This window comes from Micromonospora sp. NBC_00330 (assembly GCF_036136635.1).
GTDB lineage: Bacteria > Actinomycetota > Actinomycetes > Mycobacteriales > Micromonosporaceae > Micromonospora > Micromonospora salmantinae.
In genome coordinates this window covers 3,260,077-3,720,376 of record NZ_CP108012.1, presented here as the reverse complement: position 1 = coordinate 3,720,376, position 460,300 = coordinate 3,260,077, and the positions used below count along the sequence as shown (strand labels likewise).

General features: G+C 71.3%; 413 protein-coding genes, 1 tRNA gene, 3 rRNA genes, 1 pseudogene and 1 riboswitch (2 of these 419 running past the window's edge). Of the genes and pseudogenes, 259 read left to right on the top strand and 159 right to left on the bottom strand.

The genetic code is table 11. The features are described 5' to 3' along the window. Positions 1-286, top strand: the 3' portion of a protein-coding gene (locus tag OG598_RS16675) for an App1 family protein (protein ID WP_238686268.1). 755 nt of this gene lie to the left of the window's left edge; only the last 286 of its 1,041 coding nucleotides appear in the window; its start codon lies off the left edge, out of view; the stop codon is at positions 284-286. 7 nt (positions 287-293) lie between these two features. Here OG598_RS16675 and OG598_RS16670 read toward each other — a convergent pair whose 3' ends face one another. Then, on the bottom strand, positions 294-941 hold the full coding sequence (locus OG598_RS16670; protein ID WP_328650027.1) for a TetR/AcrR family transcriptional regulator: 648 nt from the start codon (positions 939-941) through the stop codon (positions 294-296). Positions 942-1,024: 83 nt separating this feature from the next. On the opposite strand from OG598_RS16670, the gene OG598_RS16665 reads away from it, so the two are divergent. Continuing rightward, a complete protein-coding gene (locus tag OG598_RS16665; protein ID WP_328650026.1) occupies positions 1,025-2,032 on the top strand; it encodes an alpha/beta fold hydrolase in 1,008 nt (335 codons plus the stop codon). 99 nt (positions 2,033-2,131) lie between these two features. Then, positions 2,132-2,791: a DUF6346 domain-containing protein gene (locus tag OG598_RS16660; RefSeq protein ID WP_328650025.1), complete on the top strand. Its 660-nt coding sequence runs from the start codon at positions 2,132-2,134 to the stop codon at positions 2,789-2,791. 60 nt (positions 2,792-2,851) lie between these two features. Here OG598_RS16660 and glgB read toward each other — a convergent pair whose 3' ends face one another. The 3 genes from glgB to OG598_RS16645 form a co-directional block, all read right to left on the bottom strand. Beyond that, a complete protein-coding gene (gene glgB, locus OG598_RS16655; RefSeq protein ID WP_328650024.1) occupies positions 2,852-4,954 on the bottom strand; it encodes a 1,4-alpha-glucan branching protein GlgB in 2,103 nt (700 codons plus the stop codon). Then, complete coding sequence (locus OG598_RS16650; protein ID WP_442931297.1) at positions 4,942-7,206, bottom strand: maltotransferase domain-containing protein; 2,265 nt, start codon at positions 7,204-7,206, stop codon at positions 4,942-4,944. The genes glgB and OG598_RS16650 overlap by 13 nt, the downstream gene beginning before the upstream one ends. A 193-nt stretch (positions 7,207-7,399) precedes the next feature. Continuing rightward, positions 7,400-7,627 carry a winged helix-turn-helix domain-containing protein gene (locus OG598_RS16645; protein ID WP_328650023.1) on the bottom strand — a complete coding sequence of 76 codons (228 nt, stop codon included), beginning with the start codon at positions 7,625-7,627 and terminating at the stop codon, positions 7,400-7,402. Positions 7,628-7,890: 263 nt separating this feature from the next. Here OG598_RS16645 and OG598_RS16640 point away from each other — a divergent pair, with 263 nt between their 5' ends. After that, entirely contained in the window at positions 7,891-8,088 is a 198-nt protein-coding gene (locus tag OG598_RS16640) for a hypothetical protein (protein WP_328650022.1), read from the top strand. A gap of 16 nt (positions 8,089-8,104) precedes the next feature. Then, the gene (locus OG598_RS16635) at positions 8,105-9,328 is read left to right on the top strand and encodes a helix-turn-helix domain-containing protein (RefSeq protein ID WP_328650021.1); all 1,224 of its coding nucleotides are present in this window, start codon (positions 8,105-8,107) and stop codon (positions 9,326-9,328) included. A 40-nt stretch (positions 9,329-9,368) separates the two neighbouring features. Here the strand turns inward: OG598_RS16635 and OG598_RS16630 are convergent, their stop codons facing one another. Beyond that, the gene (locus tag OG598_RS16630; RefSeq protein ID WP_328650020.1) at positions 9,369-10,619 is read right to left on the bottom strand and encodes an HNH endonuclease signature motif containing protein; all 1,251 of its coding nucleotides are present in this window, start codon (positions 10,617-10,619) and stop codon (positions 9,369-9,371) included. Positions 10,620-10,771: 152 nt separating this feature from the next. Between OG598_RS16630 and OG598_RS16625 the strand changes: the two genes are divergently transcribed. After that, positions 10,772-11,704, top strand: coding sequence for an inositol-3-phosphate synthase (locus OG598_RS16625; RefSeq protein WP_328650019.1), 933 nt, complete (start codon positions 10,772-10,774; stop codon positions 11,702-11,704). A 12-nt stretch (positions 11,705-11,716) separates the two neighbouring features. Here OG598_RS16625 and glgA read toward each other — a convergent pair whose 3' ends face one another. Continuing rightward, the gene (gene glgA, locus OG598_RS16620; RefSeq protein WP_328650018.1) at positions 11,717-12,934 is read right to left on the bottom strand and encodes a glycogen synthase; all 1,218 of its coding nucleotides are present in this window, start codon (positions 12,932-12,934) and stop codon (positions 11,717-11,719) included. 70 nt (positions 12,935-13,004) lie between these two features. Between glgA and glgC the strand changes: the two genes are divergently transcribed. Beyond that, the gene (gene glgC / locus OG598_RS16615; RefSeq protein WP_091401467.1) at positions 13,005-14,237 is read left to right on the top strand and encodes a glucose-1-phosphate adenylyltransferase; all 1,233 of its coding nucleotides are present in this window, start codon (positions 13,005-13,007) and stop codon (positions 14,235-14,237) included. Positions 14,238-14,268: 31 nt separating this feature from the next. Continuing rightward, positions 14,269-15,909 carry a phosphoglucomutase (alpha-D-glucose-1,6-bisphosphate-dependent) gene (gene pgm, locus OG598_RS16610; protein WP_328650017.1) on the top strand — a complete coding sequence of 547 codons (1,641 nt, stop codon included), beginning with the start codon at positions 14,269-14,271 and terminating at the stop codon, positions 15,907-15,909. An 8-nt stretch (positions 15,910-15,917) separates the two neighbouring features. On the opposite strand, the gene OG598_RS16605 is transcribed toward pgm, so the two are convergent. Beyond that, positions 15,918-16,826 (bottom strand): NAD(+)/NADH kinase, encoded by a 909-nt coding sequence (locus OG598_RS16605; protein WP_442931511.1) that lies wholly within the window; start codon positions 16,824-16,826, stop codon positions 15,918-15,920. A 100-nt stretch (positions 16,827-16,926) separates the two neighbouring features. Further along, positions 16,927-20,034: a M14 family metallopeptidase gene (locus tag OG598_RS16600; RefSeq protein WP_328650015.1), complete on the bottom strand. Its 3,108-nt coding sequence runs from the start codon at positions 20,032-20,034 to the stop codon at positions 16,927-16,929. A gap of 222 nt (positions 20,035-20,256) precedes the next feature. On the opposite strand from OG598_RS16600, the gene OG598_RS16595 reads away from it, so the two are divergent. The 4 genes from OG598_RS16595 to OG598_RS16580 all read left to right on the top strand — a co-directional run bounded on the left by OG598_RS16595 (position 20,257) and on the right by OG598_RS16580 (position 24,260). After that, the gene (locus tag OG598_RS16595) at positions 20,257-21,024 is read left to right on the top strand and encodes a class I SAM-dependent methyltransferase (RefSeq protein WP_328650014.1); all 768 of its coding nucleotides are present in this window, start codon (positions 20,257-20,259) and stop codon (positions 21,022-21,024) included. A 123-nt stretch (positions 21,025-21,147) separates the two neighbouring features. Then, positions 21,148-22,389, top strand: a complete 1,242-nt coding sequence (locus OG598_RS16590; protein ID WP_328650013.1) for a phenylacetate--CoA ligase family protein — start codon at positions 21,148-21,150, stop codon at positions 22,387-22,389. Positions 22,390-22,546: 157 nt separating this feature from the next. Then, positions 22,547-22,876: a hypothetical protein gene (locus OG598_RS16585; protein WP_328650012.1), complete on the top strand. Its 330-nt coding sequence runs from the start codon at positions 22,547-22,549 to the stop codon at positions 22,874-22,876. Between the two features lie 7 nt (positions 22,877-22,883). Beyond that, a complete protein-coding gene (locus tag OG598_RS16580; RefSeq protein WP_328650011.1) occupies positions 22,884-24,260 on the top strand; it encodes a hypothetical protein in 1,377 nt (458 codons plus the stop codon). On the opposite strand, the gene OG598_RS16575 is transcribed toward OG598_RS16580, so the two are convergent. The 4 genes from OG598_RS16575 to OG598_RS16560 are packed head-to-tail and all read right to left on the bottom strand — an operon-like array spanning position 24,244 to position 28,303. Next, entirely contained in the window at positions 24,244-25,374 is a 1,131-nt protein-coding gene (locus tag OG598_RS16575; RefSeq protein ID WP_328650010.1) for a DegT/DnrJ/EryC1/StrS family aminotransferase, read from the bottom strand. The two genes, OG598_RS16580 and OG598_RS16575, sit on opposite strands and share 17 nt — an antisense overlap. Beyond that, positions 25,371-26,570, bottom strand: a complete 1,200-nt coding sequence (locus OG598_RS16570; RefSeq protein ID WP_328650009.1) for a glycosyltransferase — start codon at positions 26,568-26,570, stop codon at positions 25,371-25,373. The genes OG598_RS16575 and OG598_RS16570 overlap by 4 nt, the downstream gene beginning before the upstream one ends. Next, positions 26,567-27,580, bottom strand: coding sequence for a GDP-mannose 4,6-dehydratase (gene gmd / locus OG598_RS16565; protein ID WP_328650008.1), 1,014 nt, complete (start codon positions 27,578-27,580; stop codon positions 26,567-26,569). The genes OG598_RS16570 and gmd overlap by 4 nt, the downstream gene beginning before the upstream one ends. Positions 27,581-27,613: 33 nt before the next feature. After that, entirely contained in the window at positions 27,614-28,303 is a 690-nt protein-coding gene (locus OG598_RS16560) for a NeuD/PglB/VioB family sugar acetyltransferase (RefSeq protein ID WP_328650007.1), read from the bottom strand. A gap of 173 nt (positions 28,304-28,476) precedes the next feature. On the opposite strand from OG598_RS16560, the gene OG598_RS16555 reads away from it, so the two are divergent. From OG598_RS16555 to wecB, 5 genes are all read left to right on the top strand, one after another. After that, the gene (locus OG598_RS16555; RefSeq protein ID WP_328650006.1) at positions 28,477-29,694 is read left to right on the top strand and encodes a glycosyltransferase family 4 protein; all 1,218 of its coding nucleotides are present in this window, start codon (positions 28,477-28,479) and stop codon (positions 29,692-29,694) included. A 157-nt stretch (positions 29,695-29,851) separates the two neighbouring features. After that, the gene (locus OG598_RS16550; RefSeq protein ID WP_328650005.1) at positions 29,852-30,892 is read left to right on the top strand and encodes an SDR family NAD(P)-dependent oxidoreductase; all 1,041 of its coding nucleotides are present in this window, start codon (positions 29,852-29,854) and stop codon (positions 30,890-30,892) included. Next, entirely contained in the window at positions 30,886-32,013 is a 1,128-nt protein-coding gene (locus OG598_RS16545) for a polysaccharide biosynthesis C-terminal domain-containing protein (protein WP_328650004.1), read from the top strand. The genes OG598_RS16550 and OG598_RS16545 overlap by 7 nt, the downstream gene beginning before the upstream one ends. After that, positions 32,010-33,248, top strand: coding sequence for a glycosyltransferase family 4 protein (locus OG598_RS16540; protein ID WP_328650003.1), 1,239 nt, complete (start codon positions 32,010-32,012; stop codon positions 33,246-33,248). Before OG598_RS16545 ends, OG598_RS16540 begins: the two co-directional genes overlap by 4 nt. Beyond that, the gene (gene wecB, locus OG598_RS16535; RefSeq protein WP_328650002.1) at positions 33,245-34,369 is read left to right on the top strand and encodes a non-hydrolyzing UDP-N-acetylglucosamine 2-epimerase; all 1,125 of its coding nucleotides are present in this window, start codon (positions 33,245-33,247) and stop codon (positions 34,367-34,369) included. Before OG598_RS16540 ends, wecB begins: the two co-directional genes overlap by 4 nt. Positions 34,370-34,571: 202 nt before the next feature. On the opposite strand, the gene OG598_RS16530 is transcribed toward wecB, so the two are convergent. From OG598_RS16530 to OG598_RS16515, 4 genes are all read right to left on the bottom strand, one after another. Next, entirely contained in the window at positions 34,572-36,446 is a 1,875-nt protein-coding gene (locus OG598_RS16530; protein ID WP_328650001.1) for a polysaccharide biosynthesis protein, read from the bottom strand. A 146-nt stretch (positions 36,447-36,592) separates the two neighbouring features. Beyond that, positions 36,593-37,237, bottom strand: a complete 645-nt coding sequence (locus OG598_RS16525; protein WP_328650000.1) for an acetyltransferase — start codon at positions 37,235-37,237, stop codon at positions 36,593-36,595. Further along, positions 37,234-38,382: a DegT/DnrJ/EryC1/StrS family aminotransferase gene (locus OG598_RS16520; RefSeq protein ID WP_328649999.1), complete on the bottom strand. Its 1,149-nt coding sequence runs from the start codon at positions 38,380-38,382 to the stop codon at positions 37,234-37,236. The genes OG598_RS16525 and OG598_RS16520 overlap by 4 nt, the downstream gene beginning before the upstream one ends. A 22-nt stretch (positions 38,383-38,404) precedes the next feature. Beyond that, entirely contained in the window at positions 38,405-39,091 is a 687-nt protein-coding gene (locus OG598_RS16515; RefSeq protein ID WP_328649998.1) for a sugar transferase, read from the bottom strand. A 238-nt stretch (positions 39,092-39,329) separates the two neighbouring features. Between OG598_RS16515 and OG598_RS16510 the strand changes: the two genes are divergently transcribed. Then, entirely contained in the window at positions 39,330-40,277 is a 948-nt protein-coding gene (locus OG598_RS16510) for a DUF389 domain-containing protein (protein ID WP_328649997.1), read from the top strand. Here OG598_RS16510 and OG598_RS16505 read toward each other — a convergent pair. The 3 genes from OG598_RS16505 to OG598_RS16495 all read right to left on the bottom strand — a co-directional run bounded on the left by OG598_RS16505 (position 40,213) and on the right by OG598_RS16495 (position 44,385). Continuing rightward, positions 40,213-40,674 carry a hypothetical protein gene (locus OG598_RS16505; RefSeq protein WP_328649996.1) on the bottom strand — a complete coding sequence of 154 codons (462 nt, stop codon included), beginning with the start codon at positions 40,672-40,674 and terminating at the stop codon, positions 40,213-40,215. The genes OG598_RS16510 and OG598_RS16505 overlap by 65 nt on opposite strands. A gap of 24 nt (positions 40,675-40,698) precedes the next feature. Continuing rightward, the gene (locus tag OG598_RS16500; protein ID WP_328655355.1) at positions 40,699-41,583 is read right to left on the bottom strand and encodes an aminoglycoside phosphotransferase family protein; all 885 of its coding nucleotides are present in this window, start codon (positions 41,581-41,583) and stop codon (positions 40,699-40,701) included. 321 nt (positions 41,584-41,904) lie between these two features. Further along, entirely contained in the window at positions 41,905-44,385 is a 2,481-nt protein-coding gene (locus tag OG598_RS16495) for a Tex family protein (RefSeq protein ID WP_328649995.1), read from the bottom strand. Between the two features lie 171 nt (positions 44,386-44,556). On the opposite strand from OG598_RS16495, the gene OG598_RS16490 reads away from it, so the two are divergent. Continuing rightward, positions 44,557-46,068 carry a deoxyguanosinetriphosphate triphosphohydrolase family protein gene (locus tag OG598_RS16490; RefSeq protein WP_210781348.1) on the top strand — a complete coding sequence of 504 codons (1,512 nt, stop codon included), beginning with the start codon at positions 44,557-44,559 and terminating at the stop codon, positions 46,066-46,068. Positions 46,069-46,139: 71 nt separating this feature from the next. Here the strand turns inward: OG598_RS16490 and OG598_RS16485 are convergent, their stop codons facing one another. The 7 genes from OG598_RS16485 to OG598_RS16455 all read right to left on the bottom strand — a co-directional run bounded on the left by OG598_RS16485 (position 46,140) and on the right by OG598_RS16455 (position 55,327). Further along, positions 46,140-47,288 (bottom strand): MBL fold metallo-hydrolase, encoded by a 1,149-nt coding sequence (locus tag OG598_RS16485; protein ID WP_328649994.1) that lies wholly within the window; start codon positions 47,286-47,288, stop codon positions 46,140-46,142. 113 nt (positions 47,289-47,401) lie between these two features. After that, positions 47,402-48,406: a serine hydrolase gene (locus OG598_RS16480; protein WP_328649993.1), complete on the bottom strand. Its 1,005-nt coding sequence runs from the start codon at positions 48,404-48,406 to the stop codon at positions 47,402-47,404. Between the two features lie 112 nt (positions 48,407-48,518). Beyond that, entirely contained in the window at positions 48,519-49,439 is a 921-nt protein-coding gene (locus OG598_RS16475) for an SDR family NAD(P)-dependent oxidoreductase (protein ID WP_328649992.1), read from the bottom strand. 5 nt (positions 49,440-49,444) lie between these two features. Further along, positions 49,445-50,629 carry a zinc-dependent alcohol dehydrogenase gene (locus OG598_RS16470; RefSeq protein ID WP_328655354.1) on the bottom strand — a complete coding sequence of 395 codons (1,185 nt, stop codon included), beginning with the start codon at positions 50,627-50,629 and terminating at the stop codon, positions 49,445-49,447. A 1,266-nt stretch (positions 50,630-51,895) separates the two neighbouring features. Then, positions 51,896-52,660 carry a succinate dehydrogenase/fumarate reductase iron-sulfur subunit gene (locus tag OG598_RS16465; RefSeq protein ID WP_091401529.1) on the bottom strand — a complete coding sequence of 255 codons (765 nt, stop codon included), beginning with the start codon at positions 52,658-52,660 and terminating at the stop codon, positions 51,896-51,898. Next, a complete protein-coding gene (locus OG598_RS16460) occupies positions 52,657-54,594 on the bottom strand; it encodes a fumarate reductase/succinate dehydrogenase flavoprotein subunit (RefSeq protein ID WP_328649991.1) in 1,938 nt (645 codons plus the stop codon). The genes OG598_RS16465 and OG598_RS16460 overlap by 4 nt, the downstream gene beginning before the upstream one ends. Before the next feature lies 1 nt (position 54,595). Then, on the bottom strand, positions 54,596-55,327 hold the full coding sequence (locus tag OG598_RS16455) for a succinate dehydrogenase cytochrome b subunit (RefSeq protein WP_181539347.1): 732 nt from the start codon (positions 55,325-55,327) through the stop codon (positions 54,596-54,598). A 35-nt stretch (positions 55,328-55,362) separates the two neighbouring features. Between OG598_RS16455 and OG598_RS16450 the strand changes: the two genes are divergently transcribed. After that, positions 55,363-56,295, top strand: coding sequence for a LysR family transcriptional regulator (locus OG598_RS16450; RefSeq protein ID WP_328649990.1), 933 nt, complete (start codon positions 55,363-55,365; stop codon positions 56,293-56,295). 98 nt (positions 56,296-56,393) lie between these two features. On the opposite strand, the gene hrpA is transcribed toward OG598_RS16450, so the two are convergent. Then, positions 56,394-60,458: an ATP-dependent RNA helicase HrpA gene (gene hrpA / locus OG598_RS16445; RefSeq protein ID WP_328655229.1), complete on the bottom strand. Its 4,065-nt coding sequence runs from the start codon at positions 60,456-60,458 to the stop codon at positions 56,394-56,396. 143 nt (positions 60,459-60,601) lie between these two features. Between hrpA and OG598_RS16440 the strand changes: the two genes are divergently transcribed. Next, on the top strand, positions 60,602-60,994 hold the full coding sequence (locus OG598_RS16440) for a cytidine deaminase family protein (protein WP_328655228.1): 393 nt from the start codon (positions 60,602-60,604) through the stop codon (positions 60,992-60,994). 11 nt (positions 60,995-61,005) lie between these two features. On the opposite strand, the gene OG598_RS16435 is transcribed toward OG598_RS16440, so the two are convergent. Further along, entirely contained in the window at positions 61,006-61,365 is a 360-nt protein-coding gene (locus OG598_RS16435; RefSeq protein WP_328655227.1) for a YciI family protein, read from the bottom strand. A 117-nt stretch (positions 61,366-61,482) separates the two neighbouring features. Here OG598_RS16435 and OG598_RS16430 point away from each other — a divergent pair, with 117 nt between their 5' ends. The 5 genes from OG598_RS16430 to OG598_RS16410 are packed head-to-tail and all read left to right on the top strand — an operon-like array spanning position 61,483 to position 67,457. Beyond that, the gene (locus OG598_RS16430) at positions 61,483-63,411 is read left to right on the top strand and encodes a multicopper oxidase family protein (RefSeq protein ID WP_328655226.1); all 1,929 of its coding nucleotides are present in this window, start codon (positions 61,483-61,485) and stop codon (positions 63,409-63,411) included. A gap of 60 nt (positions 63,412-63,471) precedes the next feature. Further along, positions 63,472-64,518, top strand: a complete 1,047-nt coding sequence (locus OG598_RS16425) for a FecCD family ABC transporter permease (RefSeq protein ID WP_328655225.1) — start codon at positions 63,472-63,474, stop codon at positions 64,516-64,518. Next, positions 64,515-65,588, top strand: a complete 1,074-nt coding sequence (locus OG598_RS16420; protein ID WP_328655224.1) for a FecCD family ABC transporter permease — start codon at positions 64,515-64,517, stop codon at positions 65,586-65,588. Before OG598_RS16425 ends, OG598_RS16420 begins: the two co-directional genes overlap by 4 nt. Before the next feature lie 19 nt (positions 65,589-65,607). Then, complete coding sequence (locus OG598_RS16415) at positions 65,608-66,510, top strand: ABC transporter ATP-binding protein (RefSeq protein ID WP_328655223.1); 903 nt, start codon at positions 65,608-65,610, stop codon at positions 66,508-66,510. Next, the gene (locus OG598_RS16410) at positions 66,510-67,457 is read left to right on the top strand and encodes an ABC transporter substrate-binding protein (RefSeq protein WP_328655222.1); all 948 of its coding nucleotides are present in this window, start codon (positions 66,510-66,512) and stop codon (positions 67,455-67,457) included. Before OG598_RS16415 ends, OG598_RS16410 begins: the two co-directional genes overlap by 1 nt. Before the next feature lie 156 nt (positions 67,458-67,613). On the opposite strand, the gene OG598_RS16405 is transcribed toward OG598_RS16410, so the two are convergent. Together OG598_RS16405 and OG598_RS16400 are read right to left on the bottom strand one after the other, a co-directional pair. Further along, the gene (locus OG598_RS16405; RefSeq protein WP_328655221.1) at positions 67,614-68,516 is read right to left on the bottom strand and encodes an endonuclease domain-containing protein; all 903 of its coding nucleotides are present in this window, start codon (positions 68,514-68,516) and stop codon (positions 67,614-67,616) included. Between the two features lie 242 nt (positions 68,517-68,758). Further along, positions 68,759-69,403 carry a hypothetical protein gene (locus tag OG598_RS16400; RefSeq protein WP_328655220.1) on the bottom strand — a complete coding sequence of 215 codons (645 nt, stop codon included), beginning with the start codon at positions 69,401-69,403 and terminating at the stop codon, positions 68,759-68,761. A 125-nt stretch (positions 69,404-69,528) separates the two neighbouring features. Here OG598_RS16400 and OG598_RS16395 point away from each other — a divergent pair, with 125 nt between their 5' ends. Together OG598_RS16395 and OG598_RS16390 are read left to right on the top strand one after the other, a co-directional pair. After that, entirely contained in the window at positions 69,529-69,747 is a 219-nt protein-coding gene (locus tag OG598_RS16395; RefSeq protein WP_328655219.1) for an LPXTG cell wall anchor domain-containing protein, read from the top strand. A gap of 178 nt (positions 69,748-69,925) precedes the next feature. After that, complete coding sequence (locus OG598_RS16390; RefSeq protein ID WP_328655218.1) at positions 69,926-71,014, top strand: acyltransferase family protein; 1,089 nt, start codon at positions 69,926-69,928, stop codon at positions 71,012-71,014. Here OG598_RS16390 and OG598_RS16385 read toward each other — a convergent pair. Both OG598_RS16385 and trmB read right to left on the bottom strand, forming a co-directional pair. Beyond that, positions 70,992-73,505: a DEAD/DEAH box helicase gene (locus tag OG598_RS16385; protein ID WP_328655217.1), complete on the bottom strand. Its 2,514-nt coding sequence runs from the start codon at positions 73,503-73,505 to the stop codon at positions 70,992-70,994. The two genes, OG598_RS16390 and OG598_RS16385, sit on opposite strands and share 23 nt — an antisense overlap. 112 nt (positions 73,506-73,617) lie before the next feature. Continuing rightward, a complete protein-coding gene (trmB, locus tag OG598_RS16380) occupies positions 73,618-74,325 on the bottom strand; it encodes a tRNA (guanosine(46)-N7)-methyltransferase TrmB (RefSeq protein ID WP_442931479.1) in 708 nt (235 codons plus the stop codon). A gap of 130 nt (positions 74,326-74,455) precedes the next feature. On the opposite strand from trmB, the gene OG598_RS16375 reads away from it, so the two are divergent. Next, positions 74,456-75,196, top strand: a complete 741-nt coding sequence (locus OG598_RS16375; protein WP_328655352.1) for a hypothetical protein — start codon at positions 74,456-74,458, stop codon at positions 75,194-75,196. A 217-nt stretch (positions 75,197-75,413) separates the two neighbouring features. Beyond that, on the top strand, positions 75,414-76,079 hold the full coding sequence (locus tag OG598_RS16370) for a class F sortase (protein WP_328655216.1): 666 nt from the start codon (positions 75,414-75,416) through the stop codon (positions 76,077-76,079). Positions 76,080-76,228: 149 nt separating this feature from the next. On the opposite strand, the gene OG598_RS16365 is transcribed toward OG598_RS16370, so the two are convergent. The 4 genes from OG598_RS16365 to OG598_RS16350 all read right to left on the bottom strand — a co-directional run bounded on the left by OG598_RS16365 (position 76,229) and on the right by OG598_RS16350 (position 79,450). Beyond that, positions 76,229-77,104, bottom strand: a complete 876-nt coding sequence (locus tag OG598_RS16365) for an alpha/beta fold hydrolase (RefSeq protein ID WP_328655215.1) — start codon at positions 77,102-77,104, stop codon at positions 76,229-76,231. 255 nt (positions 77,105-77,359) lie between these two features. Beyond that, entirely contained in the window at positions 77,360-77,677 is a 318-nt protein-coding gene (locus OG598_RS16360; RefSeq protein ID WP_112584657.1) for an antibiotic biosynthesis monooxygenase family protein, read from the bottom strand. A 17-nt stretch (positions 77,678-77,694) separates the two neighbouring features. Beyond that, entirely contained in the window at positions 77,695-78,492 is a 798-nt protein-coding gene (locus OG598_RS16355) for an exodeoxyribonuclease III (protein ID WP_328655214.1), read from the bottom strand. 37 nt (positions 78,493-78,529) lie between these two features. Then, positions 78,530-79,450, bottom strand: coding sequence for a proteasome assembly chaperone family protein (locus OG598_RS16350; protein WP_091401570.1), 921 nt, complete (start codon positions 79,448-79,450; stop codon positions 78,530-78,532). 420 nt (positions 79,451-79,870) lie between these two features. Between OG598_RS16350 and OG598_RS16345 the strand changes: the two genes are divergently transcribed. From OG598_RS16345 to OG598_RS16335, 3 genes are all read left to right on the top strand, one after another. Next, positions 79,871-80,731 (top strand): peptidase M23, encoded by an 861-nt coding sequence (locus OG598_RS16345; RefSeq protein ID WP_328655213.1) that lies wholly within the window; start codon positions 79,871-79,873, stop codon positions 80,729-80,731. A gap of 107 nt (positions 80,732-80,838) precedes the next feature. Beyond that, positions 80,839-80,985 carry a hypothetical protein gene (locus tag OG598_RS16340; protein WP_167457721.1) on the top strand — a complete coding sequence of 49 codons (147 nt, stop codon included), beginning with the start codon at positions 80,839-80,841 and terminating at the stop codon, positions 80,983-80,985. Between the two features lie 49 nt (positions 80,986-81,034). Further along, positions 81,035-81,790 (top strand): EcsC family protein, encoded by a 756-nt coding sequence (locus OG598_RS16335; RefSeq protein WP_328655212.1) that lies wholly within the window; start codon positions 81,035-81,037, stop codon positions 81,788-81,790. A gap of 17 nt (positions 81,791-81,807) precedes the next feature. On the opposite strand, the gene OG598_RS16330 is transcribed toward OG598_RS16335, so the two are convergent. After that, entirely contained in the window at positions 81,808-82,659 is an 852-nt protein-coding gene (locus OG598_RS16330; protein WP_328655211.1) for a GDSL-type esterase/lipase family protein, read from the bottom strand. A 120-nt stretch (positions 82,660-82,779) separates the two neighbouring features. Further along, positions 82,780-83,373: an antibiotic biosynthesis monooxygenase gene (locus tag OG598_RS16325; RefSeq protein ID WP_328655210.1), complete on the bottom strand. Its 594-nt coding sequence runs from the start codon at positions 83,371-83,373 to the stop codon at positions 82,780-82,782. A 122-nt stretch (positions 83,374-83,495) separates the two neighbouring features. Between OG598_RS16325 and OG598_RS16320 the strand changes: the two genes are divergently transcribed. From OG598_RS16320 to OG598_RS16300, 5 genes and pseudogenes are all read left to right on the top strand, one after another. After that, the gene (locus OG598_RS16320; RefSeq protein WP_091401582.1) at positions 83,496-83,759 is read left to right on the top strand and encodes a DUF6343 family protein; all 264 of its coding nucleotides are present in this window, start codon (positions 83,496-83,498) and stop codon (positions 83,757-83,759) included. A 12-nt stretch (positions 83,760-83,771) separates the two neighbouring features. Next, positions 83,772-85,187: an NADP-dependent succinic semialdehyde dehydrogenase gene (locus OG598_RS16315; protein ID WP_328655209.1), complete on the top strand. Its 1,416-nt coding sequence runs from the start codon at positions 83,772-83,774 to the stop codon at positions 85,185-85,187. A 52-nt stretch (positions 85,188-85,239) separates the two neighbouring features. Next, a pseudogene (locus OG598_RS16310) lies at positions 85,240-86,204 on the top strand (TIGR03885 family FMN-dependent LLM class oxidoreductase). 31 nt (positions 86,205-86,235) lie between these two features. After that, a complete protein-coding gene (locus tag OG598_RS16305) occupies positions 86,236-87,807 on the top strand; it encodes a Na+/H+ antiporter (protein WP_328655208.1) in 1,572 nt (523 codons plus the stop codon). Further along, positions 87,804-88,061, top strand: coding sequence for a UBP-type zinc finger domain-containing protein (locus OG598_RS16300; protein WP_091401591.1), 258 nt, complete (start codon positions 87,804-87,806; stop codon positions 88,059-88,061). The genes OG598_RS16305 and OG598_RS16300 overlap by 4 nt, the downstream gene beginning before the upstream one ends. A 3-nt stretch (positions 88,062-88,064) precedes the next feature. On the opposite strand, the gene OG598_RS16295 is transcribed toward OG598_RS16300, so the two are convergent. The 3 genes from OG598_RS16295 to OG598_RS16285 form a co-directional block, all read right to left on the bottom strand. Further along, positions 88,065-89,318: an MFS transporter gene (locus OG598_RS16295; protein ID WP_328655207.1), complete on the bottom strand. Its 1,254-nt coding sequence runs from the start codon at positions 89,316-89,318 to the stop codon at positions 88,065-88,067. A 194-nt stretch (positions 89,319-89,512) separates the two neighbouring features. Further along, entirely contained in the window at positions 89,513-90,763 is a 1,251-nt protein-coding gene (locus OG598_RS16290; RefSeq protein WP_328655206.1) for an HNH endonuclease signature motif containing protein, read from the bottom strand. Positions 90,764-90,874: 111 nt separating this feature from the next. Continuing rightward, the gene (locus OG598_RS16285; protein ID WP_328655205.1) at positions 90,875-91,834 is read right to left on the bottom strand and encodes a hypothetical protein; all 960 of its coding nucleotides are present in this window, start codon (positions 91,832-91,834) and stop codon (positions 90,875-90,877) included. 247 nt (positions 91,835-92,081) lie between these two features. Between OG598_RS16285 and OG598_RS16280 the strand changes: the two genes are divergently transcribed. Beyond that, on the top strand, positions 92,082-92,738 hold the full coding sequence (locus OG598_RS16280) for an HAD family hydrolase (protein ID WP_328655204.1): 657 nt from the start codon (positions 92,082-92,084) through the stop codon (positions 92,736-92,738). Between the two features lie 66 nt (positions 92,739-92,804). On the opposite strand, the gene OG598_RS16275 is transcribed toward OG598_RS16280, so the two are convergent. After that, positions 92,805-95,414 carry a glycoside hydrolase family 9 protein gene (locus OG598_RS16275; protein ID WP_328655203.1) on the bottom strand — a complete coding sequence of 870 codons (2,610 nt, stop codon included), beginning with the start codon at positions 95,412-95,414 and terminating at the stop codon, positions 92,805-92,807. A 273-nt stretch (positions 95,415-95,687) separates the two neighbouring features. Between OG598_RS16275 and OG598_RS16270 the strand changes: the two genes are divergently transcribed. Then, positions 95,688-96,413 (top strand): PP2C family protein-serine/threonine phosphatase, encoded by a 726-nt coding sequence (locus tag OG598_RS16270; RefSeq protein WP_328655202.1) that lies wholly within the window; start codon positions 95,688-95,690, stop codon positions 96,411-96,413. 9 nt (positions 96,414-96,422) lie between these two features. Here the strand turns inward: OG598_RS16270 and hrpB are convergent, their stop codons facing one another. The 3 genes from hrpB to OG598_RS16255 are packed head-to-tail and all read right to left on the bottom strand — an operon-like array spanning position 96,423 to position 100,040. Beyond that, positions 96,423-98,945 (bottom strand): ATP-dependent helicase HrpB, encoded by a 2,523-nt coding sequence (gene hrpB, locus OG598_RS16265; protein WP_328655201.1) that lies wholly within the window; start codon positions 98,943-98,945, stop codon positions 96,423-96,425. A gap of 28 nt (positions 98,946-98,973) precedes the next feature. Further along, positions 98,974-99,174, bottom strand: a complete 201-nt coding sequence (locus OG598_RS16260) for a DUF397 domain-containing protein (protein WP_328655200.1) — start codon at positions 99,172-99,174, stop codon at positions 98,974-98,976. A 41-nt stretch (positions 99,175-99,215) separates the two neighbouring features. Beyond that, positions 99,216-100,040, bottom strand: a complete 825-nt coding sequence (locus OG598_RS16255) for a helix-turn-helix domain-containing protein (RefSeq protein ID WP_266305185.1) — start codon at positions 100,038-100,040, stop codon at positions 99,216-99,218. A gap of 183 nt (positions 100,041-100,223) precedes the next feature. Between OG598_RS16255 and OG598_RS16250 the strand changes: the two genes are divergently transcribed. The 3 genes from OG598_RS16250 to OG598_RS16240 are packed head-to-tail and all read left to right on the top strand — an operon-like array spanning position 100,224 to position 102,997. Continuing rightward, complete coding sequence (locus OG598_RS16250) at positions 100,224-100,850, top strand: GOLPH3/VPS74 family protein (protein WP_328655199.1); 627 nt, start codon at positions 100,224-100,226, stop codon at positions 100,848-100,850. Between the two features lie 48 nt (positions 100,851-100,898). Next, on the top strand, positions 100,899-102,410 hold the full coding sequence (locus OG598_RS16245; protein ID WP_328655198.1) for an APC family permease: 1,512 nt from the start codon (positions 100,899-100,901) through the stop codon (positions 102,408-102,410). Further along, positions 102,407-102,997, top strand: a complete 591-nt coding sequence (locus OG598_RS16240) for a GNAT family N-acetyltransferase (RefSeq protein ID WP_328655197.1) — start codon at positions 102,407-102,409, stop codon at positions 102,995-102,997. The genes OG598_RS16245 and OG598_RS16240 overlap by 4 nt, the downstream gene beginning before the upstream one ends. Positions 102,998-103,127: 130 nt before the next feature. On the opposite strand, the gene OG598_RS16235 is transcribed toward OG598_RS16240, so the two are convergent. After that, positions 103,128-103,952, bottom strand: a complete 825-nt coding sequence (locus OG598_RS16235) for a SigB/SigF/SigG family RNA polymerase sigma factor (RefSeq protein ID WP_091401616.1) — start codon at positions 103,950-103,952, stop codon at positions 103,128-103,130. A gap of 376 nt (positions 103,953-104,328) precedes the next feature. Between OG598_RS16235 and OG598_RS16230 the strand changes: the two genes are divergently transcribed. Continuing rightward, on the top strand, positions 104,329-105,078 hold the full coding sequence (locus OG598_RS16230; protein WP_328655196.1) for a hypothetical protein: 750 nt from the start codon (positions 104,329-104,331) through the stop codon (positions 105,076-105,078). Here OG598_RS16230 and OG598_RS16225 read toward each other — a convergent pair. Continuing rightward, a complete protein-coding gene (locus OG598_RS16225; RefSeq protein ID WP_328655351.1) occupies positions 105,027-106,616 on the bottom strand; it encodes a phospholipase D family protein in 1,590 nt (529 codons plus the stop codon). The two genes, OG598_RS16230 and OG598_RS16225, sit on opposite strands and share 52 nt — an antisense overlap. Positions 106,617-106,748: 132 nt before the next feature. Here OG598_RS16225 and OG598_RS16220 point away from each other — a divergent pair, with 132 nt between their 5' ends. Further along, a complete protein-coding gene (locus OG598_RS16220) occupies positions 106,749-106,877 on the top strand; it encodes a hypothetical protein (RefSeq protein ID WP_256441970.1) in 129 nt (42 codons plus the stop codon). A gap of 65 nt (positions 106,878-106,942) precedes the next feature. Here the strand turns inward: OG598_RS16220 and OG598_RS16215 are convergent, their stop codons facing one another. Further along, entirely contained in the window at positions 106,943-107,929 is a 987-nt protein-coding gene (locus OG598_RS16215) for a pirin family protein (RefSeq protein ID WP_328655195.1), read from the bottom strand. 10 nt (positions 107,930-107,939) lie between these two features. Continuing rightward, positions 107,940-108,422: a MarR family winged helix-turn-helix transcriptional regulator gene (locus OG598_RS16210; protein ID WP_328655194.1), complete on the bottom strand. Its 483-nt coding sequence runs from the start codon at positions 108,420-108,422 to the stop codon at positions 107,940-107,942. Between the two features lie 156 nt (positions 108,423-108,578). Here OG598_RS16210 and OG598_RS16205 point away from each other — a divergent pair, with 156 nt between their 5' ends. After that, the gene (locus OG598_RS16205; RefSeq protein ID WP_328655193.1) at positions 108,579-109,112 is read left to right on the top strand and encodes a GNAT family N-acetyltransferase; all 534 of its coding nucleotides are present in this window, start codon (positions 108,579-108,581) and stop codon (positions 109,110-109,112) included. Positions 109,113-109,173: 61 nt separating this feature from the next. Here OG598_RS16205 and OG598_RS16200 read toward each other — a convergent pair whose 3' ends face one another. Then, the gene (locus OG598_RS16200; protein WP_328655192.1) at positions 109,174-109,662 is read right to left on the bottom strand and encodes an FBP domain-containing protein; all 489 of its coding nucleotides are present in this window, start codon (positions 109,660-109,662) and stop codon (positions 109,174-109,176) included. 60 nt (positions 109,663-109,722) lie between these two features. On the opposite strand from OG598_RS16200, the gene OG598_RS16195 reads away from it, so the two are divergent. Both OG598_RS16195 and OG598_RS16190 read left to right on the top strand, forming a co-directional pair. Continuing rightward, positions 109,723-110,292, top strand: coding sequence for a TetR/AcrR family transcriptional regulator (locus tag OG598_RS16195; protein WP_328655191.1), 570 nt, complete (start codon positions 109,723-109,725; stop codon positions 110,290-110,292). Between the two features lie 33 nt (positions 110,293-110,325). Continuing rightward, positions 110,326-110,913: a DUF1684 domain-containing protein gene (locus OG598_RS16190; protein WP_328655190.1), complete on the top strand. Its 588-nt coding sequence runs from the start codon at positions 110,326-110,328 to the stop codon at positions 110,911-110,913. A 55-nt stretch (positions 110,914-110,968) separates the two neighbouring features. On the opposite strand, the gene OG598_RS16185 is transcribed toward OG598_RS16190, so the two are convergent. Beyond that, the gene (locus tag OG598_RS16185) at positions 110,969-111,556 is read right to left on the bottom strand and encodes a general stress protein (protein ID WP_328655189.1); all 588 of its coding nucleotides are present in this window, start codon (positions 111,554-111,556) and stop codon (positions 110,969-110,971) included. A 111-nt stretch (positions 111,557-111,667) separates the two neighbouring features. Here OG598_RS16185 and OG598_RS16180 point away from each other — a divergent pair, with 111 nt between their 5' ends. The 3 genes from OG598_RS16180 to OG598_RS16170 all read left to right on the top strand — a co-directional run bounded on the left by OG598_RS16180 (position 111,668) and on the right by OG598_RS16170 (position 117,162). Further along, on the top strand, positions 111,668-113,500 hold the full coding sequence (locus tag OG598_RS16180) for a glycoside hydrolase family 15 protein (protein ID WP_328655188.1): 1,833 nt from the start codon (positions 111,668-111,670) through the stop codon (positions 113,498-113,500). Between the two features lie 153 nt (positions 113,501-113,653). Next, entirely contained in the window at positions 113,654-116,530 is a 2,877-nt protein-coding gene (locus OG598_RS16175) for a ricin-type beta-trefoil lectin domain protein (RefSeq protein ID WP_328655187.1), read from the top strand. 131 nt (positions 116,531-116,661) lie between these two features. Further along, positions 116,662-117,162, top strand: coding sequence for a metallophosphoesterase family protein (locus OG598_RS16170; RefSeq protein ID WP_328655186.1), 501 nt, complete (start codon positions 116,662-116,664; stop codon positions 117,160-117,162). Positions 117,163-117,274: 112 nt separating this feature from the next. On the opposite strand, the gene OG598_RS16165 is transcribed toward OG598_RS16170, so the two are convergent. Next, on the bottom strand, positions 117,275-117,493 hold the full coding sequence (locus tag OG598_RS16165) for a DUF3072 domain-containing protein (RefSeq protein WP_091402204.1): 219 nt from the start codon (positions 117,491-117,493) through the stop codon (positions 117,275-117,277). A gap of 104 nt (positions 117,494-117,597) precedes the next feature. Between OG598_RS16165 and OG598_RS16160 the strand changes: the two genes are divergently transcribed. After that, positions 117,598-118,536 (top strand): NAD(P)/FAD-dependent oxidoreductase, encoded by a 939-nt coding sequence (locus OG598_RS16160; protein ID WP_328655350.1) that lies wholly within the window; start codon positions 117,598-117,600, stop codon positions 118,534-118,536. 32 nt (positions 118,537-118,568) lie between these two features. Here the strand turns inward: OG598_RS16160 and OG598_RS16155 are convergent, their stop codons facing one another. From OG598_RS16155 to OG598_RS16145, 3 genes are all read right to left on the bottom strand, one after another. Beyond that, positions 118,569-119,864 (bottom strand): cation:proton antiporter, encoded by a 1,296-nt coding sequence (locus OG598_RS16155; protein WP_328655185.1) that lies wholly within the window; start codon positions 119,862-119,864, stop codon positions 118,569-118,571. Between the two features lie 107 nt (positions 119,865-119,971). Then, positions 119,972-120,649 carry an HAD family hydrolase gene (locus OG598_RS16150; protein ID WP_328655184.1) on the bottom strand — a complete coding sequence of 226 codons (678 nt, stop codon included), beginning with the start codon at positions 120,647-120,649 and terminating at the stop codon, positions 119,972-119,974. Between the two features lie 25 nt (positions 120,650-120,674). After that, entirely contained in the window at positions 120,675-122,813 is a 2,139-nt protein-coding gene (locus OG598_RS16145; protein ID WP_328655183.1) for an ATP-binding SpoIIE family protein phosphatase, read from the bottom strand. A gap of 198 nt (positions 122,814-123,011) precedes the next feature. Between OG598_RS16145 and OG598_RS16140 the strand changes: the two genes are divergently transcribed. Continuing rightward, a complete protein-coding gene (locus tag OG598_RS16140; RefSeq protein ID WP_112678021.1) occupies positions 123,012-123,821 on the top strand; it encodes a mechanosensitive ion channel family protein in 810 nt (269 codons plus the stop codon). A 70-nt stretch (positions 123,822-123,891) separates the two neighbouring features. Here OG598_RS16140 and OG598_RS16135 read toward each other — a convergent pair whose 3' ends face one another. Further along, positions 123,892-124,245 (bottom strand): DUF6401 family natural product biosynthesis protein, encoded by a 354-nt coding sequence (locus OG598_RS16135; protein WP_328655182.1) that lies wholly within the window; start codon positions 124,243-124,245, stop codon positions 123,892-123,894. Positions 124,246-124,407: 162 nt separating this feature from the next. On the opposite strand from OG598_RS16135, the gene OG598_RS16130 reads away from it, so the two are divergent. Continuing rightward, positions 124,408-124,857, top strand: coding sequence for a hypothetical protein (locus OG598_RS16130; RefSeq protein ID WP_328655181.1), 450 nt, complete (start codon positions 124,408-124,410; stop codon positions 124,855-124,857). Here OG598_RS16130 and OG598_RS16125 read toward each other — a convergent pair. Beyond that, positions 124,854-125,144, bottom strand: coding sequence for a hypothetical protein (locus OG598_RS16125; RefSeq protein ID WP_328655180.1), 291 nt, complete (start codon positions 125,142-125,144; stop codon positions 124,854-124,856). The two genes, OG598_RS16130 and OG598_RS16125, sit on opposite strands and share 4 nt — an antisense overlap. Before the next feature lie 77 nt (positions 125,145-125,221). On the opposite strand from OG598_RS16125, the gene OG598_RS16120 reads away from it, so the two are divergent. Next, entirely contained in the window at positions 125,222-126,529 is a 1,308-nt protein-coding gene (locus OG598_RS16120) for an MFS transporter (RefSeq protein WP_328655179.1), read from the top strand. Here OG598_RS16120 and OG598_RS16115 read toward each other — a convergent pair. The 4 genes from OG598_RS16115 to OG598_RS16100 form a co-directional block, all read right to left on the bottom strand. Next, complete coding sequence (locus OG598_RS16115; protein WP_328655178.1) at positions 126,487-126,747, bottom strand: hypothetical protein; 261 nt, start codon at positions 126,745-126,747, stop codon at positions 126,487-126,489. The two genes, OG598_RS16120 and OG598_RS16115, sit on opposite strands and share 43 nt — an antisense overlap. A gap of 110 nt (positions 126,748-126,857) precedes the next feature. Beyond that, on the bottom strand, positions 126,858-127,319 hold the full coding sequence (locus OG598_RS16110) for an SRPBCC family protein (RefSeq protein WP_328655177.1): 462 nt from the start codon (positions 127,317-127,319) through the stop codon (positions 126,858-126,860). 52 nt (positions 127,320-127,371) lie between these two features. After that, positions 127,372-127,788, bottom strand: a complete 417-nt coding sequence (locus OG598_RS16105) for a DUF2795 domain-containing protein (RefSeq protein ID WP_088947320.1) — start codon at positions 127,786-127,788, stop codon at positions 127,372-127,374. Between the two features lie 99 nt (positions 127,789-127,887). Then, on the bottom strand, positions 127,888-128,874 hold the full coding sequence (locus tag OG598_RS16100) for a YihY/virulence factor BrkB family protein (protein ID WP_328655176.1): 987 nt from the start codon (positions 128,872-128,874) through the stop codon (positions 127,888-127,890). A gap of 176 nt (positions 128,875-129,050) precedes the next feature. On the opposite strand from OG598_RS16100, the gene OG598_RS16095 reads away from it, so the two are divergent. Further along, positions 129,051-129,452, top strand: a complete 402-nt coding sequence (locus OG598_RS16095) for a ChaB family protein (RefSeq protein ID WP_196922180.1) — start codon at positions 129,051-129,053, stop codon at positions 129,450-129,452. A 70-nt stretch (positions 129,453-129,522) separates the two neighbouring features. Here the strand turns inward: OG598_RS16095 and OG598_RS16090 are convergent, their stop codons facing one another. After that, positions 129,523-130,956, bottom strand: coding sequence for an aldehyde dehydrogenase family protein (locus OG598_RS16090; protein ID WP_328655175.1), 1,434 nt, complete (start codon positions 130,954-130,956; stop codon positions 129,523-129,525). Between the two features lie 72 nt (positions 130,957-131,028). Here OG598_RS16090 and OG598_RS16085 point away from each other — a divergent pair, with 72 nt between their 5' ends. Next, positions 131,029-132,636, top strand: coding sequence for a phytoene desaturase family protein (locus OG598_RS16085; protein ID WP_328655174.1), 1,608 nt, complete (start codon positions 131,029-131,031; stop codon positions 132,634-132,636). 150 nt (positions 132,637-132,786) lie between these two features. Here the strand turns inward: OG598_RS16085 and OG598_RS16080 are convergent, their stop codons facing one another. From OG598_RS16080 to OG598_RS16070, 3 genes are all read right to left on the bottom strand, one after another. Continuing rightward, positions 132,787-133,554, bottom strand: a complete 768-nt coding sequence (locus OG598_RS16080; RefSeq protein ID WP_238682929.1) for a polyprenol monophosphomannose synthase — start codon at positions 133,552-133,554, stop codon at positions 132,787-132,789. 149 nt (positions 133,555-133,703) lie between these two features. Further along, on the bottom strand, positions 133,704-134,705 hold the full coding sequence (locus OG598_RS16075) for an SDR family oxidoreductase (RefSeq protein ID WP_328655173.1): 1,002 nt from the start codon (positions 134,703-134,705) through the stop codon (positions 133,704-133,706). Next, complete coding sequence (locus OG598_RS16070; RefSeq protein ID WP_328655172.1) at positions 134,702-135,130, bottom strand: SRPBCC family protein; 429 nt, start codon at positions 135,128-135,130, stop codon at positions 134,702-134,704. Before OG598_RS16070 ends, OG598_RS16075 begins: the two co-directional genes overlap by 4 nt. A 174-nt stretch (positions 135,131-135,304) precedes the next feature. Between OG598_RS16070 and OG598_RS16065 the strand changes: the two genes are divergently transcribed. The 8 genes from OG598_RS16065 to OG598_RS16030 are packed head-to-tail and all read left to right on the top strand — an operon-like array spanning position 135,305 to position 143,983. Beyond that, complete coding sequence (locus OG598_RS16065) at positions 135,305-136,981, top strand: HAD-IIIA family hydrolase (RefSeq protein WP_442931478.1); 1,677 nt, start codon at positions 135,305-135,307, stop codon at positions 136,979-136,981. After that, on the top strand, positions 136,978-137,952 hold the full coding sequence (locus OG598_RS16060; protein WP_328655171.1) for a glycosyltransferase: 975 nt from the start codon (positions 136,978-136,980) through the stop codon (positions 137,950-137,952). Before OG598_RS16065 ends, OG598_RS16060 begins: the two co-directional genes overlap by 4 nt. Continuing rightward, complete coding sequence (locus OG598_RS16055; RefSeq protein WP_328655170.1) at positions 137,937-139,154, top strand: glycosyltransferase; 1,218 nt, start codon at positions 137,937-137,939, stop codon at positions 139,152-139,154. The genes OG598_RS16060 and OG598_RS16055 overlap by 16 nt, the downstream gene beginning before the upstream one ends. Further along, positions 139,151-139,867 carry a D-sedoheptulose-7-phosphate isomerase gene (locus OG598_RS16050; protein WP_328655348.1) on the top strand — a complete coding sequence of 239 codons (717 nt, stop codon included), beginning with the start codon at positions 139,151-139,153 and terminating at the stop codon, positions 139,865-139,867. Before OG598_RS16055 ends, OG598_RS16050 begins: the two co-directional genes overlap by 4 nt. Positions 139,868-139,907: 40 nt before the next feature. Beyond that, on the top strand, positions 139,908-141,368 hold the full coding sequence (locus OG598_RS16045; protein WP_328655169.1) for a PfkB family carbohydrate kinase: 1,461 nt from the start codon (positions 139,908-139,910) through the stop codon (positions 141,366-141,368). Beyond that, the gene (locus OG598_RS16040; RefSeq protein ID WP_210785226.1) at positions 141,365-142,066 is read left to right on the top strand and encodes an SDR family oxidoreductase; all 702 of its coding nucleotides are present in this window, start codon (positions 141,365-141,367) and stop codon (positions 142,064-142,066) included. Before OG598_RS16045 ends, OG598_RS16040 begins: the two co-directional genes overlap by 4 nt. Next, positions 142,063-143,016: a glycosyltransferase family 9 protein gene (locus OG598_RS16035; RefSeq protein WP_328655168.1), complete on the top strand. Its 954-nt coding sequence runs from the start codon at positions 142,063-142,065 to the stop codon at positions 143,014-143,016. The genes OG598_RS16040 and OG598_RS16035 overlap by 4 nt, the downstream gene beginning before the upstream one ends. Then, positions 143,000-143,983 (top strand): DNA topoisomerase IB, encoded by a 984-nt coding sequence (locus OG598_RS16030; RefSeq protein ID WP_328655167.1) that lies wholly within the window; start codon positions 143,000-143,002, stop codon positions 143,981-143,983. The genes OG598_RS16035 and OG598_RS16030 overlap by 17 nt, the downstream gene beginning before the upstream one ends. 154 nt (positions 143,984-144,137) lie before the next feature. On the opposite strand, the gene OG598_RS16025 is transcribed toward OG598_RS16030, so the two are convergent. Next, entirely contained in the window at positions 144,138-145,172 is a 1,035-nt protein-coding gene (locus OG598_RS16025; protein WP_328655166.1) for a helix-turn-helix domain-containing protein, read from the bottom strand. A gap of 10 nt (positions 145,173-145,182) precedes the next feature. Then, positions 145,183-145,944 (bottom strand): TetR/AcrR family transcriptional regulator, encoded by a 762-nt coding sequence (locus OG598_RS16020; protein WP_328655165.1) that lies wholly within the window; start codon positions 145,942-145,944, stop codon positions 145,183-145,185. An 82-nt stretch (positions 145,945-146,026) separates the two neighbouring features. Between OG598_RS16020 and OG598_RS16015 the strand changes: the two genes are divergently transcribed. Then, on the top strand, positions 146,027-147,616 hold the full coding sequence (locus OG598_RS16015; protein ID WP_328655164.1) for an MFS transporter: 1,590 nt from the start codon (positions 146,027-146,029) through the stop codon (positions 147,614-147,616). On the opposite strand, the gene OG598_RS16010 is transcribed toward OG598_RS16015, so the two are convergent. From OG598_RS16010 to OG598_RS15995, 4 genes are all read right to left on the bottom strand, one after another. After that, the gene (locus tag OG598_RS16010) at positions 147,606-148,109 is read right to left on the bottom strand and encodes a hypothetical protein (protein WP_328655163.1); all 504 of its coding nucleotides are present in this window, start codon (positions 148,107-148,109) and stop codon (positions 147,606-147,608) included. The genes OG598_RS16015 and OG598_RS16010 overlap by 11 nt on opposite strands. 88 nt (positions 148,110-148,197) lie before the next feature. Continuing rightward, positions 148,198-149,829, bottom strand: coding sequence for a RecQ family ATP-dependent DNA helicase (locus OG598_RS16005; protein WP_328655162.1), 1,632 nt, complete (start codon positions 149,827-149,829; stop codon positions 148,198-148,200). Positions 149,830-149,917: 88 nt separating this feature from the next. Continuing rightward, positions 149,918-150,868 (bottom strand): TIGR03557 family F420-dependent LLM class oxidoreductase, encoded by a 951-nt coding sequence (locus OG598_RS16000; protein WP_328655161.1) that lies wholly within the window; start codon positions 150,866-150,868, stop codon positions 149,918-149,920. Positions 150,869-150,956: 88 nt separating this feature from the next. Then, the gene (locus OG598_RS15995; protein ID WP_255750123.1) at positions 150,957-151,082 is read right to left on the bottom strand and encodes a hypothetical protein; all 126 of its coding nucleotides are present in this window, start codon (positions 151,080-151,082) and stop codon (positions 150,957-150,959) included. Positions 151,083-151,299: 217 nt separating this feature from the next. On the opposite strand from OG598_RS15995, the gene OG598_RS15990 reads away from it, so the two are divergent. Beyond that, entirely contained in the window at positions 151,300-152,790 is a 1,491-nt protein-coding gene (locus tag OG598_RS15990) for a glycoside hydrolase family 3 protein (protein ID WP_328655160.1), read from the top strand. Between the two features lie 9 nt (positions 152,791-152,799). On the opposite strand, the gene OG598_RS15985 is transcribed toward OG598_RS15990, so the two are convergent. Both OG598_RS15985 and OG598_RS15980 read right to left on the bottom strand, forming a co-directional pair. Further along, positions 152,800-153,087: a GNAT family N-acetyltransferase gene (locus OG598_RS15985; RefSeq protein WP_124771264.1), complete on the bottom strand. Its 288-nt coding sequence runs from the start codon at positions 153,085-153,087 to the stop codon at positions 152,800-152,802. After that, complete coding sequence (locus OG598_RS15980; RefSeq protein ID WP_328655159.1) at positions 153,084-154,310, bottom strand: cysteine desulfurase-like protein; 1,227 nt, start codon at positions 154,308-154,310, stop codon at positions 153,084-153,086. The genes OG598_RS15985 and OG598_RS15980 overlap by 4 nt, the downstream gene beginning before the upstream one ends. 96 nt (positions 154,311-154,406) lie before the next feature. On the opposite strand from OG598_RS15980, the gene OG598_RS15975 reads away from it, so the two are divergent. From OG598_RS15975 to OG598_RS15945, 7 genes are all read left to right on the top strand, one after another. After that, positions 154,407-154,772, top strand: a complete 366-nt coding sequence (locus OG598_RS15975; protein WP_372432984.1) for a hypothetical protein — start codon at positions 154,407-154,409, stop codon at positions 154,770-154,772. Between the two features lie 59 nt (positions 154,773-154,831). Further along, positions 154,832-155,653, top strand: a complete 822-nt coding sequence (locus tag OG598_RS15970; protein ID WP_328655158.1) for a DUF1206 domain-containing protein — start codon at positions 154,832-154,834, stop codon at positions 155,651-155,653. An 83-nt stretch (positions 155,654-155,736) separates the two neighbouring features. Beyond that, the gene (locus OG598_RS15965) at positions 155,737-156,924 is read left to right on the top strand and encodes a mechanosensitive ion channel family protein (protein WP_328655347.1); all 1,188 of its coding nucleotides are present in this window, start codon (positions 155,737-155,739) and stop codon (positions 156,922-156,924) included. A gap of 356 nt (positions 156,925-157,280) precedes the next feature. Continuing rightward, on the top strand, positions 157,281-157,715 hold the full coding sequence (locus OG598_RS15960) for a phage holin family protein (RefSeq protein WP_030338239.1): 435 nt from the start codon (positions 157,281-157,283) through the stop codon (positions 157,713-157,715). Then, on the top strand, positions 157,712-158,086 hold the full coding sequence (locus tag OG598_RS15955; RefSeq protein ID WP_328655157.1) for a DUF3618 domain-containing protein: 375 nt from the start codon (positions 157,712-157,714) through the stop codon (positions 158,084-158,086). Before OG598_RS15960 ends, OG598_RS15955 begins: the two co-directional genes overlap by 4 nt. Continuing rightward, entirely contained in the window at positions 158,083-158,355 is a 273-nt protein-coding gene (locus tag OG598_RS15950; RefSeq protein ID WP_130400249.1) for a DUF4235 domain-containing protein, read from the top strand. Before OG598_RS15955 ends, OG598_RS15950 begins: the two co-directional genes overlap by 4 nt. Before the next feature lie 287 nt (positions 158,356-158,642). Then, on the top strand, positions 158,643-158,846 hold the full coding sequence (locus OG598_RS15945) for a cold-shock protein (RefSeq protein WP_030338233.1): 204 nt from the start codon (positions 158,643-158,645) through the stop codon (positions 158,844-158,846). Positions 158,847-158,967: 121 nt separating this feature from the next. On the opposite strand, the gene OG598_RS15940 is transcribed toward OG598_RS15945, so the two are convergent. Both OG598_RS15940 and OG598_RS15935 read right to left on the bottom strand, forming a co-directional pair. After that, on the bottom strand, positions 158,968-159,159 hold the full coding sequence (locus tag OG598_RS15940; protein WP_328655156.1) for a hypothetical protein: 192 nt from the start codon (positions 159,157-159,159) through the stop codon (positions 158,968-158,970). 88 nt (positions 159,160-159,247) lie between these two features. After that, a complete protein-coding gene (locus OG598_RS15935; RefSeq protein ID WP_091401706.1) occupies positions 159,248-160,231 on the bottom strand; it encodes an aldo/keto reductase in 984 nt (327 codons plus the stop codon). 83 nt (positions 160,232-160,314) lie between these two features. Here OG598_RS15935 and OG598_RS15930 point away from each other — a divergent pair, with 83 nt between their 5' ends. Both OG598_RS15930 and OG598_RS15925 read left to right on the top strand, forming a co-directional pair. After that, positions 160,315-161,109 (top strand): trans-aconitate 2-methyltransferase, encoded by a 795-nt coding sequence (locus tag OG598_RS15930; protein WP_328655155.1) that lies wholly within the window; start codon positions 160,315-160,317, stop codon positions 161,107-161,109. After that, positions 161,106-162,128, top strand: coding sequence for an adenosine deaminase (locus OG598_RS15925; protein WP_328655154.1), 1,023 nt, complete (start codon positions 161,106-161,108; stop codon positions 162,126-162,128). Before OG598_RS15930 ends, OG598_RS15925 begins: the two co-directional genes overlap by 4 nt. 251 nt (positions 162,129-162,379) lie before the next feature. Here the strand turns inward: OG598_RS15925 and OG598_RS15920 are convergent, their stop codons facing one another. Both OG598_RS15920 and OG598_RS15915 read right to left on the bottom strand, forming a co-directional pair. After that, the gene (locus OG598_RS15920; protein WP_328655153.1) at positions 162,380-163,783 is read right to left on the bottom strand and encodes a HAMP domain-containing sensor histidine kinase; all 1,404 of its coding nucleotides are present in this window, start codon (positions 163,781-163,783) and stop codon (positions 162,380-162,382) included. 29 nt (positions 163,784-163,812) lie between these two features. Then, positions 163,813-164,502 carry a response regulator transcription factor gene (locus OG598_RS15915; protein WP_091401712.1) on the bottom strand — a complete coding sequence of 230 codons (690 nt, stop codon included), beginning with the start codon at positions 164,500-164,502 and terminating at the stop codon, positions 163,813-163,815. A gap of 73 nt (positions 164,503-164,575) precedes the next feature. On the opposite strand from OG598_RS15915, the gene OG598_RS15910 reads away from it, so the two are divergent. After that, entirely contained in the window at positions 164,576-165,496 is a 921-nt protein-coding gene (locus tag OG598_RS15910) for an ADP-ribosylglycohydrolase family protein (protein ID WP_328655152.1), read from the top strand. A 184-nt stretch (positions 165,497-165,680) separates the two neighbouring features. Here OG598_RS15910 and OG598_RS15905 read toward each other — a convergent pair whose 3' ends face one another. Next, on the bottom strand, positions 165,681-166,685 hold the full coding sequence (locus OG598_RS15905; RefSeq protein WP_328655151.1) for a DUF1775 domain-containing protein: 1,005 nt from the start codon (positions 166,683-166,685) through the stop codon (positions 165,681-165,683). Positions 166,686-166,873: 188 nt separating this feature from the next. Between OG598_RS15905 and thrS the strand changes: the two genes are divergently transcribed. Beyond that, positions 166,874-168,883 (top strand): threonine--tRNA ligase, encoded by a 2,010-nt coding sequence (gene thrS / locus OG598_RS15900; RefSeq protein WP_328655150.1) that lies wholly within the window; start codon positions 166,874-166,876, stop codon positions 168,881-168,883. Between the two features lie 153 nt (positions 168,884-169,036). Here the strand turns inward: thrS and OG598_RS15895 are convergent, their stop codons facing one another. Then, positions 169,037-169,777 carry a D-Ala-D-Ala carboxypeptidase family metallohydrolase gene (locus OG598_RS15895; protein ID WP_328655149.1) on the bottom strand — a complete coding sequence of 247 codons (741 nt, stop codon included), beginning with the start codon at positions 169,775-169,777 and terminating at the stop codon, positions 169,037-169,039. A gap of 164 nt (positions 169,778-169,941) precedes the next feature. Here OG598_RS15895 and OG598_RS15890 point away from each other — a divergent pair, with 164 nt between their 5' ends. Continuing rightward, positions 169,942-170,454: an HIT family protein gene (locus tag OG598_RS15890; protein WP_328655346.1), complete on the top strand. Its 513-nt coding sequence runs from the start codon at positions 169,942-169,944 to the stop codon at positions 170,452-170,454. 49 nt (positions 170,455-170,503) lie between these two features. On the opposite strand, the gene OG598_RS15885 is transcribed toward OG598_RS15890, so the two are convergent. Next, on the bottom strand, positions 170,504-170,998 hold the full coding sequence (locus OG598_RS15885) for a hypothetical protein (protein WP_328655148.1): 495 nt from the start codon (positions 170,996-170,998) through the stop codon (positions 170,504-170,506). Positions 170,999-171,084: 86 nt separating this feature from the next. On the opposite strand from OG598_RS15885, the gene OG598_RS15880 reads away from it, so the two are divergent. Further along, a complete protein-coding gene (locus OG598_RS15880; protein ID WP_328655147.1) occupies positions 171,085-172,143 on the top strand; it encodes an aldo/keto reductase in 1,059 nt (352 codons plus the stop codon). A gap of 334 nt (positions 172,144-172,477) precedes the next feature. Here OG598_RS15880 and OG598_RS15875 read toward each other — a convergent pair whose 3' ends face one another. Further along, positions 172,478-174,634 (bottom strand): elongation factor G-like protein EF-G2, encoded by a 2,157-nt coding sequence (locus OG598_RS15875; RefSeq protein WP_328655146.1) that lies wholly within the window; start codon positions 174,632-174,634, stop codon positions 172,478-172,480. 249 nt (positions 174,635-174,883) lie between these two features. On the opposite strand from OG598_RS15875, the gene pgsA reads away from it, so the two are divergent. The 8 genes from pgsA (at position 174,884) to OG598_RS15835 (ending at position 181,824) form a co-directional block, all read left to right on the top strand. Continuing rightward, positions 174,884-175,513 (top strand): phosphatidylinositol phosphate synthase, encoded by a 630-nt coding sequence (pgsA, locus tag OG598_RS15870; protein ID WP_328655145.1) that lies wholly within the window; start codon positions 174,884-174,886, stop codon positions 175,511-175,513. Positions 175,514-175,553: 40 nt separating this feature from the next. Next, positions 175,554-176,486 carry a phosphatidylinositol mannoside acyltransferase gene (locus OG598_RS15865; protein ID WP_328655144.1) on the top strand — a complete coding sequence of 311 codons (933 nt, stop codon included), beginning with the start codon at positions 175,554-175,556 and terminating at the stop codon, positions 176,484-176,486. 16 nt (positions 176,487-176,502) lie between these two features. After that, positions 176,503-177,663 (top strand): glycosyltransferase family 4 protein, encoded by a 1,161-nt coding sequence (locus OG598_RS15860; RefSeq protein WP_328655143.1) that lies wholly within the window; start codon positions 176,503-176,505, stop codon positions 177,661-177,663. Between the two features lie 81 nt (positions 177,664-177,744). After that, positions 177,745-178,248, top strand: a complete 504-nt coding sequence (locus OG598_RS15855) for a hypothetical protein (protein ID WP_328655142.1) — start codon at positions 177,745-177,747, stop codon at positions 178,246-178,248. Between the two features lie 147 nt (positions 178,249-178,395). After that, positions 178,396-179,313 (top strand): pyridoxal 5'-phosphate synthase lyase subunit PdxS, encoded by a 918-nt coding sequence (pdxS, locus tag OG598_RS15850; protein WP_091401733.1) that lies wholly within the window; start codon positions 178,396-178,398, stop codon positions 179,311-179,313. Between the two features lie 79 nt (positions 179,314-179,392). Next, positions 179,393-179,998: a pyridoxal 5'-phosphate synthase glutaminase subunit PdxT gene (gene pdxT / locus OG598_RS15845; protein ID WP_328655141.1), complete on the top strand. Its 606-nt coding sequence runs from the start codon at positions 179,393-179,395 to the stop codon at positions 179,996-179,998. Between the two features lie 282 nt (positions 179,999-180,280). Further along, a complete protein-coding gene (locus OG598_RS15840) occupies positions 180,281-181,033 on the top strand; it encodes a YebC/PmpR family DNA-binding transcriptional regulator (RefSeq protein WP_112583375.1) in 753 nt (250 codons plus the stop codon). A gap of 143 nt (positions 181,034-181,176) precedes the next feature. Further along, the gene (locus tag OG598_RS15835; protein WP_328655140.1) at positions 181,177-181,824 is read left to right on the top strand and encodes a DUF402 domain-containing protein; all 648 of its coding nucleotides are present in this window, start codon (positions 181,177-181,179) and stop codon (positions 181,822-181,824) included. On the opposite strand, the gene OG598_RS15830 is transcribed toward OG598_RS15835, so the two are convergent. Beyond that, positions 181,802-182,794: a helix-turn-helix domain-containing protein gene (locus OG598_RS15830; protein WP_328655139.1), complete on the bottom strand. Its 993-nt coding sequence runs from the start codon at positions 182,792-182,794 to the stop codon at positions 181,802-181,804. The two genes, OG598_RS15835 and OG598_RS15830, sit on opposite strands and share 23 nt — an antisense overlap. 252 nt (positions 182,795-183,046) lie before the next feature. Between OG598_RS15830 and OG598_RS15825 the strand changes: the two genes are divergently transcribed. Next, the gene (locus OG598_RS15825; protein WP_328655138.1) at positions 183,047-184,075 is read left to right on the top strand and encodes a helix-turn-helix domain-containing protein; all 1,029 of its coding nucleotides are present in this window, start codon (positions 183,047-183,049) and stop codon (positions 184,073-184,075) included. A gap of 70 nt (positions 184,076-184,145) precedes the next feature. On the opposite strand, the gene OG598_RS15820 is transcribed toward OG598_RS15825, so the two are convergent. From OG598_RS15820 to OG598_RS15785, 8 genes are all read right to left on the bottom strand, one after another. Next, positions 184,146-185,936: a carbohydrate binding domain-containing protein gene (locus OG598_RS15820; protein WP_328655137.1), complete on the bottom strand. Its 1,791-nt coding sequence runs from the start codon at positions 185,934-185,936 to the stop codon at positions 184,146-184,148. Between the two features lie 177 nt (positions 185,937-186,113). Beyond that, positions 186,114-187,175, bottom strand: a complete 1,062-nt coding sequence (locus OG598_RS15815) for an ABC transporter permease (RefSeq protein ID WP_328655136.1) — start codon at positions 187,173-187,175, stop codon at positions 186,114-186,116. Then, the gene (locus OG598_RS15810; protein WP_328655135.1) at positions 187,172-188,065 is read right to left on the bottom strand and encodes an ABC transporter ATP-binding protein; all 894 of its coding nucleotides are present in this window, start codon (positions 188,063-188,065) and stop codon (positions 187,172-187,174) included. Before OG598_RS15810 ends, OG598_RS15815 begins: the two co-directional genes overlap by 4 nt. Before the next feature lie 80 nt (positions 188,066-188,145). After that, the gene (locus OG598_RS15805; RefSeq protein ID WP_328655134.1) at positions 188,146-188,862 is read right to left on the bottom strand and encodes a response regulator transcription factor; all 717 of its coding nucleotides are present in this window, start codon (positions 188,860-188,862) and stop codon (positions 188,146-188,148) included. Further along, positions 188,859-190,196, bottom strand: coding sequence for a sensor histidine kinase (locus OG598_RS15800; RefSeq protein WP_328655133.1), 1,338 nt, complete (start codon positions 190,194-190,196; stop codon positions 188,859-188,861). The genes OG598_RS15805 and OG598_RS15800 overlap by 4 nt, the downstream gene beginning before the upstream one ends. Before the next feature lie 116 nt (positions 190,197-190,312). Then, entirely contained in the window at positions 190,313-191,260 is a 948-nt protein-coding gene (locus OG598_RS15795) for a permease prefix domain 1-containing protein (RefSeq protein WP_328655132.1), read from the bottom strand. Then, positions 191,257-191,598 (bottom strand): PadR family transcriptional regulator, encoded by a 342-nt coding sequence (locus OG598_RS15790; RefSeq protein WP_091401756.1) that lies wholly within the window; start codon positions 191,596-191,598, stop codon positions 191,257-191,259. The genes OG598_RS15795 and OG598_RS15790 overlap by 4 nt, the downstream gene beginning before the upstream one ends. A gap of 130 nt (positions 191,599-191,728) precedes the next feature. After that, positions 191,729-192,328, bottom strand: a complete 600-nt coding sequence (locus OG598_RS15785) for a hypothetical protein (protein ID WP_328655131.1) — start codon at positions 192,326-192,328, stop codon at positions 191,729-191,731. A 133-nt stretch (positions 192,329-192,461) separates the two neighbouring features. Here OG598_RS15785 and OG598_RS15780 point away from each other — a divergent pair, with 133 nt between their 5' ends. Continuing rightward, entirely contained in the window at positions 192,462-193,877 is a 1,416-nt protein-coding gene (locus tag OG598_RS15780) for a serine/threonine-protein kinase (protein ID WP_328655130.1), read from the top strand. 6 nt (positions 193,878-193,883) lie between these two features. Here the strand turns inward: OG598_RS15780 and OG598_RS15775 are convergent, their stop codons facing one another. The 3 genes from OG598_RS15775 to OG598_RS15765 form a co-directional block, all read right to left on the bottom strand. Beyond that, positions 193,884-194,429 carry a hypothetical protein gene (locus OG598_RS15775; RefSeq protein WP_328655129.1) on the bottom strand — a complete coding sequence of 182 codons (546 nt, stop codon included), beginning with the start codon at positions 194,427-194,429 and terminating at the stop codon, positions 193,884-193,886. Beyond that, positions 194,426-194,965, bottom strand: coding sequence for an RNA polymerase sigma factor (locus OG598_RS15770; RefSeq protein WP_328655128.1), 540 nt, complete (start codon positions 194,963-194,965; stop codon positions 194,426-194,428). The genes OG598_RS15775 and OG598_RS15770 overlap by 4 nt, the downstream gene beginning before the upstream one ends. 88 nt (positions 194,966-195,053) lie before the next feature. After that, entirely contained in the window at positions 195,054-195,674 is a 621-nt protein-coding gene (locus OG598_RS15765; protein WP_328655127.1) for an L-threonylcarbamoyladenylate synthase, read from the bottom strand. Between the two features lie 147 nt (positions 195,675-195,821). Here OG598_RS15765 and dnaE point away from each other — a divergent pair, with 147 nt between their 5' ends. Beyond that, entirely contained in the window at positions 195,822-199,352 is a 3,531-nt protein-coding gene (gene dnaE / locus OG598_RS15760) for a DNA polymerase III subunit alpha (protein ID WP_328655126.1), read from the top strand. Between the two features lie 45 nt (positions 199,353-199,397). Here the strand turns inward: dnaE and abc-f are convergent, their stop codons facing one another. The 5 genes from abc-f to OG598_RS15735 all read right to left on the bottom strand — a co-directional run bounded on the left by abc-f (position 199,398) and on the right by OG598_RS15735 (position 204,300). Beyond that, positions 199,398-201,035 (bottom strand): ribosomal protection-like ABC-F family protein, encoded by a 1,638-nt coding sequence (gene abc-f, locus OG598_RS15755; RefSeq protein ID WP_328655125.1) that lies wholly within the window; start codon positions 201,033-201,035, stop codon positions 199,398-199,400. A 286-nt stretch (positions 201,036-201,321) separates the two neighbouring features. Further along, positions 201,322-201,726, bottom strand: coding sequence for a type II toxin-antitoxin system VapC family toxin (locus OG598_RS15750; protein ID WP_328655124.1), 405 nt, complete (start codon positions 201,724-201,726; stop codon positions 201,322-201,324). Continuing rightward, positions 201,723-201,923, bottom strand: coding sequence for a hypothetical protein (locus OG598_RS15745; protein ID WP_328655123.1), 201 nt, complete (start codon positions 201,921-201,923; stop codon positions 201,723-201,725). The genes OG598_RS15750 and OG598_RS15745 overlap by 4 nt, the downstream gene beginning before the upstream one ends. Positions 201,924-202,021: 98 nt before the next feature. Beyond that, positions 202,022-202,717: a response regulator gene (locus tag OG598_RS15740; RefSeq protein ID WP_328655122.1), complete on the bottom strand. Its 696-nt coding sequence runs from the start codon at positions 202,715-202,717 to the stop codon at positions 202,022-202,024. Beyond that, positions 202,714-204,300, bottom strand: a complete 1,587-nt coding sequence (locus OG598_RS15735) for a sensor histidine kinase (protein ID WP_328655121.1) — start codon at positions 204,298-204,300, stop codon at positions 202,714-202,716. Before OG598_RS15735 ends, OG598_RS15740 begins: the two co-directional genes overlap by 4 nt. A 98-nt stretch (positions 204,301-204,398) precedes the next feature. Between OG598_RS15735 and OG598_RS15730 the strand changes: the two genes are divergently transcribed. Beyond that, entirely contained in the window at positions 204,399-205,784 is a 1,386-nt protein-coding gene (locus tag OG598_RS15730) for a cation:dicarboxylate symporter family transporter (RefSeq protein WP_328655120.1), read from the top strand. Between the two features lie 178 nt (positions 205,785-205,962). On the opposite strand, the gene OG598_RS15725 is transcribed toward OG598_RS15730, so the two are convergent. Further along, complete coding sequence (locus tag OG598_RS15725) at positions 205,963-206,541, bottom strand: hypothetical protein (protein WP_328655119.1); 579 nt, start codon at positions 206,539-206,541, stop codon at positions 205,963-205,965. A gap of 242 nt (positions 206,542-206,783) precedes the next feature. Here OG598_RS15725 and OG598_RS15720 point away from each other — a divergent pair, with 242 nt between their 5' ends. The 5 genes from OG598_RS15720 (at position 206,784) to OG598_RS15700 (ending at position 212,809) form a co-directional block, all read left to right on the top strand. Then, positions 206,784-208,196: an FAD-dependent oxidoreductase gene (locus OG598_RS15720; protein WP_328655118.1), complete on the top strand. Its 1,413-nt coding sequence runs from the start codon at positions 206,784-206,786 to the stop codon at positions 208,194-208,196. Between the two features lie 88 nt (positions 208,197-208,284). Further along, positions 208,285-210,474 carry an FUSC family protein gene (locus OG598_RS15715; RefSeq protein WP_328655117.1) on the top strand — a complete coding sequence of 730 codons (2,190 nt, stop codon included), beginning with the start codon at positions 208,285-208,287 and terminating at the stop codon, positions 210,472-210,474. 87 nt (positions 210,475-210,561) lie between these two features. Continuing rightward, on the top strand, positions 210,562-211,173 hold the full coding sequence (locus OG598_RS15710) for a permease-like cell division protein FtsX (protein WP_328655116.1): 612 nt from the start codon (positions 210,562-210,564) through the stop codon (positions 211,171-211,173). Further along, a complete protein-coding gene (locus tag OG598_RS15705; RefSeq protein ID WP_328655115.1) occupies positions 211,173-211,709 on the top strand; it encodes a SigE family RNA polymerase sigma factor in 537 nt (178 codons plus the stop codon). Before OG598_RS15710 ends, OG598_RS15705 begins: the two co-directional genes overlap by 1 nt. A gap of 62 nt (positions 211,710-211,771) precedes the next feature. Continuing rightward, a complete protein-coding gene (locus OG598_RS15700; RefSeq protein ID WP_328655114.1) occupies positions 211,772-212,809 on the top strand; it encodes an aminotransferase class V-fold PLP-dependent enzyme in 1,038 nt (345 codons plus the stop codon). A 62-nt stretch (positions 212,810-212,871) separates the two neighbouring features. Here the strand turns inward: OG598_RS15700 and OG598_RS15695 are convergent, their stop codons facing one another. Beyond that, positions 212,872-214,044 (bottom strand): acyl-CoA dehydrogenase family protein, encoded by a 1,173-nt coding sequence (locus tag OG598_RS15695; RefSeq protein ID WP_328655113.1) that lies wholly within the window; start codon positions 214,042-214,044, stop codon positions 212,872-212,874. Positions 214,045-214,240: 196 nt separating this feature from the next. Here OG598_RS15695 and OG598_RS15690 point away from each other — a divergent pair, with 196 nt between their 5' ends. The 3 genes from OG598_RS15690 to OG598_RS15680 all read left to right on the top strand — a co-directional run bounded on the left by OG598_RS15690 (position 214,241) and on the right by OG598_RS15680 (position 217,592). Beyond that, positions 214,241-214,897, top strand: coding sequence for a TetR/AcrR family transcriptional regulator C-terminal domain-containing protein (locus OG598_RS15690; protein ID WP_328655112.1), 657 nt, complete (start codon positions 214,241-214,243; stop codon positions 214,895-214,897). Between the two features lie 68 nt (positions 214,898-214,965). After that, positions 214,966-216,420, top strand: coding sequence for an aldehyde dehydrogenase family protein (locus OG598_RS15685; RefSeq protein WP_328655111.1), 1,455 nt, complete (start codon positions 214,966-214,968; stop codon positions 216,418-216,420). Continuing rightward, complete coding sequence (locus OG598_RS15680; RefSeq protein ID WP_328655110.1) at positions 216,417-217,592, top strand: alcohol dehydrogenase catalytic domain-containing protein; 1,176 nt, start codon at positions 216,417-216,419, stop codon at positions 217,590-217,592. Before OG598_RS15685 ends, OG598_RS15680 begins: the two co-directional genes overlap by 4 nt. Positions 217,593-217,612: 20 nt before the next feature. Here the strand turns inward: OG598_RS15680 and OG598_RS15675 are convergent, their stop codons facing one another. Continuing rightward, positions 217,613-218,362 (bottom strand): phosphotransferase family protein, encoded by a 750-nt coding sequence (locus OG598_RS15675; protein ID WP_328655109.1) that lies wholly within the window; start codon positions 218,360-218,362, stop codon positions 217,613-217,615. A gap of 128 nt (positions 218,363-218,490) precedes the next feature. Further along, positions 218,491-218,778 (bottom strand): hypothetical protein, encoded by a 288-nt coding sequence (locus OG598_RS15670; protein WP_030488337.1) that lies wholly within the window; start codon positions 218,776-218,778, stop codon positions 218,491-218,493. A gap of 152 nt (positions 218,779-218,930) precedes the next feature. On the opposite strand from OG598_RS15670, the gene OG598_RS15665 reads away from it, so the two are divergent. Beyond that, entirely contained in the window at positions 218,931-219,296 is a 366-nt protein-coding gene (locus tag OG598_RS15665) for a PadR family transcriptional regulator (protein ID WP_328655108.1), read from the top strand. After that, complete coding sequence (locus OG598_RS15660) at positions 219,293-220,669, top strand: permease prefix domain 1-containing protein (protein WP_328655107.1); 1,377 nt, start codon at positions 219,293-219,295, stop codon at positions 220,667-220,669. The genes OG598_RS15665 and OG598_RS15660 overlap by 4 nt, the downstream gene beginning before the upstream one ends. A gap of 99 nt (positions 220,670-220,768) precedes the next feature. Here the strand turns inward: OG598_RS15660 and OG598_RS15655 are convergent, their stop codons facing one another. Beyond that, on the bottom strand, positions 220,769-221,626 hold the full coding sequence (locus OG598_RS15655; RefSeq protein WP_328655106.1) for an SPFH domain-containing protein: 858 nt from the start codon (positions 221,624-221,626) through the stop codon (positions 220,769-220,771). 223 nt (positions 221,627-221,849) lie between these two features. Between OG598_RS15655 and OG598_RS15650 the strand changes: the two genes are divergently transcribed. The 8 genes from OG598_RS15650 (at position 221,850) to OG598_RS15615 (ending at position 229,503) form a co-directional block, all read left to right on the top strand. After that, the gene (locus OG598_RS15650) at positions 221,850-222,611 is read left to right on the top strand and encodes an ABC transporter ATP-binding protein (protein ID WP_328655105.1); all 762 of its coding nucleotides are present in this window, start codon (positions 221,850-221,852) and stop codon (positions 222,609-222,611) included. Beyond that, complete coding sequence (locus OG598_RS15645; RefSeq protein ID WP_328655104.1) at positions 222,598-223,290, top strand: ABC transporter ATP-binding protein; 693 nt, start codon at positions 222,598-222,600, stop codon at positions 223,288-223,290. Before OG598_RS15650 ends, OG598_RS15645 begins: the two co-directional genes overlap by 14 nt. 50 nt (positions 223,291-223,340) lie before the next feature. Further along, on the top strand, positions 223,341-224,591 hold the full coding sequence (locus OG598_RS15640) for an ABC transporter substrate-binding protein (RefSeq protein ID WP_442931475.1): 1,251 nt from the start codon (positions 223,341-223,343) through the stop codon (positions 224,589-224,591). Next, a complete protein-coding gene (locus tag OG598_RS15635) occupies positions 224,588-225,469 on the top strand; it encodes a branched-chain amino acid ABC transporter permease (RefSeq protein ID WP_328655103.1) in 882 nt (293 codons plus the stop codon). The genes OG598_RS15640 and OG598_RS15635 overlap by 4 nt, the downstream gene beginning before the upstream one ends. Then, positions 225,466-226,479, top strand: a complete 1,014-nt coding sequence (locus OG598_RS15630; protein ID WP_328655102.1) for a branched-chain amino acid ABC transporter permease — start codon at positions 225,466-225,468, stop codon at positions 226,477-226,479. Before OG598_RS15635 ends, OG598_RS15630 begins: the two co-directional genes overlap by 4 nt. 79 nt (positions 226,480-226,558) lie before the next feature. After that, positions 226,559-227,230 (top strand): transcriptional regulator, encoded by a 672-nt coding sequence (locus tag OG598_RS15625; protein ID WP_328655101.1) that lies wholly within the window; start codon positions 226,559-226,561, stop codon positions 227,228-227,230. Between the two features lie 84 nt (positions 227,231-227,314). Beyond that, positions 227,315-228,883, top strand: a complete 1,569-nt coding sequence (locus OG598_RS15620) for an MFS transporter (protein WP_328655344.1) — start codon at positions 227,315-227,317, stop codon at positions 228,881-228,883. Positions 228,884-228,894: 11 nt separating this feature from the next. Continuing rightward, positions 228,895-229,503, top strand: a complete 609-nt coding sequence (locus tag OG598_RS15615) for a TetR/AcrR family transcriptional regulator (RefSeq protein WP_145795537.1) — start codon at positions 228,895-228,897, stop codon at positions 229,501-229,503. Positions 229,504-229,549: 46 nt separating this feature from the next. On the opposite strand, the gene OG598_RS15610 is transcribed toward OG598_RS15615, so the two are convergent. After that, positions 229,550-231,469, bottom strand: coding sequence for a helix-turn-helix domain-containing protein (locus OG598_RS15610; protein WP_328655100.1), 1,920 nt, complete (start codon positions 231,467-231,469; stop codon positions 229,550-229,552). Between the two features lie 14 nt (positions 231,470-231,483). Continuing rightward, positions 231,484-232,266: a 3-hydroxybutyrate dehydrogenase gene (locus OG598_RS15605; protein ID WP_328655099.1), complete on the bottom strand. Its 783-nt coding sequence runs from the start codon at positions 232,264-232,266 to the stop codon at positions 231,484-231,486. Positions 232,267-232,949: 683 nt separating this feature from the next. Here OG598_RS15605 and ruvC point away from each other — a divergent pair. From ruvC to OG598_RS15565, 8 genes are all read left to right on the top strand, one after another. Next, positions 232,950-233,477 (top strand): crossover junction endodeoxyribonuclease RuvC, encoded by a 528-nt coding sequence (gene ruvC, locus OG598_RS15600; RefSeq protein ID WP_091401816.1) that lies wholly within the window; start codon positions 232,950-232,952, stop codon positions 233,475-233,477. Beyond that, complete coding sequence (gene ruvA / locus OG598_RS15595) at positions 233,474-234,076, top strand: Holliday junction branch migration protein RuvA (protein WP_210784947.1); 603 nt, start codon at positions 233,474-233,476, stop codon at positions 234,074-234,076. The genes ruvC and ruvA overlap by 4 nt, the downstream gene beginning before the upstream one ends. Positions 234,077-234,151: 75 nt before the next feature. Further along, the gene (gene ruvB, locus OG598_RS15590) at positions 234,152-235,219 is read left to right on the top strand and encodes a Holliday junction branch migration DNA helicase RuvB (protein WP_328655098.1); all 1,068 of its coding nucleotides are present in this window, start codon (positions 234,152-234,154) and stop codon (positions 235,217-235,219) included. 139 nt (positions 235,220-235,358) lie between these two features. Further along, positions 235,359-235,697 carry a preprotein translocase subunit YajC gene (yajC, locus tag OG598_RS15585; protein WP_266303015.1) on the top strand — a complete coding sequence of 113 codons (339 nt, stop codon included), beginning with the start codon at positions 235,359-235,361 and terminating at the stop codon, positions 235,695-235,697. A 277-nt stretch (positions 235,698-235,974) separates the two neighbouring features. Beyond that, entirely contained in the window at positions 235,975-237,876 is a 1,902-nt protein-coding gene (gene secD / locus OG598_RS15580; RefSeq protein ID WP_328655097.1) for a protein translocase subunit SecD, read from the top strand. Between the two features lies 1 nt (position 237,877). Then, on the top strand, positions 237,878-239,077 hold the full coding sequence (gene secF / locus OG598_RS15575; RefSeq protein WP_328655096.1) for a protein translocase subunit SecF: 1,200 nt from the start codon (positions 237,878-237,880) through the stop codon (positions 239,075-239,077). Between the two features lie 78 nt (positions 239,078-239,155). Then, positions 239,156-239,722: an adenine phosphoribosyltransferase gene (locus OG598_RS15570; RefSeq protein WP_328655095.1), complete on the top strand. Its 567-nt coding sequence runs from the start codon at positions 239,156-239,158 to the stop codon at positions 239,720-239,722. A 197-nt stretch (positions 239,723-239,919) separates the two neighbouring features. After that, positions 239,920-242,442 (top strand): RelA/SpoT family protein, encoded by a 2,523-nt coding sequence (locus OG598_RS15565; RefSeq protein ID WP_124861902.1) that lies wholly within the window; start codon positions 239,920-239,922, stop codon positions 242,440-242,442. Between the two features lie 96 nt (positions 242,443-242,538). Here OG598_RS15565 and OG598_RS15560 read toward each other — a convergent pair whose 3' ends face one another. Beyond that, positions 242,539-243,381 carry a peptidylprolyl isomerase gene (locus tag OG598_RS15560; RefSeq protein ID WP_328655094.1) on the bottom strand — a complete coding sequence of 281 codons (843 nt, stop codon included), beginning with the start codon at positions 243,379-243,381 and terminating at the stop codon, positions 242,539-242,541. A 59-nt stretch (positions 243,382-243,440) separates the two neighbouring features. Then, the gene (locus OG598_RS15555; protein WP_328655093.1) at positions 243,441-244,325 is read right to left on the bottom strand and encodes a peptidylprolyl isomerase; all 885 of its coding nucleotides are present in this window, start codon (positions 244,323-244,325) and stop codon (positions 243,441-243,443) included. Positions 244,326-244,595: 270 nt separating this feature from the next. Between OG598_RS15555 and OG598_RS15550 the strand changes: the two genes are divergently transcribed. From OG598_RS15550 to OG598_RS15540, 3 genes are all read left to right on the top strand, one after another. Next, complete coding sequence (locus tag OG598_RS15550; RefSeq protein ID WP_328655092.1) at positions 244,596-245,306, top strand: MBL fold metallo-hydrolase; 711 nt, start codon at positions 244,596-244,598, stop codon at positions 245,304-245,306. A 73-nt stretch (positions 245,307-245,379) separates the two neighbouring features. Further along, positions 245,380-246,708, top strand: a complete 1,329-nt coding sequence (hisS, locus tag OG598_RS15545; RefSeq protein ID WP_328655091.1) for a histidine--tRNA ligase — start codon at positions 245,380-245,382, stop codon at positions 246,706-246,708. Between the two features lie 71 nt (positions 246,709-246,779). Further along, positions 246,780-247,721: an acyl-ACP desaturase gene (locus OG598_RS15540; RefSeq protein ID WP_238679798.1), complete on the top strand. Its 942-nt coding sequence runs from the start codon at positions 246,780-246,782 to the stop codon at positions 247,719-247,721. A 136-nt stretch (positions 247,722-247,857) separates the two neighbouring features. On the opposite strand, the gene OG598_RS15535 is transcribed toward OG598_RS15540, so the two are convergent. After that, positions 247,858-248,364 carry a PaaI family thioesterase gene (locus tag OG598_RS15535; RefSeq protein ID WP_328655090.1) on the bottom strand — a complete coding sequence of 169 codons (507 nt, stop codon included), beginning with the start codon at positions 248,362-248,364 and terminating at the stop codon, positions 247,858-247,860. A gap of 55 nt (positions 248,365-248,419) precedes the next feature. Here OG598_RS15535 and OG598_RS15530 point away from each other — a divergent pair, with 55 nt between their 5' ends. Beyond that, positions 248,420-248,896, top strand: a complete 477-nt coding sequence (locus OG598_RS15530) for a winged helix-turn-helix transcriptional regulator (RefSeq protein ID WP_112677957.1) — start codon at positions 248,420-248,422, stop codon at positions 248,894-248,896. A gap of 479 nt (positions 248,897-249,375) precedes the next feature. Then, positions 249,376-250,422 (top strand): S1 family peptidase, encoded by a 1,047-nt coding sequence (locus OG598_RS15525; protein WP_328655089.1) that lies wholly within the window; start codon positions 249,376-249,378, stop codon positions 250,420-250,422. 93 nt (positions 250,423-250,515) lie between these two features. Here OG598_RS15525 and OG598_RS15520 read toward each other — a convergent pair whose 3' ends face one another. Together OG598_RS15520 and OG598_RS15515 are read right to left on the bottom strand one after the other, a co-directional pair. Continuing rightward, the gene (locus tag OG598_RS15520; protein ID WP_328655088.1) at positions 250,516-251,139 is read right to left on the bottom strand and encodes a DUF998 domain-containing protein; all 624 of its coding nucleotides are present in this window, start codon (positions 251,137-251,139) and stop codon (positions 250,516-250,518) included. Between the two features lie 120 nt (positions 251,140-251,259). Then, positions 251,260-251,994: a DUF998 domain-containing protein gene (locus OG598_RS15515; protein WP_328655087.1), complete on the bottom strand. Its 735-nt coding sequence runs from the start codon at positions 251,992-251,994 to the stop codon at positions 251,260-251,262. 154 nt (positions 251,995-252,148) lie between these two features. Between OG598_RS15515 and aspS the strand changes: the two genes are divergently transcribed. The 4 genes from aspS (at position 252,149) to OG598_RS15495 (ending at position 256,942) form a co-directional block, all read left to right on the top strand. Continuing rightward, a complete protein-coding gene (gene aspS, locus OG598_RS15510; RefSeq protein WP_328655086.1) occupies positions 252,149-253,954 on the top strand; it encodes an aspartate--tRNA ligase in 1,806 nt (601 codons plus the stop codon). A 105-nt stretch (positions 253,955-254,059) separates the two neighbouring features. Further along, entirely contained in the window at positions 254,060-254,872 is an 813-nt protein-coding gene (locus OG598_RS15505) for an SDR family oxidoreductase (protein WP_328655085.1), read from the top strand. Positions 254,873-254,940: 68 nt separating this feature from the next. Further along, a complete protein-coding gene (locus OG598_RS15500) occupies positions 254,941-255,540 on the top strand; it encodes a helix-turn-helix domain-containing protein (RefSeq protein WP_328655084.1) in 600 nt (199 codons plus the stop codon). Between the two features lie 115 nt (positions 255,541-255,655). Continuing rightward, complete coding sequence (locus OG598_RS15495) at positions 255,656-256,942, top strand: MFS transporter (RefSeq protein ID WP_328655083.1); 1,287 nt, start codon at positions 255,656-255,658, stop codon at positions 256,940-256,942. Positions 256,943-256,980: 38 nt separating this feature from the next. Here OG598_RS15495 and OG598_RS15490 read toward each other — a convergent pair whose 3' ends face one another. Further along, entirely contained in the window at positions 256,981-257,721 is a 741-nt protein-coding gene (locus tag OG598_RS15490; protein ID WP_328655082.1) for a GNAT family N-acetyltransferase, read from the bottom strand. A 140-nt stretch (positions 257,722-257,861) separates the two neighbouring features. On the opposite strand from OG598_RS15490, the gene OG598_RS15485 reads away from it, so the two are divergent. The 9 genes from OG598_RS15485 (at position 257,862) to OG598_RS15445 (ending at position 268,699) form a co-directional block, all read left to right on the top strand. Then, positions 257,862-258,083 carry a hypothetical protein gene (locus OG598_RS15485; protein ID WP_210784931.1) on the top strand — a complete coding sequence of 74 codons (222 nt, stop codon included), beginning with the start codon at positions 257,862-257,864 and terminating at the stop codon, positions 258,081-258,083. A 74-nt stretch (positions 258,084-258,157) separates the two neighbouring features. Next, a complete protein-coding gene (locus OG598_RS15480) occupies positions 258,158-259,696 on the top strand; it encodes a replication-associated recombination protein A (RefSeq protein ID WP_328655081.1) in 1,539 nt (512 codons plus the stop codon). A 2,447-nt stretch (positions 259,697-262,143) separates the two neighbouring features. Continuing rightward, positions 262,144-262,839 carry a hypothetical protein gene (locus OG598_RS15475; RefSeq protein ID WP_328655343.1) on the top strand — a complete coding sequence of 232 codons (696 nt, stop codon included), beginning with the start codon at positions 262,144-262,146 and terminating at the stop codon, positions 262,837-262,839. 149 nt (positions 262,840-262,988) lie between these two features. Continuing rightward, positions 262,989-263,453, top strand: coding sequence for a DUF948 domain-containing protein (locus OG598_RS15470; protein WP_124823092.1), 465 nt, complete (start codon positions 262,989-262,991; stop codon positions 263,451-263,453). A 30-nt stretch (positions 263,454-263,483) separates the two neighbouring features. Next, a complete protein-coding gene (locus OG598_RS15465) occupies positions 263,484-263,789 on the top strand; it encodes a hypothetical protein (protein ID WP_091401860.1) in 306 nt (101 codons plus the stop codon). Further along, a complete protein-coding gene (gene alaS, locus OG598_RS15460; protein ID WP_328655080.1) occupies positions 263,786-266,464 on the top strand; it encodes an alanine--tRNA ligase in 2,679 nt (892 codons plus the stop codon). Before OG598_RS15465 ends, alaS begins: the two co-directional genes overlap by 4 nt. A gap of 72 nt (positions 266,465-266,536) precedes the next feature. Continuing rightward, complete coding sequence (gene ruvX / locus OG598_RS15455; RefSeq protein WP_328655079.1) at positions 266,537-266,995, top strand: Holliday junction resolvase RuvX; 459 nt, start codon at positions 266,537-266,539, stop codon at positions 266,993-266,995. Further along, positions 266,995-268,197: an endolytic transglycosylase MltG gene (gene mltG, locus OG598_RS15450; protein ID WP_328655078.1), complete on the top strand. Its 1,203-nt coding sequence runs from the start codon at positions 266,995-266,997 to the stop codon at positions 268,195-268,197. Before ruvX ends, mltG begins: the two co-directional genes overlap by 1 nt. A 193-nt stretch (positions 268,198-268,390) precedes the next feature. Then, positions 268,391-268,699, top strand: a complete 309-nt coding sequence (locus OG598_RS15445) for a hypothetical protein (RefSeq protein WP_328655077.1) — start codon at positions 268,391-268,393, stop codon at positions 268,697-268,699. Between the two features lie 179 nt (positions 268,700-268,878). Here OG598_RS15445 and OG598_RS15440 read toward each other — a convergent pair whose 3' ends face one another. Beyond that, on the bottom strand, positions 268,879-269,310 hold the full coding sequence (locus OG598_RS15440) for a peptidoglycan-binding domain-containing protein (RefSeq protein WP_112700037.1): 432 nt from the start codon (positions 269,308-269,310) through the stop codon (positions 268,879-268,881). 272 nt (positions 269,311-269,582) lie between these two features. Between OG598_RS15440 and OG598_RS15435 the strand changes: the two genes are divergently transcribed. The 14 genes from OG598_RS15435 to OG598_RS15370 all read left to right on the top strand — a co-directional run bounded on the left by OG598_RS15435 (position 269,583) and on the right by OG598_RS15370 (position 286,009). Further along, positions 269,583-270,410 carry a shikimate dehydrogenase gene (locus OG598_RS15435; protein ID WP_328655342.1) on the top strand — a complete coding sequence of 276 codons (828 nt, stop codon included), beginning with the start codon at positions 269,583-269,585 and terminating at the stop codon, positions 270,408-270,410. 268 nt (positions 270,411-270,678) lie between these two features. Then, on the top strand, positions 270,679-272,385 hold the full coding sequence (locus OG598_RS15430) for a glycosyl hydrolase (protein WP_328655076.1): 1,707 nt from the start codon (positions 270,679-270,681) through the stop codon (positions 272,383-272,385). A gap of 222 nt (positions 272,386-272,607) precedes the next feature. Further along, on the top strand, positions 272,608-274,545 hold the full coding sequence (locus OG598_RS15425) for a hypothetical protein (protein ID WP_328655075.1): 1,938 nt from the start codon (positions 272,608-272,610) through the stop codon (positions 274,543-274,545). 128 nt (positions 274,546-274,673) lie between these two features. Beyond that, positions 274,674-275,192: an acyltransferase gene (locus tag OG598_RS15420; protein WP_181518689.1), complete on the top strand. Its 519-nt coding sequence runs from the start codon at positions 274,674-274,676 to the stop codon at positions 275,190-275,192. Beyond that, positions 275,185-276,783, top strand: coding sequence for a lipopolysaccharide biosynthesis protein (locus OG598_RS15415; protein ID WP_328655074.1), 1,599 nt, complete (start codon positions 275,185-275,187; stop codon positions 276,781-276,783). The genes OG598_RS15420 and OG598_RS15415 overlap by 8 nt, the downstream gene beginning before the upstream one ends. Positions 276,784-276,851: 68 nt before the next feature. Beyond that, positions 276,852-278,144 (top strand): O-antigen ligase family protein, encoded by a 1,293-nt coding sequence (locus OG598_RS15410; RefSeq protein WP_328655341.1) that lies wholly within the window; start codon positions 276,852-276,854, stop codon positions 278,142-278,144. After that, positions 278,141-279,778, top strand: a complete 1,638-nt coding sequence (locus tag OG598_RS15405) for a lipopolysaccharide biosynthesis protein (RefSeq protein ID WP_328655073.1) — start codon at positions 278,141-278,143, stop codon at positions 279,776-279,778. The genes OG598_RS15410 and OG598_RS15405 overlap by 4 nt, the downstream gene beginning before the upstream one ends. Positions 279,779-279,786: 8 nt before the next feature. Continuing rightward, complete coding sequence (locus OG598_RS15400) at positions 279,787-280,689, top strand: sulfotransferase domain-containing protein (RefSeq protein WP_328655340.1); 903 nt, start codon at positions 279,787-279,789, stop codon at positions 280,687-280,689. Beyond that, entirely contained in the window at positions 280,686-281,948 is a 1,263-nt protein-coding gene (locus OG598_RS15395) for a hypothetical protein (RefSeq protein WP_328655072.1), read from the top strand. Before OG598_RS15400 ends, OG598_RS15395 begins: the two co-directional genes overlap by 4 nt. A 214-nt stretch (positions 281,949-282,162) precedes the next feature. After that, complete coding sequence (locus OG598_RS15390; protein WP_328655071.1) at positions 282,163-282,642, top strand: UDP-N-acetylglucosamine--LPS N-acetylglucosamine transferase; 480 nt, start codon at positions 282,163-282,165, stop codon at positions 282,640-282,642. After that, on the top strand, positions 282,639-283,313 hold the full coding sequence (locus OG598_RS15385) for a glycosyltransferase (RefSeq protein ID WP_328655070.1): 675 nt from the start codon (positions 282,639-282,641) through the stop codon (positions 283,311-283,313). Before OG598_RS15390 ends, OG598_RS15385 begins: the two co-directional genes overlap by 4 nt. Next, positions 283,310-284,233, top strand: coding sequence for a glycosyltransferase family 2 protein (locus OG598_RS15380; protein ID WP_328655069.1), 924 nt, complete (start codon positions 283,310-283,312; stop codon positions 284,231-284,233). The genes OG598_RS15385 and OG598_RS15380 overlap by 4 nt, the downstream gene beginning before the upstream one ends. Positions 284,234-284,327: 94 nt before the next feature. Next, positions 284,328-285,506 carry a chorismate synthase gene (gene aroC, locus OG598_RS15375; RefSeq protein ID WP_091401884.1) on the top strand — a complete coding sequence of 393 codons (1,179 nt, stop codon included), beginning with the start codon at positions 284,328-284,330 and terminating at the stop codon, positions 285,504-285,506. Next, on the top strand, positions 285,506-286,009 hold the full coding sequence (locus tag OG598_RS15370) for a shikimate kinase (RefSeq protein ID WP_328655068.1): 504 nt from the start codon (positions 285,506-285,508) through the stop codon (positions 286,007-286,009). The genes aroC and OG598_RS15370 overlap by 1 nt, the downstream gene beginning before the upstream one ends. A 103-nt stretch (positions 286,010-286,112) precedes the next feature. On the opposite strand, the gene OG598_RS15365 is transcribed toward OG598_RS15370, so the two are convergent. Beyond that, positions 286,113-286,841, bottom strand: a complete 729-nt coding sequence (locus OG598_RS15365) for an alpha/beta fold hydrolase (protein ID WP_328655067.1) — start codon at positions 286,839-286,841, stop codon at positions 286,113-286,115. A 79-nt stretch (positions 286,842-286,920) separates the two neighbouring features. Between OG598_RS15365 and OG598_RS15360 the strand changes: the two genes are divergently transcribed. The 5 genes from OG598_RS15360 to nusB all read left to right on the top strand — a co-directional run bounded on the left by OG598_RS15360 (position 286,921) and on the right by nusB (position 290,521). Continuing rightward, entirely contained in the window at positions 286,921-287,919 is a 999-nt protein-coding gene (locus OG598_RS15360) for a helix-turn-helix transcriptional regulator (protein WP_328655066.1), read from the top strand. 10 nt (positions 287,920-287,929) lie between these two features. Continuing rightward, positions 287,930-289,009, top strand: coding sequence for a 3-dehydroquinate synthase (gene aroB, locus OG598_RS15355; protein ID WP_328655065.1), 1,080 nt, complete (start codon positions 287,930-287,932; stop codon positions 289,007-289,009). Next, positions 289,006-289,431, top strand: a complete 426-nt coding sequence (gene aroQ / locus OG598_RS15350) for a type II 3-dehydroquinate dehydratase (protein ID WP_328655064.1) — start codon at positions 289,006-289,008, stop codon at positions 289,429-289,431. Before aroB ends, aroQ begins: the two co-directional genes overlap by 4 nt. 98 nt (positions 289,432-289,529) lie before the next feature. Beyond that, positions 289,530-290,087, top strand: a complete 558-nt coding sequence (efp, locus tag OG598_RS15345; protein ID WP_007458344.1) for an elongation factor P — start codon at positions 289,530-289,532, stop codon at positions 290,085-290,087. A gap of 23 nt (positions 290,088-290,110) precedes the next feature. After that, positions 290,111-290,521 (top strand): transcription antitermination factor NusB, encoded by a 411-nt coding sequence (nusB, locus tag OG598_RS15340; RefSeq protein WP_184188983.1) that lies wholly within the window; start codon positions 290,111-290,113, stop codon positions 290,519-290,521. Positions 290,522-290,606: 85 nt separating this feature from the next. On the opposite strand, the gene bldD is transcribed toward nusB, so the two are convergent. After that, complete coding sequence (gene bldD / locus OG598_RS15335) at positions 290,607-291,095, bottom strand: transcriptional regulator BldD (RefSeq protein ID WP_007458348.1); 489 nt, start codon at positions 291,093-291,095, stop codon at positions 290,607-290,609. 288 nt (positions 291,096-291,383) lie between these two features. Here bldD and pyrR point away from each other — a divergent pair, with 288 nt between their 5' ends. From pyrR to OG598_RS15260, 15 genes are all read left to right on the top strand, one after another. Then, positions 291,384-291,968 carry a bifunctional pyr operon transcriptional regulator/uracil phosphoribosyltransferase PyrR gene (gene pyrR / locus OG598_RS15330; RefSeq protein ID WP_328655063.1) on the top strand — a complete coding sequence of 195 codons (585 nt, stop codon included), beginning with the start codon at positions 291,384-291,386 and terminating at the stop codon, positions 291,966-291,968. A gap of 55 nt (positions 291,969-292,023) precedes the next feature. Next, positions 292,024-292,950 (top strand): aspartate carbamoyltransferase catalytic subunit, encoded by a 927-nt coding sequence (locus OG598_RS15325; protein ID WP_328655062.1) that lies wholly within the window; start codon positions 292,024-292,026, stop codon positions 292,948-292,950. After that, positions 292,947-294,224 carry a dihydroorotase gene (locus OG598_RS15320; RefSeq protein WP_328655061.1) on the top strand — a complete coding sequence of 426 codons (1,278 nt, stop codon included), beginning with the start codon at positions 292,947-292,949 and terminating at the stop codon, positions 294,222-294,224. The genes OG598_RS15325 and OG598_RS15320 overlap by 4 nt, the downstream gene beginning before the upstream one ends. Then, positions 294,224-295,387, top strand: coding sequence for a glutamine-hydrolyzing carbamoyl-phosphate synthase small subunit (carA, locus tag OG598_RS15315; RefSeq protein ID WP_328655060.1), 1,164 nt, complete (start codon positions 294,224-294,226; stop codon positions 295,385-295,387). Before OG598_RS15320 ends, carA begins: the two co-directional genes overlap by 1 nt. After that, complete coding sequence (gene carB / locus OG598_RS15310) at positions 295,380-298,727, top strand: carbamoyl-phosphate synthase large subunit (protein ID WP_328655059.1); 3,348 nt, start codon at positions 295,380-295,382, stop codon at positions 298,725-298,727. The genes carA and carB overlap by 8 nt, the downstream gene beginning before the upstream one ends. Next, entirely contained in the window at positions 298,724-299,770 is a 1,047-nt protein-coding gene (locus OG598_RS15305) for a quinone-dependent dihydroorotate dehydrogenase (protein ID WP_328655058.1), read from the top strand. The genes carB and OG598_RS15305 overlap by 4 nt, the downstream gene beginning before the upstream one ends. 208 nt (positions 299,771-299,978) lie before the next feature. Beyond that, entirely contained in the window at positions 299,979-301,253 is a 1,275-nt protein-coding gene (locus OG598_RS15300) for an adenosylmethionine--8-amino-7-oxononanoate transaminase (protein ID WP_328655057.1), read from the top strand. A gap of 73 nt (positions 301,254-301,326) precedes the next feature. Next, on the top strand, positions 301,327-302,163 hold the full coding sequence (gene pyrF, locus OG598_RS15295; protein ID WP_328655056.1) for an orotidine-5'-phosphate decarboxylase: 837 nt from the start codon (positions 301,327-301,329) through the stop codon (positions 302,161-302,163). Positions 302,164-302,341: 178 nt separating this feature from the next. Further along, a complete protein-coding gene (mihF, locus tag OG598_RS15290; protein WP_030335662.1) occupies positions 302,342-302,659 on the top strand; it encodes an integration host factor, actinobacterial type in 318 nt (105 codons plus the stop codon). Between the two features lie 25 nt (positions 302,660-302,684). Continuing rightward, positions 302,685-303,218, top strand: a complete 534-nt coding sequence (locus OG598_RS15285) for a guanylate kinase (protein WP_124853871.1) — start codon at positions 302,685-302,687, stop codon at positions 303,216-303,218. A 64-nt stretch (positions 303,219-303,282) separates the two neighbouring features. Beyond that, positions 303,283-303,546, top strand: a complete 264-nt coding sequence (gene rpoZ, locus OG598_RS15280) for a DNA-directed RNA polymerase subunit omega (protein ID WP_030335666.1) — start codon at positions 303,283-303,285, stop codon at positions 303,544-303,546. A gap of 14 nt (positions 303,547-303,560) precedes the next feature. Next, positions 303,561-304,769, top strand: coding sequence for a bifunctional phosphopantothenoylcysteine decarboxylase/phosphopantothenate--cysteine ligase CoaBC (gene coaBC / locus OG598_RS15275; protein ID WP_328655055.1), 1,209 nt, complete (start codon positions 303,561-303,563; stop codon positions 304,767-304,769). An 87-nt stretch (positions 304,770-304,856) separates the two neighbouring features. Beyond that, positions 304,857-306,050, top strand: a complete 1,194-nt coding sequence (metK, locus tag OG598_RS15270) for a methionine adenosyltransferase (RefSeq protein ID WP_091401916.1) — start codon at positions 304,857-304,859, stop codon at positions 306,048-306,050. After that, positions 306,047-308,020, top strand: a complete 1,974-nt coding sequence (locus OG598_RS15265; RefSeq protein WP_442931510.1) for a primosomal protein N' — start codon at positions 306,047-306,049, stop codon at positions 308,018-308,020. Before metK ends, OG598_RS15265 begins: the two co-directional genes overlap by 4 nt. Positions 308,021-308,281: 261 nt before the next feature. Beyond that, positions 308,282-309,265: an AAA family ATPase gene (locus OG598_RS15260; RefSeq protein ID WP_112604931.1), complete on the top strand. Its 984-nt coding sequence runs from the start codon at positions 308,282-308,284 to the stop codon at positions 309,263-309,265. A gap of 80 nt (positions 309,266-309,345) precedes the next feature. On the opposite strand, the gene OG598_RS15255 is transcribed toward OG598_RS15260, so the two are convergent. Next, the gene (locus OG598_RS15255; RefSeq protein ID WP_328655053.1) at positions 309,346-310,626 is read right to left on the bottom strand and encodes a hypothetical protein; all 1,281 of its coding nucleotides are present in this window, start codon (positions 310,624-310,626) and stop codon (positions 309,346-309,348) included. Between the two features lie 239 nt (positions 310,627-310,865). Between OG598_RS15255 and OG598_RS15250 the strand changes: the two genes are divergently transcribed. The 4 genes from OG598_RS15250 to OG598_RS15235 all read left to right on the top strand — a co-directional run bounded on the left by OG598_RS15250 (position 310,866) and on the right by OG598_RS15235 (position 316,357). After that, positions 310,866-313,349: an ATP-binding protein gene (locus OG598_RS15250; RefSeq protein ID WP_328655052.1), complete on the top strand. Its 2,484-nt coding sequence runs from the start codon at positions 310,866-310,868 to the stop codon at positions 313,347-313,349. Between the two features lie 85 nt (positions 313,350-313,434). Continuing rightward, positions 313,435-313,992 carry a peptide deformylase gene (gene def, locus OG598_RS15245; protein WP_091401921.1) on the top strand — a complete coding sequence of 186 codons (558 nt, stop codon included), beginning with the start codon at positions 313,435-313,437 and terminating at the stop codon, positions 313,990-313,992. A 5-nt stretch (positions 313,993-313,997) separates the two neighbouring features. Continuing rightward, positions 313,998-314,924, top strand: coding sequence for a methionyl-tRNA formyltransferase (gene fmt, locus OG598_RS15240; RefSeq protein WP_328655051.1), 927 nt, complete (start codon positions 313,998-314,000; stop codon positions 314,922-314,924). Beyond that, positions 314,921-316,357 (top strand): RsmB/NOP family class I SAM-dependent RNA methyltransferase, encoded by a 1,437-nt coding sequence (locus OG598_RS15235; RefSeq protein ID WP_328655050.1) that lies wholly within the window; start codon positions 314,921-314,923, stop codon positions 316,355-316,357. The genes fmt and OG598_RS15235 overlap by 4 nt, the downstream gene beginning before the upstream one ends. 55 nt (positions 316,358-316,412) lie before the next feature. On the opposite strand, the gene OG598_RS15230 is transcribed toward OG598_RS15235, so the two are convergent. Further along, complete coding sequence (locus tag OG598_RS15230) at positions 316,413-317,303, bottom strand: septum formation family protein (RefSeq protein WP_328655339.1); 891 nt, start codon at positions 317,301-317,303, stop codon at positions 316,413-316,415. Positions 317,304-317,385: 82 nt separating this feature from the next. Then, a complete protein-coding gene (locus OG598_RS15225; RefSeq protein ID WP_328655049.1) occupies positions 317,386-318,276 on the bottom strand; it encodes a septum formation family protein in 891 nt (296 codons plus the stop codon). Positions 318,277-318,530: 254 nt separating this feature from the next. Between OG598_RS15225 and rpe the strand changes: the two genes are divergently transcribed. From rpe to ribH, 7 genes are all read left to right on the top strand, one after another. Then, positions 318,531-319,211, top strand: a complete 681-nt coding sequence (gene rpe / locus OG598_RS15220) for a ribulose-phosphate 3-epimerase (RefSeq protein WP_238671589.1) — start codon at positions 318,531-318,533, stop codon at positions 319,209-319,211. A gap of 1 nt (position 319,212) precedes the next feature. Continuing rightward, positions 319,213-320,169: a response regulator gene (locus OG598_RS15215; RefSeq protein ID WP_328655048.1), complete on the top strand. Its 957-nt coding sequence runs from the start codon at positions 319,213-319,215 to the stop codon at positions 320,167-320,169. Positions 320,170-320,247: 78 nt separating this feature from the next. Next, a riboswitch (FMN riboswitch) is annotated at positions 320,248-320,418 on the top strand. A 167-nt stretch (positions 320,419-320,585) separates the two neighbouring features. Next, the gene (gene ribD / locus OG598_RS15210) at positions 320,586-321,647 is read left to right on the top strand and encodes a bifunctional diaminohydroxyphosphoribosylaminopyrimidine deaminase/5-amino-6-(5-phosphoribosylamino)uracil reductase RibD (protein ID WP_328655047.1); all 1,062 of its coding nucleotides are present in this window, start codon (positions 320,586-320,588) and stop codon (positions 321,645-321,647) included. 1 nt (position 321,648) lies between these two features. Beyond that, complete coding sequence (locus OG598_RS15205; RefSeq protein ID WP_328655046.1) at positions 321,649-322,293, top strand: riboflavin synthase; 645 nt, start codon at positions 321,649-321,651, stop codon at positions 322,291-322,293. Continuing rightward, complete coding sequence (pnuC, locus tag OG598_RS15200) at positions 322,293-322,976, top strand: nicotinamide riboside transporter PnuC (protein WP_328655045.1); 684 nt, start codon at positions 322,293-322,295, stop codon at positions 322,974-322,976. Before OG598_RS15205 ends, pnuC begins: the two co-directional genes overlap by 1 nt. Continuing rightward, the gene (locus tag OG598_RS15195; RefSeq protein ID WP_328655044.1) at positions 322,973-324,238 is read left to right on the top strand and encodes a bifunctional 3,4-dihydroxy-2-butanone-4-phosphate synthase/GTP cyclohydrolase II; all 1,266 of its coding nucleotides are present in this window, start codon (positions 322,973-322,975) and stop codon (positions 324,236-324,238) included. Before pnuC ends, OG598_RS15195 begins: the two co-directional genes overlap by 4 nt. 2 nt (positions 324,239-324,240) lie before the next feature. Further along, complete coding sequence (gene ribH, locus OG598_RS15190) at positions 324,241-324,741, top strand: 6,7-dimethyl-8-ribityllumazine synthase (RefSeq protein ID WP_124821279.1); 501 nt, start codon at positions 324,241-324,243, stop codon at positions 324,739-324,741. Positions 324,742-324,779: 38 nt separating this feature from the next. On the opposite strand, the gene OG598_RS15185 is transcribed toward ribH, so the two are convergent. The 3 genes from OG598_RS15185 to OG598_RS15175 are packed head-to-tail and all read right to left on the bottom strand — an operon-like array spanning position 324,780 to position 327,232. Then, positions 324,780-325,523 (bottom strand): amino acid ABC transporter ATP-binding protein, encoded by a 744-nt coding sequence (locus OG598_RS15185; RefSeq protein WP_328655043.1) that lies wholly within the window; start codon positions 325,521-325,523, stop codon positions 324,780-324,782. A gap of 3 nt (positions 325,524-325,526) precedes the next feature. After that, positions 325,527-326,372: an amino acid ABC transporter permease gene (locus tag OG598_RS15180; RefSeq protein ID WP_328655042.1), complete on the bottom strand. Its 846-nt coding sequence runs from the start codon at positions 326,370-326,372 to the stop codon at positions 325,527-325,529. After that, positions 326,369-327,232 (bottom strand): ABC transporter substrate-binding protein, encoded by an 864-nt coding sequence (locus OG598_RS15175; protein ID WP_328655041.1) that lies wholly within the window; start codon positions 327,230-327,232, stop codon positions 326,369-326,371. Before OG598_RS15175 ends, OG598_RS15180 begins: the two co-directional genes overlap by 4 nt. A gap of 133 nt (positions 327,233-327,365) precedes the next feature. On the opposite strand from OG598_RS15175, the gene OG598_RS15170 reads away from it, so the two are divergent. The 9 genes from OG598_RS15170 to pheT all read left to right on the top strand — a co-directional run bounded on the left by OG598_RS15170 (position 327,366) and on the right by pheT (position 335,869). Continuing rightward, the gene (locus tag OG598_RS15170) at positions 327,366-327,629 is read left to right on the top strand and encodes a phosphoribosyl-ATP diphosphatase (RefSeq protein ID WP_030335709.1); all 264 of its coding nucleotides are present in this window, start codon (positions 327,366-327,368) and stop codon (positions 327,627-327,629) included. Between the two features lie 50 nt (positions 327,630-327,679). Then, positions 327,680-328,525 carry an ATP phosphoribosyltransferase gene (gene hisG / locus OG598_RS15165; RefSeq protein WP_030488425.1) on the top strand — a complete coding sequence of 282 codons (846 nt, stop codon included), beginning with the start codon at positions 327,680-327,682 and terminating at the stop codon, positions 328,523-328,525. A 295-nt stretch (positions 328,526-328,820) separates the two neighbouring features. Further along, the gene (locus OG598_RS15160) at positions 328,821-329,294 is read left to right on the top strand and encodes a PH domain-containing protein (protein WP_328655040.1); all 474 of its coding nucleotides are present in this window, start codon (positions 328,821-328,823) and stop codon (positions 329,292-329,294) included. Positions 329,295-329,824: 530 nt separating this feature from the next. Continuing rightward, on the top strand, positions 329,825-330,475 hold the full coding sequence (infC, locus tag OG598_RS15155) for a translation initiation factor IF-3 (RefSeq protein ID WP_328655039.1): 651 nt from the start codon (positions 329,825-329,827) through the stop codon (positions 330,473-330,475). 20 nt (positions 330,476-330,495) lie between these two features. After that, entirely contained in the window at positions 330,496-330,690 is a 195-nt protein-coding gene (gene rpmI / locus OG598_RS15150) for a 50S ribosomal protein L35 (RefSeq protein WP_007458415.1), read from the top strand. Between the two features lie 31 nt (positions 330,691-330,721). Then, positions 330,722-331,114: a 50S ribosomal protein L20 gene (gene rplT / locus OG598_RS15145; protein WP_030488429.1), complete on the top strand. Its 393-nt coding sequence runs from the start codon at positions 330,722-330,724 to the stop codon at positions 331,112-331,114. Between the two features lie 83 nt (positions 331,115-331,197). Continuing rightward, positions 331,198-331,995, top strand: coding sequence for a TrmH family RNA methyltransferase (locus OG598_RS15140; protein ID WP_328655038.1), 798 nt, complete (start codon positions 331,198-331,200; stop codon positions 331,993-331,995). 219 nt (positions 331,996-332,214) lie between these two features. Continuing rightward, the gene (gene pheS, locus OG598_RS15135; RefSeq protein WP_196922343.1) at positions 332,215-333,282 is read left to right on the top strand and encodes a phenylalanine--tRNA ligase subunit alpha; all 1,068 of its coding nucleotides are present in this window, start codon (positions 332,215-332,217) and stop codon (positions 333,280-333,282) included. 40 nt (positions 333,283-333,322) lie between these two features. After that, positions 333,323-335,869, top strand: coding sequence for a phenylalanine--tRNA ligase subunit beta (pheT, locus tag OG598_RS15130; RefSeq protein ID WP_328655037.1), 2,547 nt, complete (start codon positions 333,323-333,325; stop codon positions 335,867-335,869). Between the two features lie 376 nt (positions 335,870-336,245). Here pheT and OG598_RS15125 read toward each other — a convergent pair whose 3' ends face one another. From OG598_RS15125 to OG598_RS15105, 5 genes are all read right to left on the bottom strand, one after another. Then, positions 336,246-338,237, bottom strand: coding sequence for a hypothetical protein (locus tag OG598_RS15125; RefSeq protein ID WP_328655036.1), 1,992 nt, complete (start codon positions 338,235-338,237; stop codon positions 336,246-336,248). Further along, entirely contained in the window at positions 338,234-339,397 is a 1,164-nt protein-coding gene (locus tag OG598_RS15120; RefSeq protein ID WP_328655035.1) for a 5'-methylthioadenosine/S-adenosylhomocysteine nucleosidase family protein, read from the bottom strand. The genes OG598_RS15125 and OG598_RS15120 overlap by 4 nt, the downstream gene beginning before the upstream one ends. Next, positions 339,394-340,128, bottom strand: a complete 735-nt coding sequence (locus OG598_RS15115) for an NUDIX hydrolase (RefSeq protein WP_328655034.1) — start codon at positions 340,126-340,128, stop codon at positions 339,394-339,396. The genes OG598_RS15120 and OG598_RS15115 overlap by 4 nt, the downstream gene beginning before the upstream one ends. A 434-nt stretch (positions 340,129-340,562) precedes the next feature. Continuing rightward, positions 340,563-341,273: a 5-formyltetrahydrofolate cyclo-ligase gene (locus OG598_RS15110; RefSeq protein WP_328655033.1), complete on the bottom strand. Its 711-nt coding sequence runs from the start codon at positions 341,271-341,273 to the stop codon at positions 340,563-340,565. Between the two features lie 10 nt (positions 341,274-341,283). Further along, entirely contained in the window at positions 341,284-342,450 is a 1,167-nt protein-coding gene (locus OG598_RS15105; RefSeq protein WP_328655032.1) for a helix-turn-helix transcriptional regulator, read from the bottom strand. Positions 342,451-342,691: 241 nt separating this feature from the next. On the opposite strand from OG598_RS15105, the gene OG598_RS15100 reads away from it, so the two are divergent. The 9 genes from OG598_RS15100 (at position 342,692) to argH (ending at position 351,710) form a co-directional block, all read left to right on the top strand. Then, entirely contained in the window at positions 342,692-343,015 is a 324-nt protein-coding gene (locus OG598_RS15100) for a hypothetical protein (protein WP_328655031.1), read from the top strand. A 112-nt stretch (positions 343,016-343,127) separates the two neighbouring features. Next, positions 343,128-344,129, top strand: coding sequence for an N-acetyl-gamma-glutamyl-phosphate reductase (gene argC / locus OG598_RS15095; RefSeq protein WP_328655030.1), 1,002 nt, complete (start codon positions 343,128-343,130; stop codon positions 344,127-344,129). Beyond that, positions 344,126-345,298 (top strand): bifunctional glutamate N-acetyltransferase/amino-acid acetyltransferase ArgJ, encoded by a 1,173-nt coding sequence (gene argJ, locus OG598_RS15090; RefSeq protein WP_328655029.1) that lies wholly within the window; start codon positions 344,126-344,128, stop codon positions 345,296-345,298. Before argC ends, argJ begins: the two co-directional genes overlap by 4 nt. A gap of 55 nt (positions 345,299-345,353) precedes the next feature. Continuing rightward, a complete protein-coding gene (gene argB / locus OG598_RS15085) occupies positions 345,354-346,259 on the top strand; it encodes an acetylglutamate kinase (protein ID WP_091402003.1) in 906 nt (301 codons plus the stop codon). After that, the gene (locus tag OG598_RS15080; protein ID WP_328655028.1) at positions 346,256-347,485 is read left to right on the top strand and encodes an acetylornithine transaminase; all 1,230 of its coding nucleotides are present in this window, start codon (positions 346,256-346,258) and stop codon (positions 347,483-347,485) included. Before argB ends, OG598_RS15080 begins: the two co-directional genes overlap by 4 nt. Further along, positions 347,482-348,450: an ornithine carbamoyltransferase gene (argF, locus tag OG598_RS15075; RefSeq protein ID WP_328655027.1), complete on the top strand. Its 969-nt coding sequence runs from the start codon at positions 347,482-347,484 to the stop codon at positions 348,448-348,450. Before OG598_RS15080 ends, argF begins: the two co-directional genes overlap by 4 nt. Beyond that, positions 348,447-348,962: an arginine repressor gene (locus OG598_RS15070; RefSeq protein ID WP_091402010.1), complete on the top strand. Its 516-nt coding sequence runs from the start codon at positions 348,447-348,449 to the stop codon at positions 348,960-348,962. Before argF ends, OG598_RS15070 begins: the two co-directional genes overlap by 4 nt. Next, entirely contained in the window at positions 348,959-350,170 is a 1,212-nt protein-coding gene (locus OG598_RS15065) for an argininosuccinate synthase (protein ID WP_328655026.1), read from the top strand. The genes OG598_RS15070 and OG598_RS15065 overlap by 4 nt, the downstream gene beginning before the upstream one ends. 76 nt (positions 350,171-350,246) lie before the next feature. Beyond that, positions 350,247-351,710: an argininosuccinate lyase gene (gene argH, locus OG598_RS15060; protein WP_328655025.1), complete on the top strand. Its 1,464-nt coding sequence runs from the start codon at positions 350,247-350,249 to the stop codon at positions 351,708-351,710. Between the two features lie 43 nt (positions 351,711-351,753). Here the strand turns inward: argH and OG598_RS15055 are convergent, their stop codons facing one another. From OG598_RS15055 to OG598_RS15045, 3 genes are all read right to left on the bottom strand, one after another. Then, positions 351,754-352,107 carry an MmcQ/YjbR family DNA-binding protein gene (locus tag OG598_RS15055; protein ID WP_124818781.1) on the bottom strand — a complete coding sequence of 118 codons (354 nt, stop codon included), beginning with the start codon at positions 352,105-352,107 and terminating at the stop codon, positions 351,754-351,756. Between the two features lie 95 nt (positions 352,108-352,202). Then, complete coding sequence (locus OG598_RS15050) at positions 352,203-352,628, bottom strand: DNA-binding protein (protein ID WP_328655024.1); 426 nt, start codon at positions 352,626-352,628, stop codon at positions 352,203-352,205. Between the two features lie 86 nt (positions 352,629-352,714). Next, on the bottom strand, positions 352,715-353,173 hold the full coding sequence (locus tag OG598_RS15045; RefSeq protein WP_328655023.1) for a hypothetical protein: 459 nt from the start codon (positions 353,171-353,173) through the stop codon (positions 352,715-352,717). A 175-nt stretch (positions 353,174-353,348) separates the two neighbouring features. On the opposite strand from OG598_RS15045, the gene OG598_RS15040 reads away from it, so the two are divergent. The 5 genes from OG598_RS15040 to OG598_RS15020 all read left to right on the top strand — a co-directional run bounded on the left by OG598_RS15040 (position 353,349) and on the right by OG598_RS15020 (position 357,383). Continuing rightward, positions 353,349-353,990: a DNA-3-methyladenine glycosylase gene (locus OG598_RS15040; RefSeq protein ID WP_328655022.1), complete on the top strand. Its 642-nt coding sequence runs from the start codon at positions 353,349-353,351 to the stop codon at positions 353,988-353,990. Between the two features lie 88 nt (positions 353,991-354,078). Then, on the top strand, positions 354,079-355,164 hold the full coding sequence (locus OG598_RS15035; RefSeq protein WP_328655021.1) for a WD40/YVTN/BNR-like repeat-containing protein: 1,086 nt from the start codon (positions 354,079-354,081) through the stop codon (positions 355,162-355,164). A 2-nt stretch (positions 355,165-355,166) separates the two neighbouring features. After that, complete coding sequence (locus tag OG598_RS15030; protein WP_328655020.1) at positions 355,167-355,442, top strand: ubiquitin-like small modifier protein 1; 276 nt, start codon at positions 355,167-355,169, stop codon at positions 355,440-355,442. A gap of 163 nt (positions 355,443-355,605) precedes the next feature. Then, positions 355,606-356,748, top strand: a complete 1,143-nt coding sequence (locus tag OG598_RS15025; RefSeq protein ID WP_091402257.1) for an LLM class flavin-dependent oxidoreductase — start codon at positions 355,606-355,608, stop codon at positions 356,746-356,748. Then, positions 356,745-357,383 carry an FMN reductase gene (locus OG598_RS15020; RefSeq protein ID WP_328655019.1) on the top strand — a complete coding sequence of 213 codons (639 nt, stop codon included), beginning with the start codon at positions 356,745-356,747 and terminating at the stop codon, positions 357,381-357,383. The genes OG598_RS15025 and OG598_RS15020 overlap by 4 nt, the downstream gene beginning before the upstream one ends. On the opposite strand, the gene OG598_RS15015 is transcribed toward OG598_RS15020, so the two are convergent. Then, on the bottom strand, positions 357,376-358,248 hold the full coding sequence (locus tag OG598_RS15015; protein ID WP_328655018.1) for a universal stress protein: 873 nt from the start codon (positions 358,246-358,248) through the stop codon (positions 357,376-357,378). The genes OG598_RS15020 and OG598_RS15015 overlap by 8 nt on opposite strands. 127 nt (positions 358,249-358,375) lie before the next feature. Between OG598_RS15015 and OG598_RS15010 the strand changes: the two genes are divergently transcribed. From OG598_RS15010 to OG598_RS14990, 5 genes are all read left to right on the top strand, one after another. Further along, on the top strand, positions 358,376-358,879 hold the full coding sequence (locus tag OG598_RS15010; RefSeq protein ID WP_328655017.1) for an ArsR/SmtB family transcription factor: 504 nt from the start codon (positions 358,376-358,378) through the stop codon (positions 358,877-358,879). Between the two features lie 49 nt (positions 358,880-358,928). Further along, entirely contained in the window at positions 358,929-360,404 is a 1,476-nt protein-coding gene (locus OG598_RS15005; RefSeq protein ID WP_328655016.1) for a serine hydrolase domain-containing protein, read from the top strand. Positions 360,405-360,450: 46 nt separating this feature from the next. After that, complete coding sequence (locus OG598_RS15000; protein ID WP_328655015.1) at positions 360,451-360,951, top strand: GNAT family N-acetyltransferase; 501 nt, start codon at positions 360,451-360,453, stop codon at positions 360,949-360,951. Between the two features lie 9 nt (positions 360,952-360,960). After that, complete coding sequence (locus OG598_RS14995; RefSeq protein ID WP_328655014.1) at positions 360,961-361,602, top strand: hypothetical protein; 642 nt, start codon at positions 360,961-360,963, stop codon at positions 361,600-361,602. Positions 361,603-361,831: 229 nt separating this feature from the next. Next, a complete protein-coding gene (locus OG598_RS14990) occupies positions 361,832-363,169 on the top strand; it encodes a hemolysin family protein (RefSeq protein WP_328655013.1) in 1,338 nt (445 codons plus the stop codon). Between the two features lie 22 nt (positions 363,170-363,191). On the opposite strand, the gene OG598_RS14985 is transcribed toward OG598_RS14990, so the two are convergent. Further along, complete coding sequence (locus OG598_RS14985; protein ID WP_091402036.1) at positions 363,192-363,581, bottom strand: PaaI family thioesterase; 390 nt, start codon at positions 363,579-363,581, stop codon at positions 363,192-363,194. 99 nt (positions 363,582-363,680) lie between these two features. Here OG598_RS14985 and tyrS point away from each other — a divergent pair, with 99 nt between their 5' ends. The 4 genes from tyrS to rrf all read left to right on the top strand — a co-directional run bounded on the left by tyrS (position 363,681) and on the right by rrf (position 370,824). Continuing rightward, positions 363,681-364,973, top strand: coding sequence for a tyrosine--tRNA ligase (tyrS, locus tag OG598_RS14980; protein WP_328655338.1), 1,293 nt, complete (start codon positions 363,681-363,683; stop codon positions 364,971-364,973). A 642-nt stretch (positions 364,974-365,615) separates the two neighbouring features. Further along, positions 365,616-367,130 (top strand): 16S ribosomal RNA (locus OG598_RS14975). Between the two features lie 382 nt (positions 367,131-367,512). Further along, positions 367,513-370,621 (top strand): 23S ribosomal RNA (locus OG598_RS14970). Between the two features lie 86 nt (positions 370,622-370,707). Next, a 5S ribosomal RNA gene (rrf, locus tag OG598_RS14965) occupies positions 370,708-370,824 on the top strand. The 16S, 23S and 5S rRNA genes sit together here, the layout of an rRNA operon. 282 nt (positions 370,825-371,106) lie before the next feature. Here rrf and OG598_RS14960 read toward each other — a convergent pair. Further along, positions 371,107-372,894 (bottom strand): hypothetical protein, encoded by a 1,788-nt coding sequence (locus OG598_RS14960; RefSeq protein WP_328655012.1) that lies wholly within the window; start codon positions 372,892-372,894, stop codon positions 371,107-371,109. On the opposite strand from OG598_RS14960, the gene OG598_RS14955 reads away from it, so the two are divergent. Further along, on the top strand, positions 372,883-373,866 hold the full coding sequence (locus tag OG598_RS14955; protein WP_328655011.1) for a tetratricopeptide repeat protein: 984 nt from the start codon (positions 372,883-372,885) through the stop codon (positions 373,864-373,866). The genes OG598_RS14960 and OG598_RS14955 overlap by 12 nt on opposite strands. After that, positions 373,863-374,894: an HAD-IIA family hydrolase gene (locus OG598_RS14950; RefSeq protein WP_328655010.1), complete on the top strand. Its 1,032-nt coding sequence runs from the start codon at positions 373,863-373,865 to the stop codon at positions 374,892-374,894. The genes OG598_RS14955 and OG598_RS14950 overlap by 4 nt, the downstream gene beginning before the upstream one ends. A gap of 12 nt (positions 374,895-374,906) precedes the next feature. Here OG598_RS14950 and OG598_RS14945 read toward each other — a convergent pair whose 3' ends face one another. Further along, positions 374,907-375,245, bottom strand: coding sequence for an SCP2 sterol-binding domain-containing protein (locus tag OG598_RS14945; RefSeq protein ID WP_088947517.1), 339 nt, complete (start codon positions 375,243-375,245; stop codon positions 374,907-374,909). Positions 375,246-375,356: 111 nt separating this feature from the next. On the opposite strand from OG598_RS14945, the gene OG598_RS14940 reads away from it, so the two are divergent. From OG598_RS14940 to OG598_RS14920, 5 genes are all read left to right on the top strand, one after another. Next, positions 375,357-375,947, top strand: a complete 591-nt coding sequence (locus tag OG598_RS14940; RefSeq protein ID WP_328655009.1) for a phasin family protein — start codon at positions 375,357-375,359, stop codon at positions 375,945-375,947. Beyond that, the gene (locus tag OG598_RS14935; protein ID WP_328655008.1) at positions 375,944-376,219 is read left to right on the top strand and encodes a hypothetical protein; all 276 of its coding nucleotides are present in this window, start codon (positions 375,944-375,946) and stop codon (positions 376,217-376,219) included. The genes OG598_RS14940 and OG598_RS14935 overlap by 4 nt, the downstream gene beginning before the upstream one ends. A gap of 38 nt (positions 376,220-376,257) precedes the next feature. After that, complete coding sequence (locus OG598_RS14930) at positions 376,258-377,118, top strand: TlyA family RNA methyltransferase (RefSeq protein WP_328655007.1); 861 nt, start codon at positions 376,258-376,260, stop codon at positions 377,116-377,118. Between the two features lie 109 nt (positions 377,119-377,227). Next, entirely contained in the window at positions 377,228-378,112 is an 885-nt protein-coding gene (locus tag OG598_RS14925) for an NAD kinase (RefSeq protein ID WP_091407282.1), read from the top strand. A gap of 157 nt (positions 378,113-378,269) precedes the next feature. Next, complete coding sequence (locus OG598_RS14920) at positions 378,270-381,989, top strand: S8 family serine peptidase (protein WP_328655006.1); 3,720 nt, start codon at positions 378,270-378,272, stop codon at positions 381,987-381,989. A gap of 79 nt (positions 381,990-382,068) precedes the next feature. On the opposite strand, the gene OG598_RS14915 is transcribed toward OG598_RS14920, so the two are convergent. Beyond that, positions 382,069-383,088, bottom strand: coding sequence for a helix-turn-helix domain-containing protein (locus OG598_RS14915; RefSeq protein WP_328655005.1), 1,020 nt, complete (start codon positions 383,086-383,088; stop codon positions 382,069-382,071). Positions 383,089-383,177: 89 nt separating this feature from the next. Here OG598_RS14915 and recN point away from each other — a divergent pair, with 89 nt between their 5' ends. From recN to OG598_RS14870, 9 genes are all read left to right on the top strand, one after another. After that, positions 383,178-384,935, top strand: a complete 1,758-nt coding sequence (gene recN, locus OG598_RS14910) for a DNA repair protein RecN (RefSeq protein WP_328655004.1) — start codon at positions 383,178-383,180, stop codon at positions 384,933-384,935. A 119-nt stretch (positions 384,936-385,054) separates the two neighbouring features. Continuing rightward, entirely contained in the window at positions 385,055-386,233 is a 1,179-nt protein-coding gene (gene steA, locus OG598_RS14905; protein WP_091407271.1) for a putative cytokinetic ring protein SteA, read from the top strand. Positions 386,234-386,260: 27 nt separating this feature from the next. Beyond that, complete coding sequence (locus OG598_RS14900) at positions 386,261-387,205, top strand: copper transporter (protein ID WP_328655003.1); 945 nt, start codon at positions 386,261-386,263, stop codon at positions 387,203-387,205. A gap of 67 nt (positions 387,206-387,272) precedes the next feature. After that, positions 387,273-388,139, top strand: a complete 867-nt coding sequence (locus OG598_RS14895) for a hypothetical protein (RefSeq protein ID WP_328655002.1) — start codon at positions 387,273-387,275, stop codon at positions 388,137-388,139. Between the two features lies 1 nt (position 388,140). Then, entirely contained in the window at positions 388,141-389,829 is a 1,689-nt protein-coding gene (murJ, locus tag OG598_RS14890; protein ID WP_328655001.1) for a murein biosynthesis integral membrane protein MurJ, read from the top strand. Further along, positions 389,826-390,995 (top strand): glycosyltransferase family 4 protein, encoded by a 1,170-nt coding sequence (locus OG598_RS14885; protein ID WP_328655000.1) that lies wholly within the window; start codon positions 389,826-389,828, stop codon positions 390,993-390,995. Before murJ ends, OG598_RS14885 begins: the two co-directional genes overlap by 4 nt. Then, entirely contained in the window at positions 390,995-393,409 is a 2,415-nt protein-coding gene (locus tag OG598_RS14880) for a hypothetical protein (protein WP_328654999.1), read from the top strand. Before OG598_RS14885 ends, OG598_RS14880 begins: the two co-directional genes overlap by 1 nt. Positions 393,410-393,572: 163 nt before the next feature. Then, a complete protein-coding gene (locus OG598_RS14875) occupies positions 393,573-395,324 on the top strand; it encodes a CTP synthase (protein WP_328654998.1) in 1,752 nt (583 codons plus the stop codon). Between the two features lie 73 nt (positions 395,325-395,397). Beyond that, a complete protein-coding gene (locus OG598_RS14870; RefSeq protein ID WP_328654997.1) occupies positions 395,398-396,003 on the top strand; it encodes an NUDIX hydrolase in 606 nt (201 codons plus the stop codon). An 84-nt stretch (positions 396,004-396,087) separates the two neighbouring features. Here the strand turns inward: OG598_RS14870 and OG598_RS14865 are convergent, their stop codons facing one another. Continuing rightward, positions 396,088-396,375: a TM2 domain-containing protein gene (locus tag OG598_RS14865; RefSeq protein ID WP_372492730.1), complete on the bottom strand. Its 288-nt coding sequence runs from the start codon at positions 396,373-396,375 to the stop codon at positions 396,088-396,090. Positions 396,376-396,655: 280 nt separating this feature from the next. Between OG598_RS14865 and ald the strand changes: the two genes are divergently transcribed. From ald to OG598_RS14810, 11 genes are all read left to right on the top strand, one after another. Continuing rightward, positions 396,656-397,771 (top strand): alanine dehydrogenase, encoded by a 1,116-nt coding sequence (gene ald, locus OG598_RS14860; RefSeq protein WP_112584275.1) that lies wholly within the window; start codon positions 396,656-396,658, stop codon positions 397,769-397,771. 38 nt (positions 397,772-397,809) lie between these two features. Then, positions 397,810-398,775 (top strand): site-specific tyrosine recombinase XerD, encoded by a 966-nt coding sequence (locus OG598_RS14855; RefSeq protein WP_328654996.1) that lies wholly within the window; start codon positions 397,810-397,812, stop codon positions 398,773-398,775. Positions 398,776-398,955: 180 nt separating this feature from the next. Next, positions 398,956-399,879 (top strand): ParA family protein, encoded by a 924-nt coding sequence (locus OG598_RS14850; RefSeq protein ID WP_030487987.1) that lies wholly within the window; start codon positions 398,956-398,958, stop codon positions 399,877-399,879. A 41-nt stretch (positions 399,880-399,920) separates the two neighbouring features. After that, on the top strand, positions 399,921-400,994 hold the full coding sequence (locus tag OG598_RS14845; RefSeq protein ID WP_328654995.1) for a segregation and condensation protein A: 1,074 nt from the start codon (positions 399,921-399,923) through the stop codon (positions 400,992-400,994). Beyond that, entirely contained in the window at positions 400,987-402,072 is a 1,086-nt protein-coding gene (gene scpB / locus OG598_RS14840; protein ID WP_328654994.1) for an SMC-Scp complex subunit ScpB, read from the top strand. Before OG598_RS14845 ends, scpB begins: the two co-directional genes overlap by 8 nt. Next, positions 402,059-402,829, top strand: a complete 771-nt coding sequence (locus OG598_RS14835; protein WP_210784817.1) for a pseudouridine synthase — start codon at positions 402,059-402,061, stop codon at positions 402,827-402,829. The genes scpB and OG598_RS14835 overlap by 14 nt, the downstream gene beginning before the upstream one ends. A 195-nt stretch (positions 402,830-403,024) precedes the next feature. After that, positions 403,025-403,705: a (d)CMP kinase gene (cmk, locus tag OG598_RS14830; protein ID WP_328654993.1), complete on the top strand. Its 681-nt coding sequence runs from the start codon at positions 403,025-403,027 to the stop codon at positions 403,703-403,705. Further along, complete coding sequence (gene der, locus OG598_RS14825; RefSeq protein WP_328654992.1) at positions 403,702-405,108, top strand: ribosome biogenesis GTPase Der; 1,407 nt, start codon at positions 403,702-403,704, stop codon at positions 405,106-405,108. Before cmk ends, der begins: the two co-directional genes overlap by 4 nt. 212 nt (positions 405,109-405,320) lie before the next feature. Continuing rightward, positions 405,321-405,394: transfer RNA gene (locus OG598_RS14820), tRNA-Pro, on the top strand. Between the two features lie 221 nt (positions 405,395-405,615). Continuing rightward, positions 405,616-406,548, top strand: a complete 933-nt coding sequence (locus OG598_RS14815) for a GNAT family N-acetyltransferase (protein ID WP_328654991.1) — start codon at positions 405,616-405,618, stop codon at positions 406,546-406,548. Between the two features lie 1,029 nt (positions 406,549-407,577). Then, complete coding sequence (locus OG598_RS14810) at positions 407,578-411,450, top strand: ThuA domain-containing protein (protein ID WP_328654990.1); 3,873 nt, start codon at positions 407,578-407,580, stop codon at positions 411,448-411,450. Between the two features lie 333 nt (positions 411,451-411,783). On the opposite strand, the gene OG598_RS14805 is transcribed toward OG598_RS14810, so the two are convergent. Next, positions 411,784-413,472: a hypothetical protein gene (locus OG598_RS14805; protein ID WP_328654989.1), complete on the bottom strand. Its 1,689-nt coding sequence runs from the start codon at positions 413,470-413,472 to the stop codon at positions 411,784-411,786. A gap of 941 nt (positions 413,473-414,413) precedes the next feature. Between OG598_RS14805 and OG598_RS14800 the strand changes: the two genes are divergently transcribed. The 3 genes from OG598_RS14800 (at position 414,414) to OG598_RS14790 (ending at position 417,020) form a co-directional block, all read left to right on the top strand. Beyond that, on the top strand, positions 414,414-414,956 hold the full coding sequence (locus OG598_RS14800; RefSeq protein WP_328655337.1) for a SigE family RNA polymerase sigma factor: 543 nt from the start codon (positions 414,414-414,416) through the stop codon (positions 414,954-414,956). After that, entirely contained in the window at positions 414,940-416,154 is a 1,215-nt protein-coding gene (locus tag OG598_RS14795) for a hypothetical protein (RefSeq protein WP_328654988.1), read from the top strand. Before OG598_RS14800 ends, OG598_RS14795 begins: the two co-directional genes overlap by 17 nt. Positions 416,155-416,480: 326 nt before the next feature. Continuing rightward, the gene (locus OG598_RS14790; protein ID WP_328654987.1) at positions 416,481-417,020 is read left to right on the top strand and encodes a DinB family protein; all 540 of its coding nucleotides are present in this window, start codon (positions 416,481-416,483) and stop codon (positions 417,018-417,020) included. A 256-nt stretch (positions 417,021-417,276) separates the two neighbouring features. Here the strand turns inward: OG598_RS14790 and OG598_RS14785 are convergent, their stop codons facing one another. From OG598_RS14785 to OG598_RS14775, 3 genes are read right to left on the bottom strand one after another with little or no spacing between them, the layout of a single operon-like run. Continuing rightward, the gene (locus OG598_RS14785) at positions 417,277-418,521 is read right to left on the bottom strand and encodes a hypothetical protein (RefSeq protein WP_328654986.1); all 1,245 of its coding nucleotides are present in this window, start codon (positions 418,519-418,521) and stop codon (positions 417,277-417,279) included. A 1-nt stretch (position 418,522) separates the two neighbouring features. After that, the gene (locus OG598_RS14780; RefSeq protein WP_328654985.1) at positions 418,523-418,978 is read right to left on the bottom strand and encodes a hypothetical protein; all 456 of its coding nucleotides are present in this window, start codon (positions 418,976-418,978) and stop codon (positions 418,523-418,525) included. Positions 418,979-419,034: 56 nt separating this feature from the next. After that, positions 419,035-419,988 carry a hypothetical protein gene (locus OG598_RS14775; protein ID WP_328654984.1) on the bottom strand — a complete coding sequence of 318 codons (954 nt, stop codon included), beginning with the start codon at positions 419,986-419,988 and terminating at the stop codon, positions 419,035-419,037. 304 nt (positions 419,989-420,292) lie between these two features. Here OG598_RS14775 and OG598_RS14770 point away from each other — a divergent pair, with 304 nt between their 5' ends. After that, entirely contained in the window at positions 420,293-420,496 is a 204-nt protein-coding gene (locus tag OG598_RS14770) for a hypothetical protein (protein ID WP_328654983.1), read from the top strand. Positions 420,497-420,525: 29 nt separating this feature from the next. On the opposite strand, the gene zwf is transcribed toward OG598_RS14770, so the two are convergent. The 10 genes from zwf to OG598_RS14720 all read right to left on the bottom strand — a co-directional run bounded on the left by zwf (position 420,526) and on the right by OG598_RS14720 (position 432,268). After that, positions 420,526-422,019, bottom strand: coding sequence for a glucose-6-phosphate dehydrogenase (gene zwf / locus OG598_RS14765; RefSeq protein ID WP_328654982.1), 1,494 nt, complete (start codon positions 422,017-422,019; stop codon positions 420,526-420,528). Between the two features lie 685 nt (positions 422,020-422,704). Then, complete coding sequence (locus tag OG598_RS14760; protein WP_255750547.1) at positions 422,705-422,839, bottom strand: hypothetical protein; 135 nt, start codon at positions 422,837-422,839, stop codon at positions 422,705-422,707. 303 nt (positions 422,840-423,142) lie between these two features. Next, the gene (locus tag OG598_RS14755; protein WP_328654981.1) at positions 423,143-423,601 is read right to left on the bottom strand and encodes a hypothetical protein; all 459 of its coding nucleotides are present in this window, start codon (positions 423,599-423,601) and stop codon (positions 423,143-423,145) included. A 224-nt stretch (positions 423,602-423,825) separates the two neighbouring features. Continuing rightward, a complete protein-coding gene (locus OG598_RS14750) occupies positions 423,826-425,079 on the bottom strand; it encodes an iron-containing alcohol dehydrogenase (RefSeq protein ID WP_328654980.1) in 1,254 nt (417 codons plus the stop codon). Between the two features lie 108 nt (positions 425,080-425,187). Then, complete coding sequence (locus OG598_RS14745; RefSeq protein ID WP_328654979.1) at positions 425,188-426,648, bottom strand: NAD-dependent succinate-semialdehyde dehydrogenase; 1,461 nt, start codon at positions 426,646-426,648, stop codon at positions 425,188-425,190. Between the two features lie 275 nt (positions 426,649-426,923). Beyond that, positions 426,924-428,000 (bottom strand): ABC transporter ATP-binding protein, encoded by a 1,077-nt coding sequence (locus OG598_RS14740; protein WP_328654978.1) that lies wholly within the window; start codon positions 427,998-428,000, stop codon positions 426,924-426,926. Beyond that, positions 428,000-429,067 (bottom strand): ABC transporter ATP-binding protein, encoded by a 1,068-nt coding sequence (locus OG598_RS14735; RefSeq protein ID WP_328654977.1) that lies wholly within the window; start codon positions 429,065-429,067, stop codon positions 428,000-428,002. The genes OG598_RS14740 and OG598_RS14735 overlap by 1 nt, the downstream gene beginning before the upstream one ends. After that, on the bottom strand, positions 429,067-429,978 hold the full coding sequence (locus tag OG598_RS14730) for a carbohydrate ABC transporter permease (protein ID WP_328654976.1): 912 nt from the start codon (positions 429,976-429,978) through the stop codon (positions 429,067-429,069). Before OG598_RS14730 ends, OG598_RS14735 begins: the two co-directional genes overlap by 1 nt. Then, on the bottom strand, positions 429,978-430,877 hold the full coding sequence (locus OG598_RS14725) for a carbohydrate ABC transporter permease (protein WP_328654975.1): 900 nt from the start codon (positions 430,875-430,877) through the stop codon (positions 429,978-429,980). The genes OG598_RS14730 and OG598_RS14725 overlap by 1 nt, the downstream gene beginning before the upstream one ends. Positions 430,878-430,924: 47 nt before the next feature. Continuing rightward, a complete protein-coding gene (locus tag OG598_RS14720; RefSeq protein WP_328654974.1) occupies positions 430,925-432,268 on the bottom strand; it encodes an extracellular solute-binding protein in 1,344 nt (447 codons plus the stop codon). 391 nt (positions 432,269-432,659) lie between these two features. Between OG598_RS14720 and OG598_RS14715 the strand changes: the two genes are divergently transcribed. From OG598_RS14715 to OG598_RS14705, 3 genes are all read left to right on the top strand, one after another. After that, the gene (locus tag OG598_RS14715; protein WP_328654973.1) at positions 432,660-433,403 is read left to right on the top strand and encodes a GntR family transcriptional regulator; all 744 of its coding nucleotides are present in this window, start codon (positions 432,660-432,662) and stop codon (positions 433,401-433,403) included. Between the two features lie 89 nt (positions 433,404-433,492). Continuing rightward, positions 433,493-434,062, top strand: coding sequence for a DJ-1/PfpI family protein (locus OG598_RS14710; RefSeq protein WP_210781253.1), 570 nt, complete (start codon positions 433,493-433,495; stop codon positions 434,060-434,062). A 19-nt stretch (positions 434,063-434,081) separates the two neighbouring features. Then, complete coding sequence (locus tag OG598_RS14705; RefSeq protein ID WP_328654972.1) at positions 434,082-434,903, top strand: alpha/beta fold hydrolase; 822 nt, start codon at positions 434,082-434,084, stop codon at positions 434,901-434,903. Positions 434,904-435,046: 143 nt separating this feature from the next. Here the strand turns inward: OG598_RS14705 and OG598_RS14700 are convergent, their stop codons facing one another. After that, positions 435,047-436,618, bottom strand: coding sequence for an LPXTG cell wall anchor domain-containing protein (locus OG598_RS14700; RefSeq protein WP_328654971.1), 1,572 nt, complete (start codon positions 436,616-436,618; stop codon positions 435,047-435,049). A 194-nt stretch (positions 436,619-436,812) separates the two neighbouring features. On the opposite strand from OG598_RS14700, the gene OG598_RS14695 reads away from it, so the two are divergent. Continuing rightward, on the top strand, positions 436,813-437,154 hold the full coding sequence (locus tag OG598_RS14695; RefSeq protein ID WP_328654970.1) for a VOC family protein: 342 nt from the start codon (positions 436,813-436,815) through the stop codon (positions 437,152-437,154). An 87-nt stretch (positions 437,155-437,241) separates the two neighbouring features. Here the strand turns inward: OG598_RS14695 and OG598_RS14690 are convergent, their stop codons facing one another. Then, positions 437,242-437,805 (bottom strand): DinB family protein, encoded by a 564-nt coding sequence (locus tag OG598_RS14690; RefSeq protein WP_328654969.1) that lies wholly within the window; start codon positions 437,803-437,805, stop codon positions 437,242-437,244. Between the two features lie 123 nt (positions 437,806-437,928). Between OG598_RS14690 and OG598_RS14685 the strand changes: the two genes are divergently transcribed. After that, entirely contained in the window at positions 437,929-438,621 is a 693-nt protein-coding gene (locus OG598_RS14685) for a hypothetical protein (protein ID WP_328654968.1), read from the top strand. Between the two features lie 102 nt (positions 438,622-438,723). Here the strand turns inward: OG598_RS14685 and OG598_RS14680 are convergent, their stop codons facing one another. Continuing rightward, positions 438,724-439,968, bottom strand: a complete 1,245-nt coding sequence (locus OG598_RS14680; RefSeq protein WP_328654967.1) for a PQQ-dependent sugar dehydrogenase — start codon at positions 439,966-439,968, stop codon at positions 438,724-438,726. 180 nt (positions 439,969-440,148) lie between these two features. Between OG598_RS14680 and OG598_RS14675 the strand changes: the two genes are divergently transcribed. Then, complete coding sequence (locus OG598_RS14675; protein ID WP_328654966.1) at positions 440,149-440,658, top strand: hypothetical protein; 510 nt, start codon at positions 440,149-440,151, stop codon at positions 440,656-440,658. 45 nt (positions 440,659-440,703) lie between these two features. Here the strand turns inward: OG598_RS14675 and OG598_RS14670 are convergent, their stop codons facing one another. Beyond that, positions 440,704-441,120 carry a hypothetical protein gene (locus OG598_RS14670; protein WP_328654965.1) on the bottom strand — a complete coding sequence of 139 codons (417 nt, stop codon included), beginning with the start codon at positions 441,118-441,120 and terminating at the stop codon, positions 440,704-440,706. Between the two features lie 222 nt (positions 441,121-441,342). Between OG598_RS14670 and OG598_RS14665 the strand changes: the two genes are divergently transcribed. The 4 genes from OG598_RS14665 to OG598_RS14650 all read left to right on the top strand — a co-directional run bounded on the left by OG598_RS14665 (position 441,343) and on the right by OG598_RS14650 (position 445,194). After that, positions 441,343-442,578: a low temperature requirement protein A gene (locus OG598_RS14665; RefSeq protein WP_328654964.1), complete on the top strand. Its 1,236-nt coding sequence runs from the start codon at positions 441,343-441,345 to the stop codon at positions 442,576-442,578. 239 nt (positions 442,579-442,817) lie between these two features. Next, positions 442,818-443,117 carry a hypothetical protein gene (locus OG598_RS14660; RefSeq protein WP_328654963.1) on the top strand — a complete coding sequence of 100 codons (300 nt, stop codon included), beginning with the start codon at positions 442,818-442,820 and terminating at the stop codon, positions 443,115-443,117. A 78-nt stretch (positions 443,118-443,195) separates the two neighbouring features. Continuing rightward, on the top strand, positions 443,196-443,753 hold the full coding sequence (locus OG598_RS14655; protein WP_328654962.1) for a hypothetical protein: 558 nt from the start codon (positions 443,196-443,198) through the stop codon (positions 443,751-443,753). A gap of 1 nt (position 443,754) precedes the next feature. After that, a complete protein-coding gene (locus OG598_RS14650) occupies positions 443,755-445,194 on the top strand; it encodes a dihydrolipoyl dehydrogenase family protein (RefSeq protein ID WP_328654961.1) in 1,440 nt (479 codons plus the stop codon). Positions 445,195-445,283: 89 nt separating this feature from the next. Here OG598_RS14650 and OG598_RS14645 read toward each other — a convergent pair whose 3' ends face one another. Next, positions 445,284-445,892, bottom strand: coding sequence for a TetR/AcrR family transcriptional regulator (locus OG598_RS14645; protein WP_328654960.1), 609 nt, complete (start codon positions 445,890-445,892; stop codon positions 445,284-445,286). Positions 445,893-446,127: 235 nt separating this feature from the next. On the opposite strand from OG598_RS14645, the gene OG598_RS14640 reads away from it, so the two are divergent. Next, positions 446,128-446,901 carry an alpha/beta fold hydrolase gene (locus OG598_RS14640; protein WP_328654959.1) on the top strand — a complete coding sequence of 258 codons (774 nt, stop codon included), beginning with the start codon at positions 446,128-446,130 and terminating at the stop codon, positions 446,899-446,901. 94 nt (positions 446,902-446,995) lie between these two features. Here the strand turns inward: OG598_RS14640 and OG598_RS14635 are convergent, their stop codons facing one another. The 5 genes from OG598_RS14635 to OG598_RS14615 form a co-directional block, all read right to left on the bottom strand. Next, positions 446,996-447,988 (bottom strand): DUF1152 domain-containing protein, encoded by a 993-nt coding sequence (locus tag OG598_RS14635; RefSeq protein ID WP_328655336.1) that lies wholly within the window; start codon positions 447,986-447,988, stop codon positions 446,996-446,998. A gap of 100 nt (positions 447,989-448,088) precedes the next feature. Next, complete coding sequence (locus tag OG598_RS14630) at positions 448,089-450,278, bottom strand: HelD family protein (protein WP_328654958.1); 2,190 nt, start codon at positions 450,276-450,278, stop codon at positions 448,089-448,091. A gap of 320 nt (positions 450,279-450,598) precedes the next feature. Further along, positions 450,599-451,153, bottom strand: a complete 555-nt coding sequence (locus OG598_RS14625; protein ID WP_328654957.1) for a hypothetical protein — start codon at positions 451,151-451,153, stop codon at positions 450,599-450,601. Between the two features lie 129 nt (positions 451,154-451,282). Further along, the gene (locus tag OG598_RS14620; RefSeq protein ID WP_328654956.1) at positions 451,283-453,130 is read right to left on the bottom strand and encodes a glycoside hydrolase family 15 protein; all 1,848 of its coding nucleotides are present in this window, start codon (positions 453,128-453,130) and stop codon (positions 451,283-451,285) included. 139 nt (positions 453,131-453,269) lie between these two features. Further along, positions 453,270-454,274, bottom strand: coding sequence for a LacI family DNA-binding transcriptional regulator (locus OG598_RS14615; protein ID WP_328654955.1), 1,005 nt, complete (start codon positions 454,272-454,274; stop codon positions 453,270-453,272). 139 nt (positions 454,275-454,413) lie between these two features. Here OG598_RS14615 and OG598_RS14610 point away from each other — a divergent pair, with 139 nt between their 5' ends. The 4 genes from OG598_RS14610 to OG598_RS14595 are packed head-to-tail and all read left to right on the top strand — an operon-like array spanning position 454,414 to position 459,942. Next, positions 454,414-455,721: an ABC transporter substrate-binding protein gene (locus OG598_RS14610; RefSeq protein ID WP_328654954.1), complete on the top strand. Its 1,308-nt coding sequence runs from the start codon at positions 454,414-454,416 to the stop codon at positions 455,719-455,721. Continuing rightward, a complete protein-coding gene (locus tag OG598_RS14605; RefSeq protein ID WP_328654953.1) occupies positions 455,718-456,716 on the top strand; it encodes a carbohydrate ABC transporter permease in 999 nt (332 codons plus the stop codon). Before OG598_RS14610 ends, OG598_RS14605 begins: the two co-directional genes overlap by 4 nt. Continuing rightward, a complete protein-coding gene (locus OG598_RS14600; protein ID WP_328654952.1) occupies positions 456,713-457,579 on the top strand; it encodes a carbohydrate ABC transporter permease in 867 nt (288 codons plus the stop codon). Before OG598_RS14605 ends, OG598_RS14600 begins: the two co-directional genes overlap by 4 nt. Before the next feature lie 38 nt (positions 457,580-457,617). Then, on the top strand, positions 457,618-459,942 hold the full coding sequence (locus tag OG598_RS14595) for a glycoside hydrolase family 3 N-terminal domain-containing protein (protein ID WP_328654951.1): 2,325 nt from the start codon (positions 457,618-457,620) through the stop codon (positions 459,940-459,942). 138 nt (positions 459,943-460,080) lie between these two features. On the opposite strand, the gene OG598_RS14590 is transcribed toward OG598_RS14595, so the two are convergent. Beyond that, positions 460,081-460,300, bottom strand: the 3' portion of a protein-coding gene (locus OG598_RS14590) for an oxygenase MpaB family protein (protein ID WP_328654950.1). It continues 641 nt past the right edge of the window; the window shows 220 of its 861 coding nt (coding positions 642-861); its start codon lies off the right edge, out of view — the gene reads right to left on this strand; the stop codon is at positions 460,081-460,083.

The following is a 460,300-nucleotide window of genomic DNA, read 5'->3' as shown; positions in this document are numbered from 1 at the left end:
GGTCACCCTCGCGCGGCTGTCCCGGGAGTTCCCCGACGTGCGCTGGCTGCTCGTCGGCGACGACGGCCAGCACGACCAGGAGATCTACCGGGAGTTCGCCGCCGCCCACCCGGAGAACGTCGCCGGGGTGGCGATCCGCCGGCTCTCCCCGACCCAGTCGGTGCTGGCCGGCACCCTGCCCGCCCCGGCCGGCCGCCCGTCGTCGGGGCCGGTGGGGCAGAAGTGGCTGTCCGCCCCGGACGGCGCCGGCCTGTGGCAGTTGCTGCGCGACGCCGGCCTGGTGTGACGGCCGGTCAGGACGACGGGTTCCCGGCGTCCTGCGGTGTGGTGCCGAGCGACCGGCGAAGCATGGTGACCAGTTCCTCGGCTGCGTGGCGGCTGTCGAAGTCGGGGTCGGCAAGGCGCTCCGACACGATCGCGTCGATGGCCCCGTTCACGATGACTGCGGTGGCCTGCGGGTCGATGTCGGGCCGGTAGTCGCCGGCCGTCCGCGCCGCGTCGATCAGACCGGCGACCGCCTCCCGCCGACTGCGCGCGTTCGGCGTGTCACCGATGCCCGTCTCCTCGCTCAACGCCTCGACGATCATCCGGGTGTGGTCCGGGTGGTCCCGCAGGTACGCCACCAGGGACCGGACGTAGGCCTCCACCGCGGACGCGCCGGATCGTGCCCCGACTTCGGCGCCGACGTACTCGGTGAGGGACTCCAGGACCGACGCGTAGGCGGTCCGCACGACCGCGTCCTTGGACGGGAAGTGGTAGAGGACGGCGGCCTTGGAAATGCCGGCCCCCTCCGCGATCCGGGCGAGTGAGGTGCCCCGGTAGCCGTGCCGGGCAACCAGATCGATTGTCACGCCGATGAGTTGAGCCCGTCGCGCCTGCTCGGTGATCGTGAGTGGCTTGGTGGCGCGGACCTGCGCTGACGCGGTGTCGTTCGGGTGCACCCGCTTACCGTACCGGCCCCTTCGCCCACCACCCTCTGACCTGACGGTTGTATTTTCTACCACGCGGTTAGTAATCTGACCTCATGGTGATGAAGCTCGCGCGAAAGGTTGGCAACTCTCTGCGAGCGCATCGGCGCGGCCTTCTCCGGGCCGCCGCGGTGCTCGCGGTGATCACGGTGGCGATCGCGTACGCGCTGCGCGACCCCGCACCCGTCGGCTACTTCACGTCGACGCGGTCCCACGACCGTTTCGTCGGTGCCTACCGCGAGGCGATGGCGCAGTTGCCGGCCCCCGACCGCACGCTCGACGTCCGAACCGGGTACGGCGTCGTACGGCTCTACCACTTCAGCGGCGGCGCCGAGCCGGCAGCCGCGCCCCTGCTGCTCCTGCCCGGCCGGGCGTCGGCGTCACCGGTCTGGGCGGACAACCTGCCGTCGTTGCTGCGGTCGCGCGGCGTCTACACCGTCGACCTGCTCGGTGAGCCGGGCATGAGCATTCAGCAGCGCCCCATCACGGGCACCACCGCGCACGCGCAGTGGTTGCACGAGGTCCTGCTCGCGCTGCCCGAGCCGACCATCCACCTGGTCGGCGTGTCGTTCGGCGGTTGGACGGCGATGAACCTCGCGGTGCACCGGCCGCAGAAGGTGGGCAGCGTCGTGCTGCTCGATCCGGTCCTGGTCTTCGCTGGTCTGTCGGCGGAGGTGGTGCTGCGGTCCATCCCGGTGAGCGTTCGCTGGGCGCCCCGATCCTGGCGGGACAGCTTCACCAGTTGGACGGCGAACGGCGCCCCGGTGCAGGACGTACCCGTCGCCCGGATGATCGAGGCCGGCATGCAGGCGTACGTGATGAAGCTGTCCGCCCCGACCCGGCCGTCCGAGGACCAGCTCGCGGCGGTCGACGTGCCGGTGCTCGTCCTGATGGCGGGAAAGTCCCGGCTGCACGACGCTGGCGAGGCCGCGAAGCTGGCGGAGCGGTCCCTGACCCACGGCACCGTGAAGACCTACCCGGACGCTTCGCACGCCCTCAACGGCGAATACCCGAACGAGATAGCCGCCGACATCTCCGCGTTCCTCCGGGCGGAGCAGCCATGATGCCCCGGCCGCAATCCTGCCTGCCGCCGAGGTTGTCGCGCTGGGCTACGGTCCCATCCGACCCGCCTGGGCGGGAGGTGGGAAGTGACGGTGGATGGCGTGGCACGCACGGGCGGGCTGAACGACGGCGACATGGACCAGACCGCGCGCCTGCAGGGCGAGCAGGTCGCCGCGTACGAGCGGCGTGGCCCGTTCTGGGGGCGTCTGACGCAGTTCGCGGCGGTGGTTGCCCTCGCGGCGGGCCTCGTCGTCTCGACGCTGGTGCTGGACACCGTGCAGAGCTTCTACCCGGGCGTGGGCGTGTTCAAGTCCACCCCGGCCCAACATCCGGCGGAGGCCAAGGTCCACGAGTGCCGCCGGGTCGGTCCGGTGAGCGGCGACGGGTTCGGCTACTGGTGGCACTGCGCGGTGACGGTCCAGACCCGCGACGGCCGCGAGGTGCGGACCGTGGTCCGGCACTCGATCGTCACCCCCGCCGACCGGGCCGGGCGGGTCGAGTTCCGCGAGGTCTGCCACGGCAAGGGCAACACCGACTGCCGGTACGGTCGCCCGGCGTGGCGAATCTGGGCTTTCGCCCTGGCGGTGCTGGGCATCCTGCGGACCGGCCTGGTTCTCGTGCTGCTCATGCTCATCGGGGTTTATCTGCTGCGGACGGCAGTCGGCGTCCCCAGGTACTACGCCTGGGTCAACCGCCGTGGCAAGCACCGTCGCTTCGAGGCTCGACGAGCGGACGCCTTTCGATCACTTGATGGTGAGTAGTTGCCAGAAGATCCACAGAACTACTCAGCATCAAGTGATCATGGGAAGAGCGTCAGCGGGTCAGCCCTGGCGGAGCCAGACCGCGCCCAGCGGCGGCACCTGGAGGGCCGCCGAGGCGACCATCCCGTGCCACGGCACGTCCTCGGCGTGCACCGCACCCATGTTGCCCACCCCGGACCCGCCGTAGTGGTGGGCGTCGGTGTTGAGCACCTCGGTCCACGTCCCGCCGGCCGGTAGGCCGATCCGGTAGTCGTGTAGCGGCTGGGCGGAGAAGTTCGCCACGCACACCAGCGTCGAGCCGTCCGGGGCGATCCGGACGAACGACACGGTGTTGTTGGCGACGTCGTCACCGGCGATCCAGCGGAACCCGGCCGGCTCGGTGTCCTGTGCCCAGAGCGCCGGAGTTTCCCGGTAGACACGGTTGAGGTCACCGACGAGTCGTTGCACGCCAGCACGGGCCGGGTCGTGCAGCAGGTACCAGTCGAGGCCGCGCTCCTCGCTCCACTCCCGGTCGTCGGCCAGCTCGGAGCCCATGAAGAGCAACTGCTTGCCCGGGTGCGCCCACATGTACGCCAGCAGCGCCCGCACGTTCGCCAACCGCTGCCAGGTGTCACCGGGCATCTTGCCGGCCAGTGAGCCCTTGCCGTGCACCACCTCGTCGTGGCTGATCGGCAGCACGTAGTTCTCGCTCCAGGCGTACGCCAGGGAGAAGGTGAGCTGGTGGTGGTGGTGCTGGCGGTAGATCGGGTCCTTGGAGGTGTAGAGCAGGGTGTCGTGCATCCAGCCCATGTTCCACTTGAACCCGAAGCCCAGCCCGCCGTCGGCGGTGGGGCGGGTGACCCCCGGCCAGGCGGTCGACTCCTCGGCGATCATGACGACGCCGGCGTGGTGCTTGTAGACGGTCGCGTTCACCTCCTGCATGAGCGCGATGGCCTCCAGGTTCTCCCGGCCGCCGTACTTGTTCGGGGCCCACTCGCCCTGGTTGCGGGAGTAGTCGAGGTAGAGCATCGAGGCGACCGCGTCGACCCGCAGCCCGTCGACGTGGAACTGGTCGCACCAGTAGAGCGCGTTGGCGACCAGGAAGTTGCGCACCTCGTTGCGGCCGAAGTCGAAGACGTACGTGCCCCAGTCGGGGTGCTCGCCGCGCCGCGGGTCGGGGTGCTCGTAGAGCGGGGTGCCGTCGAAGCGCGCGAGGGCCCACTCGTCCTTCGGGAAGTGCGCGGGCACCCAGTCCAGGAGTACGCCGATGCCGGCGGCGTGCAGCCGGTCGACGAGGTGGCGGAACTCGTCCGGGTCGCCGAACCGGGAGGTCGGCGCGTAGTAGCCGGTCACCTGGTAGCCCCAGGAGCCGCCGAACGGGTGCTCCATCACCGGCAGGAACTCCACGTGCGTGAAGCCCAGCTCGGTGACGTACGCGGTGAGTTGTTCGGCCAGCTCGCGGTAGCCCAGGCCGGGCCGCCACGAGCCGAGGTGCACCTCGTAGACGCTCATCGGTTCCTGGTGCGGCTGCCGTTCGGCCCGCCGGGCCAGCCAGTCCGCGTCGTCCCACCGGTACGTGGAGTGGTGCACCACCGAGGCGGTGGCCGGTGGCACCTCGGCGTACGCGGCGAGGGGGTCGGCCTTGTCCCGCCACTGCCCGTCGGCGCCCAGCACCCGGTACTTGTAGCGGGCCCCGGCCCGAGCGTTGGGGACGAACAGCTCCCACACCCCGCTGGAGCCGAGCGACCGCATCGGCCAGCCGTCGTCGGGGCCCCAGCCGGTGAAGTCGCCGATCACCCGCACCCCACGGGCGTTGGGCGCCCAGACGCTGAACGCCACACCCTCGTCGAAGACCCGGGCGCCGAGCGCCTCCCACAGTCGCTCGTGCCGGCCCTCGCGGATCAGGTGCAGGTCCAGTTCGCCGAGGGTCGGCGGGTAGCGGTACGGGTCGTCGTGGGTGGTGCCGTCGACCTCCACCCGGTAGTCGAGCACTGTGCCGTCGACCTGCGCCTCGAAGACGCCCACGTCGTGCACCCGCTTCATCGGGTGCCGCTCGTCGCCGACGAGCAGCGCGACGTCGCCGGCGCCCCGGCGCATCGTGCGGATCGTCGTCGAGCCGTCGGCGGGGTGCGCGCCGAGCAGCGCGTGCGGGTCGTGCGTCGCGCCGGAGATCAGCTGGTCCATCGGTCGTCCTTCGGGGCGGGAGCGGTCGGCGCGGATCGGGACGAGCGGGCGGCAGCCGAACGGGCGGCCAGCCGGGACGCCACAGTGGCCGGGGTCGTCGTCGCCGGGGTCGTCGTGGCCTTGGTCGTGGCAGGTGCCGTCGTGGCGGGTGCCGTCGTGGCGGGTGCCGTCGTGGCCGGTGCCGTCGTGGTCGGGGTCGTGGCGGCCGGGGTCGTCGGCGCGGTGCCGCCGGAGAGGTCGTCCGGCACCTCGGCGACGGTGAGGTCGGCCGGCTCGGCGCCCGCCGGCTCCGGCGGGGTCGGCGGGGTCGGGCGACGCACCGTCAACACGTGCGCGGGTTGCAGGTACGGGTCGAGCCGTACCGCGTTGCGCTGACCCCAGTCGTAACTGGTGCCGGTCAGCTCGTCGTAAACAGTGAACCGTTCGTGCCAGTCGAAGCCGAGCGCCGGCATGTCGAGGGTGGTGTTGCCCCACTGCACGGCGCGCGGGTCGAACGAGCAGATCACGATGACCGTGTTGCCGGTCTCCGGGTCGTGCTTGGACCAGCAGAGCAGCGCCGGGTTGTCGATCTCGTGGAAGCGCAGGTTGCGGAGCTGGTGCAGGGCCGGGTTGTGGTGGCGTACCCGGTTGAGGGTGGCCAGGAACGGCGCCAGCGAGCGGCCCTGCGCCTCGGCGCCGGCCCAGTCCCGGGGTCGCAGCTGGTACTTCTCGTTGTCCAGGTACTCCTCGGCGCCCGGTCGGGCCACGTGCTCGAACAGCTCGTAGCCCGCGTACAGGCCCCAGGAGGGGGAGAGCAGCGCGGCCAGCACCGCCCGGATCTTGAACATCGGCGGGCCGCCGTGCTGCAACGACTCGTGCAGGATGTCCGGGGTGTTCGGCCAGAAGTTCGGCCGCATGTAGTCGGCCGCCTCGATCAGCTCCTCGCAGTACGCCCGCATCTCGGCCGCCGTCGTGCGCCAGGTGAAGTAGGTGTACGACTGCGTGAAGCCGATCTTGCCGAGGCCGTGCATGATGGCCGGCCGGGTGAACGCCTCGGCCAGGAACAGCACGTCCGGGTCGACCGCCTTCACCTCGGCGATCAGCCAGTGCCAGAAGTCGAACGGCTTGGTGTGCGGGTTGTCCACCCGGAAGATCCGGATGCCCTCGCCGACCCAGTGCAGCACCACCCGCAGCACCTCGGCCCGGATGCCCTCCGGGTCGTTGTCGAAGTTGACCGGGTAGATGTCCTGGTACTTCTTCGGCGGGTTCTCCGCGTACGCGATGCTGCCGTCGGCCCGGGTGGTGAACCACTCCGGGTGCTCGGTGACCCACGGGTGGTCCGGCGCGCACTGCAACGCCAGGTCCATCGCCACTTCCAGGCCCTGTGCCGCCGCCGCCTGGATGAAGGCCCGGAAGTCCGCCGGCGTACCCAGATCGGGGTGGATCGTGTCGTGGCCGCCCTCGGCGGCGCCGATCGCCCACGGCGAGCCCACGTCGGTCGGCCCGGCGGTGAGCGCGTTGTTCGGACCCTTGCGGTTGACCCGGCCGATCGGGTGGATCGGCGGCAGGTAGAGCACGTCGAAGCCCATCGCGGCCACCCCTGGCAGCCGCTCGGTGGCGGTCGCGAAGGTGCCGGACCGGCCGCCCGCCGCTCCTTCGGAGCGGGGGAAGAACTCGTACCAGGCCGAGTAGAGCGCCCGCTTGCGGTCGACCCAGATCGAGTACGTGTCACCGGTGGTGACCAGCTCCCGCACCGGGTGCTCCCAGAGCAGGTCGGCCAGCGCCAGCGCCGGGTCGACCCGCTGCGCCAGCGGCAGGTCGGTGTCGACCAGCGCGGTGAGCGCGTCGGCGACCCGAGGCCGGTCGGCGGTCGGCACGAGGCCCCGAGCGGCGGCGAGCACCCGCGCGCCCTCGGCCAGGTCGTTGGCCAGGTCCTCCGGCCCCTGCCCGGCGGCGATTTTCTTGGTCACCGCGTTCTGCCAGGTCAGGTACGGGTCCTGGAACGCCTCGACGGAGAAGGTCCACGAGCCGACGGCGTCCGGTGCGATGGTGGCGTGCCAGCGGTCCTGGCCGGGCTCGCCGGGGCGCATCCGGGTGAACGGCCGGCTCGTGCCGTCCGGACCAGCCCACACCACGTTGCAGCCCAGCGCGTCGTGCCCCTCCCGGTAGGCGCGCGCCGACACCGGAACCGGCTCGTCGACCACCGCCTTGGCCGGGTATCGCCCGCACGAGACGACGGGGGAGACGTCTTCGATCGGGAACCGTCCAGTCACCCCGCCAACCTACTGCGCGAGATCCGTTCGCGCGCGGTCAAGCCCGCCGGTCCGCCCCACACCGGTGCCGCGCCCAGGGCCGCCCCGGCAAGATCCGCGCACTTTCGGGGAAGCTGCTGCCTCAAGGCGTCGTCGACGCAGCAGTTTCCCCGAAGTTGTGCGGATCTTCGCCATGCGAGAGGCGTGAGTGGATTCAGGCGGGTGGGTTCGGTGCCACGAACGAGCCCTTGCCCTGGTGTACCTCGATCCAGCCCCGCTCATCCAAGATCCACAGAGCCCGCTTGATCGGGTTGTCCGACGAGTTGTACTGGCGGGCGAGTTCAGCGATGGTCGGCAACTTGTCGCCGGGCTTGAGGGTGCCGCTTCGGATCGACGTCGTGACGTCATCGACGACCTGCTCGTAGACAGGCTTGCGGGGCATGGTGGGACCGCCTCTCGTCAGCCTGTACAGAGTCTCACCACGCGCGACACAGTCTGGACCCTGTGTTGACTCTGGCTACTTAGGGTCCTAAGTTGGATGGCGTAGGAGGTCCTCTCGTCAGCAGCGGAGTGCCTCATCGGAGGCGGGGTGGCTTCCCATGCCATACCGCCTCTGACCTGCATCCCCCATCACCAACCACTCCCCATTTCCAGCACCCGGTACCTCCATCACCCACTAATTCGTCGCGCCGCGAGGAGGCTCAGTTGGACGAGCGTTTGCCGGATGGGCCGCTGCCGCCCGCGTACCCGATTGCGGGGGCGCGGCCTCCGCAGCCGGACGGGGATCGGGTGCCCGGTCCGGCCCGGCCGGCACGGGCGCCGCTGACCCGGTGGCAGTACTCCTACGGCATCGCGATCGCTGTGGTCGTACTCGTGCTGTTCGTGGTTGGGGTGCTGCGGTGAGCGCGACGGGCCGGCGGTGAACGAGCTGCCGGTGGGTCGGCGGGTGGCCCAGTGGCGGGTCCGGCGGAACATGACGCAGCAGCAGTTCGCTGACCGGCTTGGCAAGTCCAAGAGCTGGGTGGACAAGGTCGAGCGTGGGGTACGCCGGTTGGAGCGGGTGTCAAACCTCCGGGAGGTCGCCGAGACGTTGCGCATCGACGTGGAGGTCCTGCTGGCGGCCCGGCCCGTGCGGGCGACTCCGGTCGCCGCCGGGGTGGACGGGATCCGGACGGCGCTGGCCCGCTACCACCTGCCGGGCACGGACCGACCGTCGCTGACCGAGGAGTTGGGTGCCCGGCTGGGGCATGCCGAGCAGAGCTATCGGCACGCCCGTTACCCGGCGTTGCTGGCACTGCTGCCCGGTCTGCTCGACGCGGTCCGCGAAGCGCACGCCGCTCGCCCCGGTGGGACGGATGCGCTGCTGGTGTCGGTGTACGCGCTCATCGCGCTGGTGCTGGTCAAGGTCGACCAGGGGGAGTTGGCCTGGCTGGCCGCCGACCGTGGAATGACAGTTGCCCTGGCGGCCCATGACCCGCAACTGGCCGGCCTCGCCACCGTGTCACTGAGTCAGGCCCTGCGGTCCCGTGGTCGAAGGCGCTCCGCCCTGGACGCCGCGCTCGTCGCCGCGGACCGCATCGGCGCGCACTGGGTCGGCGGTGTGCCCCCAGCCAGCCTGGGACTGCGCGTGACGCTGCTCCTTCAGGCCGGCCTCGCCGCCGCAGGCGGGGGAGACGAACGCCTCGCCCGCCAGTCACTCGACCAGGCCGCGACGATCGCCCGAGACATCGGCCCGGACGGCCCCGGGGGTGGTGCTGGCTCCGAGGGCTCGGGCTCTGGCGGTGCGGTCTTCGGCATCGGGGGTTTCGGCCGGGCCGCGGTCGAGGCGGCCCGGGTGGTGGCCGACGCGGCCCTCGGCGACGTCGACACGGCGACGGCCCGGCACGAGCGGCTGGTGACCGGCGACGAGTGGCGGTGCCTGCCGCCCGAGCACCGGGCCGCGTACCTGCTCGATGTGGCCCGCGCGTACGCCCTGGCGGGCGACATGCACCGGGCGGTCCGCGCGGTCCTCGACGCGGAGCGCACCGCCCGCAGTGAGGTGCACGACCGGCCGGCGGTACGCAAGCTGGTCGCTGTCGTGTGGCGGTCCGCCGACGCACCGGCCGGCCTGGCCCAGCTCGCCGCCACCCTCCGCGTCACCTGACGCACGCCCGCGATCGGGCTGCGGCCAACCGCGTCGCTGGCTATCTGCGTGGGTGGTACTGGTTGCGACGGGGGACCTGTTCGGGGTCGAGCCAGGCCGGTGGGATGAACTCGGGATGCCCGTCGCCGCCGAGCTGGACGACCCAGTCGCCGTGGTGCAGGTGTCGGTGGTGGTGGCCGCAGAGCAGCACGGCGTTGGTCAGGCTGGTGTCGCCGCCGTCGGCCCAGTGCCGGATGTGGTGGGCGTCGCACCAGCGCGGTGGGCGGTCGCAGCCGGGAAACGCGCAGCCTCGGTCACGCAGCACCAGGGCGCGTCGTAGTGGGCCGCTGATGAGGCGGCGTTGCCGGCCGACGTCGAGTGGTTGACCGGTGCCGCCGAGCACGGCGGGCAGGATGCTCGCGTCGCAGGCCAGGCGGCGCACTGCCTCGGGGGTGAGGTGCGGGCCGATGTCGAGAGCGCCGGTGCCCAACTGTCGGGTCAACCCGTCGTAGTCGGTGGTGACGACGACCTGGGCGAGGTCGCCGCCGTTCTCGGGTAGCTCGCCGCTGCGCAGGGCGAGCCGGCACACGTCAGCCAGGGCGTCGTGGCGGCGTTGGCCGGGCGTGCGGGTGTCGTCGGGACCGGTGGGTGTGGTGAGGGGGTCGATGGCGGCGCGTAACGCGGCGGCGGCTTCGGTGTCGAGGATGCCGGCGAGGCATAGCCGGCCGTCGGACTGCTCGCTGATCGTGATGTGCCGGTCGCGGGCGGCCCGCGACTCCTGCGCCCGTAGCGCGGCCTCGGCGGCGGCGTCGGCGACCTCCGGGGCGACGTGGTCGAGGATGCGGGTGCCGAGCCTGCGCAACAGGGCGGCGTCGAACTGCGCCGCCCAGTCGACGAGGACGCCGACGGCCTTGTCGGCGGCTTCCGTGCCGGCGGTGGCGTGGACGGTCTCGACCGTGGCGGCGATGACCCGGACCTGTTCCACGTCGACCGCTCCGCTGGTCAGCGCGGCCCGCACCCCGGGCGGGGCGTTGTCGAGCGTCGCGGCCAGCTCGACCAGACGACGGGCGGCACCGACGCCGAGGCGTAACCGGTCGCGCAGCCACACGGCCGTCGAGGACGCGCCCTGCGCGGTCGCGGTGCCTCGACCGTCAAGCTCGCGCACGAGGGTCAGCTTGACCGCGGCCAGCCGTTGCTCGATGCGGTGTGCGGCGTCCAGCGCCGCGACGAGGTCGCGCTCGGTGGTAACCCAGGCGGGCGTGTCCAAGCATGCCGCCACCGCGGCCTCGGCCTGCTCCAACGCATCGATCACAGTGTGACGCTAGAACAGGTGTACGACAACTTCGCTCGCGTTGACGGCGGTGTCAGACAGCGACCGTCGCGCGGCCGGCAACGGTCCGGGTGGTCCCGCTGGGGCAGCTCACCGACCCGGAGGTGCCGTAGCCTCCGGCCATGATCGAACGGGTGAGAGTCGCGGTTGTCGGGGTTGGTAACAACACGTCGGCGCTGGTGCAGGGGCTTGCTCTCTACCGCCAGAGTGGCAGCCTGGTCGGAATCCGCAGGCCGACGATCGACGGGCTCGGGGTGGGGGACATCGACGTGGTGGCGGCCTTCGCCACTTCCCAGGAGAAGATCGGTCGGGACCTGACCGAGGCGATCTTCCTGGCGCCCAACAACTTCCCCCGGCTGGAGTGCGACCTGCCCCGAGCGGGTGTGCCGGTCACGAGGGGCCTCGTCGACGCGAGCGAGGTGCGACGGGTGGCAGCGGTGCTGGCAGGGGCGGAGGTGCTGCTCTACTCGGCGCCGAGTGGCCGGCCGGAGACCGCCCGGGCGTACGCCGAGGCAGCCCACACGGCGGGTGTCGCCTTCATCAACACCACCGCCGACCCGGTCGCCCGCGATCCACGGCTGCTGGACAGCTTCGAGGCTGCCGGTCTGCCGTTGCTCGGCGACGACCTGGCGAGCCAGTTCGGCACCTCGGTGCTGCACAACGCGCTGCTGCGGCTCCTGAAGGAGCGGGGCCTCACGCTGGTCAGCTCCTACCAGGTCAATCTGGGCGGCACCGAAGACTTTCGCAACCTGGTCGAGAACCCCAACACCAAGAAGCAGTCCAAGCTCAACGCCCTCTCGGAGGCGGACAGCGTCGAGGTCGCCCCGCTCGGGTACCTGCCGCATCTCGCGTCGCAGAAGGTGGCTCACCTCAACGTTGAGGCGCAGGGTTGGGGTGGGACAGCGGTGAGCCTCGACGTGAAGCTGAAGGTGCACGACCCGAGCGGCGCCGCCGGCGTCAACATCGACCTGATCCGCATCGCGGCGAGCGCGCTACGGAACGGGCATGGTGGTCATGCCGCCGAGGCGACCTCGTTGTTCAAGTCGCCGCCGGGGACGGCGGTCTGACGTCCGTCTGCCTCAGGCCGCGCCGACGGAGCGGTAGACCTCCACTGTCTGTCGGGCGATGGCGTCCCAGGAGAAGTGCTGCACCGCGCGCCGCCGGCCGGCCAGGCCGAACCGCTCGGTGCGTGCCGGGTCGGCGAGCAGCGTGTTGATCGCGGCCGCCAGGTCGGCCACGAAGCGGTCCGGGTCCAGTGGGGTGCCGGAGCCGTCGGTGGCCTGCTCGATCGGCACCAGCAGGCCGGTCTCGTCGTCGGCCACGACCTCGGGGATGCCACCGGTCGCGGTCGCCACCACCGCCGTCTCGCAGGCCATCGCCTCCAGGTTGACGATGCCCATCGGTTCGTAGACCGACGGGCAGACGAAGACGGTGGCGTGCGTGAGCACCTGGATCACCTCCGGCTTGGGCAGCATCTCGGCCACCCAGACCACGCCGGAACGGTTGGCCCGCAGCTCGGCGACCAACTCCTCCACCTCGGCGGCGATCTCGGCGGTGTCCGGCGCGCCGGCGAGCAGGACGAGCTGGGTGTCCGCCGGCAACTCCCGGGCGGCCCGCAGCAGGTACGGCAGCCCCTTCTGCCGGGTGATCCTTCCCACGTAGACCACGCTGGGGCGGGACGGGTCGACGCCGAGCCGGTCGAGCACGTCGGTGCCCTGATCCGGGGCGTACTGGACGGTGTCGATGCCGTTGTAGACCACCCGGACCCGGTCGGGGTCGATCTGCGGGTACGCGGTGAGCACGTCGTTGCGCATTCCGCCGCTGACCGCGATCACCGCGTCGGCGGCCTCCATCGCGGTGCGCTCGATCCAGGAGGAGAGCGCGTAACCGCCGCCGAGCTGCTCGGCCTTCCACGGCCGCAGCGGCTCCAAGCTGTGCGCGGTCACCACGTGCGGCACACCGTGCAGCAGCTTCGCGGTGTGGCCGGCCAGGTTCGCGTACCAGGTGTGGCTGTGCACCACGTCGGTCCCGGCCGCGCCGGCGGCCATCTCCAGGTCCACGCCCATCGTGCGCAGCGCGGCGTTCGCGCCGGTCAGGCCCGGCGGTTCGGCGTACGCGGTGACGCCCGGCTCGGTGCGCGGCAGGCCGAAGCAGTGCACCCGTACGTCGGCGAGACCGCGCAGCTCCCGAGCCAGGTACTCGACGTGCACGCCCGCGCCGCCGTAGACCTCCGGTGGGTACTCGCGGGTGAGCAGATCGACGCGCAGGGATCCGGTGGCCGGGGAGGAGTCGGTCATGTGCGCACCCTAGTGCAGAAGACTCCCCGTACGAGTGGTGAAGTGGGACGCGGGTGGATAGCGTCGGGGCATGGCTGCCAAGGTGCTCGCGATCGTCCTGGCGGGTGGGGAGGGCAAGCGCCTGATGCCACTCACCACGGATCGGGCCAAGCCGGCCGTCCCGTTCGGCGGGATGTACCGCATGGTCGACTTCGTCCTCTCCAACCTGGCCAACGCCGGCTATCTCAAGATCGTCGTGCTGACCCAGTACAAGTCCCACTCCCTCGACCGACACATCACCAAGACCTGGCGGATGTCCACGCTGCTCGGCAACTACGTCACCCCGGTGCCGGCGCAGCAGCGTCGTGGTCCGTGGTGGTTCGCCGGCTCGGCCGACGCCATCTACCAGAGCTTCAACCTGATCAACGACGAGCAGCCCGACTACGTGATCGTCTTCGGCGCCGACCACATCTACCGGATGGACCCGCGGCAGATGGTGGAGGACCACATCGCCTCCGGCGCGGCGGTGACGGTGGCCGGCATCCGCCAGCCGCTGTCGATGGCCGACCAGTTCGGCGTCATCGAGGTCGGCGAGGACGGCAAGCGGATCCGCGCGTTCCGCGAGAAGCCCACCGACGCGGTCGGTCTGCCCGACGCGCCGGACGAGATCTACGCCTCGATGGGCAACTACGTCTTCACCACCCGGGCGCTCTGCGAGGCGGTCGAGCGCGACGCGGAAGACAAGTCCAGCAAGCACGACATGGGCGGCAGCATCATCCCGATGCTCGTCGAACGCGGCGAGGCAAACGTCTACGACTTCCGCGACAACGAGGTGCCGGGCAGCACCGACCGTGATCGCGGCTACTGGCGTGACGTGGGAACGCTCGACTCGTTCTACGACGCGCACATGGACCTGATCAACGTGCACCCCGTCTTCAACATGTACAACTTCGACTGGCCGATCTACACCGAGCAGCCGCCGTGGCCGCCGGCGAAGTTCGTGCACCAGTGGGGTGAGCGGGTCGGCCGGGCGGTCGGCTCGATGGTCTCCCCGGGTGTGGTGATCTCCGGCTCGTTGGTGGAGAACTCGATCGTCTCGCCGAAGGTGCGGGTGCACTCCTGGGCGCACGTCGAGGGCTCGGTGCTGATGGAGGGTGTGGAGATCGGCCGGCACGCTGTGGTCCGGCGGGCCATCCTGGACAAGAACGTGTTCGTCCCGGAGGGCGTCGAGATCGGCGTCGACCTGGAGAAGGACCGGCAGCGCTACACCGTTTCCGACAACGGCATCGTGGTGATCGGCAAGGGCCAGAAGGTCGTGCCGTGACCGACAGGCACTCCCCGAGGAGGATCCCGCAGTGACCCACCCCCGTGCCGGCCAGCCCGCCGAGCCCGCCGACCTGGTCGACGTGCCGCGCCTGGTGACCGCCTACTACGCCGAGCATCCGGATCCCGCGGACCCGGCCCAGCAGGTCTCGTTCGGCACCTCCGGCCACCGCGGCTCCAGCCTGCGCAACGCGTTCAACTCCGACCACATCCTCGCGGTCACCCAGGCGCTCTGCGACTACCGGCGCGAGCAGGGGCTGGACGGGCCGCTCTTCCTCGCCCGGGACACCCACGCGCTCTCCGCGCCGGCCGCTGTGGACGCCCTGGAGGTGCTCGCCGCCAACGGGGTCACAGTGCTGGTGGACAGCCGCGACGGTTACACACCGACCCCGGCGCTGTCGCACGCGATCCTCACGCACAACCGTGGGCGGACCAGCGGGCTCGCCGACGGCATCGTCATCACCCCGTCGCACAACCCGCCAGACGACGGCGGTTTCAAGTACAACCCCACTAACGGTGGGCCGGCCGACACCGACGTGACCCGGTGGATCCAGGATCGGGCCAACGCCATCCTCGCCGCCGGGCTCAAGGAGGTCCGCCGGATCACCTACGCGCGGGCGCGGGCCGCCGACACCACCGGGGAGTACGACTTCCTCGCCAACTACGTCGACGACCTGCCGGCGGCGATCGACATCGACGCGATCCGCGACGCGGGGATCCGCATCGGCGCGGACCCGCTGGGCGGGGCGAGCGTGGCGTACTGGGGTGAGATCGCCGAGCGGCACCGCCTGGACCTGACGGTGGTCAACCCGACGGTCGACCCGACCTGGCGGTTCATGACCCTGGACGGCGACGGCAAGATCCGGATGGACTGCTCCTCGCCGAACGCGATGGCGTCGCTGATCGCCGCGCGGGCCGACTACCAGATCTCCACGGGCAACGACGCCGACGCCGACCGGCACGGCATCGTCACCCCGGACGCCGGGCTGATGAACCCCAACCACTACCTGGCGGTGGCGATTCGTCACCTGTTCCGCACGCGCAGCGAGTGGGGGCCGGACGCTGCGGTGGGCAAGACCCTGGTCTCCTCGTCGATGATCGACCGGGTCGCCGCCGACCTGGGGCGGCCGCTGCTGGAGGTGCCGGTCGGCTTCAAGTGGTTCGTACCCGGCCTGCTGGACGGCGCTGTCGGCTTCGGTGGCGAGGAGAGCGCCGGGGCGTCGTTCCTGCGGCGCGACGGCTCGACCTGGACCACCGACAAGGACGGCCTGCTGCTCTGCCTGCTCGCCGCCGAAATCCAGGCCACCACCGGCCGCAGCCCGAGCGAGCACTGGGCCGAGTTGGCCGAACGCTTCGGTGCCCCCGCGTACGCCCGGATCGACGCCCCGGCCACCCGGGAGCAGAAGGCCGTGCTCGGCAAGCTCTCCCCGGAGCAGGTCACCGCCACCGAGCTCGCCGGTGAGCCGATCACCTCGACGCTGACCACCGCCCCCGGTAACGGCGCGGCGATCGGTGGCCTCAAGGTCAGCACCGAGTCCGGCTGGTTCGCCGCCCGTCCGTCCGGCACCGAGGACGTCTACAAGATCTACGCCGAGTCCTTCCAGGGCCCCGACCACCTCAAGAAGATCCAGGAGGAAGCCAAAGCCCTGGTAGACCAAGCCCTGACCCCCTGACCGCGGGGTCAGCAGGGCGGCGGTAGTTCTCGTTGGGTGCGGCGAAGCTCCTCGGGGAGCAGTTCGCGGAGCTGCTCGGGCAGGAACGGCAGGTCGAGCAGCGTCATCTTCAACTGATTGCGTTCCTGGTAGCGCAGCGGGTCGAAGCGCACCACCAGGCCTGCGTTGCGGCGGTAGCTGATCTCCACCGCTCCCTCGGTGGCCGGGTCGCGGAACACCAACCCGTCCATCTCCACCACCACGGGGGACGAGTCGGGCTCCAACTCCAGCCGGATCTTCTCGTCCGGTGAGAGCACCACCGACCGGGAGATGCCGGCCATCGGCGCCGACGGCGTGACCACCATCGAGTCCGCCGCCGGGGAGATCAGCGGGCCGCCGGCGGCGTAGCTGTACGCAGTGGAGCCGATCGGGGTGCTGACCACCACGGCGTCGCACCGGTAGTAGCCGTACTGCTGGCCGTCGATGGCGAGCGTGACGTTGACGAAGCCGGAGCCGGGCTGGCGTACCAGCGCGATGTCGTTGAACGCCACCACGTCGTCGCCACACACGTCGCAGGCGAGGCAGGCGTGCGACTCGACCGTGAACTCCTTCGACAGCAACCGGCTCAGCGCCTCAGGCAGTTCCGGCGGCTCGATCTCCACGAGAAAACCCACACGACCCAGGTGTACGCCGAGCACCGGCTTCGGGTCGAGGACGGCGGATCGCAGCGCACCCAACATGGTGCCGTCGCCGCCGATGCTGATCAAGGCGTCGGCGCGGGTCGCCACCTCGTCCGCCGGCACCGGCACGATGCAGGACGAGACACGGTGCTGGTCCTCCTCGCGCACCATCAGCGTCTTGTGGTGACGCTTCGCCCACCGTTCGATGATTCCGACCACCTCGGTGACATCCCGGGTGGGGTGCAGCACAAGTCCCAGCCCCGACACCCGTACAGCTCACCACATCGGCGGCGACCGTACCCGGCGTACACCGAAGGTGCGCCGACGGTCCGCGGACCGTCGGCGCACCTCGCCGCCGTCAGGGGCGGGGCTGCCCGGTGAGGTGGGTCAGCGAGCGGGCGACCAGGTCGTCGCGGGCCGCCGGAGGCAGACCCTCCAACCCGAAGCCCAGATACACCGTGTCCCCGGTGACCACCACCGAGCCCTCCTCGAACGCCTGCTGGCTGCGCGACCAGTCGTTGGCGTTGCCGGCGGAGCCGGGCGGTGGGCCGGCCACCGTCCAGCCACCCAGGTCGGCCGACTCGAACGAGGTCTCCGCCACTGTCGACCCGTCGACAAGCACCCGTGCGTCGTCCAGGAAGACGCCGAGACCCTGGGTGCTCCAGTCCGAGGCGTACGTGATCGACACCTCGACCTGCTTACCGGCGTAGCCCGACAGGTCGGCCACGAACTCCTTCCAGCCTCCCGACGACCCGCTCGCCGCGTTCCAGGTGCCGGTGCTCCCGGTGGGGGAGCAGTCGGTGCCCTGGTAGTGCGCGAGGAACGGGTGCAACTGCTCCACCCAGCCCTCGGCGCAGCTGTCCCCGGTGACAGTGCTGGTCTTGCCGTTGGCGTCCGGCAGTGTCGTCCAGTCGTCGCTGCCCACCTCGTGCGCCTCGACGAACATGAAGTCCCAGTCCTGCTCGATCTCGTAGGAGGTGAAGAAGCGCAACTCGGCGCTGCTCGCCCCGGTGAGGTCCACCGTGCGCGTGAGCCGCTTGTACGACTCGTCGGTCTGCCCGCTGTACAGGTACCACTCACCCGTACGCGGATCGAACGGCGCGCCGCCCGGGCGGGACCAGCCCACCGGCGCGGAACTGGCGAACTGCGGGAACTCGTCCGGCGGCAGGAAGCTCGACGTGGTCAGGAACGACGCGGTGTGCGCCTGGTTCTCCGCCGAGCCGGAGGCGTTCAGCTGCCCCTCGAAGCCGGTGAACGCCGCGTCGGTCCCGGCGACCGGGTACGGCTCCCCGTCCGGGCTGGTTCCGCCGTCGCTGACGTAGGTGTGCGCGCCCAGCCAGTACTGCTGGAAGTCGTTCAACAGCGGCAGACAGCTGGCGGCCTCGGCGTCGGTGCACTCCGGTGGCGCGTCCGGGTGATAGACGTACGACCCGTTGGCGCCCTGCGCGAACAACGCGTACTGGCCGCTGACCAGCAGTTTGCCGCCCTCGTTCAGGTAGTCCCGAACGGCCAGCTCGGTTTCCAGCGCCGCCCTGGCCGTCGTGCCGGCCACCTGACCGGGGGAGCGCAGGATCACGTCGTCGCCGGTCTCCCAGACCACCGCCTCGTAGTGCGACAGCACGCCGAGCGGGTGCGGCGCCTTGCGGCCCATCGCGTCGAAGTCGTACACGTCGCTGCTGCGCCCGGCGGCGCCCAGCGACGCCGCGACCTCGTCGGCGTACTTCGCCGTGGTGCCGGTCTGCGCCGGGCTGAGGCCGGTGACGTCCTCCACAGCGAGGACCAGCACATCGCCGCCGATGTCGTCGTGCACCCGATAGGTGAAGTGTTCGCTGGCCACCACCCCGGCACGCGGTTTGTTCCCGGTGAACCAGACCTCCACCCGGTCGCCCGGCTTCGCGCCGCTGACAGTGCCCCGTAGCTCGGCGTAGTAGTCGTCGTGTGTGTCGCCGTACCGCTCGCCGCCGCGCCACTCGCGGACCGCGACCGTCTTCGGCCGCCCGCCGTTGACCGTGTAGTGCATCCGCACGTTCCTCAGCGCCCGACGGGTGATCGCGGCGACCTGCTGGGTGCGCCCGTACGAGGTGTCGAAGGCGTCCACCACGAAGTCCGGAGTGCTGCGACCGACCACCGAGACCGGGTCGTCCGGGTCCGCCGCCGACCGGGCCACTGCCAACGCGAACGGTAGGTTCTTGCTCACCTCGCCGGCGATCAGCGCCTCGTCGTCAGGGAAGATGAAGCCGCTGACGCAGTCCTCCGGACGCCACTGGTCGTCCGGGTCGACGGCCGAGGCGGCCTCGCAGGTGGACATCTCCGGGGTGAAGCCCAGCGTGCCGTACTTGACGGTGGCGTGACTGTCGGTGTCACCGTTCGTGGTGTACAGCTCCGCGGAGATGTCCGGGTCGTAGCCGGGCACCGCCGGGTGCGCGTCGTCCCCGACCATCGCCTTGTAGATCTCGTCGTCCGGGCTGGGGGTGCTCACCTGCCAGCCGATGCCGTAGAGCAGCAACTCGGCGGCCGAGTGGTAGTTGACGAAGAACTCGAACCCGACCCGCTTGAAGAGCCGGTCCAACGCCTTGGTCTCCGGCTCGGAGTTGGGGCCCGGGCCCCGGTAGGTCTCGCTGTTGGGCTCCGGCGACGAGCCCTCGTTGTCGTACCCCCACTTGTAGCTGAAGTTGCGGTTGAGGTCGACGCCGTCACCGGAGCCGATCTGACCGTCACCGTTGTTGTCCCGCAGGTTCTTGCGCCACAGACGATTGCCGGGGGTGAACGTGAAGTCGTACCCGTCCGGGTTGGCGACCGGCAGGAACCACAGCTCGGTCGTGTCCAGCAGTCGGGTGATCTCCCGGTTCGTGCCGTAGCTGTCCAGCACGTGGTGCATCAGCCGGCGGGTCATCTCCGGGGTGATCCACTCGCGAGCGTGCTGCGCACCGGCATAGAGCACCGCCGGCCGCCGGCCGTCCGCGACGGTCCGCGCGTTCTTGGTGACCTTCACGGCGACGATCGGCTGGCCCTGCTGGCTGCGCCCGATCGTCTCCACCTTGGTCAGCTTGGGATACCGGGCCGCTGTGGCGTTCAGCTCGTCTCGCAGGCCGCCCGGCTCACCGTAGGGACGGAAACTCGTCCAGCCGGCCGCGGCCTGCTCCCGCAGCGCCTGCGACGCGTCCTTGCCTCGCACCTTCTTCACCGACAGCGGTACGCCCTTGTCGGCCAACCGCTTCGCCTGCCGTCGGCTGAGGACCGTCTCGACAGTCGTGCGGCCGGACGCGTCCACCTTCGCGTCGTGGCCGAGGTCGACCCCCGCCGCGCGCAGTTGCTCCCGCTGCTTCGCGTCGACAGTGCCGACGTACACCTCCAGGCCGTCGCGGACGCCCGGGTCGGACGGCGGCCGCGCGCTGGCCGGTGGGGTCAGTGCCAGTGCGCCGAGCAGGGTGACCACGCCGGCGATCGCCAGTCGTCTCGGTCTCATCGCGCCTCCTTGGGTGAAGGACCTGTAGGCGCGAGCCTTCGGTGTGACGCTATCGATGTCAATCAGTCGATGGGGGAAACGTCGCTGACCGTGTCGACGTCGCTGCCGTAGGTGGCGGTCGAGCATGTGAAGCTTCAGGCGAGGACCATAAAACTTTTCATCACTTTTGGAACCTTCGGGTCGATATGGTGCCGAGGTGCGGCACATCGGTAAGGAGGCGACATGCAGGCAAGCGTTGTCAGGCAGGAGTTGCGGAGGTTGGCCAGGCGCTACCCGTTCGAGTGGCGGGCACGGCTCGCGAATGAGGTGGAGCGGCAGACGTTCCACATCGGGCTGGTAGCCGAACTCGCGCCCGCCGGCGCCGTCGCCGACATCGGAGGTGGGACAGGGCTCTTCTCGGCCGGCTGCGCCGCCCTGGGGATGTCCGCCACCTTGATCGACGACTTCGCCGACCCGGTGAACGAGGCCCGCACCGATGAACTGCTGGACCTGCACCGCAGTGTCGGCGTCAAGATCGACGTTCGTGACGTCGTCCGGGACGGACTGGGTCTGGCACCCGGGTCGGTCGACGTCATCACCACCTTCGACAGCATGGAGCACTGGCACAGCTCACCAAAACGCTTGTTCGCGGAGGTGACGACTGCCCTGCGTCCCGGTGGGTGGTTTCTGCTCGGCGTACCCAACTGCGTCAACCTCCGCAAGCGGATCACCGTCCCGCTGGGTCGTGGCAAGTGGTCGTCCATGGCCGACTGGTATGAGCGTCCGCACTTCCGGGGCCACGTCCGGGAACCGGACGTCGACGACCTGCGGTACATCGCCCGTGACATGAGGTTGACGAGCGTGCGGATCATCGGTCGCAACTGGCTCGGCCGTGGCCACGCCCATCCGATTGTCCGGACGTTGACCCCGGTAGTGGACCGGGTGCTCCGCAGCCGACCCACTCTCTGCTCGGACATCTACCTGCTCGGACGCAGGGCCCTCGACTGCTGACGGCGTGCCGGCGCCCACGACGAAACCTGACATCGAGCGAAAGGCACCTGCCCGATGGACCGTTCCTTGCCTGGTCGTGCCGTCCTGCACGCCCGTCATCAGGCGCTCGCCCGGAAAATCGCAATGTACGACGAGGACCGGGATCGGGCCTGGATCGAACGGCAGCAGTTACGACGGTTCAACGACGTGTGGGCGTACTGCCTGGCCTCGGTTCCGTTCTACCGGTCGTGGCACCGGGAGCACGGTCTCCCGGAGCGGATCGACCGGCTGGCGGATCTGCGCGGCTTTCCGCAGTTGACCAAGGAGATCCTGATCGCCCGGCAGGACGAGATATTCCAGCACGGCCGGATTCGTGAGGCATACACCACCGGCGGCAGCACCGGCCAGCCCACGCGCTATCCCCGAGGCGCGGGCGAGGTCAACAGTCGGTGGGTCGACGCGTACCTCGGCCGACACTGGGCGGGAGTCCGCCCCACCGACCCGACGGTGCTGCTGTGGGGACATTCCCACCTCTTCGGCTCCGGACTGCCCGGCCGACTGGCCCACCTCAGGCGAAGGCTCGCCGACCTGGTCGTGAACGTCACCCGGGTCAACGCCTACGACCTCAGCGAACCGTCGCTGCGCGCCCACTACCTGGCGGTGCGCCGACGCGACCCGGTCACGATCACTGGCTACACCTCGGCGGTGTTCAAGCTGGCACGGTACATCGAACGAAGCCAGCTCGATCTGGGCGAACCACGGCGCCTGCGGGCGGTGATTCTGTGCGCCGAAACCGCCAGTGACGCGGACGTCGCCCTGCTGGAGCGGGTGTTCAAGGTTCCGGCAGTGATCGAGTACGGCTCGGCCGAGACCGGGGTCCTCGCCATGTCCCGCCGAAGCACGCGGGACATCAGAGTCATCTGGGACAGCTTCGTCTGCCTCACCGACGATGCGGATGGACTCAGCGTCACTACCCTGACCGATCGCGTCTTCCCGCTGGTGAACTACGCCATCGGCGACCGCATCGAGCCGAGCGACGTGGTGGACGGCAACGCCCTGGCGTTTCGTGCGGTCCTCGGCCGGCAGCAGGACATCGTCAGGGTCGGGTCAACGCGGGGATTCCTCGATCTGTCCGCGATCCTCCCCGTTCACATCCTCAAGTCGTACCCCGGCATCGTCGGAGTGCAGTTCCAGCAGCTGCGTCCGGATGCCCTACGAATCCACGTCGAGGCTGACCGGCCACTTGACCTGTCGGACGTGGGCACCTACTTCGTACGCGAACTTCGAAAGGACCATCCCGAGCTGATCGCCGGCTCGATCAGCTTCGCCCAGACCTCCGATCCTGCCCGGACCCGAGCCGGCAAGCACGCCCTCTTCGTCACATGAGATCAAGAGCTGCTCTTGCTCACCGTCCGTTTCTGACAAGGGCGCACGTCGTTTGACAATGGTGCCGACACCTCAGGCTGCCTTCTCCTCCCCGATCGGAATCGCCCCGGGTCAGGTGCCACACCCCCGGCGATCCCCGCGCGCCCCCGGCAGGCGGGTGACCTGGGTCCTGCGGCACTACCCGATCTCCATCCTGGTGCTGGCGCCGTACGCGCTGCTCCTCCTACCGATGGCGGTGCTGTACACCAACCCGCAGACCATGTTCATCCTCCGGCTGCTGGGTGCGGCGCTCGTCGGCACGCTGATCGTCGAGACGACTGCCCTCACGGCTCGTCCGCAACGGCACTGGCGGCCCAGCGCCGCCGCGGTGAACGCGTCCCACCGCTACGTGTACGTGGTTGCTCGCCTCGTCACCGTCATCAGCGTCGCTGCCTCGATCACCGCTGCCCAAGCCGGGCAGGGCACCATCTTCACGCGGTGGGCCTGATCGAAGAATGACCGACCCACTCGATTCAACCGCGCTGGTTCCCCGTACGCGGCCGAACCGCGCTCGCGCCCTGGTCCAGGGCTTCCTCGGTGGTCGTGCGCCGTGGGCGGTGGTGACGGCGGCTCTGTCGGGTCTGGGCAATCTGCTGCTCTCGTTGACCGTCGCGCGGCTGGCGCCGATCGACGACCTGGGCCGGTTCGCCCTGGCCTTCTCCCTCTACGTGTTGGTCACCGGCCTGTCCCGGACGGTGGTGACCGAGGCGGTACTGGTCGAGGCGGCGGCGCAGCCGGCCAATCGTCCTGCGGTCACCGCGGGCAGTCGCCGGGTAGCCGCCGTCGGCGTCGGGTGCGCTGTCCCGCTCCTCGCCGCCGGGGTCATCGACCGCTCCGGCTACCTGATTCTCGCCGGCATCGCGCTGCCAGGGCTGTTGCTGCACGACTACGCGAGAAACGTCGACGTGGGAGTGGGACGACCGCGCTCTCCGTGCGCGCGAGAGGCGGTCTGGACCGTGCTGACCGCGCTCGCGGCTCTGCTGGGCCTGACCAACGTCGTGGGTCCGTCGGTCGTCTTCGGCCTGTGGGCGGGCACCGGTGCCCTTCTCGGCTGCGCCACGGCTGTCCTCAGGGGTCATCAGGTCAGGCCGGGCTGGCGCATGGACCGTGCCGGCAGCCGTGCATCCGCCAGCTATGGGCTTCAGTTCCTGCTCACCGCCGGTTCGGCCCAACTCGCCCTGACGGCGTTGGGCGTGACCGCAGGCATGGCGGTCGTGGGCTCGTTGAGCGCCGGACGTACCCTGCTTGGTCCGGCGACGCTCCTCGTGGGAAGCGCCTCCCCGCTGGTCATTCCGCACCTCGCCAGTCTCCGGGTGGCGACGGGATCCGCACGGCGGCGAGGCGCCGCGCGGATCACGATCACCCTGCTGCTCGCCACCGCACCGGCCTGCCTCTTCGTCCTCCTGTTGCCCGACCGCGTGGGAGAGGCGGTCCTCGGCGACAACTGGCGGCACGCGGAGCCGCTGTTGTGGCTGCTCGCCTTGGAGGTCCTACTCGGGGGGGTGGCCATGGTGGGGTTCGCGGGGCATCGGGTTCAAGGTGCCGCACGGCGGGCGCTGCTCCTCGGCGGTGCGCTCGGCGTCCTCAGAGTTCCCGTGGTGGTCGCGTCCGCCGTGGCGTGGGGGGCGGTCGGTGCCGCGGTCGCCCTGGCGCTCATGGGGCTGATCAGCGCTGCGGCCTGGTGGGCCAGTTACCTGCAGATCACCAGCGGCAGTCGCGATGGTGGTACGCACGCCGGGAACAGTGGACCAGCAGTTACGCCGCAGACCACTGCGGGCACCGCTGGGCGCGGGCCCACGCTCTCCGCGCCCCGCGTCAGCGGCAGTAGTTGATCCCGGAAAGCGCGCTACGCACCCGGTCCATAATGATCTTCAGGTCCACGTCCGACAGCTCGGCGTAGGTCGGCAGGTTGATGCCCCGCTGGGCCAGGTCGGCGCTGACGGGGTAATCACCGCCGGCGTCCGCGTACGGCGGCAGATGCGGGATGGGAACGAAGAACGGACGCGTCTCGACTCCGAGCAGGTCGAGCGTCCGGGCCAGTTCGTCGCGTAGCCCCTCCGTACCCGCGGGGCCGACGAGGAAAGACGCCATCCACGGTGCGCGGCGCACACCTGGGCCGACCGGCTGAGGGCCGAGCAGCGGAGGATCGCTCAGATCACGCTCGTATGTGGCGATGACCCCCTCCCGCCGGCTGATGATCTCGTCGGCGCGTTCGAGCTGGGCGCAGAGCAGTGCCGCCGCCAGGTTCGTGAGCCGATAGTTGAAGCCGACGACGGGGAAGAAGTAGCGCCGACGTGGGTCCATGCCCTGGTTGCGGAGCAGCCGCATCCGGTCGGCCAGCCCCGAATCGGAGGTGGTGACGCAGCCGCCTTCACCAGCCGTGATCACCTTGTTGCCGAAGAACGAGAAGGTGGTGGCGTCGGCCAGGTCGCCGGTCGGGCGGCCGTCCAGGAGGGCGCCGAACGACTCGGCGGCGTCGGCGACCAGGAGCAGACCGTGCTGCTCGCAGATCGCCCGGAGCGCGGGGTAGTCGGCCGGGTGGCCGTACAGGTCGACGGCCACGACGGCACGGGTACGGGGGCCGACAGAGGCAGCGACCTGTTCCACGTCGATGCACCAGGTATCCGGTGAGACGTCGACGAAGACCGGGCGGGCGCCGCAGTAGGTCACCGCGTTGGCGGTGGCGATGTAGGTCAGAGCCGGAACGATGACCTCGTCGCCAGGGCCGATTCCAGCTGCCGCGAGGACGAGGTGGATCGCCACTGTGCCATTGCCGGTGGCCACGGCCGCCGTCGCACCGCACCTGGCCGCGAACTGTTCCTCGAACTTCCGTAGGTATGGCCCCTGCGAGGAGATCCAGCCGCTGCGGTAGGCGTCGACCAGGTACCGTTCCTCAAGATCGGACAGGCAGGGGCGGGCAACCGGATAGCGGTCCTGTGCGCTCAACGGGCTCCTTTGGTCAGCAACGTCTCGGCGAACGACGATCGAGGCATCGGCCCTGGCCTGCCCGCCCGCACCCAGTCCAGCACGGCGACGTAGTCGGCAGCGGTGTCCTGCCACGTGCGTGCCGCCAGGAGCGCCCCAGCTGCCCGAGAGGCGCGCGCGTAGTGCTCCCGTTCACGTAGTAACCGCCGGACGGCCTCAGCGAGGGCAGCCGGGTCGTGTGCCGCGAAAACAGCCGCGTCGGCCCCGGTGAAGTCGAGCTGGGCCAGCAGAGGCTCCGAGTCGGCGCAGGCTACCGGGACCCCCCAACTGAAGGCCTCCAACATGGCCCCGCTGGCCGCCTCCCACAGGGACGGCACGACCACCGCCGAGGCGCGGGCGTACAGCGACGCCAGATCCTCGGTGCTGACGAATCCTGGAAAGGAGACCCGGCCCCGCAGGTCGGGCCGTTCGGCGCGGGCGAGCAGTCGGCTGGCCTCCGGTTCCACCAGGGGCCCCGGGCACACAAGGCGGCACTCCGGGAGCAGCGCCATCGCCTCCAGCAACGTGGCGTGGTTCTTCAGCGGCGCGGTCGACGACGGGAACACCAGCAGACCCGGTTCGGGTTCGGTCGACAGTTGCGGCCGTGCGGCATGGAAGGCAGGCAACGGAATCATGGCGATCTTGTCGCGTGCTTCGGGAAACGCCCGTACCGCCTGCTCGTAGGGGTGTGGCCAGGACATCACCACGGCCCCCGCCCGGGCCACGTTCCGTCGGATGACCTCCGCGAAGCCTGCCGAGCCGAGGCCCGGCTGGAGGGCACGTAGGTCGTGCAACACGATGACCGACGGCTCGGCGTGCACCGGTACGCCCGAGAACGGGTAGACCGTGACGTCCACCCCCGAGGCCGGCGAGCGGTTCAATTGCCGGACGAGGTTGATGGTACGACGCAGAGCCACCGACGTCACCGCCGCGCGAGGGGTGTGCCGACGTAGCAGACGGCCGAGCCGGTTGTCCGTCCGCAGCAACGCGCGGACCTCGGACCAGACGATGCGCTCCGAGGAGACCCTCTGGCGCCACTCGTCGCCGGTTCCGTTGAGTACGTGGACGGTCAGCTCGTGCGGGCCATCAGCCATGCCGTTGAGCAGGCCATAGGTGAATGCCTCGATTCCGGCCGAGTGTCCTGGCCGAACCGAGGTGGCGTCGACGCCGATCCTCACCGGTCCACCCGGACGAGTCGGCCCATCCGCTCGTCCTCAAGGAGTTGCCGGTCGGCGTCCACCATCACCCGCACCAAGTCGGCGAAGTGTGTCTTGGGCGCCCACCCCAGCTGACGGCGGGCCTTGCCGTAGTCGCCGATGAGCGCGTCCACCTCGGCGGGCCGAAAGTAGGCCGGATCTGTGACGACGTACTTCTCCCAGTCGAGCCCGAGGTGCCCGAACGACGCCTCGACGAACTCACGGACGGTGTGTCCCTCGCCTGTCGCCACCACGAAGTCGTCCGGCTCGTCCTGCTGGAGCGTGAGCCAGACCGCCTCCATGTACTCCGGTGCGTACCCCCAGTCCCGGACCGCGTCGAGATTGCCCAGGTAGAGCTTGTCCTGGATGCCGGCCTCGATCCGGGCGACCGCCCGACTGATCTTCCGGGTCACGAAGTTCTCACCCCGTCGAGGGCTCTCGTGGTTGAACAGGATCCCGTTGGAGCAGTGCATCCCGTACGACTCCCGGTAGTTCACGGCGGCCCAGTACGCGAAGACCTTCGCGCAGGCATACGGGCTGCGCGGGTGGAAGGGAGTCTCCTCGCGTTGCGGCGGCGGAGTCGATCCGAACATCTCCGATGAGGAAGCCTGATAGAAGCGGCTGCTCACGCCAGCCAACCGTGCCGCCTCGAGCAGCCGCAGCGCGCCCATTCCGGTGACGTCGGCGGTGTAACTCGGGATGTCGAAGGAGACTCGCACGTGGCTCTGCGCGCCGAGGTTGTAGATCTCGTCAGGCTGAATGTCACGGAGCAGGGCGACCAATGAGCCCGCGTCCGACAGATCGCTGTAGTGAAGGAACAGGCGTGCTTCGGGGTTGCGCGGGTGCACGTCGATCCGGTCGATCCGCTCGGTGTTGAAGCTCGACGACCGACGCTTCAGCCCATGCACCGTGTAGCCCTTGTTGAGGAGGATCTCCGACAGATAACTGCCGTCCTGCCCGGTGATGCCAGTGATCAGTGCGACTCGATTCATGCCGCGCCCTTCCAAAGATGAAATAACCTTCGATCAGTGCACTGCTGGGTGGTTCAATCGCATAATCCGTGCGGGAACGCCCACTACCACGACGTTCTCCGGAACATCACGGACAACCACTGCGCCGGCGCCCACCACCGCGTTCCGTCCAACGGAAATGTTGTCGACGACGGTGGCGCCCGCAGCGATGGTCGCGCCTTGGCCGACCCGGCTGTCGCCAGCCACCCGACACCCGGGCAGCAGCGTGGCGAAGTCACCGATCTCGGCGTCGTGACTCACCGACGCACCTGTGCCGATGTGTACGTGCCGCCCGATTCGAACGTCGGTGGTGAGGATCGCGCCGGGCCACAAGATGCTGCCGTCGCCCAGCGTGCATCGGGCACCGACGGTCGCTGCCGGAGAGACCAACGACCCGGCACGGCGACCGTTGCGGCTGGCCAGCCGATCGATACGAGCCCGTACGCCACCGTCGCCGACGCCGATGAGATAGCGCACCGACGGGTCGGCAGTGTCCAGCCAGTCGTCCTCGCCCAGCCAGGGGACCGGGAACCGGGTCACCTCTTCGGTCCGACGTGGACCGACGCAGCCGAGCAGCCGACGCCCGGCCTGCTCCCCGATCCAGGCGATCTCCCGGGCGTGCCCCGACGTGCCTAGTACGACCAGTGAAGAAACAGACGAGAGTCGATCGGGGGCGGGAACGCGAGCGACCTCGGCGGTGGTCATGGCACCGTTATACCGGCGGCAGGATATCGCCACACCGCTTTCACGTTTTTGCGGGACGGGTGGCGGCGAGAGACGAATCTCTCAGCCGTCAATACTCGCGAAATCGGTAACCGTGCGCGCGGACGTTCGTTGGCAGAATCGTTCATCGAAGCGCCGGATGCGGAGGTCCCCTAGTGCCGGAGAACCGCCTGATTCCACAGTCGGCTCCTGACGGCCTGCCGAACTCCACGCAAACGGCACCGTTCCGGGTGTTGGTGACCTCCACCTTCTTCGAGCCCGGTTTCCGCGGTGGTGGCCCGGTCCGGTCCGTGGCGCACATCCTGGACGCCGCATCGCCAGGTGTCGCCCCGGTCCTGATTACCCGGGATCGTGATCTGGGCGCGACCGAGGCGTATCCGGGGATGTCCGGTCGTTGGGTGGGTCGCGGCCGGGCCAGAGTGTTCTACCTGTCACGACGGCAGCCACGGCAGTGGTACCGCCTGTGGCGGGAATTGCGTGCGATGCGCTTTGATCTGCTCTACGTCAACAGCCTGTGGGCGTCGATGTCCCTTGTGCCGATCATCGCTGTCCGGCTCGGCCTGCTAGGGGCGGAACGGGTGATGGTCGCGCCGCGCGGCGAGTGCTCGCCCGGCGCGCTGTCGCTGAAGTCTGGTCGTAAACGCCTGTTCGTCCGAGCCTGGCGACGGGTGCTCCATAGCCTTCGCGTCGAGTTCCACGCCTCCACGGAGAGGGAGGCGGCCGACGTCCGCCGAATGTTCCCCTGGGCGGCTGTCCACATCAACGCGAATCAGACCGCGCTGCCGCCCGAACCCGCGTCGGTCCCTGACCAACCTGTCGCACCGGGACCGCTGCGGTTGGTGTTCGTGGGACGGATTGCCCCGATGAAGAACCTGGCCCTTGCGTTGGAGGCCGTGGCACTCGTGCGGCGACCGGTGGTCCTGGACGTGTACGGCCCGGTGGAGGACGTCGCCTACTGGCGCCGTTGCGAGTCGTTGCTGGCCGCGCTCCCGTCCAACATCCGGGCGGAATACCACGGGAGCGTCGCACCCTCATCCGTGGTGAATGTGTTGGCGGATCACGATGCGTTGGTGATGCCGACCCTGGGCGAGAACTTTGGTCACGTCATCGCGGAGAGTCTCGCTGGCTCCTGTCCGGTGCTCTGCTCCGACCGGACACCGTGGAACTCAGTCCTGTACGACGGCGGAGGTGCGGTGGTGCCGGAGCTCACGGCCGGTGCCTGGGCGGCTGAGATCGAGCGGTGGGCCGGCCGCACCCCCGAACAGCGCCGAGTCGCCAGGTTGGCGGCGGCCGACGCCTACCGGCGATGGCGTGCCGGGCTGGCCGGGGTGAACATCCTGGACCTGATGAGCGGAACTGTCGGTAAACGCTGACATGCGGATCGCCCGAGCCGACCGCCAGCGTGTGCCTCGGTAAGCGATCCCTTTTGCTCCTTTCTGGCGTGTCTGTCCAATCCCTCGCTCGTTGCTGATATGTAACCGTCCGACCATCCCCGGCCGCGCCCGAACCGAGGGACGAAGAGGAGCTTCTGTGACCCACCCAGTAGCCGGACGCCGCGTGCTCATCACCGGCGGTACGGGTTCCTTCGGGCAGACGATGGTGCGCCGCCTCCTCGACCGTGGAGTTGACGAGGTCCGGGTGCTCAGCCGGGACGAGGCCAAGCAGGACGCCATGCGTCGGCTGCTCGGCGACGAGCGGGCCCGCTACTACGTCGGAGACGTGCGGGACTACGACTCGGTGCTCAAGGCCAGCCGGGGCATCGACTACATCTTTCACGCGGCCGCCCTCAAGCAGGTGCCCTCGTGCGAGTTCTTCCCGCTCGAGGCGGTCCGGACGAACGTGTTGGGCAGCAACAATGTCGTCGAGGCTGCCGAGCGCAATGGCGTCGGCTCGGTCGTGGTGCTCAGCACCGACAAGGCTGTGTACCCGGTCAACGCGATGGGGATGAGCAAGGCGATGATGGAGAAGGTCGCCCAGGCACACGCTCGGAACAACCCGAACAGCGCCACCACGGTCTCCTGCGTCCGGTACGGCAACGTCATGTACTCCCGTGGCTCGGTGATTCCGCTCTTCATCGAGCAGATCAAGGCGGGCCGGGCACCTACCGTGACCGCCCCGGGGATGACCCGCTTCCTGATGTCGCTGGCCGACTCGGTGGAGCTGGTGGAGCACGCCTTCCGGCACGCCCGGCCCGGCGATATCTTCATCCGCAAGGCCGCCGCCTGCACCGTCGGCGACCTGGCTGAGGCGCTCTGTCAACTCTTCGACGTGCCCTCCAAGCTCGACGTGATCGGCGTACGGCACGGGGAGAAACAGGCTGAGACGCTGGCCAGCGGGGATGAACTCGCTCATGCCGAGGACTTCGGCGACTTCCTTCGGGTGCCGCTCGACGGCCGTGACCTCAACTACGCGCTCTACGTCTCCGAAGGCGGTCTCGGCGACGGGCGGACCGAGGACTTCAACTCGTCGAACGCGCCACAGCTCGGCGTACCCGAGATCATCGAACTGCTGAAGACGCTGCCCGAGGTGCGCGCAGAGCTGGCGCTGCGGGATCCGGTGCTGGCGTGCTGAGGCTCGCCGTCACCGGCGCCGGCGGCTTCCTCGGCTGGCACGTCCGGGTGCTGCTGCGCGCTCTGGGCTGGCCGGAACCGGTAGTGGTGACCCGGGGCGAACTCGCCGATCCCGACCTGGTCGCGGCGAAGGTGGACGGAGTCGACCGGGTGCTGCACCTGGCCGGCGTGAACCGGGGTGAGCCGGCCGACGTCGCTGCCGGGAACGTCCTGCTCGCCGCGCAGCTCGCGGAGGGACTCAAGCACTGCGCGAACCCGGCGACGCGGGTTGTCTACGCCAATTCGGTGCAGGCCGGCAACGGCACTGCGTACGGCGACGCCAAGGCCACTGCGGCGCAGGTGCTGGCGGATACCGGCGTCGACCTCGATGACGTGTCGCTGCCCAACCTCTACGGCGAGCACGGACGCCCGTACTACAACTCCGCTGTGGCGACGTTCTGTCGAGTGCTCGCGGAGGGTGGCCGGCCGGAGGTGCATGCCGACCGTGAGTTGAGCCTCGTGCACGTCACCGACGCGGCCGCCCGGCTCATCGGTGTGCCGGCCGGCGGTTCATGGGATCCGGCCATGCCGCCGCTGCGCATCGGAGTTCAGGGGCTGGCCCACCGGCTCACCGAGATCGCCGCGACGTACCGGACAGGGGACATCCCGCACCTGCTGAAGCGACATGATGTGCGGCTCTTCAACACGTACCGGTCGCACTGTTTTCCCGCGCACTACCCCTTGGCGCTGCCCCGCCGCGCGGATGCCCGGGGTGAGCTGGTCGAGACGGTCAAGGCGCACGGTGGTGCCGGCCAGACCTTCTGCTCCACCACGCTGCCCGGGATCACCCGCGGCGAACACTTCCACCTGGCCAAGGTGGAGCGGTTCGTGGTGCTGCGCGGCTCTGCCGAGATCAGCCTGCGGCGGGTGGGCGACACCGAAGTCCTGCGCTTCCCGGTGAGCGGCGACGAGCCGGTGCTCGTGGACATGCCGACGATGTGGGCACACAAGTTGGTGAACACCGGGTCGGACGAGTTGGTGACGATGTTCTGGACCAACGAGATCTTCGACCCGGACCGACCGGATACCTGGCCTGAGGCGGTGGCGACGGCCCGACCGGCGCCGGTGGCGGTCGGGGCGTGAAGATTGGCCTGATCAGCCAGTGGTATCCGCCGGAGGGCGTCTTCATACCGGGTAACCTGGCGCACCAATTGGCCGGCCGTGGCCACGAGGTCAAGGTCCTCACCACATTCCCGAGCTATCCGTACGGCCGGGTCTTTCCTGGCTGGCGACAGCGCTGGCGGCATCGGGAAACTGAGGGGCCGGTGATGGTCCGGCGGGTGCCCGCCTATCCCAGCCACGACACCTCCACCGTCCGGCGCGCCCTGAGCCACCTCTCCTTCGGTGCCACCAGCGCGGTGGCCGGGGCGCGGTGGCTCGCTGACGTCGACGTCACGTACGTCTACCACCCGCCGCCCACGGCCATCGCCGCTGCGGCCCTGCAGCGTGTGGCCCGCCGAACACCGATCGTGCTGCACGTGCAGGATCTGTGGCCCGAGTCGGTGACGCAGTCCGGGATGGCGCCGACCGGCCGGGCCGGGCGATGGCTGGAGCGGTCCATCGGCGCGCTGATGCGCGGGACGTACCGGCTGGCCGATGCCATCGTGGTGATTTCGCCGACGATGGCCGAGCGGGTGGTGGCCGGCGGCGCCGACCCGGACCGGGTGCGGGTGGTCTGGAACTGGACTGACGACGCGCTGTTCCGGCCGGTGCCGGTCACCGACGAGGCCCGTGCGGTGCTCGGTCACCGCCAGCGCTGCACAGTGATGTTCGCGGGCAACCTCGGGCTCCTGCAGGGCATCGAGACGGCCATCCGGGCGGCGGCCGCCGCGAGTGACCGGATGGACCTGGTGCTGGTCGGCTCCGGCGCCGGTGAGGACGGCGCCCGTCGACTGGCCGCCGACCTGGGCGCCGACAACGTGCGGTTCATCGGTCGGCGTCCGCCCGAACAGATGGCGGAGCTGTACGCGGCAGCGCACTGGCAACTTGTGTGCCTGCGCGACGTACCTGCTCTGCGCGCCGCCGTCCCGTCGAAGCTGCAGGCCGCGTTGGCCTGCGGTGTTCCGGTGATCGCCGCTGCGGGCGGCGACACCGGGGCCCTTGTCCGGTCGGCCGGGGTCGGTCTCGTCTGCCCGCCAGGGGACTGGCGGGCGCTCGCCGAAAGGTTCGTGGAAGCGTCCGACCAGCCGGCCGCCACGCGGCAGGCCATGGCGGACCGGGCCCGCCAGGTGTACCGCGATCGGATGTCCCTGCGCGTAGGCGTCGATCAGTTCGAAGACATCCTGTCCAAGGTGGCAGCGCAGAGAGGACGGGCATGACCCGCATCATGACGGTGGTCGGCACCCGGCCGGAGATCATTCGACTGTCCCGGGTGCTGACCAGACTGGACAGCACTGTCGACCACACACTGATTCACACGGGGCAGAACTGGGACCCGACCCTGTCCGACGTGTTCTTCACCGAGCTGCGACTGCGCCAGCCGGACCGGTTCCTGGAGGTCGACACCTCCTCGCTCGGTCGCGTACTCGGTGGCGTTCTGATCGGCATGGAACAGGCGATCGCCGAGCTGCGGCCGGATGCGCTGCTGGTGCTGGGCGACACGAACAGCTGCATCGCCGCGCTGATGGCGCGACGGATGCAGGTGCCGGTCTACCACATGGAGGCCGGCAACCGGTGCTTCGATCTGAACGTGCCGGAGGAGACCAACCGGCGGCTGGTCGACCACGTGGCCGACTTCAACCTCGTCTACACCGAACACGCCCGGCGTAACCTGCTCGCCGAGGGCCTGCACCCGCGGCGGATCCTGCACACCGGCTCGCCGATGCGGGAGGTGCTGGAGCACTATCGGGCGCCGATCGCCAGCTCGACCATCCTGCGGCGGCTGGAGCTCGATCGAGGCGGGTACTTCCTGGTCAGCGCCCACCGCGAGGAGAACGTCGACCGTCCCGACCGGCTTCGTCGGCTGCTGGACTGTCTTGTCGCGGTGCGGGACAGGTGGGGCCTCCCGGTGTTGGTCTCCACCCATCCGCGCACCCGTAAACGGCTGGAGGCGCTGGCCCCGGACGCCACCGCCCTGGACGGCATCGCCTTCCATGAGCCGTTCGGCCTGCTCGACTACGTGCACCTGCAGACCAAGGCGTACTGCACCCTGTCGGACAGTGGGACGATCAGCGAGGAGGCGGCCATCCTCGGCTTCCCCGCTGTGACGCTGCGCGAGTCCATCGAACGTCCGGAGGCGCTCGACGCCGGCGGCATCATCATGACCGGCCTCGACCCGCAGGGCGTGGTCGAGGCGGTCGAGGTGACGGTGGCCCAGGTCGCCGCCCAGGGGGTGCCCTGCCCGGTCGACTACCAGGTGCCGGACACCTCCCGGCGGGTGGTCGACTTCATCCTCTCCACCGTCCGCCGGCACCACGACTGGGCGGGCATCCGCCGCTGACAATCGGGCACCAGGGCTGGCGACCACGAACCTGTGGTCGTCAGCCCTGGTCGCCGTGCGCGTGGTCCTCACTGTGCTTCTGGTCCGGCAGCGCGGAGTGCCGTGACCCGGCAGCCGGGGTGCCCTCCCCGCGCACGGAAAGGGGGTGACGCCGCCCGGCGTCACCCCGTGCATCGCCGCCGCAGCGGCGGGGCCGATCACGTCAGTGCGACTGCAGGGGTACCCCCCGTGGGCCCTTCACCACCGGACCGACCGGCTGCACGCAGAGCAGCGCGAGATGCTCGACGATCTTCGCTGCGTCGTCGTACGGGTCGAGCCCGCTCACCTCGATCGGGTCGAGCGCCGGCACGGCCACGTGGGACACCAGGGGATGGAACGGTCGGGTGTCGACCTCACCGGTCCCGAGCAGGTCCTCGTGCAGCTTCTCGCCTGGGCGCAGGCCGGTGTAGACAATGGGCACGGAGCTGGAGGCATGCTCGGCCATCTGACGCGCCAGGTCGACGATCCGGACCGGGTCGCCCATGTCGAGCACCAACGCCTCCCCGTCCCGGCCGATCTCGGCGGCCTGAAGCACCAGGTGGACGGCCTCTTGGACGGTCATCAGATAGCGGCTGACGTCGGGGTGGGTGACGGTCAGCGGCGTCCCCGTCTCGATCTGCCGTTGGAAGGCTGTCACCACCGAACCGCGGCTGCTCAGCACGTTGCCGAACCGGACGCTCAGGAACGTCCCCGGGAAGCGGGACGCGGCGTGCGCGGTCAACCGCTCCGTGATTCGCTTCGAGTAGCCGAGGACGCTGATCGGATCGGCCGCCTTGTCGGTCGAGATGTTGACGAACTTGGCCACGTCCTGGCAGGCGTCCAGCACGGAGAGCGTGCCCCAGACGTTGGTCTTGATCGCTTCGCCCGGGTGCCGCTGAAGCAGCGTCAGGTGCTTGAGCGCCGCCGCATGAAAGATGATCTCCGGACGGCGTTCCCGGATGATCCGTCGGATGCCCTCGTCGTCGCGTAGGTCGGCGAGGATCAGCTCGGGCCCGTCCAGCATGGCCCGTCCGGCGAGCGACATCTGAAGGCTGTGCAGAGCCGACTCGTCCCGGTCCAGCATCATCAGCTCACCCGGGTTGGCCTTCATCACCTGACGGCAGAGCTCCGAGCCGATCGAACCGCCGGCGCCGGTGACCAGGATCCGTCGTCCGGTAAGGCTGTTGGTGCTCAGCGGTAGGTCACCGACCACCTGCCGGCGGCCGAGCAGGTCGCTGACCTGCACGTCCCTGACGTCGGTGACGGTGATCCGGTGGTCGACCAGGTCCCGCACCGGGGGCAGCACCTTGAAGACCGCGCCGGCTTCGAGGGTGGCCTCGCGGATCTGACGGATCAGGGCGGCGTCCGCGTTGGCCACCGAGAAGATCACGGTGCTGGCACCGGTGAGCCGGACGGAGGCGGCGACGTCGTGCCGGCCGCCGAGCACGCGTACGCCGCCGATGCGCAGGTCACGCTTGTCCGGGTCGTCGTCCAGCGCGCCCACCGGCAGGTACCGACCGCGTGGATCGCCGAGCATGGCGCGGAGCAGCCCCTGCCCGGCGTCACCCATTCCGAACAGCAGCACCGGCGTGGACGATCGGACGTCTGGCCTCATCGCGAGGTCCCGCCGGTGCCGGTACGCGAACCGGGCGCCGAGCATGAACAGCAGGGCGAGCGCGCCCCCGACCAGAGGGGTGCTCGCCGGAACCGGCCGATCGGTGGTCGGCAACAGCCCGAGCAGCATGATGCCGGCGGTGGTGATGGTGGTGCCGGCGACGCCCTGGACCTCCTGAAGGCTGCCCAGCGGGTGTCGTCCGGAGTAGAGCCGCCTCAGCGCTGCCGCCGCCACGTGCACGACCGCCGCGACCAGTCCGATCGCCGCCGCCCGGGACAGTTGGCCCGGGGGGAACTGAAACTCGAACCGGGTCCACACTGCCGCGACGAACCCACCGACCCACGCGGTGGTGTCGGTGGCCAGGAATCGGACGGTGCGCCGGCGAGCCCTGGCTCGCCGCGCCTGCCGGTCGGAGTCTTGTGTGTTCTCGGTGTCCTGCGGCATCAGTTGGCTCCCTGTTTCGTCGCACGACTGCTTCCGCCCGCGCGGCAGAAGGAGCCTCGGGGCTCTTTGTCCTTGTTACATGCTTAGAGGCATACCTGGGCGTTTTCCGACAAGACGAAACGAATATCCTGTCTGTCCAGCGACCCTCAGCGGGCCGGAACGCCCTTGACCGTCACCTGATCGGGTACGTCCCGGACGACACAGGCACCGGCCCCGACCGTGCTGTCCCGCCCGATGCGAAGGCCCTGCAGCACTGCGGCGGTGGTCCCGACCAGTACGCCGGTGGCCAGGTGGCAGTCACCGGACACCGCGGCGAGCGGGTTGACCGAGACGTAGTCGGCAAGTCTGCTGTCATGGCCGACGGTGGCGTTCTGGTTGAGATGCACGTGCCGCCCGAGGGTGACGTTCGTGGTGACGCGGGCTCCGGCAAAAGCGACGAACCCCGGCCCGTACTCGGTGTCCGGCCCGATGGTGGCGTCCGGGTGGACGAGGCTCGCGGCGGAAATGTCGTACCCGTCGATCCGGCCGCCGATGGCGCGGCGGACCTGCGGATCGCCGACCCCGATGAGGTACCGGGTGGTCGCGGGCGCATCCCGCAGCCAGGCCACGTCCCCGAGGTACGGCACGTCGAGTCGCTGCAACCGCTTGAGGTTTTCCTCGGTGGGCCGGTCGTCGACGACGCCCAGCAGTTGCCAGATCGGCCGCCCAGCGGCCTCGTTCACCGCTCGGGCGATGGTGAGCACTTCCCGGCCGTGCCCGCCGCAGCCGACCACCACCAGTTCGGTCTTCACGCCGTGGACCCTCCCGAGCGGACGCCCAGAAACTCGTCGATCGCGCCGAACACCCTGGCGATCTGCGGCTCGGTCAGGGCACTCCCGCTCGGCAGGGTGAGCCCGTTGGTGAAGAGCCGCTCCGACGCGCCGGTGAGCAGGCTCTCCGCGCCGGCGTGCATGGGCTGCAGATGCATCGGTTTCCACACCGGCCGGGTCTCGATGTCCCGTTCGGCCAGGTGGGCCGCCAAGTCGTCGGCCCGCCAACCACACCGCTCCTGCTCGACGGTGATGACGGTGAGCCAGCAGTTCGACTCGGTGTCTTCGGCGCCGAGCAGTTGGACTCCCGGCACCGGGGCGAAGAGCTTGGCGTACTGGTCACGCAGCTGGCGGCGTCGCGCGATCATTCCGTCGAGCCGAAGCAACTGGGCCCGGCCGAGCGCCGCGAGGAGATTGCTGAGTCGGTAGTTGTAACCAGTCTCACGGTGCTCGTAGTGCCGCGCCGGCTCTCGGGCCTGGGTGGAGAGGTGGCGAGCGCGATCGAGGAGCGCCGGGTCGTCGGACACCAGCATTCCGCCACCGGACGTGGTCATGATCTTGTTGCCGTTGAACGAGAGCACCCCGGCGTGCCCGAAGGAGCCGGCGGGCTGTCCCCGGTGGCTGGCCCCGAGGGCCTCTGCGGCGTCTTCCACCAAGGGGACGTCGGCCTCGGCGCAGACCGGGACCAGGGTGCGGTAGTCGGCGCAGCTGCCGAACATGTCCACCGGAACGATCGCCCCCACCCGCTCGCCACCCGACAGCAGTCGGCGCAACAGGTCAGCGGTGAGGCCGACGTCGACGTTTCCGCTCCTGGGGTCGCAGTCGACGAAGACCGGACGCGCGCCGGTGTACCGGACCGCGTTCGCGGTCGCCACGAAGGTGAGCGTGGGCACGATCACCACGTCACCCGGTCCGACTCCGACACCAAGCAGTGCCAGGTGCAGGGCGGCGGTGCCGGAACTGACCGCGACGGCTCCGCCGGTGCCGACACGCTCGGCGATGTCCTGTTCGAACGCCTCAAGGTCCGGGCCTGCCGGCGCCACCCAGCCCGAACGCAGGGCCGCGACCAGGTAGGACTCCTCAAGTGGTCCGACGTCGGGCGGGGACAGGTGGATGGTCTGGCTCATCGGCCGGCTCCCTGGGGAATCGTCATGCCGGTGTCCGGTCCCGCTGCGAGGGCGCCGGACGCCGGTGCGTGCCGAGGAACTCCGGCATGGTCGCGGCCTCGGCCGCGTTGATGCCCTCGCGGCGCAGTACGGTGCGCACGGTCGCGACCAGGATCGACAGGTCAAGTCGGAGGTTGCGGCTGTCCACGTATTGCACGTCGAGATCCAGCTTCTCCTCCCAGTTCAGACTGTTACGCCCGCGGACCTGGGCCAGTCCGGTGACACCGGGTCGTACCTCATGCCGCCGAGCCTGGCTGGCGGTGTAGCGATCGAGGTACTCCGGCAGCAACGGGCGGGGGCCCACCAGGCTCATGTCACCGCGTAGCACGTTCCAGAGCGTGGGCAGCTCGTCCAGGCTGGTGGCGCGCAGCCAGCGCCCCAGTGGCGTGAGTCGATCGCCGTCGCTCACCAAGCCGTGCCGGGGCGGTCGCATCGTGCGGAACTTGACCACCTCGAAGGGCTGGCCGTGCAGTCCGGCCCGGCACTGACGGAACAGCACCGGGCGGCCGAGGCCCGCCATGACCAGGACCGCCACCACCAGCAGTAGGGGTGTGACCAGCACCAGCAGTACGCCCGCGAGGATCGCGTCGAAGACGCGCTTACCCGCTGCGGGTCGGGACAGCGGCAAGGGGTGTTCGGGGGCGTTCGCGAGACCACCAGGCACTGGCACCGATCCGACCTCCGGGAGAAACGACAGAAAGACCGTGTAAGGGTTGTACCAGCACAAGTCGGTCAGTAGCTCCAAATGGCGACACTCATGCTGCTTCGCCCCGATCAACCCCGAAACGCCGTCGAGGGAAACGGCCTGACCACGTGACCTCTGCGGTCGGTCCGGTTCGAGGCCGGACGGTAGAGTCGCGACCGCCGGCCGGGCGATGGGAACAGACCGGTCGGGTGAAGGGGAGACCGTGCTGCATCTGAGGGTGATTGCTCCGCCAAACCAGTCGCCGGCGGTCGCCGACCTGCTGGCCGCCGAGCCCGGGGTGACCCACCTGGTGGTGCTGCCCGGCGTCGCCCGACAACCGAAGGGCGACCTCATCCAGTGCGACGTGGTCCGGGAGAGCGCCGACCGCGTCCTGGACGGCCTGCAACGCATCGGGGTGGCAACGAGCGGCGGCATCGCCGCCGACGACGTGGAGCTGACCATCTCCACCGCGGCGGACCGGGCGGCAGAGAAGGCACCCGGCAGTGGCGCCGACGCGGTGGTCTGGGACGAGATCGCGGCGAAGACCGGCGAACAGACCGAACTGTCCGGCACCTACCTGGTGCTGATCATCGTCGCCACCATGATCGCCGGCATCGGTGTACTGCTGGACCAACCGATCCTCATCGTCGGGGCGATGGTCGTCGGTCCGGAGTTCGGTCCCCTCGCCGCGCTCTGCGTCGCGCTGCTGCGTCGCCGGCTCGGGGTGATCGGGCGGTCGGTGCAGGCCCTCACGGTCGGCTTCCTGGCCGCCATGCTCGCGACCGTGCTGAGCACCTGGGCGCTGACCGCCGCCGGTCTGGTCAGCGAGGAGATGCTGCTCGCCGAGCGCCCGCTCACCGACTTCATCTGGCGGCCCGACGCGCTGTCCTGGGTGGTCGGCCTGCTCGCCGGGGTGGCCGGCATGCTCTCGCTGACCTCGAAGAAGTCAGGCAGCCTCGTCGGGGTGCTGATCTCGGTGACCACGGTGCCGGCCGCGGCCAACGTGGCGGTCGCCAGCGCCTATGGGGTGTGGGACGAGGCCGCCGGATCGGCCCTCCAACTCGTGATCAACCTGTGCGCGATCGTCCTTGCCGGCCTGCTCACCCTCATGGTGCAGCAGGCGTGGTGGTGGAGCCTGGGCCGGCGGGCCCGTCGCCCAGCAGCCGGGTGAGCAGCGTCCGGAGGGGGATCGACTCACCGTCGCGGCCCCCCGCTCCGACGACCAACGGCGGCGGGCTGGGCTGCGGGTCGACGCCGAACAGCCGAGCCCGCAGACCGCCGGGCACGGTCAGCAGGTGGAACCGGCCGGCCACGTCCACCGCCCGGGTTTCGGCCCGGTCGACGTACCAGCCGGTCAGCCCGGTCCGGTAGCGCCCACGCCCGTCGTACCCCCGGGCGACCAGCCGGGTGGTGCGCAGCCCTCGCCGGGTCGCCTCGGCCACGAACCAGGCCACCAGCTCCGCCGCCTCGGCGTGCTCGGCGGCCCGCCGCCGCGCGTCCGCGTCGGCGTGCGCCCGCACCGCCTGCCGTTGCTGATCCCGCCACTCCCGGGCGTCTCGCTCACCCACGACGCCGACGGTACGCGAGCCGACTCAGTCGAGCACGGCCCGCAGCGTGCGCCGGGCGATGCCGGCCATCACCGGGTTGGTCTCGACGTAGTACGGCAGCGCGTTGATCGCCTGCTCCAGGGCCCAGCCGCGCCCCCGCTCCCACGTCGCGTCGTCCACACCCAGCGCCCGCCGGTACGTCTCCCGGGAACCCGCGTCGAACAGGTTCCACGCCGGCATCAGGTCCACAGCGGGGTCGCCCACGCCGACCGTGCCCAGATCGATGACGGCGGCCAGCCGGCCGTCACGGACCAGCAGGTTGCCCGGCATCAGGTCCCCGTGGATCCACACGTCGGCGGGGTCGTCGCGGCGCGCGTCCCGGCACCGCTCCCACACCTCGCCGAGCGCGGTGGTGTCGGTGAGCGCGCCGCTGACCGCGAGCGCGGCCCGCACGCTGTCGTCCTCGGCGGCCAGCCGCCCGCCGCGCCCGTCCCCGGACCAGACCCGCCCGTCGGTGTCGATGCCGCGCAGGGCCGTCACCACTCCGGCCAGGTCCCGCGCGAAGTCGTCGAGGTCGGCGATCCGGTCGGGCTGGGCCGTCTCGCCCGGAATGAACTGGTACGCCGTCCACGGCCCGGGGTATCCGTCGCCCGGCTCGCCGAGGCCGAGCGGCTCGGGCACCGCGACCGGCAGGTTCCCGCCGAGCAGCATGGCGTACTCCTGCTCGCGCCGCAGCTCGGCGCGCAACTCGGGATCGGTCGAGGGGAGCAGCGGAAACCGCAGCACGATGTCCGGGCCGAGCCGGAACAGGGCGTTCACAGTGCCGGTCGAGGGGAGCTGCCGGACCGACAGGCCCCGCCACCGCGGAAACTGCTCGGCCACCAGCGCGGAAACCACGTCCACGCTCACGTCCACCTGATCGGCGTGCATCCTCACCGCGAGATCATCACCCCGACGCTGCTGCCACGCGAGCGGATTTCCGGCCACCCGCGCCACCCACCGCCCGCGGTTGGCCCGGTCGGGTCTGGGCCACGGGGTGCGGCACCCGCGCCGATCTTGCACTTTCGGTCGTCGAGATAGGCGCAATGGCGGCTTATGTCGGGACAGTAAATGCAAGATCGACGGAGGAGGGCGGACCGGCTTCGTCGATCATGAAGTTGTGGTGCCTGGCTTGGTACTTTTCAGGCGATTTGTTGCCCACCACAACTCCATGATCGACGGGACGGGGCGGGGTTGACGTGCCGAACGGGGTCAGGCCAGTCCGGCGCGACGCAGGGCTTCGGCCATCGCGTCATTGGCCGGCGCCGGTGCGCCCTGCCGCTGCTGCCCGCCGCGACCACTCTGCCCGCCGCGACCTCCCTGCCCGCCTCGACTGTCCTGTCCGCCTCGACCGGCTTGGCCTTCGCGACCGCCTTGGCCGCCGCCGCGACCGGCTTGGCCTTCGCGACCGCCTTGGCCGCCGCCGCGACCACCCTGCGGCGCGCGCTGCGCCGGGCCGCCACGCCCCTCCTGGCTCGTCCGACCACCACCGCCACCACCGGCGGCGGGCTCGTCGTCCAGGCGCAGGGTCAGCGAGATCCGCTTGCGGGGTACGTCCACGTCCAGAACCCGGACCTTGACCACGTCGCCGGACTTCACCACCTCGCGGGGGTCCTTCACGAAGGTCCGGGACATCGCCGAGACGTGCACCAGACCGTCCTGGTGAACCCCGACGTCGACGAACGCGCCGAACGCGGCCACGTTGGTGACAACGCCCTCCAGCACCATCCCCGTCGTCAGGTCGCTGATCTTCTCCACCCCCTCGACGAAGGTGGCGGTGCGGAACTCCGGGCGGGGGTCCCGGCCCGGCTTCTCCAACTCGGCGAGGATGTCGGTGACGGTGGGGAGGCCGAACCGGTCGTCGACGAAGTCGGTGGCCCGCAGCCCGCGCAGGATGCCGCTCTTGCCGATCACCGAGCGCAGGTCCTGCCCGGTGGTGGAGAGGATGCGGCGCACCACCGGGTACGCCTCGGGGTGCACGCTGGAGGAGTCCAGCGGGTCGTCGCCGCCGGGGATGCGCAGGAAGCCGGCGCACTGCTCGAACGCCTTCGGCCCGAGGCGGGCCACCTTCTTCAGTTCGGTACGCGTACGGAACGGCCCGTTGGCGTCCCGGTGCAGCACGATGTTCTCGGCCAGGCCGGCGCCGATCCCGGAGACCCGGGTCAGCAGCGGCGCGGAGGCGGTGTTGACGTCCACGCCGACCGCGTTCACGCAGTCCTCCACCACCGCGTCCAGCGACCGGGACAGCTTCACCTCGGACAGGTCGTGCTGGTACTGGCCGACGCCGATCGAGCGCGGGTCGATCTTGACCAGTTCCGCGAGGGGGTCCTGGAGGCGGCGGGCGATGGAGACCGCGCCGCGCAGCGACACGTCCATCCCGGGCAGCTCCTGCGAGGCGTACGCGGAGGCGGAGTAGACCGACGCGCCGGCCTCGGAGACCATCACCTTGGTCAGGTTGAGCTGCGGGTGCCGGGCGATCAGCTCACCGGCGAGCTTGTCGGTCTCGCGGGAGGCCGTGCCGTTGCCGATCGCGATCAGCTCCACCCCGTGCGCGCCGGCCAGCCGGGCGAGGGTCTCCACCGACGCGTCCCACTGCCGGCGCGGCTCGTGCGGGTAGATGGTGTCGGTGGCGAGCACCTTGCCGGTCGCGTCCACCACTGCCACCTTCACGCCGGTCCGCAGGCCCGGGTCCAGGCCCATCGTGGGCCGGGTGCCGGCCGGCGCGGCGAGCAACAGGTCCCGCAGGTTGGTGGCGAAGACCCGGACGGCCTCCTCCTCGGCCGCCTGCCACAGCCGCATCCGCAGGTCCGCGCCGAGGTGGATGAGGATCCGGGTACGCCACGCCCAGCGGACCGTGTCGGTCAGCCAACGGTCGGCCGGGCGGCCTGCGTCGGACACCCCGAACCGGCCGGCGATGGCCGCCTCGTACCGGGTCGGGCCGGTCGGTACGGCGTCCGCCTCGCCCGCCTCCTCCGACTCCATGGTCAGGTCGAGCACGCCCTCCTTCTCGCCCCGGAACATCGCCAGGATCCGGTGCGAGGGCAGCTTCGGGTACGGCTCGGAGAAGTCGAAGTAGTCGGCGAACTTGGCGCCGGCCGCCTCCTGACCCTCGCGTACCCGGGAAACCAGCCGGCCCCGCGACCACATCTGCTCGCGCAGCGTGCCGATCAGGTCGGCGTCCTCCGCGAAGGTCTCGATGAGGATGGCCCGGGCGCCCTCCAGCGCGGCGGCGGCGTCGGCGACGCCCTTGTCCTCATCGACGAACCCGGCGGCGGTGGCCCGGGGGTCCTGACCCGGGTCGGCCAGCAGCGTCTCGGCCAACGGGGCCAACCCGGCCTCACGGGCGATCTGCGCCCGGGTCCGCCGCTTCGGCTTGTACGGGAGGTAGATGTCCTCCAGCCGGGACTTCGAGTCGGCGGCCATGATCTGCGCTTCCAGGGCCTCGTCCAGCTTGCCCTGGCCGCGGATCGACTCCAGCACCGCGGCCCGCCGCTCGTCCAGCTCGCGCAGGTAGCGCAGCCGCTCCTCCAGGGTGCGCAGCTGGGTGTCGTCGAGCAGGCCGGTGGCCTCCTTGCGGTAGCGGGCGATGAACGGCACTGTGGCGCCGCCGTCGAGCAGCTCCACGGCCGCCCGCACCTGACGCTCGGCCACGCCGAGCTCGTCGGCGATCCGCTGATGAACAGACTGGGTCACGATCTCGATCCGCCTTCGACTCGATCCGCCTTCAAGGAGCGGGTACGGCTGCATTCTGCCGGGCGGGCCGTGGCGCTGTCGCCGCGCCCGGCCGGGACCGGGAACCGAACCGCGGCGTCCGGCCGGGGTGACCGGCGGCGGTCCCGTCGGGCCTGCGCTAGCGTGGCGATCATGGAATCTGCTGCGGAGCCGCGCGCCCGGCGGCTCTTCGGCGGCAGCGCCCGGGCCCTCGGCGACCTCACGGCCAACCCGTTCCGTGCCGACCGGGACCGGATCGTCGGCTCGCCGTTCTTCGCCCGCCTCGGTGGTGTGACCCAGGTGATCAGCCCGGTCGGCTCCGGGCTGCTGGTGCACAACCGGCTCACCCACAGCCTCAAGGTCGCCCAGGTGGCCCGGGCGGTCGCCGAGCGGTTGAACGCCGACGAACGGTGGCGTGACCTGCTGGACAAGCTCGGCGGCTGCGACCCCGACGTGGTGGAGGCGGCGGCGCTCGCCCACGACCTCGGCCACCCACCGTTCGGGCACCTGGGGGAGCGGGTGCTGGACCGGCTGGCCCGCCAGCGTCTCGGCCTCTCCGACGGTTTCGAGGGCAACGCGCAGTCGTACCGGATCGTCACCAGCACCGAGATCCGCGGCGCGGCCACCACCGGGTTGGACCTGACCGCGGCGGTCCGCGCGGCCATGCTGAAGTACCCGTGGACCCGCCTGGACCACCCCGACCCGCACCCGCGCACCATGGACCCGCCGCCGCGCGGCGCCACCCCACCGCCGGACGACCCGGAGAGCGGATCCTCGAAGTTCGGCGCGTACCGGACCGAGCTGGACGACCTGCGGCAGGCCCGGGCGCCGTTCGCCGGTCGCATCCCGGACTGGCAGCAGACAGTCGAGGCGTCCGTGATGGACACCGCCGACGACATCGCGTACGCCATCCACGACGTGGAGGACTTCTACCGGGTCGGGGTGCTCCAGCAGGGTTCGGTCTCCGCGGAGTTGATGGCCTGGCAGCGCGAGAGCGGGCAACTGCGGGCGATCACCGACGCGGCGCTGGCCACTGCTGCCCGGCGACCCGGGGCGGCGATCGAGCGGCTACGCCGGCAACTGCACCGCAAGGACGCCTGGATCGCCGACGACGACGCGTTCGCCGCCGCCGTCGAACACGTCCGCGAGGAATTGGTGGACGGGCTGCTCGCGATGCCGTTCGACGGCTCGATCGAGGCCGAGCAGTACGTGGCCCGGTTCTCCGCCCGCTGGTCCACCCGCTTCGTCGAGGCGATCACTGTCACCGAACAGCCGTCGGTGCGCTCCGGGCACGTGCTGCTGGGCTGCGCGCAGTGGCACGAGGTGCAGGTGCTCAAGTTCGTCCACCACCGGTTCGTGCTGGCCCGCCCGGACCTCGCCCTGCACCAGCGCGGCCAGGCACGGCTGCTGGGCACCCTGGTCGAGGCGCTCTGGGAGTGGCTGCTCGACCCGGAGGAGGAGTCCCGGCTGCCCCGCCGGCTGCACGACCTGGTCGAGTTGGCCGAGGCCGAGCTGCACCCGCGTACCCCGGACCGGATCGGTCGCGCCCGGGGCCGAGCCATCGTGGACTTCGTCGCGCAGCTCACCGACGGTCAGGCGGTGGCCATGCTGGACGCGCTCTCCGGCCGGTCCGGCGCGCTCTGGACCGACGCGTTCGTGCTCTGACCCGGGCCCGCTCGGCCTGACTCAGGCGATGCCCGCTCGGCCTGACTCAGGCGATGCCCGCTCGGCCTGACTCAGGCGACGGCCTGCCACCAGCCGTCGACGGCTGGCGGCTCGTCGACCACCACCCGCTCGCCCGGCCGGGGCACGGCGAGCCGCACGTCGCGGGCCTTCGCCTCGGCCCACAGCCGGTCGACCGGCTCGGACCAGTCGTGCAGGGCCAGGTTGAACGTCGCCCAGTGCACCGGCACGAACAGCCCGCCGCGCAGGTCGAGGTGGGCGTCGACCGCCTCCTCCGGGAACATGTGGATCGTCGGCCAGGCCCGGTCGTACGCGCCGATCTGCATCAGCGTCACGTCGAACGGCCCGTGCTCGGCGCCGATCTCGGCGTACCCGTCGAAGTAGCCGGAGTCGCCGGTGTAGAAGACCTTGCGACGCGCCCCGGCCACCACCCACGAACTCCAGAGCGTGCCGTCGCGGCGCAGCCCTCGTCCGGAGAAGTGCTGGGCGGCGGTGGCGGTGATCTCCAAGCCGGCCACCTGGTGCGACTCGGACCAGTCCAGCTCGATGATCCGTTCGGCGGGTACGCCCCAGCGGTCCAGGTGCGCGCCCACGCCGAGCGGCACCAGGAACGGCGCGGACTGCCCGGCGAGCAGCGCCCGCACGGTGGCCATGTCGAGGTGGTCGTAGTGGTCGTGCGAGATCAGGATGGCGTCCAGCGGGGGCAGCTCGTCGATGCCCACCGGTGGCTCGTGCAGCCGGCGCGGGCCGACCAGACCCGACGGGGAGCACCGCTCGCTCCAGACCGGGTCGAGCAGCACCCGCCGGCCCTCGATCTCGATCAGGGTCGAGGCGTGGCCGTACCAGACGATGTTGAGCTCGTCGGCGCTCTCGGCGGCCTCCGGCCCGCCGCCGCTGGGGCGCAGCAGCGGCACGGGCGCCGTGGGACGCCGCTTCTGCTTGCCGAAGATCAGCTCGCGGACCAGGTTGCGCCCCGGCTCGGCGATCATCGTGCGGGTGCCGGCCCGGTTGTGGAAGGTGCCCTCGCGGAACTGCGGCGAGCGGGCCGCCCGCTCGGCCCGTGCCCCGCTGAGCCGGCCACCCAGCGCCGCCGGCACATCCCGGGCGACCCAGGCCAGGCCGGCCAGCGCGGCCAGGCCGGCGGCGCCCCGCATCCGCCGCCCGAGCGACCGTTCGACGTCCGTGTTCTGCGCTCGTGCCATTGCCGTCCCTCCGACGTGTCCGCCCTACACGGTAGTCACCCGGACCGACCCGTGCCTCGGTGGTCGCCACGCCGGGTCGGTCGCCGGCAGCGGCGACCGACCCGGGACGAGCTCTAGCCGCCGTTGCTGGGGCGTCGGGCGGTGATCCGGAACGTCTTGCCCACGCCCGCGATCCGGTCCACCGCGGCCAGGAACTTCGGGCCCATGGCGGCCCGGGCCTGCACCGCCGGGTGGGTCGCGCCGAAGTCCTCCGGGTTGGCCTGCCCGTCGGCGAAGAGGGCGTAGGTGAGCACCGCCGCGCCGGAGCGGTCGAAGATCACGCCGGCCTCGTGCCGGGCGTCGGCGTACCAGCCGGCCTTGGTGGCGATCCGGGCCCGCTCGTCGGAGGACATGGTGCGCCGGATGCCGTCGGTGAACGCCACCGGGGAGCGCAGGATGCCCAACAGGTACGTCGTCGAGGCGGGGGAGAGCAGCGTGCCAGCGACCAGGGCGCGCAGCAGGTCGTGCGTCTCCCGGGGGGTGCTGGTGCCGAGGAAGAACCGGTTCGGGTTGGCCACCGGCTGAACCTGGGTGTTCGGGAAGCCCTTGGCGACCAGGATGGAGTTGATCTCGGCCGCCGGGGCGACCAGCCCGCACAGCCGCACCGCGGTGTCGTCCGAGACGGTCAGCAGGTTGGCCAGCACGTGCCCGATGGTCACCAGGCTCGGGTACGCGCCGTCCAGGCTGAAGATGCCGTCACCGCCCGGTACGACGATCGCCGCGCTCACCTCGACCTGCTGGTCCAGGGTGAGCAGCCCGCGGTCGACCTTGTCGAGCACCGCCGTGGCGACGGCGATCTTGTTGACGCTGTACGCCTCGATCCGCCGGTCCGCGTCAGCCTCGACCGCGACCACCGGCGCACCGGCCGGGTCGGCGACGCTGACGTACGCCTGCCAGTTGCCGCCGGCCGCGACGCTGTGCTTGGTGAAGACGGAGGCGACCCGAAGGGCGGCCCGAGCCGGGGTGGTCGGTGCGGCCTCGGTGGTCTCGGCGGCGCTCGCCGGGGCGGCGGCGCCCAGCACCGTGCCGGCGGTGGCCACAGTGCCCAGTCCGAGTGCCGTTCTGCGGTTCAGTCGCATGGTCAATCGTCTCCCCGATCGTGGTGTGCCTGAGCGCTTGCTGGCCCACCACCCTAGGCGAGTTGATCCATGCACGATGCCCCCGAATATGTCCCGAACAGTCCCGAACAGGTCAACCGAACCGTCGGCGCAGCGCGGCGCCCACCGCACCCACCGGCCCGGACACGAGTTGCCGCAGGTCGGGCAGGTGGCCGCCGCGTACCGCCTCGCCGGCCGGGTTCGCGGCGAAGACCGAGCCGTCGTGCGCGGCGACCGGCCGTCCACTGAGGCCCGCCGCCCGCATCAACGGCCCGACGAGGACGTCGTAGACCCCCGGCAGTACGGTGAAGCCCGCCCGCAGCACCACGTTGAGCCGGCCCACCGACACCTCCCGGCGAGGCCGGTCCACACAGTCCACGATGGCCCGGGCCACCCGCTGGGGGCCGGCGACCGGCGGCGGAGGTCGCCCGATCCGGCCCAGATAGTTGGCCGCCTGCTGGTACACCGGTGTGTCCACGCTGCCCGGGTTGACCAGACACAGTCGGATCTGCGGGCTGTCGCGCAACTCCTGCTGCACCGTCCGGACCAGACCCTGCAACCCCCACTTGCTCGCCACGTACGCGCTCATGTACGGCGCGGTGATGTGCCCGAGCACCGAACCGGTGAGGATCACCGTGCCGGCCCCGGTGGCCCGGAAGTGCCGCAGCGCCACCCGCAGCGAGCCGGCCGCGCCGAGCAGATCGGTCCGTACCACTTGGTCGAAGACCCGTTCCGGCAGTTCGTCGAAGCGACCATAGGCCATCACCGCCGCCGTGTGCACCCACACGTCGACGCGGCCGAAGCGGTCGATCGCGGCACCCGCGAGCGCGTCCAGCGCGTCGGGCTCGGTCACGTCGGTCGGCACGGTCAGCACGTCGACGTGGGCGCACTCCGCGCGTACCTCGGCCAGGGTCGTGGTGGCGCGAGCGGCGAGGACCAGGCGGTCGCCACGCTCGGCGAACGCCCGGGCCGTCGCCCGGCCGATCCCGCTGCTCGCGCCAACGATCACGACCACCCGGCTCACGGTTGGAGCACGACCTTGATGCAGCCGTCCTCCTTCTTCTGGAACATCTCGTACGCCTGCGGCGCCCGGGCCAGCGGCACCCGGTGGGTACGCAGGTCCTCCACGCCCAGCGGGTCGTCGTCGCCCGAGAGCAGCGGCAGGATCTCGTCGGTCCACCGGCGCACGTGACACTGCCCCATCCGCAGCTGGATGCCCCTGTCGAACATCTCCATCAGCGGCATCGGGTCCGCCTCGCCGCCGTACACCCCGGAGAGCGAAACGGTGCCGCCACGACGAACCGCCTTGAGCGCGGCGTGCAGCACTGACAGCCGGTCCACGCCAGCCCGGTCGGTCATCGTCTGGGCCAGCTTGTCCGGCAGCAGCCCGGCGGCGGTCTGGGCCAACTTCCCCGCCGGCGAACCGTGCGCCTCCATCCCGACCGCGTCGATCACCGCGTCCGGGCCGCGACCGTCGACCAGGTCGATCAGCGCGCCCGGCACGTCGGACAGCTGGCTCACGTCGAGCACCTCGATGCCGTGCCGGCGGGCCAACTCCAGTCGCTCGGGCACCAGGTCCAGCCCGATCACCCGCCCCGCGCCGAGGTGGCGGCCGATCCGCGCGCAGAACTGCCCGACCGGGCCCAGGCCGAAGACGGCCAGGGTGCCACCCTGTGGGGTGTCCGCGTACTTCACCGCCTGCCAGGCGGTGGGCAGAATGTCGGACAGGTAGAGGTAGCGCTCGTCCGCGCCCGTCTGCGGGATCTTGATCGGCCCGAAGTGGGCCTGCGGAACGCGCAGGTACTCGGCCTGCCCGCCCGGCACCGAACCGTAGAGCGAGGTGTAGCCGAACAGGGACGCGCCCTTGCCCTCGCTGGTGACCTGGGTGGTCTCGCACTGCGCGTAGAGCTGGCGCTCGCACATCCAGCAACTGCCGCAGGCGATGTTGAACGGCACCACCACCCGGTCGCCCGGCTTGAGCCCCGTCACCTCCGACCCGACCTCCTCGACGATGCCCATCGGCTCGTGGCCCAGCACGTCACCCGGCTTCAGGTACGGCCCGAGCACCTCGTACAGGTGCAGGTCGGAACCGCAGATCGCGGTCGAGGTGATCTTCACGATCGCATCGGTCGGCTCCTCGATCCGAGGGTCCGGGACCTCCTCGACCCGTACGTCTCGCTTGCCCTGCCAGGTGAGCGCCTTCATGTCCCTCATCCCTTCTCACTGCCGTCTCGGAAGACTGCTACCCGGGCTCAGGCACTTGAACCGGCCGCCTGTCCCTGGCCTGTCTCCGGCCTTCGGGTGGATGGGCGGCGGTTGCGGTGAGGGCTGGGGCGACCCTTTGTCGGTTGCGGTGGCGGTCTGGGGGGCGACCGTCCCCGGCTTCGGGCGGTCAGGCTTGATCCCTACGCCGGGGACTGTCGCCCCCCAGCCCGTGGGTGGCCACTGCCCGTACCGGCTTGACCCCATCCCGGCCTGACCGGCGTCGGCCTGACCGGCGTCGGCCTGACCGGCGTGGGCCTGACCGGCGTGGGCCTGACCGGCGTCTCGGCCCGTCCCGCGTCTCGGTGTGCCCGTGCCAGGTGTGCCCCGTGCTCGGAGCGAGCCCAACCCAGTGCGCCCGCCGCATCTCCCAAGGGGCACGTGATCCACTCGGGTTTCAGGAAATCGGCCTGTCAATGCGCCTCGGATACCGCGACTTCAAGAAACGCGAGTCGATCAACCCGTGCGCGTCGTGGCCGGGTTTGTGACCTGGTTCGTTGCCGGGTTCGTGGCCAGGCCGGCGGGCCGGGTTCGGGCCTGTGGGTTTGTTGCGTGAGTCGCTACTGCTTGTGCGCTTCGTGGCGGAGCCAACGAGCCGCGCATCGGGGCGACGATTTGCGCGCCTTGACGGTCTTTGTCGCGCCGGTGTGCGGCCCGTCCGGGCCGACATCCAGTTGATCCACTCGCGTTCCTTGAAGTCGCGGCATCCGGCGCCCGGCAACAGGCCGATTTCCTGAAACCCGAGTGGATCATGCGAGGCGAGGCGAGGCGCGGTGCGGTGAAGCGCGGTGGGGTGGGGCGCGGTGAGGCGCGGTGAGGTGAGGTGCCGTGCGACGCGGCGCGGCGATGCGATGCGAGGCGAGGCGAGGGGGCCGGTGGTGCGGACGAGCCGTAACCAGGGTCAGGGCTGGGGCGACCGTCCCCGGCGGAGGGATCAAGCCTGACCGCCCGGAGCCGGGGACGGTCGCCCCAGCCCTCCACCGCAAGCACAGGCCACCGCAAGCGCAGGTCACCGCAAGCACAGGCCACCGCAAGCGCAGGTCACCGCAAGCACAGGCCACCGCAAGCACAGGCCACCGCAAGCACAGGCCACCGCGAGCACAGGCCACCGTAAGCACAGGCCACCGCGAGCAGAGACCGCCGGGAGGTCGAACGCCGAACCGCCGTACCCCCTGGGAAAGCGGGATACGGCGGTCGGTACCGCGGACCTCAGGAACCGGGGGTGTTGTTGGCTCCCTTGGCGGTGGCCGCGAGGTAGTCGCGGTTGAGCCGGCCGATGGTGTTCAGCGGGATGCCCTTCGGGCAGGCTGGGGTGCATTCGCCGGCGTTGGTGCAGCCGCCGAAGCCGGCCTCGTCGTGCGCGTCGACCATGCCGATCACCCGGGTGTAGCGCTCGGGCTGGCCCTGCGGCAGCAGCGAGAGCTGGGTGAGCTTGGCGGCGGTGAAGAGCATGCCGGAGCCGTTCGGGCAGGCTGCCACGCAGGCGCCGCAGCCGATGCAGGCCGCCGATTCGAAGGCGGCGTCGGCGTTGGCCTTGGCCACCGGGGTGGAGTGGGCTTCGGGCGCGCTGCCGGTCGGCGCGGTGACGTAGCCGCCAGCCGCGATGATCTTGTCGAAGGCGCTCCGGTTGACGACCAGGTCCTTGACGACCGGGAAGGCGCTGGCCCGCCACGGCTCGATGTCGATGGTCTCGCCGTCCTTGAACTGCCGCATGTGCAGTTGGCACGCTGTGGTGCCGCGCTGCGGCCCGTGCGCGTCGCCGTTGATCATCAGGCCGCACATGCCGCAGATGCCCTCGCGGCAGTCGTGGTCGAACGCGACAGGGTCCTCGCCCGCGAGGATCAGCCGCTCGTTGAGCACGTCGAGCATCTCCAGGAACGACATGTCCGGGGACACGTCGTCGACCGGGTAGGTCACCATCCGACCCTTGTCCTCAGGGCCCTTCTGGCGCCAGATGCGCAGGGTCAGGTTCACTTGTAGCTCCGCTGCGTGGGGTGGACGTATTCGAACTTCAGGTCTTCCTTGTGCAGCACCGAGGGCTCGCCGTCGGCGGTGAACTCCCAGGCCGCCACGTACGCGAACCGGTCGTCGTCGCGCTGCGCCTCACCGTCGGGGGTCTGGTGCTCGGCCCGGAAGTGGCCGCCGCAGGACTCCTCGCGGTGCAGGGCGTCGATGCACATCAGCTCGGCCAGCTCGAAGAAGTCGGCCACCCGGCCGGCCTTCTCCAGCGACTGGTTGAGTTCTTCGCCGGTGCCGGACACCTTGACCCGCTGCCAGAACTGCTCGCGCAGGGCACGGATCTCGTCGATCGCCTTGCGCAGCCCGGCCTCGCTGCGCTCCATGCCGCAGTGTTCCCACATGATCTGGCCCAGTTCCCGGTGGAACGAGTCCACGGTCCGGTCGCCGTCGACAGCGAGCAGCCGCTGGACGCGGTCCTCGACGTCGGTGCGCGCCTCGACGGCCGCCGGGTGGCTGGCGTCGACCTTCTCCAGTGGACCGGAGGCCAGGTAGTTGGCGATGGTGGTGGGCAGCACGAAGTAGCCGTCGGCGAGGCCCTGCATCAGCGCCGAGGCGCCGAGGCGGTTCGCGCCGTGGTCGGAGAAGTTCGCCTCGCCGATCACGAACAGGCCGGGGATGTTCGACTGGAGGTCGTAGTCGACCCACAGGCCGCCCATCGTGTAGTGCACGGCGGGGTAGATGCGCATCGGCACCTCGTACGGGTCCTCGCCGGTGATCCGTTCGTACATCTCGAAGAGGTTGCCGTACTTGGCCTCGATGGCCTTGCGGCCCAGCCGGCCGATCGCGTCGGCGAAGTCGAGGTAGACGCCGAGCTTCGTCGGCCCGACGCCCCGACCCTCGTCGCACACGTTCTTCGCGGCGCGGGAGGCGATGTCGCGGGGGACCAGGTTGCCGAAGGAGGGGTAGATCCGCTCCAGGTAGTAGTCCCGCTCGTCCTCCGGAATGTCCTTCGGGCTGCGGTCGTCACCCTTGGTCTTCGGCACCCAGACCCGGCCGTCGTTGCGCAGCGACTCGCTCATCAGGGTCAGCTTCGACTGGTGGTCGCCGGAGACCGGGATGCAGGTCGGGTGGATCTGCGTGTAGCACGGGTTGGCGAAGTACGCGCCCTTGCGGTGCGCGCGCCAGGTGGCGGTGACGTTGCAGCCCTTGGCGTTGGTGGAGAGGTAGAAGACGTTGCCGTAGCCGCCGGAGGCGAGCACCACGGCGTCGGCCATTTCGGTGCTGATCTCGCCGGTGACCAGGTCCCGGACGACGATGCCCCGGGCCTTGCCGTCGACGAGGACCAGCTCCAGCATCTCGTGCCGGGTGTTCATCTCGACGTTGCCCAGGCCGATCTGCCGTTCGAGGGCCTGGTACGCGCCAAGGAGCAGTTGCTGGCCCGTTTGGCCCCGGGCGTAGAAGGTGCGCTGCACCTGGGCGCCGCCGAAGGAGCGGGTGTCCAGCAGGCCGCCGTACTCGCGGGCGAACGGCACTCCCTGGGCGACGCACTGGTCGATGATGTTGACCGACACCTCGGCGAGCCGGTGCACGTTCGACTCCCGGGAGCGGAAGTCGCCGCCCTTGACGGTGTCGTAGAAGAGCCGGTGCACGGAGTCGCCGTCGTTGCGGTAGTTCTTCGCCGCGTTGATGCCGCCCTGTGCCGCGATGGAGTGCGCCCGGCGTGGGCTGTCCTGGTAGCAGTAGGACTTGACGTGGTAGCCCTGCTCGGCCAGGGTCGCGGCGGCGGAGCCGCCGGCCAGGCCGGTGCCGACCACGATCACCGTCATCTTGCGGCGGTTGGCGGGGTTGACCAGTTTGGCCTCGAAGCGCCGGGTCTCCCAACGCTTCTCGACCGGGCCGTCGGGAGCCTTGGTGTCGGCGATCGGGTCGCCCTCGGTGAAGAGTTCCATGTCAGGACACCAATCCGGTGAGTACGGCGAACGGGACCACCAGGTACCCGGCGCAGAGCAGCACGGCGAAGATCAGAGCTGCGGTACGCGCCCTGCGCTCGCCGCGTGGCGTCTGCTGGCCGAGGCTGCGGAACGCGCTGAACGCGCCGTGGCGCAGGTGGAAGCCCACCGCGAGGATGGCCAGCGTGTAGAAGAGGGTGACGTACCAGCGCTCCGGGGCGAAGTCGGCGACGACGTTGCCGTACGGCTTGCTGGCGTCGCCGACCGGGTTCAGCGTGCCGGTGGTCAGGTCCAGCAGGTGGTAGATCACGAAGAGCAGGATGATCACTCCACCCCAGCGCATCGTGCGGGCCGCGTAGCTGCCGTTGACCTTCTTGCGGTGGGCGTACTTGACCGGGCGGGCGGCGCGGGCCCGGCGGGCCAGCACGGTGGCGGCCACGATGTGGGCGACGACCGCCACGACCAGCACGGTGCGCAGGATCCACAGGAACCAGACGCCGGGCAGCAGTGGCTTGCCGATGTCGCGCAGCCAGTGCGCGTAGTGGTCGAACGAGGTCTCCCCCGTGAACACCTTCAGGTTGCCGAGCATGTGGGCGATGAGGAACAGCGCCAGCAGGATGCCCGTCACCGCCATGACGGCCTTGAGGCCGACGTTCGAGCGGATGGGCGACCGAGTCTTCGTGATTACCACAGGACCGACGCTAGGAGCACTTCGATCAGTCGTCCAATGCATCAAACTCGCAGTGTTGATAGCCGTAGGCTATGTAGATGCAGCTCCATCAGCTCCGGTACTTCGTCGCGGTGGCCGAAGTACGACATTTCACGCAAGCCGCCGACCTCGTGGGCATCACTCAGCCTTCTCTCAGTAAGCAAATTCACGCTCTGGAGGCCGACCTCGGAGCACCACTGTTCGAGCGGGTAAGGGGCAACATCGCCCTCACCGCGGCGGGTGAGGTCCTGCTGCCGTTGGCCACCCGGATCCTCGCCGACGTGGAGACCGCGACCCGGGAGGTCCAGGAGTTGGTCGGGCTGCGCCGGGGCCGGGTCCGGCTCGGGGCCACCCCCAGTCTGGCGACCTCGCTCGCCCCGCCGGTGCTGCGCCGGTTCCGCGACGCGCACCCCACAGTCGACCTCAAGGTCGAGGAGGGCGGCTCCCAGGACCTGGTGCGCGACCTGCTCCGCGGCGACCTCGACCTGGCCCTCATCATCATGCCGGCGCAGGGGGCCGACCCGGGGCTGCGGGTCGACCCGATCCTGCGGGAGAGCCTGGTGGTGGCCTCGGTGGGGGAGGTGCCCACCGCGTCGCTCACCGGGGAGCTGCGCATCACCGACCTGCGGGACCAGCCGATGGTGATGTTCCGCGAGGGGTACGACCTGCGCGACGCCACCATCCAGGCGTGTCGGGAGGCGGGCTTCGAACCCACCTTCGCGGTGGACGGCGGCGAGATGGACGCGGTGCTCAGCTTCGTCGAGGCGGGGCTGGGCATCGCTCTCGTGCCCGGCATCGTGCTGGCTCGCCGGCCGGGCGTGCGGATCACCCCGCTCGCCCCGCCCGGGGTGCGGCGGACCATCGCGGTGGCCCGTCGGCGCGACGTCGTACCCACCCACGCCGGTCGGGAGCTTCGGCGCATCCTGCTCGACTACATCCAGTCGGCGATCGACCTCGGCGAACTGCCCCCGGGCGTCGAGCCACTGCCCTGACCCGCCGGGGGCCGCCGCCGCGAAGAGGCCCGCCGGGGGCCGCCGCCGCGAAGAGGCCCGCCGTCCGCCGCCGCCAAGAGGTCGGCCCGGCCGTCGGCTCAGCGGCCCTCGACGTCGTCCATCGCCCGGTAGATCCGCTGCTCGGAGACGGGGTACGGGGTCCCCAGCGCCTGGGCGAAGACGTTCACCCGCAACTCCTCGATCATCCAGCGGATCTGCCGGACGGCCGACTCCTGGCGGCGGGCCGGCGACAGGTTGGCGAGCAGGTCGGCGTACTCCTTCTGCACCACGGCGATCCGGTCCTGCTGCTGGCGGTCCCGCTGCGGGTTGCCGCCCAGGCGCTCCAGCCGACGCTCGATGGCGGTGAGGTAGCGCAGCAGGTCGGGCAGGCGCGCGTACCCGGTCTCGGTGATGAAACCGGCGTGCACCAGCCCGGCGAGCTGGCTGCGGATGTCGGCCAGCGCCGCCACCACGGCGAGGTTGCGGGTCGCGCCGAGCCGCTGCTCGACGGCGTAGGCGGCGGCGAGGACCTTGCGGACCCGGTCCATCACCTCGACGACGGTGTCGACCAGGTCGGCGCGGACCTTCTCGCGCAGGGCCGCGAAACCGTCGGCGTCCCACGCCGGCCCGCCCGCCGCGCCGATCAGCCGGTCGATGGCGGCGCCCGCGGCGTCCTCGATGAGTTCCGGCACGCTGCCGTGCGGGTTGCGGCTCAGCGCCAGCTTCGCCTCGTTGCTCAGCCGCCCCTGGAGGAACCGGGCCGGGGACGGCACGGTGAGCCGCAGCAGCCGGCGGGTGCCGGCCCAGTGCGCCGCCTCCGCCTCGGCGGGGGAGTCGAACACCCTCACCCCGACAGTGGCGCCCTCGTCGACCAGCGCCGGGTACGCGGTGACCGCGTAACCGGCACGGACCTGCTCGATGGTCCGGGGCAGCGTGCCGATGCTCCACTCGCGCAACCCGGTGCGTGCCACCTCCGGCGCGGCGGCCGCCACCACCTGGCGTACCTCCTGACGGAGTTGGCGTTGCAGGGCCGGCAGGTCCTTGCCCTCGGCGACCGGCTTCTCGTCGTCGCCGAGGACCCGGAAGGTCACCCGCAGGTGCGCCGGGAGCTTGCCCGGCTCCCAGGCGTCGCGGGGCACCGTCACCCCGGTCATCCGGCGCAGCTGCCGGGTGAGCGCGTCCAGCAGCGACTCCTCGCCGGGAGTGATCGCCGCCAGGGCCGCCCGGGCGTAGTCCGGCACCGGGACGAAGTTGCGGCGGATCGCCTTGGGCAGCGAGCGGATCAGCGCGATCACCGTCTCCTCGCGCAGCCCCGGCACCTGCCAGTCGAAGGTCTCCGCCGGCACCTGGTTGAGCAGCGGCAGCGGGATGTCCACTGTGACGCCGTCGTCCGGCGTGCCCGGCTCGAACCGGTAGGTCAGCGGCAGGCTCACCCCGTCGGCCTGCCACTCGTCCGGGTAGTCGTCCTCGTCCACCCCCGGCCGACCGTCGTTGATCAGCAGGTCGCGGGTGAAGGTGAGCAGGTCGGGTTGCTCGCGGCGGGTCTTCTTCCACCAGCTGTCGAAGTGCCGGCCGGAGGACACGTCGGCTGGGATCCGCTGGTCGTAGAAGCCGAAGATGGTCTCGTCGTCGACCAGGATGTCCCGGCGTCGGGCCCTGCTCTCCAACTCCTCGATCTCGGCGAGCAGCCGCTTGTTGTCCGCCCAGAACTGGTGGTGGGTCTGCCAGTCGCCCTCGACGAGGGCGTGCCGGATGAACAACTCCCGGCTCAGCGTCGGGTCGATCCGCCCAAAGTTGACTTTGCGGGAGCTGACCAGCGGGACGCCGTACAGGGTGACCTTCTCGTAGGCCATCACCGCGGCCTGCTTCTTCTCCCAGTGCGGTTCGCTGTAGCTGCGCTTGACCAGGTGCTGCGCCAGCGGCTCGACCCACTCCGGCTCGACCCGGCCGGCGATGCGCCCCCACAGCCGGGAGGTCTCCACCAGCTCGGCGGCCATCACCCAGCGCGGCGGCTTCTTGAACAACGCCGACCCGGGGAAGAGCGCGAACTTCGCGCCGCGCGCCCCCAGGTACTCGTGTTTCTGGGCGTCCTTGAGGCCGATGTGCGACAACAGGCCGGGCAGCAGCGACTGGTGCACCTTCGGGGTGTCGATCTCCTCCGGCAGGTCCGTGCCACCCCGGCGGCCCCGGCCGGCGTCCGCGTCGTCCGAGCTGTCGCGCGCCGGCCGCCCGCCCCGCCGGTCGCCGTCGGAGGGGGTACGCAGCACCTGGCGCAGTTGGCTGACGATGTCCTGCCACTCGCGGATCCGCAGGTAGTTCAGGTACTCCGCCTTGCACATTCGGCGGAACGCGCTGGAGGAGAGCTCCCGCTGCTGCTCGCGCAGGTAGCGCCACAGGTTGAGGAAGGCGACGAAGTCGGACTCCTTGTCGGCGAACCGGGCGTGCGCCTGGTCCGCCTGGGCCTGCTTCTCCGCGGGCCGCTCCCGCGGGTCCTGGATGGAGAGCGCGGCGGCGATCACCAGCACCTCGGTGGCGGCGCCGTTGCGTTCGCCCTCGACCACCATCCGGGCCAGTCGCGGGTCGACAGGCAACTGCGCCAGCCGCCGGCCGAGCGCGGTGAGCCGCTTCGCCGGGTCGGCCTCGGTCGGGTCCAACGCGCCCAGCTCGTGCAGCAGGTTGACGCCGTCGGTGATGTTGCGCTTGTCCGGTGGGTCGATGAACGGGAACGCGGCGAGGTCGCCGAGCCCGATCGCTGTCATCTGGAGGATGACCGACGCCAGGTTGGTCCGCAGGATCTCCGGATCGGTGAACTCTGGCCGGGAGAGGAAGTCCTGCTCGTCGTAGAGGCGGATGCAGATGCCGTCCGAGGTGCGGCCACACCGGCCCTTGCGCTGGTTCGCCGACGCCTGGGAGATCGGCTCGATCGGCAGCCGCTGCACCTTGAGCCGGCTGGAGTAGCGGGAGATGCGGGCGGTGCCCGGGTCCACCACGTACTTGATGCCGGGCACTGTCAGCGAGGTCTCCGCGACGTTTGTGGCGAGCACCACCCGGCGCGAGGAGTGCGCGGCGAAGACCCGGTGCTGCTCGGCGGAGGACAGTCGCGCGTACAGCGGCAGGATCTCGGTGCCGAGCAGCGAGCGCTTCTTCTGCACCAGCTTGCCCAGAGCGTCGGCGGTGTCCCGGATCTCCCGCTCGCCGCTGAGGAAGACCAGGATGTCGCCGGGGCCCTCGGCGGCCAACTCCTCGACGGCGTCGCCGATCGCCTGGATCTGGTCGCGGACGTTCTCCTCGTCACCGTCGCCGTCCTCCTCGCCCTCGGCGAGCTCGACGAGGGGCCGGTAGCGCACCTCCACCGGGTAGGTACGCCCCGAGACCTCGACCACCGGAGCGGGCACGCCCTCCGGCTCGTCGGCAGTGGGTGGTCCGGCGAAGTGCCGGGCGAACCGGTCGGTCTCGATGGTCGCCGAGGTGATGATCACCTTGAGGTCGGGTCGTCGGGGCAGCAGCTCCCGCAGGTACCCGAGGATGAAGTCGATGTTGAGGCTGCGTTCGTGTGCCTCGTCGATGATCAGCGTGTCGTACTGGCGCAGCATCCGGTCGGTCTGCAACTCGGCCAGCAGGATGCCGTCGGTCATCAGCTTCACCAGGCTGCGCTCGCTGACCTGGTCGGTGAAGCGCACCTTGTAGCCGACCACGTCGCCCAACTCGGTGCCCAGCTCGTCGGCGATCCGGTCGGCCACTGTCCGGGCGGCCAACCGCCGGGGCTGGGTGTGCCCGATCAGGCCGTGCACCCCGCGCCCCAACTCCAGACAGATCTTGGGGATCTGGGTGGTCTTGCCGGAGCCGGTCTCGCCCGCCACGATCACCACCTGGTGATCGCGGATGGCGGCGGCGATGTCGTCCTTGCGCTCACTGACCGGCAAGCCCACCGGGTACGTGATCACGGGCACCGCCGCCTGCCGGGCGGCGAGGCGCTGCTCGGCCCGGACCACGTCGGCGGTTATCTCGGTCAGCGCCGCCTCCCGACGCTGCGGGTCGCGCAGCTTGCGGGCACCGTCGAGTCGCCGCTGGAGCCGGCGCTGGTCGCGGAACATCAGAGGTGTGAGGCGGCGGTGCAGCTCGCGAACGGGGTCGGACGCGACGGAGGCGGTTGGATTCTGCATGTCGTGCCCAAGGATAGGCAGCCCGGCGGCGCACCGCCCCTGGGTTACCGAGCGGCCGGCTCTGCGACGGCCACCTCCGGTCCCTTGACTGCCACGAGCGGGCCCTAGAGTTGGCGGCCGACGTCGAGCGCTGGGGGAGCCGGATGGAGATGCGCGACACCGACCGCGCGTTGGTGCAGGCCGCCACGGCGGTCTCCAAGCTGCGCTGCCGCAGCCAGCACCACACTGTCGCGTCGGCGGCCCGGACCGCGGACGGGCGGGTCTTCACCGGCGTGAACGTCCAGCACGCCACCGGAGGGGTCTGCGCCGAACTTGTCGTGATCGGCACGGCCGCCACGCAGGGCGTCACAACGCTGGAGACGATCGTCACTGTCGCCGACCGTGGCCGCGAGGTCGTCGCGCCCTGTGACCGGTGCCGGCAGGTGCTGCGGGACTACTTCCCGGAACTGCTGGTGATCGTCGGCCCGATGGAAGCCCTGCGGGTGGTCCCGCTCGATGAGGTGCCGGCGGAGGCGGGCAGCGGCTCGGCCGGCTGACCAGGCCGGGGTCAGTCCCCGGAGGCCGCCTCCAGCATCGACTGCGGCACCGGCACACTCTCGAACCGCAGGGTGCCCTCCGGAACCAGCCACGACGTGACCCGCGCGGCCAGGCGACCGGCCCGCACGGCGGGGTCGTTGGCGAACAGCGCGCGTGCCTCGTCCGGGGCGATGGACAGCACCACGAAGCCCCGCAGCTGCTCGTCGTCGGGGTGCAGGAACGGCCCGGCCGCGAGCACCAGCCCCTGCTGCACGAGACCCGCCTGGTGGGCCAGGTGCGCGTCCCGCAACCGGTCGATCGCGTCCTGCGGCAGCTCCGGCGGATCCGACGGCCGGGTCAGCAGGACGACCGTGTGCTGGTCGAATCGCATGTCCACACCCTATGGCGCAATTCCTCCTCTTCTGGGTGTCATCGACCATCTGTCCGCCCTGCCACCGTCTGCGAATCTCATTCTCGTATGAGGTTCGAAGCGATTGGGAGGTGCGACATGGTCACCAGACGACGGCTGCTCGCGGCAGGTGCCGCAGGTGGCGCCGCGATGCTGGTTCCGGCGGGCGGGACGGCGTCGGGCCGGACGCTCGCCGCGGCGGCACCGCTGGACGCCGGCGAGATCCCGAAGTACGTCGCGCCACTGCGGATCCCACCGGCCATGCCGGCGGTGGCGACCGGCCCGGAGCGGGACGAGTACGTGATCGCGGTACGCCAGTTTCGCCAGCAGATCCTGCCGCCGTCATGGCCGCGCACCACCGTCTGGGGTTACGGCTCCACCGCCCACCCCGGCAGCTTCGGCTACCCGGCGCCCACCATCATGGCGCGGGTCGGCCGCCCGGTACGGGTGACCTGGGTCAACCAGCTCGTCGACGATCGGGGCGACTACCTGCCGCACCTGCTGCCGGTGGACCCCACCCTGCACTGGGCCAATCCGGGCGGTGGGAACGCGGGTCGAGACCAGCACGGCCACCGCGACGGCGACCCGCGGGGATACCGCGGGCCGGTGCCCCAGGTGGTGCACCTGCACGGTGGACACAGCCTGCAGGAGAGCGACGGACACTCCGAGGCGTGGTACCTGCCGGTGGCCCGTGACCTACCGTCCGACTTCGCCGTCTGCGGCAGCTCGTACGACGAGTTCCGGTCCCGCTTCACCGAGCGTTCCAGCCTGCGCTGGTCCGCGGGCTCGGCCACCTTCGAGTACGCCAACGACCAGGCGCCCGCCACCCTCTGGTACCACGACCACACCCTGGGGATCACCGCCCAGAACGTCTACGCCGGACCGGCCGGGTTCTACCTGCTCGGCGGCACCGGTGACCTGCCGGACGGGGTGCTGCCCGGCCCGGGGCCGGCGCAGGACGACCCGCCCGACGCCCGCTACCACGACATTCCGCTGATGATCCAGGACCGGAGCTTCACCGCGGACGGCGATCTGCTCTACCCGAGCGGGCACTCGTCGCCCGGCGTCGGCTCGACCATCGTCGTCAACGGCCGCACCTGGCCCAGCCTCACGGTTCAGCGCCGGCGTTACCGGTTCCGCCTGCTCAACGGCTGCAACAGCCGTTTCCTGCTGCTGAGCGTCGCCGCCCACGCCACGGCGCGACCGGCCCGCCCGGTGTTGCCGGTCTGGCAGATCGGCAGCGATGGTGGGTTCCTGCCCGAGCCGGTGCCGCACGAACGCGTGACCCTCGGCCCGGCCCAGCGGGTCGACGCCATCGTCGACTTCACCGACGTGCCGGTCGGCACCGAGCTGTACCTCGTCAACGAGGGGCCCGACTGGGCGTACACCGGCGGTCGGCCCGGGGTGGACTTCGACCCCGCCGATCCGCACACCACCGGACAGGTGCTGCGCTTCGTGGTCACCGACGCGGTCGGCGCGGATTCGAGTGTGCCACCGGAGCAGCTGCGGCTGCCGTCACACAGTCGGCTCGGCCCGGCCCAGCGGGTACGCCGGTTGTCGCTCAACGAGCGGAGGTCCGGCGGCTCGATGATCATGCTGCTGGGCGTCCTCGACGAGCGGGGCCGGGGCCTGCCGTTGCGCTGGAGCGACCCGGTGACCGAGCAGCCCACCCTCGGCGACACCGAGGTGTGGGAGGTGCGCAACTTCACGCGGCACGTGCATCCGGTCCACCTGCACCAGGTCCAGTTCGAGCTGCTCGGACGGGGACACTCGGGCCGGTCGCTGCCGGGCCTGGGGGACCGGGGGCGGCTGGACACGGTGCTCGCGTACCCGTGGGAGGTGACCCGGATCAAGGCGCACTTCGACCTGCCGGGTCGGTACGCCTGGCACTGCCACCTGCTGGAGCACGAGGACAACGAGATGATGCGGCCGCTGAACGTCCTACCGCGCGGTGGCGCGGCGGCCGGGGACGGCGGCTCCCCGAGCGGGGCGGTGGAACCCGCGACGGCATCGACAGACGCCGGTTAGGCCTCTTTCCGCAGCTCGGCTAAGGTTAGGCGAACCTAAGCATGAACGTGCAGGAGACTCGTGACCACCCTCGCCACCCGGCCGACCCCGGCCCGTAACCGGTCCGGCACCCGCACCGGCCGCCGGGTGGCCGTCACCGCCGGGGCCGCGCTGGTGCTGCTGCTCACCGTGCTGGCCAGCTTCGCGCTCGGCAGCCGACAACTCGGCGTCGACCAGGTCTGGCACGCGCTCGTCGCGCCGGACGGCGGCGACGCCAGCACCATCGTCCGTGAGCTGCGGATGCCCCGGACCGCGCTCGGACTCGCGGTCGGGCTCGCGCTCGCCGTGGCCGGGGTGCTGTTCCAGGCGCTCACCCGCAACCCCCTCGCCGAGCCGCGCATCCTCGGCATCAGCGCGGGCGCGTCGTTCGGTGTGGTGCTCGCGATCTCCGTCTTCGGCGTCGGCACGCTCGCCGGGTACGTCTGGTTCGGCATCGCCGGGGCCCTGATCGCCGGGCTGCTGGTGTTCGCCATCGCCACCCGCGCCCGCGAGGGCGCCAGCCCGGTCACCCTCGCGCTCGTCGGCGCGGCGCTCGACGCCAGCCTGGCCTCCGGGGTGTACGCGCTGCTCAGCATCGACGCCCGCACCTTCGAGGAGTACCGCTTCTGGGTGGTCGGCGGGCTGGCCGGACGGGACCTGTCGGTCGCCGCGCAGGTGCTGCCGTTCGTCCTCGTCGGGTTGGTGCTGGCCGCAGTGGTGGCCCGGGGCCTGGACGCGCTGGCCCTCGGCGACGACGTGGCCCGTGGCCTCGGCCACCGGATCGGTCTGGTCCGCCTCGGCGGTGGCCTCGCCGCCGTGTTGCTGACCGGCGCCGCGGTGGCCGCCGCCGGACCTGTCGCGTTCGTCGGGCTGGCCGTGCCGCACCTGGCCCGCGCCCTGGTCGGCGCGGACCACCGCTGGACCCTCGCCGTCTCCGCACTGCTCGGGCCGGCGCTGCTGCTCGCCGCCGACATCGTCGGTCGGCTCGTCTCCCCGCCGGGCGAGATCCCGGCCGGGATCGTCACCGCGCTGATCGGCGCGCCACTGCTGGCCGTGCTGGTCCGCCGCGCCCGGGTGGTGACCGCGTGACCACCACCCTGCGGCCAGGCTCGCCTGGTGCCGACGGTGCTCGGCTGTCCGGGCGGTCGCTGCTGCGGATCGGCCCGGTCAGCCTGCTGATCCGCCGTCGCGCGGTACTGGTGGCCGCCGTGCTGACAGTGCTGCTCCTGCTGGCCGTCGTGCTCAGCCTTTCGCTGGGCACCCCGTACGTCGCCCCGGCCGACGTGCTGCGCGCCCTCTCCGGAGCCGGCACCCCGTACGACCTCGTGGTATTTGATCTTCGGCTGCCGCGGGTCGTGCTGGCGGCCGTGGCCGGCGCCGCCTTCGGCGTGGCCGGCACGCTGATCCAGAGCGTGGCCCGCAACCCACTCGCCAGCCCGGACGTCATCGGCATCACCCAGGGCGCCGGCCTCGCCGCGACCGTGGCCCTGACCAGCGGAATGGCTGCGGTGCTGGTGGCGCCCACCGCGCTGGTGGGCGGGCTGCTCGCGGCGGTGCTGCTGTTCGCCCTCGGTGCCCGGCACGGGCTGGCCGCGCAGCGGTTCGTGCTCGCCGGGGTCGCGGTCGCGTTCGGCTTCCGGGCGCTCACCGAGGTGGTCATGCTCACCGCCGATCCGATCGACGGTCTGCGCGCGCAGATCTGGCTGATCGGCACCCTGGCCGGCAAGGGCTGGACCGAGGCCGCCTGGATCGCGGGCACACTGCTGGTGCTGCTGCCCGTGCTGGCCTGGGCCGGCTGGGCGCTGAACAGCACCGCCCTGGACGACGACACCGCCCGGGGCGTCGGGCTGCGTCCGGTGGCCCGCCGGATCGGCCTCGCCGGCACCGGCGTACTCGTCGCCGCGATGGTCACCGCCCAGGTCGGCGCCGTCGACTTCGTGGCGCTGGTCGCCCCGCAGGTGGCCCGTCGCCTGGTACGCGCCGAACGACCACCGCTGGTCTGCGCGGCGCTGCTCGGCGCCCTCCTGCTGGTGCTGGCCGACCTGGCCGGCCGGCGGCTGTTCGCACCCACCCAACTACCCGCCGGTGTGCTGACCGCCGCGATCGGCGGCCCGTACCTGATCTTCCTGCTGCTGCGCGGCCGGCGGCGGTCGTCGTGACGCCTCAAGGAGTCGTGTGATGCTCTCCACCCGCGACCTGGTCGCCGGCTACGACGAGCGGACCGTGCTGGACGGGCTCGACCTCGACCTGCCCACTGACGCGTTCACCGTGATCGTCGGACCCAACGCGTGCGGCAAGTCCACCCTGCTGCGCACGATGGCCCGGCTGCTCACACCCCGCCGCGGCACGGTGCTGTTGGACGGCACCGCCATCCGCGAGCTGCCGACCCGGGAGGTCGCCCGCCGCCTCGGCGTCCTGCCGCAGAGCCCGCTGGTGCCCGAGGGCGTCACGGTGGCGGACCTGGTCGGGCGCGGCCGACAGCCCTACCAGCGGTGGTGGCGGCAGTGGTCGTCGGAGGACGGCGCTGCGGTGGACCAGGCGATGGCCCTCGCCGACGTCACCGACCTGGCCGACCGACCGGTGGACAGCCTCTCCGGCGGTCAGCGGCAACGAGTGTGGATCGCCATGACCCTCGCCCAGGACACCGACGCCCTGCTGTTGGACGAGCCGACCACCTTCCTCGACCTGGCCCACCAGGTGGAGGTGCTGGACCTCCTGCACCGGCTGCGCTCCGAGCGGGGCCGCACAGTGGTCGCCGTCCTGCACGACCTGAACCAGGCCGCCCGCTACGCCGACCACCTGGTCGCCATGCGTGCCGGCGCAGTGGTCGCCACCGGCCCGCCCCGGGAGATCCTCACCGCCGACCTGGTCCGCGACGTCTTCGGGCTGGCCTGCGTGGTGGTGCCCTGCCCGGTGACCGGCGCACCGCTGGTGGTGCCCGCGTACACCGGTGGCAACGCTCCGGCTCCCGCTGTCGCGGGTGACCGATCTTCGTCGACGGCGTCCGTACCGGACGCCCGACCCTCCACCGGCGACGCGGCCAACCCGCTCGCCGGCTCGCACCCCTCGAAAGGACTCTGATGCGTCGTCTCGTCGCAGCTCTCGCCGCGGCCGTCGCCCTCGGCGCCGGCCTCACCGCCTGCGGTGAGAGCGACCCGGTCGCCGGCTCCACCACCGGGGACACCCGGGAGATCACCCACGCCATGGGCACCACAAAGGTCCCGGCCGAGCCCAAGCGCGTCGTCGTGCTCGACACCGACAAGATCGACACGGCGCTGTCGCTGGGCATCACGCCCGTCGGCGCGGCCACCGCCGGTGAGGCGAAGAGCTGGCCCACGTACTTCGGCGCGGACAAGCTCGCCGGCATCAAGGAGGTCGGGGTGCTCACCGAACCCGACCTGGAGGCGATCAACGCGCTGAAGCCGGACCTCATCCTCGGCAGCAAGTTCCGCCAGGAGAAGTTCTACGACGAGCTGGCCGCCATCGCGCCGACCGTGTTCACCGACAAGGTGGGCATCACCTGGAAGGACAACCTCCTCCTCGACGGCAAGGCGCTCGGCCGCGAGCAGCAGGCAAAGGATCTGCTCGCCACGTACGAGAAGCGGGCCAAGGACTTCGGCGCGACGCTCGGCGACGCCGCCGCCCGCAAGGTCTCCATCGTGCGGTTCCTGCCCGGCAACATCCGGGTGTACGGCCCGGACTCGTTCTCCGGCATCGTCATCGGCGACACCGGCCTGGGACGCCCCGAGCGGCAGCTGCTCGCCAACAAGGAGGACAAGCGTTTCGACCTGGTCAGCCCCGAGCGGCTCAACGAGGTCGACGGTGACGTCATCTTCGTGACCGCGTACGGCGACAAGGCCGCCGCCGAGCAGACCAAGGTCGCCGGCGGGAGGCTGTGGAAGGGCCTCGGCGCGGTCAAGGCTGGCAAGGCGTACCCCGTCTCCGACGAGGTCTGGATGACCGGCATCGGCGTCGGCGCCGCCAACAAGATCCTCGACGACCTGACCAAGTACCTCCCCGCCGCCTGACACCCCCACCAGCGCCGCCCACGCGACGGCACGCGCCCCGCGGCCCCGCACCGTGCACCGTGCACCGTGCACCGGCTCATGATCGTGCTCGACCCAGGAAGTAGTGGCCTCCCTAGACGGGGAGGCCACTACTTCCATGTTTGAGCGCGATCATCGTCAGCGGGGGGTGCGCGAGCGTGCCTGTAGGGCGGCCCGGACCTCGGCGAGGAACCCGTCGAAGTCATCCCGGAGGCGCTTGGCGGTCAGGTGCAGCACGATCCAGTCGCCGCCGAGCAGTCGGTTCAGGCGCTGGCGGTCCCGATGGAACTGCTCGGGGTCGTCGTGCCAGAGTCCGTCGTACTCCACCGCTACCTTGAACTGCGGCCAGGCCAGGTCCAGGCGGGCGAGGAACCGGCCCTGCTCGGCCACGACCCACTGCGTCTCCGGCCTCGGCAGGCCGGCGAGCACCAGCCGCACCCGGGTACGGGACTCCTGAGGGGATTCCGCGCCCGCGTCGGCGAGGTCGACCGCGCGGAGCAGCGATCGCCAGCCGCGTCGACCGGCCCGGCTCAGCGCGTACTCGCGCAGGGCCGGCGCGGTCGTCAGCCGGTTGGCCAGCATGGCGTCGATGACGACCACCGCCTCGATCACATCGAGCCAACGGGCCAGGTCCCAGCAGGTACGCGCCGGGCTGGTCACCGTGACCCCTGCCCGGTCCACGATGTCGCCGGAGTCGACCTCTCCGTGGTGGACCCGGATGCCGGCGGTCGGGCCGATCCGGGTGGCGGTGGGAACGAGGACGTCGACCAGCTCGCTCGCGTCGGGCCTGACGCAGCCGTACAGGCCGGCGGCAGCTCGCCCCGCGACGGCCGCACCGGGTGGGACCAGCCAGCGTCCGACGGCGGTGCATCTGATGGTGTGGGTGACTGCGATCTGGGCATCGGCGTAGACGTCGCGGAAGAGCGGTCGCCACGCCGAGCTGCGGAGCTCATTGCGGGTCAGTAGGCCCCGCGAGACGGCGGTCGAGCCACGGAAGACCCGACCCCGCAACTGCGGCGGCCGACGAGGAACTTTCGGCATGGGCCTCAGGCTGGCCGAACCTCGTCACGTCACGCTGCCCCTGTGGATAACCACGGTCACCACACCGGCGCCGATGCGCGTCGTTATCCCCATGATCGCGCTCGAACATGGATGTAGTGGCCTCCCGAGATGCGGAGGCCACTACATCCTGGATCGAGCGCGATCTTGCCGCGCGGGCGCCTGGAGCGCGTGGTGCATGGACGTGGGGTGCGTGGTGGGTGGGACGCGGAGGGCGGGGTGGGTCAGGCGGCGGTGGACCAGATGGCGCGGAAGGCGGCGGCTTCGCCGGAGAGCCATCGTTCGATCTGGTCGGCCTTGGCGTCGGTGGGCATGCGGTGGGTCAGGCCGCGGCGGACGTCGACCAGGACCGGCTCGGCGTGCGGGAGCACCGCGTCCATGTGTCGGGCCATCAGGTGCAGGGTGGCGAGCACCGATTCCTCGCTCGGTGGGGCCTCGTCGAAGTGCAGGCGGACCGCTTCGGCGCGGCCGTCGGCGTGGCGTACCCCGAAGTGGGGGTTGATCTTGACGGGCAGGTCGCCCAGCATGGCCAGGGCGTCGCGGGTCTGGGCGAGATCGACGGCGGCCGGCTCGCCGAGGGAGTGCAACCAGGTCGTGGCACCGGGGACGAGCGCCTGGTAGAGCGGGCGCCATCGCGGTTTGACGATGTCGGCCACCCCGGCCAGGTGCGTGCCGCCGGTGTGGAAGGCGACGTCGGCCTTGAGCGCCTTGACGAACTGGCCGTGCGGGTTGAAGCCGGACCGGCTGGCGCGCTGCTTGCGCAGCCCGCCGACGAAGGTCGCCTTGGTGGGGCCGGTGCGGTCGACGTAGCGAGTGAAACCGAGCAGTGTCGCGTAGGGGGTGAGGGGCGTGGAGGCGGGCGCGGTCACGGGCGTCCTCCCAGGTCAGGAACTCGATTAGTACACACATTCTAATCGACGGGTCTGACATTGCCCAGCGAAGTTGAGAGGGTGTGCCGCCTCCTGGCAACCGGACGAATCGCCCGGTCCGACGCGTGTCGTGGGGGTCGGACGAGTTCGACCCGCAGGTCACCCGCCTGAATGGTCCGTACCGGTGGGAGCCGCCGGCGGGTTGCACCGACGGCGGGGGAGGCGGCCTGCCGGTGACCGGCCAGTCGACCGGCGGCGTGGTCGCCGGTGCGGGCCTGGTGCTCGGCGTGGGTGCGACACTGTTCGTCCTGGCCCGGCGACGACGAATCTGGTTCACCGTCTGACGTCGGCCGGCTTGCCTGTTGCGGAAGCTGGCTGATCAGAGGAACAGCCGCCCAGGTGACGGCCCGCTCGCTGACTCGCGTTCGCGGTGCGGCAAACTTTGTCCGAGATGTGGCGTTATTGTGCGTTGTGGTCATCGGTGAGGCGTCCAGGGTCACCATCCCTGGCACTGGTACGGCGGTGCGGGCCGTCCAGTCCGCCGACCCCACAGCCGACCGGGATCGCTACCTGGACCTGCTGCGGACGATCGCCCTGATCCGCGTCGTGCTCTTCCACGTCACCGGCTGGATCTGGCTGAGCCTGCTGGTGCCGGCGATGGGTCTGATGTTCGGCATCGCCGGTTCGTTGATGGCGGCGTCACTCGACCGCCACGGTCCGCAGGCCGTGCTCCGGCGGCTGCGCCGGCTGCTGCTGCCGTACTGGGCGTTCGGCGCAATCGCACTGGTGGTGCTCTCCGTCGGGTGGCGTCCACTGCCGGGTGGCGTGGCCGGCTGGGCGGAACTGCTCTGGTGGGTGCTACCCCTGCGGGTGCCGCCGGTGGGTGGGCAGTCCTGGGCCTGGGTGTTCCACATCGGGCTCTGGTACGTCGTCACGTATCTGTGGCTGGTGCTGCTCTCGCCGATGCTGCTGCGGCTGTTCCGCCGCTGGCCGTGGCCCAGCATCGGTGTCGCCACCGCGCTGCCGGTCGGAATGCACCTCGCCAATGTGCACGCCGGCTACTTCGTCGCCGCCTACCTGTCCTGTTGGCTGGTGGGCTTCGCCCACCATGATCGGCTGCTGCACCGCGTCCCGTGGCGCTGGTACGGCTGCCTCGTGGCCGTTCTCGCCGGGGTGGGCGGCACCTGGGTGGTGACCGCCATGGTGACCGGCCGGGCCGTCGACCTCAACCACATCGCGGGTGGCACCACACTGTGGTCGATGGCGCTCGTCGCCGTACTGCTGAGGGTGCAGCCCACGCTCGTCGGCCGGGTGCCGCTGGGCGCCGTGCTCCGGGTGGTCAACGCGCGAGCGGTCACCATCTACCTGTGGCACATCCCGGCCAGCCTCGGGATGTTCCTGCTGCTCGCGCCGATGCTCCCGTACAACTCGGTGGCCTCGATCGCGCTGCGACTGACCGGGGTGTGCCTACTGACCGCCGGGGCGGTGCTGCTGTTCGGCTGGATCGAGGACGTGGCCGCCCGGCGTACCCCGGCACTGTTCGGACCACGGCCCGGTCCGGCCGGGCGGCATCGTGCCGGGGGACAGGTCAGAGCTGGCCGACGTCGGTGATCCGCACGACCGCCGCACCGACCTCGTCCGAGGCCACCAGGTCGATCTCGGCGCTGATGCCCCAGTCGTGGTCGCCGTCCGGGTCGTCGAAGATCTGCCGCACGGTCCACCGCTCCCGGCCCTGCTCGATCATGAGCAGCGCCGGACCGCGGGCGTTCGGCCCGACCCCGATCGAGTCGTACGCCTCGAAGTACGGCGCCAGGGCGTCGGCCCACGCGTCGTAGTCCCAGCCGTCCTCGGCGTCCAACTCGGCGAGCAGGTCCCAGCGGCGAAGCGCTGCCAACTCGACGCGTCGGAACAGCGCGTTGCGCACCAGCACCCGGAACGCCCGCGCGTTGCGGGTCACCGCCGGTGGCCGATCGGTCAGGGCGGCGTGCGCCTGGGCCACCTCGGCCACGTCGGACGGGTTGCGCAGCCGTTCCCACTCGTCGATGAGGCTGGAGTCGACCTGGCGGACCAGCTCGCCCAACCACTCGATGAGGTCGATCAGCTCCTCGGTCTTGGCGTCCTCGGGCACGGTCTGGCGCAGCGTCTTGTACGCGTCGGCCAGGTAGCGCAGGACGAGGCCCTCCGAGCGGGTCAGCCCGTAGAACTGCACGTACTCGGTGAAGGTCATGGCCCGCTCGTACATGTCGCGGACGACGGCCTTGGGGGAGAGCTGGTGGTCGGCGACCCAGGGGTGCCCCTGCCGGTACATCTCGTACGCGGCCTCCAGCAGCTCGGCCAGGGGCTTCGGGTGGGTCACCTCGTCGAGCAGTTCGAGACGCGCCTCGTACTCGATGCCCTCTGCCTTCATGGCGGCGACCGCCTCGCCGCGCGCCTTGAACTGCTGCGCGGACAGGATCTGCCGGGGGTCGTCGAGGATCGACTCGACCACGCTCAGCACGTCGAGCGCGTACGACGGGGACTCCGCGTCGAGCAGTTCGATGGTGGCCAGCGCGAGGGGGGACAGCGGCTGGTTGAGGGCGAAGTCGAGCTGGAGGTCGACGGTCAGCCGGATCCGCCGGCCGGTCTCGTCCGGCTCGGGCAGCTCCTCGACGACCCCGCCGGCACGCAGAGCCCGGTAGATGGCGATCGCGCGGCGGATGTGCCGGCGCTGCGCGGCGGGCTCCTCGTGGTTGTCGGTGAGCAGGTGCCGCATCGCGGTGAACGCGTCCCCGGGTCGACCGATGACGTTGAGCAGCATCGAGTGGCTGACCTGGAAGCTGGAGGTCAGTGGTTCCGGCTCGGCGTCGACGAGTCGGTCGAAGGTGGGCTGGCCCCAGCCGATCGAGCCCTCCGGCGGCTTCTTGCGGACCACCTTGCGCCGCTTCTTCGGGTCGTCACCGGCCTTGGCGAGGGCCTTCTCGTTGTCGATGACGTGCTCCGGGGCCTGCACCACGACCCGGCCGATGGTGTCGTAGCCGGCCCGGCCGGCCCGCCCGGCGATCTGGTGGAACTCCCGGTTCTTCAGCAGCCGGGTACGGACCCCGTCGTACTTGGACAGCCCGGTGAACAGCACGGTGCGGATCGGCACGTTGATGCCGACGCCGAGGGTGTCGGTGCCGCAGATGACCTTGAGCAGGCCGGCCTGGGCGAGGGTCTCCACCAGGCGGCGGTACTTGGGCAGCATGCCGGCGTGGTGCACGCCGATGCCGTGCCGGACCAGCCGGGACAGCGTCTTGCCGAAGCCGGCGGTGAACCGGAAACCACCGATCGCCTCGGCGATCATGTCCTTCTCGGCGCGGGTGCAGACGTTGACGCTGGTCAGCGCCTGGGCGCGTTCCAGCGCGGCGGCCTGGGTGAAGTGCACCACGTACACCGGGGCCTGCTTGGTCTCCAGCAGCTCCTCGAGCGTCTCGTGCAGCGGCGTCATCGCGTACGAGAAGATGAGCGGGACCGGCCGCTCCGCCGTGCGCACGACGGCGGTCGGCCGCCCGGTGCGCCGGGTCAGGTCGTCGACGAAGCGGGTGGTGTCCCCCAGAGTGGCGGACATCAGGATGAACTGGGCCTGCGGCAGCTCGATGATCGGCACCTGCCACGCCCAGCCCCGGTCGGGCTCGGCGTAGAAGTGGAACTCGTCCATGATCACCTGGCCGACGTCGGCCTTCGTGCCCTCGCGCAGCGCCAGGTTCGCCAGGATCTCCGCGGTGCAGCAGATGATCGGGGCGTCGGCGTTGACGCTGGCGTCGCCGGTGAGCATGCCGACGTTCTCGGCGCCGAAGACCTCGCACAGGGCGAAGAACTTCTCCGACACCAGGGCCTTGATCGGCGCGGTGTAGAAGGTCGTCCGGCTGTCGGCGAGGGCCGCGAAGTGTGCGGCGATCGCCACCAGGCTCTTACCCGAGCCGGTGGGCGTGTTCATGATCAGGTTGGCGCCGGAGACGATCTCGATGACCGCCTCTTCCTGATGGGGGTAGAGGTCGAGGCCGCGCTCCTTCGCCCAGCCGGCGAACGCGTCGAAGAGGGTGTCGGGGTCGGCGCTTGTCGGCAGCGCGGCGGTGAGCGTCATAGCCTGTCCATGGTGCCTGGATCATGCCCCGGTACGCCAACCCGGCCCGCACCGGACCCCCGTCCGGGCGTCCCGAACGCGCCGCCGCGTTCCGGTTCGGGCGTTTCGCCGGTCACCGTCGGCGGTACAGCAGGTCGGCGACCGGCCGACCGGCCGTGATCGCTCGCCGCTCGAACTTCGTCACGGGTCGGTGCGCCGGCCGCGGCGCGAAGCCGCCGTACGCGTCCACCAGCTCCGGGTCCGCGTCGAGGGTCACCCGCATCGCGTCCGCGTACTCGGCCCAGTCCGTCGCGCAGTGCAGCATGCCGCCGGGGCGCAGGCGGGACCGCAGCAGCGCCACGTGCGCCGGCTGGATGATCCGCCGCTTGTGGTGGCGGGACTTCGGCCACGGGTCCGGGAAGAAGACGTGCACGGCGTCCAAGACACCCTCGGGCAAGCCGTTGACCAGGGACAACGCGTCGCCCTCCGCCACCCGTACGTTGCGCAGGCCACCGCGCTCCACCAGGTGGAGCAGGTTGGCGATTCCCGGCGTGTGCACCTCGACCGCCAGATAATCTCGATCCGGGTCGGCGGCAGCCATCGCAGCGGTGCTGTCGCCCATGCCCGAGCCGATCTCCAGCACCACTGGCGCCCGGCGACCGAACAGGTCGGCCAGGTCGACGGGCACGACAGGGCCGTCCGGCACATCCAGGCCGTACGTGGGCCAGAGCCGGCTCAGCGCGTCGGTCTGCCGGTCGCTCATCCGACCCCGGCGGGGGTGGAACGTGCGGATCGTCCGGCTCGCGGGCGGGACGGCGGGGTCATGGTCGGTGGCGGTCACAGCGACCCGAGCGTACGCGACGCCGCCGGCGGATCGGATGTGATGTGCGACCGGAAATGAGAGGATCCAACTGGTACGGCAGGTCGGGTGCTCCACCGCCCGACCCGGCCGCACGGCGTCGAGAGGGGGCATCGTGACAGTGACCCGCGGCGTCGTGACCCTGTCGTTGGTGACGGTGCTGGCCGGCCCCCTGCTGGCCGCCACGCCCGTCCTCGCGGCGCCCGTCCTCGCGGCGCCTGAGCCTGCCGTCGTTGCCCTTGCCGCATCCCAGCCTGCCGTCTTTCCCGTGCCCGAGCGGCCTGGTGCCGTTCTTGCCGTGCCCGAGCAGGCTGTTGCTGTCGCGCCCGAGCAGGCTGTTGCCGTCGCGCCCGTGCCCGAGCGGGCCGTTGCCGTCGCGCCCGCGCCGCAGCCGGAGGGGCCGCCCGGCGGCGCGCCCCAACCGTCTCCGGCGGTGGACATCTTTGTCGAGGTGAGCCCCAGCACGGTGCAGCCCGGTTACCTGGTCGGCATCCGGGCCAGTTGCCGGGACAACTCGGTGGGCGCCACGGTGGTCTCCGACGCCTTCGGGGCGATCGGCGTGCAGCCGCAAAACGGGGTGCTCACCGCCGCGCCGATGGTGCGCGAGCGCACCCGCCCCGGCAACTACCGGGTCAAGCTGGAGTGCCGCGACGGCGAGACCGCCTCGACAATGCTCCAGGTGGTCAAGAAGATCCCCAACCAGCCGAGTCGGGGTCCGGCAACCGGGTTCGGCGGGAGCACCGGCGGGATGACCGGCAAGCTGCTGCTGCCCGGCGGCGCCGCATTGACCATCGCCGGGCTGATCCTCGCCGTGATGGCGCTGCGTCGCCCCCGAGCCGCCACGCGTCGCTGAGCCCGCCATGACGATCTTCCGCCCCACCCCGCCGCCGCCCGGTTCACGCCCGCCGCCTCCCGGCCGTTCCGCGTCGCCGTCGGATGCTGCGCGCCAGCCGTTCGCCGGCCGCCCCGCCTTGCCGCCCGATGACGATCGGCTGCCGGTGGACGACGGCTGGCCGGGTTCCGACCGGCCGACGGGTCCCCAGCGCCCGCCGGATCCCGACCGCCCGTCGGTGGCCGCGCGTCCGCCGACCGCCGTCGCCCCCCGGCGTAGTCGTCCCTCCGGCCGAAGCCCCTGGTCCGTACCGTTGGCAGTGGTGTTGGTGTTGGCCGGGGTCTTCGCCACCGGGGCGGGGTTGGGCCGTTCGGTGGGCCCGTTCGACCTGGCCCCGACCGGCGGTGACCGGCCGGCCCGCAGTGAGTCGGTCGGGTTGTCGGCCAGTCGGCCGGTGCGCCTCTCGGTGCCGGCGATCAAGGTGACCGCGCCGGTGGCGCCCGTCGGGCAGGCGCGGGACGGCTCGATCGCCGTACCGCCGTTGGAACGGCACAACGAGACCGGCTGGTACGACCGGGGGCCCACCCCTGGTCAGCCTGGCCCGGCGGTCATCGTCGGGCACGTGGACACGAAGACCGGCCCGTCGGTCTTCTACGACCTGGGCAAGCTGCACCCCGGTGATCTGATCGAGGTGGCCCGGGCGGACGAGTCGGTGGTGGTGTTCCGGGTCGACACCGTCGAACACTTCCCGAAGGACCAGTTGCCCGCCGAGCGGATCTACGGCCACGACGGGCCGCCCGGGCTGCGATTGATCACCTGCGGCGGGCAGTTCATCGGCGGCCGCACCGGCTACGCCGACAACGTCATCGCCTTCGCCACCCTCCAGTCCTCCCGCAAGTCCTGAGCTGACCCCGACCAGGCCGGCGGGGCCGTCCGCCGGGGTTGATCGACTCGGGATCATCGAAGTCGCGGTATCGGGCCGACCGGGACACCCCGGTTTCCGTGAACCCGAGTGGATCACGCCGGCGGCGGGGCACGGAGGATCGTCCGGCGTCAGCTCAGGAACGCCAGGAGTTGGCGGGTGGTCTCGTCGGGGGCTTCCTCCGGGATGAAGTGCCCGACCGGGACCGGCTCGCCGCGCACGTCGTCGGCCCACTGGCGCCAGATCGCGAGCGGGTCGTCGTAGAGCTTCGCGACCTGGCCGCGTTGGCTCCAGAGAAACAGCACCGGGCAGTTGATCTTCCGGTGCCCACGATCCGCCTCGTCCTGCTGGTAGTCGAGCGTCGCGGCGGCGCGGAACTCCTCGCAGATCGCGTGCACCGTCGCGGGGTCGCTGAACTGCCTGACGTACGCCGCCCGGACCTCGGCGGGGAAGGCGTCCTTGACCTCTGGCCAGGTGTCGAGCATGAAGTCGACGAGCACCGCCGGCGCCGCGTCGATGAACTGCTCGGGCACCGGCGCCGGTGCCGCCAGGAAGGACCAGACCCAGTAGGAGAGGCTGAACGTCTTGTCGGCGCGGTCGTAGACGTCCCCGATGGGGACGACGTCCATGACCGCGAGCCGGGTGACGACGTCCGGTGCGTCCAGCGCGAGACGGTACGCACAGCGGGCCCCCCGATCGTGGCCGACGAGTCGGAACCGCTCGTGGCCCAGGCTCCGCATCACCGCGACCTGGTCGCGGGCGACGGCGCGCATGCTGTACGGCTCGTGATCCGGACTGCTCGGCGGCTTGCCGCTGTCGCCCCAGCCCCGCAGGTCGGTGGCGACGACTGTGTAGTGCTCGGCGAGTCGTGGCGCGACCTGGTGCCACATGAGGTGCGTCTCGGGGATGCCGTGCAGCAGCAGAACGGGCGGGCCGCTTCCACCGCGGCGTCCGTGGATCGTCGCGCCGGGCGTGTCGATGTCGAACTCTTCGAATCCGTCGAACATGGGCCGGATCCCGCACCTTCCCTGGGACCGCCCAGCGTGAACGGCCTGTGCCGGCAGGCAGGGCGACTGGTGGCCGGCTACCGCTCGGGCCGCTTCGACGCTAGCAACGGAAACGTCCGGCCTGGCGCGGTTTGGCTGAGGCGGGACCCAGCCCCGCGGTGGTGATCGACCCGGGATCCTTGAAACCGTGGTGTCCCACTGACTCGGACACCCCGATTCCTTGAACCCGAGTGGATCAAGCGCTGCGAGGGTCGGCTAGGGCTGGGGGACGTGCAGCGCCACCTCGAACTCCAGCAGGCTGGCGCCGGTGGAGACCGGGGGACGGGGCTTGTCGCCGGGGGCGGTGGCGTGGGCGGCGCGCGAGGGGCCGGCGGCCCACGCCTGGAACGCCTCTTCGCTCTCCCACTTCGTGTAGACGAAGTAGCGGGTTTCGCCGGCCACCGGGCGGAGGAGTTCGAAGCCGAGGAAACCGGGGGAGTTCTCCACAGTGCCGGCCCGGGCGGCGAACCGCTTTTCCAACTCCGCGCCGCCACCGGGCGGGACGTCGATTGCGTTGATCTTCACGACTGCCATCTGCCCACCCTAGCCACTCAGAACGTCTCCACCGCCGGGACCAGGTCCACGTCGACCACGATCGGCGCGTGGTCGGAGGGGCCCTTGCCCTTGCGGGCCTCCCGGTCCACGTACGCGGAGCGGACCGCTCGGGCGAACGGCGCGGACGCGTACACCAGGTCGATTCTCATGCCCTTGTTCTGGTGGAACATGCCCGCCCGGTAGTCCCAGTAGGTGAAGGGGTGCGGGCCCTTCATCGGGGTGGGCACGACGTCACTGAGGCCCAGGTCGCGCAGTGCCGCGAGGGCTGCCCGCTCGGCCGGGGTGACGTGCGTGGAGTGGGTGAAGACCGCCGGGTCCCAGACGTCGGCGTCGGTCGGGGCGACGTTGAAGTCGCCGCAGACCGCCAGCGGCAACCCGCCGGCCAGCTCCGCGTCCAGCGCGTCGCGCAGCGCCGCGAACCAGGCCAGCTTGTACGCGTAGTGCGGGTCGTCCGGCGTCCGGCCGTTGGGCACGTACACCGACCAGACCCGTACCCCGTCGCAGGTGGCGGAGATGGCCCGAGCCTCGGGCTCGGGGAAGCCGGGTTCGTCGGCGAACCCGACCCGGACGTCGCCCAGCCCGACCCGGGACAGGATGGCCACCCCGTTCCATCGGCCGTCGCTGTGGCTGGCCACGCTGTAGCCCAGCGCGCCCACCTCGGTCGCCGGGAAGGCGCCGTCGGGGCACTTGGTCTCCTGGAGGCAGACGACGTCCGGCCCGGTGTCGGCCAGCCACTCCAGCAGCCGGGGTAGGCGGGCCTTCACCGAGTTGACGTTCCAGGTCGCCAGGCGCATGCCCCCAGCCTGCCGTATCCGCCGTCGCGACGCCCTGTCAGCTGCCCGGGGTGTCGCCGGGACGGGTCTGTTCGGCCAGGAACCGTTCCAGTTCGGCGCCGAGTTCGTCGGCAGTGGGCAGCGGGCCGGCATCCGGGGCGAGCAGGCTCTTCTCGCCCCGACCTCGGGCGAACGCGTCGTACTGCTCCTCCAGGGCCTGGACCAGGGCTGCGGCGTCCTCGGTCTGCGCGACCTGCCGGTCGATCTCCACCCGGACGACCTCGGCGGCCGAGCGCAGCCCGTCTCCGGGCAGTAGCAGCCCGGTGCTGCGCGACACCGAGGTGAGCAGCACCTCGGCGGCCGCCGGGTATTCGGTCTGCGCCACGTAGTGCGGCACGTGGGCGGCGAAGCCCAGCGCGTCGCGGCCCTGCTCGCCGAGGCGGAACTCCAGTAGGTGACCGACGCTGCCGGGCACCTGGACGCGTTGCAACCAGGGCTCGTAGCCGGCGATCAGCTCGGGGCGGGTGGCGTGCGCCGTCACCCCGGTCGGCCGGGTGTGCGGGACCGCCATCGGGATCGAGTTGAGCCCCACTGTGAGCCGGACGTCCAGCCGGGCGGCGAGCCCGGCCACGGCAGCCACGAAACGCTCCCACTGCAGGTCCGGTTCGGGGCCGGTGAGCAGCAGGAACGGGGTCTCGTCGTCGTCCTGCAGCAGGTGCAGCTCCAGCTTGGGCGCGTCGACGCTCTCCCAGTGGTCCTCGACGAAGGTCATCACCGGTCGTCGCGATCGGTAGTCGAAGAGCTGGTCGACGTCGAACGTGGCGATCGGCCGACCCTCCAGCGAGGTGAGTAGCTGCTCACGCGCCAGTCGGCTGGCGTTTCCGGCGTCCACGAACCCGGTGAGGGCCTGGATCAGGACCGGCTGCCCGAGGTCGGGCAGATCGTCGGTGAGCTGGTATAGCTCGTGTGGGTCGAGCACCGGTGCGGACCTCCCTGAAATGTGCGTGCGGGGCGCCGTCGCGACGGAGGGCACCCGTTCGGGCAACGTACCCGCCATCCTGGTGCATTCCTGCGTCGGGCGATCCGTTGGCCGGGTGGTGGGCGTGACCGGACTAATCGGCTGTTTACGCCGCCAGGCCGAGCCAGGTGGCCGATCGGCCGAGGGGAGGTTCGGCCCAAAGGCCGAGTTTGTCGATCATGTCAGGCTCGACGATGAAATATCCGGTCCTGTCCTGGCCCGTGCCGGTCCGCGTGCGTCGCCAGCTTCATCCGGTACGCGAGGTCCGTTCCTCGGGCGGGTCACCCCGCCCAGGTCGTCCACCAGTACGGCTCCGATCTGTGTCGAGCGCCACGTGATCACCGTGCGTGATCAGGGTTTCCACCTGCCTAGCCTCGGTTGATGCGTGACGACGGCACCCTCGACGACCCGTACGCCCCGAGCAGGCCCACTGCCGATACGGAGGATGGCACCTCAACCGAACGGACAACCACCGCGAGCCGGCTCCGGTCGTACGCCCGGGACCTGACCGGTCGACGCCGGGCACAGCTGGCGCTGGCCACCGGTGTGGTGTGCTGCCTCGGTCTGACCGCCGTCGTCCAGATTCGCGACGAGGGTGCCGACGCGGCGACCCGGAGTGGATCGCTCTCCAGCTCCGAGCTGGCGCAGCGCGCCGAGCAGCAGCGCGCCTCCCGTTCCCTCGACCGCACGGCTACCCCGAGCGCCTCCGCCGCCGCCCAGTCCGCCGCGGCGAGCCCCGCCGATCCGGACACCAGCGCGCCGGCCCGCAAGGTCGCCCCGGCTCGCCCGACCGACCCGGCGCCCGTCGCCGGGCTGGACGAGGACCAGATGGAGAACGCCGAGGCGATCGTCCGTACCGGCCGCAAGATGGGTGTGCCGCGCCGGGGTCTGGTGATCGCTGTGGCTACCGCCATGCAGGAGAGCAACCTCTACAACGTGGCCAGCGGCGTGCTGCCCGAGTCGCAGGACTATCCGCACCAGGGCGTCGGCTGGGACCACGACTCGGTCGGGTTGTTCCAACAGCGTTCCAGCAGCGGCTGGGGTCCGGTGGGGCGGCTGATGGACCCCGAGTTCGCCACCCGGCAGTTCCTCAGCGCGCTGGAGCAGGTGCCCGGCTGGCAGCGGATGCGGCTCACCGACGCCGCCCAGGCGGTGCAGGTCTCCGCGTACCCCGAGCACTACCAGCAGCACGAGTGGCGGGCCACCCGGGTCGTTGACGCCATCGTGCCGGCGGGGCGGTAACCTACCGCCCACTATGGACGGTCAGGGGTTGAGGCTGTCGCATCCCGGGTACATGTGTTGCGGGTTCGGGGTACACATGAGTACGGGACCATCGACAGGAGGACGCCATGTCACTGATGCAGCGGATCACCACGTTCCTGAGATCGCCGAAGGGGCAGCAGTTGGTCGAGCGAGGTCGTCGAGAGATGGCCAAGCCGGGCAACCAGCAGAAGCTGAAGGGGTTGGCGGCTCGGCTGTCCAACCGCCGCCGCTGACCGCTCCATCGGCCGCCCTGTCCACCGTTTCCACCCCTGGGGAGACCTGGTGACCGACACTCCGCCCGTCGGCGGTCAGCCCGCCGCCCCTACTCCGCAACCGTCCGTCGACCTGCCGGCCGGGCCGGTGGACGCCCCCGAGGGTCCGCCGGCCCGGCTCTGGGACCGGATGCGTGACGACCCGCAGTACGCGCCGGAGCACCTTGCCCTGGAGGCGGTGCGCCGCCTCGGGCCGGAAGCCGTGCAGTGGGCCGCCCGTGCCCGGGCCGAGCAGCCCGGGGTTTCCGCCGACGTCCTTGCCGACCAGGCGGCCCGCAAGTTCGTCAACCTGGCCCGACTGTCCGGCGCGGTCTCCGGCGCGGCCGGGCTGCCCGGCGCCGTGATCGACGTGGGCGTGCTGGCCTGGACCCAGGCGCGGATGGTGCTGCACATCGCCGCCGCGTACGACGTCGACCCCCTGCACAATGACCGCGCCACCGACCTGCTGGTGCTCCAGCGGGTGCACAAGGTCGCCGAGAGCGCCCGGCTGGCGCTCGGCGTGGCCGCCGGTCGGGAACGCGCCGACGCGCTCTTCGGCCTGGGCGGCCAGCGTCCGCTCGGTCGGGTCATGCTGCAACTCGGCATCCGGCTGGCCCAGATGGCCGGCGTCCGGGCCGCGAAGCGGATGGTCGCCAAGATCGTCCCCGGCGCGGCCATCGTGCTCGGCACCTGGGCCAACTCGTCGGCTACAAAGGACCTCGCCCAGCGGTCCCGGGCCCTCTACGGCTCCCGCGGCAACGCCGTCCCGGAGCCGCGCCAACCCTGACGGCCCGTCCGGGGTGGTCAGCCGGCCAGGCCGGAGGAGCGCCAGGTCACCTCGGCGATGCGGCCCTGGCCGGTGGCGTTGGGGTGGAACCAGTCCAGCGGGTTGAGCAGGTCCAGGGTGAACCGGACCTTGTGCAACGCGCCGCCGTCGTGCCGGCACCGTGATCCGTACGCCCGGCAGGACGCCTTCAACTCGGCGTTGTACGCGTCGATCCGGTCCCGGACGGCGGCCCGGCGCGCCCGGTCGGCGGGTGCCGTCGAGGTCGCCTCGGCCAGCAGGGCCGGGCAGATGCCCCGCCGCCACGCGCGGGTCGCCCGGGCGTCGTCGTGCCCGACCTCCCACAGTCGGTACAGGTCGGGGATGCTCACCACCAGCACCCGGGCCTTCGGCCGGCCGGTCCGCAGGACCCGCAGCCCCCTGTCGACGTCGGCCCGGAACTGCGCCACCGGCGTCATCGCGTCCACCCCGCCCCGGCAGACGTCGTTGGCGCCGATCAACACTGTGACGTAGTCGGCGCGGTCGCGTACCGCCGCCTGGGCCTGACCCTCCAGGGCGTCCGCGCGGGCGCCGGGACGGGCGTGGTTGTACGTCCGGTCGCGGATCGCCGGGTTCTGTTCCAGCAGCCGCCGGTAGTGGCTCTGCACCCGCAGCCCGTCCCCGGTCGACCAGGAGTTGCGCTCGCAGGAGGTGAGCACCAGGCAGGAGGCGAAGCCGGTGCTGATCGAGTCGCCGAGGGCGGCGATGCCGCCGGGCCCGCTCGACGGCCTGGCGCTCGTGGTGGGGCGGGGTTCCGCGGAGTTGCCGCCCTCGCAGGCCAGCGCGACCAGCGCCGTGAGACAGGCCAGTGCGGCGACCCAGCGTCGAGGCATGACGTCTCCCGTTCCCGCAGCACAGAGCGACAGCGCGGTAACTCTATGCGCAGGATGTGGTTGGTCGGGAAGTTGCTGTCGGGTATGCGGCAGAGTGCCGACGTGGAAGCGGTCGCGGTGCTATGCGTCCCGCCACGGTGCCCGCTGGCCGTGCAGCCACCAGTGCAACGCCCTGGTGATCCGCGGCAGCACCAGATAGGTCATCAGCGGGGTCAGGCAGAGCGTCATCAGCAGCACCCGGGCCGCCAGCGGCACCGCGTCGAGGAAGCGGCTCGTCAGCAGTGTGGCGGTCAGGCTCAGGGGGAAGAACGCCAGCCAGATGGTCACCGCCTGCTTCCAGCGGGGCGGCGACGCGGGCGGGGCCTGCTCCACCGGGTCCACCGAGTGCTCCAGCGGCCTGTCGAACCAGCCCTCGATCCCGGTACGCCGCTCGACCCGGGTGTGCTCGACGATGCCCTGCGCCGAGCTGAGCCACCAGTGCCGCTGCGGAGACTCCTCCCACCGGCGCAGCGTCTCGGCGTCGGCGAAGCGGTAGAGCATGTGCCACTCCGGCGAACCGGGGCCGCTCTGCACCCAGCCGGCGCCGAGGAACCCGGGGAACGCCTCGGCCAGCGCGGTGCCGGCCCGCATCCAGGCCACCATCTCGCTGGCCCGGCCGGGATCGACGCGGCGGGCGATGGAGACGGTCACCGGCACGGCGAGGGTCATTGACATGCGCCCATCCTGCGGTCGACGAGGCCGCGGCGCGAACGGATGTGCCGGAGCACACCGGCGGGTGCGGGTGCGCAGGCGCTCGGTACCGGTTAATCCGGCCGATCGGGGGTAGGTCGGTGGGTATGACGAGATCGCAGCCCCGGCGCGCCCGTGGCACGGTCGGCCACGCGAACAGCGCGTTGAACCTTCGGCTCACCCTCGCCAGCTTCGGGCTGGTGATCATGGTGCTCTTCGCGGTGCTGGCGTTCTGGGCCGGCATCGCCTGGCTCGGCGTACTCTGCGCGATCTTCGCGGTGGTCGCCGTGGTCGACCTGGTCGTGATCCAGCGCCGCCGCGCCGCCCGCCGCCGCGAGGAGCCGGGCGTACGACACTCGTTGTTCGAGTGACAGGAGGACGGAATGCCCCACATCGCCACCACCAACCCCGCCACCGGACAGGTGCTCAAGACCTATGAGGCGATGTCCACCGAGCAACTCGACGACGCCATCGAGCGCACCGACCTCGCGTTCCACCAGCTGCGGGCGACGACAGTCGACCAGCGCGCCCAGTGGATGAACGCCGCGGCCGACCTGCTGGACGCCGAGCGCGACGAGATCGCCCGGATCATGACCACGGAAATGGGCAAGACGTACGTCGCGGCGCAGGCCGAGGTGACCAAGTGCGCCTCCGCCGCCCGCTTCTACGCCGACAAGGCCCCCGCGTTCCTCGCCGACGAGCCCGCCGACGCCGACGCGGTGAAGGCCACCAGGGCCTTCATCCGCTACCAGCCGATCGGCGTGGTGCTCGCGGTGATGCCGTGGAACTTCCCGCTCTGGCAGGTGATGCGCTTCGCCGCCCCGGCGCTGATGGCCGGCAACACCGGCCTGCTCAAGCACGCCTCGAACGTGCCGCAGACCGCGCTGCTGCTGGAGGACGTGTTCCGGCGAGCAGGCTTCCCCGAGGGGGCCTTCACCACGGTGCTGGTCGACTCGGAGGCCGTCGACCACATCCTCAGCGACCCCCGGGTACGCGCCGCGACGCTCACCGGCAGCGAGACCGCCGGCCGGTCCATCGCGCAGATCGCCGGGCGGGAGCTCAAGAAGACCGTCCTCGAACTCGGCGGCAGCGACCCCTTCGTGGTGATGCCATCGGCCGACGTGGACCGGGCCGCCGAGGTGGCCACCACCGCCCGCTGCCAGAACAACGGCCAGTCCTGCATCGCCGCGAAGCGGTTCATCGTGCACACCGACGTGTTCGACGCCTTCGCCGAGAAGTTCGCCGCCAACATGGCCGCGCTGCGCGTCGGCGACCCGATGGACCCGAACACCGACGTCGGGCCGCTGGCCAGCGAGCGTGGCCGCGACGAGGTGCACGCCCAGGTCCGCGACGCTGTCGACAACGGCGCGACAGTGCTCTGCGGCGGCGAGGCGCCGGCCGGCGACGGCTGGTTCTACCCGCCGACAGTGGTCACCGACCTCACCCCGCAGATGCGGATGTGGTCCGAGGAGGTCTTCGGCCCGGTCGCCGGCCTGTACCGGGTCTCGTCGTACGAGGAGGCGATCGAGGTCGCCAACGGCACCAGCTTCGGGCTCGGCTCGAACGCCTGGACCCGGGACCCGGCCGAGCAGGAGCGCTTCGCCACCGACCTGGACGCCGGAAACGTCTTCATCAACGGGATGACCACCTCGTACCCCGAGTTGCCGTTCGGCGGTGTGAAGAACTCCGGGTACGGGCGGGAGTTGTCCGCGCTGGGCATGCGGGAGTTCTGCAACACCAAGACGGTCTGGGTGGGCGAGGGCGCCGCCTCGGCCGGCGCCGGCGCGCACGCCGAGTAGTTCGGGGCGCGGCACGCGTCAGCCGGTGCCGTCGTGGGTAGGAAGTGTGCCCATGACGTCGTTCGGGTTCCACGCCTCGCATGAGCAGATCGGTCCACGCGCCCTGTTGGAGGCGGTGATCCACGCCGAGCGGGCCGGCTTCGACGCCGCCATGTGCTCCGACCACTTCTCCCCGTGGAGCGCCCGGCAGGGCGAGTCCGGCTTCGCCTGGTCCTGGCTGGGCTCGGCGTTGCAGGCCACCGGCATGCCGTTCGGCGTGGTCAACGCGCCCGGTCAGCGGTACCACCCGGCGATCATCGCGCAGGCGATCGGCACCCTCGGCGCGATGTACCCGGGCCGGTTCTGGGCGGCCCTGGGCACCGGCGAGGCCAGCAACGAGCACATCACCGGCGACCCGTGGCCGCGCAAGGACGTGCGCACCGCCCGGCTGCGCGAGTGCGTGGACGTGATCCGGGCCCTGCTGGCCGGCGAGGAGGTCAGCCACGACGGTCTGGTCCGGGTGGATCGCGCCCGGCTGTGGACCCGCCCCGAGCAGCCGCCCGCGCTGGTCGGCGCCGCCGTCAGCGTGGCCACCGCCCGCTGGTGCGCCGAATGGGCGGACGGGTTGATCACCGTGAACGCCCGGTGGCGCACCTGCGCGAGATGATCGACGCGTACCGGGACGCGGGCGGACGTGGGCCACTGCACCTCCAGGTGCACGTCTCCTGGGCGCCGGAGCAGGCCCAGGCCGAGGCGATCGCGTACGACCAGTGGCGCAGCAACGTCTTCGCCCCGCCGGTCTGCTGGGACCTGGAGACCGTCGAACACTTCGACGTGGTCTCCGCCGACGTGCCGGCGCAGCGGGTCGCCGAGGTGGTCAACGTGTCGGCGGACCTGGGTCGGCACGTCGGCTGGCTGGAGGAGTACGCGCAGCTCGGCTTCGACCAGATCGCCCTGCACCACGTCGGGCAGGAACAGCGCGGCTTCATCGACGCCTTCGGCGCCGAGGTGCTGCCGAAGCTGCGCCCGGGCGGCTGATCGAACAGGCGTACCCCTAGGCTCGTACCCCATGGAAAGCCTGTTTCCGGTCGTCGTCTTCCTGGCGATCGCCACCCTGGGCGCCGCGTTGGCCCGCCGGCTCGGCCTGCTCGCGCCGATCGTGCTGGTCGTCCTCGGCCTGGCGCTCTCGTTCGTGCCAGGCTTCCCGCAGGTGGAACTCGACCCGGAATTGGTGCTGGTCGGCATCCTGCCGCCGCTGCTCTACGTGGCCGCGCTGGAAACCTCGGTGCCGGCGTTCAAGAACAACATCCGGCCGATCCTGCTGCTCGCGGTCGGCCTGGTGTTGTTCACCGCGTTCGTGGTCGGGTTGGTGCTGCACCTGCTGTTGCCGCAGCTGCCGTTCGCGATCTGCCTGGCCCTCGGCGCGGTGGTCGCCCCACCGGACGCGGTGGCCGCCACTGCCGTCGCCCGTCGGGTCGGGCTGCCCCGCCGGGTCGTCACCATCCTGGAGGGCGAGAGCCTGGTCAACGACGCGACAGCGCTGGTGCTGCTGCGGGTCGCGACGATGGCCACCGTCGGCTCGGCCGTCGGCGCCGACAAGATCGCCATCGAGGTGCTGCGCTCCACCGGCGGCGGCATCCTGATCGGGGCGCTCGGGGCGCTGGTGTTCGGCTTCCTGCATCGGCGGATCACCGACCCGCTGCTGGACAACGCGCTGTCGCTGATCATCCCGTTCGCTGTGGTGTTCACCGCCGAACACCTGCACGCCTCCGGGGTGGTCGCCGTGGTCGTCACCGGCCTGGTGCTCGGGCACAAGCTGCCCCAACTGCTGTCGGCGGCGTCCCGCTTGCAGATCGGCGCGTTCTGGCGGCTGGTCCGCTTCCTGCTGGAGGGCCTGGTCTTCCTGCTGGTCGGGCTCCAACTGCGGGAGGTGCTGCGCGATCTCGACGAGCCGATCGGCTCGCTCATCCTGATCACCTTCGCGGTGCTCGCCACCGTCTTCCTGACCCGGTTCGTCTGGCTCTTCCCGGCCACCTACCTGGCCCGGTTGGTTCCCCGGGTCCGCCGCCGTGACGCCCGGCCGTCACCGAAGTTCCCGATCATCATCGGCTGGGCCGGCATGCGGGGCGTGGTGACCCTGGCCGCTGCTCTGGCCCTGCCGCTGACCCTGGCCGGCGACGAGCCGTACCCCAGGGCGTTGTTGATCTGGTTGGCCTTCGCCGTGATCGTTTTCACCCTGGTCGTTCAGGGTGCCACTCTGCCGCTGGTCGCCCGCCGGTTGAAGCTGCCGCAGGACGACCCGATGCAGGACGCGCTCTCCGCGGCCGCCGTGCAGCAGCAGGCCAGCAAGGCCGCCCAGGACCGCCTCGACGAGTTGGCCGACAGCGCACCCGACGCGGTGGTGGACCGGCTGCGCCGAGCGGTGGCGGACCGCACCAACATGGCGTGGGAACGACTCGGCGGCGACGAGCGGGAGACCCCGTCGCAGGCGTACGGTCGGCTGCGGCAGGAGATGATCGACGCCGAGCGGGACGTGTTCCGGGCGGCCCGGGACTCCGGTCGGATTCCTGAGGAAGTGTTGGTACAGGCCTACCGTGACCTGGACCTGGAAGAGTCGTTGCTGCGAGAGGTTGAGAAGTGAGCTGTCAGCACCTGACCGAGGCCGGTGCCGCCGAGCCGCGTACCCCCGACGAGTGCGCGGACTGCGTCGCCATCGGCGACACCTACTGGGTGCACCTGCGCACCTGCCTGAGCTGCGGGCAGGTCGGCTGCTGTGACTCGTCGCCGAACCAGCACGCGAGCAAGCACTTCGCGTCCACCGGCCACCCGGTGATCCGCTCGGCGCAGCCGGGCGAGGCCTGGCGCTGGTGCTTCGTCGACGAGGAGATCGGCTGACGGTCAGCCCGGGTGCGGTGACCGGTCGGCGCTGTCGGCCAGGGCGCGTCGGGCGAGCGGTGGCACGGCGAGGCCGGTGAGCGCGAGCAACCCTGCCAGCGCCAGCCAGCCGACTGGGCCGCCGTCGATGATCAACCAGGTCAGCAGGGCCGGGCCCGCCGCGCGGACCAGCCCGGCGAGCAGTCCGTCGACCCCCTGGTAGGCGCCGAGGGCGTCCGGTGCGGCGAGGTCGTAGGCCAGCGTCGCTCCGGCCCCGGCGTGCCACAGGTCGCCCAAGGTGTAGATCACCGTCGCGCCCAGCAGCAGGCCGACCGCCACCGGGGTGGGCACGATGGCGCTCGCGGCCCAGAGCAGCATCCCGGCCGCGAGCACCAACCCCGCCCGGCGCATCGTCGTCGCCGCCGGCACCGCGTGCCGGGCGCTCCCGCTGAGCCGTACGGCGAACAGCACGGTGAGCAGTGTGTTGACCAGTAGGAGGGCGGAGACCGTCACCAGAGGCGCATCGGTGTGCGCCACCACCCACAGCGGCAGCACCAGCGTCAACGCCACGTGGTGTACGGAGAGCACCGCCGAGGCCCCGGCGACCGCGAGGAACGGCCCGTCGCGCAGCGCCCGGCCGGCTCTCTGACGCAGGGGTCGCCGGGCCGGCGGGTACGCCGGGAGTCGCATGATCAGCGCCGCCGAGACCAGATAGGTGGCGACGTTGCCGAGCACCAGCAGTCGGTACGCCCACCCGGTGTCCACCACCAGCGCGAACGCGGCCAGCCCCGCACCGAGCGCCACGCCCAGGTTGGCCACCGCGCGCAGGGTGGCAAAGGCGTGCACCCGGCCCTGCGGGCCGCCCACCGCGGCGACCAGCGCGGCGCGGACGGCGAGGTTGCCGGAGATCAGCAAGGCGTCCAGTGTGGCCACGAGCAGAAAGACCGGGAAAGAGTCGACCAGCAGGTACGCGGCGGCGACGGCAGCCTGCGCTAGTTGCAGGACGGCGCGGAGGCTCCGGGGGTCACGCTGGTCGGCGAGCCCGCCGAGCGGCACGCTGGCAGTGAGCCCGACCAGGCCGGCGAGAGTGAGCCCGACCCCCACCTCCGTCGGGGTCAGCCCCACGGCGCGGGTGAGGAAGAGCGCCGCACCCGTTACCCACAGCCCCGTGCCGATCGTATTGGCGAGGGTGGCCAACGACAGGGTGCGTAGCCGACCGGGCGGCGGCAGCGGCGACAGCGACCGCCAGCGGCCGCGAACCTCCGCCGTGGTGCCCACACCTCGACCGTAGGGCCGACGGATGCTCGCCGACGCCCCGCCGAGTGCGGCATCCGTCACAGCCCGCCTCCAGGTCGTCCATCGGCCTTGAATTGCTCCCGGGCTAGGGCTTGTTCGGTGACGTCGGTTTGTTCGAGGGCTGTGGCTTGTTCGGTGACGTCGGCTTTGTTTGCCGGAGTCGGACCAGTGGTAGGTCACGTCCGCCGGTGGTACTGGTTGCGGCGGGGGAGCCGGTCGGGGTCGAGCCAGGCCGGCGGAACGAATTCGGGGTGACCGTCGCCGCCGAGCCGGACGGTCCACTCACCACTGTGGACGTGTCGGTGATGGTGGCCGCAGAGCAACACGGCGTTGGTCAGGCTGGTGCTGCCGCCGTCGGCCCAGTGGTGGATGTGGTGGGCGTCGCACCAGCGGGGCGGGCGGTCGCAGCCGGGGAAGGCGCAGCCGCGGTCGCGTAGCACGAGGGCGCGGCGTAGCGGCCCGGTGATGAGGCGGCGTTGTCGCCCGACGTCGAGTGGTTGGCCGGAGCTGCCGAGGACGGCGGGCAGGACGGCGGCGTCGCAGGCGAGCCGACGCACGGCCTCGGGCGTGAGGTGCAGGCCGGTATCGAGAGCGCCGGTGCCCAGCTGCCGCGTCAACCCGTCGTAGCTGGTGGTGACGACGAGTTGGGTGGGGTCACCGCCGTGGTCGGGCAGTTCGCCCCCGCGCAGGGCGAGTCGGCAGACATCGGCGAGGGCGTCGTGGCGGCGTTGCCCGGCGGTGCGGGTGTCGTCCGGCCCGGTGGGTGCGCCGAGGGGGTCGATGGCGGTGCGGAGCAGCGCGGCAGCCTCTGGATCGAGGATGCCGGTGAGGCGTAGCCGGCCGTCGGCCTGTTCGCTGATGGTGACGTGTCGGTCGCGGGCGGCGCGCGACTCGTCGGCCCGCAGCGCCGCTTCAGCGGCCGCGTCGGCGACCTCTGGGGCGACGTGGTCGAGGATGCGGGTGCCGAGCCTGCGTAACAGGGTGGCGTCGAACTGCGCCGCCCAGTCGACGAGGACACCGACCGCCTTGTCGGCGGCCTCTGCCCCGGCGGCGGTGTGGACGGTCTCGACCGTGCCGGCGATGACCCGCACCTGCTCGACGTCGACCCCTCCGCCGGCCAACGCGTCCCGCACGCCTGGCGGGGCGGCATCGAGCGTCGCAGCCAACTCGACCAGACGACGGGAGGCACCAACCCTTAGACGCAGCCGGTCCCGCAGCCACACTGCCGTCGAGGACGCGCCCTGTGCGGTCGCGGTGCCTCGACCGTCCACCTCCCGCACGAGGGACAGCTTGACCGCGGCCAGGCGTTGCTCGAGTCGGTGCGTGGCGTCGAGTGCCGCGATGAGGTCATGCTCCGGAAGAGCCCAGGTCGGCGCGTAGAGGCAGTCGACGACTGCCGCCTCCGCCTGCGCCAACCCTTCCAACATGGATCGATAATAGAACAGGTGTACGACAGTTCTGGCCCGGTCGGCAGGTCAAGCTCGCCGGCTTCCAGCAGCGGCAAAGGGTGCCCACTGTGGCCTTCGCCGAGGCCGGGCTCAGCGGCTGATGCCGTCGACGAGACGTTCCGTGGCGAGGCAGGAGACGAGGCAGCGTTCCTTCGCGTCGCCGCTCAGCCGGGCGGTCCAGTCGGTGAGGCCGCCGTCGCCGATCTCCAGGCTGCCGTCCAGAACGGTGATCCGCAGTGCGCACCCCGTGTAGTACCCGCGACCGCGAGACCGCTCCGGTTCGTCCACGAGCGGCACCACATCGCCGTCGAGCCCCGGTCGGACGGTGTCGGCCAGCCGCTCCCGGACGACCCGGTCGTCGAAGGTGGTGACGTGTAGCCGAGGTGCGGCGGCCGGTGCCAGCTCGGCGAGCACGGTCCGCCAGTAGGTGAGGTGCCGGACGAGCAGCCGGGCCTGCGTGTCGCCCGAGCCGGTGTCGCGGGCGCTGGACACCAGGGCGAAGAGTCGGAAGTGCGCCGACGCGTCGCTGCCGAAGTCCTGCGCCCGCAGCACCCGATGGGCAGCGGCCAGGTGCACCTCACTTCGTCGGCGGCGGCGGGCGGCCGCCTCGACGGCGAGGGCGTTTGTGGGATCGCTCAGCACCTCGCTGGCACGCATCGTGGTGACGATCCTGTTCTGGCTGACCGGTGCGACCGCCGAGCAGGTGCCGAACGGTACGACCGGCGACAGCTCCACCCCGGCGACGTCGGCAGGCAGCAGTTGCCACATCCGGGCCTCCACCCGCGCGAGCACGCGCGGATCGGCGCGGGCCGGGCGGACGAAGCGGTCCTCGCGCCACCGTCGTACCACCTCGGGTGGACGCACGGCCGCCGCCCGGTCGCGGGCCACGGTCAACAGCACACTGCGCAGGTCCGCGCCGGACAGCCCGGACAACGCGCTGCGGGACCCCGCCGGCATCGCCGCCCACGCCCGACGCTCCGCGCCAGCCAGGTCACCACCAGCCAGGTGACCGCCAGCCAGGTCACCACCAGGCAGATCACTGTCATCCATGGCTGTCACCCTGGCTCACTCGACGCGTCGGATCCATCGGTTTTGTCGCGGGCCCGGTGATTCGTTCACGTCATCAGCTCGACAGCGCCAGCGGCAGGTACCCGCCCGTGCCTCGAACTGTCCGGCGAAGCGCCAGAGCGCCGCCGGTGTTCCAGCCACCCACCATCAAGTGATCATGGAAGCCCACTGGTCGCGCGTACCCCCGTCTATGCTTCTCCGACGGTGCGGGCGTCGACGGGGGACGGACATGATTGACACTGTCATCTTCGATGTTGGTGGGACCATTCTCGACGAGTCCCGCGAATTCGCTGCCTGGGCCGACTGGCTCGGCGTGCCCCGGCACACCTTCTCGGCGGTCTTCGGCGCGGTGATCGCCCGGGGTCTGGACTATCAGGAGACGTTCCGGATCTTCCGGCCCGACTTCGATCTCACCATCGAGCTGGAGCGTCGCGAGGCTGCCGGCCAGCCGGAGTCGTTCGCCGAGGAGGATCTCTACCCGGACGCGCGAGGGTGCCTGGAGTCCTTGAAGGACCAGGGTCTGTTCGTGGGCCTGGCCGGTAACCAGCCAGCTCATGCGGAGGCGACCCTGCGCGATCTCGACCTTCCGGTGGACGTGATCGGCACGTCGCACGGGTGGGCTGTGGCGAAGCCGTCACCGGCGTTCTTCGAGCGGGTCGTCGCCGCGGGCGGTGGTGTCGCGTCGTCGATCCTGTACGTCGGCGACCGGCCCGACAACGACGTGCGCCCGGCCCTGGAGGCGGGCATGCAGACGTGCCTGATCCGACGTGGTCCGTGGGGGCACATCCTCGATCCCTCCGCAGTGGCCGATCGGTGCCTGTTCCGGATCGACTCGCTGGACGAACTCCCGAGCCTGGTGGCGAAGCACAACGCGGCCGGCGGTTGACCCGCCGGCCGCGCGATCGTGCGGTCCTGGAGGCCGCCCCTCCCCGGGCGGCCACCAGGACGTCGGTCAGGTCAGCGAGCAGGCCGCTCCGTTGACAGTGACCAGCCCGGGGCTCGGGTTGGCGCCGCCGCCCGTCGTCGCGTTGAAGCCGAACGTCACGGTGCCGCCGGGTGCGATCTTGGCGTTGTACGACTCGTTGCGCGCGGTCACCGTCGCGCCGGACTGGGCGACCTTCGCCAGCCACGCCTCGCGTACCCGCTGGTCACCGGTGAACGCGAAGCGCACGCTCCAGCCGTTGATGGCCGCGGTGCCCGTGTTCTGGATGGTCAGCTGCCCGGTGAACCCGGTGCCGCCCTGCCAGGCGCCGTAGTTGCTGTAGCGCGCCGTGCAGGTGGAGGCCGGCACCGCTCCGGCGTCACCCTGGTCGGCCAGGAACGAGGAGATCCAGGCCAGAGCCGAGTTCCAGTTGATCGCCACCTCGTTCGTCGAGTACGAGTTGATGTCGTCGACGTAGCAGAACATCGGCTCGCAGCCGGCCAGCAGTTGTGCCACGAACGGGTCCTGGAGGGCCGCGTTCGGGCCACCGGCGAGGGAGCCGGCGGGCGGTCGGGGCAGGTTCGGGTCGAGCTGGTGGCCGAAGATCCGGCTGTGCTGGTTCTGCGCGGCGTGCTCTCCCCACCCGGTGACGTAGGAGATGTTCAGGGCGTTGCGACCGAGGATGTAGTCCATGGCCTGTACGGCGCCGTCGCGGTAGACGGGGTTGCGGGTCAGGTCGAACGCGGTGGCCAGCACCACGGCGTTGTTGATGACGTTGCTGTTGCCGCCCCAGAAGTAGCTGTTGGCGTCACCGGGCATCGGCAGCCCGTACGCCTGCTGGCGCAGCTCGGCGAGGTACGTGTCGGCGGCGGCGGTGACCGAGGCGCGGACCCGGGCCAGATCGGCGGCGGGTAGCCCGTTCGGCACGGTGGCCAGGTCGAGGCGGCCCAGCGCGGCCACGCTCTGCCAGCCGAAGCCACGTGCGTCGAACACGTTTCCGGTGTGGTGCGGTGAGGCGGTCAGGTCGGCCAGGTAGTTCTGCGCGCCGGTGGTCAGGTACAGCTCGGCAGCCGCCCAGTAGAACTCGTCGGTGACGTTGCTGTCGTCGTACGCGCCGCCGCCGGTGCCGTCGGTTGGGCTGGCGTACACCGCCGGGTGGGCCTTGGCCGCGGCGTAGGCGGTCTTCGCGGCAGTGCCGCAGCGGGTCGCGAACGCCGCGTCGTACGGGGCGAAGAGCCGGGCGCACTGGGCGGCGGTGGCGGCCAGGTTGAGGGTGGCCGCTGTGGACGGCGGATGCAGCTCGCGCGGCTGCGGGTCGTCCTGCGGCGAGAGGGGCAGCCCGGTCCAGTTCTGATCGTGGATCTTGTGGTGGACCATGCCGGCGAGCGGCTTGCCGGCGGGCACCTGCATGCGCAGCAGGAACTCCAGCTCCCAGCGCGCCTCGTCGAGGATGTCCGGCACCCCGTTGTCGCGCTCGGGCACCCGCAGGGTGCCGTCGGCGAGTTCCGCGCCGCCGTTGGCGGTGGCCGCCGTCCTGGTCCGCTCGAAGGTGTTCAGCAGCTGGTAGGTGGCGATGCCGCCGTTGACCACGTACTTGCCGTGGTCGCCGGCGTCGTACCAGCCGCCCCGCACGTCCAGGGAGTAGTCGCAGACACCCGGCTGGCAGGGCACGTTGGTGTCGCCCTGGTTGGGTGCGACGCCGAGGTGGCCGGCGGGTCGGGCGTACTCGTCGCCGATCAGGTCACCGTCGATGGCGATGCCGCTGCGCTGGGCGTAGAAGAACTGCAGCGAGTCGGAGCGCAGCTGGTCGTAGAGGGCGCCGGAGATGTCGAACGGGTGACTGGTCTCGCCGTCCACGGTGAGCGTGAGCCCGGTGCCGGGGGTGCGGTAGCTGGAGAAGTCGACAGTCTGCACGTTCTGCCCGGAGGCGGCGTCGACACCACGAGCGGTGGTGGTGCCACTGGCCACGACGGCGCCGGCGGCGCTGCGCAGCTGCCAGGGCAGCGCCGCGGTGGCCTCGGTGACGACAGTGGCGTTCTTCGGGCCGCCGGGAAGGTAGCCGACCTGGTTGACGCGCACCCGCGGCCCGGTGTCCGGCTCGTACGGCTCGGGCGGCTCTCCGCCGCGCAGCGAGACGTCGTCCAGGCAGATGGTCTGCGCCTGGGCGGAACCGCCGACCTGGAAGATCAGTTGGGCGTTGGGATTGTCGTCCGGGACGGTGAAGGTCTGCTCGACCCGCTGGAGGGTCCCGGTCGCTGTGGCGTCCACTGCCGCGTACGTGGTGTACGGGGCGCTGCCGAGCTGCAACACGGCCTTGACCGCGGCGCCGGGGGTGGCGGAGACCGCGAAGCCGAGGGTGTATTCGGCGCCGGCGATCAGCGGCACGCCGTCCTGGCCGATGCCGGCGTCCCACGGGTTGGCCAACCCGCCCGCGACTGTGGTGCAGAGCTGGCCGTCGGTGACCGCCAGCGCGCCGGTGCCGAAGGAGAACCAGGGGCTGACCCCGGCGCTGAAGTCGCCGTTGTCGATCTGCTCGGGGGCGTCCGGTGGTGGGTCGGCGTGGGCCGCGCCGGCGCCGGCGCCGGTGAGGGCCAGAGTGGTCGCCGCAGCCAACAGGAGGCGGCGTCGGGATGGCGTCACGGGGAGTCCTTCCGGGACGGAAAGTGGGACGTTGGTGGTGGCACGGTGATGCGGGGGAACCTGGGAGCGCTCCCAGTCATCGGCTCGATGTTTCCAGTGCCGGTACGTCATGTCAATTGATCTGGTTGGATGGGTTTCAGCGTCCGACGAGGGCGGTCAGCCCGAGCGGCGCCCCCGAGGGACCGTCACCCGGACGTGAGATTGGCCGCGCCACGCGCCGTCGTCCTGATCTCCTAGAGACAACTGCGCCCTTCGCCTGGCAGGCTGCCTCCCATGACCCTGAAGCTGCGTTCCGTGGGAACGAGCGACCGTGGGCTGATCCGCAGCGGAAACCAGGACGCCCTGCACGCCGGCGCCTGGCTCGTCGCCGTCGCCGACGGCATGGGCGGAATGGCCGCCGGCGACCTGGCCAGCGCCCTCACCATCGACGCGGTCGCTCCGCTGGACCTGGAGACACCCGAGGACGCCCTGGTGGCCGCGCTCGAGGGCGGCATCGCGCTGGCCACCTCCCGGATCCGACAGGCGGTCGCCGAGGATCCCGAGCGCCAGGGCATGGGCACCACGCTGACCGCCCTGCTCTTCGCTCGTACCGGCAGCTGCCTGGCGCTCGCGCACGTCGGCGACTCCCGGGCCTACCTGTTCCGCGAGGGCGTGCTCAAGCAGGTCACCCGGGACGACACGTTCGTCCAGATGCTTGTGGATCAGGGCGTGATCACCGCCGACCAGGCCAGCAGCCACCCGCGCCGGGCCGTGGTCACCCAGGCGTTGCAGGGCGACGAGGTCTCCCCGTCGTACGCGACAATGGTGCCCCGGGCCGGCGACCGGTGGCTGCTGTGCAGCGACGGCCTCTCCAACGTGGTTCGCCCGGACACCCTCACCGAGGTGCTCAGCGGCTATCCGGACCGGGACGCCTGCGCCGCCAAGCTGATCGACCTGGCCCTGCACGCCGGCGCGCCGGACAACGTCACAGTCGTGGTGGCCGACGTCGTCGAGGAGTAGGCCCGGCGCTCAGCGCCGACGTGGCGTGGCGTGCCGGGTGGGTGTCGCCGTTCCCGGATCCTCCGGCCACGGGTGCCGGGGATAGCGCCCGCGCAGCTCGGAGCGGACCTGCGGATAGCCGGTACGCCAGAACGACGCCAGGTCCGCGGTGACCGCCACCGGCCGGCCGGCGGGCGAGAGCAGGTGCAGCAGCACCGGCACCCGACCGTCGGCGATGCGGGGGGCCGCCGGCCAGCCGAACGTCTCCTGGAGCTTCACGGCGAGCACCGGCGCGGCCGGGTCGCCGTAGTCCAGCCGGATCCGAGAACCACTCGGCACCTCGATCCGCTCCGGGGCCAGCTCGTCGAGGCGGGCGGCCTGCGCCCACGGCAGCAGCCGGCGCAGCGCCGACGGCACGTCCACTCGCGCCAGGTCGGCCCGGCGTCGCGCGGCGGCCAGCTCCGGGCCCAGCCACGTCGGCGCGGCGTCGAGCAACGAGTCGTCCCCGACCTCCGGCCACGGCTCGCCCAGGTGGTGCCGGAGGAACGCGAGCCGCTCGCGCAGCGCCCGCGCCGCCGGCGTCCACTGCAACAGCCCCAGCCCCTCCTGGCTCAGGCCGGTCAGCAGCGCGGCGGCCACCTCCGCCCGGTCCGGCCGGTCCAGCCGCCGCTGGACCAGCTCGATCGCGCCCAGCCGGGTCACCTCCCGGGCCACCACGTCTCCGTCCGACCAGCCGACCTCGCGGCCGGTTCGCAGCAACGGACCGGCAGCCTCCCGGGCCGTCGCCTCGTCCACAGGGGAGGCCCGGCGGATGCGGGCCGACGGCGCGCCGGGGGTGCGGTCCGCGACCGCCACCGCCAGCCAGTCGGACCCGGCCAGCCCCGAACCGGCCGCCAGTTCCGCGGCCGTCCCGCCGGTCATCAGGTACGCCGAACCGCCCGGCCGCCGCACCCGGGCCAACCGTTCCGGGTACGCCAGACCGACGAGCAGCCCGGCGGCGAGATCGTCGCTCAGTCCACCCGAGCCGGTGCGGCCCTTCGGCGGGGCGCCGGCAGGCAGCGCGGCCCGCAGCCGGCGTACCTCGGTGCGCCAACGGGCTGTCGCGCCCGCGTCCACGCCGGTGCGCAGCCGACGCCAACCGGCGACCAGATCGTCACCGGGGCCGGCCGCGCTCTCCTCGGCGAGCAGGGCGACCACCTCGGCCGCCCGGTCGGCACCGACCCGGCCGGCGCCGTCGAGCAGCGCCCGAGCCAGCCGTGGGTGCGCCCCGGCGGCCGCGATCGACCGCCCCCGCGCCGTGATCCGACCGTCGGCGTCGACAGCGCCCAGGGTCTCCAGGGTTTCCCGGGCCACTGTCATCGCGGCGGCCGGCGGAGCGTCGGGCAACGCGAGCCCGACGCCGTCCGGTCGGCCCCAGGCGGCCAGCTCCAACGCGAAGCCGGTCAGGTCGGCGGTGGCGATCTCCGGCTCGGCGCGAGCGGGCAGCCGCTCGTGGGTCGCCGCCGACCAGCAGCGGTAGACGTACCCGGGGGCCTCCCGGCCGGCCCGGCCGGCCCGCTGGGTGGCGGCGGCGCGGGAGACCGGCACGGTGACCAGCGCGCCCAGCCCGCGGGCCAGGTCGATCCGGGGCACCCGGGACAGCCCGGCGTCCACCACGATCCGCACACCCGGGACGGTCAGACTGGTCTCGGCCAGCGCGGTGGCCAGCACCACCCGCCGCCGGTCCGCGCGACGCAGCGCGGCGTCCTGCTCGGCGCCGCGTTGACGACCGTGCAGCGGCAGCAGCGCGACCGCGTCCCGCAGGTCGGCCAGCCTGCCGGTGACCGCCGCGATCTCGCCGGCCCCGGGCAGGAAGACGAGCACGTCGCCGTCGTGCTCGCGCAGCGCCCGACGAACGGTGGCGGCCACGTGGTCGAGCAGGGCCCGGTCCACCGGCCCGGCCCCTGGCGGGGCGATCGGGCGCGCCGGGGGCACCCAGATCCGCTCCACCGGGTGCAACGCCGAGTCGGCGCGTACCACAGGTGCCGGGGTGGGCCCGCCCAGCAGCGCGGCGAACCGGTCGGTGTCCGGGGTCGCCGACATCGCCAGCAGCCACAGGTCCGGCCGGAGGGTGGCGCGCGCCTCAACTGTGAAGGCCAGCGCGAGGTCGGCGTCGAGTTGGCGTTCGTGGCACTCGTCGAGCAGCACGGCACCCGTGCCGGGCAGCTCCGGGTCGTGGTGCAGCCGGCGGACCAGCAGGCCGGTGGTGACCACCTCGATCCGGGTGGCCGGGCCGACCCGCCGCTCGCCGCGTACCGCGTAGCCGACCCGCTCACCGACCCGCTCGCCGAGCAGCTCGGCCATGCGCCGGGCAGCGGCACGGGCCGCCACCCGGCGGGGTTGGGCGATCACCACCCGACCGGTCACCCGGTCGGCCACTGCCAGCGGCGCGAGTGTGGTCTTGCCGGTGCCCGGCGGGGCCACCAGCACACCGGCGCCGGCCGCGTCGAGTGCCGCGACCAGCGCCGGCAGCACCGGACGGACCGGCAGGTCAAGTGTTACGTCGGAGAGCACGGCCCAGTCTCGCACCGGGACGGGTGCGTCAGGAGCGACGGACCTCGCCGACGCCGAGCACGAAGGCCCGCCAGGCCGTCGCACCGAAGGCGAGCACCGGGCCGGAGCGGTCCTTGGTGTCCCGGACGGCGACCTGACCGTCGACTGTCGCGACCTCCACGCAGTTGCCGTTGCCGCTGCTGCGCGTGCTGGTGCGCCAGTCCGCTCGGGTCAGGTCGTACGCCGTCATCCGCGGTACCTCTCGTCTGCGTCGGCGTGCCGCAGAGGCGGTCACGCAAAGTTACGAGAAGCATGCTCAAGACGGGTCAACGACGCCGTCGGATCGAGCGCCATCCGGCACAGCTCCTCGTGCAGAAGGCTATACCCGAGCACATGATCGGCTTCCTCCAGAGCCAGTCCCATCGTGAGGTTATCCAGGTAAACCACTGACGCGTCGGCGGCATCGGCGAAGTTGAGGATCACGTACGGGGTGCTCATCGCGGGATGCCCGCCAGCGGTGAAGGGAAGTACCTGGATTGTCACGTTGGGTAGCTGCGCGATCCGGCTCATGTGGACCAGTTGTTCGGCCATCACCGCGGCGCCGCCGACCGGGCGCAGGAGCACCGCCTCGTTGAGGATCACCGACAGATCGACAGGGTCCTCGCGGCGCAGCACCTCCTGCCGACGCAGTCGGGCGGCGATCTTGCGCTCCAGACCGTCCTCGCCGGCGGTACGCCGGAAGATCTCCCGGGCGTACGCCTCGGTCTGCAGCAGCCCGGGCACCGACTCGGCCTCGTACGTGCGCAGCGCCGCCGCCTCGGCCTCCAGCCCGACGTAGAACTCGAACCACTCGGGGAGCACGTCGCTGTAGTTCTGCCACCAGCCGCGCTGCTGTGCCCCCCGGGCGATCTCGATCAGCGCCTCGGCATCCGAACCGGTCACCTGGTACAGCGCGAGAGCGGCCCGGACGTCGCGCGGTTTGATGCCGATCTGCGCGGTCTCGATCCGGGAGAGATTGCTCTTCGACATGTCGAGCTGACGGGCGGCCACATCGAGGGTCATGCCCGCGCGTTCCCGGAGTTGGCGGAGTTCCCGGGCGATGCGGCGCCGCCGCACGGTCGGGCTGGCGGCGGATCGGATGGTGGGAGTGGCGGTCACCGTCCGAGTCTGCCACGACAAGATCCGCAGGTCGCAGATGCACGGAGTGCAACTTTCAAATCTGGGAGTTGCGTTGCAGTAGCTGTCGGTGCATCCTTTCCCGGTCGCGATCACTGTGGACACACCTGTGCGGGAGGACCGTTGCTCATCGCCGACGAGTTCTTCCTGATCGCACACAACGACAGTCGCGGCAAGGCCAAACTGCATCCGGCGGCGACCGGGCTCGGGCTGGCCGGTGGGCTCCTAGGCGAGCTGATCCTTTATGGACACATCACCGTCACGGCCGGGCAGATCAGCGTCATCGACAGGCGTCCGCCGGCCGATGCCCTGGCGCACACGGTGCTGGACCAGTTGGTGGGTGAGTCCCAGCACCGGGAGCTGCGCACCTGGCTGAGCTTCCTGTCCCAGAGCGCCACGACCTCGGTGGGGGAGCGGTTGGCCCGCGCCGGGGTGTTGCGCCGCCAGGAGAGTCGCCGGCTGCTGCGTACCTCGGTCAGCTACCTGCCGATCGACCTCAACGCGGTGGCCTGGCCGGCCACCCGACTACGGGCCCTCCTGGACCGACCGGACCCGCCGGGCGTGCCGGACGCCCTGCTGCTCGGCCTGGTCGTGGCCGCGGGGCTGACCCGCGAGGTGCTGTGGAGCGCCGGCCCCCGCGCGCACCACCGGCTGAACGTCCTCATCCCCGCGCTGCCGGCGCCGCTCAAGGAACTCGTCGGACACACCGAGGCCGCCGTCGGCGCCGCCGTGCTGCGCGGCATCCCCTGATCCCCCTCCGGTAACCCCAACCCTCCCCTCGTCAATCGGAGTAGTCGTATGCCCCCGACATCGACAGTCGACCGACCCAGCAACGTCTCCGAAGCCCTGGCCCGAGGTCGCCTCGGCATCCCCTCGGTGATCTTCTTCGTCCTCTCCGCCGCCGCGCCGCTGACAGTGGTGGCCGGCGTCGTCACCACCGGCTACGGCGTCATCGGGGTGACCGGCATCCCGCTGGCCTTCCTGCTGATCGCAGCGGTGCTCGCGCTCTTCTCGGTGGGTTACGTGGCGATGTCCCGCCGGGTGGAGAACGCCGGCGCCTTCTACGCCTACATCTCCCGCGGCCTCGGCCGACCGGCCGGCGTGGGCGCCGCCTGGGTCGCGCTGATCGCGTACAACGCGTTGCAGGTCGGGCTGTACGGCACCATCGGCGTGGCGGCCGAGCCGGTGCTCGACCGGCTCTTCGGCGGGCACCCGCACTGGGCGGTAGTGGCCCTGGTGGCGTGGGCGTTGGTCGGCCTGCTCGGCCTGCTCCGGGTCGACCTCAACGGCATGGTCCTGGCCGCGCTGCTGGTCGCCGAGATCGTGGTGGTCCTCGTCTTCGACCTGGGACAGCTCGGCAACCCGGCCGACGGTGGGGTCAGCTTCGCCCCGTTCTCACCGGACAACCTCTTCGTGCCGGGTGTCGGCGCGGTGCTGGTGCTCGCCGTCCTCGGCTTCGTCGGCTTCGAGTCGGCGGTGGTGTTCAGCGAGGAGAGCAAGGACCCGAAGCGGACGGTGCCGCTGGCCACCTACCTCTCGGTGGCGATCATCGCCGGGCTGTACGCGCTGTCGTCCTGGACCATGACCGTCGCGGTCGGGCAGGACAAGATCGTCGCCGAGGCCGGCGAGCAGAGCGTCGGGCTGATCTTCAACCTGGCCGCCGCGCACCTTGGCGACACCGCGGTCACCATCGGGCAGGTGCTCTTCCTGACCTCGGTGCTCGCGGCGATGATCTCGTTCCACAACACCACTGCCCGCTACACCTTCGCGCTCGGTCGGGAGCGGGTGCTGCCGGCGGTGTTCGGGCAGACCTCGGCCCGTACCGGGGCGCCACGGGCCGCCTCCGTGGCGCAGAGCGTCCTCGGACTGCTGGTCATCCTGCTGTACGCGATCAACGGCTGGGATCCGGTCGTGCAGCTCTTCTTCTGGGTCGGCACCACCGGCGGCTTCGGTGTCCTGCTGCTGATCGCCACAACCTCGGTGGCGGTGATCGCCTACTTCGCCCGCTCCGCCGGGGGCGAGAACCTCTGGCGGCGGGCCATCGCGCCCGGCCTGGCCACCATCGCGCTCTTCGTGATCATCTGGTTGGCCGTGTCGAACTTCGCCAACCTGCTCGGCGTCGCGCCGGACTCGACGCTGCGCTGGGCGCTGCCCGCCGCGTACCCGGTGGCCGCCCTGCTGGGCATCGGCTGGGCCCTGCTGCTGCGTAGCAACCGCCCGGACACGTACGCCCGGATCGGCCTGGGTGCGGCGAGCGCCGCGGCCGCCGTCAAGCCGGAGGCCCCGGCCGCCGTGGAGGTGACCCGATGAGCGTCGTCATCGAGCAGCTCGGGCCGGAGGAGACCACCCTCGTGGCAGGTCGGATCGCCGAGGCGTTCACCGTCCTGGAGGTGACGTACTGGCTGGTGCCCGACCCGAGCAAGCGGGAGGCCGTACTGGCCGGCGACTTCGAGATCCTGGTCGGGCACGCGATGCGGCACGGCATCGTCCACGCCACAGCGGACCGGGCCTCGGTCGCGGTCTGGTTTCCGTCGGTCGGTGAGCCGGCGCCGCCGCCGGCGGACTACGACGCCCGACTGGCCGCCGCCTGCGGCGAATGGACCGACCGGTTCGAGCACCTCGACGAGCTGTTCGCGGCGAACCACCCGCATCCGGATCACCACCACCTCGCGTTCCTGGCGACCCGGCCGGACCGGCAGGGGCAGGGGTTGGGGAGCGCGCTGATGCGGCACCACCACGCCTGGCTGGACGCCAACGGAATGCCGGCGTACCTGGAGGCGAGCAGCCCGCGCAGCCGGGACCTGTACGCGAAGCACGGCTACCTGGCCGGCGAGCCGTTCCGGGTGCCCGACGGAACGCCGTTCTGGCCGATGTGGCGGGAGCCGGCCGGGCACTGAGCCGGTCGGCACCGAGCCGGTCGGTCGACGCGACCAGCACGCCCTGTTGTCGCACTGTAACGCTCACGTGACAGCACGGACAGAGCGGAGGGCCGGGTCCATGGGACCCGGCCCTCCGCTCGTCAACTGGTCAGTACGTGCCGTCGAGCTGGCCGCGCAGCTTGGTCAGCGCCCGGGTCAGCAGTCGCGAGACGTGCATCTGCGAGACGCCGATCTGGTCGGCGATCTGCGACTGGGTCAGGTTGCCGTAGAAGCGCAGCGTGAGGATCTTCTGCTCGCGCTCGTCGAGGGTGGCCAGCGCCGGGCCGAGGGCGACCCGCAGCTCGGCCAGCTCGAACTCGCTGTCCTCGCCGCCGAGCATGTCGCCCAGCTCGGTGGCGCGCTCGCCGTCGCCGGTCGGGGTGGACAGCGACACCGCGTTGTACGCGCGGGCGCCTTCCAGGCCCTCCAGCACCTCTTCCTCGGTGAGCTTGAGGTGCGCGGCGATGTCGGCGACCGTCGGCGAGCGGCCGAGGGTCTGCAGGAGCGAGCTGTTGGCGTCGGAGATGGCCAGCCGCAGCTCCTGGAGGCGGCGGGGCACCCGGATGTCCCAGGTGCGGTCCCGGAAGTGCCGCTTGAGCTCGCCGATGATGGTGGGGATCGCGTAACCGGCGAAGTCGACACCGCGCTCGGGGTCGAACTTGTCGATGGCCTTGATCAGGCCGATCGCGGCGGTCTGCGCCAGGTCGTCGTTCGGCTCGCCGCGCCCGCTGTAGCGGTGGGCGAGGTGGTTGGCGAGCGGCAGCCAGGCCTCGATCGCGCGGTCCCGCAGAGCGGCGCGCGACGGGTGGTTGGCGGGCAGCGCCGCCATCGCGTTGAGCAGGTCGGCGGCGCTGTCGGTGAGAGCGCGCGGGTCGAGCTTGGTGGTGGCCTTGACGGCGGCGCTCGGCTGCTCGGTGATCGTTGGCGCGGTCATGGGTGGTCCTCCCTGCACCTCGTCCGCTGACGAAAAAGACGTGACGCTTTGGTTTAGCTTCCAATAGGCCGTTCGGGAGTCACCTTAACCTGATCGTCTCCCAGAAATCTAGCCGAAAGGTTGATGTACTTAAGGTGTGTCGAGTAACAAAACGGGCAAATAACGCGGAAGTTGAGGTGGTTGTGAGGATCCTTACCCGTTGTTCCCGCCCAATCCGCTGCCCGGTCGGCCGGCCGGTCCGGCCGATCGGCCCACGGGTCGCGTCGACTGGTCAACATGAAATCCGACAAGTCGCCAGGAGTGTCGACTATCCGTCCTTGTCCCGCTGGTGGGACCGGCCGTAGCGTCGCGTGTACACACCCGGTTCGGAGGCACCGTGCTCGATCCAGCCGCTCCCCAGCTTGTCGTGAACAGTCGCACCCTCTACTTCAGCTGGCTGCCGGCGGATCCCGACGCGGTCGCCGCGCTGGTCCCGCCGGGTCTCTGCCCCCGCCCCGACCGGCAGGTCTTCCTCAACCAGTACATCGTCGACGACGAGACGCAGACCTCCGGCTTCGGCGCGTACTCGCTGACCTACCTCGGCGTCTCGCTCCTGGGCGTCGACGCGCCCGGCGGCCTCAACGCCGGTGGCTGGTGGACCCACTACGTGGCCTCCAGCCGGCGGGTCCGTGAGTACGCCGTCGCCCGCGGCGCCCCGGTGCTCGCCGGGCGCACCCGGATCGACGTGAACGGCGAGGACCTGCTCTCCGAGACGGAGATCGACGGCACGCCGTTGATCCGGGCCCGGTGTCGGGTGGGGGAGACCGGCCACGTGATCAGCAGTGGGCACCACCGCTACTTCACCCGGCGCGACGGCCAGTTGCTCAGCTCGGCCTACCCGTTCGTCGCCGAGCCGGTCGCCCCGTTCGAGGTCGAGTCGGTGGAGTTCCTCCAGCCCGGCCACCCGATGTACGCGCTGCGCCCGGCCAACCCGCTGACCATCGGCTTCGGCTACTACTCACCGCGCTCGTCGTTCGCCTACCCCGGCGGGCTGAACGTGCACGCGGTCGCCGCGCCGGAGCCGGCCCGGCCGCATCACCAGGTGCCGGCCAGCCTCGCCCGCAGCGGCCTGCCGTCCGGGTCGTAGACCAGCCGGTACACCGGCAGCGCCCAGGCCCGGGTGTACCACGGCAACCGCTCGGGGCGGTGCGGGCGCAGCCGCCCGGGCGGCCGTTCTCCCACCTGGCCGTCGTCGTACCACTGCTGTAGCGCGTCGGCGGCGGCCGTCACGGCCGCGACGGCGTCCGCCGGGTCCAACAGGTCGGCGTCGTCCGCGCCGTCCGGGTCGCGGTCCAGGTGCTCGCGCCACAGCCGCAGTCGCAGGTCCCGGGCGAAGCTCCGCGCGCCGTCACCTCGCCCAGCCGGGTCGGTGGGTTCCCGCTGGTCCGGGGTCTCGTCGAGCACCGCGCAGGACAACTCGCTGTCGTGCGTCCAGGACCGCCGGTTGAAGTTGTCGCTGCCCACGCTGGCCCAGACGTCGTCGACCACGCAGACCTTCGCGTGCACGTAGACCGGGTCGCCGGCGTGGTTCTCCACGTCGAACACGTGCACCCGGTCCGGTGCGGCCCGCTCACACAGCGACAGCGCCTGCTCGCGCCCGACCATGTTCGGCGGCAACGCCAGCTTGCCGTCCACGTCCGGGTGGCGGGGGACGACGGCGATCAGGTGCAGGTCCGGGTTGTCCCGTAACGCGTGCGCGAACAGGTCCGCGACCTCGGCCGACCAGAGGTACTGGTCCTCGATGTAGATGAGTCGGCGGGCCCGGCGTACCGCCTTGGTGTAACCCCGGGCCACGGTCCGCTCGCCGTGCGGTGCGAACGAGTAGCGCGGGCGGACGGCGGGGTAGGTGCGCAGCACCTGGATCTGGTGCGGACCGCAGGGCGGCGGATCCGCCGGCTGCTCGGGCAGCGGGTCGGGGCGCAGGTCCGAGCCGCGCAGCCGGTCCCGCAGGTAGGCCATCGGGTTCTCCGAGTCCAGCGGCATCGGGTCGGTCCAGCGTTCCCGGAACAGGGTGTCCAACGCGCCGACCACCGGACCGCGCACCGCGAGCTGCACGTCGTGCCAGGGCGGATTGGGTCCGTACCGGGGGGACATCTGCACCGGTTGCGGGTCGCCGTGGTGCGCGGCGTCGTCGCGGCGGCTGTGGCACAGGTCGATCCCGCCGGCGAAGGCGACGTCCCGCTCCGGCGCGCCCTGGTGCCGCAGCACCACGAGCTTCTGATGGTGCGAGCCGCCGCGCCGGACCCGTTGGTCCAGCAGCACCTCGCCACCGGCGGCCGAGATCGTCTCGCTGAGGTCGCGGTTCTCGGCCTCGCTGTACGCCAGGACGTCGAGGTGCGAGCGCCAGATCAACCCCTTGACCACCACACCGCGCTGCGCGGCCTGGGCGAAGAGTTGGGCCACTGTCGGACCGTCCGGGCGCAGTCGCTGGTCCGGGTCCCCCCGCCAGTCGGTGAAGAACAGGTGGTCGCCGGGGCCCAGGGCCTCGACCTCGTCGACCAGGCGGTCGAAGTACGCGGCACCGTGAATCAACGGCTCGGCGAGGTTTCCCGTGGTCCATACGGGTATGCCAGAGACCGGGTTGGCGCGTTCCTCTGCGGTGAGGAACCAGTCCTGCAACGGCACCGTCCAGCCCCCTGAGGTCGGCAACGTCCTCACGGTAGGACCCCCGACGCGGGTCCGCACGCCAGGCCCCCGGACCGGTGACCTGGCCGACGCCATCGGAAGCGACGCGACAACAGCCGAGGAGGCCACACTATGCCCCGCGACACGACGAATCCCGTGACCGAGAACCGCGAGCCGGCGGTGGAGAGCGAACGGGGTGCGCTGGTAGCGGTGTTGGTGATGGTAATTCTGGGCGTTGCCGGGATTTTTGCGGTCTCCTGAGGCGGCGCCGACGCCCCCGGGGGTGAACCGGAGGCGTCGGCGCCGAACTCAGCGGTCGGCAGTGGTCAGGGCCGGGTGCCCTGGCCGCCGGTGTGCGGGAGCTGCTCGGTGGGGATCACGCCGAGGCGGCCGGCCTGGAAGTCCTCGAACGCCTTGAGCAGCTCGTCCCGGGTGTTCATCACGAACGGGCCGTACTGTGCCACCGGCTCCCGGATCGGCTGACCACCCATGATGTAGAGGTCCAGTGCCGGGGTGTTGCCGTCCTGCGTGGTGTCGGCGCTGAACCGCAGCGCGTCACCCGCGCCGTGCACCGCGAGCTGGCCGGTACGCACCGGCCGCCGGTCGGTGCCGACAGTGCCGCGACCGCCCAGCACGTACACCAGGGCGTTGAAGTCGGGCCGCCACGGCAGGTCGACCTGTGCGCCCGGCTGCACCGTGACGTGCGTGATGGTGATCGGGGTGAAGGTCGAACCCGGGCCGCGGTGCCCGGCGACCTCGCCGGCGATGACCCGGATCAGGGCGCCGCCGTCGGGCGTGGTGAGCAGCGCCGACTCCCGACCCCGGATGTCCTGGTAGCGGGGCGGGTTCATCTTGGCCGAGCGGGGCAGGTTGACCCACAGTTGGGTGCCGTGGAAGAGCCCGCCGCTCATCACCAGGTGCTCCGGCGGCGCCTCGATGTGCAGCAGGCCGCTGCCCGCCGTCATCCACTGGGTGTCGCCGTCGGTGATGGTGCCGCCACCGCCGTTGGAGTCCTGGTGGTCGAAGACGCCGTCGATGATGTACGTGACGGTCTCGAAGCCGCGGTGCGGGTGCCACGGAGTGCCCTTGGGCTCGCCCGGCGCGTAGTCGACCTCGCCCATCTGGTCGAGGTGGATGAACGGGTCCAGGTCGGTGGTCGACACCCCGGCGAAGGCGCGACGGACCGGGAAGCCCTCACCCTCGAAGCCGCTGGGCGCCGTGGTCACCGTGCGGACCGGGCGGATCGTGGTGGCCTCGTCGAGCTGGGGCAGGCGGGGCAGGACGAGAACGTTGTCGACGGTGATCGCGGGCATGTCGAGGCTCCTAGCGTGAGGCGGGGGTGGTCGAGCTGACCCGCGATGCCCGCAGGCGCTCGCCGAGCCGGTCGAAGATCCGGGTGAGGCAGGCGACCTCGGCATCGTCGAGGTCGTCCATGAGATGGGTACGCACCGACGCCAGATGGTGGGGTGCGGCTTCCCGCAGGGCGAGCAGCCCGGCGGCGGTGAGCACCGCCTCGCTGCCGCGCCGGTCGTCCGGGCAGGGCTCCTTGCTGACCAGGCCGCGACGCTGCATGGAGGAAACCTGGTAGGTGAGGCGGCTGGGCGAGAAGATCAACCGGCTGGCCAGCTCGCCCATCCGTAGCCGCTGCCCGGGTGCCTCGGAGAGCAGGACCAGCACGTGGTAATCGGCGAAGCTGAGGTCGCTGTCGACCCGTAGGTCCTCTTCCAACTGGGTGTAGAGACGCTGGCTGGCCTCGATGTAGGCGCGCCAGGCGGCCTCTCGGGTGCTGTCCAGGCTCTCGGTCATGCCACGACGGTAGCACTCTTTCAAAATTTAAGTAATGCCGTTGAGCGTTGCCTGGGTCACTTCCTCACACGTTGACCGCCAGATCGTGCAGTTTTGAAGGAAGCCTGCGTTAATCCGGCGGCGCGTGGGCCTCGGCTTGTGCCAGACTCCGGCCTCGTGGAACACGTTGAACTCTCCGCCGCCGACCTGTTGCTGCGCCCCTGGCGGGACGAGGACGCCCCGGCCGTGCGCGACGCCCTCCGGGACCCGGCGATCGCCCAGTGGAACCCGCAGGGTGGCGGCCCGATCGACGACGAGGTCGCTCTGCTCTGGGTGCGTCGCCGGGCCGACTGGTCGACCGGCGGTCACGCCTCGATGGCGGTCACCGCGGCGACCGGCGGCGAACTGCTCGGCTCGGTGTCGCTGCACCGCATCCACGACGGCGACGCGTCCATCGGCTACTGGACGGTGCCAGCGGCACGGGGGCGTCAGGTGGCGGTCCGTGCCGTCGTCCGGCTCACCGAGTGGGCGTTCGCGGATCTCGGGCTGCACCGGGTGGAGCTGTGTCACGCGGTGGCAAACCCGGCGTCCTGCCGGGTCGCCGACCGTGCCGGCTACCCGGCCGAGGGGACGCTGCGTGAGTCGTACCGGTACGGCGACGGCCGGCGCTACGACGAGCACCTGCACGCCCGCCTGGCCACCGACCGCTAGTCGGAGGCGGGCCGGGGCCGGAACACACTCCAGCCTCGGCCGCGCCTGTCGTCTCGAGCCGTCACTCGGTGACCTTGCGGAGGAACGTCGCGAGGGCGGTCCTGACGCGGTCGATCCGCTCCGGCAGGGGCAGCGGCTCGGGCGCGGGAGGCCCGGCGTGCTTCTTCCCCCGCAGGTACAGCGAGCAGGCCAGGTCGGAGCACAGGTACGTGCCCACGGAGTCGCCCTGCCGTCCGCTCGGGCCGGCCTTGGGGGCGGTCATCAACGACACGCCACCGCCGAGGTGGGTGGTCAGGCAGAACGAGCACATGCTGTGCCGCACGCGCCCCACCTGGTGCGTCGCGGCCCGCAGCACCACCCCGGCCAGCTTGCCGTCGGTCTCGGCGACCAGGTAGGCCCGCTGCGGCGCGGATGGATCCCGCCAGCCGAGAAAGTCGAGGTCGTCCCACTGGCGCATTTCAAGATCGTTCGGTACGGCCAGCCGCTTCGCCTCGCCCTTGCTGCAATTGACGAAGGACGCGCGGATGACGGATTCGGTCAGGGCCAACATAGGTAGTAGCCTAGCCCTCTTAGGCAAGCGATTATTACGGCTAGGTTAGGAGTGTGCTGCATGGCACGTGCCGGGGTGACCGTCGAGCGCCTGACGCTGGCCGCGGCGGAGTTGGCCGACGAGGTGGGCGTGGAGAACGTCACTGTGGCCGCGCTCGCCCGCCAGTTCGGGGTCAAGGACGCCAGCCTGTACTTCCACCTCAAGAACGCGCACGAACTGCGGGTCAGGATCGCCCTGCTGGCACTGGCGGAGCTGGCCGACCGGGTCGCCGCGGCGCTCGCCGGCCGGGCCGGCAAGGACGCCCTGGTGGCGTTCGCCAACGCGTACCGCGACTACGCGCGAGAGCACCCGGGCCGCTACGCGGCCATGCAGATCGACCTCGACCCCCAGACCGCCGCCGCGAGCGCGGGCGTCCGGCACGCCGAGATGACCCGGGCGATCCTGCGCGGCTACCGGCTCTCCGAGCCCGACCAGACCGACGCGGTGCGGATGATGCACAGCACGTTCCACGGGTTCGTGAGCCTGGAGAAGACCGGCGGCTTCCGGCACACCCCGCGCCCCACCGACGACTCCTGGTCGCGCACCCTGGACGCCCTCGACGCCGTCCTCACCAACTGGCCGTCGCGCTGAGCTGCCGCAGAGCCACGGCATAGGCTCGGTGGCGTGGATGATCTGGAGTTGGCCGACTGGCGGGAACGGGTGGCCCGGCTGTACCTGTCCGACGTCGACCTGGCGGGCTTCCGCGCCGGCCGCGACGAACTCTTCGCCACCCACCCGCAGAGCCCGATCCCCGTGGCGGAGCGGCCCGACTTCGCCGGGGTGCGCTACTTCCCGCCCAACCCGGAGGCCGTGGTCGAGGCGGCCCTGCGATCAGCCAGCGGTGAGCTGCGCATCGACACCGGTGGCCCGGACGGGGTGGTCGCGTACCGGCGGGTCGCGGTGGCCGAGACGCCGTGGGGGCCGCTGACCCTGTGGTGGATCGAGGCGTACGGGGGTGGGCTGTTCGTTCCGCTGCGCGACGGCACCTGCGGGCGGGAGAGCTACGGCGGAGGCCGGTACCTCACCGACACCGTGAAGGGCACCTTCGGCCGGGGCGTCGAGCTACTGCCCGGCGACCGGGTCCGGCTGGACGGCAACTACCTCTACAACCCGAGCTGCGCCTACGACGACCGCTGGGCCTGCCCGCTGGCGCCACCGGAGAACCGGGTCGACGTGCCGCTGCGGGCCGGCGAGCTGGCGTACCACGACTGAACGACGAAACGGCCGCCCGCCCCGAGTGTTCCCCGGGCGGGCGGCCGATCGTCGCTCAGCGGTTGGCGTCCGCCTGTCCCGACATCTGCATCCGACCGAGCAACTGTCGCGCCTGATCGGCGAGCTGCGCGTCGACCGTCACCGCGTACTGGCCGGCGCGCAGCGAGCTGGCCGAGGTGAAGTCGCGCTGGCCGCCCGTCATGGCGTGCGCGACCGCACCGAACACGGCACCCCAGATCGCACCGATGACCAACCCGACCAGGATCACCGCAAGCCAGTTGCCGACTGTGAAGATGCCGAACAGCAGGCCGATGAAGAGCCCGAACCAGGCGCCGGTACCGGCGCCGAGCAGACCGGCCCGACCGGTGGTCATGCGCCCGAGCACCGTCTCCACCAATGTGAGGTTGGTGCCGACAATGGCGCTGTGTTCCACCGGAAACCGGTTGTCGGCCAGGTAGTCGACGACCCGCTGCGCGGTCGGATAGTCCGGGTACGAGCCGATCGTCACGGTCGGCGGGCCGGCTTCCGGCCCGTGGCCGTCCCCGGCCGGTGTCGACAGGCGGCCGGCCGGCCCGGATGGAAGCAGGTCGCCACCCTGTGTGCCGGACCGCCAGGCGGCGGTCGGCCCCGAAGCTGACGTCATGAGCATCCTCCCTCGTCAGCTCGCCGCGTTCCCGCCCAAGCCGACCGGTAACGCGGTCTCCACTGTCGGACAGGAGGGGAATGGGCGCGGACTGCCCGGGTAGGCAGTCAGGTGGAGAGCGGACAGATCAGCGACTACGCGTTCCTCGCCGACGGCCGCACCGCGGCGCTGGTGGACGCCTCGGGCTCGGTGAACTGGTGGTGTCCTGGCCGGTTCGACGCCCCGTCGGTGTTCGGGCGGCTGCTCGACGACGGTGCGGGGCACTGGTCGATCCGGCCGGAGGCCGATTTCACTGTCGAACGGAGCTACCTGAAGGACACCCTGGTGTTGCGGACCGTCTTCCGCACCGCGCAGGGGGAGGTCGCGCTCACCGACGCGCTCGCCTTCGAGCCCGGCTCGCGAGGTCACGACATCGGAATGCACCCACCGCAGGTGCTGGTCCGTAGCGTGCAGGGACTCTCCGGTGCGGTGCCGATACGGGTGCACTACCGTCCGCGCTTCGAGTACGGGCGCACCATCGCCTACCTGGTCGAGCGTGAGGACATGCTCGAGGCCATCGCCGGGGCCGCGCGGCTCACCTTCCGCAGCAGCGTGCGGTTGGCGTGCGGCGACGATGGCGATGCCGCAGCGACGTTCACCGTCCGCGCCGGCGCGACCCACAACTTCAGTCTCGGGTACGCCCCGACCTACGACGCCCCACTGCCCGAGGTACCGGACGCCGACCAGACGATCGCCGACACCGTCGCCGGCTGGCGGTCCTGGGCCGACGAGCACGAGTACCAGGGCCTCTACGCCGAGGAGGTGCGGCGCAGCGGGCTGGTGGTGCAGGGCATGACGTACCGGCCCAGTGGCGCTGTGGTGGCCTCGGTGACCACCTCGCTGCCGGAGAAGCTCGGCGGGGACCGCAACTACGACTACCGCTACGTCTGGGTGCGCGACTTCAGCCACACGCTGCGGGCGCTGTGGCGGTCGGCGTGCTTCGACGAGGTGCGGCGGCAGTTCGCCTGGTTGGGCCGGGCGATGGGCCGAATCGGCGACCAGCCGGTGCCCATCATGTACGGGGTGCTGGGGGAGCGGGACCTCACCGAACATCGGCTGGACCAGCTCGGCGGTTACCGCGACAGCCCGCCGGTGGTGACCGGCAACGACGCGTGGCGGCAGCGGCAGAACGACATCTACGGCGCGGCCATGGACGCCGCCTGGCTGATGCGCGACCAGCTGGAACCGTTCGACCCGGACGTCTACCACCTGCTCCGGGTGCTCGCCGATCAGGCCGAGCAGGACTGGAAACAGCCGGACGCGGGGATGTGGGAGGAGCGTGGGGTGCAACACCACCACGTGTCCTCGAAGGTGGAGTGTTGGGTCGCACTGGACCGGGCGGTCCGTTTCGGCGACCAGCTCGGCGGGCCGCAGGACCTGGCTCGCTGGACGGCGGCCCGGGACGAGGTGCGCGCGACGATCCTCGAGCGGGGGTGGAGCGACAGGCTCCAGTCGTACACCGGGATTTTTGATTCCGACGAGCTGGACGCGTCGGTGTTGGTGATGCCGCTGGTGGGTTTTCTGCGGGCCGATGACCCGCGGATGCTCTCGACGATCCGCGCGGTCGAGCGGGGGCTGTCGCACGACGGCCTGCTGCGGCGCTGGGACGGCGACCCGGCGGGCTTCGTCATCTGTTCGTTCTGGTTGGTGAGCTGCCTGGCATTGGCCGGCGAGCGGGACCGGGCGCACGAGCTGTTTCGCGATCTGGCTGGTCGGGTCAACGACCTGGGCCTGTTCGCCGAGCAGATCGACCAGCAGACCGGGGAACAGTTGGGCAACTTCCCGCAGGCGTTCTCGCACATCGGCCTCATCAATGCCGCCGGTGTGCTCACCGACGTCGAGCAGGACCCGACGTTGCGCGAGTGCGGGATGCCCCCGGCGCACTTCACCCCAACGCGTCGCTGAGCCCGTACTTTCGTGTAAATCTTGACAACTTTCGATCCAATGACGCGAAGTTCTATCGTCTTCCAGTGAAAGACGTTAATGTCCGGGAAACACCGCGGTGCTCCTCCAGTCGGCGGGAGCGGCACCGAGATCCCCCGGACAGCTGGAGGTCTCGTGTCCCGCACTCTGCGTCGACGGCTCGTCAGCGCCACCACACTGCTCACCGTCCTGGTGACCCTCTGCCTCGTGCCGCAGGCAAGCGTTCTGCCGGCCGCCGCGTCCCCGGCCCAGGCCGCCGCCCTCGCCCCACCCGCCACCGTCGGTTTCGAAAAGGTCGCCCTCGACGGCGGCCTCTCCATGGGCGAACCGATCGAACTGGCCGTCGCCCCCGACGGCAAGGTCTTCTACATCAACCGGGGCACCAGCGCCGCCGGTGGACAGGTCCGCCTCTACAACCCGGCGACCAGGTCCACCACAGTGGCCCTGACCCTGGCGCTGGACGCCCGCTTCGAGGACGGCCTGATCGGCATCACCCTGCATCCAAGCTTTGCTACCAACCGCTGGGTCTACCTCTTCTACTCGCCGAAGGTCACCCCACTGGTCAACCGGATCAGTCGGTTCACCTTCAACCCGTCCACCCTGCTGCTCGACCCGGGCAGCGAGGACGTGCTCATCGAGTGGCCCACCGAACGCGATCTCTGCTGTCACTCGGCCGGCTCGATGAGCTGGGACACCGCCGGCAACCTGTACTTCGCCGTCGGCGACAACACCAACTCCGGCGGCGACTCCGCCGGGATGGCCCCGATCGACGAGCGGACGAACCGCAACGCCCAGTACGACGCCCAACGCACCTCGGGCAACACCAACGACCTGCGCGGAAAGATCAACCGGATCCACCCGGAGAACGACGGCAGCTACACCGTCCCCAGCGGCAACCTCTTCGCCGCCGGCACCGCGCGAACGCGCCCGGAGATCTACGTGATGGGCGTGCGCAACCCGTACCGGATCTGGGTGGACCGCACTGCCAACAACACCCTCTACTGGGGTGAGGTCGGCCCGGACGCCGGCACCGACCTCGCCAACCGTGGCCCGGCGGCCTACGACGAGTTCAACCGGGCCAACGGGCCCGGCAACTACGGCTGGCCGTACTGTGGCGGCCCCAACGTCGCCTACAACGACTGGGACTTCGCCACCGCCACACCGCGTGGCTGGTTCCCCTGCGGCGGCTCGACCGGCCCGGTCAACAACTCACCCCGCAACACGGGAGTCCAGCAGCTTCCGCCGACGAAACCGGCACTGGTCTGGGAGCAGCACGGCGGCAGTGAGGACTGGCCGGCACTGGACAACCCGGGCGGGTGCGGATCGCCCAACCACGTCGAGGTCTACCACTACGATCCGAACCTCGTCTCGGACGTGAAGTGGCCGGCCTACTACGACAACAAGTGGCTGATCTCCGAGTACTGCCGCAACTGGATCAAGGAGGTCCAGTTCGACAACGGCAACCCGTCCACCGGGGCGCCGACAGTCATCGAGCCGGTGCTCGCCGGCATGAAACTCGTCCACCCGATCGACTGGCAGTTCGGCCCGGACGGGTCGCTCTACCTGCTGGAATACGGCAGCGGCTACTTCTCCGGCGCTGTCGACGCCGGTCTCTACAAAATCAACTACGTCCAGGGTGGTCGGTCGCCGCAAGCCAAGGCCACAGTCAACCGGGACAACGGCCTGGCCCCGCTCTCGGTGACCTTCTCCAGTGCCGGCAGCTCGGATCCGGACGGCGACCCGCTGACGTACGCGTGGGACTTCACCAACAACGGCAGCACCGACTCGACAGCCGCGAACCCGTCCTTCACGTACTCCGCCAACGGCAGCTACAGCGCCCGGCTCACCGTCAACGACGGCACCGGCCGCAGCGCCACCACAGTGGTGTCGGTGGTGGTCGGCAACAACCGGCCGACTGTCACCTTGACCGGCCTGCCCGCCGGCGGGCTCTTCGACTGGGGTCAGGACCTGGCGGTGGGCGCCACGGCCAGTGACCCGCAGGACGGCACTCCGGCCTGCTCGGCGGTGGTCGTCCGGGCCGCGCTGGGCCACCAGGAGCACGCCCACGAGGAGGGGGAGGGGACCGGCTGCGGCGCGACCTTCAACACCGGCCCGGTGCACGCCGGTCCCGACTCGGTGCTGTTCTTCGTCCTGCGGGGCAGCTACACCGACCGCGGCGCGACGGGCTCGGCCGCGCTCACCGGTGAGCAGGAGATCAGCCTCTACCCGAAACAGTGGCAGGCCGAGCACTTCGTCCAGCTCAACGGCCCCAAGGTGATCGACCAGGCGGCTGCCGAGGGTGGCAAACGGCTGGGCGACGTCCAGAACGGCGAGAGCGTCCGGCACCACGCGGTGAGCCTCAAGGGAATCACCGGTGTCCGGGCCCGGGTCTCCTCCGGCGGCCCCGGCGGCACCCTCTCCTTCCGGTACGACTCACCGACCGGCACCGAGGTCGCCCGGATCGCGGTGCCGAACACCGGCGGCTGGGACAACTACACCGAGCTGAGCGCCACTGTGACCAAGCCCGACGACGGCACCCACGACCTGTACCTGGTCGTCACCGGCGGCAGCGGGGCGCTGCTCGACGTGGACAGCTACACCTTCACCGGCCCGGGCGTCGGCACCGGCGGGGCGCGCACCGGTGAGGTCAAGGCCCTCGGCAAGTGCGCGGACATCGCCTCCAGCCAGACCGCGAACGGCACCAAGGTGCAGACCTGGACCTGCAACGGCACCGCCGCCCAGCGCTGGACCCTGCCCGGCGACGGTACAGTGCGAGGGCTCGCCAAGTGCCTGGACGTGAAGGCGAGCGGCACCACCGACGGCACCCTCGTGCAGCTCTACGACTGCAACGGCAGCGGGGCCCAGCAGTGGGCCGCCCAGTCGGACGGCAGCCTGCGCAACCCCCAGTCCGGGCGTTGCCTGGACATCCCCAACTCGGACCTCACCGACGGTCGGCAACTGCGGATCTGGACCTGCAACGGCACCGGGGCGCAACGCTGGACCCTGCCGTGACCGCCCCCTGACCGACTCGGCACCCGTACCCGAGCGTCGATGACGCACGGGGCCGGGCGGCAGAGGCGGAGCCCGGCCGTCCACCCCACGTCCCCCGGGTGGGCGGCCGGGACTCGGGGGACAATGCCGCTATGCGGTTGGTGCTCACGGCGGACACACACGTACCGAAGCGGGCCCGGGACCTACCCGGGCCCCTCTGGGCGGCCGTCGAGGCGGCCGACGTGGTGGTGCACGCCGGCGACTGGGTGGACGAGGCCCTGCTCGACGCGATGACCGCGCGATCGCGCCGACTGATCGGGGTGTACGGCAACAACGACGGCCCGGCGCTGCGCGCCCGGCTACCGGAGGTGGCCCGGGTCGAACTCGACGGCCTGCGGGTCGCTGTGGTGCACGAGACCGGGCCCCGGACCGGCCGGGAGAAGCGGTGCGCGGCCCGCTTTCCCGACGTCGACGTGCTGGTGTTCGGGCATTCGCACATCCCCTGGGACACCGAGGCCGCCGGTGGGCTGCGCCTGCTCAACCCCGGCTCACCCACCGACCGCCGCTCCCAACCCCACGCCACCTACCTCACCGCCGAGGTGCACGCCGGCACCCTCACCAAGGTCCACCTGCACCACCTACCCCGCCCCTGACGGCCGGCCCCGCCCCGCCCCGCCCCGCCCCGGCGATCTTGCACTTGCTGTCGACGACTTGCGCCTTGTGTGCCATTTCGTCGCGACAGAAAGTGCAAGATCGCGCGGAGGGTTACTGGCCTCGGCCCGTCTCGGCCTGGAGTTCGTCGATGCGCTTGGACGCCTCGGCCTTGGTCAGGTCGTCCGGGAGGTCGGCGTGAGCTTCCCGGGCCAGCGTGCTCAGGTAGGACTCCTGGGCGGCGGTCGGCGGCTCGTCCCCGGTGACCCACTCGTCCGGGTCCTTGATCGCGGCGTTCTGGTCGGCCTGCTCGGTGCGGCGGTCCGTCATCATCATCACCCTTTCTTTCGAACAGGTGTGCCAGTACCCCGATCGCCGGCGGTTCATGCCCGAACGCCGCCACCTACGATCATCGGATGACGGAGGACCGGTCGAGCGTGGTGGTGGTCGGGGCGGGCATCGCCGGGGTGGCCTGTGCTGTCGAGCTGACCCGGGCCGGGGTGCCGGTACAGGTCCGGGAGCGGGGGCACGTCCGCGGTGGCCGGATGGCCAGCAAACGCTTCCAGGGCCGGCCCGCGGACATCGGCGCCGCCTACTTCACCGCCACCGACCCGGACTTCGCCGCACTGGTCGAGCAGTGGCGCGCCGCCGGGCTGGTCCGCGAATGGACCGACACCTTCCAGGCGTACGACCGGAGTGGGAACCACGAGGTGCCCGGGCCGATGCGTTTCGCCGCCCCCCGTGGGCTGCGCTCGTTGGTCGAGCACCTGGCCGACGAGGTGCCGGTGACCGTCGACCGGCTGGTGCTCACCGTGGAACCCGGCCCGGTCGTCGACGGGCAGTCGTGTGCGGCGGTCGCCCTGGCCATGCCGGGTCCGCAGGCCGCCCTGCTGCTCGACCCCGCCCTGACCGACGCCACCCGGGTCGTACAGGCGCAACGCTGGTCGCCGTCGCTGGCCGCGGTGCTGCGCTTCCCGACCCGGCGCTGGCCGGACTTCCGGGGCGCGTTCGTCAACGAGCACCCGGTCCTCAACCTCGTCTGCGACGACGGCGACCGGCGTGGTGACGGCGCGCCGGTGCTGGTCGCGCACACCGTGCCAGAGTTCGCGGCCGGGCACCTGGCCCAACCCACCGGGGCCGGCCCGGCGATCGAACAGGCCGTCCGGGACCTGCTCGGGCTGCCCGAGCAGGCCGTCGACGTGCACGTGCACCGCTGGACGTACGCGAAGCCGACCAGCGACGCCGGCGGTGCCACCTACCACCTCGACGCCGACGGGATCGGCCTGGCCGGCGACGCGTTCGGCAAGCCCCGGGTGCAGAGCGCCTGGCGCTCCGGCCGGGACCTCGGCCGTGCGCTGGCCGCCCGCCTGGCCTGAGCCGCGCGTGCCGGCTGCGCTGAGACGCGTGCTCAGGCGTGTCCGGCTGCCGCGACGGGCCGAGCGTCGGCGTCGCGCTCGGCCGGGTCGGACGTCCGCTCTCCCTCCCGGTCCAGCAGCTGCATGACCGGGGTCGCCGTGATGCCGTGCACCACCACGGAGACGAGCACCACCAGCCCGACGGTCGCCCAGAGCAGCTCGGCCTGCGGAAAGTCCGCCTTGGTGGTGGCGTACGCGAGGTAGTAGAACGAGCCGACGCCGCGAATGCCGAACAACGAGATGACCCAGTGCTCGGCCGGGCGTCCGGGAGCGCCGCGCAACGACAACCAGCCGATCAGTGGCCGCACCAGGAACACCAGCGCCAGCCCGACGGCGGCCGCCGGCCAGGTCAGCGGGCCCAGCAGACCACCCACTATCGCGCCGCCGAGCAGCAGCAACAGCACCAGGGTGAGCAACCGTTCGACCTGCTCGGCGAAGTCGTGCAGCACCGAGTGGAACTCGTGGGTCCGTTCGGCGGCCCGAATGGCCCGGGCGGCCACGAACACCGCCAGGAAGCCGTACCCGCCGACCACCTCCACCAGCCCGTACGCCAGGAACGTGGCGGCCAGCGCCAGGAAGCCCTCCGCGTGCCGGGCCAACCGCAGCTCACTGGGAGCGCGGAAGAACAGCTTGCCGAGCAGCCAGCCGATGAGCAGGCCACCGCCGACGCCAATGCTGACCTTCCAGAGCACGTCCACCGTGAACCACTCGGCCACCCAGTCGCCCGGGGCGAGGCTGGTCGAGGCGATGGCGATGGCCGCGTACACGAACGGGAACGCCAGCCCGTCGTTCAGGCCGGCCTCGGAGGTCAGCGCGAAGCGGACCTCGTCCTCGGAATCCTCCACGTCGGTCGGCTCGCCGACCTGCACGTCGGCGGCGAGCACCGGGTCGGTGGGCGCCAGCGCGGCGCCCAACAACAGCGCGGCGGCCGGCACCAGCCCCGCCCACCACCAGCCGAGCACCGCCACCGCCGCTATGCACAGGGGCATCGCGATCGCCAGCAGCCGCCAGGTGGACGACCACCGCCGCCAACTCAACGGCCGGTCGATCTTCAGCCCGGCGCCCATCAGCGCGACGATCACCCCGATCTCGGTGAGGTGGGTGGTCAGCTCCGGGTGGGCCAGGGGGTCCGGTGACGGCAGCCCGACCGGCAGCAGGAACACCAGCATGCCGAGGGCGAGGAAGGCGATCGGCATGGACAGCGGGCGCCGCTCCAGCACCCGCGGCAGGATGCCCGCGAGCAGGGCGCCCAGGCCCACCAGTGCGAACGCCACATCTACCGGCTCCACGGCACCACCCTTCCGCCCGCACCCGCGAGGCGCGGGCAGGTGGTGACAGTCCTTGCCCCGCAAGGGCTCCGGCTATGCGCGTCCGTGCCGGTGGACCCGAGTGATCCTCATCGTGGGCGGGTGAGCGGCGAGTCCGCCAACTCGTGCAACAGCGCGGCCGGGTCGTCGTACACCGCCACGGCACCCGCGCCGGCGAGCTCGCCGCGGCTGGTGCCACCGCAGGTCAGGCCCACACACGGGATGTTCAACTTCCCGGCCGCGGCGACGTCCCACACCGAGTCGCCGACGAAGACCACCCGCTCGGCGGTCAACCCGGACTGCTCCAACGCGGCGACCAGGATGTCCGGTGCCGGCTTGCTCTGCTGGGCGTCCGCGGAGGAGGTGATCGTGTCGATCACGTCATCGGCGGCCAGCGCCCGACGCAGCGCGCCCACCTCGGGTTCCGAGGCGGAGGTGGCCAGCACGACCCGCAACCCCCGCTCGGCGCAGGCCCGCAACAGGTCGGCCGCCCGGGGTAGCGGCGTGAGCCGTTCCCAGTACTCGGCGTAGAGGGTGTCGTGCGCGTCGCGCAGCTTCGAGTCGGCGTCGCGGTCCCGCTCCGGGCCGAGGAGATGATCCAACAGTTTGTCCGACCCCATCCCGATCGAGCGGTGCACCACCGCCATCGGCACCGGCTGGTCGGTCTGGCGCAATGCCTCCCACCAGCTCACCGTGTGCAGGTAGGTGGTGTCGACCAGGGTGCCGTCGACATCGAAGAGGACCCCGGCGGGCCGGTCGGTAGCCATGGGCGTCCTCCTACCCTCGAGCGGCTCAGGGATGCGCGGCCGGCGGCGTCAGGATCTCGAACCAGACCGTGGAGCCCCGGACCGACGGGTCGGTGCCCCAGGCGTCGCTGAGCTCCTCGATCAGGCCGAGGCCGCGCCCGCGACTGCTCAACGTGTCGGTACGGGCCCGGGTCACGGTGCCCCGGGTGCCGGAATCCGCCACCGAGACGAGCAGCCGCTCGGCGCTGAGGTCGATCTCCACCCGCGCGGCCGTGCCGGCGTGCAGCAACGCGTTGGTGGTCAGCTCGCTGGTGCAGAGCACCGCCGCCCCGATCACCGACTCGGGCACCTGCCACTCGGTGAGCTGGCCGGTCAGCCAGTGCCGGACCCGGCTGGGCGCGGTCGGCTCGGCGGGCACCTCCATGCTCGCCGAACGACTCGGTTTGAGCGCGTGCTCGACCGCCAGCACGGCCACGTCGTCCTCCGTGCCACCCGGGACCGCCGCGGTGGCCACCGCGCAGAGCGCGCGGGGGTCGCCGCTGCCGGCCTTGGCAACGGCGTCGCTCAGGGTGGCCAGCCCGGCGCTCAGGCTCTGCCGACGACGCTCCACCACCCCGTCGCTGAACAGCAGCAGTGTGTCACCGGGGCGGAACGGGACGGTAGTGGTGCCCGGCCGGCCGCCCAGCCCCAGCGGCGGCCCGGCCGGGACGTCGACGTACTCGGCGTGGAACCGACCATCCGGGTCGCCCCGGCGGATCAGCGGCGCGGGGTGACCGGCGCTGGACAGGGTCAGCTCCCGCCGCTCCGCGTCGATCACCCCGAACGCCACAGTGACGAACAGCTCGTGGGTGCCGGCCTCCGCGCCGAGGCTGGTCACCAGCCGGTCCAGGCCGGCCAGGACCGCGGCGGGCGTCGGGTCGGCCAGGGCCAGGGCGCGCAGCGCCGCCCGGACCTGCCCCATCCGCGCGGCGGCCTGCACGTCGTGCCCGGCGACGTCGCCCAGCACCACGCCGAGCGAGCCGTTGGGCAGCAGGAACGCGTCGTAGAAGTCACCACCGGCCGCGTTGCCGTCCACGCCCGGGTCGTAGCGGGCCGCGATCCGCAACAGGGGCAGATCCGGCAGGTGCTCCGGCAACATGCTGCGCTGCAACAGTTGGGCAGTGCCGTGCTGGGTCTCGAATCGGCGGGCCCGCTCGGCGGCCTGGCCGATCAGCTCGGCCGAGGCGGCCAGCAACGCCCGCTCGGCGGGGGACCAGGTGTGCGGAACCTGGTAGCCGACCGCCAGCCCGCCGCGGACCACCGAGGTGCCCAGCGGCAGGGCCGCCATTGCCCGGACCTTCTGGTCGTGGCGGTCCACGGCGGTGTCCCGCAGCGGCTGCCCGTCGCGGGTGAACGACGGGGCACCGGAGCGGGCCGCCTGCACCACCGGGGCCGACCAGTCCGCCGGCGCGCGCCGCCAGAGCGGGGGAAGCCGCTCGTCGGCCTCGTCCAACAACTCGCCACGGACCCGACGCACCATGCGCCAGCCGCCGCCGCCCTCGTCGACAGCGAACGAGGCCTGGTCGGGGTCGAACGTGGTGATCGCGTACCGCAGCGCCACCCGGGCCACGTCGTCGAGGGTGAGGGTGCCGGCGAGCGCCGCGGCCACCTCGCTGAGGCTCTGCAACTGCTCGGTGACGTGGGTGGTCTCGGCCGCGACCGTCAGCACGCCGACGATCTGCCCGGCGCTGTCGCGCACCGGTGAGTAGCCCCGGGTGAAGACCGCCTGCTCCACAGTCGCGGAGTGCCCACGGACCAGCGGCAGGGTGGACTCCTTCTCCAGGAAGGGCTCGCCCTGCCGGTAGCAGCGCTCGATGACCGCACCGACGCCGGGCAGCGCCCAGATCTCCGCGAACACCTCGGCGGCCGGGCGGCCGAGGGCGCTGGGGTGCTTGGTGCCCAGCAGTTCGGCGTAGCCGGCGTTGTAGAGCAGGACGAGATCGTCGCCGTACGCCAGGGCCATCGGCATCGGCGAGGCGAGGACCAGCTCCACCACGGCCCGCAGGGCGACGTCCCAGTCGTCGGCCGAACCCAGCGGGGTGTTGGCCCAGTCGTGGGCGAGCACGCCGACGGCCGGGCCGGACCCGGTGGGTGCGCCCGGGCCCGGAGTTGCTGGCGTGGGGACCCGCCCGACCGTTCCTGGCATGTTCGCAGCCTAGTCGGCCGACCGGAAAAGGCATCCGACCACGGCGGCGGGCCGTCGCCGAGTCCGTCGCGGTGGCAGTTCGGGCAGTTCAGGGCCCCTGTCCGGAGGTCTGTCGGGAAAAACGCCGCGCGCTGCGCGGAGTGCCGGACCGGTTGCCGGGTATGCGCCCGGCGCAGTCCATGCGACAGGAGGGACATCATGCTGAAAACCCTCGCGGTCCGGCAGGCCGACATCGGCGATGCCATCGCCGACACCTGGAGGTCGGTGCTGCTCTTCATCCCGAAGGCAGTGGCCTTCATCGTCATCCTCGTGGTCGGCTGGCTCATCGCCAGAGCCGTCCTCAAGATCGTGGATACGGTGCTGGAACGGGTGCGCTTCGACCAGGCGGTCGAACGCGGTGGCATCAAACGGGCCCTGGAGAGAACGAAGTACGACGCCAGCGACATTCTGGCCAGACTGGCGTACTACGCCGTACTGCTGTTCACGCTGCAGTTCGCCTTCGGAGTCTGGGGGCCCAACGCGATCAGTGACCTGATCAGCGGCGTGGTGTCCTGGCTGCCGCGCGCGTTCATCGCGATCGTCATCGTGGTGGTGGCGGCCGCGATCGCCAACGCTGTGCGGGATCTGGTCACCGGGGCGCTGGGAGGGCTCTCGTACGGCAAGGTCCTGGCCGACCTGACGGCGATCTTCATCATCGCGCTCGGTGTGATCGCCGCTCTGAACCAGGTGGGTATCGCCACCACGGTGACGACCCCGGTGCTGATCGCGGTGCTCGCCACTGTGGCCGGCATCCTGATCGTCGGCGTCGGCGGTGGTCTCGTGAAGCCGATGCAGAAGCGCTGGGACGGCTGGCTGGACCGGGCTGCCCAGGAGGCTCGGGCGGTGCAGCAGCAACGTCAGGCCGCGTCGGCCGGGCGTAGCGACGTGGAGCGGCAGATGGCCGACCGCGGGGGTGACCGCACCCAGGCCATGCCTCGGGTGGACGAAGCCCAGCAGTACCGCTCGTAGCGAGGGCGGAACGGCACGACGGGTGGGGAGGGTGTTCCGCGTACGACGCGGGCTGCCCTCCCCTCGCGTGTCAGTGCCGCTCGAGTGCGCGAGCCAGCGCGCAGACCGCGACCAGCCGGGTGAGCAGCCACTCCGGCTGGCTCCAGTCCACCGACCCGCTGGGTGGCGTCCACCCGTGCTCCAGGGCGGCGGCGCGCACCCCCTCGGCGTAGCCGGCGAGCGCCGCGGAGGTCAGCGGCGTGTGGTCGCCGTCGAGGCTGTCCCGGACGGCCGCCGCGTGCTGGTCGACGAGGGCCAGCAGCCCCGGCCGCGCGGCGGCGGCGGCGAGCCCGGCAGTGCCCACGGAGACGGTGAGGGCGGCCAGGGTGGACCGCGCCGAGTCGACGGCGGTACGGGAGGCGACCCGGTTGAACGGCACACGCATGGTGACCGAGGCTAACCGACCAGTGACCGTGTCGACCTCGGCCGCTCGGCGGATGTCGGCTGCGCCACTGGGGCGGTCGCCGCTGACCTGGGGGATTGATCCGGCACAGACGGGGCAGCAGGAGAACACCCACTGATGGCGGCACCCGGCACGGAGGCACGGATGGGACAGCAGGCGGACGGACCCGACGAGCGGCACCGGCGGCCGGACGGCGTCAGCGACGCGACGGTCGCCGCGCTCGGCAAGCTCAGCGAGGCGCTGGAGTGCGTGGAGCGGGCCCGGGGGCACCTCTACTCGGTGCACCAGTTGATCGGCCATGCCGACCTGATGCTCGACGACGCGGTGGAGCAGTTTCGCGCCGCCGGGCATCCGCACCTCGCCGACCGGATCGCCACTGAGCTGCGTGGCCGCAACGTCATCGCCGGACGGTGGACGTTTCAGATCGTCGAGGACTTCGACGACGGGTACCACGCGCTGTTCCGTGAGGTGGACCAGCAGGCCCGCGACGAGTTGGTGGGTGGGCGGCGCCACCTCTACGAGGCGGAGATGAAGGAACGCCGCCGTAGCCGGGGCCGGCCGGGCCACGAGGCCCGGCCGGGCGGGGAAGGCTAGTCGCTTGTCGCGTCGGCCGGGCGACGCCGCGCCGCGTCGTCAGCGATGATCACGGTGGCCACCATCAGCGCGACGCACAGGCTGAACAGCCACGACTCGTCGGCGACGAGCCAGGCGGACACGGGCGCCTGGAGTGCGGCGAGCAGGAAGCCGAGCCAGGCGATTTTGCGCTGACGCGTGGAGAGGATTCCGGAGCCTTGATGCATCCCGAAATTCTTACGCGAACCGGCCGGCTTGCCGTCCTCCGATCGGCCGATTCTGGATGAGCTGTCCGTTTTCTCGACCATACGGACACGACTTCTTTGCGCGGTGGGCAATCGGGTGCCGACGGCGCTAGGGTGCCCCTGCGGCAGGATGGTGTCTCGTGTCCACCGCACCCGCGCGTCCCCGCGCCGCACTGCTCCTGCTGTCCTACCTCGCGTTCGTCAGTCTGGGCCTGCCCGACGGCCTGCTCGGCGTCAGCTGGCCCTCGATCAGCGGCGACTTCGACGTCCCGACCGAGGCCGTCGGGTGGGTGCTCACCGCCGGCACCGTCGGCTATCTCACCTCCAGCGTGCTGGCCGGCTTCACGTTGGCCCGGGTCGGCGTGGGCGCCCTGCTCGCCGGTAGCACCCTGCTGGCCAGCCTGGCGCTGACCGGTTACTCGGTGAGCCCCGTGCTGGCGGTGCTGGTGGGCTGTGCGCTGCTGCTCGGGCTCGGCTCCGGCGCTGTCGACTCCGGGCTCAACGCGTACGCCGCCGGGGCCTTCGGGCCCCGCCACATGAACTGGTTGCACGCCTTCTTCGGCCTCGGCGTCGCCATCGGTCCACTGATCATGACCGCGGTGCTGAGCGCCGGGCTCGCCTGGCGCTGGGGGTACGGCATCGTGGCCGCCGCCCAACTCGTCCTCGCCGCCGCGTTCGCGCTCACAGTGCGGGCCTGGCGCCGTGACGCCCCGGCCGGCACCGAGGCGGCCTCGACTGTCCAGGGCGTGCCCGCCCCCACGGCTGCCGGGCCGGCGTCGACCGTCCAGGTCCCGGTTCGGGACACGCTGCGGCTGCCGGCGGTCTGGTCGGGGTTGCTCGCCTTCGCTCTGTACGTGGCGATCGAGGTGTCCGCCGGGCTGTGGGCGTTCCTGCTGTTGACCGAGGGGCGGGGGCTCAGCGCGGCGTTGGCCGGCGGATGCGTCTCCGCGTACTGGGGCAGCCTCTTCGTCGGACGGGTCGTGCAGGGTCTGGTGGCCGAGCGCCTGGGGGCGGGGTTGGTGTTGCGCGCCAGCCTGGCCGGAATGGCCGTCGGCGCGGCCCTGATCGCCGTTCCCGGGCCGGCCGTCCTGGCGGTGCTCGGCCTGGTCGTTGTCGGTTTCGCGGCCGCACCGGTGTTTCCGCTGCTCACCCTCACCACCGCCGACCGGGTCGGCGCGGCGCACGCGGACCGGGCCATCGGGATGCAGATCGGCGCCTCGGGCGTCGGAGCGGCGCTCGTCCCGGCCGGGCTGGGCGTGCTGATCGGCAACACCTCGGTGCAGGTGCTGGGCGCGGCCCTGCTGGTGCTCGCGTTGGCGCTGATCGCGCTCTACGAGTGGGGCGCGCGCCGACCGACTGCCGGACCGCCGACGCCGGCGGTGCCCGCCCAGCCCGGGAGCGATCCTCAGACGTCCGGCCCGGTACGGCCGGTGGTGGACGGGCGGTAGGCGCGCTGCGGGTCGGTGTCCTCCCGGCTGTTGCCCCGGACCGCACCGTCCCGGTCCGACGCGGCCGGCCCGTGCCCGAACGCGGACTCCTCGCCGGCGTCGTTGCCCGTCACGTCGTCGGCCTGCCCGTCGATGCTGGAACCCGCCACGGCGCGCTCCAACTCCTCCAACGGAAGCCGCTCCTCGTCCCGCCACACCCTGATGTTGTCGTCGGTCATACCTTCAGCCGTACCCGGGCACGATGATCGCAAACGGTGCCCGGCGAGCAGGCTCGGATACGGCGATGGCCGCCGGGATTCCGGCGGCCATCGAAGGTCACTGCTCACTGTCACGGCTGCGGACGGTCCACCTGCCCGCGCCAGGCGCCGGTCTCCTGGCCACGCCGCTCGATGTAGGTCTTGAACCGTTCCAGGTCGCCATTGGCCCGTCGGTCGACGATGCCGAGCTTGTCGCCGGCCTGCTCGACCACGCCGTGCGGCTCGAACTCGAGCTGCAGGGTGACCCGGGTCTTGTCCTGGTCGAGTCGGTGGAAGGTCACCACGCCGGCCTGCTGGGTGCCGTCGGTCGAGCGCCAGGCGACCCGCTCGTCGGGGAGTTGTTCGGTGATCTCCGCGTCGAACTCGCGCTTCACCCCGGCGATGTCCACCGTCCAGTGGGTCATCGTGTCGGAGAGCTGCCGGACCTCCTGCACACCCTCCATGAACTGGGGGAACTCCTCGAACTGCGTCCACTGGTCGTACGCGGTGCGTACGGGTACGGACACGTCCACATGTTCGGTAACGCCACTCATCGGGGAACCTCCTTCAGTCGCCGGTGGACTGCCGGATCGGGGGCGATCCTGGTCACCAGCGAGTTGTCTCGTTCTTGTTGCCCAGCGCGGCCCACACCTCGGAGACCGTCTGGTAGACGGTGCCCTCGGGCAGCCGTTCCAGTGCCGCCACGATGTCGTCCGGCGCCTCGTTCTCGCGGGCGCTGGCAATGAGCACCAGACGGTCGCCCGGCAGCGCGCTCATCGAGATGAACCGGCCGAGCCGGCTGCGCTGCTCGACGTCCGTAGAGCTCATGCCCTGCGGGGTGCCGGTGCGCAGGTCGCCGGCCGGGGCGGTGGTCGTCTCCGGCTGGTCCTCGCCCGCCGGTTCCGGCACCCGCGACTCGTCGACCCGAGAGCCACCGGTCCCCGGCCCCTGTACGAGGCCGCTGACCTCCTGACTCATCTGTTCGTCGATCCTCGGTCCGTGCTTGCTGTTGCCACGCTCCATGCCTTCTGCGCTACCCGGCACCCCTCCCGATAAACCGGCACCGGGCCACGAAGCGGCCCCCGGCACGGTGCGAACCGGACATCGCTGCCGAACGGGAACTCACTCGTCGGCGGGCTTGCGGGGCGGCAGCACCGGCTCATCAGGGTCGGGGTCGCCGGCCTGCAACTGCCGCCCGCGCTGCACCTCGGAGTTGATCTGCACACCCAGCATCAGCGCCGAGTTGGACAGGTAGAGCCAGACCAGGAACGCGATGGCCGCCCCGAGGCTGCCGTAGGTGGTGTCGTACGAGCCGAAGTTGGCCACGTAGAGGCCGAAGCCGAAGGAGGCCGCCGCCCAGGAGATCAGGGCCACCGCGCCGCCCGGGGTGAGCCAGCGGAACCGGGGCTGGCGCACGTTCGGCGCGATCCAGAAGAGCAGGGACAGCAGCACCATCATGATCATGGCGAGGACCGGCCACTTCGCCACGCTCCACGTCGTGCGGGCCAGGCCGCCGGCGTTGATCAGGTCGCCGACCGCATCGGTGACCGGCCCACTGACGATCAGCCCGAGGGCGACCACCGCGAGCAGCACCAGCGTGATCGCCGCCAGGCCGATCTGGAGCGGCCGGAGCCTCCACACCGGTCGGCCCTCGGTCACCCCGTAGACGGCGTTGGAGGCCCGGGTGAACGCGCCGATGAAACCCGACGCGGACCAGAGCGCGCCGAGCAGGCCGAAGCTCAGCAGCAGCTTGGGATTGCTCTGGTCGAGCACCACGGTCCGGATCACCCCGACCACGCCGCCCTCGTCGTTCGTCAGCACCGACCCGGCGCCCACCTGGTTGGCCAGGTCGACCACGGTGTCCAGGGTCCGTTCCCCGTCGGAGACCAGACCGACGAGCGCCACCACCACGATGGCGGACGGAAAGAGCGCCAGCACCCCGTAGTAGGTCAGCGCGGCGGCCCAGTCGGAGCAGTTGTCGTTGACGAAGTTCTGCACGCTGCGGACCAGCACCCCGCGCCAGGTCCGCCAGCTCAACTGCCGCATCCGTCGGGGCACCCGGGTGCCCGGTGTGCCGTCGAGCGTCGTACCGGGCTCCGTGGTCGTCATGCCCGCTCCCTGCGCCCCGGCCGCCGGATGACCGGTCGTCCGGTCTGGCCTGGCCCGGCGGTACCCGGATGGTGAAATCGACAAACCCACCCGGTACCCGGCCGCCGTCGCTATGGTTTGCCGCCCGGTCACCGGGGAACGGTCACTGTGACCCTGTCGACACGGAGGAGGACGAGATGCCCGGGCGCGAAGACCTGCCCAGCACGCTGCGGCGCTCCCCGGAGAAGGCGCAGCGCACCTGGGAGAAGACACACGACTCGGCGGTCGAGACCTACGGCGAGGGGGAGCGGTCGCACCGTACCGCCTTCGCCGCTGTGAAGCATCAGTTCGAGAAGGTGGGCGACCACTGGGAGCCGAAGGGCCACAAGGGCCCCAGCGACCAGCAGGCCGCCGGTGGCGGGCCGGAGCGACGGGCCCCCACCGCCGGTGGCGTGGACGCCAACGCCACCAAGGACCACCTGATGTCGGTGGCCCGCAAACTCGACGTGCCCGGGCGGTCCAGCATGACCAAACCGGAGCTGGTCACGGCCATCGAGAAGGCCAACGACCGCGCCACCCGCAAGGCCCGCGGCGACTGACGGCTGCCGCACCGGAGCACAACCGACGCGGTACGGGCGGACGCGCCACCCCTGCGTCCGCCCGCACCGTTCACCAGTGTCCGCCTCCCGGCGCCTCGATGTGCACCGCCTTCGTGGCGGTGAACTCGTCAAGCAGCTCCGGGCCGTACCCGAAGCCCTGCCCGCTGGCGCGGCGCGGATGCGCGGCACCCCCCGGCGCACCCCCGAACACCGCGTTGACCTTGACCGTGCCCACCGGCAGCTCCCGCCACGCCCGCTGCGCGTGACTCATCGACGGGGTCAACACAGTGGCGGCCAGCCCGTACGGGGAGTCCGCAGCGCAGCGCAGCGCCTCGTCGAACGAGTCGACGACCACCACCGGGGCGACCGGCCCGAAGGTCTCCTCCCGGACCAGCGGCATGTCGTGGCGGCAGTCGGTGACGACGGTGGCCGGGTAGAACGCTCCCGGCCCGTCCGGCACCTCGCCACCCACCCGCACCCGTGCGCCGTCCGCCACCGCGGCGGCCACCTGCCCGTGCACGTGGTCCCGGTGTCGGCGGTTGACCAGCGGGCCCAGCTCGGTGCCCGGGTCCCGACCCGGCCCCATCCGCAGCGCCGCGGCGCGCCTCACCAACGCGGCAACGAAGTCGTCGGCCACCTCCCGGTGCACGTAGAGCCGCTCCACCGCCACGCAGATCTGCCCGGCGTTGGCGAACGCGCCCAGCGCGGCCTGCTCCGCCGCCCACTCCGGGTCGACGCCCGCGTCCACGATCAACGGGTCACTGCCGCCGTTCTCCAGGAGCACCTTCGCGCCGGTACGGGCCGCCGCGGCGGCGATCGCCCGCCCGGTCGCCGTGGAACCCACGTGGGCCACCACGTCGACGTCCTGCGCCGCCAGTGCCGCACCCACCTCCGGGCCGCCGGTGAGCAGTGACAACACACCGGCCGGCAGTGCCTGGTCCAGTGCTCGGGCCAGCAGCCAACCCGTCGCCGGTGTCCGTTCGCTCGGCTTGTAGAGCACCACGTTGCCGGTAACCAGGGCCGCGCCGAGCAGTCCACAGGAGACCGCCACCGGGTCGTTCCAGGGGGTGATCGCCGCTACCACCCCGCGTGGCTGCGGGGTCAGGAAGTCCAACGCGTCGGTTTCGCCGTTCAGCGTGCGCCCGCCGCGCAGCGGTGCCAGTTCCGCATACTGTCGCAGGGTGCCGATCCCCGCCTCGACGCCGCCGCGGGCGTCCGCCAACGGCTTGCCCATCTCCGCGGTGACCGCCGCCGCCAACTCCTCGATGACCGCCTCCACCGCGTCCGCGGCCCGGTGCAGCGTCGCTGCCCGTTCCGCCGGCGCGGTCGCCGCCCACTGGGCCGCCGCGTTGCGGGCCGCCTGGGTCGCCTTGCCCACCTCGTCGGCAGTGGCCACCGGCACCGTGCTCACCGGCGTGTCGTCCGCCGGATCACGCACGACCAGTTCGCCGCCGTCGCCGCCCGCACCCCACACCCCGCCCACCAGCTGCGCAACCGTGTACATGCGGCGGTGGATGCCCCGGCCTCGACGAGGCAAACGCGTTTCGCCCGGTTGCGCGCCGGGTAGGCGGATCCGATGACAACCACCACCGCGCAGAGCGCGGACGCCGTCGTCGTCGGCGCCGGGCACAACGGCCTGGTGGCGGCCAACCTGCTGGCCGACGCCGGCTGGGACGTGGTGGTGCTGGAGGCGACGGCGGTGCCCGGCGGCGCGGTCCGCTCCGCCGAGGTCACCGCGCCCGGCTACCTGAGCGACCTCTACAGCTCGTTCTACCCCCTCGGGTACGCCTCGCCGGTGCTGGGCGGCCTGGACCTGGGTCGACAGGGGCTGTCCTGGCGGCACTCGCCGGACGTGCTGGCGCACCTGCTGCCGGACGGTCGAGCCGCGGTGATCAATCGGGATCCGGACGTCACGGCGGCGTCGCTGGAGCAGTTCGCCCCCGGGGACGGTAAGCGCTGGCTCAACGCGTACACCGACTGGCTCGACGTGGCCGAGCCGATGCTGGAGGCGATCACCTCGCCGTTTCCGCCGGTACGCGGCGGGCTGGGTCTGCTGCGTCGGTTGCGCGTCGCCGGCGCGCTGCGACTCGCGCGCCGCCTGGTCGTACCGGTCCGCAAACTTGGCGACGAACTCTTCGACGGTCCCGGCGGGCCGGCCCTGCTGGCCGGCTGCGCCCTGCACACCGACCTCTCCCCGGAGGAGGCCGGCTCCGGGGTGTACGGCTGGCTGCTGGCCATGCTCGGCCAGCAGGTCGGCTGGCCGGTGCCCGACGGTGGCGCGCAGCAGATCACCAACGCGCTGGTGGATCGGTTGCAGGGGCGCGGCGGGACGATCATCTACGGTGCCCGGGCCGAGCGGGTGCTGACCGCCCGGGGCCGCGCGATGGGGGTCCGGACCGTCGGCGGCGCGCTGTGGCGGGCCCGGCGGGCCGTCCTCGCCGACGTGCCGGCGCCGGCGCTCTACCTCGACCTGGTCGGCGCGGCGGCACTGCCGTCCCGGCTGGTGGAGGACCTGGCGCACTTCCGGTGGGACGGCTCCACGCTGAAGGTGGACTGGGCGCTCTCCGCGCCGGTGCCCTGGACGAACCGGCAGGTGGCCGGCGCCGGCACCGTGCACCTCGGCGCGGACCTGAACGGGCTCACCCACTACGCCAGCGAGTTGGCCCGTGGCGAGCTGCCCCGCGACCCGTTCCTGCTGGTCGGGCAGATGTCGGTGGCGGACCCTAGCCACTCCCCGCCGGGCACCGAGTCGCTCTGGTCGTACACCCATCTGCCGTTCCGGCGGAACTGGCGGGCCGAGGAGGTCGCCGGGCACGTGCAGCGGATGGAGGACGTGCTGGAGGCGGCGGCCCCGGGTTTCCGGAAGCTGATCGTGGGCCGACACGTGGCCGGGCCGGCCGACCTGGAGAAGGGCAACCCGAGCCTTGTCGGTGGCGCACTCGGCGGCGGGACCGCCGCCGCGTACCAGCAGCTCTTCCTGCGCCCGATCCCTGGCCTGGGTCGGGCGGACACCCCGGTGGACCGGCTCTTCCTGGCCAGCGCGTCGGCGCACCCCGGCGGCGGCGTGCACGGCGCGCCGGGCGCGAACGCGGCCCGAGCCGCGCTGGCCCGCGACCGGGCGCTCACCGGCCGCGCCTACGCCGCAGCCATCTCCACCGCCCACCGCGCCATCTACCCCGACTAACCGCCGCCCCCACCCACCACCCACCCACCTTGGCTCCCACCCAGGCTCCCGGTGATCAAGAGGTTTGCGTCAGATTCGCCGGTGCTGGCGACGCAAACCTCTTGATCACCCAGGCGGGGTGGGGGTGGGGGTGGGGTGGGGTGGGGTGGGTTAGCGGGTGATGTTGCGGTGTTTGCTGCGGAGGCGGAAGGGCATGAGCGCGCTCTCCACCTTGGTCGCGGTGGTCATCTTGGAGACGCCGTCGCGCCGCTCCTCGAAGCGGATCGGCACCTCCAGGATGGTGTGCCCCAGCTTGGTGGCGAGGTAGTGCATCTCCACCTGGAAGCTGTAGCCGTTGGACTGCACCCGCTCCAGGTCGATGTCGCGTAGGGCTTCGGCCTGCCAGATCTTGAAGCCGGCGGTGAGGTCCCGGATGCGCACCCGCAGCAGGGTGTGCACGTAGAGGTTGGCCCAGCCACTGAGCGCCCGGCGGTAGAGCGGCCAGTTCTCGTCCAGCTCGCCGCCCGGGACGTACCGGGAACCGATCACCACGCTGGCCTGGGTGGAGAGCAGCGCGCCGAGCATCCCCGGCAGCGCCTCTGGCGGGTGCGAGAGGTCGGCGTCCATCTGCGCCACGTACTCGGCGCCGCCCTCGATCGCCCGGGTCATCCCGTCCACGTACGCCCGGCCGAGGCCCTCCTTGCCGGCGCGGTGCACGACCTCGATCCGGTCGGGGTGCTCGATGGCCAGCTTGTCGGCCACCTCCCCGGTGCCGTCGGGGGAGTTGTCGTCGGCGACGAGGATGCGCAGCCCCGGCAGTGGCAGCGCGAGCAGTCGCTCGACCAGCGTCGGGAGATTGCCCGCCTCGTTGTAGGTGGGCACGACGACGGTCAGGCGTGCGTCCCGCCACGGCGACGGCAACTGCACCGGCTTGATCATGTCGGTCATCCTCGGTTTGCGGACAAGGGTCATGGAAAGGGTATCTAGTTCCCGGATTCGGTCCGAGGGAGGCACCCCTTCCGGGCGTTGCGGACCCTCTCCGCCTACCGCTTGCGGGCATCGAACCCCTGGTCAGAGGCTTGTTTCGGTCAGCGCCGACGGCGAGCGACAGCGGTGAGGGCGAGCGCCGCGACGGCGAGCGCGACACCGGAGAGCGCCGGTTTGTGCGTGCCGACCCAGAGCGCCGCGGAACGGTCTCGCGCCTGTTCGCGGAACACACCAGCAGTGCCCCGGTCCGTGTCCGCATCGCCGGGGTGATCCAGGTTGTCCCGCCAGGTCGCCGGATCGATGTTCTCACCGGTCTGCTGGCTGTCGTAGCCGTCGCGGGCCAGCTTCCGGTCCAGCAGGCCGGGGAACAGGGCGTCGCCCACGCGCGCCTGCCAGGTCGGGCCACCCACGTTCAGCTCCCTGGTGCCGCGGTCGGCGGCCCAGACGATGGCCCGGGCGGCCAGCTCCGGAGTGAAGATCGGCGGCACCGGCTGCGGATGCCGGGGGAGTCGGGTGCGAACCCAGGAGAACTGTGGGGTGTTGACAGCGGGCAGCTGCACCATCGACAACTTCACAGCCGGGCAGTCGTGCAGCAGCTCGGCGCGCAACGAGTCGTTGAACCCCTGGACGGCGTGCTTGCTCGCGCAGTACGCCGACTGCAGCGGGATCCCCCGGTAGGCCAACGCCGAGCCCACCTGCACGATCGTGCCCCGCCCGTGCGCCCGCATGTGCCGCAGCGCGGCGAGGGTGCCGTGCACAGTGCCCAGGTAGGTGACCTCGGTGACCCGACGGAACTCGCGCGCCGGGATCTCCCAGGCCGGCGCGAACACGGACGCCATCGCGTTGTTGATCCACACGTCGATGCCGCCCCAGCGGTGCACCACGTCGTCGGCGGCCTGTTGCACAGCGCCCGCGTCGGCCACGTCGACCCGGTACACCCGAACGTCGGTCGCGCCGCGCAGTCGACACTCCCGCTCGGCGGCGACCAGACCCGCCTCGCCCCGAGCCAGCAGCGCCAGCCGGGCGCCGCGTGCCGCGTACGCGTGGGCGACGGCCCGTCCGACGCCGGCGCTCGCGCCGGTCACCACAACGGTCCGGGTCACGCTGACCCCTTCTGTCGGGTGGCGATGTCCGCGAGACGGGCCAGCGTCTCCCGGTTACGCCGGTGCAGCACCAAATCGTTGATCTTGTTGTGGACCCACCGCAGCGGGCCTGCCGCGAAGTCCTCCCCGAGGCGCACCCGGGTGGCGCCGTCGCCGACGGGTTGGAGGGTGAAGGCCACTATCGCCTCGCCCGCCGGCCAGAGCCCGGCCTTGAGCACGAGCCGGTGCGGCGGCTCGCAGACCAGCACCGTCGACGCGTCCTGCAAGGAGAACGGCCACGGCCCGGCCCGGTGGTGCAGTTGGCTGCCCACCCGGGGCCAGGCGTCGTCCACGTCCCGCACGTGTGCGGTGCCCACCACCCAGTCGCTGTACGTCCATCCGTCGGCGAGCACGTCGAACACCTGCTCCGGGGGAGCGTCGATCACTTTCTCCACAATCGCCACCGGGATCCCATACCCGGAGCACGGCACGGGCTAACGGCTGACCGGGTTAGCTTCTCTCGGACGGCGGGTAAGGCCGACCCGGGGCACCGCCGGCGACGCTTGCCCACCCCCTCGACGACGACGTTTACTCCTCGGGGCGCAGGGAACCCGCCGGCTGTGCGACAGGACCAGGAGGATCCGTATCAGCGCAGGTCAGCCCCGGTATATGCCGCTGCTGACCGCGCCGGTCCCGGGTCTGTCGCAAGCCCTCGAGCGGTGCTCTACGACGCGGTGCTGCTGGACCGCGACGGCACCCTGATCGAGGACGTGCCGTACAACGGCGACCCGGAGAAGGTGCGGCCGGTGCCGGGCGCGCGGGCGGCGCTGGACCGGCTGCGCGCGGCCGGGCTGCGGCTGGCGGTCGTCACGAATCAGTCGGGCCTGGCCCGGGGCTACTTCACCGGTGAGCAGATGCGCGCGGTGCACGCCCGCGTCGAGGAGCTGCTGGGCCGGTTCGACGCGTGGCTGGTCTGCCCGCACGACGACGCCGACGGCTGTGACTGCCGCAAGCCGGCGCCCGGTCTGGTGTACGCCGCCGCCCGGGAGCTGGGCACGACGCCGTCCCGCTGCGTACTCGTGGGCGACATCGGCCGGGACGTCGGCGCCGCCATGGCCGCCGGGGCCGCGGGGGTGCTGGTGCCCACCCCGGTGACCCGGCCGGAGGAGGTCGCCGCCGCCGGATGGACGGCCACCGATCTGCCGGCGGCGGTGGCGGAGATCCTGCGCCGCCAACAGGCAGTGCAGCCCTCGACCCCGCCCACCGAACCGGTACGGACGGCACTCGTGGTCCGCTCGGACTCGGCGGGGGACGTGCTGGTCACCGGCCCGGCGATCCGCGCCGTCGCGGCCGGAGCGGAGCGGGTGGTGCTGCTGTGCGGGCCGCGCGGCCGGGCCGCCGCCAACCTGTTGCCCGGCGTCGACGAGATCATCGAGCATCCGCTGCCGTGGATCGACCCCGCGCCGGGGCCGGTCGACCCGGAGGCCATGCGGAGCCTGACCGCGCGGCTGGGCGCGGTCGGCGCGGACCAGGCGGTGGTGTTCACCTCGTTCCACCAGTCCGCCCTGCCGCTGGCGCTGCTGTTGCGAATGGCGGGGATCGACCGGATCGCGGCGATCAGCGACGACTATCCGGGTTCGCTGCTGGACATCCGGCACCGGGTGCCGGTGGGCGTCCCCGAACCCGAACGTGCCCTCTCCCTGGCTGCCGCCGCCGGCCATCAGCTGCCCGACGGTGACGAACCGGTCCTGCGGCTTCGCCGGGACGCCGTGCCGCCGCGTCCGGCCGACCTCGGCGATCCCGGGTACGTGGTGCTGCACCCCGGGTCGGCCGCGTCGAGCCGGGCCTGCCCGCCCGAGGTGGCCACCCGGATCGTCGGGGCGTTGGCCGACGCCGGGCACCGGGTGCTGGTGACCGGCGGCCCGGACGAGCGCGCGGTCACCGCCCGGGTCGCCGCGGCCGGCGGCACCGACCTGGGCGGCCGCACCGACCTGGCCGGGCTGGCCGCGATCGTCGCGGACGCCAGCGCGGTGGTGGTCGGCAACACCGGGCCCGCGCACCTGGCGGCCGCCGCCGGTGTGCCGGTGGTGAGTCTCTTCGCGCCGACCGTCCCGTTCGGCCAGTGGGGGCCCTACCGGGTGCCCACCGTCCGGCTCGGCGACGCCGCCGCTCCCTGCCGGGACACCCGGGCGGCCAGCTGCCCGGTCCCCGGGCACCCCTGCCTCAGTGGCGTCGAACCGGGCGACGTGGTCGACGCGCTCCGGATCCTCGCCGTCAGCGGTGGTGGCGGCCGATGAACATCCTGCTCTGGCACGTGCACGGCTCCTGGACCACGTCGTTCGTGCACGGCAGCCATCGCTACCTGATTCCCACCACACCCGACCGCGGCCCGTACGGCCTCGGCCGGGCCCGCACCTACCCGTGGCCGGACAGCGCTGTCGAGGTCAGCCCGGAGGAGTTGCCGAGCGCTGACGTCGACCTGGTCATCCTGCAACGCCCCGAGGAGATCGACCGGGCCGAGCAGTGGCTTCGTCGCCGCCCCGGCCGCGACCTTCCCGCGATCTACGTCGAGCACAACACCCCCAAGGGCGACGTGCCGAACACCCGCCACCCGATGGCCGACCGCGACGACCTGCTCATCGCCCACGTCACCGGGTTCAACCAGATCTTCTGGGACACCGGCGCCACCCGCACCACAGTGGTCGACCACGGCATCGTCGCTCCCTCCGCGTCGTACACGGGCGAGCTGGACCGGCTCGCCGTGGTGATCAACGAGCCGGTACGGCGAGGTCGGGTCACCGGCACCGACCTGCTGCCCCAGTTCGCCGAGATCGCGCCGCTGGACGTGTTCGGCATGGGCGTCGCCGGCCTGGCCGACCACCTCGGGCTGCCCGCCGACCGGCTGACCAGCCACGACGACGTGCCCCAGGAGCGGATGCACGCCGAACTGGCCCGGCGCAGGGCGTACCTGCACCTGTGCCGGTGGACCTCCCTCGGGCTGAGCCTCATCGAGGCGATGTCGATCGGCATGCCGGTCGTCGCGCTCGCCACCACCGAGGCGGTGATGGCGGTGCCCCCGGAGGCGGGGGCGCTCGCCACCCGGACCGACGCCCTGCTCGACGCCGCCCGCCGGTTCATCACCGAACCGGCTACCGCGCGGCAGGCCGGAGCGGCGGCGCGAACCGCCGCGCGCGACAGGTACGGCCTCGACCGTTTCCTCGCTGACTGGGACCGGCTGCTGGAGGAGGAAGTATGCGGATCGCGATGATCTCGGAGCACGCCAGCCCGCTCGCCGTCCTCGGAGGGGAGGATGCCGGCGGCCAGAACACGCACGTCGCGGAGCTGTCCGCCGCGCTCGCCGCCGCCGGGCACGAGGTGCGGGTCTACACCCGCCGCGACGCGCCCGACCTGCCGGTGACCGTCCGCAGCCCGGACGGGTACGACGTGGTGCACGTGCCGGCCGGTCCGGCCGAGCCGGTGGCCAAGGACGCGCTGCTGCCGCACATGCGGGACTTCAGCAACTGGCTGATCGAGCGGTGGCGTGGCGGCGACTGGGTGCCCGAGGTGATCCACGCGCACTTCTGGATGAGCGGCCTGGCCGGGCTGACCGCCGGCCGGCAGACCGGGGTGCCGGTGGTGCAGACGTACCACGCGCTGGGCACCGTGAAGCGCCGCTACCAGGGTGTGCAGGACACCAGCCCGGCCCGGCGGGTCTCCTACGAGCGGGAGCTGGGCCGCTCGGTGGACCGGATCGTCGCGCAGTGCCGCGACGAGGTGGGCGAGCTGGTCCGGATGGGTGTGCCCCGGTCCCGGATGACGGTGGTGCCCTCCGGGGTCAACCTCGCCACCTTCGCCCCGCTCGGGCCGGCCGCCGACCGGGAACCGGGACGGGCCCGCATCCTCACAGTGGGTCGGCTGGTCGAGCGCAAGGGCTTCCAGACCGTGATCCGCGCGATGGCGCTGGTCCCGGACGCCGAGTGCGTGGTCGTCGGCGGCCCACCCGAGGGGCTGTTGGAGACCGACCCGTACGCCCGCCGGCTGCGGGCCCTCGCCGAGTCGTGCGGGGTGGCCGACCGGGTGCACCTGGTCGGAGCGGTGCCTCGGGAGGAGATGGGCCGCTGGTACCGCTCGGCGGACCTGCTGGTCGCCGCGCCCTGGTACGAGCCGTTCGGGTTGACCCCGCTGGAGGCGATGGCCTGTGGGGTGCCGGTCGTCGGCACTGCCGTGGGCGGTATCCGGGACACAGTTGTCGACGGGACGACCGGTGACCTCGTGCCGGCCCGGGACCCGCGCGCGCTGGCCACCGCGATCCAGGGGTTGCTCGACGACCGGATCAGGCGCTTCGCGTACGCGACGGCGGCGCGTGAGCGGGCCCGGGACCGGTACTCGTGGGCGGCCACCGCCGAGCGGCTGGTCGGGGTCTACAGCGAGGTGGCCGCCGTGCGCCGTCCGACCCGGGTGGTGGCCTGATGCCGACGGGCAGCCTGCTCGACACCCACCTGACGAATCTCGCGGCGGCGCTGGTGCCGTACCGGCGGTGTGAGCGACAGCTGGCGCGCTGGGGCGCGGACCTGGCCCACCGGCTGGCCGCCGGGGGTCGCCTGCTGGTGGCCGGCAACGGCGGCAGCGCCGCCGAAGCCCAGCACCTCACCGCCGAGCTGGTCGGCAAGCTGCACGACGACCGTCAGCCGCTGTCCGCGATCGCGCTGCACGCCGAGACGAGCGCGCTCACCGCCATCGCCAACGACTACGGCTACACCGACGTGTACGCCCGCCAGGTGCGCGCCCACGGCCGCCCGGGCGACATCCTGCTGTTGCTGAGCACCAGCGGAACCAGCCCCAACCTGGTCGCCGCCGCGCAGGCGGCCCGCGACGTCGGGGTGACCACCTGGGCGCTCACCGGCGCCGCCCCCAACCCGCTCGCCGACGCGTGCGACGACGTGCTGGCCGTCGCGTCCCCGGACACCCAGGTCGTCCAGGAGCTGCACCTGGTGACCAGTCATCTGCTCTGCGAGTACCTCGAACAGGAGTTGCCCGCCGCGCAGGGGGCAGTCGCCGACCCGGCGGTCGTCCACCCAGTGCCGGGGGAGCCCGCACCGGCCGGTCGGCTGAGCCCTGCGCCGGTGCGTACCGGGGTCGAGGTGGTGCTCGACGGCGGGCCCGGACAGCAGGTCGACGCGTGAGCCGGACAGCAGGTCGACGCGCGAGGATGAGGAGGCAAGCGTGAGGGGACCGGTGGTGGTGCTCGGGGACACCCTGCTCGACCGGGATGTGGAAGGTGTGGTGAACCGGCTCTGCCCAGACTCCCCGGTGCCGGTGCTCGACGAGACAGTGGCCACCGACCGCCCGGGGGGCGCCGGGCTGGCGGCGGTGTTCGCCGCCGCGCAGGGCGCCGAGGTGGTGCTGGTGACAGCGCTCGCCGACGACGCCGGCGGTGCCCGACTGAGCGCGTTGCTCGCCGCCGCCGGCGTGCAGGTGTATCCACTGGCCCTCTCCGGCGCGACCCCCGAGAAGATCCGGCTGCGGGCCCGGGGGCGGGTGCTGCTGCGCCACGACCGGGGCGGCACGTCCGGGGAGCCGGGTCAGCCCTCCGACGAGGTGCTCCGGGTGATCGCCGCGGCGTCGGCGGTGCTGGTCAGCGACTACGGCCGGGGGGTGGCCCGGCAGCCCGCGCTGCGCGACGCGTTGGCCGCCACCCGCGCGCCGGTGGTGTGGGACCCGCATCCGCGCGGCCCGGCGGCCGTGCCCGGCGTACACCTGGCCACCCCGAACGAGTCCGAGGTGCGCGAGCTGGTCCCCGCGCTGCCCGGCGCCTCCCGACTGGCCACCGCGTCCCGGGGCGCCCAGGGGCTACGGCGGCGCTGGCGGGCCGGCGCTGTCGCGGTGACGCTGGGCGGCGACGGCGCGCTGCTCTGCCACGCCGGGTCGACGCCGCTGGTGGTGCCGACGCCGGGTAGCGCCGAGGGGGACACCTGTGGTGCCGGCGACCGGTTCGCTGCGGCGGCCAGCCTCGCACTGGCCCAGGGCGCGCTGGTCTCCGAGGCGGTGCAGGTGGCGGTCGCCGAGGCGTCCGCGTACGTGGCCGGTGGGGGAGTGGCCACGGCGCTGCCTCCGTCGGCGCCCACGGTGCGGGTCAGGAGCGCGCCGGGGCCGCGAGCCCTCCAGCCGGTACCACGAGGTGCTGTGGTGGCCGACCGGGTGGGAGTCGCCGCTGTCGCCACGCTCCTGGGTGAGGTACGCGCCGCAGGTGGCACTGTGGTGGCGACCGGCGGTTGCTTCGACCTCCTGCACGCCGGGCACGTGGCCACCCTGGAGGCGGCCCGGCAGCTCGGCGACTGCCTGATCGTCTGCCTGAACTCCGACGCCAGCGTGGCCGGGTTGAAGGGGCCGGACCGGCCGGTGCAGTCCGAAGGCGACCGCGCCCGACTGCTGGCCGCGCTGAGCTGCGTCGACGCGGTCCTCGTCTTCGACGAGCCGACCCCGGAGACGGCGCTGTCCTGGGTACGCCCCGACGTGTGGGTCAAGGGCGGCGACTACGCCACCGGCGGTGGGGACGCGAGCGGCACCCTGCCGGAGGCGGAGGTCCTGCGCCGCTGGGGTGGGAACACCGTCGTGGTGCCCTATCTGGACGGTCGTTCCACCACCGACCTGATCGTCCGCACGGTTGCGGAGCGGACCCGATGACCGCCACGCGGCCCGGTGCCGGGCCCACAGTCCTGGTCACCGGCGGCGCAAGCGGCCTCGGCGCCGCGGTGGTCGCCGCGGTGGCCGCCTCCGGTGGCCGACCGCTCGTGCTGGACCGGCAGCCGCCGGCCGACGGGGTGTCCTGGACCGAGTGCGACCTGGCCGACACGCGGGCCGCCGAGGTGGCCACCCAGCACCTCGCCGAGCAGGCCGGTGGCCTGGACGCGGTGGTGACCGCCGCCGGAACCGACGTGCCGGGCCGACTCGCCGACCTGCCGGGGGAGACCTGGGACCGGATCGTCGCCGTCGACCTGCTGGCCACCGCGGCGGTGATCCGGGCCGCGCTGCCGTTCCTGCTGACGTCCCGGGGCCGCATCGTCACCGTCGCCTCCACCCTGGGCGTCAAGGCGGTCAGCGACGCCACCGCGTACTGCGCGGCGAAGTTCGGCGTGGTGGGGTTCACCCGAGCCCTCGCCGCCGAGCTGGCCGGTCAGGTCGGCGTCACCCTGCTCATTCCGGGTGGGATGCGCACCGCGTTCTTCGACGAACGTGACCCGCAGTACAAGCCGGGGCCGGACGCGAACCTCAACGAGCCCGCCGACACCGCCGCCGCGATCATGTTCGCGCTCAACCAGCCGCCCGGTTGCGCGGTGCGCGAGATGGTGGTCTGCGCCGAGCAGGAGACGTCGTACCCGTGATCCTCGTGCTGCGCGCCCTCGGCGTCGGCGATCTGGTGACCGCGGTGCCCGCGCTGCGGGCGCTGCGGGCCGCGTACCCGGCGCGGGAGCTGGCCCTCGCCGCGCCCGGCTGGCTGGCCCCGCTTGTCGACCTGGTCGGTGGCGTCGACCGGCTGGTGGACACCGTGGGGCTGGATCGCCCAATCCGGGTGGGGTCGGCCCCGCGGATCGCTGTCAACCTGCACGGGCGTGGCCCGCAGTCGCACCGGCTGCTCGCGGCCACCCGGCCCGGTCGGCTGCTCGCCTTCGCCAGCCCGGACGCCGGCTGCGCCGACGGCCCGCGCTGGGCAGTCGACGAGCACGAGGTGGACCGGTGGTGCCGGCTGCTGTCCTGGTACGACATTCCGGCCGACCGCGCTGACCTCACCCTGCGTCGGCAGGCTTCGGCGGGGACGCCCAGCGGTGTCACAGTGCTGCACCCGGGCAGCAAGATCCCGGCCAAGCGGTGGCCCGCCGAACGGTTCGCCGCGCTGGCCCGGGCACTCACCGACCAGGAGCACCGGGTACTGCTCACCGGCTCGGCCGACGAACGGGCGTTGGCGGCCCGGGTGGCCGAGGCGGCGGGCCTGAGCTCGGACGCCGTGCTGGCCGGCCGGACCGACCTCGGCGCGCTCGCCGCGCTGGTGGCCGACGCCCGGCTGGTGGTCAGCGGGGACACCGGTGTCGCCCACCTGGCCACCGGATACGGCACCCCGTCGGTCGTCCTCTTCGGGCCGGTGCCACCGGCGCACTGGGGGCCACCACCGGACCGGCCTCGGCACCGGGTGCTCTGGGCCGGCGAGGCGGATTGGCCCAGGTGGGACGGGGTAGGAAGCCACCCGACGATGGCGGCTCTGCGCCTCGACGAGGTGCTGGCCGCAGTGGCCGAGGTGGAGAGGGTGGTGCGGGTCTCCGGTGCGGTTGCGGCGTAGCGACCCGGGTCGACCGGGGTACGGACGGCGTCGGCGCGGGCGGGGTTGGCTCTTCGTCGACCCGTCCGGGGCTCCGGTGCGGGATCCGGATGTCCTGGCCCGGCTGCGGGAGTTGGTCATCCCGCCGGCCTGGCAGGACGTGTGGATCGCGCCGCACCCGAACGGGCACATCCAGGCGATCGGGATCGACGCGGCCGGGCGCAAGCAGTACATCTATCACCCGCAGTGGCGGGAGAAGCAGGACGAGGCGAAGTTCGACCACATGCTGGAGGTGGCCCGGCGGCTGCCGGCGCTGCGCGAGCGGGTGGGGCGCGACCTGGATGGCAGTGGACTGGGCCGGGACCGGGTGCTGGCGACGGTGACCCGCCTGCTGGACATGGGGATGTTCCGGGTCGGGAGCGACCAGTACGCGAACGGCGACGACCCGACGTACGGGGTGTCCACCCTGCGCCCCGAGCATGCCCGGTCGCGGCGCGGCTGCGTGGTGTTCGTGTTTCCCGCCAAGGGGGGCATCGAACAGGTACGCCGGATCGAGGACCCGGAGCTGTGCCAGGTGCTGGTGAATCTGCGCCGTCGTCGGCGACGGGCGGAGCGGCTGTTCGGCTACTGGGACGGCAGGGAGTGGCGCGACGTGCGCAGCGACGAGGTCAACGGCTACCTGCGCGACGCCAGCGGTGGGGAGATGACAGCGAAGGACTTCCGCACCTGGCACGCCACTGTGCTCGCGGCCACCGAACTGGCCACCGCCGGCCCGGCCCGCTCGGTGACCGCCCGGCGTAAGGCTGTGGTCGCCGTGATGCGTGAGGTGGCAGAGCTGCTGGGCAACACGCCGACGGTGGCTCGCGCGTCCTACGTGGACCCCCGGGTGGTCGACCTCTACCACGACGGGGTGGTGGCGTCGGTGGATCCGCAGGCGCCTCGCGAGGAGGCCGAGCAGGTCGTCCTGAAGCTGCTGGAAGGGGCCTGACCGGCCCCGTCGGCGATTCTGGGGGGAAGCGCGACGGAGCCGGAGCCTCGGCGTCAGCGGGGTGCCACCGGGCGGCCGCCCGCCGCTCGCGCGGCGGGCGCCTCGCCACGGCCCCCGTTGGCGGCCCACCAGGCGATGGTCGGCCGCGTTGGTGTCAGTCTGCCGGCAGCGAGTTGACCGTGGACGCCTGGCGGTTGACGATCCGCGCCACATCCGAGGCATTGTCGCGATGTTCCTGCGCTGTGGTGCCGTACGCGGCCCGGAATGCCCTGCTGAAATGGGCCTTATCGGGAAATCCCCACCGTGCCGCGACGGTCTGCACGGGCTGGTTGCGCAGCGCCGGGTCGGTCAGGTCGCGCCGGCACCGGGCCAGCCGCATGTCCCGGATGTACGACGCCACAGTGGCGTCCTCGGCCTCGAACAACCGGTGCAGGGACCGCACCGAGATGTGGTGGGCGTCGGCGACGACCTGCGGGCCGAGTGTCGCGTCGCCGAGGTGGCGGTGGATGTACGACTGCACCTGGGTGAGCAGTGCCCGGCGGCGGACCTCGGTCGGCACGGCGTCCTCGGCGACGAGGTGCCGGCCGAGCATGGTGGTGGCCAGGTCCAGTCCCACCGCGCCGAGCCGGCTGGCGTCGGCGGCATGGTACTGCTCGGGGTGCCCGGTCACCTGGAGCAGGAACTGCGCCAGCAGCGCCCCGATCCCCTCGCTGCCGGACATCCGGCCGCCGTAGAGCGCGGCCATCCGCTGTGGTGGCAGTGGCAGCGCGGCGTGCGGGATCATCGTGACGATCGACGTGGCCTGGTGCTGCTCCGGCTCGGTCGCGTGGTGGCACACGTCGTGCGGCCGGGACGCGTCGTAGAAGGTGAACTCGCCGGCCAGGATCTCGCTGCGGCGACCGTCCTGGCTGGACGTGCCGATGCCGCCTGTGGTGAGGGCGAGGATGTACAACCCCGGGTCGGACTGACGGACCAGCTTCGGGGTCCGGGTGGCGTCAAGCGACGGGTACTCGTACTGCGCCAGCTCGATCGGGCCGAGCGCGATGAAGCTGGCCCGGGCGGCGAAGTCGTCGCTGTGCGCGGAGCGCATGCGCAGCGGCACCGAGGTGCGCGCGATCAGGTCCAGCCACATGCCGAACCGTTCGCCCGGTGGCAGGACCGTGGTGTCGATGGTGTCTCGTGGCAGCATCGGTGCTCCCTCAGCCCGCTCGACGCTGGATCAGCGCCTCGACGCCGTCGAGGATCCGGTCCAGGCCGAAGACGAACTCGTCGTCAGGGTCGTCGTCCTGGTAGAGCACGCCGGCGCTCAGCACCCGGTGCAGCGCGGGGAAACGGGCCGGGTCGATGAGCCGGGCCACCAGCCGACCGTACGCCGGCATCATCTCGCTGGGCTCGACGCCGGCCGCCCGGCTGCCCTCGGCGATCTGCGAGGTGAGGGTGGCCTCGTTGCGGACGTACCCGGTGATCAGCAGGAGCACCGACATCTTCTCGCTCTCGCCGAGCGTGGTGCCGTCGAGGCAGCGCAGCCCGTCCTCCATCCAGCCGAGCTGCTGCGGGGTGATCGGTGGGCCGCTGATCGGCACGTGCAGCAGCCAGGACCGCTGCCGCAGCGCCTCGTGCTCGGCCCAGGCCCATCGGGTGAGGGCGGCGCGCCAGTCGTCCTCCGGCGCGGGCGGCCCGGGGGATGGGCCGTACCCGGTGTCCACCATGAGCATGAGCAGCTCGTCCTTCGAGCCGACGTACCGGTAGAGGGCCATGGTCGCGGCGCCCAACTCCTTGGCCACCCGGCTCATCGAGACTGCCGCCAGGCCGTCGGCGTCGGCCACGCGGACGGCGGCGTCCACGATGGCGGGCACGCTCATTCCCGGCCGGGGGCCCTTGGGTGGCCGTTCCCGCAGCCCCCACGCGCTCTCGATGGACGCCGGGAGTACGGGCCCGCTGTCGTCTGTCTTCGCCGCCACATTTCCTCCTTGCCCCGCCATCCTAGTTCTGCGTATGGTCTACGCATAACAGCGTACGACATACGCAGAAGGAGAACTGGTCATGACGATCACCACCACACCGACACCCCGAGCGGGCCGGCGGGAGTGGATCGGGCTCACGGTGCTGATGCTGCCGCTGCTCCTGGTCTCGATGGACGTGTCGGTGCTCTACTTCGCCGTCCCGTTCATCAGCGCGGAGTTGCGCCCCACCGCCACCGAGCAGCTATGGATCTTCGACATCTACGGCTTCGTGCTGGCCGGGCTGCTCATCACCATGGGCGCTCTGGGTGACCGGATCGGTCGACGTCGGCTCCTGTTGATCGGCGCCACCGCGTTCGGGGCGGCGTCGCTGCTGGCCGCGTACGCCGACAGCACCGCGACGCTGATCGCCGCGCGTGCCGTGCTCGGCGTCGGCGGGGCCACCCTGATGCCCTCGACGCTGGCCCTGGTGCGCAACATGTTCCACGACGCCAAGCAGCGCGGGACCGCCATCGGCATCTGGACCGCCACCCTCACCGGTGGCATCGCGATCGGCCCGGTGCTCAGCGGCATCCTGCTGGAGCACTTCTGGTGGGGCTCGATCTTCTTGATCAACATCCCGGCGATGCTGATGCTGCTCCTGCTCGTGCCGCTCCTGGTGCCCGAGTTCCGCAACCCGGCCACCGGGCGGTTCGACCTGGTCAGCGCGGCACTGTCGCTCGGCGCGCTGCTGCCAGTGATCTACGGCATCAAGGAGATGGCCCGCGACGGCCTCAGCCCGGTGCGGGTCCTGGCCATCGTCGGCGGTCTGCTGGTGGGGGCGCTCTTCCTGCACCGACAGCGGACCCGGGCGTACCCGATGGTCGACCTCGCGCTGTTCCGCCGTCGCGGCTTCGCCGGGTCGCTCGCTGTCAACCTGCTGGCGATGTTCGCCATCGTCGGCTTCGCCATCTTCACCACCCAGCACCTCCAACTGGTGCTCGGCCTGAGCCCGCTGCGGGCGGCGCTGTGGAGCCTCGTGCCGTCCCTCGCCGTGGGCGGAGTCGCGCCGGCCGCCGCCGCCCTGGCCCAGCGCGTCGAACGGGCGTACCTGATCGGTGCGGGGTTCGGCATCGCCGTGGTCGGCTTCGTGGTGTTGACCCGGGTCACCCCGGAAACGCCGCTGTGGCTGCTGCTCGTCGGCGCCAGTGTCTACGCGGGTGGCCTGGTGATGGTGATGTCCCTCGTCACCGAGCTGGTCCTCGGCGCGGCGCCGCCCGAGCAGGCCGGTGTCGCGTCGGCGCTGACCGAGTCCAGCAGCGAGCTGGGCGGTGCGCTGGGAATGGCGATCCTGGGCAGCGTGGGCGCTGCGGTCTACCGCCGGGAGATCGTCGACGGCCTGCCGGCCGGGCTGCCCGCCGACACCACCGCCGCGGCCCAGGAGACCCTGGGCGGTGCGCTCGCTGTCGCCCACGGGCTGCCGGCGGACCTGGCCGACGCGGTGCGGCACGCCGCCGGTGTCGCGTTCACCGACGGACTGCACCTGGCCGCGTACGCCGCCATGGCCGTGATGCTGCTGGGGGCGGTCACCGCGCTGGTCGCGCTGCGCGGCGTCCGACCGGCCGACTCCGCGGCGCTGGCCGCCGAGCCGACCGGTCCGGCCGACACGTCACTGTCGTCGGTCAGTCGATGAGCACGTGCGCGAGCCGGTCGCGGAAACGCCGCTCGGAGTCGCTGACCGACTCGCCGCCGATGCCCAGCAGCCCCCCGCTGGAGGCGGCGCCCACCACCTGCTCGGCGATCTTCACCAGCCAGTGCTTGTACGCGCCGGCCTCACCCTCGTCGACCCGCGCCGCCAGCAACGCGCCGGCCTCGCCGGCCCGCAGCAGCACGTCGTCGATGTACGCCACGGGGTCGGCGGGCGCGATGACCGGCAACTCCTCGCCGGTGTCCGGGTCACCGACCCGGGTGACGATCTCGCCGGCCACGGCGGCGACCAGCGGGCTGGCCGACTCCCGGCCGGCGGCGATGGTCTCCAGCCCGGCCGCGGTCTCCGCCATGGTCCGGCGGGTGCCGTCGGACTCGGCGGCGCTCGCCGCGGTCAGAACCGACTGCGGCAGGCCGACCAGCAGCCCCCACTCCTCGTCGGAAAAACCGAACCCGGTGTACGCCGGCTGCTCGATCACGACAACGCCCCTTCCGCCCTGCTCTGCTTGGTCAATCGGTGCTCTGCTTGGTCGATCCACCGGGCCCGAAAGCGGCACCCGGGTCAGGCTAGTCCAGGGTCAGCAGGCCCTGTTCGGACACCACGCGCACCGACAACGTCTTGTAGCCGACCTCCTCGAAGAGGACCGTCATCTTGTCCTCCTCGTAGGAGAGCACCATGCCGGACCCCCACTCCGGGTGCCGCACCTGGCTGTGCACCGGGAACGGACCCACCGCGCCCTGGTCGGCCACGCTGGTGCCGTTGTGGCAGTTGTCGCAGTGGCCGCAGACCTGCGTCATCTGCTCGCCGAAGTAGGCCAGCAGGGTCTGCCCCCGGCAGGCCCGGGTCTCGGCGAAGGCCCGCATCATGTCGGTGCGGGATCGGGTCACTGTCTGCTGGCGCTCCGCCTCGGCCAGCGCCGCCGCGGCGGCGTCGGTCGGGGTGGGGGAGTAACGGGGCGCGCCGATGCGCTGTCGTGCGCGCGGTTCGGCCGCCCCGACCTGCTCCAACAGGGAGAGGTACTGGCCCAGCTTGCGCGGCCCGAGGCCGGTGGTCTCGCGCAGTTCGGTCTTGGTGGCCGGCTTGCGGCGCAGCAGCGCGGCGAGGTCGCGCAGCTCCTCGACGTCGGGCAGGCCGCCGCTGAAGAACCGTTGCAGGCCCACGTCCTCGGCCTGCCAGAGCAGCAGCACCCGGGCCGGTTGCCCGTCGCGGCCGGCCCGGCCGATCTCCTGGAAGTAGCTGTCCGGTGAGTCGGGCAGCGCCATGTGCACCACCCAGGCGATGTTCGGCTTGTCGATGCCCATGCCGAACGCCGAGGTCGCCACCATGATGGGGACCTCATCGGCGAGGAACGCCTCGTGCAGTTCGTGGCGTGCGCCGGCCGCCATCCCACCGTGGTAGCACTGCGCCGGGTAGCCGGCGTCGGTCAACCGGGTGGCCAGCTCCTCGGCGGCGCGACGGGTCGGCACGTAGATGATCCCGGGCCGCTCGTCGTCGCTCAGCAGCGCGATCAGTCGCCGCCACCGGTAGTCCTCGGTGGGGCAGTGCGCGACCTCGACGAACAGGTTCGGCCGGTCCAGCCCGGAGACCACCACCTCCGGGTCGCGCAGCCGCAGCCGGGCGATGATGTCGTCGCGTACCGGAGGGGAGGCGGTGGCGGTCAGCGCGACCACCGGCGGTCGGCCGATGCCGTCGATGAGGTGCCCGAGCGCCAGGTAGTCGGGGCGGAAGTCGTGCCCCCACGCCGAGATGCAGTGCGCCTCGTCGATCGCCACCAGGGCCGGCTTCAGCTCGGCGACCTCGGCCATCCGGTCCGGGTTGCTGAGCTGTTCCGGGGTGATGAAGAGGAACTCCGCCCGCCCCTCGCGGATCTCGGTGATCGCCTCGGCCTGCTGGGTGGGCGACTCGTTCGAGCTGATCCGCACCGCCCGCAGCTCCGGGCGTTGCCGCTCGTTGAGGGAGGCGATCTGGTCCTGCTGAAGGGCCAGCAGTGGAGAGATCACCACTGTGGGGCCGGGGATCAGGCTGGCCGGGATCTGGTAGATCGCCGACTTGCCGGCACCGGTGGGCAACACCACCAGGGCGTCTCGTCGCTTCATCACGGCGCGCATGGCGGCCAGTTGGTTGGGCCGTAGCGCCTTCCAGCCGAAAAGGCTGCGGGCCGCGCGGCGCAACGTCATCGAGTGCGTGGACAGTTTCATCGAGGGCCGGAGGTACCCGAGCCCATGACCGCCGAAACGCATTCGGACGATCATGGGCTCGTCGGTTGCCGGCTCGTTGATCGCCGACTCAGCGCAGGCGGGGCAGGACCTCGCGCTGGTACAGGTCGAACAGGCCCTGGTAGTGCGGGCCGGTGTTGGCCACGTAGACCTCGTCGAAGCCGGCCTTGGCGTACTGGTCGATCATCTCCAGGTGCGCGTCGGCGCTGTTGCCGCAGACGAACGCCTCCTTCAGCATCTCCGGCTTGACCAACTCGGCGGCCTGCTCGAAGTGCCGTGGCGAGGGCAGTACCTGGGACAGCTCACCCGGCACCCCCGCGTTGGGCCAGCGCTCGTACGCGATGCGCAGCCCCTCCTCCTCGCTGTCCGCGTACGCCGCCTTGAAGCCGGCCTGGCACGGCTTGTCGCCGCCGCCGTTCTCGCGGAAGCGCCGGACCATCTCGCCGTCGGGCATGGTGCTCACGTAGCCGTCACCGATCCGCGCGGCCAGGTCGATGGCCTTCGGCCCGAAGCCGGAGACGTAGATCGACGGTGGGGTGTCGGGCAGCGTGTAGATCCGGGCCTGCTCCACCGTGTAGTGCTTGCCGTGGTGGCTGACGAAGCCGCCGCGCCACAACGCGCGCAGCACCTCGACGGCCTCCTCCAGCATCTCCAGCCGGACGTCGGCCTGCGGCCAGGCGTCGCCGAAGATGTGTTCGTTGAGCGCCTCGCCGGTGCCGACGCCGAGCACGAACCGCCCGCCGTGCAGCACCGCGCTGGTCGCCGCCGCCTGCGCGATCACGGCCGGGTGGATCCGCACTGTCGGGCAGGTCACCGCAGTGGTCACCGGCAGCGAACAGACCTGGCTGAGCGCGCCGATCATCGACCAGACGAACGGGCTCTGACCCTGTGCGTCCACCCAGGGGTGGTAGTGGTCGGAGATCCACAGCGCCTCGAAGCCGGCCCGTTCGGCGCCGCGCGCCTGCTCCAGCAACTCGGCTGGCGTGAACTCCTCACTGGACAGGAAATATCCGATCTTCATGGCTTACCCCTTCGGCACGCGGACCTGCTGATGGGGAGAGCCGTACCCCGGCGGCGCCCGGTCACACCGGTTCGCGCGGTCGTCGGGGTCAGCGTCGACCGAACATCGCCCGGATCGCGGCGAGGAGCAGCAGGGCGCCGACCACCAGGCCGAGCAGGCGTACGCCGGGGATGTCGGCCGGGCTCGTCGCGTCGGCCAGCAGGACGGGATCCATCCCCGCACTCTCCCCGGGGACCGGGCCGCCAGGCAACTGTAAGGTTTATTGACTATTGAATCGCTCAGTGTGACCATGGCAGGACCGCCTGCCGGTGGCGGTGCGCCGAGGGCGCGCGAGAGATGGGGTACGGGGGCCGCATGAGCGAGCGCAACCAGCGGATCGACGGGGGCGCACCGTCGCCGGTGATCGACATCGATCACTGCGAGGGGGCGGAGTGACAACTACCAACGGGCACCTTCAGGCGCTCGCCGCCGCCGTCCTGCAACCCGGCTTCGTCGGTACCACCCCACCGCCATGGGTGTGCCGCTGGCTCGGCGAGGGTCTCGGCTCGGTGGTGCTCTTCGCCCGCAACGTCGTCGACACCGGGCAGGTGGCCGCGCTCACGGCGACGCTGCGCGCGGAACGGCCGGACGTCATCGTGGCGATCGACGAGGAGGCCGGCGACGTCACCCGGCTGGAGTCGGTGCACGGCAGCTCCCGGCCCGGCAACTTCGCCCTCGGCGCTGTCGACGACCCGGAGCTGACCGAGGCCGTCGCCCGGGACCTCGGCGCCGAGCTGGCCGCGGCGGGGCTCACCCTCAACTACGCCCCGGACGCCGACGTCAACTCCAATCCGGCGAACCCGGTGATCGGCGTTCGCTCCTTCGGCGCCGACCCGGTGCTGGTCGCGCGGCACACCGCCGCCTGGGTCCGCGGGCTCCAGGCCGGCGGCGTCGCGGCCTGCGCCAAGCACTTCCCCGGGCACGGCGACACCCGGGTCGACTCACACCACGACCTGCCCCGCATCACCGCCGACCGGGCCCGGCTGGACGCCTGCGAACTGGCCCCGTTCCGCGCCGCCGTGGCCGCCGGGGTGCAGGCGGTGATGACCGGTCACCTGCTGGTGCCCGCGCTCGACCCGCACCTGCCGGCGACGCTGAGTCAGCGCATCCTGGGCGGGTTGCTCCGCGACGAGCTGGGCTTCTCCGGCGTGGTGGTCACCGACGCGATGGAGATGCGCGCGGTCGCCGACCGGTACGGCTTCGCCGGGGCGACGGTCCGCGCCCTCGCCGCCGGGGCCGACGCCATCTGCATCGGCGGCGAACGGTCCGACGAGCAGGCCGCCCGCGAGCTGCGCGACGCCATAGTGGCTGCCGTCGTCTCCGGTGAGCTGCCCGAGGAACGTCTCGCCGAGGCCGCCAAGCGCGTCGGTCAACTCGCCGCCTGGACGGTGGCCGCCCGCAGTGCCGGCTCGGCCGGAGCGCGCGCCGCCGCCGACGTCGGCCTGGTCGCCGCCCGCCGGGCCGTGCGCGTCACCGCCGCCCCGGGCACGACTGTCGCACTGCCCATTACCCGCGCGGCACACGTCGTCGAGTTCGAGCCGCTGCGCAACATCGCCATCGGCGCCGAGACCCCGTGGGGCATCGGCGGACCACTGACCGAGCTGCTGCCCGGCACCAGCACGGTCCGCTACGCCGAACCCGACGTGCCGGCGGACCCGGGCGCCGGGGCGGGCAGCCGCCCCCTGGTCCTTGTCGTGCGCGACCAGCACCGGCACGACTGGATGCGCGACGCCGTGCACCGCGCGTTGGCCGCCCGGCCGGACGCCGTCGTGGTCGAGTTGGGCGTGCCCGAGCTGGTCACCGGGGCGGTGCACCTGGCCACCCACGGCGCCACCCGGGCCAGCGGGCAGGCCGCAGCCGAGGTGCTCACCGGCGCCCGCTGACGGCCCGCGCTACGGCAGGTCGGCAACCAGGTCGGCGTACTCGGGGTGCTTGTCGATGAACGCGGCCATGAAGGGGCACTGCGGCACCACTGTCGTGCCGCGTGCCCGGAGCTGGTCCAGTGTGCCGCGGACCAGCGCGCCGCCCACTCCCTTGCCCTGAAAGCCCCGGTCCACCTCGGTGTGGGTGAAGACCAGGACCTCCCCGCGCGGCAGGTACGCGGTGAAGCCCGCCAGCGCGTCGTCGACCAGGATCTCGAAGCGGTGCTTCGCCGGGTTGTCCTCGACCAGGGTGCTCATCCGGCCATTCTCCCCGCCGGCTCGGCCAGCGCGTCGAGTTCGCCGAGCAACCGGTCCACCTCGTCGGCCGTGTTGTAGTGGTAGATGCTGGCCCGCACCGCGCCGCCGCTGTCGCGCAGACCCATCAGGTGGAAGTACTCGTAGGCGTAGTAGTCGCCGACGGAGAGGCAGAAACCGGCGGCACCCAACGCCTCCTGCACGGCCGCCGGGGACATCCCGGCGACCCGGAACGAGACGGTCGGGCAGCGCCGAGCCGGCGAGCCGTACACGGTGATCGCCGGCCGCTGCGCCAGCCCGGCGAGCAGCCGGTCCAGTAGCGCCTCCTCGTGCGCCTGGGCGGCGGCCAGCCCGGCCCGCAGCCGGGCCCGCCGGTCCCCGACCGCGTCCGGGTCCAGCCCCGCCAGGTGATCCACCGCCGCTGCCACGCCGGCCAGCAGCGGGAAGCTCGGCGTGCCGTACTCGAACCGGTCCGGCACCGCGTCGGAGGACGGCACCAGCTTCGCCGGGCGCAACGCCGCCCAGCGGGCCGGGTCGGCCACCATCGCCGCCAGGTGCGGGCCGGACCACTTGTACGCGCTGGTGACCAGCACGTCGGCGCCGAGCGAGGCCAGGTCGGTCGGCCCGTGCGGAACCGAGTGCACGCCGTCGACGTGGACCAACGCGCCGGCCGCGTGCGCGATCTTGGCGATCGCCGGCACGTCCGGCATGGTGCCGATGGCGTTGCTGCCGGCGGTGACCGCTACCAACCGGGTCCGCTCACCCACCAGGTCCGCGTACTGGGCCGCCGGCAGCTCACCGGTGTGCCGGTCGACCTCGGCCCAGCGCACCGTCGCGCCGGCCGCCTCGGCGGCCTGCACCCACGGCCGCACGTTCGCGTCGTGGTCGAGCCGGGAGACCACCACCTCGTCACCCGGCCGCCAGGCCGCGCCGAGCGTGCGGGCCAGGGTGTACGTCAGCGCGGTGGCGCTCGGGCCGAGCACCACACCGGCCGGGTCGGCGCCGAGCAGGTCGGCCACTGCCGAGCGGGCCTGGGCCACCAGCTCCAACGACCGACGGCCCGCCACGTTGGCGGCGCTGCGGTTGCCGACCGCCGACCGCATGGCGTCGGTGACCGCGTCGATTACACCTGCCGCGGTCTGGGTGCCGCCGGCACCGTCGAAGTGGACGAAGCCCTCGGTCAGGGCGGGGTACGCGGCCCGGGTGCGGGCGATGTCGAACGGCATGTCCCGGACCCTAGCCGGTGCTCCTCGTGCCCTTCCCGGCCGCCAGGTGATCACCGTTCGCGGGCTACCTCGCAGATGTCTCGTACCCTTGGCGAGGTGACGAACCGACCCGCCACCATGCCCATTCCCCCCGTCCGCCGCGCCGCCGGTCTCTTCGCCGGTCTGGCGCTCGGCCTCGCCGTGCTCGCCGGGTGCAGCTCCCAGGGCGCCTCCACCGACTGCGGGCTGGACGCCTGCACCGTCACCTTCGAGCGGGGTGTCGACGCCAGCGCCACCATCCTGGGCGTCGAGGCCAAACTGGTCGGCGCCGAGGGTGACCAGGTGACAGTCGAGGTCGCCGGTGAGCAGCTCACCCTCACCACCGGCCAGCAGGCCGCCGAGGCCGGGGGCTTCGCCGTCACCCTGGACAGCGTGACCGACCAGCAGGTCAAGATTCGCGTATCGCGCAACCCGGGCAGCTGACCTGGGCGGGCGGCGGTGGCCGACGTTTGGGAATCTTCAGAATCGGAGATTGTGACGCCATGTCACTCACCCGTAGCGCCGAAGCCACCGCCTCCCGTACGGCGGACAGCCGGTGGCTGGAACTCCTCGCCCGGGCCGGCTTCATCGGCTACGGCATCGTCCACCTCCTCTTCGCCTGGTTGGCGTTGCAGATCGCGTTCGGCACGTCGTCCGACGACGGCGACCAGTCCGGCGCGCTGCGTACCCTCTCCGCACAGCCGCTAGGCAAGTTCCTGGTCATCGCCGTCGCTGTCGGCCTGCTCGCGATGGCGATCTGGCAGGCGCTGGAGGCGGCGGTCGGGCACCGCGCCGAGCGCGGCAAGGAGCGGGTCATGGAACGGCTCGCCTCGGCCGGCCGGACCATCGTCTACCTCTACTTCGCCTGGACCGCCTTCAAGGTCTTCTCCGACGCCGGATCGAACAGCGCCGACAAGCAGGAGGCGTTGACCGGCAAGCTGATGACCTCCAGCGGTGGCCGCTGGCTGGTCGGCCTGGCCGGCCTGGTCGTCGCCGCGATCGGCATCGGCCTGGTGATCTACGGCGCCCGGAAGAAGTTCGAGAAGCACCTCAAGACCGGCGAGATGAGCCCGAAGACCCGCCAGCTCGCCCGCCGGCTGGGCATGGCCGGATACATCGCCAAGGGCGTCGCGTACGGCATTGCCGGTCTGCTGGTCATCGTGGCCGCCGTGAACTACGACCCGGAGAAGGCCCGTGGTCTGGACGCCGCTCTGCACGCCCTGCAAGAGCAGTCCTACGGCACGTTCCTGCTGACCCTTGTCGCCCTCGGCATCGCCGCCTTCGGCGTCTACTGCTTCCTCCAGTCCCGGTACCGCAAGGTCTGAACTGGTCGATTCCCGGGCTGTCGGGCACCCTTGGGCTTTTGCCCGAAGTGCCCGACGCCTGGTCGAAGGGGAGCACCGAAGCCGTGCAGAACTATCTCGAAACGGCCGTCGCCGCGCTCGTCGCGGCGGCGGTCGCCCTGTTCCTGGTCGAGGTCGTCCACCGGTTGACCCGGCGGTTCGGCCGCCGGTCACTGCTGTTCACCGAGTTGACCGACCACGCGCACCGCCCGTTCCAGGTCGCCGGAACGGTCCTGGCCGTGCAGTTCGCTGCCCGCTTCACCACCGGGTACGCGGTTGGCGAGAGCTGGCGGCGGCTGCTGCTGCACCTGCTCATCCTCGGCGTCATCGCCACAGTGGCCTGGCTGGTCGCCTGCCTGCTGGTCGTCGTGGAGGACACCGCGCTGGCCCGGTTCCGGGTCGACGTACCGGACAACCGGCACGCCCGGCGGGTACGGACCCAGGTGGTGATGCTGCGCCGACTGACCATCGCGGTGATCGTCATCCTGACCATCGGCGTGATGCTGATGACGTTCCCCAGCGTGCGGGGCATCGGCGCCGGCGTGCTGACCTCGGCCGGTGTGGTCGGTGTGGTGGCGGCGCTCGCCGCGCAGAGCCTGCTCGGCAACGTCTTCGCCGGCCTCCAGCTCGCCTTCAGCGACGCCGTCCGGCTCGACGACGTGGTCGTCGTCGAGGGGGAGTGGGGTCGCATCGAGGAGCTGACCCTCAGCTACGTCGTGGTGCAGATCTGGGACGACCGCCGGTTGATCCTGCCCACCTCGTACTTCACCAGCAAGCCGTTCCAGAACTGGACCCGCACGGAGGCGGCGGTGCTCGGCACCGCCGAGTTCGACGTCGACTGGGCGGTGCCCGTGCAGACCATGCGCGAGGAGTTGCGCCGCCTCGTCGAGGGCACCGAGCTGTGGGACGGGCGGGTCTGCGTCCTGCAGGTCACCGACGCCACCGGCGGGACGGTCCGGTTGCGCGCGCTGGTCAGCGCCGCCGACGCGGGCAGCCTGTGGGACCTGCGCTGCCTCGTCCGGGAGCACCTGGTCGCCTGGATCAGGGACAACCGCCCGACCGCGATGCCCCGGGTACGCGCCGAGCTGGGCGACTCCAACAGCAATCTGTCCTGGCAGTGGGTGCAGCCGAGGCGGCCGGCCCGCCGTCTGTCCGAGACCGAGGCGCCCGACGACGCCCGGGTCTTCGGCGGCAGCGACGACGGCGACGCCCGCAGCGAAGCCTTCGTAGGCCCCGAAGAAACCCGCCCCTGACCGGAAGGCCCGCGCCCGCCCCCCCGCCCTGCTGCGCGGCAAACCCCGACGATCATGGACTTGGCGGGTCGGTGTGCCTGGTTTGTCCCCGCCCACCTCATGATCACCGCCGGGGGTGGGGTGCCGGGGGAGGGCGGGAGGGCGGGGAGGGCGGGGTGTGGGGGCGGGTGCGGGAGGTTTGGTCGGGCTTGGGTGGGGGATGTGCTGCCGGACGTCTCTGGCGTGATCGCGGCGGCTGGCCGCGTATTGGCGGCGCGGCGTCCGGACAACGGGGACGGTGAGCTGCTTGGCGCGCTTTAGGATTGACGAGCGGCGACTTCGGGCATACAGCGCGGTGATGAGGAAAGGAGGACAGCATGGCTGACGTGGCGAAAGCCCGCACATCCCAGAACGGGAGCGAGCCCTCCACCGCCGAGTTGGTGCAGCGGGCCACTGAGCAGATCTCCCGCCTCGTACGGGACGAACTGACGCTGGCCCGAGCGGAGTTGACCCAGAAGGGTAAGCACGCGGGCATCGGGATCGGCCTGTTCGGCGGCGGTGGCGCGCTCGCGTTCTTCGGTCTGGGTGCGCTGGTCGCCACGGCGATCCTGTTGCTCGACCTGGTGTTGCCCGCCTGGGCCGCCGCGCTGATCGTGGCGGTGGCGTGCTTCCTGGTGGCCGGCATCCTCGCCCTGGTGGGCAAGAAGCAGGTCAGCCGTGCCGTCCCGCCGGTGCCGGCGGCCACGGTCCGTAGCCTCCGGGCAGACATGGACACCGTCACCGCCGCGGTGAAGGACAGGGGGCGGCAATGACCGGTAACGGGACCGGCGACACGGAGGCCCTCCGCGAGGAGATCCGTCGCACCCGGGTCGAGTTGGGCGAGACGATGGAGGCGCTGGCCGCCAAGGCCGACGTCAAGGCGCGTCTGAAGGAGTCCGCCGAGCAGGCCAAGGAGCGGATGCGGGAGCAGGCGGCGCAGACCGTCGCCCGGGTCCGCGGGCAGGCCGCGCGTGGCGCCGGAATGGCGAAGGCGCAGGCGTACGAAAAGGGCGAGATGGTACGCGCACAGGCGTACGACAAGGGCGAGTTGGTGCGCCGCAACCCGGTGCCGTGGGCGGCCATCGCGGCCGGCGCGGTGGCCACCGTGGTGGTGCTGATGATCGTGCGGGGGAGGCGTAGGTGAGCAAGAGCATCGGCAGGGTCGCGTACCGGCCGGTCGGCGTGTTGTTGGGTATCGCCGCAGGCACTGTGGCCGGGGCGATCTTCCGGCAGGTCTGGAAGGTCACCGCGGGCGACGGTGAGGCGCCCAACGCGACCGACGAGGATCGCGGTTGGGGCGAGATCCTGGCCGCCGCGGCGTTGCAGGGCGCCATCTTCGCTGTCGTCCGAGCCGCAGTGGACCGGGGCGGCGCGGTCGGCGTACGCCGGATGACCGGCAGCTGGCCGGACTGACCAGCAGCGATTTCAGCCCCCTTCCCGCATCGATGGGAAGGGGGCTTTCGCATGGCATCGCACGCCGCCCAGCGCACCTGAGGCATCCGTCAGGTCACATGTCGGAGAAATTCGTCGGAGAGGTCGTGACAGACTTTTTACCTCCGTGATTTGCTGGTCCCCGCTGTTGCGAGATGGCGTGGGTTGAGAGAAGTCTCCTTCGTGGGGCCGCCTCAGGCACCGCTGCTCAAAAACGGCCAATCGGCCGGACGGCGTGCACGGCCGCCAGTTTTTAGAGGGAGAAACACATGGCTCAGGGAACCGTGAAGTGGTTCAACGCTGACAAGGGCTTCGGCTTCATCACCGTCGATGGTGGGGGTGCTGACGTGTTCGTCCACTTCTCGGCCATCCAGACCAGCGGCTACCGCTCGCTGGAGGAGAACCAGCGGGTGGAGTTCGAGATTGCTCAGGGTCAGAAGGGCCCGCAGGCTGAGCAGGTCCGTCCCATCTGAGTAGGACGGCCGGCCCCCGCCGGCCAGTGGGACGATCCGGCTCAAGGGTCGCGGTAAAGCCCCGCATCCCGATTGGGATGCGGGGCTTTCGCCTGTTCAGGCTCGCCGGTGCAGCGAGCAGTCAGCGTCGACGCGAACGCAGGCCGAGCCAGAGCACCACCAGCCCGGCCGCCGTCACGATCGGGCCGATCACCGCCCAGATCTTCTCGTCGGTCATCACGCTACCGCTGACGTAGCCGAGGCCCTGGACCGTCCACACCGCACCGATCACCACGGCCAGCAGGCCGAGGGTGAGCGGAAGCCAACCCCTCATCGCGTCCCCTCTCCGCCGCCCGGGGCGGCGCGCCGCCGTCCAACATCGCCGGCCGGGTGGCGTGACGCGAGCACCCCGGGCGCGCGGGTCACCACCGGTCGTGCACCTGCGGGCGGATCAGCTCGTCGTAGGTCTCGCGGACGGCTGCCAACTGCTCGTCGGTGAGCGGGGACAGGGCCGCCGCGGCGGCGTTGCGTCGGGCCTGGTCGGCGTCGCGGGCACCGGGGATGACCACTGTGACGCCCGCCTGGTCCAACACCCAGCGCAGGGCGAACTGCGCCATCGTGCGGTCCGCGTCGACGAGCGGGGCCAGCCGGCGTACGGCGGCCAGACCTCGGTCGAAGTCGACCCCGGAGAACGTCTCCCCGACGTCGAAGGCCGCACCGTGCCGGTTGTAGTTGCGGTGGTCGTCGGCGGGGAACTCGGTGTGCTCGTCGTAGCGGCCGGAGAGCAGGCCACTGGCGAGCGGCACGCGGGCGATGATGCCGACACCGGCTGCGGCCGCCGCCGGCAGCACCCGCTCCAGGGGCTTGTGGCGGACCGCGTTGAGGATGATCTGGACGCTCGCCACCCCCGGTCGGGCGATCGCGGTGAGGGCCTGGTCGCAGGTCTCGACGCTGACCCCGTACCCGGCGATGGCCTTCTCGGCGACGAGGGTGTCCAGGCCGTCGAAGACCTCGTCGGAGGAGAAGACCTCGGTGGGCGGGCAGTGCAACTGGACCAGGTCCAGGGTGTCCATGCCCAGGTTGGCCCGGGAGCGGTCGGTCCACTGCCGGAAGTTGGCCAGGGTGTACGCCTCCGGGCGCTGCTCGACGCGGCGGCCCATCTTGGTGGCGACGGTCAGCCCGGCGTCGGGTCGGGTGCGCAGGAAGCGGCCGATCAGCTGCTCGCTGCGGCCGTCGCCGTACACGTCGGCGGTGTCGAGGAAGGTGACTCCGGCGTCCACGGCGGCGGCGAGCACCGCCATCGCGTCGTCCTCGCTGACGGTGCCCCAGTCGGCGCCGAGTTGCCACGCGCCCAGGCCGACCGCGCCAACGGTCCGGCCGAGCCGGTTGAAGCTGCGCTGTTCCATGACCCGAGCCTAGTGATCGGGTTGCCACCCTGCCACGCGAGCCGTACGGTTAGCAGTACGGACGTACGGTTTGGGAGGCGACCATGTGGGACCCGACGACCTACCTGCGCTTCGGCGACGAGCGATCCCGGCCGTTTCACGACCTTCTCGCCCGGATCCCGGCCGAGCGACCCCGGGCGGTGCTCGACCTCGGCTGCGGCCCCGGCCAGCTCACCGCCGTCCTCGCCGAACGCTGGCCGACCAGCCGGGTGCGCGGCCTCGACTCCTCACCCGAGATGATCGAGCGCGCCGAGGCCCTCGGCGCGCCGGTCGACTTCGCGGTCGCCGACCTGCGCGACTGGCGTCCGGCCGGCGACGAGGACGTGGTGGTCAGCAACGCGGCGTTGCAGTGGGTCCCCGGCCACCAGGAGCTGCTGCGCCGCTGGGCCACCGATCTGCCCGCCGGCGCCTGGCTCGCCATGCAGGTCCCGGGCAACTTCGCCGCCGACTCGCACCGCGCCCTGCGGGAGGTCGCCAACCGGCCGACCTGGCGGGCCGAGCTCGCCCCGCTGCTGCGCGCGGACCCGGTCGACGACCCGGCCGACTACGCGGCGCTGCTGACCGCCGCCGGCTGCGAGGTGGACGCCTGGGAGACTACCTACGTGCACCTGCTGCCGGCTCGACCCGCCGCCGAGCACCCGGTGCTGGCCTGGATGGAGGGCACCGCGCTGCGCCCGGTCCGGGCCGCACTGGACGCCGCCGGCTGGTCCGCCTTCCGGGCCGAGCTGGGAGTACGGCTCACCGCGGCGTACCCGGTGCGGCAGGGTCAGGTGTACTTCCCGTTCCGCCGCGTCTTCGTCGTCGCCCGCACCGGCGACCATGCCCAGGAGAACCCGTGACCGACCTGTCCACCTTCATCGCCGGCCTGCCCAAGGTGGAGCTGCACGTGCACCACGTCGGCTCCGCCCTGCCCCGGATCGTCGCCGAGTTGGCAGCCCGCCACGAGGGGCGCACCCCCGTGCCGGCCGACCCGGACGCGCTCGCCAACTACTTCGAGTTCCGCGACTTCGCGCACTTCATCGAGGTCTACCTGAGCGTCGTGGATCTCATCCGCGACCCGGAGGACGTCTGGATCCTCACCCACGAGGTGGCCCGCGAGCTGGCCCGTCAGCAGGTCCGGTACGCGGAGCTGACCATCACCCCGTACTCGCACGTCCGACGGGGCATTCCCGCGCCGGCGTTCTGCGAGGCCATCGAGGATGCCCGCAAACGCGCCCTGGCCGACTTCGGCATCGAGCTGCGCTGGTGCTTCGACATCCCCGGCGAGGCCGGCCTGCCGGCAGCCGAGGAGACGCTGCGCATCGCGCTGGACGAGCGCCCGGACGGGCTGGTCAGTTTCGGTCTCGGCGGCCCGGAGATCGGCGTACCCCGACCGCAGTTCCGGCAGTACTTCGACCAGGCCCGCGCCGCCGGGCTGCGCTCGGTGCCGCACGCCGGGGAGACCACCGGGCCGCAGACCGTCTGGGACGCGCTGAACGAGTTGGGCGCCGAGCGGATCGGGCACGGCATCTCCGCCGCGCAGGACCCGCAGCTGCTCGCGTACCTGGCCGAGCGGCAGATCGGGATGGAGATCTGCCCGACGTCCAACGTCCGCACCAGGGCGGTGGCCACCCTCGACGAGCACCCGCTGCCCCGGCTGGTCGAGGCCGGGCTGCTGGTCACCATCAACTCCGACGACCCGCCGATGTTCGGCACCACCCTCAACGACGAGTACGCGGTGGCCGCCCGCCTGCTCGGCGTCGGCGCCGAGGGCCTGGCCGGACTGGCCCGCAACGCGGTGACCGCGTCCTTCCTGGACGCCGCCGGCCAGCAGCGGATCCTCGCCGAGATCGACGCGTACCTCGCCACCGCCGGCTGAGCTGGTCGGCCGGCTGGGCCGGCTGGCCGGGTTGGGTCGGCTGGTTGAGCAGGGCGCGCGGCGGGAGCGTGGGTGTGGGGGGACCTGTGACTCCCGCCGCGCGCGCGGCTCCACCGGCCGTGGGTGCGTGGTGCGCTCGGCCGGTGGAACTGGTGGGTTCGTGCTCTGATCCTGTCAGCCCGCAGCCGATCCAACGCGGTCGTTAACCGCGATCTAAGGAAGACTTGCGCCGGCGCACAGCCCCGGCCGGGTCAGTCGTCGGTGGGGCGCTGTCGGGGCCAGCGACGGCCGGTGGCCTTGGTGTCCCGGGCGTCGCGGGCCATCCGACCGACCAGACCGAAGCGGCTGACCTGCCGGGGCGTCGCCTCCGGGTCGGCGAGCAGCATCACCACGCTGGCGCCGCCCAGCCGGGCGCGGTCGATGCTCACCGAACCGTTGGCCTGCAACGCGACCCGCTTGGCGATGTCCAGCCCGAGCCCTGTCGAGCCCTGGTCGCTGGCGCCCCGGCGCAGCGCCCGGTCCGGGTTGGCGATGCCGGGGCCGGCGTCGTCGATCCGGATCGCCACGTAACCGTCGCGCCGGGACACCGCCACCTCGAAGGCGGTGCCCTGCGGTGTGTAGCGGAAGACGTTGCCGATCACCGCGTCCAGCGCGGCGGCCAGCTCGGCCCGCGGCACCGGCGCCGGGATGCGCAGCTGTGCGCCGTTGACCCGGTGCGGCCGGTTCTGGTCGCCGGCCAACGCCGCCCAGAACACCATCCGGTCCCGGACCACCTCGCTGACGTCGCACATCGCCGGCCCGGCCTCGAGCGCCACCGTCTTACGGGTGGTCTTGATCAACACGTCGATCTCACCCTCCAGGGTGACGATCGCCTGTCGGATCCGCCGGATCCCGCGCAGCCGGTCCAACTCCGCCGGGCTGAACGAGCCCACGCTGGTGTCGTCGGACTCCAACGCCTCCGCGTCCAACCGCAGCACCGTCAACGGGGTACGCAGACGATGCGACAGGTCGGCCACCAACTCCCGCTCGTCGGTACGGGCGGCGTCCAGCCGGTCCGCCATCCGGTTGAAGGCGTACCCGGCCTCGGCCAGCTCGCGCGGACCGGTCGGCTCCACGCGTACGCCGAGGTCCCCGTCGCCGATGGAGAGCGCGGCCTTGACCAGACCGCGGGTGGAGTCCACCGCGCGGGCAGCCACCCGGTCGACAACCAACACCGCCGCGCCGGCCATCGCCGCGCCGACAGCGAACAGCAGCAGCCAGGTGCCGCCGGCGCCCTCGCCCAGCGTCGACTCCGGAAGGAACACCTCGACCACCGCCGTCCGGTCACCGAGGACGACCGGGTCGAGCCGGGCCACACCCCCGTCGACGTCGACGACCAACGACTGGCGATCGGAGCGGGCCCGGTCCAGGTCGCTGCCGCTGGCCCGGCCAGCGGACTCGTCCAACCCCAACCCGTGCACCACGGGCCGGGTGGGTGCGCCCTCGGCGCTGGCCACCACGGCACGCTCGACGACAGCAGGGTCGGTGCTCACCGCCAGCGCGCCGGTCACCAGCGCGCTGCGCCGCGCCGCGTCGGCGATCGCCTCGTCCCGGCTCTGCTCGCGCAGGCTGAGCCCGAGCGGGATCAGGAACGCGAGCGCCACGAGACTGCACATGCCGGCCGTGAGCAGGGCCAGCGCCGTCCTCAGTCCGGTGCCACCAGCCGGAATCCGACCCCCCGCACGGTGCGCAGGTAGCGCGGCTTCGCCGCGGACTCGCCCATCTTTCTGCGGAGCCAGTACAGGTGAACGTCGATGGTCTGATCCTCGCCGACCGATGGCTGCCGCCATACCTCCTCCAAGAGTTCCCGGCGGGACACTACCCGCCCAGGTCGTGCGGCGAGATACGCCAACAGGTCGAATTCCTTGCGGGTCAGCGCCAGCGGCTCCCCGTCGAGCTGGGCGCTGCGCTCGCCCACGTCCACCCGCAGCCCGCCGACGCTGTGCACCGCGGGCTGCACGGACCGACTGGCCCGGCCCGCCCGGCGCAGCACCGTGGTGATCCGGGCGTCCAGGTGCGCCCCGGTGAACGGCTTGACCATGTAGTCGTCGGCGCCGGCGCGCAGCAGCTTGACCACCGACTGCTCGTCGTCGCGGGCGGTGGCGATGATGATCGGAACGTCGGTGATGCCGCGCAACATCCGCAGCGCGTCCGAGCCGTCCAGGTCGGGTAGGCCGAGGTCGAGCACCACCAGGTCGGGTGTCTCCGCGGCGACCCGACGCAAAGCGTCCAACGCCGTACCCACGGCGTGCACGGCATGCCCCCGGTCGGTGAGGGACCGCAGCATCGCGCCGCGTACGACGTGATCGTCTTCGACCAGGAGCACGGAGGCCACGACAAGACCGTACTTGGCCTGGCAAGTTGATCGCGTTGCGGCGTGCCTGGCGACCGGGCAAGCTGGTACGACGATGTCGTTCACCCTGTTCGCCGATGCCCGCCTGGCGCTCGCCCGGGACAGCCTCGCCGGCCTCTCCACCGGCGACGCGCTCGGCGCGCAGTACTTCCTGCCGGGGCCGGCGCCAGTGGACCTCGCCGCCGACGCGCTGCCGCCGGCGCCCTGGGAATGGACCGACGACACCGAGATGGCCTGCTCGGTCCTCGCCCAGTTGGCCGACTCCGGCGGCATCGACCGGGACCGGCTGGCCCTCTCCTTCGCCGAGCGATGCACCGAACGCCGAGGCTACGGCGCGGGCGCGATGCTCATCCTGGGGCTGATCCGCACCGGCACACCGTGGCCGCTGGCCGCCGCCTCCGCCTTCGACGGGCAGGGCTCCTGCGGCAACGGCGCGGCGATGCGGGTCGGCCCGCTGGGCGCGTACTTCGCCGACTCGACAGCGCGCGCCGCGGCACAGGCGCGTGCCTCCGCCGAGGTGACGCACGCGCACCCGGAGGGGATCGCCGGCGCGGTCGCCGTAGCCGTCGCCGCCGCGCTGGCCGCCCGGGCCCGCCTCGACGGCCACCGGCCGGCCCCGGAGCGGCTGCTCGCCGGGATCGCCGCCGCGCTCGACCCGGGCACCGAGGTCCACCGGGGCGTACACCGGGCCGCCGGGCTGCTCGGCCGGCCGTTGCCCCGGGTGGTGGCCGCGCTCGGCAACGGCTCCCGGGTGATCGCCCAGGACACCGTCGCGTTCACCCTCTGGGTGGCCGCCACCCACCTCGACGACTATCCGGCGGCCATCGAGACGTGCGTACGGGCCGGTGGGGACGTGGACACCACGGCCGCCATCGCCGGAGCGGTGGTCGCGGCGCACACCGGCATCGGCACCCCGGGCGGGGTGCCCGAAAAGTGGCTGGCCGCCCGCGAGCCGCTACCTGCCTGGCTCCCCTGACCCGGGGGGCTGCCCGGCGCTGGCGCTGCCCTGCGCCTCCGCTGCCCACGATCGACTCGGCTTCCTGCAAGTCGGGTCGTTCGGGCGGCGGGAATGCCACGGATTCCTGAAAGCCGAGTGGATCACCGCCAAGTCGGGCTGTCCGGGCGGCGGGGATGCCACGGTTTCCGGGAACCCGAGTGGATCACCGCGATGCTGCGGGAACAGCCTGCTGCGCGTCGGCCTGCTGCGGGTCGGCGGACCGCGGGTCGGCGGACTGCGCGTCGGCGGGCTGCGGGTCGGCGGGCTGCGGGTCGGCGGACTGCGGGTCGGTGGACCGCGGCTCGGCGGGCGTCGGGTCCGGCGTTGCGGTGTCGTTCCCGCGACCGGTTATCTCGGCCAGCGTCGCGGCCTCGTCCGGGTCGCCGGTCACCTCGGCGAGCGCGGCGGCCTCGTCCGGGTCGCGTCGGCGCCAACGGCTGACCAGCCAGCCGATCGCCGCGCCGCCGCCCAGTCCGGCCAGCAGACCGGCGGCCAGCATCCCGTCGGCGCTGCCCTCGTCGGCGCCGCCCGATCGGGCCGGCGGTGCGGCGTCCGCACCGTTGTCCGCTGCGGCCGGTGCGCCGGCCGCCGGGCCGGCGTGCCCGCCGTGCGCGGCCGGACCCGGCGCGCCGGGCGCCGCCGGCAGCAGGGCGAGCGTCGGGGCCCGGTGCGGACCGGTGGCGTCCGCCCACCGGACCACGGTGCCATCGGCGTACGTCTGGACGACCTCGAAGGTGAGCCGCTCGGCCTGCGGCATCGGCCCCATGGAGAGCGCCAGCCGAGCCGGCCCGCTGTCACTCTCACCGACCCGCACCCAGGTCACCGCGGTCGTCACAGTGCTCACCCCGGAGGAGTGGATACCGGCCACCGGCTTGTCCAGGGTGCGGGAGCTGATCCGGGGCGCCCAGCCGTTCACCGACATGGGGTAGACCTCGGCGATCGGCGCGTCGGCCGGCAGCCGGACCTCGATCTGCTTGGTCTTCGTGCCGGCCCGTTCCTCCGGAACGCTGAACTCCAGCCGTACCGCCTCGCCCTGCCGGGCCTCGGTCGGGGTGGTCGTCACGTCCGCCGCGTACGCCGTGCCAGGCCAGAGCAGCAGCCCAGCGGCGGTCACCGCGGTCGCCGCCACGATCCGCCGCCGACGGCCACCGCCGTACGTGCTCGCCATCTCGTGCCCCCATCCGTGTCGACGCGGCCGGCACCGGTTTCCGGCCACACCTTCTAGTTCGGCTGCGAGGCGCGAAAGGTTCAACGTCGGCGGTAAGGAGGTGCCCTTCCCGGTCGGGGGCGGGTCGACCGATAGCATCGGCAGGAGCCGAGGATCGGCACCGTTTCGTACCACTTGGAGGAGTCACCGTGTCCGCACCCCGTACCCCCGCCGTGGCCGACCCCGTCGTCGTCGCCGCCGGGACCACGGCGGCCGACGCGGTGGCCGCGGCCGGACTGCCCGCGAACGGCCCGAAGGCGATCGTCGTGGTCCGCGACCCCGAGGGTCAGCTGCGTGACCTGGACTGGGCGCCGGCCGAGGAGACCGTCGTCGAGCCGGTCAGCCTGGATTCGCCCGACGGGCTCAACGTGCTGCGCCACTCCACCGCGCACGTCCTCGCCCAGGCCGTGCAGGACGTCTTCCCCGAGGCCAAGCTGGGCATCGGCCCGCCCATCGAGAACGGCTTCTACTACGACTTCGACGTCGACAAGCCGTTCCAGCCCGATGACCTCAGCAAGCTCGAGAAGCGCATGCAGGAGATCATCAAGTCCGGGCAGCGGTTCCGTCGTCGCCGCTTCGGCAGCCTGGACGAGGCGCGCTCCGAGCTGGCCGACGAGCCGTTCAAGCTGGAGTTGATCGAGGTCAAGGGCGAGGGCCTGGACACCGACGAGGTGATGGAGGTGGGCGGCGGCGAGCTGACCATCTACGACAACCTCGACGCCAAGGAGGACAAGGTCTGCTGGTCGGACCTGTGCCGGGGCCCGCACCTGCCGACCACCCGACTGATCGGCGCGTTCAAGCTGATGCGCTCCGCCGCCGCGTACTGGCGGGGGTCGGAGAAGAACCCCCAACTACAGCGGGTGTACGGCACCGCGTGGCCGACCCGCGACGAGCTCAAGGCGTACCTGAAGCTGTTGGAGGAGGCCGCCCGGCGCGACCACCGCAAGCTCGGCGCGGACCTCGACCTGTTCAGCTTCCCCGACGAGATCGGCTCCGGCCTGGCGGTCTTCCACCCCAAGGGCGGCATCATCCGCCGGGAGATGGAGCACTACTCCCGCCAGCGGCACGAGGCCGCCGGGTACGAGTTCGTCAACACCCCGCACATCACCAAGGCGCAGCTGTTCCAGACGTCCGGTCACCTGCCGTACTACGCGGACACCATGTTCCCGCCCATGCAGTTGGAGGGCGCGGACTACTACCTCAAGGCGATGAACTGCCCGATGCACAACCTGATCTTCAGGTCGCGCGGGCGGTCGTACCGGGAGCTGCCGCTGCGGATGTTCGAGTTCGGCACTGTCTACCGGTACGAGAAGTCCGGCGTCGTGCACGGCCTCACCCGGGTCCGCGGTCTGACCCAGGACGACTCGCACATCTACTGCACCCGTGAGCAGATGGCCGGCGAGCTGTCCACGCTGCTCAGCTTCGTCCTCGACCTGCTGCGCGACTACGGCCTGGACGACTTCTACCTGGAGCTGTCGACCCGGGACGACTCGCCCAAGTTCATCGGGGCCGAGGAGGACTGGGCCGAGGCGACCGAGGCGCTGCGGACCGCCGCCGCGACCTCCGGCCTGGACCTGGTGCCCGACCCGGGTGGCGCGGCGTTCTACGGGCCGAAGATCTCGGTGCAGGCCCGTGACGCCATCGGCCGGACCTGGCAGATGTCCACCATCCAGGTCGACTTCAACCAGCCGGAGCGGTTCGCGTTGGAGTACCAGGCCGCCGACGGCAGCCGGCAGCGGCCCGTGATGATCCACCGTGCGCTGTTCGGGTCGATCGAGCGGTTCTTCGGCGTGCTCACCGAGCACTACGCGGGTGCCTTCCCGGCCTGGCTGGCGCCGGTGCAGGTGGTGGGCATCCCGATCCGCGAGGACCACACCGACTACCTGCACGGCTTCGTCGCGGCGCTGCGCGCCGAGGGCATCCGCGCGCAGGTGGACGCGGGTGACGACCGGATGCAGAAGAAGATCCGGACGGCGCAGCAGCAGAAGATCCCGTTCATGGTGATCGCCGGTGACGACGACGTGGCCGCCGGTACGGTCTCCTTCCGCTACCGCGACGGCTCCCAGCGCAACGGGGTGCCGGTGGCCGAGGCGGTGACCCACGTGCTGGACGTGGTCAGCTCACGGACCAACATCGGCCCGTCCGCCGCCGCGGAGTAGCGGGACCGCCGCGCGCCCCTCGTGCCGCATGATCGTGCTCGATCCAGGAAGTAGTGGCCTCCCCGGTGGGGGAGGCCACTACTTCCATGTTCGAGCGCGATCTTCGCCGGGAGGCGGCGCCGAGAGCGCAGCGCCCGGAGGCGGTGGCGGGTGTCAGATGCCGCAGTTGGGCGCTGACCAGCCTCCGACCGCTGCCACGTGGGTGTGGTCGTTGTGGTCGGGGTAGCCGGGGCCGAGGATCTGCCCGAAGCCGTGGTTGCGGGCCTGCTGCGCCAGCCGGCAGAACGACGGAGAGCCGACCAGGTCCACCCCGTCGCCGTACAGGTGCCTGCTGTTCGACGCGCCGCCGACGGCGCTGTTGCAGGCGTAGCTGCGGAAGCTGCTGCTGATCGCGATGGACACGTCGCCGAGGGCGTGCCGCATGGCCTGGAGCTTCCACATCGAGACGAGCGCGTTGAACCGGGCGGTGCTCGCCGAGACCGCGCCGCCGGACCAGTCGCCGTTGCACTTGTTCAGTTCGGGGTAGCTGAAGTTGGCCGGGGTGCAGTCGTCGTCCTGGAGGGCGTAGAGGCGGTTGAACGTCTGCGGGCCGGCGATGCCGTCGGCGGGCAGCCCGTACGCCTGCTGGAAGCGGATCACCGCCGATCGGGTGGCCGGGCCGTACGCGCCGTCGAGAGTGAGCACCGCGCCGTAGCCGGGGTAGCCGGCGACCCGGATCTGGAGTTGCCGGACATCCTCGCCGGACGCCCCCTGGGACAGGGTGCGTCCCCAGGTGTAGCAGCCGTCCGCCTGGGCCGCGCCGGCAGTGAGGGTGACGCCGGCCACTGTGGTGGCGGCGGTCAACGCCAGTGCCGCGAGGAACCTGCCGAGCCGTCGGAACATGTAGCCCTCCATCAATGCATGGAAGTACGTGGATGCATGGAAGTTTCATGCTTCTGCTTTGATCCGTCAAGAACTTGCAGTCCCGGTTTTCCCGAAGGCGGGTGTCGCGGCGTGCCCGCGGGGCTCCGTAGGATCGGCTCGTGACAGGGGCGGAACGGCAAACGGACAGCGACGGCATGGCGGACGGCCTGGAGCGGCTCTGGACGCCGCACCGGATGACCTACATCTCCGGCGAGGACCGCCCGGCCGAGGGCTACGAGAAGCCCACCGGGTGCCCCTTCTGCCGGGGGCCCAAGCTGCCCCCGGAGGAGAGCCTGGTGGTGGCCCGGGGCGAGCACGTCTTCGTGGTGCTCAACCTCTACCCGTACAACCCGGGGCACCTGCTGGTCTGCCCCTACCGGCACGTCGCCGACTACACCGACCTGGACGTGCCGGAGACCACCGAGCTGGCGTCGTACACCCAGACCGCCATGCGCGTGATCCGCAAGGTCAGCAACGCCCACGGCTTCAACCTGGGCATGAACCAGGGCGGGGTGGCCGGCGCCGGCATCGCCGCGCACCTGCACCAGCACGTGGTGCCGCGCTGGGGCGGCGACGCGAACTTCATGCCGGTGATCGGCCGCACCAAGGTCCTGCCGCAGCTGCTCGGCGACACCCGCGACCTGTTCGCCAGCGCCTGGCCGTCCTGACCGTCGGCGGCCGCGCCGCGCCGGTCGCGCGACCTCCGCGCCGGTCCGGCTAGTCGGCGCGCAGCAGCGGGGTCAGCTCCGACCAGCTCTCCACCCGGCGAACGTGGGGCAGCAGCGCGGCGTGTGCGGCGACCTCGGCCTTTCGCGGCCGGAACAGGAAGCGGTTCGGCACCGAGTCGAGATAGCCGAGCACCTCCAGCTTGTCGTCAACGAAGTGGGTCAGGCCGAGGCGGCTGGCGATCGGCGCCTTGTCCGGTCGGGTGCGGCAGAAGTGCACCCGCTCGACCGGGATGCCCGTGCGGGCCGGAAAGTCGTGGTGGGCCAGCCACTCCCGGGTGCGCCGCTCGGTGGCCTCCCCGCACTTGGACACCAGGTGCACCTCGTCGAACGCCGGGCCGAGCGCCGCGAGCGCGTCGAACGCCCCGACGACGGCAGGGGTACGCAGGTAGTGCGCGCCGAAGAACGAGGTGTCCGCGTCGTCGTCGGCCGGCTCGATGATCACTCCGCCGATGTCCACCCCGAGCCGTCGCATGGCGTTGATCATGCCGCACCGTGACCACCTCCGTGCACCGGCGTGTCCGCCCACCGATCTGCTGCGCCCCGGCCCGCCGAAGGTGGCACGATCGGCCGATGGCAGTCACGACACGGGTGTTGGGGCGCAGCGGCATCGAGGTCAGCGCCCTCGGCATGGGGTGCTGGGCGATCGGCGGGCCCTGGGCGGAGGGCACCCAGCCCCTGGGCTGGGGCGCTGTCGACGACGACGAGTCGGTGCGCGCGGTACGCCGGGCACTCGATCTGGGCATCACCCTCTTCGACACCGCCGACACGTACGGGGCCGGGCACGGTGAGCGGGTGCTCGGTCGCGCGCTCGCCGGTCGCCGCGACGACGCCGTGATCGCCACCAAGTGGGGTTACACCTTCGACGAGGCCGGCCGGCAGGCCACCGGCGAGGACGCGTCGCCCGAATACCTGCGCGGTGCCGTGACCGCCTCACTGCGCCGGCTGGGCACCGACCGGATCGACCTCTATCAGCTGCACCTGGCCGACCTGTCGGTGCCGAGGGCGCAGGCGCTCATCGGGACCTGCGAGGACCTGGTGGCCGAGGGCCTGATCCGCGCGTACGGGTGGAGCACCGACCGCACCGACCGGGCCGCCGCGTTCGGGCACGCCGCCGCCGGTGCCACCGCCGTGCAACACGCCCTGTCGGTGCTGCGCGACGCCCCCGACCTGCTCGCCGTCTGCGACAAGTACGACCTGGCCAGCGTCAACCGGGGTCCACTCGGGATGGGGCTGCTCACCGGCAAGTACACGGCCGCGTCGACGCTGCCCCGCGACGACGTACGCGGGCTGGCCCCGGCCTGGTTGGAGTGGTTCCGGGGTGGCCGGCCGGCACCGGAGTGGCTGCGTCGGGTCGGCGCGGTCCGTGCCGCGCTCACCGCCGACGGGCGCACCCTCGCCCAGGGCGCGTTGGGCTGGATCTGGGCGCGCAGCGGTCGCACCATCCCGATCCCGGGCTGCCGTACTGTCGCCCAGGTCGAGGAGAACGCCGCCGCGCTGCACCGGGGCCCACTGCCGGCGGACCAGTTCGTCGAGGTGGAGCGTCAGCTCGCCGCCGTACGCACCGCAGCCCTCCGCGACGCCGACCGCCCCCACTGGCCCCGCCCCACCCACCCCACAGTCCACCCGTAACCAGGCCGCCACCTCACCCCACCCCGCCGCGCCCCGCTTCTCCGCGCCGGTCCGCGTCCCCGCGCGCCGGTCCGCGTCCCCGCGCGCCGGTCCGCGTCCCCGCGCGCCGGTCCGCGTCGATCAAGGAGTTGTGGTGCCTCACAAATCGGGCCTAGATCGGCCTTCTGCCCACCACAACTCCATGATCGACCCGCGACTCACCCCAGCCCTCGCCGATCTTGCACTTTCTGCGGGGACTTATGCCCGCGACAGCGACATAAGGGCGACAGAAAGTGCAAGATCGCCGGGCCGGGCCGGGCCGGGCCGGGGCGGGGCGGGGCGGGGCGGGGGCGGGTTAGGGGAGTTGTTCCTTGCGGGTCTGGTCGGCCAGGTGGGCGGGCATGGGGTCGTGGCGGACGAAGTGACGGCGGAAGGTGCCGGTGCCGGCCGTCATGGAGCGCAGCTCGACGGCGTACCGAAGCAGCTCGGTGGCCGGCACTTCGGCGCGGACGAGGGTGCGGCCCTCGGTGTCCGGGTCCGGTTCGGTGCCGAGGACCCGGCCGCGTCGGCCGGACAGGTCGCCCATCACCGCACCCACCGAGCCGTCCGGAACCCGGATGGTGACCTCGTCGATCGGCTCCAGCAGGGCCGGCTGGCCACGCTCGGCGGCGTCGCGCAGTGCCAGCGCGCCGGCGGTCTGGAAGGCCGCGTCGGAGGAGTCGACGCTGTGCGACTTGCCGTCGACCAGAGTCACCCGCAGGTCCACCACGGGGTGCCCGGCGACCAGCCCGCGCTCCAGTTGGGCGCGGACGCCCTTCTCCACTGACGGGATGTAGTTGTGCGGCACCGCGCCGCCGACCACCCGGTCGACGAACTCGAAGCCACTGCCGCGGGGCAGCGGCTCGACCTCGATGTCGCAGACCGCGTACTGGCCATGGCCGCCGGACTGCTTGACGTGGCGGCCGTGGCCCTTCGCGGGCACGGTCAGCGTCTCGCGCAACGACACCGTGACCGGCTCGGTGTCCAGCTCGACGCCGCCGGCGCGCAGCCGGTCGAGCACCACGTCCGCGTGTGCCTCGCCCATGCACCAGAGCACCAGTTGGTGGGTCTCCGGGTTGCGCTCCAGCCGCAGCGTGGGATCGCCGGCGACCAGGCGGGCGAGGTTGCGGGCCAGGGCGTCCTCGTCGGCGCGGCTCCGGGCGACGATCGCCACCGGCAGCAGCGGCTCCGGCATCTCCCAGGGGGCGATCAGCAGTGGGTCGTCACTGGTCGAGATGGTGTCGCCGGTCTCGGCGCTGCCCGACTTGGTGATCGCGCAGATGTCACCGGCCACGCACAGCGACACCTCCCGCAGTGTGGCGCCCAGCGGGGTGTAGACGTGCCCGACCCGCTCGTCGGCGTCGTGGTCGGGGTGCCCACGTTCGGCCATGCCGTGCCCGGAGACGTGCACCCTCTGGTCGGGGCGCAGCGTGCCGGAGAAGACCCGGACCAGCGAGACCCGACCGACGTGGCGGTCGATGGTGGTCTTGACGACCTCGGCGACCAGCGGCCCGGCCGGGTCGCAGCTCAGCGGCGGACGCGGCGAGCCGTCCACGCCGGTCACCGCCGGCAGTTCGTGCTCCAGCGGCGACGGGAACGCGGCGGTCAGCACCTCCAGCAGCACGTCCAGCCCGACACCGGTCTGGGCGCAGACCGGCACCACCGGGTAGAAGTGGCCCCGGGCGACGGCCTTCTCCAGGTCGTCGATGAGCACCTCGTCGCTGATCTCCTCGCCGTCGAGGTAGCGGTCCATGAGGGTCTCGTCCTCGCTCTCGGCGATGATCCCCTCGATCAGCTCGTCGCGGGACTCGTCGATGGCCCGCTGGTGCTCCGGGTCCGGGTCGCGGACGTCGGCGGGCAGCCCGGCGCTGTAGTCGAAGACCCGACGGGTGATCAGGCCGAGCAGCCCCTCGGTGGAGACCCCGTCGTCGCCGAGCATCGGCAGGTAGAGCGGCATCACGTTGTCGCCGAAGAGGCGCTGGCAGAGCGCCACGGTCTCGTCGACGTCGGCGCGGGGCTGGTCCAGTCGGGCCACCGCGACCGCGCGGGGCATGTCGACGGCGGCGCACTCCTCCCAGAGCGCCACGGTGGCCGCGTCCATGCCGCCCGCGGCGGAAACCACGAAGAGCGCGGCGTCGGCGGCTCGCAGCCCGGCGCGCAGTTCGCCGACGAAGTCGGCGTACCCGGGGGTGTCCAGCAGGTTGACCTTGATGCCGTTGTGCAGCAGCGGCGCGCAGGACAGGCTGACCGAGCGCTGCTGGCGTACGGCGGCGGGGTCGTGGTCGCCGACGGTGGTGCCGTCGACGACGGTGCCGGCCCGGCCGATCGTGCCGGTCGCGGCGAGCAGGGCCTCGACCAGTGTGGTCTTGCCCGCCCCGGAGTGCCCGACGAGCACCACGTTGCGAACCCGCTCGGGCTCGGTCACCACCGGCGTGCCGCCGGTGGAACCCTTCTCGTGACTCTTCTGCGCCATGGGGCGCACCTCCCTCAGCCGGTGGTGGTGGCGACCGCCGCGCGACGGGAAGCGGCCCGGGGCGAGTGCGCGGCGATATCCTCCGGTGGTCTGCTGCACAGCGGGAACGGGACGGGCGGACGGGTGAGCTGGCTCACCTCCCGGCTCGATCTCACACCCGTTGCCGGGTAGGCACAAGCCTCCCCCGGGCGCGTCGGCGGTACCGTCCGTATCGCCGGAGCTGGGCGGACCGTTATCGTGGGGACCGCCATGGCGAAGATCTTCCAAGTGTCGGCCCGCGCGGGGATGACCCGCGTCGTCGAGCCGATTGCCCGCGCCCTGCTGCGCGCGGGCGTCACCCCCAATGCCGTCACCGTCGCGGGCACCGTTGGTGTGCTCGTCGGCGCGCTCGGCTTCGGTGCCCGCGGCCACCTGGTCGCGGGCGCGTTGATCGTCACCCTGTTCGCGCTCACCGACCTGCTCGACGGGACGATGGCCCGGATGAGCGGCGGCTCCACCAAGTTCGGGGCGTTCCTCGACTCAAGCATGGACCGGGTCGCCGACAGCGCCGTCTTCGGTGCCGTCGCGTACTGGCTGGCCACGCAGGGCGACCACTCCGGGGTGGCCGCCGCGTTGGTCTGCCTGGCCGTTGGTGGCCTGGTCTCCTATGTCAAGGCTCGCGCCGAGGGGCTCGGCATGACCTGCAACGTGGGCATCGCCGAACGCACCGAGCGACTGCTGATCGTCGGGGTCGGTGGAATCCTCACCGGCCTGAACGTGAAGCCGGCCCTGGAGATCGCGCTGTGGCTGCTCGCCGCCGTGTCGATCTTCACGGTGGGGCAGCGGATGACGCACGTCTACCGCCAGGCCCAGCAGCTCCAGCCGAACGGCCAGGCATGAGTGGCGTGCCGGCGACTCGGACGACCGGCGGCCGAGTCGCGTGAACCTCACCGAGCTGGGCTACATCGCCGGGTGGCGGGTGGTCCGCGCGCTACCCCGGCCGTTGGTGGCGGCGGCGTTCCAGGCGGGCGCGGACCGCGCCCACCGCGCCGGTGGCGGGGGTACGGCCCGACTGCGCGCGAACCTGCGCCGGGTGGTCGGCCCGGAGCTGCCCGACGCCGAGCTGGACGATCTCGTCAAGCGTGGGTTGCGCTCGTACGCCAGGTACTGGATGGAGGCGTTCCGGCTGCCCGCCCTGAGCCGGTCGCAGATCCTGTCCGGCTTCCGGCTCGACGGCGCCGAGCTGCTCGCGGCCGACGTGGCCGCCGGTCGGGGCGCGGTGGTGGCCCTGCCGCACGCCGGTAACTGGGATGCCGCGGGCGCCTGGGTGGCGGCCACCGGTTGGCCGATCACCACTGTCATGGAGCGGCTCAAGCCGGAGGGCGTGTACAAGCGTTTCCTGGCCTTCCGGGCGGAGCTGGGGATGGAGATCCTGCCGACCCACGGGGGGCCGCGTCCGGCGTTCGACGTGTTGCTGGACCGGCTGCGGGCCGGTGCGGTGGTGCCGTTGCTGGCCGATCGGGACCTCTCCGCCCGGGGGGTGGAGGTGGACTTCTTCGGTGGGAAGACCCGGATGCCCGCCGGGCCGGCGCTGCTCGCGCTGCACACCGGCGCGCCGCTCTACGTGGCCTCGCTGTGGTACGAACCGGATGGCGCCCGCGCGTCGCTGGCTGGTCCGTTGCCGGTGCCGGGGCCCGAGGTGGGGCCGCTGGACCAGCGGGTCCGGTCGCTGACCCAGCTGATCGCCGACGGTCTGGCGGCGGGTATCGCCCGGCATCCGGAAGACTGGCACATGTTGCAGCGGATGTGGCTGGACCAGGCGAGGTCGGGCGAGGGCGCGGCGCTGCCCTCGTCGGCCTCCGGCCCGGCCTGAGGAGGTGGGCTGACGGATGCGGATCGGCATCGTGTGCCCGTACTCCTTCGACGTGCCCGGTGGGGTGCAGAACCACGTCATGGACCTCGCCGAGGCGCTGATCGCGCTGGGCCACGAGGTCAGCGTGCTCGCGCCGGCCGACGAGGATTCGCCACTTCCGGAGTACGTGGTGTCCGCCGGGCGGGCCGTTCCGCTGCCGTACAACGGTTCGGTGGCCCGGATCGCGTTCGGGCCGGTGTCGACCGCCCGGGTGCGGCGGTGGATCACCAACGGCGACTTCGACGTGCTGCACGTACACGAGCCGCTCACGCTGAGTCTGTCGCTGCTGGCCGTGCTCTCCGCCCGTGGCCCGGTGGTGGCCACGTTCCACACCGCGATGACCCGTTCGAGGGTCCTCGCCGCCGCGCAGGGTGTGCTCCAGATCGTGTTGGAGCGGATCACGGCCCGGATCGCGGTGAGCGCGCTGGCCCGCAAGGTGCAGGTCGAGCACATGGACGGCGGGGCGGTGGAGATCCCCAACGGGGTGGCGGTGGCCAAGTTCGCCGACGCCGAGCCGTTGCCGGGCTGGCCGGGGGAGTGCGCGACCGGCACCGGCGGCACGCTCGGCTTCCTGGGCCGGTTCACCGAGGCACGCAAGGGCTTCCCGGTGCTGCGTGACGCGTTCGTGGCGCTGGCCGCCACCCGGCCCGGTCTGCGGTTGCTCGTCGCCGGCCCGGGCGACCCCGACGACCTGTACGACCAGTTCCCGGCCGAACTGCACGAGCAGATCACGTTCCTCGGCCTGGTCAGCGAAGCGGACAAGGCGCGCATGTTGCGCAGTGTGCACCTCTACGTCGCACCGAACACCGGCGGTGAGTCGTTCGGCATGATCCTCACCGAGGCCCTCGCCGCGGGTACGACTGTCGTCGCCAGTGACCTGGACGCCTTCCGGCGGGTGCTCGACGGGGGCCGGGCCGGTCGGCTCTTCCCCACCGGCGATCCGGTGGGGCTGCGTGACGTGCTGGCCGAGCTGCTGGACGACCCGGCCGCGCGGACCGCACTGAGTGCCTGCGGCGATCAGGTGGTCGCGAATTTCGACTGGCCGGTGGTTGCTCGCCGCGTTCTGGAGGTATACGCAGCGGCGATCGAGGCAACCGACGGGCGGGTCATCGACCAGGAATGGGTGGGGCTGAGCTGAGCCGGTGTGACGGATGGCGCGGGGGTGACCGGCGGGACCGGTCCGGCCGCGCCCAATCGGACGAAACGGAGCAGCACTACGATGCCGCACATGTGGTGGGTGGTGGCCGCGAGCGTGGTCGTGGGGCTGGTCGCGGCGTACCTCATCTGGACCGCCGGCCGGGTCGAGCGGCTACAGGGCCGCGCGGAGCTGGCAGCCCGGGCCCTCGACGCCCACCTGCTGCGCCGCGCGGCGGCAGCCGCGGTCCTGGCTGAGCGGCGTTTCGGCGTCGAGCTGTACGCGGCGGCCCGGATCGCCCTGGACGCCAGCCCGGACGAGCGGGAGGCGGCGGAGAACGACCTCACCCGGCAGTTGCGCGGCGTCCAGTTGGACCCGGGCGACCCGGACTGCGTGGCGGTCATCGCCGCGAGTCGTCGGCTCGCGTTGTCCCGGCAGGTGCACACCGACCTGGTCCGGGACGCCCGCTCGGCGCGCAGCCGGCCGCTGGTGCGCCTGTTGCGGATGGGGCGGGGCCGGGAGTGGCCGCGCTACTTCGACATCGACGACCCGACCCTCATCGTGCCGGCGGACGTCCCCGCCGCCTGACCCCCTGCTCCCCGATGGGCACGGGCGGGCTGGTGACCACTGCCACAGTGCAGGCCACCGGGGGTCTGATTGGCTGTCGGTGCGGCGTTGCACCGCGCGTAGCATTTTCGCTGCCACCCCCAGAGCATGTCCAAGGAGCGATGACCCGTGCCCGAAAACACCGCCTCGAACACCGGTACCGCCCCCGTCGTCGGCACCGCCCGCGTGAAGCGTGGCATGGCCGAGATGCTCAAGGGCGGCGTGATCATGGATGTCGTCAACGCCGAGCAGGCCAAGATCGCTGAGGACGCCGGCGCCGTCGCGGTGATGGCCCTGGAGCGGGTGCCCGCCGACATCCGCGCGCAGGGTGGGGTGTCCCGGATGAGCGACCCCGACATGATCGACGGGATCATCGAGGCGGTCTCCATCCCGGTGATGGCCAAGGCCCGCATCGGCCACTTCGTGGAGGCGCAGATCCTCCAGTCGCTCGGCGTGGACTACGTCGACGAGTCCGAGGTGCTGACCCCGGCCGACTACGCGAACCACATCGACAAGTGGGCGTTCACGGTGCCCTTCGTCTGTGGCGCGACCAACCTCGGCGAGGCGCTGCGCCGGATCACCGAGGGCGCGGCGATGATCCGCTCCAAGGGCGAGGCGGGCACCGGCGACGTCTCCAACGCCACCACCCACATGCGGAAGATCCGCCAGGAGATCCGCCGGCTGGCCTCGCTGCCGACCGACGAGCTGTACGTCGCGGCCAAGGAGTTGCAGGCCCCGTACGAGCTGGTCAAGGAGGTCGCCGAGAGCGGCAAGCTGCCGGTGGTGCTGTTCACCGCGGGCGGGATCGCCACGCCGGCCGACGCGGCGATGATGATGCAGCTCGGCGCGGAGGGCGTCTTCGTCGGTTCCGGCATCTTCAAGGCGGGCAACCCGGCTCAGCGCGCCGCCGCGATCGTCAAGGCGACCACCTTCCACGACGACCCGGACGTGCTGGCCAAGGTCTCCCGGGGCCTCGGCGAGGCGATGGTCGGCATCAACGTCGACGAGATCCCGCAGCCGCACCGCCTGGCCGAGCGCGGTTGGTGACGGGTCGGCGCCCGTCAGCGCCGAGGACTGTCGATGCGCCCCGCCGGGGCGGCGTGACGTGGAGAGGAACGGTGCGACCATGACGGGACCCGTGATCGGTGTGCTCGCGCTTCAGGGCGACGTCCGCGAGCACGTGGCGGCGCTGGCCGCGGCGGGCGCGGACGCCCGCCCGGTCCGCCGTCCGGCGGAGCTGGACGCCGTCGACGGCCTGGTCGTTCCCGGCGGCGAGTCCACCACCATGAGCAAGCTCGCCGACATCTTCGAGATGCGCGAGCCGATCGACAAGCGGATCGCCGACGGCATGCCGGTCTACGGCTCCTGCGCCGGGATGATCATGTTGGCGACCGAGGTGCTCGACGGCCGACCCGATCAGCGGGGTTTCGCCGGCATCGACATGACCGTCCGCCGCAACGCGTTCGGCCGGCAGGTCGACTCGTTCGAGGCGCCGGTGACCGTCGTCGGGGTGCCGGGCGAGCCGTTCCACGCGGTGTTCATCCGCGCGCCGTGGGTCGAGCGGGTCGGTGCCGGCGTCGAGGTCATCGGGGTGGTGTCCGACGGCCCGGCCGCCGACCGGATCGTGGCGGTGCGACAGGGCAACCTGGTGGCCACCTCGTTCCACCCGGAGCTCACCGGTGACCTGCGGGTGCACGCGTACTTCGTGGACCTGGTCCGCGCCGCCCGCTGAACGGCGGGCGACCACGCCGGGCTGTCCATGATGCTCGCCGCGGTCGTGGCTTCGTCCGAGGTTTTTGTCCCGTCTGCCCTGGTCCGTCGGGGCCGGGCGGTAGTGCCGCGCGCGGTGCATGACAGGGACCCGGGGGACGTCGGTAGGATTGCGGAGATTCGGCAGGGCCATCTGCCCGCCACGGCTTCCACCAGAGCTGACCGGCACCTCCGCGTGCGCCGGTGGGAGCGGGGCGTGAGCGGTGCGGTCGATGCAGACGGCGGGTAGCAACGGAGGTAGAAGATGTCCGGCCACTCAAAGTGGGCGACGACCAAGCACAAGAAGGCCGTCATCGACGCCAAGCGCGGCAAGATGTTCGCCAAGCTGATCAAGAACGTCGAGGTGGCCGCGCGGATCGGCGGCGGCGACCCCACCGGCAATCCGACGCTCTTCGACGCCATCCAGAAGGCGAAGAAGAGCTCGGTGCCGAACGACAACATCGACCGCGCCGTCAAGCGTGGCTCCGGCCTGGAAGCCGGCGGCGCCGACTGGCAGACGATCATGTATGAGGGGTACGGCCCGAGCGGCGTCGCCATGCTCATCGAGTGCCTCACCGACAACCGCAACCGCGCGGCGACCGAGGTGCGCACCGCGTTGACCCGCAACGGCGGCTCGCTCGCCGACGCCGGCTCGGTGTCGTACATGTTCTCCCGCAAGGGCGTGGTGATCGTTCCCAAGGAGGGCACCAGCGAGGACGACGTGATGCTGGCCGTCCTCGACGCCGGCGCCGAAGAGGTCAACGACCTCGGTGAGGCGTACGAGGTGGTCTCCGAGCCGACCGACCTGATCCCGGTGCGCACGGCGTTGCAGGACGCCGGCATCGAGTACGAGTCGGCCGAGTCCTCCCTGATCCCCAGCGTCAACGTGCCGCTGGACGAAGAGGGCGCGCGCAAGATCTTCAAGCTGATCGACGTCCTGGAGGACTGCGACGACGTCCAGAACGTCTACGCCAACTTCGACGTCAGCGACGACGTGATGGCGGCGGTCGACGCCTGACCCCGTCCCGCCCTCGCCTGACCCCAGCGCGATCTTGCACTTTCTGACCCGACATACCGTGTCACGCGTGGCATATCGTCAACAGGAAGTGCAAGATCGCGGTGGGGGCTGGGCTGGGGCGGCGAGCGAGGGGGTGCGGGGTGGTGGAGCGGTTTGAGCCTGGCGACACCGTGGTACGGCGTGAGGTGCTGCGGGGTGAGGTCTGGTTCGCCTGCCCGACGATCTGCGTCGAGGACTCGCCCGACCTGCTCGCCCTCTACCTTCCACCGGGGGCCGAGTTCGGCTTCCCGGACACCGGCGTCTTCCCCTGCGGGCGGCACCCGTGGGAGACCGCCGGGCACCGCTCCTGGTCCGGGCACGGCAAACTGATGCTGCAACGCCCCGGTGAGGCGCACTCGATCGACGTCTTCTGGACCGGGCCGGGGCGCGACTTCGCCGGCTGGTACTTCAACCTCCAGGACCCGGTGCGGCGTACCCCGATCGGGGTGGACACCCTGGACCACGAGCTGGACCTGTGGTGGGCGGCGGACGCCGACCGCTACGTCTGGAAGGACGTGGAGATGTTCGCGCAGCGCCTCGTCGAGGGGCGCTACCCGGGCATGGGGGACGCCATCCAGGCCGAGGGTGACCGGATCGCCGCCCTGCTGGACGGGGGTGAGCGCTGGTGGGACCCGTCGTGGGCCACCTGGCAGCCCGACCCCGCTTGGACCGCGCCGCCGCTGCCCGCCGGCTGGGATCAGGTGCCACTCGCACTGAACGGCGCCGAGGTCACTTCCCGGGCAGCGCGTTGACCAGGAACACCTGATCCGGGCCGCCGGTGCACGGCTCGACCAGCGCCGCGTCCGCCACGGCGCTGTCGTCGTCGCGTAGGCCGACGCACAACTCGGTACGGTCGGGCCGGATGCGGTACGCGTCGGGCGTCGCTCCGGCCGGTTCGAAGTGGAACACCTGCTTCGGCCTGTCCGCGCTGCAGTTCTTCTCGTCCCAGGGTTCGAGCAGGTTCCGGCCGGGATCCTCGTCGCGGATGGTGAGGCAGCCCTTCCCGAGCACCGGGTGGACCCAGTGGATGAAGAACATTCCGGCGGCCACCGGTACCAGCGAGGTGTCCGGTGGGGTGGCCTCCGTGCAGGGCCGCTGGACCGCTATCTCCTTGGCGTACTGGCCGGTGCGATCGCGACCCTCGGTGAGGCAGAGGTGCGGGCTCCGGACGGGGCGGATCTGACTGAGCCCCGCGCTCGGCGAACGGGCACCGTCACCCGCCGATGCGCTCGGATCGATGGTGTGCGCGGCCTTCCCTCGCTCGTCGTCGCGTCTCTCGATCCAGAAGCCCGCGCCGAGCGTGCCCAGCAGGAGCACGACGAGCAGCGCCAGCGGTGCTGGCCGCGCGAACCAGCGTGGGCGGGCCGGGTCAGGGTCCTCCGGGGCCACTGTCGTGACCGCGTCGACCGGCGGTGGCTCCGCTGCCGGCGTCGGCGGGGCGAACTGGCCTGCCGCGAGGCGGTGCCGGGCCCGTAGCCACGTCTCGACCTGATCTCCCGCGCCACACGCCCGTACGAACGCGGCCACCACCTCGGGGCGCGGCAGTGTGGACCGGCGCAGGATGTCCGCCGCGGTGCTGCGGGCCAGCACGTCACCCGTCGACGCGGCACGCTGCTCCAGTTGCCGGTAGGTGAGCCCCGACCGGTCCTTGAGCTGGCGCAGCATCTCGACGAACTCGGCCGGGTCGGTTGCGTCGTCCGGGCGTAGCTCCCCCGTGGTCATCGCCCGATTCTCCAGACACCGCGGAGGCGAGGGCAAATCGGGTCCGGGCGACTGTCCGAGATGGTCGGACAAGATCCGGACATGCTGCCGTGAGCTGCCCGGACAGCCCAGCGCGGTGACCAGGGCATTGTCCTGGCCGATCGGGTTACCTAGCGTCTGTGTCGATGGCCGCGCCGCTGACCGGTGTACGGCCGACGGGCTTGTGCCGGCACGGGTTCGGGCTCGACCACACCAACGACACGGGGAGATTCGATGGATGACGCTGTCCGGGATCCGGTGCCGCAGGCGGCCACGGCGGGGGAGTACGTGGCGTTGCTCAGGGAGGTGCGACGGCGTTCCGGTCTGACCTATCGGGAGCTCGCCCGGCGCGCCTCGGCGGCTGGACACTGGCTGCCGCCGAGCACCCTCGCGACGATGCTGGGGCGCACGACGCTGCCCCGGGAACGCACAGTCGTCGCGCTGCTGGCCGCCTGCGGCACCCCGACGGTCGAGGTCGACAGGTGGCTGGAGACACGGCGGGACCTCGAGGCTCGCCTGGACGAGCAGGGTCGAGGGGAGAGTGACGCGGCACCGACCCCTGCCGGCCCGTCCACGACCGTTGCGGCGAACATCCGCCCGAGCGTCGGCTCGGTTCCGCCGCGACCCGTTGCGCCCTGGCCGGCCCGTCGCTGGCTTCGGCTGGCGCTGCTGGCGGCGCTCGGCGTCCTGACGGTCGGGGCGACCGGGGCACTGCGACCTCTCGCCCCTCCCACAGTGGACACCTCGCCGACCGTCGGCTGCCCGGAGGTGCCGCGCCAGGGCATGTACGGCCCCTGCGTGCTGAGCCTCCAGGAGCACCTGGTGGCCGACGGACTCACAGTGCCGGTCGACGGCTGGTTCGGCCCGGACACCACCAGCCGGGTGATGGTGTTCCAGGCGCTTGGCGGCCTGCCGGTCAGTGGCACCGCGGACGAGCGGTTGTTCGACGAGTTGGCGGGCGATCGGAAGGTGCCCGCCAGATGGTCGGAGGACCGGATCGGCAAACATCTGCGGCGCACGTTCCCGGAGGACCCGGCCGGGGCGGTGCAGGTGGCGCGCTGCCTGTCCGGGCTGGACCCGTACCGGGTGGAGGTCGTCGAGGACGGATCGCGGCGCTGGGGGTTGTTCCAGTTCAGCGACATGGAGGTGTCCCGGTTCGGCGTCGACCGTCAGACGTCGCTGGACGCGGCCTGGAACATCAGGACGGCCCGGGAGGTCTGGTCTCGTACCGGCGACTTCGGCCACTGGAACTGCGCGGCGTAGCGGTCACGCGTGACGCTCCCCGCCCGGTCCACGAACCGGACGGGGAGCACCCCGTTGTCCCGACTGACGATTACGGTCGCAGGCGGTTGACGAAGACGTGCGCGCCCACGGAACGGCCGGTGTCGAGCCCGGCCTCCGCGTCGAACCGATAGTGCACGCCGAGGTAGATCCGGCTCAGCGCGTTCTCCTCGGCGGCGTCGTCGAAGCCGGTCATGTGCCGGACCACGCCCACTGCGTGCGGATCGTCAGTGGTGGCGTCGAAGGCGATCGCGTCGGTGCCGAAGAACCTCTTCATCACCGCGGACCAGGCCCCCGCGAAGGTGGCGTGCCCGGAGATGTAGGCCGGGAAGGCCGGCGTGTACGGCACCCCCTCGCGGGTCTGAGACAGCGGCTGCCAACCGGGGCCCTCCGTCGCCTCGATCGCCGTCACCGGCCGCCACAGGTCGATGGGCGTCTGGTACTTGGCGTCCCAGGCGGCGATGGCGGCGTCGGCGAGGGCGAGGGCCACCAGCCCGAAGAGCCGGGCGTTGGCCAGGATGCCGAGCTGACGCTGCTCCGACACGATCCGGGTGTGTGAGAAGAGTTGACCCGGTGGCTTGTACGTGCCCCCCAGGTCGTTGGCCCAGAAGAACGCGATCTGCGTCTGCTCGGGGGTCCGCAGCGACGACGTCCGACCGCCGTAGTCGCGGATCTCCCGCACCTGGGCGTCGTATTCCTCCTTGCCGAGCAGGTCGTCGTACCCGGCGGCGTCGGCCGGCAGGCCGGGCCGGAACTGCCGGCCCGAGGTGAGCGCGAACGGGGTGACCAGTCCCCAGTTCGGGCTGACCGCCGCCTTGCCGTTGGTCGGCCGCCACGATCCGGGTACGCCGTCCAGTTGGTACGGGGTGTTGTTGCCGGAGCCGTCGTTGGCGCGGGCCTGGAGGTTGGCGGCGGCCGCCGCCGCACCGACGGTGTCACCACGGGCGACCTCGGCGGCGTTCACCCCGGACGGCCGGAGCGCGACAGCGGCGGCGAGGGCCTGGGAGTAGGACTGGCCCTGACCGCCGTACAGGGCGGTCAGCACGTCGTACGCGGCCCGGTCGATGGCCGCGTGCAGGGACGGCGCCACGACGTTGTCCATGGTGCCCGGGTAGCTGACCGGCACTCGTACGCGGTAGGGGTTGCCGACCCCGGTGACCGAGACGGCGGCGTCGTGCATCGCCGCGTGCAGGATGGCGGCCTCGCGGGACGAGGAGGTGGGTGGCAGGTCCAGCGCCTTGTAGGTGGACAGCAGGACACCGTTCCAGTACAGGATCGGGTCGGTGGCCGGGTTCACTGCCAGCGGGGTGAGCGAGATGTTGTCCAACCGGACCGTCGAGGTGGTCTGGCCGCCGAAGTGGAACAGCAGCACCGCCTTCGGGTCGCCGAACGGGGACACGAAGTCGAATGTGAACCGGCTCATCGAGGACGTCAGCGTGACGCTCCGGTCGACGGCGGAGGTGAAGGGCGTGTCCGCCCGGGAGACCGAGACGCGCAGGGAACGGCTGACGTCGGCCGCGGCGTCGAACTGCAACCGGTACGGCTGCGCGGCCGTCACCCCGAACTCGAAGTGACCGACCAGGTCCTCCCAGACGGGCTTGCCCACAGTGGCGCTGGTGCGGACGCGCAGTTGCCCGGCGTTGACAGTGGTGCTGGTCGAGGCGAGCCGCGTCCACCAGGGCTGGGTGCTGCCGTTGTCGAACGTGCCGTTGAGGATGAGGTCGCCCGGGGCGGCGGTGGCCGGCGTGGGGCGGACGAGGGCGGTGAGGGTGCTGGCGAGGGCGACCGCGAGCACGACGCTGAGCAGACGGCGGAGTCGCCGTGCGTTGATCGGTGGGGACATCGAGAGCCTTTCCGGTCCGGGAACCGGCGACGACCAGGTCGTTGCCGTGAGGATCGGCTCAACGTAGGAGCGTTCGCGCTGTTCACGGCCACCGAACAGCGCTCGGAACCGTGCCGTACGGCAGCGGGCGCCGGCATCCGATCAGGACACCGACGCCCGCGCGGGCGCAACGCTGGTTCAGCCGATCGTCTCCCGCTCCCGCCAGGCGGTACGCAGCGAGGTCCGGCCGTTGGTGCGCAGGAGCGACCCCTCGTACACCCGGGCCCCGGCGAGGAGGAACGCGCCGGCGGCGAGCACCAGGAGGACCAGTGAGAGGATCGGCTCCCAGCCGGCCGCGTCGCCGGTGAAGAGCCGCAGCGGCATGGCCGTGGGCGACGAGAACGGCAGGTAGGACAACACCCGCATCGCTGTGGCGTTGTCGTTCAGGAAGATCACCGCGAAGAACGGCAGCATGACGGCGAGCTGCACCGGCGTCGAGACGGCGGCGATGTCCTCCTGCCGGTTGGCCAGCGCGCCGGCCGCCGCCCACATGGCGGCGAGCAGCACGAAACCGATCAGGAAGAACGGTACGAACCAGCCGATCGCCGGGGCGAGCAGGCTGAGCAGACCTCCGCTGTCGCCGATCTGCAACCCGAGCACCGCCACCAGCGCGATCAGGGCGATCTGCGCGAACGCCAGGATGGCTCCGGCCACCACCTTCCCGGCCAGCAGGGCCCGGACCGGCACGGCGGCGACCAGGATCTCCACGATCCGGGTCTGCTTCTCCTCGATGACGCTCTGCGCGATCTGCACACCGAACGTCTGCGAGGTGATGAAGAAGACGAACGCGAAGACGAACGGCACCAGGAACGCCACCACCGGGTCGACAGCGTCCGGGTCGAGCAGGCGGACGGTCGGCTGGGTGCTCAGGGCCTTCACCACGTCGTCGGGGGCGTCGTCCATGGCCAGGACGGCCGGTCCGGTGACCACAGCGGCGTCCACGTCGTCGTCGCGGACGGCCTGTTCGGCGGCCCGGTCGTCGGGGACGACCCGGACTTCCAGCCCGGCGGCGCGCAGCGGCGCGGCCACGCTCTCGGTCGCGGCCACAGTGGACGGCCCACCGGAGAACAGCGGCGGCAGGATGGTGCCGGCCGCGGCGATCAACAGGAAGAACAGCGTGCCGAACAGGAAGGTGCGGTCGCGCAGCTTGACCCGGATCTCGCGTTCGGCGACCAGCCGGGTGGCCTGGGTGACGTTCACTGGGTGACCTCTCGGAAGATCTCGGTGAGCGAGGGGCTGACCGGGCGGAAGGCGCGGACCGGGCCGCGCGCGAGGGCGGCCCGCAGCACGGGCTGTTCGTCGGTGCCGGCCGGCAGGTCGAAGACCACCCGCGCGCCGTCCAACTCGACAACTGTCACCCCGGGGTGGTCGCGTACCCAGCCGGCGTCGTGCTCGACGACCAGCTCGAAGCGGGGCACCGTGTACGAGTCGCGCAGCTGCTGCCGGCTGCCGGCGGCCCGGATCACCCCGTCCCCGATGATCACCAGGTCGTCGCAGAGGCGCTCCACGACGTCGAGCTGGTGACTGGAGAAGAGCACCGGCGCGCCGGCCGAGGCCCGTTCCCGCAGCACGGCCACGACGGTCTCCACGGCCAGCGGGTCGAGGCCGGAGAACGGCTCGTCGAGCACCAGCACCTCGGGGTCGTGCACCAGCGCGGCGGCGATCTGGGCGCGCTGCTGGTTGCCCAGCGACAGCGTCTCCAGCAGGTCGTCGCCGCGCTCGCCGAGCCCGACCCGGTCCAGCAGCGCGTCGGTGGAACGTCGTGCCGCGGCGGCGTCCAGCCCGTGCAGCCGGCCCAGGTAGGCCACCTGCTCGCGGGTGGTCATCTTGGGGTAGAGGCCCCGCTCCTCCGGCATGTAGCCGAAGCGCCGACGGTCCTGCCGGGTCAGCGTGGTGCCGCCCCAGCTCACCTCGCCGGCGTCGGGGGCGAGCACACCCAGGATGATCCGCATGGTGGTGGTCTTGCCGGCGCCGTTGGCGCCCACGAAACCGGTCATCCGGCCGGCGGTCACCTCGAAGGACACGTTCCTGAGCACCTGACGGTCGCCGAAGCTGCGGTCGACGCCGTCGAGGCGAAGCGTTCTGGTCACGCACCCACGCTAGATCGATCACCCCGCTGTGCCGTCCGCCCCGCGGGTGAGCGGGCGGGTCCACCTCGCGGCGGACGCCGTCACCCGCCGGGGCGGACCACCCCGTTCTCGTACGCGAACACCACTGCCTGCACCCGGTCGCGCAGGCCGAGCTTGGCCAGCACCCGACTCACGTGCGTCTTCACAGTCGCCTCGCCCAGGTGGATGGCCGAGGCGATCTCCGCGTTGCTCGACCCGGCGGCGAGCAGCATCAGCACCTCCCGTTCGCGCGGGGTCAGCTCGGCCAGCGCCGCCTCGGCGTCCGGGCCCCGGTGGGCGGTGCCCGCCGGGTCGCCGGGTCGGGCGAAGGAGGAGATCACCCGGCGGGTGATCTCCGGGGCGAGCAGACCGTCGCCCCTGGCCAGCACCCGGATCGCCTCGACCAGCTCCTCCGGCGTGCCGTTCTTGAGCAGGAAGCCGCTGGCCCCTGCCCGCAGCGCGGCGAACAGGTAGTCGTCGCGGTCGAAGGTGGTGAGGATCAGCACCGCGGGCGCCCCGGGCCCGTCGGCGACGATCTGCCGGGTGGCCTCCAGGCCGTCCATCCCGGGCATCTCCACATCCATGAGTACGACGTCGGGGCGGGTGGCCCGGGTCATGATGACGGCCCGTTCGCCGTCGGCGGCCTCACCGACCACCTCGATGTCGTCCTCCACCTCCAGGATGACCCGGAAGCCGGTGCGGACGAGGTGCTGGTCGTCGGCGAGCAGCACCCGGACCGTCGGCCCGGTGTCGGGTGCCTGCTGGGCTGCCGCGCTCATGCCGACGGCTCCGCGCCCGTTGCCGCCTGCTGCCTGTCGCTCGGCTTCCGCTGGGGGCGCACCGGCCGGTCCGCCGACGCCGCCAGGGGGAAGCGGGCGCGTACCCGCCAGCCGCCGCCGGCCCGCGGCCCGGCCTCCAGGTCGCCGTCGTGGGCGGTGACCCGTTCGCGCATGCCGATCAGGCCCAACCCGACGGCGTTGGCCGGGTCGCCGCCCCGCCCGTCGTCGGTCACGTCGACCTCCACCTCCCGGGCCAGGTACCGGACCCGCACGTCCAGCAGTGCCGCCTCGGCGTGCTTCAGGGTGTTGGTCACCGCCTCCTGCGTCACCCGGTAGGCGGTCTGGGAGACCGATTCGGGCAACGCGACCGGGTCGCCGTACACCCCGAGGGTGGCCGTCAGCCCGGCGGCCCGAGCCCGCTCGACCAGTTCGTCGATCCGTTCGACGCCGCCGGCCGCCGGCGGCGTGGCGTCGGTGCCGGCGGAGGTCCGCAGCACGCCGAGCATCCGACGCAGCTCGTCGACGGCGGTGCGGGCGCTCTGTTCGATGGCGGTCAGCGCCGTGCGGGCCTTACCCGGGTCGCGGTCGAAGACCCGGCGGCAGGCGGATGCCTGCACGCCCATCACCGACACGTGGTGGGCGACCACGTCGTGCAGCTCGCGGGCGATGCGGACCCGTTCGCCGAGCACCGCCCGTTCCCGGGCCTCGGCCTGCGACCGGCGCAGGTCCTCGGCCTGGGCGCGCAGCTCGTGCTCGCGGCGCGCGGCCACCCACGCGGTCTCGCCGAAGAAGTACGCGAAACCGAAGACCAGCACGTTGAGCAGCACGCCATTGACCATCGCGGCGAGCACCGGCGGCACCGGTCCGACCGCGTCGGCGAAGGCGTCCGCCGGAATGTGGTCGATCATCACCGCGTAGTAGAGCCCGAGCCAGGCGAACATCGTGGCGATCACGCCGATCCGCAGCCGGCGGGACAGTCGGCGGTCCTGCCCCCAGGCGCCGACCGTGTAGAGGGCGCAGAACAGGGCCCAGGAGGAGAACTGGCTCTCCGGGGCCGAGCGCGCCTGCGCGGCGATGAACGCCACCGCGACGACCAGCACTGTCGCGGTCGGCCAGCGTCGTCGCCAGATCAGCGGGACTGTCACCGCGACGGTCCAGAACAGCTGCTCCGGCCCGGACGGCGGTGGGCCCAGCAGGAACGCGCCGGTGCTGCGGGCCAGGGTCAGACTGACCAACGCCAGGCCGGTCATCCCCAGGCCGATCCAGAGGTCGTTGCGGCGCTGCTCCGGCGTTGGACCCGGACGACGCCATTCCGGTAGCGGTGCCACTGTCATCCGGGAACGATGCCACGCCGCCCACCAGGCCCTCCAACCGGGCGGGCCGCCGAGGTCAGCACGACGGGCGACGGCCCGGCGCGGGGTACGCGCCGGGCCGTCGGATCGGAGATCACTCACGCGGTCTGCCGCCGGGTCTTCACTGCGGTGTCGATCAGGTCCCAGACCACCACCGCGGCCGTGCCGACCGCGATGGTCGCCCCGAGGACGTTGCGGTTGTCCGCATCCGCCAGCCAGCTGAGCCGCTCACCGAGGGCCGGGTTGAGCAGTCGGTCGGAGAGCGCCAGCCACATCAGCGGCACCGCGAACGCCAGGCTGAGCAGCGCCCTGATGCCGAAGATCGTCCAGGTCCAGTGCGCGATCCGGTACTTGACGATCTCGACCACCGCGCTGGCGGCGAGGACCACGATCAGCGCCGGCAGCCAGAACGACCAGAGCGCCGGGTCGAGGATCGGGATGTTCTCGCCGTCGGCGCCGCGCACCCAGGACTGGTAGTGCTGGAACGGCAGGTACGCGATGGTCAGCACCAGCATGATCACGGATGCGATGGTGTCGGCGAGGGGGATGCCTCGTCGCACCGGTGCGTCGGGCAGTTGGTCGACGGTCCAGCCCGGTAGGTCCACTGTCGTCTGGGTGCGCTCGATGATGGCGAAGGTCAGTGTGAGCCAGAAGGTGATCTGCACGGCCACCTGCATGGCGACGACGATGCCCGGCCCGATGGCCCCGAAACCGCTGCCCTCGGCGACCTTGACGATGGCGAAGATCGTGCCGACGAGCGCGGGGATGAAGCTGAGCAGCAGCTTCAGCAGCCGCAGCCAGACCAGGTAGTAGGTCGGGCCGATGAGCTGCAACCGGCGGTCGGCGTACCGGGCGGCCAGCACGTCCGGGTTGCCCAGCTCGGTGAGCACCTCCCGCTCGGCCACTGTCGGGTCCGCGCCGCCGCCGGTGCGGTCGTCGATCATGTCCTCGATGGAGGCCCGCAGCTCGTTGGCGATCTCGTCACGGCGCTGGGTGGGCACCGATCGCAGGGTGGCGGCGAGGTAACGGTCGGTCAGGGTGTTCATCGGTCCACTCCTTGGATCAGCCCGGTGATGGAGGTCTGCACGGCGGCGAGGTCGTCGAGGAGCCGGTTCAGCATCGACTCGCCCTCGTCGCTGGTCCGGTAGAACTTGCGCGGTCGGCTCTCCTCGGTGTTCCACTCGCTGGTCAGCAGCCCCTGGTCCTCCAGGCGGCGCAGCAGCGGGTAGAGGGTGTTGGCGTCGACCGGGAAGCCGTGGTCGCTGAGCCGTTGCAGCAGTGCGTAGCCGTAGTCCGGTCGGCGTAGCGCGACCAGGCTGGCCACCACGACGGTGCCTCGACGCAACTCCTGTAGGTGCGTCCGTAGAACGTCCTCGCTAACCATGTGTCACACCATACTGTGTGCCACACAGTGTTGTCTACGCCGACATCATCGTGTCCGCCCAACCTCCGATCGGGCCGATACGACGTACGGGGCGCCCGGCCGACACCGGACGCCCCGTACCTGGGAAAAGTCAGCAGGACACGCCCTGCCGGAAGTTCCGCTCGACGAAGCTGGCCGGGCCGACCTGGAAGTAGCCGACCCCCGGCCGGATCGGGTGACCGGTGAACAGCTCCACCCGCGACCCCGCCCGGACCAGGTACGCCTCGGCGTCCCCCGCGTCGTTGCGGATCAGCGACCCCCGCCAGCCGTAGATCGCCTCCAGCTCGTCGAAGGACATGCCGACAGTGGCACCGGCGGGGGACCGTGGCGGCGCGGTCGCCGTACCGACCTCCACCAGTCGCCCGTCGCGGAAGGCCAGCAGGATCACGCCCGCCCAGGATCCGGTCGCGCCGGCGTGCACCACCCCGCCGCAGGTCGACACGGTCCAGTCGATGTGCCCGTTCGTGGTGAGCGACGCCAGGCTGGCGCCGATGCGGTACACGCCGACGCCACCGACGCCGAGCACCTCCGGGTGGGTGTGCCCGGCGGCGACGGCGAGCGGACCGCGGGCCGAGGTGGACGCGGCATCGCCGGCCACTGGCGCTGCCGCCGCCGGGCCGGCGACGGTCGCCGGTACGAGCGTGCCGAGCGCCAACGCGGCGGTGGTGAGGAGGATCGCTGGACGGTTCATGGTGGCTCCTTCGGTGATGGGTCTCCTGCCCTCTTAGTCACCGCGCCAGGGCCAACGGTTCGTCGGGATTCCGACCGGCCGGGTCTACTGTGCAGACAGACGCCGACCGACCGTGCAGGCCGGAGGTGAAACGGTGACGGCTCCACTGCGGATCGGGCCCTACGCCGTCGAGCGACTGCTCGGCGTCGGTTCGTTCGCGACGGTCTGGCTGGGCTACGACCGGGCGCTCGACGCGCACGTGGCGATCAAGGTGCTGGCCGAGAACTGGAGCCACGACCTACGGGTGCGGGAACGCTTCCTCGACGAGGGCCGGTTGCTGCGCCGGTTGGAGCACGAGCGGCTGATCCGGGTGCACGCCGTCGGTGAGCTGCCCGACGGCCGCCCGTACGCGGTCCTGGCCTGGGCGGACGGGGGCAGCCTGCGGGACCGGTTGGCCGCCGGCGAGATCCCCGCGCCGACGGCGTTGCGGCTGCTCGGCGAGGTCTGCGCCGGGGTAGCCGTGCTGCACCGCCACGGCGTCGTGCACCGTGATCTCACCCCGGGCAACATCCTGTTCCGCTCGGCCCGCCCCGGCGGCGCCGAGCAGGTGCTGATCGCCGACCTCGGCCTCGCCAAGGCGCTCGCCGCCGCCTCCGGGCTGACCGCCCGGGCCGGCACACCGGGCTACATGGCCCCCGAGCAGGACGATCCGGGCGCGGTGGTCGACACCCGCGCCGACGTGTACGGGCTCGGCCGGCTCGGCATCCGGCTGCTGGCCGCCGACCCGTCCAGCGCGAACCCGACCAGGCCCGATCCGCCTCGGCATCCCCCCGAGATCCGACTTCGGGACGACGTGCCTGCGGCGGTCGCCGCAGTGCTCGCCCAGGCCACCGCCCACCGCCCGGCCGACCGCTACCCCGACGCCGCGACCCTGCACGCCGCGTTGATCCGCGCGAGCGCCCCGGCGGGACTGGCTACGGCGGCCGGTCCGGTGCGGCGCCAACGTCGGCCGGGCCACCCGTACCGGTTGCGGCGGGCCGGGGCCGCAGTGGTGGCCGTCGCCGCGGTGGGTGTGGCGGGCGCCGAGTCGGGTGGTGCCGGGTCGGCGCTTCCGGTCGGCGGCACGTACACGACAGGGCCCCTGACCGTGACGTTGCCGCCCGGCTGGTCCGCCACGGGTGCCACCTGGGCCGGTCAGTACGGCGCCGACGGCGAACCCGAACCGGCGCTGGTGATGTCGCCGCAACCCCGCCGCTGGGCCGCCGACCCTCGCCTGCCCGGCGCGTTCGTGGGCCTCTCCGCCAGCACGGCGGCCCGTGCCACGCCCGCCGGGTTCCTGGCCGAGCGCACGCACGGCGACTGCACGCCCGCGCCGGCCCGCACCACCCGGCAGGCCGGCGTCGAGTGGACGGTGGTGGCGTACCGCTGCGAGCGGGACCGGCCGCAGATCGTCGAGTCGGCCGCCCTGCACCCCGGCCGCCCCGCCCTGGCGTACGTGCAGATCGCCCCGCCCGCGGACGGCGGGCCCGACTTCGTGGACACCCTGCTCGCCGGCATACGCATGCGCTAGGCGCGGCTAGCGGACCACCACGGTGATGGTGTGCTCGCGGCCGTCCTTGGGGATCGTCACGGCGACCGTGCCGGGGCGGACGAAGCGGATATCCACCACGCCCGCCTCGTAGTGCTGCGACACCAGGTCGGGGCGGTCCACTGTGACGAGCCCCGGCCCGATGCCCTGGATGCGCAGCACCGCGCCGGTGGCGAAGCAGAGCGATTTCAGCAGCTCGATCTCGGTCTCGGCGAGCGGCAGGTCGTAGCGCACCGCGCCCTGACAGGCCGGTGTGGCGTCGGTCGGCGGGGGAGTCGTTCGGGGCGTACCCCTTGTTCTGGTGGGTGCGGGCGGTGGCGCGGCCGGGCGCGCGCTGGTCGGCGGAGGTCGGGACGGCGACCCGGTGGACGCGGGAATCGCGGAGGTCGTGGAGATCGTGGAGGGTGTCGGCGTCGTACGGGTCGGGCCGGGCGCTTGGACGGGCAGGGGCGAGACGGCGTCGGCACCGCAGGCGGCGACCCCCACGGTGGCCGCGAGGACGACGACGACCCGGCGCAACGGCGCGCGGCTCATTCCGCGCCGAGCCGTTGCCGGACCTGCCGCCGGGCCAGGTGCAACCGGGACTTCACGGTGCCCAGCGGCACGTCGAGCAGGGCGGCGATCTCCGGGTAGCTCAGCCCCAGGACGTCGCGCAGGGCGACCACCTCGGCGAGGTCGGGGTGGACCGAGTCGAAGGCGTCGAGCAGGTCGAGGCGGGTGCCGGCGACCACGCTGGTCCGTCGGGGATCGGCCTGGTCGGGCAGCGGTACGCCCTCGGCCTCCAGCCGGCAGCGGCGGCGCAGCGTGCGGTACGTGGAGCGGGCCCGGTTGGCGGTCAGTCGGTGCAGCCAGGTGCGGAACGAGGAACGCCCCTCGAACCGGGTGATGCCGCCGGCCAGCGCCAGCAAGGTGTCCTGGCAGGCTTCCTCGGCGTCCTCCCGGCTGGGCAGGAATCGGGCGCACAGCCGCAGCACCTCCGGGCGCACCGCGACCAGCAGGGCGTTCAGCGCGGCCGGGTCGCCGTGCGCGGCGGACCGGGCCAGGGCGTCGATGTCGTCCGCGTCGGGCATGCCGGATGTCCAATGCTCGCCGGTGCCGATCCCTGAGCGTACGACCGGTGCGGCCCGCGTGCCCCCGTTCGGTCCGGCACCCGACCCGTTACTCGAAGCGGGAGACGTCCCCGGCACCCCGGCGCAGGATCTCCGGCTCGGGCCCGGACAGGTCGATCACTGTCGTCGGCTCCTTACCGCAGTCGCCGGCGTCGAGCACCGCGTCGAGCTGGTGGTCGAGCCGTTCCTTGATCTCCCAGCCCTGGGTCATCGGCTCCTCGTCGCCGGGCAGGACCAGCGTGCTGGACACGAGTGGCTCGGCCAACTCGGCCAGCAGCGCCTGGGTGACGGTGTGCCGGGGCACGCGCACGCCGACGGTCCGCTTCTTCGGGTGCAGCATCCGGCGGGGCACCTCCTTGGTGGCCGGCAGGATGAAGGTGTAGTTGCCCGGGGTGGACGCCTTCACCAGTCGAAAGACCGAGTTGCTGATCCGCACGAACTGGCCGAGCTGCGCGAAGTCCCGGCAGACCAGCGTGAAGTGGTGCCGGTCGTCGAGGTGGCGGATCTGGCGGATCCGGTCCAGCCCGTCCTGATTGCCCAGCTGGATGCCGAGCGCGTAGCAGGAGTCCGTCGGGTAGGCGACCAGCCCACCACTGCGGATCAGGTCGGCAACCTGGCCGATGATCCGGGGCTGTGGGTTCTCCGGGTGCACGTCGTAGTACCTCGCCATCCTCCGAGCCTAGGCGCACCCGGGGGCGATCAGGAGACGAGGGCCACGACCGTCGGCGCGGACGGTGGAGCCGCCGAGATCACCTCGGTAGGGTAGGTCCCGGTCGGCTCCGACCAACAAGATCCACACCGCCGGGGGGCGCCACGCATGGCTGATTCGTTCGCGCATCTGCACGTGCACACCGAGTACTCGATGCTCGACGGAGCGGCCCGACTGAAGGACCTGTTCGCCGAGGCCAAGCGGCTGGGCATGTCCGCTGTGGCGATCACCGACCACGGCAACATGCACGGCGCGAACGACTTCTACAACCAGGCGATGGCCGCCGGGATCACCCCGATCCTGGGCGTCGAGGCGTACGTGGCGCCGGAGTCGCGCTACCACAAGGCGCGGGTCAAGTGGGGTCGGCCGGAGCAGAAGAGCGACGACATCTCGGGTAACGGCGCGATCACCCACAAGACCATGTGGGCGAAGAACGCGCAGGGCCTGAAGAACCTCTTCACCCTCAACTCGCGCGCCTCCATGGAGGGGCACTACGTCAAGTGGCCCCGGATGGACATGGAGCTGATCGCCGAGCACGCCGAGGGGATCATGGCCACCACCGGCTGCCCGTCCGGCGCGGTGCAGACCCGGCTGCGGCTGGGTCAGTTCGACGAGGCCCTCAAGGTCGCCGCCAGCTACCAGGACATCTTCGGCAAGGACAACTACTTCCTGGAGATCATGGATCACGGCCTCTCCATCGAGAGCCGGGTCCGCGAGGGGCTCACCGAGATCGCCCGCAAGCTGGACATCCCGCCGGTGGTCACCAACGACTCCCACTACACCCACGAGGCGCAGGCCACCGCCCACGACGTGCTGCTCTGCGTGCAGACCGGCAGCAACATCGACGACCCCAACCGGTTCCGGTTCGAGGGCGGCGGCTACTTCATCAAGAGCGCCGACCAGATGCGCGCCGTGGACTCGTCCGAGCTGTGGCAGGAGGGCTGCCGCAACACCCTGCTGGTGGCCGAGAAGGTCGACCCGAAGGGCATGTTCGAGTTCCACAACCTGATGCCGCGCTTCCCGGTGCCCGAGGGGGAGACCGAGGAGTCCTGGTTCCGCAAGGAGACCTTCGCCGGCCTGGCCCGCCGCTATCCGAACGGCATCCCCGAGGGGCACGTCGTCCAGGCCGAGTACGAACTGGGCGTCATCAACCAGATGGGCTTCCCGTCCTACTTCCTCGTGGTCGCCGACTTCATCCAGTGGGCGAAGAACCAGGGCATCGCCGTGGGTCCGGGCCGTGGTTCGGCCGCCGGGTCGCTCGTCGCGTACGCGCTGGGCATCACCGACCTGGACCCGATCCAGCACGGCCTGATCTTCGAGCGGTTCCTCAACCCCGAGCGGGTCTCGATGCCGGATGTCGACATCGACTTCGACGAGCGTCGGCGCGGCGAGGTGATCAAGTACGTCACCGACAAGTGGGGCGAGGACAAGGTCGCCCAGATCGCCACCTTCGGCACGATCAAGGCGAAGGCCGCGATCAAGGACTCGGCCCGGGTCCTCGGTTTCCCCTACGCGGTCGGCGACCGGATTACCAAGGCGATGCCACCGGCGGTGATGGGCAAGGACATCCCGCTCACCGGCATCTTCGACAACAAGCACCCCCGCTACGCCGAGGCGGGCGAGATCCGCGGCCTGTACGACTCCGACCCGGACGTCCGCAAGGTGATCGACACGGCCAAGGGCATCGAGGGGCTGATCCGGCAGACCGGTGTGCACGCCGCCGGCGTCATCATGTCCGCCGAGCCGATCATCGAGCACATCCCGTTGACGCGTCGCGACGCCGACGGGGCGATCATCACGCAGTTCGACTACCCGACCTGCGAGTCGCTCGGGCTGCTGAAGATGGACTTCCTCGGCCTGCGCAACCTGACGATCATCGACGACGCGGTCAAGAACATCGAGCTGAACCACGGCCGGAAGCTCGACCTGCTGGGCCTGCCGCTGGACGACAAGGCCGCGTACGAGCTGCTGGCCCGCGGTGACACCCTGGGCGTGTTCCAGCTCGACGGCGGGCCGATGCGGTCGCTGCTGCGGTTGATGAAGCCGGACAACTTCGAGGACATCTCCGCCGTCCTGGCCCTGTACCGACCCGGCCCGATGGGCGTCGACTCGCACACCAACTACGCGCTGCGCAAGAACGGCCTCCAGGAGATCACGCCGATCCACCCGGAGCTGGAGGAGCCGCTGCGGGAGATCCTGGCGCCCACCCACGGCCTGATCGTCTACCAGGAGCAGGTGCAGCGCGCCGCGCAGATCCTCGCCGGCTACACCCTCGGTCAGGCGGACCTGCTGCGCCGGGCCATGGGTAAGAAGAAGAAGGAGATCCTCGACAAGGAGTTCATCCCGTTCCGGGACGGCTGCCGCGAGCGCGGCTACTCCGACGAGGCGATCCAGGCGGTGTGGGACGTCCTGGTGCCGTTCGCCGGGTACGCCTTCAACAAGGCGCACTCCGCCGCGTACGGCCTGGTCTCCTACTGGACCGCGTACCTGAAGGCGCACTACCCGGCCGAGTACATGGCCGGGTTGCTGACCAGCGTCGGCGACGACAAGGACAAGATGGCGCTCTATCTGGCCGAGTGTCGCCGGATGCGCATCCAGGTGCTGCCGCCGGACGTGAACACCTCGGCCGGGCCGTTCACCCCGGTCGGCAAGGACATCCGCTTCGGCCTCGCCGCCGTCCGCAACGTCGGGGCGAACGTGGTCGCCTCGATCATGCGTTGCCGGGAGGAGAAGGGCGAGTACACCGACTTCTACGACTTCCTCTCCAAGGTGGACGCGGTGGTCTGCAACAAGAAGACCATCGAATCGCTAATCAAGGCGGGGGCGTTCGACTCCCTCGACCACCCCCGCAAGGGCCTGCTCGCGGTGCACGCCGACGCCATCGACGCGTACGCCGACGTCAAGCGCAAGGAGGCCGTCGGCCAGTACGACCTGTTCGGCTCCGGCTTCGGCGACGCGGACACCGGCAGCACCACCGTGATGCCGACCATCGGCGACAGCGAGTGGGACAAGCGCGACAAGCTGGCCTTCGAGCGGGAGATGCTCGGCCTGTACGTCTCCGACCACCCGCTGTTCGGCTTGGAGCACATCCTCAACGCGGCAGCCGACACCACCATCGCCTCCCTGGCCGAGGAGGGCGGGGTGCCCGACGGGGCGGTCGTCACCCTCGCCGGCATCCTCTCCGGGGTGCAGCGCCGGGTCACCAAGCAGGGCCGGGCCTGGGCGTCGGCCACCCTGGAGGACCTGGCCGGTGGGGTGGAGACGCTGTTCTTCCCCAACACCTACGAGGTGATCGGGCAGTACATCGCCGAGGACGCCATCGTGGTGGTCAAGGGTCGGGTGGACCGCCGCGACGACACCCCGCGGATCATGGCGATGGACATGTCCATGCCGGACGTCAGCACCAGCGCCACCAACAAGCCGGTCACCCTCACCATCCCGGTGCACCGCTGCACACCACCGCTGGTGGAGAAACTCAAGGAAACCCTTGTGCTGCACCCCGGCGACACCGAGGTGCACGTCAAACTCCAGAACGGCGGGCGCACCACCACCCTGCGGCTGGGCCCGTTCCGGGTGGCGGCGACGACCGCGCTGATGGGTGACCTGAAGAGCGTCCTCGGCCCGGCCAACGTGAGCTGAGCCGGCATCGGTCCGGCCGGCCTGCGGCCGGCCGGACCGCCGGGCTCAGACCCGCTCGGGGCCGCTGATCTCCCGCAACTGGCCGTCGGCCAGCCGCAACCACCGCTGCACGCCGATCTCGTCGAGGAACCGTTCGTCGTGGCTGACCACCACGAACGCCCCCTGGTACGCCGACAGCGCGCTCTCCAACTGACCCACGCTGACCAGGTCCAGGTTGTTCGTCGGCTCGTCGAGCAGCAGCAGTTGCGGCGCCGGCTCGGCGCAGAGCACACAGGCGAGGGTGGCGCGCAGGCGCTCACCGCCGGAGAGCACCCCGACCGGCAGGTTCACCCGGGCGCCCCGGAACAGGAACCGGGCGAGCAGGTTCATCCGCTTGGCGTCCGGCAGGCTCGGCGCGTACGCGGCGAAGTTCTCCGCCACAGTGCGGTCGAGGTCCAGCAGGTCCAGCCGCTGCGACAGGTACGCGATCCGCCCCTCGCCGCGCTTCAGCTCACCGCCGGACGGTTGCAGGTCACCGTTGACAAGGCGCAGCAGGGTCGACTTGCCGACGCCGTTCGCCCCGGTCAGGGCGATCCGTTCCGGCCCCCGGATCACCAGGTCGGCGCCGTCGCCGCCGAACAGCTCCCGGTCGTCGAAGTGGGCCCGCATCCCGTGGCCGGAGAAGACCGTGCGCCCGCCCGGGACTGTGGTGTCGGGCAGGTCCACGACGATCCGGTCCTCGTCGCGTACCGCCCGGCCGGCCTCGTCGAGTCGGGCCTTGGCCTGACCGAGCCGGGACGAGTGCGTCTCCTGCGCCTTGCCGGCCGACTCCTGCGCGCTGCGCTTGAGCCCACCGGCGACGATCCGGGCCAGGCCGGCGTTCTTCAGGTTCTTGGAGGCGTTGCTGGCCCGCCGGTCGGCGCGCTCCCGGGCCTGCTGCATCTCCCGTTTCTCCCGCTTGACCTCCTGCTCGGCGTTGCGCAGGTTGCTCTCGGCCACCTCCCGCGCCGCCTGCACGGCCTCGGTGTACGCGGTGAAGTTGCCTCCGTACCAGCGGATCTCGCCCTGGTCCAGCTCGGCGATGCGGTCCATCCGGTCGAGCAGTTCCCGGTCGTGGCTGACCAGCAGCAGGCACCCGGACCACTCGGTGAGGACGTCGTAGAGCTTGTGCCGGGCCTCCAGGTCCAGGTTGTTCGTCGGCTCGTCGAGCAGCAGCACGTCGGGGCGGCGCAGCAGTTGCGCCGCCAGGCCGAGGGAGACCACCTGGCCGCCGCTGAGGGTGTGCAGCCGGCGGTCGAGCGACAGCTCACCCAGGCCGAGCCGGTCCAACTCCGAGCGGGTGCGCTCCTCGATGTCCCAGTCGTCGCCGATGGTGGCGAAGTGCTCCTCGCTGGCGTCGCCGGCCTCGATGGCGTGCAGCGCCGCGATCCGCTCGGCCACGCCCAGCACCTGCGCCACGCTGAGGTCGCCGACCAGCGGCAGCGTCTGCGGGAGGTAGCCGAGCACACCGTCGACGGTGACGCTGCCGCCGCTGGGCCTCAGCTCCCCGGCGATCAGCCGCAGCAGGGTGCTCTTGCCGGCGCCGTTGGGCGCTACCAGGCCGGTACGACCGCCGGGAACGGTGAAGGACAGCTCGGAGAAGACCGGGGTGTCGTCCGGCCAGGAGAAGGACAGGTTCGAGCAGACGATGAACGCATCAGACATGCGAGTGACCTCAAAGGGTGGGGTGGGCGCGCCTCAGCCGCCCGACGACAACGGGAACCGGTGCAACGACAAATGGCCACGGCGGCTGCGCATAAGGCGCGCCGAACCAATGGCCGAACACGTCCGGTCTCACCCGGAGATGTCGTCGTCACCCGCCATGTCTGGTCTCCCTGGTCGTACCGCTAACCCAACCCGATGAGTCTAACAACGGATCTCCGCCCCGCCACCGCGTTCCCGGGCGGCCACCGTTTCGCAGTATCGGACAGTCACATTCGGAGCTGCCAGGCTAGGAGACGTCGACGAGACGTAGCCCGTCGTACTCGGCGAAGTCGGCGAAATCTTTGCCGTTGAAGGTCGCCAGCGGCAGCCGGTCAACCAGACAGCAAGCCGCGATCCAGGAGTCGTTGGTCGGTCGGGGACGTCCCCGGTGCTGAGCCCGCGCCTGGAGGTGCCCCCAGGTCACCGCCACCGCCTCGTCGAAGGGAAGCAGCACGATCCCCGAGCGCCACTGCGCGAGGTCGGCCAGCTTGCGCGGACCCCAGCTTCGGAGCGCTGTCCACTTGGTCAGCTCTCCGAGCGTCACGAAGGTGACGCAAAGGGTCTCACCGGCCAGGCGGGCACGGAGTCGTTCAGGTAGCCGCCCCCGGAGGATTGCTGACGCGACGTCGGTGTCCAGAACGACAAGGCTCATGCGGCGCCGGCCCGCCGAGAGGTGTACAGGTCAGCGAGGAACTCGTCCAGTTCCTCGTCCGACTCGAACAGGTCTGGACGCGCAAGGTCGTCCACGGAGGCGATGGGTCGGATGCCCTGACGGCGGGCCTGCTCCTCGGCCGGCACATGCTCGGCCGTCGGCCACTCGGGCATCTGTTCGGCATTGCTCGACGTCACGACTCACCTCCTGCGTATCGGGTCGCCCTCGATTCTCCCACTTCCCGCATCCATGGGCGGCACCTCGCGGCCGGTGTCGGGGCGGAGTTACGCGCCGCTCAGCGGGGGCGGTACTCGACCTCGGGGCGGCCGGGGGTGCCGTAGCGGGGGGTGCGGGCGGCCCGGTCGACGGTGACCAGATACTCCAGGTAGCGGCGGGCGGTCACCCGGGAGATGCCGGTCAGCGCGCTCACCTCGGTCGCGGACAGCCCGACCTCCGCGCGGGTGCCGTCGGCGAGCGCGGCGCGTACCCGATCGAGGGTCTGCGCGTCGAGCCCCTTGGGCAGGCTGTGCCCGGCGGTGCCGCGCAGAGTGGCGAACATCTGGTCCACCTCGTGCTGGGCGGCGACCTCGCCGTCGGCGAGCGCCTGGGCGCGGTAGTCGGCGTACCGCTCCAGCTTGTCGCGGAACGCGGCGAACGTGAACGGCTTGAGCAGGTAGTGGGTCACCCCGAGGGACACCGCGGTGCGCACCACCGTCAGGTCCCGCGCTGACGTCACCGCGAGCACGTCGACGCTGCTGCCGGCCGCGCGCAGCGCCCGGCAGACATCCAGGCCGTGCAGGTCGGGCAGCCGAAAATCAAGGAGTACGAGGTCCACGTCGCCGCCGTCGTTGGCGCGTAGGGCCGCCATCGCCGCCCGCGCGGTGTGCGCCACACCGACCACCACGAAACCGGGAACCCGTTCGGTGTACGCGCTGTGCGCCTCGGCCAGCAGCGGCTCGTCCTCGACGACCAACACCCGGATGGCGGTCATGACCGCTCGATCCTGCCCGGCAGCCGGACGGTGAACAGGCTGCCGCCGTCGTCCGACCGGGCCACCTCGGCGCTGCCGCCGTGCCGGCGCACCACCTGCCCGACCAGCGCCAGGCCGAGGCCGCGGCCGGTGCTCTTTGTGGACCAGCCGCGCCGGAAGGCGTCGGCGACCCGCTCCGGGGCCAGCCCGGGGCCGCTGTCGGCTACCCGGAGCACCAACTCGTCGTCGGTAGCGCCGACGAAGACCCGCACCCGGCGGGGCGGCGGCGTACCGGCTACCGCCTCCAGGGCGTTGTCGACCAGGTTGCCGACCACTGTGAGCAGGTCACCGGTCGGCAGCGGACTGTCGTCGAGGCGGCAGTCCGGCTCGATGACCAGATCCACCCCGCGCTCGCCGGCCCGTGCGGACTTGCCGAGCAGCAGGGCGGCCAACGCAGGCTCGGTCACCGCGCCGACCACCCGGTCGGTCAGCTGTTGGGCGAGGGCCAGGTCCCGGGTGCCGAGCCGGACCGCCTCGTCGGCGCGGCCCAGCTCCACCAGGGTCAGCACCGTGTGCAGCCGATTGGCCGACTCGTGGGTCTGCGCCTGCAACGCCTCGGTCAACGCGCGCACCGAATCCAACTCGCTGGCCAGGGTGCGCAGCTCGGTCTGGTCGCGCAGGGTCAGCACGGTCCCGAGCACCGCGCCCTCGAAGCGGGTGGTCCGCTGGTTGGCGACGAGCACCCGGTCACCGGCGACGATCGGCTCGTCGCGGGCGTCGCGCCCGGAGTCGAGCAGCTCGGCCGCCGCGGGCGGCAGGTCGATCCCGGCCACCGGCTGGTCGATCACCGGCGCGTCCACGTCGAGCCCCAACAGCCGGCGGCCCTCGTCGTTCACCAGCGCCACCCGACGATCGGTGGTCAACACGACGAGACCTTCGCGCACCGAGTGCAGAACGGCGTCGTAGTACTCGTACATCCGGGTCATCTGGGCCGGCCCCAGACCGTGCGTCTGGCGACGGAGCCGGCGGCTGAGCAGCCAGGAGCCCGTCGCGGCGAGCGCCAGAGCCGGCGCGACCACACCGAACAGCACCGGCAACTGGCCGAGCAGCTTCTTGTCGATCTCGCGGGTGGTGATGCCCACCGAGACCAGACCGACGAGGCGTCGCTGCTCGTCGTACACCGGAACGACAGCACGCACCGACTCGCCGAGCGTCCCGACGTTTGTGGTGGTGAACGCGCGGCCCGCCAGGGCAGGCCCGATCTCGCCGACGAACGGCTCGCCGATCCGGTCCTGGGTCGGGTGCGAGAAACGGGTGCGGTCGGGGGCCATCACCACCACGAAGTCGGTGCCCGTGGCCTTGCGGGTCGACTCGGCGTACGGCTGGAGGACCCTCGCGGGGTCGGCGGTCGCGAGGGCCGCGCGGACGTCGGGGGAGCCGGCCACGGTCTGCGCCACCGCGAGCACCTCCTCCTGCGCGGCCTGGCGGGAGTCGCTGCGGGCCAGCCAGACGGCGCCTGCCGCGCCGGCCAGCACGAGCAGCGTCACGACCATCGCCTGGAGGGCGAAGAGTTGTCCCGCGATGCTCCACTGGCGTCGGGCCACCTCCACCACCTCCCTCGTCGCGCCGCCGTTTCGGCCAGCGCGGTGAACAGAATGACCGCAAGGCTGTCAACGGGTGAGACGCGCTTCACATTGTCGACATGGACACCACCGCATCCGCCACCACCCCGGCACCGGCGGTCCGCCGGGACCGTACCCGTTACCTGTATCTGGCCGTCATCGTGGCCGTGGTCGCCGGCATCGTGGTCGGCCTGGTCGCCCCCGATTTCGGCAAGGAACTCAAGCCGATCGGCACCGGCTTCGTCAACCTGATCAAGATGATGATCAGCCCGGTCATCTTCTGCACCATCGTGCTCGGTGTCGGCTCCGTCCGGCAGGCCGCGAAGGTCGGCAAGGTCGGCGGCCTGGCCCTCGGCTACTTCCTGACCATGTCGACGGTCGCGCTCGCCATCGGCCTGGTCGTCGGCAACCTCATCCACCCCGGCTCGGGCCTGAACCTCGGCCCGGACCTCGTCGGCTCCGGCAAGGCCGCCGCCGGTGACGAGGCCGCCGGTACTGCCGACTTCCTGCTCGGGATCATCCCGACGACGTTGCTCTCCTCGCTCACCGAGGGCAAGGTGCTCCAGACGCTGTTGGTCGCACTGCTGGTCGGCTTCGCCGTCCAGGCCATGGGTCGGCGGGGTGAGCCGGTGCTCAGCGCCATCACCGTCATCCAGCGGGTCGTCTTCAAGGTCCTCGCCATGATCATGTGGCTGGCGCCGATCGGCGCGTTCGGCGCGATGGCCGCCGTGGTCGGCGCGACCGGCGTGGACGCCCTCAAGAGCCTCGCCCAGATCATGGTCGGCTTCTACGCCACCTGCCTGATCTTCGTGCTGGTCTTCCTGGGCGCGCTGCTGTGGTTCGTGGCCCGGATCTCGATCTTCTCGCTGCTGCGTTACCTGGGCCGGGAGTTCCTGCTGATCCTGTCGACCTCGTCGTCGGAGTCGGCGCTGCCGCGGCTGATCGCCAAGATGGAGCACTTCGGTGTGAGCAAGCCGGTCGTCGGCATCACGGTGCCGACCGGCTACTCGTTCAACCTGGACGGTACGGCGATCTACCTGACCATGGCGTCGCTGTTCATCGCCGACGCGCTGGGCAAGCCGCTGGCCATCGGCGAGCAGATCTCGCTGCTGCTGTTCATGATCATTGCGTCGAAGGGTGCCGCCGGAGTCACGGGCGCCGGGCTGGCCACGCTGGCCGGCGGCCTCCAGTCACACCGGCCGGACCTCGTCGACGGGGTCGGCCTGATCGTCGGCATCGACAGGTTCATGTCGGAGGCTCGGGCGCTGACCAACTTCGCCGGCAACGCGGTGGCGACCGTACTGGTGGGGACCTGGACCGGCGAGTTCGACCGGGAACGGGCGGCCGAAGTGCTGAGCGGCAACGACCCGTTCGACGAGGCCACGATGGTCGACGAGCACGACGACGACGAGGCGGCGTCCCGCCCCGACGAGAAGGAGGCCGCGCCGGCCGGAGCCCCGGCCTGAGTCACGGCGTGCACCGGGTCGCGGCGGCCGAGTGCCGCCGCGACCCCGGTCCGGCAGCGCAGCGCCGCCGCGACCCCTCCGGCCGTGATCCACTCGGCTTCCTGAAAATCGGGGCATCCGAGCCGCCATAACACCGCGACTTCCTGAAAATCGAGGTGATCAATGGGCCGGGAGAGGGCTACGGCGTGGTGGTCTTGTCGCAGGGGACGCCGATGCCGAGGTTGACGCTGTCGTTCTGGCCGTTCGACGTCACGACGAGCGGTACGCAGGCGGCCTGCGCGACCCAGGTGCCGCCGACGAAGGCCATCCACTGAGCCTGCCCACTCTCCGGCGCGCAGGCGTGCACAGTGACGGTCGCCGCGGGCGTGCCGGTGCCGCCCCAGCCGAGCCGGGCCTTGTCCTGCCAGCCCGGTGCCACCCGCAGGTCGACGACCGTGCCGGCGCGGACGACGAGCCCCCATTTGGCGAACAGCCGTGCCGCCGGGTCGGCCTCCCCGGAATCTTCCGCCGACATCACGCGGGCATCGGGCACCGCGACGTCTTCGCCCACCAATCGGTATCCGGCCGGCGGTGCCGGCAGCGTGTCAACCGATGGCGTGCACGGCGGCCCACCGACGCTGGCGCCCGTCGACGGCGTCGCGTGGTTGACCGGCGGTGTGGTGTGCTGGCGCGAGTCACCCGCCGGCGTGCAGGCGGACAGGACCACCACCAGGCTCAGCAGGCCCCACCAGGCGATCGGCAGGGTCCGGCTGCCCACCCCGGGCTCCGGAAGGCCCGGGGCACCTGGGGTCCGGGTCGCACCGGCATGGGCACTCATCCGATATTCATAGCTGGTGGCCGGATCCGGCGCGACCCTGGACAGCGGACCCCGCCGCGGACCTGGCCACCGCAGCCGGGGCGCCAACTCGACATGGCGGGCCAACTCAGCGCTGACGGCGGGCACCGCGATGGTTACGGTCGTGGATGTCGAGGTTCCCCGACCGTTCGAGGAGTGATCGCATGCCCCCCTCTCCGTCCCGGCTCTTCGCCGAGATAGCGACGGCCGAACCACCCGCCGAGACCAGAGTGATCATGCGACGGGCGGTGGTGCTCGGTGGCAGCATGGCCGGGTTGCTGGCGGCCCGGGTGTTGAGCGACCACGCCGAGGAAGTGCTGATCGTCGAACGGGATCCGTCCGATGTCGACGCCGGTCCACGGCCGGGTGTGCCCCAGGGCAGTCAGGTGCACGCGCTGCTACCCGCCGGTCAGGTCCAGTTGGAGCGCTGGTTTCCCGGTATCGCCGACGAGGCGCTCGCGCTCGGCGCCCCGCCGCCGCCGCGCGACCCGGGCACGGCGAAGGTCTTCGTGAACGGCATGTTGGGTCTGCCGCCTGCGGCGACCGGCACCGGGCCGGCGCTGATCACCACGCGTCCGTTCCTGGAGGCGCTGGTCCGCCGACGCACCCTCGCCGTCGACAACATCCGTATGGTGTACGGCCGGGCGGAGGGTCTGCTCTTCGACGAGCGGCGGGTCAACGGCGCCCGGTACGTGCCCGAGGGTGGCGCCGAGCCCGTCGTCGAAGCGGCGGACCTGGTGGTCGACGCGATGGGGCGGTCCAGCCGGTTGAGCGACTGGCTGGCCGAACACGGGTGGCCGCGCCCGCCGCTGCACCGCATGCCGATCAAGCTGAACTACGCCACGGCGCTCTTCAAGCGCGACGAGTTGGTCAGCGACGCCTGGGTGGCGGTCTTCCACACCATGGCGGGCAAGGGGCGTACCGCCCGGATCGGTGGGATCAACTCGGTCGAGGGGGACCGCTGGATCATGTTGGTGGCCGGCTACGACGGGGACCGGCCCAGCCGCGACGTCGCCGACTTCACCGCCCGTTGCCGGGAGCACTACCCGCAGATGTTCGGTGACATCGCCGAACACGGGGAGATGCTCGGCGGGGTGGTCACGTACCACCAGGCGGACAGCCGACGCCGCGACTTCCACAAGCTCGACCGCCTGCCCGCCGGGTTGGTCGCCGCCGGCGACGCGGTCGCCTCCTTCAACCCGGTGTACGGCCAGGGCATGACCTCCGCGACACTGCACGCCTCCTGCCTGTCGAGGTACCTGCGCTCCGGTCCGAAGCCGCACGACGAGCCCGCGCACGCGTACTTCGACCAGGTCCGTGTGGTGGTCGACGCCGCCTGGCAGATATCCACCACCGCCGACATCGAGCTGCCGCACGTCGACGGGCCCTACCCACCCGGCTACAAGGTCACCAAGTGGTTCGGGGACCTGCTCTTCCGGGCGTCGCTGACCGACCCGGTGCTCAACGCCCGGCTGGGTCGGGTCACCACCATGCTCGACCACCCGGCCGCCCTGAGCCGCCCCGGCACCCTGTTCCGGGCCCTTCGGCTCGGCCTGCTCGGCGGCTCCCGGCGGTGATTCGTCCCCAAACCCCGCCGGCCACCGCGGGGCGCGGTGGAGAATGGTGGGCCGGGGAGGGGTGCTGCGACGAACCGGGGGAGCGGTCGTGCTCGGAACCAGCCTCCTTGGCCGGCTTCGCCGCCGTGACCCGGGTGACGCCATCCTGCGACGCGCGGCCCGGCTGACGCTCGTCGCGTCCGTGGTCTTCTACGGCTGCCGGTACGGCGCGGGCAGCTCCACGCTCGCCACGTACGGGCTGTTCGGCACGATCGCCGCCGGCTCGTTCGCGCAGCTACCTGGTCCGGCGCCGCAACGGGCGCGGATCCTCGTGCTGTCGCTGCCGGTGGTGTGGGCGCTGATCGCGGCGGGCTCGGTGTTGGCGTGGAGCACCTGGGCGGCCGCCGCTGGCATGCTGGTCGTCGGGTTCGTGGTGGCGTTCGCGGGGGTCGGCAACCCGCGCCTGGTGGGGTTGGCCAGCGCGTTCCAGCTCTTCTACATCCTGGCGTCGTTCCCGCCGTACCAGCCGGGCACCCTGCCGGAGCGACTCGGTGGGGTGACCCTCGCCGTCGTGCTGCTCGCCGCGGCCGAGGTGTTTCTCTGGCCCGACCCGGTGCCGGTCTCCTACCGGCAGCGCCTGGCCGAGGCGGCGGACGGCGTCGCCGCCTTCCTCGACGCCACCGCCGACGCCCTGACCGACCCGCACGCCGCTGCGGGTGATCGGGACGCACGGCGCGAGCGGGCGTACGACGTGGCGGCGGCGATCGAGCTGAACCGCAGCCCACCGGCGTGGGCGCCCACCGCGGCGGGCGCTCAGGATCGGGCGCTGCGGATCTGCGCGGCCGCGCTACGGGAGGTACTCACCGAGGCGGACCGGTTGGCGGCGGACGCCCCGCCGCAGCCGATCCCGGACCTTGCGGCGGCGCGTCTGCTGCGCTCGTGCGCGGACACCACCCGCGCGGCCGGCCGGAGTCTGTCACCGGGTGCCCCGGCGGTGACCCCGGCCGACCTGGACGTGGCGGTCGGACGAGCCGAGGCGGCGTACCCGGTGGGAGACGGCCAGGTCCGCGACGCGCCGGACGTACCCCGGTTGTGCCGGGACGCGACAGCTGTGGCCCTCGCGGACCAGGTGCGGGTCTTCGTCGTCGGTTCCCGGGTGGCCACCGGGGCGCGGCTCGGCGGCGACGACGCCTCCTCGGCGCTGTTCGAGTACGCCCGGCGCAGCCCGTGGACGCTGTACTGGTGGCAGTTCCGCTCCCACCTGGCGCCGCGCTCGGCCCACCTGCACAGCTCACTGCGGCTGGCAGTGGCGCTCGCCATCGCCCGGGTGGCCGCCGGGGTGTTGCAGCTGACCCACGGCTTCTGGGTGCTGCTGGCCACCCTCACGGTCCTGCGCACGTCGGCCGCCGACACCCGCACGGCGCTGCGGCCGGCCGTGCTGGGCACGATCATCGGTGCGGTCGTCAGCGGCGGGGTGATGCTCGTCGTCGACGAGCCGGTCGTGTACGCCATCGTCCTGCCGGTCACCCTGCTGCTGGCCTTCGGCGTCGGCCGCCTGCTCGGTCCGGTGTGGCAGCAGGCGCTGTTCACACTGCTGCTGACCGTCGTCTTCGCCCAACTCAGCCCGGAAGGGTGGCGGCTCGCCGAGGCCCGCCTCGTCGACGTGCTGCTCGGCGCGGTGATCGGCGTGCTCGCCGGGGTGGCGATCTGGCCGCGCGGCGCGGGCCACGACCTGCGGCGCAACGCCACCCGCTACCTGGCGGCCAGCGCGGACGCTGTCGAGCAGACGGTCCAGTCGATGCTCGGCGATGCTCCGCCACCCGCGCGTGCCCTCGCCCGGGTCCGTCGCCGGATGATCCTCATCGACTCGTCGTACTGCCAGTACCACTCCGAGCGGCACGATCCGCACCGTCAACAGGTGAACTGGGACGCCGTGCTGAGCGCCGGGCACCACGTGGTGCCCGGCGCGGAGTCGCTGCTGCGCCGCAACCCGCCCGGCTGCCTCGCCGGTTGGCCCGGCGCCGCGGCGCTGCTGCGGGACTCTGCCGGGCGCCTGCGATCGGCGTACGACGCCCTCGCCGACGAGGTCGCCCACGGCCGGACATCGCCCCGGACGCCGGTCTCGAGCACCTGCGTCGACCAACTGGACCGGATCCGCCCGCTCCTCGGCGAGGCCGACCATCAGTCGGTCCGGCACCTGGTGGAGGTCGACCGGTGGCTCGCCGGCCTCGCGGACAGCCTCGCCCGGATCCCCCTGCCCGCTGCCGAGGAGTCGCTCGGGCGTCGCCGGCAGCCGTGACCCCGGTGTTGCCGGCGTCGATGTGACCGATCCGGTGCCCCAACCAGTCAACACCTGTGGAGGCCCACCGGGGTCACGGGAGGAACCATGGATCAGAACCTGCGGGTGCTCTTCGATCGCGCTGTCGCCGACGAGCCGGAACTACCCCTGGTCGACCTTGTCGGTGACGCGGTGGTCGCCGGCACCGGCCTGCGTCGACGCCGACAACGGCTGGTGGCGACAGGTGTCGCCGCCGTGATCGCCGTCGCGACGGTGGGGGCGGTGAACGTGGCGACACCGTCGCAACCATCGGCGTCGCCACCGACGCCGGTGCCGGCAGCGTTCGGCATGCTCGTGAACAAGGAATGCGGGGCTCCCGCCGGAGAGACCGCGACCGACGCTGCGGTCTTCCTTGCCCTGGAGATCACCGACCAGCAGCGCAGCGCGGTCAACCGCGCGCTGGACGCGGACCCGGCGGTCGGGACAGTGGCGTATGAGAGTCGCGAAGTGGCGCTGAGGAAGTTCAAGAAGGTGTACGCGGACGCACCCGAACTCGTCGACCACATCGTGCCCAGCCAACTGCCGGAGTCGTTCCGGATCACGCTTGTCGCGCGGTCCCGGTACGCGGAACTGGCCGCGCGGGTCGAACGTCTGGCCGGGGTCGACGCGATCATCGGCATCGACTGTCCGGCCGGCACGAGCGCGTCGGCGGTCGACTGATGGCGGCTGCCCGCTGGGGCGCGGCTCGACGACGCGAGCAGACCGCCCAGCAGGCGGAGTTCACCGCCTTCGTCGAGACCACCGCACCGAGGCTGCGGCGTACCGCCTACCTGATGTGTCGCGACTGGCACCTCGCCCAGGACCTGACCCAGACGACCTTCGCGAAGATGTACGCGAACTGGGGCCGGATCCGGCACACCGCGAACCTCGAGGCGTACAGCCGTCGGGTCCTCATGAACGCCGTCTTCGACCAGTACAAGCGGCGCAGCGCCGCCGAGGTCGTGCTCGCCGAGCTGCCGGAGGGGTCGCCGCAACGGCCCGACGACACCATGGAGTTGCACGTCGCCCTGCTCCAGGCGTTGGCTTCCCTGCCGATCCGCGACCAGGCCATCGTGGTGCTGCGGCACTGGGAGGACCAGAGCGTCGAGGCGGTGGCCAGCACCCTCGACGTCTCCGTGTCGGTGGTCAAGATGCAGAACGCCCGCGCGTTGGCCAAGCTGCGGGCGTTGCTCGGTCAGGACTTCGTCCGCATCTGACAGGGCCGCCGATCGCCGATTGGCCGTGCCCGTCGCGCGTCGTTCGGCCTAGCGTCGACGGCATGGAGATCGAGCAGGCGCAGAAGCTGTGGCAGCCGGAGCCTGGCTGGTTGAACACCGCCAGCTACGGGTTGCCGCCGGAGCCGGCGTGGGCGGCGTTGCAGGAGGCTCTCGCGGTCTGGCGGGTTGGTCGTATGTCGTGGGAGGGCTGGGGCGAGTCGACGCACCGGGCTCGTGTCACCTTCGCCGACCTCATCGGGGTGCCGGTCGGTGACGTGGCGGTCGGCGCGGCGGTGTCGCAGCTCCTCGCGCCGGTCGCGGCGGCGCTGCCGGCCGGCGCCACTGTGGTGGTTCCCGAGGTCGAGTTCACCTCGAACCTTTTCCCCTGGCTGGTTCAGGAGGAGCGTGGCGTCACGGTCCGCACGGTGCCGCTGGAGTCTCTGGTCGACGCCATCGACGCCGATACCGACCTGGTGGCGTTCAGCCTGGTGCAGTCGGCCGACGGGGCGATCGCGGCGTACGACGAGATCGTGGCAGCGGCCCGTGCCCACGACGCGCTGGTGGTGGTGGACGCTACCCAGGCGTGCGGCTGGCTGCCGTTCGACGGCAGTCGGGCCGACGCGGTGGCGGTGGGCGGCTACAAGTGGCTGATGAATCCGCGCGGGACCGCGTACGCCTATCTGGCTCCCGGGTTGCGTGAGCGGCTGCGCCCGGACGCGGCCGGCTGGTACGCGGGCCGCGACCCGCACGCCTCCTACTACGGCCCGCCGTTGCGGCTGGCCGACGACGCCCGCCGGTTCGACATCTCACCGGCCTGGTTCAGCTGGGTCGGTGCGGCGCCCGCCCTGGACGTGGTCGCGGAGATCGGCGTGTCGGCGATCGGGGCGCACAACGTGACGCTGGCCAACCGGTTCCTGACCGGGCTGGGCCGGGCGCCGGGGGAGAGCGCCATCGTCAGCGTGGACGTGCCGGACGCGGAGCAGCGCCTCGCGGCGGCCGGCATCCGGGCGGCGGTGCGCGCCGGACGGGTCCGGGCCTCGTTCCACATCTACTCCACCGAGGCCGACGTGGACGCGGCGCTCACGGCGTTGACCGGCTGAACCTGGCGCCGAGGACGGCCGGGCGTGCAGCCGGCCGTCCTCGGCGGCATCAGACGTCCGGCTCAGGCCAGGTGGCCACCGATCTTTGTGTAGCCGCGTAGCAGGTCCCGCGAGATGATCAGCCGCTGCATCTCGTCGGTGCCCTCGAAGATCCGGTAGAGCCGGACCTGCCGGTACCAGCGTTCGATCGGCAGCTCTCGGGTGTAGCCCATGCCGCCGTGGATCTGGAGCACCCGGTCGACCACCCGGTTGACCATGCCGGCGCCGTAGAGCTTGCCCATCGACGAGGCGTGCCGGGGGTCCAGGCCCGCGTCGACCGTCCACGCCGAGCGCAGCACCAACCAGCGGGCCGCCTCCAGTTCCGTCTCGGAGTCGGCGATCATCCACTGGATGGCCTGGTTGGCGCCGATCTTCGTGCCGAAGGTTTCCCGGGTGTTGGCGTACTCGATGGCCATCTGCAACACCCGCTCGGCGATGCCGATGGCGTGCGACGGGATGGTGTAGCGCCCCTTGCCGATCCACTCCATGCCGAGCGTGAAGCCCTGCCCGATCTCACCGAGGATGTTGCGGTGCGGCACGCGTACGTCGTCGAAGATGAGTGACGCGGGCCCGCCCTCGCCCATCGTCTGGATGAACTCCGAGCGCCAACCCATCGACCGGTCCACCAGGAACGCTGTGGCGCCGCCCTTGCGGGCGCCCTTCTCCCGGTCGGTCACGGCGACCACGATGGCGAAGTCGGCGTCGTGGCCGCCGGTGATGAAGGTCTTCTCGCCGTCGAGGATCCAGTCGTCGCCGTCGCGGCGGGCGGACAGCCGGATGTTCGCCGCGTCGGATCCGGCGCCCGGCTCGGTGATCGCGAAGCAGGAGCGTCGCTCGCCCTCGATGGTCGGGATGAGGAACTCCCGCTTCTGCTCCTCGGTGGCGTGGAACAGGATGTTGTCCGCCTCGCCGCCGAAGCGGAAAGGCACGAACGTGCGGCCCAGTTCGGTCCAGATCAACGACTGGAGTACGGCTGGCAGGTTCATTCCGCCGTACTCCTCCGGGGTGGCCAGGCCCCAGAAGCCGAACTTGCGCGCCTTGAGTTGCAGTTCGCGCACCTCGGAGTGGTCGAGGCCCGGCTGGTGCGCCCGTTCCCGGCGGAGCACCTCCGCTTCCAGGGGCATCACCTCGCGGGTGATGAACGCGCGCACCGTGTCTCGGACGGCGCGTTCCTCGTCGGACAGTGCGAAGTCCACGGTTCCCCCTCGGTCGGCGTGGTGGTGCGCCGCCACGGACCGTGGCGGTCCCTCATAAACTAGCGGTGTAAGTTTTCATTCGTCCAGACCCCTTCTCCGGCCGACGTGGTGACGCCTGCCCGCAGGCGGTCCCCGATAGGGTGCGCGAACAGGTGGTTCCCACGGGGAGGGACACCGCAGACCGAGGAGTTCTGACGTGCCCCGACCTCGACGGCCTCTGCTCACCCGCGACCGGATCGTCGAGACGGCGCTCGCGCTGATCGACGCCGACGGGCTCGGCGCGCTCTCCACCCGCCGACTCGCCGCCGCGCTCGGCGTCCAGGGTCCCTCGCTGTACAACCACTTCGCCACCAAGGACGAGATCCTCGACGCGGTCGCCGACACTGTCACCGGTGCCGTCGACACCAGCGGCTTCGCCAGCCGGGACTGGCTCACCGCGCTGCGGGACTGGGCCTGGTCGTACCGGCGGGCGCTCACCGCGCACCCGAACATCGTGCCGTACCTGGCGCAGGGGCCGGGTCGTCGACCGGCCGCCCTCGCCATGGCCGACGCGGTCTACGGCGGGCTGGTCCGGGCCGGTTGGCCGCCGGCCCGCGCCACCCACATCGGCGCGGCGCTGCGGTACTTCGTGGCCGGGTCGGCGCTCGGCTCGTTCGCCCGCGGTTTCGTCGAGGACCCGGAGCTGTACGCGGCGCACTATCCACACCTGCGCCAGGCCCACCGGCTCGCCGAGCATCAGCAGAGCGTGGACGAGGGCGCCTTCGCCCTCGGCCTGGACGCCCTGCTGCACGGTCTGGCCGCCGAGTACACCCGCACCGTCGAGACGGTGGAGTCCGCCCGGCCCAACGGGTAGCGTCCAAACTCCCAGCGCTAGTTTCATCGCCCGTCGCGACCCCATCGCCCACCCCCCGAAGGGACGACATGGACCTCGCCGCCCCGCCGTCGTTGTTGCCCGACTCCCTGCGCCTCCGGCGCCACCTGCACGTCGGCGGGGAGTGGACGCCTCCCGCCGACACCGGTCTCATCGACGTGGAGAACCCGAGCACCGGGGAGCTGATCGGGCAGGTGCCGGCCGGCACCGCGGCCGACGTGGATCGCGCCGTGGCAGCGGCCCGGGCCGCGTTTCCCGGCTGGTCGGCCGCCACCCCCGCCGAGCGCTCCGCCCACCTCGACCGGCTGCACGCGGCGCTCACCGCCCGCGCCGACGACCTCGCCCGCACCATCGCCGTCGAGCTCGGCTCGCCGCTCAAACTCGCCACCCGGGTGCAGGTCGGGCTCCCACTGACGGTGCTGCGCGACCACGTAGCGCTCGCCGCCCGCGCTCCGGTCGAGGAGAGCATCGGCAACTCCCTCGTCGTCCGCGAGCCGATCGGCGTGGTCGGCGCGATCACCCCGTGGAACTACCCACTGCACCAGGTGATGGCGAAGCTCGCACCCGCCCTGGCCGCCGGCTGCACAGTGGTGCTCAAACCCAGCGAGCTGACCCCGTTGACCGCGTACCTGCTCTTCGACGCCGTCACCGAGGCCGGCCTGCCGCCGGGCGTGCTCAACCTGGTCCCCGGCACCGGGCCGGTGGTCGGTGAGGCGCTCGCCGCGCACCCCGACGTCGACCTGGTCTCCTTCACCGGCTCCACCGCCACCGGCGCGCGGATCATGCGGCTCGCCGCCGACCGGATCGCCCGGGTCGCGCTGGAGCTGGGCGGCAAGTCCGCCAACGTGATCCTCCCCGACGCCGACCTGGCCACCGCCGTCAAGGTGGGCGTCGGCAACGCCCTGCTCAACTCCGGGCAGACCTGTACCGCCTGGACCCGGATGCTGGTGCACCGCGACCGGTACGACGAAGCCCTCCACCTGATTGCCACGGCGGTGGCCGGCTACCGCCTCGGTGACCCGTTCGACCCGGCGACCCGGCTCGGCCCGCTGGTCTCCGCCGCCCAGGCCGAGCGGGTGCGTGGCCACATCGACCGGGCCCTCGCCGACGGCGCCCGGCTGGTCGTCGGCGGACCCGACGCGCCGGTCCCGACCCGAGGGCACTTCGTCGCCCCGACCGTCTTCGCCGACGTGCGCCCCGACAGCGCGCTCGCCCAGGAGGAGGTCTTCGGCCCGGTGCTCGCCGTCATCCCGTTCGCCGACACCGACGAGGCGGTCGACATCGCCAACAACTCGAAGTACGGGCTGGCCGGCGCGGTCTGGTCCGCCGACACCGACGCGGCGCTCGCGGTTGCCCGGCGGCTGCGCACCGGCGCCGTCGACATCAACGGTGCCCCGTTCAACCCGCTCGCCCCGTTCGGCGGCTACAAGCAGTCCGGCCTGGGCCGGGAGTTGGGCGTGCACGGGCTGGCCGAGTTCTGCGAGCTGAAGGCGATCCAGCGATGACCGACCCCGAGCTGTCCCCGGCCGTGCCCACGGGCCGGCCCGAGCTGTCCCCGGCCGCGCCGGGTGGCGGCACCGAGCCGGCGTCCGCGCCGGTCATTGTTCGCGCGCTGGTCGCGCGCGGATCCGGCGCCGAGCTGCGGGTCGAGCGGGTACGCCTGCCCGCGCCCGGCCCCGGTGAGGTGCGGGTGACGATCAGGGCGGCCGGTGTCTGCCACTCCGACCTGTCCATGGTCAACGGCACCCTCGCCGCGAGGTTCCCGCTGGTGCTCGGGCACGAGGCGACCGGTGTGGTGGCCGAGGTCGGGCCGGGCAGTCAGCTGACCGTCGGCACACCGGTAGTGCTCAACTGGGCGCCGGCCTGCCGGGCCTGCTGGTGGTGTCGGCGCGGCGAGCCGTGGCTCTGCGCCGACACCACGGCCCCGACAGTGGCACGCGGCGAGACCGACGACGGGGTCCCTCTGCACCTGACCCTCGGCCTCGGCGCGCTCGCCGAGGCGGTGGTGGTACCCGAGCGGGCCGTCATTCCGATCCCCGCCGGGCTGCCGCCCGAGCAGGCCGCACTGCTCGGCTGTGCCGTGCTCACCGGCGTCGGCGCGGTCCGCAACACCGCCCGGGTGGCACCCGGCGAGTCGGTCGCTGTCGTCGGGCTGGGTGGGGTCGGGCTCGCCGTGCTCAGCGCGGCCCGCCGGGCCGGTGCCACGACGATCCTGGCCATCGACGTCGCCGAGGCGAAGCGGGACCTGGCGCTCGCCGCCGGGGCGACCGACTTCCTGCTCTCCGACGACCGGCTCTCGAAGGAGGTACGGGCACGCACCGAGAGCCGGGGCGTCGACCACGCCTTCGAGTGCGTCGGTCGGGCCGCCACCATCCGCGCCGCCTGGCGGCTGACCCGGCGCGGGGGAGCGGTGACGGTGGTCGGCATGGGCGCGAAGGACGACATGGTCAGCCTGGGCGCGTTGGACATCTTCCACTCCGCGCGCACGCTGCGCTCCTCGGTGTACGGCTCGTCCGATCCGGACCGGGAGGTGCCGGTGCTGGCCGCCGAGCTGGCCGACAGCGCACTGGATCTGGGTGTGCTGGTCAGCGGGACGGTTCCGTTGGACGAGGCGCCCGCGGCGTTCGACCGGTTGGCGCGGGGCGAGGGCGCTCGCTGGGTGGTCACCCTGGACTGACGCTGGTCACAGCCGGGAACTCAGCGCATCGACGATCTCAGCACGTCGACCTCGCAGCCTGGTGCCCACGGGTCGAAGCCGTGCTCGACGAGCCAGCGGATCGCCAGCAGGCTTCGCAACGACCACCACGCGCGGATTACGTCGAGGTCGACGTCGGTGCGGTAACCGGCGAGGACGTCGCCGAGGTGCTCCTCATGGCCGAGCGTCAAGGTGGCGAGGTCGAAGAGGGCGTCGCCCTGGCACGCCTCGGACCAGTCGAGCACGCCGGTGACCTGATCACCGTCGACGAACACGTGGGCGATCTGTAGGTCGCCGTGCGTGAAAACCGGGGTCCAGGGGCGGAGTGCCGCCTCGGCGACCTGGCGGTTGCGCGTGACCAGGTCGGTGGGGAGAACGCCGTTGGCGATGAGCCAACCGCATTCGGTGTCGAGCTGCGATGTCAACTCGTAACAGGTTCGGCCGGGCCATGGCGGTAGCGGCGCGTCGTGCAGCTTCCGAGCGGCGGCGCCCGCCGCGGCCCACGCCGCCGGCGACGCGGTCGGCGGCTCGCCGAGGCGACCGAGCGCCGTTCCGGGCAGGGCGGCGAGCGCGAGCACTGGCGGCTCGCGCCAGAGAACCTCGGGGGTCGGGACCGGCGCCAGCGCCATCGCCTCGACCTCGACGTCGGTGCGCCCCGGATCAGTGTCGATCTTCAGGAACACGTCGCCGACGCGCACTGTCGCCCGTTCCTGGTGGGCGACGACGACTTCGACCTCCGGCACAACGGCCATTGTTGCGACACGACCATCGACATCCCAGCGATTTGTCGGGGGGCCACTGGCGTGGTTGGCCAGGTGCCCTGGGCCGACCCGGGAAGGGCCAACCCTGGGCACCCGGGCGACGAGAGCCGGGCGACTGGTCAGAAGGGTGGGGCGTCCTCGCCCATCAGCGCGAGCACGACGCCGCCCTTGCCGCTCTTGAGGCCCTGGACGACGACCTTGCCGGTGCTGCCGTCGGGCAGCTCCAAGGTGAAGGTCTTGCCGACCGCGTTCTTGGGGCCGTTGCCGGCGCTGTTGGCGGGGCGGAAGTCGCCTGCCCAGGGCGGAATCCCGCCCCTACGGGCCGGCTCGGCGAAGAGCGCGGCGGTGCCGGGGGTCCTGGTGCCGTCTGAGGAAAGGAGCACTGAGGCGCTGCGAAAGGTAGCCATATGCGCCAAGGCTAACCCGGACCATGCCGTTCGCGGCACCACAGCTGCCCGGAACGGCGATTCGGTCGACCTCTCGTCCCGCGACGTTGCGCCGGGAGCCATACCTAGCAGTACTATGCATCGTACCTCTAGGTTTGAGAGTGGGAGGTTTCATGAAGGTCGCCAAGGATCTGGTCGCCGCCTCGGCGACGCCGATGGTGCTCGGCATCCTGGCGGAGGGTGAGAGCTACGGCTACGCCATCCTCCGGCGGATCAACGAGCTGTCCGGGGGTGAGCTGGACTGGACCGAAGGGCTGCTCTACCCGTTGCTGCACCGGCTCGAGCGCCTCGGTCACCTGGAGTCGAGCTGGCACGCGGTCGCCGGCGAGCGGAAGCGCAAGTACTACCGCATCACCGATCGGGGTCTGGCCGAGCTGGCCGAGCAGCGCCGGCAGTGGGACACCGTGGTGGGCGCGCTCAAGGAGATCTGGCACGACCGCGCGCCGCTGACGGTGCACCCGTTGGAGGGCCTGGCATGACGGCGCACGAGGGGCCGCAGGAGTTGGAAGCGCAGTTCGAGCAGTGGCGCCAGTACGTGCTGCGCCGCCGGGAGCTGCAAGCGGTGGACGCCGACGAACTGGAAGACCACCTTCGCGGCTCCGTCGACGAGCTCGTCGCCGCCGGCCTGAGCCCGGACGAGGCGTTCCTGGTCGCCGTGAAACGCATGGGCAGCCTCGACGACCTCTCCCGCGAGTTCGCCCGGGAACATTCCGAACGTCTATGGAAGCAGTTGGTGCTGACCGGTGACTCCGGCAGCCCGGTCGGCGGCACGCGCTCCCGCCGGGACCTGTGGGTCATGCTCGGCTGTGCGGCGGGCGCTGTGGTGTCCGTCAAGGTGCCGGCGCTGTTCGGGCTGAGCTTCGACGACGACGGCTCGTTCTACGCGCGGAACTTCACACTGTTCGCGCTGCCCTGGCTGGCGGCGTACCTGGCCTGGCGCCGGGGAGCCCGACGGACGGTGATCGCGGCACTGGCGGTGCTCTTCGTCCTCGGCGCCGTGGCGGCCAACGCCTACCCCCTGGCGGACGACTCGCAGTCCGTGGTCGTCACCAGCATCCACCTGCCCATCGCCCTGTGGCTGGTGGTCGGCCTGGCCTATGTCGCCGACGACTGGCGCTCCTCCCGTCGACGCATGGACTTCATCCGGTTCACCGGCGAGTGGTTCATCTACCTGGTGCTGATGGCCCTCGGCGGCGGCGTGCTCTCCGCGTTCCTGTTCAACACCTTCGCGGCCATCGGGATCGTCCCGGAGGCGTTCATCTCCCAGTGGCTGCTGCCCGGTGGCGCCGCGGCCGCGGTCGTGGTGGCCGGGTGGCTCGTCGAGGCCAAGCAGAGTGTCGTCGAGAACATCGCGCCGGTCCTCACCCGGCTGTTCACCCCACTCTTCACCGCCGCCCTTCTCGCCTTCCTCGTCGCTGTCGTCTGGACCAGCCACGGCATCGACGTCGAGCGGGAGGCGCTGCTCCTCTTCGACCTCCTGCTGGTCGTGGTGCTGGGGCTACTGCTCTACTCGCTCTCGGCACGCGATCCGCTGGCACCGGCCGGCCCGTTCGACAAACTCCAACTCGCGCTGGTGGTCAGTGCGTTGGCCATCGACGTGCTGGTGCTGCTGGAGATCACCGGGCGCATCACCGACGAGTACGGCGGCACGCCGAACCGGGCGGCCGCGCTCGGCGAGAACGTGATCCTGCTGGTCAACCTCGCGTGGTCGGCGTGGCTGCTGCTGTCCTTCATCCGTCGGCGCACGCCGTTCGCGACGCTCGAACGGTGGCAGACCGGCTACCTGCCGGTGTACGCCGCGTGGGCCTGGATCGTGGTCCTCGTCTTCCCGCCGCTGTTCAGCTTCGCCTAGGCGGCGCTCGACCCTACGTGCGCCGAGGTCAGCGCGTACCGGGCAGGCGGGCCGGGACGCGCGAGCCGGCCCATCCGTAGCGGATGGGCCGGCTCGTGGTCACTTACCGGTGACGATGCCCGGGTTGATGCAGAGCCCCGGGTTCGCGCCGTTCTTCTCCGCGATCTCCAGACAACGGGTCACCTTGTCGACTTTCGCGTTGGTCTCGGTGATCTGCTTGGAGATCTCGGCGTTCTTGCGGTCCTGCTCCAGATTGCGGGTCTGCGCCAGCTTGTCCTGGAACGCCTTGATGTTGCCCTCGGTCTTGTCGTCGTGGTTCACCCGGGTGATGGTCACCGAGAGGATGTCCACGTCGGTGGCGAGGCGGGCCTCCGCGCTGGTCTTGATGTTCGCGGCGAAGGGCTTCAGGTCGACGTTGAGGTCGCCGGTCTGGGCGTCGATCTTCTCCAGCGGGTTGTACGCGGCGAAGGCGTCGTTGACAGCGCTGTCGAGCTGCACACCCACCCGCTGACCCCGGAAGCTGCCGAAGTCGCCCTTGTAGTCCATGAACTGCTTCGGCGCGTTCTCCGGCTTGACCTGCCATTCGACGAGCACCTCGACGCAGGCGTCGGCGAGGGTGCCGGTGCGCACGCGTACGCAGTTGTTGCCGCCGATGTGGTCGTACTTCTGGCGGCCCGCGTCCCACTCGCCGACCTTCTGCCAGGGCGCCACCCACTTCAGGCCCGAGCCGGTCACCTCGCCGGTGGGCTTGCCGAAGCTGGTGACGATGCCGACCGAGCGGATGGGCACCGAGTGGGCGCTGGAGGCGATGCCGACCACCAGCGTGAGGGCGAGCAAACCGAGCGCCGCGAGGGCTGCCATCCGCTTGAGCGGCCGTGCGGGGGCGACGAGTGCGACGACGGCGCTGACCGCCAGGGCGACGGCGAAGACGATCGCCATGGTGAAGCCGACGGGCATGGGGTGGGGACCTTCCGATGGGCTGTGTGGATCATCAACCTAGGGGGTCCGGTCAAGTCGACGGCGCGAGGGAGTGGAGTTCACGCACGTCAACCGCGGGTCGAATATGGAGCCCATCGACATGGTTCGACTCCAGCGGCCCGCCGTAGGTTTCGTCCACGCGACGGGCCTGTGACCACGGTCACCGAACCGACCGTCGCCGCGACGTGCGGAGGATGAGGCGATGGCCGGGCAAGCGCTCCTGTCGGCCCGTGGGCTGACCCGCGACTTCCGGGGCTTCCGGGCGGTCGACGACGTCGACCTCGATGTGGCGTCGGACAGCGTGCACGCGCTGGTCGGCCCGAACGGCGCGGGCAAGACCACCCTGTTCAACCTGCTCACCGGCTTCCTACGACCCAGTGGTGGCCGGATCGAGCTGGACGGGCGGGACGTCACCGGCATGCCCCCCGAGCAGGTGGCCCGCCTCGGCGTGGCCCGTTCGTTCCAGATCACCAGCCTCTTTCCCCAACTGTCCGCGCGCGAGCACGTCGCGCTGGCGTTGCAGTCGCCCAGCGGGCTGGGCTGGCGGTTCTGGCGGTCGGCGAAGCTGATGGGCCGCTACACCGAACGGGCCGACGAACTGCTGGCCATGGTGGGACTGGCCGAACTGGCGCACGCCCCCTCGGCGTCCCTGGCGTACGGCCGCAAACGCGCACTGGAGCTGGCCATCGCGCTGGCGCTGGACCCGAAGGTGCTGCTGCTCGACGAGCCGACGGCGGGCATGGGCCTGGAGGACGTCGACCGCACCGTCGAGCTGATCGGTCGGGTCCGCCAGGGCCGGACCGTGGTGATGGTCGAGCACAACATGAGCGTGGTCGGCCGTCTCGCCGACACCGTCACTGTGCTCCAGGCCGGCAAGGTCCTCGTCGAGGGCCCGTACGAGCAGGTCCGCGCCGACGAGCGCGTGATCACCGCCTACCTGGGAGCCGCCGATGCTGCGCATTGAGAACCTGTCCGCCTTCTACGGCGAGGCGCAGGTGCTGCGTGACGTCGGCCTGGAGGTCTCCGTCGGCGAGGTGGTCACCCTGGTCGGCCGCAACGGTGCCGGCAAGTCCACACTGCTGCGCTGCGTGATGGGGCTGCACCCCGGTCAGCGCGGCACCGTGGAGTTGGACGGGCGGGACATCACCAGGTTGCCGGCGCACAAGCGGGCCCGCCTGGGGTTGGGCTGGGTGCCCGACGACCGGGGCAGCTACGCCACGTTGACAGTCACCGAGAACCTCACGCTGCCACCCACTGTCGGCCCCGACCCGTGGTCGCTGGAGCGGGTGTACGAGGCGTTTCCGGCCCTGTACACCCGACGGGACTCGGCGGCCACCATGCTCTCCGGCGGCGAGCAGCAGATGCTCGCGCTGGCCCGGGTGCTGCGGATGGGCGCCCGGCTGCTGCTCTGCGACGAGCCCACCGAGGGGCTGTCGCCACTGCTGGTGCAGCAGGTCGGCGACCTGCTGCGCGAGGCCAAACGGCACGGGGTGACGGTGCTGCTGGTCGAACAGAACCTGCACTTCGCCACCGGTGTCGCCGACCGGCACTACCTGCTGGCCGAGGGCCGGGTCGCCGAGGCGATGGACAACTCCGAGGTGCGTTCGCGCGAACGCGAACTGCTCGCGTACCTCGGGATCTGAATTTCTCAACGACGACCCGCGCGACGCCGCGCGGAATGGATGGAGTGGGCATGCGCAGGACGATGGGTGTGGCCGCGGCGTCGGCCGTGGTGGTGCTGGCCGCCGGATGCGGCGGCGGTGGCCCCCAGTCGAGTGGCGACCAGAAGCTGACCGGCGACAAGATCGTGCTGGGCGTGCTCAACGACCAGTCCGGGGCGTACTCGGAGTTGTCCGGAAAGAACTCGGTGGCGGCGGTGGAGATGGCCATCGCCGACTTCACAGCGAAGTACGGCGACAAGGCGGTGACCAAGAACATCACAGTGGAGACCGCCGACCACCAGAACAAGCCGGACGTGGCCAACTCCAAGGCCCAGGAGATGTACGACCGCAAGGGCGTCGACCTGATCCTGGACGTGCCCACCTCGTCGGCCGCGCTGAAGGTCGCCGACGTGGCGAAGGAGAAGAAGAAGCTCTACTTCAACATCGGGGCGGCGACCACCGACCTGACCGGCAAGAGCTGCAACAAGTACACCTTCCACTACGCGTACGACACGTACATGCTGGCCAACGGCACCGGGAAGACCACCACCGAGCAGATCGGCAAGAACTGGTACATCCTGTACCCGAACTACGCCTTCGGTCAGGACATGGAGAAGAGCTTCTCCACAGCGATCACGGCGGCCGGCGGCACCGTCGTCGGCAAGGACGGGGCGCCGTTCCCGAACACCAGCGGTGACTTCTCCACCTTCCTGCTGAAGGCGCCGAACCTGAACCCGAAGCCGGACGTGCTGGGCACCATGCAGGCCGGCGCGGAACTGGTCAACGTGGTGAAGCAGTACAACGAGTTCAAGCTGCGGGACAAGGGCGTCGGCCTGGCGGTGGGGCTGATGTTCCTCACCGACATCCACTCGCTCACCCCGGCCGCGCTGGCCGGCACCACGTACACCGACGCCTGGTACTGGAACTTCGACGCGAAGAACCGGGAGTTCGCCGACCGCTTCCAGCAGAAGGCCGGCACCCGGCCGACCTTTGCGCACGCCGCCAACTACTCCGCGGCGTTGCAGTACCTGGAGGCGGTGCAGGCCGCCGGCACCGACGACGCGGACGCCGTGGTCAAGGGCCTGGAGGGCAAGACGGTCGAGGACGTCTTCCTGCGCAACGGGAAGATCCGCGCCGAGGACCACCGGGTGGTGCACGACGCGTACCTGGCCCAGGTGAAGCCGCAGTCCGAGGTCGCCGAGCCGTGGGACTACGTGAAGGTGCTCAAGACGATCCCCGCCGCGGAGGCGTTCCGCGCGCCCTCGGCGGACTGCAAACTATGAGCGGATTTGCGCAGAACACGTTCAACGGGTTGGTGAGTGGGGCGTTCTACGCCCTGCTCGCCCTCGGGCTCGCCGTCATCTTCGGCATGCTGCGAGTCGTCAACTTCGCCCACGGCGCGTTCTACATGCTCGGTGCGTTCGGGGCGTACGTGCTGCTCAGCGAGGCGGGCGTGCCGTTCTGGGCCGCCCTGGTGATCATGCCGGTGGGGTTGGGTCTGCTCGGCATGGCGCTGGAACGCGCGGTGATCCACCGGCTGACCAAACTGGACCCGCTCTACAACTTCCTGCTCACCTTCGGTCTGACGCTGATCCTTCAGGACCTGGTGAAACTGCGCTACGGCGTGCAGTCCAGCCCGTACGAGACGCCGTCGCTGTTGAGCGGGTCGGTCGACTTCGGGCTGTTCGACTTCCCGACGTACCGGGTGTTCATCCTCGGCTTCACGGTGCTGCTCTGCGTCGCGGTGTGGTGGGTGCTGACCCGGACCCGGATCGGCATGGTGGTCCGTGCGGCCACCGAGCGGCCGGACCTGACCCGCGCGTTCGGCATCGACGTCGGACGGTGGGTGACCCCGGTCTTCGGCTTCGGCATCGGGCTGGCCGGCCTCGCCGGTGTGCTGGCCGCGCCGATGCGCGCTGTCAACCCGCTGATGGGCGCCGACCTGATCATCGTGGTGTTCGCGGTGGTGGTGATCGGCGGGCTGGGTTCGATCTTCGGGTCGGTCGCCGCCGGCTTCGGCATTGGACTCGTGCAGGCGTGGGGTGAGGCGTACCTCTCCCACTTCCCGCTCGTCTCGCAGACGATCGTCTTCGTGGTGATGGCCGGCGTGCTGCTCTGGCGCCCGGCCGGCCTGTTCGGTCGGGAGGAGGCCCCCGCATGACGAACACCGTGGACACTCCTACCGACGCGTCCCGTTCGGCGCCACCGTCCGGGCTGATCGCCGTGGCCCGGGCCCCCGGCTGGGTCCGGTTCGCGTTGCTCGCCGTCGGCCTGGCCGTCGCGGCGTGGCTGCCCAACGGCCTCTACCCGGCGGTCGCTGTGGACATCCTCTGCTGGGCGCTGTTCGCCGTGGCGGTGGACCTGCTGCTCGGCTTCACCGGGCTGATGTCCTTCGGTCACGCCGCGTTCTGGGGCACCTCCGCGTACGTCACCGGGCTGGTGGCCATCCACGCCGGCCTGCCGTTTCCTCTCGCGGTGCTGGCCGGGGCCCTCGCCGCGGCCGTGCTGGCGGTGCCGATCGGGTACCTGGCGGTCAAGCGGACCGGCATCTACTTCGCCATGGTGACCCTGGCCTTCGCGCAGATGGTCTACTACGTCGCCAACGAGTGGCGCTCGGTGACGCAGGGCGAGAACGGCCTCCAGGGGGTGCCCCGCGAGCTGTTCGGCGTCGACCTCACCGACGACTACTTCTTCTACTACGCGATTCTGCCGATCGTGCTGCTCGGGCTCGCCGCCGCCTGGCGGATCGTGCACTCACCGTTCGGTCGGGTGCTGGTCGGCATCCGGGACAACCCCGCGCGGGCGCGGGCGCTGGGCTACCCGGTGCACCGCTACAAGCTCACCGCGTTCGTGCTCTCCGGGTTCATCGCCGGCCTCGGTGGCGGGTTGTTCGCTGTCGGCCACCGGTTCGTCTCGCTGGACGTGCTGCACTGGACCACCTCCGGCAAGGCCGTCATCGTGGTGGTGCTCGGCGGGATCGGCACCCTCTGGGGTGGGGTGCTCGGCGCCGCCCTCGTGGTCCGGCTGGAGGACTGGCTGTCGTTCTCCGGGTTCGAGGCGATCGGCCTGGTGACCGGCGGCATCTTCGTCCTCGTCGTGGTGCTGTTCCGGCGCGGCATCTGGGGCAGCGTCGCCGCGCTGGCCCACCGGCTGGCGGCCCGCCGCCGCTGAAATTCACACGACGGCGCATCCGCCACGCGCCCTCCGAGCGAACCCCCGGGTAGAGAACGTCTACCCGGGGGTACGTCTGGTGCTGACCGATCCGATGCCGGCGGACGCCGTGGAGATCGCGCACAAGCAGGTTTCGCTGGCTGCCGAGGACCTGGACGCCAACGGCGTCGCGACGCTGGTGCTGGAGTTGGTCGAGGCGTGGGGTGTGCCGGCGCTCTGGGAGCAGGTCTGCCGTCCGCTACTGGCCCGGCTGTCGGGGCGTACGGCCGCCGAGATCGTCGTCGAGCACGCGCTCTTCGAGGGCGTCCGGGTCGGGTTGGACGCGTACCGCCGGGAGCCGGGCCGGTCACTGCCCACCGGCGGGGTGCTGCTGGCCGGCGCCGAGAAGGAGGCGCACAGCCTGGGTCTGCTGGCGCTCGCCGCCGCGCTGCGCGAGCAGGGCCGTGGCTGTCTGAATCTCGGCCCCGCGCTTCCCTGGTCCGCGCTCACCAGCGCTGTGTACCGGGCCCGCCCGCGCACCGTCGTGCTCTTGTCGCAGACGCCGCTCACCGGCCGCGCGTACCGCCTGGTGCGCTTCGCCCGGGACTTTCCGCTCCTTCGGGTGTACGGCGCGGGGCCGGGCTGGATCGAGCCGCTCGGCGGTCGGGCGGTCCGTCTCGGCACGTTGACGGAGGCGATCGATGCCTGCCTGGCGGTCGCGCCCGGGCGTGATGCCCACCACATACGATACGGATCGGTGCCGTATCGTTAATGCGCGTCGTAGGCTGACCCGCGTTACGAGTCTGACCCGTATCGTATTTCGTCGCGGGTGATCAGCGTGGGGGGAAAGCAAGGCATGGAGCTGCACAACAACACCGGACACCCGAGGCGGTGGGCGATCCTGGGGGTGCTGGTGATCAGCCTCCTCGTGGTCGTCCTCGACAACACGATCCTCAACGTCGCACTGCGCACCCTGGCCGACCCGGTGCACGGTCTCGGCGCCAGCCAGGGCGAGCTGGAGTGGTCCATCAACTCCTACACGCTCGTCTTCGCCGGGCTGCTGTTCACCTTCGGGGTGCTCGGCGACCGCGCCGGCCGCAAGCGCTTCCTGATGATCGGCCTGGTGCTGTTCGGCCTGGCGTCGCTGCTCTCCGCGTACGCCCAGAGCCCCGGACAGCTCATCGCGGCCCGCGCCCTGATGGGGGTCGGCGGCGCGGCCATCATGCCGGTGACCTTGTCGATCATCTCCAACGTCTTCGACCCGCGCGAGCGTGGTCGGGCCATCGGGGTCTGGGCCGGCGCTGTCGGTCTCGCCGTGGCGATCGGCCCGATCCTCGGCGGCGCGCTGCTGGAGCACTTCTGGTGGGGCTCGGTCTTCCTGATCAACGTGCCGGTGGTCGTTGCCGGCGTGGTACTGGTGGCGCTGCTGGTCCCCGAGTCGCGTGACCCGCGGCCCGGTCGGATCGACGTGCTCGGCGTGCTGCTCTCCGTTGTCGGCCTGGTCGCTCTCTCCTACGGCATCATCGACGGCGGCGAGCACGGCTTCGGCCGCCCGGTGGCCTGGGGCTCGATCCTGGTCGGCGTCGCGGTGCTGGCCTGGTTCGTCCAGCACGAGCGGCGCAGCGACCACCCGTCGCTGGACGTCCGACTGTTCAAGGTGCCCCGGTTCGCCGCGCCGGTCGCGATCGTCGGCCTGGTGTTCTTCGCCGCGATGGGCTCGATGTTCTTCGGCTCGTTCTACCTGCAACTCGTACGCGACTACAGCCCGTTGCAGACCGGTCTGCTCTTCCTGCCCTTCGCCGGCGCCCAACTGATCTTCGCGCCGCGCAGCGCCGCGATGGTCCGCCGCTACGGCGGTAAGGCAGTCGCCACCGTCGGGTTGGCGCTGACAGTGGTGTCCCTCGGCGCGTTCGTCTTCATCGGCGCCTCCACCCCGATCTGGATCGTGCTGCTCGTCTTCCTCATCCAGGGCGCCGGGATGGCCAACATCATGCCGCCGGCCACCGAGTCGATCATGTCGGCTCTGCCCCGGGAGAAGGCCGGAGTGGGCTCCGCGGTCAGCAACACCATCCGCCAGGTGGCCGGCGCGCTCGGTGTGGCCGTCCTCGGCTCGGTGCTCTCCGCGGTTTACCGCAGCGACATCGGCGACGCGCTGACCGGTCTGCCCACGCAGGCCCAGGACGCGGCCAACGAGTCGATCTCCGGTGCGTACGCGGCGGCGGGCCAGCTCGGCCCGGCGGCGCCGGCGCTGATCTCGGCGGCCAACGACGCCTTCGTCACCGCCATGCACTGGGCGGCCGGGCTCTCCGCTGTCATCGCCGCACTCGGGATCATCGTGGTGCTGCGCTGGATGCCGGGCAAGGAGGACACGAGCGTCGCCCCGGCGGCGCCGGTCGCCGAGCCTGAGCTGGCCGGCACGGCATAGGTTCGGGGAGAATGGCGGACATGACGTCCACTGCCGATGCTCCGCGGTCGCCTGGTCGACCGCGGAGCATCCGCGCCGACGAGGCGATCATCGAGGCCACCCTCGACCTGCTCGCCGAGGGCAGCACCATCGAGGCGCTCTCGATCGAGGCGATCGCCACCCGGGCCGGGGTCGGCAAGGCCACCATCTACCGCCGCTGGGCCGGCAAGGACGCGTTGCTGCTGGACGCGTTGCGCCGCCTCAAGGGTGTCCTGGCCCAGCCGGCGGGTCACTCCGTCCGCGACGACCTGGTGCTGCTTGTCGGCGCGATCGGTAAGAACGTCGACCCGCGAGCGGCCAAGATCATGCCCTGCCTGGCGCCCGCCGTGAACCGCAGCGCCGACCAGTTCCAGCTCTACCAGAACATCATCTCGCCCCGGCGGCAGCTGATGCGCGAGGTGCTGCGGCGCGGCATCGACGAGGGTGTCCTGCGCGCCGACATCGACGTCGAGGTGACGATGGCGCTGCTCACCGGGCCGATGCTGATCCAACGGGTGCTCCAGTGGAACCCGGACCTGGACGAGCAGTCCCTGCCCGAACGGGTCGTCGACGCCGTGCTGGAAGGCATCCAGGCCCGCTGAGGTCGGGCGCTCGGTCGGCGGCGTTCGTGCCGCCGACCGACGTCGGTCAGCCGGCCGGTGCCCGCAGTCGGTGCAGGCGCAGCGCGAGCTGCACCTCCAGCGCCCGCTCGGGCCGCTGCCAGTCGACGCCGAGCAACTGCCCGACCCGCTCCAACCGCTGGGTCACCGTGTTGACGTGCACGTGCAGTTGCTCGGCGGCCCGGGCCAGGCTGCCACCCACCCCGAAGTACGCCTCCAGCGTCTTCACCAGAGCCGTGCCGCGCCGGGCGTCGTAGTCGAGCACCGGCCCGACGGTGGCGCCGAGGAACTCGGTCACGTCCTTCTCACCCCGGTCACCGACAGTGCCCAGCAACAACCCGACGAAGCCCAACTCCACAGTGCTCGCGCCCTGCCCGGCGCGGCCCAGCGCGCCCAGCGCCGTCAGGCACCGGTCCGCCTCCTGGAACGTCCCGGCCAGCGCCGCCGGCGTGTTCGACGGGCCACTGGCCCCGGCGGTCACCGGTCGACCGGTCACCCGGGACAGGTCCCGCGCCACCGCGCGGGCGCTGCCGCCCGCGTCCAACCCCGGCAGCATCAGCACCACCCGGCCGTCGCGCGCCGCGGCCAGCCCGCCGCGCGCCGAGGCGTACGTGGTGGCCCAGGACAGCACCCGCTGCCGAGCCGAGCCGGTCGCCGCGATCGCGTCGTCGCCCACCGCCACCAGCACGTGCGGCGCGTCCAGGTCCACCCCGAGCCGACGGGCCCGACTGCGCAGCGCGTCGGTGTCGCGCAGCGGGCGGGCGATCAGGTCGTCCAGCAACTCGCCACGCACCCGCCCCTCCGCCTCCGCCACCGTCCGGCGGAACAGCAGCAGCAGCGCTGTCACCAACGCTGCCCGCTCCAGGATGCGCTGGTCGGCGTCGACCAACTCGTCGTCCGGGCGCAGCACCAGGGCGCCCAGGTTCTCCGCGCCGGCCACCACCGCCGCGTACCAGAGCGGACCTCGCCGCACGCTGCGCCCCTCGGTCCGGGACGCGGCCACCGCCTCGACGATGTCCGCGCGGTCCGGCTCCTCGATCTCACCCACCCGGGCCAGCAGGCGGCCCTCGGCGTCCAGCGCCAGCAGCGCGCCGCCCAGCACCTCGGTCACCGCAGCCGCCACGTCCTCCACGCCGCCGCCGCGAAGCACCAGCGCTGTCATCCGGTCGTGTGCCGCCGCGGCCCGCTCCACCGAGCTGCTGTGCGCCCGGATGGTGGTGTTCGCCGCCGACAGCTCGGCCAACGCCGAACGGGTCTCGGTCAGCAGCCGGGCCGTGTCGATCGCCACAGCGGCGTGCGCGGCCAGCGACACCAGCAGCGCCACCTCCTCCCGGACGAACGGCCGGGCCGAACGGTTGGCCGCGTAGAGCACCCCGATCGAGGTCGAGCCGAGCCGCAGCGGCACCCCCAGGATCGCCACCAGCCCCTCCTCGCCCACCCCGGCGTCGATCTCGCCGGTGTGGTGGAAGCGCGCGTCCTCGCCGTAGTTGGCGGTGACGTACGGGGCGCCGGACTGGGCCACCAGGCCACCGAGACCAGCGCCCATCGGCAGGCGCAGCCGCTGGAAACGGGCCGAGACCGACCCGTCGGTCACCCGCATGTAGGTGTCGCCACGTTCGTCGTCGTTGAGCGTCATGTACGCCACGTCCGCGCCGAGCAGGTGACGGGCCCGGTGCACGATCGCCCGCAACACGTCGTCCAGATCGCGCAGCCCCGCCAGGTCGCTGACCGTGTCGTACAGGCCCGACAGCTCGCTCTCCCGGCGGCGGCGACGCTCCAGCAGCGCGCGGACCCGCAACGCCACCGACTTGGCCTGCTCCAGCTCGGCCAGCCGGTCCGGCGGCAGCCCGGCGGCCCGCGCGGCCACCAGCGGCCCCTCGAACTCGACCGCCGCGGCCTCTCGGGCGAGCAGCTCCAGGAACTCCACCGGCGAAGACATGGTCGACATTGTGCTCAGCCCCACTAGTTGGCCGTCCAGCCCCCGTCGAGGGCGATCGACGCCCCGGTGATGAACGCCGCCGGCGGCGAGCAGAGGTACGCCAGCAGCTCGGCCACCTCCTCCGGCTCGATCAACCGCTTGATCGCGGCCCGGGCCAGCATGATCTTCTCGATCACCTCGGTCTCGTCGATGCCGTGACTGGCCGCCTGGTCGGCGATCTGGCTCTCCACCAGCGCGGTACGCACGTACGCCGGGTTGATGCAGTTGGCGGTGACCCCGTGCGCGGCGCCCTCCAACGCGACCACCTTCGACAGCCCCTCCAGGGCGTGCTTGGCCGAGACGTAGGCCGCCTTGTACGGCGAGGCCCGCAACCCGTGCACCGAAGAGATGTTGACGATCCGCCCCCAGCCCCGCGCGTACATGTGCGGCAGCGCCCGGCGGATCAGCAGGAACGGGGCCTCCACCATCACCCGCTGGATGTACTCGAAACGCTCGACGGGAAAGTCCTGCAACGGCGCGACGTGCTGGAGCCCGGCATTGTTCACCACGATGTCCACGTCCACGTCGAGCGAATCCACCGCCGCGGCGTCGGACAGGTCCACGCCCTCGGCCCGGCCACCGGCCTCGGCGGCCACCACCTTGGCCGCCTCCAGGTTGCGGTCCACCACGAGCACCTTGGCGCCGGCCGCAGCCAGCCGCAGGGCACACGCCCGCCCGATGCCGCCGCCGCCCCCGGTGACCAGGGCGGTCCGACCGGAGAGGTCGACCTGTACGACGTGGGGGACCACCACGGGTTCTGCCGTCATGGCGCAAGAAGTTACGAGCTGTGTGCTCCCCGGCACATGGGCCAGCGACACATACTCCGTACCAAAGCTGTGTGGCCCCACCCGCCCCTGCCATCCGCTCCCACCCCGCCGGGCGTCGCGTGCCCGCCCCACCCGCCGCCGCGCCGCGCCCCACCCCTCCCGCCCCACCCGCCGCGCCGCGCCCCACCCCTCCCGCCCCACCGCCGCGCCGCGCCCCACCCCGCTCCCGCCCCACCGCCGCGCCTCGCGCTGCAAGATCGCGCAACATCCTGGATGTAGTGGCATCCCGGCGAGTAGTGGCCACTACATCCAGGATCGAGCGTGACCTTGACGGCGGCGGGCGCACCGAAGGCCGTTCCTGGTCGATCGGCACGATGCTCGTCGTCAAGATCTGCGCAATATCAGGGATGTTGCTGTCTCCCGCCCGTCGGAGGCAGCAACATCCGGGAAGTTGCGCGGATCTTGGGGCGGTGCGGGGCGGGGCGGCGCGCGGCGGCGCGGGCGCGGGCGCGGCGGGGCAGGGCGCGGCGGGGCGCGGCGGGGCGGGGCGGCGCGGGGCGGCGCGGGGCGGCGCGGGGCGGCGCGGGGCGCGGGGCGCGGGGGCGTGTCCCGTGGGGCTGGTGGGAAGGGCGCCGGTTAGGGTGTCGAACACACGTACTGCTGACGGCTGGGGAGGGGGCGGCGTGCGCGTGCTCGGTGTGGACCCGGGGTTGACCCGGTGTGGGGTGGGTGTGGTCGAGGGTGTGCCCGGCCGGCCCTGCACCCTGGTCGCCTACTACGTGGTCTACACCGACCCGGCCGACGACCTGGCGTTGCGCCTGTTGCACCTGGACCGGTCGCTGAACAAGCTGGTCGCCGAGCATCAACCGGAGAGCGTCGCCGTCGAGCGGGTGTTCAGCCAGCACAACGTTCGTACCGTGATGGGCACCGCGCAGGCCAGTGGCATCGCCGTGCTGGCCGGGGCGCGGGCCGGGCTGCCGGTGCAGACGTACACCCCGAGCGAGGTGAAGGCCGCCGTGACCGGGTCCGGTCAGGCCGACAAGGCGCAGATGACCGCCATGGTGACCCGGTTGCTGCGACTGGCCGAGCCGCCGAAGCCGGCGGACGCCGCCGACGCGCTGGCTCTGGCCATCTGCCACGTGTGGCGCGGCGGGACCCGGTCCAAGATCGCCGCCGCGGCGGACCGGGCACGACGAGGAGGAGCGCGATGATCGCCAGCGTGCGCGGCACGGTGACCGCGACGGGTCCGGATCAGGCCGTGATCGAGGTCGGCGGGGTCGGGCTCGCCGTGCACTGCGCCCCGGGGACCCTCGCGGAGCTGCGGGTAGGCCAGGTCGCCCGGCTCGCCACCAGCTTGATCGTGCGGGAAGACTCGCTGACCCTCTACGGCTTCGCCGACGACGACGCCAAGTCGCTGTTCGAGCTGCTCCAGACCGCCAGTGGGGTCGGCCCGCGACTGGCCCAGGCGGTGCTGGCGGTGCACACCCCGGACGCGGTTCGCAAGGCGATCGCCAACGCCGACACGGCCGCCCTGACCCGCGTACCCGGGATCGGCAAGAAGGGCGCGGAACGCCTGGTGCTGGAGCTACGTGACCGGATCGGCCCGGTGCCGATCGGCGCCGACGGGGCGGCCGGGGTGACCCGCGGCAGTTGGCCCGACCAGGTCCGGCAGGCGCTGGTGGGGCTGGGCTGGACGGCCGGGCAGGCCGATCAGGCGGTGGCCGCGGTGGCGGAGTCGATCGAGGGTGAGACCCCGCCGGTGCCGGTCCTGCTCAAGCAGGCCATCCGACTGCTGGGCCGCACCCGATGACCGCCCGGGCCGTGCGATGAGCGCGAGGAGTGAGCCGCTCTTGCGAGCCCCGCGGTCGCGAACGAAGGTGGCACGATGAGCGAGACCGAGGGGCTCATCTCGGCGTACGTCAGCGACGCCGATCGGGACGCGGAGGCCACGGTACGGCCGAGGCGGCTGGCCGAGTTCATCGCACAGGACCGGGTACGCGACCAGCTCGACCTGTTGTTGCAGGGCGCCATGCGGCGGGGGTCGCCGCCGGATCACATCCTGCTCTCCGGCCCACCCGGGTTGGGTAAGACGAGTCTGGCCAACATCGTCGCCGCCGAGCTGGGCGCGGGTATCCGGGTGACCAGCGGTCCGGCGATCGAGCGTTCCGGTGATCTGGCGGCGATCCTGACCAGCCTCGCCGAGGGTGACGTGCTCTTCATCGACGAGATCCATCGGATCGCGCGGCCGGCCGAGGAGTTGCTGTACAGCGCGATGGAGGACTTCCGGGTCGACGTGGTGGTGGGCAAAGGGCCGGGGGCGACGGCGATCCCGCTGGACGTCGAGCCGTTCACCCTGGTCGGCGCGACGACCCGCTCGGGCCTGTTGACCGGGCCGATGCGGGACCGGTTCGGCTTCGTGGCGCACCTCGACTTCTACGCCCCGGCGGATCTGGAGACGCTGCTGCACCGTTCGGCGCGGATCCTGGGGGTGCCGATCACCCCGGAGGGCGCTGTCGAGATCGCCGGTCGGTCCCGGGGCACGCCGCGGATCGCGAACCGGCTGCTGCGCCGGGTCCGCGACTACGCCGAGGTTCGGGCGGACGGGGTGGTCGATCTCGACACTGCCCGCGCGGCCCTGATCGTGTACGACGTGGACGCGCTCGGCCTGGACCGGCTGGACCGGGCGGTGTTGACCGCGTTGGTCGACTCGTTCCGGGGCGGCCCGGTCGGGTTGTCCACCCTCGCCGTGGCGGTGGGGGAGCAGCCGGACACGGTGGAGGAGGTCTGCGAGCCGTTCCTGGTGCGGGCCGGGCTGTTGGCCCGTACGCCGAGGGGTCGGGTGGCGACCGAGGCCGCTTGGCGGCATCTGGGGCGCACTCCGCCGAATGGTACATTTGGTGCGGATAGTCCACCTGTGCCCGACTTGTTCTCCTTGGATGTCGATCAGCCGTGATGTGAACGTGATCTGTGCCGCATTCGGCGTTCCCAGGTGCAGGGTTTAGACTTCGCCGCGGTCTGTACAGGACGTGAGAATCCGCCTCCGCTCCGGCACCCCGGTGCCGAGCAGGTGGCCAATGGGAAGGTCAGTAACCGTGCAATTGGCAGCAGCGGGTGGCGGGGCCGGCGGTATCACGCCGATCCTGATGATCGCCCTGCTCTTCGGTGTCATGTACTTCATGATGATCCGGCCCCAGCAGAAGCGCCGCAAAGAGGCAGAGGCGATGCAGTCCAACCTCGGCCCCGGCGACGAGGTCGTGACCATCGGTGGGCTCTACGGCACGGTCACCGGCATCGAGGACGACACCGTCCTGATCGAGGTCGCCCCGGGCGTGCAGACCCGCTACGCCCGCCCGGCCATCGCGCGGGTGGTCACCCGCGCGGAGCTGCCGAGCGAGCCGGTCACCGAGGACGCGGACACCGTCAAGGACTGACCCCTCCCCTCGGGAGCGGCGAGTCCGGCGTACGGCCGGTCGGCCGGCTTCCGGGTCGTCGCGCCCGAACGGGGCAGCGGGCGAGACGTGAAAACTGGATAGTTGGGTCGACGCCGGGCGTCGGCACGTTCCCGTGACCGTCGGCGTTCCGCGTCGGGGTGCCCGGTCCTCGTGTCGGCACTCCGTCGGCTCAAGGCAGACCCGTCGGGCGGGACCCCCGGCCCGACACCGCCGCCGCTGCGACAGCGGCGCGACCGTACAGGGAGACAGGACAGCCGTGGCACCACCTCAGGGACAGATGCGCCCCGGGCGGCAGCTCGCCGTGCTCGGGTTCATCTTCGTGGTCCTCTATCTTTTGGTGTTCTTCGCTGGCGCCAGCGGCAGCTGGAAGGACCGGCTCGAGCCCAAGCTCGGCCTGGACCTCATCGGCGGCACGCGGGTGACGCTGGAGGCGACCAACAGCGTCGACGGCAAGCCCCCGACGGCGGAGAACCTCGAGGAGGCCCGCGAGATCATCGAGAGCCGGGTCAACGCGTTCGGCGTGGCCGAGGCCGAGGTGGTCACCGAGGGCAACCGCAACATCGTCATCTCCCTGCCCGGTGAGAACCGGAACCTCGACGACGTGGGCGAAGCGGCTGAGCTGCGCTTCCGCAAGGTGCTCAAGGCCGCCTCCGGCAGCGGGGTGGCCGAGGCGCCGCCCGCCGCCACGCCGGCCCCGTCCGGTAGTGCCGCCCCGACCGGCAGCGCGACCCCGACCCCGACGGGCAGCGCCTCGCCGAAGGTGACCTCGTCGCCCAGCGGCGGTCAGGGCGGAATGGCCCCGGCGTCGCCCAGCGCCACGCCGACCCCCTCCGCGTCCGCCACGGCCTCGCCGAGCGCCGCCGCGCCCAGCGCCAGCGCCGAGCCGGTCCCGGCCAGTGTCGAGCAGCAGCGCAAGGCCGTCGAGCAGAAGGTCGGCGCCGCCGCGTGGCAGGCCGCCAACGGGTTGCAGGCCCCTGCCGATCTGACCGCCGACCCGTCGCTGGCAGAGAAGCTCAAGCCGTTCGGCACGCTGTCTCCGCAGGAGGTAGCGGTGCTGCCGGCGCAGATGCAGTTCAACGTGCCGACGATCGGCTGCGCGCAGCTCGACCAGCGCCCCCCGGCGTCGATCTCCGACGCGAAGCAGCAGGTGGTCTCCTGCGAGGACGGCGCGTCCAAGTACCTGCTCGACCAGGCAAAGGTGCTGGGCACCGACGTGTCCGACGCCGACGCGGTGCTCGACCAGACCAACGCCTGGGTGGTCAGCCTGGACTTCACCGGCGACGGCCAGGGCAAGTGGACCTCGCTGACCCGTGAGGCGTTCAACAACGAGGGCCAGGCCTGCGACGCGACCGCGCTGGGCCAGGACGGCAAGTGCCGGGTGGCCGTCGTGCTGGACAACAAGATCGTCTCCTCCCCGGAGATCCAGGGCGTGCTGACCGGCAACTCCCAGATCACCGGCACCTTCACCCAGAAGGACGCCAGCACCCTCGCCGGTCAGCTCCGCTACGGCGCCCTGCCGGTGACCTTCGAGCAGCAGGAGGCGCAGAACGTCACCGCCACGCTGGGTGCCAGCCACCTGCGCGCCGGTCTGCTCGCGGCGGGCATCGGCATGCTGCTGGTCATCATCTACGCGTTCTTCTACTACCGGCTGCTCGGCTCGGTGATCTTCCTGAGCCTCATCCTCTCCGCGCTGCTGGTCTTCGGCGCGCTGGTGGTGCTCGGTCGGCAGATCGGCTTCACGCTCACCCTCGCCGGCATCGCCGGAATGATCGTCTCGCTCGGTGTGGCGGCGGACTCGTTCGTCATCTACTTCGAACGACTGAAAGACGAGATCCGGGAGGGACGCAGCCCGCGTAGCGCGGTGCCCCGCGCCTGGATCCGGGCCCGTCGGACGATCATCTCGGCCAACGCGATCACCCTGCTCTCCGCTGTGGTGCTCTACGTGGTCTCGGTCGGCACGGTCAAGGGCTTCGCGTTCGCGCTCGGCCTGGCCACAGTGCTGGACCTGGTAGTGGTCTTCCTCTTCCGGCACCCGATCATGACGATGTTCGCCCGGACCCGGGCGTTCCTGTCCCCGCGGGTCAGCGGTCTGGGCCGGGCACTGCCCGCCCGCAACCAGCCGACTCAGCCCCGCAACCCGCGCGCCAAGGAGGCCTGAGATGGCTGAAAACGGTCTGGCGAGCCGCCTCTACAACGGCGAGGCCGGTCTCAACATCGTCGGTCGGCGCAAGCTCTGGTTCGGCGTCGCCGGGCTCCTGGTCCTGATCGCGATCCTCAGCTTCTCGATCCGTGGGTTCAGCCTGGGCATCGAGTTCGCCGGCGGTAACTCGTTCCAGGTGCCGGCCAGCGTCGGCACCCTGGACGACGCCGAGCGGGAGGTCAACTCGGCCCTCGCCGCCGAGAACACCGGTGTCACGGTGGCCACCACGCAGAAGGTCGGCGGCCCGGGCGGCGACTCCTACGAGCTGCGCACGCCGCAGCTCACCGCCGAGCAGGCCACCGCGGTCAAGGCCCAGATCGCCGAGGACCTCGGCATCAGCGCCGACCAGATCAGCGACAACCAGGTCAGTGAGGCCTGGGGCAGCCAGGTGACCGAGCGGGCCGTACTCGGTCTGGTCATCTTCATCGCGCTGGTGATGGTCTACCTGATCCTGCGCTTCGAGTGGCGGATGGCCGTGGCCGCGGTCGCCTCGCTGATCACCAACCTGATCCTCACCGCCGGCATCTACTCGCTGGTCGGCTTCGAGGTCACCCCGTCGACGATCATCGGCTTCCTCACCATTCTGGGCTTCGCGCTCTACGACGTGGTGGTGGTCTTCGACAAGGTCCAGGAGAACACCCGGGGCATCACGGCCAACAACAACCAGACGTACAGCGAGGCGTCCAACCTGGCCATCAACCAGAGCCTGATGCGGTCGTTGAACACCTCGGTGGTCGCCCTGCTGCCGGTCGGCGGTCTGCTCTTCATCGGTGCCGGCCTGCTCGGCGCCGGCACGCTGAAGGACCTCGGTCTGGTGCTGTTCGTCGGTATGGCTGTGGCGTTCCTGACCTCCATCCTGGTGGCCACCCCGCTGCTGGCGCTGCTGAAGAACTACGACCCGCGGATTCAGGCGCACAACAAGCGCGTCCTGACCCGGCGGGGCGCGGTCGGCCGCGGCGAGGTCACCGGTAAGGGTGCTGCCGCGAGCCCGGTGGCCCAGGCCGACGCGACCGACGAGCCGGTCGACCAGGACGCCGCCGCGCTGGCCGGTGCCGCCCCCAAGGTGGGCGCTCGGCCGGCGGGCAAGCGGCCCACCGGTGCCCGTGGCGGTCGCCCGGGTGGCGGCGGCAACCGGCCGGGTGGCGCCAAGCGGCGCTGACCCGACAGGAAACACCCGAACGGCGTCCGGCATGCTGTTGCCGGACGCCGTTCGTCGTCGAAGGAGAGCGAAACAGCCGTGACGGAGACCCACAGCACCGCAGCGCGCGGGGACAGTGGCCCGGAGGTCGCCCGACTGGTCGCCAGTCGGGTGCTGGACGTGCCCGACTTCCCCAAGCCCGGCGTCATGTTCAAGGACCTGATGCCACTGTTCGCCGACGGCAAGGTCTTCCGTGAGGTGATCGACGGGATCGTCGCGTACCACGGGCGGAACGCCTTCGACGTGGTGGTCGGCATCGAGGCACGCGGGTTCGTCGTGGCGGCAGCCATCGCGTACGCGACGGGGGTGGGCGTGGTTCCGGTGCGTAAGGCCGGCAAACTGCCCCGCCCGGCGCACTCGGTCTCCTACGAGTTGGAGTACGGCGAGGCCACCCTCGAAGTGCACGAGGACGCCTTCACCGCCGGGCACCGGGTGCTGGTGGTCGACGACGTGCTGGCCACCGGTGGCACCGCCGAGGCGACGCTGGACCTGGTCGAGCGGGCCGGCGGCACGGTCACCGGCTTCACTGTGCTGTTGGAGCTCGGCTTTCTGGGTGGGCGCGAGCGCCTGGCGCCGCGTCCCGTCCACGCCCTGTTGACTGTTTGAACCGCTCGATACCCTGCTGACCGTTTGATCCCGGACCCGTCGGACGGACCCGGCGCCGACCGTCCGGCGGAGCGGCAGGGGACCGTCCGTGCGGGTAGCATTGCCCTTTGCTGACGCCGGCGGTATCCCGACCGGCGGGCGAGACCAGGCCGGCCGATCTTCGGCCGGCGTGTTTCCGGCGAGCGGTGAGGAGGCCGGTGTCCCACGATGTCGTCCCTCCGGCGGAGGGCACGGTGCACCCGACAGGCGACGCTGACGGCTCGGTGACCGACCGGACAGGCGACGCGCCGGCCCGGGTGACGGGCACCGGCAACGGCTCCGGCCGGGCTCCCGGCGAGAGCGCGGTGCGTCCGACCAGCGGCCCGCCGAGCGTCGAGGCGTCCCCTGGCGCCGATGGCGTCGTGGTGCCGTTCCCGACCGACGCGGGCATCGACCCGTCGCCCAGCGGTGGCTTCGGGCTGTCCAACGCGCCCACCGGTCGGCGGGTTCGGGCCCGGCTGGCCCGGTTCAACGCGCCCTGGCAGACCTCGCAGGTCAGCGAGGTGCTGGAGCCGCTCATCGCCAGCCACCGGGACAACCACCCCAAGGCGGACGCCCGGCTGCTCCAGCGCGCCTTCGACACGGCCGCGCGGTGGCACTCCGGGCAGTACCGCAAGTCCGGTGACCCCTACATCACCCACCCCCTGGCCGTGGCGACGATCCTCGGCAACCTGGGGATGGACACCACCACGCTGGTCGCCGCCCTGCTGCACGACACCATCGAGGACACCGAGTACACCCTCGACCAGATGCGCGCCGACTTCGGTGGCGAGGTCGCCCTGCTGGTCGACGGCGTCACCAAGCTCGACAAGGTCAAGCTGGGCGACGCGGCCAAGGCCGAGACGATCCGCAAGATGGTCGTGGCCATGGCCAAGGACCCGCGGGTGCTGGTGATCAAGCTGGCCGACCGGCTGCACAACATGCGCACCCTGACCTTCCTGCCCCGCCCCAAGCAGGAGCAGAAGGCCAAGGAGACGCTGGAGATCCTGGCGCCGCTGGCGCACCGGCTCGGTATGAACACGATCAAGTGGGAGCTGGAGGACCTGTCCTTCGGCACGCTCTTCCCGAAGCGCTACGAGGAGATCAACCGGCTGATCGGGGAGCACCAGCCGCAGCGCGAGGCGCTGCTGCGGCAGGTGACGCAGAAGGTGCAGACCGACCTGAAGGCCGCCAAGATCAAGGCGGAGACGACCGGGCGGCCGAAGCACCTCTACTCGATCTACCAGAAGATGATCGTGCGGGGTCGCGACTTCAACGACATCTACGACCTGGTCGGTGTGCGGATCCTGGTCGACACGGTTCGCGACTGCTACGCGGCGCTGGGCGTCATCCACGCCAACTGGCAGCCGGTGCCGGGCCGGTTCAAGGACTACATCGCGATGCCCAAGTTCAACATGTACCAGTCGTTGCACACGACTGTCATCGGGCCCACCGGCAAGCCGGTGGAGATGCAGATCCGTACGTACGCGATGCACCGCACCGCGGAGTTCGGCATCGCCGCGCACTGGAAGTACAAGGAGCACAAGGGCACCCAGATCGTCGGCCCGCCCGCGCACATCGACGAGATGACCTGGCTGCGGCAGTTGCTCGACTGGCAGCGTGAGGCGGCCGACCCGAGCGAGTTCCTGGACGCGCTGCGCTTCGACCTGTCCAGCCAGGAGGTGTACGTCTTCACCCCGAAGGGTGACGTCATCCCGCTGCCGACCGGGTCGACGCCTGTGGACTTCGCGTACGCGGTGCACACCGAGGTGGGGCACAAGTGCATCGGGGCGCGGGTCAACGGCAAACTGGTGCCGCTGGAATCGACGCTGTCCAACGGCGACGTGATCGAGATCTTCACGTCGAAGTCCGAGACGGCCGGCCCGACGCAGGACTGGCTGGGCTTCGTCAAGAGCCCGCGCGCCCGGACGAAGATCCGGCAGTACTTCAACAAGGAGCGCCGCGAGGAGGCGATCGAGGCCGGCAAGGACGCGATCGTCAAGGCGATGCGCAAGCAGGGCATGCCGCTGCAGCGGATGCTCACCTCGGACGCGCTGATGTCGATCGCCCGGGACCTGCACCTGGCCGACGTGGCCTCGCTCTACGCGGCGGTCGGTGACAGTCAGGTCTCCGCGCAGTCGGTGGTGCAGAAGCTGATGGCCGCGTACGGCGGCGAGGAGGGCGCGGCGGAGGACATCGCCGAGACCGCCGTCGCCACCCGGCCGCCGCGCAGCCGGCAGAGCAGCAGCGACCCGGGCGTGGTGGTCCGGGGCGTCAGCGACGTCTGGATCAAGCTGGCCCGCTGCTGCACACCGGTCCCACCGGACTCGGTGTTCGGCTTCGTCACCCGCTCCGGCGGGGTGAGCGTGCACCGCGACGACTGCGCCAACGCCGAGGACCTGCGCGCGCAGAGCGAGCGGGTCGTCGAGGTGAGTTGGAAGCTCACCTCAGCCTCGACGTTCCTGGTCGCCATCCAGGTCGAGGCTCTGGACCGGCACAAGCTGCTGGCCGACGTCACACGGGTGCTCTCCGACGAGCGGGTCAACATCCTCTCCGCGACCGTCACCACCACCCGCGACCGGGTGGCCGTGAGCCGGTTCAGCTTCGAAATGGCCGACCCGAAGCACCTGGGCCACCTGCTGGCCACGGTGCGCAAGGTCGACGGTGTCTTCGACGCCTACCGGGTCACCTCCGGCGCCTGACGCCCACCGGATCAGTCTCAGGGCTCGACGCGTACCCCGAGAACACGACAGCGCCCGCCGGCTCAGCCGGCGGGCGCTTCGTCGTGCGCGCGGGGGTCAGCCCTGCGGGTTGCTCATCGTGAGGTCCTTGATGATGACCTCCTTCTTCGGGTGGCCGCCGCCGGCCTGCTGGGCGAACGCACCGTCGTCGCCGGCCTTGGCCACGTCCTTGACCAGGTCCAGGCCGCCGGTGATGGTGCCCAGCACCGTGTACGCCGGGTCCAGCGGCGAATCGCCGTAGACGATGAAGAACTGGCTGCCGGTGCTGCCCGGCTGACCGGAGTTGGCCATCGCGATGACACCCTCCGGGTACGGCGGGCGCTTGTCGGTGGGCAGGTTCTCCTCCGGCAGGCGGTAGCTCGGGCCGCCCTGGCCGTCGGTGGGGCGCCAGCCGTTGCCGGTGGCGCTGGGGTCACCGCACTGCAACACCTTGATGCCCTCGGTCACCAGGCGGTGGCACTTGGTGTTGTCGAAGAAGTTCTTCTCCGCGAGGAGGGTGAAGCTGCCCGCCGTGCACGGCACCAGCGACCGGTCGACCTTGGCGGTGATCGGGCCGAGGTTGGTGTCGATCGTCATGGTCTGGACGCCCTTGGCGGACTGCTGGTTGCTCGGCGACCCCACGTCCTTGATCTGCGGGGGCCGCTGCTCGGTGGGCATCGCGTTGTACGCGCACTCGGCCGCGCCCGCCGCCGGCGCGGCGGTGTCGCTCTTGGTGTCGTCGTCGCCGCCGAGGCTCACCGCCAGCCAGACGGTGCCGGCGACCACGAGCACCAGCGCGGCAGCCGCGCTGACGATCGCCGTCGTCTGCCGGCGCTTGCGGGCCTTGGCCGCGCGCTCGGCCATCTCCTTCTCGAGCCGGGCGCGTGCCGCCGCGCGCTGCCGCTCTCTGGTGGACGTCACGCCTGGATCCTCCTGGCTGTCTGCTGCTGGGTGCCGCTTGGGTGGGTGGTGGCGCTCGGTCAGCCGGCGCTCGGGCTGCTGGCCGGGGTGCCGGAGGCCGAGGGAGCCGGTGCCGCACCGGTGACCGGCTCACCGACCGTGAGGCTCTGGATCGTCACATCGGTGCTGGGCTTGACCTTCGCCCCGGTCCCATTGTCCACGGTCGGGAGGGCGCCGATCTTCTCCACCACGTCCAGCCCGCCGGTCACCCGGCCGATGACCGGGTACTTCGGGTCGGCGGTGGTGAAGTCCTTGAAGAAGACCAGGAACTGGCTGCCGTTGCTGCCCGGCGGGTTGGAGACCATCGCCACCGTGCCCTTCGGGTACGTCGGAGGCTGGCCGGGGGCCGGACTGGCCGACGGCGACGCCGACGGCACTGTCGGCAACTCCTCGTCGTAGAACGAGTAGGTGGGCCCGCCAAGACCCGTGCCGCTGGGGTCGCCGCAGCGCAGCGCGCCCTCGGCGGTGATCTCGTGGCACTTGGTGTTGTCGTAGAACGACCGGCTCGCCAGGTGGGCGATGCTCGCCGCCGCGCACGGGGAGTTGGTCAGGTTCAGTTCGGCGGTGATCGGCGCGCCCTGGTTGGTGGTCACCGTCATCGCCCGGGTGCCGTCGGTGGGCAGATCCTTGGTGGCCGGCGTGCCGACGTCCTTGAGGTTGGTGTTCGCCGTCGCGTCCTGCGGCGTCCAGAGGCAGGTGTCCTCCGCGGCCGTGTTCTGCTTCGGGTCGGAGTCGAACGCCCCGAGTGCCCAGGCTGAGCCGGCCACGACCAGCACGAGGATCAGAGCGGCGCCAACTCCGGCCTGGATCTGCCGTCGGCGCCGCGTCGAGGCGGCCCGGCGAGCCAACTGCCGGTCGAGCTTGGCCCGCGCCAGTTTGCGCTGCCGGTCCCTGCTGGAAGCCACCCGTGCTCCCCTTTCCTCTACCTGGTCGTCGCCGGCGGCCGGTCGCCCCGGCCCGTCCGAGCGTCACGTGTGCCGCGCCACACGCCCGCCAGAGTGTACGGCTAGTGACTGGGAATGTGGTGTACGAGGTCCACCCCGTCCCGAGCAGCGCTTATCGGAGGTTGTCACTGTGCCCCACGGGGCCGGTGGGACGGACGCGGCAAACTCGCTCGGCCCGCCCGATAGGCTGCTGTGCAGGACGACAGCTGCTCGACCGAAAGGACAGCGCCCGTGCTCGTGGCCGGCTTTCCCGCGGACGCCTTCGGCACCAACTGCTACGTGGTTGCCACCGCGCCGGGGGAGCAGTGCGTGGTGGTCGACCCCGGCATCGGGGTGCTCGACCAGCTCGACGCGCTGCTCGCCGAGCACCGCCTGCATCCGGCCGCCGTGCTGCTCACCCACGGCCACCTCGACCACACCTTCTCGGTCGCGCCGGTCTGCGGCGCGCGCGGCATCACCGCGTACGTGCACCCCGGTGACCGGGAGATGCTGGCCGACCCGTCCAAGGGCCTCTCGACCGACCTGACGTCGCTCTTCGGCGGCCGGCTGAGCTACACCGAGCCCGAGGACGTGGCGGAGTTGACCGACGGCGCGACCCTCACGCTCGCCGGCCTGGAGATCGCCGTCGACCATGCCCCGGGCCATACCGGCGGGTCGGTGCTGTTCCGGCTGCCGGGCGCCGGGTCGAGCTGGGAGGCTGACGAGCTGTGCCTCTCCGGTGACGTCCTCTTCGCCGGGTCGATCGGCCGCACCGACCTGCCGGGCGGGAGCATGCCGGCCATGCTCACCAGCCTGCGCGACAAGATTCTTCCGCTGGCCGACGACACCGTCGTACTGCCCGGCCACGGCCCCAGCACCACCATCGGCCGCGAGCGCGCCAGCAACCCGTACCTCATCGAGGTGGCTGATACGTCGCCGGCCGCTCCCACCCGGGGCCTCTAGATCTTCTGTCCGCGCCGCGCGCGGACCCACGACACCACCGCGCTACCGGCGCGGAACCGCAAGGAGTACGCCGATGAGCAAGCCCACGCCCATCTCCGGCTTCCCGGAGTGGACCCCCGGCCAGCGGATGATCGAGCAGTTCGTGCTCGACAAGATCCGGGCCACCTTCGAGCTGTACGGCTTCGCGCCGCTGGAGACCCGCGCCGTGGAGCCGCTGGACCAGCTCCTGCGCAAGGGCGAGACCTCGAAGGAGGTCTACGTGATCCGGCGGCTGCACGCCGACGTCGAGGGTGCCGGTGGTGACGACCAGCTCGGCCTGCACTTCGACCTGACCGTGCCGTTCGCCCGGTACGTGTTGGAGAACGCCGGCAAGCTGAGCTTCCCGTTCCGCCGCTACCAGATCCAGAAGGTGTGGCGGGGCGAGCGGCCGCAGGAGGGCCGCTACCGGGAGTTCGTCCAGGCCGACATCGACATCGTCGACCGGGACACCCTGGCCGCGCACCACGAGGCGGAGATGCCGCTGGTCATCGGGGACGCGCTGCGCTCGTTGCCGATCCCACCGGTGACCATCCAGGTCAACAACCGCAAGATCTGCGAGGGTTTCTACCGGGGCATCGGGCTGACCGACCCTGAGGCGGCGCTGCGCGCCGTGGACAAGCTCGACAAGATCGGCCCGGCGAAGGTGGCCGAGCTGCTGGCCCAGACCGCCGGGGCGAGCGAGGCGCAGGCCAAGGCGTGCCTGGCGCTGGCCGAGATCTCCGCCCCGGACGCCTCGTTCGCCGACGCCGTGCGGGCGCTCGGGGTGAGCGACCCGCTGCTCGACGAGGGCATCGAGGAACTGGTGCGGGTGGTGGACACCGCCGCCGAGCACTCGCCCGGCCTCTGCGTGGCGGACCTGCGCATCGCCCGTGGGCTGGATTACTACACGGGCACCGTCTACGAGACCCAACTGCGCGGCTACGAGCGCTTCGGCTCCATCTGCTCCGGCGGCCGGTACGACAACCTGGCCAGCGCCGGCGCCGTCTCGTACCCGGGGGTGGGGATCTCGATCGGCGTGACCCGGCTGCTCGGTCTGCTCTTCGGCGCGGGGGAGCTGTCGGTCTCGCGGGAGGTGCCGACCGCCGTGCTCGTCGCGGTGACCAGCGAGGAGCACCGTACGGCCAGCAACCGGGTGGCCGAGGCGCTGCGGCGGCGCGGGGTGCCGACCGAGGTGTCGCCGAGCGCAGCGAAGTTCGGCAAGCAGATCCGCTACGCCGAGCGGCGTGGGATCCCGTACGTCTGGTTCCCCGGTGCCGACGGAGCGCCGGACGAGGTGAAGGACATCCGCTCCGGTGAGCAGGTCACGGCCGGTGCGGGGGAGTGGACGCCACCCCTGGGAGACCTCAAACCCACTGTCGGTTGAGTGTCCCCACTGGCGCTGACGGCCACGGGGACCTACGGTAGCGTAAGTTACGCCACCGTAGGGAGTTTCTCGTGACCGTCAGCACCACAGTCAGTCAGACCGCGCTGCTCGTCGAGTTGGAGCCGGTTGTCGCACGCAACCTGGACCGCCACCTCTCGCTCGCCAAGGAGTGGTTCCCGCACGAGTACGTGCCGTGGAGCGAAGGGCGGACCTTCGACGGGCCGCTCGGCGGCGAGGCGTGGTCACCGACCGACTCCACCATCCCGGACGTGGCCCGCACGGCGCTGATCGTGAACCTGCTGACCGAGGACAACCTGCCCTCGTACCACCACGAGATCGCCACCCTGTTCGGTCGCGACGGCGCGTGGGGCACCTGGGTGCACCGGTGGACCGCCGAGGAGGGCCGGCACGGCGTCGCGATCCGCGACTACCTGACAGTCAGCCGGGCGGTCGACCCGGTGGCGTTGGAGCGGGCCCGGATGACGCACATGTCGGAGGGCTACACCAACGCCCACGGCGACGAGGTGCTGCACTCGCTGGCGTACGTCTCGTTCCAGGAGCTGGCCACCCGGATCTCGCACCGCAACACCGGCAAGGCCACCGGTGACCCCACCTGTGAGGCGCTACTGGCCCGGGTGGCCGCCGACGAGAACCTGCACATGGTCTTCTACCGCAACCTGCTCGCGGCCGCGTTCGAGCTGGCTCCGAGCCAGGCCATGCGGGCCGTCGCCGACGTGGTGGCCGACTTCCAGATGCCGGGCAGCGGCATCGACGGGTTCGCCCGCAAGTCGGTGGCGATCGCCCTGGCCGGCATCTACGACCTGCGCCAGCACCGCGACGAGGTGCTGCAGCCGGTCCTGCGCCAGTGGGACGTCTTCAACGTGACAGGTCTCAACGCCGACGGCGAGGCCGCCCGCGAGCAGCTTGCCGCCCAGATGGAGAACCTGGACCGCGCCGCGAGCCGCTTCGAGGAGAAGCGCGACGCAAGAGCCGCCCGCCTAGCCCTCCGCTAACCCCCACCCCACCCCCACCCACCCACCTTGCTCGCGTTGATCAAGAGGTTTCGGTCACCGGAGGCCGGTTTCCTGACGCAAACCTCTTGATCACCGCAAAGAGGGCGGGGGCGTGGGAGGGGGATAGGGGGCGGGGTTAGGGGAGGGGGAGCAGGAGGCAGGTGCTGGTGGCGTGGGCTATCAGGCGGTCGGTGACGTCGGTGATGCGGGCCTCGGCCAGGGCCGTACGGCGGCCGCGTTGCAGCACCGTGCCCTCGCAGCGCAGGGTGCCGCTGTCGACGGTGACCGGGCGGAGGAACTTCACGTTGAGGTCCAGCGAGGTGTAGCCGACGCCGGCGGGCAGCGTGGTGTGCACGGCGCAGCCCGCGGCGGTGTCCAGCAGGGTCGAGAGCACGCCACCGTGGACGCTGCCGAGCGGGTTGTAGTGGAACTCCTGCGGAGTCAGCTCGACGACGACCCGGCCCTCGTCGGCTTCCATCCTGGTCATGTCGAGAAGGTGCATCACCGGCGGCGCGGCCAGCTCGCCGGCGATCATCGCCCGGAGCATGTCCAGACCGCTGCGTCGACCGACCTGGGCGGCGTTGACCGACGGGTCCGCCCAGGTGAAGGTACGGCTGCGCACTGGTTCCTGCGTCTGCGTCATGGACGCAGCCTGGCAGCAGGTTGCTGAGTCTGTCAACGAGATCTAGCCTGGTCGGATGCGACCCGCGGCTCTGGACTGGTCAGTGGAGAACTGCACCATCGCCCGAGCGATGGAGGTCCTCGGTGAGCGGTGGACCCTGGTGGTGCTCCGCGAGGTGTTCACCGGCGTACGCCGCTTCGACGACATGCGGGTACGCACCGGCATTCCCCGCCAGGTGCTGACCAACCGGCTCGCCAGCCTGGTGGAACAGGGCGTGCTGAGTCGCGAGCCGTACCGGGAGCCCGGCAGTCGGCTGCGCCACGAGTACCGGCTCACGGAGAAGGGCCTGGATCTGTGGCCCGTGCTGGTCGCCGTACTCGGTTGGGGCGACCGGTACCTCGCCGACGCCGAGGGCCCGCCGCTCAGTGTCACGCACCGCGACTGCGGCGCCGAGGTGCGCGCCGAACTGCGCTGCGCCGATGGGCACGACGTGGGTCGGCCCCGCGACGTGGTACCCAGTCCGGGCCCCGGCGCCCGTCGCCGTACCCCCTGACCCGAGCCCGCCGCACTCCCCGACACCCGTCGCCGTCGCCTTTCGCCCGCTGCCCGCTGCCCGCCGCCCGTCGCCCGTCGCCCGCTGCCCGCCGCCCGCCGCCCGCCGCCCGTCGCCCGTCGCCCGTCGCCCGTCGCCCGTCGCCCGCCGCCCGTCGCTCGCCGCCCGTCGCTCGGCCCCGTGCCGTCCCGGGGTGCCGCGCGCCCGACGCCCGGTGCGGGAAGGCATCGATGATCGTGCGCGTCGAAAGTGGGACGGATGTCGGTCGGGTGTGACGGTGGCTGTTCGCCAGCGTGTCGGGGGTGTTGCGGCCGTGCGACCAACCGGGATCGGTGAATCCGGGCGAATCCAAGCCTTGTTAATGATCTTAAGTATGTGAATACTTCAGTCTCAGTCGGCCGGTTTCCCCAGATCGGCCGGGTTGCCCTCGGGTCAGCCGCCCCCGGCCAGACCCGCTCCCCCGCCCAGGAGGTTGTTACATGCGACCCACGAGGTCCTCATTCCGCGTTGCGGCCACAGTCGCCGTTTCCGGAACCCTGGTTGTCGGCTCGCTCATCGGCGCGCCGGCTCAGGCCGCTCCCGCCGCGTCGCCCGACACCGCCGCCGCGATCTCCGCGGAACTCGGCGACCGCTCCGCCGGCTCGTACATCGACGCCAGCGGCAAATCCGTCGTCACGGTCACCGACGCGGCCGCCGCCAGCAAGGCGAGCAAGGCCGGCGCCGTCGTCCGCTACGTCACCCGCGGCGCCGCCGAGCTCAACCGGGCCACGGCCGAGCTGGAGCGCTCCGCCAAGATCCCGGGCACCGCTTGGTGGAGCGACCCGGTCACCAACCAGGTCGTCGTCTCCGTCGACAGCACCGTCACCGGTGCCAAGCTGGAGCGGGTCAAGGCCGCCGCAGCGCGGGCCAACGGCGCGGTCCGGGTCGAGGCCGAGGCGGGCGTGCTGAGCACCCGGATCTCCGGCGGCCAGGCCATCTACGCCGGCGGGGGCGGGCGTTGCTCGCTCGGCTTCAACGTGCGCAGTGGCAGCACCTACTACTTCGTGACGGCCGGGCACTGCACCAACATCTCGGCCAGCTGGTACTCGAACTCCGCCCAGACCGCGCTGCTGGGTACCCGTACCGGCACCAGCTTCCCGGGCAACGACTACGGCATCGTGCGGCACAACAACTCGGCCAACGCCGCCGGCAACGTCTCCCTCTACAACGGCAGCTTCCGGGACATCACCGGCGCCGGCAACGCCTCCGTCGGCCAGTCGGTGCAGCGCTCCGGCAGCACCACCGGCCTGCGCAGCGGCACGGTGAACGCGACCAACGCCACTGTGAACTACGCCGAGGGTTCGGTCTCCGGTCTGATCCGCACCAACGTCTGCGCCGAGCCGGGCGACAGCGGCGGCTCGCTCTTCGCCGGCGGCACCGCCCTGGGTATGACCTCCGGTGGTAGCGGCAACTGCCGCACCGGTGGCACGACCTACTTCCAGCCGGTCACCGAGGCGCTCAGCCGCTACGGCGTCAGCGTCTTCTGATCCACGCATCGCTCGCGGGCCGCCGGAACACTCCGGCGGCCCGCGTCGCGTTGACCGCCACCGAACCCTGCCGACGCCGGGCGACCGGAACGGTCAGCCGGGGCCGGACGGCCCCGATCGCCGTCGGGAGAGCAGCACGGCGGCCAGCGGTACGCCCGCCTCGGCGGCCGCCGCCAGCCGCTCGGTCAGCCCGATCCATGCCCCGTCGGTGAAGAGCTCGACGGCGAACCAGCCGACCAACCCGAGGAGGACCACCGCCGCCGCGAGCGCCAGCCGGCGTACGAAAGCCGGCGGGTGGCGGTGCTCCCGGTCGAGGGACGGGCGCGCGCGACGGGGCACCGCCAGGGCCGGCCAGACGGCCAACGCTCCGAACGCCACACCGGCGGCCACTGCGTGTGTCGTCGAGTCACCGGCCGGGCGCTGCGGGAACGCGGCCACGACCACTGTCGCCAGCCCGCCCAGCGCGAGCAGCGCTCGGCCCGCCGGCGCGGCGCTGACCAGGCCGAGCGCGGTCGTCAGGTGGCAGAGGCCCAATCCGGCCAGCCCGATCGTCATGATCCAGCGATGGTCCGTACCCGTGGCGGCGAGCGTGCTGATGGTCTGCCGCACCGGGTCGAATCCGCCGGACTGGGCGCTCTGCGCCAGGGTCCAGCCGCCGACAAGGAACAGTGGTGCGCCGCCGGCTGACAGCAGGGCCCAACGGGGAACGGCAGACATCCGGCGATCGTAACGATGCGAGACCGGCGCTGTTCCCGCGCCGCGTGCGCGGGCTGACCGGCCGACGGTGCGGACGCTCGAGCAGACGCGGGCGACGGAAAGATCAGACGGGCCGCCGACTCACGGCAGCCGGTCGGGGCGCCCGGAAGTAGGCCCGGTCGGTGGTCCGAGCGGATCCGGGGGTACGACGCCGAGGGTCGGCAGGTCCGGGCCGACGCGTACGGTGCCGCCGGTCGACCAGGCGAGGTGCGCCCGCCGGGCGGAGAGGACCGCCAGCAGCGGCCAGAGGGAGACGGCCACCGCCGTCACCCGCTCGGCCAGCCCCGTGCGGGACCCACTGGTCACCTCGAACGCGCACCAGCCGAAGAGCGCGAGCAGCACGAGCGTGGCGCTCAGCCCGACCGCCCGGCGGAACGCCCAGGGCGGCTCCGGTCGGGTGGGGTGCTCGGTGTCGTGGCCGCGCGGCAGCCGCAGTGCCGAGCCGGCCGGCCACAGCACCAGGGCGAGGACGGCCACCGTCGCCGCGACGCCGTGGCTGAGCGAGCCGCCGACCGGCGGCCGGGGAAAGGCGACCAGCGCGATGGTTGCCACGCCACCGATCGCGAGCAGGAAGCGGCTGGGCAGCCCGGCCGCGTGCAGGACGGCGGCGACCGACAGGTAACAGCAGCCGAGCAGCACCAGGGCCACCACCATGATCCAGGCGTCGGTGGCGTCCTGTCCTGCCAACTCGCTGATGGTGTCCCGGACCGGGTCGTACCCGACGGGCTGTCGGGCCTCCGCCACCGTCCAACCGGCCACCAGCAGCGCTGGCGCCGCCGCCGCCGTGGCGACGGCCCAGTTCGGTACGGGCCGCATTTCGCCACGTTAACCGGCGCGGCTGCCGGGGGAGTCGGGTTCGCCGGTCCACCCCACCAGCGAATCGTGCCGGCCTGCCGGGTGCCCGGAGGCGGGGCGGCCACCCCTGACAGAATGCGGGTGAGGACTGTTCCACGATGAGGAGTTGCCAGCCGTGATCCGTACCCACAATGCCGGAAGCCTGCGCGCCGCGGACGCCGGCTCGACGGTGACGCTCGCCGGCTGGGTGGCCCGCCGGCGCGACCACGGCGGGGTCATCTTCGTCGACCTGCGCGACGGTTCCGGTGTTGTCCAGGTGGTGTTCCGCGAGGAAGATGCGCACGCGCTGCGCAACGAGTTCTGCGTGAAGGTCGTCGGCGAGGTGACCCGCCGCCCGGCCGGCAACGAGAACCCGGAGCTGCCCACCGGCGAGGTCGAGGTGACAGTCGTCGAGCTGGAGGTGCTCTCCGAGGCGGCGCCGCTGCCGCTGCCGGTGGACGACCAGATCGAGGCCGGCGACGACATCCGACTCCGGTACCGCTACCTGGACCTGCGTCGCAGCGGCCCGGCGAACGCGCTGCGGCTGCGCTCGCGCGCCAGCCACCTCGCCCGGGGTGTGCTGCACGAGCGGGACTTCCTGGAGATCGAGACGCCGACGCTGACCCGCTCGACGCCGGAGGGCGCCCGCGACTTCCTGGTGCCGGTGCGGCTTCAGCCCGGCAGCTGGTACGCGCTGCCGCAGTCGCCGCAGCTGTTCAAGCAGCTGCTGATGGTCGGTGGCATGGAGCGGTACTACCAGATCGCCCGCTGCTACCGCGACGAGGACTTCCGCGCCGACCGGCAGCCGGAGTTCACCCAGCTCGACATCGAGATGTCCTTCGTCACCGAGGACGACGTGATTGACCTCGGCGAGGCGATCGTCTCGACGCTCTGGAAGGACCTGGCCGGGCACGAGATCTCCGGGCCGATCCCACGGATCACCTGGCACGACGCGATGGCCCGGTACGGCTCGGACAAGCCGGACCTGCGCTACGGCGTCGAGCTGACCGAGCTGACCGAGTACCTGCGCGGCACCGAGTTCCGGGTCTTCGCCGGGGCGATCGACGCGGGCGGCTACGTCGGCGCTGTGGTGATGCCGGGCGGCGCGGCGCAGAGCCGCAAGGAGCTGGACGGCTGGCAGGACTGGGCGAAGGCGCGTGGCGCGCGCGGCCTGGCGTACGTGGTGCTGGACGCCGAGACCGGCGACGCGCGTGGCCCGGTGGCGAAGAACCTCTCCGCCGAGCACCTGGGTGGGCTCGCCGACGCGGTCGGCGCCAAGCCGGGTGACGCGGTCTTCTTCGCCGCGAGCGCCACCACCCGGGAGGCGCAGGAGCTGCTCGGGGCGGCCCGCGTCGAGATCGCCAAGCGGTCCGGCCTGATCGACGAGAGCGCCTGGGCGTTCTGCTGGGTGGTCGACGCGCCGATGTTCGAGCGCACGGACGAGGGTGGTTGGACGGCAGTGCACCACCCGTTCACCTCGCCGAACTCGGAGTGGGTCGACCGGTTCGAGGAGGCTCCGGACCGGGCCCTGGCGTACGCGTACGACATCGTCTGCAACGGCAACGAGATCGGCGGCGGGTCGATCCGTATCCACCGGGGTGACGTGCAGAAGCGGGTGTTCGACCTGCTCGGCATCACTCCCGAGGAGGCGCAGGACAAGTTCGGCTTCCTGCTGGAGGCGTTCAAGTACGGCGCCCCGCCGCACGGCGGTATCGCCTTCGGCTGGGACCGGGTCTGCATGCTGCTCGCCGGCGCGGACTCCATCCGTGAGGTCATCGCCTTCCCGAAGACCCGGGGTGGCTTCGACCCGCTGACCAGTGCACCCACCCCGATCACCGCCCAGCAGCGCACCGAGGCCGGCATCGACGCCAAGCCCAAGCCCGCCGCCCTGCCCCACGCAGGAACGGCCGGCCCCGCAGCCCCGGTAGCAGACCCCGTCTGACCCCCCGCCCTCCCGCTCATCGCTTGGTTGATCAAGAGGTTTGCGTCATCATCGCCCCGCGAGATGACGCAAACCTCTTGATCGTCAGTGGGGGAGTGGGCTGGGATGCGGGTGCTTGTTGTCGGGGGTAGTGGGTTACTCGGGCGGTCGGTTTGTCGGCGGGGCGTCAGCGCCGGGTGGTCGGTTGTGGGGACGTTCTACTCCGGTGAGGTCGCGGTGCCGGGAGTCGCGGCACGACGGCTGGACGTGACCGACCGGTCCGCCGTGCGCGCGCTGGCCGCCGAGGTGCGGCCGGACGCCGTGGTCGGGACCCCCTATCGGTACGGCGACTGGGCGGTCACCGCCGACGGGGCAGCGCACGTGGCGCTCGCCGCCGCCGAGGTGGGTGCCCGGCTGGTGCACGTGTCCAGCGACGCGCTGCACGCCGGACGGCCCGTGCCGTACGCCGACGACGAACCACCCACGCCGGTGCACGCGTACGGTGCCGCGAAGGCGGCTGCCGAGACCGCCGTACGGGCGATCGACCCGGGCGCGGCGCTGGTGCGGACCTCCCTGATCGTGGGGGAGGGCAGCAAGCAGATCCAGCTCTGCCGGGACGCGCTCGCCGGCCGGGCCACCCTGTTCAGCGACGAACTGCGCTGCCCGATCGACGTCACCGACCTGGCCGACGCCGTGCTGGAACTGGTCGCCTCGACGTACGCCGGCGTGCTCAACGTGGCCGGCCCGGACGCGGTCAGCCGGGCCGAGCTGGGCCTGCTGGTCGCCGAGCGGTACGGCCTGGACCCCGCCGGGTTGAGGACCACCACCAGCGCGGCCACCGGTCTGGTCCGCCCCCTGGACGTACGCCTCGACTCCGCGCGCGCCGCCGCCCTGCTCCGCACCCGGCTGCGCGGGGTACGCGAACTCCTCGCCAACTGAGCAGACCGTTCCACACTTTCTATGCACAACTCTTGTGCATAGAAAGTGTGCAGAGATAGTGTGCAGCCATGGAGAACCCCCCACCCGACGGCGGCACCGCGCCGCGGCGCGTCGATCTGGACGGCCGGCAGGTTCGCGTGCTGGCCCACCCACTGCGGATGCGGCTGCTCGGTTCGCTGCGTATCGACGGCCCGGCGACCGCGACGGCCCTCGCCGAGAAGTTGGGCACCAACACCGGCGCGACCAGCTACCACCTGCGGCAGCTCGCCGAGGTGGGGCTCGTGGCCGAGGATCCCGACCGGGGCACCAGTCGGCAGCGTTGGTGGCAGGCCGCGCACGACATGAGTCACTTCGACCCCACGGACTTCGACGAAGACCCGGATACCCGCGCCGCCGTGCAGTGGATCCAGGCCGACCAGGTGCGGCTCATGGGTGAGTTGGCCGAGCGCTGGATGGCCGTCGAGCACCACCAGTCTCCGGCCTGGCGCGACGCCGCCGGGATGAGTGACCTGGTGCTGCCGCTCGACCCGGACCGACTACGTGCCCTCAGCGACGACCTCTGGGCGGTGCTGATGCGTTACCGCGACGAAGCCGCGACCGATGCCCCGGACGTCAAACCCGTGCACGTGTTCCTGGCCGGCTTCCCACGTCTGGACGAGCGCTGGTGAGCGCGAGGAGTGAGCCGGGTTTGCGAGCCCCGCAGTCGCGAACGGAAGGTGGCCTGGTGAGCGCGAGGAGTGAGCCGGGTTTGCGAGCCCCGCAGTCGCGAACGGAGGTGTCGTCGTGAGCGCGCTGACCGTACGTCAGGTTCGGCGTCGTTACCTCACGCTCTACGGTCTGCGCTGGCTGCCCACGGGTCTGATGATCCCGGTGATGATCCTGCTGATGCAGGAGCGCGGCCTGTCGTTGCCGCAGATCGGCCTGGTCTCCACGGCGCAGGGGCTGCTGGTGCTGGCGCTGGAGTTGCCCACCGGCGGGCTCGCCGACGCTCTCGGTCGCCGACCGGTGCTGCTCGCCGCCGGGGTGCTGAACCTCGCTTCGCTGGCGCTGTTCGCGGTGGCCGACTCGTTCTGGCTGTTCTTCGTGGTCTGGGCCTTGCAGGGCGTCTACCGGGCGTTGGACAGCGGCCCGTTGGAGTCCTGGTACGTCGACGCCACCCTGGCCGCCGACCCGCAGGCCGAGTACGAGCGTGGTCTCGGCTATGCCGGCACCGTCATCGGTGGGGCCATCGGCGGTGGCGCGCTGCTCAGCGGTGGTCTCATCGCGCTCGGCCCGATCGGGCCGGTCACCGCGCTCACGGTGCCCGTGTTGGCAGCCATCGTCGCGCAGGCGGCGGCGCTCGTCGCGCTGGTCGTGCTGCTTGTCGAAGAGCGTCCGGCCACGGGGTTCGCAGCGCTGCGGGCCTCGGTGGTCCAGGCGCCCCGGATGATCGGCCAGGCCGTCGGCCTGCTGCGTCGTTCCCGGGTGCTGCTGGCGTTGGTGACCGTCGAGCTGTTCTGGGGCTTCGGCATGGTCACCTTCGAGTCGCTGCTGCCGGTCCGGCTCGCCGAGGTGATCGGCGACCCGGAACGCGCCGCGGCGCTGCTCGGGCCGGCGAACTCGGCAGCCTGGCTCGCCTCGGCCGCCGGCGCGGCACTGACCCCACTGCTGCTGCGCTGGTTCGGCGCCGCACCGGGTGCGGCAGTGCTGCGCATCCTCCAGGGCGTGACGGTGATCGGGATGGGGTTGTTCGCCGGGCCGGTCGGCGTGCTGGTGGCCTATCTGGCCTGCTACGCCGTGCACGGCGCGTCCAACCCGTTGCACAGTGGGCTGCTGCACCGGCAGGTCGACGGCCCGTACCGGACCAGCGTGCTCTCGCTGAACTCGATGATGGCGGCACCGGCCGGCGCGCTCGGTGGGGTGGTGCTCACCGCGATCGCCGCCGCTGCCAGCGTCAGCACCGCGATGGTGGTCGGCGCTGTGGTGTTGGCCGTCGCCGCCCCGCTGTACCTGCCCGCCTGGCTGGCCGGCCGTCGGGCCGCCCCGGCCGTCGAGCCGACTGCGGTTCCGGTGTCCGCCGCCGACCGTTGAGCAAGGGGCCCCTTGTCCGCAAGGGGCCCCTTCCCGCGTCAGGCGAGGCGGATCGAGCTGAGCGGGAGGGTGTTGGTGTAGCCGAGCCGACGGTAGAGCCGCCCCGCGCCGACATTGTGCGTGTAGACGCCGAGCCCAACAGTGTCGTGGCGCGCCAGCAGCGCCCGGGTCATCCCCGCGGTCAGGGAGGCGCCCAGCCCTCGACCTCGTTGGTCGGGGGCGACGGTCAGGCCGGCTAGGAAGCCGATGTCACCCTGGCTGCGGTCCGCGCCGCACGCCACCAACCGGTCGCCGGCCCGGATGCCGTACCAGTCGACCACCCGTGGGTCGCCCGGTCGGGAGGTGCTGCTGGGGAACGACTCCTCGACAAGCGCCGCCAGCGCCGGCTGGTCGGCGTCGGTGAGGCGTACCACCGGCTGCTCGTCCGACTGTGTCGGCGGCACCATGTCGGTCCAGTGGAAGTCCCAGTCGCTGTGCTCGGCCACCGCCAACCGGCTGGCCAGCAGTGCGCGATCGTGTCGAGGCAGGTGCAGTCGCTGTCCGGGCTGGAGCATTCCGTCGGCGGCGAGCGCGACACAGATTTCCAGCGCCGGTTCGGCCGGGCCGATCGCGCAGCCGGCCGGGCCGTACTCCGGCGGCACCAACCACACCACGGCGCCGTCGCGCCGGTACGCGCGCGCCGGCACGGCCCGCCCGAGCGCGTGACGGGCGAACGGGTGATGGCCGACGGCGGCCAGGATGGCGCTCCGGTCCTGGAGCACCCGGTCGTCGATGATCATGCGGTCCAGCCTAGGAGCCGAGTGTCGATTGCCTCCGCCGGGCCCTCGCGGCGTAGCCATCTCCACCGTGGAGATTGGCGAGTCGACCGATTGGGTACATCACGCGCCGACCTACTGGGAACCCCCACCGGAGGACCGACATGCTCGCCATTCTCGCGGCCATCGTTTTTGGCTTTGCCCTGCTGCTCGACCTGCTCGGCACCGACTTCGGAGCACCCGACCTGTTCAACTGGAACACCCTCGTACTCATCGGGTTGCTTCTCCTCTCGCTCTACCTGGCCGGCGTGGGCAGCGGCCCGCGCGGCGGCGGCGGCGGTGGCGGCGGCCGTTGGTACCGGGGCCGTCGCCCCGGGCGTGGCTGACCGGAACCGATCACCGGTGGCGGGCCCGCGGCGCGATTCCGGCGTCGTGGGCCCGGCCCGGTACTGTCTTCGTGATGGAGTCCGACGCCCTCTTCTCCCTCGGTGAACCCGCCGGGTCGCGCAGCGCGCCCGACGGTCCCGCCGGTGTCGACGGCTTCACCGCGGTGGCCGACGATTCGCCCCTGCCCGTCCGGATGCGCCCGGTGACCCTCGACGAGCTGGTCGGGCAGGAACACCTCCTCGCCCCCGGCGCACCCCTGCGGCAACTGGTCTCCGGCGGGGCTCCGATGTCGGTGATCCTCTGGGGTCCGCCGGGTAGCGGCAAGACCACCATCGCGCACCTGGTGGCCGGGGCCACCGACCGCCGCTTCGTCGCCATGTCGGCGCTCTCCGCCGGCGTGAAGGACGTCCGGGCGGTGATCGAGGCGGCGCGCCGTCAGCGTCGTTCCGGCGGCCCGCAGACAGTGCTCTTCATCGACGAGGTGCACCGGTTCAGCAAGACCCAACAGGATTCGCTGCTCGCCGCCGTCGAGGACCGCACTGTCACCCTGCTGGCGGCGACCACCGAGAACCCGTACTTCTCGATCATCTCCCCGTTGCTGTCGCGATGCGTGCTGCTCACCCTGCAACCGCTTGACGACGAGGCGGTGCGGGGCCTGCTGCGCCGCGCGGTCGCCGACAAGCGTGGCCTGGACGGCGCACTGGCCCTGACCAGCGAGGCTGAGGACCACCTGGTCCGGCTGGCCGCCGGTGACGTCCGTAAGGCACTCACCGCCCTGGAGGCGGCGGCGGCCTCCGCCACGGCCCTCGGCGGCGGGCGCATCGACCTCGCCACCGCCGAGCAGGCCGTCGACGTGGCGGCGGTGCGCTACGACCGCGACGGCGACGCGCACTACGACGTGGTCAGCGCCTTCATCAAGAGCATGCGCGGCTCGGACGTGGACGCGGCGGTGCACTGGCTGGCCCGCATGCTTGTCGCCGGTGAGGACGCCCGGTTCATCGCCCGTCGTCTGGTCATCTTCGCCAGCGAGGACGTCGGCATGGCCGATCCCGGGGCGCTGAGCGTGGCGACCGCCGCTGCGCACGCTGTCGAGTACGTCGGGTTGCCCGAAGCGCAGCTCAACCTCGCCCAGGCGGTGATCCACCTGGCCACCGCGCCCAAGTCGAACTCGGCCACCACCGCGATCGGCGCCGCCATCGCCGACGTCCGGGCCGGTCGCGGTGGCCCGGTGCCGCGAGGGCTGCGCGACGCGCACTACGCCGGCGCCCGAGGGTTGGGCCACGGGACCGGCTACCGCTACCCGCACGACGACCAGCGCGGCGTGGTCACCCAGCAGTACGTCCCGGACGACCTGGTGGGCACCGACTACTACCAGCCCAGCCCGCACGGCGCGGAGCGGTCGGTGGCCAGCCGGTTGCCGGTGCTGCGCCGGATCGTGCGTGGTCTGCCGGCTCCGGCCGCGCGCCCGCAGACGCCGACAGCCGAGCCGTCCGTAACGGCGCAGACCGCGCCAGCGCTATCCCCGGGGGTCGACCGTCCGACGACGGGCACGGGTGCCCCCGGCACGATGCAGGACAGCGGCACCGACGCCGCAGGAGAGGGTCAACAGTGAGATCGCGTGGTGGGGACCGCCCGGACGAGGGCCCGGACGAGGGGCGCGATCCCCGCGCCAAGACCCGCCGTTGGGGTCGCGGCCGGCCGGCTGAGCCCGAGCCGGAGGAGCCGGTCGCCGGCGAGGAGTTCGGCTGGATCGACGACCTGCGCTCGGCCAAGCAGCAACGCACCGAGCTGGGCCCGGACGGCGCACCGGCCGAACCGAACCGGCCCCGTGGGGGCATGCCGCCGGCAGACCCGGCCGGGCCGCCGGCACAACCGGCCCCTCGTACGCCGGGCGAGCCGGCCGGTGCGCGCGGCAGTGCGCCGGAGTCCTCGGCACCGCCGGCCCCGCGCCAGAGTGAACCGGGCGGTGCCGCCCCCGCCCGTCGACCGGTCGACGGGCCCTGGCCCGGGGAGACGCCGCCAGCGGGTCGTCGCCCGGACAACCGGCCACCCGCCGCCGGCCCCGCACCCGGGCAGCCGCCGCGCCGCGGCGTGCAGCCGGTGCCCGGCGCCCGCGCCGCCGTACCACAGTCGCCACCCACCGCTCGCCCGAGCGGGGGTGACCCGGCCGGCGCGCAGGGGCCTCGTCCGGCACCCGACGCGCCCGGCGGCCCCGCCCGTGCGCGCGGTGCGGCCGCCCCTCCCGGCCCACCCGTGGGCCCACCGACCTCAGGCCCCCCGGCTGGTCGTCGCCCGGACGCACCCGCTTCGCCGGCCCGTCGTCCGGACGCCGCCGTTCCGCCGGGCCGTCACCAGGACCCCGCCGCACCCGGCGGTCATCCCGACGCCATGCCGCCGCTGCGCCGTCCGGATGCTGGCCCGCCGGTCCGCCGACCCGGCCCGGAGCAACCTGTCCAACCCGGCCGTGCCCGGCCGCCCGCCGACGGCACGCCCGCCGGTCGCCGCGCCGCCGGTTCGGCACCCGACCCGGCGCGGGTCGCCGGAGCACCCGCCGCCCCCGGGCCGGCCCGATTCGACGGCGCTCCCGCTGGCGTCGTGCCGCCGGCCGCGGACGGCCTGCGGCCCGACCCCGCCATCGACCGTGACCCGCGTACCGCCCGGCGTCGTCCGGGCCCGGCCGACCCGGGTGCGCCCGAGCCCGCCGGGCGCGCGTCCGAGGGTCCCCGTCCGACAGCCGGCGGGCGTCGCCGCGCCGCGGAACCCGACGAGCCGGTGGTGCCCCGCTCGGGTAACGCGCCACCGGTGCCCCGCTCGGGCAACGCGTCGTCGGTGCCCGAGGCGACCGGCGCGCACAGCGGCGCCCTACCCACCACCGGCCCCGCCGACGGCACCGGTCGCCGCCGGGTCGTCTCCGACGAACCGGAACGCCGAACGCCGCCCGGCGGCGAATCCCGCCCGGACCGGCCGGACCGCCCGGAGCGGCCCGCGGACTGGCTCCGCCAGGCCGGCCGCCTGCCACACACCGACCCCGGCCTGCCCGTGGTCAACCGCCGAGACGGCAGTCCGCCGGCCGGGGGTCGCCGTCCGGCGCCGCCCACCGGAGCGGGAGACCTCACCGACCAGGCGTCCGGTCGGATCGCCGTGCCCGACCCGGCCGCGGAACGGCCCGCCGCCCGCCGGCCCGCCGGCCCGCCGGTCGACCCTGGCGCGGACGCACCGACCGGTCGGCGCGCCGTCCGGCCCGACGCGTCGGGATCCACCGGAGAGCAGGCCCTGACCTACCCCCCGCCGCCCGGTGAACGGCCCGCCCGTGGGCGAGGCGCTGCGGCCGTACCCACTCCGGACGTCACCGGCCAGCGCGGCCGTGCCGTGGCGGGGCCCGGCCCGGACGCACCGCCCGCAGCGGATCCGACCGGCCGACGACGGCGCGGACCGGCCGAGCCCGGCCCCGACGGTACGGCTGTCCCCGGTCGACCGGGGCCCGCTAACGACCACGGCGACGACCCCTACGCCGGTGGTCGACCCGGCGTCGGTCCCGCTGCTCGGGGCGCCGCCCGCTCCGTCCCACCCGGCCGGGCCCGCCCCATCCCCGGCGACGCGCCGGCACCCGGCACCGGGCGTCGTGGCGCTGACGGCCCACTGCGTCCCGGCCCGGGTGGCGAGGCGGCACCCCGGGACACGACCCGTCCGGACGGTCCGGCTCGCGCGGCGGTGCCGCCGGGTGCGGATGGTCCGCCACGTTCCCGTCCGGACGGTCCGGCTCGTGCCGCCGTCCGCCCACCCGGCGGGCAGCCGCCAACCGACGACCGGACGACCGGTGAGCCCGGGCCGGCCCGTGGTGCTGCGCCGACCGGGCGACCCGCCCCGGCCGACCGTGCCGCCGGACGTGCCCTGCCTCCGAATCGGGAGCCCGGCCGTGCCGAGCCGAGCGGTGTCGCCCCCGTGCCGCCGCCCGGACGCCCCGGCGAGCCGGTCGGCGTGGCCCGCGCCGCCGCCGCGGTGCCCGCCGTGTCCGGCCCGGTGGACCGGCCGGAACCGGAGCCCGCCGACGGGCCGGCGCTGCGCTCGGCCGGTCAGGACGCGCCGGACGACGACGCCGCACCGGGCGCCCGTTCCGAGGAACGCCGGCAGACCCGTGAACGACGTCGCCTGCGCGCGGCGGTGTTGGCACTGGTCAGCGTCGTGCTGCTCGGCGCGGTGCCGCTCTTCTTCGGCATCCGGACGCTGAGCCGTGACCCGGTCTTCGACAACCTGGACCAGCTCGGTGTGCCCGCCTGGGCGGCCGCGAAGACTGTCGACGACGTCAGCGGCAGCCGCTGGTGCCTGCTCGACTGCCGGCTGCGAGAGCGCACAGTGACCTCGGAGAAGGCGCCCAAGGAGACGGCGCAGGTCTACGAGGACGCGCTGCGCCGCGACGGGTGGCAGCCGTGGAAGGTGAGCCGCTGCCCGGAGCAGCAGACGAAGGGCAGCTACACCTGCTGGCGTCGCGACGAGTTGACCCTCGACCTGTGGGTGCGCGAGCCGACCTGTGTGCCGCCGCCGGTGGACGGCGAGCCGGCGGTCGTGCCGTCCGGCGACCCGTCGGCCGCTGCGACCGAGTGCACCGGCTCGTTGGTGTCGGTGAAGGTGCGCAACGCGATCGACGACGAGCGGACCAGGCCACAGCCGACGACCGACCCGTCACTGACCGGTGAGGATCCGTTCCCGACGGTCAGTGCGGATCCGCTGGGTGAGGAGACACCCTCACCGTCCTGAGCCGGTCTCCATCACGGACGGTAGGGTCTGGGGCTGGCGGGCACGCCCGCTACCGGTGACCGCCGACGGCTCGGCGGCCGGTACGGGTGGCATGGTTGTGCGTTCCGGGGACGTCGGGTCCTGCGGAACTCTGCTTGAGGAGGACAGGCGTGGGCGACATTGGAGCGATCGCGGCGCTGATCGCGGCATCCGCGTTCGCGGTGCTGGTGCTCATCCTGACGCTGCCCATCCTGCGGCTGCGGCACACGGTTGACGCCACCACCCGCATGATCAACGACCTGAACGATCGGACCGCGCCGCTGCTCGGTGACGTGAACACCACAGTGAAGAACGTCAACACCGCGCTGGAGCAGGTGCAGATCTCGCTCGACGGTGTGAACCTCCAGCTGGCGAAGGTCGACACCATGACCAGCCACGCGCAGAACGTCACCGCCAACGTCGCCAACCTGGCCACCGTCGTCTCCGCCGCGGCCGCCAACCCCCTGGTCAAGGTGGCCGCGTTCGGCTACGGCGTGCGTAAGGCCGCCGCCGGCCGCCGGCACGCCGAGACCGAGCGCGAGGTACGCGACACCATCAAGCAGCAGCGACGGGCCGCGCGACGCGGCAACAGCTGACCGACCCGGCGCACCAGGAGGTAGCGGGACATGAGGCGCTTGTTCTGGCTCGGCATCGGGGTGGCCGTCGGTGTGATCGTGGTCCGCAAGGCGACCCGGACCGCGCAGGCGTACACGCCGGCGGGCATCGCCAGCTCGCTGACGGAATCCGCTGGCGGGCTCGTCGAGTCGCTGCGTAGTTTCGTGGAGGACGTCCGGGTCGGGATGGCCGAACGCGAGCAGGAGATCCACCACGCGTTCGCCCAGGGCGAGGCGTTCGACGACAAGTTCGCCGACCTGCGGGAAGACCCGCGAATCGGCGATCGAGAAATCTTTCCGGAGGAACACCAGCGATGAAGACGGCGGAGATCAAGCGGCGGTACCTCGCGCACTTCGAGGCGAATGGCCACACCGTGGTGCCGTCCGCTCCGCTGCCCGCCATCAGCGACCCGAACCTGCTGTTCGTCAACGCCGGCATGGTGCAGTTCGTCCCGTACTTCCTGGGTCAGCAGGCGCCCCCGTACCAGCGGGCGGTCAGCGTGCAGAAGTGCATCCGCACCCCGGACATCGACGAGGTCGGTAAGACCAGCCGGCACGGCACGTTCTTCCAGATGAACGGCAACTTCTCCTTCGGGGACTACTTCAAGGCCGGCGCGATCCCGCTCGCCTGGGACCTGGTCACCAAGTCGCAGGCCGACGGCGGGTACGGGCTGGACCCGGAGCGCGTCTGGCCGACGGTGTACCTCGACGACGACGAGGCGTACGAGATCTGGCGGTCGGTGGGGGTGCCCGCCGAGCGGATCGTGCGCCGCGGCAAGGCGGACAACTTCTGGTCGATGGGCATTCCCGGGCCGTGCGGTCCGTGCTCCGAGCTGTTCTACGACCGGGGCCCGGAGTACGGCCGCGAGGGCGGCCCGGCGGTCGACGAGGACCGCTACATGGAGTTCTGGAACCTCGTCTTCATGCAGTTCGAGCGGGGTCCGGGCACCACCAAGGACGACTACCCGATCCTGGGCGACCTGCCGGCGAAGAACATCGACACCGGCATGGGCCTGGAGCGGATGGCCTCGATCCTGCAGGGTGTCGACAACCTGTACGAGATCGACGAGGTCCGGCCGATCCTGGCCCGGGCGGCCGAGCTGACCGGTAAGCGGTACGGCGCGCACTCCGGGCATGTGGCCAGCGAGTCGCACCCGGACGACGTCCGGCTGCGGGTGATCGCCGACCACGTGCGTACCGCGTTGATGCTGATCGGCGACGGCGTGACCCCGTCCAACGAGGGTCGCGGGTACGTGCTGCGCCGGATCATGCGCCGGGCGATCCGGTCGATCCGGCTGCTGGGCTGGCAGGACCGGGCGCTGCCCGAGCTGCTGCCGGTGGCCCGGGACTGCATGGCGCCGTCGTACCCGGAGCTGGCGACCGACTTCGACCGGATCGCGGATTACGCGTACGCGGAGGAGGAGGCGTTCCTGTCCACCCTGCGGGCCGGCACCACGATCCTGGACACCGCGATCGCGGAGACCCGCACGGCGGGCGGCTCCGCGCTGTCCGGGGCGAAGGCGTTCCAGTTGCACGACACCTACGGCTTCCCGATCGACCTGACCCTGGAGATCGCCGCGGAGCAGGGCCTCGCTGTCGACGACGAGGGGTTCCGGCGGCTGATGGCCGACCAGCGGACCCGGGCGAAGGCGGACGCTCAGGCCCGCAAGACGGGGCACGTCGACCTGTCGGCGTACCGGTCGGTGCTCGACGCGGGTGGTCCGGTGACGTTCACCGGGTACAGCGAGGTGTCGCGTGAGTCGACGGTGCGGGCGCTGCTCGGCGCCGACGGCCCGCGTCAGGCGGCGACCGAGGGCGACACCATCGAGCTGGTGCTGGACACCACCCCGTTCTACGCCGAGGGCGGTGGGCAGCAGCCCGACCAGGGCATGATCACGGTCGGTGGCGGCCAGGTCGAGGTGCTCGACGTGCAGCAGCCGGTGCCCGGTCTGATCGTGCACCGCGCCCGGGTGATCCGGGGCGAGGTACGCGCCGGTGAGGCCGGCTTCGCCGAGATCGACACGACGCGGCGTCGGGCGATCTCCCGGTCGCACACCGCCACGCACCTGGTGCACCAGACGATGCGCAACTTCCTCGGTGAGTCGGCCACGCAGGCCGGGTCGCTGAACGCCCCCGGTCGGCTGCGGTTCGACTTCAACACCCCGACCGGGGTGTCGCCGAGCGTCCTGCGCGACGTGGAGCAGCAGGTCAACGAGGTGCTCCTGGCCGACCTGGAGGTGCACGCCTTCATCACCTCGTTGGAGGAGGCGCGGCGCATCGGCGCGATGGCGCTCTTCGGCGAGAAGTACGGCGAGGAGGTGCGGGTCGTCGAGGTGGGTGACTACGCCCGGGAGCTGTGCGGTGGCACGCACGTGGCCCGTTCGGCCCAGCTCGGCCTCGTGAAGATCCTCTCCGAGTCGTCGATCGGCTCCGGTGTCCGCCGGGTCGAGGCGCTGGTCGGCATGGACGCCTTCGGCTTCCTGGCCAAGGAGCACCTGTTGGTCTCCCGGCTGGCGGAGATGTACCGGGTGCCAAACGATCAGGTCGCCGACCGGGTGGAGCAGACCGTCACCCAGCTTCGGGACGCCGAGAAGGAGCTGGAGAAGCTGCGCGCCCAGTTGGTGCTGGGTGGCGCGGCGGCGCTCGCGGCGCAGGCCAAGGACGTGCGCGGGGTCGCGTACGTGGGCACCGAGGCGCCGGAGGGCGCGGCCGGCAACGACGTGCGCACCCTGGCCCAGGAGATCCGCGGCAAGATCGACCCGGCGCGGCCGGCGGTCGTGGCGGTGGCGGCGCGGTCGAACGGCAAGGCGTCCCTGGTGGTGGCGGTCAACGCGGCGGCGCGCAGTCGGGGCCTGGCCGCGTCGGATCTGGTGAAGGCGGCGTTCTCCGGGCGCGGAGGTGGCAGCCCCGACCTGGCCCAGGGCGGCGGTCTGCCGGCGGCCGAGGCGCCGAACCTGCTGCTCACCGTCGAGAAGGCGATCACTGAGGCGTGATAGATCATCACTGTGAGTCAGGGCGGGCCGATTGGTCCGCCCTGGTTCGTACCCGGCCGGTGGTGACCGTCGGTGGCTGAGCTGACGCGTGGTGTGCGGATCGGCGTGGACGTCGGTCAGGTGCGGGTGGGCGTCTCCCGCTCGGATCCGGACGGGATCTTGGCAACGCCGCTGGTCACGCTGGCCCGCGATCTCGCGGCGGCGCCGGACACGGTGCCGAGCGACCTCGCCGAGCTGGCCGCGTTGGTCGCCGAGCACGAGGCCGTCGGGGTTGTCGTCGGCCTTCCGGTCAATCTCGCCGGCAAGCATGGTCCTGCGGCCGTCCATGTGAAGGCGTACGCTGACCGACTGGTCGATGTGATAGCGCCTGTCCCGGTAACGCTCACTGACGAGAGGATGTCGACCGTGGTCGCTTCTCGTAGGCTTGCCGAGCGTGGCGTCCGAGGTAAACGTCAACGTGCGGTTGTCGATCAGGCGGCCGCGGTGGAGATCCTGCAGAGCTGGCTGGACGCGCAGCGGAGGCGGACGTAATGATCGACGATCTGGATCTTGGGTTCGACGAGCCGGAGCGGGGGGAGAAGGGTCGGCATCGGCGCAGCTTCCGCAAGAGCAAGGGCGGGTCCGGCGGCGGCGGTGGCCGGGGCAAGACATTCCTGGCTCTGCTGATGGCCCTGCTCCTGTTGGGCGGCATCGGCGGCGGCGCGTTCTACGGCTTCGACCGCATCCAGAACTACTTCGTCACCCCCGACTACGACGGCAGCGGGACCGGTGAGATCACCGTCGAGATCAAGGGCGGCGCGCTGCTCGCCGACATGGCCGACGCCCTCGTCGCGGCCGACGTGGTGAAGAGCCAGAAGGCGTTCATCGAGGCGGCCGAGGCCAACTCGCGCAGCAAGAACATCCAGCCGGGCACGTACAAGCTGCGCAAGCAGATGAGCGGCGCGAGCGCCGTGACCGCGATGCTCGACCTGAAGAACAAGATCGTCAACGGGCTGACCATCCCCGAGGGCCGCACGAGCTTCAACATCTACAAGCTGCTCTCCGAGAAGACCAAGATCCCGGTCAAGGACTTCCAGGCCGCCGCGAAGGACCCGGAGGGGCTCGGCGTCCCGGACTGGTGGTTCAAGCGCGGTGACGGCAAGAAGAGCGTCAAGTCCGTCGAGGGCTTCCTCTTCCCGGACACCTACGAGATCCCGCCGAAGTCCACCGCCGAGAGCGTCCTCAAGCTGATGGTGAACCGCTTCCTGTCGGTGACGGGGGAGATGAAGTTCGCCGACCGGGTGCAGGAGGAGCGGGGCGGCGTCAGCCCGTACGAGGCACTGATCGTGGCCTCACTGGCCCAGGCCGAGGCGGGCAACAAGGACGACCTCGGCAAGGTCGCGCGGGTGGCCTACAACCGGGCGTACGGCGAGTTCCCGTGCAGCTGCCTGGAGATGGACGTCACCGTCAACTACTACCTGGAGTCGATCGGCAAGCCGACCAAGTCGTCCAAGCAGATGACCGAGGCCGAGCTGAACGACCAGAAGAACCCGTACAACCGCAAGCTGCGCGGCATGATCCCCACCCCGATCAACAACCCGGGCAAGCAGGCCCTGGAAGGCGCGATGGACCCGCCGCCGGGCAAGTGGCTCTACTTCGTGGCCATCGACAGGGAAGGCCACTCGGAGTTCGCCGAGACCTACGAGCAGCAGAAGCGCAACGAGAACAAGGCCCGGGAGGCCGGCATCATCTGACCGTGCCGGCCGGGTTGGCTTGTCGAACGTCGTGACCCACTGTCACGCCGGGTTGGTTGGCGATAACGCATTGATCAAACGTTGTCCTCTCCTCCTAGACTGCTGTTGTCCTAATCGACAGCCATGAGAACGGGGAGTGGTCGTGTCTACGAAGAGATGGACAGCGAGAGCCGGAGCAGTCGCCTCGACGGCTATGGTCGTGCTTGCATTCGCGGCGGTGCCAGCCCAGGCCGCGGTGGTCAGCAAGAGCACTACCGGCGCCGCTGGGCGGGCTGTGTACGTCAAGAATGGTGACTGGGACCTCTTCGCGCGGGATCCCCTGACCGACGGCCACTGCGCTCGTTGGCAGGAGCGCGTCCCGGGCGGCAGCACCTGGTCCTGGAAGGGCAACTCAATCTGTACCTCAGCGGAGGGCTGGGCGGCGTACGCGCGGTCGGGTTACTCCTACCGGATCTGCCGCACCGGCATCGGCAACTGCTCCTCCGTAGCCACTCTTCCCTGATCTCGGCGAAGAGCTGGCTGGAGCCGGTCGATGACCCCGGGCTCGTTAGCCGGCGTCAGCTAATGGAGTAGCCGGCAGCAACAAACACGAGGCTCCCTTCCCATTGCGACCGCATTTATGGCCGCTGTGGGAAGGGAGCCTCTACGTATCAGCCTTGCCGCGCAATTACTGCGTCATTGTCAGTGACTCGTGCCGGTCCAGGTGCCGGTGCGCGGGTTGAGGAACGTCCACACGCCGTTGCTGTTCTGCTTGCGCAGGCCGAACGTGCGGTTGTAGCCGTAGTAGAAGTAGCCGGTCTGGGTGCTCGTGTCGAAGCCGGTGTTGCGGTTGACCGCGCCGTACGCCTCACCCCAGGTCTGCGGCCCGACCGACCCGTCGATGCCGACGTTCATCACGTCCTGCCAGGTCCTGGTCTTGGCGGCGGTGTTGGAGCCGTACTCCCCGTCGATGAAGCTGGTGCCGACGGTGCCGCTCAGGTCGTCGGCCCAGACGATGGCCTGCCAGAGCCGCACGATGTTGCCGCTACGGACGCAGGAGCTGGACTGGCACAGCTGGTGGTTGTCGGACCAGCTGTTGGCTGCGGCGTCCGCCCGCGCGGGAGCTGCGGTCATCAGCGAAAGACTGAAAACCGCGGCAATCGCGATAAGGGCACGGAGAATGCTTTTGTTCAAGGTTTCCCCTTTTTCGATCGGCGCTTCCGTCACCGGAATGCTTTCACCAACGTCGATGGGGGTCAAGCGAATGACCCGGTCGCCCGAGGTGGCCGGGGAGCCGGTTCCCTGGTGCCCGGGCCGGGGTGCTGGGTACTGTCGATCCCGACGTGCGCGGGAGAGCGGGGAAGTGATGTCGACAGTGACCGGGCCGCCGGCCGCGACCGGCGGTGATCGTGTCGACCCGTAGGGCCGCGGTGCTGGGCAAGCCGATCGCGCACTCCCTTTCCCCGGTGATCCACACTGCGGGTTACGTCGCCGCCGGGCTGACCGGGTGGTCGTACACCAGGATCGAGTGCGCGGCGGCGGAGCTGCCGGATCTGGTGGCCGGCCTGGGCCCGGAGTGGGCCGGGTTGTCGGTGACCATGCCGGGCAAGGAGGCGGCGCTCGCCGTGGCCGACGCCGCGTCGCCGGTCGCCGCCGCGGTCGGGGCGGCCAACACGTTGGTACGCCGTCCGGACGGCTCCTGGTACGCGGACAACACCGACGTCGCCGGCATGGTGCGGGTGCTCACCGACGTCGGCGTGACCGCCGGTGCCGCAGTGACGGTGCTCGGCGCCGGCGGGACGGCCCGCGCCGCGCTCGCCGCCGCCGCGCAGCTCGCGTGCTCAGCGGTGACTGTGGTGGCCCGCCGACCCGAGGCGGTCGACGAGCTACGTCCGGTGGCCGCTGCGCTGGGCGTCGCGCTGACGCCTGCCCCATGGGCCGATGCGCCCCGGCAACTCTCCAGCGCCGACGTGGTCGTCTCCACGGTGCCGAAGGGGGTCGCCGACCCGCTGGCCGGCGCGGTGGCCTGGCGGTCGGGCGCGGTGTTCTTCGACGCGCTCTACGACCCGTGGCCGACACCGTTGGCGACGGCCGCCGACGCGGCCGGCTGCCGGATCGTCTCCGGCCTGGACCTGCTGCTGGCCCAGGCCGTCGGGCAGTTCGAGCAGTTCACCGGCGTCACCGCGCCGAGGGCGGCGATGGCTGCCGCGCTGACTGCCGCTCGCGCCGCCTGACGGACCGATCAGACGGTTCGGCCGCGGTGGCCGATAGTCGCGACACGTTCCGGAAGCGCTGCCAACGCGTCCCGTTGACTCCGCGCGTGCTTCCCGGGCAAGGTGTGTGGCGGGCTTCGGTCGCGTCTGCGGCCAGAGGCCCTGTTTTCCCCGAGGCGGTTTCTTAGCTGACGGTTAAGACGCGCTTACGGAAAACTGTCCTACCTGCCACATGTCCTGGTCATCGATACGCTGCTCACCGTTACGGACGCAGACACAGGGAGTTTCCTTGACCAGGCACGGACTGCACCGCATCACCCGGTTCCGCTCCGGACCCCGGCGTAAGGCGATTGCCATCGGCGTGGTCGGCGGTTCGGTGGTGGCCGGCATCGTGGCGACCATGATGCCGCTGCTGGCCAGCGACGACCTGTCGATCCGGGCGGCGGCCGACACCACCGCCACCGCGGTGTCGCAGGACGGTGACAACGCGGCCAAGTCGACGCTGGCCACCTGCGCGACGCGCTGCGACGGCAACCCGCGCGGTGGCCGCGAGGCGGTCATCGAGTTCGCGGTGACCACTGTGCCGTCCACAGCGGTCAACATCCGGGCGACGCTGCGGGTGCACGCCTGGCAGCAGTTCGCTGCCACGGTGACGGCGCATGCCTCGCCGCTGAGCGCCCGCGAGTCGCGGCCGCCGCTGACGTCGGCCGGTGCCGCACTGGACAGCGTGACCAGCGTGTCCAAGGGCGTCAACGAGTGGGACGTCTCGAAGCTGGTCACCGGCAACGGCACCTGGACGGTCTCGTTGGCGCAGAGCGGCCTGGAGAGCCGGATCTACTGGGCGTCGGTCGAGAACCGCAACCCGGACCTGCGACCCAGCCTGGTGATCAGCTACGACCTCGGGTCCCGGCCGTCGCCAGTGACGCCCACCCGGCCGGCACCGCCGCCGTCGCCGAGCGCGTCGCCGACCACCGCCGCACCGAAGCCGTCGCCGACCATCGCCCCGACCCGGACGGCGACCCCGAGCGCCAGCGGCACCCTTCCGTCCGGCAAGTGTGGTTCCGTCTCGGACAAGCTCGTCCCGTCCTGTGGCGCCTGGTGGGGCATGTACTCGCCCGCCGGGGCGTCCGGCGGCTGGGACCACGGCAAGGCCGTCACCGACGTGGAGACGCAGGTCGGGCGCAAGTTCGACATCGTGCACCGCTACCACGACTTCTCCAACGCGGGCAGCAACGGCGCCTTCCCCGACGTGTACGAGTCGCAGCAGATGCGCGAAGGCCGGTTGATGTTCTTCGCCTGGGAGTCGCGTGACTTCTCCGCCGGCACCACCCTCAAGTGGTCGGACGTCTACGGCGGCAAGCAGGACGACACCATCGACGCGGTAGCGGGCCGGATCCGCGCCGCCGGCGTGCCGGTCTTCATCGGCTTCGACCACGAACCGGAGGACGAACCGAACAAGGGCAGCGACGCCGACTTCGTCAGGGCCTGGCGCTACGTCCACGAGCGGTTCGCCAACGCCGGCGCGACCAACGCGGTCTGGGTCTGGACGATGATGGGTTGGTCCGGGCACTACTCCCGGTACGCCGGCCTGTACCCCGGTGACCAGTACGTCGACTGGGTGGCCTACGACCCGTACAACTTCCACGTCTGCAACGGCAGCACTGTGTGGAAGAGCCCGAGCACGACTGTCGGTGGCTTCTACCGGTGGCTGGACGACAACGGCATCGGCGCGGGCAAGCCCCGGATGCTCGCCGAGTTCGGCACCAACTTCAACTCCGCCGACCCGGGCGCGAAGCAGCGCTGGTTCCAGGAGTTCCCGGCGGCGCTGAAGGCGCACCCGAAAATCAAGGCGGCGATCTACTTCAACTCGGCCGGCATGACCAGCCGCACGTCGACCTGCGACATGACGATGAATCACGACGCGTCGGCGGTGGCCGGCTTCACGCAGGCCGGGCAGGACCCCTACCTGCGGCAACCCACCGGAGGTAAGCGCTGACGTTCGAAATGGGCTGACCGGACGGCGTTCGTCGGGGGGTCGGACATCCGATCCTCCGGCGTTCTGTCGGCTTGCGGATTCATGCACCGCCCAATCGGCGGATTTTGTTAACCAGGCTGGACGAGGCACGCTACCTCGGGTTCTCATCCAATCTGGAGGCGCAGCGTGCCCAAACTCTCGCACTTGTGGCGTTTTGCAGGACGACGTCGTACTCGGGCGGGGATGGTCGCGTTGGCGATCATCGCCGCAGCTCTGGGCGTGCCCACGAACGCGTCGGCCGCTGTGGTGCCGGTCCCGGCCACGGCGACCCTGGTGTCGGCGAACCCCGCCGACACGACCCCGCACGCCCGAGACGGTGAGACCCGTGCCTTCGCGCAGGTGGGCAACACGGTCTTCGTCGGCGGCAGTTTCACCCAGCTCCGGCAGACCGCCAGTTCCGCCTGGATCACGCAGCGCTACCTCTTCGCGTACGACCGCACCACCGGCACCATGTCGACCACCTTCCTGCCGGTGCTCGACGGCGCGGTCAACACGCTCCTCGCCGGCCCCGGCGGCACGCTGATCGTCGGCGGCGCCTTCAAGAACGTCAACGGCGTCTCCCGGAAGAACCTGGTGGCGCTCAACCCGTCGACCGGCGCGATCATCGACAGCTGGGTCGGGCGTTCCGACGGCGGCACGGTCCGTGACCTGGCGTTGGACGGCAACTGGTTGTACGTGGCCGGCGCGTTCAACTGGCTCAACGGCACCGCGCACGCCGGTCTGGGCCGGCTCAACGCGACCACCGGCGCGATCGACCCGAGCTTCAGCATCGACGCCACTGTGGGACGGCACGGCACCACGTCGTACGTCTGGACCATCGACGTCGCGCCGGACGGCGACACCCTTGTCGTCGGCGGCAACTTCACGCTCGTCAACGACCTGCCGCGCAACCAGATGGCGTTGGTGGACGTCTCCGGGACTCCCACAGTGCTCGACTGGAGCACCGACAAGTTCGTTCCGCCGTGCGCCTCGCCGACGACCTTCGTGCACTACGTGCAGGACGTGAAGTTCGGTGGCGACGGCAGCTGGTTCGTGGTCGGCACCAACGGCGGCGGCGGCTGGCCGGCCGCGTACTGCGACGCCCTGGTCCGCTTCGAGACCGCCGCGCGGGGCTCTGGCCTGCTCGCCACCTGGGTCGACTACACCGGTAACGACACCATCACCTCGGTCGAGGTGGCGGACAACGTCATCTACCTGGGCGGGCACTTCCGCTGGGTCAACAACCCGAACGCCAGCGACAACGCCGGCCCGGGCGCTGTCGACCGGCTCGGTATCGCCGCCGTCACTCCGGCGACCGGCATGCCGGTGAACTGGAACCCGCGCCGTAGCGGCAGCGCCTCGATGCCGTCGGGCACCAGCACCTGGGGTTCGTCGGTGCCGGTGCTCTGGCGCGGCTCGGACGGCCTCTACTTCGGGCACAACTCCGATGGCATGGGCGAGGAGTACCACGGCCGGCTCGGCATGTTCCCGCTCGCCGGCGGACGTACCTTCACCGCCAAGAACCCGCCGTCGGCCACCACCGGCAACCTCTACGTCGGCACCGCCTCGGGCACCGTGGCGAAGGTGCCGTTCAACGGCACCGCGCTGGGCACGGCGACCACTGTCAGCCAGCCCGCGTACACGGCGGCCGGCGCGACCTGGCGGGTGGACGACCGGATCTACTGGTCGCACACGGTGGCTGGCACGCCCACCGGCAGTCGGATCGACATCTCGCTCTTCAACGGAGGCGCGATCGGCTCGCCGTGGGAGGCGTCCGGCTACAACGACTGGTACAACCCGGCGTTGCTGACCGGTGCCTTCTTCCTCGACGGCCGGCTCTACTACACCCGTACCGGGGCGAACAGCCTCTACTACCGCTACTTCGAGATCGACGGCAACTACCTGGGCGCTACCGAGTTCGCCCTGCCGACCACGGGCGTGACCTGGTCCGCGGTGCGGGGCATGGCCTGGGTGGGCGGCCGGATCGTCTACGGCTCCACCGACGGCGCGCTGCGGAGCGTGCCGTTCGACCCGACGGCCGCGCCGAGCGCGACGGTCGACGGCACCACGGCGACTGTCATCAGCAGCGCGACGCCCGAGTTGTCCTGGTCTACCCCATCGACATTCTTCTCCGTACAGTAAGGGTCAACCGTTCGTAACTGAGCATCGGTAGATTGTTCACGTTGGGCCGGTGGCGGTACCCACCGCCGCCGGCCCGCGACGGTGGGGGAGGGTCGTTGCTCGGCGCCGCTGGCATCCGAACGAGACGCGTGGTGCGTCTGGTCTTCGCGGTCAAACGCGGCTGGTATCAGCTCCGTTACCGACGGTTGACGCTCGGTCGGGACGTGGAGATCCGTGGCCGGATCCGGTTACGGCGTGGTGTGCGGGTGACCATTGGTGACCGCACCCGCCTGAACAAACTCGTCCGCTTCGCCGGCCCCGGCGAGGTGCGCGTCGGCGCGGACTGTCTGCTCAACGCCACCTGGATCGGCACCTGGACGTCGGTCACCGTGGGGGACCGGTGCCTCCTGTCGGACTGCGAGTTGCTCGACAACGACTTCCACAACCTGCCCCCCGAACAGCGGCACGCACCGCCCGGCCCGCTCACCCGTGCCCCGATCGTTCTCGAGGACAACGTCTGGGTCGGTGCGCACGCCCTGGTTCTGAAGGGCGTGCGGGTCGGTCGGGACAGCGTCGTCGGCGCGGCGACGGTGGTCCGCACCGACGTACCACCCGGCGTCGTGGTCGTCGGTAATCCTCAACAGACGGTGAAGAAGTTCCATGACTGATGCAGCGCCCACCCCCTGGCCCACGGACGGCCCGTCCTCCGGCGCCTCGCGTTCGGTGACACTGACCGACCTGCTGCGGGTGCCGATGCACCGGTTGCGGTTGGTCGCGGCGGTCGCCATGGTCGGTCTGCTCGCCGCGCTCGGCTACGTGCTGCTGGTGCCGGCGGCGCTGTCCGCGAGCGCCGTTGTCGCGGTCCGGCCGGTGGTGACCGACGCCTTCACCCCCAGCGGCGCGGGCGCCGACCGCGCGGTCAACATGAACGTGGAGAGCGGCATCGCCACCGGCACCGAGGTGGTGCAGCGGCTCGCCGACTCGGCCGGCGGCGACCCGCGGGACATCCGTGACGCGCTCGAGGTCGAGGTGCCCACCGGTGGGCAGATCCTGCGCTTCACCTACCAGGCGCGCGAGTCGCACCGGGCCGTGCAGAGCGCCAACATGGCCGCCGAGGCCTACCTGAGCGTGCGCCGGGCCATGTACGAGCAGCAGCGCGCCGAGATGCTGCGCTCCTACGACGCCAGCATCACCAAGGTCGCCGCACAGCAGACCGCGTTGCAGAAGCGGGCGAACACCGCCAAGGACACCGCCGCCGGTGACGCGCTGGTGGCCGAGCTGGCCGGGATCAACAACCAGCTCACCCAGCTCAACGCCGCCCGTACCGAGATCGCGGCTGTCGACGTCAACCCCGGCTGGGTCACCCAGACCGCCGAGAAGGCGCTGGTCACCTCTGCCGGGCACCGGCCGCTCTACCTGGTCGCCGGCCTGCTCGGCGGCGCGCTGATCGGCATCGTGCTGGCGTACCTCTGGGAGTCGACCGACCGGCGGGTCCGCTCGGTCGCCGACGGCCGGGAGGCCTCCGGCCTTCCACTGCTCGGCACCGTACGCCGGCCGGGGTTCCGGGGTAGCCCCCGCGCGGTCGACGCCGACGTCCGGTACGTGGCGATGGCGGTCGCCGAGCGGGTCCGGCAGCCGGCCCGGGTGGCGCTGGTCACCGCCCGGGAGGACGCCACGGTGCTCACCGCCGGGCTCGCCGTGGCGCTCGCCGTGGACGGCCGGGAGGTCTTCGTCGCCGACGACAGCGGACGGATCGAGCGGCTGCGGGCCACCGTTCTCGCCGACCGGGGGCGGCTGCCCATCGACCCGTCCCGGCCGCTGGTGCCCAAGCCCCGGCCGGCCGGCAGCACACCGGCCGCCGCTGCCGCCACGGAGGGCACGCCCGCCCGTCGGCCCTCCCCGCACCCGCCCGGTGCCCGCCCGTCCACCGACCCCGATGCCACACTGACGTTGCCGAGGGTGTCGTCCGCCCGCCCGGAGAACAGCCGCGTCGTCACCCCCGACGAGGTTGTCGTGGGTGTGGGCAGTGTCCGGTTCGGCACCTGGCGGCAGGGCGCCGACCACGGCCTGGTCCTGTTCAACGCCCCGCCGGCCGAGTCCGACGAGCGTGGCGTGGCAGTGGCCCGGCAGGGCAGCGCGGTGGTGGTCGTGGAGCGGGACCGCACCCGGCAGAGTGACCTGCGACGCCTGGTGGAGCGGCTGCGCGCCGCCGGGGTCACCCCGCTGGGCTTCGTGCTCACCCGAAACGGTCGGGCCTGAGCGTGTCGGTGACCCGCGCCCCGGCGACCGAACCACCACCCGGAGGCGCTCCGCAGGAGGCCGCGCCGGTGCCGCCGTCCGCGCCGCCGCAACTGCCGCTCTGGCCGCTGTCGATGATGTTCGGCCTGGTGCCGCTCTGGTGGCTGTTCGGCGCGTTCTACCTCGGCTGGCCGCTGCTGGGTGCGCTGCTGTTCGCGTTGCTGCTCACCCGGGGGCGCGTGCCACTGCCGCCGGCGGCCGGCATCTGGCTGCTCTTCCTCGCCATCGTGGTGGTCAGCGCCACCCAGTTGTCGTCGCCCGCCTCGCTGCTCACGTTCGCCCTGCGGCTGGCCTTCTACCTGACGGCGCTCGTGGTCGGCGTCTACGTCTACGCGGCGGCCCGGGAACGCGCCAGCCTGGTGGCGGTGCTCACCCCGCTCTGCGCGTTCTGGTTCGGGCTGGTGGCGTTGGGCTGGCTCGGGGTGCTGATGCCTCGGCTGGCCATGACGACCCCGATGGAGGTGCTGCTGCCCGGAGGGGTGGCCGGCACCCCGTTCATCCAGGACATGGTGCACCTCACCACCGCTGAGTACAGCGCCCGTTCGCTCAACCCGATCTATCGGCCGGCCGCGCCGTTCGCGTACACGAACAACTACGGCAGCGCGTACGCGATGACCCTGCCCTGCGTGGTGGCCTTCGCGATGCTGCGCCGGCAGGGGCTGCTGCGCTGGGCGCTGCTGGCGTCGTTGCCGCTGTCGCTGGCGCCGGCGTTCCTCACCCTCAACCGGGCGATGTTCCTCAGCCTCGGCGCCGGGTTGGCGGTGCTCGGGGTGCGGGCCAGCCTGCGCGGCAACGTCCGGGTGGCCGCGTCCATCGTCGGGGTCGTGGTGATCGGCGGGTTGGCCACGCTGTTCATTCCGATCACCGAGCTGATCAGCAGGCGGGTCGACTCCAGCGACACCAACACCGACCGGCTCTCGCTCTACACCGAGGTGATCCGCCGGGTGCAGGAGTCGCCCTGGTTGGGCTACGGCGCTCCGGTGAACGTCGACACCGTGTCGGCGGCCGCGCCGATCGGCACCCAGGGGCAGTTGTGGATGGTGCTGTTCAGCCACGGCGTACCCGCGCTCATCTGTTTCCTGGCGTGGTTCGTCGCCGCAGCGGTGATCTGCGCGCGGGCGACGTCGGCGGCCGGGCAGTGGCTGGCGGTGGTGCCGGTGGTCTGCCTCGTGCAGGTCCCGTTCTACGGCATGGCGAACCAGAACCTGGCGGTCGCGTTCTTCGCGGTGGCCTTCGCGATGGCGCTCACCGAACGCGAACGGCTGACCCGGCTGGCCGGGTCGTCGCCGACGCCCGCGCGGACCGCGCCGGTGCCCGCGTGACCGCCGCGACCCGACCGTCGGCCGGTGCCGACGAGGGCCGGCCCACGCCCACTCCCGTCGAGGATCAGGCCGCACCGTCGCCCGCCGAGGACACCGGCTCGGCCGAGACCCGACGCAGCGCGCGTAGCGGCGTGGCCGGACTGCTCGGCGCGGCCACCAGTGGCTTGTTCGGGTTCGTGCTGGCGGTCGTGATCACCCGGGGCTACGGCCCGGCCGGCGCGGGCGCGTTCTTCGCCGCGATCGGGGTCGTCACAGTGGCCACAGCGATCTGCACGCTCGGCGCGGAGACCGGTCTGATGTGGGCTCTGCCCCGCCGCACCGCCGGCGTGCGCGGTGACGCCGCCCGGGTGCTCCCGGTGGCGCTGATCCCGCCGCTGCTGACCGGGCTGCTGGTCGCCGGCGCGGGCGTGCTGGCCGCCGACGCCCTCGCGCCCCGGCTGCTGCGCGGCTCCGGCGCGAGCGGCGACGCTCTGCTCACCGTCACGTTCGCCGCCGTGCCGGTGGTGGTCGCGATGACCCTGCTGCTGGCCACGCTGCGCTGCGTGCGGCCCATCCGGGCGTACGTCGGGGTGCAGTTCCTGCTGCTGCCGGTCGCCCGCCCGGTGCTGGTCGGCGCGGCCGCGTTGGCGGGCGGTGGCCTGCTCGCCGGCATGACCGGCTGGTTGGTGCCGGCGGCGTTGGCGCTGCTGGCCTGTCTCACCCTCGTCGCCGGCCCGCTCGGTCTGGGCCGTGGCGCGACGCTGCGTCCACACCGCGCCGACTGGTCCACGTTCTGGCGCTTCGCGCTGCCCCGGGCCGCCTCGGCGGCCATCGACGCCGGCAGCATGTGGGTGGGCGTGCTGCTCACCTCGGTGCTGGCCGGGCCGGCGGACGCCGGTGTGTTCGGCGCGGTCGGCCGGTACGTGCTGGCCGGTCAGCTTGCCATGCAGGGGCTGCGGGTGGCGGTGTCGCCGCAGCTGTCCCGGCTGCTCGGGCGGGGCGAGCGGGCCGCGGCGGCGGCCGTGCACCGGCAGTTGACCACCTGGGGGCTGGTGCTGTCCTGGCCGGTGTACCTGCTGCTGGCGGTCTTCGCGCTGGCCTTCCTCCAGCTGTTCGGGCCGGAGTTCACCGCCGGTGTGCCGGCGATGACGGTGCTCGCGCTGGCGATGCTGGTCAACACCGGAGTGGGCAACGTGCAGAGCCTGCTCCTGATGGGCGGGCGCAGCGGGCTGCACCTGGTCGCCACGGTGGCCGGGTTGACGGTGACCGTCTCGCTGGGTCTCTGGTTGATCCCCCGCTACGGCGCGACGGGCGCGGCGGTGGCCTGGGCGGCCGGCATCGCCACCGAGAACCTCACCGCCGCCGGGTTCGCCCGGTCGGTGGTGCGGGAGCCGCTGTTCGACGCCGCGATGGTGCGTGCCGCGGCGGCCACGATCACCGGTGTGGGCCTGGCCGCCGGGGCCGGCGTGCTGGTGGGCGGTCGCGGCCTGCCCGGCCTGGCGGTGGCGTTGGCGGTGCTGCTGACCGGCTGCGTCGGCATGTTGACGTTGCCCCGGGTGCGCGCCGGCATCCGGGGGACCATGAGGCAGATCCGTGGAGGGGACAACGCGGCCACGGCCGCCGAGCCCACCTCGGCATCGACGAGAGGCAGGTGAGGTTCGTCGTGGTGTCCATCCGTGACCGGGTCAAGCAGTTGGTTCCGACCCAGGTGACCACCCGGGTGAGGGAGTCGCTCGTCGACTACGGCGTTCGCACCAGCGACCGCCGGCCGCTGCCGGACTTCCTGATCATCGGGACCAAACGGGGTGGCACCACCTCCCTGTGGAACTACCTCATCCAGCACCCGTTGGTGCCCCGGCTCTTTCCCGCGTGGAACACCAAGTCGGCGCACTACTTCGAGGAGCACTGGGGTCGCGGCGAAGCCTGGTACCGCTCGCATTTCCCGACCGAGCGGCAGCGCGAGGCCCTGGCCAAGCGGCACGGCGGGCCGGTCCGGGTCGGTGAGGCCGCCCCGCTGTACATGTTCCACCCGCTCGCCGCGCAGCGGGTCTCCGCGCTGATGCCGACGGTGAAGCTCATCGTGCTGCTGCGGGACCCGGTGGAGCGGGCGTACTCGCACTGGAAGGAACGACGCACCCACGGCATCGAACCACTGGACTTCGCCGCCGCGCTGGCGGCCGAGCCGGAACGCACGGCGGGGGAGCGGGAGCGGTTGATCGCCGAGCCGGAGTCGTTCAGCGAGCCGTACGACTGGTACACGTACCGGGCCCGGGGGCGTTACCTGGAGCACCTGGAGCCGTGGCTGGAGCGCTTCGACTCCGAGCAGATCCTCTTCCTGCCCAGCGAGGATCTGTACCGCGACTCGCGCGCGACCTACGGACGGACCCTGGACTTCCTCGGTCTGCCGGCGTACGACCTGCCCAACTTCAAGGTCTACAACGATCGGCGCTCGGCACCGCTGGAGCCGAGCGTGCGCGCTGAGCTGACCGACTACTACCGGCCGTACAACGACGCGTTGCGTCAACGGCTCGGGCTGGACCTCGACTGGGCGGATCGGGCGGCGTGACGACCCGGGTGGGCCCGGCCACCGACCCGCGTTCGCGGGTGGACGGCCTGGGTTGGGTGAGCCGCGCGGTCTTCCCGGACGACCGGGTCGGCCTGACAGTGGCCGGCGCCCCGCCGGCCGGTCACCAGGCGGTGGCCCGGTACGCGGTGGTGCCGTCGGTCGCCCGGGCCCGGTTCCTGGTGCCGTTGGGCGCGCCCCGGGCCGGGGCGGCGTCCCTGTTGGCGTACAACGCCCTGCGGCCACCGAAGGTGCGCGCGCTGCGGGCGGTGCTCGGTGGGCTGGCCCGGTTCGGTCGGGTGGGGCTCGCGCCCTTTCCCACGTTGACCGTCTCGGTGCCGGCCGGGGTGCCGGCCGCGGAGCTGCTGCTGAGCGAGCGGCTCTCCGCCGACCTGGGTGACACGCCGCTGCTGGCCGCGTTCGGTGTCCGCCCACCCGACCCGAACGGCAAGCCCACCCTGCAACTCTTCAGTGCCGACGGGCGTCCCCGTGGCTACGCGAAGATCGGCTGGAACGACGCGACCCGTGCGCTGGTCAGCGCGGAGGCGGCGGCGCTGCGGGCGTTGCGCGAGGTGGTCGGCGTCGCCGACCATCCGACGCCGCCGCGGCTGCTCACCGAGACCTCGTGGGCGGGCCAGGTGGTCGCGGTGATCGAGCCGTTGCCCCCGGCGGTACGCGGTGTGCCGGTGGACGACCCGCCCCGGATCGCGGCGCTGCTCGCGGTGGCCCGGCGGGGCGACCCGGCGGGCACACCTCGACCGCTTGTCGACTCGACCTTCCTGCGCCGGCTGGCCGATCAGGCCGGCCGGGCCGCCGCGACCGAGCCGGCCGGTGCGCGGGCGCTCGCCGCGGTCTCGGCGTTGGCCCGCCGGCATGGCGACACCAGCGTCGAGTTCGGTCACTGGCATGGTGACTGGGTGCCGTGGAACCTGGGCTGGCACGCCGGTCGGTTGGTCGCCTGGGACTGGGAGCACAGCGGGCCGGACGTGCCGGTCGGCTTCGACCTGGCGCACGACGCGTTCCAGCGGGCCCTCGTGCTGCGCGGGGAGCCGGCCGACGTCGCCGCGTCGGCAGTGGACGGATATCTGAGCCGGCACGGCGAGCGGCTCGGCCTCGGCGCCGCGCAGCGCCGGCTCGTCGCCGACGCGTACCTGGTGGAGATGTGGTTGCGGACGTGGCGGCTGGCCGATGCGGGGGCGGGCTGGAACGCCGCCCTGCATCCCGCACTCTTGGACGTCATCGAGAAAAGACATAGCGGCTGATCTGGAGGAATCGCGGCGGCGACGGCGCGCCGCACAGTGACGACATAATCGCAGGTGGTGATGACGATCGATGGACCTCGGACGTTCGGTGCACCGCACCGCCCGCTGTGGAGATCGTCATCTCGGCCGGTCGCGCTATTCAGCGACCGGGGATCGTGTGATCTGCTTCTGCCTGGCGTGAACTGAAATTCCAAGCGAACTTGTGGGGAGTCGCGTGGACACGAACAACGACGACAGTGGGGCGCCGGTGCTGCTGCTGGTCGGCTCCAGCGGCGGCCATCTGGCCCAACTACTGGCCCTGCGGCCCTGGTACGAACAGCGGCGGCGCTGCTGGGTCACCTTCGACACCCCGGAGGCGGTGTCGCTGCTGGCCGGCGAGGACCTGGTGCCGGCGCACCACCCGACCACCCGCAACGTGCCGAACCTGCTGCGCAACGCGCTGCTGGCCTGGCGGGTGCTGCGGGCCCGGCGGGTCGCCGCCGTGGTCACCACCGGCGCCGGGGTGGCGGTGCCGTTCGTGGTGCTGGCCCGGCTGCGGCGCATCCCGACCGTCTACATCGAGGTGTACGACCGGATCGACACCCCGACGTTGACCGCCCGGCTCTGCCGGCCGTTCCTGTCCACGATGCTCGTGCAGTGGGACGAGCAGCGCCGGCAGTACCCCGAGGCGACAGTCGTCGGGACGCTGCTGTGACCGGGGAGACGGGCACCGCCCGGCGTCCGCAACCCGTACCGGCCACCGAGGCGGCCCGCCTGCCGCGCCAGCGCGACAGCTCGGCGGTCGCCCAGCTCCGGCTGCTGGTCGCGGTGGGCACCGACAAGCATCCCTTCGACCGGCTCGTCGACTGGGTGGCGCAGTGGCACGCGCACGCCGCCGGCCCGATCGGGCTGACCATGCAGCACGGGCACACCAACGCGCCCCAGCTGAGCGGCGCGGTGCCGTTCCTCGGCCACGACGCGTTGCAACAGGCGATGATCGACGCGGATCTGGTGGTCTGCCACGGTGGCCCGGCCACCATCCTGGAGGCCCGCCGGCACGGCCACCTGCCCATCGTGGTGCCCCGCAATCCGGCTCACGGTGAGCACGTCGACAACCATCAGCTCCTCTTCGCCCGCCGGCTCGGCGCCGCCGGGCTGGTGGCGCTCTGCGAGACCCGGGAGGCCCTGCACGACGCGTTGGCCGCCGGGGTGGCCGACCCGTCCCGGTACGCGGTGGCCGCCGACCCGGAGGCACACGAGGCACGACGGGCGGCGGTGGCCCGGGTCGGGCAGATCGTCGATGACCTGGTGGCCCGTTCGACCCCGCGCCCACCCCGGTGGCGGGCCTGGTCCCGGCCGCGTCCGGGTACGGAGGAGATTCGATGACCCAGCAGCCGACCGTCAGCGTCGTGGTGCCCACCCGGGACCGCCCCGAGCTGCTGCGGGCCGCGGTGCGCGCGATCCTGGCACAGGACTACCCGGCCGTGATCGAGGTCGTCGTGGTGTTCGACCAGTCCGCGCCGGACGAGTCGCTGACCGAGCTGGGGAGCGGCCCGGCCCGCGTGGTGCGGGTGATCCGCAACGCGCGTACCCCCGGGTTGGCGGGTGCGCGCAACAGCGGCACCCTCGCGGCGGAGGGCGAGCTGGTCGCGTTCTGCGACGACGACGACGAGTGGCTGCCCGGCAAGCTGGCCGCCCAGGTCGACGCGTTGGCCGGCGACCCGGCTGCCGAGTTCGTCTGCTGCGGCATCCGGGTCAACTACGACGGGCACACCGTCGACCGGGTGCTCGACAAGGACCGGATCACCCTGGACGACCTGCTCCGCGACCGGATGACGGAGCTGCACCCGTCGACCTTCCTGATCCGCGCCACCGCGTTGCGCAACGGGTTCGGGCTGGTCGACGAGGAGATCCCGGGCAGCTACGCGGAGGACTACGAGTTCCTGCTGCGGGCCGCGCGCAGCGCGCCGCTGATCAATTTGCGGACGCCGTCGGTGCTGGTCCGCTGGCACAAGCGCTCGTACTTCGCGCAGCGCTGGGACACCATCTCGGAGGCGTTGCAGTGGTTGCTGCGGCGCTACCCGGAGTTCGCCAGTCAACCGGCCGGCGAGGCCCGGGTGGCCGGGCAGATCGCGTTCGCCCAGGCCGCCTCCGGCGACCGCCGGGGCGCGCTGCGCTGGGCCCGGCGCACCCTGCGGAGCAACCCCCGCGAGCCGCGCGCCTACCTGGCGCTCGCCGTCGCCGGTCGGGTGGTCCGGGCCGACGCGGTGCTGCGCACCCTGCACAAGCGCGGTCGGGGGATCTGAGCCGCCGCCCGCGTGAGCGGGCGGCGGCGTCCGCTGGGCGGGACGCGACGGGGAGCGCGCCGTGTCGGTGGCCCGCCGTGACAGACTGACCGCTGTGTTGCGCTGGCTGACTGCAGGTGAATCGCATGGTCCCGCCCTCGTCGCGATGTTGGAGGGGGTGCCGGCCGGCATCGAGGTGACCACCACCGAGATCGCCGACGAGCTGGCCCGTCGACGGCTGGGCTACGGGCGGGGTGCCCGGATGTCGTTCGAGCGGGACGAGGTCGAGCTGCTCGGCGGCCTGCGCCACGGCGTGACCCTGGGCAGCCCGGTGGCGATCCGGGTCGGCAACTCCGAGTGGCCGAAGTGGCAGACCGTGATGGCCGCCGATCCGGTCGACCCCGACGAGCTGGCCCGGCAGGCCCGCAACGCCCCGCTGACCCGCCCTCGGCCGGGCCACGCGGACCTGGCCGGCATGCAGAAGTACGGCCACACCGACGCCCGGCCGATCCTGGAGCGCGCCAGCGCACGGGAGACCGCCGCCCGGGTGGCCGTCGGCACTGTCGCCAAGGCGCTGATCCGCCAGGCGCTCGGCATCGAGATCGTCTCGCACGTCGTCGAGCTGGGCCCGGTGGCCGCGAAGCCCGGCCTGCGTCCCACGCCGTCCGACACGGCCCGGATCGACGCCGACCCGCTGCGCTGCCTCGACCCGGAGGCCAGCGCCCTGATGGTCGCCGAGGTCGATGCCGCGAAGAAGGCCGCCGACACCCTCGGCGGCGTGGTCGAGGTGCTGGCGTACGGGGTGCCACCGGGGCTGGGCAGTCACGTTCAGTGGGACCGCAAGCTCGACGCCCGGCTGGCCACCGCGCTGATGTCCATTCAGGCGATCAAGGGCGTGGAGATCGGCGACGGCTGGCAGCAGGCCCGCTCCCGCGGCTCCGAGGCGCACGACGAGATCATCCCGTCGGCCACCGGCGTCCGCCGGGTCACCGACCGGGCCGGCGGGCTGGAGGGTGGCATCACCACCGGCGAGCCGCTGCGGGTCCGCGCCGCTATGAAGCCGATCTCCTCGCTGAACCGGGCTCTGGCCACCGTGGACGTCACCACCGGCGAGCCGGCCACCGCGATCAACCAGCGTTCCGACGTCTGCGCGGTGCCCGCCGCGGCGGTGGTCGCCGAGGCGATGGTGGCGCTGGTGCTGGCCGAGGCGGCCACCGAGAAGTTCGGCGGAGACTCGATCGCCGAGATCCGCCGCAACCTGGCCGGGTACCTCGACGCGCTGGTCATCCGCTGATGGCGCCGGTCGTCGTGCTGGTCGGCGCGCCCGGCTGCGGCAAGACCACAGTGGGTCGGGCGCTCGCCGCCACCCTCGGCGTGGAGTTCCGCGACACCGACACCGACATCGAGCAGATGGCCGGCAAGCCGATCCCGGAGATCTTCATCGACGAGGGCGAGGAGCACTTCCGTACCCTGGAACGGGCTGCCGTGGCTGCGGCGCTTGCCGGCGGCACGGGCGTGCTCGCCCTCGGCGGCGGCGCGGTGCTGGCCGAGGAGACCCGGGCGGCCCTGATCGGGCACCGGGTGGTTCACCTCTCGGTCGAGCTGCCCGACGCGGTGCGGCGGGTCGGGCTCGGTGCCGGCCGGCCGCTGCTGGCGATCAACCCACGGGCCACCCTCAAGCACCTGCTGGACCAGCGCCGGCCGCTCTACGCCGAGGTCGCCACCGAGACGGTGGTCACCGACGGTCGCGCCCCGGCGCAGGTCGTCGCCGACGTCGCCGCCCTGCTGCCCCGCTGACGCGGACCTGTCGCGCCGATCTTGCACTTACTGTCCCGACCTAGGGGGCATTTCCCCCATCTCGGCAACCGGAACTGCAAGATCGGCGCAGTGGGGGTGGTCCTCAGCTGCGGGCGATCAGGTCGAGGACGTCGGCCAGACCCTTTGGCTCGCTGAGCATCGGCCAGTGCCCGGTGGGTAGCTCATGCAGCTGGCCGTCGGCCAGGCCGGTGAAGAACGGATGCTCCTGTTGGATCATCTGCTGCACGACGCTGAGTGGGAACGTGCTGGCGACCAGCGCTGTCGGTACCGCCCGTCCGCCGGTGCGTCGGACCGCGTCGGTGGCGGCCCGCAGCGGCTGCGGGGTGGCCCGGGTACGCAGCAGCGCGAGCGTCGGCTCGTCCAGGCCGGCCAGGTTGGTCGGGTCGGCGGCCGGATCCCAGGCCGGCGGCGGCAGCAGGTGCCCGGTGCCGATCGCGGCCCGCAGTCGCTGCTGCTCCTCCGGCGGCAGCGTGTCGAACTGCGCCGTGCCGTCCGGCAACGGCCCACTCTCCACGTAGACGATCCGGGCGATCCGGTCCGGGATGCGGTCCACCGCCTGGGCGGCCGGCATCCCCCCGCCGGAGTGCCCGACCAGTAGTACGTCGTGCAGGTCCTCGACCTCGATCAGTCGGACGATGTCGGTGGTGTGCGTGTCCAGGCTGACCTCCGGCCCGGCGAGGTGGTCGCGTTCGGCCACCCCGGTCAGCGTCATCGGATGGACCTCGTGCCCCTGCGACCGCAGCGCGACTGTCACGTCCCGCCATGCCCAGGCACCCAACCAGAATCCCGGCACCAGCACGAATGTCGCCATCTGTGGCTCCTTCTCTCGGTTACCGACAGACCGTACGATCTAATCCGGACAGGATCCGCCCGGATTGAAGGAGTGGCCCGTGTCACATCCCGCCGGACGAGTGCTGGCCCTGCTCGAACTGCTGCAGACCCGGCACCGGTCGACGGCCGCCGACCTCGCCGGTCACCTCGGTGTGGACGAGCGGACCGTCCGCCGGTACGCGAGCACGCTCGTCGAGCTGGGCATTCCCGTCACCGCCGACCGGGGCCGCTACGGCGGCTACCGGCTGCACTCCGGTTACAAGCTGCCGCCGCTGATGCTCACCGACGACGAGGCGGTGGCAGTGCTGCTCGGCCTCGTCGTCGCCGAACGGGTCGGGCTCGCCACCGAGCAGCCGGCCACCGCCACGGCGCTGGCGAAGATCCGCCGGGTGCTGCCGGCCGCGCTCGCCGACCGGCTCGCCGCCGTCCAGGAGCACCTGGGCTTCACCCTGCGTCGTGCGGAGCCGGAGCGCGGGCCGGCGTCCGGCACCCTGCTCGCGCTGGCCTCGGCCACCCGGCACCGGCAGCGGGTGGCGCTGGACTACCGCTCCTGGCGGGGCGAGCAGTCGCACCGCGAACTCGACCCGTACGGGCTGGTCTTCCACGCCGGCCGTTGGTATGTCACAGGCCACGACCACCGGCGCGGGGAGATCCGCACCTTCCGACTGGACCGGATCGGCGCGGTGACGCCCGGCGTGGCGACGTTCACAGTGCCGGACGGCTTCGAGGCGGTGGCCTGGGTGACCCGGTCGCTGGCCGGCGTGCCGTACACGCACGAGGTGGAGGTCGTGCTGGAGACCGACCTGGTCGCCGCCCGCCGCCGCATCCCGCCCAGCGTGGCCGAGTTGACCGCCACCACCGACGGGGTGCTGCTGCGGGCCCGAGCGGAGAGCCTGCCCGGAATGGCGGCGCTGCTCGCCGGGCTGGGCTGTCCGTTCACGGTGCGGCATCCGGACGCGCTGCGCGCCGCGGTGGCCGAACACGCCCGCCGGTTGGCGGACTGGGCCGCTCGGCCAGCAGGTGGACAGCCGCCCTCGCCGCGCCGCCCGCTGGACTAGGCTCCCGGCGATGGACGAGGTGACCCGAATTCCGGTCGGCGGCGAGCGGCCGTACGACGTCTTGGTGGGACGTGACCTGCTGGGCGCGCTGCCTGGCCTGCTGCCCGGCGCGACCCGGGTCGCTGTGCTGCACGCGCCTCCGCTCAAGGCCCTCGCGGACGCGCTCGGCGAACGCCTGCGCGCGGCCGGCGTCGAGCCGTTACCGATCGAGGTGCCCGACGCCGAGTCGGGAAAGCACATCGAGGTGGCTGCCTCCTGCTGGGATCGGCTCGGGGCGGCGGGTTTCACCCGTACCGACGCGGTCGTCGGGGTGGGCGGCGGCGCGGTGACCGACCTGGCCGGGTTCGTCGCGGCCTGCTGGTTGCGGGGTGTGCGCTGGGTGCCGGTGGCGACCTCGCTGCTGGGCATGGTGGACGCCGCGGTGGGCGGCAAGACGGGCATCAACACGGCCGCCGGCAAGAACCTGGTGGGCGCCTTCCACCCGCCGGTCGGGGTGTTGGCCGACCTCGCCACTCTGGACAGCCTGCCCGCTGTCGACCTGGCGGCCGGGTTGGCCGAGGTCGTCAAGTGCGGTTTCATCGCCGACCCGACGATCCTGGATCTCATCGAGAACGACCCGGAGGCCGCCACCGACCCCCGTGGGCCGGTGAGCCGGGAGCTGATCGAGCGGGCCATCCGGGTCAAGGCCGACGTGGTCGCCGGCGACCTGCGCGAGTCGGGCCTGCGGGAGGTGCTCAACTACGGTCACACCCTGGCCCACGCCATCGAGCAGAACGAGGGCTACCGCTGGCGGCACGGCCACGCCGTCGCCGTCGGCCTGGTGTACGCGGCCACGCTGGCGCGGCTCGCCGGGCGGCTGGACGCGCCGACCGCCGACCGACACCGGGTCACGCTGAGCGCGTTGGGCCTGCCGGTGAGCTACCCGGCCGACGCCTGGCCGCAGCTGTTGGCGGCGATGCGGGTGGACAAGAAGACCCGGGGCAGCCGGCTGCGCTTCGTGGTGCTCGACGGGCTGGCCCGCCCGGCGATGTTGGAGGGCCCCGACGACGCGTTGCTGGAGGCCGCCTACCGGGAGGTGGCGCGCCCGTGAAGGTCTACGTCTTGAACGGGCCGAACCTGGGCCGGCTGGGCACCCGCGAGCCCGACGTGTACGGCGCGACCAGCTACGCGGACCTGGTGGCGCTCTGCGAGAGCACCGGTCGGGAGCTGGGGCTGACGGTGACGGTCCGGCAGACCGACGCGGAGCACGAGCTGCTCGGCTGGCTGCACACGGCGGCCGACGAGGGCGCCGCCGTCGTGCTCAACCCGGCCGCCTGGTCGCACTACTCGTACGCGGTGCGGGACGCCTGCGCCATGCTGCGGGGGCCGCTGGTGGAGGTGCACATCTCCAACATCCACACCCGCGAGGATTTCCGGCACCACTCGGTGGTGTCGGCGGTGGCGACCGGGGTGATCTGCGGTCTCGGTATCGACGGTTATCGTCTCGCTCTGCACCATCTGGCCACCCGCTGAGGGCCCACCGACTGGGCGCTCCGAACGGGGGGCCGTCCGATTCGACGCAGCTTGTAGACTTGCCAGGTCTGTCCGCCAATTGATGATCAAGGCAGGAAATGGCCTCCACCAACGACCTCAAAAACGGCCTGGTACTCAACCTGGACGGCGAGCTTTGGGCCGTCGTCGAGTTCCAGCACGTCAAGCCCGGTAAGGGTGGTGCCTTCGTGCGCACCACGCTGAAGAACGTGCTGTCCGGGAAGGTGGTCGACAAGACCTTCAACGCGGGCACCAAGGTCGAAACCGCGACCGTTGACAAGCGCACGATGCAGTACCTGTACGCCGACGGTGAGGACTTCGTCTTCATGGATCTGGAGACCTTCGACCAGATCACCGTGCCCGGTGGCACCGTCGGTGAGGCAGCCAACTACCTGCTGCCCGAGGCGGAGGCGACAGTCGCCCAGCACGAGGGTGTGCCGCTCTACATCGAGCTGCCCACCAGCGTCGTGCTGGAGGTCACCTACACCGAGCCGGGCCTGCAGGGCGACCGTTCGACCGGCGGCACCAAGCCGGCGACCGTGGAGACCGGCGCGACAGTGCCGGTTCCGCTGTTCATCACCACCGGCGAGAAGATCAAGGTCGACACCCGCGACGGCCGTTACCTCGGCCGCGCCTGATGGCTGAGGGTTCCAAGCAGCAGATGCCGGCGCGCCGCAAGGCGCGCAAGCGGGCGCTGGATGTCCTGTACGAGGCCGACCTGCGGGACAAGCCTCCGGTGGAGGTGCTCGCCGGCTACGTGCAGCGGATCGAGCAGCCCCGGCCGGAGCACCTCGGCTACGCCGTGGGCCTGGTCGAGGGGGTTGCCGAGCACCTCAACCGGATCGACGAGCTGATCGCCAGCTACGCCGAGGGTTGGACGCTGGAGCGGATGCCGGTCGTCGACCGTAATCTGGCCCGGATCGCCGTCTACGAGTTGCTCTATGTCGACGAGATCGACGACGCGGTGGCGATCAGCGAGGCCGTGGAGCTGGCTCGGCAGATGTCGACTGACGATTCGCCGCGCTTCCTCAACGGAGTGCTCGGCCGGATCGCCGAGTACGCCACCCGCTGAGCGTCCGCACCGAACAATCCGAAAGGGCCCGTGCCGACTGGCACGGGCCCTTTCGGTGAAGCGGCAGATCAGGTGGAGCGGCAGATCAGGAGGCGAAGAACGCCCGGGGGTCGGCCACCAGCACGCCGTGCTCGGTGAGCCGCTCGATCAGGCCCGACGGTGAGGCGTCGTAGACGATCGCGAGCGCCCGCAGGTCGTCGGCGCGGATGGAGAGCACCCGGCCGTTGTAGTCGCCGCGCTGCTGCTGGATGGCGCGGGCGTAGCGGGCGACGTAGGCCAGGTCCTCGGAGGCCTCGTCGTAGAGCCGCTCCAGGTCCAGAACAATCTTGCTGGTGGGCTCGTGACGGACGCCACTGCCGTCAGGCAGCAGCTCCGAGACGGGTACGCGGTAGAACTCGGCCAACTCGGCCAGACGGGACACCGTCACGGCCCGGTCGCCACGCTCGTACGAGCCGACCACCACGGCCTTCCACCGCCCGTTCGACTTCTCCTCCACACCCTGCAGGGAGAGACCCTGCTGCTGGCGGATGGAGCGCAGGCGGGCGCCCAGAGACTTGGCGTATTCAGAGGGCATTCGGACACTCCCAGTGCTGCTCGGGGTTCTCCCGTCGATCGCTACGGAGCGTGACGGTACGGGGAATGCGACACGTGGTCAAGTGGTCGTGCCCCTCCCGTTGCGGAGCGTCCGGGGAGTTTTCCCCTTTTCCGGTACCTGACCCGGTGGTCAGCGGCCGCCGTCCATCACCCCGGTGACCACTGGTAACGTGGCGGAAGCCCCGGCCCAGGTCTGCTGAGCGGTCCGGCCGGAGGTGCCCGACATCCTTTAACGACCCGTCCCGTGAGGCGGGGAAGGAGGTCCGCCGTGGCGTACCCACCGGCTGCCCGCTCGTCACCACCGCAACAACCCTCGGTGAAGGTGATCCTCGCCAGCGCCGACGTGCAGCGCGTGGTCGACCGCATCGCCCACCAGATCCTGGAGAAGACCCAGGGCGCCGCCAACACGGTGCTGCTTGGGATTCCCACCCGGGGCACCCCCCTCGCCCGGCGGCTCGCCGACCGGATCAGCACCTTCGAGGACGTCGCCGTTCCGGTCGGTGTGCTCGACATCACCCTGTACCGCGACGACCTCCGTCGGCACGCCACCCGCGCGGTGGGTCCGACCGAGCTGCCCCCCGGCGGGATCGACGGCAAACGGGTCATCCTGGTCGACGACGTGCTCTTCTCCGGCCGCACCGTCCGGGCCGCGCTCGACGCGCTCAACGACGTGGGCCGCCCGGCCTCGGTGCAGCTCGCCGTCCTGGTCGACCGGGGCCACCGGGAGTTGCCGATCCGCGCCGACTACGTCGGCAAGAACATCCCGACCTCGCTCGCCGAGAGCGTCAAGGTGACGCTCGCCGAGATCGACGGGACGGACGAGGTCAAGCTCTACGGGGGGGCCGCCCAGTGAGCGCGAGGAGTGCAGCGCAGCGGAGCCCCGCAGTAGCGAACGAAAGGCCAGCAGAGTGATCAAGCATCTGCTCTCCGGCGGGGACCTGGACGCCGACACCGCCACCGAGATCCTGGACACCGCCGCCGAGATGGCCACCGTCGCCGGCCGGGAGATCAAGAAGCTTCCCGCGCTGCGCGGACGGACAGTGGTGAACCTCTTCTACGAGGACTCCACGCGTACCCGCATCTCCTTCGAGGCGGCGGCGAAGCGGCTCAGCGCCGACGTGATCAACTTTTCCGCGAAGGGTTCCAGCGTCACCAAGGGTGAGAGTCTGAAGGACACCGCGTTGACCCTCCAGGCGATGGGCGCGGACGCCGTCGTCATCCGACACCCCGCATCCGGCGCGCCGCACCGCCTGGCCAACTGGGTGGACGGGTCGGTCGTCAACGCCGGCGACGGCACCCACGAGCACCCCACTCAGGCGCTGCTGGACGCGTACACCATGCGGGCCCGGCTGGGCCGGCTCGCCGGCCTGTCGGTAGCGGTGGTCGGGGACGTGCTGCACTCCCGGGTGGCCCGCTCCAACGTGCTGCTGCTCTCCACCCTCGGCGCCAAGGTCACCCTGGTCGGACCGCCGACCCTCATCCCGGTCAACATCGCGGGCGCCCTCGCGCCCGGCACCGACGTCTCCTACGACCTCGACTCCGTCCTGCCGAACGTGGACGTGGTGATGATGCTGCGCGTGCAGCGGGAGCGGATGAACGACTCCTACTTCCCCTCCGCACGCGAGTACGCCCGCCGCTACGGGCTGGACGGGCCGCGGATGCGCCGGCTGCCCGAGCACGCGATCGTCATGCACCCCGGCCCGATGAACCGGGGGATGGAGATCACCCCCGAGGTCGCCGACTCACCCCGCTCCACCATCGTCGAACAGGTCACCAACGGGGTCTCCGTGCGGATGGCTGTCCTTTACCTGCTGCTCGGAGGGAACAACCGGTGACCGCGTACCTGATCACCAGCGTGAGTGTCGTCGGCGCCGCGCCGACCGACCTGCTGATCCGCGACGGCGTGATCGCCGAGGTCGGTCCCGGCCTGACCGCGCCGGACGCCACAGTCGTCGACGGCACCGGCCTGGTCGCCCTGCCCGGCCTCGTCGACCTGCACACCCACCTGCGCGAGCCCGGTCGGGAGGACGCCGAGACCGTCGAGTCCGGTTCCCGGGCGGCGGCTCTGGGCGGCTACACGGCGGTCTGCGCGATGGCCAACACCTCCCCGGTGGCGGACACCGCCGGTGTTGTCGAGCAGGTCTGGCGGCTCGGCCGCGAGGCCGGCCTGGTCGACGTGCAGCCGATCGGCGCTGTCACCGTCGGGCTGGCCGGCGAGCGGTTGGCCGAGCTGGGCGCGATGGCCGACTCCGCGGCCCGGGTGCGGATCTTCTCCGACGACGGGCACTGCGTCGCCGACCCGAAGTTGATGCGCCGAGCCCTGGAGTACGTCAAGGCGTTCGACGGGATCATCGCCCAGCACGCCGAGGAGCCCCGGCTCACCGAGGGCGCCCAGATGCACGAGGGCGAGGTCTCCACCCGGCTCGGCCTGATCGGCTGGCCGGCGGTCGCCGAGGAGGCGATCATCGCCCGGGACGTGCTGCTCGCCGAGCACGTGGGCAGCCGACTGCACGTCTGCCACGTCTCCACCGCCGGCAGCGTCGAGGTGCTGCGCCAGGCAAAGGCGCGCGGGGTACGCGTGACCGCCGAGGTCACCCCGCACCACCTGCTGCTCACCGACGAACGGGCGGAAACCTACGACCCGGTCTACAAGGTGAACCCGCCGCTGCGCACCGCCGCGGACATCGCCGCGCTGCGTGCCGCCCTCGCCGACGGGGTGATCGACGTGATCGCCACCGACCACGCCCCGCACGCGGTGGAGGACAAGGAGTGCGAGTGGGCGTACGCCCGACCGGGGATGCTCGGTCTGGAGACGGCCCTCTCCATCGCGCTGGACGTGCTCGGCCCCGAGTGGGACCTGATCGCCGAGCGGATGTCGCGCACCCCCGCACGGATCGCCGGCCTCACCGGGCACGGCGTCGACCCCGCGCCGGGTGTCCCGGCCAACCTGACCCTGATCGACCCGGCCGCCCACCGCACCATCGAGCCGGCGGAGCTGGCCAGTCGCAGTCGCAACACCCCGTACGCCCGCATGACGCTGCCAGGTCGCATCGTGGCGACCTTCCTGCGCGGCGAGCCGACGGTCCTGGACGGAAAGGCTGTCAAGTAATGGTCAAGCGCAGACCCGCAATCCTGGTGCTGGAGGATGGGCGCACGTTCCCCGGCGAGGCGTACGGCAGCGTCGGAGAGACCTTCGGCGAGGCGGTCTTCAACACCGGCATGACCGGTTATCAGGAGACCCTGACCGACCCGTCGTATCACCGTCAGGTGGTGGTGCAGACCGCGCCGCACATCGGCAACACCGGCGTCAACGGCGAGGACGACGAGTCCGGTCGGATCTGGGTGGCCGGCTACGTCGTGCGCGACCCGGCCCGGATCGGCTCGAACTGGCGGGCCACCGGTGGTCTCGAGGACCGCCTCGCCACCGAGGGCGTGGTGGGCATCAGTGGCGTGGACACCCGGGCGCTGACCCGGCACCTGCGCGAGCGGGGCGCGATGCGGGTGGGCATCTCCAGCATCGACAACGACCCGCAGAGCCTGCTGGCCCGGGTCCGCCAGGCGCCGCAGATGGTCGGCGCGGACCTGTCCGCCGAGGTGAGCACCGCCGAGCCGTACACCGTCGAGGCCCTGGGCGAGCACCGGTTCACGGTGGCCGCCCTGGACCTGGGCATCAAGCGCAACGTGCCGCGTCGGCTGGCCACCCGCGGGGTGACCACCCACGTGCTGCCGGCGTCGTCGAGCATCGAGCAGATGCTCGCCACCGGCGCCGACGCGATCTTCCTCTCGCCCGGCCCGGGCGACCCGGCCACCGCCGACGCCCCGGTGGAGCTGGCCCGGGAGGCGCTGCGGCGGGAGGTGCCGCTGTTCGGCATCTGCTTCGGCAGCCAGATCCTCGGTCGGGCGCTCGGCTTCGGCACCTACAAGCTGGGCTACGGCCACCGGGGGATCAACCAGCCGGTGCTCGACCGGGTCACCGGCAAGGTCGAGGTGACCAGCCACAACCACGGCTTCGCGGTGCAGGTCCCCGGCTCGGGCAACGGCGCGGTCGTCCCCGACCAGGTGATCGACACCGACTTCGGTGGCGTACGGGTGTCGCACGTCTGCCTCAATGACAACGTGGTCGAGGGGCTGCGGGCCGTGGACCTGCCCGCGTTCACCGTCCAGTACCACCCGGAGGCGGCGGCCGGTCCGCACGACGCGGACTACCTCTTCGACCGATTCGCCGATCTCATCGAGGGCCGGACCCACAGCAGGGGGCGCAGCAATGCCTAAGCGGACCGATCTCAAGCACATCCTCGTGATCGGCTCCGGGCCGATCGTCATCGGGCAGGCCTGCGAGTTCGACTACTCCGGCACCCAGGCGTGCCGGGTGCTGCGCAGCGAGGGGATCCGGGTCAGCCTGGTCAACTCCAACCCGGCGACCATCATGACGGACCCGGAGTTCGCCGACGCGACGTACGTCGAGCCGATCACCCCGGAGTTCGTGGAGCTGGTCATCGCCAAGGAGCGCCCGGACGCGATCCTCGCGACCCTCGGTGGGCAGACCGCGCTGAACACGGCCGTCGCCCTGCACGAGGCCGGCGTCCTGGAGAAGTACGGCGTGGAGCTGATCGGCGCGAACATCGACGCCATCAACCGCGGCGAGGACCGGCAGCTGTTCAAGGAGATCGTGGCGAAGGCCGGCGTACGGCTGGGCGTCGACGACCCGACCGGGTTGGTGCCCCGCTCGCGGGTCTGCCACTCCATGGACGAGGTCGAGGCGACAGTCGCCGAGCTGGGCCTGCCGGTGGTGATCCGGCCGTCGTTCACCATGGGTGGCCTGGGCTCCGGCATGGCGCACACCCCGGAGGACCTGGCCCGCATCGCCGGCGACGGCCTGTCCGCCAGCCCGGTGCACGAGGTGCTCATCGAGGAGAGCGTGCTCGGCTGGAAGGAGTACGAGCTCGAGCTGATGCGCGACCGGCACGACAACGTGGTGGTGGTCTGCTCGATCGAGAACATCGACCCGATGGGTGTGCACACCGGCGACAGCGTCACAGTGGCCCCGGCCATGACGCTCACCGACCGGGAGTACCAGCGCCTGCGTGACCTGGGCATCGCCGTGCTGCGCGAGGTCGGGGTGGACACCGGCGGCTGCAACATCCAGTTCGCGGTCAACCCGGTCGACGGCCGGATCGTCGTGATCGAGATGAACCCCCGGGTGTCGCGGTCCTCGGCGCTGGCCTCCAAGGCGACCGGCTTCCCGATCGCGAAGATCGCCGCGAAGCTGGCCATCGGCTACACCCTCGACGAGATCCCCAACGACATCACCCTGAAGACCCCGGCGGCGTTCGAGCCGACCCTCGACTACGTGGTGGTGAAGATCCCCCGGTTCGCGTTCGAGAAGTTCCCCGGCGCCGACCCGGAGCTGACCACCACGATGAAATCGGTGGGCGAGGCGATGAGCCTCGGGCGCAACTTCACCGAGGCGCTGAACAAGGCGATGCGCTCGATGGAAACGAAGGCCGCCGGTTTCTGGACCGTGCCGGACCCGGCCGGTGTCACGCTCGCGGACACTCTCGCCGCGTTGCGGATCCCGCACGACGGCCGGCTGTACACCGTCGAGCGGGCGCTGCGCCTCGGCGCGTCGATCGCCGAGGTCGCCGAGGCCTCCGGCGGGATCGACCCGTGGTTCCTGGACCAGATCGCCGCCCTGATCGAGCTGCGTACGGAGATCGTGGACGCGCCGGTGCTCGACGCCGACCTGCTGCGGGTGGCGAAGCGGGCCGGTCTGTCCGACCGGCAGCTCGCCGCGCTGCGCCCGGAGTTGGCCGCCGAGGACGGCGTACGGACCCTGCGCCACCGCTTGGACGTGCGCCCGGTCTACAAGACGGTGGACACCTGCGCGGCCGAGTTCGAGGCGACCACGCCGTACCACTACTCGACGTACGACCTGGAGACCGAGGTCGTGCCGTCGGACCGGCCGAAGGTGCTGATCCTGGGCTCCGGCCCGAACCGGATCGGGCAGGGCATCGAGTTCGACTACTCCTGCGTGCACGCGGTGCAGGCGCTGCGGTCGGCCGGCTACGAGACGGTCATGGTCAACTGCAACCCGGAGACGGTCTCCACCGACTACGACACCGCCGACCGGCTCTACTTCGAGCCGCTGACCTTCGAGGACGTCCTGGAGGTCTGGCACGCGGAGGACTCGTCCGGCCGGGCGGCCGGCGGGCCGGGCGTGGTCGGGGTGGTCGTCCAGCTCGGCGGGCAGACCCCGCTGGGGTTGGCGCAGCGGCTCAAGAACGCCGGTGTGCCGATCGTCGGCACCTCCCCGGAGTCGATCCACCTGGCCGAGGAGCGCGGCGCGTTCGGCGCGGTGCTGGCCCGCGCCGGACTGCGCGCGCCTGCGCACGGCATGGCCACCTCGTACGACGAGGCCAAGGCGATCGCCGACGAGATCGGCTACCCGGTGCTGGTCCGGCCGTCGTACGTGCTGGGCGGGCGGGGCATGGAGATCGTCTACGACGACCCGACACTGCGCGACTACATCGGCCGGGCCACCGACATCTCCCCGGACCACCCGGTGCTGGTGGACCGGTTCCTCGACGACGCCATCGAGATCGACGTGGACGCGCTGTGCGACGCCGACGGCGAGGTCTACATCGGCGGCGTGATGGAGCACATCGAGGAGGCGGGCATCCACTCCGGCGACTCGTCCTGTGCGCTCCCGCCGATCACCCTCGCGGGCTCGCACCTGGTCGAGGTCCGCCGCTACACCGAGGCCATCGCGCGTGGCGTCGGGGTCCGTGGCCTGCTCAACGTGCAGTACGCCCTCAAGGACGACGTGCTCTACGTGCTGGAGGCCAACCCGCGCGCGTCGCGGACCGTCCCGTTCGTCTCCAAGGCCACGGCGGTGCCGCTGGCCAAGGCGGCGGCCCGGATCGCGCTCGGGGCGAGCATCGCCGAGCTGCGCGCCGAGGGCCTGCTGCCGGCGACGGGGGACGGGGGCACGATGCCCGCCGACGCGCCGGTCGCGGTCAAGGAGGCGGTGCTGCCGTTCAAGCGTTTCCGGACCCGCGCGGGCAAGGGGATCGACTCGCTGCTCGGGCCGGAGATGAAGTCGACCGGCGAGGTGATGGGCATCGACACCAACTTCGGGTACGCCTTCGCCAAGAGCCAGTCGGCCGCGTACGGGTCGCTGCCGACCGCCGGGAAGATCTTCGTCTCGGTGGCCAACCGGGACAAGCGCGGCATGATCTTCCCGATCAAGCGGCTGGCCGATCTGGGCTTCGAGATCGTCGCCACCGCCGGCACGGCCGAGGTGCTGCGCCGGCACGGCATCGCCTGTGAGCAGATCCGTAAGCACTACCAGGCCGGTGCGGGCGACGACGCGGTGTCGTTGATCGGCGGCGGCCACGTCGCACTGGTGATCAACACGCCGCAGGGCTCGGGTGCCAGCGCCCGATCCGACGGCTACGAGATCCGCAGCGCGGCCGTCACCGCTGACATCCCCTGCATCACCACGGTCCCCGGCGCCGCCGCGGCGGTGATGGGCATCGAGGCGCGGATCCGCGGCGACATGCAGGTCCGCCCCCTTCAGGACCTGCACGCCATCCTGCGGGCGGCCCAGTGACAGTGTTCGAGCAGGCGGTACGGCCGTTGTTGTTCCGGCTCGGGGGCGGGGACGCCGAGGCGGCGCACGAGTGGACGTTGCGGCGGTTGGCGGCCCTGTCGCGGCGGCCGGCGGCGCTCGCCGCGCTGCGGGCCCGGTACGCGGTCGACGCGCCGCGCACGGTGTTCGGGGTGCGGTTCCCCAACCCGGTCGGGTTGGCCGCCGGTATGGACAAGGACGGCGCGGCGCTGCCGGCCTGGCCGGCGCTCGGCTTCGGTTTCGTGGAGGTCGGCACCGTCACCGCGCACGCCCAGCCGGGCAACCCCCGGCCGCGGCTGTTCCGGCTGCCGGCCAGCGAGGCGGTGGTCAACCGGATGGGCTTCAACAACGCCGGGGCCGCCGCGCTGGCCGCCCGGTTGGCGGCGCTGCCGCGCCCGCTCGGGGTGCCGCTGGGCATCTCGCTGGGCAAGTCCAAGGTGACACCGCTGGACGAGGCGGTCGAGGACTACCTCGCCTCGTACCGGGCGTTGCGCGGGCACGGCGACTACTTCGCGGTGAACGTGTCCTCACCGAACACCCCGGGTCTGCGGTCCTTGCAGGACCGTGGCCACCTGGACGCGCTGCTCGGCGCGCTGGTGGGGGAGAAGCCGGTGCTGGTCAAGATCGCACCAGACCTGACCGAGGCGGCGATCGCCGAGCTGCTGGAGGTCTGCCTGGCCCGGGGCGCCGCCGGGGTGATCGCCACCAACACCACGCTGTCCCGGGACGGGCTGGCCGACGTCGACGTCGAGCGTGGCGGGCAGGCCGGTGGCCTCTCCGGTCGGCCGCTCACCGGGCGGGCCCGCGACGTGGTCGCGTTCGTCCACTCCGAGACCGGCGGCCGGCTGCCGATCGTCGGCGTCGGCGGGGTGCTGGACCCGGACGACGCGGCGCGGATGTTCGATGCCGGCGCCGCCCTGGTGCAGCTCTACACAGGCTTCATCTACCGTGGACCGGCCCTGGTCCGCGCCGCCGCCCGCGCGGCGGCCGCAACGGCGGCACCGGACGCGGTCGCCGGGCGGTGACCGCGCCGGCCCGGTGCTCGCCCGGCCTCGCGTCGGGCGGGCCCGCGTCGGCTCGCCGCCGAACCGGCTGCGCGCCCGGGAGGCGATCCTCGTTGCTGGCCTTCGGCTCTGCTTCAACCCACGCAGCGGCCGACGGTGGCGCAGGGATGACCCGGCTCGGCTGTGGGACGTCCGCCGCCCGGCCCGTCAGTGTCTGGAAGGAGTACCCGTGACACCCGAGGAGATCCTGGCCTTCGACCGGGCGCACGTCTGGCACCCGTACGCCGCGCTGCCGCCGGCCAACCCGCCGTACGTGGTGCGCGGCGCCGAGGGGGTACGGCTCACCCTGGCCGACGGGCGGGAGTTGGTGGACGGCATGTCGTCCTGGTGGGCGGCGATCCACGGGTACCGGCACCCGGTGCTGGACGCGGCGGTGACCGATCAGCTGGGCCGGATGAGCCACGTGATGTTCGGCGGGCTCACCCACGAGCCGGCGGTGCAGCTGGCCCGGACCCTGGTCGAGCTGACCCCGGACGGCCTGGAGCACGTGTTCCTGGCCGACTCCGGCTCGGTCAGCGTCGAGGTGGCGGTGAAGATGTGCCTGCAGTACCAGCGGGCCGTCGGGCGGCCCCAGCGGCGCCGGCTGGCGACCTGGCGGGGCGGCTACCACGGCGACACCTTCCATCCGATGAGCGTCTGCGACCCGGAGGGCGGGATGCACCACCTGTGGGGCGACGTGCTGCCCCGGCAGGTGTTCGCCCCGGTGCCGCCGGGCGGTTTCACCGATCCGCCCGACGACGCGTACGTGGCGGCGCTGGTGGAGACGGTCGAGCGGCACGCCGACGAGGTGGCCGCCGTGATCGTCGAGCCCGTCGTCCAGGGGGCCGGCGGGATGCGCTTCCACCATCCGGGTTACCTGCGGGTGCTGCGCGAGGTGACCCGGGCGCACGGAATTCTGCTGATCTTCGACGAGATCGCCACCGGGTTCGGCCGTACCGGCGAGATGTTCGCCGCCGAGCACGCCGCTGTGACCCCGGACGTGCTCTGTGTGGGCAAGGCGCTGACCGGGGGGTACCTGACCCTCGCGGCGACGGTGTGCACCGCTGAGGTCGCCCGGGGCATCTCGGCGACCGGCGTGCTGGCGCACGGGCCCACGTTCATGGGTAACCCGTTGGCCTGCGCGGTGGCGAACGCCTCCATCGGGCTGCTGCGGGCCGGAGACTGGGCCGGCCAGGTCGCCAGGGTCGGCGCCGGCCTGCGCGCCGGTCTGGAGCCCCTGCGCGGCACGCCGGGCGTGGCCGACGTACGGGTCCTCGGCGCGATCGGCGTGGTCCAGCTCGATCACGAGGTCGACCTCGGCGCGGCGACCGCCGCCGCTGTCGCCCAGGGGGTGTGGCTGCGTCCGTTCCGCGACCTGATCTACACGATGCCGCCGTACGTCACCGACGACGTCGACCTGGCCCGGATCGCGACCGGGGTGGCGGCGGCGGTGGCGGCCGGCTGAGTCGGCCCGGCCACCGGGTCGACGGGTTACCCGGGCGGGTCGGCCGTCCGGACGAGAAGAGGGGAACACTCCGATGGAGAGCTTCGGTACCCGGCTGCACCGGGCGATCACCGAGCGGGGCCCACTCTGTGTGGGCATCGACCCGCATCCCGGTCTGCTGGCTCAGTGGGGCCTCCCGGACGACGTTCAGGGGCTCGACCGGTTCAGCCGGATCGTGGTGGAAGCCCTCGGTGACCGGGTTGCGGTAGTCAAGCCTCAGTCGGCCTTTTTCGAGCGGTTCGGGTCCCGAGGTGTGGCGATTCTTGAGTCAACTATCCGACAGTTACGGGATGCCAACTCGCTCGTTCTGCTCGACGTCAAGCGCGGCGACATCGGCTCGACGGTGAGCGCGTACGCCGCCGCGTACCTTGATCCATCCAGCCCTGTGTATGTCGACGCGGTCACCGCGAGCCCCTACCTCGGGGTCGGTTCGCTGGCGCCGATGTTCGAACTGGCCGCCGAGCACGGCGGCGGGGTGTTCGTGCTGGCCCTCACCTCCAACCCCGAGGGCGCGGCCGTGCAGCGGGCCGTCACGGCGGACGGCCGCACCGTGGCGCAAACCGTGATCGACGAGATTTCCCAGCTCAACAGGGGTGCGTCACCGCTCGGGAGCTTCGGTCTGGTGGTCGGCGCGACCATCGGTGACACCGGTCACGACCTCTCCGGTGTGGGTGGCCCACTGCTCGCTCCGGGGCTCGGCGCGCAGGGTGCCGGCGCAGCCGATCTGCGTACCGTCTTCGGTTCGAGCCTCGCCTCGGTGCTCCCGTCGTACTCCCGGGAAGTGCTTTCGGCAGGCCCCGATGTGGCCGCGCTGCGGGCCGCCGCGGACCGCGTGTTGGTCGACTGTCGGGCCGTCCTGCCTGCCCGGTGACTGACTGACGGGTCGGTCACTCTACGGTGATCATGCGGCCCCCACGTTGCCGAAAGCTCCGTTGGCCGCTAGTTTTCCCCGCGCTGGGAACCATGGACCCCTTGGTTCACAGCGACACCACGTTTCACAGATGCGGCGGTGCGCCCCGCCCGCCGCGATAGGGACCTGAGGAGAACTGGTGCCGCTCCCGTCACTGACCCCCGAACAACGCGCTGCCGCGCTCGAGAAGGCCGCGGAGATCCGCAAGGCCCGTGCTCAGCTGAAGGAGCAGCTCAAGCAGGGCAAGACCACCCTCGGTGCCGTCCTCGAGCGGGCCGAGAGCGACGACGTCGTTGGCAAGCTCAAGGTGTCGGCCGTCCTGCAGGCCATGCCGGGCATCGGCAAGATCCGGGCTACCCAGATCATGGAGAAGCTCAAGATCGCCGACAGCCGTCGCCTGCGTGGCCTCGGCGAGCAGCAGCGCAAGGCACTGCTTGGAGAGTTCGCCGCCAACTGAACCTGGCAGCGTGTAGAAACAAGCAGTGAGCACGGATGACGAGGCGCGCCCGGCGGCTCGGCTCACTGTCCTGGCTGGACCTTCGGGTTCCGGCAGGGAGAGTGTCGTCGAGCTCGTCCGGGCGCGTTCTCCGTCCGTGTGGATCCCGGTTGCGGCAACCACCAGGCCGCGCCGGGAGTCGGAGATCGACGGGGTGGACCGCGTCTTCCTCGCCCCCGCCGAGTTCGATCGACGGATCGTCGACGGCGAGCTGCTGGAGTGGTCCCGGATCGGGTCGCACCGCCGGGGCACCCCGTACCCGCCGCTGCGCGCCCGGCTCGACGCCGGGCAGCCGGTGCTGCTCCCGCTCGACCTGCGCGGCGTCCCACTGGTCCGGGCACGCCTGCCCGATGCCCGGCTGGTGTTGCTGAGCCCACCCGGGTACGCGCCCGACGCCACGGTGGCCGCCACCGTCGAGCACGCGCTGACCCACGACCACACCGAACGGGTGGTCGAGGAGCTGGTAGGCTTACTCGGTTCTTCTTATCCGGATCCGGCCTGGTCACGCGTGCGTGGCTGACGGCCGGCCGCCGTTGAGACTCAGCACCGCGTCCGCGCGGCTCGAAAGACGCAGAGGTTAATTCGTGGGATCCATCGCCAACCCCGAAGGCATCACCAACCCGCCGATCGACGAGCTCCTCGAGAAGACGACGTCGAAGTACGCGCTGGTCATCTTCGCCGCCAAGCGCGCGCGCCAGGTCAACGCCTACTACAGCCAGCTCGGTGAGGGTCTGCTGGAGTACGTCGGCCCGCTCGTCGAGACCACCCCGCAGGAGAAGCCCCTCTCCATCGCCATGCGCGAGATCAACTCGGGCCTGCTCACCGCCGAGCCGACCGACCAGCCGTAAGCCCCCGCTGGCCGATGTCCGCCTCGATCGTCCTCGGGGTCGGCGGCGGCATCGCCGCCTACAAGGCGTGCGAGCTGCTGCGACTCTTCACCGAATCGGGTCACCGGGTTCGGGTCGTGCCGACCGCGTCGGCGCTCCGCTTCGTTGGAGCGCCGACCTGGGCCGCGCTCTCCGGTCAACCGGTCGCCGACGACGTCTGGACCGACGTCCACGAGGTGCCGCACGTCCGGCTCGGTAAGCAGGCCGACCTGGTGGTGGTCGCGCCGACCACCACCGACCTGCTCGCCAAGGCCGCCCACGGCCTCGCCGACGACCTCCTGACCAACACCCTGCTGACCGCCCGCTGCCCGGTCCTGCTGGCCCCGGCCATGCACACCGAGATGTGGGAGCACCCCGCCACAGTGGCCAACGTGGCCACGTTGCGCTCCCGTGGGGTCCGGGTCATCGAGCCCGCCGTCGGCCGGCTCACCGGCGCCGACACCGGCAAGGGTCGACTGCCCGACCCGGCGGAGATCTTCGCCGTCGCCGGTCGGCTCCTGGCCCGCGGCGACTCCGCCCCCGCCGACCTGGCCGGTCGCCGGGTGGTCGTCACCGCCGGCGGCACCCGTGAGCCCCTCGACCCGGTGCGTTTCCTGGGCAACCGTTCGTCGGGCAAGCAGGGGTACGCGTTCGCCCGCGCGGCGGTCGCCCGGGGTGCCCGGGTCACACTGATCTCGGCCAACGTCGGCCTCGCGGACCCGGCCGGGGTCGACCTGATCCGGGTGGGCACCACCGCCGAGTTGCGGGAGGCGACAGTCAAGGCCGCCGTCGAGGCCGACGCGGTGGTGATGGCGGCGGCTCCGGCCGATTTCCGGCCCGCGACGTACGCGACTGGCAAAATCAAGAAGTCGGACGACGGTGTCGCACCCACCATCGAGCTCGTCACGAACCCGGACATCGCGGCGGAGCTCGGCCAGCGCAAACGACCAGGGCAGGTGCTGGTGGTGTTCGCCGCCGAGACCGGCGACGCCGAGGCCAACGGCCGGGCGAAACTCGCCCGGAAGCGGGCCGACCTGATCGTGGTCAACGAGGTCGGTCCGGACCTGGTCTTCGGCGCCGACACCAACACGGTGACGGTCATCGGCGCGGACGGCTCGGTCAGCCGGCCGCCCGAGCAGGCAAAGGAAGCCGTGGCCGACGCCGTGTGGGATCTCGTCGTGGCGCGGCTACCTGGCCGCTCCTGACGGGTGGAACAGGGCGCGACCGATCCCGACACCGGCCGCAGTGGTGATTAGACTGCCGCGGAACGACCTCATACGCTTAGGAGTGCCGTGACACGCCGTCTCTTCACGTCCGAATCGGTCACGGAAGGCCACCCGGACAAGATCGCTGACCAGATCAGCGATGGCATCCTCGACGCGCTGCTGACCGAGGATCCCCACAGCCGCGTGGCAGTGGAGACCATGATCACCACCGGTCAGGTGCACATCGCCGGTGAGGTGACCACCAAGGCGTACGCCGACATCCCGACGATCGTCCGCCGGACCATCCTCGACATCGGTTACGACTCGTCGAAGAAGGGCTTCGACGGCGCCTCCTGCGGGGTCAGCGTCTCCATCGGCGCGCAGTCCGAGGACATCGCGCAGGGTGTGGACAACGCCTTCGAGCTGCGTACCGGGGCGTCGGAGAGCGCGCTGGACGCGCAGGGCGCCGGCGACCAGGGCATGATGTTCGGCTTCGCCTGCTCGGAGACGCCCGAGCTGATGCCGCTGCCGATCGCGCTCGCGCACCGGCTGGCCCGCCGCCTCTCGGCGGTGCGCAAGGACGGCACGATCCCGTACCTGCGGCCGGACGGCAAGACCCAGGTCACCATCGAGTACGAGGGGCTGCGCCCGGTCCGGCTGAACACCGTCGTCGTGTCCAGCCAGCACGCCGCCGACATCTCGCTGGACTCGCTGCTCACCCCGGACGTGCGCGACCACGTGATCGCCCCGGAGTTGGAGAGCCTCGGCCTGGACACCGACGGCTACCGGCTGTTGGTCAACCCGACCGGCCGGTTCGAGATCGGCGGCCCGATGGGCGACGCCGGGCTGACCGGTCGCAAGATCATCGTTGACACCTACGGCGGGTACGCCCGCCACGGAGGCGGCGCGTTCTCCGGCAAGGACCCGTCGAAGGTGGACCGCTCGGCCGCGTACGCGATGCGCTGGGTGGCCAAGAACGTGGTCGCCGCCGGCCTGGCCGAGCGGTGCGAGGCGCAGGTCGCCTACGCGATCGGCAAGGCGCACCCGGTGAGCCTGTTCATCGAGACGTTCGGCACCGAGACCGTGCCCGTCTCGTCGATCGAGAAGGCCGTCACGGAGGTGTTCGACCTGCGTCCGGCCGCGATCATCCGGGACCTCAACCTGCTCCGCCCGATCTACCAGCAGACCGCCGCGTACGGCCACTTCGGCCGGGAGCTGCCGGACCTGACCTGGGAGAGCACCGACCGGGCCGCCGACCTCAAGTCGGCCGCGGGAGCCTGACCGCCACCAAGCGCAGCGACCGGCGACCCGCGGACGGGTCGCCGGTCGCGCGCGTCTGCGTGGATGTCGGACTGGCGCACCTGGACCGGCCGTTCGACTACCTGGTGCCGGCCGAGCTGGACGAGGTGGCGGTGCCCGGTACCCGGGTGAAGGTGCGCTTCGCCGGGCAACTCGTCGACGGGTGGTTGCTGTCGCGCGCCGACGACTCGGGGCACACCGGCCGCCTCGCGTACCTGGAGAAGGTGGTCTCCCCGGAGCCGGTGCTGGCCCCCGAGGTCGCCCGGCTGGCCCGGGCGGTCGCCGACCGGTACGCGGGCAGCCTCGCCGACGTGCTCCGGCTCGCCGTGCCACCCCGGCACGCGCGGGTGGAGAAGGAGCCCCACGACGAGCCACCCACCCCGGCGGCCCCCACCGGGGCGGTCGACCCGCGCGGGTGGCGCGACTACCCGACCGGCCCGGCCCTGCTGCGGGCGCTCGCCGACGGCCGGGCGCCCCGCGCGGTCTGGTCGGCGCTGCCCGGTGAGGACTGGGCGGCCCGTTACGCCGACGCGGTGGCGGCCACCGTCGCCAGTGGGCGCGGCGCGGTGGTCGTGGTGCCCGACGCGCGTGACCTCGACCGCCTCGACGCGGCGCTCACCGGCGTGCTCGGCCCGGGGCGGCACGTCAGCCTCTCCGCCGCGCTCGGCCCGGCCCGGCGGTACCGGGCGTTCCTCGCCGCTCGCCGTGGTCAGGTGCCGGTGGTGATCGGCACCCGGGCGGCGATGTTCGCCCCGGTGGCCCGGCTCGGCCTCGTCGCCGTCTGGGACGACGGTGACGACCTGCACTCCGAGCCCCGGGCGCCCTACCCGCACGCCCGCGACGTGCTGCTCACCCGCGCCCACCTCGCCGAGGCCGGCGCGCTGGTCGGGGGGTACGCCCGGACGGCCGAGGCGCAGCTGCTGGTGGAGACCGGTTGGGCCCCGGAGGTGGTCGCCGACCGGGCCACAGTGCGGGCGCGGATCCCGGCCATCGCGCCGACCGGGGACGACCCGCAACTGGCCCGCGACCCCGGGGCCGCCACCGCCCGGCTGCCCAGCCTGGCCTGGACGGCTGCCCGCGACGCGCTCCGCCAGGACCTGCCGGTGCTGGTGCAGGTGCCCCGCCGCGGCTACCTTCCGTCGATCTCCTGCGCCGAGTGCCGCACCCCGGCCCGCTGCGCGCACTGCGCCGGCCCGCTCGCGCTGCCCTCGGCCGGCGGCACCCCGGCCTGCCGGTGGTGCGCCCGGGTGGCGGCCGCGTACGCCTGCCCGGAGTGCGGTGGGCGGCGGCTGCGGGCCGCGGTGACCGGCGCCCGGCGGACCGCCGAGGAGCTGGGCCGGGCGTTCCCCGACGTGCCGGTGCGCACCTCGGGGCGCGAGGAGGTGCTGACCGACGTGCCAGGTGGCGCGGCCCTCGTGGTGGCCACCCCGGGCGCCGAGCCGGTCGCCGAGGGCGGCTACGGCGCGGTGCTGCTGCTCGACTCGTGGGCCCTGCTGACCCGGGCCGACCTGCGCGCCGGCGAGGAGGCGTTGCGCCGCTGGCTGGCGGCGGCGGCGCTGGCCCGCCCGGCGCCGGCCGGTCGGGTGGTGGTGGTCGCCGACGGCGCGCTCGCCCCCGTGCAGGCGCTGCTGCGCTGGGACGCCGGCTGGTTCGCCGGTCGGGAGCTGGCCGAGCGCCGGGAGCTGGGCTTCCCGCCGGCAGTGCGGATGGCGAGCGTCACAGGAGCGGCCGAGGCGGTGGCGGACCTGCTGGCGGCGGCGCGGCTGCCGGACGACGCCGAGGTGCTCGGGCCGGTGCCGGCCGAGGAGGGCCGGGAGCGGATGTTGGTCCGGGTGCCCCGGGCCCGGGCCGCCGCGCTCGCCGAGGCGTTGCACTCGGCCGCCGGCGTCCGGGCCGCTCGCAAGGCCGCCGATCCGGTTCGTCTCCAGGTCGATCCGCTGAGCCTGTTCTGAGGCGTTTCGGCCGGTGCCGACGGTCGCGGACCTCGCCCGCTGCCGGGGGCCCTCGCACACTGCGTCCGGCAAAGTGGTGGCGCCCGAGTGGTAGCATCGCCCGTCATGCCAAGGCGTACGACGGGCTCCAGTTCGCGAGGGGGCGTCAGCCGCGCCGAGCTGGAGCCGTCGCGGGATGGCGCGACGGACGATGGCGGGAACGCGTCGGTCGGGCGCGAGGTCGATGATGTCAATGAGCCGGTGATCAGGGGTGGACCAGTCGTGACCGTTGGACAATCGATCGTCTTCAACGGCGACCTCGGCAGCGGCAAGAGCACCGTGTCGGTCGAGATCGCCAAGCGGCTCGGCATGCGCCGGGTCAGCGTGGGGGACCTCTACCGGGAGATGGCGCAGCAGCGGCAGATGACAGCGCTGCAGCTCAACCTGCACGCCGAGCTCGACCAGGCCGTCGACGGCTACGTCGACCAGCTTCAGCGGGACATCGCCGCCTCGGGTGAGCGCCTCATCATGGACTCCCGGCTGGCCTGGCACTTCTTCACCGATGCGCTCAAGGTGCACATGATCACCGAGCCGGGCGAGGCGGCCCGCCGGGTGCTCGCCCGCCCCTCCGGGCCGGCGGAGAGCTACGCCTCCCTGGACGAGGCCAAGGCCAAGCTCCGGGAGCGCAGCGCGAGCGAGCGCAGCCGGTTCATCATCCGTTACGGGGTGGACAAGGCCCGGCTGCGCAACTATGACCTGATCTGTGACACGACCCGGGCGTCCGCCACCGAGGTGATCGAGCACATCGTGGCCGCGTACGAGGGCACGCTCGGCGCCGAGGTGCTGCGCGACGCGCCGCCGCTGCTGCTGCTGGACCCGGCCCGGGTCTACCCGACCGAGGACATCGCCACCCTGCGCGGTCTGTGGGACACCGACTTCGTCGGTGGGGTGGCCGAGGCCGGCGACGAGGCCCTCGAACCGCTGAAGATCGGGTTCACCGGCGAGTACTTCTTCGTCGTCGACGGCCACCGCCGCCTCAGCGCCGCCCTGCAGAACGGGTTCTCCCTGGTGCCCGCCCAGCTGGTCGCCGAGGTCGACGAGCCGGTAGTGGGTGGGATGACAGCGATCGACTACTTCGCCGCCCAGGTGCGCCCCGGCCTGGTCTACGACTGGGAGGCGGCTCACAAGATCCAACTGCCGCTGCCCGAGCCCGCGCTGCTCCGCGGCGACGCGGTGCTCGCGGGCGACCCCGGCGCCAGCGTCTGACCCCGGCGTGAGGCCGGGCCGACGCGCGGGGTGCGCGCGCCGGCCCGGCCACCGAGTCGTACGGCGGTCGCCGCGACGGCTCAGCCGAGGATGACGCCTGAGGCGCCCACGCCGGCCATGCCGGAGAAGATGTCCTCGTAGTACATCCGCCAGGCGCAGACCCGACCGGCGGTCACGTAGCCGGTGCAGGGGACTGCGGTGTTGGTGTCGTCGATGGCGGTGTTGGTGCCGGTCGCCCAGACCTGGAGGGTGTTCGCCGCGTTCACGATCTCCACGGGGCCGCCGCTGTCACCCTGACCGACGGCGTTGGTGCGGGTGGTGTTCTCGGCCTGCACCTGACCGCAGACAGTGCCGAAGTCGCGGACGTTGATGCAGAGGTTGCGGGCCTTCACCTGGATCGAGCACCGGGTGCCGGAGTACGCGCCCGAGGTGCACACGAAGTTGCCGACCTGGCTGGCCGACGCGCCGATCACCTGGTTGCTGAACTCGCTGACCACTCCGCCGGCCGCGTTGGTGCTGTTGTTGAAGACCCGGCCGCCCGAGCTGCCCGCGAGGAGCAGGGTGTCCGTGCCGGTGTTGCGGGTGCCGACGATGCCGATCGTCTGCCCGGTCGGGTCGGTCGCGAGGACGTTGAGGTTGGCGCAGTGCGCGGCGGAGAGCATCCGCGCCACCCCGCCCTGGAAGACCCCGAAGCCGGTCGAGCAACCACCGCCGGTGGCGGTGTTACGCCACGCGCCGCCACCCCACCACGGCGCCGTGTCGTCCCACCGGGTGGCGGGCGCGGCGGCGACCCCGGTCTGCACTGTCACCGGTACGCCGGCGAGAGCCGTCGCACCGAGCAGCCCGTCCTGGGTGCCGACGAGCAGGCCGGCGCCGTCGGCGCGCGGCCCGACCGTGGTGATCTTGTTGCCGGCTGCGGCCCGCAGCCGCTCCGCGGCGACCATGAGTTCCCGCTGTGAGTACGCGGCGGGCAGCACCTGGGTGGCGACGGTGGCCCGGGCGGTGGCCACCAGGTTGGCGGGCGGCTCACCCTTCCAGTAGACCTGGAGCTGGCGGCTGGTGGGATCGGCGACGATACCGGCGAAGCCGGAGTTCGCGCTGCGCTGTGCCGCGTTCGTGATCCGGGCGGCGGCGGTGTTCATGCGCTGCTGCAACCGGAGCAGCTCCGACCAGGAGGCGAAGCCGCCGGGGACCGGTGTGCTGTCGACGAAGGATCCGGTGGTGGCGGCCTTGCCGCCCGGTGCGGCGGTGGCCGGGGTGGCGGTCACGCCCGCGGCGAGCAGCGTGAGACCGATCGCGGCGACGGCGACGCGACGCAGCATCGCCACGGGACGACGGGCGGTCGGGTGTGGACGGATCATCGGGTACCTCTTCCCCCAGGGAGCGTGGAGCGGGCCGAGCCCGCATCAGGACGGTGGCAGGGGCATCGACCCCACGGGGCGGATCCTGGACGGGACTGGACACCGCTGGACACCGCCGGACGGGGAACGGTCCGCAGTGGAACTGTCAAACATTGGCAGTCGTCTATTGATCTGCGTCGCGTCGGAATTACCCTGCCCGTGCGCATCCGGGGGGCCGGATGACCGGGGGTGGGGGTCGCATGTCCGAGCAGTGGATACCGTCCGGCACTCATCAGACGTCACACGGGTCAGCCGAGCTGGCCCGCGCCGGCACCGAGGCGCAGACACTGCCCGAGTTGGCCGGGTTGCTGCGCCAGCTGCGCCGCCGCGAAGCCCGGCAGCAGGGAGAGACGCTGCTGACGTACCGGCAGTTGGCCGCGAAGACCGGCTGGTCACGCGGAATCATCGGCGAGTACTTCGCCGGCAACATCCTGCCGCCGCCGGAACGGTTCGACGCTCTCATCCGGCTGCTCGGGGCCACCCCCGCCGAGCAGGGGGTGCTGGCCACCGCGCGGGACCGGGTCGAGGAGCGACGCCGACGCCCGAACCGGGAACACGCGACCACCGGGCGGGCGGTCGCGCGGGCCAGGGTCGGCGGCCCGCGCGCCGGCACCACGTCCCCCCGGTTCCCGATACCCCGCCAACTGCCCCCGGCGCTGCCCGGCTTCGTCGGGCGTGCGACCCAACTCGCCCAGCTCGATGCCGAATGCGCTCGCGCCGTCGCGCCCGGGAACGACGGCGTGGCGTCGGTCACCGTCATGACCCTGTCCGGTACGGCCGGGGTCGGCAAGACGACCCTCGCTGTCACCTTCGCGCACCGGGTCGCCGACCGCTTCCCCGACGGTCAGCTCTACGTCGACCTGCGTGGGTTCGACGCCACCGGAACGGTGGTGACGGCCGTCGAGGCGGTCCGAGGTTTCCTCGAGGCCCTCGAGGTACCGCCCGAACGCATCCCCACCCACCTGCCCGCCCAGGTGGGCCTCTACCGCAGCCTGCTCGCCGGCCGCCGGATGCTGGTGCTGCTGGACAACGCCCGCGACGCCGACCAGATCCGACCCCTGCTGGTCGGCAGCCCGAACTGCCTGGTCCTGGTAACCAGTCGCAACCGGCTCGCCGGGCTGATCGCCGCCGAAGGTGCCCGGCCGATCGGCGTCGACCTGCTCAGCACCGCCGAGGCCTGGCACCTGTTGGCCCGGCGGCTCGGCACTGACCGGTTGGCGGCCGAGCCGCAGGCGGTGGACGAGATCATCGAGCGGTGTGCGCGGCTGCCGCTGGCGCTGGCCGTGCTCGCCGCGAGAGGTGCGGAGAAGCCGACGTTCCCGCTGGCCACCCTCGCTGCCGAACTGCGGGCGGCGCCGCGACCACTCGACTCGTTCGACGGAGGGGACGCCGGCACCGACGTGCAGGCCGTCTTCTCCTGGTCGTACCGGAGCCTGACTCCGGCGGCGGCCCGCCTGTTCCGGCTCTTCGGCTGCCATCCCGGACCGGACATCGGGTTCGCCGCGGCGGCCAGCCTGGCCGGGCTGCCCCGAGCCCAGGTGCCCCGACTGCTGGCCGAGCTGGCCCACGCGCACCTCGTCACCGAGCACGCCCCCGGCCGGTTCGGCGCCCACGACCTGCTCCGGGCGTACGCGGCCGAGCAGGTCGAACGTCTCGAACCGGAGCACGCCCGGCGGGCCGCGATCCGACGTGGGCTGGACCACTACCTGCACACCGCCCACGCGGCGGCGCTGCTGCTGCAACCGGGTCGGGACCCGGTCACCCTCACCGCCGCCGCCCCGGGTGTGCTGCCCGAGGAGATCACCGACCTCGGTCAGGCGCTCGCCTGGTTCGGCGTCGAGTATCCGGTGCTGCTGGCGGCGGTCGCCCACGCGAGGCGGGCCGGGTTCGACGGCCACGCGTGGCAGCTGGCCTGGACACTGGTGGACTTCCTGCAACGCCGGGGGCGGTGGCCGGACCTGGCAGTGGCCCAGCGGAACGCCCTGGCCGGGGCGCAACAGGCCGGCGACCGACCCGGGCAGGCGAACGCCCACCGCGACCTCGCCCGGGTGCTGTCCCGGCTGGGGCGGGTGAACGAGGCGGCGAGGAACTACCGGCAAGCCCTGGGGATCTTCGCGGAGTTGGGCGACCACACCGGGCAGGCGCGCACCCACCGGGCGTTCGGCGCGATGCTCGACGGGCTCGGCCGGCACGCCGAGTCCCTGGAGCAGAGCGAGCGGGCCCTGGCGCTGTACCGGGCCGCCGGGCACGTCGCCGGGGAGGCCAGCGCCCGCAACGCGGTGGGGTGGGCGTACGCCCAGCTCGGCCGGTACGAGCCGGCGCTCGGGCACTGCCGGGAGGCGTTGGCGCTGCTGCGGACGACAGGCGACCGGCACGGCGAGGCGAACACCTGGGACAGCCTCGGCTTCATCCACGCCCGGCTGGCCGACCACCGGGCGGCGATCCGCTGTTTCCAGCGGGCCCTCGGGCTGTACCGGCGGGTCAGCGACCGCTACGACGAGGCGGACACCCTGTCCCGGCTCGGCGAGAGCCGGCAGGCGGTGGGGGACGCGGCCGGCGCCGCGCGTACCTGGCGACGGGCCCTGGGCATCCTCGACGATCTCGGCCACCCGGACGCCGAGCGGGTGCGGGAGCTGTTTGCCGGGGAGCCCGCCGGTGACGCTGGGCACACCGGCGGTGGTTGAGCGAGGTGCGCCGCCCGGCGCCCGGCCGGGCACTCCGTAGACTGGTACGGCACCGCTCGTCCACCCGAAGAAGGAGCCGTCCCGCGTGACCGTCCAGCCCATCCGTCTGTTTGGGGATCCGGTGCTGCGCACGCCGGCCGATCCGGTGGTCGACTTCGACGCCGAGCTACGTCGGCTCGTCGCCGACCTCACCGACACGATGCGTGAGCAGAACGGCGCCGGCCTTGCCGCGCCGCAGCTCGGTGTGAGCCTGCGGGTGTTCACCTTCGACGTCGACGACGTCCTCGGGCACCTGATCAACCCGGTGCTGGAGTTCCCCGACGAGGAGGAGCAGGACGGCCCGGAGGGCTGCCTGTCCATCCCCGGGCTCTACTTCGACACCAAGCGTCGGCAGAACGTCGTCGCCAAGGGCTTCAGCTCGTTCGGCGACCCGATGCAGATCGTCGGCACCGGCCTGATGGCGCGCTGCGTGCAGCACGAGACCGACCACCTCGACGGGGTGCTCTTCCTGGACCGACTGGACCCGGAGGGGCGCAAGGAAGCCATGAAGGCGATCCGCCAGGCCGAGTGGTACGACGCGGCGGCCCCGCCCACTGTCAAGCTCAGCCCGCACATCAGCGACCCCTTCGGTCTGGGGCGCTGACCCGGATGCGCGTGATCTTCGCCGGTACGCCGGCCGTCGCCGTTCCCGCAGTGGCCGCCGTCGCCGCCTCCCGACACGAGCTGGTGGCAGTGGTCACCCGGCCCGACGCGCCCGCCGGGCGCGGGCGGGGCCTGTCCCGCTCGCCGGTCGGCGCGTGGGCCGACGAGCACGGCGTCGAGGTTCTCACGCCGGCCCGCCCCCGCGACCCGGAGTTCCTCGACCGGCTGCGCGAGCTGGAGCCGGACTGCGTGCCGGTGGTCGCCTACGGCGCGCTGGTGCCGCCGGCGGCCCTGGAGATCCCCCGGCACGGCTGGATCAACCTGCACTTCTCCCTGCTGCCCGCGTGGCGTGGCGCCGCGCCCGTGCAGCACGCCGTGCTGCACGGCGACGAGCTGACCGGGGCCAGCGTTTTCCAGTTGGAGGAGGGCCTGGACACCGGCCCGGTCTACGGCACGCTGACCGACGAGATCCGCGCCACCGACACCTCCGGCGACCTGCTGGGGCGGCTCGCCGATTCCGGCGCCGGGCTGCTGGTGGCGGTGCTCGACGCGATCGCCGACGGCACCGCCCGTGCCGAGCCGCAGCCGGCCGACGGGGTGTCGCTGGCGCCGAAGCTGACAGTGGACGACGCGCGGGTGCGCTGGAGCGACCCTGCCTTCGCCGTGGACCGGCGGATCCGGGCCTGCACTCCCGCGCCGGGTGGCTGGACGACGTTCCGCGACGAGCGGGTGAAGCTCGGGCCGGTCGTCCCGGTGCCCGACGGCCCCGAGCTGAAGCCGGGGGAGTTGCTGGTGGAGAAGTCCCGGGTGCTGGTCGGCACGGCGACCGTGCCGGTCCGTCTCGGCGAGGTCCGCGCCGCGGGCAAGCGGGCGATGGACGCTACCGACTGGGCGCGCGGCGTCCGGGTCGGCACTGGAGAGGACTTCGCGTGACGGCACCGGAGGGAACCCGACCGACGCGCTCCGGCCCGTCGACCGGCCGTGGCGGGGACCGGCGCCCGGTCCGACCACCGCTGGACCGACCGCGCCGCGCCGCGTACGAGGCGGTGGCGGCGGTGCACCGGGACGACGCGTTCGCCAACCTGGTGCTGCCCATCATCCTGCGGGAAGAGGGGCTGTTCGGTCGGGACGCGGCCTTCGCCACCGAGCTGACCTACGGCACCCTGCGCCACCTGGGCACGTTGGACGCGATCCTGACCGACGCGGCCGGCCGGGACGTGGCCCGGATCGACCCGCCGGTACGCGACGCGCTGCGGCTCGGGGCGTACCAACTGCTGCACACCCGGGTGCCGCCGCACGCCGCGGTCTCCTCGACTGTGGACCTGGTCCGTTCGGTGGCACCGGGCGCTACCGGTTTCGCCAACGCGGTGCTGCGCGAGGTGTCCAGCCGTGACGCGGACGCCTGGGTGGCGAAGCTCGCTCCACTGATGGAGACCGACCCGGTCGGGCACCTCGCGTTGGCGTACAGCCACCCGCAGTGGATCGTCCGAGCCTTCTCCGAGGCGCTCGGCGGCGATCTGGGTGAGACGGAGCGTCTCCTGATCGAGGACAATGAGCGCCCGCCGGTGCACCTGTGTGCCCGGCCCGGCCTGATCGACCCGGTCGAGCTGGCCGATGAGGTCGGCGGTGCGCCCGGTGCCTTCTCGCCGTACGCCGTCTATCTGGCCGGCGGGTCGCCGGGCGACATCCCGGCGGTGGTCGACGGCCGGGCCCACGTGCAGGACGAGGGCTCCCAGCTGGTAGCCACAGCGCTCGCCGACGCCCCGCTGGACGGCCCGGACGGACGGTGGCTGGACCTGTGCGCCGGCCCGGGTGGCAAGGCCGGGTTGCTCGGCGCGCTGGCCGCGCAGCGGGGTGCCCGGGTGACAGCGGTGGAGGTGGCCGAGCACCGCGCTCGGCTGGTCTCCCTGGCGACGCGGGACCTGCCGGTGACCGTGCTGACCATGGACGGCCGTGAGGTCGGCGGCGACCCGAAACTGCCGGAGCAGCACTTCGACAGGGTGCTGGTCGACGCGCCGTGTACCGGGCTGGGGTCGCTGCGTCGTCGGCCGGAGTCGCGGTGGCGTCGCCAACCGTCCGACCTGCCGCCGCTGACCCGGCTGCAACGGGAGTTGCTCGGCGCGGCGCTGCGGGCGGTCCGCCCGGGTGGCCTGGTCGCCTATGTCACCTGTTCGCCGCACACCGTCGAGACGCACGTGACGGTTACCGAGGCGGCCCGCCGTAGCGGGGTTGCGGTGGACTTCGTGGACGCCCGCCCGCTGCTGCCGGCCGGCATGCCCGGTCTCGGCGACGGGCCGACAGTGCAGCTCTGGCCACACCGCCACGGCACCGACGCGATGTTCCTCGCCGTCCTGCGCCGAGGCTGATCCGCTCCACGCGTCCGGCCGGTCGACCGACCGGCCGGACGTCGTGCGCGCAGGCTCAGGTGACCGGGAGGCCCTTGGTGCCGGCGTTCTTCATCGAGCGGGTCAGGTTCCGGTCGGAGATCCAGAGGAAGCACTGCACGCCCCGGTTCCCGTTGCGCCACTCCTCCTCGTACGGCTGGTAGTAGATCGTGCCGGCGCGGAAGTCGAGCTGGGAGTTGTCCGGAACCTTGGCGTACTTGGCGATCATCGTCTGGCAGGCCCGGTGGGTCCGCTTGGTGCTGCGGGTGAACGCGGCGTAGCTGGTGTCCGGCGCCTGCCAGACGCCGACGAACTCGGCGTGGTGCTTGGCGGTGCAGGAGACCGCGACCATCTCGTCGATGTCGTCCTTGACCATCTTCGGGTTGAAGCAGCGGTACGCCAGCGGGGCCGCTCCGGACAGCGCGCCCCGGAGGCTGCCGGTGCGCAGGTCGACAGCGGTGTCGTCGATGCTGGCGATCTCGGTGACGTCGCAGCGGTACCAGCGGGCTCCGCCCGACCAGGCCTGCGGCGACGGCAGCACGACGGTCAGGCCGAGCCGCCCGGAACGCCAGTCGGCTCCCACCGCCTTGTTGACCGCCGTGTCGCACCCGGTCTGCGCGGCCCGCATGCCGGCCGAGCCGGGCTGCGGGGGCGTGCCGCCGTCGGCGCCCGGGCCGGTGAGGGTGCCGACGTGCATGGTCTCCACCCGGTGCGCCTCGGTGCACGCCGTCGGGTTGTAGCCGGTCAGGAAGCCGACCTGCTGGGAGCTCTGGTGGCAGACGTCGGCAGCGGGGACGAACTGCTGCGCCGCGACGGGCGCCGGCCAGTCGTCGATGAGGTCACTGTCGATTCCGGCGGGTGCGCCGCACCCGGCCAGCGCCAGGGCCAGTGCCCCACCCCCGGCGAACGCCGCCAGCCACCGTCGCATCCCGACCTCCCGCCGCTGCTGGCCCCCGACCGGACCCGGCCGGTCGATAGCGCCACGGCGCAGCAGCATACGGCAACGATGGTCAGATCGCGGGCAGTCCCTCGGGACCGGCGCCACGCATCGAGCGGGTGAGTTTGCGGTCGTCGCTCCACAGGAAACAGCGCACTCCACGGTCGCCCTCCTCCCACTCCCGCTGCGACGGCGGGTAGTAGATGGACCCGGCCCGGTACGGCAGCTCGCTGTTGTTGGGCACCGCCGCGTACTCGGCGATCAGCGCCATGCAGCGCCGGTGCGCCTGCTCGGCGGACTTGGCGAACTCCGCCCAGCTCATGTCCTGTTCCTCATAGACGCCCACGAACTCGGCGCGGTGCGGCTCCGTGCAGAGCACCGGCGCCATGTAGTTGAGGTTGTCGCCGATCAGTTTGGGGTCGAAGCAGCGGTGCGTCAGGGGCGTGTCGCCGATCAACGCGCCGCGCAGGCTGCCGGTGCGGTTCACCGGGCGGGTGTTGTCGATGCTCCCGGTCTCGCTGAGGTCGCAGCGGAACCAGCGGGCGCCGCCGGCCCAGGCGGGCGCGGACGGCAACGCGAGGGACAGCGCGAGTCGGGCCGTGTGCCAGTCGCCGCCGAGCACCTCCCGGGCCCGCTGGTCGCACTCGGCGCGAGCCGTGCGCAGCGCCGACGATCCGGGTTCCGGTCGGGCCTCGGTCAGCGCGTCGGGCCCGACGAAGGTGCCGACGTGGATGGTCTCGGCCAGGTGGTTGCGCGCGCAGTCCACCGTTTCGTACGTGCTGGCCTGCACGACAGTGGCGATCCGCGGCAGGCAGGTGTCGGTGGCAGGGGTGAACGGCTTGGGGACCCGCAGCGTCGGCCAGTCGTCGGTGAGATCACCGTCCGCGCCTCGCGCCGGCGCGCAGCCGGCCAGCAGCATCGTCGTGACGCTGGCCAGCACCAGCGCTGGAAGCCACCGTCGCATCGTCCGCCCTCCCGGGAGCTGGCGGCCGGTCGCCGCGCCCCGCGGCGAGACCCCGGCGGGCGTGCAGCCTACGGCACCGTCCCGGTTGGAGTGTCGTCGCGTTTCCGTCGATCGGCCAGTGGCTGATGTCTGTTCGTCCGGATTCGGGGGTCCGGAGCGTCCAATTCTGCACCAATGGTCACTGCTGGGTCACAGGGCGTCCCCAAAGGTGCCGCGATGCGGGTGGCGGGTGGCCACGTTCGTACACTGGCCCCGTGACCGTACCGCCGCCGATCGTCGCGCCGAGCATCCTGGCCGCCGATTTCGCCCGCCTCGCCGAAGAAGTCCGTGCCGTCGAGGACGCCGCGGACTGGTTGCACGTCGACGTGATGGACAACCACTTCGTGCCGAACCTGACCATTGGGCTGCCCGTGGTGCAGAGCCTGCGGGCCGTCACGGCGATGCCCTTCGACGTGCACCTGATGATCGAGGACCCGCGCCGGTGGGCCCCCGGGTACGCCGACGCCGGGGCGTACAACGTCACCTTCCACGCGGAGGCGTCCGACGACCCGGTGGCGCTCGCCAAGGACCTGCGTTCGGCCGGTGCGAAGGCGGGCCTGGCCATCGACCGGGACACCCCGATCGAGCCCTACCTGGACCTGCTGCCCAGCTTCGACACCCTGCTGATCATGACGATCAAGGCGGGCTTCGGCGGGCAGCGGTTCATTCCGCAGCTCCTGGAGAAGGTGCGGACGGCCCGGCGGCACGCGTCGGCCGGGCATCTGGAGCTGCGCATCGAGGTGGACGGCGGCATCGCCGCCGACACCATCGAGCAGGCGGCAGCGGCCGGCGCCGACGCGTTCGTGGCCGGCACCGCCGTGTACGGGGCCGCCGACCCGGCGGAGGCGGTACGGCACCTGCGGGCACTGGCGGAACGCGCGGCGCCCGGGGCCTGAGGTGGAGCCCGAGGCCGACCGCAAGGACATCATTCTCGTCGTGGACGACGACGAGGACATCGCCCGGTTCGTCGAGTTCAACCTGCGGTTGCACGGCTTCGAGGTGATCCACGCCAGCGACGGCCAGGAGGCCCTGGAGATCATCGAGCGCCAACGGCCGGACCTGGCGGTGGTCGACCTCATGATGCCCCGCATCGACGGGCTGGAGCTGACCCGCCGGTTACGCGCCGACCCGATGACGTCCGCCCTTCCGGTGATCATGCTGACCGCCAAGGGCATGACAGTCGACAAGGTGCACGGGCTCAGCGCCGGCGCGGACGACTACCTGGTCAAGCCGTTCGACACCGCCGAGCTGGTGGCCCGGGTCTCGTCCACGCTGCGCCGCAACAAGGAGTTCCGGGAGGTCTCCCCGCTGACCGGGCTGCCCGGCAACAGCCGGATCCGTCGGGAGATCAGCGATCGGGTCCGAAACGGCGTGGACTACGCCGTCGGCTACGTCGACATCGACCGGTTCAAGAGCGTCAACGACCGGTACGGCTTCGTGCGCGGCGACGACTTCATCTCCGCGCTGGCCCGCAGCCTGCACCGGGCGGTGGTGGGCGTCGGGCTGCCACCGGCCTTCCTCGGTCACGTCGGCGGCGACGACTTCGTCATCGTCTGCGCCCCGGACCAGGTGCGCCCACTGACGTCCCGGGCGGTCGTCGACTTCGAGAACGCCGCCGACACGCTCTACGACCCGACCGACCGGGAACGCGGCTTCGTCGAGTTGAAGGATCGACGCGGCAACATCCGGCGGGCGGCCCTGGTCACGCTCTCCATCGGGGTGTCCCTCTCCGACGCCGGCAAGCGGTTCACCGACCCGCTCGAAGCGATCGCTGTGGCCTCGGAGATGAAGACGGTGGCCAAGAGCCAACCGGGCTCGTACGTGGCGGTGGACCGCCGTCGCGGCGTCACCTGAGCGTGATACCGCTGTGAAGTAGCTCGCCTAGGTGGCGGCGGAGCCGGATCGGCGTGTAAGACTTCCCGTGTACCCACCACGCGCTGGCGGGACTCGGTGAAATTCCGAACCGGCGGTGATCCACGGTCCAACCGTGGTCAGCCCGCGACCCGGACGGCTCTGCCGTCCGGTGGACCTGGTGAAAATCCGGGGCCGACGGTTGGGGGCGGTTCGTCCGCGCCCAGACAGTCCGGATGGGAGACAGCGCGCGGGACGGACGGGTCCGAGCCGGCCGCTGGCTTCAGCGTGCCGTGTCGACCCCCCGGGGGCGGCTGTGCCGTTCCCGGAATCCGCCACCGCCTGCCCGTGGCCCCATGGCCACCGCCTCCCTGACCGCCCGCGCGCGGATCGGCGAGTGAGAGGGCAGGGGCAGCGCGATGGCCAGCGTCTCCGTTGATGAGGCGATGCGGCGTGCGATCGAGTTGGCGGCGCGCGGGCTCGGCACCACCAGCCCCAACCCCGTGGTCGGGTGCGTGCTGCTCGACGAGGACGGCGAGGTCGTGGGCGAGGGCTTCCACGCGTACGCCGGGGGGCCGCACGCCGAGATCGTCGCCCTGGCGCAGGCCGGGCGGCGGGCCAAGGGCGGCACCGCTGTCGTCACTCTGGAACCCTGCGACCACACCGGCCGCACCGGCCCCTGTAGTTCCGCGCTCGTCCAGGCCGGGGTGGGCCGTGTGGTCATCGCCGTACCCGACCCGAACCCTGTCGCTTCCGGGGGCGCCGCCACCTTGCGCGCCTCCGGGGTCCGGGTCGATCTGGGGGTACGCGGCGAGGAGGCCGAGGCCGGCAACGTCGCGTGGTTGACCTCGATGCGCCGAGGCTGGCCGTACGTGATCTGGAAGTACGCCGCCACGCTCGACGGGCGTTCCGCCGCGGCGGACGGCACCAGCATGTGGATCACCTCGGAGGCGGCCCGGATCGACGTGCACGCGCTGCGGGGCACCGTCGACGCGGTCATCGCCGGGGTGGGCACGGTGCTCGCCGACGATCCTCGGTTGACAGCCCGCAACCTGCGCGACGGCAGCCTGGCCATCCGGCAGCCGCTGCGGGTGGTGGTGGACAGCTCGGGGCGTACCCCGGTTGACGCCAAGGTCCGCGACGGCGCCGCGCGGACGTGGATCGCGACCGCCGACGAGGTCGGCGCCGACCCGCACGGCCGGGTCGACCTGTCGGCGCTGCTCGCGGCGCTGCACCAGCGCGGGGTCCGCGCGGTGCTGCTGGAGGGCGGCCCCCGGCTGGCCGGCGCGTTCCTGGAGGCCGGCCTGGTCGACAAGATCGTCGGGTACGTCGCGCCGCGGTTGCTCGGCGCCGGCCCGACCGCTCTGGTCGACGCGGGAGTGACCACCATCGCCGAGGCAATCGATCTGGAGTTCGTCGACGTTACGCAGATCGGTCCGGATCTCCGGATCACCGCTTTGCCCCGCAAAAGGGAGGGCTGAGATGTTCACCGGCATCATCGAGGAATTGGGCGAGATCGTCCGGGTCGCGCCGACGGCAGGCGATTCGGCGCTGCTGGGTGTACGTGGCCCGCTGGTCACGTCCGACGCCCGGCACGGCGACTCGATCGCCGTCAACGGTGTCTGCCTGACCGTCGTGGAGGTGGGCGACGGTGTCTTCACCGCCGACGTGATGGGGGAGACGCTGCGCCGCTCCGCGCTGGGCGCGCTGCGCCCCGGCGACCCGGTCAACCTGGAGCGGGCCGCCGCGCTCGGTAGCCGGCTCGGCGGGCACCTGGTGCAGGGCCACGTCGACGGCGTCGGTGAACTGATCTCCCGGGAGCCGGCCGAGCAGTGGGAGACCGTCCGGTTCCGGCTGCCCGCCGCCCTGTCCCGGTACGTGGTGGAGAAGGGCTCGATCACCATCGACGGTGTCTCGTTGACGGTCGCCGCCGTCGGCGCGGACGAGTTCGCCGTCGGGCTGATCCCGACCACGCTCAAGCTGACCACGCTCGGCGCGAAGGGCGTCGGCGACCCGGTCAACCTGGAGGTCGACGTGCTGGCCAAGTACGTCGAGCGGCTGCTCGGCGACCGGCTCACCAACGCCGACGCCAGCGGGCTGGCCGCGAACCCGGGCGGGGTGGCCTGATGGGCCCGCTCAGCTGGCTGCTGGACGCCCAGGTGCACGTCGCCGGCTCGCCGGTGCTGGCCAGGGAGATCGTCGGCAACGCGTTCGGGCTGGTCTCGGCGCTGCTCGGGTTGCGCCGGCTGGTCTGGGCCTGGCCGGTCGGCATGATCGGTAACGCGCTGCTCCTCACCGTCTTCCTCGGCGGGGTGTTCGCCACCCCGCAGGAGCACGACCTGTACGGGCAGGCCGGCCGGCAGGTGTTCTTCTTCGCGGTCAGCGTCTACGGCTGGTGGCGCTGGCAGCGCAACCGTCGCGCCGACGCCGGGCAGGCCGCTGTCGTGCCGCGCTGGGCCACCGGACGGGAGCGACTGATGCTGCTGGTGGCCGCCGTGGTCGGCACCGCCGCGGCGTACCCGCTGCTCAAGGCCCTGGGCTCATGGGGCCCGCTGCCCGACGCCTGGATCCTCACCGGCAGCCTGCTGGCCACGTACGGCATGGCCCGCGGCTGGGTGGAGTTCTGGCTGCTCTGGATCGCTGTGGACGCGGTCGGAGTGCCGCTGCTGCTGCGCGGCGGGTTCTACCCCTCGGCCGTCATGTACCTGATCTACGGCGCCCTCTGCGTCTGGGGCTTCGCCGCCTGGTGGCGCACCTCCCGCGCCGCGGCCACCGTCCGTACGCCCATCTACCGGGAGGCTGTCGCGTGACCAGCTTTGGGGATATCGAGCAGGCGATCGCGGACATCGCGGCCGGCCGGCCGGTCGTCGTGGTCGACGACGCGGACCGGGAGAACGAGGGCGACCTGATCTTCGCGGCCGAGTTGGCAACGCCGGAGCTGATGGCGTTCATGGTGCGCTACACCTCCGGCTACGTCTGTGTGGCGCTGACCGAGAGCGAAGCCGACCGGCTCGACCTGCCGCCGATGCACCACACCAACCAGGACCGGCGCGGCACCGCGTACACGGTGACTGTGGACGCCCGCGAGGGGGTCAGCACCGGCATCTCGGCGGCCGATCGCGCGCACACCAGCCGGCTGCTCGCCGACGCGGCGACCGACCCGACCGACCTGGCCCGTCCCGGGCACGTGGTGCCGCTGCGCGCTCGTGAGGGCGGGGTGCTGCGCCGACCGGGGCACACCGAGGCGGGGATCGACCTGACCCGGCTGGCCGGGCTGCGTCCGGCCGGCGTGCTCTGCGAGCTGGTCAACGACGACGGCACCATGATGCGCCTGCCGGACCTGGAGAAGTTCTCCGCCGAGCACGGCCTCACGCTCGTCACCATCGCCGACCTGATCGCCTACCGCCGGCGTACCGAGAAGCAGGTCGAGCTGGTCGCCGACGCCCGGATGCCGACGAAGCACGGGGTGTTCCGGGCGCTCGGCTACCGCGCCGAGCACGACCCGGCCGAACATGTCGCGATGGTGCTGGGTGACCTCGGTGACGGTCAGGACGTGCTGGTCCGGGTGCACTCCGAGTGCCTGACCGGGGACGTGTTCGGCTCGCTGCGCTGCGACTGCGGGCCGCAGCTGGAAGCCGCGCTGGCTCGGGTCGGGCAGGAGGGCCGGGGCGTGGTGCTCTACGTCCGTGGGCACGAGGGGCGCGGCATCGGGTTGCTGCACAAGCTGCAGGCGTACCAGTTGCAGGACCTGGGCCGTGACACCGTCGACGCCAACCTCGACCTGGGCCTGCCGGCCGACGCCCGCGACTACGGCACCGGCGCGCAGATCCTCTACGACCTGGGTGTGCGGTCGATGCGGCTGCTGACGAACAACCCGGCCAAGCGGGCCGGCCTGGAGGGGTACGGGTTGACCATCACCGGCCGCGAGGGGCTGCCGGTCGGCGCGCACCCGGAGAACATGCGCTACCTGCGCACCAAGCGGGACCGGATGGGTCACCTGCTGGACGAGTTGGACGAGGTGTCCGAGGCGCCGATGGGGCGTCCGGTCACCAACGACGAGATCGGAGCATGACGATGGCGGGTTTCGGTGAGCCGGGAGTCGAGGCGGTCGACGCCGCGGGGCTGACCGTCGGGGTCGTTGCCGCCCGCTGGCACGGCGAGCTGACCGACCACATGCTGGAGCGTGCGGTGGCCGCCGCCGAGGCGTGCGGCGCGCGTTCGGTGGTCGCCCGGGTCGCCGGCTCGGTCGAGCTGCCGGTGGTCGCGCAGGCCCTCGCCCGCCGCTGCGACGTGGTGGTCGCCCTCGGTGTGGTGGTCCGTGGGTCCACCGCCCACTTCGACTACGTCTGCCGTTCGGTCACCGACGGGCTGACCCGGGTGGCGCTGGACGAGGGCAAGCCGGTGGCGCACGGGGTGTTGACGGTGGAGACCATCGAGCAGGCCCGCGACCGCGCCGGCCTGCCCGGCTCGGCGGAGGACAAGGGCTGGGCCGCCACGGTGGCGGCGCTCGACGCGGCGCTGGCCGTGCGGACGGTGGCTGCGGGCAACGCCCAGCGGGTCGGCTTCAGCGGCTGAACGACTCTGCCGCTTCGGCCGTCTCTGAAGCCGGGCCCTCAGAGACGGCCGGCCTCGATGATCCGGCGCAGGAACTGCCGGGTACGAGGCTGCGTCGGCTCGCCGAGCACCTGCTCGGGCGGGCCGCTCTCGACGACCCGCCCGGCGTCGAGGAAGCACACCTCGTCGGCGACCTCCCGGGCGAAGCCCATCTCGTGGGTGGCCAGCACCATGGTCATGCCGTCGGCCTTCAGGTCACGGATCATCGCCAGCACCTCGCCGACCAGTTCCGGGTCGAGCGCGGAGGTGACCTCGTCGAGCAGCATCAGTCGAGGTGAGTTGGCCAACGCCCGGACGATCGCCACCCGCTGCTGCTGCCCGCCGGAGAGCCGGTCCGGGTAGGCGTCCGCCTTGGCGCCGAGCCCCACCCGGTCGAGCAGCTCCCGGGCCTGCGCCTCCGCCTCCACCCGACCCCGCCGGTGTACGCGGCGCGGCGCGAGGGTGATGTTGTCCAACACGCTCAGGTGCGGAAAGAGGTTGTACGCCTGGAACACCATGCCGATCCGCCGCCGGACCCGGTCCGGGTCCACCCGGGGATCGGAGATGTCCTCCCCGTCCAACTCGATGGTGCCGTCGTCGAGTTCGTCGAGCAGGTTGAGGCAGCGCAGCAGTGTCGACTTGCCGGACCCGGACGCGCCGATCAGTGCCACCACCTGATGCTCGGCGACGGTCAGATCGAGGTGGTCGAGCACGACGTGCCCGCCGAACTCCTTGCGCAGGCCCCGACAGCGCAGCAACGCCATGGGTCAGCCTCCCGACTGTCGGCGGGCCGCGCGCAGCGTCACCCAGTCGGTGACCGCGATCAGCGGGATCGCGAGCAGCACGAAGAGCACCCCCGCCACGACGTACGGCGTGTAGTTGAAGGTTTGGGCGGTGGCGATCTGCGCGGCGCGGACCGCGTCGATCGGCCCCGCGAGGGAGACCAGCCCGACGTCCTTCTGCAACGCCACCACGTCGTTGAGCAGGGGTGGCGCCACGCGGCGGACGGCCTGCGGCAGGACCACGTGCCGCATCGTCTGCCGGTAGGTCAGGCCCAACGAGCGGGCCGCGGCGAGTTGGCTGGAGTGCACCGACTCGATGCCGGCCCGGAACACCTCGGCGAGGTAGCCGCCGTAGGTGAGGACCAACGCGATCCCACCCAGCACCAGCACCGGCGGCATGCCCTGCAACCGCAGCCCCGGCACGCCGAGGGTGAGCAGGTACAGCACGATGATCAGCGGTAGGCCGCGGAAGGTGTAGGTGTAGCCGGCGGCCAGCGCGCGGACCGGGAAGAAGACCGGTCCGCGCAGCGTCCGCAGCACGGCGATCACCAACCCGAGCAGCAGCGCGCCGACCGCACAGCAGACCAGCAGCCGTACGTTGAGCCAGAGCCCGCTCAGCACCGTCGGCAGCGCGTCGCGGGCGATCTCCGGATCCAGGAACGACTGCCGGACCCGGTCCCAGCCCGGCGCTCCGGTCACCGCGATCACCAGCAGCGTGCCGAGCGCCGCCGTCGAGGACGCCGCGACGAGCACGCTGTAGACGGTCTGCCGACGCCGGTACGCCGACCGCCGCAGCTGCGCCTCCGAGGGCACATGATCCAGAAGCGTCACCGCAGCTCGGCCGCCCCCGCCACCTGCGCGAGCCACTTCTGTTCCAGCTCCTTCAGCGTGCCCGCCGTGGTGAGCTGACCGACCGCCCCGCTCACGCAGGAGGTCAGTGGGGAGTTCTTGTCCAGCAGCAACCCGAACGCCTCGGGCGTACCGACCTGCGGCACCTGCCCGACGATCGTCGCGTCGGTGATCTCCGCGCCGGTGATGTAGAAGGCGGTCGGAAGATCCACCACGAGACCGTCCAGCTGCCCGTTCTGAAGGGCCTTCTTGGCATCGTCGTTGCTGTTGTAGACCTGCGGCTTGGCGGTCGGCTTGATCACGTCGGTGATCGCCTGGTAGCTGGTGGTGCCGACCTGCGCGCCGAGCCGAGCGTCCCGCAGCTCGGCCAGCGACTTCCGGCCGGCGATCTTCGAGGACTTCAACGCGATGACGGTCTGCCGCACCAGGTAGTACGGCGCGGAGAAGTCGACAGCCTGCTTGCGCTCGTCGGTGATGGAGAACTGGTTGATGTCGAAGTCGAAGTCCTTCGGCCCCGGCGCGATGGCGGTGTCGAACTTGACCCGGGTCCAGGTGACGTCGGCGCGGGCGTAGCCAAGCTTCTCGGCCACCGCGTACGCGACAGCGGATTCGAAGCCCTCGCCGCTGTCCGGCTTGTCCTTGGCGAACCACGGCTCGTACGCGGGCTGGTCGGTGGCGATGGTCAGCTTGCCCGGCGTACGCGTGGGCAGGCTGTCCTTGGCGCAGGACGGCGCTGCGGTGACAGTGGGGGTGGGTTTCTCGTCCTGTGGCGCGCATCCGGCGGTGGCTACGACGACGGCGCCGGTGACGGTGAGCGCGAGGAGACGTGAGCGGCTGGCCATGGCGGACAGCGTAGAGGTCCATGGGCATCGATCGGCAATTGTCCCACCATATTGGTAGGGAATTGTCCGCTTGCTGGATTTCGACGGACCCGGACGCGGGGTGCCGCCCGGGTGGCTGGAAGAATCGTTCCCCGTGAAGACGTTCGAGGAGTTGTTCGCCGAGCTGCAGGCCAAGGCCGCCGCCGGCACCCCGGGCTCGGGCACCGTCGCCGCGCTGGACAAGGGCGTGCACTTCATCGGCAAGAAGGTCGTCGAGGAGGCGGCCGAGTCGTGGATGGCCGCCGAGCACGAGGGGCCGGAGCGCACCGCCGAGGAGATCTCCCAGCTGCTCTACCAGGTCCAGGTGCTGATGCTCGCCAGCGGTCTCGAGCTCAAGGACGTCTACCGACATCTGTGAGTGCCCCCCACCCCTGTTGATCGTCAACCGGATCGAAGGAGCACTCCGTCATGCTGCGTGTCGCCATTCCCAACAAGGGCACCCTGGCCGAACCGGCCGCCCAGATGCTGCGCGAGGCGGGCTACCGCCAGCGCACCGACCCCAAGGACCTCGTCTGCCGGGACGAGGCCAACGACGTCGAATTCTTCTACCTGCGTCCGAAGGACATCGCCACCTACGTCGGCTCCGGTGACCTCGACCTCGGGATCACCGGCCGGGACCTGCTGATCGACTCGGCAGCGCCGGCCGAGGAGGTCGTCGACCTCGCCTTCGGCCGGGCCACCTTCCGCTTCGCCGCCCGCCCCGACGACATCGCCTCCGTGCAGGAGTTGGGCGGTCACCGGATCGCCACCGCGTACCCGGGGCTGGTCGAACGGCACCTCGGCGAGGTGGGCGTCAAGGCCGACGTGATCCGCCTCGACGGCGCTGTGGAGAACGCCGTACGCCTCGGTGTCGCCGACGTGATCGCGGACGTGGTGGAAACCGGCGCGACCCTGCGCCAGGCGGGCCTGGTGGTCTTTGGCGAGCCGCTGCTGCGCTCGTCGGCGGTGCTGGTCCGGCGCGCCGGCGCGCCCGCGCAACCGCAGGCCGAGCAGTTGCTGCGCCGCCTGCACGGTGTGCTGGTGGCCCGCCGCTACGTGATGCTCGCCTACGACGTGCCGGCCGGTCTGCTGGACCGGGCCAGCGGGCTCACCCCGGGCATCGAGTCGCCCACCGTGTCACCGCTGCACCGGGAGGGCTGGGTGGCGGTGCAGGCGATGGTGCTCCGCGACGACGTGCACCGCATCATGGATGAGCTGTACGAACTGGGCGCCCGCGCCATTCTCGTCACCAACATCCACGCCTGCCGCCTCTGACCGTCCCCGCCCCGGTGCTACCTGGTCGATCATGGAGTTGTGGTGGGTGACAAAGCGCCCGCAAAGCCCTCAACCAGGCACCACAACTCCATGATCGCCAAGCCCGACCCGACCCTGCTCCGCGATCTTGCACTTTCTGCACCGGCATAGGGTGCATATCACCCTGTACCGACAACCGAAACCGCAAGATCGGCGACCCTTCCGCTCGCTTAGGGGCCACAGGACTCGGGGTTCGGGGGTGGTGGCTCGGCGGGTGGTGCGTTTGGTGGACGAGCGCGGATGGCAGACTGGTGGGGTGAGTGAAACCGAGCTGGTCCGCCTGAAGCCCCGCCGCATCCGCGTGGTCTGCTGGTCGGCGGCGGCTGCCCTGGTGGTGGTGTTCGGTCTGGTCGCCACCTCGCTGAGTGGCCCGACCGGCGATGGTTACGGCAGCTTCCAGCGCGGCGACCAGATCGCCATGATCGGCCTGGGCATCTTCGGTGCGCTGGGCTTCCTGCTGTTCACCCGTCCCCGGGTGGAGGCGGACGCCCGGAGCATCCGGGTCCGTAACGTCATCAGCTCCTACGAGCTGCCCTGGGAGGTTGTCCGGGGCGTCCGCTTCGACCGGGGCGCGCCGTGGGCCAGCCTGGAGCTGCACGACGACGACCTGTTGCCGATGGTCGCGTTGCAGGCCGCCGACAAGGAGTTGGCCGTCGACGGGGTCCGCGCGCTGCGCCGGCTGCACGAGGCCCACCAGGCCCGCCTCGCCGACCGCGCCGTCGGCCGCTGACCTCGGCGAAACCGCCCACCGCCGACCCCGCGTCGCCACCCGCCCGGCCGCGCGCATCCACGGCCAAGATCTGGACACCTTCCCCGAAACTGCTGCACCCCGGCATCCTGAGGCAGCAGTTTCGGGGAAGGTGCGCGGATCTCCACCAGGCGGCGCGACGCAACGCGGCGCAGCGGGGCGGGGCGCGCCGCGCCGGTGTGAGCGCAGGTCGTGCCCGGTTTGGGTGTCGCCGGGGCGCCGGTGTAGTGTTATCGAGTCGACCAGGCTGTCTCCGCGTGCGAGCAGACAGCCTTTGAAAGCGGAGCGCCTGCTCCCACCCGAGTCGCCGCTACGGTGGCCGGGTCCGGTCACCGGTTCCGGGCATGTCCCGGTGCCGGATGCGCGATCCTTGTGATCGTGCTGACCGGTCGAGCGGGCCCTGGCATGCGCCGGGGCCTTCTGCTTTTCGGGTCGGTTCCCTCCCGGGAGCCGCAGGGGTCGGCGAGTGAGCAGAAACGACTCGAGGAGGCCCCATCAGCGTCGAACCACGCGTGAACGAGCAGATCCGGGCACGTGAGGTCCGACTGGTCGGCCCAGAGGGTGAGCAGGTGGGCATCGTCCCGCTGGAGCGCGCTCTTCAGCTGGCCGCGGACGTCGATCTGGACCTGGTCGAGGTTGCGCCGATGGCGCGCCCGCCGGTGTGCAAGCTCATGGACTTCGGCAAGTTCAAGTACGAGAGCGCACTCAAGGCGCGCGAAGCGCGGCGTAATCAGCAGCAGACCGTCATCAAGGAAATGAAGCTTCGGCCGAAGATCGACCCGCACGACTACGAGACCAAGAAGGGTCACGTGGTGCGGTTCCTCAAGGCGGGCGACAAGGTCAAGGTGACGATCATGTTCCGCGGTCGCGAGCAGAGCCGCCCGGAGCTGGGTTACCGGCTCCTGCGCAGGCTCGAATCCGAGATCACGGAACTGGGATACGTCGAGGCCGCTCCGAAGCAGGACGGCCGAAACATGATCATGGTTCTCGCCCCGCATCGGGCCGTCAAGGCCTCCGCGGTCGCCGCCACGGCGTCTCGCGGCGGACCTCGGGACCGGGCAGCGGACGAGTCCGCCGCTCCGGAAGCCGATGAGACCGCGGCGGTCAGCGAGACCGCAGCAGCCGGTGACACCGGCCTCGCCGCCGACACCAGCGGCGAGTAACAGGGGAGAAGACGTTCCACATGCCGAAGATGAAGAGCCACACGGGTATGGGTAAGCGGGTCAAGGTGACCGGCAAGGGCAAGATCGTTGCCCAGCAGGCCGGCCTCCGCCACAACCTGGAGAAGAAGCCCTCCACCCAGACCCGCCGGCTGACCGGCACGGTCGTGCTGGCCAAGGCCGACGTCAAGCGCATCAAGAAGCTGCTCGGCCGCTGACGCGCGCCACCTTACGTAATTAGGAGTTGAGATGGCACGCGTCAAGCGGGCTGTAAACGCCCAGAAGAAGCGTCGTACCCTGCTGGAGTCCGCGAGTGGTTACCGCGGTCAGCGCTCCCGCCTGTACCGCAAGGCCAAGGAGCAGGTGCTGCACTCGATGCAGTACGCCTACCGGGACCGTCGCGACCGCAAGGGCGACTTCCGGCAGCTGTGGATTCAGCGGATCAACGCGGGCGCCCGGGCCAACGGGATGACCTACAACCGTCTGATCCAGGGCCTGCGTCTGGCCGGCATCGAGGTCGACCGCAAGATCCTGGCCGACATGGCTGTCAACGACGCCGCCTCTTTCGCGGCGATCGTCGAGCTGGCCCGGGCCGCGGTCACGGCCGAGGGCACCGGCGGCGCGGCGGCTCAGGCCGCCTGATCCCCACGCACCAGAGCGAGGCGTCTCCCGTGTCGGCACCGCCGTCCGGGGGGCGCCTCAATCGTGTCGGAGGAACGCACACCATGGCCTTCACCCCGCGTACACCAAGGGTTGTCGCCGCCCGCCGCCTGCAACGCCGCCGGGACCGCGACGCCACCGGCCGTTTCCTGGCCGAGGGCCCGCAGGCGGTCCGCGAGGCCCTCGCGCGGCCGGAGGTGGTCACCGAGTTGTTCGGTACGCCCACCGCGCTCGACAGGTACCCGGAGTTGGCCGCCACGGCGGCCCGCGCCGACGTGCCGGTCTCCGAGGTGACCGACGATGCCCTCGCGGCGCTGACCGAGACCGTCGCCCCACAGGGGTTGGTCGCCGTCTGCCGGCACCTGGACGTCTCGCTGGAGCAGGCCCTCGCGGGTGCGCCCCGGCTGGTGGCGGTGCTCGCCGAGATTCGTGACCCGGGCAACGCCGGCACCGTGCTGCGCACCGCCGACGCGGCCGGTGCGGGGGCGGTGATCTTCGCCGGAGACGCCGTCGACCCGTACAACGGCAAGTGTGTGCGGGCCTCGGCCGGCAGCCTCTTTCACGTCGACGTGGTGCGTGCGCCCGACCCGGTCGCGGTGGTCGACGCGCTGCGGGCCGCCGGGCTGTCGATCTTTGCCACCACCGGGTACGGCGACAACGACCTGGACGACCTGACCGACTACGGCCGGCTCGTCGGGCCCACCGCCTGGCTGTTCGGCTCGGAGGCGCACGGGCTGCCCGAGGAGTTGACAGCCGCCGCCGACACCACGGTGCGGGTGCCGCTGTACGGGCGCGCGGAGAGCCTCAACCTGGCTGCCGCCGCAGCGGTCTGCCTGTACGCTTCAGCGAGAGCGCAGCGCTGAGGGTGATTGCCTCCGGCGCGACTGACAGCAGGGGAGAGCGTCCGTCCATGAACGCGACACGGCGTTCGTTTAGCCAGCCCGCCGGTGTCGGCGGGCGGCGGGCCTGACCTGCTCCCTGCGCAACTCCTACCGGCGGGCTGCGGCACAGCCGCGCGTCCGTAGACTCGCCTAGCCGCCCCGGTGAGGGCTGGCGCCGCCGTGAGGGAGTGCCCGTACGCCATGAGCTACCGCAACGATCCGTACGACCCGAAGCAGGTCGCCCTGCTCGACCCCGCCGCCCTGGACGAGGCCGTCGCGGACGCCACGAAGGCGTTCACCGCGGCCGCCGACCCGGACGCGCTGACCGCGCTGCGCTCGGTGCACCTGGGTGACCGGTCACCGGTCTCCCTCGCGCGCCGGGAGATCGGCGCGCTGCCGCCGGCCGCGAAGTCCGACGCCGGCAAGCGGGTCAACGAGGCCCGCCGGGCTATCGAGACCGCGTACGCCGACCGCGCCGAGGTGCTGGAGCGCGAGCAGGCCGAGCGGGTGCTGGTCGAGGAGCGGGTGGACGTCACCCTGCCCTACGACAGGCGTCCACGCGGCGCCCGGCACCCGCTGAGCACCCTGATGGAGTCGATCAGCGACCTCTTCGTCGGGATGGGCTACGAGGTGGCCGAGGGGCCCGAGGTCGACCTGGAGTGGGTCAACTTCGACGCGTTGAACATCCCCGCCGACCACCCGGCGCGCGGGTTGATGGACACCTTCCACATCGCACCGGAGGGCTCCGGCCTGGTGCTGCGTACGCACACCTCGACGGTGCAGACCCGCACGATGCTCAGCCGCAAGCCGCCGATCTACGTGATCGTGCCGGGTCGCGTCTACCGCACCGACGAGATCGACGCCACCCACAGCCCGGTGTTCCACCAGGCCGAGGGCCTGGTGGTCGACAAGGGCATCACGATGGCGCACCTGCGGGGCACGCTGGACCACTTCGCCCGGGCGATGTTCGGCCCGGAGGCGAAGACCCGGTGGCGGCCGCACTACTTCCCGTTCACCGAGCCGTCGGCGGAATTCGACGTGTGGTTCCCGGAGCACCGGGACGGCCCGCAGTGGGTCGAGTGGGGTGGCTGCGGGATGGTCAACCCGCGGGTGCTGCGCGCCTGCGGCGTCGACCCGGAGGTCTACTCCGGATTCGCCTTCGGCATGGGCATCGACCGGACCCTGATGGTCCGGCACGGGGTCAGTGACATCCGCCATCTCTTCGAGGGCGACGTGCGGTTCAGCCGCGCGCTCGGGACCGGGGCGTAGGCGATGCGGGTACGAGACACGGGAACGGTGGTCTGACGTCATGCGAGTTTCTGTCAGTTGGCTGCGGGAGTACGTCGACCTCCCCGCCGACCTGCCCACCGGTGACCTGGAGCAGGCCCTGGTCGACCTCGGCATCGAGGTCGAGTCCGCTGTGGACCTGGCCGAGACCGTCACCGGCCAACTGGTCGTCGGTGAGGTCCGCGAGATCGAGGAGCTCACCGGCTTCAAGAAGCCGATCCGGTTCTGCCGGGTCGACGTGGGTGCCGCCAACGGCACCGGCGAGCCGCAGGAGATCGTCTGCGGTGCCCGTAACTTCGCCCCGGGTGACCGGGTGGTGGTGATCCTGCCCGGCGGCGTGCTGCCCGGCGGCTTCGCCATCGGCGCCCGCAAGACGTACGGGCACAACTCGGCGGGCATGATCTGCTCGGCCAAGGAGCTGGGCCTGGGCGACGACCACTCCGGGATCATCGTGCTGGGGCCGGACGTGACGGCCAAGCCGGGTGACGACGCGCGTCCGGTGGTCGGCCTCGACGACGTCGTCCTCGACCTGGAGATCACCCCCGACCGGGGGTACGCGCTGAGCCTGCGCGGCCTGGCCCGGGAGCTGTCGCACGCGTTCGACGTGCCGCTGCGCGACCCGGCCCTGGCGCCGGCCCCGGGTGGCACCGAGACGCCGGCGTACCCGGTGGAGGTCCGCGACACTGTCGGCTGCGACCGGTTCACTGCCCGCCTGGTCCGCGGGGTCGACCCGACCGCGCCCACACCGTCCTGGATGCAGCAGCGGCTCGTCACCGCCGGCATCCGCAGCATCTCGCTGCCCGTCGACATCACCAACTACGTGATGATGGAGCTGGGCCAGCCGATGCACGCCTTCGACGCCGACCGGATCGCCGGGCCGCTGGTCGTCCGTCGCGCCGAGGCGGGGGAGAAGCTGACCACCCTCGACGGGGTCAACCGGGTGCTCACCGCCGACGACATGGTGATCTGCGACGACACTGGTCCGATCTCCCTCGCCGCGGTGATGGGCGGCGAGACCAGCGAGGTCGTCGCCGGCACCACCACTGTGCTCTTCGAGGCGGCGCACTGGGACCCGGCGATGGTCGGGCGCACCGCACGCCGGCACAAGCTGTTCAGCGAGGCCGCGAAGCGCTGGGAACGGGGCGTCGACCCGGCCGTGGCGCTGGTCGCGCTGGAGCGTGCCGTGCGGCTGCTCACCGAGCACGGCGGGGGCACGCCGAGCGCGGAGATCCTGGACATCGACCACGTCCGGCCGCGTACCCCGATCAGTCTTCCGGCGGACCTGCCGACCCGGCGGGTCGGCGTCGAGTACCCGCCGGCGCGGGTGGTCGCCCTGCTGGAGCGGGTCGGCTGCACTGTCGCGCAGGGCGCGGACCGGTTGTCCGAGGACCCGGGCGCGGTCGGCGTGGCCAGCGGCGTCGGGACGGTGCTGAGCGTCACCCCGCCGACCTGGCGGCCCGACCTGACCGACCCGGCCGACCTGGTCGAGGAGGTGGTCCGCCTCGACGGGTACGACAAGGTGCCGTCGGTGCTGCCCACCGCGCCTCCGGGGCGTGGCCTGACTCCGCGGCAGCGTCGCCGCCGGGCCGTCGCCGGGTCGCTGGCCGAGCGGGGGTACGTGGAGGTGCTCGCGCACCCGTTCGTGTCGCCGGAGCTGGCCGACCAGCTCGGATTGCCGGCCGACGACCCGCGCCGGCCCGCGGTACGGCTGGCCAACCCACTGTCCGAGGAGGAGCCGCTGCTGCGCACCACGCTGCTCGGCCCGCTGCTCGGCATCCTCAAGCGCAACCTCGGCCGGGGTCACCGCGACCTCGCCCTCTACGAGATCGGTGCGGTCTTCCACCCGCGCGTCGGCGCCGGCAGCCCGCCGGCGATGGGCGTGGACCGACGCCCCACCGACGAGGAGTTCGCAGCCGCCGACGCGGTGGTGCCGGCGCAGCCGGTGCACGTCGCGGTGGTGCTCTCCGGCGACCTGGACCCGGCCGGCTGGTGGGGTGCGGGTCGACCGGCCGGCTGGGCGGACGCGATCGAGGCGGCCCGTGACGTGCTGGCCGCCGCCGGGATCCCCGACGAGCGAGTCGAGGTGCGTGCCGCCGAGTACGCCCCGTGGCACCCGGGTCGCTGCGCCGAGCTGCGGGTCGACGGCTCGGTCGTCGGACACGCCGGCGAACTGCACCCGGTGGTCGTCGCGGCGTTGGAGCTGCCCCGCCGCACCAGCGCGATGGAACTGAACCTCGACACGCTGCCGCCGACCCCGGTGACGCCAGCGCCGACGGTCTCCGGCTTCCCACCGGCGCTGATCGACGTGGCCCTGGTGGTGGACGAGTCGGTGCCGGCGGAGCAGGTGCGCCGGGCGCTGGAGGCCGGCGCCGGTGAGCTGCTGGAGGACGTGCGGCTGTTCGACGTGTACTCCGGCGCGCAGCTCGGCGCCGGCCGTCGCTCGCTGGCGTACAAGCTCACCTTCCGGGCACCGGACCGGACGCTCACGGGCGAGGAGGCCCTGGCGGCGCGCGACGCGGCCGTCGCGGTCGTGGCGGAGCGCTTCGGCGCGACCCTGCGCGGCGCGTAACCGGATCGGCCCGTCCCCGCCTCGCGATCTCTTAAGCCGCGGGCTAGGGGTTCGAGTCCCTGACGGCGCACCGACGATCAAGGCCCTGACCTGGCGGTTCATGCCGGGTCGGGGCCTTGATCGTGTTCCCCCGAGTGCTGGCGTCGAGTTCCGGCACCAGCGAGGACGGGTTCGACCAGTATTCGCCGATGGATGCCAGCGAGTGCGCGCCAGGGTGGCTGAGTGAGCCGGGCACGACATGATCGTGGCTGGTGTCGGCGGCGGCGAGACCTAGGCTGGCAACGGTCCAGGCGACGTCACCTTCACCGAGCTTGGTTAGGAACGACGCGGCGAACGGGCACCAGAGCCCGTCACAATTCCTGGGGACGAGTCGTCGTCAGTCGCGCACGTGCCGAATAGCACTTGCGAGGCTGGCAATCTTCTCATCGGCGCGGCGGCGGCGGTGCCTCACCCACTGCTTGCCTTCAGCCGCGATCCCCTCCAGGACGTGCAGGGTGTGGCTGAGTCCGGACGCGTCCTGTGACAGCTCGGTGATCTTTGTCGGGTCATCCTCATGTGGGTCGGTCTCGCCATCTGGCACGCTCACCTGCACCGAAACCGGGTCGCCGTTGAAGAGGGTCAGCTTGAAGGTCTGCTGCTGTCCGGCGGCCCCTTCGATCCGTACGGCGGCAACGGCGTCGAAGCGGTAGTTGAGACGCTGGGTGATCCGGCTCGTGGCCAGCTCGAAGTCCAGTTCGATGTCGACCTGCCGCACACCATCCTGGGTGAGCAGGAAGAGCAGGAGTTGATACCGGGAGTATCGCCAGGGGCCTCGGGGATAGCGGGCCCGCTTGCAGGCGCGGCCGGGTGCCTCAATGAATGCGTGCGCGATGACCTGGCTGGGATGCAGTTGGAATTGCCTCATGGCCTGGTCGACCAGGACCTTGCGGTCGTGTTCCAGCCAGGCCGCCATCTCGGCGTCGGAGGGGCTGTCGGCCAGCTTCGCCTGCCACTTGCGGTACGCCGCCCATTGGGCTTGGTCCCGGAGCAGCCGTTCCGCGTCATCGTCGGCTACGCGGCGCCGTTCGGCGATGATGCGGAACCCGGCACGTTTGGCCGGCACCGCCGACGCTACCGCCAGCAGGAGCCACACGACGGCGTGCAGGGGCTCAAGCGTGATGCTGCCCGCCATGGCCAGGACGCCGCCACCGGTGAGCAGTACCAGGCCGCCGAGATGGAGGATGTGTGTGCGGACGGGGAGACGCAGCTCCTGCCGGTGGGCCGTGAGAGTGTCGCGCTCCCACCGGCTTCGGACGTCCCCGACGAGGTGCCGGACCAACCAGGCGACGCGGTCGGCTCCGATGCGCTGTTCCCGGTAGATCTCCACCAGCTCGTCACGCAGCTGCCTCCGTATGCCCGCGGTCTGGTCGAGCCAGTACCCGCGATCGGTACCGCGCGGCACATATAGGGCGAAGTAGTGGTTGAACATGCGGTCCACCCTGCTCGCGAATCCGCCCGTCGGCGCTTCGGGACGGCGTTGGGTGGGCGGGCGAAGCTGTGCCTCCTTGGCGTGCATGCGCGCCGAGCGGTAGTGGCGATCAGCGCCCCCGACAACGTAGGCGGCGAGCCCGCCGACGCCGACGAGCGCGCCAGCGATGGGACCGAGTCGTCCCGTCGCCATGGCCAGCGCGACCAGGGAGGCGACGGAGAGCCCGGCGAAGGCCGCGGCGATACCGAACTGGAGCCAGTTGCGGGCGGTCACGGCGGTGGGAGCCACCTCCCGGGTACGGGGCTGTGCGGGCACGGGCTGGAAGAACTTCCATACCCGGTCGACTCGGTCGTCGCTGGTGCGCCGTGATATGGCCAGAGCAACGGACCGTTGCCACATCTCGTCCTGGATCGTGCCGTCGAGCAGTGCCTCGAGGTGGCCGTAGACGCTCTCCCGCTGTCGATCACCCAGCGCGTCGATCTCCTTGATGACGAATTCTGCTTCGGCCGGGCTGACCGGGGTCAGCAGCCGAAGGACAGCCTGCACGCCGGCGGCCCACGGTTCGTTGGCATCGAGCGGCAGCAAGCTGCCGCAGATGGCGGTGAGGCGGTCCAGCTCAGCGTCCCCGAGTTGGCGCAGGGTGCGTCCGCTGAGTAGAGCGATCAACCTGTAGAACTGCACTTCGGTGGTCTGGAGGCCACCGGCGGCGGCGCGTTCGAGCAGCCGCACCGCCTCGTCGCGTACCCGGGCGTCGAGGTACTTCACCCCGGCCTCGAACTGCTGCTCCGGGGTCGGATTGAGGGGCAGGGTGTAGTAGTTGATGCCGCCGTGCACGGTACCGGCCTGCACACCAACGTACGCGTCTCCGTCCGCGACGTTCGTCGCCGCTTCGGTCGTCACTGGAGCGCCTTCACCGCGGCGATGATGCCTGCGAGGCGTGCGGCCAACTCGGCCACCTCGCCAACGAGGCCCCGCAGCCGCCGCAGTGCGAGCAGCAGCCTGCTCCTGCTGCCGGCCACCCCCTCCCGGACGCACTCTGCGGCGGTGTCCAGCTCCGCTTCGGCGGCCTCGTAGGTGTCGTTGTCGAGACCGCCGTCCCGGTGTGCCTGCTTCAGGTCACGCCGCAGCTCGCCGAGACTCGCTGCCAGGTTGGGCGGCCGATCGGCGTCGGCGCCGATGACGACGCCGCCCTGAATCTGCCCGGCCTGGATTCCCACCCGGGCATTGCCGTTGGCCACGTTCCGGTTCGTCACTCGCACAGGCGCACTCCTGTCGCTGTCGGTGTCACTGGTCGTGGGGGTTGGGGGGTTCTTCACCAGTTCCTGGGCCAGCGCAGCGGCGAACGCGGCGGCGTGCCGTGCCGCCCGGGGCTGCCAGTTGTGTCCGTCAGTGCTCGTCTTGGTGCCGTCGGCGTGGTCACTGATGCCCCGCACCACCACAACCGGCAGGGCGCGGTTGAGGTGCCCGGCCTGGGCGACGCCCGCCGCCTCCATCTCGATCGCCAACGCGTCGTTGTAGTGCTGGCGAATCCACCGGGCCTGCTCCGAGACCGCTGAGTCCTGCACTACCTCACCAGCCGCGATGGCACCGAAGTGGACGGTAGCGGGATGTGGCTCGGCGGTGAGCCCGTCGCGCCACCGCCCGGAGCGTGCTACATGGTGGGCGATCTGGTCGGCCTCGTGCGGGATCTCCCAGGCCTTGGGCCGGGCCTTGAGCCCGTCGTTTTCGCTGGTGCCGCCGTGGTAGGCATAGACCTTGCTCGCCACCACCACGTCGCCGAGCCGGATGTTCGGCCACAGACCTCCGGCGACGCCCACGAAGAGCACGGCGGCCGGGGAGAACTCGGCCATCGCGCGCTCCGCGAGGACGGCGGCCGGGTGGTTGCCCTTGCCCACCAAGGCCAGCGCGACGCGGCAGCCTCCGCGGCCGAGCCTGCCGACCTCGAAACGGGTCCCGGCAGCGTGCCGGTGCACCGTGAGGTCGGACAACCGCTCGCAAACCGCCTCGTACTCCAGATTGAGCGCCGTGAGGATCACGACGAGCCGATCTTTGGTGCTCATGCCGTCTCCTTGTCCGCCGGGTCCGGTCCAGAAGGCCTGACCATGGGGGGATGCAGTGTGGTGTGAGGGCCCGGCCGGAACAGCTGGGCCGGCCGGCCGCCGTCCGTCCGTCGGGTCGCCTCCACCGGGACGATGAAGCCGTCCACGCTGCGAACCTTGCGGTAGAAGTTGCGGGGGTCGAGGGGTGCGCCCCATACCGCCTCATAGACGGTGCGGAGGTCGGCGATCGTGAACGTCGGGCCGCAAAACGCGGTGGCGAGTGCGGTGCGTTCGAGCTTCTCCCGGGCCCGCTCGACCCCGTCAGCGAGGATCCGCCGGTGGTCGAAGGCGAGCCGGACGTCGTCAGCGAGGGATTCGTCCACGGGCCTCCAATAGGCGGAAGAGGCGTCGGTGCCGGCGACGGGCTCCGGCAGCGCCGGCGCGATCGCCAGGTAGGCGACCGAGATCACCCGGCCCCTCGGGTCGCGTCCAGGTGTCCCGTAGACGCCAAGTTGTTCGAGGTGCGGCCGGTCGGCACCGAAGCCGGTTTCCTCGGCGAGTTCGCGGTGGGCGGCGGCGAGCAGCTCTTCCTCATCGTGGCCGAGGAAGCCGCCGGGCAGCGCGAGCGCCCCGCGGTGAGGTTCGACGCCGCGCTCGATCAGCAGGACCTGGAGGACGGCTCCGCGCAGCGTGAGGATGACGAGGTCCACCGCGAGAAGAACTTTCGGGGCGATCCAGCGATCGTCGGACATGGATCGACATTAGAGTTAATGTCACTCTGACGTAAAGGTGCTCCAGCTGTCGGATTCCGGCACACCCTGGGTGCGCAGACGCCTGGGTCGACCCGATGGAGCAGGGGCGGGCCGTGGTGATGAGTCGATGCCCATTGCCGGTCGGGGTGCGGGAGGCCATCGTCGACCCCGACGAAGGGGCGTCCGTGCGCCCACTCGACGAGCCCACGGGCCTTCCAGTGCAGGACGTCGACCTCGTCGGAGTCGGGCCGGTCCACGACGGGCAGAGGTGATAGCCCGAGCAGGGGCGCGAGCACGTCGTTCGCGTCGCTCATTCAGGGGCGGCGCCGGAATTCTTCTCACCGGGATCTTTTCGCTCCGGCGGTGATGGTGACCCGACCACGCCGGCGACACCATGGTGACGGCGGCCTTCTGACGTCCTGTGGCGCAAGTCGCTAGGCGCGCAGTACCGGAATGCTGTCGAGCTGATCTTGGCGGAGGTTTGATCTGATGATGCCGGACGGCCGTCCCCGGTCGGGTCTGCAAACCGCTACCTCGTTCGGCGTGATCGCGAAGTCGACGCTGAAGTCATGCTCCGCGTCGGGCAGATCATCCTCGATTAGCTGAGTCTGGTGGATCGTGGTGGCGATGGCGGTCTCGGTGGTGACGAGGCCGGCATCGGTGAGCAGGGCGATCTCCAGGTCGGAGTAGCCGGCGCCTTTGCCGACTCGCACGCCGCTGTGGCGGCTGACGGCGACGCTGCCACAGACGATGAGGTCCACTGGGCGCATCTCGTCGGGTCCCACGGTGGGAGCGACCTGCGGCGCACCGCTACTCGTAGCTGCTGTCTCGATTGGTGCGGTGAGGTTGGCGGGGTCGAGCAGATAGAAGGGCTTGGGGGTAGCGAGTTTCGGGACCGCCATGTAGAGCAGCTTGCCTTCCTGCAGGGCTCGTACCCGGACGGGAAGCTGTGCCCGGTCGGGGTTGCATTTGATAACTCGGGCGTTCTTCCATATGTCCAGCTCCGCGAGGTGGGCTGCGGCTTCTTCCTTGCCAACGAAGTCCGGGATGTGACCGTGCACGCCGAGTGGGACGGCACCTTGACGTTCGAGGAGGTCCCATACGTGTTGCCGAACGGCGTGTTTGGCGCGGTCGATGTCGGTCACGTGGGTGCTCCTATGGGCTCATGAGTGTGAGGAGTCGGTCGTTCACGTCCTGGACCGGGGGCTCGTTGCGCCAGGGGCGTAGCTGTCGGGCGGCGGCGAAGGCGAGGTTGAGTCCGCCGCCGGCACGTGTCCGCTCGATGACGTCGATGGTCTGATGCAGGTAGGACGTTGCGGCGTCGACGTCGCGTTGCAGGATGCTGGCGAGGGCGAGATTGCCGAGGATGACGGCGGTGGATTTGCGGCGTGCGGCGATCAGTTGTCGGGCGTCTTCTAACGCCGGCACTGCTTGGTCTGGCTTGTTGAGCGAGAGCCAGCAGGAGCCCGCGAGCCTCGTGTAGTGGCTGGGACAGAAGATGTCGGTGGCTGGATCTCGGGCGTCGACGGCGGCGAAGTGAGCTTCAGCGGTACCGAGAGCGTTGGAGCAGTCCCCGGCCTGACCGAGCATCGCGTGTGCCTCAGCTCGATGCAGTTGGGCGAGGCCGGCGATGACGTGACTGTCGCTGTGGCTGATGGCGGCGGCGCGGGTCGTCAGGACCAGGCCGGCGTTGGGTTGCTTGGTGCCGTAGAGGGCGAGGTAGCTCTTGCGGAGCAACGCGTTGGCCTCGGCGACTGGGTCTCGCGTTTCCTGGGATGAGCTGATCGCTTGGTCGAAATAGGCGGCGCTGGCGACGTGGTCGCGCCGTTGCGAGGCGTCCCAGACGAGTTGACCCATCAGCGTCGCGGACTCCGCGACTGCTGCCGCCAGCTCGCGCTGGACCGGCCCGTTGCTGGCGTGCTGGCGAAGGAAGATCGCCTGACCGTGTAGTTGCCCGGCCTCGGCGAGCAGGAGCGTCGAGGGCGTCTGGTCGTAGCGCTCGTCGAGGCGCCGCACGCGCTCCCTCAGGTACGCCACAGCGATCAGGTCGACGCGGCCGGGGTTGCGCAGGACGTAGCCGAGACGCTCGTCGGGCGGTGACGGTGCCTGGCCGACGTCGGTCAGGAGGTCGGCCAGCTCATCGATCGACAGCTTGAGGACCGCGGCGAGACGCGGCCGGTGCCAGGGCTGCGGGTCAGTCTCCGCCCGTTCCCACCGCACGATGGTGGAGCGGTCGACGCCGAGGGCTTCGGCGAGGCGTTCCTGGCTCAGGCCGATCGTCTTGCGGCGCTGGGCAAGTCGGTGCCGACGCCGATCCGCCACCTACCGACTCCCTCCGCCGCCATCCGTCACGGTCCATTCATCCAGCTCACACCGTGTGACGCAATGGGGATGCGTCAGTTCTGCGCCGTTGCCGCGCTGGGCGCCAGCGACCGCCGGGGCTTGTGTAGACGCATGGCCGGAACGGGTGAGAGCGGAAGCCGCTGTGCAAGGCGTGGCGGTCACGTGGGCTTCCGCCCGTTCCGCTGCCATTCCAAGCCCGACCTACTGAGTGGGGAAAGAAGTGAGCGCCCAGGAGCGAGAACGGCCCCGAGAGCACACCCCGCTGCGCCCGATCTGGCTCTGCCGTGCCTGCGGCCAACCCTGGCCCTGTGGCCGGGCGAAGCTCGCTCTTGTCACCGAGTACGACGGCAATCCGGTCAGCCTGTTTCTCTACCTGGCCAGTCTGCTCCATGACGCCATCGACGACCTGCACAAGCTCAACCCCACCACCACCGGGTGCGCCGGTGACATGTTTGATCGGTTCCTTGGCTGGCCCGCCCGACACACCCGCTCCTACCGGATGGCTGAGACCGGCTCTCCGCAGCCCGATGAGCCAGAAGCATGAAAGGCTCTGGCTCGTCGGGATTGGGACTACATCATCATGCAGAGCAGTGTATGAACTTGCAGTCCTGTGTCGTCCTTGTTAATCTTCGCTGCATAGTCATGCGGAGGTGAGTATGGGGATCCGAGTCGCGGTCGCCGGAGCGAGCGGGTACGCCGGGGGTGAACTGCTGCGCCTGATCGCCGGGCACCCGGAGTTCGACCTGGTGACCGCCACCGCCCACAGCCAGGCCGGGCACCGCGTCGACGTGGTGCACCCGCAGCTCACTGGGCTCGACCTGGTGCTCGGCGAGACCGATCCGACGATCCTGGCCGATGCGGACCTGGTCTTCCTGGCCCTGCCGCACGGCCAGTCGGCGGCTCTCGCGGCCCAGCTTCCGGCCGAGGTGCGGATCGTCGACCTGGGTGCCGACCACCGGCTGGCCGACCCGTACGCCTGGGCGCAGTACTACGGCGGCACGCACGCCGGGCAGTGGACCTACGGCCTGCCCGAGTTGCCCGGCCAGCGGGAGCTGATCGCCGGTTCCACCCGGGTGGCGAACACCGGCTGCTACGCCGCAGCGATCACCCTTGCGCTCGCGCCGCTGATCGCCGACGGCGCGGCCAACCCCGCCGACGTGGTGGTGGTCGCCGCCTCCGGCACCTCCGGCGCCGGCCGGGCGGCCAAGCCGCACCTGTTGGCCAGCGAGGTGATGGGCGACATGTCGCCGTACCGGGTGGGCACCCACCAGCACGTCCCGGAGATCAAGCAGGCCACGGGCGCGACCGGCCTGTCGTTCACCCCGGTCCTGGCGCCGATGCCGCGCGGCATCCTGGCCACCGTCACCGCGGTGCCGGCGCGCGGCGTCGACCCGCAGGAGGTGCTGGCGCGGGCGTACGCGGACGCGCCGTTCGTGCACGTGCTGCCGGAGGGCCGCTGGCCGCACACCGCCGCGACCCTGGGCTCCAACTCGTGTCACCTACAGGCCACCGTCGACGTCGACTCGGGTCGTCTGATCGTGCTCAGCGCGTTGGACAACCTGGGCAAGGGCGCGGCCGGTCAGGCCGTCCAGAACGCCAACCTGATGCTCGGCCTGCCGGAGACGACGGGCCTGTCGATGTGGGGAGTCACCCCTTGAGCGTCACCACCCCTCGGGGGTTCCGGGCGGCCGGTGTGGCCGCCGGCCTCAAGGCCAGCGGCGGCCTCGACGTCGCCCTGGTGGTCAACGACGGCCCGGACGCCGGTGTGGCAGGTGTCTTCACCACCAACCGGGTCAAGGCAGCGCCGGTGCGCTGGAGTCAGCAGGTCGTGCAGGGCGGTGTGGTCCGCGCCGTGGTGCTCAACTCCGGTGGCGCCAACGCCTGCACCGGCCCGGCCGGCTTCCAGGACACGCACGCCACCGCCGAACACACCGCCGCCGTGTTGACCTCGGTCAGCCCACGGCTGATCCTCGGCGCCGGTGACGTCGCGGTCTGCTCGACCGGCCTGATCGGTGAGCGGCTGCCGATGCCGAAGCTGCTGCCGGGCGTCCGCTCGGCGATCCGTGGGCTGTCCCGCGACGGTGGCCCGGCCGCCGCCGAGGCGATCATGACCACTGACACCCGGCCGAAGACCACTGTGGCCCGGGGGAGCGGCTGGACCGTCGGCGGCATGGCCAAGGGCTCCGGGATGCTCGCGCCGGGGATGGCCACCATGCTGTGCGTGTTGACCACCGACGCGGTGGCCGGGCCGGCGACGCTGGACGAGGCGTTGCGGGCGGCGACCCGGGTCACCTTCGACCGGGTCGACTCGGACGGCTGCATGTCCACGAACGACACGGTGCTGCTGCTGGCCAGCGGCGCGAGCGGCATCGAGCCGACGCCGGCCGAGCTGGCCGCCGCCGTCACCGCGGCCTGTCACGACCTGGCCCAGCAGTTGGTGGCCGACGCCGAGGGCGCCACCAAGCAGGTCGCCATCGACGTGGTCGGCGCGGCGGACGAGGACGAGGCGGTCGAGGTGGGCCGTACGGTGGCCCGCAACAACCTGGTCAAGACGGCGCTGTTCGGCAACGACCCGAACTGGGGTCGGATCCTCGCCGCCGTCGGCACCACCGCCGCCGCGTTCGACCCGGACGAGGTGGACGTGGCGGTCAACGGGGTGTGGGTGTGCCGGGGCGGCGCCGCCGCCGAGGACCGCTCGAAGGTCGACCTGACCGGGCGGGACGTGACCATCCGGATCGACCTGCACGCGGGTACGTCGGCCGCCACGATCTGGACCAACGACCTGTCCCACGCGTACGTGCACGAGAATTCGGCGTACTCGACGTGAGCGCGAGGAACGCAGCGCAGCGGAGTCCCGCAGTCGCGAACGAAAGGCCGGCGCGGTGAGTCTCAGCAGCGATTTGGCTCGCGCCCAGGTCAAGGCGGAGACGTTGATCGAGGCGCTGCCCTGGTTGGCACGCTTCACCGGCTCGACGGTCGTGGTCAAGTACGGCGGTAACGCGATGACCGACCCGGAGTTGCAGCGGGCGTTCGCGGCCGACATGGTCTTCCTGCGTTATGCCGGCCTGAAGCCCGTGGTGGTGCACGGCGGTGGTCCGCAGATCTCCGCCATGCTGGGACGCCTCGGCATCGCCAGCGAGTTCCGGGGTGGTCTGCGGGTGACGACCGCCGAGGCGATGGACGTGGTCCGGATGGTGCTGGTCGGCCAGGTGGGCCGGGAGCTGGTGGGTTTGATCAACTCGCACGGTCCGTACGCCGTCGGCCTCTCCGGCGAGGACGCCCGGCTGTTCACGGCGGTGCGGCGTCCGGCGTACGTGGACGGGGTGCCGGTCGACGTGGGCCAGGTCGGGGACGTCGAGTCGGTCGACGTGTCAGCGGTGACCGACCTGATCGAGGCCGGTCGGATTCCGGTGATCTCCACTGTGGCGCCGGACGTGGAGGGTGTGTTGCACAACCTCAACGCGGACACCGCCGCCGCCGCGTTGGCCATCGCGTTGCGGGCCCGCAAGCTGGTCGTGCTCACCGACGTGGCCGGCCTGTACGCGGACTGGCCGGACACCACCAGCCTGGTCTCCGAGATCGCCGCGGACGACCTGGCCAAGCTGCTGCCCAGCTTGGAGTCGGGGATGGTGCCGAAGATGGAGGCCTGCCTGCGGGCGGTGCGTGGGGGAGTGCCCGCCGCGCACGTCGTCGACGGTCGGGTGGCGCACTCCACGTTGCTTGAGGTGTTCACTTCGGAAGGGTTCGGCACGATGGTGGTGCCGGGAGACGGGACGGACGCGACATGAGCACGTTGGCGCAGCGGTGGAAGCAGTCCATGATGGACAATTACGGCACGCCGCCGATGGCGTTGGTCTCCGGTCACGGTGCCGTCGTGGTCGACGACGCCGGCCGGGAGTACCTGGACCTGGTGGGTGGCATCGCTGTCAACGCCCTCGGTCACGCCCATCCGGCGGTGGTGGCGGCGGTGTCGAAGCAGGTCGCGACCCTTGGGCACGTCTCCAACCTCTATGTGGCCGAGCCGCCGGTCGCCCTGGCCGAGCTGCTGTTGGCGCTCGCCGGCCGACCGGGCCGGGTGTTCTTCGCCAACTCGGGCGCGGAGGCGAACGAGGCGGCGTTCAAGCTGTCCCGGCGCACCGGTCGCACCCAGGTGGTGGCCACCAGGGGCGGCTTCCACGGCCGCACCATGGGCGCCCTCGCGCTGACCGGCCAACCGGCAAAGGCCGATCCGTTCCGGCCGCTGCCCGGCGAGGTGACCCACGTCGACTACGGCGACGTCGCCGCCCTCGACGCGGCCGTCTCCGATGCCACCGCCATGGTGATCCTGGAACCCGTGCAGGGTGAGAACGGTGTGCAGGTCCCGCCGGCCGGCTACCTCGCCGCGGCCCGGCGGATCACCGCCCGGCACGGCGCGCTGCTGGTCCTCGACGAGGTGCAGACCGGCATCGGGCGCACCGGGCACTGGTTCGCGCACCAGGCCGAAGGCGTGGAGCCGGACGTGGTCACCCTGGCCAAGGGGCTGGGTGGCGGGCTGCCCATCGGCGCGACGCTGGCCTTCGGCCCCGCCGCGGACCTGCTCACCCCCGGCTCGCACGGCACCACGTTCGGCGGCAACCCGATCAGTTGCGCGGCGGCGCTCGCCGTGGTGGCGACCATCGCCAACGAGGGCCTGCTCGACAACGTCAAGCGGGTCGGTGAGCGGCTGCGTCGCGGCATCGAGGCGCTGGGCCACCCGCTGATCGGCGAGGTACGCGGCGCCGGTCTGCTGCTCGGCGTGGCGCTCACCGCGCCGGTGTCGTCGGTGCTGGCCGAGGCCCTGCGGGAAGCCGGCTTCCTGGTAAACCCGGTGCAGCCGGGTGTGATCCGGTTGGCGCCACCGCTGAACCTCACCGCCGCCCAGGCGGACACCTTCCTCGCGGCGCTGCCCGCCGCACTGGACGCGACCGCCCCGGCCGCCGCCGGCGCGCAGACCGCCTCAGCCACAGTGACCACCACGACGGGGACGACTCGATGACCCGGCACTTCCTGCGCGACGACGACCTCTCGCCGGCCGAACAGTCCACGGTCCTCGACCTGGCGGCGCGGATGAAGGCGGACCGGTTCGGCCACCGGCCGTTGGTCGGCCCCCGCTCGGTGGCGGTGCTCTTCGACAAGCAGAGCCTGCGGACCAGGATCTCGTTCGACGCCGGCATCGCCGAGCTGGGCGGGCACCCCCTGGTGGTGGACACGCAGGTCACCCACTTCGGTCGCGGTGAGTCGCTCGCCGACGCGGGGCGGGTGCTGTCCCGCTACGTCGCGGCGATCGTGCTGCGGACCCACGGTGACGAGCGGATCGCCGAGGTCGCGGCGGGCGCGACAGTGCCGGTGGTCAACGCGCTCACCGACGGGTTCCACCCGTGCCAGCTGCTGGCCGACCTGCTCACCGTCCGGGAGCGGTGCGGTGGCACGGCCGGGCGCACCCTGGCGTACGTGGGGGACGGCGCGAACAACATGGCGCAGTCGTACCTGCTGGCCGGGGCGACCGCCGGGATGCACGTGCGGATCGCCGGGCCGGCCGGGTTCGCGCCGGACGCGGCAGTGGTGGAACGGGCCGCCCAGATCGCCGCGGGGACCGGCGGGTCGGTGCGGGTGCTGACCGACCCGGCCCAGGCGGTACGCGACGCCGACGTGCTGGCGACCGACACCTGGACGTCGATGGGCCAGGAGTCCGACGGGTTGGACCGGATCACCCCGTTCCTGCCGTACCAGGTCAACAAGGAGCTGCTCGGTCAGGCCGCGCCGGACGCGATAGTGCTGCACTGCCTGCCCGCACACCGTGGTGAGGAAATCACCGACGAGGTGCTCGACGGCCCGCAGAGCGCGGTCTTCGACCAGGCGGAGAACCGGCTGCACGTGCAGAAGGCGCTGCTGACGTTCCTGCTGGGAACCGCGACGGGAGGCGCCGTGACCGGCGATGCCGCCATCGGGGGGCCGCGATGACCGCGCCGCTGACCCGCGCGGCCCGGCACGCCCGGATCGTGGAGCTGATCCGTGACCGGTCGATCCGGTCGCAGACCGAGCTGGCCGACCTGCTCGCCGCCGACGGGGTCGGCGTCACGCAGGCCACCCTCTCGCGGGACCTGGAGGAGTTGGGCGCGGTCAAGGTGCGCGGCGGCGACGGTCCGGCCGTCTACCTGATCCCCGAGGACGGGCAGCGGCCGTTGCGCGACGCCGAGGCCGCGCCGGCCCGGCTGGTACGGCTGCTGCGCGAACTGCTCAACGGGGTCGACTCCAGCGGCAACATCGCCGTGCTGCGGACACCGCCGGGCGCGGCCCAGTACCTGGCCAGCGCGTTGGACCGGGCGGGCCTGCCCGAGATCGTCGGCACCATCGCCGGCGACGACACCATTCTCGTCGTGGCCCGTGAGGCCGTCGGCGGGGCCGCACTCGGAGACAAGCTCGCCGGCTGGGCCCGCCGGGAAGACACCGCTGAAGGGAACACCACGTCATGACCGAGCGGGTCGTGCTCGCGTACTCCGGCGGGTTGGACACCTCCGTCGCCATTCCGTACCTGTCCGAGCAGACCGGCGCCGAGGTGATCGCTGTCGCTGTCGACGTCGGGCAGGGCGGTGAGGATCTCGACGCCATCCGGCAGCGTGCCCTGGACTGCGGCGCCGCCGAGTCCGAGGTGGTGGACGCGCGCGACGAGTTCGCCGCCGACTACTGCCTGCCGGCGATCCGGGCCAACGCGCTCTACATGGACCGCTACCCCCTGGTGTCGGCGCTGTCCCGGCCGCTGATCGTCAAACACCTGGTGGCGGCGGCGCGCAAGCACGGCGGCACTATCGTGTCGCACGGCTGCACCGGCAAGGGCAACGACCAGGTCCGGTTCGAGGTGGGCCTGAACGCGCTCGCCCCCGACCTGAAGATCATCGCGCCGGCCCGGGACTTCGCCTGGACCCGGGACAAGGCGATCGCCTTCGCCGAGGAGAAGGGGCTGCCGATCGACGTGTCGGCCAAGTCGCCGTACTCGATCGACCAGAACCTGTGGGGTCGCGCGGTGGAGACCGGCTTCCTGGAGGACATCTGGAACGCCCCCGTCGAGGACCTCTACTCGTACACCTCCGACCCGACCCAGGAACGCGACCCCGACGAGGTCGTGATCACCTTCGACGGCGGCGTGCCGGTGGCGATCGACGGTGAGACGGTCACCCCGTACCAGGCGATCCTGGAGCTCAACCGGCGCGCCGGCGCTCAGGGCGTGGGCCGGCTCGACATGGTCGAGGACCGCCTGGTCGGCATCAAGAGCCGAGAGGTGTACGAGGCGCCCGGCGCGATCGCGCTGGTCACCGCCCACCAGGAGTTGGAGGCGGTGACCGTCGAGCGGGACCTGGCCCGGTTCAAGAAGGGCGTCGACCAGCGCTGGGGCGAACTCGTCTACGACGGGCTGTGGTTCTCGCCGCTGAAGGCGTCGCTGGACGCGTTCATCGACGACGCGCAGCGGCACGTGAGCGGCGAGGTGCGGATGATCCTGCACGGCGGCCGGGCAACTGTGACCGGCCGGCGATCCGAGGCGAGCCTCTACGACTTCGGGATGGCCACCTACGACACCGGCGACACCTTCGACCAGTCCCTGGCCAAGGGCTTCGTGCAGCTGTGGGGGCTGCCGAGTCGGATGGCCGCCGCTCGGGACGCCCGTTTGGGCGGTGGCGGACGGTGAGACGTGTGAGCGCGAAGACCGAGCAAGCGCGGCGAGCGGGCCCCGCAGTCGCGAGCGAGAGGCAACCAACGCAATGATGGGCGACGTGGACGACAAGAGCCTGACCGAGAACAGCGCCGCCACGAACCGGACGAGCCTCTGGGGTGGCCGGTTCGCGGGCGGCCCCGCCGAGGCGCTCGCCCGACTGTCGGTGAGCGTGCAGTTCGACTGGCGCCTGGCCCCGTACGACATCGCCGGTTCCCGGGCGCACGCCAGGGTCCTGGCCGGCGCCGGTCTGCTCGATCCGGAGGAGCTGGGCCGGATGCTGGCCGCGCTGGACGACCTGGAGGCCGCCTGCGCCTCCGGAACGTTCCGCCCCACCATCGACGACGAGGACGTGCACACCGCGCTGGAGCGCGGCCTGCTGGAGCGTCTCGGCAGCCTCGGTGGCAAGCTGCGCGCCGGCCGGTCCCGCAACGACCAGGTAGCCACCGACCTGCGGCTCTACCTGCGCGACCACGCCCGGGGCGTGGCCAGCCGCCTGGTCGAGTTGGCGGAGGCGCTGGTGGAGCAGGCCGAGCGGCACATCGACACCGCCGCGCCGGGCATGACCCACCTCCAGCACGCTCAACCGGTCACCTTCGGGCACTGGCTGCTCGCCCACGTGCAGCCGCTGCTGCGCGACCTCGAGCGGCTGCGCGACTGGGACTACCGGGCGGCGATCAGCCCGCTGGGCGCGGGCGCCCTGGCCGGTTCCGGGCTCCCACTGGACCCGGTGGCGGTGGCGAAGGAGCTGGGCTTCCGTACGTCGTTCGCCAACTCGATGGACGCCGTCGCCGACCGGGACTTCGTGGCCGAGTTCCTCTTCAGCACCGCCCTGATCGGGGTGCACCTGTCCCGCCTCGGCGAGGAGGTGGTGCTCTGGACCTCGCACGAGTTCGGCTGGGTGGAGCTGGACGACTCCTTCGCCACCGGCTCGTCGATCATGCCGCAGAAGAAGAACGCGGACATCGCCGAGCTGGCCCGGGGCAAGTCCGGGCGTCTGGTCGGCGGCCTGATGACGGTGCTCACCATGCTCAAGGGCCTGCCGATGACCTACGACCGGGACATGCAGGAGGACAAGGAGCCGGCCTTCGACGCTGTCGACACCCTGGAGCTGCTGCTTCCGGCCCTGGCGGGAATGATCTCCACGATGACGGTCCGGGTGGACCGCCTCGTCGCCGCCGCCCCGGTCGGCTTCTCCCTCGCCACCGAGGTCGCCGACTGGCTGGTCCGACGCAACGTGCCGTTCCGCGACGCGCACGAGATCACCGGCCAGCTGGTGGCGCTCTGCGCGGCTCGGGAGTGCGAGCTGAACGACGTCTCCGACGAGGACCTGGCCGCGATCAGCGGGCACCTCGACCCGTCGGTGCGCGACGTGCTCTCGGTCCGTTCGGCTCTCGCGGCCCGGACCACCCCCGGTTCCACCGGCCCCGGCCCGGTCGCCGACCAGCTCGCCGACGCGGCGGACCGGCTGGCCAGCTGGCGGGAGTGGGCCTCCGAGCGCGTCGTTCCGCGCTGAGCTGTGCCGTGGCGTCGGCGCTGGCCGCCGGCGCCGCGGCGGTTCAGGCCGTCGGGCGCTCCCGCTTGGGGAGCTTGGCCACCACCATGTCGTACGACGAGTCGACCGCCTCGGTCAGCTCCTCGTCGTCGATCCCGCCGTCCAGGCGCAGCGTGTTCCACCCGGACCGGCCGATGTAGGCCATCACGCTGGCGTCGTCGGGGTGCCGGTGCAGCCACTCGTCGGCCACCTCGCGGGTCGGCCCGCACTTGATGCCGACCGTCGGCTTGCCGCTGTCGCTGCCGAGGAAGGCGAAGATCCGGCCGCCCACCTTCACCACCTCGTCGCCCTCCCACGGCTGGTCCAGCCACGCTCCCGGCTTGGCCAGGCAGTACGCCAGCATCTCCGCGCGCTCCATGGATGCCTCCTCGTCGTGCGCACAGTGTGCCCGCCGCGCGGCCGTCGCACGCGCGGCGTGCCGATCCGCCCGGTCCCGGCCCAAGCTGCGCCGGATCAGGGGGTCTGCTCGGCCGAGCGGGCGGCGACCCGCTCGTAGCGCTGCCGGGCCGCCTGTGCGCTGCCCAACCCCAGCCCGTACGCGATCGCCTGCCAGGTCAGCCCCCGGTCGCGGGCCAGCGTCAGCAGGCCGGCCTCCAGGGCGTCCAGCTCGGCGCGGACGTGGGGCAGCAGGGTCAGCGCGGCGGTCAGGTCGGCGGCGTCGATCGGCTCCTCCGCGGGTTCGCGCTCGGCCCCACCGGCGGCCAGCGCGGTGACCAGGGCCACCGCCTCCCAGGGGTCGAGCACGTACGGGTGGGCCCACCGGCCGCGCCGCGTGTCGGTGCCGGCGTGCCGCTCGCTGATCCGCTGTAACGCCTCGTGGGTGCGGTGGGCGCGGGCCCGGCCAGGGTTCGGCGCGGTGAAGATGTCCTCGGTCGTCATACCCCGAGCACACCTTATGAACGTCTGATTGTCAACGAAATGTTGAAGCCTGGCGGCACGGGCATGCCGCGCCGCCAGGCGGCACCTCAGAGCGCCAGGTTGAACGCGCGCTCGCCGAAGATGGGTGTGCAGTCCGGGGTGCAGGGGAGCGTCGCGTTGACCACGCCGAACGCCACGCCCGCCGCGAACGGACGCTCGACCGGGACCACCGCGATCCGCACCTGCTGGGTGCCCTCCGCGCAGGTGACCCTCCGCACCGTCGTGCCCGCGCGCATGGTCTGGCCGACCGCCTGCGCGACCTTCACCGTGACGTCGAACGTGAGGGCCTCCGTGCAGGTCACGGTGACCGGCACGATCGCCGCCGCGCCGTTCGCCTCGATCTTGCCGGTGCCACCGATCGCGATCGTGGCCCGCGCCGCGTCGTTGGCCTGCGCCGCAGCCCGCAGCGGGACGCTCGCGCTGGCCGACGGGGTGAAGGCCACTGTCGCGGCTGCCGCGACGAGGCCGATGGCGATCAGTGGTCGCCGGATGCTCCGTACGTTCATGGTGACTTCCTCCCGTGATGTCGTCGCTCCCTGCGACGACACCGGGAACACTCCCGAGCCGACGGTCCGGTTTCACCGTTCGGCCGGTTGTCTGATGTGCGACGTGAGTCTTGTTCGGGCCGGCGCTCAGTGGTCCGCGCGCCCGGCCGGTGGCGGGATGGGTACCGTCGGGGACATGGCCCTGTCGTCCGGTGACCGCAGCACCGACACCGACCTGGCGGCGCTGGCGGACCTGCTCGCCGGTCCACTGCTGCCGGCGGCGCGTGGACTGCTGGGCTGCCGGCTGCACGTCGGCGGGGTCACCGCCCGGATCACCGAGGTCGAGGCGTACGCGGGAAGTGGCGGCGATCCCGCCTCGCACGCCCATCGGGGTCGCACCCCGCGCAACGCCGTGATGTTCGGCCCCGCCGGGTACGCCTACGTCTACTTCACCTACGGGATGCACTGGTGCATGAACGTGGTCACCGGGGTCGAGGGGGAGGCCTCCGCCGTGCTGCTGCGCGCCGCTGAGGTGGTCGACGGGCTGGCCACGGCACGGGAGCGCCGGCCGGCCATCCGGCGGGACGTGGACCTGGCCCGCGGGCCCGCCCGGTTGTGCTCCGCGCTCGGCATCGACCGCGAGGCGTACGGGGCCTACCTGCTCGGCGACGGCCCGGTCCGCCTGCGCCCCCCGGCCCGGCCGGTGCCGCCGGAGACGGTGGTGGCGGGTCCCCGGGTCGGCGTGACCGGCGCCCACGACCTGCCCTGGCGGTTCTGGCTCGACGGTGACCCCACGGTCAGCGCGTACCGCCGGCACGTGCCGCGCGTCCGGCGCTGAGGGGGCCGTCCGGCGTGTGGGCGGCGGAGTCTGTCGGTGGGTGTGGCCATAATCACCGGACCTGCTCACCGACGGTTCGGAGGACGTCATGGCAACACTGCTCGCGATCGGCACAGCCAAGGGATTGTTCCTCGCCACCAGCACCGACGACCGGCGCAGTTGGGAGATCACCGGTCCGCACTTCCCGATGACCGGTGTCTACGCGGTGGCGGTCGACACCCGTCGTTCCACCCCGCGGCTGCTCGCCGGCATGACCAGCTCACACTTCGGCCCCAGCGTCGCGACCAGCGACGACCTCGGCGCTTCCTGGGACGAGCCCGACGAGGCGCCGGTCGCGTTTCCGGCCGACACCGGCGTCTCCCTCGGGCGGGTCTGGCAGTTGATGCCGGCCGGCCCCGACGAGCCGGACGTCATCTGGGCCGGCACCGAGCCCTCGGCGTTGTTCAAGTCCACCGACGGTGGCCGTAGCTTCGAGCTGGTCCGTTCCCTCTGGGACCATCCGCACCGCCCGCAGTGGGAGGCCGGTTTCGGAGGTCAGGCCGTGCACACGGTGCTGCCCCACCCGCGTGACCCGGCTCGGCTGCTGGTCGCCATGTCCACCGGCGGGGTCTACCGCTCGGAGGACGCCGGGGCGAGTTGGGCGCCGGGCAACACCGGCATCCGCGCCTACTTCATGCCCGACGAGTGGCCGGAGTTCGGCCAGTGCGTGCACAAGGTCGCCCGGGACGCCGGCAACCCCGAGCGGTTGTACGCGCAGAACCACCACGGTGTCTACCGCTCCGATGACGACGGCCGCACCTGGTCCTCGATCGCCGACGGGCTGCCCAGCGACTTCGGCTTCCCGATGGTGACCCACCCCGGGCGTGGCGGCATGGTGTGGACCTTCCCGTTGGTGGCCGACGGCGAGCGGTTCCCGACCGACCACCGTTGTCGGGTGTTCCGTTCCGCCGACGCCGGCGGCAAGTGGGAGCCGCTGTCGGTCGGGCTGCCCGAGGGCCCGTTCTATCCGGCGGTGCTGCGGGACGCGATGTGCGCCGACGACGCCAGCCCCGGTGGGGTCTACTTCGGCACCCGCTCCGGCTCGGTCTTCGCCAGCCGTGACGAGGGCGACTCCTGGTCGACCGTCGCGGCGCACCTGCCCGACGTGCTCTGCGTTCGCGCCGCGGAGGTCTGAGCGTGGTCACCGTGCTGCTGCCCGGCCCGCTGCGCGGCGAGGCCGGGGGCGCGAGTCGCCTGAACGTCACCGTCGCCGGGACGCTGCGGGCGGTCCTCGACGAGATGGCCGTCGCGCATCCCCGGCTGGCCCGGCGCATCCGCGACGAGCGCGGCGAGCTGCGACGCTACGTCAACGTCTTCGTCGACGGGGAAGACTGCCGGCACTCCGGCGGCCTGGCCACCCCGGTCAGGGACGGCGCCGAGGTGCAGGTGCTGCCGTCGGTGGCGGGCGGCTGACCGGGCCGACAGCGAGGGGGTTCCCGACCCGGCGTCCGGTTACGGGGGTGACCGGCGCCACTGCCGGGCGTCCCGCCGACGGAATAGTTGCGTCGTCAAATAAGTTGAGAGCTGCGTCCGGGGTACCACGACGGCAACCCGGTTGACACGCGAGGAGCTGGTCATGCAGTTCGGAATCTTCACCGTCGGTGACGTCACTGTCGATCCGACCACCGGTCGTGAGCCGACCGAGCATGAGCGGATCAAGGCGATGGTCGCCATCGCGCTCAAGGCCGAAGAGGTCGGCCTGGACGTCTTCGCCACCGGCGAGCACCACAACCCGCCGTTCGTGCCGTCGTCACCGACCACCATGCTCGGCTACATCGCGGCCCGCACCGAGCGGCTGCTGCTGTCCACCGCCACCACGCTGATCACCACCAACGACCCGGTGAAGATCGCCGAGGACTACGCGATGCTCCAGCACCTCTCCGACGGCCGGGTGGACCTCATGATGGGCCGCGGCAACACCGGCCCGGTCTACCCGTGGTTCGGCAAGGACATCCGCGCCGGCATCCCCCTGGCCATCGAGAACTACGACCTGCTGCACCGGCTGTGGCGCGAGGACGTGGTCGACTGGAAGGGCAAGTACCGCACCCCGTTGCAGTCGTTCACCTCGACGCCGCGCCCGCTCGACGGCGTGCCCCCGTTCGTCTGGCACGGCTCGATCCGCAGCCCGGAGATCGCCGAGCAGGCCGCGTACTACGGCGACGGCTTCTTCGCCAACCACATCTTCTGGCCCAAGGAGCACACCCAGCGGATGATCGCGCTCTACCGCCAGCGGTACGCGCACTACGGCCACGGCTCCGCCGACCAGGCCATCGTCGGCCTGGGTGGCCAGGTGTTCATGCGCCGCAACTCGCAGGACGCGGTCCGGGAGTTCCGGCCCTACTTCGACAACGCCCCGGTCTACGGGCACGGGCCGTCGCTGGAGGAGTTCACCCGGGAAACCCCGCTGACAGTGGGCAGCCCGCAACAGGTCATCGACCGCACGCTCGGCTTCCGGGAGTACGTCGGCGACTACCAGCGGCAGTTGTTCCTGATGGACCACGCCGGGTTGCCGCTGAAGACCGTGCTGGAGCAGCTCGACCTGCTCGGCGAGGAGGTCGTGCCGGTGCTGCGCAAGGAGTTCGCCGCGCTGCGTCCGGCGCACGTGCCGGCGGCGCCGACGCACGCCTCGCTGGTCGCCGCCGCGGGCGGTGCCAAGGACAGCACAGTGCACGCCGTCGACGACGTCACGGGCAAGGCACCGGAGGGGGCGACCCGATGACCCACCGCACCCTGGCCGTGGTCTCGGCGGGGCTGAGTCAGCCCTCGTCGACCCGGCTGCTCGCCGATCAGCTCGCCGCGGCCACCCGCGACGAGTTGGTCCGGCGCGGCTCCGAAGTGGAGCTGCGCGTCATCGACCTGCGCGAGTACGCCCACGACGTGGTGAACAACATGCTCACCGGGTTCGCGCCGGCGGCGCTGCGCGAGGTCATCGACACGGTGACCGGGGCGGACGGGCTCATCGCCGTCACCCCGATCTTCAGCGCCTCGTACAACGGGCTGTTCAAGTCCTTCTTCGACGTGTTGGATTCCGAGTCGCTGGTCGACCGGCCGGTGCTGATCGGCGCGACCGGCGGCACCGCCCGGCACTCCCTCGCCCTGGAGCACGCCGTCCGCCCGATGTTCGCCTACCTGCGGTCGGTGGTCGTCCCGACCGCGGTCTTCGCCGCCCCGGAGGACTGGTCCGACGGCACCGCCGATGGCGCGTTGCGCGCTCGGATCCGGCGCGGCGCCGGGGAGCTGACCGACCAGATCGAGCGCCGGCCACCGGCCACCGGGCCGGCCGACCCGTTCGCCCTCACCACCGACTTCCTGCAGATGCTCGGCCGAGGCGACGGCGGCGCGCCGGTCACCTGACCGGGTGGGCGACCAGCACCGGGCAGTGCGCGTGCTGGATCGCCGCCTGACTGACCGACCCGAGCAACAGACCGGCGAACCCGGCCCGGCCCCGGGTGCCCACGACCAGCAGCGACGCCGTGCCGCTGGCCTCGATGAGCCCCTGGGCCGCGCCGGCCGCCCGGACCGGATGCTCGCGCACCACCAGGTTGGGGTGCTCCGCTCGCACCACGGCCGAGGCGTCGGCCAGGAGTCGTACCGCCTCGGCCTGGTACGCGGCCTGCGACTCCTCGATCTCCTCCGGCACCGTCCGGTCCCCGTCCGGAGGACCGACGTGCACCAGCACCAGCGGCACGTCCCGCAGCCCCGCCTCGTCGGCGCCCAGGCCCACGGCGAGCCGGGACGACTCGGACCCGTCCACGCCGACCAGCACCGGGCCGTCCACCGGGATCGGCTGCTCGTCCGGGCGGACCACCAGCACCGGGCAGTGCGCGTGCGCGGCCACCTGCGCGCCGACCGAGCCGAGCAGCAGCCCGGTGAACCCGCCCAGGCCACGACTGCCCACCACGACCAGCTCCGCCCGGCGGGACTCCTCGATCATGGTGGCCCCCGGGCCCCCGAGGACCTGACGCACCTCGACGGCGAGGCCGGGCCACCGGCCGGTCAGCTCGGCCGCCGTGCGCTCCAACATCTGCTGCGCCTCCTCGGAGGGCGCCGGCACCCCGACGTCGTACGGGTTGAGCGGCACGCCGTAGCCGGACGGATGCAGGTAGCCGTGCACCAGGAGCAGCGGTCGGGACCGCAGCACGGCGGCCCGCGCCGCGTGTTCGGCGGCGACGAGGCTGGACGGCGATCCGTCCACGCCCACCACGACAGGTCGATTCATCGGCGCTCCCTGGGTCTTGTCAGGCCATTGTCGACCGCTCGGCGCGCCGCAACGGCCGGACGCGCCGGTCCCGGCGGCGGGTCGGTTCGCACTTGCACGTAACTACGTATGTTCGTAATATCGACGTATGGACACCGTGGAAGATCGGCTCGCCGCGCTGGAGGCACAGGTTGCCGCGTTGAGCGAACGGCTCACCGCCGCACCGCCGCCACCACCCGCGCCCGAGGGCACCTTCTGGGCGCTCGACGGCCTCAAGCAGCGCCTGCCACCCGAGGGATCGGGCGCGGTGCTCTACACCGGCACCGTCCGCGTCGCCGGCCAGCACTACGACTGGCAGTACGGCCGCACCGTCGACGACCTGCTCGCCGGCGACTGGGAGGAGCTGCCCAGCATCCTCTCCGCGTTGGCCCACCCGGTGCGGCTACGACTACTGCGGGAGATCCTCGGCGGCCGGCAGAGCACCAGCGAGCTGGCCGAGATCGAGGAGTTGGGCACCACCGGCCAACTGCATCACCACCTGCGCCAGATCACCGCCGCCGGTTGGCTGCGCAGCGCCGGCCGAGGCCGGTACGCGGTCCCCGCCGAACGCGTGGTGCCGCTGCTGGCCATCCTCACCGCCGCCGGCCGCTGACCAGACGCGGCTCGGCCGCCCATCCGACGACCCCCACGGAGGAACCACAATGCGCCGGACGACCGTCACCGTCCTCGTCGTCGCGCTGATCGCCGGCCTGGTCGGGGTGGCGTTGATGCCCCGGGTGCCCCGACTCGGCGCGCAGACCACCGGCGATCGCGACCTGGCCGCTGCCGCACTGTCGGCCACGCCCGACCCGTCGGGGCGCCGCGGGCTCGCCGTCGCCCTGGTCGAGCACGGCCGGATCCGCACCGCCGGGCTGGGTGACCGGGACCTCGCCGGTCGACCCGTGGAGCCGGGCACCCCGTTCGAGATCGGCTCGGTCACCAAGGCGCTCACCGGCATGCTCCTCGCCGACCAGGTCGCCGCCGGTGTCGTCGGCCCCGACGACCGGCTCGGCGTCACCTGGCCCGAGGTCACCGGCCCCGCCCGCGACGTCACACTCGCCGAACTCGCCAGCCACCGCGCCGGCCTGCCCCGGCTCGCCCCCGGCTCCCCGCTGGGGTGGGCACGCATCCTCTGGTCCAACGTCTCCGGCGCAAACCCCTACGCCGGGCAGGGCGTCGACGCCATCCGCAGCGCCGCCGACCGGGTCAGCACCGACGACGACGAGCGCGGCGAGGTCCACTACTCCAACCTCGGGCCGTCGGTGCTCGGCCACGCGCTCGCCGCGAAGGCCGGCGTCGCGTACCCCGAGCTGCTGCACGACCGGCTGCTACGGCCGCTCGGCATGACGGCCACCATCGTCGCCACCCGCGACGACGACCTGCCGGCCGATCGCGCCCAGGGCAGCCGGGCCGGCGGCCGGCCGCTCGATCCGTGGGCGGGAGCCGGTTACGCGCCGGCCGGCGCCGGCCCCTGGTCCACGGCGCAGGACCTCGGCCGGCTGCTCGCCGCGACCCTCGCCGGCACCGCACCAGGTGCCGACGCCGCCACCGCCCGCTTCCGCGAGGACGACGACACCCGCATCGGGTACGGCTGGTTCACCACCCGGCACGGCGATCGCGAGGTGGTCTGGCACAACGGCGCTACCGGCGGGTTCCGGTCCTACGTCGGCCTCGAACGGGCGACCGGCCGGGCGGTGGTGGTGCTCGGCAACACCGACAAGGGCGTCGAGCCCATCGGGCTGCGGCTGCTCGGAGTGCCGCCGAAGGAGGCCGACTCGGCGACGTCGATGGTGCTGCAGTGGATCGGCGCCGGCCTCGCGGTGGCCTTCACCTTCCTCGGCGGCCTCTCCCTGCTCGGCACCGCCCGCCGTCGCCACCTGGACCAGGTGACGCTGCTGGCCGCGGCGGTCTGGGCGTTCGCCTATCTCGGGTTGGGGCACCGGATGGGGGACTGGTCGATGGTGCCGGCCTGGCTGTGGCCGCTCGGCGCCGGCCTGTCGGCGGCAGGGGTGGCAGTGGCGGCGACCCGGTGGCACGCCCTGCCGGTGGTCGACGCGCGGGTGCCGTGGCGTCGACTGCTGTCGGTGGCGAGCTCCCTGGGCGCCGCCGTGCTGGCGGTCGTAGCCGTCGCCGGCTGACTCCGCGCCGCGGCCTCGCGTCACAGCCGTTGCGTACCCTCGGCCGATGACCTCCGATGTGCTGCTGCGCCCGGTCCGTGAGGACGACCTCGTCGAGTTCTTCCTGCACCAGCAGGACCCGGAGGCCAACCGGATGGCCGCGTTCGGCCCCAAGGACCCGTCCGACCGTCGGGAGTTCGCCGCACACTGGGCCCGGGTGCTCACCAACCCGGCGAACCTGGTCCGCACCGCAGAGGTCGACGGCGAGGTGGTCGGCTACGTGAGCGCCTGGCCGGCCGAGGGGCAGACCGAGGTCAGCTACTGGATCGACAGGGCGCGCTGGGGTCGAGGCCACGCCACGGCGGCCCTGGCCGCCCTGCTGCGCGAGCTGCCCCGGCCGGTGCACGCCCGCGCCGCCAAGGACAACGCCGCCTCCCTCGCGGTGCTCCGCAAGTGCGGGTTCGTTGTGGTCGGCGAAGACTCGGGGTACGCCAACGGCCGCGGCGAAGACGTCGAGGAGTGGCTGCTGGAGCTGCCCGCCGACGGCTCTGACCTGGGCGGGCACTAGTCTCGCGGCGTGAACTGGTTGGATCTCGTCGGCTGGGCCGGCTCCGCGGTGCTGGTCTGGTCGCTGCTGCAGTCGCGCATCCTGCGGTTGCGGGCGCTCAACCTCGTCGGCTGCTTCGTGCTGATCGGCTACAACGCCGCCATCGAGGTCTGGCCCGGCGTCGGGCTCAACGTCGTGCTCGCGGTGATCAACATCTGGTACCTGCGCGGGATGCTCGCCACCCGGCACGACGAGAAGACCTACCAGGTCGTGGAGGTCGGTGTCGGCGACCAGTTCCTCGCGCACACGCTGCGGGTGCACGCCGCCGACATCGCCCGGTTCAACCCCGGCTTCCACTGGGACCCGGCCGCCTCGGGGCGCTCGGCGTTCCTCGTGGTCACGGCCGACGAGGTGGTCGGCGTGGTCCTGTCGCACGCCGAGGCGCCCGGCGTCGCCCAGATCGACCTGGACTACGTGACCCCGAAGTTCCGTGACTTCACCCCGGGCGAGTTCGTCTACCGGCGCAGCCACCTGTTCACCGAAAGGGGCTTCCACCGGGTGGTCAGCCCGCCCCGGATGGTGGCCCCCTACTACCACCGGCTCGGCTTCCGCCCGGAGGGCGACTCGTACGTCCTCGACCTGCCGGCGTCGCCGACGCCCCAGTCGGCGTAACTCACCGTCGCTCCAGCCGGCCTAGCGTCACCGTCGCCCGATTCGGCCTAGCGTCACCGTCGCCTGATTCGGCGTAGCCTCACCTCGCCCGATTCGGCGTAGCGTCGCCGGGGCAGGATTCGGCCGGCGCCGGACGGGGCAAAGACAACGCCTACGCCGGGCGGGCTCGCCGACCGGCGGGTGCCGCGCGTAGCGGCCGGTGCCACCACCACGAGGGAGCGAACCGGGCGTGCAGAGCTACGGGAGCCAACTGGCCCTGGTCGGAGTCCTGGTCGTGATCAACGCGCTCTTCGCGGGCAGCGAGATGGCGTTGGTGTCGCTGCGAGACAGCCAGATCCAGCGGCTGGAGCGCACCAGCCGGGCCGGGCGGGTGCTGGCCCGGCTCGCCAAGGACCCGAACCGCTTCCTGGCCACCATCCAGATCGGCATCACCCTCGCCGGCTTCCTGGCCTCCGCCGCCGCGGCGGTCTCGCTGGCCAAACCCCTGGTGCCGCTGCTCGGGATGTTCGGCGGCGCCGCCGAGACGGTGGCGATCGTGGTGGTCACCCTTGCGCTGACCTTCGTCACCCTGGTCTTCGGCGAGCTGGCCCCCAAGCGGATCGCCATGCAGTCCGCCGAGCGGTGGGCGCTGCTGGTGGCCCGCCCGCTCGACCTGCTCGCCAGCCTCACCCGGCCGGCCGTCTGGGCGCTCGGCGCCACCAGCGACGTGGTGGTCCGCCTGGTCGGGCTCAACCCCAAACACGAGCCGGAGGAGATCGGCCCGGACGAGCTGCGCGACATCGTCGCCGGCAACCACGGCTTCACCAAGGAGCAGCGCACCATCATCGCGGGTGCCGTGGAGATCGCCGACCGGCGGTTGCGGGCTGTCCTCGTACCCCGGTTGCAGGTTTTCACGCTCGACAGCGGGACCACCGCGGAGGCCGCGCGGCTCGTGCTGGCCGCCACCGGGCACTCCCGGGCGCCGGTGGTGCGCCACGGCGGCCTGGACGACACGGCCGGGGTGATCCACCTGCGTGACCTGGTGGGTGTGCCCGACGACCGCCCGGTCGACGAGATCGCCCGACCGCCGATGCTGCTGCCCGACTCGCTGCCGGTGGTGGACGCGCTGCGCCAGTTCAAGGCCGAGCGTCAGCACATCGCGCTCGTCGTGGACGAGCGCGGCGCCGTCGACGGCATCGTCACGCTGGAGGACATCCTGGAGGAGATCGTCGGCGAGATCTACGACGAGACCGACCGTGATGTGCGCTCGGTGCGGCGCGACCCCGACGGTGCGCTGGTGCTGCCCGGCACCTTCCCGGTGCACGACCTGCCGGACATCGGCGTGGAGCTGCCGTCGCGCCCGGCCGGTGACTACACCACAGTCGCCGGGCTGGTGCTGGCCCGGCTCGGGCACATCCCCACCGTCGCCGGGGAGGACGTCACACTCGACGGTTGGGTGCTGGTGGTGGCCGGCATCGACCACCGGGCGATCACCGAGGTACGGCTCAGCCGCGTACCCGATGAAGCCGACGGCGACGCCGACAGCGACCAGGCCGCGGAGCCGATGCTGGACGAGGCCCGCAGTTGACCCGTCCGGCGAACGCCGTCGCTCAGGCGGGCGAGAGGTTCTGCAGCCGGACCTGACCACGGGCGACCAGCCGCTCGTCGGCGTCGGTGATCTCCACCTGCCAGAGCTGCTGGCTGCGGCCCCGGTGCACCGGTGTGCCGACCGCCCTCAGCTCGCCGTCCCGGACGGCCCGCAGGAAGTCGGTCTGGTTCGACACCCCGACCACAGTGCCCCGGTCGGCCAGCCAGAGGGAACCACCCACGCTGGCCGCGGTCTCGACGACCGAGCAGTACACCCCGCCGTGCTGGATGCCGAACGGCTGGTGCAGCTCCGGTCGGACCTGCCAGCTGATGACCACCCGGTCGGCGCTGGCCTCCTCGAACTTGAGGCCGAGCAGGGCGACGAAACCGCCCGTCAGATCCGGAATCTCCATGGCAAAGCCCTCCTCGATCAACTGGCGCAAGCCTAGCCGGGGCGAGTTGCGCCAAACCCGGTACGGCTTGGTGCCGGCGATGGGGGAGAATCGGTGACCGTGACCGACAGCAGCCCTCCGCCGCCCGGGCGAGACTCCCTGACCGACGACCTGCTCTGGCGTGGCCTGATACAGGACTCGACCGGCCTCGACGAGCTGCGCGAGCTGCTCGACGGTGGGAAGTCCTCCACGTACTACGTGGGCTTCGACCCCACCGCCCCGAGCCTGCACGTCGGCAACCTCATGCAGGTCCTCATGGCCCGCCGGCTGCAACTCGCCGGCCACCGCCCGTTGCTGCTGGTCGGCGGGGCCACCGGGCAGATCGGTGACCCGAAGGAGAGCGCCGAACGGGCACTCAACGCACCCGACGTGATCGCCGGCTGGGTCGAGCGGATCCGCGAGCAGCTCGCGCCCTTCGTGTCGTACACCGGGGACAACGCGGCCCAGTTGGTCAACAACCTGGACTGGACCGGCGAGATGTCGATCGTCGAGTTCCTCCGCGACGTGGGCAAACACTTCCCGGTGAACAAGATGCTCGCGCGGGAGGTGGTACGGGCCCGGCTGGAGACCGGCATCAGCTTCACCGAGTTCAGCTACCAGCTGTTGCAGGCAAACGACTTCTACGAGCTGCACCGCCGGCACGGGTGTCAGCTCCAGTTCGGCGGCTCCGATCAGTGGGGCAACATCACCGCCGGCGTCGACTACGTCCGCCGGCGCGGGGCCGGGCCGGTGCAGGCGTTCACCACGCCGCTCGTCACCAAGTCCGACGGTACGAAATTCGGCAAGAGCGAGGGCGGCGCCGTCTGGCTCGACCCCACGATGACCAGCCCGTACGCCTTCTACCAGTTCTGGCTCAACGTCGAGGACCAGGAGGTCGACCGCTACCTGCGGTACTTCAGCTTCCGCACCCGCGAGGAGTTGGAAGAGTTGGCGAAGGCCACCGCCGAGCGGCCAGCGGCCCGGTTGGCGCAGCGGGCGCTCGCCGAGGAACTGACCACCCTGGTGCACGGTGCCGACGAGACCCGACAGGCGATCGCCGCCAGCCAGGCGCTCTTCGGCCGCGGCTCGTTGGACGAGCTGGCGCCGGAGACTCTGCGCGCGGCCCTGACCGAGGCGGGTCTCGTACGCCTCACCGGCGAATTGCCGGATGTGGCGGGTCTGCTGCGGGACTCCGGTCTGGTCAGTGGCCTCAAGGAGGCTCGGCGGGTGATCGCCGAAGGCGGCGCCTACGTCAACAACAACCGGGTGACCGCTGTGGACGCCAGGGTGTCGCCGGCCGATCTGCTGCATGGGCGATACCTGGTGCTGCGCCGGGGGAAGCGTTCGTTCGCGGGCGTTGAGCTGGGTGAATAGCCACCTGTCGACGATGTGACGGGGGACGCGTCCGGCGGATTTGACGATCATCCCGCCGGACGCGTAACTTTCTCTCTGCCAGCGCGGAACGGACGAAACAGGCGAAAGCCTGAAGCGGCCGGAGCGTCGGCCAACGGCCTGGGGGTCGGGTGGGCACGCCCACCGGAGCCCCAACCGGGAGGTGCCGCCAAAAACGCCGCGAGGCGGATTTGGCGCCGCGAAACCGACCGGGTATGGTTACGAACCGGCAGGGCACCGGGCGGGTCGCGGGAAATCGCGACGGCCGGCCTGCCGAATCCATGACGAGAACGGCGCAAGCCGGTTGCGACATGGTGCCCGCGTTATCGGGTTGAAGCACGACGAACCGCGAAATATCGGTTTGACACGGCGGAAACGAGCGGGTAACGTAGTAAAAGTGCCTGGCGCTGGAAAGCGCTAAGGGCGCGGTACGGAATACCCCGGTTGGGGTTCCACGTGGTGGGGCTTCTGGTCGGTGTGTGGTTGTTCTTTGAGAACTCAACAGGGTGCTTGTAAAGCCAGTGCCAATTATGATTTATACCCCGGACTGGTCAGTTTTTGCTGGCTGGTTGGGATTCCTTTGGCAACATTTGTTTGTTGTCAGGATGCTGTTCAACTAATTTTTTGTTGGAGAGTTTGATCCTGGCTCAGGACGAACGCTGGCGGCGTGCTTAACACATGCAAGTCGAGCGGAAAGGCCCTTCGGGGTACTCGAGCGGCGAACGGGTGAGTAACACGTGAGCAACCTGCCCCAAGCTTTGGGATAACCCTCGGAAACGGGGGCTAATACCGAATAGGACTGCTGGCCGCATGGCTGGTGGTGGAAAGTTTTTCGGCTTGGGATGGGCTCGCGGCCTATCAGCTTGTTGGTGGGGTGATGGCCTACCAAGGCGACGACGGGTAGCCGGCCTGAGAGGGCGACCGGCCACACTGGGACTGAGACACGGCCCAGACTCCTACGGGAGGCAGCAGTGGGGAATATTGCACAATGGGCGGAAGCCTGATGCAGCGACGCCGCGTGAGGGATGACGGCCTTCGGGTTGTAAACCTCTTTCAGCAGGGACGAAGCGAGAGTGACGGTACCTGCAGAAGAAGCACCGGCCAACTACGTGCCAGCAGCCGCGGTAAGACGTAGGGTGCGAGCGTTGTCCGGATTTATTGGGCGTAAAGAGCTCGTAGGCGGCTTGTCGCGTCGACCGTGAAAACTTGGGGCTCAACCCCAAGCCTGCGGTCGATACGGGCAGGCTAGAGTTCGGTAGGGGAGACTGGAATTCCTGGTGTAGCGGTGAAATGCGCAGATATCAGGAGGAACACCGGTGGCGAAGGCGGGTCTCTGGGCCGATACTGACGCTGAGGAGCGAAAGCGTGGGGAGCGAACAGGATTAGATACCCTGGTAGTCCACGCTGTAAACGTTGGGCGCTAGGTGTGGGGGGCCTCTCCGGTTCCCTGTGCCGCAGCTAACGCATTAAGCGCCCCGCCTGGGGAGTACGGCCGCAAGGCTAAAACTCAAAGGAATTGACGGGGGCCCGCACAAGCGGCGGAGCATGCGGATTAATTCGATGCAACGCGAAGAACCTTACCTGGGTTTGACATGGCCGCAAAACTCACAGAGATGTGAGGTCCTTCGGGGGCGGTCACAGGTGGTGCATGGCTGTCGTCAGCTCGTGTCGTGAGATGTTGGGTTAAGTCCCGCAACGAGCGCAACCCTCGTTCGATGTTGCCAGCGCGTTATGGCGGGGACTCATCGAAGACTGCCGGGGTCAACTCGGAGGAAGGTGGGGATGACGTCAAGTCATCATGCCCCTTATGTCCAGGGCTTCACGCATGCTACAATGGCCGGTACAATGGGCTGCGATACCGTGAGGTGGAGCGAATCCCAAAAAGCCGGTCTCAGTTCGGATCGGGGTCTGCAACTCGACCCCGTGAAGTCGGAGTCGCTAGTAATCGCAGATCAGCAACGCTGCGGTGAATACGTTCCCGGGCCTTGTACACACCGCCCGTCACGTCACGAAAGTCGGCAACACCCGAAGCCGGTGGCCCAACCCTTGTGGAGGGAGCCGTCGAAGGTGGGGCTGGCGATTGGGACGAAGTCGTAACAAGGTAGCCGTACCGGAAGGTGCGGCTGGATCACCTCCTTTCTAAGGAGCACCTTCACCTGAAAGGGTGCAAGGAGCCCGCGGCCCACGAATGTTGGGTCGGGGTGCTCAGATGGCGGAGACACTGGCAAGTTTTTCCTCGGCAACGGTCGGGTTCACCTAGTACAGCTGCTCTTCGGGGTGGTGGGAACGGTTGGTCTCGGTGCGGCTGAGAAGGAATGTAAGCACCCTGTTGGGTCCTGAAGGAACAACCGTTGTGTTGTTGTTTCAGAGACGTGGCTGGCCTCCTGTGTGGGGGCTGGCAGTCTGCCAGGCATGGCCTGGCCCCACATACCGCCAACTGTTGTTGGGTTTGGTGTGGGGCGGATCGGGTTGTGGGTTGGTCGTTTGTTGAGAATTGCACAGTGGACGCGAGCATCTTTGTGGTCAAGTTGTCAAGGGCGAACGGTGAATGCCTTGGCACCAGGAGCCGATGAAGGACGTGGGAGGCCGCGATAGGCCTGGGGGAGCTGTCAACCAAGCTGTGATCCCAGGGTGTCCGAATGGGGAAACCTGGCACCAGTCATGTGGTGTCACCCACACCTGAACACATAGGGTGTGTGGAGGGAACGCGGGGAAGTGAAACATCTCAGTACCCGTAGGAAGAGAAAACAATTTAGTGATTCCGTGAGTAGTGGCGAGCGAAAGCGGATCGAGGCTAAACCGGCTGCGTGTGATACCTGTCAGGGGTTGCGTGGTCGGGGTTGTGGGACCCTGCTGAACAAGCTGACACTTGTTCGAGAAGTTACAAAGTCAGTGGCTAGTCGAACAGTCTGGAATGGCTGACCGTAGACGGTGAGAGTCCGGTAGGTGAAAGTTGCTGACCTTCTGTGGGTGTTCCCGAGTAGCGGCGGACCCCTGAAATCTGCCGTGAATCTGCCAGGACCACCTGGTAAGCCTAAATACTTCCTGGTGACCGATAGCGGACAAGTACCGTGAGGGAATGGTGAAAAGTACCCCGGGAGGGGAGTGAAATAGTACCTGAAACCGTTCGCCTACAATCCGTCGGAGCCTTGCGGGGTGACGGCGTGCCTTTTGAAGAATGAGCCTGCGAGTTAGTGGCATGTGGCGAGGTTAACCCGTGTGGGGGAGCCGTAGCGAAAGCGAGTCTGAATAGGGCGATTCAGTCGCGTGTCCTAGACCCGAAGCGGAGTGATCTAGCCATGGGCAGGCTGAAGCGCGGGTAAGACCGCGTGGAGGGCCGAACCCACCAATGTTGAAAAATTGGGGGATGACCTGTGGTTAGGGGTGAAAGGCCAATCAAACTCCGTGATAGCTGGTTCTCCCCGAAATGCATTTAGGTGCAGCGTCGCGTGTTTCTTGCCGGAGGTAGAGCACTGGATGGTCTAGGGGGCCCACAAGCTTACCGAAATCAGCCAAACTCCGAATGCCGGTAAGTGAGAGCGCGGCAGTGAGACTGCGGGGGATAAGCTTCGTAGTCGAGAGGGAAACAGCCCAGATCACCAGCTAAGGCCCCTAAGCGTGTGCTAAGTGGAAAAGGATGTGGGGTCGCATAGACAACCAGGAGGTTGGCTTAGAAGCAGCCACCCTTTAAAGAGTGCGTAATAGCTCACTGGTCAAGTGGTTCCGCGCCGACAATGTAGCGGGGCTCAAGCACACCGCCGAAGCTGTGGCATTCACATTTTATCCTCGCTTGGACTTGATTCCTTGTGCAGGTGTGTGGATGGGTAGGGGAGCGTCGTGCCGCGAGTGAAGCAGCGGGGTGACCCAGTTGTGGACGCGGCACGAGTGAGAATGCAGGCATGAGTAGCGAAAGAAGGGTGAGAAACCCTTCCGCCGGATGACCAAGGGTTCCAGGGCCAGGCTAATCCGCCCTGGGTGAGTCGGGACCTAAGGCGAGGCCGAGAGGCGTAGTCGATGGACAACGGGTTGATATTCCCGTACCCGCGAAAGAGCGTCCCTGATGAACCTCGTTGTGCTAACCACCCGAACTTGGTGAGGTCTTCGGACTGAGCTGAGGGAGCGTGGGAACCTGATGGGTAGTAGTCAAGCGATGGGGTGACGCAGGAAGGTAGCTGAGCCCGGCCGGTGGTTGTGCCGGGGTAAGCGTGTAGGCCGTGTTGTAGGCAAATCCGCAACACATGAAGGCTGAGACGTGATGCCGAGCCGATTCAGGTGAAGTCAGTGATCCTATGCTGCCGAGAAAAGCCTCTAGCGAGTTCTTAGCGGCCCGTACCCCAAACCGACACAGGTGGTCAGGTAGAGAATACCGAGGCGATCGGGCGAACTGTGGTTAAGGAACTCGGCAAATTGCCCCCGTAACTTAGGGAGAAGGGGGGCCGGAGACGTGAAGCCCCGCGCGGGTGGAGCGTTGTATGGCCGCAGAGAGCAGGGGGAAGCGACTGTTTACTAAAAACACAGGTCCATGCGAAGAAGTAATTCGATGTATATGGACTGACGCCTGCCCGGTGCTGGAACGTTAAGGGGACCTGTTAGCTCTTCGGGGCGAAGCGGAGAACTTAAGCGCCAGTAAACGGCGGTGGTAACTATAACCATCCTAAGGTAGCGAAATTCCTTGTCGGGTAAGTTCCGACCTGCACGAATGGCGTAACGACTTCCCCACTGTCTCAACCACAGGCCCGGCGAAATTGCAGTACGAGTAAAGATGCTCGTTACGCGCGGCAGGACGGAAAGACCCCGGGACCTTTACTATAGCTTGACATTGGTACTCGAATTAGCTTGTGTAGGATAGGTGGGAGCCGGTGAAGTCCATACGCCAGTATGGGTGGAGGCAATCTTGAAATACCACTCTGGTTGATTTGGGTATCTAACTTCGGACCGTTATCCGGTTCAGGGACAGTGTCTGGTGGGTAGTTTAACTGGGGCGGTTGCCTCCTAAAAGGTAACGGAGGCGCCCAAAGGTTCCCTCAGCCTGGTTGGCAATCAGGTGTTGAGTGCAAGTACACAAGGGAGCTTGACTGTGAGACTGACAGGTCGAGCAGGGACGAAAGTCGGGACTAGTGATCCGGCACTTGCGAGTGGAAGCGGTGTCGCTCAACGGATAAAAGGTACCCCGGGGATAACAGGCTGATCTTCCCCAAGAGTCCATATCGACGGGATGGTTTGGCACCTCGATGTCGGCTCGTCGCATCCTGGGGCTGTAGCAGGTCCCAAGGGTTGGGCTGTTCGCCCATTAAAGCGGTACGCGAGCTGGGTTTAGAACGTCGTGAGACAGTTCGGTCCCTATCCGCCGTGCGCGTAGGATACTTGAGAAGGGCTGTCCCTAGTACGAGAGGACCGGGACGGACGAACCTCTGGTGTGCCAGTTGTCCTGCCAAGGGCACGGCTGGTTAGCTACGTTCGGAAGGGATAACCGCTGAAAGCATCTAAGCGGGAAGCCTGCTTCAAGATGAGGTATCCCACCCACTTTGTGGGGTAAGGCCCCCAGCTAGACGACTGGGTTGATAGGCCGGAAATGTAAGCCCGGTAACGGGTTCAGTTGACCGGTACTAATAGGCCGAGGACTTGACTACTAAGCTGCTACGCGTCCACTGTGCAACTCTGAACAAGCGAACACCCGTGATTTTTGTGCCGGGGTTGTTTGATATGTTCATAGAGTTACGGCGGTCATGGCGGAGGGGAAACGCCCGGTTACATTCCGAACCCGGAAGCTAAGCCCTCCAGCGCCGATGGTACTGCACTCGTGAGGGTGTGGGAGAGTAGGACGCCGCCGGACAATCTTCCAGTCGAGGGCCGCCCCATCCGGGTCGGCCCTCGACTGCGTAGCGCCATTGGTGGCGCAATCAGGAAGGATGTACCTGTGAGTTCAGGACCGCAGGGCGGAGACCGTCCCCGTCGATACGAAGACCGTACTGACGGTGCGGGCGGAAGCGACCGCGGCCCGCGCCGCGATGACCAAGGCCGGCCCCCGTACCGGGGAGACCGTGACAGCGGCGGCGCCCGAGGCGGAAACGCCGGCGGCCGCGACTCTGGCTCCCGTGGTGGTGACCGGGACAGCTCACGCTCCAGCTCCCCCCGTGAGGGCGGCTACCGCGGCGGCGACCGCCGCGAGGGTGGTTTCCGTGGCGGCGACCGCGACGGCTCGCGTTCCAGCGCTCCGCGCGAAGGCGGCTACCGTGGCGGCGACCGTGATGGGTCGCGCTCGAGTGCTCCGCGTGACGGCGGTTTCCGTGGCGGCGCTCCCCGCGAGGGTGGCTTCCGTGGCGGCGACCGCGACGGCTCGCGTTCCAGCGCTCCGCGCGAAGGCGGCTACCGGGGCGGCGACCGTGACAGTTCGCGTTCCAGCGCTCCGCGCGAGGGGGGCTTCCGGGGTGGCGACCGCGACGGTGGTTTCCGTGGCGGCGACCGCCGTGAGGGTGGCTTCCGAGGCGGCGACCGTGATGGCTCGCGTTCCAGCGCCCCCCGTGAGGGTGGCTTCCGTGGCGGCGACCGTGATGGCTCGCGTTCCAGCGCTCCCCGTGAAGGTGGTTTCCGTGGCGGTGACCGTCGTGAGGGCGGTTACCAGGGCGGCGACCGCACTCGCTCGGGCCCGCCGCGCGAGGGTGGCTTCCGTGGCGGTGACCGCGACGGTGGTTTCCGTGGCGGCGACCGTCGCGAGGGTGGCTTCCGTGGCGGCGACCGTGACGGTTCGCGTTCCAGCGCTCCCCGTGAGGGTGGCTTCCGCGGTGGTGACCGCGACGGCGGCTTCCGAGGCGGCGACCGCCGCGAAGGCGGCTTCCGTGGTGGCGACCGCGACGGCGGTTTCCGTGGCGGCGACCGTGACAGCTCGCGTTCCAGCGCCCCCCGTGAGGGCGGTTTCCGTGGTGGCGACCGCGACGGTGGTTTCCGTGGCGGCGACCGTCGCGAGGGCGGTTTCCGTGGCGGTGACCGTGACGGTTCGCGCTCGGGCGCTCCTCGTGAGGGTGGCTTCCGCGGTGGTGACCGCGAGGGTGGTTTCCGTGGCGGTGACCGTCGTGAAGGCGGTTACCAGGGCGGCGACCGCACTCGCTCGGGCCCGCCGCGCGAGGGTGGCTTCCGTGGCGGTGACCGCGACGGTGGTTTCCGGGGCGGCGACCGCCGCGAAGGTGGCTTCCGAGGCGGCGACCGTGACGGTTCGCGTTCCAGCGCTCCCCGTGAGGGTGGCTTCCGGGGCGGCGACCGCGACGGTTCGCGCTCGGGCGCTCCCCGTGAGGGTGGCTTCCGCGGTGGTGACCGCGAGGGTGGTTTCCGTGGCGGTGACCGTCGCGAAGGCGGTTACCAGGGCGGCGACCGCACTCGCTCGGGCCCGCCGCGCGAAGGTGGCTTCCGTGGCGGCGACCGCGAAGGTGGCTTCCGGGGCGGCGACCGTCGCGAAGGTGGCTTCCGAGGCGGCGACCGTGACGGCTCGCGTTCCAGCGCTCCCCGTGAGGGTGGCTTCCGGGGCGGCGACCGCGACGGCTCGCGTTCCAGCGCTCCTCGTGAGGGTGGATTCCGCGGCGGTGACCGTCGTGAGGGCGGTTTCCGTGGCGGCGACCGTGACGGTTCGCGCTCGGGCGCTCCCCGTGAGGGTGGCTTCCGGGGCGGTGACCGTCGTGAGGGCGGTTACCAGGGCGGAGACCGTACCGGGGGTTTCCGGTCCGACGAGCGGCCGCGTCGCGAGGGGGAGTTCCGTCGCGATGACCGCGCGGGTGGCTCCGAGTCGTCCGAGGGTGGGCGTAGCTCGGGCCCGGCGCTGCCGGACGACATTCTCGCGACCGACCTCGACAAGGACGTCCGCGCTGAGCTGCTCTCGCTGAACAAGCCGGTCGCCGAGACGGTGGCTCGGCACCTGGTCGCCACTGGGCAGCTGATCGACGAGGACCCGGCCGAGGCGTTGGCGCACGCGCTGGCCGCCCGGCGGCTCGCGTCGCGTATCTCCGCTGTCCGCGAGGCGGTCGGCTTGGCCGCGTACCGCGCGGGTGAGTGGCAGTCGGCGATCGCCGAGCTGCGCACGTACCACCGGATGAGCGGATTGCAGAGCCACCTGGCTGTGCTCGCGGACTGCGAGCGGGCTCTCGGCCGGCCGGAGCGGGCCATTGACCTGTTCCGTGGCGCGGACCGGGAGAAGCTGGACCAGGCCGTGGCGATCGAACTGCTGATCGTCGCCGCCGGCGCGCGGGGTGACCTCGGACAGAAGGACGCCGCGGTCGCGATGCTCCAGGTTCCGGACCTCACCAACGAGGCCACCGTGCCGTGGACGGCCCGGCTTCGGTACGCGTACGCCGACGCGCTGCTCGCGGTGGGTCGGCGCGAGGAGGCCCGCGAATGGTTCTCCCGCGCTGCCGACGTGGACACCGAGGGCGAGACCGACGCCGCCGAGCGGCTGCTCGAACTCGACGGCGTGGTCATCGAGGGTGACGAGGAGGACGAGGCCGCCGAGGAGATCGCCGCAGGCCCGGGCACTCCCGGCACGGTGCCGGCCCGACCCGACGCCGACCTGGCCGGCGACGCGAACGACGACGGCGATGTCGACGACGACGACGACGACGACGATGTCGACGATGACGATGACGACGACGACGACGATGACGACGAGGACTTCGACGACGACGAGGACGACGACGCTGTCGGCCGTCCCGCTGACGACGAAGGCTTCGACGACGAGGACGAGGACCGTCACCCCACTGAGAGCGGCAACGCCGACGCGGCCACCACTGGCGACAGCGGTGTGACGGACCGGGACGCGGCGAACGGCGACGCGGCGACCGCCGACGGCACCGTGCCGGCCCGGGACGACGAGTCGGGGTCGACGCAGCGGTGAGCGCGGGCGTGGGGGAGCGGCTGGTCGACGGGTACAGCCTGGTCGTCTTCGACCTGGACGGCGTGATCTACCTGATCGACCGGCCGATCCCCGGCGCCGTCGAGACGGTGGCCCGGCTGCACGCCGAGGGACGGGCGGTGGCGTACGCCACGAACAACGCGTCCCGTCGGTCCAGCGAGGTCGCCGACCTGTTGACCGGGATGGGCGTGCCGGCCCGGCCGGAGGAGGTCCTCACCTCCGCCGCCGCCTCGGCCGAGTTGCTGCGCGACCGGCTGCCCGCCGGCGCGTCGGTGCTGGTGGTCGGCGCGGAGGCGCTGCGCGCGGAGCTGCGCGCGGTCGGCCTGAACCCGGTCGCCCAGGCCGATGAGAAGCCGGCCGCGGTGGTGCAGGGGTACGGCCCGCAGGTTGGATGGGCCGAGCTGGCCGAAGCGTCGGTAGCCGTGCGGGCGGGTGCGATCTGGATCGCCACCAACACCGATCGGACCCTGCCCAGTGGGCGGGGACCGCTGCCCGGCAACGGTTCGCTGGTCGCCGTGCTGCGTACGGCACTCGAGCGAGACCCCGACGTGGTGGTCGGGAAGCCGGAGCCGGCGCTGTTCGAGACCGCCGCCAAGCGCAGCGGCGGTGGGCGGAGCCTGGTGGTGGGTGACCGGCTGGACACCGACATCGAGGGCGCCCGCCGGGCCGGGCTGGACAGCCTGCTCGTGCTCACCGGCGTCAGCGGCGTACCGGAGCTGCTGGCCGCCGAGCCTCGGCGACGTCCCACGTACGTCGCGAGAGACCTGGCGGGGCTCTTCGACCCGGCTGCCGCCGTGCGGGTCCCGGGCCCGGCGGACGCTGGCGGCTGGTCCGTGACCGACCGGGACGGCACGCTGGAGCTGGCCGGGGCCGGTCGGCCGCTGGACGCCCTGGCGGCGCTCTGCGCGATGGCCTGGTCGGCGCCGGTGCCGGCGCTGCCGAAGATCCGTCCGGTGGGTCCGGACGCGGCCCACGCGGTGGAGAGTTTCGGTCTGATCGCGGCGGCGTGAGCCGGGCGGTCGTCAGAGCAGCTTGCGCAGCTTGAGCAGGTCGAACGGATTGGCCTTGATCGACACCCGGCGGGAGGTCACCGCGCTGGTGACGTCCAGGTCGCCACGGACCAGGGCGAGCAGGTCGTCGCTGGACGTACTCAGCGCGATCTTGGCCTTGGGGTCGTCGCCGTCGGTCAGCTCGACCAGTCGGCCGCCGGTGATCCGGCCGTGGAACGCGGTGTCCAGGTCGGTGATTCGGCAGGCCAGCGTCCGGTCCAGGTCGATCCGTTCGCGTACCGTCTCGGCGTTGCGATCCAACCGGGCGGCCAGCTCCTGCAACGCCTGCCGGCACTCGTCCACGCTGGCCACATCTCCCCCTCGCTGATCGCCACGCCGTCCTCGGCACCGTACCGCACGGGTCGGTCGGGGGTGCCCGGTAGCGTGACACCTGCACACCCCGCCCCGTGGAAGGACTCAGGCATGCAGGACGCGTGGCGCGCCTACCTCGAGCTGGCCATGGGCCTCGCGGAGGCGCCCCGGAAGAAGGCCCAGGACGTGGCACGTCGCCTCGTCGGCTCCGGCGGCGCTACCGCCGCCCAACTCCAGGCCCTCGGCGAGGAACTGGTCACCACGGGCGCCGCCAACCGGGAGGCGCTGACCAAGCTGGTCCGCTTCGAGGTCGACCGGGCCCTCGGCGCGGTCGGTCTGGCCACCGCCGACGAGGTGGCCGAGCTGACCCGGCGGGTGCACGACCTGGAACGGCAGCTGCGGGAGGCGCGGTCCACCGAGCCGGCCGACGCGCCGACCGCCGGCCTCACGCCGCGACCCGACCCGACCGTCGCCGCGCAGCCCGGCACCGCTCTCGTGCCGTCCGACGCCTCGGCCGGTGCCCCGGTCTCCGCGCCGGTGGCGAAGAAGGCCGTGGCGAAGAAGGCGGTCGCCAAGAAGGCCATCGCCAAGAAGCCGCCGGCGACGATCAGCCGGACGGCCGACGAGGACGTCCCGACGCCGGCCGTGATGCCCGCCAAGAAGGCGGCGATTCGCAAGCGGTTGCCGGACGACGCCGAATGACCCGGCCCGGTCCGCCGCCCGGTGGGTCCTTCCCGGCCCGTCCCGGTCCGCCGGCTGGCGGCTCGTTCCCGGCCCGACCCGGTCCGCCGGTGGGTGCCCGCCCCGGGCCGCCGCCGGATCTCGGGGACGACGAGGCACGGCATCCGGCGGTGGACGCCGCCGTGCGGGCCATCGCCAACGCGGCGACGCTCGCTCCCGCCGACCAGATCGCCCAGTACGAGGCGGCCTACGAGACGCTGCGGGAAACCCTCGCCACCATCGACCAGACCTGAGCGGGACGACCAGGCCTGAGCAGACCGGAGAACCACCAATGGCACGTCGTAACCGGCTGGACGCCGAACTCGTCCGCCGCGGTCTGGCCCGCTCCCGTGAGCAGGCCGCCGCGTTGGTGGAGGCCGGCCGGGTCCAACTGCGGGGCGTGGTCGCCCGTAAGGCGGCCGCGATGGTCGACCCCGCCGACCCGCTCCTGGTGACCGGTGCGGACCCCGCCGAGGAGTACGTGTCCCGAGGCGGGCACAAGCTCGCCGGCGCGCTGGCCGCGTTCGCCCTCGGGGGGCTGCACGTGGCCGGGCGGCGTTGCCTGGACGCGGGAGCGTCGACAGGTGGGTTCACCGACGTGCTGCTGCGCGCCGACGCGGCCGAGGTGGTGGCCGTGGACGTCGGCTACGGGCAGCTCGCCTGGCCGCTGCGTACGAACGAGCGGGTCCGCGTCCTGGAGCGCACGAATGTCCGTACCCTCGATGCTGACGCGATCGGCGGCCAGGTCGACCTCACGGTGGCCGACCTGTCGTTCATCTCGCTGCGACTGGTGCTGCCGGCGCTGGCCGGCTGCACCCGCGACGACGGTGACCTGGCACTGATGGTCAAGCCGCAGTTCGAGGTCGGCAAGGACCGGGTCGGTGCCGGCGGTGTGGTCCGCGATCCGGAGCTGCGCGCCGAAGCGGTGCTGGACGTGGCCGCGGCGGCCGCGCGGCTCGGTCTCGGACTGGCCGACGTGGCGGCCAGCCCGCTGCCCGGACCGAGCGGCAACGTGGAGTTCTTCGTATGGTTGCGCCGGGGCGCACCAGCGGCCGACCCGGAGCGGGTGCGGGCCGTGGTGGCGGCCGGGCCGGACGGCTCGACGACGGCCGGCGTGGTGCCGGACGTGGCGGCGGAGGAGGTCGCAGGGTGAACGCGCGCAGTGAGGGTGCCGCAACGGGCCGCACGGTGACAGGTGGCCGTGCCGAGGTGTCGGCGCCGGTGGCGCGACGCTGCCCGGTCCGACGTGGGCGGGCGGCCCGATGAGCCGGACCGCGCTGCTGGTGACACACACCGGCCGTCGGCGCAGCACGGAACACGCCCGGTCGGTCGCCGCCGACCTGATCGACGCCGGTTTCGAGGTACGGGTGGTCGCCGACGAGGCCGACGACCTCGACCTGCCCGGCGTGGTGCCGGTCGCCGGCCCGCAGGCCGCCGAGGGCGCCGAGATCGTCTTCGCGCTCGGTGGGGATGGCACCTTCCTGCGCGCCGCCGAGCTGGCCCGGCCCGCGAAGGCGCCGCTGCTCGGCATCAACCTCGGCAAGGTGGGCTTCCTGGCGGAGGCGGAGATCGACGATCTGGACACCGCCGTCCGGGACGTCGTCGGCCGCAACTACACGGTCGACGAGCGGCTGACCCTGGACGTCACTGCCGAGTTCGACGGTGGGCCGACCATCGAGTCCTGGGCGCTCAACGAGATCAGCATCGAGAAGGGCGAGCGGGCCCAGATGCTCGAGCTGCTCGTCGACGTGGACGGCCGGCCGCTGTCGCGTTACGGCTGTGACGGTGTCGTCTGTGCCACCCCCACCGGCTCCACCGCGTACGCGTTCTCCGGTGGCGGGCCGGTGGTCTGGCCGGAGGTGGAGGCGTTGCTGCTGGTGCCGATCAGCGCGCACGCGTTGTTCAGCCGCCCGTTGGTCACGGCCCCGACGTCGACCTTCGTGATCACCGTCGACCCGTTCACCACCCTTGCCGTGCTCTCCTGCGACGGCCGGCGCGTCTACGACCTGCCGCCCGGCGCGCGGGTGACGGTGCGTCGGGGTGCCCTGCCGGTCCGCATCGTGCGGCTGCGTCCCCGCCCGTTCACCGACCGGCTGGTGGCCAAGTTCGGCCTTCCCGTTCACGGTTGGCGTGGCAGCCGCCGGTGACCGTGGCGCACACGGTCGGTGGATGTCAGTTGTCCACCTGACGACATGTCGCCGCTGCGGCGGCGGGCGACTAGTGACCTGGTGACACGCTCCGACGCAGACTCCGATCGGCCCTCATCCACGGATGGCGGCCTGGAGGAGTAGAGGAGCCCATCGCATGCACTGGTCCCCACGCTGGCTCGCCGTCGGCGCGGTCGGCGCGTTGGTGGTCGGCGTCGCCGCACCGGCGTCCGCCGACCCGCCCGCCCGGCCCACCGGCCCGACGTCGGGCACGCCCGCCCAGCACGCACCCGTCCGCATCACCCTGATCACCGGCGACCAGGTCGAGCTCGCGCCCGCGGCGCCGGGCCGGGTCGCCGCCACTGTCCGCCCGGGACCCGGGCGCGAGCGCGTCATCTTCCAGACCCTGGAGGTCGACGGCGGGCTGCGGGTGCTGCCCAGCGACGCCCTGCCCTACGTTTCGAGTGGGGTCCTCGACGCCGACCTGTTCGACGTGCAGGAGTTGGCCGCCGACGGATACGGCGACGCCGCGCAGGGCGCGTTGCCACTGATCGTGCGCTACCAGGAGCAGGCGGCCGGGCGGGTCAAGCCGCTTGCCGGTGCCACCGACGCCCGGCCGCTGGAGAGCATCAACGGCGCGGCGCTGCGGGTCGGCAAGGGGGCCCTCGGCAACCTGTGGACCACGCTCGCCGGTACGCCGGCCAGCCGGACCACGACTGCCGCCGCGCCCCGGCTGGGTGCTGGCATCGCCCGTGTCTGGCTGGACGGGAAGGTCCGCCCGGCGCTGGAGCACAGCGTGCCGCAGATCGGCGCCCCGACGGCCTGGGCGGCCGGGCGCGACGGTGCCGGCGTGAAGGTGGCGGTGCTCGACACCGGCGTCGACGCCACCCACCCCGACCTGGCCGGTCGGGTCGTCGAGGCGCAGGACTTCTCGGGCAGCGGCAGCGCCCGCGACGGGCACGGCCACGGCACTCACGTGGCCGCCACCATCGCCGGCAGCGGGGCGGCGTCCGACGGGTTGCGCAAGGGCGTCGCCCCGGGCGCGCGGTTGCTGGTCGGCAAGGTGCTCGACGACGGTGGCTCCGGCTACGACTCGTCCATCATCGCGGGCATGGAGTGGGCCGCCCACTCCGGCGCGAAGGTGGTCAGCATGAGCCTCGGTGGCGACCCGACCGACGGCACCGACCCGATGAGCCAGGCGGTGAACGACCTGACCGCCGAGACCGGCGCGCTGTTCGTGGTCGCCGCCGGCAACTCGGGCGCCGCGCGTACCGTCGGCGCGCCCGGCGCGGCCGCGTCGGCGCTCACCGTCGGCGCGGTGGACCGTGCCGACAACCTGGCGGCGTTCTCCAGCCGGGGCCCGCGCCTCGGCGACAACGGCCTCAAGCCCGAGATCACCGCGCCGGGCGTCGGCATCGTCGCCGCCCGGGCCGCCGGCACCGCCATGGGTACGCCGGTGGGAGACGCGTACACGACCGCGTCCGGCACCTCGATGGCCACCCCGCACGTGGCCGGAGCGGCGGCGATCCTCGCCCAGGAACACCCCGACTGGTCCGCGACGAAACTCAAGGACGCGTTGGTCAGCACCACCAAGGCGAACCCGGCGTTGACCGTCTTCGAGCAGGGTGGCGGTCGGGTCGACGTGGCCCGCGCGCTCGGCCAGCAGGTGTACGCCTCGGCCACCGCAGACTTCGGCCGGATCTCCACCGGCGGTGCGGCGGTCGAGCGGACCGTGACGTACACCAACGGCACGAAGACCGCGCAGACCCTGCGACTGGCCCTGGACCTGCGCAACCTGGACACCGGCGTGGCCGAGCCCGACGGGGTCGCCGTGACCTCTGGCGAGGTGAGCGTGCCCGCGGGCGGCAGCGTGGCCGTGCCGCTGCGCGCCGACCCGGCGAAGCTGGGCCGGGGTCCGCACGGTGGCTGGCTGGTGGCGACAGGCACGGACGGCGTCGCGGTACGCACCCCGATCGGGCTCACCGTCAGCGGTCCCGTGCACCACCTCACCATCAAGCTGCTGGACCGGCAGGGTCAGCCGGGCCTCTCGCCGGGGTTGACCGTCTTCGGTGAGCAGCCCGAGTCGGACTTCTGGGGCATGTGGGGTGGCGAGGGCACCCTGGAGGTCGAGGAGGGCACGTACGTGCTGACCGCGCTGATGACGCACGGCGTCCCCCTCGACGAGCAGATGACCCAGATCATCGAGCCAGAGGTGACGGTCGACCGGGACCTGACAGTGGTGCTCGACGCGCGCAAGGGCACGCCGGTGCGGATCGAGACGCCGAAGCCCAGCGAGCAGCGGGCCACGCTCAGCTACTACGTGCACCGGGTGCTGGGCAATGGCCGGCAGATCGACCACGGCGTGATGGCCTACAGCACCGTTGAGCAGGTCAACGTCACGCCGACCCGCCAGGTGCGCCAGGGCGAGTTCGAGTTCGCCTCGCGGTGGCAGCTCGTCGCGCCCATGGTGGACGCGACGATCAGCGGGGTGTCCGGTCCGTCGGACATCAACCTGCTGGGCACGTCGCCGGCGCCGACCGGTCGGCGGAAGCTGCCGCTGGTCTGGGCCGGCACCGGCACCCCCGCCGAGCTGACCCGGGTGCGGGGCACCGCCGTGCTGCTCGGCGCCGACCCGAACCGCTCGGAAGAGGAGCAGGTGGCCGCCGCCGCGGCAGCCGGCGCCGCCGCGGTGCTGATCGTGCGGCCTGAGGACCAGAGCGCGTGGACGGTCTGGCGGCCCACCGGAGAGCGGCTGCCGATCCCGTCGATGGTGGTCGCGTACGACGACGGGCAGCGGCTGATCGCGGCGGCGCGCAAGGGTCGGGCGACGCTGGACCTGACGCTGACCGTGGACAGCCCCTACCTGTACGACGTGTGGCAGGTGTCGAAGGGTCGGGTGCCGGAGCGTGTCGTGCACACGGTGACAGCGAAGAACACCGCCGAGGTGACGGCGAGCTACGGCGACATGGGTGCGGGCTGGGCCACGGAGGAGCGGTTCGGCTGGCGTCCGTGGCAGGAGTACGCCTGGAACGACGACCAGCGCATGGTCCGCAACGGCACCACCCGGCAGGAGTTCGTCAGCGCCGGGGACTCCTGGTGGCAGCAACGGGTGCTGCACAAGCAGATGTTCATGCAGTGGGGGCAGTTGGCCGGTGGTCTGACGCAGCAGCCCCGGCGCTACGCGGCCGACGACCGGGTGACCGAGACCTGGCACGCTCCGGTGCTCCGCCCTGCCGTCCCGGCCCGCGGGGCGCCGGTGCCCACCCGCACCGGTGACAACCTGGAGTTGCGGGTGCCCGAGTTCGTCGACGCCCAGGGGCACTACAGCGTGGCCGGCGAGAGCGAGGAGTCGGACACCGTCACGGCGCGGGTCAGCCGCGACGGGCAGCAGATCGCTGACCTCTCCGACGGCTGGGCGTCGGTGCCCACGACCGCCGGGGCCGCCCGCTACCGCCTGGACGTGACCACCCAGCGGTCCTCGGCCGAGTGGCGTTACGGCACGCGGACCGACACGGCCTGGGAGTTCACCTCGGCCCGACCGGCGGGCGAGGCCGCCACGCCGTTGTCGCTGCTCCAGGTGGACTACCGGGTGCCGGCCGACCTGGGCGGCACGGTACGCGGCAACCGGCCGCACCAGCTCGGGCTGACCCTGCGGCAGCCGGCCGGGGTGCCGGCGCCGACCGGTGCCAGCGTGCGGGTGCAGGTCTCCTTCGACGGGGGCGTCACCTGGCGCTACGCGCCGACCACGGGGTCGGGCACCCGGTACACCGCTACCGTGCCGGCGGGGCGCGGAACGGTGTCGCTGCGGGTGCACGCCGCCGACCGGGCCGGGAACACCGTCGACCAGACGGTGCTCCAGGCGTACGGGCTGCGCTGATCGGGCGGGGCGGGGCGGCCTGGCCGTCCCGCCCTGCCGGTTGAGGGTCCGCCGTCGGTCGACGGCGGACCCTGTCGCGTCAGAGCCAGCCGCGTCGGGCCACCTGGAACGCCAACCCGGGCCTGGTGTCCACGCCGGCGGCGGCCATCAGGTCAGCGATGCGCCGTTGCACTGTCCGCCGGCTCACCCCGAGTTGGGAGGCGATGGACTTGTCCGGTACGCCCGCCACGAACAGCGACAGCAGCCGGGCCTCGTCGGCGTCGGGCTGGTAGCCGTCGCCCGGCTGGTCAGCGGGCTCCGGCCGTCGAGCCTCGGGGGCCGCGACGGCGAGAGGGTCGTCGAGGCGCAGCCGGGTGGCCACCCGCCAGTGGCTCTCGAAGAGGGCGAGCAGCGCGTCGAGCAGTTGACTGCGGCCGATCACGGCGGCGCTCGGTTCGCCGCCGTCGCGGTCGGGCACCAGCGGGCAGATGGCCGTGCGGGCGTCCACGATGGCCAGTCGCACCGGCAGCCGGTCCAGGACGCGGGCCTGCTCCCCGGCGGCGACCCCCTTGGCCAGGTCGGCCAACGCGCCCGGCTCGAGCAGCAGGTCACGTTCGTAGATGGCCCGGTAGCTCACCCCGCGGGCCAGCGCGTCGAACTCCTCGACGTTCTCCGGGCCGGCCATGGCGAGGGGATTGGCCCGGCAGAACCAGAGCACCTCGCTACGCGCCGAGTTCTGCAGGTCGCGCAGGCGGTCCCGAAGGACCCGGGCGCCGGTGATCACCTCGACCAGGTGGTCGACGTGGTGTCGGCGCAGCCCGGAGCGGTACTCCTCGGCCAGTTGGGTGACCAGTCGGCGGGCCGACTCCAGGTCCTCCTGACGCCGCAGCAGCGTCCCGCCGAGGGCGACGTCCGGGGCGGTCGGGCGCAGCGGGGCGTCCGGGTCGTTGTCGCTGCGCTGCACGAGGCCCTTGCCGCGCAGTGCCTCGACCTGGGCGACGACCTGCTCACGGGGCCGGTGCAGGCGACCGGCCAACTCGTCGATGCGGGCCGTGGTGAGCTGGAGCAGGCAGCGGTAGAGCTCCTCCTCAGCCGAGGTCAGGCCGATCACATCCAACACGGGGCAGAACTGTACGTCGGCCGGGTACGGGCCGTACCCGGGCCCGTCGGCTGGTCAAGTGTCGGGCCTCGCGTCTACTGTCGGTGGCTGTGCTGGAAGAGCTGCGCATCACCGGACTGGGCGTCATCGAAGACACCACGCTGCCGTTGACCGGCGGCATGAACGTCATCACCGGCGAGACCGGTGCGGGCAAGACGATGGTGGTCACCGGCCTCGGCCTGCTCTTCGGCGGCCGGGCCGACGCGGGGCGGGTCCGCGCCCAACCCGGCCGTGCGGTGGTGGAGGGACGGCTGCGGCTGCACGGGCGGGTCGCCGACGCCGTGCACGCCCGGATCGTCGAGGCCGGCGGCGAACCCGACGAGGACGGCTCGGTGCTGCTGAGCCGCACGGTGACGGTGGAGGGGCGCTCGCGCGCCCACGTCGGCGGTCGGAGCATGCCGGTGTCGATGCTCGGTGAGATCGGCGAGCAGGCGGTCGCGGTGCACGGCCAGTCCGACCAGCTGCGGTTGCTGCGCCCGGCCGAGCAGCGGGCCGCACTGGACCGGTTCGCCGGCCCCGCGCACGAGAAGCTGCTCGACGCGCTGCGCGAGGCGTACACGGGGTGGCGTCGGGTCGTCGACGACCTGGCCGACCGTCGGCGCAACGCCCGCGAGCGCAACCAGGAGGCCGACCTGCTGCGGTTGGGCCTCGACGAGATCACCCGGGTCGATCCGCAGCCCGGTGAGGACGACGAGCTGAAGACCGAGGCGCAGCGGCTGGAGCACGCCGAGGGCCTGCGGACGGCCGCGCAGATCGCCCAGCAGTGTGTGGCCGGTGGCGGGGAGGCCGCCGAGGAGACCCCGGACGCGGCGGCGCTGCTCGGCACCGCCCGGCGGACCCTGGAGGCGCAGTCCGGCACCGATCCGGCGCTCGGTGAGCTGGCGGCCCGCCTGGAGGAGGCGGCCACGCTGGTCACCGACGTGTCCGCGGAGTTGTCGGCGTACCTGGCGACGCTGGACGCGGACCCGGCCCGATTGCAGCACGTCTACGAGCGGCGGGCGGCGCTGCGCGCGTTGACCCGCAAGTACGCCGACGACGTCGACGGGGTGATCGCCTGGGCCGATCGGGCGCGCACCCGACTGTCCGACCTGGACATGTCCGACGACGTGCTCGACGAGTTGGAGCGGGAGGGCCAGCGGCTCGCCGTCGAGGTGGCCGACCTGGCCGGGCGGGTGTCCACCTCCCGGCAGGAGGCGGCGGTCCGCTTCGCCGACCAGGTCACCGTCGAGCTGGCCGGGCTGGCGATGCCGCACGCGCGGATCGAGGTGGCGGTGCTGCCCCGTCCGGCCGGGCGTGCCGAGCCGACGCTTGCGGTCAACGGCGTCGAGGTGGGTGTCACGTCGGACGGGGGTGACGAGGTGGAGCTGCGGTTGCTGGCCCACCCGGGCGCGCCGTCGCTGCCGTTGCAGCGCGGCGCCTCCGGCGGTGAGCTGTCCCGGGTGATGCTCGCCATCGAGGTCGTGTTCGCCGGCTCCGGTGGCCCGCCCACGTTGGTCTTCGACGAGGTCGACGCGGGGGTCGGCGGGCAGGCGGCGGTGGAGATCGGCCGCCGGCTGGCCCGGCTGGCCCGCAGCCACCAGGTGCTGGTGGTCACACACCTGCCGCAGGTGGCCGCGTTCGCCGACCGGCACCTGGTGGTGGCGAAGGACACCGGCGGCGCGGTGACGACCAGCGGGGTGCGCGTGGTGGAGGACACCGAGCGGGCCCGGGAGTTGGCGCGCATGCTGGCGGGTTTGCCCGATTCGGATCTGGGTATCGCCCACGCCGAGGAGCTTTTGGCAGTGGCCGCCAAGGAAAGGCGGTTGTGACGCCGCGTATTGTGAGCGCAAGCACACCGGCTTGTGCCGGTGTGTGCTTCCCTGGGTAGGCGGCCCTGCTCAGGCATGTCGCGACAGAAAAGCCTGCCTCACATGCCAGGATGGTCACGATGCGTCTACCCACGTTGCGCCGGAACCGGAACTCCGAACCGGGCAGAGTCCTCGGCACCGCGCGCCTTGATCGCCGGACGAAACGCCTGGTCGGTCGGCTGCGCCCCGGTGACATCGCGGTCATCGACCACGTCGACCTGGACCGGGTGGCGGCGGACTCGCTCGTCGCCGTCGGGGTCGCGGCGGTGCTCAACGCCAAGCCCTCGGTGTCCGGCCGTTACCCGAACCTCGGCCCGGAGGTGTTGATCGCCGCCGGCATTCCGCTCCTCGACGACCTGGGGGAGGGCGTCTTCGAGCGCATCCGCGAGGGCGATCAGGTGCGCATCGAGGGCAACACGGTCTTCGCCGGTGACGAGCCGGTGGCCCACGGCAGCCTTCAGGACGCCGAGTCGGTCGGCAAGGCGATGGCCGACGCCCGGGAGGGTCTGTCCGTGCAGTTGGAGGCGTTCGCCGCCAACACGATGGACTACCTGCGTCAGGAACGCGACCTGCTGCTCGACGGTGTCGGGGTGCCGGACATCGAGACCCAGATGCAGGGTCGGCACTGCCTGATCGTGGTGCGCGGCTACGACTACAAGGCCGACCTGGACGTGCTGCGCCCGTACATCCGGGAGTTCAAGCCGGTGCTCATCGGCGTCGACGGCGGCGCGGACGCCCTGGTCGAGGCCGGTTACACACCCGACATGATCATCGGGGACATGGATTCGGTCACCGACGACGTGCTGCGCTGCGGCGCCGAGGTGATCGTGCACGCGTACCCGGACGGGCGTGCGCCCGGCCTGCCCCGGGTCAACGGCCTCGGTGTGCCGGCGATCACCTTCCCGGCGGCGGCGACCAGCGAGGATCTGGCCATGCTGCTCGCCGACGAGAAGGGCGCCTCGCTGCTGGTCGCGGTCGGCACCCACGCCACCCTCGTCGAGTTCCTCGACAAGGGCCGCGGCGGGATGGCCTCGACGTTCCTGACCCGGCTGAAGGTCGGCGGCAAGCTGGTCGACGCCAAGGGGGTGAGCCGGCTCTACCGGCAGAGCATCTCCGGCTCGTCGCTGCTGCTGCTGGTGCTGTCGGCGATCGCGGCGATGGCGTCCGCGGTGGCCGTGTCGACAGTCGGGAAGGCGTACCTGGGCGTGGTCGCCGAGTGGTGGGACAATTTCGTGTTCCAGCTGTACCGGCTTTTCTAGTTCCCGACCGATCAAGAGGCTGCAAGCGTGATCAACTTCCGCTACCACGTGGTGTCCCTCACCGCGGTCTTCCTGGCTCTGGCGATCGGCCTGGTGGTCGGCACAGCCGCCCTCAACGGCCCGGTCGCCGACTCGCTCAAGGAGCAGGTCACCGGGCTACGCAAGGACAACCAGCAGTGGCGTCAGACGGTCAGCAACATGGAGAAGCAACTCGCGCTGGAAGAGGAGTTCGCCGAGGAGACGTCCCAGATCCTCCTGCCCGGCACCCTCACCTCGCGTCGGGTCGCGGTTCTCAGCCTGCCCAACGGGCGCGACCACACCGAGAGCGTGCTCAAGAAGCTCCAGCAGGCCGGAGCCACCATCACGGGCCAGGTCGACCTGCAGGACAAGTTCATCAACCCGGACAACAACTCCAACCTGCTGGAGTTGGCCGTCACCGCCGCCCGCCCGACCGCGCAGACCACCGGCCTGCCGGGCAACGGGCACGGCGTGGAGACCTCGAGCGCGCTGCTGGCCAGCGTCCTGCTGGACCGGCCCCAGGGCGTCGCGCCGGTCAGTGACGCCGACCGGCGGGCGGTGCTCGCCGCCTACAACAACGCCGGCTACCTGACCACCGACAGCAACAAGGTCACCGCCTCGGCGGAGGCGGTCGTCGTGGTCAGCGGTCAGCCGTACGTCGACAAGGACTCCGACAAGCGGGACGAGTCGGTGGTCAAGATCGCCGAGCAGTTCGACCGCACCGGGGCGATCGTGGTGGCCGGCAACGGTTCCGTCGGCGGCAACCTGGTCGGCGTGGTGCGTGGCGACCCGGTGCTCGCCCAGACCATCTCCACGGTCGACAACGCCAACACCGTGCAGGGCCAGGTGGTCACCACCCTCGCCCTGGTGCAGCAACTCACCGAGAAGAAGGCCGGCCAGTACGGCGTCGGCGACAACGCCGCCTCCGGCCTGTTGCCTAGACTGCCCCAGTGAGCGAACGACGTACCCCCGTGTCCGGATCCGACCACGTGGCGCGTGACCGAGCCAGCGAGGTGACGGCGTGAGCACGCTGGGCCGGCTGTTGATCGCCGGCGCGGGTGCCGCGGCGGCCCGCTACGCGCTGCGTGAGGCGCGTACCTCGCCGGCCGGGCCCGCGTTGGAACGCACCAACTTCCGTGGCCGCACTGTGAGCCTGGCCGCCGGGCCGGCGCTCGCCGCCGGCGCGGCCGCCGCCGGCGCGTTCGGTGCCACCGGTGGTGCCGCCGGTGGGGCCGCCCTGGTCGCCGGTCTCGGCGCGGGCGGAGTCGGCCTGTACGACGACGTGGTCGGCGCGCGGCCGGAGCAGAAGGCGGCCAAGGGCTTCGCCGGGCACCTCGCCGCGCTGCGCGAGGGGCGGGTCACCGCCGGTCTGGTCAAGGTCGTCGGCGTGGGTGCCGCCGGGCTGGGTGCCGCCGCGCTGCTCGCCGCCGACGCCCGGGTCGCCGCGCACCCGCGCCGGCAGCGGCACGGTGCGTTCGGCCGGGGTGTCGACGTGCTGCTCGGCGCCGGCGTGATCGCCGGCACTGCCAACCTGCTCAACCTGCTCGACCTGCGGCCGGGCCGCGCCCTCAAGTCCGGGCTGCTGCTCGCGGCGCCGCTGACCGGCGGCCCGCAGGGCGGGATCGCCGCGGGCGCGGCGGGCGCCGCCGCCGGCCTGCTCCGCGACGACCTGGCCGAGGACGTGATGCTCGGCGACAGTGGCGCGAACGCGCTCGGGGCGGTGCTCGGCGTCGCGCTCGCCGCCCGTACCGGCCCGCTCGGCCGGGCCGGTCTGCTCGCCGTCCTGGCCGGGCTCACCGCCGCCAGCGAGAAGGTCAGCTTCACCGCGGTGATCCAGCGGACACCGGGGCTACGCGAACTCGACGCACTGGGCCGACGCGCCGACTGACGTGAACAGACCGGCACCCCTCGCCGGCGCCGGCCGGCTGGCCGGGGCAGCCGCGCTCATCGCCGTCCTCACCGTGGCCAGCCGACTCGCCGGCTTCGGCCGCACCGCCGTGTTCACCTGGAGCTTGGCGCCCACCGACCTCGGTGGCACCTACGTGGTGGCCAACGCGGTGCCGAACTTCATCTTCGAGATCGTCGCCGGGGGAGCGCTGGCCAGCCTCGTCGTACCGCTGCTCGCCGGCGCGGTCGCGGCGGGCGACCGGACGGCAGTGGCCCGGACGACCGGCGCGTTGCTGACCTGGACGTTGGCCCTGCTGGTCCCGCTGGCGCTGCTCGTGGTGCTGCTCGCCGGCCCGGTGGTCGAGTCGCTGGGCCACCACCTGACCACCGCCCAGCAGCAGAGCGGCGTGCGGATGCTGAGGGTCTTCGCGCCGCAACTGCCGCTGTACGGGGTCGGCATCGTGCTCACCGGGGTGCTCCAGGCACATCGCCGTTTCGCCTGGCCGGTGCTCGCCCCGCTGCTGTCCAGCCTCACCGTCATCGTCGTGTACCTGGGGTTCACCGTCACGCAGGGCCGCTACGCCACCGTCGGCGGGGTCAGCCCCGGTGGTGAGTTGCTGCTGTCCGGCGGCACCACCCTCGGCGTGGTGGTGCTGTCGCTGTCGTTGCTGATTCCGGTCCGCCGGTTGCACCTCGGGCTGCGGCCGGGCTTCGGGTTTCCCGCCGACGCGCGGGCCCGGGTCGGCGGGTTGGCGGTGGCCGGCGCGGTCACCGTCACCACCCAGCAGATCGCGCTGATCGTCAGCCTGAACCAGGTCACCGCCGGCGCGCGGAGCAACCCGGGCGTCTACAACCTGGCGCAGACCGTCTACCTGTTGCCGTGGGCGGTGCTGGCGGTGCCGCTGGCCATCGCCGCCTACCCGACCCTGGCGGCGGCGCGGGCCGCCGGGGACGAGCGCACCTACCGCACGACCCTGGCGCCGGCCGTCCGTGGTGTGCTCCTGTTCAGTTGCCTCGGCACGGCCGCGTTGATCGGGACCGCCGGCCCGGTCGGTCACTTCTTCTTCCCGTCGGACACCGCGTCGACCGCCGCCGCCGCGATCATCGGGTACGCCCCGGGCCTGGTCGGCTACGGCCTCTTCGCGGTGCTCACCCGGGCGCTCTACGCGCGGGGTGAGACCCGGGCGGCGACGCTCGCCACGGCGGTCGGCTTCCTGGTGGTACCGGCCGTCGTCCTGCTGCTCGGCGCGGTGCTGCCCTTGCGGGACCGGGTGCTCGCTGTGACGTCCGCGAACTCGGTGGGGATGCTGGTGCTCGGCGCCCTGCTGCTCCTGGCGGTGTTGCGCAGCGCCGGCCGTCCCGCCCTCGCGGGAGCGGCACGGGCCGGAGCGGCCGGTGGCCTCGCCGGTGTGCTGGCCGGGCTCGCCGGGTGGGGCCTGAGCCGTTGGCTCGACCAGTTGGACGGCGGCACCCCGACGACGGCGGCGGCGTTCGGTCAGGGCATGCTGTCCGGGGTTCTGGTTGGGGTTGTGTTCCTCGCCGTGGTCTGGTTCGTCGACCGGCGGGACGTACAGCCACTGCTCGCCGGGGTGCTGCGGCGTCTGGGCCGGCGGGGGCCGTCCGGCGGTGCGCCGACACCGGGCGCGGGCTCCGCGGAGCGGGGCGACGGGAAGGAGACGGCGACGCGATGACTGAGCCAGCTCTGCCTGCCGGCTGGTCGGGCACCGTCGCGTTGGTGCTCGCGTCCAGCACCGGCGGGGTCGGCCAGCACGTCCGTTCGGTGGCCCGTGGCCTCGTCGCGGGCGGCGCCACCGTCCTGGTCTGTGGGCCCGCCGCCACTCAGGAGCAGTTCGACTTCACCGGTGTCGGTGCGCGGTTCGCGCCGGTGGAGATCCCGGCCAGCCCGACTCCGGCCGACGGGCGGGCGGTCCTCGCGCTGCGCCGGGCGCTCGCCGCCGCTCACGTCGACGTGGTGCACGCGCACGGCCTGCGGGCCGGGTTGGTCGCCGTGCTGGCCCGTCCGGCCGCCCCGCTGATCGTCACCTGGCACAACGCGGTGCTCGCCGGGGGGCTGCGAGGCGGGGTGTCCCGGCTCGTCGAACGGGTGGTCGCCCGGGGCGTCCGGGTGGCGCTCGGCGCCTCCGAGGACCTGGTGCGACGAGCCGCCGAGGTGGGTGCCGCCGACGCCCGGCTCGCCCCGGTCGCCGCGCCGACGCTGCCCGCGCCGCGTCGACGTCCGGCGGCGGTACGCGCCGAGTTCGGCGTCCGCCCGGACCAGCCGTTGATCGTCTCGGTCGGCCGGTTGCACCCGCAGAAGCGCTACGACGTGCTGATCGACGCGGCGGCCCGCTGGCGTACGCGTACCCCGCCGCCGGTCGTGGTGATCGCTGGCAGCGGGCCGGCGTATCTGCCGCTCGCCGCGCGGACCTCCGCCGCCCGCGCCCCGGTGACCCTGCTGGGGCACCGCACCGACGTGGCCGACCTGCTCGCCGGCGCCGACCTGGCCGTCGTGACCAGCGACTGGGAAGCGCGACAACTCTTCGCCCAGGAGGCGCTGCGCGCCGGTGTGCCACTGGTGGCCACCGCTGTCGGCGGGCTCCCGGACCTGGTCGGCGACGCCGCCACGCTGGTCCCCGCCGGTGACGTGGACGCTGTCGACGCGGCAGTACGCGCGTTGCTGGACGACCCGGCGGCGCGGGCGGAGTTGGGCCGGCGTGGCGCCGAACGGGCGGCGACGTGGCCGACCGAGGCGGACACCGTCGCCACGCTTGCCGCCCTCTACGTCGAGCTGGCCGGGAATCCCGGCGGTCCGGCGACAGCCCCGGGCTCCGACGCCCCGAGAACGGGACACCGGTGATGCTGCGCCGACTCGCCCCCGCCCTGTTGACAGTGCTCGTGGTGGTGCTGGGCGTCACCGCGCTCGCCGCCCGTCCACCCCAGGGCACCCCGCAACGCACCGCCGACTTCGTGGTGCTCGCCGGGATCGCCGGGCTGCGCTGGGAGGACGTTGATCCGCAGAGCACCCCGACGCTGTGGCGGATGGCCCAGGACGGCTCGATCGGCTCACTGTCGGTGCGTTCCGCGCACCGGCCCACCTGCCCGGTGGACGGCTGGTTGACACTGGGCGCGGGGAGCTTCGCCGCGTGGAACGGCAGCCGGTCGGTCGACGGCTGCCCGTCGGCGGCGGTGACAGTCGAACAACCGGACGGCATCGGCGCGAACCTGCCCGACCAGGAGAGCGTGGTCCAGTACAACCAGCAGCGGCTGCCCTGGGGTGCCATGCCCGGCTCGTTGTCCGAGTCGGTGCGATGCTCCGTCGCCGTGGGCCCGGGCGCGGCAGTGGCCGCCGCCCGACCGTTCGGCCGCGTCGACAGGTACGCCTCGGGGCTGCCGGCCGACCCGCGGCCGCTGCTCGGCGCGTGTGTGCTGAGCATCGTCGACCTCGGCACCGTCAAGGGGGCCGACCCGGCCACCCGCGCCGAGGAGGCCCGCGCCGCGGACGCCGAGCTGGCCCGGGTGCTGGCGGCGCGACCCCCACGGTCGTTGGTGCTGGTAGCGGGGATCTCCGACACCACCCAGGCGGCCCGACTGCACGTGGCGGTCGCCGACGGGCCGGGCTGGGAACGGGGGTGGCTCACCTCGGCCAGCACCGGCCGGGACGGGTACCTGCAACTTGTCGACCTCGCGCCGACTGCCCTCGCCGCGTTGGGCCGGCCCATGCCGGAGCGGCTCTTCCTCGGCCGTCCGGCGATCAGCACCGGCGGTCGTCCCGCCGACCTGACCGAGGCCATCAACGCGCCGGCGAACGCCGACCGGGAGGCGGCCGCCCAGCGTTCCGTCTCCGGGGCGTTCTTCGCGCTGCTCGCCGGGGTGCAGGTGCTGCTGGCGCTCGCGATCCTGCCGCTGCTGCGCCGAGCCCGTCCGCACGCCGGCCCGGCCGGCCCGACGCCCGTGTCCGGGCGGATCGTGGCGGTGATGGAACTGCTGCTGGTCGCCGCGGCGTTGACGGTGCCGGCGGCGCTGCTGACCGACGCGGTGCCCTGGTGGCGTGGCGAGCACCCGGGGTGGATCTTCGCCGGGGTGACGGCGCTGCTGGTGGCCGCCGGCACCGCGGCGGTGCGGTTCGCCCCCGGGTACGCGAACACCCTCGGGCCGCTCGGAGCGGTGGCCGGCCTCACCACGCTCGTGGTCGGGCTGGACGTGCTCACCGGGGCCCGCCTCCAGCTCAACAGCGTGGTCGGCTACTCGGCGTTGCAGGGTGGCCGGTACGCCGGGCTGAGCACCGTGGGGCTGGGAGTGTTCCTCGCCGGTGCGCTGGTCACCGGCGGCTGGTTCGCCCAACGGGTGCACCGGGGCTGGCGGCCGGCGGTGATGGTGGCGGTGGGTGGCCTCGCGGTGGTGGTGGTCGGCAGCCCGTACCTGGGCGCCGACCCGGTCGGCGCGATCGCGCTCACCGCCGGGGTGAGCGTCGCCGCCGTGATCAGCGCCGGTGGCTGGTTGACGATCAGCCGGTTGGCCTGGGCCGCCATGGCCGCGCTGGCGGTCGGTATCGGGTTCGCCGTGGTGGACCTGCGGCGTCCTGCTGCGGAGCGGGGCAGCCTGGGTCGGTTCCTCTCCGCGCTCGGTGACGGCACCGGCGGGTTCGCCGTGCACCGGTCCAGCACGGAGAACTTCGAGACGTTGGTCAACAGCCCGCTGACGGTGCTGGCGCTGGCCGGCGGGTTGCTGGTGTGGTTCGCCCTGTTGCAGCCGTGGGGTGGGCTGATGCGGCTGTTCGGCATCTACCCGGCGGTCCGGGCCGCGGTGGCCGGCACCGTGGTCGCCGCGGTGCTCGGTGGTGTGCTCGACGGCGCGGCCCTGGACGTGATGGGCGCTGCCGCCGCCCTGGTGGTGCCGATGGCCGCCCTGGCGTCGCTACGGGTGCTCGGGCACGCCGCGGACCGGACCCGGCCGGTGGCGGGCCGCTCCCGCGCCAACGGCGCCGACGACGACTCGGGGTCCGGCGGCGTCGGCCCGGTCGGTGGGGGCGACGGTCCGACCGGCGGCGGTGGGCCACTGGGCGCCGTGCACCCCCGTCCGATCACCGGCCCGTCCCCGAGCGCACCGGCGAAGGTCGCCCAGCCGGCGTCGGACACTGCGGGCGAGCGCCACGGGGACGCCGACGAACCGGCCGAGCCGACCGCGAGCGGGTCGACGCCGGACGCCGATCCGACGGTGCCCGTGCCGCCCCGGCAGGTCTCCCGGTCATCGACGGAGGTTGCCGCGTCCTGAGCGCCGGGCCTCGCCCGGATGGCCCGGAGGTGTCGCAGCCGGGGTGCGGCCTGCGGGTACCCGCCCGGAAGGTGTTACCGTCAAATCCCGTGGATCGCGTGATCACTTTGCTGATCAAGCACGGCGGTCTGCATGACCGCGACAGACGACACGGGAGCAGGCCTTGGCCCCATCAGCACGGACGACCAGGCACATTTTCGTCACCGGGGGCGTCGCCTCCTCGCTGGGTAAGGGCCTCACCGCCTCCAGCCTCGGCAACCTGCTGACCGCGCGCGGGCTGCGCGTGGTGATGCAGAAGCTCGACCCCTACCTGAACGTCGACCCGGGGACGATGAACCCGTTCCAGCACGGTGAGGTCTTCGTCACCGAGGACGGCGCCGAGACCGACCTCGACGTCGGGCACTACGAGCGGTTCCTCGACCGGGCGCTGTCCGGCAAGGCGAACGTCACCACCGGTCAGATCTACTCCGACGTGATCGCCAAGGAGCGGCGCGGCGAGTACCTGGGCGACACCGTCCAGGTCATCCCGCACATCACCAACGAGATCAAGTCGCGGATCCTGGCGATGGCCGACCCGGACGAGGACGGCCAGGTCCCCGACGTGGTGATCACCGAGGTCGGTGGCACTGTCGGCGACATCGAGTCGCTGCCGTTCCTGGAGGCGATCCGTCAGGTTCGCCACGACCTGGGCCGCGACAACTGCTTCTACCTGCACGTCTCGCTGGTGCCGTACCTGGCGCCCTCGGGTGAGCTGAAGACCAAGCCGACGCAGCACTCGGTGGCACAGCTGCGCAACATCGGTATCCAGCCGGACGCGATAGTGCTCCGCTGCGACCGGGAGATCCCGGTGAAGCTCAAGGAGAAGCTGTCGCTCTACTGCGACGTGGACGCCGAGGCGGTCGTCGCCGCCCCGGACGCCCCGAGCATCTACGACATCCCGAAGGTGCTGCACCGGGAGGGGCTCGACGCGTACGTGGTGCGCCGGCTCGGCCTCTCCTTCCGGGACGTGGACTGGGCCAGCTGGGACGACCTGCTGGAGCGGGTGCACCGCCCCCGGCACACCGTCACCGTCGCGGTGGTCGGCAAGTACGTCGACCTGCCCGACGCGTACCTGTCGGTGAGTGAGGCGATCCGGGCGGCCGGCTTCGGCCACCGGGCCCGGGTGCAGCTGCGCTGGGTGCCCAGCGACGAGTGCGTCACCCCGGCTGGCGCCGCCGCGGCATTGGCCGGCGTGGACGGCATCCTCATCCCCGGCGGCTTCGGCGTCCGCGGCATCGAGGGCAAGATCGGCACCGCCCGGTACGCCCGCGAGGCCGGCATCCCGCTGCTCGGCCTCTGCCTCGGCCTGCAGTGCATGACCATCGAGGTGGCCCGGCACCTGGCCGACCTGGACGGCGCCAACTCGTTGGAGTTCGACGAGCAGGCGGCCCACCCGGTCATCGCCACGATGGCCGACCAGGAGGACATCGTCGCCGGTCGGGGCGACCTGGGCGGCACGATGCGGCTGGGCGCGTACCCGGCGACGCTGACCGAGGGCTCGATCGTCGCCGAGGCGTACGGCAGCACCGAGATCAGCGAGCGGCACCGGCACCGGTACGAGGTGAACAACGCCTACCGGGACGCGCTGACGAAGGCGGGCCTGCACATCTCCGGCACCTCGCCGGACGGCCGGCTGGTCGAGTTCATCGAACTGGATCGGAGCCTGCACCCGTTCTTCGTGGCCACCCAGGCGCACCCCGAGTTGAAGAGCCGCCCGACCCGCCCGCACCCGCTGTTCGCCTCGTTCGTCAAGGCCGCTGTGGCGTACTCGCAGGCCGACCAGCTGCCGGTCGACCTGGACGGGGCGGCGGAGGCTCCGACGACGCGCAAGGCCGCTCGCAACGGCGCCGCGACGAAGGCGTCGTCGGCCTCGTGAGCGAGCGCAGCGAGCGAGCCAGCAGGCTCAGTGGGGTGCGTCACGCCGTCGTCGAGCGCAGCGAGGCGGCGGCGTGAGCGGGTTGGAGCACCGCTACGAGGTGCGTTCCCGGGAGGAGCGGTACCGGGGGCGGATCTTCGACGTGGTCACCGAGGAGGTGACCATGCCGGGCGGTGGGACCGCGCTGCGTGACCTCGTCCGGCACGTCGGCGCGGTGGCCGTGGTGGCGCTCGACGACGCCGGCCAGGTGGTGCTGATCCGGCAGTACCGGCACCCGGTCGGGCGGCACCTGTGGGAGCTGCCGGCCGGTCTGATGGACGTCTCCGGCGAGGAGTTGCCGGTGGCCGCGCTGCGGGAGTTGGCCGAGGAGGCCGATCTCACCGCCGGGCGGGTCGACGTGCTGGTCGACCTGCACAGCTCGCCGGGGTTCACCAACGAGATCGTCCGGGTGTTCCTGGCCCGCGACCTCGGCGACGTGCCGGCCGACGAGCGGCACGAGCGCCACGACGAGGAGGCCGACCTCCAGGTCGTCCGGATCGACCTGGACGAGGCGGTCGCCATGGTCCTGGCCGGTGAGATCACCAACGCGTCCGCGGTGGCCGGGCTGCTGGCCGCGGCCCGCGCCCGGGACACCGGCTTCACGCAGCTGCGTCGGGCGGACGCGCCGCTGCCGCGCTGAGCGTCGCCGCCGGTCCAGCCCGGTGGGGAAGTACGCACGAAAGGGGCCCCGCGGTCAGCCGCGGGGCCCCTTTCGCTTGTGGGTCTAGGAGTCGCGCAGCGGACGGCCCTGCGCGTCCGTGCCGCCGTTGACCAGGATGAGGATGCCGTCGACGACGCCCCAGAGAGCGCCGACGCCGCAGGTCACCAGGCTCACGACGAGCTGGAGAACGGCGATCTTGGTGTGTCCGGTGTAGAACCGACCGGCACCGAAGGTGCCGAGCAGGATGCCGAGGATGCCCGCGACGATCTTGCTCTTGTCGGAGACGCCCTGGGGGTACCCCGGCTGGGGGTACCCGGGCTGGTAAGGAGGAGTGGTCATGGGCGGACACATTAGTGATCCACTCGCCGGCTGTCCGCACCGCCGCCCGGCAGATGGGACGATAATGGTGAAACACTGTCCTGTTGGCTGAGGTGACGCTGCACCGCCGAATGTCGGCGGTGCCCTGACACTTCGTCAGGACACCCGGGCACCGGGTGCCACTGTGCTGGCTCGCGGCGGCACCGGGCGCGCCTAGACTGCCGCCGCAGGACCGGTGTACCGCGATGGCAAAGGGGCCGTCGTGGCACCGAGCAGTCGGGGGAGAGCAGCCCCGAAGAGAGGTGTCTGCATCGTGAAGGTCGGAATCCCGCGCGAGGTCAAGAACCACGAGTACCGCGTGGCGATCACGCCAGCGGGTGTCAACGAGTTCACCCGCAGCGGCCACCAGGTCTTCGTCGAGTCCGGCGCCGGGGTTGGCTCCAGCATCACCGACGAGGAGTTCGCCGCCGCCGGCGCGAAGATCCTCGCCACCGCCGACGAGGTGTGGGAGACCGCCGAGCTGGTGCTCAAGGTCAAGGAGCCGATCGCCGAGGAGTACCACCGGATGCGTGAGGGGCAGGTGCTCTTCACCTACCTGCACCTGGCCGCCTCCAAGGAGTGCACCGACGCGCTGATCGACCGCCGGGTCACCGGCATCGCGTACGAGACCGTCGAGCTGCCCGACCGGTCGCTGCCGCTGCTCGCCCCGATGTCCGAGGTGGCCGGCCGGCTCGCCCCGCAGGTGGGCGCCTTCTACATGATGCGTACCGGTGGTGGGCGCGGTGTGCTGCCCGGCGGTGTCTCCGGCGTGTACGCGGCCAAGACCGTGGTCATCGGCGCCGGCGTCTCCGGCATGAACGCCGCCGCGATCGCGCTCGGTCTGCAGTCCGAGGTGCTGCTGCTGGACAAGAACGTCGCCCGGCTGCGGCAGGCCGACGCGATCTACCGGGGCCACCTGCAGACCGTCGCCTCCAACGCGTACGAGGTCGAGCGCGCCGTGCTCGACGCCGACCTGGTCATCGGCGCGGTGCTGGTGCCCGGCGCGAAGGCCCCGACGCTGATCTCCAACGAGCTGGTCTCCCGGATGAAGCCCGGCAGCGTGCTCGTCGACATCGCCATCGACCAGGGCGGCTGCTTCGAGGACTCGCGCCCCACCACGCACGCCGACCCGGTCTACAAGGTGCACGAGTCGATCTTCTACTGCGTCGCGAACATGCCCGGCGCGGTGCCGAACACCAGCACCTACGCGCTGACCAACGTCACCCTGCCGTACGCCCTGGAGCTGGCCAACCAGGGCTGGCGCGAGGCGCTGCGCAACGACCCGGCGCTGGCGCTGGGCCTCAACACCCACGCCGGGCAGGTCACCTACGGCCCGGTCGCCGAGGCGCACGGCATGGACGTGCTCCCGCTGGCCGACGCGCTGGCCTGAACGGTGGCGCGCTGACCAGCGGCACGGACTCCGCCGGCGTGGGCACAGCACCCACGCCGGCGCTGCGCCGTGCCGTTCGCGGTTACCTCGACCACCTGACCGTCGAACGTGGCCTCTCCGCGAACACGCTCGCCTCGTACCGTCGGGATCTGGACCGCTATCTCGCCACCCTGGCCGACGCCGGCGTCACCGACCTCGCGTCGGTCGGCGCCGGCGTCGTCGAGTCGCACCTGGCGCGGCTGCGCGCCGGCGACGACACGCACCCGCCCCTCGCCGTCTCCTCCGCTGCCCGCGCGGCCAGCGCGGTACGGGGCCTGCACCGCTTCGCGGTGCGTGAGGGCCTGGCCGGCGCCGATCCGAGCCGCGACGTCCGCCCGCCCACGCCGCCCCGGCGGCTGCCCCGGGCGCTACCCGTCGACGACGTGGTCCGGCTGCTGGAAACCGCCGGCCCGATCACCGCGACCGGCGACGACGCGCCCCTGGCGCTGCGCGACCGGGCGCTGCTGGAGTTCCTGTACGGCACCGGCGCGCGCATCTCCGAAGCCGTCGGCGCCGCGGTGGACGACCTCGACACCGACGACGGCACGGTGCTGCTGCGCGGCAAGGGCGGCCGGGTGCGGCTGGTGCCCATCGGCGGGTACGCCGTCGACGCCGTGCGCGCCTACCTGGTCCGGGCCCGTCCCGGGCTGGCCGCCGCCGGCCGGGGCACCCCGGCGGTGTTCCTCAACGCCCGCGGCGGCGCGCTGTCCCGCCAGGGCGCCTGGGGCATCCTGCGCCGCGCCGCCGACCGTGCCGGGCTGCCCGTCGACGGGCCGGCCGCTGTCTCCCCGCACACCCTGCGACACTCCTACGCCACCCATCTGCTCGACGGCGGCGCCGACGTCCGGGTGGTCCAGGAGCTGCTCGGCCACGCCTCGGTGACCACCACCCAGGTCTACACGTTGGTCACCGTGGAGCGGTTGCGCGAGGTGTACGCCACCGCGCATCCACGCGCCCACGGCTGAACCGGTCGCTGTCGACGCCGACACGCCGGGCCGGTGCCGAACCCCCTGCTGGTCGGTGGCGTACAGTCGGCATCGGCGCGGACCTCCTGGAGCGACACGACCGGGGTGCGCAGCGGCGCCGCGAAGGACGTCGGACGGCTCCGACGCCGGGTGGGGTCGTCGGGAGGGGGCAACGAGCACATGGCTGGCAACGGTGACCGTGCCGAGACCTGGACGTCGGAGCTCCGCGAGCAACAGGCCACGCTCGGCGCGGACCTGGGTCCTGCGGACCCGGCTGCCTACACGATGCGCAAGCCCATTCCCGAGCCGATGCCCACCGACCGGCACGGCCCCGCGCGCATCATCGCGATGGCCAACCAGAAGGGTGGGGTCGGCAAGACGACCACCACCATCAACCTGGGCGCGGCGCTCGCGGAATATGGCCGCAAGGTGCTGCTGGTCGACTTCGACCCGCAGGGCGCGCTCTCGGTGGGGCTGGGCGTCAACCCGCACAACCTCGATCTGTCCATCTACAACCTGCTCATGCAGGACGACATCATCGCCGAGGACGTCGTCATCAAGACCGACGTCGCGGGGCTGCACCTGCTGCCGGCCAACATCGACCTCTCCGCCGCCGAGATCCAGCTCGTCAACGAGGTCGCCCGGGAGATGGCCCTGGCCCGGGTCCTGCGCACGGTCCGCAAGGAGTACGACTACATCCTGATCGACTGCCAGCCGTCACTCGGCCTGCTGGCGATCAACGCGCTGACCGTCGCGCACGGCGTGCTCATCCCGCTGGAGTGCGAGTTCTTCAGCCTGCGCGGTGTGGCACTGCTGCTGGACACCATCGACAAGGTGCGCGAGCGACTCAACTTCGACCTGGAGCTCGAAGGCATCCTCGCCACCATGTACGACAGCCGCACCACGCACTGCCGCCAGGTCCTCCAGCGGGTCGTGGAGGCGTTCGGCGACAAGGTCTACCAGACGGTCATCACCAAGACGGTTAAGTTCCCCGAGTCCACCGTGGCCGGTGCCCCCATCACCACGATGGACCCGGCCTCCTCCGGGGCACGTAACTACCGTCAGCTGGCCCGCGAGGTGATCGCCGCCCAGTCGGAGCGGTAGCCGGAACGCCCGGTGCCCGACTCGTGGACTACGGTCGTCCGGTGACCGCGCCACCCCTCGACCCACCCGAGACCGCCGACGCGGCAGTGGTCGACGGTGTGCAGCCCGCCGACCCGGCCGCCAGCGGCTTCACGGTGCGGCTGGCCAACTTCACCGGCCCGTTCGACCTGCTGCTGCAACTGATCGGCAAGCACAAACTCGACGTCACCGAGGTGGCCCTGCACACGGTCACCGACGAGTTCATCGCCTACATCAGGGCGATGGGCGACAACTGGGACCTGGACGAGGCCAGCGAGTTCCTGCTCATCGCGGCGACCCTGCTCGATCTGAAGGCGGCCCGGCTGCTGCCCGCCGCCGAGGTGGAGGACGAGGCCGACCTCGCCCTGCTGGAGGCACGGGACCTGCTCTTCGCCAGGCTGTTGCAGTACAAGGCGTACAAGGAGGCGGCGGCGCACATCGCCGAGCTTGAGGCCGTCGGCGGCCGACGCTATCCGCGTGCCGTCAGCCTGGAGGCCCGCTACGCCGAAGCGCTGCCCGACCTGGTGCTCGGCATCGGCCCCCAGCGGCTGCTGAAGCTGGCCGTGAAGGCGATGACGCCGAAGCCGGTGCCGGAGGTCTCCATCGCCCACGTGCACATGGTCCGGGTCAGTGTCCGGGAACACGCGGCGATCCTCGCCGCCCGGCTGCGCCGGGCCGGCACCGCCACGTTCTCGCTGCTCTGCGCCGACTGCGAGGCCACCCTGGAGGTGGTGGCCCGGTTCCTCGCGCTGCTCGAGCTGTACCGGGAGGGCCTGGTGTCGTTCGTGCAGGAGCAGGCCCTGGAGGAGTTGACAGTGCGCTGGACCGGCCCGGTCGACGGCGACGCCGAGCTGCACGTCGACGAGTACGCCGGCACCCCGGCCGACGCGGAGTCGCCGGAGGCTGGGCCTGAGCTGGCGGGGGTAATGCCGGGGCCGTCGGGGGCTGAGCCTGCGGGGAATGGGCCTGAGCTGGCGGGGGCTGAGCCTGAGGCTGCGGGGACTGAGCCCGCGCTGGCGGGGGCTGACCTTGTGCCGGCGGGGGAGGCCGGCGGGCCGGACGGGACGGAAACGACGGAGGGTACGCGGGATGAGTGACGAGCAACGTCGGGACTCGCTGGCCGACCAGGCCGCCGCCTGGGTCCCCCCGTGGGAGCGCCCGCGCCCGCCCGCCGCCGACACCCCCACGGAGCCGGACGACTCAGCCGCACCACCGGACACCGAAGAACCCGAAGCGACAGCGCCCCGCCCGGAACTCGACGTCGCCGCAGATGCCGCCGAGCCGGACGTGGCGGCGTCGGGCTCTCCGCAGGTTGACCCGGATGGGCGGGGCCCGGTCGACGTGGGCCCGGATGGGCGGGACCCGGTCGACGTGGGCCCGGGTGGGCCAGGCCCTGTCGAGGTGGCCGCGGGTGGGCCCGATCCCCTTGTGGTGGCCTCGGACGAGGTGGGCCCGGGTGAGCCAGATCGTGTTGAGGCGGCCCCGGACGGCGTGGGCTCGGCGGGGCCGGACCTCGGTGGGGTGACGGACGCCACCGCGGGGGAGCCGGGTGGCGCTGCGGGCGTACCCCGGCGGCAGCTGGCGGGGCGGCGGCGCGCGACTGTCGCGCCGGAGCCCACGCCCGAGTTGTCCGACCCCGAGCTGCGCGGCGCGTTGGAAGCGATCCTGCTGGTCGTCGACGAGCCGGTCAGCGAGCTGGTGCTGGCGCAAGTGCTGGAGCAGCCCGCCGAGCGGGTCGGGCCGATGCTCGACGAGATCGCCGCCGGTTACACCGCATCCGGGCACGGGTTCGAGCTGCGCCGGGCGGCAGGCGGGTGGCGGCTGTACACCCGGCCGGAATACGCTACGTACGTTGAGCGGTTCGTGTTGGACGGGCAGTCCGTGCGGCTGACCCAGGCGGCGCTGGAGACGCTCGCCGTGGTTGCGTACAAGCAGCCGGTGACCCGTTCGCGAATCTCAGCCATCCGGGGTGTGAACTGCGACGGGGTCATCCGTACGCTGGTCACCCGTGGCCTCATCGAGGAGTGCGGCACCGAAACGGACAGCGGGGCGTTCCTCTACCGGACCACCACGTTGTTCCTGGAGAAGCTCGGGCTGAACACCGTCGACGAGCTGCCGCCCCTCGCACCCTTCCTGCCCGACGACGTAGAAGAGCTTGCTGATGCGACCCGATAACCGTTCCCCCAAAGCCGACGCGCCCGTCTACGAGGGGGCTGAGCGCCTGCAGAAGGTGCTCGCCGCCGCCGGCGTGGGTTCCCGGCGTGCCTGCGAAGACCTGATCTTCCGCCGCCGGGTCACGGTGGACGGGCGGGTCGCCAAGCTCGGCGACAAGGTCGACCCGGCCACCTCCGTGATCCACGTGGACGGGGAGCGCCTCCAGGTCGACATTCGGCTGGTCTACGTGGCGATGAACAAGCCGCGTGGGGTGGTTACCACCATGGCGGACGAAAAGGGACGCAACGAGCTGGCCGACTTCATCGGCGCCCGGCTGGAGCAGCGGGTCTACCACGTCGGGCGGCTCGACGCGGACAGCGAGGGCCTGCTGCTGCTCACCAACGACGGCACCCTCGCCCACAAGCTCATGCACCCCTCGTACCAGGTGCTGAAGACGTACCTCGCCGAGGTGGTCGGGCCGATCCCGCGCAACCTGAGCAAGCGGCTGCTGGCCGGCGTCGAGCTGGAGGACGGGCCGGTCAAGGTCGACTCGTTCAAGGTGGTGGACACTCTCGGCAAATCCGCCCAGGTGGAGCTGAGCCTGCACGAGGGGCGCAAGCACATCGTCCGGCGGCTGATGGATGAGGTCGGTCACCCGGTCACCCGGCTGGTGCGTACCTCGATCGGGCCGATCCGGCTCGGTGACCTGCGGACCGGGCGGATCCGGCGGTTGACCAACGCCGAGGTCGCCGCCCTGTTCAACGTGGTGGGTGACTGACCCCCGAGTTCGGGGTACGGCAGCCGGTAGGCTCCACCGATGGCCGGGACGCGGCCGTCCGGGTGGCGTGGGTCGCCTCCGGCGGCGTCGCGCGCGGGTCCGTTAACGCACCCGGGCATGATTGATGACGATTGACAACCGCTTGCGGCGCCAGATCACCGGGCGAACCGTGAGGTACGGGCTGAGGAGGACACGGTGGAGGAAAACGTACGGACCGGCCGATGTGTGGTCGCTGTGGACGGGCCGTCCGGTTCGGGTAAGTCCACCGTGTCGCGGCGACTCGCCCAGAGCATCGGTGCGCGCTACCTGGACACCGGGGCGATGTACCGGGCGATCACGTGGGCTGTGCTGCGCTCCGGCGTGGACCTCACCGACGCCGCGTCGGTGGCAAAGGTCGCCGGCGAGGTCAACCTGCGTATCGGCACCCACCCGCAGGGGTACGCGGTGACCATCGACGGTGTCGGCGTGGACGCCGACATCCGTGGCGCCGAGGTGACCGGCGCGGTTTCCGCCGTCGCCGCCATGCCGGCCGTCCGGGAGCTGCTCGTCACCCGGCAGCGCGAGATGATCGCCAACGCTGGTCGGATGGTGGTCGAGGGTCGCGACATCGGCTCGGTCGTGGCGCCGGAAGCCGACCTGAAGGTCTTCCTGACTGCCTCCGAGGCGGCCCGTGCCGCCCGGCGCAGCGCCGAGGACGCCACCGACGTGGCGGCCACGGCCGCCGATCTGGCCCGGCGGGACCGTCTCGACTCGACCCGCAAGGTCAACCCGCTGGCCCAGGCGCCCGACGCGGTGGTGCTGGACACCACCGAGTTGGGCATCGACGAGGTCGTGGCGCGGCTGCGCGACATGCTCACCGAGCGGGGCGTGGCATGAGCAGCGATGGTGGTGGCTGGGTCGAGCTGCGTGAGCCCGAGGTCGCCGTTGAGGAACCGAGCGGCCCGCAGCCGGTGGTGGCCGTGGTCGGCCGCCCCAACGTGGGCAAATCGACGTTGGTCAACCGGATCATCGGCCGCCGGCAGGCGGTCGTCGAGGACGTCCCTGGCGTGACCCGCGACCGGGTCCCGTACGACGCGCAGTGGAACGGCCGGGCGTTCACAGTGGTGGACACCGGCGGTTGGGAACCGGACGCGAAGGACCGGGCCGCGGCCATCGCGGCGCAGGCCGAGACGGCGGTCGTCACCGCCGACGTGGTGCTCTTCGTGGTCGACGCGATGGTGGGTTCCACCGACGTGGACGAGGCCGCGGTGAAGATGCTGCGGCGCAGCGCCAAGCCGGTGATCCTGGTGGCCAACAAGGCCGACAACAACTCCATCGAGATGGAGGCCACCTCGCTGTGGTCGCTCGGCCTCGGTGAGCCGTTCCCGGTGTCCGCGCTGCACGGACGGGGCTCCGGCGACCTGCTGGACGCCATCCTCGCCGCGCTGCCGGAGGCACCGGCGATCGTGGAGAACCGTCCGCGTGGACCGCGCCGGGTGGCGCTGGTCGGGCGGCCGAACGTCGGCAAGTCCAGCCTGCTCAACCGGTTCTCCGGCGAGGAGCGGGCGGTCGTCGACTCGGTGGCGGGCACCACAGTGGACCCGGTCGACAGCCTGGTCGAGATCGGTGGTCAGACCTGGCAACTGGTCGACACGGCAGGGCTGCGCAAGCGGGTCGGCAAGGCCAGCGGCACCGAGTACTACGCCAGCCTGCGTACCGCCGGCGCGATCGAGGCCGCCGAGGTGGCAGTGGTGCTGCTGGACTCCAGCGAACCGATCAGCGAGCAGGACCAGCGGATCCTGTCGATGGTGACCGAGTCCGGCCGGGCGCTGGTCATCGCGTTCAACAAGTGGGACCTGGTCGACGCCGACCGTCGGTACTACCTGGACAAGGAGATCGACCGGGAGCTGCGCCGCATCCCCTGGGCGATCCGGCTGAACCTGTCGGCGATGACCGGCCGTGCCGTGGACAAGCTGGCCCCGGCCCTGAACAAGGCGCTGGCCAGCTGGGAAACCCGCGTGCCGACAGCGCACCTCAACCAGTGGCTGACCGCGCTGGTGCAGGCCACCCCTCACCCGGTACGTGGTGGGCGGGCGCCGCGGATCCTGTTCGCGACGCAGGCCGGTGTGGCGCCGCCACGGTTCGTGCTCTTCACCACCGGCCCGCTGGACGCCGGCTACCAGCGCTTCGTCGAGCGCAAGCTCCGCGAGGAATTCGGGTACGAGGGCAGCCCGATCGAGATCTCGGTCCGCCCGCGCAAGAAGCTCGGCCCCGGCGGCCGAGGCAAGGCGCACGGCTGACGCGGTCCAGTTCTGCCGAAATGCCGGATGGGCAGCATCGCCCATCCGGCATTTTGCTATCCAACCCCACCCTCCTAGGACGCTGTAGGGGTTGTGCGGTGGCTCCTCGTGGGGTGGTTCGGCCACGTCGCGACGCCGGTGGGGCCTGTGCGGACGGGCCGCAGCTGCTGCGCTAAGCTGTACCGGCTGCCGCGGGGGAAACCACGCGGGGGCGGGACGTGGCGCAGCTTGGTAGCGCACTTGACTGGGGGTCAAGGGGTCGTCGGTTCGAATCCGGCCGTCCCGACAGAATGAAAGCGCAGGTCAGAAAGGCTGTTCCGAAACATCGGGCCAGCCTTTCTGGCTTTCTGGGGACCACGCCGGTCAAGTGCGCCGTCCGGCAGCGCTCCTTGACCGCTAGTCAGGCCAGGTGACCAGTCCTGTTGCCCTACCGAATCGTTCTCTTCGCGCCGTCAAGGCAGCCTCGGCCCCTGCCAGAGATGGTGCGAGCTTCGCTAGCCTCTGCACGTGATCTCCTACCGCCCTACCGTCCCCGCAGACGTCGACCGCGTGACCTCGTGGATCGTGACCGAGTCCGTTGGGTGGATCCCCGCCGACCGTTACCTGAGCGACCTGGCGGAGGACATGTACCGGCCGGAGTGGACATGGATTGCCGAGCGCGACGGCCAGGTCGTGGGACGGGCATTGTGGTGGGGGCCGAAGGGAAGCCCGCATCCGGTCGCGCTCGACTGCCTCGACGTGGATCCTGCCGTGGACGACCGTGCCGCCGTCGCTGGCGAGCTGATCGGGGCCGCGCTGGCCGAGTTCCCGGCGTCGGTGCAGTATGCGATCAAGGTCGCCGGTGGCTGGCGTGACGATCCGGCCACCTTGGCGGCCGTGGAGTGGCGGCGGGCGGCGGCGCATGCGGCGGGTCTCACCCGGGAAGTGGAGCGGCTGCAGTTCGAGTGGGCGCCCGCCGACGGGGTGCCCTCCGTGGCCGGCAGGCTACGGTTCGCCGAGGCCTCTGACGAGGAGTTCCTCGCGGCGTTCAGGCGAATCGCCGAGGGCAGCCTGGACGCCCAGACTCGTGCGAACCTGACCGCCAAGGGCGTGGACGCGACCGCACGAGAGGAGATGGACTTCTATCTCAGGGCGCCGGGCAAGCGGGAGTGGTGGCGGATCGCATACACGCGCGAGGGCGAGGTGGCGGGCATGGCGATTCCCTCCGCGACCCCGTACAACGTGAACGTCGGCTATCTCGGTGTGGTGCCGGAGTTCCGTGGGCGCGGCTACGTGGACGAGGTGCTCGCCGAGATCACCCGCCTTCACGCGGCGAACGGGGAGGCGCGTATCACCGCCACCACCGACATGGCCAACGCGCCTATGGCGGCCGCTTTCGCTCGCGCCGGGTACCGCAACACGGAGATCGGGATCAACCTTTCCAACGACGTCCAGCCCTAGACGAGTAAAGGGCAGCGCCCGGGGACCAGATGGGGACCACACGGTGTGCGTGGCGGTGGTCGGTATGCCGTCGACTACACAGTCTTATCGTGGGGATGGCGTGTGTGACGTGCGTGGACGTGTGGCGAGGCGTCCTGGGGGTCAAGGGGTCGTCGGTTCGAATCCGGCCGTCCCGACGGACAAAAAGCCCTGACCGGCGGAAACGCTGGCCAGCGCTTTAACGACCGGCGTTCGGGAACGCGCGCGTGGTGACCACCGACCGCTGGCCCGGCTTCACCACCGAGCCATCAGGCGCGGGGAACTGGCTCGGTGGTGAAGGTCTGTCGTTGTATGTCTGGCCAGCGGCTGGCGAGTTCGGCGAGGATCTCTACCAGTTCGGGTCGGTCGAACGGGCCGACGTGGGGGCCGCGACGCTTCGTACGTCTCGGCACCGTCGGCGGTGTGGTCCCGTGGCTGCGGTTCACCACCGAATTCACTTTGCTGGCGGCCCTCGGCGTCGCCACCCTCGTACTCACCGCGGCGGTGCTCGCCGGCGACCAGCGCCTACGTGCCCCCATTCCTCGACAACGACCCCAAGGCCGGCGCCGGCCAGGACGGCGTCGGAGCGTCTCGTCGATCACCGCCGCGCACTCCCCGACCGGGGCGGACGTCGGCAGTCGGATTTCACGTCGGTCGATGAAACCATTGTTGGGCGATGACGAATCTGTTAGCTTTTCCAAACCTCGGTGAGAGAGCGCTCTCCCGAGGTTAGAGGTCAAAGAAGTTGACGGCGCTGCACCCCCGACCAGGCATCGTCTACAGCCGCCCACGTCCACCCGTCCCCACCCCCACCCCCACCCCCACCCTCATCACGGCGCCCCGCGACCTTCACTGAGGCGCGACGTGCCGACGACCCTCCACTGCCCGGACAGACGCGGCACCGCCATGCGCGTCCCGGGACCTACCCGCGGGGCCGCCTACCGCGGCCACGTTCGAGACGTGATCGGCGCACGTTTCGGCTGCTTCCTCACGAGAGGTAACCAACCGATCATGATTCGCAGAGTGCTGCTCATCGTCGCTCTTGTACTGGCCGGGGTGGGCGTCAACGTCGCCCCGGCGTTCGCGGCCGACTTCTCGGTGCTGATCTTCAGCAAGACCGCGGGGTTCCGGCATGACGCGATCCCCGCAGGGATCACTGCGATCCAGCAACTGGGCACGCAGGGCAACTTCACGGTCGAGGCGACCGAGGACGCCGCCCAGTTCACCGACACGAACCTGGCCAGGTTCAGAGCGGTCATCTGGCTGTCCACGACCGGCGACGTGCTCGACTCGACCCAGCAGGCCGCGTTCGAGCGCTACCTCCGCGCCGGCGGCGGCTATGTCGGCGTGCACGCCGCCTCCGACACCGAATACGACTGGCCCTGGTACGGCAACCTCGTCGGTGCCTACTTCTCCAGCCACCCCGCGATCCAGCCGGCCACCGTCCGCATCGAGGACACCGCCCATCCGTCCAACGCGGGCATCCCGGTGAACTGGAACCGCACCGACGAGTTGTACAACTACCGCACCAACCCCCGCTCGCAGGTGCACGTCCTCGCGAATCTCAACGAGGCCACGTACACCGGCGGCACCATGAACGGCGACCACCCGATCTCGTGGTGCCGGCCCTACGACGGCGGCCGCTCCTGGTACACCGGCCTCGGCCATACCCAGGAGAGCTACACCGAGGCCAACTTCCGCACCCACCTGCTCGGCGGCATCAGGTACGCCGCGCAGAACGTCGGCAACTGCTCGGTGCAGGCCCCCGTCGGCACGTTCAACCAGGTGAATCTGGCCAAGGGCGTGGAGGAGACCGGTGAGCCGATGGGCCTCACCGTGCTGCCCAACCGGGGTGTGCTGCACACCTCGCGGAACGGCGTCATCCGGTACACCGACGTCAACGGCAACACCAAGGTCGCCCTGACGCTGCCGGTCTACAGCCACGACGAGGAGGGTCTGCAGAGCATCAAGGCCGACCCGAACTTCGCCAGCAACCGCTGGGTGTACATCTACTACGCGCCGCCGCTCAGCACGCCGGGCGGCGACGCTCCGTCCACCGGCACGGCGGCGCAGTTCGCCCCGTTCAACGGCTCCAACAAGCTGGCCCGGCTCACCGTGCGGGACGACAACACGATCGACCCGGCCTCGCTGGTGACGATCCTCGACGTGCCGACCAGCCGTGGGCTGTGCTGCCACGTCGGCGGTGACATCGACTTCGACGCCGCCGGCAACCTGTACCTGTCCACCGGTGACGACACCAACCCGTTCGATTCGGCCGGTTCCGCGCCGCTCGACGAGCGGGCCGACCGCAACCCCGCCTACGACGCGCAGCGCACCTCGGCCAACAGCAATGACCTGCGCGGCAAGGTGCTGCGGATCAAGCCGAGTGCGACCGGGGGCTACACCATCCCGGGCGGCAACATGTTCGCCCCGGGCACGGCGAACACCAGGCCCGAGGTGTACGCCATGGGCTTCCGCAACCCGTTCCGGATGAGCGTGGACAAGGCGACCGGGGTCGTCTACCTCGGTGACTACGGCCCCGACGCCGGCTCTGCCGACCCGCAGCGCGGGCCGGCGGGCACCGTCTCGTTCGAGCGGGTCACCCAGCCGGGCTTCTACGGCTGGCCGTACTGCTCCAACTACAACACCCCCTACCAGGAGTTCACGTTCCCCAGCGGGCCGTCGTCCGGTCCGTACAACTGTGCCGGTGGGCCGACGAACAACTCCCGCAACAACACCGGCATCACCACGCTGCCGCCGTCACAGGCGGCCTGGCTGCCCTACGGTGGGCAGGGGCCCTGGCGGCCCGAGTTGGGTGGGGGCGGGCCCATGGGCGGTCCGGTCTACAACTTCAACCCGGCGCTGGCCTCCGATGTGAAGTTCCCGGCGTCGTACAACGGGAAGGTCTTCCTCGGGGAGTTCACCAGTCGCTGGATCAAGGCGGTCACCCTCAACGCCAACGGCACGGCCGGCGCTATCGAGCCGATCCCGTGGTCCGGGACCGCGATCATGGACATGGAGTTCGGGCCTGACGGCGCCCTGTATGTGCTCGACTACGGCACCACCTGGTTCGGCGGCGACGCCAACTCGGCCCTCTACCGGATCGAGTACAACACCGGCGGCAACCGGGCACCGATCGCGCAGATCAGCGCCACCCCGTCCTCCGGCGCGGCGCCGCTGGCCGTGCAGTTCAGCTCGGCGGGCAGCAACGACCCGGACGGCGACGCGATCACGTACGCCTGGGACTTCACCAGTAACGGCAGCACCGACTCCACGGCGGCCAACCCGACGTTCACCTACCCGGCTAACGGCGAGTACACCGCGACGCTGACGGTACGGGACCCCGGCGGCAGAACCTCGACGGCCAGTACCGTCATCGGGGTCGGCCGACCATCCATCCAGTTGATCACACCGGCCGACGGATCGGTGTTCCAGTTCGGCGACCTGGTGCCCTACGAGGTGAGGGTCACCGATCCGAACGCCGGCACCATCGACTGCAATCGGGTCCAGCTCAACTACATCCTCGGCCATGACAGTCATGGTCACCCGATCACCAGCAAGAACGGCTGCACCGGGTCGATCCAGACCACGGTGGACGGTGAACACGACGCCTCCGCGAACATCTTCGGGGTGCTCGCCGCGGTCTACACCCCGGTCAGCGGGGTCGCGGTCCAGGACCAGCACGTGCTGCAACCGCGGACCCGGCAGGCTGAGCACTTCGGCACGATGAACGGCGTCCAGCTCGCCGCCAAGCCCAGCGCCCACGGCGGCAACGCCATCGGGTACATCGAAAACGGCGACTGGATCTCCTTCACGCCGTACAACCTGGCCGGCGTCACCGGTATCAAGGCGCGGGTCGCCTCGGCCGGCGTCGGTGGCACCCTGACCGTGCGGGTCGACTCACCGACCGGCCCGGTGGCCGGCACGGTGCAGGTCGCCCCGACCGGTGGCTGGGAGACGTGGGCCGACGTCACCGGGACGATCAGCCCACCTGCCGGAACGCACCAGCTGTACCTGGTGTTCACCGGCGGCGCGGGATCGCTGTTCGACATCGACGACTTCACGCTCACCTCCGGCACCACGCAACCGCCGTCGGGGAACCTGGCGTTGAACAAGCCGGTGACGGCGTCGAGCACGGAGTCCGGCACATTCCCGGCCTCGGCTGCGGTGGACGGTTCGCTGACCACCAGGTGGGCGAGCACCTTCAGCGATCCGCAGTGGATCCAGGTGGACCTCGGCCAGTCGACCTCCATCGACCGGGTCAAGTTGACCTGGGAAGCGGCGTACGGCTCGGGGTACCAGATCCAGACGTCGGCCAACGGGACCACCTGGACCACGGTCCGGACGGTGACCGGCGGCGACGGTGGGGTGGACGACAACACCGCGCTGGCCGCCACGGGTCGTTACGTGCGGATCAACGGCACGGCCCGCGCCACCGCCTACGGATATTCGCTGTTCGAGTTCGAGGTCTACGGCGGCGGCGTCGTACAGCCGCCTGCGGGCAACCTGGCGTTGAACAAGCCGGCGACCGCGTCGAGCACCGAAGCGGTCGCTTACCCGGCCTCCGCCGCGGTGGACGGTTCGCTGACCAGCAGGTGGGCGAGTGCCTTCGCCGACCCGCAGTGGATCCAGGTGGATCTCGGTCAGTCGTACCCCATCAATCGGGTCAAGTTGACCTGGGAGGGAGCGTACGGCTCGGGGTACCAGATCCAGACGTCGGCCAACGGGACAACCTGGACCACAGCCCGGACGATCACCGGTGGTGACGGTGGGGTGGACGACAACACCGCGCTGGCCGCCACGGGTCGTTACGTGCGGATCAACGGTACGGCCCGCGCCACCGCCTGGGGATATTCGCTGTTCGAGTTCGAGGTCTACAGCTGATCGGGTAGACCGCGCACGATGGGGCGCAGGGACCTTCGAAGGTCCCTGCGCCCCTGGTCTGTCCCCGCCATCGCCACATGACGGGCGGCGGTGGCCGGTGCCGCTTCGATCTCTCACAACCATCGCACGGACGGTCGGGCATGGGCCGGCAGAGGCCGTTAGCCGCCTGGCCGTTGACCTGCCCAGTCGCCACCATGTGGCACCCGGTGGGTGCCAATAGGTGGGCTGGATCTCTGGAGGTCGAGGGGTCGTCGGTTCGAATCCGGCCGTCCCGACAGACAAAAAGCCCTGACCAGCGGAAACGCTGGTCAGGGCCTTAAGTTGTGGGTTTCGTTAGGGGTTCTTGGTGCTCGTGTCGATGGTGTAAACCACGTCTGGCCCGACGTCATGGCGGGTGATGCCGGGTACGTCGGGGATGTTAAGCAGTGGTTCGTAGGGGGTGCCTTGGACCCGGTCGCGCAGCAGGACGACGCTGCGGATGCCGAGCTGGTGCAACCGATCCAAGGCCGGCTCACTGGGGAAGGTCGCCATAACGTCGCGGATCGCCTGACGGTTGGGTGTGGTGTAGCTGGCCGCACCGTTGACCATGGTGGGAAAACCGTTGGTCGACCACAGTAGGACGTGGAGGTCGATACCGTCGTTGGACGGCAACACCATGATGGGAGCGTGCGCGGAGGCTAGCGCCATCGCGGCCGGTTCGGCTGGGGTTTGGGGGTGGTCCAGGTTAGGTAGGCCCTCAGCTAGCACGAGGACCAGCAACGGAACGGTCAGCAGGCGTCCCGCTCTCACCGACCATTCCGGCTTGGCGTCCCTGCGAGCCGCCTCGTACAGGTGGGTAACCAGGCCAGCCGCGAGGATGGCCAGGCAGAGAGTGGGCCACAAGATCAAGCGCCCTGGTGTACGGGACCCATCGAACCCGGGCACGTAAAGATAGAGCAGGCGGTAGATCGGCCCGTTCGTGCCCAGCGCGAACAACACTCCGACGACCGCCCCAAACAGCAGCAGAAGCCGTTGCACCGGTGACCAGCGGGATAGGAACAGGCCGGCGAAGGCCAGTAGATACAGTGCATACCCGCATAGCAGCACTTTCTCAGTCGGTACGTAACCGAGTGCGATGCGGGCGTCGTTGTGCAGGGTGCCCCAGGGCAGCGAGGACTGCGGCGCCACGAGAAGCCCGCGCAGTGTCGGGGAGAAATGCGCGACGTAGTCCCAGTCCCGGGTGACATCTGGGTTGAGCTCGCGCACGTGTTTGTACGCGTACGCGAAGTATCCGGTCACCGCGGTGAAGACCAGCCCGCCGATCAGATCACCGACGATCAGCCGGAGGCCAAGGCGTGGGCGATGGATCAGCCAGGCTGTCAGTGCGATCAGGCAGAGGGCGGCGAGGACGTATACGAATCCCAGCCCCACGCCGAAGCCCAGGCTGACCTGCCAGGCCGCAACCAGCCAGCCAGCGAACGCCCAGCCCGGCCGGACTCGTTCGGCAAGGTAGCCGCGGGTGAACGAGAGTCCGTGGCCGCGCGCCAGCATCGCCAGGGCCAGAGTGATACCACCGGTGGAGAGAATATTCAAATGGCCGTCGTGGCCGTAGCGCCAGGGCGCATAGGCGAGGGCGGCCCCGGCTACCGCGGCGGCGACCTTATTCGCGCCAAGCTGACGCAGGAGCGCGTAGCCGCCGAGGAAGGCGAGCGCGAAAGCCAGCACGAACAGGATGTTGTAGCGCAGCACGGCGCCGACTACACCGCTGCCTATCAGCCCTGCCGGGGCATAGCCGAGCAGGCTGTCGTTCAGGGCCAGGCCGTACGTGTCGGGATAGAAAGCGTTGGTATCCCACAGGTCACGCAGACCGTGGGTGAGAGCGTGGCCACCCCATCCCACCAGCCATGCTTGGGCCGTCGGGTCACCCACGTCACCGACGATGGTGTGGGCCGGATCGGCGATCGGCACAGTCTTGGCGCCGGCAGTCATCACGCGAACCGCGTACGGCGGAATCAGCCAGATCATCGCGACAGCGAGGAGCACCGAACCGAGGCTCGCGATACTCAGTTCCCGCAGATGGGCACTACGTGTCAGCCAGTCCCTCGTGCCTCGACCGGCGCGCGCGAGTCGGCCAGTTTGTCCAAGCTCGCTGAGAGTGACGGCTGATGTGGGGCCTCCTGCCGGTGGTTCTCCCTGCGTCATCACATCTACCCTCACTTTTGAACCGCCGAAGTAAATCATGAGCAGGGCGGCGCATAGAGTCAAGACATCGATCAATGCCATTTCGCTAGCCGGGCCTTACGCTGTTTGTCAAAGGTGCCTTGTCACGCAGGAGTCGCGATCGGTGCAGCGGCGAATTTTGCCGCTGTCGGAACAGGACACGCCAGGGTTGCTGCAGGCCATCGCCCGGGTTCCGGACCCACGGGACGCTGGCGGCCGGATCCATCCGCTGCCGGGACTGCTCGCGATCGCGGCGGTGGTTTCGGGAATCGAGCCGCGCCGTTCGCAGCATCCGAGGGGTAGTCATCGTCGTGAGTGGCCAGGCGCAGTCCAACGCCGTCGAAGGTGGACCGGCAGCGACAGAGGTTGACCAACGTTGACTGTCTGCGTCCCAGGTCGGAAGGCGTGAAGCCTGCTCTTGACCGCCTCTGCCGCCCACCGAGATCAATACCCGCTCGAAGTGGGAGCGTTCGGCTTCGCGCGACACCTGTCCTGCCGCCGCGGCCGACAGCCTTGGCTCAGAGCTTGCGCGACGCCGCTCACCGACGCGGACCATGCACGGTTTAGTTCCGCACTGTTGATGTACCGGCCGGACTACGTACTGATCACCGCGCTAGCGTGCCCGCCCACGCCGGCAGCTGCGGGCTGTCTACCGCGAGGACCTGTGCACATGTCGCCTGCAACCACGCTGGGCAGCGACGCGTGTAGTCGCCGAACGGCCGGGGACCGGTCGCCTCAATGGAGGAAGGGGCAATGTGATCACGCTGCGTAAGGGGGGCAACCCCGGGGCGATAGCCGACACTGGACCGCCCCACGGGGTTCACTTCGAGGAGTTCTACTCAGCGTATTTCCAGTCGCTGACAATCCAGCTGTTCGCGTACACCGGCGAGATGGCCGCTGCGGAGGACGTGGTGCAGGAGGCCTTCTGCCGGGCGCTCGCGCGTTGGGATCGGGTCTCCGCCTTCGACGAACCAGGCGCCTGGGTACGCCGGGTCGCCTGGAACCTCGCCAGCAGCCGGTGGCGCCGGGCAAGGACCGCGGCGCAGTTCGCTCGCCGGCACCGCGAAGAGCACGTGCCCGCGCCCAGCCCAGACCGGGTCGCGCTGGCCCGAGCCCTCAGCGCGCTTCCCGCGCAGCAGCGCCGCGCGGTAATCCTGCACTACCTCGCCGACCTGCAGGTCCGCGAGATCGCCAATCAGGAGGGCGTTGCCGAGGGCACCGTCAAGTCCTGGCTGCACCGCGGACGCGCCGCGCTTGCCGCCCAGCTCACCGACAAGGAGAAGCAGCACGATGGCCAACTTCGATGACCAGATGCTCGCCGGCGTATTCGCCGAGTTCCGCAACGAAGTGGCCCCATACGTCAGGTCTGGCGGCGCGGCCGCAGCGCACGAGACGGTACGCCATCGCAAGCGGGTACGCGCTATCGCGGCGACCGCGCTCGCGGCGCTTTTCGTCGTCGCGCCGGTGACGGCGTACGCGGCGATGAGCGGCGATTCGCACGGCCCGCCGGCGCAGGTCGGCGAGTCGCAGAGCCCTACGCCCGGCCCGTCCACGCCCGGCCCGTCCTCGCCTGAGCCGACCACGGTGGCACCGTCGGGGGGCGCGAGCCCGAAGGTTCCGGACGGCCGGATCAGTAAGGCCGAGCTGGACGACGCGACTCTCGACATCCCGGCCTGGGCACCGGACGCGTACGTGGGCGGTTGCCTCTCCGGCCGTATGAAGTTCACCGACGGAGCGCACTTCATCAAGGATTCGTTCCACGTGTGGGTCGAGGAGGTTGTCCATGCCGACGTCGACCACGACGGCGCGCGGGAGACTGTGGCCCGGCTGTCCTGTGGTGACCAGGTCAGCACTTTTCAGGTCGTGGCGTTCGATCGGGATGCCGCTGGTGTGATTCGCACGGTGGGCCAGGTCGCTGTGCAGAGCGGTGCCATCAAGACGATCTGCGACATCGGTGTCGGTACTCGCGGCGACATCGAAGTCGAAGTCGGCGATTTCCGGACGCCGCTGCGATGCCTTGAGCGGCCGCCCGCGTTTGTGCAGCTCCAGCGGCGGAGCTACGCCTGGAACGGCACCCGGTTCGTTCAGACCGGCGGCCCGACGGAGTTCCCGGTAAACCACAAGGTCACCGACCTGGCGATCACGAGCTCCGACCTGGTGTTCGGCGCGCCGGTCAACGGCGTACGCCACGGCTCGATGACGGTGACGGTTAGCAACCTCGGCCCCGCGGCGCTGCCGTTCCACGTGATCGTGTCGGTACCAGCCGGTCTTCAGCTAAGTCGACCGAGCGCCTGCAAGATCGAAACCTTTCCACAGCCGGTCGTGAGTGTGACCTGCGATCAAGCCGCCCTCGCTGCGGCGGCGAGGACGACGGTGACGCTGGAGTTCACCGCGGCGAAGCCCGTGACGCCGGACTTCCTACCCCAGGCCGTGGCAAAGCTTGCCGATAGATACGGCGACCCGAAGCTGAGCAACGACGAGGCCAGGTTCACCGTGAAGTTCTGATCCCGGCTGACGGCGGGGTGGCCAAACCCTCACGGAGGCCACCCCGCCATGCGATCGACGACATCCTGGTATTCGTCAACTCGGACCGCGATGTCGTCGGCGGCCGTTCAGCGCGTGACTGGTGGTCTCTCGGTTGGTGCCAGAAGAGCGAAGGGCTTTGGACGGGGGCCACTTGGACGGTCGGCCGCCGCAACCTGTGGACACTTCGCAGAGTGCCACGACGGTGCGCTTGACCCGAGCGGCGATCGAATTGCTCCTGGTGGCCGTCGAAGTGGGGCACCGCAAGTCGCTTGACTGGTGCGGTCCGCCCGCGATTGGGTGGCGCCGTGAGCAAACTGTGGACCGCCCCCGAGGACGACCCCAGGACCTTCGGTCAGCCCGTCGGCGAAAAGGCGACCTACCGGGAGTACCTCGGTAACTACCGTCTGACCATAGAGATGAAGTGCGCTGGATTGGACGCCGAGCAGCTCGGCCGACGCTCGGTACCGCCCAGCACCCTGAGCTTGCTCGGCCTGGTCCGCCACCTGGCTCAGATGGAGAACCACTGGTTCCAGCGCGTGCTGCAAGGGCGGACCGACGCACCGCGCCTCGCCAAGCACGAGGACGACCCGGATTGGGACTTCGGTGACGCGGTCCCCGACCCAGCGGTGGTGAAGGACGCCTTCGCAACCTGGAAGGCCGAGATCACCAAGGCCGACGAGTGGCTCGACGCACTCGAGGAGGCCGACCTGGGCCGCGAAGTGCCGGTCGACGGTGGTAGCCACGCCACGCGCGACGTGCTCGTCCACGTGATCGAGGAGTACGCGCGGCACGCCGGCCACGCCGACCTCCTGCGCGAGTGCATCGACGGGCGAACCGGCCTGTGACCCATCTGGGCGGTGGGTCAGGTCAAGGACCGCCGTCAGGATGCAACCTCACCGTGAGGAACGGCGGTGAAGCGGAATCGGGGCGGTCCGGAGCCAGTGAGTCACAGCCTGGTTGTCGGACGCACTCGCCGTTGCGGTGGGGCGGCACGGGATCTTCACAAGTACGGCCAAACGGTTTTGCCGTATCCACTCGGGCACCGTGGATGGCGTTCTCGCCGCAGTTGCCCACTGCGATCAGCGTGTCGGCCGTCTCGCGCTATTGCCGCTGAGTGGGGGCAGCTACGTCGGCACCGGCCGTCGGGGTCGCGTGGCCGTGCTCGGCCAACCAGGATCGAGTCAGTCCGTACGCGAAGGCGCTCGTAGGAGTCAGTTCGCCGTCGAGGACCAGCCGCTCCAGTTCGCCGCCGTCGAGTCGGACGAACCGGAGGCTTGTCGAACCGGCGGCGCCGACCGCGACCTCCCAGTTGCCGCGCGCTTCGGCCAGGAGGTGCGACCAACCTTCAACCGCGTCGTGCCATGCCACGGCCACGAAGTGGATGGAGGGGTTGCAGAGGTCCACTCCGCAGCCGAGCACCGAGAATTGCACCTGGCCGGCACGCCATTCTGTCTCGATATCCGCGATCGGCTTCATCATCCGCAGCCAGTCTGGGTTCAGGCGCGGAACAGACGCAGCGTCGTGCAACTCGGGAAGGTTGAAGAGCTCTTCCCCTACTTCGCGCAGGAAGTTGTACTGCAACAGCCCCAACCCACTCTGCGTGTCACCGATGCAGTTGGGTTCCAATCCGAAGACGGGAATGAACGAGGCGGCACCTGGGTCGACGAACACCTCCATCGATCGCCGCTGAAGCAGCACATGAGCCCCGTCGGGTCGCCGTTCAGCCAGTATCACGGTGGCACCCACGACGATCGGGCGCTCTCGCTTCTTGATCGCGGCGAGCGGGTCGGCGAACAGCCGGATCCGTCGGCGCCTGTTGCGGATGCCGAACCAGCGGCGGGGGTCCGCCTCTATTTCGCGGAAGAAGGCCGCGTAAGCGCTGTACGGACAAACACCCATGATCCAGGGACGGTGGGCGTCCCATTCCTCCGGGTGTTCCATGACGTAGCAGATCTGCCCTTCGAACACGTTCGTCTGGGCCGAGACGATCAAGTGCTGGAGGGGGCGGCTCGGGAATCGATTGTCGGAGCCGGAGGCCATCCGCATGAAGTCGTCGGACTCCGGGTCGAGGCGGCGGTCGACAAGCCACTCCTCGCGAATCAAAATGGGTAACTTCAAAGATTTTCCGGCCACGTCGAGCACGTACGGCACGAGACTCGGGACTCGTGGTTCGTGGAGTGCCAGCGCCGTTGCCTGTAGGGTGCCGTCCCGCCGAACCTCGGCCAACCGCTCGTGGGCCCGACCCGTCCGAAGGCGCAGCCACCACCGCAGCGCGGCGTCGTAGCAGCGATCGGCCGCAACCCCGGTAATTCCGCCAACCACCAACAGGATGACGTTCAGGAGCATGTCAGGCATTCCCCAGTATGAGTGCGGCGACGTGACGTGCCAGCGTCTGAGGGCTGGTCCCTTCTCCGAAGGTTCGCACATTGTCGCACACTGCCCATAACGGACGGGTAGCTGCTCGGAGCGGGCTTCCCACCCCGACCACGACGTCCAAAGCGCCTTGGCGTCGTAGTGACTGAAGCTCTCTGGCCGGGGCGGTCCAGGTGTCCGTCGGTTTTCCGAGCAAGGTCAGCAGGCACCGGGCTGGCACGCCACCGGCGTCGGCCGCGACGGCACTGACCAGGTGCCGCAGCAGCGAGCCGAACGCGCGGCTTGATCCCGGTGCCTGCACGGCCGGCACGTCAGCCGGTTCGCCACGGTGCCGCAGAACTTCGACGCTGCTGGCGTAGGCGAGGAGCGTCACGTCGAACCGGCCCGCGTCAGTCTCCTGGATGGCGTCGATGACCTCGCGCAGCAGCAAGTCCGGCTGGTATGCCCTGTCGCCGGCATCGAAGCACAGGTACAGCGACCGGGACGTCATCGCTCCCGCCGGACGAAGACGAAACCCTGTTCGCGCATGAAGTTGCTGTACATCGTGGAGGACGAGCGCGCGAGTGCGGTGAGGCTGGGGGAGTGGTCCAGTCCGTATCGAGCAAACAACTCCCTCCAGTGCGGCAGGGGCTGACAGTTGACGTGGTGGTGACCGGGCTGGCCGGGCCTGGCCAGCGTCGCGACGACCCACTGACACGCGGCGAGCACCGTCATGTAGTGGTGTTCGTGCGCGCTGTCGACGTGCTCAAGGAACTCGACACACCAGCCAAGGTCCCACCCTCCGGCCACCGAGGGCGCACCGACGGTCAAATCCTGGCGGACGAGCCATGGACCGTCCGGTATGGCAGGGTCGCCGTCGATGCCGATGGCCGCTATTCCGGCGTGGCGCCCCGCGAAGACCATGCCACCGGGGCCGCAACCCAGATCGACCATCGTCCGGGCGCCGGTCGCGTCACGGATCGCCAGGAGCGAGCCGATGTCAAAGTTCGTGCGGTGCTTGTGCCCGCCGAGGTGAGCCGGCGTGGCCGTCGGACGATCGAGCGGAGGCGCGCCGAGTGCTCGTCGTAGCAGGTCGGAGAACAGCGAGTCGTGCCGCATCAGATAGTCGGCTGGGGTGTGCAGCAGCAGGCGTGTCTCGTCGTGGCGGTCCCACTCCTGTACCGACAGTCCGATGGCCGCGGCTGCGTCCGCGGCAGCCTGGATCCCGCCTGGGTCGGCGGGACAGCCGAGGTAGCGGGCGAGGATCGGGTGTACCTCGTGAACCGACCCGCGCCAACTGCATTGACTGTCAGCAATACCGTGACGGCCCAGCGCGGTGGTCAAGGCCCGGTCGACGAGGTACGCGCCGGCTGGCATGACGACCGGCCCCCGACGGATGTGCTGGAGAGCCATCTCGATCGCGTCCGCGATGACAGGGTGGCCCGGCGACGACCGCAGCACCCGGCAGGTTGCTCGACCGGGGCTACGTAGGGATGTCGTCAGGACCTCCGCGGATGGCGGCGATGGTCGCAGTGCCCTGGTGAACAACACGTCGGCAGAGGCCACCGTGCCGCCGTAGAGGCGTAGGTGCTCCAGCGCGGCCAGGCCGTGCCGAACGGTGGCTGGCGTGCTGTCGCCCACCCGCATTCGCCGAAGCAGTGTCGGTATCGCGTCGTGTGGAACGAACACCGCGTCAGGGTGATGACGCCTGGCCGCTCGCCGGAGGAGTTCACCCACCTCGCCGGGTGCCGGCACGGCCGGCGGCATGATCGCGAGCACGGGCAACATCATGCCAGCCCTCATCGATGTCTGTCATTCGGTCGCTGGCCTGTTCCACAGCTGGCCCGGGAGGCGTAAGTCGGCGTGCAGCAGTCCGTCGGCGCGCCGCCCGCCCTCGATGGACTTCGATGACCGGCTCAGTGAGCGGACCGCGCTGCGCGTCGATGGTGAGACCAAGCGATCGGTCTGAGCAGCGCGGTCCCACTCGTGGTGGCAGGGTCACGCGGAGTTGCGCCACTTGCGGCCGTGCCGGCCGATGAGCCGGTCGGCGTCGGTCGGGCCCCAGGAGGCGGCCTCGTAGGTGGGGATCGGCGAGTTGTCCTTCGCCCAGTTGTCGATGATCGGGTCGACGATCCGCCAGCACTGCTGCACCTCGTCGCTGCGGATGAACAGCGACGCGTCACCGATCAGCGCGTCCAGGAGCAGCCGCTCGTACGCCTCCGGGGACTCCTCGACGAACGTCTGGTCGTAGGAGAACTCCATTGTGGCGGTACGGACCCGGAAGGAGTGGCCCGGCACTTTGGCACCGAAGCGCAGCGAGATGCCCTCGTTCGGCTGGATCCGCAGGATCAGCGCGTCAGCATCGAGGCCGGTGAGCTGGTCGGTCGGGATCGGCAGGTGCGGCGGCCGCTGGAACTGCAGTGCCACCTCGGTGAGCCGGGCCGGCAGGCGCTTGCCGGTGCGTACGTAGAACGGCACCCCGGCCCAGCGCCAGTTGTCCACGTTGAGCCGCATCGCGGCGTAGGTCTCGGTCCGCGACAGGGGGTCGACGCCGGACTCCTCGCGGTAGCCGGCCATCAGCTCCTCGCGGGTGCCGCCGCGGGTGTACTGTCCCCGGACCGCGGCCTCGGCGATGTCACGGTCGGTGGGGAGCCGGATCGCCTGCAGCAGCTTCACCTTCTCGTTGCGCAGGCCCTCAGCCTCGAATGAGGCCGGTGGCTCCATCAGTGCCAGCGCGAGGACCTGGAGCACGTGGTTCTGCACGATGTCCCGCATCGCGCCGGCGTCCTCGTAGAAGCCGCCACGGCTGCCGACGCCGAGGGTTTCGGCGACGGTGATCTGCACGTGGTCCACCCAGGAGCGATCCCAGATGGGCTGGAAGATCGAGTTCGCGAAGCGCAGCGCCAGCACGTTCTGGACGGTGTCCTTGCCCAGATAGTGATCGATACGAAAGACCTGGTGCTCGTCGAACGCGCTGTGCACGACGCCGTCGAGCTCGCGGGCCGTGACCAGGTCGCGCCCGTACGGCTTCTCGATGACCAGGCGGGAGAAAGAGCCTTCGCGTGGCTGGTTGAGCCCGACACCGGCCAGTCCGTTGATCACCGGCTCGAAGGCCCCGGCCGGGGTGGACAGATAGAAGAGCCGGTTGCCGGACGTGCCCCGCTGTGCGTCCAACTCGTCGAGGGTCTCCACGAGCCGCTTGTAGGTCTCCGGGTCGTCGTAGCCGCCGGCCACGTACCGCACGCCGCCCTGGAGCTGGCGCTTGCTGGCGAGGGTGCGTTCGCCGAGGACGCTCTCGGCGAACTGCTCCTCGGTCATCGACGTACGCGCGACGCCGACCAGCGCGAACTGGTCCGGGAGCCGCTCGTGCCGAGCCAGGCTCTCGATTGCGGGCAGCAGCTTGCGGCGGGTCAGGTCACCGGAGGCGCCGAAGATCACCAGCGTGGCCGGCGGGGCACTCCGCTCCTGAATGAGCTGAGATGCGTGGTCCATGGTCTGCGTTCCTCCGGGCACAAGGGGTGTGGGGTTGGGGCTGTGCTGTCATGCCAGGGATTGTGCGGGCTTTGGCGGTGGTGTCCGGGGCCACGCCGGCGTGGCCTCTTGGTCGCGAAGCTTGAGCGTCGCATGCCGGGCTGACGGGTAGGCGATTCGGTGCGGTCTGTCGGCGTACGCGGTGGTGGTACGAATGATCGTGGCCAGGCAGCCGGCGGAGGTCAACGGTCTCGCCGACGGCGGTGTCGGGGACCGGCAGAGTGCGGCTGGGGCGTGGCGGTGGTCCGGAGGTGGTGGCCCAGCCTGATGATGGGGCTGTGGCTGTTCGTATCCGCCTGTGACCGGAAGATGATCGGCAGAGCGCTCGCGCCGCAGCAGCAGGCCGCAGCGGATTCTTGAGGTGCCCAAGGCGCGCGGGAGCGGCGTCGGTGGGCGTTGGGGACTTCGTGCTCGCTGCGTCAGCCAGCTCCAACGCAGCGGTGCCGCCTGCGGCTCTCATCTCGAAATGGGGCGTAGCTCGTCATCCCTGGTCTGCTGTTCCTCGGATGGCGTCCCGGCGCCGGCCGGATCCTCTGGATTCTGCGACTGGCCCGCAGCTCTGCGGCAGCAGCGCAGGTGGGGACCCGACGATTGTCAGTCCCCACCTTCATCGCCGTGTTCCGAGAATTGAGGGATGCTGCCGGCGTCAGCGCCCGGTGGGCACGATGTTCGAGGATTGCCCGTTCTGCTCGTCGCGCTTCAGGCGCTTCGCAGTCTGCTTCTCCTTGATCGTCTTGCCCTTCTTCTTGACGTTCGCCTTGCTCGTCGAGTCCTTGGACATGATCGAACCTCCTGGAGCAGGTCGGTGAACGTGCAGCGTGGTACTCGCCTGATCGCGGCGTGCAGGTGACGGAAGGCGCCCCGCGGCGGAAGCGAAATCCTTCACTGCACGCCGACCCTACGCTGTTCCAGCTCTTGCCGACGTTGGGAAGCGCACCGCCGATCGTGGGGCAGTAGATCGTGCCGCCCCACCTGCCTTCGGCGGGGCGCTCAGGCTCGGGGATGGGTGGCGATCCCGTCAACCCTCGCCCAGGCAGCAGAGCAGACCTGCATGCGGTGACAAGCGCATTCGTCCGGTAGGGCCTCAGCTTGCGGCCGCAGCGGCGACGTAGGCGTGGAACGCCGCCACTTCTTCATCCGTGACAACCGGTTCGAAGTCCAAGAACTCGCTCGGAACGATGCTGGCACCCGTGCCGGTGACTGTCACAAACCAGGCGCCTTCGTGGCCGAACCAGCGCGCCTGCGCCAGGACGCCGATGTCGGCGCTCTCTGAGGGGTCGTCCGGGTTCTCCACGGCGATGATGCGAACCCACTGCCCGTCCTGGCCGTAGGGCGGCTGCGGGACGTGCAGGGTGAGGTTGTCCGCCCCAAGGCTTTCACCGAACAGACGAGCTGCACCGGCCTGGGCCAGTGTCCAGAGATCCGCTGTCCTACCCGTGCGGCCTACCTCCACCTCGCCGTCCGGACCCTCGACCAGTACGGCGTATGAGCGGTCAGGCTCGTGCCGCACCCGTGCTCGTACCTGCATCTTGGGATCGCTCATCCGCTAATGATGCTGCGGCCGCTCCATCGGCAGCGCGGCCGTACAGCTATTTGTGCAGCCATGCCGGTCGACGTGCCTTGTATCCGTCACCGACTTGAGCCAGAGCACGGCATGATCCGACCAACGCTCGTCTGGGACGGATCAGCCCCAGGGAGGACTGCCACGTCGAGCGCGATGGCGTAGCCGAGTATTCCGACACTCCGGGTGGGGGAGGGCACTCGTCGTCACGTGGAAGACCGGTCACTGTCTCTGCTCGGGGTCAGGGCGTGTCGGTTCCGGTCCCCGGTCCAGGCCGCTTCGAGGATCGCGGTCAGGCTGGCGGTGTCGGTTGGGCCTGGATGGTTCTGGATCAGGCGGGTGACGCCACTGGCCATCTCCGCGAAGCGCGGGAGGTCGGCGCGTGCCACGCCGATGTCCGCCAAGGTGCGAGGGATGCCGATGTCGGCCAGGAGTTCGTCGAGCCAGGTGAGGAACGTTTCTGCGGCCTCGGCATCCGAGGCGTCGGTCACGTCGAGCCCGCACACCCGGGCGAGGATGGCCAACCGGTCGCTGATGGCATCCTTGGCCGCGTCCAGCGCATAGGGCAGTAGCAGCCCGACGCCCACGCCGTGCGGCGTGTGCGTGGCTGCGCCGATGGGGTACTGGAGAGCGTGCGGAGCCGCGTTGCCCGCGTGGGAAAAGGCGAGCCCGGCGAGCATGGACCCATAGGACATGTCCGCGCGCGCGTCCGTGTCGCCTCCGTCCCTGACAGCACGACGCAGGCTGCGGGCGATCCGCTCCGCTGCGCGGAGCGCGTAGTGATCGGTGATCGGGTTGCGGCCGAGGAACACCTGCTCCACCGGGTCGCGCGGTCCGTGGGCCCAGGGTCGGGCGGTGTAGCTCTCCACCGCGTGACAGAACGCGTCGATGCCGGAGTGGGCGGTGACGGTGGCAGGGCAGGTGTAGGTGAGTTCGGGATCGACGATGGCGAAGTCGGGCACGATGTGGACGCTGGAAACGCCCACCTTCAGCTCGCGGTCCGGGTCGGTCAACACCGAGACGGGCGTGAGCTCGGAGCCGGTGCCTGACGTCGTCGGGACCGCGACGAGAGGAATCGTCGGCCCCGGCACCCTCGACTCGCCGTAGAAGTCGCGCGGCGTCCCACCGTGGCGGCGGATGACGCCGACGATTTTGGCGAGGTCGATCACCGTGCCACCGCCGATGGCGAGGATCACGTCGGCGTCCACCTCGGCGGCGACCGCGACAGCCAGTGCGACATCGGAGAGGGGCACGTCTGGGGTCGCGTCGGAGAACACCTCGACGACAGTGACCTTCTCCCGCACGGCGGCCACGATCTCGGCCACGCCCGGCTGCCCCAGGAGAACCTGGTCGGTCACGATGAGGACTCGCGAGCCACTTTCGGCCACCACTCGTGGGATGTTCTGCGCGACCCCTTCGCCCACTATCAGCTGGCGTGGTCCGCGGACGGTCTCAAGCATGTCGGTGCCTCTCCGGAACGTCGGCGGCGATGTGCTGGGCGGACGTCCAGGTCACCTGCGAGACCCGGACGGCGTCGGCAAGGTCGGCCCCCTGCAGCAGCAGGCCGGTCACGGTAGGTCGATCGCCACGTAGGTGAGGTCGAGGTATTCGAGGATGCCCTCGTGCGACCCCTCCTTGCCGATCCCGGACTGCTTCACGCCTCCGAACGGAGCTGACGGATCCGATATCAGACCACGGTTGATGCCGAGCATCCCCGTATCCAGCCCTTCGGCGAACCGGAGCGCCCGCTGGAGGTCACGCGTGAAGACGTATCCGGCCAGGCCGTGCTCGGTGTCGTTGGCCTTCGCCATCACCTCGTCGTCGGACGTGAACGAGATGATCGGCGCCACCGGGCCGAAGATCTCCGCCTTCAGCATCCGCGCATCTTCGGGCACGTCGACGAGGACGGTAGGCGGGTAGAAGTGGCCCGGCCCGTCCGGGCGCTCGCCGCCCACCAGTACCCGGGCGCCGCGATCGACCGCGTCGGCGACGAGCTCGTGGATCTTGGTGACCGAGGCATCGTCGATCAACGCCCCGACGTTCACGCCGTCGTCGAGACCGTGGCCCACCGAAAGCGCGCTCATCCGCTCGGCGAAGCGTGCCGCGAACTCCTCGCGTACGGGCTCCTCGACGTAGATCCGGTTGGCCGCGATGCAGGACTCCCCGATGTTGCGCATCTTGGCCACCATGGCACCGTCGAGCGCGACGTCCAGGTCGGCGTCGGCACACACGATCAAGGCCGCGTTGCCGCCCAGTTCCATGGAGGTGCGCAGCACGTTGTCCGCGGCCTGTCGTAGCAGTACGCGCCCGACCTCGGTCGACCCGGTGAACGAGAGCTTGCGGGTCCGACTGTCGGCCAGCAGTGCGGAGACCACCTCGCCGGAACGCTTGGTGGTCACCACGTTGACGACGCCCGGGGGAACGCCGACCTCCTCCATGATGCGGGCCAGGAACAGCATGGTGAGTGGCGTCTGGCCTGCTGGCTTGGTGATCGTCGTGCAGCCCGCGGCCAGCGCAGGAGCGATCTTGCGGGCACCCATGGCCAACGGGAAGTTCCAGGGCGTCACGAAGACGCACGGTCCGACCGGCTTCGGCACGGTGAGGATGCGGTATCCACCCGCGGGAGCGATGCTGTAGCGCCCCTCGACGCGCACCGCCTCCTCGGCGAACCAACGGAAGAACTCGGCGCCGTAGGCCACCTCCCCCCGAGCCTCGGCGAGCGGCTTGCCCATCTCGAGCGTTATCAGCCGGGCGACCTCCTCGGATCGCTCGGTCAGTGCCCGGTACGTCGCGGTCAACAACTCTGACCGTTTGCGCGGCGGGGTCGCCGCCCACTCCGCCATCGCCCTGCTCGCCGCGTCCAGGGCGGCGAGCCCGTCAACGACGTCGGCGTCCGCCACCTCGGCGATGGTCTTGCCGGTGGCCGGGTCCTCGACGGCGAAGGTCGCTCCGCTTGCGGCGTCACGCCAGGCGTCGCCGATCCGGAGCCGTCGATGCTCGGGGGCCAGGACGTTCATCGGGTCACTCATCGCGTCGCCTCCTGTGATCTTCTTCGTGATGTCCGGCATGCCTCAGCGATCGCGCTGTGCGCGTAGACGGACGGGTCACACGCCCTCGTCGGGGGCGAGGGTGCCGGGCGGGTCGACTGTGGCCTCGGCGTGGTCTGCAAGGCGACGCTCCGCGCCACCGATCGCCTTCTGGGACCACGGCCGTCTCAGCGTCGTCAGGTCGTGGGCACTGATGACGGTCCGCCGAGACTCGATTGCCGCGTGCGGGCGCACGTCGCCGTCGCCGCCGCGCGCCGTTACCGCCCCGCCTCGGACAGCGACAGCCCGGTGCCCGCATCGAACAGGTGCGCACGGTCCAGGTCGACAGTGACGTGCAGCCGCTCGCCCGGCGTACCGGTGACGGTAGGTCGTGCCTTGACCTTGAGGATCTCCGTCCCCACCCGGACGTCGACCACCGTTCGGTCACCGAGCGGCTCAAGCCCGTAGAGCTCACCCGACAACGACGCGTTCCCACGCTGCTCGACTGACAGGTCCTCCGCCCGCAGGCCCAGCAGCAGCTCACGACCGTCCTCAGCCGTGGTCCAGCGGGGCCGTGGCAACGTCCAGCCTTGCGCACCGACCAGACGATCTCCCTCGGTGTGGCAGGCGAGCAGGCTGATCGGCGGGCTCCCGACGAATCCGGCGACCCACTGGTTGGCCGGCCGCTCGTACACCTCGGTCGGCGTTCCGACCTGTTGCACCGTCCCCTCCTTGAGAACCGCCACCTGGTCGGCCATGGACAGGGCCTCGACCTGGTCGTTCGTCACGTAGACGAAGGTCGCCCCGAGGCTCCGGTGGATGCGGGTGAGTTCGGTGCGCATCTCGACGCGGAGCTTGAGGTCGAGGTTCGTCAGCGGCTCGTCCATGAGAAACGCGCGCGGGCTGCGGACCAGCGCCCGGGCCAGGGCGACACGCTGCATCTCACCGCCCGACAACTGCGCGGGACGACGCTGCAGCAGACGTTCGATGTGCAGCAGGCCCGACATCTGCTCGACGGCAGCGGCGATCTCGGTCGACGAGCAGCGGCGTGCCCGCAGCGGCGACGCGATGTTCTCGTACACCGTGTGTCGCGGGTAAAGGGCGTAGCTCTGGAAGACCATGGCCAGGTCGCGTGCGGCCGGGGTGTCACCGGTCGCGTCCCGGCCGTCCAGGTGCACCGACCCGGCGTCGAGCTTGTCAAGGCCGGCTATCGCTCGCAGGGTCGTCGTCTTGCCAGCCCCGGAGGGCCCCAGCACGACGAAGAACGAGCCGTCCGGCACGTCCAGCGTCACCCCGTCCAGCGCCTGGACCTTTCCGAAGGACTTGCGCAGCCCCTGCACCGCCACGGTTCCCATCAGGCCACCAGCTCTTCCGTGCTCACGTCGTAGACCGCCGGGGTCCCGCCGGTGTGCCGCAGCCCGACCGTTGCGTCAGCGGCGAAACGGACAGTCGGTGGCATCCGAACCCGTACGTCGCGCTGGCCGCCGTGGTCGACCACGTAGATGATTTCGTCGCCCAGCCACTCCGCCGAGACCACGCGGGCCGGGATCGAACGTTCGGCCTCCGGTTCCGTGACTTCCAGCGCCTCCGGCCGGACACCGGCGATCAGGCGACGGTCGCGCGGCAGGCCTGGCGGTGGCGTGAGGACCAGTCCGCCCTGACTGCGTAGCTGCCCGTCGGCCACCTCAACCTCGATCAGGTTCATCGGCGGGGAGCCGATGAAAGCGGCGCAGAAGAGACTCGCCGGGCGGTCGTAGACCTCCAGCGGCGTGCCGATCTGCTCGACGCGGCCCTTGTTGAGGATGGCGATTCGGTGACCGAGCGACATCGCCTCGACCTGGTCGTGGGTGACGTAGACCATCGTCGCCCCCAGCTCTCCCTGAAGGTGCTTGATCTCCGTGCGCATGTCCGCCCTCAGCTCCGCGTCCAGATTGGTGAGAGGTTCGTCCATGAGGAAGGCGCGCGGTCGTCGCACCAGGGCGCGAGCGAGCGCGACGCGCTGCTGCTCCCCGCCGGACAGCTGGCGCGGTCGCCGGTCCAGGAGCGGACCGAGCCGCATCAGCCGGGCGGCCTCGGTGACCCGCTCGTGCACCTCCGGCTTGGGCAGTCCCTCTGCCCGCAGCGGGAACGCCAGGTTGTCGCGGGTCTTCAGGTGCGGGTAGAGGGCGTAGAACTGAAACACCATGGCGATGTCGCGCTCGGCGGGCGGCAGGTCGTTGACCAGCCTGTCGCCGATGCGGATGTCGCCCGTCGTCTGCCTCTCCAGGCCCGCTATGGCCCGCAGCGTGGTCGTCTTGCCGCAACCCGAGGGGCCGAGCATCACGAACAGCTCGCCGTGGCCGATGGACAGGTCCACGTGTTCAACTGCGACCGTCCCGTCCGGGTAGCGCTTGTGCAGCGCGGTCACCTCGATGCCGGCCATCAGCGCCGCACCGCCCCGAGCGTCACACCGGCGATGAGGTGCTTGCGCACGAGGTACGCGAAGACGAGCACCGGTAGGGCGAACACCACGGAGGCGGCGGCCACGAGACCCCAGTCGGTGGTGGTGCCGCCGATGAGGCCGGCGATGGCGGGTGGGGCCGTCCGGACGTCGTCGCTGGAGGTGAGGAAGGTGGCGAACACGAACTCGTTCCAGGAGAAGATGAGTGCGAAGACCGCCGTCGCGGCGATGCCGGGCACGAGCAGGGGAAGGGTGAATCGCCGGAACGCCTGCAAACGGGTGTAGCCGTCGAGCATGGCGGCATCCTCGTACTCCGCGGGCACCTCGTCGACGAACCCCTTCATCATCCAGATGGTGAACGGGACGTTGAACGCGGTGTAGATGAGGATCAGGCCGAGCTTGTTGTCGATGAGTCCGACCTGGCGGTACATGAGGAAGATCGGGACCACGACCACCACGGGCGGCATGAAGCGGGTGGACAGGATGAAGAACAGTTGGTCCTTCTTGGCCTTCACGGCGAAGCGTGAGTAGGCCCAGGCCGCCGGGACCCCCAGCACTGTGGCCAGCACCGTGGAGACCCCGGCGACCACTACGGAGTTGAGGAACGCGACGGACAACGCTGAGCGACCGCCGTCGGGGTCGACGAACACGTCCTTGTAATGACTGAAAGTGATCTTGAAGTCGAAGAACTTGGCCGGGATGGAGTAGACGTCCCGGTTCTCCTTGATGGACGTCTCGATCATCCACAGCACCGGAAAGAGCATCACGACGGCCAGCACGGTCAGCAGCGCGACCTCCAGCACGGAGCGGCCTCGGCCGCCCAGGCGGCGCGCGGGCGGCGTGTGATCCCGGGCAGGACCTGTGGACACGGCCTCGTCGACGGAGACGGCCATCAGCCCTCCTTGAGCTTGTTCAGGTAGCGCAGGTAGAACTGCGTGAGGACGATGACGACGAGGACCATGAGGATCCCGTACGCCGAAGCGGTTCCGGTGTTGAAGCCCAGGAACGCGACCTTGTAGATGTGGAACGACAACGTCTCGGTGGAGACGCCCGGACCTCCGTTGGTGAGGATGTAGACGAGGTCGAACAGCCGGAATGCCTCGATGGCCCTGAACATCACGGCGATGAGAAGCAGTGGCCACACCAGCGGAAGAGTGATGGTGCGGAACCGGAACCATTCGGAGGCCCGGTCGATCGAGGCGGCCTCGTAGAGGTACTTGGGAACCGCGGTGAGGCCCGCGAGTGCGATGAGCATGATGAACGGCGTCCATTGCCAGGTGTCGACAACGATCAGGGACAGCAGTGCCGTCCGCTGCCGGGTGAGCCACTCCACCTGCCCCAGGCCGAGCGAGCCGAGCATGCTGTTGACCACGCCGAACTGCGCGTCGAGCATGAATCGCCAGAACAGCCCGACCACGACCGGCGACAGCATCATCGGAACCAGGAACAGAGTGGTCAGCACTCCTCGCCCATGCGTGCGCCGGGAGATCAGGTAGGCGATGCCGAATCCGAGCACTGTCTGCAGGCCGACCGCGCCGACCACGTAGATCAACGTCGTCAGGGCCCTCGTGTGGACCTGCGCCGACGTCAGGATGGCGGTGTAGTTCCCGAACCCGATGACGTTGGCGGGCCCTCCGCGGGTGGCCGAGTAGTCGGTGAAGGACAGGTACAACGCCCACAGCAACGGGAACACCGACATGGCGAGCAACAGCAGCATCGCGGGGGAGATGAAGGCCACGGCGAGCCCGCGATCGCTCAGCCGGGGGGACCGACCCCGGGCAGGGGGCCTCACGGACGCCACCTGCCCGGAATCGTCGGTCGTCAGAGGGGCGGGGTCACTCACAGTCCGCCGCCGCCCTTGCGGCTGCTCGAGTCGAGCACGCCCTGCTGCTCCTTGGCGATGTCGTCGAGCGCATCCTTCGGCTTCTTCGCGCCGTTGAGGGCCGCGTTCACGTTGGTGTTCTCGATGTCGACGAGGCGCGCGTACTCGGGCACGTTCCACATGTCCCGCATCCGCGGAACCGAGTCGGTGTACACCTGGTTGAACGGCCCGGCATTGAGGAACTCGGGCGACTCCAGGGCGTCCGTACGCGATGGCACGCCACCGGCCGCGGCCCACTTCTTCTGGACGTCAGCCCGCTCGAACCACTTCATGAAGTTCAGGGCCTCGGTCTGGTTCGCCGTGGCGGAGTAGGCCGACACGTGCATCCCCATACCGCCGAGAGGGACCAGGTTCGTCTTCTGGCTCGGCAGGGTGGCGAAACCGAGCTTGTCGAGAATCTGCTCCCGGCTGGTGCCGAGCGTCGACTGCTTCGGATCGAGCAGGCCGCCGCTCGCGGCGATCCAGTTGAACGCGATACAGGCCTTGCCCTGGGCGACAGCCGCGTTCACCTCGTCGATGAACCAGTTGCCGGAGCCCTTGGCGGTCAGCGGCTTCATCTTGTTGACCAGGACGTCCATCGCCTCCTGGCCGGCAGCGTCGTTGATGACGCCATCGATCTTGCGTGCCTTGGAATCCCAGAGGTTGCCGCCGTAGACGCCGTTGACAGTGTTGTAGGTGACGGCCGCGGCATCGGAGCCGTTGGCCTGGTGGAAAGCCAGCCCGCTGACGCCAGGGTTCTCCGCCTGGCACTTCTCGGCGGCTGAGATCATCTGGTCCCAGGTCTGCGGCGGCTTGTCGCCGATCAGGTCCTTGCGGTAGATCATCGTCCAGGTGTCGCCGAGCAGCGGCAGTCCGTACAGGCTGGCGTTCTCGTCGCGTTTGCCCGTCTCCGCCTGGGGGAACTGGCCGTACGCCGCCAGGAGGTACGGGTTGTAGGCCGCGACGTCGATGTTCTCCTTGACGAAGTCGGTGAGGTCGAGGATGTTGCCGTTCGTCACGGCCTCGCCGATGTGTTGCGAGTCCAGGATCGCGATGTCGAAGTCGGTCTTGCGCGCGGCGAACTGGGTGAACATGGCGTCGTGCCAGTTCGCGTTCGGCACGGTGTTGACCTTGATGGTCGCGTTCGGCCGCTCCTTCTTGTACTCCGCGTTCGCGAAGGCTTCCAGTGCCTTGGCGGGCGGCCAGTCGAACCAGATGAAGCTGAGGGTCAGCGGGTCCTTGGTGAGCTCGGGGATGGTCGCCGGCGCCTTGGGGGCGCTCGCCTTCTCGCCGTCGTCCTTGCCCTCGCCGCAAGCCGTCACGGTCGTGGCAACCAGCAGCATGGCCGCTGTCGCCAGCAGTACCTTTCGGCCGGGAGCGGACACTCTTCCTATTCGCTTCGGATGGCGCATTTTCAAGCCTGCTTTCTGGATGGGGACTTCTAGAACCTCGCTATGTGCTTCGCCGAGCAGTTGCTGGTTGTTCAGGCGTGTCGCCGGGCTGACGCGGGGGCCGACCCGCGGACCGGCTCGAGCACGCTCATGGGAGCTTCACGTGATCGAAGTAGAGCGATCGCGGGCGGTTCCGCGATGGTGCTGGATGCCAGGCACCCGTCACTTTTCCTATACGATCCAGTGGGGGCGTCAGCATGTCGCAGCCTTGTGACTGATGTCAACAGGTTCCCGAAGGTGCAAGAAAGGACGTCACGTCACGATGGACGACGAAGCGATGATCGCGCGGGGCCGTAGGGCCGTGACGGGTGGAACGCCGCCGGGAAGATCTGGCGGCCGGCTTGCCGACGAGGTGTACGACACGCTGCTCGGACAGCTGATGTCGCTACGGATCGAGCCTGGCTCCCGCGTCACGATCGACGTCCTGGCGCGAGAGCTTGGGGTCTCGCAGACCCCGATCCGAGATGCTCTGAACCGCATGGAGGCCGAGGGCCTGGTCGTGCGTGTGCCCCATGCTGGCTACCGCATTCCCCCCCAAATCACCCGTCATCGATTCGAGGACATGCTCGAGGTCCGCCTGCTCCTCGAGCCGGCGGCGGCGCGCAGGTCCGCCGAACGCGCATCCTCGGAGCAGGTGGCCGGTCTGCGACGGATGCTGGAGGAGATGGCGGAGCTGGAGGGGGGCAACGGACCCGCGGCCTATGGCGCCTTCGGGCTACGCGACGCCGCTTTCCACGATCTCGTCGCCCTGAGCGCGGAGAACCAGGTCATCCGGGAAGCGCTCGCTCGCCTGCACAGCCACGTGCACCTGTTCCGGCTTCACCACGACACCCAGGTCACTCACCTGGCCATGGCCGAGCACGAGGAAGTTGTGGCAGCGATCGCCGCGCGTGACCCCGACGCCGCCGCCTACGCGATGCGTCGGCACATCCTGCGGTCCGGCGAGCGTTTTCGACGGCTGTTCGACGAGATCGAGGGTGCGGGCGTAATGGCGGTAGAGGCTTGACGAGCGCGCTGGGCCCAGGAATGCTGACTCAATCCTGATCGGATCGGATTGGATCCACCTCACCCGCCCCCAGATGCGAGGAGAAGCAGGTGCCCAGAGCGCTGCTCCTGACCGGCGACGCCGCCGAGGAGCTCGACACCATGTATCCCTACTACCGTGTGCAGGAGGGCGGCTGGGACGTCGACGTCTCGTCACGGACGATGCGCGACGTGCAACTGGTCATCCACGAGTTCGACCCCAACTCCGACGCCTACGTGGAGAAGAACGGCCGCAAGCTGCCGGTCGACGTGCCCTGGGCCCAGGTCGACGTCGAGCGCTACGACGCCCTCATCATTCCCGGGGGACGTGCCCCCGAGTGGATCCGGGTCGACGCCGACGTCAGGCGCATCACCGAGCACTTCTTCGCGCGCAACCTTCCCATCGCGTTGGTGTGCCACGGCGCGCAGGTACCAGCGGTGTACGGGCTGCTGAAGGGTCGGAAGACGGCGTGCTTCCCCCCGATCACCGGTGACATGGAGAACGCGGGCGCGACGGTCATCGACGCTCCCGACGTCGTGGACGGCAACCTCGTCTCCTGCCGGGGATGGCCCGACATGCCGCAGTTCGGCAGGGCGATGATGGAGCTCTTTTCGAAGTCCGTCGACCCCGCATCGGCATGAGCACAGCGGGCCTGCCCCGGTGACCGCACTTCGGACCGTCACAGTCGACGGTTGCCCCGTCCACGTCCTGGAGAGCGGCACGGGGCCCGCGGTGCTGATGCTGCACGGCTCCGGACCCGGCACGACCGGGTCCGGCGCCTGGGCAACGACGGCGCAGGCGCTGGGCGCGTCCTGGCACCTGGTGGCTCCTGACCAGGCGGGGTTCGGCCGTACACCCGTCCCGGCGGGCTCCAGGGGTGGGCTCCGGCTGTGGACGGAGCAGGCCGCAGGCCTGATGGACGCTCTCGGTATCGAGCACTACGCCGTGGTGGGTCACTCGGTGGGCGGCGCGGTGGCGCTGGCGTTGGCTGCCGCGCGCCCCCAGCAGGTCACCCATGTCGTGGCGGTCTCGACGATGGGCGCCCCCGGGGCGCCGCTGTCCGCCGAGCTCGACGCGATCTGGGCCGCCCCCGCCGGCCCGATCGGGGCACGGGACATGCTGAGTCGCCTCGTCCTCGACCAAGCGCTCGTGACCGATTCGGCAGTCGACGCCCGTGCAGCCGCGATGCGAGCGGGGGCCGCCGCATTCGCGTCGTTGTTCCCGCCACCCAGGGCACGGTGGGTCGACGAGCTGACCCTCTCGGCGCAAACGCTGGCAGCGGTGCGTGCGCCAGTGCTGCTCGTCCACGGCGCCGAGGACCGGGTCACCCCGCTCGAGACGGCAGCCCAGCCCCTGCTCGACCACCTGGCCGACGTCCGTCTGCACGTGTTCGGCCGATGCGGACACGTGCCGGCGATCGAGCACCCGCAGGAGTTCAGGGAACTGCTGTCGTGCTTCCTCCGCCCGGACCGAGGTCACTAACTGCTGCGGCAGGCCGCACGATCTCACTGCCGAGTGCTCTTGAGCGCCAGGGCGACGACCGTGCGGAGTCACGGCAGGTCATGAGGGCGAGCCGTGCCCCGCCGACCTGAGGTCGACGGGGCACGGTTGGTGCAGGGAGTAGATCAGGCGACGAAGCGGGTCTTGCGGCGGCGGACCGCCACGAAGACCGCCGCGCCGGCGGCGAGCAGTACGCCACCGATGGCGGCGGTCACGCCGGCCTTGGCACCGGTGATCGGCAGCGAGCCGTCGGTGTCCCCGCCTCCCTGGCCGTCATCCCCGCCGGGGTTCTCGCTCCCGCCGTCAGCGCTCGCGACGATGGTGACCGTCGCGCTGTCGTTGGTTGGGTTGATGTCCACGCCCGCGTCGAAGGTCAGCCGCACCTGTGCGGCCCGGGTGCCGGCCTCGTCGAGGCGCAGCTCGAACTCGTACTCGATCTTCTCGCCCTGCGCCAGGCGTTTGTGCTCGGCGCAGTGGTACTCCTTGGCGCCGAGCTTTCCCGGCACCCAGTCGCCGTAGCTCGAGCAGGTCATCGGAACGCGTACGGCAGTGACGCCACTCGGCAGCGAGAGCACGGTACGGGCCCGGAGATCCTTGGCTCCGTCGACGTTGACAGCCGCCGGGCCGTTGTTGACGTAGCCGACCTTCAACGGCACCGTGGCGCCGACCTTTCCGGTCGCGGTCGCCGGCGTCCCGAGCGCCGCCACCTCAGCCCCCTGGTCACCGCTGACCTGGAGTCTCATCACCGTACTGCCGTTTTGGTCGTTGATATCTGTCTGCCGCGACCTGCTTTGCAGACCGAGCGGCTCAAGCCTGAGCTCCCCCTCGGTGCCCTGCTGCCCAAGTCGCGCTGGGTTGAAGGACTGGAACTCCTCCCAGTCTGCCGGCGTGTGCCAGCGCGCCGAGCCGGTGTGACCGTTCGGGGCCGAATCGTCGGCCGGCACTGTGAAACCGAAGCTGGAGTCCAGCCGTGCGGCGCCGCCCGGCTCGATGGTGTTGGGGAACCGGCAGGCGAAGGCGTGGCGGAAGGCGTCGGTGGGGCTGTACTCGCAGTTCTTGTACCGCTTCGACGGGCCGAAGCCGTAGCCGCCTTCGAAGTACAGCACCACGTCATGGACGGTCTTTTCGCCGCGGTTGGCCACTGTGAGCGGGACGTCGAGCGTGCCGCCGAGGGCGCCTGTCAGCTGGAGCCCCTGCTCGATGCCGGCGAGATCCACGCCCTCACCGATGCTGACGCTCGAGTGGTGGGTGGCCGAACCGCCGTCGCGATCGGTGACGGTGAACGTGATTTCGCCCCGCTGGTCGGGCGTGGCGCTCTTCTTCGCCCGCACGACCAGGTTGACCATGGTGATGTACGTGTAGTAGTCGTTCTCCTCCGCCACCACCTTGCAGGTGAGGATCGCACCGGACTCCGTACAGGCGTTACTGTCGTTGCCGTTCCGTACGTCGGCGAAGCCAGCGACCTTGCTCCGGTCCACCTTGACGGTGTATTCGCCCCACTCCATGGTGCTGGTGCGGGTGCGGGCAAAGAGGTTCGATCCTTTTGCAGGGCCGCCGGGGGCGACAACCACATCCTTGGCGTAGTAATCGAGGTCCCCGGCGGCAGGGGTGGCGAAGGCGGGGATGGCGGAGGCGGCGATGAGCGCGCCTACGACGCCGAACCCGGCAAGCCAGCGCCGGGCGAGTTGCTTGGGCATTACCGGGTTCCTCCGTGGGATTGATCAGTGGAGCCCGTGGAGCTTATGAGGCCGTTAGGGCTGGTGCCGCCCCACTCGGGCGCCAGCGGCGGATGCTGGCCGAACGGAGGGCCGGCAGCGCCGAAGGTCGGGCGCCGCACCAGGGCGATGGTTATCCTCCTGATCCGCCGGGGCCGAGCCCCTAGCATGGCGTCATGACCGTAGATCTGTTCGCGGGCATCCCCGTTCGCGACTACGCGGCCGCGGCGGCCTGGTACGAGCGACTCCTCGGCGCCCCGCCCTCGTTCCTGCCGAACGACACCGAGGCGGTGTGGGAACTCGCCGAACACCGGTACGTGTTCATCGAGGTGCGGCCCGACCATGCCGGGCACGCCATGCACACCGTCTTCGTCAGCGACTTCGACGCCCGCATCGCACAGATCGCCGAGCGCGGCCTGGAACCGGCCGGGCGCGAGACCTACGACAACGGCGTCCGCATGGCCACCTTCCGCGACCCGGACGGCAACGAGATCGGCATCGGCGGCGGGCCGGTCTGACGGAGGCCCGTTCGGTACACCACCACGACCCGGCCGTGCCGGCAGACCACCAGCGAACCGCACCCAGCGATCACCGGTTACCGGAAGTCATACGCGGCGCGGCGCGGCTTCGTCCTGCCAGCGGTAGAGGTCGCGCAGCAGGGAAATCTCGGCGCCGTGATGGATCAGCTCCCTGTTGACGTGCAGGACGATGCCCTCCATGGGGAACCGTTCGGGACCCACAGTGGGCGGATTCTCCAGGTCGGCGTCCGAGAGTTCGCGGACCCCCGCGTTCCATCTCCCGTACGTCTCGTCGAGTTGTTTCAGCGCCTCGTCGGCGGTCCCCGCGTAGGCGAACGTCTGGGAGTCGACGTCCTGGCCGCCGAAGTGCCATCCGACCCGATAGCCCAGGCAGGAGACGACGACGTGCGCCAGCCGCCAGGCAATCGTGGTCACCGGCGCCGGCACCGGGTCAGGGGACGCGAAGTCCATCGTCCATTCCCCCGAACCCGCCGACATCGGTGCGGCCGACGTGCCACGTCGGCGGATGCTCCAGCAGCCCCGCACCGGCTCCCAGAAGTACTCCTCATCGGCGAGGCCGTGCAACCGCGGCCGCAGGTTCTTGTGCCAGTGCCGGTCGAGCTGGTCCGCGATGCGCTCACTTCTTGTCATTTCCGTACGTTACTTACAGCAGAGACCTGGCTGTGTCCCTCGCGGACGCCGTCGCCGGCCGTGGGCCTACTGGCTGCCCTCCGGCGGGCATTGGCGGGCCGACCGGCGAAGGATACTGGGCGGATGCGCGAAGACGAGGTGTTGCGGGGCATCGCCGCTCGCGTGGCGGCTCGCGACTACAGCGATGACGTGTACATCCGCCCTGGCTGCGTTGACGCGAACGGCATGTGGATGGTGAGTCCCGTGCCCGACGACACCCGGTGGCTCGTGGCACGTGGATCGCAGGAACACCTTGCCGCGCTGGCAGTCGACGCTGTCGAGCCGCTGCCACCGCTTGAGCCTGCCTCTGCCCAAGCTGTCGACGACGCTGAACAGGTGCTCGGGTATCCGCTGCCGCCGCTGCTTCGACGCATCTACGTGGAGGTCGCCAATGGCGGCTTCGGCCCCGTGCTCGGCGTTGCGGGCGGTTGCACGGACGATCTCGGGCGTACCGCTGTCGATCGACTCCATCCTCGAGAACCCGCCGGCCTGCTGCCGATCGCCCATTGGGGATGTGCGATCTACTCGTATGTCGACTGCGCAGGGCAGACGGCGGTGATGTGGGGCTTTGACCCGAACTCGGGCCTCGGCGAACACTCGTTCTACGAAGAGGGGGTTTCTCTCGTGGATTGGCTCGACGGGTGGCTCAACGGAAGCCTTGAGCCGCCTCACCTTGACCCCGATCGTACGAGCTGGTGGGGCGCGACCAACTCCGAGCGGGGGCGGCGTCAGCCTGACCACGGTTTCGACGATCCGTCACAGCCGACCCTCTTCTGAGCCAGGATGTGGATCCTGCTGCCCGAGCCTGCTTCGAAGTGAGCCTGGGGACGGCCGCCGAATGCGGCCGTCCCCAGAGGTAGCGCGGGTGTCACCCGAGGTTCAGCGGATCGTCGCCCCGCCGGTGGGGGTCGGCTGGACCCGCTCGAACCGCACCTTGCTCAGCCATCCCGGGAGGTCACTGAGCACGTACAGCTCGCCGTTCACATCGGCGCCGAACGCCGTCGGCTGGGTCGGGAAGGTGCCGATCTCAGCGGACTCGTAGCCGCCCGTGGACTTGGGACGCACGGCGAAGGCGCGGGTCGAGCAGTAGTCGCTGGCGATGTAGGTGCCCCGCGCCTCCGGGGTGACGGACCCCCGGTACACCAGGCCGCCGATGATGGAGCAGTTCTCCGTCATGTAGTGGTCGTACTCGACGATCGGGTCGGTGAGCCGCACGCCCGGCCGGCACTGCGTCGCGTCGAAGACCGGCGTGCCCTCTCGGCAGGACCAGCCGAGGTTCGCGCCACGCTGCGACGGGCGGACGTGGTTGATCTCCTCGATCAGACCCTGGCCGACGTCACCGATCCACAGCGAGTTGTCGGCCGGGTCGATGGAGAACTTCCACGGGTTGCGCAGCCCGTAGACCCAGATTTCCGGCCGCGCGCCCGCCGTGCGGACGAACGGGTTGTCGTAGGGCACGCAGTAGGGCTTCCCCCCGCAGCTGCGGTTGACGTCGATCCGCAGAATCTTGCCGAGCAGGGTGCCGAGGTTCTGGCCGCTCTTGTAGGGGTCGTTCGCGTAGCCACCGTCGCCGAGGGACCAGTACAGGTAGCCGTCGCGGCCGAAGGCCACCTGTCCGCCGTTGTGGTTGCCGTACTCGGCGTGCTCCTGGGTGAGCAGCACCTGCACCCGATCAGGAGCGTTGATGGGCACTCGCGCCAGGGTCAGCGCGCCGGCCGGCAGGCTCGTGTAGGCCACGTAGAGCATTCCGGTTCGCGCGAAGTTCGGCGCCGGAGTGATGCCGAGAAGGCCACGCTCGTTGTCCGACGTGTCGATCCGGGCGGTCAGGTCGATCACCGGGTCGGGTGCCAGGCCGGTGTCGGGGTGGTAGGCGCGGACAGTGCCGTTCTTCTCCGCGATCAGCATCCGGCCGTCCGGCAGCCCGGTGATCGCGATCGGACGCTGCAGACCGAAAGCCACCCGTTCGGAAACCACGGTCAGCTCAGCGAGTGCTACAGCACGGGGTTTGGATGGGCCGGCCGCAGCGGTGCCGGCCACCGGCGATGGTGGCGACAGAGACCCAGCCAGGGCCAGAACGAGCAACCCGGCCAGCATGGCGGCCGGGCGACGACGTCGTCGTGACATGTTCAGCTCCTCGAGCAGGTGGGTGGTGGACGCGGTCTGGGAGCGTTCCCACGATACATTGGTTGAGATCGATATCCAACCGACGTCTGCGTGTTCCGTGGCTGAGCCGTCCCGCGACCTCCGGGGCGGGTGCCAACGGACGGTAGGGTGAGCCACCGATCAATACGAACGGTGGTGCCGGTGAGTCTGATCCAGGCGGGTGTCACCGCGACGACGACAATGCTGGCCGTCCTGATCGGTGGGTGGCTCACCGTCCGGGCTCAGGATCGGCTGTGGCGGCGCGACCAGGATCGACAGTGGCGAGACATCCGGCTGAACGCGTACACCGACTTCATCGGCGCCGTCCGGGAGTACGTGGCCCACGTCCTCAACCCGGCGGCGCGCATCACCGCGGTGCCGCGCCCGCGTGATCCGGGTGATCTCATGCCGTTCTTCGACGACGAGGGCAGCCGCTACCGGGAGCGGCTGGAGAGCACCAAGACCGCGCTTCGGCTGGTGGCCGGCAACGTCGAGGTGGTGAGCGGCTCGTCGGAGCTGGTGCGCCAGGCCCGACTCCTGGCGGCCACACGAGCGGGTAGCGAGGCCGAGGCTTTGCCCGCCGATCGGTTCGACGCCCTGTGGGAGGCGGAGCGCCACTTCATCGAGGTGGCCCGGGCCGAACTCGGGCTGCCCTCCGCGTTCGTGCCATGACCGGTCAACGCCCGCCCCGACACGGTCACGCCAGACGCGCCGCCCTCATTCCAGGCCGAAGTCGGCGGGGCTGTCAGCAGCTCTGACCCTGAACGCAGTTGCTAGGGGCTCGCCTCGGGGGCCGAGGAGGGTCTCCAGGTCGTCGTCCCGGGAATCGGCGTGGTCACCGTCCAGATCGTGCTCGATGACGTCTGCCAGCAGCTCGGCGAGTTCCGACAATCCGAAGTACCGCAACGCGTCCACGGCTCGTCTCAGCCGGAAGGGCTCGTTCACCTCAACAGCGAAGCCCAAGCCGCCACCCATCACTGAGTTGTAGACACGTAGCAGGTGCGACAGCTGCACGATCCCGGGTGGAGTGCCGTGGGGAGCCTCGCCGTCAGCGCCGTAGTCAGCGGCGTGGTTCCAGATGATGTTCAGGTCATCCAACTCGGCGTGCGTCCACACCTCTTCCACCTCATCCACCGCGCACCTGGGTCCCGGGCGAGCGGTCTGTGTCATGAGGTGGAGGTCGGAGCACAGACGCAGGGTATCGAGCAGGCAACCCGCACATCACCTGCGCTCAGCCGCGCGCTCTGCGGGTCAGGGACAACAGCGTGCGGTGCCACGCCAGACACCAGGTGAGCGTTGACGCAACTCCGCTGGCGTCCGGCTCGTTTGGTAGCGAGGGGCGGACGGAGGCGGGCGATGGCGGCGGGGCGGGGTGCCGAGCTGCTGCGCCCTCCAAGGAGTTCGGGTCGGGCGACGTTCCTGGAGCTGTTCTTCGATCTGGCCTTCGTCGTGGCCCTCACCCGGGTTTCGCAACGATTCGCCGGGTTGGGCGATGACACCGGTTGGACGCTCGTCACGGGGTTCGGGCGCACCCTGCTGCTTTTTCTGGCGCTCTGGTTGATCTGGTCGCACACCGCCTGGATCACCAGCCGGTACGAACCGGAGCAGCCGATCATCCAGGCCGTCGTGGTCGGCACCATGTTCGCCAGCCTGATCATGGCGGTGACGCTGCCCCGCGCCATGGAGGAGCGAGCGCTGCCGTTCGCGGTCGCGTACCTGACGGTGATGGTGGTGCGGCCGCTCGTGGTCGCCGCCGCGCTGCGTGGCCACCCGCGACGGCTGGTGCCCTTCCGGCTTGTCGTGTGGGCTCTGGCGAGCGCGCCGCTGTGGCTTCTCGGCGCGTTGGGCCCGGATCACCTTCGCCTGCCGCTGTGGGTTGTCGCCCTCGCTGTCGACTACCTCGCCTGGACATTGGGCTGGCCGCTGCCGTGGCTCGGGGTGTCGAAGGTAGGTCGGTGGCGGATCGCGGGGACCCATCTCGCGGACCGTTATCAGCAGATGGTCCTCATCGCGCTCGGTGAGTCGATTCTGGTCATCGGCGTGGTCTTCAGCGGCGCCGACTACTCCACGGAGCGGGCAGCAGCCTTCGCGGTCGCGTTCGCCACCAGCGCGCTGCTGTGGCGGATCTACTTCCACCGCGCCGGTCTGCTGCTGACGGAGGCGTTCGACCGGGCGGGTATGCCCGGCCGGCTGGGCGCGGTGTCGGAACGGACGCATCTGCTGCTCCTGCTCAGCGTGCTCGTCACGGCGGTCGGCTACGAACTGGTGATCGATCATCCGTTCGGGCAGCCTCGACCCAGTTGGCTGCTGTTCGTGGTGGGCGGTCCGATGCTCTTCCTCGTCGCCCGCATGCGGCTGGAGTACGAGATCTTTGGCCACGCCTCCCGATCCCAGATCATCGGCTTGGCAGCCCTGCTGCTGTTCACGCCGCTGTTGGCCCGTTGGGCGCCGATGGCCGGGCTGAGCGTGGTGGCCGGAGTGCTGGCCCTGGTCGCGCTCCTCGACGCGCTGCGAAGGCGGGACCAGCCGCTGGAGGTTTCCGCCTCGCCGATCGGACGGGAGACGTCTGGAGATCCCGACTCCGAGGCGTGACGCGACCGTCGCCGCGATGACCCGGTAGGTCGCGTACCGCCCGGCCGGCCACGAACTGCGCTTTTACGCCGAACCGGCGTCTCTTACCCGGGTAGCGGCGAGTTCCAACGCGATCACGGCCGTCAGATAGAACGGTCGGTCTTGACGGCGGAAAGCTGAGCAGGTACGGTTCTCGCAGACAGAACGTTCGTTCTACCTGGTGCCAGCCGGGTGGACAGCTGTGCCTGAAGGAGAGCGCCGTGCCCACCAAGATCACCCTTGTCATCGGTAACCCCGCCGACCCCGACGAGTTCGAGAAGGTCTACGCCGACGTACGCCGGGCCGCGGAGACGTTCCCGAAGCTGCAGCGGGTCGAGTCGGCCAAGGTGTGGCCGAAGGAGGACGGCACGCCCACCCCCGCGTACCGGACGCTCGACCTGTACTTCGCCAGCTACGAGGACGCGTCTGCCGCAGTCGCGACGCCCGCCGCCGGTGCCGTCTTCGGTGGGCTCCAGGGCGCCCAGGTGGAGATCACCGGGCTGTTCTCGAACATCGAGTAGCACCGCCCTTCCCCTCCCGGCGGCGGCCCGCACCCCCGCTGGGCGTCCCTTCGCTCCGGAATCACCGAGAGGATGACCATGACCACCGTTGCCGTTCCCGGCATCTCGACGACGGCCGCTGCCCTGCGGCGGTTGTACTTCGGTCGCTTCGCCTTCGCAATCGTCTGGGCTGCCGTGACGTTCCCCCTCGCCAAGCACCTCAACCCCCTCACCGCCACGCTGCTCGTGCTCTACCCGCTGTTCGACGTGGCCGCCGCCATCGTCGACGTCCGCGCGTCGCGGGCTACCGGATCACCCACCCTGCTGTACGTGAACGTCGCGATCAGCCTGCTCGCCGCTGTGGGCCTGGGCGTCGCAGGCGCGTCCGGCATCCCTGCGGTCCTGCGCGTCTGGGGCGCCTGGGCGGTCGTGGCCGGACTGGTTCAGCTGATCGTGGCCGTCACCCGCCGCAAGATGGGTGGCCAATGGCCAATGATCATCAGCGGTGGCATCTCCGTCATCGCCGGTGGATCGTTCGTCGCGGCCGCCTCCGCGGACAACCCGGCGCTGACCAACGCCATCGGCTACGCCATCCCCGGCGCCATCTTCTTCCTCATCGCGGCCATCCGCCTCGGCCGCGCCGCGAAGGGAAACTGACGTGCAGAACGCCACGTACGACGTCGTTGTCGTCGGCGCGGGGCCGGTGGGGGAGAACGTCGCCGACCGCGTCGTGCAGGGCGGCCTGACCGCCGCGATCGTCGAGCGGGAACTGGTGGGCGGCGAGTGCTCGTACTGGGCCTGCATGCCGACCAAGGCGCTGCTGCGCAGCCAGAGCGCGCTCCGGGCGGCTCGTCAGCTGCCCGGAGCGCGCGAGGCGGTGACCGGCGAGTTGGACGCGACGGCCGTGCTGCGCCGCCGGGACGACTTTGCCTCGCACTGGAAGGACGACGGTCAGGTGTCCTGGCTGAACTCCGCGGGGATCGCCCTGTATCGGGGCCAGGGGCGGATTGCCTCCGACCGGATCGTCGAGGTGACCGGCGCGGACGGCGCCACCACGTCGCTCACCGCCCGACACGCGGTCGTCATCGCGACCGGAAGTGGCGCACTGGTGCCGGACATCGCCGGTCTGCGCGAGGCGGCACCGTGGACCAGCCGTGAGGCAGCCGCCGCGAGCGAGGTTCCCGGCCGGCTCGCCATCATCGGTGGTGGCGTGGTGGCCACGGAGATGGCGACCGCGTACGCCGGCCTCGGATCGGCGGTGACGGTGCTCGTCCGCGACGGAGTGCTCACGCTGGCGGAGCCGTTCGTCGGCGAGCGGGTCACGCAGTCCCTGCGGGACGCTGGCGTGTCGGTGCAACTCGGCGCCGAGGTCACGTCCGTGAACCGTGACGGCGACGGCACCGTGCACATCACGCTCACCGACGGCGAACAGGTCGAGGCCGACGAAATCCTCGTCGCGATCGGCCGTACGCCGAACACGCACGACGTCGGCCTCGACCGGATCGGCCTGAAGCCGGGCGCCTGGCTCACTGTCGACGACACCCTGCGGGTGGTCGACGGTGCCGGCGCGTTGATCGGCGACGGATGGCTGTACGCGGCCGGGGACGTCAACCGGCGTGTGCTCCTGACCCACCAGGGCAAGTACCAGGCTCGCGCGGTGGGCGACGTGATCGTGGCGCGGGCCACTGGCGAAACGGCAGACAACCGCCCGTGGGGTCGGCACGTCGCCACGGCCGACGAGCGCGCCGTGCCGCAGGTCGTCTTCACCGACCCGGAGATCGCGTCGGTGGGGCTGACCGCAGCCGCCGCCGAGGCCGCTGGACTGCGGATCCGGGTCGTCGACTACGACCTGGCCGCCGTCGCCGGGGCCGCGCTGCACGCCGACGGCTACCAGGGGCAGGCCCGGATGGTCGTGGACGAGGACCGACGGGTGATCGTCGGCCTCACCCTCGTCGGCCCCGACGTCGCGGAGCTGATCCACGCCGCGACGATCGCCATCGTCGGCGAGGTCCCACTGGAGCGGCTGTGGCACGCAGTGCCCGCGTACCCGACCGTCAGCGAGATCTGGCTGCGCTTGCTGGAGGCGTACGGCCGCTGATCTGAGCCGTGCTGCCGTCCGCGCCATCGCCGATGAGCTGGGTCATCCCTCACCCGGGGGTGGCCCAGCTCTGGTCGTGCGGGCTGGGGCTAACCGGCTGACTCCGCCGACTGACGCTCCGAGTTGATCCTGAGGAGCCCTTCGACACCGCGCAGGAAGGTCTCGGAGACCAACGTGGGGTCGGAGAGACATCCGGCCGCCATCGCGCCGTCGCGGAGCATGACGAAGTGGCGCGCTGCGGGATCCGCCGTTCCTTCGTGGACCTGTGCCATGAGCATCGTGATGGTTTCCAGGAACCATTGCCGGTGGGCCATGAGTTCCTGGTGTACGGGATGGTTCGTGTCCGGATATTCCGCCGCGGCGTTCAGGAACGCGCACCCACGGAACCCGGGGGACTGGATGTTCTGGGCGATGGAAGTGGTGATGGCCAGGAGCGGATCGACCGGCGATCGGTTGGCGGCGAGGGCCTCGTCGACCATGCCGCGCTCCAGCTGATGGACCTCACGCAGGTAGGCCAGAATGAGGTCGTCCTTGCTGGGGAAGTGACGGTAGAAAGTAGCCCTGGTCACCTTCGCCTCGGCGATGATCCGGTCGACGCCGACGGCGTGAATGCCCTCCGCGTAGAAGATCCTGGTCGCCGTGCGGAGAAGCTTGAGGCGTGCCTCGGAGGGCCGGGCAGTGGGTTCGTCGCTCGCCATCCCACCATCTTAGCGACAGAACGTTCGGTCTTATATGTGTCGGAGGTTTGGCGAGGCGCTTCATTCTTCGATCTCGCTGACAGTGGCCTCATCAATGCTGAATTCTGGATGCTGCAACCCCATCTGAGTCGGGATCGCGGGCTGGTTCACGGGGAAATGCTCCGCCGACCGTCCTCATTCGTCCGGCCTGCAACCGCGGGCAGCGGGTGGCGAGGCCTCTCGAAAGGAACTCCAGATGAGCACTGCTTCTGACATGTCTGCCCAGGAGATGCCGACAGTTGTGCTGATCCACGGGGCATTCGCCGGCTCGTCGAGTTGGAATGGGGTGATTGCCGACCTCAAACGTCGGGGGTACCCGGTCATTGCCGTCGCCAACCCGCTGCGCGGTGTGCAGAAGGACGCCGCTTACGTTCGGGCTCTTCTGGACAGCTTGCCCGGACCGGTCGTGATGGCCGCCCATTCCTACGGCGGGCTGGTCATGACCGAGGCCGCGGCCGGTGCCGCCAACGTCAAGGCCCTGGTGTACGTCGCCAGCGTGAGCCCGGACGTAGGCGAAAGTGTGATCGGGTTGCTCACCAAGTACCCCGGAAGTCAGCTCGCCACCAGCATCAACATGGTGCCGATCCCCTCCGACGACGGCGGCACGACAATGGATCAGTACATCTTCCAGGACAAGTACCCCGAGGTGTTCGCCGCCGACGTCGACCCCAGCACCGCCGAAGTCATGGCGGCAACGCAGCGGCCTGCCTCCGCGAGCGCCCAGGAGGAAGGCGTGACCAAGGCCGCCTGGAAGACGATTCCCTCCTGGACCCTGATCACCACCCAGGACCAGGGCATTCCGCCAGACTTGCAGCGCTTCCTGGCCGACAGGGCGGGTTCCACGGCAGTGGAGATCGCCGCTTCCCACGCCGTGGCAGTCTCGCAACCCGGCCCGGTCGCAGACCTCATCGACACCGCCGCCCGCGCCACCGCCCGCTCGATGCAGATGTCCAAGAGTCGTCAAGGTTGACGAGGGCTCGCCGAAGCTGTGATGGGCCTTCGGTGAGTCAGTCAGCAGGATTGACGGTGGCAGGCATGCCGGGCCGGCTGGGCGCGGTGTCGGATCAGTGCGGGAAGGCGCGGGGGATGCGCGCGCCGAGAAGCTCGTCGCGGAACGTCTGGATGCGTGTGATGACCTGCCGTCTGCCGATGGTGTTCTCGATGCGGTCGAGGTAGAGGCATCGGGCCGCGAGTTTGTCGAGATCGACGGTGAAGTAGATCGCCATCAGCGGGTTGACGAACAGGTCGCCACCGCCGGTGCGTCGGGTGAATCGGACATCGCCGAACTCGCCGCTGGTGGCGGCGGCGATCTGTCCCTGAACGATGCTCGGCCGCTGCGGGGTGGCCGCCTGGGCGTCAGCGACGGCAGCGCGGTAGAGCTCCGCCTCCCGGCTGGAACCGGGGATGGACAGAGCGCCGAGGTAACCACCGTCGCGGTCGAGCGCGGCCAGGTTCTCCAGCACCTCGACATGGTTGACGCCGTCGTAGGCGTCGATGCCGAAGCCCAGACTGGTCACCAGCTTTACCGGTACGTCCAGCGCGGCCACGGCGGCCAGGCTGGTCACGTCCTCCACCGGAGTGCCGAGGTTGCTTTCGTCGCCGCGCAGCAGCACATCGGTGCCGCCGTCGACCAGCACCACCGCGTCGATGTCGAGGTGTTCCACCAGGTGCCGGTACGCCGATCGCAGCGGCTGGACACCGAGCGGCGGAAACGCGTACACCGTCGACGGCAGTTGCTGAGCCGCCAGCCAACGGGCGAGCGTTCGCTCCGGGAAGTACCAGTCGGAGCTGGCGGTGTCCGGCTGAACCGCCGCGACGTGCTCCACCACCCACGCGTCCCGGTTGATCAACTCGAGTTCCGAGAAGGAGAGGCTGGCCAGGTGCACCTGCGCGCCGGCGCCCCACAAGGCGAACGCCAAGGGCAGGCCCGCGTACACGTCGAAACCCCCGCCCGCTCCGGCGATGAGGATGCTCCGCGCCGGCGCCAACGCGGCGAACAGTGGCGGAACTGCCAACGAGAACGCACCGGATTCGGCCGGCGGCGCCGCAGGGGTCATCACCGCTCAATGATCACCGACGGTCGGTGGACACCGGCGACCGGCGGTGACGTCGCGGTGCGGGGTTCCTGGCCGGCCAGCGCACCAGACGGAGGATTCGTCACGGGTGCGGCGACTGCTGCGTGGGTGTGAGCTGTCCGAGTTCCTGGGTGCATCGGGTGAGCGCGACGTAGAGGCCGTTCCAACCGCGCGGTTCGGCGGCGATGCCCTGAGGGTCGATGAGGAGCGTCGCATCCCATTCCAGTCCCTTGGACTGGGTCGCGGTGAGCACTGGCACATCACTCAGCACGGCGTGGAGTGTGGCGATGCGCTCCGCGGGGGCGATGACGCCGACGGTGCCGCCGTGCCACCGTTGCTGCAACTGTCGCACTGCTTCCACGGCGGCGCCGGCAAGCTCAGCCGGTGTGACAGTGCGCTCCCAGGGGGCGATGCCGGAGGAGCGCACCGCTCGTGGCGGGGTGTTGTGGCTGCCAGCCTTCTTCAAGACCGGTTCGGTGAGGTCCATGACCTCGCGCGGGGTCCGGTAGCAGATGGTGAGTTCCGCGGCGGTCCAGCGGTTTCCGAATGCAGCCCGCACCGCTTGTGCCCAACTGGTGTGCCGATGCGCTGCCTCGGCCTGGTCGATGTCGCCGACTGCGGTGATGGACCGACTGGGACAGCGCCGGAGAACCATCTGCCACTGCATCTCGGACAACTCCTGCGCCTCGTCGATGACGACGTGGCCATACACCCAGCCGCGCTGGCGGCGCGCGCGGTCGGCGAGGAACTCGCCCTGTGGTTGCGGGGTGCCGACCTCGCCGAGCAGGTCGGCGAGGGCGTCGAGCAGAGGGATGTCGCTCGATGCCCAGAAGGTGGGCTCGGCCGTGACGGCGGTGATCTCCTCAGGGGACAGCTGTGGGGCGAACCGGGTCAGCAGGGTGTGGTCGGTCAGGAGGTCACCCAGCAGGGTTTCGGCGTCGAGGGTGGGCCACCACGCCTCGACGAACCGGGCGATGGTGGCGTTCTCGGCGATACGACAACGAAGCTGCTCGACTTCCTCCTCCGAGAGCAACCCGTCGATGTCGCTGCCGGTGGACGTCCGGGGGGAGGAGTGGTCCTGCCCCATGCCCTTGTCGACGCGGGCGAGGATGTCCTCGAAGCCCTCCTCCATCTCCGCCATCAGCGCCTCGCGCTGCTCGGCGACGACATCGGCGAGGAGGTGGTGCAACTGCTCGGCGAACGCCGCGCGGGCGCGGTGGTACGGGCGTCCCTGCACCGCCGAGGCGAGGGCCTGCGCCACAGTCGCGGCCGGAATCACGTAGAAGTCGCCCTCCCAGCGCAGCTTCAGCTCGCGCGGTCGGGGGAGCAGCGACGCGACATAGCCTTCGAGCGTGGGCTGCCAGAGAGCGCGGCCCTTGATTTCGGCGAGAAGCCGGCTCTCGTCGCGGCCCACCTGAACGTCGGCCAGCAGGGTGTCGCAGGTCGCCGAAACGACGGCGGTCTCACCGAGCGCGGGCAGCACCTGGGCGATGTACTGAAGGAACCGCGGCGAGGGGCCCAGGACCAGGACCGCCTGGTCGGCCATCTTTCGGTGGGTGAACAGCAGGTACGCGACGCGGTGCAGGGCAACAACGGTCTTGCCCGTGCCGGGACCGCCCTGGACGATCAGCGGGCCGGTCGCGTCCGCCCGGATGATGTCGTCCTGTTCTCGTTGCAGGGTGGAGATCGCCGTCGACATGCGACCGGTGCGGCGCTGGTCGAGAGCGGCCAGCAGAGCGCCTTCGCCGACGAGTTCCGCCGTTGCGCTCCCGTCCAGTGGCTCGTCGTCCACGCCGACCACGGCCGATCCCGTCGTACGGATGTGCCGGCGCCGCGCCTGACCCTGAGGGTCGACAGCCGTCGCGGTGTAGAACGGCCGAGCTGCGGGAGCGCGCCAGTCCACCAGCAGTGGCTCACTGCCCTCGCCGTCGTTACGGAGACCGACACGGCCCACGTGGCGCACCGTGCCGTCGAGGCCGTCGAGGCGGCCGAAGACCAGCCCTTCCTCTGCTCGCCGTAGCTCGTCGTACTGCAGCCGGAGCATGCGCTGCCGGGCCCGCTCCAACGCGTCCAGGGGCTCCGACGAAAGCTCGACCTGTAGGTGATCGGCCAGCCTGTCGCGCCGGGCCGTGGCCAAGTCCAGAAACGCCTGTTCCTCGGCGACAGCGGATCGGCGCGCGGCACCCTCTGCGGTAGAGGCCGGCAGTTGGCCGACAGGTGCTCCTTCGCCGACGCCAGCGGTGCCGTTGCTCAGGGCAGACTTCTGGTGCATTCGCGAATCCTTGGATCGGGGTAACCCTCGGCCCGGATGAGCCGCAGCGCATTCGGCGGCAAGCCTAGAGTCCGTTTCCCTCACCGGCCAGGGAATCCGCCGGCAGAGATCGGAATCTCAATGCCTTGCAGTTCCTCGGCTGCTTGTGGCCTCACCAATCCCATTTTCTTATTGACAGTCCAGTCTTCATCTGTTCTGCGGATGTGTGTTGAACGGCGAGGTGCCCTTCGGCCTCAGGCCGGTGTGTTATCGGTCGGGCCCCGGGCGGAGTCGACGGTCGGAGCAGAGGCAGTGAGGCGTGGAGGGCCGCACCGGCCAGGTCAGCTCAACGTGAAGGACACGTCGTCGACGTCGAAGGCGGTGGCGCCGTTGCCGGCCGTCTCGCTGGCGAGGAAGCTGGCCGTCGCGGTGCGTGCGGTAGTGGCGGTTCCGCTCGACATGACGTACTGCCGCCACTGCGCCCCGCCGTCGAAGGCCAGCGAGAACCTCGTCTTCGGGGGTACCCCGGTGACCGCCAGCCCGACGTTCAGGTAGTCGCCGCGGCTGGTCTCCGTGGTGGTGGTCCGCACCCAGAAACGGACCGTCAGGTCGCAGTTGGCCGGCACTGTGACGGTGGTGCGCAGCAGATCGCCACGCGTCACGTCCAGCCCGGCGAAAGTGGCGTACGCGCGGCCGGTGTGTGCGGGCCGGGTCGCGTCGCCGAGCACGACGATGCGGGGGCCGGCCGTCCAGCCGGTGGTGCCGCCCTCGAACCCCGGGTTCGGGTGGATCTGCCCGGTGCAGGGCGGGTCGGCCGCCGGCTGGCCGTGGGATGCGCCGCCAGTTGCCAGGAGCAGCACTGCCGCAACCGAGACGGTGGTGACGAATGCCTTCATCGGTTCTCCCCGCGTCAATACATTCGAGATGGTCGATGCATATCGACCATGCGCGATGGACGTGGGCGCGTCAAGCCCTTCCCGCCGTCGGCTCCGCGCCGGCGGCGGCTGACCGGAGCCATGTGGGCGTTACCGGCGGCGGCGGGCGTCGGCCTCGGTGTCGAGAAGGTCGTTGAGCGTCAGCGCTGAGTTGATCAGTGAGAGATGGCTGAACGCCTGGGGATAGTTGCCGATCTGCTCCCCGGTCGCGGCGATCTCCTCGGCGTAGAGGCCGAGGTGGTTGCTGAAGGTGAACATCTTCTCGAACGTGAGTCGGGCGTCGTCGAGGCGGCCGGAACGGGCCAGCGCCTCGACGTACCAGAAGGTGCACATGTTGAAGGTGCCCTCGTGGCCCGGAAGGCCGTCGGGGGAGTGGACCGGGTCGTACCGGTGGACCAGGCTGTCGGAGACCAGCTCGCGTTCGATCGCCTGCAAGGTGGACTGCCACAGCGGGTCGCTCGGCGTGACGAAACCGACCGCCGGCATGGCGAGCAGCGCCGCGTCCAGCACGTTCTCGTCGTACGCCTGCACGAAGGTGCCGCGGGCCCGGTCGTATCCGCGCTCCATGACCTGGTTGTAGATGCGGTTGCGCTGCTCGGTCCAACAGGTCATGTCCCCGGGGCGACCGGTGCGGGTGGCCAGCCGGATGGCCCGGTCCAGCGCGACCCAGGACATCACCCGACCGAAGGTGTAGTTGCGGGGGTGGTGGCGGCTCTCCCAGATACCGGCGTCGGGTTGGTCCCAGTTGTGGCAGAGCCAGTCGACCAGCCGGACGGTGCTCTTCCACACCTGGTGCGAGACGCGGATGCCCTGCTCGTCGGCGAGGTGCATGGCGTAGAGGGCCTCGCCGTGGATGTCGAGCTGGAGCTGGTCGGCGGCGCCGTTGCCGATCCGTACCGGCCGGGAGCCCCGGTAGCCCTCCAGATGGTCCAGCACCTCCTCGTGCAGGTCGGAGGAGCCGTCCACCCGGTACATGATCTTCAACGGGTCCTGGTGGTCGCCGGCCTCGCGGATCCGCTCGTCCAGCCAGTTCATGTACCGGCTGACCTCCTCGGTGAAGCCGAGGCCGAGCAGCGCGTGCACCGAGAACGACGTGTCGCGTACCCAGGTGTAGCGGTAGTCCCAGTTGCGGGTTCCGCCTACCAGTTCGGGCAGCGCGGCGGTCGGCGCGGCGATCATCGCGCCGGTCGGCGCGTACGTCATGAGTTTGAGCGTGATGGCCGAGCGCTCGACCATCTCCCGCCAGCGGCCGGTGTAGCGGGAACGTTCGAGCCAGCGCCGCCAGTAGTCCCGGGTCCACTCGAACATGCCCTGGATCTCTTCCGGCGCGAAGATGCGCGGTTCGGTGCCGCCCGTCTCCAGGACCACCCCGCCGGTGTCGCCCTCGTTCAGCGTGCCGTAGGCGACCAGGTCGCCGCCCTCGAGGTGGACGTCACCCTGTTCGGAGATCAACCGCCGCACCGGGTCGACCGGGTTGAACGTCAGCGTCGCCGACCGACTGCGGAAGACGTAACCGTTGTGGTGGCGTTCAAGCTGATGCTCTTCGCGGGCGTAGTCGAACCGCGGACGGCACTCCACCCGGAAGCGCATGCTGCCGCGGACCATGGTGACGGTGCGGACCAGCCGGTGCGCGTCGGTGGCCCGCTCGCCGGTGACCGGCATGAAGTCCATCACCTCGGCCACCCCGTCGGCGCTGATGAACCGGGTGATCAGGATGGGTGTGCCGGGGAGGTAGAGCTGCTTGGTCACGTACCGCACGTCGTGCGGCGCGATCTGGAAGTAGCCGCCCTTCTCCTTGTCGAGCAGGGCGGCGAAGATGCTCGGCGAGTCGAACCGCGGCGCGCAGAACCAGTCGACAGTCCCGTCGCACGTCACCAGCGCGGCAGTCTGCAGGTCGCCGATGAGCCCGTGATCCTCGATCGCCGGATAGTCGTCCACGTCTCTCCCCGGTTCGGCGGCGTCCTGCGCACCGAACCTAGGGGAGGAATTGTCGACTTAGGTGAGATTCACGTTCCGCCACCCTGTCGCGTGGGCCCGGATGCCACGGCGACGGCCGGGGTCCTGCGCTGCCTGGCCCTCAGCGCAGCGGGCGGCAGGAGGAACGGATGACCAGCTCGGTGGGGAGCCGAATGTGGGTGTCGCGTTCGACGCCGGCGATCAGGTCGACGAGCAGGCGCAACGCCTCGGCGCCCATCCGTTGCAGCGGCTGCATGATGGTCGTCAGCGGCGGGTTGACCAGCGCCGACTCCGGTACGTTGTCGAAGCCGATCACCGACAGGTCGTCGGGCACCGACAGGCCCATGTCCCGGGCCACCGTCATCGTGGAGATCGCGGAGAGGTCGTTACCCGCGAAGATCGCGCTCGGCCGGTCGGTGAGGGCGAGCAGCTCCGCGGCCGTGCCGGCGGCGCTCTCGATCCGGAACCCGCCGACGCGGACGAGCCGCTCGTCGACCGGCACGCCGGCCTCGGCCATCGCACTGCGGAAGCCGGCCTCGCGCAGCTGCGCGGACATCAGGTCGGCGCGTCCACTGATGTGCCCGATCCGCGTGTGGCCGAGGGACAGCAGGTAGTTGGTCGCCAGCACCGCGCCGGCGAAGTTGTCCGAATCGACTGTGGGCAGGTGCGACGGCCCGGTGTGTGGGTCGACGGCCACGACGTGGAAGCTGTGTTCGGTCTCGACCACTGTCGGCGTGACGATCACGGCGCCGTCGATGAGTGTGCCGGAGAGCCGGGCGAGCGAGCGTCGCTCCCATCCCACGGCGGCGCCCTCGCCGTCCCCGCTGGAGTAGGCCAGAAGCTGGTATCCGCTCCCGGCGACCTCCTGCGACGCGCCCTTGAGCAGCTCGGTCGAGAACGGCTCGAACTCGGCGACCAGGATGCCGAGCACGTTGGTGCGGTGGCTGCGCAGGCTCTGCGCCCCCAGACTCGCCTCGTAGCCGAGCTCGTGGATAACCTGCTGGACGCGCTCCACGGTTGCCCGGGCCACGCCGTAGCGGCCGTTGACAACCTTCGACACGGTCGCGACCGAGACGCCGGCGGTACGTGCCACATCCGACATCTTGACGCGCTGCTGAAACACCACGTCGATGATGATAGGGCCCCGGCGCCGTCGCGTCGTCAGCGACTCGAAAACGTTATCGATACCGATTGACATCAAGTTACATGACTGTAAAACTTCGCCGCAGGCCGAGTACCGCGACTGACTAGTCGAGGAGACATCGATGGCAACGAAGCGGCGTGCGAGTGCCGTCCTGGCACTATTAATGACAAGTGTTGTCGTCCTCGCCGGGTGTTCCGGCGGCGGCGAAGAGGCGGCCCCTCAGACCGAGCTGTACAAGGACCCGGTGACCCTGAGCTGGTGGCACAACGCCTCACAGGACGGGCCCGGCAAGACCTACTGGGAGAAGGTCGCCAAGGACTTCTCCGCGCTCCACCCCACCGTCAAGATCGAGATCGAGGCGATCGAGACGAACCAGCTCCAGCGCACCCGGCTCCCTGCCGCGCTGCTGAGCAGCGACCCGCCGGACGTCTTCCAGGCCTGGGGCGGCGGCGAGATGACCGAGCAGGTGGAGGCCGACTACCTCAAGGACATCACCGACCAGACCAAGACCGAGGTCGGCGACATCGGCAGCGCCGCGGAGATCTGGCAGGTCAAGGGCAAGCAGTACGGCCTGCCGTTCCGGATGGGCATCGAGGGCGTCTGGTACAACAAGGAGATGTTCGCCAGGGCGGGCATCGCGGCGCCGCCGACCACCTTCGAGGAGCTCAACGCCGCGGTCACCAAGCTCAAGGCGATCAACGTCGTTCCGATCGCCGTGGGTGCCGGTGACAAGTGGCCGGCCGCGCACTGGTGGTACAACATGGCGCTGCGCGCCTGCTCGGTCGACGCCCTCAAGAAGGCCGCTGCCGAGAAGACCTTCGACGATCCGTGCTTCGTGAAGGCCGGCCAGGACCTGAAGACGTTCATCGACACCAAGCCGTTCCAGCCCAACTTCATCGCCACGCCGGGCCAGAACGACCCGACCAGCGCCAACGGCATGCTCGCCAACGGCAAGGCCGCGATGGAACTCATGGGTGACTGGAACCGCGGCACGCTGGACACCGTCACCACGGACAAGGCCAAGCTCGCGTCGTTCCTCGGCTGGTTCCCGGTGCCGGCGATCTCCGGTTCCCCGGGCGACCCGAAGGCGGCTCTCGGCGGTGGCGACGGGTTCTCCTGCGCCAAGAACGCCCCGGCCGAATGCGTCGAGTTCCTCAAGTACCTCGTGAGCCCCGAGGTGCAGAAGGGCTACGCCGAGACCGGCACAGGCCTGCCTGTCGCCAAGGGTGCGGCGGACGCCGTGAAGGACCCCGCGCTGAAGTCCATCCTGGAGGCCACCTCCGGGGCGACCTACGTCCAACTTTGGCTGGACACGGCTTACGGCAGCACGGTCGGCAACGCGATGAACGACGCGATCGTCGCCATCTTCGCCGGCAACGGGACGCCTGAGAAGGTCGTCTCGGCAATGAAGGCGGCCGCAAGCAAGTGACCTCCGCCAACCAGCTCCGTATGCCCGCCGGCGGCGCTCCCGCGTCGCCGGCGGGCCCCCACAAGGCCGGGCGCGAGTCCGCCCGCCGAGCCGACAACCGCCGCAAGTGGTACGAGATCATCGGGCTCACCACGCCGGCCGTCCTGATCTACGTGATGTTCGTGCTGGTGCCGATGGGCTTCGCGGTCTACTACAGCCTGTTCCGGTGGCGCGGGGTCGGGCCTCCCACCGAGTTCGTCGGTCTGCGGAACTACACCCTCGCCTTCCAGGACCCGATCTTCCTCGACGCGTTGCGCAACAACGCGATCATCGTGTTCGGGTCGCTGCTGATCCAGGGCCCGGTCGCCCTGGGCGTCGCCCTGCTGCTCAACCGCCGCTTCCGTGGGCGGGCGGTGTTCCGCCTGCTGGTGTTCGTGCCGTACGTGCTGGCCGAGGTCACCGTCGGCATCATGTGGAAGCTGCTGCTGACCAGCGAAGGCACCGTGGACGCGCTGCTGCGGTCGCTGGGAATGGGCGGCCTGGTGCAAGCCTGGCTGGCGGACCTAGATGTGGTCATCTGGACCCTGCTGGCTGTTCTCACCTGGAAATACGTCGGCTTCGCCATCATCCTGCTGCTCGCCGGGCTGTCGAATGTGCCCGACGAGCTGACCGAGGCGGCGGCCATCGACGGCGCGAGCTGGTGGCAGATCCAACGGCACGTCACGATCCCGCTGCTCGGCCCGACGATCCGGATCTGGATGTTCCTGTCCATGATCGGCTCGCTCCAGATCTTCGACATGATCTGGGTGACCTCGGTGCCCGCGGTGCGGTCCCTCGGCGCATCGGCCACCATGGCGACATACATGGTGGACAACGGGTTCTTCGCCCGGCTGTGGGGCTACGGCAACGCTGTGGCGGTAATCCTGTTCGTCATCTCCTTCGTGGCGGCGCTGCTGTTCCAGCGGTTCCTGCTCCGCCGCGACATCGAGGGCGCCATCACCGGAAGGGCGAAGTGACGATGGCCGTAAACTCGGTTCTCCCCTTGTCCCCTGGACGCCGTCAGGTCTCCTGGGGCACGCCGCTCACCTACGCGCTCGCCCTCGCGATCGCGGCGGTGTCGATCGCCCCGGTCATCTACGTGGTCATCGGCGGTTTCCGTACCACCCCGCAGATCGTCGCGGACCCGGCCGGCCTGCCCGACCCGTTCGTCTGGGACAACTACGCCAGGGTGCTGACCCAGAGCAACTTCTGGCAACAGGCGTTCAACAGCGCGGTCATCGCCCTGGGAACCACGCTGGCCGTGGTCGTGCTCGGACTGGCCGCCGCGTTCGTGCTCGCCCGCTACAGTTTCCGCGGGCGGGAAGGGCTCTACACCTTCTTCACCCTCGGCCTGCTGTTTCCGGCCGGGGCGGCGATCCTGCCGCTCTACCTCATGCTGCGGGACCTGAACCTGATCAACTCCTACTACGCGGTGATCCTGCCGCAGGTCGCCTTCTCACTGCCACTGACGATCGTGATCCTGCGTCCCTTCCTCTCGGCCATCCCGAGAGAGTTGGAGGACGCCGCCGCCATCGACGGTGCGAGTCGGCTCGGCTTCCTCTGGCGCGTCGCGATGCCGCTGTCGCGGCCCGCGCTCGTCACCGTTGGCGTCCTGGCGTTCGTGGCGAGCTGGAACTCGTTCCTGCTGCCGCTGCTCGTCCTCAGCGACGTCAACCTGCACACCCTGCCGTTGGGCGTGCAGAACTTCTCCAGCCAGTACACCACCGACACGGCAGGCGTACTCGCCTTCACCTCGCTGGCGATGCTGCCGGCACTGCTCTTCTTCACGCTCGCCGAGAAGCAGATCGTCGGTGGCCTGCAGGGCGCGGTCAAGGGCTGAGCGGCAGCGGCACGAGCACAACCACGGGAAGGCACAGCATGACTCAGGTCCACACGGTAGTGGGCGGGCCGACGCCGGCTCAGTCAGGTCCGGAGCACGGCCGACCGGACGGGCACGACGGCGAGGCTCGCCTGCGCGACCTCCTCGGCCGAATGACGATCGAGGAGAAGATCGCCCAGCTCGTCGGCTTCTGGGAGAAGGAGGACGGCGAGGCGGTGGCACCGATGCAGGGAGAGTTCGGCGGGAACGCCAAGCTCGAAGAGTTCTCCCGGCACGGGCTCGGTCACCTCACCCGCACCTACGGCACCCGCCCGGTGGACGCGGCCGAACACGCGGCCTGGTTGTGGAAGTTCCAGCGAGACCTGGTCACCGGCACCCGGCTCGGCATCCCGGCGATCGTCCACGAGGAGTGCCTCACCGGGCTGTCCGCGTGGAAGGCGGCGACGTTCCCCACCCCGCTGGCCTGGGGTGCCGCGTTCCACCCCGAACTGGTCACCGAGATGGCCGCGGCGATCGGCGTCTCGATGCGGGCCCTGGGCGTGCACCAGGGGCTCTCTCCGGTGCTCGACGTGATCCGTGACCCCCGCTGGGGTCGGGTCGACGAGTGCATCGCCGAAGACCCGTACCTGGTCGGCACCATCGGCACGTCGTACGTGCGCGGCCTCCAGTCGCAGGGGGTGCACGCCACCCTCAAGCACTTCGCCGGCTACTCCGCCTCGCGCGCCGGGCGCAACTTCGGCCCGGTGCACATCGGCCGCCGGGAACTGGCCGACGTACTGCTCCCCCCGTTCGAGATGGCGATCCTCGACGGCGACGCCCGCAGCGTCATGCACTCGTACACCGAGATCGACGGGGTGCCGGTCGCCGCCGACCCGACGATGCTGACCGGCATCCTGCGGGACGAGTGGGGCTTCGACGGCACTGTGGTGGCCGACTACTACGGGGTGGCGTTCCTGAACCTGCTGCACCACGTGGCGAGCGATCACGCGGACGCGGCCGGGCAGGCGTTGACCGCCGGTCTCGACGTCGAACTGCCGACCGGCGACGCCTATCTGACCCTGGGGGAGTCGGTGCGGGCGGGCAAGCTCGACGAGGCGCTCGTCGACCGCGCGGTGCTGCGGGTGCTGCGCCAGAAGCAGGACCTGGGTCTGCTCGACGCGACCTTCAGCGACGAGCCGCCCCAGGCGATCGACCTCGACTCGCCCGAGCACCGCTCGATCGCCCGCCGGCTCGCCGAGGAATCGATAGTGCTGGTCGCCAACCGGGACGTGCTGCCGCTGCCCGCCGGGCGACGGGTGGCCCTCATCGGCCCCAACGCCGACCGGCAGAGCGCAGTCTTCGGGTGCTACTCGTTCCTCAACCACGTCCTCGTCCAGCACCCCGGCGTGGAGACCGGCATCGAGGTGCCGACCGTGCTCGACGCCGCGCGGGCCGAGTTCGGCGGCGATCTCGTCACCTGGGCACGCGGCTGCGACGTGGACACCGACGACCGGTCCGGCTTCGACGGGGCCGTCGCCACGGCCTCCGACGCGGACGTGGCCGTCCTGGTCGTCGGCGACCACGCCGGCCTCTTCGGACGCGGCACAGTCGGCGAAGGCTGCGACCGGGACGACCTGGAACTGCCCGGCGTCCAGCGCGAACTGGTCGAGGCGGTGCTGTCAACCGGCACACCGGTCGTCCTCGTGCTGCTCACCGGCCGGCCGTACACGGTCGGCTGGGCGCTCTCACGCTGCGCGGCGGTGGTGCAGGCGTTCTTCCCGGGTGAGGAGGGCGCCGGGGCGATCGCGGGCGTGCTCTCCGGACGGGTCAACCCGTCGGGTCGGCTGCCGATCACCCTGCCCGGGTCGGCCGGCGCGCAGCCGTACTCCTACCTGCACCCGACCCTCGGCGCGGGGAACGCGGGGACCAACCTGCTGGCGACGCCCGTGGCGCCGTTCGGCCACGGCCTGTCCTACACGACGTTCGCGTACGGCGATCTCACCGTGCCCAGCACGGTGCCCACCAGCGGGGCGGTAGGGGTGACAGTGCGGGTGACGAACACCGGCGCGGTCGCCGGCGACGAGGTCGTCCAGCTCTACGGTCGCGACGTGGTCGCCTCGGTGACCCGGCCGGTGGCGCAGCTTCTCGGCTACCGGCGGGTCCATCTGGAACCGGGCCAGTCCGTCACTGTCGAGCTGACGGTGCCCACCACCCGCCTGGCTTTCTCCGACCGCACGTTCACCCGTGTGGTGGAGCCCGGCGAGGTCGAGCTGTGGGTCGGCACCAGCGCGCGGCGGGACGCCCAGGCGGTGACCACGCTGGTCGGTGACACTGTCCCGGTCACCACCGCCTCCCCACGCTGGACCACCACCGACGTCCGCTGAGAGCCGGTCCGTCGACTGTCCCCACCGGACAGTCGGCGGACCGGTCCCACTCGCGCGCCGGTTCTCCGCGGTGACCTCGCACGGGCAGTACAGGGCCTGGGGCGCGTCCGAGCCGGCGACTCCAGCACTGCCGACGTGCTACTCCCGCACGCCGTCCTGGTGGGATCCGAGCTGGCTGATCTCGTACCCGTCGGGGTAGCTCTTGGCCTTGATCCCGTCGGCGAACAACGCGGTCGTCCGTGGTGCCCCGAACCGCCGCTGCAACCGCGAGCGCGCCCGCAAGGCCAGGTGCAACCCCGTCCGGACCGGCCAGGCCGGCGTGTCGACCCGCGTTGCGCGCCGCAGCGGCGCGTCGTAC

What these genes read in the sequence shown, in the direction of transcription:
- OG598_RS14685 (WP_328654968.1), top strand. Translation starts at nt 437,929, where the DNA reads ATGCGCGAAGACGAGGTGTTGCGGGGCATCGCCGCTCGCGTGGCGGCT.
- OG598_RS16410 (WP_328655222.1), top strand. Translation starts at nt 66,510, where the DNA reads ATGCGTCGTCTCGTCGCAGCTCTCGCCGCGGCCGTCGCCCTCGGCGCC.
- OG598_RS16340 (WP_167457721.1), top strand. Translation starts at nt 80,839, where the DNA reads ATGTCACTGATGCAGCGGATCACCACGTTCCTGAGATCGCCGAAGGGG.
- OG598_RS14885 (WP_328655000.1), top strand. Translation starts at nt 389,826, where the DNA reads ATGACTGAGCCAGCTCTGCCTGCCGGCTGGTCGGGCACCGTCGCGTTG.
- glgC (WP_091401467.1), top strand. Translation starts at nt 13,005, where the DNA reads ATGGCTGCCAAGGTGCTCGCGATCGTCCTGGCGGGTGGGGAGGGCAAG.
- carA (WP_328655060.1), top strand. Translation starts at nt 294,224, where the DNA reads ATGGTCAAGCGCAGACCCGCAATCCTGGTGCTGGAGGATGGGCGCACG.
- OG598_RS16165 (WP_091402204.1), bottom strand. Translation starts at nt 117,493, where the DNA reads ATGATGACGGACCGCCGCACCGAGCAGGCCGACCAGAACGCCGCGATC.
- OG598_RS15920 (WP_328655153.1), bottom strand. Translation starts at nt 163,783, where the DNA reads ATGTGCAGTCTCGTGGCGCTCGCGTTCCTGATCCCGCTCGGGCTCAGC.
- OG598_RS15490 (WP_328655082.1), bottom strand. Translation starts at nt 257,721, where the DNA reads ATGATCATCGACGACCGGGTGCTCCAGGACCGGAGCGCCATCCTGGCC.
- OG598_RS15710 (WP_328655116.1), top strand. Translation starts at nt 210,562, where the DNA reads ATGGATCAGAACCTGCGGGTGCTCTTCGATCGCGCTGTCGCCGACGAG.
- OG598_RS16595 (WP_328650014.1), top strand. Translation starts at nt 20,257, where the DNA reads ATGCAGGCAAGCGTTGTCAGGCAGGAGTTGCGGAGGTTGGCCAGGCGC.
- OG598_RS15775 (WP_328655129.1), bottom strand. Translation starts at nt 194,429, where the DNA reads ATGAGCCGCGCGCCGTTGCGCCGGGTCGTCGTCGTCCTCGCGGCCACC.
- OG598_RS15080 (WP_328655028.1), top strand. Translation starts at nt 346,256, where the DNA reads ATGAGCACGTTGGCGCAGCGGTGGAAGCAGTCCATGATGGACAATTAC.
- OG598_RS16315 (WP_328655209.1), top strand. Translation starts at nt 83,772, where the DNA reads ATGCCCCACATCGCCACCACCAACCCCGCCACCGGACAGGTGCTCAAG.
- OG598_RS14665 (WP_328654964.1), top strand. Translation starts at nt 441,343, where the DNA reads ATGGCGGCGGGGCGGGGTGCCGAGCTGCTGCGCCCTCCAAGGAGTTCG.
- OG598_RS16195 (WP_328655191.1), top strand. Translation starts at nt 109,723, where the DNA reads ATGGCACGTGCCGGGGTGACCGTCGAGCGCCTGACGCTGGCCGCGGCG.
- OG598_RS16095 (WP_196922180.1), top strand. Translation starts at nt 129,051, where the DNA reads ATGCCCGGGCGCGAAGACCTGCCCAGCACGCTGCGGCGCTCCCCGGAG.
- OG598_RS16125 (WP_328655180.1), bottom strand. Translation starts at nt 125,144, where the DNA reads ATGGTCGAGAAAACGGACAGCTCATCCAGAATCGGCCGATCGGAGGAC.
- pheS (WP_196922343.1), top strand. Translation starts at nt 332,215, where the DNA reads ATGAGCTACCGCAACGATCCGTACGACCCGAAGCAGGTCGCCCTGCTC.
- OG598_RS15120 (WP_328655035.1), bottom strand. Translation starts at nt 339,397, where the DNA reads ATGAGCACCAAAGATCGGCTCGTCGTGATCCTCACGGCGCTCAATCTG.
- mltG (WP_328655078.1), top strand. Translation starts at nt 266,995, where the DNA reads ATGATCGACGATCTGGATCTTGGGTTCGACGAGCCGGAGCGGGGGGAG.
- OG598_RS15035 (WP_328655021.1), top strand. Translation starts at nt 354,079, where the DNA reads ATGGCAACACTGCTCGCGATCGGCACAGCCAAGGGATTGTTCCTCGCC.
- OG598_RS15840 (WP_112583375.1), top strand. Translation starts at nt 180,281, where the DNA reads ATGTCCGGCCACTCAAAGTGGGCGACGACCAAGCACAAGAAGGCCGTC.
- pgsA (WP_328655145.1), top strand. Translation starts at nt 174,884, where the DNA reads ATGGCGAAGATCTTCCAAGTGTCGGCCCGCGCGGGGATGACCCGCGTC.
- OG598_RS15140 (WP_328655038.1), top strand. Translation starts at nt 331,198, where the DNA reads ATGGCCTTCACCCCGCGTACACCAAGGGTTGTCGCCGCCCGCCGCCTG.
- OG598_RS16520 (WP_328649999.1), bottom strand. Translation starts at nt 38,382, where the DNA reads ATGAGCCAGACCATCCACCTGTCCCCGCCCGACGTCGGACCACTTGAG.
- OG598_RS16455 (WP_181539347.1), bottom strand. Translation starts at nt 55,327, where the DNA reads ATGCATTGGACGACTGATCGAAGTGCTCCTAGCGTCGGTCCTGTGGTA.
- OG598_RS15675 (WP_328655109.1), bottom strand. Translation starts at nt 218,362, where the DNA reads ATGGCCGTTGTGCCGGAGGTCGAAGTCGTCGTCGCCCACCAGGAACGG.
- OG598_RS15750 (WP_328655124.1), bottom strand. Translation starts at nt 201,726, where the DNA reads ATGAGCCTTGTCGTTCTGGACACCGACGTCGCGTCAGCAATCCTCCGG.
- secF (WP_328655096.1), top strand. Translation starts at nt 237,878, where the DNA reads ATGGCTGAAAACGGTCTGGCGAGCCGCCTCTACAACGGCGAGGCCGGT.
- OG598_RS15970 (WP_328655158.1), top strand. Translation starts at nt 154,832, where the DNA reads ATGTCACTCACCCGTAGCGCCGAAGCCACCGCCTCCCGTACGGCGGAC.
- OG598_RS15960 (WP_030338239.1), top strand. Translation starts at nt 157,281, where the DNA reads ATGGCTGACGTGGCGAAAGCCCGCACATCCCAGAACGGGAGCGAGCCC.
- OG598_RS15935 (WP_091401706.1), bottom strand. Translation starts at nt 160,231, where the DNA reads ATGGAACAGCGCAGCTTCAACCGGCTCGGCCGGACCGTTGGCGCGGTC.
- OG598_RS14655 (WP_328654962.1), top strand. Translation starts at nt 443,196, where the DNA reads ATGACCACCGTTGCCGTTCCCGGCATCTCGACGACGGCCGCTGCCCTG.
- OG598_RS15415 (WP_328655074.1), top strand. Translation starts at nt 275,185, where the DNA reads ATGACTGATGCAGCGCCCACCCCCTGGCCCACGGACGGCCCGTCCTCC.
- OG598_RS15370 (WP_328655068.1), top strand. Translation starts at nt 285,506, where the DNA reads ATGGCGCCGGTCGTCGTGCTGGTCGGCGCGCCCGGCTGCGGCAAGACC.
- efp (WP_007458344.1), top strand. Translation starts at nt 289,530, where the DNA reads ATGGCCTCCACCAACGACCTCAAAAACGGCCTGGTACTCAACCTGGAC.
- nusB (WP_184188983.1), top strand. Translation starts at nt 290,111, where the DNA reads ATGCCGGCGCGCCGCAAGGCGCGCAAGCGGGCGCTGGATGTCCTGTAC.
- pyrF (WP_328655056.1), top strand. Translation starts at nt 301,327, where the DNA reads ATGGAGAGCTTCGGTACCCGGCTGCACCGGGCGATCACCGAGCGGGGC.
- OG598_RS15855 (WP_328655142.1), top strand. Translation starts at nt 177,745, where the DNA reads ATGCCGCACATGTGGTGGGTGGTGGCCGCGAGCGTGGTCGTGGGGCTG.
- OG598_RS16240 (WP_328655197.1), top strand. Translation starts at nt 102,407, where the DNA reads ATGAGCGTCGTCATCGAGCAGCTCGGGCCGGAGGAGACCACCCTCGTG.
- OG598_RS15520 (WP_328655088.1), bottom strand. Translation starts at nt 251,139, where the DNA reads ATGTCTGCCGTTCCCCGTTGGGCCCTGCTGTCAGCCGGCGGCGCACCA.
- OG598_RS15000 (WP_328655015.1), top strand. Translation starts at nt 360,451, where the DNA reads ATGACCTCCGATGTGCTGCTGCGCCCGGTCCGTGAGGACGACCTCGTC.
- OG598_RS16485 (WP_328649994.1), bottom strand. Translation starts at nt 47,288, where the DNA reads ATGGCACGAGCGCAGAACACGGACGTCGAACGGTCGCTCGGGCGGCGG.
- zwf (WP_328654982.1), bottom strand. Translation starts at nt 422,019, where the DNA reads ATGGACCACGCATCTCAGCTCATTCAGGAGCGGAGTGCCCCGCCGGCC.
- OG598_RS16405 (WP_328655221.1), bottom strand. Translation starts at nt 68,516, where the DNA reads ATGCCGAAAGTTCCTCGTCGGCCGCCGCAGTTGCGGGGTCGGGTCTTC.
- aroB (WP_328655065.1), top strand. Translation starts at nt 287,930, where the DNA reads ATGGACGAGGTGACCCGAATTCCGGTCGGCGGCGAGCGGCCGTACGAC.
- OG598_RS15665 (WP_328655108.1), top strand. Translation starts at nt 218,931, where the DNA reads ATGAAGGTCGCCAAGGATCTGGTCGCCGCCTCGGCGACGCCGATGGTG.
- OG598_RS15680 (WP_328655110.1), top strand. Translation starts at nt 216,417, where the DNA reads ATGACCGACCCCGAGCTGTCCCCGGCCGTGCCCACGGGCCGGCCCGAG.
- OG598_RS16000 (WP_328655161.1), bottom strand. Translation starts at nt 150,868, where the DNA reads ATGAAGATCGGATATTTCCTGTCCAGTGAGGAGTTCACGCCAGCCGAG.
- OG598_RS15230 (WP_328655339.1), bottom strand. Translation starts at nt 317,303, where the DNA reads ATGCGACGGTGGCTGGCGGCGTTCGCCGGGGGTGGGGCACTGGCCCTG.
- OG598_RS16415 (WP_328655223.1), top strand. Translation starts at nt 65,608, where the DNA reads ATGCTCTCCACCCGCGACCTGGTCGCCGGCTACGACGAGCGGACCGTG.
- steA (WP_091407271.1), top strand. Translation starts at nt 385,055, where the DNA reads ATGCGTCTACCCACGTTGCGCCGGAACCGGAACTCCGAACCGGGCAGA.
- OG598_RS14715 (WP_328654973.1), top strand. Translation starts at nt 432,660, where the DNA reads ATGGACGACGAAGCGATGATCGCGCGGGGCCGTAGGGCCGTGACGGGT.
- OG598_RS16590 (WP_328650013.1), top strand. Translation starts at nt 21,148, where the DNA reads ATGTACGACGAGGACCGGGATCGGGCCTGGATCGAACGGCAGCAGTTA.
- OG598_RS14785 (WP_328654986.1), bottom strand. Translation starts at nt 418,521, where the DNA reads ATGCTCCTGAACGTCATCCTGTTGGTGGTTGGCGGAATTACCGGGGTT.
- OG598_RS14735 (WP_328654977.1), bottom strand. Translation starts at nt 429,067, where the DNA reads ATGGCCGGCATCGAGGTGACCGCGCTGCACAAGCGCTACCCGGACGGG.
- OG598_RS16430 (WP_328655226.1), top strand. Translation starts at nt 61,483, where the DNA reads ATGGTCACCAGACGACGGCTGCTCGCGGCAGGTGCCGCAGGTGGCGCC.
- OG598_RS16150 (WP_328655184.1), bottom strand. Translation starts at nt 120,649, where the DNA reads ATGGCTACCGACCGGCCCGCCGGGGTCCTCTTCGATGTCGACGGCACC.
- OG598_RS15785 (WP_328655131.1), bottom strand. Translation starts at nt 192,328, where the DNA reads ATGAACCGTCCAGCGATCCTCCTCACCACCGCCGCGTTGGCGCTCGGC.
- OG598_RS16345 (WP_328655213.1), top strand. Translation starts at nt 79,871, where the DNA reads ATGCGTGACGACGGCACCCTCGACGACCCGTACGCCCCGAGCAGGCCC.
- OG598_RS16100 (WP_328655176.1), bottom strand. Translation starts at nt 128,874, where the DNA reads ATGACGACCACGGAGCCCGGTACGACGCTCGACGGCACACCGGGCACC.
- OG598_RS16015 (WP_328655164.1), top strand. Translation starts at nt 146,027, where the DNA reads ATGACGATCACCACCACACCGACACCCCGAGCGGGCCGGCGGGAGTGG.
- OG598_RS14835 (WP_210784817.1), top strand. Translation starts at nt 402,059, where the DNA reads ATGCGACCCGATAACCGTTCCCCCAAAGCCGACGCGCCCGTCTACGAG.
- carB (WP_328655059.1), top strand. Translation starts at nt 295,380, where the DNA reads ATGCCTAAGCGGACCGATCTCAAGCACATCCTCGTGATCGGCTCCGGG.
- OG598_RS15985 (WP_124771264.1), bottom strand. Translation starts at nt 153,087, where the DNA reads ATGAGCACCCTGGTCGAGGACAACCCGGCGAAGCACCGCTTCGAGATC.
- OG598_RS14935 (WP_328655008.1), top strand. Translation starts at nt 375,944, where the DNA reads ATGACCCGGCCCGGTCCGCCGCCCGGTGGGTCCTTCCCGGCCCGTCCC.
- OG598_RS15465 (WP_091401860.1), top strand. Translation starts at nt 263,484, where the DNA reads ATGAGGCGCTTGTTCTGGCTCGGCATCGGGGTGGCCGTCGGTGTGATC.
- OG598_RS15535 (WP_328655090.1), bottom strand. Translation starts at nt 248,364, where the DNA reads ATGACGCAGACGCAGGAACCAGTGCGCAGCCGTACCTTCACCTGGGCG.
- OG598_RS16460 (WP_328649991.1), bottom strand. Translation starts at nt 54,594, where the DNA reads ATGGAACTCTTCACCGAGGGCGACCCGATCGCCGACACCAAGGCTCCC.
- argC (WP_328655030.1), top strand. Translation starts at nt 343,128, where the DNA reads ATGGGGATCCGAGTCGCGGTCGCCGGAGCGAGCGGGTACGCCGGGGGT.
- OG598_RS15205 (WP_328655046.1), top strand. Translation starts at nt 321,649, where the DNA reads ATGTTCACCGGCATCATCGAGGAATTGGGCGAGATCGTCCGGGTCGCG.
- OG598_RS16235 (WP_091401616.1), bottom strand. Translation starts at nt 103,952, where the DNA reads ATGACCGCGCCAACGATCACCGAGCAGCCGAGCGCCGCCGTCAAGGCC.
- coaBC (WP_328655055.1), top strand. Translation starts at nt 303,561, where the DNA reads ATGTCCGCCTCGATCGTCCTCGGGGTCGGCGGCGGCATCGCCGCCTAC.
- OG598_RS16130 (WP_328655181.1), top strand. Translation starts at nt 124,408, where the DNA reads ATGGGACAGCAGGCGGACGGACCCGACGAGCGGCACCGGCGGCCGGAC.
- OG598_RS14595 (WP_328654951.1), top strand. Translation starts at nt 457,618, where the DNA reads ATGACTCAGGTCCACACGGTAGTGGGCGGGCCGACGCCGGCTCAGTCA.
- ruvA (WP_210784947.1), top strand. Translation starts at nt 233,474, where the DNA reads ATGATCGCCAGCGTGCGCGGCACGGTGACCGCGACGGGTCCGGATCAG.
- OG598_RS16355 (WP_328655214.1), bottom strand. Translation starts at nt 78,492, where the DNA reads ATGCGCCTGGCGACCTGGAACGTCAACTCGGTGAAGGCCCGCCTACCC.
- OG598_RS16185 (WP_328655189.1), bottom strand. Translation starts at nt 111,556, where the DNA reads ATGACGTCAGCTTCGGGGCCGACCGCCGCCTGGCGGTCCGGCACACAG.
- OG598_RS15425 (WP_328655075.1), top strand. Translation starts at nt 272,608, where the DNA reads ATGGTCGCGTTGGCGATCATCGCCGCAGCTCTGGGCGTGCCCACGAAC.
- OG598_RS15650 (WP_328655105.1), top strand. Translation starts at nt 221,850, where the DNA reads ATGGCCGGGCAAGCGCTCCTGTCGGCCCGTGGGCTGACCCGCGACTTC.
- OG598_RS15255 (WP_328655053.1), bottom strand. Translation starts at nt 310,626, where the DNA reads ATGATCCGTCCACACCCGACCGCCCGTCGTCCCGTGGCGATGCTGCGT.
- OG598_RS14920 (WP_328655006.1), top strand. Translation starts at nt 378,270, where the DNA reads ATGCACTGGTCCCCACGCTGGCTCGCCGTCGGCGCGGTCGGCGCGTTG.
- OG598_RS16480 (WP_328649993.1), bottom strand. Translation starts at nt 48,406, where the DNA reads ATGCGACTGAACCGCAGAACGGCACTCGGACTGGGCACTGTGGCCACC.
- OG598_RS16200 (WP_328655192.1), bottom strand. Translation starts at nt 109,662, where the DNA reads ATGTTGGCCCTGACCGAATCCGTCATCCGCGCGTCCTTCGTCAATTGC.
- OG598_RS15515 (WP_328655087.1), bottom strand. Translation starts at nt 251,994, where the DNA reads ATGCGGCCCGTACCGAACTGGGCCGTCGCCACGGCGGCGGCGGCGCCA.
- OG598_RS16320 (WP_091401582.1), top strand. Translation starts at nt 83,496, where the DNA reads ATGACGAGATCGCAGCCCCGGCGCGCCCGTGGCACGGTCGGCCACGCG.
- alaS (WP_328655080.1), top strand. Translation starts at nt 263,786, where the DNA reads ATGAAGACGGCGGAGATCAAGCGGCGGTACCTCGCGCACTTCGAGGCG.
- scpB (WP_328654994.1), top strand. Translation starts at nt 400,987, where the DNA reads ATGAGTGACGAGCAACGTCGGGACTCGCTGGCCGACCAGGCCGCCGCC.
- ribH (WP_124821279.1), top strand. Translation starts at nt 324,241, where the DNA reads ATGGCGGGTTTCGGTGAGCCGGGAGTCGAGGCGGTCGACGCCGCGGGG.
- OG598_RS15660 (WP_328655107.1), top strand. Translation starts at nt 219,293, where the DNA reads ATGACGGCGCACGAGGGGCCGCAGGAGTTGGAAGCGCAGTTCGAGCAG.
- OG598_RS15770 (WP_328655128.1), bottom strand. Translation starts at nt 194,965, where the DNA reads ATGCCCGACGCGGACGACATCGACGCCCTGGCCCGGTCCGCCGCGCAC.
- fmt (WP_328655051.1), top strand. Translation starts at nt 313,998, where the DNA reads ATGCGCGTGATCTTCGCCGGTACGCCGGCCGTCGCCGTTCCCGCAGTG.
- OG598_RS16450 (WP_328649990.1), top strand. Translation starts at nt 55,363, where the DNA reads ATGCAGCTCCATCAGCTCCGGTACTTCGTCGCGGTGGCCGAAGTACGA.
- OG598_RS15480 (WP_328655081.1), top strand. Translation starts at nt 258,158, where the DNA reads ATGGAGTCCGACGCCCTCTTCTCCCTCGGTGAACCCGCCGGGTCGCGC.
- OG598_RS14770 (WP_328654983.1), top strand. Translation starts at nt 420,293, where the DNA reads ATGATCGCGAGCACGGGCAACATCATGCCAGCCCTCATCGATGTCTGT.
- OG598_RS16245 (WP_328655198.1), top strand. Translation starts at nt 100,899, where the DNA reads ATGCCCCCGACATCGACAGTCGACCGACCCAGCAACGTCTCCGAAGCC.
- OG598_RS14940 (WP_328655009.1), top strand. Translation starts at nt 375,357, where the DNA reads ATGCAGGACGCGTGGCGCGCCTACCTCGAGCTGGCCATGGGCCTCGCG.
- ribD (WP_328655047.1), top strand. Translation starts at nt 320,586, where the DNA reads ATGGCCAGCGTCTCCGTTGATGAGGCGATGCGGCGTGCGATCGAGTTG.
- glgB (WP_328650024.1), bottom strand. Translation starts at nt 4,954, where the DNA reads ATGGACCAGCTGATCTCCGGCGCGACGCACGACCCGCACGCGCTGCTC.
- OG598_RS14985 (WP_091402036.1), bottom strand. Translation starts at nt 363,581, where the DNA reads ATGGAGATTCCGGATCTGACGGGCGGTTTCGTCGCCCTGCTCGGCCTC.
- OG598_RS15525 (WP_328655089.1), top strand. Translation starts at nt 249,376, where the DNA reads ATGCGACCCACGAGGTCCTCATTCCGCGTTGCGGCCACAGTCGCCGTT.
- OG598_RS15500 (WP_328655084.1), top strand. Translation starts at nt 254,941, where the DNA reads ATGGAGAACCCCCCACCCGACGGCGGCACCGCGCCGCGGCGCGTCGAT.
- OG598_RS15040 (WP_328655022.1), top strand. Translation starts at nt 353,349, where the DNA reads ATGGCCCTGTCGTCCGGTGACCGCAGCACCGACACCGACCTGGCGGCG.
- OG598_RS15795 (WP_328655132.1), bottom strand. Translation starts at nt 191,260, where the DNA reads ATGAACACCCTGACCGACCGTTACCTCGCCGCCACCCTGCGATCGGTG.
- OG598_RS15485 (WP_210784931.1), top strand. Translation starts at nt 257,862, where the DNA reads ATGCTCGCCATTCTCGCGGCCATCGTTTTTGGCTTTGCCCTGCTGCTC.
- OG598_RS15890 (WP_328655346.1), top strand. Translation starts at nt 169,942, where the DNA reads ATGGCGGACGGCCTGGAGCGGCTCTGGACGCCGCACCGGATGACCTAC.
- OG598_RS16530 (WP_328650001.1), bottom strand. Translation starts at nt 36,446, where the DNA reads ATGCCGCAGGACACCGAGAACACACAAGACTCCGACCGGCAGGCGCGG.
- OG598_RS14880 (WP_328654999.1), top strand. Translation starts at nt 390,995, where the DNA reads ATGCTGCGCCGACTCGCCCCCGCCCTGTTGACAGTGCTCGTGGTGGTG.
- wecB (WP_328650002.1), top strand. Translation starts at nt 33,245, where the DNA reads ATGACCCGCATCATGACGGTGGTCGGCACCCGGCCGGAGATCATTCGA.
- OG598_RS16055 (WP_328655170.1), top strand. Translation starts at nt 137,937, where the DNA reads ATGCGGATCGCGATGATCTCGGAGCACGCCAGCCCGCTCGCCGTCCTC.
- OG598_RS15640 (WP_442931475.1), top strand. Translation starts at nt 223,341, where the DNA reads ATGCGCAGGACGATGGGTGTGGCCGCGGCGTCGGCCGTGGTGGTGCTG.
- OG598_RS15860 (WP_328655143.1), top strand. Translation starts at nt 176,503, where the DNA reads ATGCGGATCGGCATCGTGTGCCCGTACTCCTTCGACGTGCCCGGTGGG.
- OG598_RS16440 (WP_328655228.1), top strand. Translation starts at nt 60,602, where the DNA reads ATGGAGATGCGCGACACCGACCGCGCGTTGGTGCAGGCCGCCACGGCG.
- OG598_RS15805 (WP_328655134.1), bottom strand. Translation starts at nt 188,862, where the DNA reads ATGAGCGCGGCAGCCCAGCAGGCACCCGACACCGGGCCGACGGTCCGG.
- OG598_RS15175 (WP_328655041.1), bottom strand. Translation starts at nt 327,232, where the DNA reads ATGGCCAGCCGCTCACGTCTCCTCGCGCTCACCGTCACCGGCGCCGTC.
- OG598_RS15615 (WP_145795537.1), top strand. Translation starts at nt 228,895, where the DNA reads ATGGCGGACATGACGTCCACTGCCGATGCTCCGCGGTCGCCTGGTCGA.
- OG598_RS15940 (WP_328655156.1), bottom strand. Translation starts at nt 159,159, where the DNA reads ATGAGGGGTTGGCTTCCGCTCACCCTCGGCCTGCTGGCCGTGGTGATC.
- OG598_RS14810 (WP_328654990.1), top strand. Translation starts at nt 407,578, where the DNA reads ATGATTCGCAGAGTGCTGCTCATCGTCGCTCTTGTACTGGCCGGGGTG.
- OG598_RS15720 (WP_328655118.1), top strand. Translation starts at nt 206,784, where the DNA reads ATGCCCCCCTCTCCGTCCCGGCTCTTCGCCGAGATAGCGACGGCCGAA.
- OG598_RS16215 (WP_328655195.1), bottom strand. Translation starts at nt 107,929, where the DNA reads ATGCCCGCGATCACCGTCGACAACGTTCTCGTCCTGCCCCGCCTGCCC.
- OG598_RS15505 (WP_328655085.1), top strand. Translation starts at nt 254,060, where the DNA reads ATGCGGGTGCTTGTTGTCGGGGGTAGTGGGTTACTCGGGCGGTCGGTT.
- OG598_RS15645 (WP_328655104.1), top strand. Translation starts at nt 222,598, where the DNA reads ATGCTGCGCATTGAGAACCTGTCCGCCTTCTACGGCGAGGCGCAGGTG.
- hisS (WP_328655091.1), top strand. Translation starts at nt 245,380, where the DNA reads ATGAGCAAGCCCACGCCCATCTCCGGCTTCCCGGAGTGGACCCCCGGC.
- OG598_RS16560 (WP_328650007.1), bottom strand. Translation starts at nt 28,303, where the DNA reads ATGACCACCGCCGAGGTCGCTCGCGTTCCCGCCCCCGATCGACTCTCG.
- OG598_RS15685 (WP_328655111.1), top strand. Translation starts at nt 214,966, where the DNA reads ATGGACCTCGCCGCCCCGCCGTCGTTGTTGCCCGACTCCCTGCGCCTC.
- OG598_RS15995 (WP_255750123.1), bottom strand. Translation starts at nt 151,082, where the DNA reads ATGGATCCCGTCCTGCTGGCCGACGCGACGAGCCCGGCCGACATCCCC.
- glgA (WP_328650018.1), bottom strand. Translation starts at nt 12,934, where the DNA reads ATGACCGACTCCTCCCCGGCCACCGGATCCCTGCGCGTCGATCTGCTC.
- OG598_RS14760 (WP_255750547.1), bottom strand. Translation starts at nt 422,839, where the DNA reads ATGTCCAAGGACTCGACGAGCAAGGCGAACGTCAAGAAGAAGGGCAAG.
- OG598_RS16090 (WP_328655175.1), bottom strand. Translation starts at nt 130,956, where the DNA reads ATGTACACGGTTGCGCAGCTGGTGGGCGGGGTGTGGGGTGCGGGCGGC.
- OG598_RS14850 (WP_030487987.1), top strand. Translation starts at nt 398,956, where the DNA reads ATGGCTGGCAACGGTGACCGTGCCGAGACCTGGACGTCGGAGCTCCGC.
- OG598_RS15065 (WP_328655026.1), top strand. Translation starts at nt 348,959, where the DNA reads ATGACCGAGCGGGTCGTGCTCGCGTACTCCGGCGGGTTGGACACCTCC.
- OG598_RS16145 (WP_328655183.1), bottom strand. Translation starts at nt 122,813, where the DNA reads ATGCCAGGAACGGTCGGGCGGGTCCCCACGCCAGCAACTCCGGGCCCG.
- OG598_RS14930 (WP_328655007.1), top strand. Translation starts at nt 376,258, where the DNA reads ATGGCACGTCGTAACCGGCTGGACGCCGAACTCGTCCGCCGCGGTCTG.
- OG598_RS14750 (WP_328654980.1), bottom strand. Translation starts at nt 425,079, where the DNA reads ATGCTTGAGACCGTCCGCGGACCACGCCAGCTGATAGTGGGCGAAGGG.
- OG598_RS15825 (WP_328655138.1), top strand. Translation starts at nt 183,047, where the DNA reads ATGGATGACGCTGTCCGGGATCCGGTGCCGCAGGCGGCCACGGCGGGG.
- OG598_RS15635 (WP_328655103.1), top strand. Translation starts at nt 224,588, where the DNA reads ATGAGCGGATTTGCGCAGAACACGTTCAACGGGTTGGTGAGTGGGGCG.
- argF (WP_328655027.1), top strand. Translation starts at nt 347,482, where the DNA reads ATGACCCGGCACTTCCTGCGCGACGACGACCTCTCGCCGGCCGAACAG.
- OG598_RS16645 (WP_328650023.1), bottom strand. Translation starts at nt 7,627, where the DNA reads ATGCCCCGCAAGCCTGTCTACGAGCAGGTCGTCGATGACGTCACGACG.
- OG598_RS16220 (WP_256441970.1), top strand. Translation starts at nt 106,749, where the DNA reads ATGCCCCGCGACACGACGAATCCCGTGACCGAGAACCGCGAGCCGGCG.
- OG598_RS15830 (WP_328655139.1), bottom strand. Translation starts at nt 182,794, where the DNA reads ATGACCACGGGGGAGCTACGCCCGGACGACGCAACCGACCCGGCCGAG.
- abc-f (WP_328655125.1), bottom strand. Translation starts at nt 201,035, where the DNA reads ATGTCTGATGCGTTCATCGTCTGCTCGAACCTGTCCTTCTCCTGGCCG.
- OG598_RS16580 (WP_328650011.1), top strand. Translation starts at nt 22,884, where the DNA reads ATGACCGACCCACTCGATTCAACCGCGCTGGTTCCCCGTACGCGGCCG.
- OG598_RS15050 (WP_328655024.1), bottom strand. Translation starts at nt 352,628, where the DNA reads ATGACGACCGAGGACATCTTCACCGCGCCGAACCCTGGCCGGGCCCGC.
- rpmI (WP_007458415.1), top strand. Translation starts at nt 330,496, where the DNA reads ATGCCGAAGATGAAGAGCCACACGGGTATGGGTAAGCGGGTCAAGGTG.
- OG598_RS14680 (WP_328654967.1), bottom strand. Translation starts at nt 439,968, where the DNA reads ATGTCACGACGACGTCGTCGCCCGGCCGCCATGCTGGCCGGGTTGCTC.
- OG598_RS16110 (WP_328655177.1), bottom strand. Translation starts at nt 127,319, where the DNA reads ATGAGTGGCGTTACCGAACATGTGGACGTGTCCGTACCCGTACGCACC.
- OG598_RS15630 (WP_328655102.1), top strand. Translation starts at nt 225,466, where the DNA reads ATGACGAACACCGTGGACACTCCTACCGACGCGTCCCGTTCGGCGCCA.
- OG598_RS15910 (WP_328655152.1), top strand. Translation starts at nt 164,576, where the DNA reads ATGTCGTTCACCCTGTTCGCCGATGCCCGCCTGGCGCTCGCCCGGGAC.
- OG598_RS16115 (WP_328655178.1), bottom strand. Translation starts at nt 126,747, where the DNA reads ATGACCGACGACAACATCAGGGTGTGGCGGGACGAGGAGCGGCTTCCG.
- OG598_RS15670 (WP_030488337.1), bottom strand. Translation starts at nt 218,778, where the DNA reads ATGGCTACCTTTCGCAGCGCCTCAGTGCTCCTTTCCTCAGACGGCACC.
- hisG (WP_030488425.1), top strand. Translation starts at nt 327,680, where the DNA reads ATGCTGCGTGTCGCCATTCCCAACAAGGGCACCCTGGCCGAACCGGCC.
- OG598_RS15930 (WP_328655155.1), top strand. Translation starts at nt 160,315, where the DNA reads ATGTGGGACCCGACGACCTACCTGCGCTTCGGCGACGAGCGATCCCGG.
- OG598_RS15740 (WP_328655122.1), bottom strand. Translation starts at nt 202,717, where the DNA reads ATGACCGCCATCCGGGTGTTGGTCGTCGAGGACGAGCCGCTGCTGGCC.
- OG598_RS16325 (WP_328655210.1), bottom strand. Translation starts at nt 83,373, where the DNA reads ATGTCAATGACCCTCGCCGTGCCGGTGACCGTCTCCATCGCCCGCCGC.
- OG598_RS15070 (WP_091402010.1), top strand. Translation starts at nt 348,447, where the DNA reads ATGACCGCGCCGCTGACCCGCGCGGCCCGGCACGCCCGGATCGTGGAG.
- argH (WP_328655025.1), top strand. Translation starts at nt 350,247, where the DNA reads ATGGGCGACGTGGACGACAAGAGCCTGACCGAGAACAGCGCCGCCACG.
- OG598_RS15955 (WP_328655157.1), top strand. Translation starts at nt 157,712, where the DNA reads ATGACCGGTAACGGGACCGGCGACACGGAGGCCCTCCGCGAGGAGATC.
- OG598_RS15015 (WP_328655018.1), bottom strand. Translation starts at nt 358,248, where the DNA reads ATGAATCGACCTGTCGTGGTGGGCGTGGACGGATCGCCGTCCAGCCTC.
- OG598_RS15765 (WP_328655127.1), bottom strand. Translation starts at nt 195,674, where the DNA reads ATGGCGAGGTACTACGACGTGCACCCGGAGAACCCACAGCCCCGGATC.
- OG598_RS14745 (WP_328654979.1), bottom strand. Translation starts at nt 426,648, where the DNA reads ATGAGTGACCCGATGAACGTCCTGGCCCCCGAGCATCGACGGCTCCGG.
- OG598_RS16025 (WP_328655166.1), bottom strand. Translation starts at nt 145,172, where the DNA reads ATGCTGCCACGAGACACCATCGACACCACGGTCCTGCCACCGGGCGAA.
- dnaE (WP_328655126.1), top strand. Translation starts at nt 195,822, where the DNA reads ATGGCTGATTCGTTCGCGCATCTGCACGTGCACACCGAGTACTCGATG.
- OG598_RS15445 (WP_328655077.1), top strand. Translation starts at nt 268,391, where the DNA reads ATGGTCGTGCTTGCATTCGCGGCGGTGCCAGCCCAGGCCGCGGTGGTC.
- OG598_RS15365 (WP_328655067.1), bottom strand. Translation starts at nt 286,841, where the DNA reads ATGGCGACATTCGTGCTGGTGCCGGGATTCTGGTTGGGTGCCTGGGCA.
- OG598_RS15440 (WP_112700037.1), bottom strand. Translation starts at nt 269,310, where the DNA reads ATGACCGCAGCTCCCGCGCGGGCGGACGCCGCAGCCAACAGCTGGTCC.
- OG598_RS15790 (WP_091401756.1), bottom strand. Translation starts at nt 191,598, where the DNA reads ATGGTTAGCGAGGACGTTCTACGGACGCACCTACAGGAGTTGCGTCGA.
- OG598_RS16665 (WP_328650026.1), top strand. Translation starts at nt 1,025, where the DNA reads ATGGTGATGAAGCTCGCGCGAAAGGTTGGCAACTCTCTGCGAGCGCAT.
- OG598_RS15730 (WP_328655120.1), top strand. Translation starts at nt 204,399, where the DNA reads ATGGACACCACCGCATCCGCCACCACCCCGGCACCGGCGGTCCGCCGG.
- OG598_RS15885 (WP_328655148.1), bottom strand. Translation starts at nt 170,998, where the DNA reads ATGATCAACGCCATGCGACGGCTCGGGGTGGACATCGGCGGAGTGATC.
- OG598_RS16435 (WP_328655227.1), bottom strand. Translation starts at nt 61,365, where the DNA reads ATGCGATTCGACCAGCACACGGTCGTCCTGCTGACCCGGCCGTCGGAT.
- OG598_RS15250 (WP_328655052.1), top strand. Translation starts at nt 310,866, where the DNA reads ATGTCCGAGCAGTGGATACCGTCCGGCACTCATCAGACGTCACACGGG.
- OG598_RS15115 (WP_328655034.1), bottom strand. Translation starts at nt 340,128, where the DNA reads ATGTCCGACGATCGCTGGATCGCCCCGAAAGTTCTTCTCGCGGTGGAC.
- OG598_RS15010 (WP_328655017.1), top strand. Translation starts at nt 358,376, where the DNA reads ATGGACACCGTGGAAGATCGGCTCGCCGCGCTGGAGGCACAGGTTGCC.
- OG598_RS14645 (WP_328654960.1), bottom strand. Translation starts at nt 445,892, where the DNA reads ATGGCGAGCGACGAACCCACTGCCCGGCCCTCCGAGGCACGCCTCAAG.
- OG598_RS14865 (WP_372492730.1), bottom strand. Translation starts at nt 396,375, where the DNA reads ATGTGTCCGCCCATGACCACTCCTCCTTACCAGCCCGGGTACCCCCAG.
- OG598_RS14925 (WP_091407282.1), top strand. Translation starts at nt 377,228, where the DNA reads ATGAGCCGGACCGCGCTGCTGGTGACACACACCGGCCGTCGGCGCAGC.
- OG598_RS16470 (WP_328655354.1), bottom strand. Translation starts at nt 50,629, where the DNA reads ATGAAGGCGCTCACCTGGCAGGGCAAGCGAGACGTACGGGTCGAGGAG.
- OG598_RS15655 (WP_328655106.1), bottom strand. Translation starts at nt 221,626, where the DNA reads ATGCCCGTCGGCTTCACCATGGCGATCGTCTTCGCCGTCGCCCTGGCG.
- OG598_RS15700 (WP_328655114.1), top strand. Translation starts at nt 211,772, where the DNA reads ATGGAGATCGAGCAGGCGCAGAAGCTGTGGCAGCCGGAGCCTGGCTGG.
- OG598_RS16270 (WP_328655202.1), top strand. Translation starts at nt 95,688, where the DNA reads ATGACCCTGAAGCTGCGTTCCGTGGGAACGAGCGACCGTGGGCTGATC.
- OG598_RS15225 (WP_328655049.1), bottom strand. Translation starts at nt 318,276, where the DNA reads ATGCGACGGTGGCTTCCAGCGCTGGTGCTGGCCAGCGTCACGACGATG.
- OG598_RS16290 (WP_328655206.1), bottom strand. Translation starts at nt 90,763, where the DNA reads ATGTTGGAAGGGTTGGCGCAGGCGGAGGCGGCAGTCGTCGACTGCCTC.
- pheT (WP_328655037.1), top strand. Translation starts at nt 333,323, where the DNA reads ATGCGAGTTTCTGTCAGTTGGCTGCGGGAGTACGTCGACCTCCCCGCC.
- bldD (WP_007458348.1), bottom strand. Translation starts at nt 291,095, where the DNA reads ATGCCCTCTGAATACGCCAAGTCTCTGGGCGCCCGCCTGCGCTCCATC.
- OG598_RS15895 (WP_328655149.1), bottom strand. Translation starts at nt 169,777, where the DNA reads ATGGAGGGCTACATGTTCCGACGGCTCGGCAGGTTCCTCGCGGCACTG.
- OG598_RS14640 (WP_328654959.1), top strand. Translation starts at nt 446,128, where the DNA reads ATGAGCACTGCTTCTGACATGTCTGCCCAGGAGATGCCGACAGTTGTG.
- OG598_RS16280 (WP_328655204.1), top strand. Translation starts at nt 92,082, where the DNA reads ATGATTGACACTGTCATCTTCGATGTTGGTGGGACCATTCTCGACGAG.
- OG598_RS14755 (WP_328654981.1), bottom strand. Translation starts at nt 423,601, where the DNA reads ATGAGCGATCCCAAGATGCAGGTACGAGCACGGGTGCGGCACGAGCCT.
- OG598_RS15605 (WP_328655099.1), bottom strand. Translation starts at nt 232,266, where the DNA reads ATGACGGCAGAACCCGTGGTGGTCCCCCACGTCGTACAGGTCGACCTC.
- OG598_RS16360 (WP_112584657.1), bottom strand. Translation starts at nt 77,677, where the DNA reads ATGGCAGTCGTGAAGATCAACGCAATCGACGTCCCGCCCGGTGGCGGC.
- OG598_RS14610 (WP_328654954.1), top strand. Translation starts at nt 454,414, where the DNA reads ATGGCAACGAAGCGGCGTGCGAGTGCCGTCCTGGCACTATTAATGACA.
- OG598_RS15185 (WP_328655043.1), bottom strand. Translation starts at nt 325,523, where the DNA reads ATGGCGTTGCTGCGCTGTCGGGGCCTGCGCAAGGAGTTCGGCGGGCAC.
- hrpA (WP_328655229.1), bottom strand. Translation starts at nt 60,458, where the DNA reads ATGCAGAATCCAACCGCCTCCGTCGCGTCCGACCCCGTTCGCGAGCTG.
- OG598_RS14695 (WP_328654970.1), top strand. Translation starts at nt 436,813, where the DNA reads ATGACCGTAGATCTGTTCGCGGGCATCCCCGTTCGCGACTACGCGGCC.
- OG598_RS15880 (WP_328655147.1), top strand. Translation starts at nt 171,085, where the DNA reads ATGGCAGTCACGACACGGGTGTTGGGGCGCAGCGGCATCGAGGTCAGC.
- OG598_RS14630 (WP_328654958.1), bottom strand. Translation starts at nt 450,278, where the DNA reads ATGCACCAGAAGTCTGCCCTGAGCAACGGCACCGCTGGCGTCGGCGAA.
- der (WP_328654992.1), top strand. Translation starts at nt 403,702, where the DNA reads ATGAGCAGCGATGGTGGTGGCTGGGTCGAGCTGCGTGAGCCCGAGGTC.
- OG598_RS15055 (WP_124818781.1), bottom strand. Translation starts at nt 352,107, where the DNA reads ATGGAGCGCGCGGAGATGCTGGCGTACTGCCTGGCCAAGCCGGGAGCG.
- OG598_RS16060 (WP_328655171.1), top strand. Translation starts at nt 136,978, where the DNA reads ATGAACATCCTGCTCTGGCACGTGCACGGCTCCTGGACCACGTCGTTC.
- rplT (WP_030488429.1), top strand. Translation starts at nt 330,722, where the DNA reads ATGGCACGCGTCAAGCGGGCTGTAAACGCCCAGAAGAAGCGTCGTACC.
- OG598_RS16140 (WP_112678021.1), top strand. Translation starts at nt 123,012, where the DNA reads ATGCTGAAAACCCTCGCGGTCCGGCAGGCCGACATCGGCGATGCCATC.
- OG598_RS15045 (WP_328655023.1), bottom strand. Translation starts at nt 353,173, where the DNA reads ATGAACGTACGGAGCATCCGGCGACCACTGATCGCCATCGGCCTCGTC.
- OG598_RS16260 (WP_328655200.1), bottom strand. Translation starts at nt 99,174, where the DNA reads ATGACGGCGTACGACCTGACCCGAGCGGACTGGCGCACCAGCACGCGC.
- OG598_RS15025 (WP_091402257.1), top strand. Translation starts at nt 355,606, where the DNA reads ATGCAGTTCGGAATCTTCACCGTCGGTGACGTCACTGTCGATCCGACC.
- pnuC (WP_328655045.1), top strand. Translation starts at nt 322,293, where the DNA reads ATGGGCCCGCTCAGCTGGCTGCTGGACGCCCAGGTGCACGTCGCCGGC.
- OG598_RS15610 (WP_328655100.1), bottom strand. Translation starts at nt 231,469, where the DNA reads ATGTCGACCATGTCTTCGCCGGTGGAGTTCCTGGAGCTGCTCGCCCGA.
- OG598_RS16600 (WP_328650015.1), bottom strand. Translation starts at nt 20,034, where the DNA reads ATGAGACCGAGACGACTGGCGATCGCCGGCGTGGTCACCCTGCTCGGC.
- OG598_RS14795 (WP_328654988.1), top strand. Translation starts at nt 414,940, where the DNA reads ATGGCCAACTTCGATGACCAGATGCTCGCCGGCGTATTCGCCGAGTTC.
- OG598_RS15980 (WP_328655159.1), bottom strand. Translation starts at nt 154,310, where the DNA reads ATGCCGTTCGACATCGCCCGCACCCGGGCCGCGTACCCCGCCCTGACC.
- OG598_RS14635 (WP_328655336.1), bottom strand. Translation starts at nt 447,988, where the DNA reads ATGACCCCTGCGGCGCCGCCGGCCGAATCCGGTGCGTTCTCGTTGGCA.
- OG598_RS15945 (WP_030338233.1), top strand. Translation starts at nt 158,643, where the DNA reads ATGGCTCAGGGAACCGTGAAGTGGTTCAACGCTGACAAGGGCTTCGGC.
- OG598_RS14625 (WP_328654957.1), bottom strand. Translation starts at nt 451,153, where the DNA reads ATGAAGGCATTCGTCACCACCGTCTCGGTTGCGGCAGTGCTGCTCCTG.
- OG598_RS14730 (WP_328654976.1), bottom strand. Translation starts at nt 429,978, where the DNA reads ATGGCCGTCTCCGTCGACGAGGCCGTGTCCACAGGTCCTGCCCGGGAT.
- OG598_RS16210 (WP_328655194.1), bottom strand. Translation starts at nt 108,422, where the DNA reads ATGACCGAGAGCCTGGACAGCACCCGAGAGGCCGCCTGGCGCGCCTAC.
- OG598_RS16385 (WP_328655217.1), bottom strand. Translation starts at nt 73,505, where the DNA reads ATGACGCTCACCGCCGCGCTGCCGACAAGCGCCGACCCCGACACCCTC.
- OG598_RS16285 (WP_328655205.1), bottom strand. Translation starts at nt 91,834, where the DNA reads ATGGATGACAGTGATCTGCCTGGTGGTGACCTGGCTGGCGGTCACCTG.
- OG598_RS16040 (WP_210785226.1), top strand. Translation starts at nt 141,365, where the DNA reads ATGACCGCCACGCGGCCCGGTGCCGGGCCCACAGTCCTGGTCACCGGC.
- OG598_RS15705 (WP_328655115.1), top strand. Translation starts at nt 211,173, where the DNA reads ATGGCGGCTGCCCGCTGGGGCGCGGCTCGACGACGCGAGCAGACCGCC.
- OG598_RS15005 (WP_328655016.1), top strand. Translation starts at nt 358,929, where the DNA reads ATGCGCCGGACGACCGTCACCGTCCTCGTCGTCGCGCTGATCGCCGGC.
- OG598_RS16365 (WP_328655215.1), bottom strand. Translation starts at nt 77,104, where the DNA reads ATGTTCGACGGATTCGAAGAGTTCGACATCGACACGCCCGGCGCGACG.
- OG598_RS15620 (WP_328655344.1), top strand. Translation starts at nt 227,315, where the DNA reads ATGGAGCTGCACAACAACACCGGACACCCGAGGCGGTGGGCGATCCTG.
- OG598_RS15020 (WP_328655019.1), top strand. Translation starts at nt 356,745, where the DNA reads ATGACCCACCGCACCCTGGCCGTGGTCTCGGCGGGGCTGAGTCAGCCC.
- OG598_RS15530 (WP_112677957.1), top strand. Translation starts at nt 248,420, where the DNA reads ATGCGACCCGCGGCTCTGGACTGGTCAGTGGAGAACTGCACCATCGCC.
- OG598_RS16080 (WP_238682929.1), bottom strand. Translation starts at nt 133,554, where the DNA reads ATGATCAAGCCGGTGCAGTTGCCGTCGCCGTGGCGGGACGCACGCCTG.
- OG598_RS14690 (WP_328654969.1), bottom strand. Translation starts at nt 437,805, where the DNA reads ATGACAAGAAGTGAGCGCATCGCGGACCAGCTCGACCGGCACTGGCAC.
- OG598_RS16170 (WP_328655186.1), top strand. Translation starts at nt 116,662, where the DNA reads ATGCGGTTGGTGCTCACGGCGGACACACACGTACCGAAGCGGGCCCGG.
- OG598_RS15905 (WP_328655151.1), bottom strand. Translation starts at nt 166,685, where the DNA reads ATGGCGAGCACGTACGGCGGTGGCCGTCGGCGGCGGATCGTGGCGGCG.
- OG598_RS15820 (WP_328655137.1), bottom strand. Translation starts at nt 185,936, where the DNA reads ATGTCCCCACCGATCAACGCACGGCGACTCCGCCGTCTGCTCAGCGTC.
- OG598_RS16305 (WP_328655208.1), top strand. Translation starts at nt 86,236, where the DNA reads ATGGAAAGCCTGTTTCCGGTCGTCGTCTTCCTGGCGATCGCCACCCTG.
- OG598_RS16085 (WP_328655174.1), top strand. Translation starts at nt 131,029, where the DNA reads ATGACAACCACCACCGCGCAGAGCGCGGACGCCGTCGTCGTCGGCGCC.
- OG598_RS16105 (WP_088947320.1), bottom strand. Translation starts at nt 127,788, where the DNA reads ATGGAGCGTGGCAACAGCAAGCACGGACCGAGGATCGACGAACAGATG.
- OG598_RS16135 (WP_328655182.1), bottom strand. Translation starts at nt 124,245, where the DNA reads ATGCGTGTGCCGTTCAACCGGGTCGCCTCCCGTACCGCCGTCGACTCG.
- pdxT (WP_328655141.1), top strand. Translation starts at nt 179,393, where the DNA reads ATGACGGGACCCGTGATCGGTGTGCTCGCGCTTCAGGGCGACGTCCGC.
- OG598_RS16005 (WP_328655162.1), bottom strand. Translation starts at nt 149,829, where the DNA reads ATGAAACTGTCCACGCACTCGATGACGTTGCGCCGCGCGGCCCGCAGC.
- OG598_RS15800 (WP_328655133.1), bottom strand. Translation starts at nt 190,196, where the DNA reads ATGACAGTGGCACCGCTACCGGAATGGCGTCGTCCGGGTCCAACGCCG.
- OG598_RS16500 (WP_328655355.1), bottom strand. Translation starts at nt 41,583, where the DNA reads ATGCACGCCGATCAGGTGGACGTGAGCGTGGACGTGGTTTCCGCGCTG.
- OG598_RS16330 (WP_328655211.1), bottom strand. Translation starts at nt 82,659, where the DNA reads ATGCCTCGACGCTGGGTCGCCGCACTGGCCTGTCTCACGGCGCTGGTC.
- gmd (WP_328650008.1), bottom strand. Translation starts at nt 27,580, where the DNA reads ATGAATCGAGTCGCACTGATCACTGGCATCACCGGGCAGGACGGCAGT.
- ruvB (WP_328655098.1), top strand. Translation starts at nt 234,152, where the DNA reads ATGAGCGAGACCGAGGGGCTCATCTCGGCGTACGTCAGCGACGCCGAT.
- OG598_RS15380 (WP_328655069.1), top strand. Translation starts at nt 283,310, where the DNA reads ATGACCCAGCAGCCGACCGTCAGCGTCGTGGTGCCCACCCGGGACCGC.
- OG598_RS14740 (WP_328654978.1), bottom strand. Translation starts at nt 428,000, where the DNA reads ATGGGAACCGTGGCGGTGCAGGGGCTGCGCAAGTCCTTCGGAAAGGTC.
- OG598_RS15875 (WP_328655146.1), bottom strand. Translation starts at nt 174,634, where the DNA reads ATGGCGCAGAAGAGTCACGAGAAGGGTTCCACCGGCGGCACGCCGGTG.
- OG598_RS16490 (WP_210781348.1), top strand. Translation starts at nt 44,557, where the DNA reads ATGGAATCTGCTGCGGAGCCGCGCGCCCGGCGGCTCTTCGGCGGCAGC.
- OG598_RS14700 (WP_328654971.1), bottom strand. Translation starts at nt 436,618, where the DNA reads ATGCCCAAGCAACTCGCCCGGCGCTGGCTTGCCGGGTTCGGCGTCGTA.